Here is a 341,948-nt window from a genome sequence, read left to right on the forward strand (position 1 = left end):
TAGGCCTTTTTATTGCCTGCGGCGTGCGCCTCGACCAGCGCCGCGATGCGGGCGCGCTGCTCCTCGGAAAGATCGGGGCGCGGCGTGAGCACGTCGACCGGTTGCGCTCGCCCGCGCAACGTCACGCGCCCCATCGGGACCAGGTCGTCGCGACCGGCGCCCGCCGCCGCTTCGGACGAGATCAGCACCCGCGTCTTGAGGCTCTTGTTCGCCGATTCGAGGCGCGATGCGGTGTTCATGCTGTCGCCGAGCGCGGTGTACTGGATGCGGTCCTCGCCGCCGAAATTGCCGACGATCGCGTCGCCGACGTGCAGTCCGACACGGGTCATGCCGATCGGCGGCACGTCCTCGCCTGCCAGATCCTTGCGGAACTGTTCGCCCACCGCATGCATCGCAATCGCCGCTTTCGCCGCCTGCGGGCCATCGTCGGGGCGGCTGATCGGCGCGCCCCAGAAGGCGACAATCGCATCACCGACGAACTTGTCGATCGTCCCGCCATGGTCGAGCACGACGTCGGACAGCCGGTCGAGATATTCGTTGAGCAGCCGCGCGACGGTCTCCGGGGTCACCGCGTGGCTCAGCTTGGTGAAGCCTTCGAGGTCGGTGAACACGCAATAGATGTTGCGCCGCTCGCCGTGCAGCGAAAGCTGATCGGGATCGCGCATGATCTGCGCCGCGACGTCGGCGGGCAGATATTTGCCGAGCGCCGACTGGGCAAAGGCGCGCTGGCGCGACCCGATCGTGCGCGCGGCGGTGCCGACCGCGGCATAGCCGAGCAGCCAGCCCATCGCCCAGCCGAAGGCGGGAAGGGTGGTCGTGTCGACGCCATGCCCCTGCAGCCAGAAGGGGAAGGCGACAAAGAAAGCCATTTGCCCGAGGAAGGCCAGCGCCACCCAGCGCGCGCGCAGGTCGATCAGGCTGGTGAGCCCGCCCGCGAGCACGACGAGCACGGCGAGCGCCCACAGCGACGGGCCCGGCAGCGGGCGCGGCCAGTCCTTGTCGAGCTGTTGCGCGAGCATATGGGCGTGCACCTCCAGCCCGATCATCGTTTCATGCTGGCCGGTGATCGGGTCGGTAAAGCGGCTGAGCGGCGTATTGAACTGGTCGTTGTCGATGATGTTGCCGCCGATCAGCACATAGCGGCCCCGGATCATCTCCGAAAAGGCTGCGCGCGTCTCCGCATCCATCGGCGCGGCGAAGGTGTCGATCGGGATCTTGGAAAAAACGGGCTCCTCCGCACCTTTGGTCACGCGGGCGGGGACGAGGAAGCGGATATTGCCCTGATAGTTGGCGTGCGCCGGATCGACCGGCGCGAGCGCATTGGCCATCAGCGGTGGCAGATTCTTTGGCCGGTCGGGCCAGTTGCGGATCACGCCGTCGCTGTCGGTGCGAAACAACACGCTCGTCGGCTTCGTCCGGGCGGTGGTGACCTCGGCCAGATAGGCTTCGAGATATTTCTGCTGTTCATAAAAGATGGTGTTCGGGTTGCTCGCCTGCTCGGCATAGGCGAGCCAGGTCGGCGTCTTCATCGCGCGAAGCTGCGCCTTGAGCAACGGGTCGTCGGGACGCGGCGAATCGAAGACGATATCGATGCCGATCGCCTTCGGTCCCATCTGGTCGAGATTGGCGAGCGCATTGGCGAGATACGTGCGATCGAGCGGCGAGCGGATGCCGGTGTTGAACAGCGTCTCGTCGTCATAGGTGACCATGACGATGCGCTGGTCCTGCGCGACATGCGGCGCCATCACCATCGCGCGCGCATCGTAAAGGGCGCGCTCGGCGTCGCCGACGAGCGGCATGTCCCAGCTGAAGCGGGCGAATAATGTAGCGACAATCAGGAACAGGATCGTCGCGGCCATGCGCGAGGGGCCGAGCTGCATGACCAGCCGGCGGATGCGCTTGCGTAGCGATATGGTCTTGGGCAGCGCGTCGGGCGCCGCCGCGTCGATCGTCGTGGTCGCCATCAATTCAGCGGGCCGCGCGGCCCGCAGTCCCCCCATTTTGTGCCGTCGTCGTAGCCGTGTCGTGCAGCAGGGCCTGCCCGCCATCGCCGATGATCGCGAAGCCGGCCCAATAATAGGGATGCGACGTCTGCTTGTCGTCCATCAGCTTCATCTGCGTCGCCCACAGCGCGTCGGCGACGCTTTCCCCCTGCGGCGCGGCGAACAGGCCGCCGATGAGTCGCTTGGTCGCGTCGAAATCGTCGGGCGCGGGCCAGTGGCTGGCGATCACCGAACGCCCGCCCGCGCCGATGAAGCTGCGCACGAGCCCGTCGAGCGCGTTGCCGCCGCCGCTCGCCACGCCGGCCTCGCGCGTCGCGGCGACCGTCGCCGCGCCCGCGGTGTCGCAGGCCGAGAGGATGACGAGATCGGCGTTGATCTTGAGGTCGAAGATTTCCTGGAAGGTGAGCAGCCCGTCCGAATCCTGGTCGCCGAACGAGGTGACGAGCGCGGGCCGTGCGGGGCACGACGGACGCGGCGCGGTGACGAGGCCGTGGGTTGCGAAATGGATGATGCGATAATCGCCGAGGTCGCTGCGGTTCTTGACCGCCGTGTCGGTGAAGGCGCCGCCGGTGAGCAAGGTCGCGGCGTCGCGGTCCATCGTTCGCGTCGCGGTCACGAGTTCGTCGGCCGAAATCGGACGGCTCCACTGGCTGACGTCCCAATGGCATGTGTCGTCGACACCGCCGCCGATCCCGCCGCGCGTTCCGGTCGAAGGCAGGATGCCGCCCCTGACGGGTAGGTTTTCGCCGAGCCCGAAATATTCGCGCGCCGCGCTCGACGGTGGCGCCTGTCGCGCGTTGCGGAAGGCGAGTGCCGACACCGCCGTGCTCGGGCGCGTTGTCCGGCCCAGCCACGCGATGCGACGCATGTCGAAGGCGTCGGCGTTGGGATCGGCGACGCGCTGCTCATAGTCGGCGAGCCCGGCATCGGAGGTGATGAGCAGATTGATCGGCAGGCGCAGCATCGCGCCATCGGGCTCGAAGATCAGATGCGCTGTCGAGGGCAGCCGGTCGGCGGCGGGGGCGAAGAGTTGCGTATAGAGCTTGCGCGCGGTCGCCGCGTCGAAGGGATAGGTGACTCGCTTGCCATTCTCCACGATCGAGATGGTCGAACGGATCGTGTCGACGGCATTCTCGAGGCCCTGCGCGCTGATGTCGCTCTTCCAGAGCTGCGCGCTGTCGGGACCGATCAGCATCGCATAGACCGCATCGCCGACGACAAGCATCTTCAGATAGGCCTCGTCGGGGCGCAATACCTGCTGCAGTTCGGCGAGGTCGAGCTTGCCTGGCGCGACGACGCGATATTGCGGGAAGGCCGAGAGCTTGGTGATCGTTTCCGACTGCTGGAACGAGAGATTGTCGAGCTGCGTCTTGATGTCGGCGCGCAGCGCGTTGATCTCGGGCGTCGCGGGCATTTGCCCGAGCCGCGCATCCTCAATCCGCGCGCGTTCGATATCGCGGTTGAGCGTGGTCGCCTGCCGGAACAGCCGTGCGCCGTCGCTGCTGCCGCTCGAAAGCTCGCGCGCGAGTACCGCTTGCGTGTCGGCGACGCCGGGGCGCACCTGAAGCTGGCTGGCGACGAAGAAGTCGCTGGCGGCCTTCGGATCGGTCGCGGCGCGCGCGGCGAGCAGCCGGTAATAGGGCGCCATCATGTTCGCCATGCCGGTGGTCGAACGCTGCGACCCGGCGAGCGCGGTCACGACGCCCTGATAGATGCCGAGCGCCTTGTCGTCCTGACCGTGCCGCGTGAGGAAAGCGGCATAGCGCGCCTGCGCCGAAGCGAGCGCGTTGGTTTCGGGATATTCGACCGCGAGCGCGTTGATCGATTCCTGGAATCGTGCATCGGCGGTGGCGTTGTCGCCGAGCGCTTCCTCGGCAAGCGCGAGCTCGCCGAGCATTTGCGACCGCAGCCGGATGATCGAGGTCACGCGGCCTTCGCGCACCGCGATCGCGTCGGTCAGCCCCTTGAGCTGCGCGCTCTTCGCGGCCCCGGCATTCCCGCGCAGCCGTTCGACCGTCCCGAGCAGATGGGTCGCCTGCGCGTCGATGATCTGCGCGCGTTCGATAGGGGTCAGCCGCTCGCGGTCGCTTGCCTGGCGCACCGCGCGCGCATTCGCACCGCTGTTGATTCCCGCCGCAATTTCCGGGGTCAGCGTGACCGCGCCGCCATCGACCTTCACCGCGTCGGTGAGCGGCGGGATCGGCGTCTGCAGGATGGCGGCCGCACCGTCATAGTCGCGCTGGTTGAGCGCATGGATGGCGCGGAAATTGCGACGGAGGCGAAGCTGGACCGGGTCGCTGGTCGGGATCATCTCGACCTCGCCGAACAGCCGGTCGGCCTCGGCAAACTCGCCGAGGTTCGAGCGCTGGAGCGCGCGATTCAGGGTGAATTCGGTCGGGTCGATGTCGGCCGCGGCCTGGTCGTCGAGCGCGCGCCGCGACAGGGCCTCGAAGAATTCGGCGGCCTCGGCATAGTCGCCGCTGTGGTTGCGGCGATATCCCTCGGCCAGCGCCTTGTCGACGTCGATCGTCCCGGCGAGCGTGCGGGCGAAGCCGTCATTGCCGCCGACCGAGGTGGTCGCAACCTTGATCTGGCCGGGGACGACGCGTTTCTCGCGGATCGACGCGAGCGCGATCCTGAGCGCGTCGTCATAGGCGGTGAAGCCCTCGACGGCATAAGCGGTGTCGCCGTCGGCCTCGACGCGCGTCGTCCAGCCGATGTCGCTGTCCTTCACGGTACAAGCGTCGCCGATGCAGCTGATCGTAGCCGAGCGGCCGGCATCGATCCGCGCGCGCGCCTCTTCGGGGCTCGCGCGCAGCATGCGGACATAGCCGATTGGCTGGCTGGCGTCGCGGCAGACGATCAGCCAGGCGCGGTCGAACATGCCCTTGATCACCGAATCGCGGACGGTGGCCTGCACCTCGCAGAGCGATCCGCCCTGGTCGCCGATCGAAAAACTGTCGCGAAGCGTCGGGTCGCCGGCCTGTGCCAGCGCCGTGCCCGGCGCTGCCAGCGCCAGCGCCGTCACCAGCGACAGAAATTGCGGACGTCGAGCGGTCATCGCCAAATCCCCCAAACCCAAGCCTGAAGGCGCCGTGACCGCGATATCGGCGGCAAGGCGCAGTCTTTAATGCTGCGGTACGACCCATCCCGTCGGCGCGGACCCTAAACCCATCATCTGAAAAAGGGAAGTGATCTGCGGCACTGCGCCTTGCGCGCCTTGGCACAGCGACCTATCTGGATGGTGAAACGCAATTTCCGGCGAGGACAAAGATGAGCGCATTCGACGATCGTGAACGGGCATTCGAGGCGAAGTTCGCCCGCGACCAGGACGCGCTGTTCCGCATCACCGCGCGCCGTAACCGCCTCGTCGGCGAATGGGCGGCCGAACGCATGGGCCTGACCCCCGAGGAAACCGATGCCTATGCCAAGGCGGTCGTGCAGGCGGATTTCGAGGAAGCGGGCGATGAGGACGTCATCCGCAAGCTCGCGGGCGACCTGACCGGGGCCGGCGTCGAGATCAGCGATGCGGAAATCCGCTCGGTGCTCAACGACAAGACCGCCGAGGCGCGCCGCCAGTTCATGGACAGCCAGAACTGAGGCGGTCGTCATGGGTATGCGCGAGGATGATCTGAAGGCGATGATCGAGGCGGCGTTTCCCGATGCCATGGTCTCGATAACCGATCTGGCGGGCGACAACGACCATTATGCGGCGCATGTGGTCAGCGAATCGTTTCGCGGGCTGACTCGCGTTGCCCAGCACAAGGCGGTCTATGCCGCGCTCGGCGGGCGCATGGGCGGCGAACTTCATGCCTTGCAATTGACGACCGGCGTTCCTTCATAGGGGTAAGACGCAATTTTTTCGGCGCGACGCGCCACCGGAGATATTCAAATGAGCGATCCTGCCATCCACGACCGTATTTCGAAGCTGGTCGCCGATCATCCCGTGCTGCTGTTCATGAAGGGGACGCCGCTGTTCCCGCAGTGCGGCTTTTCCTCGCGCGCGATTGCGATGCTCGACCGCCTCGGTATCGAATATGACACTGTCGACGTGCTGCAGGACATGGAAATCCGTCAGGGAATCAAGGAATTCTCCGACTGGCCGACGATCCCCCAGCTCTATGTGAAGGGCGAATTCGTCGGCGGCTCCGACATCATGATGGAAATGTGGGAAGCCGGCGAGCTTCACCAGCTGATGGACGGTGTTCCGACGCGGGCGGAATAGGTCCGGTTGATATGCGATGTTTTCAGGGGCGGCCTTGGGCCGCCCTTTTCTTGTGCGCCATGTCTGTTTTGGGGTGGAGAGCGGATGTATCAGCGTCGCCCCCGCGCATGCGGGGGCCGCTAGCCGCCTATTCCTGCGCGGCCGCGTAAACCGACAGCGGCCTCCGCCTGCGCGGGGGCGACGGCTTATTTCGGTTGGTTGCAGTCATAATGTGCACCCCGGCGAAAGCCGGGGCCCAGGGAGTTAGAGAGCTAGCGTCGCGTTGTGCCGCTCTGGACCCCGGCTTTCGCCGGGGTGCACAATGGCGGCCTTCTGTCGAAGCCGGCCGCCTCCTACATGTCCTGGACCGCATCGAGCGACGCTGTGATCGCGGCCCAGACCGCCGCCAGCTCGTCCGGCGCGATACAATAGGGCGGCATCACATACACGCTGTTGCCGAGCGGGCGGAGGAGGACGCCGTGGTCGCGATAGAAGGCGATCAGGCGCGGCGCGAGGGCCGACAGATAGCCTCCGTCGGATACGACGATGTCAAGCGCGGCGATGGTGCCGAGGCGTCGCGGGCTCGCGACGCGCGGGTCGTGGCTGAGCAGCGAGAGATGGGCCGCCTGCGCTTCGGCCAGCTTGTCGATACGCTGTTGCACGGGCTCGTCGCGCCAGATCGCGAGGTTCGCGTTCGCCGCCGCGCAGGCGATCGGGTTCGCGGTGTAGCTCGACGAATGATAGAAGGTTTTCGCGCGGTCGGTCGAATAATGGGCTTCGAAGATCGGCTCGATGCAGAGCGTCACCGCGAGCGGCAGGCTGCCGCCGGTCAGTCCTTTGGACAGGCAGACGATATCGGGGATCACGCCCGCAGAATCGCAGGCGAAGCGCGTCCCGGTGCGGCCCCAGCCGGTCATGACCTCGTCGGCGATGAACAGGACACCGTGGCGCGCGCAGATGGCACGCATTTCGGCGAGCACCCATGCGGGGTAGATGAGCATGCCGCCGGCGCCGAGGATGAGCGGTTCGACGATGAAGGCGGCTGGTTCGGTTGCGCACGCGGCTTCGAGCGCGTCGAGCGTGGCTTGCTCCATCCCTTCGTGCGGGAAGGGGATGGTGCCCACATCGAACAGCAGCGGCTGCCAGGCACGGTTGTAAACGCCGCGCTCGCCGACCGACATCGTGCCGATCGTGTCGCCATGATAGCTATGCTCGAGGACGAGGATGCGGCTGCGCGGCTCGCCGATATTGTACCAATAGCCAAGCGCCATCTTGAGCGCGACCTCGACGCTGGTCGAGCCCGAGTCCGAGAAGAAGACGCGCGTGAGCGGGTCGGGGGTGATGCGGATCAGCTCGGCGGCGAGTGTTTCGGCGGGCTCGTGCGTCCAGCCGGCGAAGATGAGCTGGTCGAGCCTTTCGGACTGGTCGCGGATCGCCGCCATGATGCGCGGGTGCGCATGGCCGTGGGTGGTGACCCACCAAGACGAGATGGCGTCGATCCAGTGATTGCCCTCGGCGTCGTAGAGGCGCGCACCCTCGCCGCGCGCGATGAGCGGGATCGGACCGCCGAGGCCGTGCTGGGTGAAGGGGTGCCAGATGGGGGAGGTCATGCGAAATCGGCGCGGTCGAAATGGGCGGTAAAGGCTTGGGCCAAGGTCTCGGGCGTGAGGGGATCGAGGAACGGCAGGCGGCCGAGGCGCCGGATGCCGCCGATATCGGCGATGATCGCTTCGCTGTCGTCCATCGCGTCGCCGAGGAAGACGAGACCGTGGATCGGGACGCCGCGGCTTTTCAGCGCCTCGATCGTCAGCAGACTGTGGTTGATCGTGCCGAGGCTGGTGCGCGCGCAGACGATCACCGGGATCTGCCAGCGCGCGAAGAGGTCGGCGTAGAGCAGCCGGCGCGTGACGGGGACGAGCGCGCCGCCCGCGCCTTCGACGATCACCGGGCCTTCGGGCGGCGTAAGTGCCTCGGCGTCGATGGTGACGCCGTCGATCTCGGCCGCGAGATGCGGCGAGGCGGGGGTGACGAGGCGATAGGCTTCGGGGAGGACAGCGACGTCCGCGAGGCGCGCGACGGCCTCGCTGTCGGTCTCGTCCTCGAGGCCCGACTGGATCGGCTTCCAATAGGGCGTGCGCATCGCGCCCGCGAGCGCGGCCGAAAAGACGGTCTTGCCGATGCCGGTGTCGGTGCCGGTGATGACGAAGCGGGTCATGCCGCGGCCATAGCGGCCGACAGGCTCTCCGTCATCGCATCGATTTCGCGCTCGCCGACGTTCAGTGTGATGGCGATGCGCAGCCGCGCGGTGCCGTGCGGGACGGTCGGCGGGCGGATGCCGCGGATGTCGAAGCCATCGGCCTGGAGCGCGGCGGCGATGCGCATCGTGCGGGCGTTGTCGCCGATCACGACGGGAATGATCTGGCTTCCGCTTGCGGGAAGCCCGAGCGCGGCGAGCCGCGTTTCGGCGCGGCGGATGAGGCCATGCAAGCGGCCCTGTCGCTCGGGCTCGTTCGCGACGATCTCGAGCGCCTGGCGCACCAGCCATGCCATCAGCGGCGAGGGAGCGGTCGAGAAGATGAAGGGGCGGCCGCGGTTGACGATGAAGTCGCGGACGATCGCCGGCGCGCAGACCAGCGCGCCTTCGCAGCCCAGCGCCTTGCCGCAGGTGTGCAGCGTGATGAGGTTGTCGCGGCCCGTAAGATCGTGCGCGAGGCCCTGTCCGGCGGGGCCATAGACGCCGGTCGCATGGGCTTCGTCGATGACCAGAACGCCGTCGTGGCGATCGGCGACCGCAGCGAGATCGGCGAGCGGCGCGCGGTCGCCATCCATCGAATAGAGACTCTCGGCCGCGATCCACGGCGTACCGCCGCCGCCGCCCGCGCGCCAGCGCTTGATGATGTCGTCGAACGCCTGCGCATCATTGTGCCGTGCCTCGACATGCCCGGCGCGGCCGAGCTTCATCCCGTCGTGCGCGCTCGCGTGGATGAGTTCGTCGTGGACGATCAGGTCGCCGCGCTGCGGCAGCGTCGAAAAGATCGCGGCATTGGCCGCGAAGCCGGTCGGGAAATAGAGCGCGGCCTCGCTGCCATAGTGGCGCGCGGCGTGCGCCTCGAGCGCCTCATGCTCGTCATGATTGCCGCGGAGCAGGCGCGACCCGCCCGAGCCGGCGGGAAGGCCGCGTTGCAGGCCCTGCGCGACCGCCTCATTGAGGGCGTAGGAACCGGCGAGGCCGAGATAGTCGTTCGAGGCGAAATCGAGCCCGGTGCGCGGCGCTAGCATGCGGCGGCGGTCGTCGGCGGCGAGCGCTTCGAGGTCGGCGCGGTGGGCGGTGAAGATATTCGCCATTTTGCCTCTTATGTCCGAGACCGTGGTCGTCAGCGGTGGCAGCCCGCAGGGCTGACGGAGGGGCTCGTAGCGTAACCTTTGCTGGCCCCTCCACCACGTCCTTCGGACGCGGTCCCCCTCCCCATGGCTGCGCCACGGGGAGGATCCTGATCAGTTCTTCGTCTTGTCGACGAGCTGGTTCTTCGCGATCCACGGCATCATCGCACGCAGCTCGCCACCGACCTGTTCGATCGGGTGCGCGGCGGCGGCCTTGCGGCTCGCCTTCAGCTCCGGCTGGCCGGCCTGGTTGTCGAGCACGAAGTCCTTCACGAAGCGGCCCGACTGGATGTCGGCGAGGACGCGCTTCATTTCCTTCTTCGTTTCCTCGGTGATGATGCGCGGACCCGTTTTGATGTCGCCATATTCGGCGGTGTTCGAGATCGAATAGCGCATGTTGGCGATGCCGCCTTCATAGAGGAGGTCGACGATCAGCTTGGTTTCGTGGAGGCATTCGAAATAGGCCATTTCGGGGGCGTAGCCCGCCTCGACCAGCGTTTCGAATCCGGCCTGGATGAGGTGGGTGATGCCGCCGCAGAGCACCGCCTGTTCGCCGAACAGGTCGGTTTCGCACTCTTCCTTGAAGGTCGTCTCGATGATGCCGCTGCGGCCGCCACCCACTGCGGACGCATAAGAGAGGGCGAGCGCCTTGGCGTGGCCGTTGCCGCTGTTGCCGTTCGCTTCCTGCGCGACGGCGATCAGGCAGGGGACGCCGCCGCCCTTCTGATATTCGCTGCGCACGGTGTGGCCGGGGCCCTTGGGCGCGACCATGAAGACGTCGATGTCGGGGCGTGCCTCGATCAGGCCGAAGTGGATGTTGAGGCCGTGCGCGAAGGCGAGCGCGGCGCCGGGCTTCATGTTCGGGCCGATGTCGTCGGCGTAGATCTTCGCCTGATGCTCGTCGGGGGCGGCGATCATGATCACGTCGGCCCACTCGGCGGCTTCCTTGTTCGACAGCACCTTGAAGCCGGCGGCTTCGGCCTTCTTGGCGGTCGCCGAGCCGGGGCGGAGCGCGATCGCGACTTCACGCACGCCGCTGTCGCGCATGTTCTGCGCGTGGGCGTGGCCCTGGCTGCCGTAGCCGACGACGGCGACCTTCTTGCCCTTGATCAGATCCTGGTCGGCGTCGCGATCGTAATAAACCTGCATGTCATTCTTCCCCATAGTGTGCCCCCGCGAAGGCGGGGACCCATTTGACGTTGACTGGACCCCCGCCTTCGCGGGGAATACGAAAGTGAAACTAGAGCGCCTCCGACCCGCGGCCGATGGCGACGACGCCGGTGCGGCCGACCTCGACCAGCCCGCATTCGCGCATCAGTGCGATGAAGCGGTCGACCTTGTCGCTCGTCCCGGTGATTTCGAAGATGAAGCTCGACAGCGTGGTGTCGACGACCTTGGCGCGGAAGACGTCGGCCATGCGCAACGCCTCGATGCGCTTGTCGCCGGTGCCCGCGACCTTCACGAGCGCGATCTCGCGTTCGACATGCGCGCCCTGGTCGGTGAGGTCGGTGACCGAATGGACGGGGACGAGCCGGTCGAGCTGGGCGATGATCTGGTCGATCACCGCGGGCGGACCCGAGGTGACGATGGTGATCCGCGACAGCGCATGGTCTGCGCTGATGTCCGCGACAGTCAGGCTTTCGATATTATAGCCGCGCGCCGAGAACAGCCCGGTGATCTTGGCGAGAATGCCCGCTTCGTTGTCGACGGTGACCGCGAGCACATGGCGCTCGCCCGCTTCTGTTTTGATTTTCATGGGCTTAGACCAGTGCCTTGGCTTCGTCGTCCATCGTTCCGACGATGTCGTTCGGCTGGAGGATCATGTCGGTGTGCGCGGCGCCCGAGGGGATCATCGGGAAGCAGTTCGCGAGCTGCGCGACGCGGCAGTCGACGATCACCGGTCCCGGTGTGTCGATCATCGTGCGGATGCCGTCCTCGAGCTGACCGAGCGTGTCGATGCGGATGCCCGTCCAGCCATAAGCGTCGGCCAGCTTCACAAAGTCGGGAAGGCTGTCCGAATAGCTGTTCGAATAGCGGCTTTCATAGGTCAGTTCCTGCCATTGGCGGACCATCCCCATCCACTCGTTGTTGAGAATGAAGATCTTCACCGGCAGGCGGTACTGGCTGACCGTGCCCATTTCCTGGATGTTCATCTGCAGGCTGGCTTCGCCCGCGATGCAGATGACGAGGCGGTTCGGGTGCGCGATCTGCGCGCCGACGGCGGCGGGGAAGCCATAGCCCATCGTGCCGAGCCCGCCGCTGGTGAGCCAGCGGTTGGGCGCCGCGAACCCGAAATGCTGCGCCGCCCACATCTGGTGCTGGCCGACTTCGGTCGTGATGATCGGGTCGCGGCCGCGCGTCGCGTCGAACAGCGCCTTCACCGCGCGCTGAGGCATGATCTCGGCGCCGGCGTCCTTCTTTTCGGGAAAGTCGAGGCAGCGCGTCGCGCGCCAGCCGTCGATGCGGCGCCACCATTCGCCATAGTCGCGCGCCGACAGGCCCCTGTCGGTCCAGCCGGCGACCAGCGCGTCGAGCGCGCGGCCGGCGTCGCCGACGATCGCGAGATCGACGGGGACGATCTTGTTGATCGAGCTGCGGTCGATGTCGATGTGGATCTTCTTCGCTTCGGGCGCGAAGGCGTCGAGGCGGCCCGTGACGCGGTCGTCGAAGCGCGCGCCGACCGCGATGATCAGGTCGGCGCGGTTCATCGCCATGTTCGATTCATAGGTGCCGTGCATGCCGAGCATGCCGAGCCACTTCGGATCGTCGGCGGGAAAGGCGCCGAGGCCCATGAGGGTCGAAGTGATCGGCGCGCCGGTCAGCGACACGAGTTGGCGCAGCGCCGCGCTGGCGTCGGGGCCGGCATTGATCACGCCGCCGCCGGTGTAGAAGACCGGGCGCTCGGCCGCGGCGATCAGGTCGATCGCGGCCGCGATCGCATCGGCGTCCGGCTCGATCTGCGGGCGATAGCTGTTGTGCTGGATGATCTCGGGCACCGTATAGGTGCCGGTCGCGACCTGCACATTCTTCGGAATGTCGATCACCACCGGCCCGGGCCGGCCGTGGGTGGCGATATGAAAGGCCTCGTGCATGATCGGCCCCAGACGGTCGGGGTCCATCACGAGATAATTGTGCTTGGTGCAGTGGCGCGTGATTCCGACCGTGTCGCATTCCTGAAAGGCATCGGTGCCGATCAGCGTCGTCGGGACCTGGCCCGTGAGCACGATCATCGGAATCGAATCCATCAGCGCGTCGGTGATGCCGGTGACGGCATTGGTCGCGCCGGGGCCCGAGGTGACGAGCACGACGCCGGGCTTGCCGGTCGAACGTGCATAGCCCTCCGCCGCGTGGGTCGCCGCCTGTTCGTGGCGGACGAGGATGTGCTTGATCGTCGGGTGCTTGTAGAGCGCGTCATAGATCGGAAGGACCGCGCCGCCCGGATAGCCGAACACCGTATCGACCCCAAGGTCGACCAGCGCCTGAACCACCATGTCGGCACCACTCATTTCCGTCACGACGAAACTCCTTTCTCAATGCCCGCAAACCCGGGAATCCGCACGTTGTGCGTTGCAGCAGGTCGGCGGGCAATAGGTGTATGATTCTATCCTGTCAACAGCTTATCACGTAATTTAATTGCGAAAATATTGATTGAATAATTGTTTAATAACTCTCTGTGGCGCATCCAATCGGCGGGCAATTGGTGGCGGAACCACGTATATTGGCGCTTGGCGTACTGGCGGGTCGCCGCCTGCGTCCGCTCGAGCGCCTCGGCGCGGCTGATCTCTCCGCGAAGATAAGCGGCGATCTGGGGGACGCCGATCGCGCGCATCACCGGCAGGGCGGGATCGAGATTGCGGCGCAGCAGCGCCTCGACCTCTTCGATGGCTCCGCCGTCGAACATCTGCACCAGCCGCGTGTCGCAGCGGTCACGCAGCCAGTCGCGCGGAGGGAGCAGGATCAACGGGGCGAGCGCGATGTTCCCGGCGATGCCGCCCTCGCGCGTCTCCTGCCATTGGCCGAGCGTGCGGCCGGTCGAGCGGACGACCTCGAGCGCGCGGGCAACGCGGGTGGTGTCGGCCGGATTGAGGCGCGCCGCGGCCTCGGGATCGGCTTTGGCCAGCGCGGCATGGGCCTCAGCAACGGGCAGCGCGCGCACGGCATCGCGGATATCGGGGTCGATCTTGGGCACCGGCGCAATTCCGTAAAGCAGGGTACGCAGGTAAAGTCCCGTGCCGCCGACGAGAACCGGAACCTTCCCGGCCGCATGGGCGTGGGAAATGACGCCGCGCGCCTCGTCGGACCAGCGCGCGGCATTATGCGCTTCGGCGCCGTCGACATGGCCGAAGAGGCGGTGGGGCACACCCGCCATTTCCTCGTCCGACGGACGCGCCGAAAGGATGGCGAGGTCGGCATAGACCTGGCTCGCGTCGGCATTGACGACCAGCGCGTCGGCGCCCGTCCCGGACAGGGATTTTGCGAGCGCTACCGCCAAAGCGCTCTTGCCGCTCGCGGTCGGTCCGGCGATAAGCGCGACGGGCGGCAGGCCCGCGCGAACGAAAGAGACAGAAGGAGAAGCCATGTTCGTAGCCACGCTGATAGCAGCCGGAAAGCTGACCGACGAGGTGGTTCGCGAGGCGATCGACCGGCTCGACATGACGGGACACGACGTGGGGGCGCCGCACTGGCTCGACGAGCATGACGCGGCGGACATCTATTTCCAGGGCAGCCTGGTCAGTGCGCGGAGCGAATTGGCCAAGATGGACCATGGTGCGCTCGACGTGGTCGTGCAGCCGATGGGCGACCGCACCAAGAAGCTGATCATCGCCGACATGGATTCGACGATGATCACGGTCGAATGCATCGACGAACTCGCCGACTATGCGGGATTGAAGGATCAGGTTGCGGCGATCACGAAGCGCGCGATGACGGGCGAACTCGATTTCCGCGCCGCGCTGGAGGAGCGCGTCGTGCTGCTTGGCGGCATATCCGAGGGTGTGTTGGCCGAATGCCGGTACGAGCGGGTCAAGCTGACCCGCGGGGCGCGCACGCTTGTCCAGACGATGAAGGCGCATGGCGCGCATTCGGTGCTGGTCACCGGCGGCTTTACCGCCTTTGCCGGGCCGGTCGGCGAGGCGATCGGCTTCGACAAGGTGGTCGCGAACGAACTGGTGATCAAGGACGGGATGTTGACCGGGAAGGTCGCCGAGCCGATCGTCGACAAGGATGCGAAGCTCGCGACGCTGACGGCCGAAGCGGCGAAGCTCGGCCTGCCGCTGGCCGCGACGCTGGCGGTCGGAGACGGCGCGAACGACATTCCGATGATCACCAGCGCGGGTCTCGGCATCGGATACCACCCGCACCCCGCGGCCGAGGAAGCCGCCGATGCGGCGATCCGCCACCATGACCTGACCGCGCTGCTGTGGGCGCAGGGCTATCCGCGCCGGAGCTGGGTGCTGGGTTAAGAGGCGGCGAGGCCGGTCAGGCCTTTTCGCCGAACAATTCGCGTTCGGATTCCTCCAGCGCCTCGAAATAGCGGCGGCGCGCGTGGCGTTCGCCGACGACGCCGATGACATGGTCGCGGTCATCGAGCACGGCGAGTTCGTCGGCCGCGGCTTCGTCGAAAAGCGTCAGGATCGACCGTATGTCCATCGCCGGCCGCAGCGCGACGCCGGGATGCGTCGCCAGCGCCGCGACCGACGAGGCGGGGTCAAGATCGGGGTGGAAGGCCGCGGCGGTCGGGACGATCCCCCGATAGGTGCCGTCGGCGTCGAGCAGGATCGCCTTTGCGGTCTTGCCGAGCGGCACGGCCGCGCGGAACGCGCCAACCGACATCGACCGATCCACCGAGACCCAGTCGGTCCGCATGATCCGCCCGGCGGTCATCGTCGTCAGGCGGCCGATATCGCGCGGGCTGCGGATCTTCGAACCGCGCAGGTGCAGGCGCCAAGTCGAGAAGGAATAGCCGAAGATCTCGCGCGTGAGCGCACTCGACACCAGCGTCGCGGCCAGCACCACGCCCATCAGCGCGAAGTCGTGCGTCGTTTCGAGCATCAGCACCGCCAGCGTCATCGGCCCGCCGACGATCGACACGCTGAGCGCCGCCATCCCGACGAGCGCCGCGTCGTTGGGGTCGACCGTCAGGCCGAGCGGGATGAGATTGACCAGTCCCGCGAAAAGCTGGCCCATCAGCGAACCGAGGAACAGCGAGGCGAAGAACAGCCCGCCGCGAAAGCCGAAGCTGAGCGAGATGACCGATGCCGCGATCTTGAGCAGCAGGACCGCCGCAAGAAAGGTAAGCGCCGGACGCAGCGCAAGGTCGAGATGCAGCGCCCCGTGCCCCGCCGACAGGGTCTGCGGCGACAGGAGCGCAAGCGGGATGAGAACAAAGCCGCCGACCACGGGTTTCCACCCGGCGATCCTTTGCCACGCGCCCACGCGAAGCTCGGTGAAGGCAACGACCCGCATGATCACCATGCCGACGATGGCGCACAGCGCGCCGAGCAGCACATAGAGGAGATAGTCGGGCAGGGCGAAGTCGCGGGTGGTGGCCGTCGCGATCAGGTAGGGCTGTGCGCCGAGCAGCCGGGTGACCGATACCGCCGACAGCGACGCCGCCATGACCGGAGCGATCGCAGCAGGGGTGTAGTTGCCGATGACAATTTCGAACGCATAAAAGGCGCCCGTCAGCGGTGCGCCGAAGGCGGCGCCGATCGCGCCGCCCGCGCCGGCACCGACCAGCGTGCGCAGGTCGTTGCGGCGGAGCTGGAACCACCAGCCGAGCTGCGAAGCGACCCCGCCGCCCATCTGTGCATAGGCCGCCTCCAGCCCGACCGATGCCCCGGCGCCGTTCGAGATGACGGTCTGCGACGCGATGACCAGATTGTCGGTGAATGGGATGCGCCCGCCGTGGAGGGCGTTGGCCTCGACCACGTCGACCGGCACGCGCGCGCGCCGGCCGAGGCCGCGCGCAAGCAGGACGAGCAGCAGGCCGCCGGCGGGCAGGGCGAGCAGCTTCCATGGATGGTGGATGCTGCCGAGCGCGCTGAGCCGGTTGATGGTGACGCCGTAAAGCAGTTGCTGCAGCCCATGGGCGATCGCTTGCAGCATATTGGTAAGCGCGCCGGCTGCAAGCCCGGCGACCGCGGCGAGGAGGATGAACGCGGCCTCGCTTTCGCGCAGGCGGCGGCGCTGGCGTGCGACGGCGAGGATCAGCGAGAATTTGCGCAAACGGGCCACGCGGGCTCCAAGCGCCTGCCGGCGATGGAGGTCAAGCCCTTTCGACGGCAAACTCGCCGGTTGCGTCGGCTTCGCCGGCGAGCAACCGACCGAATTGTGCCATCGCATCGCTTTCGGGCTTGAGCCAGTAGCGACCGAAGTCGATTCCAGTCGCGAAGGGCCGAACGAACGCCTCGGTATCGAGTTCGCGCATGAACATTGCGGCGGGGACAAGCGCGACGGCGATGTCCTTGCGGTCGAGCGCGAGCGGACGAACGCGCGCCCGAATGAAGCCTATTTGGAAACGACTATGCACGCCTGGCCGCCCTTGCGGACGGTGGCGCAAAGATTTTCCGCATCGCCCTTGCTGGCGAAGCCGCCGGCCTGCAGGCGAGTGACCGTTCCCGCCTTCACATAACTCGGCTGGCGCGCGGCGAGGGCCGGATATTTCTTCTCGAGCGAGGTCCAGAGGCTGCGGGCGTTGGCTTCGACGCCGAAGGCACCGAACTGGGCGCGCCACGGGCTCGAGCCATTGTGGACGGTCACCGACTTTGCCGCCTGCGGAGCGGGCTTGGCCGCAGTGGGGGCCGGCTTCGGCGCCGTCGATGCGATCTTGACCGGTTCGCCCTTTGCGACCGCAGCCGCGGTCGTGGCTTCGTTCGCTGCATTGGCGGCTGCGACGGCGGCCGGGGTCGACAGGGCCGGGGCGGGCTTCGACACGGCCGGAACCGGCTTCGCGGTCGGCGCGACAACCGGCGGCGGGGTGTAGCTGGTGCCGGGCGTCGACGCGGGCAGACTCGCGGTCTTGACCGGCGAAGGTGCGGGCGGTGCCGGTGTCGGGGCGGCCGCACTCACGGCGGCGAGGCGCGTGCGCGCTTCGTCCTTTTCGATCTGCGGCAGCATCGCGAGCCCCGCCTGTCGCTGTTCGAGCGGGATCAGGCTGTCGAGCTGGGCAAGGCGCGCGGATGCGATCGTCAGGCCCGCATCGCTCGCGCGCTTGGTGAGCGCATAGGCGCGCGGCCAGTCCTTCGTCGCATAGTCGCCGTTGAACATCGCGGTGCCGAGGACATATTGCGCGCGCGGCTCCCCGCGATCGGCCGACGCCTTGATATAGGGCATCGCCTCCTCGCGCTTGTTCGCGGTGAAGAGGATCAGGCCGAGATTGTCCTCGGCCTGCAGGTGCCCTTGCTTCGCGGCGCGGCGGTACCAGCTTTCGGCCTGGCCAAGGTCGGCGGGAACGCCGCGGCCGAGCTTGTACGCCTGGCCGAGGTTGAACTGCGCATCGGCATCGCCGGCGACGGCGAGCGGGCGCCATTCGGCCACCGCCTTCTGATAGTCGCCCGCCTGCCAGGCATCGACGCCGTCCTTGACGTCCGCGAAGGCGGGTACGGCCAGTGCCGCTGCTGCTGCAGCGAGCGGCAGGGCGATGGCGGCGGTGAGTGCTCGCATCCTTAATCTCCAATGACTTGCGCAGCCGGCGGCCGGTTCGCAGTCCCCGGAAAGCCCTGTAGGGGTAAAGTGGCTAACACCCCGTTAGCAACGCCTAAGGGCGGCACCAACCTGCCCCGCTTCGGCACAGAATCAGCATAGCAGCTTGTTTACCATGGAAGCGAGGCAATCGTTTACCGTCTTTTTATCATCGTTAACTCAATTTTAGCGCCCTGCATGGCATCCAAACGCCTGATTTTGGTTTTCCAGGGGGATAGCTGTGCGCGTCTTGGCATTGGCTTCACAAAAGGGAGGGTCGGGTAAAACCACCCTGTCGGGGCATCTCGCGGTGCAGGCGCAGCTTGCCGGCGCGGGCCCAGTCGTTCTGATCGACATCGACCCGCAGGGCTCGCTCGCCGATTGGTGGAACGAACGCGAAACCGACCTTCCGGCCTTTGCTCAGACCACGGTCGCGCGGCTGGCCTCCGACCTTGAGATCCTGCGCCAGCAGGGCTTCAAACTCGCCGTCATCGACACGCCGCCGGCGATCACCATGGCGATCCAGAGCGTGATTTCGGTTGCCGAACTGATCGTCGTCCCGACGCGTCCCAGCCCGCACGACCTGCGCGCCGTCGGCGCCACGGTCGACCTTTGCGAACGCGCGGGCAAGCCGCTAGTGTTCGTCGTCAACGCGGCGACACCAAAGGCCAAGATCACCAGCGAAGCGGCCGTCGCATTGTCGCAGCATGGCACCGTTGCGCCGGTCACCCTGCACCACCGCACCGACTACGCCGCATCGATGATCGACGGGCGCACGGTGATGGAGGTCGATCCGAACGGACGATCGGCCGAAGAGATCCGGCAGCTCTGGACCTACATCAACGACCGGCTGGAAAAGAATTTCCGCCGCACCGTCTTCTCGACCCCGATGCCCGCGCAGCCGGGTTACGGAACCGTTCGCCCGATGGGTGGTGGCTTCGGCCGCCGCATCGCTGGCCAGTGACGGGGAGCTCGGGAACCATGGGCGAACCCAAACCTCTCGCTTCGCTGAGCGCCGGACTTCTTGCCCGCAAGGGTGGAGCGCGCCCCGCCATGCGCCGCCAGCCGCTGGGCAGCGGACCGATGCCGATCGGCCAAGGCTATGACGACCTTGGCTGGAATGACATGGGCTATGACGTCGATCCCGACCAGAATGCTGCCGAATCGGCGCGCATGGTCGACCTGAAGCCGCTCCTTGCCGGGTCGGTGCTCGAACATAATGCAGCCGCCGAACATGCGGTCGATGCGGCGCCGGGCCATGCCCTGACGCCGGACGTGGGCCCCGACCTCGCCGACGCGCTGGCCGACTCGTACCAGCCCGAGGCGGTCGAAGTGCCGCAGATCGTCCTTCAGCAGGAATCGCTGATCGATCGCGTCGCCGCCGTTGCTCGCAAGGTCGAGGCGCGCCCGGAGCCCAAGGCGAGGAAGGAACGCGCGCCGCGCGCCCAGCGCGCCCGAGAAAAAGCAGCCTTCACGCTGCGCCTCGATGCCGAGCGTCACCTTCGCCTGCGCCTTGCGAGCGCGGTGACGAACCGCTCTTCGCAGGTGATCCTGACCGATTTGCTCGACGAATATCTGTCGTCGCTGCCCGAGATCGACGCGATGGCCAGCCGCCTGCCGGCGGCGCGCCCGACGCGCCGGAAGATGCCGTAGAAATAGCAAAGGGGGACCTTCCATGAACCGCAAATTGTTGGTGAACCTGGCCGTTTCGGGCTTTGTTCTCGGCGTCGTCACCGGATGCAGCGGCATGGGCAAGACGGCCGAAGCGGGGCCGCAGTCACCCGGCACGTCGGCTTCGGCTGCCAAATCGGCCGAAAAGGCGCGCGAAGCGCTCGAAGCCGGGAAGGCGAGCAAGGCGGTGACGATGGCGGAAGCTGCCGTCGCCGGCGCCCCGCGTGACGCGAGCTATCGCGCGCTGCTCGGCCAGGCTTATCTCAACGACGGGCGTTTCTCGTCGGCGACCAGCGCGCTTTCCGACGCGATGGAACTGGGCGCGAAGGACAGCAACACGGTTATCGCGTTGGCGCTGGCGCATATCGCGCAGGGCAAGAATGGCGAAGCCGCCGATCTGCTCAAGCGCAATTTCGATGCGATTCCGGCGTCGGACCTCGGGCTTGCGCTGGCGCTGGCGGGCGATCCCAATTCGGCGATCTATGTGCTGACCGAAGCGGCGCGCGCCAAGGATGCCGACGCCCGCACGCGCCAGAATCTTGCGCTGGCTTTCGCCCTGTCGGGGCGTTGGGCACAGGCGCGCGTTCTTGCCGCGCAGGATCTGTCGCTCGACAAGGTCGAGGGCCGCATGGCCGAATGGTCCAAGCTCGCCGAGCAGCCCGATGCGCGGATGCGGGTCGCGAGCCTGATCGGCACCACGGTTCGCGCCGATGCCGGTATGCCCGTGCGCCTGGCACTGAGCAACTTCGCCGACACGCAGATGGCCGCTGCCGACGCGCCGGTCGAGCTCGCGAGCGCCGATCCGGCGCCCATCGCCACCTATGCGCCGCCGCCGCCCGCCGCCGAGCCGTCGGCGCCCGCCGCGGTCCTCGCATCGGCCGAGCCGGCGATCCGTACGGTCGAGCTGCCGATGCCGAAGCGCGACGAAAATGGCGTCGTGCCGGTTACCGAACTGCCGCAGCCGAAGGCCACACCCAAAGTTGCCGAGATCATCATGGCCGACGCCAAGCCATATCGCGCCGCGCCGCGCGTTGCTGGTGAGCAGGGGCGTATCCGTCCCGCACAGAAGCAGGCGCTCGAGCTAGCGACGAAAATCCTGCCGCGGGCGATGGCGTTCGATGCAAAGAAGCCTTCGGGTTGGGCCGTACAGCTTGGTGCCTATGACACGCTCGGCATTGCGAAGGAAAAATGGACGACGCTGAAAAGGCGGACGGCCGTGCTCGCCAGCTATCAGGCCTCGAGCCATTCGGCCGTGGTGGGTGGGCGCACCTTCTATCGCCTGACAGTCAACGGCATGGCGACACGCGCCGATGCATCGAAGCTCTGCGGCGAACTCAAGGCAAAGGGGCAGACCTGCTTCGTGCGCCAGATGGGCGGGACCGAATCGATCCAGTGGGCGTCGGCACCTGCCGCAAAGCCGGTGCGTCTGGCGTCGCGCTGATCAATATTGGGGCGCCTTCCGCGATGCGGGGGGCCTAGGGGGAGGGGCGCGGCTGCGGGGCTGCGCCCCCTTTCTTTTTGGGCTATGCCGCCCGACCGCTGGCGAGGCGCTCAATCCAACAAAAAGGCCGCTGCCGGTATGGTTCCGGCGGCGGCCTTTTTTTTGAAAATCGCTTGTGGCGTCAGGCGAACGACAGGTGGTTCGCCGGGCGTGCCGCAGTACGGCGACGCATCGCGCCGCCGACCAGCACGAAGCCGAACAGCATCATCGCCCAAGTCGCCGGTTCGGGAACCGCCGAGATCGAGACGCTGTCGAGAGCGGCCCCGTAGGCGCTCTGATTCTGCGATGCGAAGGACAGCAGGGTCGACGCGCTATTCGCCGTGAAATTGAAGGTGTACTTCTGCCATCCCATCGCCGCGCGCGAGACACCGAACGTATCGAACATGAATGTGCCATTAGCATCGGCCGCCGACACCTGCACGGTCTTGATTTCCGGGCCGTTGTCCGGGTTGCCGGCCAGCCAGAAGGTCACCTCGTAGGCTTGCCCCATCACGGTGTCGATGGCCTGCTGGATTGTGCCCGCGTTGAGGCCGTTGAGGTCGACGCTGCGCGATCCACCCTGCGGCTGCCAATAGGTGCCGATATAGTCGACGCTGCCGCTAAGCACCGTCCAGGCGCCGATCGTGCCCCCGGCATTCACAGTCGTGAAGGAACCCGGATTAGGACCCGTCTCGAAATCGCCGTTGACAACGGTCGCCGCATTGGCGGTCGCGGGAAGCAGGAGAGCGGCCGCAACGGCGGCTTTAAGGCTACGCATGGTCAGTGCCCCTTGTTCGTTACGGTCGTTCTAATCGCGCGGCGGAATGGCCATGCGTCCGACGACTCGCACTACGGGATAACTTGGAACCGCTGATTCGTAAACTATTGTTAAGTTCTGTTTTTGTCCGGCCGTCCCCGAATTGGTCAATATGCTTCATAATGGGACGATTATCGCGACGATCGCGTCTGCCGCGATGGGGATTCGACGATTTTTCGTGGCGGACCGATCGGCGAGCCAAAATAAATTCGGGTTACAAAATATCAGTTCTTGTTTGTTTCCCGAATGGTAACCCGCCTGCACCGGCGGCGCGCCATCGACCCCGATGCCGTTTTCGCGGACGATCCCGTTTCCGAGGGCTGGTCACGACCTGCTCTTTGCCGCCGCAACTACATCGTCGGTGAGGGAAGCCTCGCGACGATGGCGACGAGCTGCGCCTGGCTGGTCACGCCGGTCTTGCGGAAGATACCCTTCAGCAGGAAGCGGACGGCGTTGAGGCTGACGGCGCGGAACGCGGCATAGTCCTGCAGGCTCTGTCCGCCCGCGAGCGCGACGGCAAGGCGGGCCTCGGCCGGGGTCAGCCCGAACCACTGGGCGACGCGGTCGATCTCGACCACCGGGGTTTCACCCGGCGCACTGCCCAGCGTGACGATGAGCGAGGCGCCGAGGTCGGTGCCCCCGATCCGTTTGGCCGATTGCCGCGAGATGCGTGCGACGAGGACGGGGCATTCGGTGCCCTTCGCGTTCGTCGTCTGAAAGGCGAGGCCGGCCGGACCGGGGCTTTTGGCGAGGTCGAGGAGCCGTTTCTGGCTCGCGGGGTGGGTCAAGGCAAAGCGGCCGTCGGTCCGGCGGATGAAGCCGGCGCGCTCATATCGGTCGGCACGGCTGTTCGCGGCGAGGATGTTGAGCTGATCGTCGAGGCTGAAGATCGCGAAGGGCGCGGCGTCGGCGGCGGCGCGCGCCGCGCCTGCAGCGAGTTCGAGCGTCGCGAGGCGGTCGCTGATCCGCATCGCGCGCTGGATATGCGGCGCGAGGACACGCAGTCCCCGCTTCAGCTTCTCGGCGTCGCGGTCGCCGGGGCCCGGCAGCATCAGTCCCAGTCGCTCGCCCCCGCGCCGGTCGAGCAGCACGCCGACGAGCCGGTCGATGCCATAGGGCGCAAGGAAGTTCCGGAAGAATTCGGATTCGTAGAATTCCTCGCGGGTCATGATGTCATAGCTGTCGACGACACTGCCGTTGGCATAGCGCATCAGCTTGCGCGACCAGGGGTGGCTTCCGGCATAGACGGCGGAATAGATTTCCTGAATCCCCGCAGCGAGGCCCGTCGCGGCGACAAAACGCGCGCGCGGCGGATTGCTGCTTTCCCAAAGGATGAAGGCGGCTTCCCAACTCAGGGGACAAAGCGCGCCGGTGATGCGCGCGAGGGTGTCGTTCCAGCTTTCGGGATGAAGCACCGAATCGTAGATGTCGCCGATCAGCGCATTCAGCACCTCCCATTCGGCCGGCGCATTATGGTCGGGAGGAAAGGTCGGAACGGGATCGGTCGGCATGCGCTTCCCCGGCTGCGAAATCCCTTGATAGAGCAAAAATTCGCCCACGCTACCCATGTGGGTAGCGAAACTGTCGCGCGAATCGGGCAGAGAGGGGCTGCGACCCACTGGTGGGATGTTCGCAGGATCGTCCCGCTTCTAGAAGCCCGCCGGATTTCCGACGGGCTTCTTTTTTGTGCCCGGCCAGTCGGTTGGGCTTCGCGGGAGGGCAAAAAAGAAAAGGCGGCCGGGGACGGCCGCCTTTGAGTGGTGAATGGACTGTCATCCATTCGGGTCGCAAATCGACATATAAGGGGATTCGAAAGCGAGTCCTGTGAAATATTGTTGCTGTCCTGATACGGGACGCGCGCGCTTCGACGCGTTAATCGGCCGTCGCTATCTGATGCGCTGTCCGCCCTTCCACAGCATCGTCGCGCGCCCCTGAACCGGCATACCGTCGAACGGCGTGTTGCCGGCCCAGGCCGCCATCTTTTTCGCATCGACCTGCCAAGGCGTGCCCTCGTCGATCAGGATGAGGTCGGCCTCCAGTCCAGGCTCGATGCGGCCGGCTTCGAGGCCGAGCAGCTTTGCGGGGTTCGCGGCGAGCAGGTCGAAGAGGCGCGCCGCGCTGATGTGGCCGTCGCGGACGAGCTGAAGGCCCATCGCCAGCAAAGTCTCGGCGCCCGCCATGCCGGGCTGCGCCTCGGCGAAGGGGAGGCGCTTGTCCTCGGGACCGCGCGGATCGTGGCCCGATGTCAGCACGTCGATCGTGCCGTCGGCGATGGCGGAGAGGCAGGCGTGGCGGTCGTCCTCGCTACGCAGGGGTGGCGAGAGGCGGGCGAAGGTACGGAAATCGCCGATCGCGGTATCGGAGAGGAAGAGATGGGCCGGCGTGATGCCGCAGGTGACCGGCAGGCCCTTTGCCTTGGCGCCGCGGATCAGGTCGAGCCCGCGCGCGGTGGTGACCTGGCGGAAGTGGATCGGGGCGCCGGTTTCCTCCACGAGGCAAAGGTCGCGCGCGATCGCCATCGCTTCGGCGATCGCGGGAGCCGAGGCGAGGCCGAGTCGGGTCGCCATTTCGCCGTCGGTGGCGACGGCGCCCGCCGTCAGCCCCTCGTCCTCGGCGTGGGCGATGACCGTAAGGCCGAGCGAGGCGGCATAGGCAAGGACGCGGCGCATCACGCCGGCATCGGCGATGCGGGCGCGGCCGGTGGCGACGGCGCGCGCGCCCGCCTGTTTCATCAGGCCGATCTCGGCGAGTTCCCTGCCTGCGAGGCCTTTGGTGGCGGCGGCGAGCGGGTGAACCCAGAGGTCGGGCTTGCCACCTTTGGCGGCCCGCTCGACGAGCCCGGCGCCGTCGAGCGGGCCGCTGTCGGGCATCAGCGCCGCGCGCGTGATGCCGCCGAAATGGAAGGCGGGCTTGTCGGTCGCGAAGACGCCGAGGTCGATGATGCCGGGCGCAAGCCACTGCCCGCGCGCATCGACGGTTTCGGCGCCGCAGGGCGTTTCCAAAGGGTTCAGCGCGGCAATGCGGCCGCGCTCGACGAGCAGGCGTACCGGGTCGCCGCCGAGCAGGCGCGCGTTCGCGATCAGCAGCGGGGTCAGTTCCATCCCGGTACCCCCCGCTTGCGGCGCGTCAATATGTCGAGGCACGCCATGCGCACCGCAACGCCCATTTCGACCTGCTCGGTGATCGTCGATCGGGTGGGGTGATCGGCGACGCTGCTGTCGATCTCGACCCCGCGGTTCATCGGGCCGGGGTGCATGACGATGGCCTGGGGCTTCGCCTTTTCGAGGCGCTTCGGCGTCAGGCCGTAGAGCGCGTGATATTCGCGGGCGCTGGGCAGATAGGCGCCGTCCATGCGTTCGTTCTGGAGGCGGAGCATCATCACGACGTCGGCATCCTTCAGCCCGTCGTCCATGTCGGTGAAGGTGGTGACGTGCATCCGCTCCATCGCGGGCGGGGTCAGCGTCGGCGGTGCGACGATGCGCACCTCGTTGCCGAGCAGCGTGAGCGCGAGGATGTTCGAGCGCGCGACGCGGCTGTGCAGCACATCGCCGCAGATCGCGATCGTCAGCCCTTCGACTTTGCCGAGGCGGCGGCGGATGGTGAGCGCATCGAGCAGCGCCTGCGTCGGATGTTCGTGGCGGCCGTCGCCGGCGTTGAGGACGGGGCAGTCGACCTTGTCGGCGATGAGCTGCACCGCGCCCGAGCTCTGGTGGCGGATCACCATCGCGTCGGCGCGCATCGCGTTCAATGTCATCGCGGTGTCGATCAGCGTCTCGCCCTTCTTCACGCTCGACTGCGCGGCGTGCATGTTGACGACGTCGGCGCCCAGGCGTTTCCCCGCGATCTCGAACGACAGCAGTGTGCGGGTCGAATTCTCGAAAAAGGCGTTGATGATCGTGAGACCCGCGAGCCGGTCGTCGTGCTTGGCGGCGCCGCTGCGGTTCATCTCGACCCACTCCTCGGCGGCGTCGAGAACGTAGGAAATCTCCCACGGGGCGAGCTGGGCGATGCCGATCAGGTGGCGATGGCGAAAGGCATCGCCACCGGGCGGATAGTCGCTGGCGGGTCGGGTGGTTGCGCTTGTCATTAAAGCCGAGCGTTTAGGGTCGAGATGCGAAAATCGCAAGTCATGATCCTCGCCATCGCTGCGCGACAGGGAGGATCATCTGGTCAGCGCATCGATCGCGCCCTGCAGGATGAAGGCGGCGGCGGCGCTGTCGACGCGCTCCGCTCTTTTTGCCCGGCTGACGTCGGCGGCGATCATCGCGCGCTCGACCGCGGCGGTCGACCAGCGCTCGTCCCAGAGGAGGATCGGGAGGCCGAGCGGCAGCAGGTTGCGCGAAAAGGCGCGGGTGCTCTGCGTGCGCGGACTGTCGGTGCCGTCCATGTTGAGCGGCAGCCCGACGACGAGGCCGACGACCGACTGCGCGGCGAAGACCGCTTTCAGCGCTTCGAGGTCGGCGGAGAATTTCTTGCGGATGATCGTCTTGTCGGGCGACGCGAAGCTCCAGCCGGCATCGCAGAGCGCGACGCCGATCGTCTTGGTACCGACATCGAGGCCCGCGAGGCGGCCGCCGGCGGGAAGCGCGGCGGCGAAGTCGGGGGCGGCGGTGGTGATCATGATCTGCGTCTATCCCCTATTTTCGTCATGCTGAACTTGTTTCAGCATCCGTGGCCCAAGGTCACGAGGTCGGGCCATGGATCCCGGATCAAGTCCGGGATGACGAGGTCTGAGGGGTAGCCATTTTGGGTGTTGGCGTCGGTGCGGCCGGCACCGCAACCGGCGCGGCGGGCGGCGGAACGGGCGAGGGCTTGCCCTCGTAGGTCGCGAGGCGGCGCAGCGCGTCGGCGCGGACGTTCGCCCAGAAAAGGGTGATGTCGAAGACGTGATAATTATTGCCCGGCAATACATAGCTCGGCGCGTAATTCTGCGCCGCTTCGGCATCGCCGATCAGCAGGAAGCCGCGGTCGTCGTCGCACTTCGCGCCGACCTTTTTCGCGATCAGCGTTCCGGCCTTGAAGCCTTCGTTGGGTTTCAGCGTGCCGATATTGGCATCGGGGCCCGCGGCGGTGTCGGGGATGCCGGTCAGCGGATTGGTGCAGAGCATGCGCGTGCCCGCGCGGGGACGGCCGTCGAACCCGATCGTACCGTCATAGGCGCCGATCACCATCGAGGTATCGGCGGGCTCGGCGAAGCTCGCCCACGAAAGGATACAGCCCTTTTCTTCCGGCGTCTCGCACGCGGGCAGGCCGAGCACCGCCATGTCGGTGTCGCGGCTGATCGGCCAACCGATCACATAAGCCGCGACGATGCGCCTCGCGAGCGGGGTGCCCGCGATCCGGTTCCTCAGCAGCGTTGTCAGGTGGAGCGCGCCCTGGCTGTGGCCAGCGAGGATGATCGGCTTGTTCTTCGGGATCGCGGCGAGGAAGGCGTCGAACGCCTGTTCGACGTCGCGATACGCTGCGTCGATCGCCTTGCCCGCGGTGACGCGGTCAGTCGCGAGGAAGGCGCCGAGCGTCGCCTGCCGGTAACGCGGCGCCCACACCTCGCCCGCGTCGCCGAACGCGCTCGCCATGCCCTGCATAAAGAGGGTCGCGCGGTAATTGGCGTCGGCGTCGTCGAGCGGGGCGTTCCAGCTCGCCTTGCTGTAATAACTGGTCGGGTGGACGAAGAAGATCGCGGCGTCGCCCTTGGCCGGTTCGGCGTTGGCGGCGGTGGCTTCGGCGGCCTTGACCGATCCGACCAGCTTGCCGTCCTCCGCCTTGGCCGCGATCGCTTCCTTCTGGCCTTCGACCGGCGGGCGCCAATCGGCGGGATCGTCCGCGAGACCCGGACGCGCAAACCACATCGCCGGATCGTCATAGGCGTTGGGCGCGGCCGCCGCTTGTTCGACGAACTGCGTGCTCGGCACAAAGGCGACGCGGCCGAACCAGCCCGGATTGAGCTGATAGGCGACGCCGAAGCCGAAGATGACGAGAATGATCGCGGCAATAAGGTAGAGGAATTTGCGGGCCATTGGGGCTCCAGTGGGGGAGAGGATTTTCAGGCTCTCTAGCCGGTCATGACAAACCCTTCAAATGGCGCGTGATGCGATCGTCGCTGCCCCGTCACCGCTCGCAACGCCAGCGGTCGCGCTGGCGTTGCGCGCCGTCTGCGACTGCCTCACGAGTTCGTTACAGGAAGGATCAGGACGGTTGAAGCGGACGGGGGAGGATGCTAGCGGCGCAGCTTCTCCCGATAAGGCAAGATGAATGGCAATCGATCAGGCAACAGTCAGGAAAATAGCGTCGCTGGCGCGCATCGCGATCAGCGATGCCGAGGCCGCCGCGATGGAGGGCGAACTCAACGGCATTTTGGGCTGGGTCGAACAACTCGGCGAGGTCGATGTGACCGGGGTCGAACCGATGACCGCGGTGATCCCGAACAAGCTGCGGCTGCGCGACGATATCGTCGACGCCGACCCGCTGACCGGCGGCAACCGCCGCGACGATATTCTCGCCAATGCGCCCGCGCCGCAGCACGGCTTTTTCGGCGTTCCCAAGGTGATCGAATAATGACCGAGCTTACCAATCTGACCGTCGCGCAGATCCGCGACGGGCACCGCGCGGGCGATTTCAGCGCCGTCGAGGTCGCCGAGGCGTTCAACGCCAATGTCGCGGGCGCGAAGGCGCTGAATGCGTTTATCGTCGAGACCCCCGAACATGCGCTCGCCGCGGCGAAGGCGGCCGATGCCGACCGTTCGGCGGGAACGCTGAAGCCGCTATCGGGCGTGCCGATCGGGATGAAGGACCTGTTCGCGACCAACGGCGTCCAGACCACCGCCGCGAGCCATATGCTCGAAGGTTTCGTGCCGCGCTATGAATCGACGGTCTCGCAGAAATTGTGGGATGCGGGCGCGGGGATGCTTGGCAAGCTGAACCTCGACCAGTTCGCCATGGGCTCGTCGAACGAGACCTCCTACTTTGGCAATGTCATCTCGCCCTGGAAGCGCAACGACGGCGGGAACGCCGCGCTGGCGCCGGGCGGATCGTCGGGCGGCAGTTCGTCGGCGATCGCGGCGCGGCTGTGCCCCGCGGCGACGGGGACCGACACCGGCGGATCGATCCGCCAGCCCGCGGCCTTCACCGGCATTTCGGGGATCAAGCCGACCTACGGCCGCTGCTCGCGCTGGGGCATCGTGGCGTTCGCGAGCTCGCTCGATCAGGCGGGGCCGATGGCGCGCGACGTGCGCGACTGCGCGATCATGCTCGAGAATATGGCGGGCTTCGATCCAAAGGATGCGACGAGCCTCGACATGGCGGTGCCCAATTGGGAAGCGGCTTTGTCGAGCGATCTCAAGGGCAAGACGGTCGGTATTCCCAAGGAATATCGCCTCGAAGGCATCGATCCCGATATCGACGCGATGTGGGATGCGGGCATCGCGATGCTGAAGGATGCGGGGGCCGAGGTCGTCGAGATCAGCCTGCCGCACACCAAATATGCGCTGCCGGCCTATTACATCATCGCGCCCGCCGAGGCGTCGTCGAACCTCGCGCGCTATGACGGCGTGCGATATGGCCTCCGCGACCTGCCGCAGGGCGCGGGGCTGCAGGACATGTACGCCGCGACGCGCGCTGACGGCTTCGGGCCCGAGGTCAAGCGCCGCATCATGATCGGCACTTATGTGCTGTCGGCGGGCTTCTATGACGCGTACTACACGCAGGCGCAGAAGGTGCGGACGCTGATCGCGCGCGATTTCGAACAGGCTTTTGCAAGCTGCGACGTGATCCTCGCCCCGACCGCGCCGTCGGCGGCGTTCGGTCTCGGCGAAAAGACGTCCGACCCGCTGGCGATGTATTTGAACGACGTGTTCGCGGTGCCCGCGAGCCTCGCCGGGCTGCCCGCAATGTCGGTCCCCGCGGCGCTGAACCGCGAGGGGCTGCCGCTGGGCTTGCAGATCATCGGCAAGGCGTTCGACGAGCAGGGCGTGCTCAACGCGGGGCTGGCTATTGAAGAGCGGGCGGGCTTTACGGCGCGCGTCGACAAGTGGTGGTAGCTGGGCCTGTGCCCCTGCGAAGGCAGGGGCCCATCTCCGGATGGTGCAAGGTTGAAGCGGCAGGTGATGGGTCCCTGCCTTCGCAGGGACACACTGAGGATTTGAACGATGTCTGATTATCGCATCAAGGGCGAAACCGGCGAGTGGGAGGTCGTGATCGGCCTTGAGGTCCATGCGCAGGTCACCTCCAACGCCAAGCTGTTTTCGGGCGCCGCGACGGCGTTCGGGGCCGAGCCGAACACGCAGGTGTCGCTGGTCGATGCCGCGATGCCGGGGATGCTGCCGGTGCCGAACCGCGAGTGCATCCGCCAGGCGGTGCGCACGGGCATGGCGATCGAGGCGCAGATCAATAAATGGTCGCGGTTCGACCGCAAGAATTATTTCTATGCCGACCTGCCGCAGGGCTATCAGATTTCACAGCTTTATCATCCGCTTGTCGGCGAAGGTTCGCTGATGATCGAGGCGGACGAGAAGGCGGGAATTCCTGAGGCGAAGCGGATCGGGATCGAGCGTATCCATGTCGAGCAGGACGCCGGCAAGCTGATGCACGACCAGCATCCGACGATGTCCTATGTCGACCTCAACCGCTCGGGCGTCGCGCTGATGGAGATCGTCTCGCGCCCCGACATGCGCTCGCCCGCCGAGGCCGGGGCCTATGTCCGCAAGCTGCGCTCGATCCTGCGTTACGTCGGGTCGTGCGACGGCAATATGGAAGAAGGCTCGATGCGCGCCGACGTCAACGTCAGCGTGCGGCGGCCCGGCGACGAGTTCGGCACGCGCACCGAGACGAAGAACGTCAACTCGGTGCGCTTCGTGATGGCGGTGATCGAGGGCGAGGCGAAGCGCCAGGTCGCGCTGATCGAAAGCGGCGGCACGGTGGTGCAGGAAACGCGCCTCTACGATCCCGACCGCAATGAGACGCGCTCGATGCGGTCGAAGGAAGATGCGCATGATTATCGCTACTTCCCCGATCCCGACCTGTTGCCGCTCGAACTCGACGATGCGTTTCTGGCGGAATGCCGCGAGTCCTTGCCCGAACTGCCCGACGCCAAGCGCGCGCGCTATCTGAGCGCGGGGATCTCGGCGTACAATGCCGACGTGCTGACCGCCGAGGTGGAGAGCGCGCTGTGGTTCGATGCGCTGCTCGAAACCGGCGCGAAGCCTGTCGCGGCCGCGAACTGGGTGACCAGCGAGCTGTTCGGCGCGCTCAATCGGCTGGGCAAGAGCTTCGGCGATTGCCCGGTCACCCCGGCGCAGGCGGGCGAGCTGCTCGCCCTTGTCGCCGACGGCACGATTTCGGGCACGATCGCCAAGCAGGTGTTCGAGAAGATGCTTGAAAGCGGCGACGGCGCCGCGGCGATCGTCGATCGCGAGGGCCTCAAGCAGACGAGCGACACCGGCGCGATCGAGGGCGAGATCGCCAAGGTGCTGTCCGCCAATGCCGACAAGGTCGAGCAGTACAAGGGCGGCAAGGAAGCGCTGTTCGGCTTCTTCGTCGGCCAGACGATGAAGGCGATGCAGGGCAAGGCGAACCCGCAGGTCGTCAACGAACTGCTGAAGAAGGCGCTGGGCTGACGAGATTGCTACGTTGCATTGCTCGGACTTGTTTATAGCGATGTTGGACTTCGCAACAGGGGGTGACGTTGGCCACTGATATCAGGCCGCGCATAGCATGCGCTTTGATGATCGTTTTTTCTGCCGTCTCTTCGGTCGATGCCGCGGAGGTGTCGGACAAGCCCGGGATTAATTCCGAGGTCGGCCGCTTTTATATCCCAAATGCCGTTCAGCAAGGCGATCGGGTCTTGGAGCCGGGTGACGAGTTGTTGAGGCAACCGATCCTGTGGGGCATTGCTGCCAGAATAGGGCAAGAGGTCAAAATCTCGACCAGCGAAGGCGATGTATCCATCCCGGCCGGGACGGTGCTTCCGGCGGTCAGCGTTTCGGATTGGCGAAACGACCCTGAAAGCGCCGTAATCGTCTATTGCACCAACGTACCCAACCTCAAGCAAAAGGGGGGCGGCCTGATGGGAACGATTGGCTACGCACTGATTCGTTCGCTGGAGGATGGCCGGAAATGTCTCGCTGACCAGAATTATGACGGTGTGGCCGAACATGGGTTTCTGTTGGACGATGGGGTTCCCGCTGACCGCTTGCCCCACGCAATAAATCCTGTGGCCTTGAATGTCGGCGAAATGGTAGAGGCGGGTTCCGGGGATTATGTATCGATTGTAGTTCGCAGAGCGTCGCGGCCGTCATTTCACATCGTCATCTACCAGAATGGCAAGCGGATGGATTTCGACAGCATAAAAACGACAAGCGGAACGGTGCCCCGGGTCCAGACCGTTAATAAGGATGCGACCTACCCACTTTCTTATGAGATATATGGCGCCCGATTTGAAATTCGGTCATTTGATCCAGCGACGGGTAAAATGACAATAGCATCGAAGCCTAGCGTTAGCGGGCCTATGCCAATCCCGAGTGAAATCCGCTATCGATATTAGGCATAGCTCGGGTTCGTATAGTGCTCTCGCCGTAAAATCCATAGCCTTTCACTTATGGCGACCGAGGCGAAGTGGGTAGCCCTTAAATCCCGTATGCGGGCACCTCGCTCGGGCCGATAGTGCCGCCGCGGCGCTCAAGCTACACTGGGGAGAAAAATGCTTTGCCGTCAAAATGGAGCCAAATTGGCGCAAAGCGAAGCGCAAGTCACATTTGACCAAAATAAGTGACCAGAATATGGCGGCATGTAAGGGGAGACTCAAATGATCCATAAGATTCTAGTGACTGCGGCTTTTGCCATGGTCGCTTCCGAGGGCGCGCTATATGCGAAAGAGGCACCCGCCGATTCACCAAACACTTTGACCCATGGTATGGTTCAGATGACAGTTCGTGTCGGTGAGACGCGGCAGTCGGATATTCTAGAAACGTTTGGCGGACCGAACGTTACTACGATTGACGGGAGCGGCCGCGAAGTTTGGGTTTACGACCGCCACGCAACTGTCACGGCGGACAAGTCGAGTGGCTTTTCCATCGGGATGCTGGTGGGCGGAGGTGGCGGTGGCGTCGGTGCTGGCGGCGGGTTGGGTTTCGGCAAGAAAAAGAGCCGCTCAGAGCAGTCGACTAGATCAATGACGCTAATCATCAAATTCGATTCCAATGGAATAGTTTCTGATTTTCGTAGTCGTAGCAGCTCTTTTTAAGGCCATCACATGTCATTAATCCGCACTGGTGCTCTCGCACTCTCTTCCGTTGCTCTTGTTTTGGTGTCGCCTGTTGCATCGGCAAAGAAGCAGCCAGAGTTAAGTCCGCTGGCAATTCAACAGATGCAAACGCGCGATTTTGAATTTGATAAATCAATTGTATTTTCTTCAGTTATGACTGTTCTTCAGGATTCCGGATATCGAATTGGATCGGCTGATAAAGAAACTGGTCTTATCACTGGCACTGCCTCGACGAATGGCAAGACAACTTGGATGCCGTTTGTTGGTTTCGGGCGCTCAAAGAAAACGCCGGTCGTATCTGCCTTTATTGAAGAAATTGGGCCCAGATTCACAAAAGTCAGATTCAATTTTGTTATGACCAAGATCTCATCAAATGGTTTCGGTTCTAATCAGGATGAAGAGCCGATTCTTGATCAGGCAGTTTATCAGCAAGCATTTGAGAAGGTTGATCAAGCTATCTTCGTACGCACCGCTGCGCTGGAGAATGCGAAACCTCTGTCGGCCGAACCTGTTGCTGCAATCGTCAGCGACGCGCCGCAAGCAGAGGTTGCTCCTAACCCCACTTCAGCCGATCCCAAGTAGCGGGTCTAATTATGCTGCTGGTGGATGCGGTAATTGTTGTCGAACAGCAGCTTCCGCCAGAACAGTTTGTCGGCTCGTTGAAGCAGGGGCTAGTTTGCCTTCCTGCCGGGAAAATACGAGCGTTTCAGATGCGTATGCCCGCGCCGGGCGCCTTAGAAAAGGAGGCGCAGCGGCAGGCGATTTGGCTTGGGGATCGGAAATTGCGGGGTGAGCTTCAGAATCTTGATGTTTCGCTCTGTACCTCGTGGAAGGGAATCGCGTCCACGAAGCCTAAAGGAAAGATGTCGTTGGAGATTGCATGGTCAGCGCCGGATTTGGGCGCTGGCGCTGTTAAATGTGTTTCCAGTGTCAAGATTTCTTTAGACGGCGACGATCCTCGCATTTCTGATCGGCCCATGATTGTCGCTATTTTGGCTTCGTTGGCGAATGCGCGGCATTGCCTCGATGAAACCTAGCCGACTACAATAGATGTTCTACGGCGTTCCGCGCCGGGGTATTGGCAAGCCATGTGCTCCTGCGAGAGCTGGCGAATGGATTTCAGTGGCCGCTCGCCTCGACGTCGCTGTTCGAGGTCGGCAAGGTCGAACCCGACAAGATGAGCGGGCACGATGCGGTGCGCTTTACCTTCACCTATGCGGTCGAGGGCGACCAGCTTCCGCGCAAGGGGATCGCCAAGGCAGCGGTGGTGAAGGGTCAGCTCTATCTGGTCAGCTTCGTCGCGCCCTCGATCCACTATTTCGACCGCGATGCCGCGAAAGTGAACAGGCTGCTCGATACGCTGAAAATCTGACGCGCAGTCGGCGCTGTCAAATCTGACCGGGCGGCACTTCGCTCGGCCCGCGTCCCGGTTCGTCCACATCGCCGCCACCGGGCCCGCCGGGGATTTCCTGCGGCTGCCCCGCCGGGTCTTCCAGCGGCGTCGGCTGTACCGGCTGTTCGGGCGGCGCCTGTGGTTCGATCGTGTCGGGCTTCGGCTTCGGAAGCGGGTCGGCGGCGGTCGTCATGATGATTCTCCTCGATTCACCAACGAACCGGCGCGGCGCATGTTCCGCCTCGCGCATTCGGGCGGAAAGGGCGGCTTTCCGGCCTTGCCCTCGGCCGCGTGTCTGCTATAGCCCCGCGCGGCCCGCACGGGCGTGCGCGGCAGCGCGCGATGTCGTGCACCCCGGCCGAAAGCTCCTGCGGGCGTGGCGGAATTGGTAGACGCGCTGGTTTTAGGTACCAGTATCGCAAGATGTGGGGGTTCGAGTCCCTTCGCCCGCACCACCTTCGCGAGCAGCAGGCCGGGAATGGGGAACTTCGTCTGTCAGGCGGGGTTCGATACGAGATTTTGAGCAAGGATAAGACCAAGGCAATGAAGACCGTCGAAACGCTGAACGAAGGCCTGAAGCGCGAATATCGCCTGACCATCACCGCGAAGGATATCGACGCGCGCGTCGATGAGGAAGTGAAGGCTGTCGCGCCGACCGTGCGGATGCCCGGCTTCCGCCCCGGCAAGGTTCCGCCGAACCTGATCCGCAAGATGCATGGCGAGGCGCTGTCGGCCGATGCGCTCAACAAGGCGATCGATCAGGGCGTCAAGGACCTGATCGCGAAGGAAAAGCTGCGCCCGGCGATCCAGCCCGGCGTGACGCTCGCCGACGACTATGAGCGCGGCAAGGATGCCGAACTGACCGTTGCGCTCGAGGTGCTGCCCGAGATTGCGGCCCCGTCGGTCGACGGGTTGAAGCTCGAGCGTCTGACCGTTCCCGCCGACGACGCGGCGGTGATGGCGAAGATCGAGGAATTCGCAGCCCAGATGAAGCGCTTCGAGGAAGCTCCGAAGACGAAGAAGGCCGCGACCGGCGACCAGGTCATCATCGACTTCGCGGGCAGCGTCGACGGCGTCGCCTTCGACGGCGGCACGGGCGAGGACATGGCGGTCGAAATCGGCTCGGGCCAGCTCATCCCCGGCTTCGAGGATCAGCTCGTCGGCGCGAAGGTTGGCGACGAAAAGACGATCAAGGTGACCTTCCCCGAAGATTATCCGGTCGAAAATCTGAAGGGCCAGCCCGCCGAATTCGCGATCACCGTCAAGGAAGTGAAGGTTCCGGCCGCGTCGAAGATCGACGACGAGTTCGCGAAGTCGCTCGGCCTCGAAAGCCTCGACAAGCTGAAAGAGCTGATGAAGGACCAGGTCGAGCAGGAGCTCAATGGCCTGACGCGCACCTACATGAAGCGCAAGCTGCTCGACCAGCTCGCCGCCGCGCACGACTTCGACGTGCCGCCGACGATGGTCGAGGCCGAATTCGCCCAGATCTGGCAGCAGCTCGAGCATGAGGCGAGCCACGAAGCCGATCCCGAGGCGGCGAAGGCCGAACTCGAAAAGGATCGCGACGAATATCATGCGATCGCGGTGCGCCGCGTCCGTCTGGGCCTGCTGCTCTCCGAGATCGGCCAGGCGCACGGCGTGCAGGTGTCGAACCAGGAAATGCAGCGCCTGATCATGCAGGCGGCGCAGCAGTATCGCCCCGAGGACCGCCAGCGTTTCGTCGAATATGTCCAGCAGGACGCGCTTGCCGCCGCGCAGCTTCGCGCCCCGCTGTATGAGGACAAGGTCGTCGACTTCCTGTTCGAGAAGGCCGAGATCAGCGACCGCGAAACCACCCGCGAGGAGCTGGAAGCCGCGATCGAAGCCGATGATGACGGTCACGTTCATGGCCCGGGCTGCGGCCACGACCATCACGACCACGATCACAAGCCCGCCAAGAAGGCGGCCGCGAAGAAGCCGGCCGCCAAGAAGGAAGCGGTGAAGGAAGAGGCCAAGGCCGAAGAAGCGCCCGCCAAAAAGGCTCCGGCGAAGAAAGCCGCGGCTCCGAAGGCCGAGACCGAGGAAAAGCCCGCTGCGAAGAAGGCCCCGGCCAAGAAGCCGGCCGCGAAGAAGGCGGCTCCGGCCGAATAAGCTTCGTACTTGATGAATGAAAAAGGCCGGGTGGAGCGATCCATCCGGCCTTTTTATTAGCTCTCTGGTAGAGCGCCGGACGACTGGCTGTTTTGGGGTGGCGAGCGGACGTTTGGCCACCCACCTTCGTCATCCCGGACTTGATCCGGGATCCACGGCAGCGGCGAAGTCATGGACCCCGGATCAAGTCCGGGGTGACGAAGAAGGAGTTATCCTCCCTGTCGCGAAGCGATGGGAGGGGGACCGCCGCCGCAGGCGGTGGTGGAGGGGCCACAACGGCGGCGCAAAAGCCCCTCCGTCAGCGCTTCGCGCTGCCACCTCCCCATGCCTGCGGCACAGGGAGGATAAATATTCACCTCCGGCCGAAAGCTGTCACCCGTCGTTAGGCCATTGTCCAAGGTCAAAGCCCACGCGTCCAGTATTGCAGCCGGTGCGGCTGCTCTTCCGCGCTCCCGACTGTCTTCCAGTCGAAGGTAGCCGTCACGCCTGCCAGCGGGGCGTAGCCGCGGCGGCGCCAGAAGGCGTCGAGGGGACGGTGGTCGGCGGGGCGCATGGGATGGTCTTCGGCGCGGATGACGCTGCAGAAGGCGGCATGCGATGCGCCGTGCGCGCGGGCCTGCGCCTCGCGATGGTCGAAGAAGGCGTGGCCGATACCCCGGCCGCGATATTCGCCGAGCAGGACGGATTCGCCGAAGTAAAAGATATGGCCGATATCGAATCCTGCCGCCGCGAGCGGGTCGCGCCACGCCGGATCCTGCGCGGCAAGCGGCGCGGCAGTGGCGGCGCCGACGACCTCCGTGCCGTCGCGCGCGACCACGACGACCGCGCCTTCGGCTGCGGCAAAATGAGCGAGGTAATCGGCCTCATAGGCCGCGTCGCCATCGTAGAGATAGGGGAAGTCACGGAATACCGCGATGCGCAGCCGGGCGAGGGCAGGGATGACCTCGGCCAATTCCGCGCCCGTCACCGCCGCAACCGCGAGCGTCACGCGCCGACCTGCCTCAGCCAGTCCTGCAAGTTGTAATAGGTCGTCACGCGGTCGATCAGGCCGTCGGCGTTGACCGACAGAAAGGCGCCGCCGGGAAGGCGGTAGGTCTGGCCATTTGCCTCGGGCAGACCCTCGTCGGTAGCGAGATAGGTGCCGTTTACGATGAATTCGGCGGCGGCACGGTCACCCTCGGCAAAGATCACCATGTCGGTGAGCTGCTCGCGGTAGCAGCGCGTCATATGCGCGTTGAACTCGGCGAACAGCGCCTTGCCGTGGCGCGGTTCGCCCTGGTTGACGTCATGACGCATATCATCGGCGACGAGCGCGAGCATCGCGTCGGTGTCGCCCGCGTTGAAGGCGGCGTAGTAGGCGGTGACGATGTCGCGGGTGGTCATTCCATGGCGTCCTTGACGAGATGATCAGATCACATCCATATTGTAGCAGTGCCAGCTGAAGATCGCTGCGGCCCCGCGGTGCGGGCGCCAGGGTTCGGCGAGTTCGCGCACGGCCTTTTCGCCCGGTCGCTCGCCTAGCTGGAGGATGCGGCCGACGGCCTCCTGCACCGCAAGGTCGCCCGCGGGCCAGATGTCAGGGCGCCCTTCGGCGAAAAGCAGATAGATCTCAGCCGACCAGCGGCCGATCCCCTTGACCTTGGTCAGCAATGCGATCGCCTCCTCGTCATCGGCGGGCAGGGCGTCGAATTTCAGTTCGCCGTCGATCACGAGCTGTGCGAGGCTTTTCGCATAGCCCTGTTTCTGCGCCGACAGGCCGCAGGCACGCAGCGCGTCGAATTCGGCGGCCGCCATCACCTCGGCCGGGCATCCTTCGCCGAACCCGGCCTCGAGCTTGTTCCAGATCGAATTCGCCGCCGCGACACTCACCTGCTGGCCGACGATAGTGCGCAGGAGAGTCGTGTATCCCGGTTCGCGAATGCGCGGTTCGGGATAGCCCGCATGGCCGAGCGCACGCGCGAAATTGGCGTCGCGTTCCGCCAGCGCGTCGATTCCCGCGTTCAGTTGCCGCTGGCTGAGGCCCATCGCATATTCTCCATTTGTTCTTGCCGCCGCTGATAGCAACGCTTGATTTGCCGCGCAACGCACGACATAGCGCCTGCGACAAGAAACCGATGGGGACTAGCATGGCCAAGCTGATTGTCGTGACGCGTGACGGGACCGAGCATGAGATCGAGGGCGACACCAGCCTGACCGTGATGGAGAATATCCGCGACGCAGGCTTCGACGAGCTGCTGGCGCTGTGCGGCGGTTGTTGTTCGTGCGCGACGTGCCATGTGCACATCGAGGGCGGCGACAAGAGCGCGATCCCCGCGATGAGCGAGGACGAGAACGACCTGCTCGATTCGACGACCGATCGCGACGACAATTCGCGCCTGTCGTGCCAGATTCCGTTCAGCGACGCGCTCGACGGTCTTCGCGTGCGGATCGCCGCCGAGGACTGAGCCTTACTGGCCTGATGTCGCGACCGCGTAGAGCGCGATTGCCGCGGCGTTCGAGATATTGAGGCTCTCCATCCGCGGCGAGATGGGGAGCTTCGCCAGCACGTCGCAATGCTCCATCACATTGTGGCGCATGCCGTCGCCTTCGGACCCCAGCACCAGCGCAACCTTGCTGCCGTCGAGCGTCGAGCCCAGCGTCGTTTCGGTGTCGCCTGTCAGCCCGATGCGCCAATATTGCGCCTCGGCGATCTCCTCCAGCGCGCGCGACAGGTTGACGACGCGCACCCACGGTACGGTTTCGAGTGCGCCCGACGCCGAGCGCGCGATGACGCCGCTTTCGGGCGGGCTGTGACGATCCTGCGTGATGATCGCCGCGGCATCGAAAGCGGCGGCCGAGCGCAGCACCGCACCGATATTGTGCGGGTCGGTGACCTGGTCGAGGACGACGAGCGGCCGCGTGCTTTCCGCGTCGACCTCGTCCTGGAGCAGGTCGCCGAGGTAGATTTCCTCGAGCGGATCGACCTCGATCACGAGGCCCTGGTGCGGGGCATCGCGCGCGACGAGTCGCGCCAGATCGGCGACGTCGGCGTAGCTGATCGGAATCACCGGCGGCAGGTCGAGCTGGCCCAACGCTTCGCGCGTGCCCCAGATGCGCTTTACGGTGCGCTCGGGGTTGGCGAGCGCGGCGAGAACGGCGTGGCGTCCCCAGAAACGGATGGCCTGGCCGCGCTGGCCCGAGCCCTGCGGGCGGCGGTGACGGGAAAATTGTCTCATGGCCGCGCCTTTCCCATGACTGCCATTGACAGGCAAGTCTCGTTTCGCCATTGGGCCTCTTCCCAAAGCGGGCCCCAATGGACAGGTGGCCGAGTGGTTAAAGGCAGCAGACTGTAAATCTGCCCGGGTTTCCGTACGCTGGTTCGAATCCAGCCCTGTCCACCACCCTCTGGTCCGAGGGCATCTCCTAAAATCGCTGAAAGCCCCAGAAAACCTGGCGTATAATCGTATTGGTCGGCTCCCAATATCCCATTTCCTTCCACCGCAGCTCAGCAAGAAGTGTGAGGGGATGTGGGGTAAATTTCTCGGGCCTTCAAAGTTAGCCTCCCGAGTGTGGGGTAAATATGAGGGTTAACCTATGAAGAAGCTGACGGCTTTGGCGATCAAGACGGCTATGGCCCATCCTGGCATATATCAGGACGGCGACGGACTGTTCCTGAAGGTGGACAAGCGGGGTGGGGCTTGTTGGCTTTTACGCCCGCAACGCGACGGCAAGCGGCAGGACCAGCGTCAGTGTTCGCCGGTCTTCCGCAGGAGAACATGCTGAGTTCGCTGGCATAAGGATCTAGAACAACCTTCGATGTATCTGGAACGTTGTTCTAGGAGCTGCGATGAGTCGGTATTCAGACATCTTGAAGGCAGCGCGATCCGAGTGGCGGTCGAGGCTGGCTTCTAGGCAACCGCTCTACCTTCCCTTTGAGACACGTGGGATATTCTGCCGCCGCCCCTTAAGGGTTCCGTCACCCGGGTGGGTCCAGTAGCCGGAAGGAAAGGCATTTGGGCGGCAAGCGCGCATTGGTGATCGGGAGCGGCGGTGGTATCGGCGCCGCGCTTATCGATCGGCTGGTCGCATCGGGTCGATTTAACCGCATCTATGCAGGGAGCAGACGCCCCCATCCGTGCCATCATCCCAATGTGACAAGGCTGACGATCGATATATTGGACGACGCCACGCTTGCCGAGGCCGGTCGTCAAATCGCCCGGGATGGCGTCCTCGACCTTGTGATCGTGGCGACGGGGCTCCTGCACCGCGGAACGGACATCCGCCCTGAAAAGAGCCTTCGGCAGCTCGACGCCTCGGTGATGGCCGAGGTCTTTGCGGTCAACAGCATAGGGCCCGCGCTCGTCGCAAAGCATATTCTTCCTCTGCTGGCCCGGAGGCAACGGGCGGTCGCCATATTTCTCTCTGCGCGCGTTGGTTCGATTGCGGACAACAGGCTTGGCGGATGGCATAGCTACCGGGCCTCCAAGGCGGCACTCAATGCCTTGGTTCGCTGCTTCGCAATAGAACTCGCCCGCAACAGTCCGGATGCGATCGTCGCGGCACTGCACCCGGGAACCGTGGACACGCCGCTCTCGCAACCATTTCAGGCGCGAATAGCTGGATCATCGCTCTTTAGTGCGGATCACAGTGCGGCAAACATTCTGGCCGTCATTGACCAGCTAGCGCCGACGGACAGCGGCGGGTTCTTTGGCTGGGATGGAAGGCCTATCCCGTATTAACCGTTTCGAGACCCTCCCAAGTCTCTGGCTGTCCGCTTTACCGAAGATCGTGCGAGAAGCAGTCCGACCGGAAGCGGCCATTCGCTGTCTCAGCTAACAAGCTCGTTGGCCGGCGCTGTGATGTCGATCGTAAGGCCCGTCGGCAGAAAATGGCGGTCGACCTTGCTGCGTCCGCCGAGCCCCCGATCGATGAGGCGCGTGCCAAATCCCTTACGCTCCGTCGGCGTCGATGGCGGTCCGCCTGTTTCGTGCCAATGAAAGTGCAGCGTGTCGGCGTCAATGCGCCAGCCGAGCCTCACTGAGCCCTCCGGAACCGAAAGCGCGCCATATTTAATCGCGTTGGTGGCAAGTTCGTGGAGCATCAGCGAGAGCGCCACGGCTGTTCGCGACCCGATGCGCATGTCGGGGCCATCGATCGCGACGCGGCTGCCCGCATCATGCGGTTCGACGGAGGCGCGGATGACCTCGGCGAGCGAAGCACCCGTCCAGTCGCGGCGGAGCAGCACGTCATGCGCATGGCCGAGTGCGGCAAGGCGTTCGTTGAAGGCAGCCAACGCTGGCCCTTCGCTATGGTCGCGCAACGTCTGCGATGCGATTGCCTGCACCATCGCGAGCGTATTCTTGAGGCGATGGCCGAGCTCCTGATTGACCAGAGCAAGATCATTCTGTGCACGGACCATCGCCGTCGTCTCGACCACCGTGTCGAGCATGCCGGCAACGCTGCCATCGGCGCGGCGCAGCGGGCTGTAGCAGAAGGTGAACCAGGCCTCTTCCGGCGCTCCCGAGCGCTCGATCGTCAGCGGCAGATTCTCTATATATGTGTTCTCGCCCGCAAACGCGCGCTCGGTATACCCCCGGATATGGTCCCACGCTTCAGACCAGATATCGGGCCATGCACGACCAAGCGCATCGGGCTTCTGGCCAAGAATAGGAACAAAGGCATCATTATAGATTGTCGTTAAATCGTATCCCCAGACGACCGCCTTGGGAAAGCTTGAATCGAGGATTTGGCGTACGATGATCGTCAGTTCGTTCGGCCAGGCATGGCGAGGTCCGAGAGGCGTCGCCGACCAGTCGAAGGCTTCTATGCGCTCGGCCATCGATGGCGGGACAATCGTTAGAATGGGGAGTGCGTCGAGCGCCGCAACCGGCATTGCCCCAGGAGCCATCAGATCGTGTGAATAGTCTTTGTGCATGGCGCGATCCCGTCGAAGCAAGCGGGAGCGCGCAGTCTCTCAGTCAGACGGATGCTCATTCACTGGTTCTCGTCCAATGCCGTATCTGTAGCAAGATTTTGAGATTCTCCCAACGGCAAATGGAACGCGACCGAGCTCGACGCCGCGAGCTTTGCGGCGTCTTCGATACCCGATTGAGGCCTTCGCCAGCCAAATGCTTATCGGAGCGCTGCCGCCGAAAGCGCTCTGCAATTGACCGAACCCGGCTTGGGGCGCGGCGCATCGGCGTCGGGGTCCTTGCGCAGGCCCAGCGCGGTTCCGATCGAGCGCCCGACCGCGCCGAGCAATCCGCCCGACTTGCCGCGTTTGCCCGCGGGTGCGAAGCTGATCTCGGGCTTCGACAGGGTACCCTCGACCTTCAGCGGATCGACCAGCTTGAGGCCGGGCTTCTGGCTGGCCGCGCCGGTCATCGACAGCGCGACCGTCTCGCCGTCGAGATTGATCAGGCCGCGGCCCGTCGCGCGCGATATTGCGGTGTCGATGATGAGCGGGGCGGGGGTCAGCTTGCCGCCCTTCGCGCTGAAGGCGAGGATCGCGCAGCGTATCGGCGTCATCTCGTCGTCGTCGCCGAGCTTCTGGCCGATCGCGCCGCCAAGATCCTGTCCGATGACATAGGCGGCGGTGCTATTCATGGCCCCCGCGTTCGCGACAAAGGCGATCGTGCCGCTGCCGCCTGCGAAAGCCTCGCGGATGGTGTCGCCGCGACCGGTGATGCGGACGAGCCCGCGAACGGGACCGCGGATCATCTCGGGCTGACCGATGAAAGCGTCGAATGAGGCACCCTCGATGCGAAGTTCGGTCGTGAGGATCGGCACGGGATGTCGAGAATCGACCTTGACCCAACCGGTCATTTTTCCGCGTTCGAGTCCGGCGACGGCATTGTCGAGGCGAAGCACGCGCCGGTCGAGGCTGAGCGTCCCAGTAAGGCTCCGGAACACCGAGCCGCCCTTGATCAGCAGGCGGGCGATCGAGACGCGGATGGTTCCGTCCGTCGGTCCCATCTTCGAAAGATTGATGCGCGTGTCGGGGATAATGCGCGGGCCGATGCGTGCTTCTCTTGCGTGCGCCGCCGCGAGGCCCGCATCGTCGGCGAGATCGTCGAAGTCGAGTTCCGGCGCATCGATCGTCCCGTCGATCCTGGTGCGGCCGCTGCGCTTGACCACCGTCGCTTTGGCGCGGATCGTTGAGCGACCGATGCGGCCCTGCAGCCGGTCGATGAACCAGTCTTCGCCCTTGCGGCGGACATCGCCATCGAGCGCGATCGCCTGCGTCCCGAACAGCCCGGCCTCGATGATATGATCGAGCTCCTTGAGGCTGGTTCCGCGTGCGGACATCTTCATTGTCATCGCCGAAACGTCGAGCGGCGCGGCCATGCTTCCGGTAGCCTGGACATCGAGGATGGGGGAAGACAGGCGGGCGGTGAAGGGCCAGCCGGTGGCAGTGATCGATGGACCGCCGCCGTCGGCCCGTAGCGTCGCGGCGGCGCCGTTGAAGCTGCCGCTTGCCGCGATCCTCACGCCCTTGCGATCGTCGGCCTCGATTGTTCCGGCGATATCGAGCCGTCGCTTTTTGTCCTTCAGCGTGAAGCGGCTGTTCCGGATGCGGATTTCGGCAATGCGGAGCGGTTCGCTCGCTTCGCCCCCCCGGTCGGCGGGGCCGCCCCAATTGCTGTTGCCCTTTGCATCGCGGACGAGCGCCAGATCGAGCCCGTCGATGTCGAGCGTGCGCGGTGTGGCATCACCCGTCAGGAGGGAGAAAATGGACACGCGGGCGCTGGCGCGCTCGACCTTCACCATGTCGCCCGGACCCGCCCACTTCGGCTGGCCGATGCGAAGATCGCGCACGGTGACGAGGGGCGTGAAGGAAAGCAGACCGTCGCGTTCAAGCGCGCCGAGTTCCACCGCCGCACCGAACTGGTTCGACAGACTGCGTTCGGCTGCGCCGCGGAGCAGCCCGACCGGGAATGCGCCGAGGAGCAGGACTGCGGCCAGGAGCAGACCGCTTATGGCAGCAAGCGCGATCTTCACCTTGCGCGGCAGAGCGTTGGTTAGAGCCTTGGTTCGTTCGGCAAGGGCGCTCCAATGGGCTTTCATGCTGCGATCTCCGCCGAGCCGGTAATCGGCGACGACACCGGCTTCGCGGGACCTTCGGGTGGGACGAAGGTCCAGATGACATCGTCGACTTCAACGGCGGGCCGTCGGTCGATCGAGAAGATGACGAGATCGCCCGACGCCTTGGCGACGGCGAGGCTGTCGCCGCCATTCGCCTTCATGCGCACCACGAAATCCTCATAGGTGAACTTCTCGGTGATCCGCGTCCGCCCGAAGGTCCAGCCTGCCTGAAGGCGGTCGAGTAGCTCCTCGATCGAGGTGCCGGCGAGCGTGAAGATGCGGCCTCGGCGCAAGCCCTTGAGGCGCGACTGGCCGCCGGTGCGGCTGACGCGATCGGCCCCGATCTCGGGCGCCAGCTCGCTGCACACAAGCGCGTTGTAGCTGTCGCTACCGGTGGCGGCGATCAGCTGGCGATATTGACCGAGCTCGATCTCGTCCTCATGTGCCTCGTCGAGGATATTGCCATGATGGACGGGAATCTCGACGCGCCTCGCGCGCCGGAGCGCGAGCTTGTCCTCGTCGGCGATCAGCACTTCGCGGTCCTGGCTCTTCATGAACTCGGCGAAGGCGATCGTCCAGCTGTTGGCGCCGACGAGAAGAACGCCGTTGCCCTTACCGCGGTCGAGGTCGAGCAAGCGGGCGACGGCGGCGGCGGTGAAGCCGTGTGCGAAGATGGTGACGATCACGACGCCGAACCCCAGAGGCACGAGCGCCTCGGCGCCGGGCACGCCATAGTCGGTGAGGCGCAGCGCGAACAAACCGGTCACGGCCACCGCGACGATGCCCCGCGGCGCGATCCATGCGACAAACAGCCTTTCCTGGATCGGAATGCGCGTGAAGAGCAGCGCGGTCATGATCGTGAGCGGGCGCACCACGAACAGGAGAAGGAACAGGAATAGGATGAAACGCAGCTCGAAGTTTTGCACCACCTGCCAGTCGAGCGTCGCCGACAGGATGATGAAGACGCCCGACACGAGAAGGATGGTCAGATCCTCCTTGAACCGGCGAAGCATGTGGCTCGAATAGGTTTCGCGGTTTGCCATCACCACTCCCATCACGGTGACGGTGATGAGCCCAGTCTCGTGCATCACGAGGTCGGAAAGCACGAACACTGCGATAACCGAGGTCAGGAGGATCGGCGCTTTCAGATATTCGGGAATCCAGCCGCGCAGATAGGCGGTGGTGAGCGCGAAGCCGGCGGCGATGCCGATTAGGATCGCCAGCGCACTTGCGGCAACGACATCGGCGACGACCGTGGTCGCGCTCGCGCCGCCGCCGTGCGTGATATAGGCGTAGACGCCGACCGCGATCAGCGCCCCGATCGGGTCGTTCACGATCGCTTCCCATTTGAGCATATGCTTGACGCGCGGCGGAATGTTGAGCGAGCGTAGCAGCGGCGAGATCACCGTGGGGCCGGTGACGACCATGACGCCGCCAAACAGCGCGGCGAGCTCGAGCGGCAGGCCGGCGCCGTAATAGGCCGCGGCGGTCCCCAGCGCCCAGCCGAGCGGCACGCCGATGAAGACGAGCATCAGGACGGCCGTACCCGCTTGTCTCAGCTCGCGGAACCTGAGGCTGAGACCGCCCTCGAACAGGATCACCGCTACCGCGAGCTTGATGATCGGTTCGCGCAGCGCGCCAAAATCGCGCTCGGGATCGATGAGCCCAAGAACGGGGCCGGCGATGATCCCCGCGATTAGCATCAGCGCGATCGCAGGGCGACCCGTCCGCCATGCAATCCACTGCGCACCGAGGCCGATGATGCCGATGAGGGCGATTTTGACGAGCAGCGAGTCAATGGCAAACATATGGGGGGGTATGCGGCAGGCGAACCGTTGGTTCCCGGCGTGGGTCAGATATGTCGATCGATGGCATCACGGTCGTGGGCGGAGATCGATTATCGGCAGGATGATCCCGAAACAGACGAACGGCGGCGCGGCGGCGGAACCAAACGTCGGGATTCAACGTTATCCGTCCATCAGAACAAGTAAGGGGGCAGCGCAGTCGCTGCCCCGGCGCGCGCATCGGGTCATCCGGAATCGCGCCCTGAAAGAAGGAGAAGATCATGTTTCGCTGGGCTATCATTTTTGCCGTAATCGCGCTCGTCGCGGCGCTTCTGGGTTTCGGCGGCATCGCCGGCCTTTCGGCGGAGTTCGCCAAGATCCTGTTGATCATCGCCGCAGTGCTTTTCGTCGTTGCTCTCGTGTTTGGGCGCGGTCGGCGGACGCTTCCCTGATCCTCCCCGAGCGCATGGCACGCGCTCATAACTTTGGCCGGCGGCTCATCCTTACGGGCCGCCGGCAATTTTCGGCACGGATGCTCTGAGGGACATAAATGCGAGCCTCGGCGGCTATCCGGTCCCGACTGACGGCCGCTATCTGATCGGGCGCGGGCTGGCTCTGATCAATGAGTCCTGACCCTGGAAAACCTGGGGCGATATGCCCTCTTCGTCTCCCGCGTCCGAGCAAGTCCGCTTGCAGCCGGACCATAGTGTGTGGGAGGAGTGGGGGAGGATAGACTTTCCCCCGCACAGTGCTTCCCCCCAATTCCGACGAGATAATGTGGGGGTAAATCCCGTGGGGGGACTCACAGCGGTCGCGGTCAAGGTCGCATTGGGGAATCCCGGCTCGCACCAAAATGACGAGCGGCTGTTCTTGAAAATGGACTAGCTCGGCCAGCTTGTGGCCGGCGAGAGCCGCGCCGTGAAGGCGCAAGGCCGTGGCGGCGGCGCCGAAAAGGCGGGATAGTCTAATCCGGCCCGGCATTCAGTCTGCGCGCGGCCGCATCGAGGCATTCAGGCTCCTTTGGCCGGCTGGCGCAAACAGGCGCGAGCCGGCCCGGGAGCCGGCGCGATCGACGAGCGCGATCGCGCCTCTTGTATCAGCCCGGCAGAAGGACGCCGTCGATCACGTGGATCACGCCGTTCGACTGGATTACATCAGCAGGGCCGATCTTTGCCTTGCCGCCCTTGGCATCGCCGACATACCAGGCGCCGTCCTGCTGCCAGATGGTGAGCTTTCCACCTTGGACGGTGGTGAGGACGGCCTTTCCGCCATTGGCCTGAGCCTGCGCCGCAAGGTCCGCGGCGGTAAGACGGCCGGGAACGACATGATAGGTGAGCACGCCGGTCAGGGTTGCCTTGTTCTCGGGCTTCAGCAGGGTATCGACCGTGCCTGCCGGCAATTTGCCAAAAGCGGCGTTGGTCGGCGCGAATACCGTGAAGGGTCCCGGCGACGCGAGCGTGTCGACAAGGCCGGCCGCCTTCACGGCGGCGACGAGCGTCGTGTGGTCCTTCGATGCGGAGGCATTCTCCACGATATTCTTCGTTTCGTACATGGCCGCGCCGCCGACTGCGGGGTTCTTGGCGGCGGCGGTACCGGCGGCGATGGTCATGCTCGCGGCCGCGATCGAAAGCGCAATGCGGGAAATGGACATATGTCGTTCCTTTGCAAACCGTCCCTGGGGGGAAGGGGACACCGCCTGTCTACGTTCCTGTGCCTCTGGCGGCGACATGTCCTTTCGGGCGGGGGATGCATCAAAGGGCAGATTGCGCCAGCATAGGGTGGGCGGAATAATCCGACGATGGCCGAACCTATTCTCTCCGTCTCCCGGATGCAGGAAACGCTTGGTTACGCCGGCCTGCTTCCCCCCGCCGCATGCCTGCTGTTGCCGCTGGCGTGCGGCCTGGACTATTACTGGACCGCGCTCGCTCTTCTTTATTTCTATCTCGCCTCGATCCTCTCCTTTCTCGGCGGCCTCTGGTGGGGTTTGGCATCGTCCCGGCCGTCGGCGCCGCGCTGGACCCCCGTAGCAGCGGTGCTGCCCTCGCTTGCCGTTTGGGCGAGTTTCTTGCCCTGGCTTGTCGGCTGGTCGTGGCCGAAGCCCTCGCTCGCGGTGCTGTCGCTTGCCCTCATCCTGTCGCCGCTGGTCGATCGGGCCATCGTCGGCGGGCATGCCGGTGCGACCGATTGGAACAGGTTGCGATGGCGCCTTTCGATCGGCCTCGGTGTTTCGGGGCTCGCCTTCGCTTTCATCTAGCGTGTTCCGGCCTCGCCATCGTCCCCGGGAACCGCAATTCTCTGGCGGGAGCGGCTCGCATTGGCGGCGCGCGTTCCGGATGCGGGTGGGCCGGGGCCTATCAGCGCGGCAACGGCGCGGCGCATCTCCGGATCATCCCTGAAGCGGCCGAGCATTATGCGTGTGGTCACCGCGAGGTCGGTCGCAGGCATGCCGGTGACCAGATCGACATGTCTGGTTTCGATGATCACCGCGACACCCGCTGGCGACAGCCGGTCCCAGATCGCTTCCGCGAAGTCCGCGGTGAGCTGCTCCTGCGTCTGAAGGCGCCGGGCAAGAATGGCCAGCGCATGCCGGATCGCGGAGGCTTCTGCGGTCATCGCATCGGGCAGATAGGCGACCGTCGCCACACCGGTCACCAGAGCAAGATCGGTTTCCCGGACTGTGTCGAAGGGAGTATTTCGCAAGACTATCATTTCCGGCGCCCCGGACTCTTCGCTTGCTCTTGGCCTGACATCGAACATCACGCCTTCCCTGTGTCCCGATAGGGCCGAGCGCAAGGATTGAGCGACCGTGCCCGGCGTCTCGCGCAAGCCCTCCCTGTCGGGGTCCTCCCCGATCCAGCGCAGCATGGTCCGAATGGCTTCGATGACATCGGGGGGAACCGTGCCGGAGCGCTCGCCGCCCGGCGCATCGCTTGGGAATTTGGCTGGCATGGGCTCGCGTGCCGTCGGCGCTTCCTCAGGATCGGGGCAGAATAGCCCCGCCGCCGACGTCTCTCGCGCGAAAGCCCGGGCAACAATATGCCTCTTCGGGCAGCCCGCGATGCCGTCGGCGAACGCGGCCGACGGTGCGATCCGTCCGCGGTTCCGACTTACCGCAATGCCTGCAGGAAATTGCGAGCGCTGGCGCGCACATTTTTCCGCTCGGCGTCGCTGAACCGCATCCAGCTGTCTGCGGCCATCCGCATGCGCGGGTTGGCGCGGAGCATCGTCGCGTGGCGGGCGATGAAGTCCCAGTAGAGGAAGTTGAACGGACAGGCGTTGGTGCCGGTCCGGCTCTTCACGTCATATCGGCAGCCGTGGCAGTAATCCGACATCCTGTTGATATAGGCGCCGCTTGCGGCATAGGGCTTGGAGGCGAGCAGGCCGCCGTCGGCAAACTGGCTCATCCCGATGGTGTTCGGCAATTCGACCCACTCATAGGCGTCAGCGTAAACGGCGAGGTACCAGCGATGCACTTCGGCGGGGGCCACGCCGACCAGCAGCGCAAAATTGCCGGTCACCATTAGCCGCTGGATATGGTGGGCGTAGGCCTCCTCGCGGGTTTGCGCGACGCAGGACGCAAGGCAGGCCATATCGGTGTCGCCGGTCCAATAGAGCGCGGGGAGCGGCCTCGACGCGCCGAGCGCATTTTCGTCGGCATAGCCCGGCATCCGCCACCAGTAGATGCCGCGAACATATTCGCGCCAGCCAAGAATCTGCCGAATGAAGCCCTCGGCGGCATTTATCGGCACTTTTCCGGCGCGATACGCGCTGTCGACAACCCAGCACAGATGGCGCGCGTCGAGCAGACCGGCGTTCAGATATTGGGCGATCGCCGCGTGGTAGAGATACTTCTCGCCCGCCAGCATCGCATCCTGATAATCGCCGAAGCGCGAGAGACGCGTGCTCACGAAATCCTCGAACGCGGCCCCGGCGTCGCCGCGGGCGACCGCGAACCAGAAGGGCTCGAGATTACCGAAATTGTCGGGGAAGTTTTCCGTCACCATGGCAAGGACCTCGCGCGTCACGCGGTCCGGCGTAAATTGCAGCGGCTGGGTCATCATGAGATCGCGCGTTGCGGCGTTGCGGTTGTCGCTATCGAAATTCCACTTGCCGCCCAGCGGCTTGTCGCCGTCCATGAGAATGCCGGTGCGCCGCCGCATCATCCGGTAGAAATGTTCCATCCGAAGCTGCGAGCGCCCTTCGGCCCACTCGGCGAATTCGGCGGAACTGATGAAAAAGCGATCGTCAGGGACGATTGTCACGTCGGCGACCGACCGCAGGATTTCGGCGACGCGATACTCGCCGGCTTCGGTCACCCGAAGCGGCAATTTGCCATGACGGCGTCTGAACCGCTCGATCTCGGATGCAAGCGAGCCGCTATTTCCGGCATCGTCGAGCCGCACATACTCTACGTCCCACCCGTCCGTGCGCAGCTCGGCAGCGAAGTGACGCATGGCGGAGAAGACGAAGGCGAGCTTTTTGCGATGATGCGCGACATAGCCGGCCTCGGCTGCGACCTCGACCATCAGGACACGCGTCCTCGCCGGATCGAGCCCGCGCAGCGACGAGATGGCCGGGGTAAGCTGGTCGCCGAGGATGAGGACGAGCTGGTTTTTCAATCCCGCTTCGCTCGCGCTGCGGCCATCCGGAGACGATGCGCATCGACCTGCCGGCCGCCGCATATCCGGGCGATAACTTTCCCGATGCTCATCCGAAGGGTCTTGAGCGCTTTCGAGCGGCACCGACAGCTGGACTTTCGGGCAAACCGCGCCGCCACGGGCTTCGGCGTGATCTTCGTCAGGCGCGCAGCGACTCCCACGCGGCCAGTGCACGGCTCCGAGCCTCCTGGTGGCCGACGAGCGGCGCCGGATAGCCGGCAATGCCGGTCCCGCCGCCATGCATTGCGGCAATCTCGCTGTCACCGAGCCGAGAGAGTTCGGGCACGAACGCGCGGACATAATCTCCCATCGCAAACTTCTCGCACTGCAGGAGCGGCGACATGATCCGCGAAAAGACGGGCGCATCGACGCCCGTGCCGGCGACATATTGCCAGTTCATCGCATTTGAGCCGAAATCGGCGTCGAGCAATGTGTCCCAGAACCAACGCTCGCCGCGCCGCCAGTCGATGAGGAGATGCTTGACCAGGAAGGACGCGGTTATCATCCGGACGCGGTTGTGCATCCATCCGGTGCTCCAGAGTTCGCGCATCCCGGCGTCGACGACAGGATATCCGGTCCGGCCCCGGCGCCATGCCCGAAAGTCCCGATCCGCCGCCGCGCCCGTTCGCCACGGGAAGCGGTCGAAGGGAGCGCGGCCGTTCCGTTCGCCATAATCGGGCATTTGATCGACGAGATTGAGACCATGTTCGCGCCAGCCGATTTCGGAACGAAAAGCTTCGGCGCCGGGATCGTCGCGGTCCCCGAGCGCATGCCAAAGCGTTCGCGGACTGATTTCGCCGAAGTGGAGATGGGGGGAGAGCCGCGATGTCGCGGGCCGAGCGGGATAGTCGCGATCGGTTTTGTAATCGCCAGCGGCCGGGAGCCAGTCGCGAAGTGCGCGAAGAGCCCCCTTCTCGCCGGGCACCCACGCGCCGAAGCCCGAGGTCCAATCGGGCCCGGTCGGCGTGAGGCGCCACGTTGAAAGCCCTTCCGACTCCGGCCACAGCTCGGGGCCTGCAATGCGGTCCGGAGCCGGCAGCGGCAGCGCGGGCGGCATTCGCTCGAGCAGCCGGCGATACCATGGGGTGAAGACGCGGTAACGCTCGCCGTTCATGTTCGTGATGGCCGACGGCGGGGCGAGATAATTGCCGTCGTGCAGCACGAGGTCTGCGCGGGCAGACAGTGCCGCGTCGATCCGTTTCCACCATGGCTCGTAACAGCGCGTGGCCAAGACATGGCGCGCGCCGGTTTCGATCATGATCTTCTCCAGCTCGGCCGCCGCTGCGCCGCGCCGCAGAACCAGCCTGCTGCCCCGCTTGCGGAGGCTGGCGTCGAGGGCCGTGAGGCTGTGGTGAAGCCACCACCTTTGCGCTCCGCCGATCGACCAATCCCCGGGCGCCTCATCGTCCAATATATAGACCGGCACGACAGCGCCCTCGGCTATCGCCGCCGTCAGCGCCGGATGGTCGGTGAGCCGGAGGTCCTGCCGGAACCACAAGATCGATGTTCGGGTCATCCCGTTCCCCGGTCCGCGCGCCCATCATGGGCCAGGGTTTCGGGCGGTGCGGCGCAGCGCCGCACCGCCCGGCGATGACAATCCATCGCCCCCCACCGCGGCAAGGTAAAGGTCGCAAGGGCCCTGCCGCCGGTGGAACCGCCAATGCCCGTGGCCGGCGCGCCGGCCTCGCTCCTCAATAGGCCGGTCGCGGTCATCTTCCCGGCCCCTGTTGTTTCCGAGCGACAGGGCCGCGGCCGTGCGCGGCCGGCCGTGCGCCGATATCGTCGAGGATGAGACCGGCCGTTGCTTTCGCGCTCGCCACGACGCCGGGAATGCCGGCGCCGGGATGGGTGCCGGCACCGGTGAAGTAGAGGTTGGAGATACGGTCGTCGCGGTTGTGGCCGCGAAACCATGCACTCTGCGTCAACGACGGAGTAAGGCTGAAGGCGCTGCCGTGATGGGCGGCAAGATCGCGTTCGAAATCGGGCGGGGCATAGGCGAGGCTCGTCACGATACGGTCGCCGAAATCCGGAATCAGCCGCCGCTCGATCTCGGCGATCATGCGCGCCGCCAGCCTCGGCCCTTCGACGTCCCAGTCGAGCGGAGCATGGCCGAGATGCGGAACCGGCGCGAGAATGTAGAAGCTGCTGTGCCCATCGGGCGCGACGGTGGGATCGGACGCGCTGGGATGATGGAGATAGAGCGAAAAGTCGTCCGCAAGCCTGCCGTGACGGTAGATGTCGTCGAGAAGTCCGCGGTATCGAGGTCCGAACAGGATCATGTGATGCGGAATGCCGGGGAAGCGCCCCCGCACGCCCAGATGGAGAACGAAAAGGCTCGGGGACCAGCTTTTGCGAGTCAGCCGCGCGCCTTCTCGCGGCCCGCGGGGATGATCGAGCAGATCCCGGTAGCTGTGCAATAAGTCCGCGTTTGATGCGACGACGCTGGCCTCCGCGCGGAAGCCGCTCTTCGTCACGACAGCCGTCGCGCGGTCGCCCCGCGTTTCGATCCGCACCACGGGATCGCCCAGACGGATCGTTCCGCCGAGGCGCTCGAACAGCGCCGACATGCCGGCAACCAGGCGGTTCGTGCCGCCGCGGGCATACCAGACGCCGCCATCCTGCTCGAGCTTGTGGATCAGCGCATAGATGCTGCTCGTCGTCATCGGATTGCCGCCGACCAGCAGGGTGTGGAACGACAAGGCCTCGCGGAGCTTCTCATTTTTCACGAAGCCGGCGACGGTTGCGTAGACCGAGCGCCAGGCACGGCGCCGCGCCAGCGCCGGCGCCGCTTTCAGCATCGAGCGGAAATCGAGGAACGGCACCGCCCCGAGCTTCACATATCCTTCCTCATGGACTGCGGCCGCGTAGCCGAGAAATCGTTCATAGCCTTCCAGATCGCGCGGTTCGAGGGCGGCGATCTGCCGGTTCAGTGCGCCGCGATCATTGCTGTAGTCGAAATGCGATCCGTCGGGCCAGCTGAGCCGATAGAAGGGTGCAACGGGAAGCAGATCGACATCGCGATCGATCGTGTCGCCGCTTAGCGCCCAGAGCTCGGCGAGGCAGGAGGGGTCTGTGATGACGGTCGGGCCGGCGTCGAACCGGAAGCCTTCCTTCTCGAACATATAGGCGCGGCCGCCTGCAAGCTCGCGCGCCTCGACCAGCAGTGTTTCCATGCCCGCCGACTGCAGTCTGATCGCCAAAGCGATACCGCCGAAGCCCGCGCCGATGACGACGGCAGCCGTCATCGGTTTGCTCCCGCAGCGATCGCCGCGCCCAGCACATGGCCGGACAACCATGCATATTCGGCAAAGCCATGATAAAGCCAGTCACCGCAGGCGCCGAGCCCGATCGCATCGTTCCAGAGCGTCGTGAGGTCCCGGCCCGAGGGCTGGGCAAACAGCCAGCGGTGCGCGGCCGCATGGAAAGGGCGCGGCAGGGGGCGGCCGGCTACATCCGCGAGAGCAGCAAGTAGTGCCTCCGACACATCCGCGCTGTCGCGGCCCAGATTCGCCTCCGACCACGTCCAGTCGGCCTGCACGACCCACCGCTCACCGGGCGTGCGTCCCGGCTTGGCGCTGTCGCGAGCGGCGGTCACGATGGGGCCTGCGCCGCGCACGAAGTCGGGAAGATCGGCAATCCGCTCGCGAAAGGCGAACATCGCGCTCCACGATGGATAGGATCGCACCGACATGGCGGCGCGCGCCATCTCGAAGTCGTGAAGCGACAGGAGCGGCGCCGCTTGCTCGGAAGGGATCGCGACCACCGCCGCGTCGAAATCGCCGAGGCGCACCGCTTCGCTGTGCAGTGTCCAGCCTTCGCCCGATCGGGTCAGGGCGGTAACCGGGGTCGAGAGGCTGACATCGATGCCCGAGGCGAGCGCCTTTATCGGGGCAGTCATCGTCGGCGTCCCGACCCAGCTGTCGGCGCCGGCGGCAGGCCAGCGCGCCGCAAGCCCCGCTGCCTCCCACTGGCCTACGAGGCGCCTGAAACCGTCCGACCGTGCCGTGAAATGTGTTGCGCCGTGGTCGAAACCGACGGCCCGGCCCCTGAGCTTGGAGCGCCGCGTTGCAAGCCGCCCCCCGACGCCGCGAGCCTTGTCGAAAACGGAGACGGCAATGCCTGCGTCCCGCAGCCGGTGGGCACAGGCGAGGCCGGAGATTCCCGCGCCCACGATCGCTACATGCATGGAGGGCACCGGACCATAGCGTCGATCGACAACGGAATGCAGGAAGCGGAAGTATCGCGAGCCGCAACGCGGCCCCGGTCATCATGGATCATCTGGGTTTTTCTCGTTCCGCCGCATTCCGGCGCCGACGAGGCTTGCATGAGAGGGGGCAAGTGTCGCAACATGTCCCTTGGGGCATGAGGCGAGGAGCAGGCAGGAAGCTATGTCATTGAAGACGATGATCGCGGCGAGCCCGATCGCTGCGGTGATCAGCGACCCGCGGTTGCCCGACAATCCGATCGTCGAATGCAATGCGGCGTTCGCGGCGCTGACGGGATATGCACGCGAGGAGATTATCGGGCGGAATTGCCGTTTTCTTTCCGGCCCCGGCACCGAGCCTGAACTGACCGAGACGTTGCGCGCCTCAATCCGCGCGCGCCGGCCCGCGCTCGTCGACATCCTGAACTATCGCAAGGACGGCTCGCCGTTCCGCAACGCCGTCCTCGTCGCGCCGATATTCGGGGTCACCGGAAAGCTCGAATATTTCCTTGGATCCCAGATGGAAGTAGGAGGCGTCGAGGATGCGGCTGCCCAGCGCACCGCAAGGGCGCGCCAATTGATCGAGGCGCTTTCGCCGCGGCAGCGCGAGGTATTGAAGCATATGGCGAGCGGGCAGCTCAACAAGCAGATCGCATTCGCACTTTCATTGTCGGAGCGCACGGTGAAGATGCACCGGTCGGCACTTTTGCGTGCGCTCGGCGTCGAGACCACTGCGGATGCCATCCGGTTGGCGGTCGAAGCGGGTTACTGACGGCCGCCGAAAGCGCACCGCTTTGCTTCAAGAGGATCGGGCAGAATTTTTTGTTCCCCGGTTGGGAGAAACAAGGCCCCCTTTTCAACGGCCTCGGCCCTCTTGACTCGACTCGCTGGCTTCCCAAAATCTGCTCCCGCGGCCTGTTGCCGCACGACGAGAAAGGAATGGCGACAAGGAAGGAGGCACGATCATGTCCGAGCCATTTTCCCGTTTTCTTCATCCCTTCGACGTGGCGCGTCACCCGAGCCTGGAGCCCGAGGTCAAGCGCGCCCTCCTCGCATCCTGGGCATCGGACCGCTCGGCGGTCCGCAACCGGCCGGCGCTCCGCAAGCCGCCGGGCGTGCGGCGCGCGGTGCCGGTCGACGATGTGCTGGCGGCGCCCCGCTCGCTCGACGGCGGCGAAGCGCGCGCGCCATGACCGACCGGGCGCTGATCGCGCAGCTGGACGGCTATGGACTGACGACCGCCGAGATCCATTATTACCGGCCCGATCATCCCTCGCTGCTCCAGCTCTTTGTCTGGCAGGACTATGATCTTCCGCCGGACTTTCCGGTGCTGTTCGATTTTCTGGCCATGTGGCGGCGGCGGATCGAAGCTGCGCTCCATTCGGTACGGATCGCGCATCATGCGCTGATCGGACCCGCCGAGTGGCGGGCGGCCGATATTCTGCGGTCGCTGGAATAGGGCGAGCGGCCGGCCAGGTCGCTGCCTGCCTAACCCCCGCCGCCGACAATCCTCCTAAAAACGATGGGGTGCCCCCTCTTAGGCGCTCACGCGCTTTCGAGCGCCTTATCCTCGGGCGCTGCGATCCGCTGCCGCTCGCCGGAACTGCTGCCGATTGCGATCTTGCGCGGCTTCATCGCTTCGGGAACGACGCGGTTGAGCTCGATCGTGAGCAGCCCGTCGGCGAAGCTTGCGCTGCCGACCTCGATATAGTCGGCCAGCTGGAAGCGCCGTTCGAATTCCCGGCGCGCGATGCCGCGGTGGAGATAGGCGCGCTTCGCATCCTCCCCGGCCGGCTTGCCCGTGACGGTGAGTTGGTTCTGCTGCGCGACGATCTCGATCTCGTCGGCCTTGAAGCCGGGAACCGCCAGCGTGATGCGATAGCGGTCGTCGGCGTCGCGGACGATGTCGAAGGCGGGATAGCCGTCGGACGTCTCGCTGCGCTGCCCCTTCTCCAGCAGGTCGAAGAGATGGTCGAAACCCACCGTCGAGCGGCGGTAGGGGGTAAAGTCGAAGTCGGTTCTCATTTCCAAATCCTCCTGAGTGAAGCAATTCGGGCATGAGATGCGCCGGGACGTAGAGCCGGCGCTCTCTATGTCCTTCGGACCCGCAAAATGCGGCGTCCGGGAAAAAATTAGGTAGGCCTTTTTCGGATTCAAGAGGCGGCGAGTGCATCTGGCGCACCGCCCCAATGTCCCGGGAAGGCCGACAGTGTGATCCGCGCGATCACGACGCTGGCGGACGCGCCGGGCATGGAGACACTGGCCGAGGGCGTAGAGGATGAAGCGCAGCCGAAATCCTCCGGCAGGAGGGTTGCCACCAGATCCAGGGCCATTTGCTGAGCAAGCCGATCGAAGCCCACGCGGTCCATGCCTCTATCGCAGCTATGGCGATCAAAGCGGACCACCAGCGGCCAAAGGCGTGACGTCAAGTCTGCGCTTCGTGCCGTGTCTCGACCCCTAAGGTCGACCGAAATGATGCGCGGTCGACCTTGGCTCCATCTTAGAAGCGGCGCTGCCCGTTGCCCCAGTTGCCAATGTCGCAGCGCCCGGAAAAGTCGGTGACCGCCTTGATGGTGATGAGGCCGGTGCGGCGATCGATCGTCAGCTTGGGCTTGTTCATGCCATTGAGGCGATAAGTCGCGGTGATCTGGTCGCGTCCAACGACCAGGTTTTCCAGATCCCACCACCCATGATCGCCGCCGGAATGGATCGGCGGCACAAGCTTGGGCCCGAGGTGAATGCGGCCCTGTGTTCCGTAGAGTTCGATCTGGATATCGCTGTTGAATGCCTCTGTGCCGCTCGCCACCTGATTGCTCCATTCCCATTTATGATTGGAATGGTTCCAGGTGTAAGTCGGCTGCGAGGTTACGGTCGGGCGATTTCCGCCGCCATAACAGACGAGGACCATCGAATTGGGGTCGCGATAGTCGGATGCGGGCGGCGGTGCGCCGTGATCGTTCCGGTTGTCGCCCTGTGACCCTTCGGAGCAGTTCCCGGCAGGCACCCCGATGATCGCGGCGTAGCGGCCCTCCATCGTGGATACCGAGATGCAGCGTCCGGTGCGCTTGTTCCACCAGAAGGTGAAACGCTGATCGCGCACGTCGTTCGACTGACGCTGCTCATATCCGCGCGAGAGAAGCTGGGTCTCGCCGCCGGCCGCCCGGGCCCCGACAAGATCCTCGACATCGGAGGCGCCTTGGGCCGTGGCGGAGGTGGCAAGTGCGATCACCGCAAATGCGGCCGGCAGAGCTAGGACGTGACGCATCATTGGCTCTCCTGTTGCTATGCGAGGCTAGCAGCGCCGCGACACCCTGCAAGCTTAATTTTTCGCTCGCCGGCGGCTTTGACGGCCAAGATGGGGTGGGGATCTGTCATGGCTTCCCCGGTCATCGCGGCCTGAATCCCAAAGTTCAGGAAAGTTCAGCCCATTGAGCACTCTTTTTGGACCGGGAGCATGTCGAACGCATCTCGCACGCCTCGTCCCGACCGCTTTTATCTACCAGATGAAAGAGCCGGAAGAAGGCTGACACAGCGGGATAATGTAGGAAAGGCCTATTTGCAGGCGATGGCGGATTTGGGGTGGTGAGCTGTCGCTAAGCTGTTCGTCATCCCGGGCTTGACCCGGGACCCGCCTTTCCTCTTCGTGCCTCGGATGAAAAGACAAGGCAGGCCCCGGATCAAGTCCGGGGTGACGATGATTGATAGGGCCGCAATCGGTTTCCTTCGCTCGTTGACTTTTTCACGGCCCCGTGGGCGACTATCGTCGAGCTATCAGACGGAAGACGGTTCGCCGCGCACAGATTTGCCCCAGCGTTGGCGCACCCGATCAGGTCCGGGCCGCCTCCTTCGACAGTCGCCAATCAATTCCTTCGTCACTGGCAAAGGCGGCGAGGGGTTTTAAGCGGCATAAGACCGCGCTAGAATTTGAAGCCCGCTTCGACGCCAATCAGCCTGCGTGCGCCTGGCGAGATGAAAGACCCGCCAAATTCGATCGCGGGGATGGCCTCGTTGATATATTTGCGATCGAGCATATTGTCGGCGAACAGCATAAGCGACCATCTGTCGCTCTGAAGTCCCGCGCGAAGGTTGAGCACGCCGAATGCGTCACGGCGAGCATTGATGTAACTGCCGTTGCCGGCGGACGGCGGCAGCGCGAACAACGAAGCCGGAAGCAGCGCGCTGAAGACCGTGGGGCTGCTCTGATCTTGTACGGTATGGAACCATGTCGGCCCGGTGATGCGGTAGTCGGCGCGCAGAACGAGATCGAAGTTGCGGGCCAGCGGCGCGTCGATCTGGGTGCCGAGGTTGATCGTATAGTCCGCCGTATAGGGAGATTTGTTTCCTACCGTGTAGGTTCGCGAACTGTTCCGCTTGATCTCGCTGTCGGTCAGATTGACCGATCCGAACACTTTCCAACCGTCGACAATTCGGGCGCTGGCGTTCAATTCGACGCCTTTGATATCCACCCGGTCGATGTTCGAGACGACGCGCAGGAGGCCAAAGGAGCCCACGAAAAACTCGAAGAACTGCATGTCCGTGATCCGGGTGTAATATCCGGCAAGATCGAAGGTGACGCGATTGTCGAAGAGCGCCCCCTTGACGCCGGCTTCGAACGAGCTCGAGCGTTCCTTGCGATAATTGTCGTCGATTGCGACATTGGCATCGATCGTCCCGAAATCGACGCCGTTGTTGAAGAACTGGTCGACTGTCGCTGACGAACCTTGGTTGTTGAACCCGCCCGATTTAAATCCCACGCCCCAATTGGCATATATGTTGGAGTTTGCCGTCGGCGAGTAGCTCAGACTGACCTTTGGCTGGAGCTGCCGAAAGGTTTTCGATTGATCGGGGATGCTCCCGGTCGCCGGAAGCCCCGGATTGATCTTCGCCCCGGTAATCGGATCGAGCACATTCGGCACGCGGCTCGATACGTTTCGGTCTTCGATATCGTAGCGGAGCGCGAGGCTCAGCTTGAGGCGGTCGGTGACGTCATAGTCTGCCGATCCGAAGACGGCGTAGACGTTGGTCTTGAACTTGTCAGAATAAAGCTGCGAGGTAGGATTGCTGCTGCCGGGTGCATTGTAGAGCTGCTGTATCAGTCCCAGACCCAGATCGGCCCCCAAACTCACCCCGACCGAGCGGTCGATGTGGAGAACATAGCCCCCAAGCTGCCAGCTCAGGGCACCGTCCCCGTTCGAGGCCAAACGGATTTCTCCGCTGATGTCCTTCTGGTTGCGAACCTGAAATTGCGTGCCATCGCATGTGGTGGGGCTGTAGGGGCCGAAGGTCGACCCCGAGAAGTCGAAAATGAAGGGGACGGGGATCTGCCCTATCGCGCCGGGCGGATTGACGGGGTAACCGGTATTGGCAGCTGTCGACGCGAAACAGGCATTTTGAGCCGCAAGATTGGTCGGGTTTGCGGGGGCGCCAAATGCCGGGGCAATATAGCGCGCAAAATCCGCCGAGGTGCCGTCTGCCGACAAGGACTGCCGGACATCGGAATAGAGCGCCCATGCCGTCAACCGCGTCGAGCCAAAATCATGGTCGAGCTTGATCGAGGCATCGAACGATTTCTGGTCGTTGGTGGGGCGGATATTGCTATAATAATTGAACGGGTGATCATCGACGTCTTCGTTGAAGGCGCCGCCCAATGCCGGCAGGTGAAAGGCCGCGTTGAAGTTGATCGAGGCTCCCGACAGCTTCGAATAGCGGGTCTTGACATCGATCTCGGTCGCCTCGCTCAGGTCCGCGACAAAGCGTCCGTCGATCGACCATATTTCCTGGTCGTCGACCACCTTGCGATCGAGAAAGCTGTTGCGATAAAAGCCGTCTGTCGTGCGATAATAGCCTGACACGAGAACGCCGGCATTGCCGCCGATCGGCGCCGATACATAAGCGGAGCCCTCGAAGGTATTTTCGTTGGCGTAACTCGCCTTGACCGCGCCTTCGAACTGGTCGCCAGGTTTTGCGGTCGTTATCACAATCGCCCCGGCGGCGGCGTTGCGGCCATAGATGGCGCCTTGCGGCCCTTTCAGAATTTCGATCTGGCGCAGCGTGCCCTGGTTCTGGTTGAGCTGAGCGCTGTTGGTTTTCAATATCCCGTCGACCACGAGAGCCACCGAGCTTTCGGCATCGCGCGCGCCATTGATCCCCCGGATGTTGATTTGCGTATCCCCCGCCTCCGCGGTCCCGGTCACAATCGTCACGCCCGGCGTCAACTGGGCAAAGCCCTGCGCATTATCGACACCCGTGGTTTCGAGCGTGTCGGACGTCAACACCGTCACCGACGCAGGGACATCGACGAGCCGCTCATTCTGTCGCCGCGCCGTGACAATGATATCGCCTTCATCTGTTATCCCGGCGCTCTCCTGCGCGGCGGCCGGACCAGATTGGGCTGCGATGGCAGCGATCGAAGACAGCAAGACGGCTTTCGTGATGCGCATCGTTGACTCCTCGGTGTCAAATTCGGCGCCGCCCCTGCAAAGACACGTTGGACGTTGCCCCCGCTACGTCATATTGTATACAAACATCGAGCGTCAAGTGCTCAAAGGAGGCAAGAATGTCGCGCGCATCCGATCGGGCCTATTCGCAGATCCGGAACATGGTGTTGTCGGGTGACCTGGCGCCTGGCGAGCAGCTGCGCGAGGAGCAACTGGCCGAAATTTGCGGGGTTTCGCGCACGCCTATTCGCGACGCGCTCAGGCGCCTCGAAAGCGAGTCTTTCGTGCGCCGGAACGACTCCCAGCGCAGTTTCGTGGCGGACTGGTCGCTGGACGACATGGAGGAGGCGTTCGAGCTTCGCGCAATGCTCGAATCGCACGCGGCAGCCCGCGCCGCTGTCCGCGTCAGCCCCGAGCAAATCGAGCAGCTCAGGCGATGCAACCAGGCGATCTACAGGGCGATCGCGGGTGACGCGCCGGACATTCCGGCGTTTCTGGAGCAGAACCGCATATTTCACGCGATCATCATGGAAGCGTCGGCGTCTCAACGGCTCGCGCTCATGCTGTCGCGGATCATCGAACAGCCCGTCGTCCTGCGGACAGCGCTCCAATATGATCGGGAAGATCTGCAAAGCTCCGGTCGAGAGCATGACGAACTGCTTGCCGCATTCGGCCGACGCGATCCCGATTGGGCGGCCGCGGTCATGAAGAGCCACATCCGGCGCGCCTTCCATGCCTATGCCGATGCGCACAAGCGCGGGAGCGGGCGTCAGGTCGAGGGAGGTTGATTTTGTATACATATATGCGAATGAGGAAGCGATGATTCTGCCATCCGCCATCGAATTCGTCGAAGTGGGCCCCCGCGACGGGCTCCAGAACGAGGCCGTCATCCTTGCCACGAACGACAAGCTTTCGCTGATCGAACGCCTGATCGACGCCGGGGCACGGCGGATCGAGGTGGCAAGTTTCGTCAATCCTCGCCGGGTGCCTCAAATGGCCGATGCCGAAGATGTCTGCGCCGGACTGCCGCCGCGCGGCGACGTCACCTATGTCGGGCTCGTGCTGAATCTTCGCGGCGCGGAGCGAGCGCTTGCGACCGGCAGGATCGATCAGCTTGGCGCCGTGGCGGTCGCGACGGACAGCTTCGCCATGGCCAATCAGGGGCAGACATGCGCGGGCTCGGTCGCCGCGGCCTGCGATATCGTGGCGCTCGCGAACCGTGGGGGCGCGTCGGGGCAAGTGACGATCGCGGCTGCGTTCGGCTGCCCCTATGAAGGCGAAGTCGACCCGTCGCATGTCGTCGAAATGGCGCGGACCCTGGCGCAATCGGGCCCGGCAGAAATAGCGCTCGCCGACACGATCGGCGTCGCCGATCCGTGGCGCGTGACCGAGCTCGTCCGCCGCGTGAGCGACGCGGTCGCGCCGCTTCCGGTCAGGGTTCATTTTCACAATACGCGCGGCACCGGACTGGCGAATGTCTGGGCGGCGGTCGGGGCGGGCGCGACGATCGTGGATGCGTCGGTCGGCGGCCTCGGCGGCTGTCCCTTCGCGCTGGGGGCCGCGGGGAACGTGTGCAGCGAGGACGTCGTCTACATGCTTGAGCGCGCGGGGATTGCGACCGGCATGCGTATCGATGCGCTGATCGCGACCAGCCAGTGGCTTGGTAGCCTGATCGACAAGCAATTGCCGGGCATGGCGGCGCGCGCGCCGGCTTTTCCGCCGGGCGCCTGAGGAGGTTACGCAATGGGCTATCGTTTGGGCGTCGATGTCGGAGGAACATTTACCGACCTTCTCCTGTTTGACGACGCATCGGGCGCCTTCTGGCGTCACAAGACCCCATCGACGCCGCAGGACAGCTCCGAAGGCATCGTCACGGGGCTCGATGCCATCTGCGCCCAGGCCGGCATCGCCGCCAGCGACATAAGCTACCTCCTCCACGGCACGACGGTCGCAACCAACGCCGTGCTCGAGGGGAAGGGTGCCCGAGTGGGACTGGTGACCACCGAGGGACATCGGCATATCATGCAGATTGCCCGAAGCTATGTGCCGGGCGGCCTCGCCGCGTGGATCGTCTGGCCCAAGCCAGTGCCGCTGGCGGCGCTCGAAGATACGGTCACGGTAAAAGGCCGGATCAGCGCGGCAGGCGAGGAGGTCCGCCCGCTGGACGAAACGGACGTTCGGCAGGCGCTCGGGGCGTTGAAGGAACGGGGTGTCGAGGCGATTACCATCAGCCTGATCAACGCCTACGCCAACGGGGACCATGAAAGCCGGATCGGGACCCTGGCCCGGGAAATCATGCCCGGCGTGCCGGTATCATTGAGCCATGAGATCCTTCCTGAAATGCAGGAATATGAACGGACGTTGACGACCGTTGCCAACGCGGCCGTGCGGCCCGTCGTCGGCAAATATATAGCGAGCCTTCGCAACCGGCTCGCCGAGCGGGGGATGGCAGGGAAGTTGTCGCTGCTCCGGTCCGACGGCGGACTCATGTCTTCGGCAAAGGCCGAGGAGCATCCCGTGAATATTCTGATGTCGGGGCCAGCCGGCGGTGTGACGGGTGCGCTATGGGTCGCGAAGCATTCCGGGTTCTCCAACATCCTGACGCTGGACGTCGGCGGCACGTCCACCGACGTGGCGCTCATCGAAAATCTCGAGCCCCGCCGCGCGCGTACGACCGATGTCGGCCATTTGTCGGTTCGGGCATCCTCGCTAGACGTCAAGACGGTCGGAGCTGGCGGGGGCTCGATCGCCTATGTTCCGGAACTTACGCGCGCGCTTCGCGTCGGACCGCAATCGGCCGGCGCGGTGCCCGGCCCTGTCGCTTATGGCAAGGGCGGCAGTGCGCCGACGGTGACCGACGCCAACGTCGTCCTCGGTTATCTGCCCGAGAACCTGCTCGGCGGCTCGTTTCAACTCGATCGCGAGAGCGCCGCAAAGGCCGTGCAGACGATCGCGGACGCGCTTGGGATCGATCTGATGAGCGCGGCTCGCGGGATCATCGACATCGTCAACGAAAATATGTTCGGGGCGCTGCGCATGATCTCGGTCCAGCAGGGCTATGACCCGCGGCATTTTGCATTGATGGGGTTCGGCGGCGCCGGCCCTCTCCATGTCAATGCGGTGGCGCGGCTGATGGGAAGCTGGCCTGCGATATCGCCGGTATCGCCCGGGGTGCTCTGTGCGCTGGGCGACGCGACCACCCGAATGCGCACCGAGACCGCGCGGTCCTTTTCGCGCTTGGCACAGGACACCGACGCCCGCGATCTGGTCTCGATGCTCAGCGATATAGCGACACAAATTCGCGCCGAGCTGGAAAGTGACGGCCTCAATGCCGATGAGGTTGATACCGAGTTTGAAATTGACGTTCGCTACGCGGGACAGGCGTTCGAAGTGCCATTGACCACGACCCTCGACACGCTCGAACGCGACGGCATCGAAGGGCTATTGTCCCGGTTCGACGCCGAGCATCTGCGCCTTTTCACGTTCAATATGGAAACGCCGCATGAGATTGTGAATCTGCGCGCCGTGGCGTTGGGACCGGTTTTGAACCTGCCGGCGGCTGAATTGCCGCACGGCGATGGCAATCCCGCTGCTGCGAAAATCCGCGACCACCGGCTCTGGATGGACGGCGAGGAGCGATCGGCCATCATTTACGACCGGTCAAAGCTCAAGCAGGGCGACATCATCCCGGGCCCTGCGATCGTGATCGAGATGGATTCGACGACGCTGATCGAAAATGGCTGCGTCGCCCGCGTCGACGCGTTCGGAAACATCCTGATCTATCTGGCCTGAGGAGCAAGACCATGCCCGCGACGATCGTCCAGACAAACTCGCAACCGTTCGCCCCCGCCGAAATCGATCCGGTGACACTCGACATTATCGAAAACGCACTTCGCAACGCTCGTGTCGAAATGGATGCAACGCTGGTGCGGACCGCGATGTCGCCGGGAATTCGCGAGCAGGGCGATGCCTTTCCGCTCATCGCCGATCACAATGGCAAGATGATAGTGGGTCAGTTCGGCAGCTTCATCGGCGGTTTTCTGAAGCAGTTCGACGGCACGCTCGAAGATGGCGACATGATTTTTCTGTCGGACCCCTATAGCTGCGAAGGGGCTGTCAGCCATTCCAATGACTGGCTTATTCTGCTCCCGGTTTTCAGATCAGGCCGCCTCATCGCCTATACCGCCATGTTCGGCCACCAGTCCGACATCGGCGGCAAGGTGGTAGGCTCGATGCCGATAAACGCTCGCTCGATCTTCGAGGAAGGAGTGCGGATTCCCCCGGTGAAAATCTGGCGAAAGGGTGAATATAACGAGGATCTGATCAAGCTGGTCATGCATCAGACGCGAAAGCCCGACTGGTGCCAGGCCGACTTGAACGCGCTGATCGCCGCGTGCCGGGTTGCGGCGCGGCGGGTCGTCGAAATGGCAGACCGGTTTGGCGATGACGTCTATGTGTCGGCAACGCAGGAACTGCTCGCTCGCAATCACCGGGCCATGAAGCAGTTGATCGCAATGGCGGTCGCCGAGGAACCGGTAAGTTTCGAGGATTATATATGCGATGATGGAATGGGCTATGGCCCGTACAAGATCAAATGCACGATGTGGCGCGACGGCGACAAGGTTATCCTCGACTTTCAGGGTACCGATCCGCAGAGCAGCGCTTCGATCAATTTCTACCTCAATGAAAACATGTTCAAGATGTTCTTCGGGATCTACATGATCATGGTCTTCGACCCGCAGATCCTGTTCAACGATGGCTTCTATGACCTTATTGACGTCCGTATTCCCGCCGGATCTCTGCTGAAGCCCCATTTTCCCGCCGCCCTGTCGGGCCGCACGCATGCACTGGGCCGTATCTTCGACATTTTGGGTGGGCTGCTGGGGCAAAAAACACCCGAATTCTTGAACGCGGCGGGCTTTTCGTCGAGTCCCCATCTCTTTTATTCGGGCAACGATCACCGCCCGGGTAAAGGGGGGGAGTGGTTTCAGCTGTTCCAGATCGGATTTGGAGGCATTCCGGGCCGCCCGATGGGTGACGGCCCCGACGGACATTCCCTGTGGCCAGGCTTTACCAATGTTCCGAACGAATTTCTGGAGCGTTACTTTCCGCTCATGATCGAGCGCTACGAGACTGATCCCGACAGCGGAGGGGCGGGGCTTCATCGCGGCGGCAACGGTATTCATATGACCTACCGCTTTCTCAGTCCCGGCACGATTTCGATCCACGACGATCGCTGGTTCGTTCCGCCTTGGGGCGTGAACGGCGGGGCGCCGGGCAAGCGTGCGCGGAAAATATTGGAGCGAGCCGACGGGTCGCATTGCGTGATCGGCAACAAGGTCGAAGACATCAGCGTTGCAGTCGACGACCAGCTCCATTTCATCACTTGGGGCGGTGGCGGCTGGGGCGATCCGCTGGCGCGCGATCCATCGCTGGTCGGCCTGGAAGTCTTGCAGGGGCTTGTAACCGTCGCTGGGGCCCGCGCTTATGGGGTGGTCGCCAGCGAGGACGGCGAGATCGACGCCGCCGCAACCGAGGCGCTGCGCCATCACATGCGCAGCACCCGCGCACCTTTGTCGCTTTTCGATTATGGCCCGGGGGTCGAAGCCTTGCGCAGCGCCTGCGAAGCCGAGACGGGGCTCCCGGCACCGATACAGCCGGCATGGCCGGAGCTGGAAGCCGCGCAGTGAATATGGACCGGGCAGGCGCGCTGCACGGCCTTCGCGTCGTGGAAATGGGTCAGCTGCTGGCCGGTCCCTTTTGCGGCCAACTTCTTGGCGACATGGGCGCTGACGTCATCAAGATCGAGCCGCCGGGAGCCGGGGACCCGATGCGCCTGTGGGGCCAGGGCGAAGACAAGGTTCACTGGGAAGTCATTGCGCGCAACAAGCAGTCGGTATCTTGCAATCTGCGCGTTGCCGCGGGCCAAGCGCTCGCGCGGAGACTGATCGCCACGGCCGACGTGCTCATCGAGAATTTCAAGCCGGGAACGCTCGAAAAATGGGGGCTCTCGCCAGAAGACCTGCATCGGGACAATCCGCGTCTGATCATTGCGCGCATGTCGGGTTATGGTCAGACGGGTCCCTATTCGGATCGCGCCGGATTTGGCGGCATCGGTGAAGCCATGGGGGGCTGGCGCTATATTGTCGGCGAGCCCGACCGCGCGCCCTCGCGCATGGGAATTTCGATCGGCGATACATTGTGCGCCACATATGGTTGCATGGGCGTTCTTGCCGCGCTTCATTATCGCGAAAAGACCGGCTTTGGCCAGATCGTCGACGCAGCGCTTTATGAATCGGTGCTGCAAGTGATGGAAGGGCTCGTGGCCGAATATGATCATGCCGGCATCATACGTGAGCGTTCGGGCTCCATCCTGCCGGGGATCGCACCGTCCAATGTGTATCGGTGCCTTGACGGCGAATTCATGATCGGTGCCAATAATGACGCCATTTTCAGGCGCCTCGCCCAAGCCATGGAGCAGCCCGCTCTCGCCGACGACGAGCGCTATGCGACCCATATCGCAAGGGGGCATCACCAAGCGGAACTCGACGCTCTCATCAACCGGTGGACGGAAACGCTGCCCGTGGCGGAGGTCGATCGGCTGATGATCGAACATTCGGTACCGGCAGGCCGGGTCTATCGCGCGCCGGAGATGCTCGCCGACCCCCATTTTGCTGCACGCGAAGCGATCGTCGAAGTTGAAACCGAACGCTTTGGCCCGCTCAAGATGCAGAATGCCTTTCCGCGCCTTTCGCGGAGCCCGAGCGCGGTCCGGTCGCCGGCGCCATCGCTCGTTGGTCAGCATAATGACGCGATTTACGGGGATTTGCTCGGTATATCGACGGAGGAGCGAGATGCGCTCGCCGCTGCCGGGGTCATATGATGGCCGGACGCGACGATCTCGGAGAGAATTATCGCGGCACTTTTGACGGACACCTGCCCTTTGGCACTCGTCCCGCCTTGCTCATCGTCGACTTCGTCATGGCCTATCTGGACCCCGCTTCGCCGTTATTTGCAGGCGCTGAAAATGCTCTTGCATCCACGGTGCGACTTTTGGCGGCCGCCCGGGCAGCCGGCATGCCGATCGTCTTCACCAACGTCATATTCGAGCCCGGCGGCTCCGACGGCGGATTGTTCTACAAGAAGGTTCCCGCTCTCAGTTGTCTGGACAGAGGTTCGCCTCTCGGCGAATTTCCGCGCGAGCTTTCGCCGGGGCCCGGCGAACATGTCATAACCAAACAATATCCGTCGGCGTTTTTTGGCACAGGGTTGAGCGCCCTTCTCGAAGGGGATGGTATCGACACCTTGATGATAGCGGGGGTTTCGACATCGGGGTGCGTGCGGGCCTCTGCACTCGACGCACTCCAGCACGGCTTCGCCCCGTTCGTCGTCGAAGACGCGTGCGCCGATCGCCACGTCGATCCCCACCAGGCCAGCTTGTTCGATCTTCAAGCCAAATATGCGGAAGTCATCGACGAGAAACAGGCGATATGGCAAATCGAACGCCTCTGCCGGTCCTGAATCTTGGAGCATCAGGATCCTGGCCTCGCGGCCGTCGGCCGTACGGTGTGGTGCGATGTTTTCGATCGTCGAAGCCACCCATGATCGGGCGGCCGGATATGCGCCAGCCGCTTGCATAAACCACCGCCGCAAACTGGCTTGCAGGACAAGAAACTGGCGAAGCCATGATTGCTTACCGCGAAAAGGATCGAGCCAGACTCTCTGTGGATCAGGCGATCCGACGGGAGCGGAGGAGGAGGACCAATCGAAGGACCCGGCGCTGCGCCGCCGACGAGCTGCCGCACTCTCGTCCATAAACCGCCCCCCTTTTGAATTGGGGGTGATCGGAGGCCGGAGAGATAGCATTGAAGGCGCGCTTGTCTGTTCTTGAAGCGATCATTTCAAAAGCGGGCCGTCCCAATCGGCCACCCACAACCGTAGCGACGACGCTTGCAGGGCGCACTTGAAAACGCGCATCGTCAGCCCCATCTTTCGTGAATCGCCGACTTCGTTTCTGCATGTTGGCGCCTGAGAGACGATCGCGCTCCCGCAAAAGGGAGGCGAATGTGGATCTCAATCAACTCCTCTATCATCACCAGATGGCGCTGTTGGCGGTAAGTCAGGCGCAACGCGACGGGCATTTGCTGCCGAATTTCGACCTGCCACGCTATTATGCGAAGCGGATCGATCAATATCGCGAGCGCAGAGGGCTGACGGACGGCTTCGCGGCATTGACAGACGGGGCATCCGGCGGTCCCAGGGCCGATTCGCCGATCGCGGAGGCCGCGGCGGATTATCCCATGTTCGTCGGCGACACGCTGATCGCCGAACTGCTCGTCAACGAGGTGCTCGCCATGACCGCGGAGGAACGCGCTTCCTTCGCGCTAGAAGATGTCATCGGCCGCCTTGCGGATATCCAGGAGGATGTCTGGATCGTCGGCCGCGATATCTACCGGGCGCTCGGCCTCGATGAGGAAAAGCTCGCCGCGCTTGCGGCAAAGCTACCCGCCCCACCCGATCTGCACCGGACAGGCGCGGGAGCGTTCGAGCCCTTCCGGTCGCGATCCGAAGAGGGCATCGAACATCTTTACGTCGAACAGTTCCGGGTCGGAGCATTTCGATACTCGAACATCGACGATGCCCGCGCCGCCCTCGCTCGCCAAAGCGCTGGTGCCGGTTCGGAAAGGGAGCAAGCCAATGACGCCTGATCCGAAACAAACCCGCGCCGCGCCAGCGAATATGCGTACGAACCCGTTCCGGCGACATCGCACAGCGTCGCCGCTCGCTCCGCGCGACGCGCAGCGCCAGGGCGCCATCAGTGCGCTGGCCTTCCAGCTTCTTGGCGGCCGGGACCCGGCACTCGCCTTCCTGAACACCGAAAGCACTCAGTTGGGCGGCCGGCCGATCACTCTAGCGACCCAGAGCGATGCGGGTTATGCGAGCGTCGAGCGGGAAATCCGTTCGCGATCCGTGTCGGGAAGCGAACCCCATGCCGGATAACCGGCAGCTCGCGGACCATATCGTCCGAAGCTGGTTCGAATGGGAACTCGATGGCCTCGCGCGCAAGGTCATTCTCGTCGTCGAAACGGATATCCCGATGCAGCCCGACGAAAGCGGTTACGACGCGATCATTCTCGACGAACTGCGGGCCGCGGCGATCGCAAGGTCGCGTGCGTCCCCCGGCGCCATCGATCGCATCCGCATCGTGCCGATCCGCTACTAGCGCGTCCCGACGAGAAGGTTCGATTCCTTCGCCTATGGCCGATTATGAAATCATCGCAGTTCGCGAGGGGCGGGTAACGGCCGGACGCATCCTATCGCGGCCGTGAAAATTGGAGACAGCCTGTTCCTTGCCGACCCGATCGTCGACGGGATCAGCGCGGGAAGGGGATAGCAGGCAGCTTCTGATCAGGGTGGCGCAATCGCGGCCTCAAGGAAGTGCCATCGTCTTGCTGCGCTCGACCTGCGGGTGAGGGCGGCAGTCTCCCGCCGCCCTCCGATCGTCAGAAGTCCATCGCCGGCATCGGCGCCGCCTTCTCCTCCTTCGGCAGTTCGGCGACGAGCGCCTCGGTCGTGATCAGCAGCGACGCGACCGACGCCGCATCCTGCAGCGCGGTGCGAACGACCTTGGCGGGGTCGATCACGCCCGCCTTGACGAGATCCTGATACTCGCCGGTGGCGGCGTTGAAGCCCCAGCTATACTCCTCGCTTTCGAGCAGCTTGCCGACGATCCAGGCGCCGTCCTCGCCGGCATTGTCGGCGATCTGGCGCGCCGGCGCGCGCAGCGCGCGGCGGACGATGTCGATGCCCGACTGCTGGTCGTCGTTCGCGGCCTTCAGGCTGTCGAGCGCCTTCAGCGAGCGGAGCAGCGCGATGCCGCCGCCGGGAAGGATGCCTTCCTCGACCGCCGCGCGCGTCGCGTGGAGCGCGTCGTCGACGCGGTCCTTCTTCTCCTTGACCTCGACCTCGGTCGCGCCGCCGACGCGGATCACCGCGACGCCGCCCGCGAGCTTGGCAAGGCGCTCCTGCAGCTTTTCGCGGTCGTAATCGCTGGTCGTCGTCTCGATCTGCTGGCGGATCTGCGCGACGCGGGCGTCGATGTCGGACTTCGCGCCGACGCCGTCGACGATCGTCGTATTATCCTTGTCGATGACGACCTTCTTGGCGCGCCCGAGCATGTTGATCGTGACGTTCTCGAGCTTGATGCCGAGCTCCTCGCTGACGACATTGCCGCCGGTGAGCACCGCGATATCCTCGAGCATCGCCTTGCGGCGGTCGCCGAAGCCGGGCGCCTTGACCGCCGCGACCTTGAGGCCGCCGCGCAGGCGGTTGACGACCAGCGTCGCGAGCGCTTCGCCCTCGACATCCTCGGCGATGATCAGCAGCGGTCGGCCCGACTGCACGACGCTTTCGAGGAGCGGCAGCATCGCCTGCAGGTTCGACAGCTTCTTCTCGTGGATCAGGATGTACGGATCGTCGAGCTCGACCTTGAGCTTCTCGGCGTTGGTGATGAAATAGGGGCTCAAGTAACCGCGATCGAACTGCATGCCCTCGACGGTCTCGAGTTCGGTCGCCAGGCTCTTTGCTTCCTCGACGGTGATCACCCCTTCGTTGCCGACCTTTTCCATCGCCTCGGCGAGGATGCGGCCGACCTCTTCGTCGCCGTTGGCGGAGATCGTCGCGACCTGCGCGATCTCACTGTTTGCCTCGACCGACTTGGCGTGCGCCTTGAGGTCATCGACCACGGTGGTCACGGCAAGGTCGATGCCGCGCTTGACGTCCATCGGGTTCATCCCCGCGGCGACCGCCTTCGCGCCTTCGCGGACGATCGCCTGCGCGAGCACGGTCGCGGTGGTCGTGCCGTCGCCGGCCTTGTCATTCTGCTTGCTGGCCACCTCGCGCAGCATCTGCGCGCCCATATTCTCGAACTTGTCGGCCAGCTCGATTTCCTTGGCGACGGTGACGCCGTCCTTGGTGATCCGCGGCGCGCCGAAGCTTTTCTCGATCACGACGTTGCGGCCCTTGGGGCCCAGCGTCACCTTCACTGCATTCGCAAGCGTATCCACGCCGCGCAGCATGCGATCACGCGCGTCCGACGCAAATTTCACTTCCTTGGCAGCCATTTCTACCTCCTTCTTGATGTCCTTTCAGTTGTGGATGGATGCGGCGTCAGGCCGCCTTCTTGAGCGCCGCGGCCTGCTCGATCACGCCGAGGATGTCGCTCTCCTTCATGATGAGCAGCACTTCGCCGTCGATGCGCACCTCGGTGCCCGACCATTTGCCGAACAGGATGCGGTCGCCGGCCTGGACGTCGAGCGCGGTCACGGTGCCGTCCTCGGCGCGCGCGCCCGGACCGACAGCGACGACTTCGCCCTCCTGCGGCTTTTCCTTGGCGGTGTCGGGGATGATGATGCCGCCCGAGGTCTTTTCCTCGGCTTCGATGCGGCGGACGACCACACGGTCGTGCAAGGGACGGAAATGCATGCATAACCTCCATGTTGCATAACGATATGATACAGACCGCGCGCCTGTCCGGGACGCGCGGCGCCGAAGAGCTAGGAAGCGGATTTTTTCGCTTCAAGAGGATCAGGCAGAATTTTTTGCGCCGCGGTTGGGAGAAACAAGGCCCCCTTTTCAACGGCCTCAGCCCTCTTGACTCGACTCGCTGGCTTCCCAAAATCTGTATCCGCGGCCTGTTGCCGCACGACGAGAAAGGAATGGCGACAAGGAAGGAGGCACGATCATGTCCGAGCCATTTTCCCGTTTTCTTCATCCCTTCGACGTGGCGCGTCACCCGAGCCTGGAGCCCGAGGTCAAGCGCGCCCTCCTCGCATCCTGGGCATCGGACCGCTCGGCAGTCCGCAACCGGCCGGCGCTCCGCAAGCCGCCGGGTGTGCGGCGCGCGGTGCCGGTCGACGATGTGCTGGCGGCGCTCCGCTCGCTCGACGGCGGCGAAGCGCGCGCGCCATGACCGACCGGGCGCTGATCGCGCAGCTGGACGGCTATGGACTGACGACCGCCGAGATCCATTATTACCGGCCCGATCACCCCTCGCTGCTCCAGTTAGCGCGGCAGTTCGAGCGCCTTATCCTCGGGCGCTGCGATCCGCTGCCGCTCGCGGGAACTGCTGCCGATTGCGATCTTGCGCGGCTTCATCGCTTCGGGGACGACGCGGTTGAACTCGATCGCGATGCCGCGGTGGAGATAGGCGCTAGCTGGCGGCGGCGTGGATCAGCCTGCGGCGATTGGGGTCCAGCCCATGATCGAGAGCGGTCACGCCCGCCGGCACTCTCCGGGGACGATCTTCGCGATCGCCGGCAAGCCGAACCGGATCGCGGTCCGGTCCGGCGGCGTTAGCCTCCCAGCCAAGCTGCGACATCGACCGCAACCTTGTTCGCCGCGCGCGCCAGCGCTTCGCCCGCGGGCTTGGCCTCGATCTTGGCGGCCAGGGGTTCGCGGACCTCGAAGCGGCGCTGCGTGACGGTCTTGCCGCCTGCCGAGACGAGCATCGCCTGATAGACGACGACCGCCTCGTTCGAGCGCGCGTCGATGCCGAATTCCATGAGCTGTCCTGCGAGTTGTTCGCCGGGTGCGGTCAGATATTGACCCTCGTCGAGGACGACGCGGGCGGTGCGCGCGGCGACGGTTTCGGACACCAGCCGCTGGAACAGCCGCTGCGGCGCCTCGACCCATTGCGCGTCCTTCACATAGGTCACGCTGCTGTCGTCCTGCTGCACGGGAATGCGCGTCGTGCGCAGCTTCTGCGGCGCGGTGGGGATCAGGATCGTCAGGGTCGCAGCCTCGGCGGCCGTGCGCGCCTCGCCCGAGGTCGGCGCGGCGTCGGCGTCGAGCGTCAGGAGGAAGGGCGGCGTCTTGCCGCCGAGCCCGATGCAGCCGGTGAGGCAAACGGCAACCACGGAAGCGAGCAGGGCGGTGCGGGTGGTTTGCATCATGGACATCCTCATCATTCCTTGTAGTCGGGCAGCTTGCTGCCGCTGAGGACCGCGCCCGCGCCCTGCTGGTCCAGCTTGTCGGTCAGGCTGGACAGCGAGGCCGAGGTGCGACGGAGGTCGCGGATCAGCGCATTGGCTTCGGGGATCGTCGTGTCGCTGAAGGTCTTGAGCCCCGGCCGCGCGTCGGCGATCGCGGATTCGAGCGTCTTCATCGATGCGTTGGCGGACTTCAAAGTATCGCGCAGGTTTGCCATCGCGGGGTCGACGTTGCGGTCGATCGTCCCCTGCGCCGAGGCGGCGAGATTGCCGACCTGCTCGGCCGCATTGCCCGCCTGCTGGATCGCAATGCGCGCGTCGGCGAGCGCCCTTTCGAGCGCCGGGCCGTTGCGCGCGAGCGTCGCGGTGGTCGCCTCCACATTGTCCAGGATGTTGGCGAAGCTTTCCTGATTCTTGTCGTCGGCGAGTTCGGCGAGGCGCTCGGTCAGCGTCGAGAGGCGTTGCAGCAATTGCGGCGCCGTGTTGAGCAGTTCGCCGAGACCGCCGACGCGCGTCGGGATGACGGGCTTGCCGGCGGGCCCCTTGTCGGTGATCGGTGGTGCGCCCTTTACCGCGCCGTCGAGCGAGATCTGCGAGACGCCGGTGAAGCCGACGCCTTCCAGTGCGGCGGTGGTGCCCTGCAGGATCGGCACGCCCTCGTTCACCTCGATGCGGACGCGGACGAATTGCGGATCGTCGGGCCACAGCGCGATCTGGCGCACCTGTCCCGCAGGAACGCCGGAGAATTGCACCTGCGCGCCCTTGTTGAGGCCGTCGACCGACTGTTTGAAGAAGATGTCATATTCGCGCTTGGTGCCGCCGCTGTCGTTGGCGAGCCAGACGACGAAGCCGGCGAGGGCGAGCGTGAAGAGCAGGACGAAGGCCCCGACCAGCACATTGTTCGACCGCGTTTCCATCAGCTCTTCCTATCCTGGGTCTGGTTGCAGCTCGAGGCGGCGCGGCCGCGCGGGCCGTTGAAATATTCCTGTATCCACGGATGCTCGGTGGCAAGCAGTTCGGGAATCGTGCCGACCGCGATGACACGCTTTTCGGCGAGCACCGCGACGCGGTCGCACGTCGCATAGAGCGTGTCGAGGTCGTGGGTGATGAGGAAGACGGTGAGGCCCATCGTGTCGGCAAGGCCGCGGATGAGCTCGTCGAACTTCGCGGCGCCGATCGGATCGAGACCCGCCGTGGGCTCGTCGAGGAAGAGCAGGGCCGGATCGAGCGCGAGCGCGCGGGCGAGACCGGCGCGCTTCACCATCCCGCCCGACAGCTCGGCGGGATATTTGGGCCCCGCGTCGGGGGGCAGTCCGACCATCGCGACCTTGTAGGCGGCGATCTCGTCGAGCAGTTTCTGGTCGAGGCGCGGATAATATTCGCGCAGCGGCACCTGGATATTCTCCGCGACGCTGAGCGTCGAGAAGAGCGCGCCGCCCTGGAACATCACGCCCCAGCGGCGGCGCAGGTCGCGCGATTCCTCTTGATCGGTGATGGTATCGAGCGTCTTGCCATAGACTTCGATTTCGCCTGCTGCCGGCGTCTGGAGCCCGACGATCGAGCGCATCAGTACCGATTTGCCGGTGCCCGACCCGCCGACGACGCCCAGTATCTCGCCCGAGCGGACGTCGAGGTCGAGATCGTCGTGGACCACCGCGTCGCCGAACTGGTTTCTGAGGCCGCGAATGCGGATCGCAAATTCGAATTTTTCGGGACGCACCGCGTCAGCGGCCGCCAGCTCCTCTTTAATTTCCTGCTGCTCGATTTCGTCGGCCATCAATTCCACCCCAGCGTGGAGAAGAAGACGGCGAAAAAGGCATCGAGAACGATGACGAGGAAGATGGCGGCGACGACCGCCGATGTGGTGCGGCGGCCGACCTCCTCGGCATTCTGGCGCACCTGCATACCTTCGTAACAGCCTGTGACGCCGATCAGGATCCCGAACACCGGCGCCTTGATCAGCATGATGTAGAAATCGTGCATTGGGATGATCTCGCGCAGCCGTTGCACGTAAGTCAGCGGCGGGATTTCGAGCCCGAGCCAGCAAAAGACCCCGCCGCCGATGATCGCGCAGATGCTGGCGTAGAAGCCGAGCAGCGGCATGGTGATCGTCGATGCCGCGACGCGCGGCAGCACGATTGCCTCCATCGGTGAGACGCCGATCGTGCGCATCGCGTCTACCTCTTCCGTCAGCTTCATCGTCCCGATCTGGGCGGCGAAGGCCGACCCCGAGCGGCCGGCGACCATGATCGCGGTCATCAATAGGCCAAGTTCGCGGAGCGAGGCGCGGCCGACGAGATTGATCGTGAACACCTCCAGCCCGAACTGTTCGAGTTGCACCGCGCCCTGCTGCGCGATGACGATGCCGATCAGGAAGCTCATCAGCCCGATGATCGGCAGCGCATCGACGCCTACGGCCTGAAAGCGCGTGACGACGGCGTTCCAGCGCAGGCGGCGGCGGGCGCGGATCTGGATGCCGAGCGCCACAATCATCGCGCCGAAGAAGCCGACGATGCCGAGCAGTTCGTTCCAGATGGCAAGGGTAGCGGTGCCGACCTGTTCGAGCATCCGCTCGATCGGCGAACGGCGGTCGCGGTGAACGGCATATTCGCTCTTGTCTTCGCGCAGCGCCTCGAGCAGCCGTTCGGCCTCGGGGCTGGCGCCAATGACCTTCGCGCCATGTTCGTTAACGGTGCGGGTGACGATCCACGCGCCGACGGTGTCGATTCGTTCGATCGCGGAGAGGTCGATTGTCGCGATCGGGCCGAGTTCGTCGAGGCGCGCGGGGACATCGCCAAGGCGCGCCAGCGTCAGCCGACCCGTGAAGCGGACCGCAGCGCCATCGGCGCCGTCGTCATAGTCGAAGTCCGCCCTGGCCACCATCTCGCGGGGGACATTGTATTATTTGCCCCGAGACGGCAAGCGAATCCGAAGCCGCTTGGCGCCTCGCGGCGCGCGCCTTATGGACGGGGCATGGATGCGCCCGTGCCAATCGTCCCGACCGAATACCGGCATCGCGTTGCGATGTACGACATGGACCGAACGATAACGCGTTCAGGGACTTACAGCGGATTTCTGATGCATGTTGTCCGCCGGCGCCAGCAATGGCGCATGCTGTTGCTGCCGCTTGTCGCGCTGGCGGGCGCGGCCTATTCGCTACGGTTGATCGACCGGTCGCGGCTGAAGGCGATCAACCTGCGGCTGCTCGTCGGGAAGCAGTTCAGCCGTGACGAGATCACCCCGCTTGCCGAAAGCTATGCCGATCAGGTGATCGGGCGCGGGTTGCACGCGGCGGCGCTCGACCAGATCGCCGCCGACCGCGAGGCGGGATACCGGCTGCTGCTCGCGACGGCGTCGTTCCATCTTTATGTCGACGCGATCGCGCGGCGGCTGGGGATCGACGACGTGCTCGCGACGCGGCTCGACGAGCCCGATGGCGCCGATCATATCCACGCGCGGCTTGCGGGCGACAATTGCTATGGCGATGCGAAATTTGCGCGCATTTCGGATTGGCTCGCCGACAATGACATCACGCGCGATCAGGCACATATCCGCGCCTATTCGGATCATGTCTCCGATCACCCGATGCTGCATTTCGCCGACGAGGCGGTCGCGACGACGCCGTCGCGCAAGCTCAAGCAGCTCGCGCCGAAAATGGGGTGGCAGGTGGTCGACTGGCGCGCGCGGCGCGGTCGTTAGACCGCGTCCAGCGCCTGCGCGAAATCGGCAATCAGGTCGTCGGCGTCCTCGATGCCGATCGACACCCGCACCAGATTGTCGGTGATGCCGAGTGCCTTCTTGCGCTCGTCGGGAACCGACAGATGCGTCATCGCGGCGGGGTGGCTCGCCAGCGTCTCGGTGCCGCCCAGGCTGACCGCGAGTTTCGCGATCTTGAGCGCGTCGAGGAAGCGGAAGCTCTCGGCCTCACCGCCCTTGATGAAGAGCGAGAAGGTCGAGCCCGCGCCCGAACAATGGCGGTCGAAGATATCCTTCTGGCGCGCCTCGCTGATGAAGCCGAGATAGCCGAGGCCCTCGACCTTCGGATGATCGCGAAGGAAGGTGCAGACCTTCAGCGCATTTTCGCCCGCGCGGCTCATGCGCAGTTCGAGCGTTTCGAGGCTGCGCAGCAACATCCACGCGGTGTTGGGGTCGCAGATCGTGCCGATCGTATTGCGCATCGGACGGATGATGTTGAGCAGCTTCTGGTCGCCCGAGACGCCGCCCGCAACGAGGTCCGAATGGCCGCCGGCATATTTGGTGAGGCTGTAAACGACGAGTTCGGCGCCCTGCTTCAGCGGCTGCTGCCAGAGCGGGCCGAGGAAGGTGTTGTCGATCGCGATCGCGGGCTTCTGCTCGCCGGGGAAAGCGGCGTCGCGCGCGGCGCGGACGGCCTCGACATCGACGAGCGCATTGGTCGGGTTCGCCGGGCTTTCGAGATAGACGAGCGCGACCTTGCCGCCCTTTTCGGTGGCGAGCGCCTTCGCGCGGTCGAGGATTGCGTCGATCTCTTCGCGGGTCGCGCCGGCCGGGAAATCGAGGAAGCTGACGCCGAAGCGCGACAGGATGCGCGCGATCAGCGTTTCGGTCGCAGCATAGAGCGGACCCGAATGGACGATCACGTCGTTCTGGTTCACGAGCGCGAGGAGCAGGGTCGCAATCGCCGACATGCCGCTGGAGAAGACGAGGCTGTCGTCGGCGCCGTCCCAGACCGCGAGGCGGTCTTCGAGGATTTCCTGGTTCGGGCCGTTGAAGCGCGAATAGACGAGGCCGTCGGCGGGGCCTTCGCGCTTGCCGGTGATATGTTCGAAGAAGCGCTTGCCGGCGGCGGCGCTTTCAAAGGCGAAGGTCGAGGTCAGAAAGATCGGCGGCTTCAGCGAGCCTTCGGAGAGCACGGGATCATAGCCGAGTCCCATCATCAGCGTGGCGGGGCTCAGCTCCTTGTCGCCGATTTTCTTGCTGTTCGTCTTGGGTGTGCCGCGCATGGCCATGGGATGCTCCTTTGAGATTGCCCCGCCTATAGCAGCGCCGGTTTCATTTGAAACTATATTGCGCCGGTCGTTCTTCCCTTTTCCGTATTCCCGGCCTTCGCCGCGATGACGGATAAAAGCGGCTGCGCCCTGTTATCCGTCAATCCTCAACGATCAGGCTGCGCTCTTTCGTTTCGGGAAGCAACAAGGTCGCAATGCCGGCCATGCCGATCACTGCGGCGACATAGAAATAGAACAGCCATTCGACGCCGGCGCCCTTGAGCGCGAGCGCGACCATTTCGACGGTGCCACCGAAGATCGCATTGCCGACCGCGTAGGGCAGCGCGACACCGAGCCCGCGGATATGCGCCGGGAACAGCTCGGCCTTCACCAGCGCATTGTTCGCGGTGTAGCCCGCCTGGAAGGTCAGCGGGATCAGGATCAGCAAGGTCGCGACCACCGGCGAGCTGACCGTTTCCAGCGTCAGGAAGGTCGGCGCCGCGACCAGTGCGCCGCCGATCCCGAAGAGGAGCAGCATCGGCTTGCGCCCGAAACGATCGGCGAGCGCGCCAAAGACCGGCTGCATCAGCGTGAACCAGATGAGCGCGACGGCGACGATGTAGGTCGCGGTCGCCTTGTCGAAGCCGACGGTGTTGAACAGATATTTCTGCATATAGCTGGTGTAGGTATAGGCGGCGAGGCCGCCGCCCGCCGACAACATGCCGACGAGGATGCTCTCGCGGCGATGCTCTTTCCAGAGCAGCTTCGCGGTCGAGACCGGGCGGTCGACCGCCTGATTCTCGAACGAGGGCGTTTCGGCGAGATTGCGGCGGAGGAGATAGACCGCGAGCGCGAGCACCGCGCCGATCACGAAGGGGATGCGCCAGCCCCAGGCGGTGAGTTCGGCTTCCGTCAGAAAGGCCTGCAAGATCACCGCGACGAAGATCGCGCAGAGCTGGCCGCCGATCAGCGTCATATACTGAAAGCTCGCCCAGAAGCCGCGATGATCCTTCGGCGCCATTTCGGAGAGATAGGTCGCGCTGGCGCCATATTCGCCGCCGAGCGACAACCCCTGCAGCATTCGCGCGACGAGCAACGTCGTCGGGCCGAGCAGTCCGGCGGCGGCATAGGTCGGCGCGACGGCGATCAGCATCGAGCCGCTGAACATCAGCGCGACCGACAATGACAGCCCCGCCTTGCGCCCGCGCGTGTCGGCGAAGCGCCCCATCACCCACGCGCCGATCGGGCGCATGACGAAGCCGACCGCAAAGATCGCGGCGGTGCTGAGGAGCTGCGCGGTCGGGTCGGCCTTCGGGAAGAAGACGGGGGCGAAATAGATGGCGAAGGCGGCGTAGGCGAACCAGTCGTACCATTCGACGAGATTCCCTGCCGATCCGCCGATGATCGATACGAGCCGTTTGCGCGGGATCGCCAGGGCCTTCATCCGTCTTGTCTCCCGCCATCCTTCGTTCGTTATGCCGGACTTGATCCGGCATCCATCTGTCTTCGATGAAGCTGGACCCCGGATCAAGTCCGGGGGTGACAAAGATTTAGCTCAGTCCAATCAGCGAGATCTGGCGGCCGTAGCTATTCTCGCCTCGATGGCACGCGCGGCGATAGCTGAAATAATCAACCTCTTCGGCGTAGGTATCCTGCCCGCCGATGGCAATTCGGCTGACCCCCGCCGCAGCGAGGCGCGCCGCGACATAGGCGGCGATGTCGAACATCGCGTGGCCGGGTTTGCCGCCCGCGAAGAAGTGCTCGTTCTCGGGATCGTCGGTGAGAAAGCGCTGCACGAAGCCGTCGTCGACCTCGTAGGAGACGCGCCCGATGCAGGGGCCGATAGCGGCCGCGATGTTCGCGCGGCTCGCGCCGAGGCCTTCCATCGCGGCGAGCGTCGCGTCGGTCACCCCGGCGATAGCTCCCTTCCACCCCGCGTGCGCCGCACCGATGACCCCGGCTTCAGCGTCGGCGAAGAGGACCGGGACGCAATCGGCGGTCAATATACCGAGCAGGATGCCGCGGGTTCGCGTCGCGAGCGCGTCGGCCTCGGGCCGCGCGGCAAGGTCGGTGCCGTCGTCGACGATCACGCAGCGGTTGCCATGGACCTGATAGAGGCCGGCGAGCGCCGCGCCGGGCAGCACCGCTTCGGTGGCGCGATGGCGGTTCTCGGCGATCAGCGCCGGGTCGTCGCCCGATCCGAGGCCGCAGTTGAGCGAAGCGAGGTCGCCGGTCGAGACGCCGCCCTGACGGCCGAAGAAGCCGTGCGGCACAGTCGCAAGCGTCGGCGCGACGACGAATGGCGCGCTCACAGGTCGAGCCTGAAGAAGCGATCTTCGTCGATATGATTGCCGACGCGGAATTCGTTGCGGCCGACGTCGTAGAAGCCGTAGCGGCGGTAAAAGGCCTGCGCGCGGTGGTTCTCGGTGAACACGGAGAGGTAGAGGATCGATGCACGTTCGCGCGCCCAGGCGATGCCCCATTCCATCAACGCCGCCGCGACGCCGGTGCCCTTCGCGGCTTCGGCAACGTAAAGCTGGTGGAGTTCGACCGCGTCGTCGGTGGGTTGCTCGGGCGGCAGGTCGAATTCGACCGGGCCCATCTTGATGTAGCCGAGGATCGCGCCCGCATCGTCGCGCACCAGCGCGATGTCGTGCCCGGCATCCCCGATCTGCGCGCGGACGCGCTCCGGAGGGTTCCAGTTGGCAAGGAAGGCCGACAGGTCGGCAGGGTCGTAGATATGCCCGAAGGTATCGGTAAAGGAGCCGTTCGCGAACATCGCGATCGCTTCGGCATCCTCGGGCTTCGCCAAGACGATGGCGGTCATGCGGGGTCTCCTGGAAATCCTGCGGGCGCGGGCCAGCCGGGCGCGGTAATCGCGATCAGCTTGAACAGTTCGCCCATTTCGCCGGGCTCGACAAGGCGGTCGCGCTGGCTTTCGAGTTCGGCGGCGCGGTCGGGGGCGGCGGCGGTGAGCGACTTCAGCCGCGCGTCGATGCCGAGACGCCTCAGCCAGTCGCCCTGTGTCGCAAGGCGGCTGATGGTAACGCCCGCCGGACGTGCCGCGTCGGCAAGGGTGGTGAAATCGACATGCGCGGTGAGGTCGGCCTCGCCGGGATCGACGAAGGGATCGACATATTTGTGGGCCTTCACCGCCTGCAGCGTGTCGCCCGCTGCGGGCCCCGCATAGCCATAGTCGATCGCGAGCATCGCGCCGCCCTGCCGCGCGATGCGGAAGGCGCAGCGCTGCATGATCGCGGCCGAGACCGGCGTCGTTTCGACGATCGTCCCCTCGGGCCGGTCACGCAGGACGGCGGGAATCGCGTCGTCGGCCGGGATTTCGCCGGCTCTCGGCGCGAGCCTGCCATCGCGCCGCTCGACCATTCGTTCGCGCCAGCCGTCGGCGGTCTTCACATATTGGTGGACCGGCAGCGCATCGAAAAATTCGTTGGCGACGATGACCAGCGGCGCGTCGTCGGGAAGTGCGTCGACCTCGTCACGATGTTCGGCCTGCGGAAGGCGCGCCGATTGCGCCGCGCGCAGCGTAGGGCTGGTTTCGACGAGATCGACGCCCACCGGCACGCAGCCGAAACGCGACGCCGCCCGGAGCGCGTCGGCGGCGAGCGTGCCACGCCCGGGCCCGAGCTCGACATAGCGGAACGGCGGGCAGCCCGCGCGGCTCCACAGGTCGGCGATCCAGATACCGACCAGCTCGCCGAACATCTGGCTGATCTCGGGCGCGGTGGTGAAATCGCCCGCCGCACCGAGCGGGTCGCGCGTCGCATAATAATGCGCGTTCGCCGCCGCCATATAGTCGGCCATCGTCATCGGCCGGGCGACGGCGATGTCCTTGAGCAATTGTTCGGGAGCGGGCGGGCCGTCAGGCAACGGCATCGGGTCCGGCGACCGGCTCGACCCGCTGGCGCCGGCGCTTCGCGGTCGCGATGAGCCAGAGGCCGATCACGATCATCGGCACGGTCAGCCACTGGCCCATCGACAGGCCGGTCGCATCGACCACCCACTGGCGCTGGACGTCGGGCTCGCGGAAAAATTCGACCGTGAAGCGACTGAGACCGTAGATCAGCGATGCCATGCCGACGAGGAAACCCGGTTTGTAGCGCGCATCGGTGCGCCAGAAGAAATAGGCGAGGACGGCCATCATCACCAATCCTTCGAGCCCGGCTTCGTAAAGCTGGCTCGGGTGGCGCGGGAGGTCGCCGCCGCGCGGAAAGATGATCGCCCATGGCACGGTCGTTACGCGGCCCCACAGCTCGCCATTCACGAAATTGGCGAGGCGGCCGAGGAAGAGACCGAAGGGAATGACGCACGCGATATAGTCGCAGAAGCGCAGGAAACTGAGCTTTTCCTTGCGCGTCACATACCAGATCGCAACGAGCACGCCGATCACACCGCCGTGCAGCGACATGCCGCCGTCCCACAATTTGAAGATGTCGACCGGCTCCTTGAGATAGGATTCGAGATTGTAGAACAGGACATAGCCGAGCCGGCCGCCGAGGATGATCCCGAGCATGGCATAGAAGATCATGTCATCGGCATGGCGCCGCGCCATCGGGGCGCCGGGCTGCGCGATCAGCTTCAGCAGATACCAATAGCCGAGGAAAATGCCCGCCAGATAGGCGAGCGCATACCAGCGGATTGGCCAGCCGAACACGCTGAAAGCGACCTCGCTATGCTCGCCCATCAGGTCATGAAAGTTAAGATATTGCGTCGCTTCGGCTAAGGTTGCAAAAAGAAACATATAGTCGCGCTGTCCTTCCCCAGGAGAGGCCTTCCCCATAGGGGGTAAGGCGAGCGAGACCAAGAGGAGAGATGCCCCATGCCTTCCGCGCTCGATCTGCGCCTGGAATCCGCGTATAATCTGATCACGGGGCCGGGCGGTCCGATCCAGGTCGGTTCCGTCGAACGCTTCGGCCGCCAGCTGCCATTCATCACCAACGCGCCGACGAACCTTGCCGATTATGTCGCCTATTTCAGCGCGATGCACGGCGATGCGACCTTTCTGGTCGAGGGCGACGAGCGGCTGAGCTTCAAACAGGTCTATGCCGCGGCGCGCAAGGTCGCGGCGGGCCTCATCGATGGCCACGGCGTCCAGCGCGGTGACCGCGTCGGCCTTGCCATGCGCAACGCCAATGCGTGGTGTGTCGCCTATATCGGCATCCTGCTCGCGGGCGGCTGCGCGACCCTGCTCAACGGCTGGTGGCAGGGCGGCGAGCTGGCGGCGGGAATCGACGATGCCGAGGCGAAGCTCGTCATTGCCGATGTCCAGCGGGCGGCGCGGCTGGCCGAGCCGGGCGTCAGGCATGGCGCCAAGGTTGTCGCGCTCGATATCACGAAGCCGATCGACGAAGCGATCGCGCCGCTGGCGGCGGGCGGCAGCGCCGATACCGCACTGCCGGTGCTGACCGGGCAGGATCTGGCGACGATCCTCTTTACCTCGGGCTCGACCGGCCAGTCGAAGGGCGCCTATTCGCGCCACGAGGCGGTGGTGCAGGCGATCTTCAACTATGTCACGCAGACCGCGAGCATCGTCCACCTGCTGACCGAGGACGGGCAGATGTCGGACATTCAGCCCGCCACCCTCATCTGCACGCCGCTGTTCCACGTTACCGCGGAAATCCCGGTCTTCCTCCAGAGCTTCGCCCTGGGTCGCAAGCTCGTGCTGATGCCGAAGTGGAACGCCGACGAGGCGATGCGGCTGATCCAGGACGAGAAATGCAATTATTTCGTCGGCGTGCCGCTGATGAGCTATGAAATTCTCGTCAGTCCGAACCGCAAGAATTACGACCTGTCGACGTGCAAGAGCTACGCCGGCGGCGGTGCGCCGCGACCGCCCGAGCATGTCCGCCGGCTCGCGTCGGAGATGGGCGATGCCAAGCCGCTGCTAGGCTATGGCCTCACCGAGACCAATGCCGTCGGCTGCGGCATCATCAACGAGAATTATGTCGAGAAGCCGCTGTCGACCGGCCCGGCGTCGAAGCCGCTCGTCGATCTGGCGATCCTCGACGAGCTGGGGAACGAACTGCCGCAGGGTAGCGTCGGCGAGGTTTGCATGCGATCGGTCTGCAACTTCGAGGGCTATTGGAACAATGAGGCAGCGACCAAGGCGGCCTTCTTCGACAATGGCTATTTCCGTTCGGGCGACCTCGGTTACCTCGACGAGGACGGCTATCTGTTCATCGTCGACCGCAAGAAGGACATCATCATCCGCGGCGGCGAGAATATCAGTTGCCAGGAGGTCGAGGCCGCGATCTATGAACATGCCGAGGTCAACGAGTGCGCGGTTTTCGGCTTGCCCGACGAGCGGCTCGGCGAATGCGTCGGCGCGGTCGTCTGGATGAAGCCCGGCAGCGCGTTGACCGCCGACGAGCTGACCGCGTTCCTCAACGCGCGCCTCGCGCCGTACAAGGTGCCGTGCCGGATCTGGATGTCGAACGAGGCGCTGCCCAAGCTTGGCAGCGAAAAGATCGACAAAGTGTCTTTGCGCAATCGCTATCGCGAGGAGTATAAGTCGGAGGTGACCGCGTAACCGAACCGGGCGAAGGAGCGAAAGAGGGATATGGCTGAAGCTGACTCCCCCGACGTTCTGCCGGCGCCGGTTCCGGAAACGCCCGCGCCGGTGCGCGTCTATCGCCACCGGCTGCCGACGCGCATCTGGCATTGGGTGAATGCGGTTACGCTGCTCGTCATGCTGATGAGCGGGCTGATGATCTTCAACGCGCATCCGCGGCTTTACTGGGGGCAATATGGCGCGAACCCCGATCGGGCGTGGTTCGCGATCGGGGCGACTTCCGACACCGGCTATGTCCGCTTCGGCGAGACGCGGATCGAGACGACCGGCGTGCTCGGGCGCTGGACCAATGCCGGGGGCGAGGAAAAGACCTGGGCCTTTCCGGGCTGGGCGACGATCCCGACCAGCTACGATCTCGCGGCCGGGCGGCGCTGGCACCTGTTCTTCGCGTGGGTGCTGTCGGTCGGCCTGACGCTCTATATGGTCTGGAGCCTTTTCGGCGGGCACATCCGAAGGGATTTGCACGTCCGCCGCGCCGAATGGTCGCCGCGGCATATCTGGCACGACATCAAGGATCATGCGCGGCTGCGCTTTCCGCGGGGCGAGGCGGCAGCGCGGTACAATATCCTGCAAAAGCTTAGTTATATCGGCGTGATCTTCGGCCTGCTGCCGCTGATGATCTTCACCGGGCTCACCATGTCGCCGGGAATGGATGCCGCCTGGCCCTGGCTGCTCGACCTGTTCGGCGGGCGCCAGTCGGCGCGTTCGATCCATTTCATTGCGGCGTGGCTGCTTGTCCTATTCTTCCTCGTCCACATCATGATGGTGATCCTCGCCGGGCCGATCAACGAGGTGCGCTCGATGATCAGCGGCTGGTTCACGCTGCCGCCCGAGAGGGAGGGCGAGGCATGAGCGGCGTCCTGCTGCCACGCCGCCGGCTGATCGCGCGGGCGGGCGGGCTCGTCGCGGCGGCGGGCGCACTGCCGCTGCTGTCGGGTTGCGACGCGATCAGCGAGGCGCCGGCGGTTCGCAAGATCTTGTCGATGGGCGAGGAGATGAACCGGGCGAGCCAGCGCGCGCTGATGGACCGCGATGCGCTGGCGCGCGAATTCACCCGCGCCGACCTGTCGCCGGTCTTTCGCTCGAACGGAACGAAGCTGCCGGATGGCGCCGCCTATGCCGCGCACGCCGCGGCGGGCTTCACCGATTGGCGCATTACCGTGTCGGGCCTCGTCGCGCGGCCGCTGTCGCTGTCGATGGCCGACATCCGCGCGATGCCGCAGCGCACGCAGATCACCCGCCACGACTGCGTCGAGGGGTGGAGCGCGATCGGCGAGTGGACCGGGCCGCAGCTCCGCCGCATCCTTGAGGCGGCGGGGGTGAAGGACCGCGCGCGCTACATCGTGTTCCGCTGTGCCGACAGGATCGACGACGCGCTCTATTATGAAAGCTGCGACATGGTCGATGCGCTCCACCCGCAGACGATCCTGGCCTGGGCAATGAACGGCGCGGTGCTGCCGATCGCCAACGGCGCGCCGCTGCGCCTCAGGATCGAACGGCAGCTGGGGTATAAGCATGCGAAATATCTGACCGGGATCGAAGCGGTCGCGAGTCTCGACCAAATCGGGGCAGGAAAGGGCGGTTTCTGGGAAGATCGCATTGATTATGAATGGTATGCCGGTATCTAGTTGGTAACAGGGCGGCAAATGCAATGATGATGAGGTCGCACTTTTGTCCATACTCAGGCCCTTTCTTTCGCGTGTTATCCATCGTGGCAGGCTGACCGTCATCGACCCCGACGGCGGGGCCGAGACCTTTGGCGCGCCAGCGCCGGGCTTTCCCGAAGTCAGCGTCCGCTTCGCGACGCGCCGCGCGATGCGGCGCGTGATCCTCGACCCGCGGCTCGGCGCGGGCGAGGCCTTCATGGACGGCGAAATGGAAATTACCGAGGGCGACATCATGGGCCTGATCGGCCTGCTGCGCATGAATACGCCATGGGATCGCGGCGCGAAGCTCAAGGACAAGACCCGGCTCGGCCAATGGGGCGACTGGGTGAAGACGCGGCTCGGCTCGATCAACCGGCAGCGCCAGTCGCGCGCGAATGTCGAGCACCATTACGACATCGGCAACGACCTCTATCGCCTCTTTCTCGACCGCGACATGCAATATAGCTGCGCCTATTGGCCGCGCGAGGGCATGACGCTTGACGAGGCGCAGGAGGCCAAGAAGGCGCATATCGCGGCGAAACTCGCGCTGCGGCCGGGCCAGCGGATCCTCGACATCGGCTGCGGCTGGGGCGGGATGGCGATCACGCTCGCGAAATTGGAAGCGGTCGAGGTGCTGGGGATCACACTATCGACCGAACAGCTCGAGCTCGCGCGGCAGCGCGCCGAAGAGGCGGGGGTTGCCGACCGCGTTCGCTTCGAGTTGATCGATTATCGCGACCTTGCGGCGCGCGAGACCGGCGGGTTCGACCGCATCGTTTCGGTCGGCATGTTCGAGCATGTCGGCGCGGCAAATTTCGACACTTTCTTCCGTGCCTGCGCGAACCTGCTCACCGCCGACGGGGTGATGCTGCTTCACACGATCGGGCGCTTTGGAAAGCCGGGCGCGACCGACGCCTTCACGCGCAAATATATCTTCCCCGGCGGCTATATCCCCGCGCTCAGCGAGACGCTCGCGGCGAGCGAGAAAAGCCGGCTGATCGCGACCGACGTCGAAACGCTGCGGCTGCATTATGCGCTGACCCTGCGTCAATGGTACGCCAAGACGCTGGCGCACGAGGCCGAGATCGTGGCGATGATGGGCGCGCGATTCTTCCGCATGTGGTGCTTCTACCTCGCCGGCGCGACCGCGGCGTTCGAAAGTGGCGGGATGGGCAATTACCAGATCCAGTTCGCGCGCAGCCGCCACGCGCTGCCGCTGACGCGCGATTATATCGGCGAGGCCGAGAGACGCCATCTTCCGCGTCGCGACGTGAAAGATGGACGGACATCCGCTTAGGGGTGGAAAGCGGACGGTGCCGATCCTCCCCGGCACGGGGAGGGGGACCATGCGAAGCATGGTGGAGGGGTACGTGCAGTCTGGCGCGGCCTATGATCTCCTGTGCCCCTCCACCACCCTACGGCCTCGCGGGAAGCAACGCGCCCCGCGCGTTCCTTTGACCCGCTCGCTCCCCCTCCCCCGGCGGGGGAGGATCGTCTAGGTCCGCTACCGATCGAAACCGGCCATTCAGCTACGTCGGGTAGCGTGCGTTCATCACATCCCAGCTCAGCGCAACCAGCTGTTCAAGTATGTTCAGATCGACGTCCGTCAGCTTGTTGATATAGAGGCAAGACTTGCCATTCTTGTATTTGCCGAGCTTTTCCAGCAGTGCGTCCGCCTCGGGCTGACGCTCTTCATAATGCCCCATCAGATAGAGCGTCATCGCGGCCTTGCGCGGCGAAAATCCGGCGCGGCACATCGTGCCCGAACGGCCGCTGTCATAAATATAGTCATAGCTGCCATAGCCGATGATCGATGGCCCCCACATCTTCGGCTCGACGCCCGTGACGCGGCGGTGGATCGCATCGACGATGGCGGCTTCCTCGCGCCGCTTTTCGCTCGGGACGGCAGCGATAAAATCGGCAACGCTGACTCCGGTCGCCTTGGTCTTGATCTCGGTCTTGCCCATCGCGTGCCTCCCTGGCGCCAGACTAGCGTTCTGGACGCGGGAATCCAGTCAACGATGCCTGGCGGCGATCGTGCGTGCGAGGGCGCCGACGCGCCGGCGGAAGCTGGCGGGGGCGAGCACTTCGACCTCGGCGCCGAGCGCGAGCATGTCGCGCGCGCCATGGTCGCTGTCCTCCACCATCATCGCCATGGCACGCCAGCCTTTGGCGTCCGGAGCGTCGGCGCGGGCAACCGCTTCGGCGCCACGTGGTGATTGCGCGGCCAGTCGCTTGCATCCGTCAAGCGACGCGCGAATGGTCGCCTTTGTGGCGAACAGCTCGGACTCGAATCGCACCTGCTCGGCCTGCCACCAATTCGCGAGGTGGAAATCGGCGGGACGGTCGAACGGTGCTTCACCGATGGCAAGCTCCTCGATATTGGCGATCCGGAAGATGCGGACTTTCCCGGCGCCGCGCGCGGCGAGGTACCAGATGCCCGCTTTCAGAACGAGACCGAGCGGATCGACCGCCCAGTCGCGCACCCCCTGCCAGCTTTCGTAGCGCATCGCCAACGATTGCTGGTCGAGGACGGCGCGCGCGAGGCGGGGCAGATGCGGCAGCGCCTCGCTGCCGCGATACCAGTCGACGGCGTCGAGATGGAAGCGTGCCGCCATCCGGTCGGCCAGCGCGCCGCCGCCGCCGGGCAGGGCGGCGAGCAATTTGTTGCGCGCGGCGTTCGTCGCCGCGCCAAGCCCCAGTTCTGCGGCGGGACCGGGCAGGCCGATCATCGCCATCGCTTCGGCCTCGCCCGCCGACAGGCCGGTCAGCCGCGTGCGATAGCCGCCGAGCAACTGAAAGCCGCCGCCGGGCCCGCGGTCGCCATAGACGGGCACGCCCGCGGCACTCAGCGCATCGATGTCGCGATAGATGGTGCGTTCGGACACCTCGAACTCGGCGGCGAGATCGGCGGCGGTCAGCCGCTGGCGCAGCTGCAACAGGATCAGGATCGAGAGGAGGCGGCTCGCGCGCATTTTTCTTCTTTAGCAGAAAATAACTGACAGAAAATGTCAGGATAGGGGGCGTAGGCAGGCTTGGTCACCGAGGGAGCGACTCATGGCCCAGATCGACCGCCGCACCATCATTGCCCTTAGCGCAGGAGCCTTCATGTCCAGCCTGATCCCCGTCGCGGCATGCGCCGCGATCAACCCCGCCCCCGTCGGAAAGCCCGGCGACTTCGATTTCCTCACCGGCGAATGGCGCATCCACAACAGATTCCGCGAAGGCGAGAAGTGGATCGAATTTCCCGGCGAGGCGACCGTGGTCGGCATCCTCGGAGGAATTGCGAGCATCGAGGAGCTGCGCATTCCGGCGCGGGGTTTTTCGGGCATGGGGCTTCGCCTGCTCGACGTCGAAAAGAAGATATGGTCCGACCATTGGGTCAACGCCAAATCGGGTGTCGTCGGCGTCCCCGGCCAGCTTGGCGTGTTCGAAAATGGCGTCGGCACCTTCCTGTCCGAAGGCGAGGGCGACAAGGGGCCCGAACTCTATCGTGGCGTATGGGACCGCATCACGCCCAAAAGCTGCCGCTGGTTCCAGGGCGTGTCGCGCGACGGCGGAAAGACGTGGGACGACGGATGGTTCATGGACTGGACGCGCGTCGGCTGAGCGGCCAAGCCGGTTGCACCTTTGGCGGCGCCCTGCTAGCCGCGCCCGCGTCTTTCCCTCGCCAAAGGTGCCATCATGTCCGAGTCCTTCAAGCGCGTCGTCCTCGCCTATTCGGGCGGTCTCGATACCAGCGTCATCCTGAAGTGGCTGCAGGTCACCTATGGCTGCGAGGTCGTGACCTTCACCGCCGACCTCGGGCAGGGCGAGGAGCTCGAGCCGGCGCGTGCCAAGGCCGAGCTGATGGGGATCAAGCCCGAGCATATCTATATCGACGACCTGCGCGAAGAATTCGTCCGCGATTTCGTCTTCCCGATGATGCGCGCCAACGCGCGTTACGAGGGCGATTATCTGCTCGGCACCTCGATCGCGCGTCCGCTGATTTCGAAGCGGCTCGTCGAAATCGCCAAGGAAGTGGGTGCCGATGCGGTCGCGCATGGCGCGACGGGGAAGGGCAACGACCAGGTGCGCTTCGAGCTATCTGCCTATGCGCTCAATCCCGATATCAAGGTGATTGCGCCCTGGCGCGAATGGGATCTGACCAGCCGCACGGCGCTGATCGACTTTGCTGAAAAGAACCAGATTCCGGTGCCGAAGGACAAGCGCGGCGAAAGCCCGTTCTCGACCGATGCGAACCTCCTCCACACCTCTTCGGAGGGCAAGGTGCTCGAGAACCCGTGGGACGAGACGCCCGACTATGTCTATTCGCGCACCGTCAATCCCGAGGATGCGCCCGACACGCCCGAATATATCACGGTCGATTTCGAACGCGGCGACGGCGTTGCGCTGAACGGGCAGGCGATGTCGCCCGCGACGCTGCTCGCGGCGCTTAATGACCTCGGCCGCAAGCACGGGATCGGCCGCCTCGACCTCGTCGAGAACCGCTTCGTCGGCATGAAGTCGCGCGGCATGTACGAGACGCCGGGCGGCGAAATCTATGCCCGTGCGCATCGCGGCATCGAAAGCATCACCCTCGACCGCGGCGCGGCGCATCTGAAAGACGAGCTGATGCCGAAATATGCCGAACTCATCTATAACGGCTTCTGGTTCGCGCCCGAGCGCGAGATGCTGCAGGCGGCGATCGACCTCAGCCAGGAGAAGGTGTCGGGCACTGTTCGCCTGAAGCTCTACAAGGGCAATGCCAGTGTCGTCGGCCGCAAGTCGCCGAACAGCCTCTACAGCGAGCGGCATGTGACCTTCGAGGACGATGCCGGCGCCTATGACCAGAAGGATGCGGCCGGCTTCATCAAATTGAACGCGCTGCGCCTGAAGTTGCTGGCAAAACGCGACCGCTGATCCCTCGGCGAGCCGTGCGGCATATCGGATGCGGCCATGCGCATGCGGCGGTTCGATGTCTCTTCGTGGCAGAGCATCGGCGTGAGGCTCGCAAGTGGGAAATTTGAGGATGATCCACTCGATCCGGCGGACGAGCCGCCAAAATATTAACGTGTTAGCGCGATCGCGATTCCTGCGCTAAGGGCGCCGGATGACCGCGCTCCGCTTCTTTTCCGACAATGCCGCCACCGTCCATCCGGCGGTGATGGAGGCTCTCGCCGCCGCCAATCATGTCGACACGGCGTATGACGGCGATGCGCTCAGCCAGTCGCTCGATGCCGCCTTTTCCGACCTGTTCGAAACCGATTGCGAGGTCGTGTGGATCGCGACCGGCACGGCCGCAAACAGCATCATCCTCGCGCATTTCGTGCGGCCTTGGCAGGGCATACTCTGTTACGAGGAAGCGCATATCGAGGTCGACGAGTGCGGCGCGCCGACCTTCTATTCGGGCGGTGCGCAGTTGATGACGCTGCCCGGCGCGGGAGCGAAGATCGATGCCGAGGCGCTGAGGAAACGGATCGCGGGTATCCGCAAAGACGTCCATCAGGTACAGCCCGCCGCGATCAGCATCACCAACGCGACCGAATATGGACTCGCCTGGCGTGCGAGCGAAATCGGCGCGATCAGCGAGGTCGCCAAGGCGAGCGGGATGAAGCTGCACATGGATGGTGCGCGCTTCGCCAATGCGGTTGCGTTCCTCGGCTGCTCGCCCGCCGACGTCACCTGGCGCGCCGGGGTCGATGCGCTGTCGTTCGGCTTCACCAAAAATGGCGCGATGATGGCCGAGGCGCTGGTCTTTTTCGGCGGCAGCGGCGGCGCAGGGGTGCGCGAGCTCAAGAAGCGCGGCGGACATCTGCTGAGCAAGGGACGTTTCGTCGCGGCGCAGATCCGCGCGATGCTGAAGGACGATCTCTGGCTTGCCAACGCGCGCGCCGCGAACGCCGGCGCGGCCGCGCTCGCGGCGGCGTGCGGTCCGCGGCTGATGCATCCGGTCGAGGCGAACGAGCTGTTCGTGCGGATCAGCGCCGAAGAGGCGGCGGACCTGCGCGCGCAGGGATTCGATTTCTATGACTGGGGCGACGGCGCGATCCGCCTCGTCGTGAGCTGGGATCAGGATGCCGCCGCGGTCGCGCCGCTGGCGGCCGCCATCGCCGGGCTATGAGCGAGCAGCCGACGACGCTGCTTTCGCCACGCGTCTTTCTGCCCTTCGCGCTGGTCACGCTGATCTGGGGATCGACGTGGATCGTGATCAAGGGTCAGCTGGGTGTCGTGCCGCCGAGCTGGTCGGTGACCTATCGCTTCGTGGTCGCCGGAGCGGCGATGTTCGTCTTTGCCGCGGCGCGGCGCGAACGACTGTGGCTGGAACCGCGCGCGATGGCCTTTGCCGCGGTCCTCGGGCTGGCGCAGTTCGCGTTCAACTTCAACTTCGTCTATCGCGCCGAGCAGCATATCACTTCGGGCCTTGTCGCAGTGCTCTTTGCGCTGCTGATCGTGCCGAACACGTTGCTGGGGCGGTTGTTTCTGAAGACGCCGCTCGAACGCCGCTTCCTTGCCGGGGCGGGGATCGCGATCGTCGGCGTCGCGCTGATGATCCTGCACGAATATCGCGCCGCTGCGTTGGGGGCGGACGAGGTGATCATGGGGACGCTGCTGACGCTGGCCGGTGTGATGAGCGCGTCGACCGCCAATGTGATGCAGGGGACCGGAATCGCGCGCGCGCAGTCGATGGTCGTGATGATCGCCTGGGCGATGCTGTTCGGGGCGCTCGCCGACGGAAGCTATGCATGGATCACGACCGGGCCGCCGGTCGTCGAGAAGACGGGGGTCTATCTGGGCGGAATACTCTATCTGGGCATCATCGCCAGCGCGGTCACCTTTCCGCTCTATTTCAATGTCATCCGCGCGGTTGGGCCGGGGCAGGCCGCTTGGTCGAGCGTGCTGATCCCGATCATCGCGATGGGCTTTTCGACGGTGTTCGAGGGCTATCGCTGGGCACCGCTGTCGATCGCGGGCGGCTTCGTGGCGTTGATCGGACTGGTGATCGCGGTCGCGAAACGGCCCGAGCGGCCGTCGGTCAGCGGCAATATGGTGTCGGTGCCCGTCGATCCGGACTAGAGGCGTCAGCCTGCGCTGATCCGTTCGATATCGGCGCCGACCGCCTGCAGCTTCTCCTCCAGCCGTTCGTAGCCGCGGTCGAGGTGATAGACGCGGTTGACCTCGGTCTGCCCCTCTGCCGCAAGCCCCGCGATGATCAGGCTCATCGAGGCGCGAAGGTCGGTCGCCATCACCGGCGCGCCGACCAGATGGTCAACGCCGCGGACGATCGCGGTACGGCCCTTGACCTGAATGTCGCAGCCCATGCGCGCCAGTTCGGGAACGTGCATGTAGCGGTTCTCGAAGATGGTCTCGGTGAACAGCGACGCGCCGGTGCCGAGCGTCGCCATCGCCATGAACTGCGCCTGCATATCGGTCGCGAAGCCTGGGTAGGGCGCGGTCGACAGCGTGACCGGCTGCGCGCGGCCGTCCATCGCGACGCGGATCCCGCCCTTGGTGGGCTCGACGGTGGCGCCGGCTTCGCGCAGCGCGGTGAGCGTGGCTTCCATCTCGTCGGCCTTGGCGCCGACCAGCTCGACGTCGCCCTGCGTGATGACGGCGGCGCAGGCATAGCTGCCCGCCTCGATGCGGTCGGCCATCACGCGGTAGGTCGCGCCGTGGAGGCGGTCGACGCCCTCGATCGTCAGTGTCTCGGTGCCGATCCCGTCGATATGCGCGCCCATCGCGACGAGACAGTTGCAGAGGTCGACGATCTCGGGCTCGCGCGCCGCATTTTCGAGAATGCAGGTGCCGCCGGCGAGAACCGCCGCCATGACGGCGTTTTCGGTCGCGCCGACCGATACGACGGGGAAGGTGAACTTGCCGCCCTTGAGCCGCCCGCCGGGCGCGATGGCCTTCACGTAGCCCGAGGCAAGCTCGATCTCGGCGCCGAAGGCTTCGAGCGCTTTGAGGTGCAGGTCGATCGGGCGGTTTCCGATCGCGCAGCCGCCGGGAAGCGACACCGTTGCTTCGCCTGCGCGCGCGAGGAGCGGGCCGAGGACGAGGATCGACGCACGCATCTTGCGGACGATGTCATAGGGCGCGACGGTCGAGGTCAGCGTCGTCGCACGCGCGGTCATCACGCGGCCGAAGTCCTCGGGCCGCGAGCCCTCGATCGTCGTCGAGCAGCCGAGCTGGTTGAGCAGGTGGCCGAAGCCGTCGACGTCGGCGAGGCGCGGCAGGTTGCGCAAGGTCAGCGGCTCGTCGGTGAGCAGCGCGCAAGGCAGCAGGGTCAGCGCGGCATTCTTGGCGCCGGAGATGGGAATACGGCCCTTGAGTCGCTGGCCGCCGCGAATGACGATTTGATCCATCCGTCGTCATTAGCCGATGCGACGGCGCGCGCAAGCCGACTAGCTATGCTGGCGGTGCATAGCCTGCGTCGCCGTCGAATTGCGCCTTCGCGTCCTTCTCGCCCTTGCTCATGAAGATGAAGCCCGCGACCGAGAGGATCATCAGCAGGATGGCGAGCAGCGGCACCTGTCCGTCGATCACGAAGACGCGCAGCGCGATCCACGCGATGTTGACGATGCCGACGATGAGGAAAATTTTCTTGTTGTTCGTGGCGAAGCCGTAGGTCGCGCGGCCGTCGCGAGTGCGGACGCCGTGGACGCCCTTCAGGTCGAAGGCGTTGTAGATATAGAAGCGGCCGGCCGTGCCGGGCACGAGCTCGCTCGCAACATTGTCCTTCACCACCGCATTCTTGATCGTGCGCGTCGGGCCGGCGTCGGGCTGGAACGTGAGGCTGCGAAAAACCGAGACGCCTCCCTTTGTGCGCTTGAGGTCGGCGGCTTCGATGCGCCCGTCGATGATCGATGTCGTCATATGTCGGCTCCCTTGCTTGCGGTGGCGCGACCCGGAACGAGGCTAGATGATGCACGCGGGCAAGGGAAGCCATGCTGCGTGCAGGAATGGCGTCTTTGTTCGTGGCGCCGGAGCAGGAAATGTGAAACTATACACGGCGATAGTCGAAGCAATTGAGGACGGTCGAAGCACGATATCAGCAGGGGAGAAACAGCTATGCGGAACCGCGTCATTTCGGTCATCACGGCCGCGTCGTTCGTTACGGGCCAGCTTGCCGTCCCTGCTTTTGCGCAGACCACCTATCCCTTTCCGCCTCCGCCGGGCTCGGGCTATAATCAGGGATGGGCGGGCACGATCCGCTGCGAATCCTATGGTAACCGCCAGCAACGCTGCAATGTCCGCACCGACAATCGCGTCGAACTGACCCGCGTGATCGGCGGGCGTTGCTCGAAGGGGCGCGACTGGGGATTCGATGCCGACGGTGTCTGGGTGTCGGGCGGGTGCCGCGCCGAATTTCGCTATGGCTATGCCGGCGGCGCCTATCCGGGGAATGATTTCGCGGGGACGCTCCGCTGCGAATCGCGCAGCAACCGTTATGAACAATGCGCGGTGCAGACCAATGGCCGCGTCGAACTCGTGCGCAAGCTCGGCGGCAAATGCAACGCCGGGCGGCAATGGGGTTATGGCCCCGACTATGTCTGGGTCACCAACGGCTGCCGCGCCGAATTCGGCTATGGCTATGCCAATCTGGCGCCGCTGCCGGGTCCGAAGCCCGACAAGGACAAGGGCCCGAGCACCGGGCTGATCATCGGCGGGATCGTCGTCGCCGGCGGGCTGCTCGCGCTGCTGGCGAGCCAGAAGAAGAAAAAGGCCGACGGCACGCCGGAAGAAAGTGCGCCACCGCCCGCATCGGCCGGCCCGGCCGCGCTGAGCGCCAATCTGAACAGCCTGCCGAGCGCGTCGCGGCCGTCGGTACAGAATTGCATGAACGATGCCGCGCGGCAGATCGGCGCGACGGGCGGGACGAAGCTGTCCTATGACAAGCTCGTTTCGCTCGAGCAGGGCAATGGCGGCTGGCGCATCCGCGCGGCGATGACCGCGACCTATCCCGACGGCGCCAAGCCGATCGAGATGTATTGCCGCGCGACGCCGAGTGATATCATCCAGCTCGATTTCAATTGAGGGTCATCGGCTTCGGCCTTGGGGCCGCCGCCCCCGCGTGAGGCAGGGGCGGCGAGCGATGGTCAGGCGAGTGCCTCTTCAACCTGACCGAGGCGATCCTTGCCGAAGAACATCTCGTCCCCGACGAAGAAGGTCGGGATGCCGAATACACCGCGTGCGACCGCGGCTTCGGTATTGGCGACAAGCCTTGCCTTGATTCCGGGCTCCTGCGTGCGCGCGAGAAGCGCGGGGCCATCGAAGCCGTTCGCCGAGAGGAAGGTCGCGATCACTTCCGGATCGTCCATCTTGAGGCCGTCCTCCCACATCGCGCAATTCACCGCGTCGACATAATCGTCGAGATTGCCCTCGTCCTCGGCAACGATCGCGCCGCGCATGATCGTCAGCGTGTTGACGGGGAAATGCGGGTTGAGGCGAAACTTCGTCAAGCCGTGCCGCGCAATGAAGCGCCGCATTTCGAGGTTTTCATAGGCCAGTTTCGCGGGCGCTTCGGCATATTGGATCATCGGCGCCTTGTTGCCCGTCGCCTTGAAGATGCCGCCGAGCAGGCACGGCGTGATGATCAGGTCGGCGCCGGTGCGATCGAGCAGTTCGGGCAGCACTTTCAGCGTCAGATAGGCGTTGGGGCTGCCGAAATCGAAGATGAGTTCAAGGCTTTTGGTCACCATTTCTCTCCCCAGGGACGGAGGTCGAGCTCGTGCGTCCATGCGCTTCTCGGCTGTTTGTGGAGCATCACATAATTGGCCGCGATGGCGCCCGGATTCAGGATCAGCTCCTGCGCCTTCGCATTGTCGAAATCGGGATGGCGGCCCTTGATGAACTCGGTGTCGATCGCGCCGTCGATGATCGTGTGCGCGACATGGATGCCCTTGGGACCCAGTTCGCGCGCCATCGATTGCGCGAGCATGCGGAGAGCGCCCTTGGCGCCCGAGAAGGCGGAGAAGCCCGATCCGCCGCGCAGGCTGGCGGTTGCGCCAGTGAAGATGATCGTGCCGCGGCCGCGCGGGCTCATGCGTTTCGCCGCCTCGCGGCCCATCAGGAAACCGCCGAGGCACGCCATTTCCCAGACTTTGGTGTAAACGCGCACCGTCGTTTCGGCGATCGGGAAGTTCACATTGGCACCGATGTTGAACACCGCGACTTCCACCGGCCCGACTTCGGCTTCGACCTGGTCGAAGAGGGCGATCATCGCCTCTTCGTTGCGGGCGTCGGCGGGGAAAGCGCGTGCCCGATACCCCTCGCCGCGGATCGACTGAGCGAGCGCTTCGAGCGCGTCGGCGTTGCGCTCGCGGCGGTTGACGCAGGCGGTGAGCCCCTCGGCGGCGAAGGCGCGCGCGATCGCGCCGCCCGTTGCATCGCCGGCGCCTATGATAACGGCTGCGGGATCGGGCATGGGCGACTCTCCTCTTGCGCCCGATAGTAACTATGATAATCATAGTTACAAGCGATTATTTCGCCGTTGAGGTGAGCGATGCCCAAACGCACGGATCTGTCGGATACCTTCTGCCCCGTTGGACGGTCGGCGGAGCTGCTTGGCGACCGCGCGGTGCTGCTGATCCTGCGCGACCTGTTCTTCGGCCGCCGCCGGTTCGAGGCGATCGCGGCGAACACCGGGCTCGGGCCGCAACTCGTCTCGGCGCGGCTCAAGCTGATGGAAAAGCAGGGAGTGGTCGAGCGGCACGCCTATCAGGAGCGCCCGCCGCGCCACGAATATCGCCTGACCGTAAAGGGCAAGGATCTGTTCGACGTCCTCTACGCGATGCGCAACTGGGCTGAGCGTTGGGCCTATCAAGACGGCGAAATCGGCGGGCCGGCGATGCGCTACGTTCACCGCGCGTGTGGAACCGATGTCGGCACATCGACCGTCTGTCCGGGGTGCGGCGAGCCGCTGCGCTATGGCGATCTGAAAGGGGAGCCGTCGGAAGCGCTCAGGGCCGAGCAGGCGGCAAGGGCCGGCTAGCCATCTGGTCATTGCGAGCGAAGCGAAGCAATCCAGAGCGGTTTACGCACCGCTAGATTGCCGCGTCGCCTGCGCCTCCTCGCAATGACGAAGAATTTTTATGCCTTTTCCAGCGTGCACTGCAGCGGGTGCTGGTTCTGCCGCGCGGCGTCCATCACCTGGTTGACCTTGGTCTCGGCGACTTCATAGCTGAACACGCCGCACACGCCGACGCCCTGCTGGTGGACGTGAAGCATCACCTGCGTCGCGCGTTCGATGTCCATGTTGAAGAAGCGCTGCAGCACCATCACGACGAATTCCATCGGCGTATAGTCGTCGTTGAGCAGCAGCACCTTGTACATCGAGGGCTTCTTGGGCTTCGCGCGCGTGCGCGTCGCGATGCCGACACCCGGCGCACCGGACGTGTCGTCATCCTTGCCCGCCATTGCGCGGACGACATGAGGGATCGAAGCCGGAAGCATCATCATCGGGAATATCGCAAGCCGATGCGGAATCGCAAGAGGGCGGGGTGGTTAATTCCGTCTCGTGCGGGGAGCGGCTGGAAGAAAAGCGGAGCAGAGAAACAAGAACCGCCCGCCCCCCGAAGGAAGCGAGCGGTCTTGATGGTGTCGGCGCGGACGGGGAGAGGAGGGGGAAGGCCCGCGCCAACGGGAAGGTGAAGGCCTTAGGCTGCCTTCATCTTCGAAGTGATGACCGAAACGCGGTTCGAGATCGGCGCGAAGCTGTCGTTCGTCAGCTTGACGACGAGTTCGCTGGTCTTCGAGGTCTGCGCCACAGCGGCGTCGAACGCCTTCTTGCTGTTTTCGGCATAGAGCTTCAGGAATTCGGCCGGCGACTTGACCGCGGTGTAGCCCTTGAGCGCAGCGGTCGTGTCTTCGAAGCTCTTGCGAGCGAAGGCGACGCCTTCCTGGCCGAGCGTTTCGATGCCCTTGGCAGCGATCTTGCCCGATTCGACGAGCGCTTCGACGTTCGCCTTGTTGAATTCGACGGCTTCTTCAGCGAGCTTGCTGGTCTTCGCCATGGCTTCCTTCGCCTTTTCGTTGAAATCGGCGGTCAGCGCTTCGGTGCGGGTCTTGGCTTCTTCGGCGAACTTCTTGACGGTGTCGTTCATGGTCTTGAATCCTTTGGTGACGGCGGCGGCCGGCTTCGGCGCTGCCTTGACGGGCTTCGGGGCAATGGTCTTCGCGACCGCCTTCTTGGCGGCGATCTTCTTCGGTGCCGGCTTTGCGGCTTTCTTTTGGACCGGCTTGGCCTTCGCCGCGACAGTCTTGGTCTTCACGGGCGCCGGAGCGGCCTTTGCTTCCACCGCGGGCGCGGCAGCAGCAACCGGTGCGGCGGGAGCAGCCACCGGCTTGGCGGCGGTTTCCAGCGTCGCGGCTTCGAAAGCCTTTTCGGCACTATCCATCTTGGTAGCCATCGTGACAACTCCTTTATGTTGCAGTGCACAATATAGGAGTGGATCGGGGATTTCAAGACATTTTTTGTGCAGTGCACAAAAATAGACTCGCCTCGATCTCGTTGGCCTTATGATTTCCCGATATTACCGCTGCTTGACATAGCGGCCGGGCGCATCCTCTATCGCCTTTTTAGCACCTTTTCCCGGAATGCGCGCGCCTTTTGCAGCCGTTTTTGCGCTATCCTGTTCCGAAATCCAGCCGATCCAGTGCGGCCACCAGCTGCCCTTGGTCTCGGTCGCGCTCGCGATAAAATCGTCGAGCGTCGCGGCATCGTTGTCGCCGGTCCAATACTGGTATTTGCCAGCGGCGGGCGGATTGACGACGCCCGCAATATGGCCCGAGCCGGCAAGCAGGAAGGTCTTCGGTCCCGACAGATGGTCCATCAACCGCCAGACGCTGGCGAGCGGCGCGATATGATCCTCGCGCCCCGCCTGGATATAGGCCGGAGTCTCGATCTTCTTGAGATCGATCGGTGTGCCCATCGCCGACAGGCTGTTCGGGATCACCATGCGATTGTCGCGATAGAGGTCGATCAGATACTGCCGGTGCCACTTCGCGGGCAGGTTGGTGACGTCGCCGTTCCAGTAGAGCAGGTCGAACGGCGGATAGTCGTTGCCGAGCAGATAATTGCCGACGACATAGTTCCAGATCAGGTCGCGTCCGCGCAGCGAATTGAAGGTCGCGGCCATATAGCGCCCGTCGAGGAACCCGCCCGCCGAAAGCTGCTGGAGCAGCGCCAGATAGCTGTCGTCGACGAACATCTTGAGGTCGCCCGCGAGTTCGAAATCGACCTGCGCAGTGAAGAAGGTCACCGACTTGACCTTGTCGCCCTCGCCGCGCGCGGCGAGCATCGCCAGCGTCGCGGCAAGCGTCGTGCCCGCGACGCAATAGCCGATGCTGTGGACGTGCGGAACGTCCAGCAACTCGCGCACGGTATCGATCGCGTCGACTTGCGACGCAATATAGTCGTCCCAGACGATTTCGCTCATCGAGGCATCGGCCGATTTCCACGACACCATGAACACCGTCAGCCCCTGTTCGACCGCCCAGGCGACAAAGCTCTTCGCCGGATTGAGGTCGAGGATGTAGAAGCGGTTGATCCACGGCGGGAAGATGACAAGCGGGACGGTAAAGACGTCCTTGGTCGTCGGTTCATATTGGATGAGCTGGTAAAGATCGGTCTCATGGATCACCTTCCCCGGCGTCGTCGCGATGTTCACGCCGACCTCGAACGCGTCGGGATCGACATGGGAGAGCTGCCCGCGCGACAGGTCGGTGAGCATGTGCTTCAAACCCTTGAGCAGGCTTTCGCCGCGCGTCTCGACCGCGCGCTTGATCACTTCGGGATTGGTGATCGCGAGGTTGGAGGGCGACAGCGCCTCGGCCATGTTCCGTGCCGCGAACTCCATCTTCGCCCGCGCATGGTCATCGAGCCCCGCCATCGTGCGCGTTGTCGTCAACAATTGTTCGGTCAGCAGGCCATAGGTCTGGCGGATCAGCGCGAAGACCGGGTTCGCGGTCCAGTCGGGGTCGGCGAAGCGCTTGTCCTTGGGCGCATCGGCGGCGGGCGCGAAGGGCGGCTGGAGCGTCGCGAGCGAGGTCCAGAAGCGCGCGCCCTGTTCCCACATCTTGGTCGACTGCTCGGCCCAGGCCTGCGTCGTCGGGTTCTGCAGCCAGCTGGCGGGGTCGAACAGGCCGGCGGCGGCGCTGTTGCCCTGGTTCGCCTGACCGAGCGCATATTCGAGCATCATCTGCTGCGCGCGGCCCATCACGCTCGTCCAATGCTGTATGTCTTCGGGCGAGGGCAGGAAGGGATTCGGCGTGTCGCTGGTGTCGTCCTTGCCCGTATCGCTCATGCTCGTTCCTGCTGGTCAGTGCCGATATAATGCCTATAACAAGCCGCGATGCGGCTGGCGAGACTGCCGCAAGCGTCAACTTGAACGAATAGGTCAGCGCACACGAAAAGGAGTTGTTCTAGTTTCCCATGTCCGAAGATGAATTCTATCGCATCAAGCGCCTGCCGCCCTATGTCATCGCCGAAGTGAATGCGATGCGAGCGGCCGCGCGGGCCGCGGGCGAAGACATCATCGACCTGGGGATGGGCAACCCCGACCTGCCGCCGCCGGCGCATGTCATCGAGAAATTGTGCGAAGTGGCGATGAAGCCCGATGCGCACGGCTATTCGCAGTCGAAGGGCATTCCGGGACTCCGCCGCGCGCAGGCCAATTATTATGCGCGCCGCTTCAACGTCGAACTCGATCCCGAAAGCGAGGTCGTCGTGACGATGGGATCGAAGGAAGGGCTTGCGAGCCTGGCGACCGCGATCACCGGCCCCGGCGATGTCGTGCTCGCGCCGAACCCCAGCTATCCGATCCACACCTTCGGCTTCATCATCGCCGGCGCGACGATCCGCAGTGTGCCGACGACCCCCGACGAGAATTACTGGCGTGCGCTCGACCGCGCGATGGCCTTCACCGTGCCGCGCCCGTCGATCCTCGTCGTCAACTACCCGTCGAACCCGACCGCTGAGACCGTGGATCTCGCTTTTTACGAGCGACTCGTCGCCTGGGCGAAGGAGAACAAGGTCTGGGTTCTCAGCGACCTTGCCTATTCGGAACTCTATTACGACGGCAACCCCACGCCCTCGATTCTGCAGGTGCCGGGCGCCAAGGATGTCGCGATCGAATTCACGTCGATGTCGAAGACTTATTCGATGGCGGGGTGGCGCATGGGTTTCGCAGTCGGCAACAAGCGCCTGATCGCGGCGATGACGCGCGTGAAGTCGTACCTCGATTATGGCGCCTTCACGCCGATCCAGGCCGCGGCGTGCGCGGCGCTCAACGGGCCGCAGGACATCGTCGCGAAGAACCGCGAACTCTATCAGAAGCGCCGCGACGTTATGGTCGAAAGCTTTGGCCGCGCGGGCTGGGACATTCCGAGCCCGAAGGCGTCGATGTTCGCCTGGGCACCGCTGCCGCCCGCGCTCAAGGAGATGGGCAGCCTCGAATTTTCGAAGCAGCTTCTCACCCACGCCAAGGTCGCGGTTGCGCCCGGCGTCGGCTATGGGGAAGACGGCGAGGGTTTCGTCCGCATTGCGATGGTGGAGAATGAGCAACGCATCCGTCAGGCGGCGCGCAACCTCAGGAAATTCCTGGCTATGCACGGTGTGAACACGCCATCGGTCGCGGCGGGCGGCTAATGGCGTCCGGGCTCGGCGCGATTGCCGAGACGATCCAGCTGTCGGTCACGCCGGTGTTCCTGCTGGTCGCGACCGGCAGTCTGCTCAACGTCTTCACCGGCCGGCTCGCGCGCGTCGTCGACCGGTCGCGCCGGCTGATGGAGCTTTGGGCCGAGACCCAAGGCGCCGAGCATGAGCGTGTCGTCGCCGAGCTTCGCGTCGTCGACCGCCGCATCGACGTGATCAACAATTCGATTGCGGCGGCGGTAGCGTGCGGGATCGTCGTTTGCCTGCTCGTCGCCTTGCTCTTTACGCAAGCGGTGGCGGGCTTCGACTTGGGCCTCGCGGCAGCGTGGGTCTTTGCGGTGGCGATGCTGTTGCTGCTGCTGTCGCTCGCGTTGTTCCTGATCGAGGTTCGGCTCGCCATCCGGACGATCCACGTCCCGATGGAACTGCTCGAGCTCGAGGAAATGGGCTGGAAGAAACGGCAGAGCCGCCGCTGATCATTGCGGCCTGTACGTCGGCGTCACGCGTTTCCGGCTGACCTGCTCATAGGCAAAGCCCGCCGCCAGCACGTCGGCGTCGCTCCACTTCTGCCCGATGATCGACAGCCCGATCGGCAGGCCCTCGACCGCTCCCATCGGCACCGTCAGATGCGGATAGCCCGCGACGGCGGGCATCTGGCTGACGCTGGGGCCGGTATAATGATCGCCGTTGACGAGATCGGTGGTCCATGCCGGGCCGTTGGTCACGCCGACGAGGAAGTCGGCCTTATTCTGTGCGAGCAATCGGTCGATGCCCTCCGGCCCCGCCAGCCGCGCCGCCTTGGCCTTCGCCTCCAGATAGTCCTTGCCGTCGAGCCCACCCTTGGTCTCGGCGAGTTCGAACAGCGACTGGTCGAACCAGCGCAGCTCTTCGGGATGCGCCTTGTTGAACGCGACCAGATCCGCGAGCGTCTTCGGCCCGTCCTTCGCCGGCAGCGACGCGAGATAGGTCGCAATATCGGCCTTGAGCTCGGTCATCAGCACTTCGAGCTCGGCGGCGCCGAGCCCGTCCTGGCCCGTCTTGCTGTCCTTGATTTCGACGATCGTCGCGCCCGCGCCCTGCATCGCCTGAAGCGCCGCGTCGAACAGCGCCGCAATGTCGGCGCGGCTTCCGATCCGATCGCGCAGCACGCCGATGCGCTTGCCCTTCAGCGCGCCGGGCGACAGCTTCGCGACATAGTCGGTCTTGCGCGCGTCGGCCTCGGCGGTCGCGGGATCGGCGGGGTCGCTCCCTGCGATGACGCCCAGCAGCGCTGCCGCGTCGCGCACCGTCAGCGCCATCGGTCCGGCGGTGTCCTGGCTGTGGCTTATCGGAACGATGAAGGTGCGACTGACGAGACCGACCGTCGGCTTGAAGCCGACGATGCCGTTGATCGCGGCGGGGCAGGTGATCGATCCGTCGGTCTCGGTGCCGATCGCGAGTGGCGCGAGGCTCGCCGCGACCGCGGCGCCACTGCCCGATGACGAGCCGCAGGCGTTGCGGTTGAGCGCGTGCGGGTTCTTCGTCAGCCCGCCGACCGCGCTCCACCCGCTCGTCGAATCGCCCGAGCGAATGTTCGCCCATTCGCTGAGGTTCGTCTTGCCGAGGATGACCGCGCCCGCCTTGCGCAGACGCGCGACGATCGGCGCATCGCGGTTCGTGACATTATCCTTGAGCGCCTGGCTGCCCGCAGTCGTCGGCAGCGGACCCTTCGCCTCGACATTGTCCTTGATCAGCACCGGAATGCCATGGAGCGGCCCGCGGACCTTGCCGGATTTTCGTTCCTCCCACAGGCGCTTCGCCTCGCTCGCTGCGTCGGGAAAGGTGGCGATGACCGCGTCGAGCTTTGGACCATGGTCGTCGATCTTCGTGATCCGGTCGAGATAGAGGGTGGTGAGCAGTTCGTCGGACATCGAACCCAGCGTCATCTCCGCCTGCAAGGTCGCAGCATCCTTCTCGGCGACGGGTGGCAGCGGCGGCGGCATCGCAGCGGCGGGCGCGAGAGCGAGAAGCGATACGGCGGCGGCGAGGCAAATTTTCTTCATAGCCGCAGGCTGGCAGCCGTAGCGGCAATTGCAAGCGCCTTGTTTCGCCCCGCCTTGGCGGCGTTGACAGGCTGCGCTCCGGTCTGCACCTTGGCCGTCCGGGAGAGAAAAATGACGGATAAACCTGCGCTTGCCGCCGGCATCGCCCCGCCGCCCTCCGACAGCGCCGCCGCGCACGCGCGGACGATGCTGTGGATTCTGCTGATCGTCTATATCTTCAACTTTCTCGACCGTCAGATCGTCAACATCCTCGCCGAGCCGATAAAAGCCGACCTGGGCCTTACCGATACGGAACTCGGCCTGCTCGCGGGGCCGGCCTTTGCGGTCTTCTATGCGCTGCTCGGCATCCCGATTGCGCGCTATGCCGACAAGGACGGCACGAACCGCGTCCGCCTGATCGCCCTCGCGCTCGCAATCTGGTCGGCGATGACCGCGGTGTGCGGGCTCGCGCAGAATTTCGTGCAATTGCTCTTTGCGCGCATCGGCGTCGGTGTCGGCGAAGCCGGCTGCACGCCCGCCGCGCATTCGCTGATTTCGGACAGCGTGGCGCCCGAAAGGCGCTCGTCGGCAATCGCCTTCTACGGCCTCGGTGTGCCGATCGGATCGCTGCTCGGGCTGATTATCGGCGGGATCGTCAACGATCTCTACGGCTGGCGCATCGCGCTGATGCTCGTTGGCGCACCGGGTCTGGCGCTTGCGCTCGTCGTGCTGTTCGTGATGCGCGAGCCGCGGCACAGCCGCACCGCCGAAGCCGCGGCGACTGCTGCGGCGGTAACCCGTCTCTCGACCGGCGAGGCGATGCGCGAAATCTTCGCCTCGCGCGCGTTCATCTACATATTGATCGCCTCGTCGGTCGTCGCCTTCCTCGGTTATGGAAAGGCGCTGTGGACCATCAGCTTCTTCATTCGCAGCCACGGGCTGTCGACCACCGAGGCTGGGCTGTCGATGGCGGTCGTCCTCGGCCTCGCCGGGGTGTTCGGTACGTGGCTTGGCGGCAAGATGGCCGACCGGTTTGGCGCGCGCGACAAGCGGCACATCCTGACCTTTCCCGCCTATGGCATGGCGGTCGCGGCGCCGATCCTGTTTCTCGGCTATTATATGGAGGACTGGCGCGTCGCGGTCGCCCTGCTGATCATCCCGACGATTCTCAACTCCGCCTATTACGGCCCGGCTTATGCTTGTGTTCAGGGGCTCGTCCGCCCGCAGGCGCGGGCGGTTGCGGCGTCGATCATGCTATTCGGACAGAATCTCATCGGGCTGGGCTTCGGGCCGTTCCTGTTCGGCGTGCTGTCGGATCAACTCGCGCCGACCTATGGGCAGGAAAGCGTGCGCTACGTCCTCTACGGCGCGGCGTGGCTCGGGCTGATCCCGGCTTTCTTCTTCTGGCGCGCCAGCCTGCGGCTCAATGCGGAACTGAAGACGGGCTAGTAGGGCGGGGCCTTCGCGGCGCGTTGCACTTTCGCCGCGTCGATCCACCAGTCGAGGTCGTCGGCGAAGCGGGGGAAGCTCTTTTCCAGCCGCGCGCCATCGTCGCCCGTGGGCTTGCCGTCGGCATCGAAGGCGCCGCCGATCCGCCCGACCGGCAGGATCGAGGAGATTACGGCCATGCCCATCTCGCCCAATATGTCGCGCCACCCCATCATCGCGCGCACCCCCGACCAGGGACCGGCCGAGTAGCAGGCAATCGCCGCGGGCCGCCAGAACCATTCCTCGAGGAAATGGTCGGTCAGGTTCTTGAGCCCCGGCTGCGGCCCCCAATTATATTCGCCGGTGACGAACAGGAAGCCGTCGGCGGCGCGGATCCTTGTCGCCAATTCTTCCATGGCTGCGGGGGCCTCGCCCTTGGGATATTCCTTGTACATGCGGTCGAGCATCGGAAGATTCACTTCCCTGGCGTCGATCAGCTCCGCTAGGTCGCCGCGGTCGTTGATGGCCTGTACCAGCCAGCGTGCGAGCTTGATGCCCTGCCGGTCGCGGCGATAGCTGCCGTAGAAGACGAGGATATGGCGCGACATACGGGCTCCTTAGGGGTGAATGGTGATCGGGGTGCCGTCGGCCACGATGTCCCACAATTGTTTAATTTCCGCGTTCGACAGCGCGATGCACCCGTCGGTCCAGTCGCGCGCGATCGCCGGGCCGCGCCACGCATTGGGCTGGCCGTGGATGAAGATGTCGCCGCCCGGCGAGCGCCCGCGTGCCTCCGCATAAGCGCGGTCGGCGGCATTAGGATAGGAAATGCGAAGCGAGAGATGATAGGCGCTCGCCGGGTTGCGGCCATCGATCGTGTAGGCGCCTTCAGGCGTCTTCTCGTCGCCTTCGAAGCGCTTGTGCCCGACCGGCGAGCCGCCGAGCCGTATGCGCGTATAGCGCAGCACCTCGCGGTTGCCTGCATAGCCGATCAGCACGCGCTCGCTCTTGTCGACGAGCAGGCGATCGATCCTTGTCTCGGCGGGTGGCGGCTGCGATTGCGCCGACCCGCAAGCCGACAGAAGAAGGAGCAGGGCAGGGGCGAAGCGCATCGCGCCACCATAAGGCCTTACCGCGCATGGACAAGGCCGCGCCCGGCGCTAAGCTGCCTCCAGGAAGAGGGGGGACACTATGCAGATCTATCGCACGCCCGACGCGCGCTTCGAGGGGCTGCCCGACTGGCCGTACAAGCCGAACTATGTGGAGATCGCGGGCGGGCTGCGCGTCCATTATGTCGACGAGGGCGCCGCCGATGCGCAGCCGGTGCTGATGCTGCACGGCGAGCCGACCTGGTCCTATCTCTATCGCCATATGATCGGGCCGACGGTGGAGGCGGGGTTCCGCGTCGTCGCGCCCGACCTGATCGGCTTCGGCCGCTCGGACAAGCCGCTCGATCGTTCGGCTTACAGCTATGCCGCGCAGGTCGCGTGGATGCGGCAGTGGATCGAGGCGCTCGATCTTCGGGGCATGATCCTCGCTTGTCAGGACTGGGGCTCGCTGATCGGGCTCAGGCTCCTCGCCGAAATGCCCGATCGGTTCGTGGGGGTCGCGCTGTCGAACGGCGGCCTTCCCGAGGGGCAACCGGCGCCGCGTGCTTTTGCTATCTGGCGCGCTTTTTCCCGCTTCAGTCCGCTGTTCCCGATCGGGCGGATCGTCAACGCCGGCGCCCAGAAGCAACTGACGGCAAAGGAAATTGCCGCCTATGACGCGCCCTTCCCGACACGGGCGTCGAAAGTCGCGGCGCGCGTCTTTCCCTCCTTCGTGCCGCTCGGCGACAATGTCGCGGTCCTTGACCAGAAGCGCGCCTGGGCCGCGCTGGAAGCATTCGACAAGCCATTCCTGTGCTGCTTCACCGATGGCGATCCGATCACGCGCGGCGGCGATGCGCCGTTTATCGACCGCGTCCCGGGCGCGCGGGGCATGCCGCACCGGACGCTACACGGCGGCCATTTCGTGCAGGAAAATGATCCGGCAGGCTTCGTCGCCGCGATCCGCGACGTCGCGGCGGCGATCAATCGCTGAACGGATCGCGGATCAGGATCGTGTCCTCGCGCTCGGGGCTGGTCGAGACGAGCGCGATCGGGGTTTCGATCAATTCCTGCACGCGCTGGATATATTTGATCGCCTGCGCGGGCAGGTCGGCATAGCTGCGCGCGCCGGCGGTCGATTCGTGCCAGCCGTCCATTTCCTCGTAGATCGGTTCGACCTCGGCCTGATCGGCCGAGTGCGAGGGGAAATAGTCGAGGATCTTGCCGCGCAGGCGATAGCCGGTGCAGATGCGGATCGTGTCGAAGCCGTCGAGCACGTCGAGCTTGGTGAGCGCGATGCCGGTGACGCCCGACACGGCGCAGCTCTGCCGCACGAGCACCGCGTCGAACCAGCCGCAGCGGCGCTTGCGCCCGGTGACGGTGCCGAATTCATGCCCGCGCTCCCCGAGCCGCTGACCGATCTCGTCCTCGAGCTCGGTCGGGAAGGGGCCGCTGCCGACACGCGTTGTATAGGCCTTGGCAATGCCGAGAACGAAGCCGACCGCCGAGGGGCCGAGGCCCGAACCCGATGCGGCGGTGCCGCTGACGGTGTTCGAGCTCGTGACGAAGGGATAGGTGCCGTGATCGACGTCGAGCAGCACGCCCTGCGCGCCTTCGAACAGGATGCGCGCGCCGGCCTTGCGGACCTTCTTCAGCCGCTTCCAGACGGGCTGCGCATATTCGAGCACGAAATCGGCGATTTCGGACAGGTCGGCGACGAGCTTGTCGCGGTCGATCGGCGGCTGGTCGAAACCGGCGCGGAGTGCGTCGTGATGCGCGGTCAGGCGGTCGAGCTGCGGTTCAAGCTTGTCGAGGTGGGCCAAGTCGCAGACGCGGATAGCGCGGCGACCGACCTTGTCTTCATAGGCCGGGCCAATGCCGCGGCCGGTGGTGCCGATCTTGCCCGCACCCGCGGCGGTTTCGCGCAGCGCGTCGAGGTCGCGGTGGAACGGCAGGATCAGCGCGCAATTGTCGGCGATCGCGAAATTGTCGGCGTTGATCTCGACGCCCTGGCCGCGCAGCTTCGCCATTTCGTCGCGGAGCGCCCACGGATCGAGGACGACGCCGTTGCCGATGATCGACAGCGTGCCGGTGACGATGCCCGAGGGAAGCAGCGACAGCTTGTACACCTGTTCGCCGACGACGAGCGTATGGCCGGCGTTGTGACCGCCTTGAAAGCGGACGACCGCGTCGGCGCGGCTGGCGAGCCAGTCGACGATCTTGCCCTTGCCCTCGTCGCCCCATTGCGACCCGATGACGGTGACATTTGCCATGATGCTGTCCTGCTGAACCGGGCCAAAAACGACCAGCGCGGGCCCGGCGCGGCCTTAGCGGATTTGGCCGGAGAGGCAACCCAAAGCGGGATGATTTTGCGACAATATCGGGCCAGATCGGTGCTGCCGGGATAGTGGAGACGGGCGATGACGAAACGAAATTGGTTTGGATATGCCTTGCTTACGGCCTTTGCGGTCGCGAGTTTGACCGTGCCAGTGCCTTTTGCAGATGCGCGCGAGAAGATGCGCGACCGGCTGCGCGAGCGGATCGCCGAGCGGATGGGCGCCGACGAAGGTCCGAAGGTGCCGGGCGGCGAGACGATTTCCTATGGCAGCAACGCGCTGCAAAATCTCGATATCTGGCGTGCGAAAGATGCGAAGGGGCCGGCGCCGCTGGTCGTCTTCGTCCACGGTGGCGGCTGGAAGCGCGGCAGCAAGGACAATGCGACGGGACAATATAAGCCGGTGCATTATCCGCAGCTGGGCTATGCCTTCGCGTCGATCAACTATCGGCTCGTTCCCGACGCGACGGTCGAGCAGCAGGCGGCCGATGTCGCGGGCGCGGTGAAGGCGCTGATCGACCGCGCCGGCGCGCTGGGTATCGACCGGCGGCGGATCGTCATCATGGGACATAGTGCGGGCGCGCATCTGGTGGCCTTGGTGGGAACCGACGAAAAATATCTGCGCGGCGCGGGGCTGAGTTTTTCCGATATTGCCGGCGTCATACCGATCGACGGCGCGGCCTATGACGTGCCCGCGCAGATGAAGGACGGGCCGCCAATCATGCAGGCGACGTACAAGCAGGCGTTCGGGACCGATCCGGCGCGGCAGAAGGCGCTGTCACCGACATTGCAGGCGCCGCGGCCGAATGCGCCGCAATTCCTGCTGCTCTATGTGCAACGCCCCGACGGGGTGCGGCAGGCCGAAGCGCTGGGCAAGGCGCTGGCGGCGGGCGGCAGCAAGGTCGAGCGTGGGAGCTTCCCGGGCGAGGGGTTGCAGGGCCATGCCGAGATCAACCGGCGGCTGGGCGATCCCGGCTACGCGCCGACCGCGACGGTCGATGCGTGGTTGAAGCGGGTGTTCAGCCGGTAGCGTCTGTTTTGGCGCGCGGCGCGAACGCCCGACGCCCTCTAGCAGTTACCCTTCACGCCATCGGCACAATCGCCAACGGACCCCACGTCTTTTCCGGCGCCTTCAACGGTGTTGCAAGCAGACAGAATCAATAAGCTGCTGATCGCGAAAATTTTCAGAAGATTTTTCATTGTCTCTCTCCGACGACGAGGGCGACCCACCCTCGATTTTGGTTTCGGTGTTTTGACAACAGCCGGTCGCGACGATCGTTCCCTTTCATCGGAGTCAGGCTGGCCGAAGCGTTCAAAATGGTCGCCAGGCCGGGGGCAATCCCGGGCTTGACCCGGCACCCGTCTTTTCCTTCAAGAGAGGCAGGCCCGGATCACGTCCGGGGCGCGGCAAGTTGGAAAGCGATGTCTGTATGACGAATCCCGATGCACCCTATCATGCGCATATCTATTGCGACCCTGCCGAGCGGTGCGCCGCGGTGGCGCTTCGAGATGCGTTCGGCGCCGACCCGGAGATCCTGTTCGTCGGCGCGCTGACCGACGGGGCGGCGGGGCCGCATCCGATTGCGCAATATGAGGTGCATTTCCTGGCAGGTCATCGGCCTGCGGTGGTCGCGGCGATCGAGGCGACGGGGCTGCGCGCGCTTGTCCATCCGCTGACCGACGACGATCTTGCCGATCATACGACGCTGGCGCAGTGGATCGGCGAACCGGTCGAACTCGATGTGAGTGTGCTCGATCCGCCCGGGGTCAACCAGGGCATACCGCGGTTTGGGGTATCGGATTTCTAGGAACATGTTCCCCGGCGAAAGCCGGGGCCCAGATCGGACGCTGCTATGGGCCCCGGCTTTCGCCGGGGAACAGCTCACGCCTCGACAGGGCCGTCGGGACCAAGCCGCCAGCCGCAACCGAGCGCGCGGGCGTCGTCGGCCTCGGACAACGCCGCGACCGTCTGCCATCCGTCGGCGCGCAGGCTGGCCGCGAGCGCGGCGTCGTGGCCGAGCGGCAGGAAGATGCGGCGTTCGGCCTCATCCTCGGCGCCGAGGCCGTCGTCGATCAGCGGGTCGGGGTAGAGCGAGAAGCCGACCGCCGGCTCCTCCTGTTCCTCGCCCAGCGGGATCGCATAGCCGCCGCCACGGCCGATCGCATCGCCCTGGCCGGGGACGAAGATCTGGAAGCCGAACCAGCTTTGATAGGCGAAACCGTGGCGTTCGGTCGGGTCGAGAGTCAGGTTCGCGCGGTTGCGGATCGGCGCGGCGATCTCTTCGAGCGCGTCGATGCGGCTCGTGAGCACGCCCGACGTATCGAACGCTCGCAGGTCGGCGATCGCGCGGTCGAACGGGCCGGTCGCGCGGAGTAGCGGCAGATAGGCCTCGGCACCGATGCGCACGAGCGCGCCGGCGTCCTTGGCGTCGAGTACGTCGCGCAGGCTTTCGATTTCGGCAGCGACCGGCAGCGGCCCGCCCGCGAGCAGGCCGACCGCATCGGGCAGCGTGAAATCGATCGTCACTTGACCGATGCCCGCCGCCTCCAGCGCGTCGATCGCGACGCTGACGATCTCGCGCGCCGCCGCGACGCCGTCGCTACCGATCAGCTCGGCACCGACCTGCAGCATCTCGCGCGCGGGGCGGAGCTGGCTGGCGCGTAGCTTGACGATCTGGCCGGCGTAGCAAAGCCGCAACGGACGCGGCGCCTTGGCGAGCAGCGAGGTCGCGATGCGACCGACCTGCCGTGTGATGTCGGGGCGCAGCGCAAGGGTGCGCTGCGACACAGGGTCGGTGAAGCGGAGAAGGTCGCGCGAGCTGCGATCGTCGTCGCCGCCCAGCGTCTCGCGGAACTCGGCGAGCGGCGGCGATACACGGCCATAGCCGTGCGCGCGCATCGCGTCGACCAGCGCGCGGGTGACGCGCGACGCGGCCTCGGCCTGCGCGGGCAGGCGGTCGCGGAGGCCTTCGGGCAGCAGGGCAGGGGCCTTGGTCATCGATTGCGGCCTTAGAAGGGTGGAGAGGGGAGTTCAACAAATCTCCCCTCTCGCAAGCGGGAGGGGGACTTACGTTCAGAACTTCAGGCCCTTCACCGTCTTCACGCCCGGAAGCTGGCAGATCTGCCACAGCAGGGGCTCAGGCAGCGGCGAGTCGAGGCTCAAAAGCAGCACCGCTTCGCCGCCCGCCGCGCGGCGGCCGAGGTGGAAGGTGCCGATGTTGAGCCCCGCGTCGCCCAGCGTCGTGCCGATGCGGCCGATGAAGCCCGGGGCGTCCTCGTTGACGATGTAGAGCATGTGACCGTCGAGATCAGCCTCGACCTTGATGCCGAACATCTCGACCAGGCGCGGGTCGCCGTTGCTGAACAGCGTGCCCGCGACCGAGCGGTCGCCCGCTTCGGTGGCGACGGTGACGCGGACCAGCGTGTGATAGTCGCCGTCGCGGTCGTGGCGCACTTCGCGCACGTCGAGGCCGCGTTCGCGCGCAAGGTGCGGGGCGTTCACCATGTTCACCGCGTCCGAATAGCGGCGCATCAGGCCGGTCAGCACTGCGGCGGTGATCGGCTTGAGATTGAGTTCGGCGGCGGCGCCCTCGACCTCGATCGAGATGGTCGTCAGATTGTCGTGCGCAAGCTGGCCGACGAGGCTGCCGAGCTTTTCGGCGAGGCTCATATAGGGGCGGAGCTTCGGCGCTTCCTCGGCCGACAGGCTCGGGACGTTGAGCGCGTTGGTGATCCCGCCGGTGAGGAGGTAATCGCTGATCTGCTCGGCAACCTGAATGGCGACATTGACCTGCGCCTCGTCGGTCGAGGCGCCGAGGTGCGGGGTGCAGATGAAGTTCGGGGTGCCGAACAGCGGGTGATCGGCCGGAGGCGGCTCGGTCGCGAACACGTCGAGCGCCGCGCCCGCGACATGGCCGCTGTCGAGCGCGTCCTTGAGCGCCGCCTCGTCGATCAGGCCGCCGCGTGCGCAGTTGATGATGCGGACACCCCTCTTTGCCTTGGCAATATTCTCGGCCGACAGGATGTTACGCGTCTGGTCGGTCAGCGGCGTGTGCAACGTGATGAAATCGGCCTTGGCGAGCAGCGTGTCGAGATCGGCCTTTTCAACGCCGAGCTCGATCGCGCGCTCGGGGGTCAGGAAGGGGTCGAAGGCGACGACCTTCATGCGGAGGCCCAGCGCACGCTCGGCAACGATGCTGCCGATGTTGCCGCAGCCGATCAGGCCGAGCGTCTTCGAGGTCAGCTCGACGCCCATGAAGTCGTTCTTTGGCCATTTGCCCGCCTGCGTCAGCGCGTTCGCTTCGGGGATCTGGCGAGAGAGCGCAAACATCATCGCGATCGCATGTTCGGCCGTAGTGATGCTGTTGCCGAAGGGCGTATTCATCACGATGACGCCCTGCTTCGACGCCGAGGGGATATCGACATTGTCGACGCCGATCCCGGCGCGGCCGACGACCTTGAGGTTTGTCGCCGCGGCGAGAACGTCGGCGGTGACCTTGGTGGCCGAGCGGATCGCGAGGCCGTCATAGTCGCCGATCATCGCGATCAACTCATCCCTGGTCTTGCCGGTGATGACGTCGACGTCGATGCCGCGTTCCTTGAAGATCGCGGCGGCCTTGGGGTCCATCTTGTCGGAAATCAGAACTTTGGGAGCGGTCATGTCATTTTCTCCGTCATCCCAGCGAAAGCTGGGATCGTTGGGAATGGGGATGATCGATGGCGGTCCCAGCTTTCGCTGGGACGACGTTATGCGTTGAGCGAGGCGTAGGCCCAGTCGAGCCACGGCCCGAGCGCTTCGATATCGGCGGCGTCGACGGTCGCGCCGCACCAGATGCGAAGGCCCGGAGGCGCGTCGCGGTAGCCCGCGATGTCATAGGCCGCGCCTTCGGCTTCGAGCAGTCCGGCGAACGCCTTGATGAAGGCTTCGTCGGCGCCGGCGACCGACAGGCAGACCGAGGTCTTCGATCGGCTGGCAGGATCGGCGGCGAGGTGGCTCAGCCAGTCGCGCTCCGCGACGATCTTGTCGAGCGTCGCGGCATTGGCATCGCTACGCGCCTTGAGGCCGTCGAGACCGCCGAGCGATTTCGCCCATTCGAGCGCGAAGATCGCGTCCTCGACCGCGAGCATCGACGGGGTGTTGATGGTCTCGCCCTTGAACACGCCCTCGGCGAGCGCGCCCTTGGAAACGAGGCGGAACACCTTGGGCAGCGGCCAGGCGGGGGTGTAGGATTCGAGGCGTTCGACGGCGCGGGGGCCGAGGATCAGCACGCCATGGCCGCCTTCGCCGCCAAGCACTTTCTGCCAGCTGAAGGTCGCGACGTCGATCTTGTCCCACGGCAGGTCGTAGGCGAACACGGCGCTGGTCGCATCGGCGAAGCTCAGCCCTTCTCGGTCGGCGGCGATCCAGTCGCCATCAGGCACGCGGACGCCGCTGGTAGTGCCGTTCCAGGTGAAGAGGACGTCGTTCGACCAGTCGACTTGGCCCAGGTCGGGAAGCTCGCCGTAGTCGGCGCGGATAACGGTCGGATCGAGCTTGAGCTGCTTGGCGGCATCGGTGACCCAGCCCTCGCCGAAGCTCTCCCACGCGAGCGTCGTGACGGGCCGCTGCCCAAGCATCGTCCACATCGCCATCTCAAAGGCGCCGGTGTCCGATCCGGGGACGATGCCGATGCGGTGGGTATCGGGGAGCTGCAGCATCTCGCGCATCAGGTCGATGCAATAGGCGAGACGCGTCTTGCCGATCTTGGCGCGATGCGAGCGGCCGAGCGATTCGGTGGCGAGTTTGTCGGGGGACCAGACCGGCGGCTTGGCGCACGGACCGGAGGAAAAGAAAGGACGCGCAGGCCTTGCCTGCGGTTTACGCACGTCAGTCATGTCATACTCTCCTCACAGAGAGCTCGCGCGGCGTTGGGACCGCGTGGCCCGGCGCCGCGTTTAGGGATGGACGCGCAACTGTCAAACAAAATGCGCGAGCCGGGCGAAATTTTCGATGAGCCGAGGGCCGGGGTTAGCGATTTGTTAACCATATTCGTTACAGATTGGCGCCATGGCATTCCCTGCTTTCCTTCGGCCTCGGGTGCTTGTCGCGGCGACTGCTGCCCTGGCGCTTTCGGCCTGTTTCGGCGCGCCGGACGTGATGAAACAGGGGGGCGGGAAGCGCGCGGGCGCCAATGCGCCGCAGCGGCCGCAAGTTACCGGAACGCCGTCCTTCACCAGCCCAGACGCGAAGCAATGCGCCTTCGACCTCAAGCAGGCGGGGGTGCGCTTCACGCCGCTGCCGAACGCGGACCATGGCGGCGGATGCAGCTCGATCGATTCGGTGAAGCTGCTCGACATCGGCACGCCGGTCACCAACCTGGGCCCGATGACCTGTCCGCTAGCCAAGAATTTTGCGGCGTGGGCGCGCTATGCGGTGAAGCCGGCGGGGCGCCAGTTCTTCGGGCAGGATGTCGTGAAGATCGAGACCTATGGCACCTACAGCTGTCGCAACATCTATGGCGGCCGGTCGGGACGGATCTCGCAGCACGCCTATTCGAACGCGATCGACGTCGCAGGTTTCGTGCTCGCCGACGGGCGCCGCATCATGCTCGACGGGGGCTGGAACGGCGATCAGGCATCGCGCGATTTCCTGCGCGCGCTGCACAAGTCGGCGTGCCGCCGTTTCGGGACCGTGCTGAGCCCCGATTACAACGCAGCGCACTACAATCATTTCCACATGGACATGAGCGGCAACGGATACTGCCGATAAGGCGCCTGACTTGGCAAAGTCACGCGAAACGGCTAGCCGTCCGCCAATGACAAAAGACAAGCAACCCCATCGTTCGCGCTTCCACAAGGCCAAGGATGACGCCCAGTTCGCCAAGCAGGCGACGACCACCCCGCAGACCGCCGACCCGGCTTACAAGCTGGCCTTCCAGGACACCGACTTCCTGCTGCGCGAGGATCTGCGTCCCGTCCGCTTCCAGCTCGAGCTCCTGAAGCCCGAACTGCTCCTCGACGAGGCCGGGATCGAGTCGACGCTGGTCATCTATGGCTCCGCGCGCATCCCCGAGCCTGCCGAAGCCGACGCGCTCGAAGCCGCGGCGACCGACGACATCCAGCGCAACATCGCGCGGCGCCTGAAGGCCAAGGCCAAATATTACGACGAAGCGCGCAGCCTCGCGCGGATCGCGAGCCAAGTGCCGTGCGACGAGGAAGGCTGCCGCCATTTCGTCGTCTGCTCGGGTGGCGGTCCGTCGATCATGGAGGCCGCGAACCGCGGCGCCGCCGACGAGGGTCGCGAGTCGATCGGGCTCAACATCGTGTTGCCGCACGAGCAGGCGCCGAACCGCTATGTCACGCCGTCGCTGAGCTTCCAGTTCCACTATTTCGCGCTCAGGAAGATGCACTTCCTGCTCCGCGCGCGCGCGGTCGCCGTGTTCCCCGGCGGTTTCGGCACCTTCGACGAGATGTTCGAGCTGCTGACCTTGATCCAGACGGGCAAGATCAAGCCGATCCCTATCGTCCTGTTCGGCAAGGGATTCTGGCAGCGCGTCGTCAATTTCGACGCGCTGGTCGAAGAAGGCGTGGTGAGCGCACGCGACCTTAACCTATTCAAATTCGTCGAGACGGCGGACGAAGCCTGGGCGATCATCCAGGACTTCTACGCGAATATCGAACATCACTGATCTAACGACCCTCCCTGCCGCGCAGGGAGGATCGTATTATTTCGACTGCGCTTCCAGATACAGGATCAGCGCCTTGCGATCGGATGCGTCGATGACGCCCGCGAACGCCATGCGCGTGCCCGGGGCGTATTTCATTGGGCTTTCAAGGAACCGGTCGAGGTGCGCGGCGTCCCAGGTGCCGCCTTTCGCCTTCAGGGCCGACGAATAGGAGAAGCCCTCATGCGCCGCAACCGCGCGGCCGACGACGCCGTGGAGGTTGGGGCCGATACCGTTGGCGCCACCCTTGTCGATCGTGTGGCACGCGACGCATCGCTTGAAGACCTGCTCGCCCATCGCGGCGGTCGGCTCGACCGCGGGTGCGGCGGTTTCGGCAGAAGCCGTTTCGGGGCTTGACGTGTCGGCGGGCGGTTCGCTCTTGCCGCAGCCGGCAAGCAGCAACGCGCCCGCCAGCAGGACGGGCGCGAGGCGCATTATTTCTTGGCTTCGGCCGGAGCAGCGGGCGCGCCTTCGGCACCCTTGGCGGCGTCGGCGGGAGCCGCGGCCTTGTCGGCGCCTGCAGCCGGGGCAGCGGCCGCGTCGGTAGCGGGAGCGGCTTCGGCCGCGGGCAGCGGCAGGTTCGAACCCTGGGCGTTGAGATAGACGATCAGGTTCGCGCGGTCTTCCGGGTTCGACAGGCCCGCGAACGACATCTTGGTGCCGTTGGCGAACTTGCGCGGGCTGGTCAGCCAATGGTCCATCTTTTCGAAGTCCCAGGTGCCGCCGACATTCTTGAGCGCGTCTGAAAAGGCGAAGCCCGCCTTGCCCTGGCCGATCGGTTCACCCATCGTCGCATAGAGGTTGGGGCCGATGCCGTTGGCACCGCCCTGATTGATCGTGTGGCACGCCGCGCACTTGGCGAACACCGCCTCGCCCTTTGTGACATCGGCCGCAGCGAGCAGGTTGGGGAGCGGAACAGCCGACGCGCCGCCGCCTTCGCCGCCCTCGGCATCCTCGATCGGATAGCCGGGCTTGTGGGGATCGTGGCTGGCAAACAACATGCCCGAGCCGATCGTCAGGCCCAGTGCGCAAATACCGGCGAACAATACCCAGCCGGCAATAGTGTTGTTGCGATTATCCATGCTTGCAGCCCCGTTCGCTGGCGCCCGCCCTTGAGCGCGTGATATGATTTGGTCGCTCCCTTACTGGGGCATGGTGCGCGGCGCAAGGGGATGAAATCGCACGCAGCGCCGGTTGCGCGCGCTGCCATGCCTCGCTATGCGCCGCGGCGCAGTTGGGAAGGGCGGTCATGGGTAGCTACACGGCATCGGCGCAGCATCTGGTGGACGAAATGAAGGCGGCGGCGCTCGCCGATCCGGCGCGCGGGCTGGCGTTTCAGGGAGCGCCCGGTGCGAACAGCGACCTTGCCGCGCGCGAATATGACGCGAATTCTCTACCGCTGCCCTGCTATTCGTTCGAGGATGCGATCGAGGCGGTGCTGGGCGGTATCGTCGACCGCGCGATCATCCCGATCGAGAACAGCCTGCATGGTCGCGTCGCCGACATCCACTTCCTGCTCCCCGAATCCGGCCTTTATATCGTCGGCGAGCATTTCCTGCCGATCCGCTACGGTCTGATGAGCCGCGACCTCGGTCCCGTGACCCGCGCAATGAGCCACGAGCAGGCGCTAGGACAGTGCCGCAAATGGCTGCGCGCCAACAATATCTCCCCGATCGCGCACAGCGATACTGCGGGCGCCGCCGCATGGGTCGCCGACAGCGACGAAGTTGGGCTCGCCGCTCTGGCGCCGCCGCACGCCGCCGAACTGTACGGGCTGACGTTGCACGGGACCGGAATGGAGGATGCGGATCACAATATGACGCGCTTCGTCGTTCTGGCGCGGGAGCCGCTGGCCGAACCACCGGCGGGCGTGCCGCTGATGACCACCTTCGTATTCGAGGTGAAAAATATTCCCGCTGCGCTTTACAAGGCGCTTGGCGGCTTCGCGACGAACGGGGTCAACATGACCAAGCTCGAAAGCTATCAGGTCGGCGGCAGCTTCGCCGCGACGAAATTCTATGCCGACATCGTCGGCGCGCCGGGCGACGAGCGCATCGACCGCGCGCTCGAGGAGCTCGACTTCCAGACGAAATCGCTGCGCCTGCTCGGCACTTATCCCCAAGCGCGCCTGCGGCCCTAGGGTCAGGACCCATTAATTCCGCGATCGAGGCGTCGAAATGGCGAACATATCGGGTCCGGGCGGGTGCGGCGGGTAGCATCGCTACCCGCAAGGCCGCGCGGGCCCGAGATCGAAGCCATTTCGGCGTCCCTGCGGGATTTGACCGATTTTGCCTGTGGCTTCGTCGAAAAGTCTGGAAATATCGACATATTCCTGCGCCTTTTCTCCTCGCCCCAAGCAAAATCGCTTCAAACCTCGATCGCGGAATTAATGGGTCCTGACCCTAGGGCTTTCTAGACTCCGCGTTTGCGGAGCATGTGGGCGGTCGCGAGGCTCTGGACCACGAACAGCGTCACCAGGATGCTTGCGATGACGAGCGCGAACAGGTCGAAGGCAGAAAAATTGCTACCGAGCACGCGGTGCCCGCCGACGAGCGGCATCGCAATCGTCATCGCCATCAGCATCAGCCGCAGCTCGGTCGGCCCGCCGGCCATATAGGACAGCCGGAATTCACCGACGACCTTTGCGGCAAGGAAGGTGTGAATCGAGAGCAGGAAATAGCCGATCACCGCCATCAGCGCGACGTCGAACCGCATATAGGGGCTTGCGCCGATCGCACCGATCATCAGCAGCGTGCCGAGTGCATCGACACTGTGATCGAGGAAATAACCGTAAGACGGTCGTTCGATTCGCCGCCAACGCGCGAGGCTGCCGTCGAGCGAGTCCCCGAACCAGTTCACGACATAGCCGACCAGCGAGAGCGCCAGCCATCCGGTCTCGATCCAGCTCAGCATATAGCCCGCCGCCACGAGGACCGCACCCGCGAAACCGAGCGCGGTGAGCTGGTCGGGCGTGACCCAATAGGGCAAGCGCGGACAGATCCAGTTGAGCAGGCGGCGCTCGCCGCGCGCGAGGATATTCTGCTGGATACGGGTCGGCACAGAGGCGGCCGGGGTCGTCGTCATGAAAACCTTTCGTCGTCGCTGTCGCAAAAGTGCCAGCGGGATGTCATCGCGCTGTCATAGATGGCGCGACGCAACAGGGAAAGGGGGTGACGATCGCTTTCCCGGAATTGCGCGCTTTTTGCCGTCAATTCGGGGCGGCTTGGCGCTCGGGCGGGTTGGAAACGCGAGGCGGCTAGTCCTGCCAGGGGCCGATTTCGCCAATGTCGCCGATGGTACGATAGCGCACGCCGCCATCGACCCAAGCGACTTCCCACATCGGCGCGGGCCGCGCCCATTCACCGATCACGAACAGCGGCAGCCGGTTCGCGACGACGAAGGCAAGGTCATCGGCGGTCGGGCCGGGGACGACGGTCTCCGATCGCTGGTGCAGGCGGATCACCGCCAACGTTCCCTCGGGCGGCGGTCGCAGCGGCTGCTTGACCGGAAAGCCGAAGCTGCCCGCGACCGAAGGATAGCCTTTCGCGTCGCGGGCGATCAGCAGGACCTTGTCGGCGGTGGGATAGGGACCGCCGACCGGGCGTCCCGCGACCTTGCGCCCCGCGACCGCGGCATATTCGCGGATATCCGCGTCGGCGATCGCGGGCGGTGCGGTTTCGGTTGCCGCCGCAGCCGAGGCCGCGATCGTCGGACCGCCTTCAAGCGCGGCGATCAGCAGGAGGATGGGGGCCGCGATCAATGCGCTTCGCCCCAGCTCTTGCCGATGCCGACCTCGACCTCGAGTGGGACCGACAGAGTCAGCACCGGCTCGGCGGCGCCCGACATGACGCGGCGGATGACCTCGCCCGCCGCTTCGGCCTTGTCTTCGGGCGCCTCGAAGACGAGTTCGTCGTGGACCTGCAGCAGCATCTTGACGTCGGCGAGGCCGACGTCCGCCAGCGCCTTCGGCATCCGTGCCATCGCGCGCTTGATCAGGTCGGCGCTGGTGCCCTGAATGGGCGCGTTGATCGCGGCGCGCTCGCTGCCGGCGCGTTCGTTCTGGTTCGGCGCCTTGATGCGCGGGAACCAGGTCTTCCGCCCGAACAGTGTCTCGGTGTAGCCGCGTGCCCGCGCCGTTTCGAGCGTGTCGGTGATATAGTCCGAGATGCCGGGGAAGCGCTCGAAATAGCGGCTGATCAGCGCCTGCGCCTCGTCGGGCGTGATTTCGAGGCGGTTCGCGAGACCCCAGCGCGAAATGCCGTAGAGGATCGAGAAATTGACCGTCTTCGCTTTGCCGCGCGTGTCGCGATTGACCTCTCCGAACAGTTCGATCGCGGTCGCCGAATGAATATCCTGCCCCTGGGCGAAGGCCTGTTTGAGTTCGGGAACATCGGCCATGTGCGCAGCCAGGCGGAGTTCGATTTGGCTATAGTCGGCCGCGATCAGCAGCTTGCCCGGAGCAGCGATGAAGGCGTCCCGAATCTGGCGGCCGATTTCGGTGCGGATCGGGATATTCTGCAGATTCGGATCGGTCGACGACAGTCGCCCGGTCTGCGCTCCGACGAGGCTGTAACTGGTGTGCACGCGTCCGGTCTTCGCGTTGATCTGCTGTTGCAGCGCGTCGGTATAGGTGGATTTGAGCTTCGCGAGCTGGCGCCATTCGAGGATCAGCCTCGCGATCGGCACCCCGTCGCGTTCGAGCCGTTCGAGTTCGCTCTGGTCGGTCGACCAATCGCCCGATTTGCCCTTGCGCCCGCCCTTGAGCCCGAGCTTGTCGAACAGGATTTCGCCGAGTTGCTTCGGGCTTCCGATGGTGAATGGCTGACCCGCGAGTGCGTGAATCTCGCCCTCCATACGCAGCATCTCGCTTGCGAATTCAGCCGACAGCTTCGCCAGATAGTCGCGGTTCACGGTGATGCCGACGCGCTCCATCCCCTCGACGATCGCGGCGAGCGGGCGGTCGACCATTTCATAGACGCGCGTCCCGCCTTCGAGCGGCAGGCGGAGTTTCAGCAGCTTCCAAAGCCGCCACGCGACCTCGGCATCCTCGGCGGCATATTGGGTCGCCCGGTCGAGCGGCACCTCGGCAAAGCTGATCTGCGACTTGCCGGTGCCGCACACTTCCTTGAACGACAGGCAGACATGGTCGAGGTGCAGCTTCGACAATTCGTCGAGGCCATGACCGTGCTTGCCCGCGTCGAGTGCGAAGCTCATCACCATCGTATCGTCATAGGGCGCAACGGTCAGCCCATGCTGCGCCAGCACGCCGATGTCATATTTGAGGTTGTGCCCGACCTTGAGCACTGCATCGTCGGCGAACAGCGCGCCGAGCCGGGCGAGCGCCTCCTTCATGGGAATTTGCTCGGGCTTTTCGGCAAACATGTCGGTGCCTCCGTGGCCGAGCGGGATGTAGCAGGCCTTGCCGGCGCTGGTCGACAGGCTGACCCCAACGAGGTCGCCGGTGACGCTGTCGAGGCTCGCCGTCTCGGTGTCGACCGAAACGACATGCGCGGCGCGCGCCTCCGCGATCCAGCGGTCGAGCGCATCGAGCGTCGCCACCGTTTCATAGAGCGCGCGGTCGATCGCCGGCCACGCGGGCAGGGTGGGCGTCGACGGAACGGCGAGAGCCGCGGGCGCAACCGTTGCGTTCGCGCGCGGCAGCGTCGGCGGCCCGCTTGGCGCCGCGCCATTGTCGAGTTTGGCCGAGAGCGAGCGGAACCCATGCTCGTCGAGGAAGGCTTTCAGCGGCGCGGGGGGGATTGCGCCGAGCTTCAGCGAATCGAGCGGATCGGGCAGCGGCACGTCGCGCTTGAGGTCGACGAGGATGCGCGACAGTTCAGCCATGCCGCGGTGCTCGATCAGGTTGTCGCGAAGCTTGCTCGGCTTCATCGTCCCGGCGCTGTCGAGTGCGGCGGTGAGGTTGCCATATTCCTGGATCAGCTTGGTCGCCGTCTTCGGTCCCACGCCACGCACGCCGGGGACGTTATCGACGCTGTCGCCCATCAGCGCGAGCACGTCGCCGACAAGGTCGGGGGTGACGCCGAACTTCTCGTTCACGGCTTCGAGGCCGAGGCGGACATTCTTCATCGTGTCGAGCATGTCGACGTGCGGGCCGCCGGCGGGTTCGCGGATCAGCTGCATCAGATCCTTGTCCGAGGACACGATGGTGACGTCCCAGCCCTCGCGCACCGCGGCTTCGGCATAGCTGGCGATCAGGTCGTCGGCCTCGAACCCCTCCATCTCGATGCACGGTAGCGAGAAGGCGCGCGTCGCGTCGCGGATCAGCGGGAATTGCGGGCGCAGATCCTCGGGCGGCTCGGGGCGGTTCGCCTTATACTGGTCGTAAATCTCGTTGCGGAACGATTGGCTGCTATGGTCGAGGATGACCGCAAGGTGCGTCGGCCCGTCGGCGTCGTGCAGGTCCTTCGCGAGCTTCCACAGCATCGTGGTATAACCGTAGACCGCGCCGACCGGGACGCCGTTCGGGTTCGTCAGCGGCGGCAGGCGGTGATAGGCGCGGAAGATGTAGCTGGAGCCATCGACCAGATAGAGATGATTCTTCTCGGACATCGCGGCGGTGTAGCAGCGGCGGCGCGGGCGGCCTAGCGCGATGGTCCTGCTTTCTTCTCCGTCACGCGGCGCGCGAAGGCGACGGTGCGCTCGAAGGCCTGCCGGCCCGCCGGGCTGTCGAGATCGAACTGATATTCGTGGCCGAGAGCGGGCGAATAATCCGCAGGAAAGAATAGCGGATCGGTTATCGCTCCCGCGGCTTTCAGCCGGTTGGCGAGCCTTTTCGACTGGCCGAGGAGCGGGTCGGCATTGCCGGCGGTGATGAAGGCGGGCGGGAAATCCTTTGTCACATGATCGGGGACAGCCATCAGGCGGAACGCCGGGTCGCTCATCGCGTCACGCTTGCCGCCGTAGGCCCAGACGACCGCGCGCAGAAAGGGGCCCAGTTTGCCGTCGAGATTGAGCATCGTCACGTCGTGCGCGCCGCAAAACAGGATCGCGCCCTTGATCCGATCGGGCCCGACCGAAGGGGAAATGCCTACGGCCTTGGCATAAGCGGGGTTGGTGGCCAGCGCCGCCACCTGCGCCGCAATCTGGGCCCCGGCGCTGTCGCCGCCGATCAGGACGCGGTCGGGATCGATGCCGTAACGCGCCGCATTGGCGACGATATAGCCTAGCGCCTTGTTCGTCTGGCGTATCGGGGTCGGGTAATGCGCCTCGGGCGCGATCGTATAGTCGACCGTCACGGTGACGAAGCCCCGGGCTGCCAGAATCTTCAGATATTCGGCCACGATATGGCGATTACCCGAAACGAAACCGCCGCCGTGAATCCAGATGATCGCGGGTTGGGACGCCGCTGCATCTCTCTGGCGAAAGACATCGAGCAGCGCGTCGGGATCGGACGGGTCATAGCGGACGGCGCCCGTCGTCTCGATATTGGCTGGGACTTTCGGGAGCAGCTTTGCGCTCGCTGCATCCGATCCTGAATCGAACAGGGCGCGGATCGCCCAGATCGCAGGCTGCGGCGTCACGTAAGAAACGGTCAACCACAATAATGCAGCGACCGCGACCAACAGCGCGACGATGCGAACCAGCCACCGGAGCATAGCCATCCTCCCGCGCTGTCATAGCGCCGATCGGCGGAATTGTCAGCGATACTCGATCGTCAGCTTGGCCGCCGCCGCGACCGCCGCCGCACGCGCCTCGTCGGTTGAGCCGACTTCGACCTTCGCGAGTGCGACGCCCATGCGGCGGTAGGGGCGGGTGACGGGCTTGCTGAAGATGCGGGCATCGACCGCGGTCTCGGCATTGGGCGCGGTCAATGCGTCGGCGAGTCCGGTGATCGCGAAATCCACCGCGTCGCGGTCGGCGAGCAGCACCGCGCTGGCGCTGGCGTCGGGAACGTCGATCGCGGGGATGGGCAGGCCGAGGATCGCGCGGGCGTGGAGATCGAATTCCGACAGCGCCTGCGAGATCAGCGTGACCATGCCGGTGTCGTGCGGGCGGGGTGACAGCTCAGAGAAGATGACCTCGTCGCCCTTCACGAAAAATTCGACCCCGAAGATACCGTGCCCGCCGAGTGCGCCAACGACCTTGGTTGCCATATCTTGCGCACTCGCGAGCGCAGCATCCGACATCGCCGCGGGCTGCCAGCTTTCGCGATAGTCGCCGCGTTCCTGCCGGTGGCCGATGGGCGGGCAAAACGACACGCCATCCTTGTGGCGGACGGTCAGCAGCGTGATTTCATAGTCGAAGTCGATGAAGGCTTCGGCGATCACGCGCAGCCGGTCGCCGCGCATTCCGGCGGCGGCATAATCCCACGCGGCATCGATCCCCTCGGCGTCCTTGACCGTGCTCTGCCCCTTGCCCGACGAGGACATGACGGGCTTTACGACGAGCGGAAATCCGATGCGTGCGGCGGCGGCGGCGAGTTCCTCGCGGCTCGTTGCATATTCGAAGGTCGAGGTTTTGAGGCCGAGTTCGCTCGCAGCCAGGTCGCGGATGGCATCGCGGTTCATCGTCAGCTGCGCCGCGCGCGCCGAGGGGACGACGTGGAAGCCCTCCGCCTCGACCTCGGCGAGAATTTCGGTACGGATCGCCTCGACCTCGGGCACGATGTGGTCGGGCTGGTGCCTTTCGATTGCGGTGCGCAGCGCGTCGCCGTCTAGCATCGAGAAGACCTCGCGCTCGTCGGCCACCTGCATCGCGGGGGCGCCGTCATAGCTGTCGCACGCGACGACATGGCAGCCGAGCCGCTTTGCCGAGATCACGAACTCGCGCCCGAGTTCGCCCGAACCGAGCAGCAGGATTTTGGCGGTGGGGGTCATGGGCGCGCTCCGTCGGTGGCTGGAATGCGGCGGCTCTAGTCTCGCGCGCCGGGATTCGCCAGTGCGGGTTTCAGATGTCGAGGGTGCGGATTTCGGGGATCAGCACCCACCAGAGCAGAGCGCCGAGCGCGGCAAGCGCAGCCGCGGTCGCGAAGGCATAGGTATAGCCACCGAGATAATCGACGATCAGTCCGGTGATAATCGGTCCGACGATCCCCGACACATTGCCAAGCGCGTTCTGGACGCCGACCCAGCTTCCCGCTGCGCGCGGACCGGCAAAAATCTGCGCGACCGCAAACAGGTTGGTCGCGATCAGCCCGGTTCCGAAACCCGCGAGCGCGAGCCATATCCCGAGCATCAGCGAGCTTTCGGCGACCGCGATCCCCGCGATCGCCGCAGCGGTCGCGAGCTGGCCCGCGATCATCAGCGAGCGGCGAAGCTCGCCCTCGTTCGCGCCCCCGGCCACCATCCGATCGGAGAACCAGCCGCCTGCGAGCGCGACGACACCCTGCGTCGTGAAGCTCAATGTCGTCAGCGCGGTCATCTCGGCGATCGAATAGCCGCGCGTGTTGACGAGGTAGAGCGGTAGCCAGGCGAGGACGAAATAAAAGCCGTAGTTAGACAGGAAATGCACGAACCCCATGCGCCAAAGCGTTGGAATACGGAGCAGGCCGGTGATCGACACGCGCTCGCCGGGCGGAGCGTCGATGCTTTGGGCGCGAAGCGGGGCGGAAGCGATTTGCCAGGGCACGAGCCACAAGAGGGTACCGAGCCCGAACACCCAGAACACCGCGCGCCATCCCCATCCGCCGAGGATGACGCCGCCGAGCAGGACGCCGACGGCCGGGCCGAAGGCGAGCGCCGCCGACACCGACGCATTGGCGATTCCGCGCCGCTCGACCGGAACTTCGGCAGCGAAAATCTTGCTGCTGCCCGGAAAGGCGATGCTCTCGCCGAGCCCGAGGAACAGCCGCAGCAGGACGAGCGAGGCGAGCCCGCCGACGAAACCGGTGAGCGCGGTGCTGATCGACCAGATTGCGACGCCGAACGCGAAGACCCGATAGACGCAGTAGCGGTCGCATAGCCAGCCCACGAACAGGCAGGCGGGCGCATAGACCCAGAAAAAGGCGGACACCGCGACCCCGAAGCCGGTCGCGGTCAGTTGCAACTCGTCCTTCATCAGCGGCGCCGCGACGCCGATCGCGCCGCGATCGACGTAGTTGAGCAGGACCGACAGCGCGATCAGCGCGACGACCCACGTCAGTCGTGCGCGGCTGATGCGCGTTCCGATCGGCAGTGTCGCCATTCGCAAGCCCTCCCCAAAGCCATGAGAGAGATATCACAGGCGACGGGGAGGCGCTTGACGAATTATGCGGGCCAGTGCGGCGTGTCGTGGTCGGGATGCTGGTGATTGCTCGCCTTGATCGCGTCGGCGACGCTGCTCATCGTCTCTTCGGTGGTGCCTTCTGCGCTGATCGGCAGGTCGGCGAAGAGGGCAAGCTGGCCTTCGACGCCGAACTGCATCCGCGGCGCGAACTTCGCGGGTTCGTCGAACGAGCCCGTCGTCAGGTTGATGTGCTTGCTGTCGAAATAATCATAGGTAAGCGGCGTGCCGCAGTCGCGGCAGAAGCCGCGCGCCGCCTTGTCCGAACTGTTGAAGGTCGCAGGGCTCCTGCGCGTCCAGGTCAGCGCATCGCGCGGCACCCCGATCAGCGCCGCGAAGAAATTGCCGGCGGCCTTCTGGCACATGCGGCAGTGGCAGATGTGCGACGTGTCGAGCACCGCGGTGACATGATAGCGCACCGCCCCGCACTGGCAGCCGCCCGAGGCTTCGGTTTCGATGCGTTCAGGGCTGTCCATGTCTTCTCACTCCCGTTCAAAAGTCCGATGATCCTTTAGGGTCCTGACCCTAAGCGCTGAAACAGCGGCAGGGGATAATTTTTCGTCCGAAGCGACCCTCAGCCCTTCTGCGGCATGATTTGCTCGATCGGCGGCCTCTGCCCAATCGCAATCGGCCGGTCCGGCGCCAGGATTGTGAGATCGGCGCTCCAATAGCTGCAGCGCATCGAACCCATAGCCAAGGGCGATTTTCCTGCGCGGCGGCGGGGCGCGATACTGCCGGCGACAATCTTTCGCAGGAGTTCGCCCATGAACCGCTTCAAGTTCCTGATCCCGCTATTCATCTCCGCTTCCTTCGTAGCGGCCGTCCCGATCGCTCATGCACAGGGGACGCCCGTCCGCGCCGAAACAGCCGCCGATGTCCTCTCGCTTCGTAGCGCCAACAGCTTCGACGAAACGGTCTCGAAGCTTACCGCCGATGTCGCTGTAAAGGGCATTCGCCATTTCGCGACGATCGACCAGGCCGACCTCGCGCGCGGCGCGAACCTGCCGCTGAAGCGCTCGACGCTCGTCCTGTTCGGCAACCCGCCGCTGGGGGTGCAATTCCTGCAATCGAACCCGCTCGCAGGGCTGGACTGGCCGGTGCGGATGCTCGTGACCGAGGACGCTGTGGGCGCCGTCACCGTGTCGTGGACCGACTTCGGCGCGATCGCCAGGCGCTACCGCATCAATGACCGCGCCGCGCAGTTCAAGATGGCTGGCGAGGTCGCCGCCTCGATTGCGAGCGCCGCCACGCAATGATTCCGTCCGCCGGCATCCTTGCCGTTGCGCTCGTCTCCGCCGCGCTGATGGGGCTTGCCATCCAGCGCGGTGCGACCTGTATGGTGGCCGCGCTCGATGAGGCGATCAGCGAGCGGCGCTTCGGTCGCGCCGCCGCGCTTGCCGAAGCCGCGATCTGGGTTGGCGGGCTCGCTGCGATCGCGGCGGCGGCGGGATGGCTGCATATGACGCCCGCCGCCTATGCTGTCACTGGCTGGACCGTCGCGGGCGGCGTGCTGCTGGGTGTCGGCGCGTGGGTCAATCGCTCGTGCGTGTTTGGCGCCGTCGCCCGGATCGGGGCGGGGCAATGGGCGTGGTTGGCGACACCGGTCGGTTTCTTCCTCGGCTGCCTGATTCCGGTGGAGGCACCGATGGGCCATACAGGGTCATCGTTCGGCGCCGGGCCCGACGGCGTAATCATCATGGTGCTGTTCGCGCTCTTGGCTATCTGGCGCGTCATCCAGGCGATGTCGGCCCGGCATATCGGACGCCATCTGTGGCACCCGCACCGAGCGACGCTGCTGATCGCGGTGACCTTCGTGACGACGCTGCTCAGCGCGGGCTATTGGGCCTATACCGACGCGCTTGCGGCACTTGCGCGGTCGATGGATGCGATGCTGTCGCTGCGCGTGCTGATGGTCGCCGCGCTGTTCGGCGGAGCGGTGGCGGGCGGCGCGATCGCGGGCAAGCTGCGCCGCGAGCGACCGCGCGTTCCGGACGTGCTGCGCTGCCTCGTCGGCGGCGCGCTGATGGGGATCGGCGCCTCGCTCGTGCCGGGAAGCAACGACGGGCTGATCCTGCTCGGCCTGCCGGCATTGCTGCCGCATGCGTGGGTCGCCGTCGCGACGATGGCGCTCGCCATCGCGCTCGCGATCCGGCTTTCGGCTGTAACCGGCGAGGCTCGCACCGCGAAGCCTTGAAAACTGGCGGCCGCGCTTGGTTGCTGATAGTCTTGATGCCGCGTTGCTTTGGGGACGACGCTTATGGAAATGCAACAGATCCGCTATTTCGTCGCGCTCGCGCAGACGCTCAACTTCACGCGCGCGGCGGAACATTGCAATGTCAGCCAGCCCGCGCTGACTCGCGCGATCCAACAGCTCGAGCATGAACTCGGCGGGCCGCTGTTCCACCGCGAGCGCAACAACACGCACCTGTCCGAACTCGGGCGGATGATGATGCCCTATCTCGAAAGCGTCGCGGAAAGCGCGCGCGCGGCCAAGGCGGCGGCAGCGTCGGCGAAGAAGGCCGAGCATGTCACGCTGACCCTGGGGGCGATGTGCACAATCGGTCCCGATCTGGTCGCCGACCTGATCGTCCGTTTCCGGGCCGCGCATCCCGATATCGAGGTGCGGGTGATCGACGGCGAGGCGTCGATGATGATCGATGCGCTGGAGAAGGGCGATATCCACCTGAGTCTGGTCGGCGTGCCCGACGATTTGCCCGAGCAGTTCCATCAGCTGCCGATCTTTGAGGAACGCTTCGTCATCCTGTTGCCGCCAGGGCATCGCCTTGCCGAACGCAACGCGATCCGGGTCGCCGATCTCGACGGCGAACCCTATGTCGGGCGATCGACTTGCGAAGTGTTCAAGACGGTCGCGCGCGATTTTGCGAAGCGGCACGTTTTTCCGAAAAAGGTGTTCAGTTCGCCGCGCGACGAATGGGTGCAGAAGATGATCAAGGCGGGTCTCGGCTTTGGCTTTTTCCCCGAGTCCAGCGTCACCGATCCCAACTTGGTGGTCCGGCCGCTGATCGAGCCCGAATATAGCCGCACGGTCTATCTCGCGACGGTGCGCGGCCGCCCGCATTCGCCCGCGGTCGGCGCGTTCGTCCGCGAGGCGCGGCGGCACGGCTGGCCCGCGCTCGCGGTCTGAGATCAGCAGCAGTCGGAAGAAGCGCCGGCGGATTCGACAAGCAGATCGTGGCAGTCGGCGATGGCGTCGATCGCCATCGCGACACCGGCATGGGCGGCGGTCTGGATCAGCACCTCGATCACCTCCTCCTTGCTCCAGCCGACATGGAGCGCGGCCTCGACATGCTGGCGAAGCTGCAGTGTCGATCGGCCGAGCGCGGCGAAGGCGGCGATCGCCGCCATTTCGCGCACCCGGAGGTCGAGCCCGGGGCGGGCAAAAATGTCGCCATAGGTGAAGCCGACGGCGGTTCGCACGAAGTCGGGCGCGACCTCGGCGGCGCGGTTGCGACGCTCGTCCTGCGTCGATCCGGTTAGCGAGAGGATGTCGATCCCGGCGCGATAGGAGTCGGTCAAATCAGTTTTCCTTGGCAAGGACATGGGGCGCGAAAACGGGGACGGCGCGGCTCCGGCGACAATGCGCCGGGGCCGCGCCGGGAGCGGTCCGGGACGGAGGCTTGGACACACTCGCTTGGCCCTGGGTCAGTCGCGCGCCTTGACGTCGGCCGACAGGAGCACGGCAGGAGTCTTTCCGTTGTTGCGCCACCAGTGGGAAATACCGTCGGACTCGCTCGAGATGTCGCCGGCGGCGTGGTCGATGCCGACCGAGCAGCTGCTGCGATATTCGGTGACCGCGCCTGACACGACGATGATCAGCGCGGGGCGTCCGGCGTGGCTGTGAAGCGGGACGATGCCGCCCGGCTGGACGACGAGGCGGCGCATCCTGAGGTCGCGGTTCGCAACGCCGATTTCCTTGGCGAGGTCGACCGAACCGATCACCGTGTCGGTGACGTTGGAGGGTGCGGTCGGCGCGCCGTCGAGCGCGTTGGCGGCTGTCTTGCCCGCGGGGCAGGTGCCCGCGAAGGCCGGGGTGGCGGCCACGAAGCTGGCCGTTGCCGCGAGAACCGCGAGGGTCATGCGATTGAACGTCATTGCGATATTCCTTTTGCCTGAAAGAAAGCTGAAGCCCCGGAAAGCGGCGACGCCGACGCAGGGGAGCGGGGGTCGGTAACGGCTGCGCCGCTTCCCGGGGCTTCATCAAACTAGCCGGGGCCCCGCCGCGCGGACATTCGATTGTCCGCATCGTTTCGATGCACGAACGGCATTTCAGCGGCCGGGTCGGCGTCGGCATAGTTTCTCCCGACCCAATGGAGGAGAAGCATGATGACCGTTCAGCCGCTGGCCGAACTCAAGCCCGCCCGGCCCCTCGCCGGGCGCGTTGCCATCGTTACCGGATCGACGAGCGGGATCGGCCTCGGTATCGCCCGCGCGCTAGCCGCCGCGGGCGCCGACATCGTGATCAACGGACTCGGCGACGCCGGGCAGATCGAAACGGTGCGCCGCGAGCTTGCTGACGCGCACGGCGTCCGGGTGGATTATGACGGCGCCAACCTGCTGCAGCCCGATGGCGCGGTGGCGCTGGTCGACAACAGCCTGTCGCGCTTCGGTCGCGTCGACATCCTCGTCAACAACGCGGGCATCCAGCACGTCAGCCCGATCGAGGATTTTCCAGCGGATAAATGGGACGCGATCCTCGCGCTCAACCTGTCGGCCGCGTTTCACGCGATCCGCACCGCCTTCGGCCCGATGAAGAAAGCGGGCTGGGGACGGATCATCAATGTCGCTTCCGCGCACGGCCTCGTCGCCTCGCCCTTCAAGAGCGCCTATGTCGCCGCAAAACATGGCATCGTCGGGCTGACGAAAACCGTCGCCATCGAAGGCGCGCGGCACGGCGTGACCTGCAACGCGATCTGCCCCGGCTATGTCTGGACGCCGCTGGTCGAGAACCAGATCGGCGATACCGCGAACGCGCGTGGGATCAGCCGCGAAGAGGTGATCGAAAACGTCCTTCTCGCCGCGCAACCGAGCAAGAAATTCGCGAGCGTCGACGAGCTCGGCGCGCTGGCGGCGTTTCTCTGTTCGGAGGGTGGACAGTCGATCACCGGCACCGCCTTGCCGGTCGATGGCGGATGGACGGCGCAATGACGCCCCCGGCCCAAATGCGCGCGCCGTTGCCGCCGCACCTTGCAGCTTTCTTCGTGTCCAGGCCGGTGCAACCGGCGCCGCGCGGCGAGGGGACCGTCCCCCCGCGCGGCGTTCTGGCCCAGTTCTTGCGGCGCAGCATCGGGCGATGAAAACCGACGGCTCCCCCCTCCATGTCGTGATCGTCGGTGCCGGCTTCGGCGGTCTTGCCGCCGCGCGCGCGCTCGCGCGCGGCAATGTGCGCGTGACGCTGGTGGACCAGCGCAATCATCACCTGTTCCAGCCCTTGCTCTATCAGGTCGCGACGGCCGGACTGTCCCCGGCCGATATCGCGGCGCCGATCCGCTCGATCCTGCGCCATCACAAGAATGTCCGCGTGCTGCTCGACACCGTCGTCGACATCGACGCGGCGGATCGCCGGGTACTGCTCGCCAGCCGCCGCACGCTGCGCTTCGACCGGCTGATCGTCGCGACCGGCGCGCGGCACAGCTATTTCGGGCGCGAGGAGTGGGAGGCGCACGCCCCCGGTATCAAGTCGATCGACGACGCAACGACTGTGCGCCGCAAGGTGCTGCTCGCGCTCGAGCGCGCCGAGACCGAGCCCGATCCCTTGCGGCGGCAGGCGTTGCTGACCTTCGTCATCGTCGGCGGCGGGCCCACCGGCGTCGAGATGGCGGGCGCGGTCGCCGAGCTGGCGCGGCGATCGGTGTCGCAGGATTTCCGCAGCATCACGCCGCATTGCTCGAAGGTGCTGCTGGTCGAGGCCGGCCCGCGCCTGCTTGCCTCCTTTCCACCCGCGCTGTCGGACAAGGCGCGAAAGGCGATCGAGGATCTCGGCGTCACCGTGATGACCGATCAACGCGTCAGCGCGATCACCGATGCCTATATCGAAGTCGGCGGGACTCGCGTGCCGACGCATACCGTCGTCTGGGCGGCAGGGGTTCGCGCCTCGCCTGCGGCGACGTGGTTGAATGTCGAAGCCGATCGCGTCGGCCGCGTCATCGTCGATCCCGACCTGTCGGTACCGGGGCATGACGGCGTCTATGCGATCGGCGATACTGCCGCTTTCACCGATGCCGCGGGGCGCTGCCTGCCCGGCATCGCGCCGGTCGCGAAGCAGCAGGGACGCCATGTCGGCGAGCAGATCCTGCGCGGCCGCACAAAGCCCTTCCGTTACCGCGATTATGGCAATCTCGCGACGATCGGTCGCCACCGTGCGGTCATCGATTTCGGCTGGCTGCGGCTGTCGGGCGTGTTCGCGTGGTTCGTCTGGACCACGGCGCACATCTTCTTCCTCGCGGGCTTTCGCAACCGGCTGCTCGTCGGTGCGAACTGGCTCTGGAACTACCTCACTTTCGAACGCGGCGCGCGGCTGATCACCGGCGGCGACGCCTCGCTGCATGGAGACCAAGCATGAATCTTTCCAAGGAACTCGAAGCGCACGGTCAACAGGTGCTCGTGCTGCAGGGCGGCGGCGCGCTCGGCGCCTATCAGGTCGGTGTCTATCAGGCGCTCCACGAAGCGGGGGTCGAACCCGACTGGGTGATCGGGACATCGATCGGCGCGATCAACGCCGCGATCATCGCCGGCAATGCGTTCGACGACCGGCTCGACAGCCTCACCGAATTCTGGCGGCGCGTCGAGCATGGGCATGTCTTCGACGAAGCGTTGCCCGCGCAGGTCGCGAGCTTTTTTCGCAACTTCACGACCGTGGTCGGCGGCCTGCCGACCTTCTTCACCCCGAATCCCGGCGCCTTCGGCAGCGTCTATGCGACGCTCGGCGCCGAGCAGGCGGGCTATTATTCGACGCAGCCGCTGCGCACGACGCTGTCCGACCTGATCGACTTCGACCGTATCAACGGCGGCGACATGCGGCTGACGGTCGGCGCATCGGCGGTGACGACAAGCGAGATGCACTATTTCGACTCGCGCGACCGGCCGCTGTGCCTCGACCATGTCATGGCGTCTGGCGCGCTGCCGCCGGCTTTCCCCGCGGTGCGGATCGACGGCGAGCTTTACTGGGACGGCGGTATCCTCTCGAACACGCCGGTCGAGGTCGTATTCGACGACAATCCGCGCCGCGATTCGATGGTCTATGCGGTCCATATCTGGAATTCGCACGGACCCGAGCCCGAGACGATCTGGGACGTGATGAACCGCCAGAAGGATGTCCAATATGCGAGCCGCGCAGGCACGCATATCCGCCGCCAGCGACAGCTCCACCGCCTCCGCCACGTTATCACCGAACTGACCGCGCTACTCCCCGACGGAAGCCGCGAGAAGCCGGGCGTCGCCGAACTGGCGGCCTATGGCTGCCCGACGCGGATGCATGTGATCCGGCTGCTGGCGCCCGCGCTCGCGAACGAGGATCACAGCAAGGATATCGACTTCAGCCCGTCGGGCATTCGCCAGCGCCGCGAGGCGGGATATGCGGACACGATGCGGACGCTGGAGGCGGCGCCGTGGCGCGGCGATTTCGACCCGCTCGAAGGCTTCATCCTGCACGAGGCGATCGGCGGCCACATGGTCGAGCCGACCTGCGGTTGACGGCTTTCGCATCAAAACGATGCGTTCTGGGTAGCGGACGCGGCACCTGTTTTGGTCGAAAGAACGGATACGCCCTTCGGGCGCCAACAACGGAAAGGTTTTCATCATGAACAAGTCGACCATTGCGCTTGCCGCCGCCACCCTCTCGGTTCTCGCCACCGCCGCCGTCCAGGCGGGCCCGGTCGCGCCGCAGCCTGGCAAGGACAAATGCTACGGCATCGCGCTCAAGGGCAAGAATGACTGCGCTGCAGGCCCGGGTACGAGCTGCGCCGGGACCTCGACCACCGATTATCAGGGCAATGCCTGGAAATATGTCGCGAAGGGCAGCTGCGCAAAAATCAGGACGCCGAAGGGCGTCGGCTCGCTGACCCCAAAAAAGCGCTGACGCGCCAATATTTTCGAGGCGTCCCGGCCCTGCGCCGCGACACCCATCCTGTGGAGAGGATGCCATCATGTCTGATCTTGCTGCCGTCCGGCGGACGGTCGCCGACACGCGCTCGCGGTCGTGCGTTTCGCACGCCGCCTATCATGCGATTCCGCCGTCCGCTGCCGCCGAAGCGCTCGCCGCAAATTATCCGGTGGTCGGCGCGATCCTGGGACATCTGTCCTTTGCCGACCTCGCGGCCGAGTTCGTCGCGGAAGTGCCGCCGACCGACCCGAACCTTGCCGCCTATGGCTGTCGCTTTCCAGAATGGATCGTGGGCCGCAAGCTGGGCCGCGTGTTGCCCTATCTGTCGTCGGTCGCGGCGATCGACCGATTGCGTCAAGCCGCGGCGCGTGCGCCCGCCGACACGCCGGTATCGCGGGACGTCATCGCGGCCATGACGGCCAAGCAATGGTCGGCGAGCCGCGTCAAACTGCACTCCGCGACGCGTTTCGGATGGTTCGCGGTACCCGCTCCGTCGATCTGGCTCGGCCATTTCGCACCGTCGCGTGCCGAGGTTGCGACCGAATGGAAAGCGGAAGGGGTGCTGATCACCCGTCCAGCCGACCGCGTCGAGGCCCGCCGGATCGGCCCTGCCGCACACCGTATCCTGTCGGGCCTGCGCATCGGTGAAACGATCGGCGTGTCCACGGCGGCTGCGCACGCGCTCTATCCCGGCGCCGACATCACCGGGACGATCCATGATATGCTGGACAGCGGAGCGATCGCGGCGCTTCGCCCGCGCTAGCGCCTGAGGCGGGCCAATCCGCGCACGCCATCCCGTGACCATCGTCGATAAGGAAAAATCAATGCTGCTTTCCCTGCTCGCAGCCGCCGGCGCCGCGATACAGCCGGCCGCCGGCGCGACCGAGGAGCCTTATGCGCGCACGTCGCAGAATGTCATCGTCCCCGTGCAACGCGAACGCCAACGCGATCTGGAAGAATGGGGCTATGCGGACGCGGTCGTCGACGGAGACCGTGTTTGGCTGTCGGGTGTGGTGGCGGGGCTTCGCCCGGACGAGACGATCGCCGATCAGGAGGCCGCTTTCGAGCGGGCTTTCCAGAGGATCGGCGACGTGCTCGAACGTTCGGGGGCGGGCTTTGACGGTGTGGTCGAGATGACCAGCTTTCACACGGACATGCCCGCGCAAATCGAAGCCTTCAAGAAGGTGAAGCATCGCTATATCCGCGGACCATTCCCCGCATGGACCGCGATCGGCGTGACCCGCTTGGTCCCCGATCGCGGGTTGGTCGAAATCAAGATCGTCGCGCGCCGCAGGCCGGGAATCTGGAAGATACGCACCGGCCCAAACTGACTTGGAACTTGCGGTCCTTGCGCGGATCTACCGCACGATTACGTCCCCCGACATCGGCGCCAGCTTGCTCAGGAACCGGTTCTGCGCGGTGAAGGCGATGTCTTCCTCGCGCATCGCGGCCTGCAGATTTTCCACCAGCGCGTTCATGTCGCGCATCCGGATGCCCAGATCCTTGTGCGATGCCGCCATGTCGCGGCCGCTGTAATCGCACCCGGCGTTCAGGATATAACAGAATTGTTCGAACAAGGTGCGTTTCAGCCGGACCATGTCGTGCGACACAAAGATTGCGGCGATGCGCGGATCGGCTTCCGACAATTCGACCGTGCGGCTGGCGATGCGGCGGATGCCGTCCTGTCCGCCAAAGGCCTCGGCCATCGCGGTGCCGGCAAAGGGCGTTGCGCCCGCATTGCGATTGTCCCGAACATAAGGGTCGACCGGCAATTCGCCGGTGACCGGGTCGCGCTGCTTTTCCTCGACACCGAATTCCTTGTCCCAATCGGTGGGCGGTTCGGCGGCGGGTTGCAGGAGCAGGGTGGCAGCGATCAGAAACATGGCGGACCCCTTAAAACGCGAGCTGGGCGGACAGGAATCCGCCGCGCTGCTTGTCGAAGGTGGCGATCGAGCCGAGATCGACATAAGCCGCGGTAACGGTAAGATTCCTTGTCAGCGCATAGGCCGCGAACAGATCCCACCAATCATTCTCGCGTGCGATCGCCAGATTGTCGGGCTTGGTGCGATATTCGCCGCCGATCACTGCGCGGCGCGACAGCTGATAGGCGACTGACCCTTCGAACTGCACCGAATGCTTGTCGTTGCCCGCGGTTCCGAAGCCGAGCAGCCCGCAGCTTCCCGACTCTTGGGGAACGGCGGTCATCGTGAATGGTGCGTTGAGACCCGACCGTATCAACTTGGCCAAGCGCCCCTAATTCTTCTTCCCCAATTCGCGTGCGAGCAAAAGAAATGCGGAGAGGCCGGCTGAAGGGTGACGCCTCCCGGGGTAATATAGGCAAAGCCCGGGGAAGGGCGGCGTCCAGTCTGCGAGCAGGCGGACGAGTGTCCCTTTCTTGATATCTTGGAGGACGTCCTGTTCGAAAAAGAAGCCGATGCCCAGGCCGGCCCGGACCGCGGCAAGGGATAGCGGAAGGTCATCGAAGGTCATGGGCCCGCTCACCTCGACCTGCGCCGTGTCGCCGCCTTTTGCGAAATGCCAGCGGTAGAGCGAGCCATCGGGGAGGCGAACGCGGATGCAGGCGTGGCCGGCAAGATCGGTCGGTATCGACGGATGCGGTCGCTCGGCCAGATAGGCAGGTGAGGCGACGACGGCAAAGCGCTGGGCCTCGCCGAGGGACAGCGCGATCATGTCGGACGGCACAAGGGAGGCGACGCGAACGCCCAGATCGAAACCTTCGGCGACGATATCGCGCAGCTGCCCTTCGGTCACCAGATCGACATGCATGTCGGGGTAGCGGCGGGCATATGCGAGGATAAGATCGGTGAAGACGGGCGAGCGCGCGGCGAAGGGTGGCGCGTTGATGCGCAGTATGCCCGTCGGCGTCCCGCGGCGCTCGCGCACGATCTCGATGGCGTCGCGGACATCCTGAAGGGAGGGGCCGAGGCGATCGACGAAGATCCGTCCAGCGTCGGTCAGTGCCACGCTCCGCGTCGTCCGGTTGAACAGCCGCACCCCAAGCTCGGCTTCGATCCGCGCAATCATATGGCTGAGCGCGGTCGTCGACATGTCCAGATCGATGGCCGCCTGCCGGAAGGATGCCCGCCGCGCCACAGCGATCACGGCATCAAAATCTCGAAGCGCCAATCGGTTCATTATCCCGAATCCCTCATCATATCATCCAACATTGACCTACTTATTCGCACAATGTTCGAGCACTAATTAGGGGGCAAGCCAAACCGAAGGAGACACGAGATGCAGACCAGTGCCCACGACAATCAGCGCGGCGGCGCCGAAGCGCTTCTCGCCGCGTTGCCGAAACCCATCGCCGATTATATAGAGGCCAACGCACGGCTCGACGTTGACGCCATGCTGAAGCCTTTTGCCGCCGATGCGGTGCTCTTCGACATCGGGCGTCCGCACGCGGGCCAAGCAGCACTCCGGACCTTGTTCGAACAGGAAGTCGTGGCCGTGAAAGCAATCTTCACGCCGGACAGCCTCCGCCATGAAGACGGCAAGGTTGTCGTCGAAGGGCCCGCCCATGGCCACTTCAAAGGCAGCCCGATCCGCTTCACCTACGCCTTTGCGCTCGAAAACGAGACTATCAAGACGCTGGAGATCACGCTGTGAGCATCCAGGCTGATCCGAACGAATTTGGGGGGAAGCGCGTGCTCGTCAGCGGCGGAACCAAGGGTCTCGGTCGCGCCACCGTCGATCGCTTTCTCGCCGGCGGCGCCCGGGTCATCACCGCGGCCCGCGACAACCCCGAGCCCATCGGCGGTGTCAAGTTCGTCCGGGCCGACCTGACAACGGGGGTGATCTCGGTAAGAAGACTGGCTTCCAGACCGGAAGCAACTCCCGTGCGAAAATCGACCGTCGCATAGCTCGCGTGCTGTCGGCCATGGGAGCCGCTTGCAGCCATTTCTCGCCGAACTTGCCAAAGCTCTTTGCTTTCTTGATGCGCCTCTTTTCTCGCTGCTATGCAGACCGTAGTCCACACACAAAGAAAATCGTGCAGCGGGGATTGACCAGCACATACGTGCCATCACGGTCCGAGACCTTATATGGTTTTTCTTTTTTTTTCAAATGCTTGAGTTCTGAATCAGTTAGCATGAGACGTGCCCCGACTGAAAAATACCGTCAGCCTCAAAACGCAGCTCTCCCGCCCGAAAAACCACTGCTTTGCCGAATGTTAGAGAAAAAATGCCGCCGTGGGCTGATGTGTCCCTGACGGTATCCACGATTTCTGGAAGACACAAGGGTATCCAAGGCCGGCCCGCCAGAAACGAAGGCTGCCCACCGATTGTCGTCGATTGACATCGACAACAAAATAAATTTTCCAAATAGTTGGAATTCGAAGTTGGACATGGTTTCGGGGCTTTTCGTGCCCCGAATCATTCCCACTCGATCGTGCCCGGCGGTTTGGACGTATAGTCATAGACCACGCGGTTGATGCCTTCGACCTCGTTGATGATGCGGGTCGCGCAGCGCGACAGGAAGCTCGCGTCAAAGGGATAGATGTCCGCCGTCATGCCGTCGGTCGAGGTGACGGCGCGGAGCGCGCAGACGCTGTCGTAGGTGCGATAGTCACCCATCACGCCGACGGTGCGGACCGGGAGCAGCACCGCGAACGCCTGCCAGATCGCGTCGTATAGGCCCGCGTTGCGGATTTCCTCGAGATAGACCGCGTCGGCCTTGCGCAGGATGTCGCAGCGTTCCTTGGTCACTTCCCCGGGGATGCGGATCGCGAGGCCGGGGCCGGGGAAGGGGTGGCGGCCGACGAAGATGTCGGGCAGCCCCAGTTCCTTGCCGAGCAGGCGGACTTCATCCTTGAACAGTTCGCGCAGCGGTTCGACCAGCTTCATGTTCATGCGTTCGGGCAGACCGCCGACATTGTGGTGGCTCTTGATCGTGACGCTCGGCCCGCCAGTGAAGCTGACGCTCTCGATCACGTCGGGATAGAGCGTGCCCTGCGCGAGGAAGTCGGCGCCGCCGATCTTCTTCGCCTCTTCCTCGAACACGTTGATGAATTCGCCGCCGATGAACTTGCGCTTCGCCTCGGGGTCGGTGACGCCGGCGAGGCCGCTCATGAAGCGTTCCTCGGCGTCGACGACCACCAGCGGGATGTTGTAATGATCGCGGAACAGGCGCTCGACCTGCTCGCGCTCGTTCATGCGGAGCAGGCCGTGGTCGACGAAGACGCAGGTGAGCTGCTCGCCGATCGCCTCGTGGATCAGCACCGCCGCGACCGCGCTGTCGACGCCGCCCGACAGGCCGCAGAGGACGCGCTGGTCGCCGACCTGTTCGCGGATCTCGGCGATCTTGGTGGCGCGGAACTCGGCCATCGTCCAGTCGCCCGCGCAGCCGCAGACGTGGCGGACGAAATTGGCGATCAGCTTGGCGCCGTCGGGCGTATGGACGACCTCGGGATGGAATTGGGTGCCGTAATATCGGCGCTCATCATTGGCGATCACCGCGAAGGGGGCACCGTCGCTGACGGCGACGATGCGGAAGCCGGGCGCGAACTCGGTGACGCGGTCGCCGTGGCTCATCCACACCTGGTGGCGTTCGCCGACGCTCCACAGCCCGTCGAACAGCACGCAGGGTTCGGTGACGGTCAGGAAGGCGCGGCCGAACTCGCCGTCGCGCTCGCCGTCGACGCCGCCGGGTTCGACGCGGCCGCCGAGCTGCTGGCTCATCACCTGCTGGCCGTAGCAGATGCCAAGGACGGGAAGGCCGCTGTCGAAGACCGACTGCGGCGTGCGCGGGCTGCCGTCGGCGGGAACCGATGCGGGCGAGCCCGAGAGGATCACGCCCTTTGGCTGCATCCGCGCGAGCGCGGCTTCGGCGGCGCTGTACGGGACGATCTCGCTATAGACACCGGCTTCGCGAACGCGGCGGGCGATAAGTTGGGTGACCTGGCTGCCAAAATCGATGATCAGGATCGATTCAGGGGCGATGGGAGAGTCGGGAGTCGGCATGGCTGGCCGATAAAGAGGCGCGCCCCTGCTGTCCAGCGGTCGATATCGGTCGTTCGTGGAACGGCGATGGCCCCGACACATTGTTGCGACAATTGCGACATAGCTGAACCGCGAACAAAGAGCCGTGTCAGGCCGCGTTAAGCCCCGGCGTGGCAAGAAAAAACCAAGATAGACAAAGAACAAGGCCTCTCCCCAATGAGAAAATATCGCCTCTCCCTTTCCACGCGCGCGATCCTGCTGGCCGCAGGCGCGTCGCTGGCGATGCCCGCGATGGCGGAGGAAGAAGGAGCCGCTGCCGCCGTCGCGGTTGCCGATCAGCCCGCCGCCGATCCCGCGCCGTCGGCGGCCGACGACGATTATGACGATATCGACGGCGACGAGATCGTCGTCACCGCGCCGCGGCTTGCCGGCCAGCTCGAGACCGATATCGCGGCCGAGGCCGAACTCGATGAGGCCGCGATTGCGAGCTATGGCGTGTCCAACGTCGCCGACCTGATCACCGCGCTGGCGCCGCAGACGCGCTCGGGCCGCGGGCGCGGAAGCGGCCGACCAGTGATCCTGGTCAATGGGCGCCGTATCGGCGGCTTCGGCGAGGTGCGGAACCTGCCGCCCGAGGCGATCGCGAAGGTCGAGATTTTCCCCGAGGAAGTCGCGCTCCAATACGGCTATTCCGCCGACGAGCGCGTCGTGAACCTCGTGCTCAAGCCCAATTTCCGCCAGCTGGCGATCGAGGTCGAGGGCGGCATCCCGACGCAGGGGGGCCGCTTCCAGAGCGAGATCGAACCCAGCTTCGTCGCGATCGGCAAGAATGGCCGCGTCAATCTGAACGGCGGTTGGGAGCACAGCACGATGCTCCTCGAACGCGAGCGCGATCTGGGCGATACCGGACGCAGCCTGCTCCCCGAAACGGATACTTATTCGATCGACGGCACGATCCAGCGCAGCCTGAACAAGGTGACCGACGCGTCGCTCAACATTCGCTTCGACCAGACCGACAGCCTGTCGTTCCTGGGGCCGCGGAACGGCAATGTCGACGATCCGCTGACCCGTGACAGCCGTAGCACGAACCTGACCTCGACCGCGAGCGTCAATGGCATGCTCGGCGACTGGCGCTGGTCGCTGTCGGGCAATTATGCCGATGCCGACCAGCGCACCTTCACCGACCGCGACAGCGGCGCGCGCGACCGATTCGACAGCAGCCAACAGACCTTCGGGGGCAGCGGCAATCTGTCGGGCACGGTGACCGAGGGCTGGGCGGGGCCGATCCGCCTGTCGATGACCGGCAGCTATTCGGGCATCCGCTACGACAGCCGTTCGGACAGTTCGGGCACGATCACAACGAGCGACCTTGGCCGCGACCTGCCGAGCGTGTTCGGGTCGCTGACGATTCCGTTGCTCGATCCCGATTATGATGTGGGAAAGATCGGCACGGTGTCGCTGACCCTCAGCGGGCAGGCAGCGAATCCCAGCGATTTCCAGTCGCTGACGAGCTGGGGTGCGAACCTCAATTGGGGGATCACGAAGAATCTGTCGCTGATCGCGAGCTTCAACAGCGATGAGGCTGCGCCGGGTATCCAGCAACTCGGCGCCGCGCCGCTGGTGACACCGGCGGTCACCTATTACGACTTCGCGACCGGCCAGACGGTCGAGATCACGACGACGACGGGCGGCAATCCGTTTCTGCGCGCCGAACAGCGCCGCGACCTCAAGCTGGGGCTGAACTGGTCGCCGCCGATGGTCGACGGGCTGAATGTCTCGGTCAATTACAACCGCAACAAAAGCTATGACACGGCGAACAGCTTCCCGTTGCTGACCCCCGAAATCGAGGCGGCTTTCCCCGACCGCGTGACGCGCGATGCGAACGGCGTCCTCGTCGCGCTCGACCAGCGGCCGGTTAATTTCGACCGTACCGAAAACTCCCAGATCCGCTGGGGATTCAACTATGGCAAGAGCTTCGGCCAGTCCGCACAGGGTGGACCCGGTGCAGGGCGGCCGACTGGCGGGCCTCCCCCCGCCGGCGGCGCACCCGGCGCCGAGCGCCCGCGTGGCCCCGGCGGTCCGGGCGGCGGTGGAGGCGGCGGTTTCCGCGGTCGCGGTGGTCCCGGCCTGTTCGGCCAGCCGCAGGGCGGGCGCTGGCAGGTGTCGCTCTATCATACGATCAAGCTGACCGACACGGTGCTGATCCGTCCGGGTGTGCCCGAACTCGACCTTTTGAACGGCTCGGCAACGGGCAATGGCGGCGGCAGCAACCGCAATCTCGTCGAGCTGGACGGCGGGGTCTTCTACAAGGGGCTCGGCGCGCGCGTCAGCGCGAAATATGACAGCGGCAGCACGGTCACCGGCGGCAGCGCGGGCGACCTGAGGTTCGGCGACCTGGCGACTTTCAACCTGCGTTTCTTTGTCGATTTCAGCCAGAAACCCGAAATATCGAAGAATCTTCCTTTCCTGAAGGGCTCGCGCCTGCGGTTGTCGGTCGACAATCTGTTCGACGCCCAGCGCCGCATCACCGACGCGAACGGGCTGGTGCCCATCAACTACCAGCCGGGATATACCGACCCGCTGGGCCGCTATGTCGAGCTTGAGTGGCGCAAGTCTTTCTAGGGTTCCGACCTTAGGCGAGGCTGGGCGTCGCCATCAGCGGTTCGATTTCCGAGGTCTCGCCTGACGGGACGAAGGTCAGCGCTTGCAGGAACTGCACGGTGCAGGCTTCCCAACTGTAGCGCGCGCCGAGCGCGGCCGCGTCGGCGCGACTGCACGCAAGCGCCGTGGCGATCGCGCGATCGAGGTTTTCGTCGAGCGCCCCCGCACTGTCGCGGATAATGTCGCCGGGACCGGGAACCGGATAGGCGGCGACCGGCGTGCCGCACGACAGCGCTTCGATGACGACGAGCCCGAAGGTGTCGGTGCGGCTCGGGAAGACGAAGACGTCGGCCCCGGCATAGGCGGCCGCGAGCGTTTCGCCACCGAGCTTGCCAAGGAAGCGGGCTTCGGGATAGCGCGCCTGCAATTCGGCAAGCGCGGGACCGTCACCGACGATGACCTTCGTTCCGGGCTGCGCGGTTTCGAGGAAAGCCTCGATATTCTTTTCGACCGCGACGCGGCCGACGTAGAGCTGGATCGGCCGCTGCAAGCCGTCGAACGCGCTGAGGGGTGCGCGCTCGGGTCGGAACAGCGCATGGTCGACGCCGCGTTCCCACATCATCGTTTGCGTCAGGCCCTGCTCGGCAAGCTCGTGCGCGAGGCTGCGCGTCGCGACCATGATATGCTGCGCCGGGCGGTGGAACCAGCGGATGAAGCGCCAGACGAAGTCGGGCGACACCGGCAGCCGCGCCGCGACATATTCGGGGAAGCGCGTGTGATAGGCGGTCGTGAAGGGAAAATGATTCTGCAGGCACCAGCGCCGCGCCGCGAGGCCCAGCGGTCCTTCGGTCGAGATGTGGATCGCCTGCGGGGCGAAGGCACGGATGCGCCGGCCGACCGCGCGCCGTCCTGCGAAGGCCAAGCGGATTTCGCCATAGGTCGGGCAGGGGATCGAGCGGAACAGGTCCGGCGAGATCACGCCCACCTCATGCCCCTTGGCGCCAAGTTCGCCGATCGTCGCCTGCAATGTCCGGACGACGCCGTTGACTTGCGGCGCCCAAGCGTCGGTGACGATCAGGATTCTCACGCGGCGCGCCTCAGGCCGCCTTGGCCGGTGCGGGCAGCGACAGTTGCGCGGGGGTGTTGCGCGCCGCGACTTCCTGCGCCCAGTGCAGGATTTCCATGCGTCCGTCGTGGTGCTCGACCAGCGCGGTGCATCCCTCGACCCAGTCGCCGTCGTTATAGTAGTTGACGCCTTCGATCTCGCGCATCTCGGCGCTGTGGATGTGGCCGCAGACGACCCCGTCGACCCCGCGGGCGCGGGCCGCGTGCGCCACGACTTCCTCATAATGGCCGATGAACTGGACCGCGTTCTTGACCTTGTGCTTTGCGACCATCGACAGCGACCAATAGGGCAGGCCGAGCTTGTGGCGCACCCAGTTCACCACGACGTTGCACTTCATCAGCCCCGTGTAGGCGGCGTCGCCAACGAAGGCGAGCCAGCGATGCGCAAGCATCACCGCGTCGAATTCGTCGCCATGGACGATCAGCAGCTTCTTGCCGTCGGCGGTCTCGTGGACAGCCTCGCGGCGGATCTCGACGCCGCCGAAGTCGAAGCCGTCAAAGGGTCGGACCATCTCGTCGTGGTTTCCAGGGACATAGACGACGCGCGTGCCGCGCTTTGCGCGCTTCAGCACGCGCCAGACGACGTCATTATGCTCGGGCGGCCAGAAGTGGCGCTTCTTGAGCCGCCAGCCGTCGATGATATCACCAACCAGGTACAGCGTCTCGCAATCGACATGGTCGAAAAAGTCGATCAGCAGCGGCGCGTTGCAGCCGCGCGTGCCGAGGTGGATATCGCTGACCCACACGGTGCGATAGCTTCGCCGTTCGCCGATCACGCGTTCCGGAATATGGGGATCGGTGGTGAAGGGGTCGGCAAAACGGGCGGGGATCGGCAGGGTCGAGATCGAGGCCATGTCGTACTCCGTAAGCAGCCTTGGCTGCCCACGGCCTAGACAGGAGTTTTGTTACAGCGTGCGCGGCGAACCCGCGACAAAATGATGAAAGTTCGACTTCAGTTCGATGACGTTGCCGATTTGACACATATGACGGCAAGTTTCTGTGCCAATCAGGTTCGCCGGATCACCAAATTCCTGATTTCGCTCATGTCTTCCATCGCAAAACGCACGCCCTCGCGGCCGAGCCCCGAATCCTTCACGCCGCCATAGGGCATGTTGTCGACGCGGTAGGAGGAGACGTCATTGACGACGATGCCGCCGACGTCGAGATGGTCCCACGCCTCGAGTATCTTATGGATATCGCGCGTGAAAATGCCCGCCTGCAGGCCGAACTTGCTGTCGTTGACCTCGGCGAGTGCCTCCTCCCACTGCGCGAATTTCGACAGGACGACGACCGGGCCGAAAGCCTCTTCGCGAACGACGTCGGTGTCCTCGGGGACATTCTCCAGCAGCGTTGCCTCGAGCATGTTGCCCTCGCATCCGCCGCCCGCGAGCAAGGTCGCGCCCGCCGCCACCGCGGCGTCGATCCAGCCTTTCAGGCGCAGTGCTTCCTTCGCCGAGATCATCGGTCCGATGAAGGTATCGCGCAGCTTCGGATCGCCCGATTTCAGCGTCTTGACCTTCGCGGTCAGCATGTCGCGGAAGCGGTCGTAGATGTCCTCGTGAATGATCGTGCGCTGGACATGGATGCAGCTTTGCCCAGACTGATAATAGCCGCCGAAGATGATCCGCGCGAGCGCATGGTCGAGGTCGGCGTCCTTGTCGACGATCACCGCGGCATTCCCGCCGAGCTCAAGCACGACCTTCTTCTTGCCCGCCTTGGCTTTGAGATCCCAACCGACGCCTGGCGAACCGGTGAAGCTGAGCAGTTTCAGTCGTTCGTCGGTCGTGAACAGGTCGGCACCGTCGCGGCTTGCGGGCAGGATGCTGAACGCACCCTCGGGCAATATGTCGCATTCGGCGAGGACCTCGCCCATGATGATCGCGCCGAGCGGGGTCATCGACGCGGGCTTCATCACGAAGGGGCAGCCGATCGCGATCGCCGGCGCGATCTTGTGCGCCGCGAGATTGAGCGGGAAGTTAAACGGCGAAATGAAGCTGCACGGGCCGATCGGCACGCGCTTCCACATTCCCATATAGCCCTTGGCGCGCGGCGAAATGTCGAGCGGTTGGATCTCGCCATAATTGCGTACCGCTTCCTCGGCGGCGATACGGAAGGTATCGATCAGGCGCCCGACCTCGCCCTCGGCATCGGCGATCGGCTTGCCCGCCTCGACGCACAGCGCATAGGCGAGTTCGTCGAACCGCTCCTGAAAGCGCGCGACGCAATGGGCGAGCACATCGCGCCTTTCGAAGCTCGCGAGCCGCGCCATCGGCTCGGCGGCGCGGACGGCACCCGCGATCGCTTCGTCGATCACGTCCGGGGTCGCGAGCGCGGTACGGAACGCGACCTCGCCGGTGAACTTGTCGATCACCGCAAGGTCGGTGTTCGGCTGCACCGCCTTATTGTTGAGGTAGAGCGGATAGACGTTTTTCAACTTCACAATCATTCTCCAACGCTCGCCAATGCTGTCATCCCCGCGAAAGCGGGGACCCAGAGCGGCATCAACCGTTCAGTCGATCGTACAGATCGAGCCATTGCGGATTGCCCCGTTCGATCAATTCCAGTTTCCACGCTCGCCGCCACTTTTTTATAGATTTTTCGCGAGCTATCGCGTCGTTCACATCGGCAAAGGCTTCGGCATGGACAAGCCGATCGACCTCATATTTCGCTGCAAATTTCGAACCGGCGCCATTTCTATGCTGCCATACTCGTTGTGGCAGATCGCCCGTCACACCTGTGTAGAGTGTGCCGTTCCGCCCACTTGCGAGGATATAGACGTGATAGGTCTGTTCCATGTCGCTCCTGGGTCCCCGCTTTCGCGGGGATGACAAGATACAGCGGGCGGTGGGCGGCTCCTAAAGTTCCTTCGACAGCTTCTTGATGTCGATGTTGAGGATCTGGTCGTTCTCCGAATAGTCGACCGGGCAGTCGATCAGGTGCACGCCCGGCGTGTCGCGCGTGTGGGCGAGCAGTTCTTTCAGGTGCGCCGCGCTTTCGACGCGGTGGCCGTGCGCGCCATAGCTTTCGGCATATTTGACAAAATCGGGGTTCCCATAGGTCAGACCCCAATCCTTGAAACCCATGTTCGCCTGTTTCCAGCGGATCATGCCGTAACTGCTGTCGTTCAGGATCAGCACGGTCAGGTTGAGGCCGAGGCGCACCGCGGTCTCCATCTCCTGGCTGTTCATCATGAAGCCGCCGTCGCCGCAGATCGCCATGACCTTGCGGTCGGGATAGACCATCGCCGACATCATCGCCGAGGGCAGGCCGGCGCCCATCGTCGCGAGCGCGTTGTCCAGCAGCACGGTGTTGGGCTTGCACGCGGTATAGCCGCGCGCGAACCATATCTTGTACACGCCATTGTCGAGGCAGATGATCCCGTCGTCGGGCATCGCGTCGCGGATCGACTGCACCAGATGCGGCGGAAAGATCGGGAAGCGCGTATCGGCGGCGAGCGGCGCGGTATGCTCGACCTCGGCCTTGCGGAAGGCGAGCATATGGTCGAACTTCCACCCGCCGTTGGGGACGATGTCTTCCTTCATCTGCCAGACGGCATTGGCGATGTCGCCGATGACCTCGATATCGGGGAAATAGACCGGGTCGACCTCGGCGGTCTTGCTCGACACATGGATCACGGTCGGGCCGCCCTGCTTCATGAAGAAGGGCGGTTTTTCGATCACGTCGTGGCCAAGGTTGACGATACAGTCCGACGCCTCGACCGCTCGGTGGACGAAGTCGCCCGCCGACAGCGCCGCGCAGCCGAGGAATTTCGGGTGGCGCTCGTCGATCACGCCCTTGCCGAGCTGGGTCGTGAGGAACGGAATGCCGGTCTTCTCGATGAACTGCAGCAGCATGCGGCTGGTCATCGTGCGGTTTGCGCCGGCACCGATGACCAGCACCGGCGATTTCGCCTCTTCGAGCGCCTTCACCGCTTCGCGGATCGACTTCACATCGGCGTTCGGGCGGCGCGAGTGGCTGCGCTTCAGCGGCGTCGAGTCGGTGTGCTCGTCGGCGATGTCTTCGGGCAGTTCGATATGCACCGCGCCGGGCTTTTCCTCTTCGGCGAGGCGAAAGGCTTCGCGCACGCGGCTCGGGATATTGTCCGACGACGCCATCTGATGCGTATATTTGGTGATCGGCCCCATCATCGCGACGACGTCGAGGATCTGGAAGCGGCCCTGCTTCGATTTCTTGATCGGCTTCTGGCCCGTGATCATCATCATCGGCATCCCGCCCAATTGCGCATAGGCGGCGGCGGTGACGAAGTTGGTTGCGCCGGGACCGAGCGTCGCGAGACAGACGCCGGTCTTGCCGGTGTGGCGGCCATAGGTTGCGGCCATGAAGCCCGCGCCCTGTTCGTGGCGGGTCAGGATCAGCTTGATCTTCTTGGAGCGCGAGAGGCTGTCGAGAAAGTCGAGATTTTCTTCGCCCGGAACGCCGAAGATATATTCGACGCCTTCTTCCTCCAGGCACTCGATGAACAGATCGGATGCTTTTTTCACGGTCAGTCGCCCCCTCAGCCGGCACCCCCTATGGTGCGGTCCTCAGTCCGTGCCGGCGACCCTTCAGCACAATGATGATGCAGCGGTTCCCGTCGTAAGCCCCGCGAGTCCCTGCTGCTTCGGGCAAGGTTTGTAACGAGGGTATAAGGGCTTGTCACCCACCCGTGGCCACTCGTTTCGGGCAGTCGCCCGGTCAATCGATATCGAACAGGCCCGCGAGCTGCTCGACCATCGTGCCGCCGAGTTGCTCGGCGTCCATGATCGTGACGGCGCGGCTGTAGTAGCGCGTGACATCGTGCCCGATGCCGATCGCGCAAAGTTCGACCGGCGACTTTTTCTCGATCCACTCGATCACCTGGCGGAGGTGCTGGTCAAGATACGCGCCGTGGTTCACCGACAAGGTGCTGTCGTCAACCGGTGCGCCGTCGGAAATCACCATCAGGATGCGGCGTTCTTCGGGACGGTTGATGATCCGGTGGTGCGCCCACATCAGTGCCTCGCCGTCGATATTCTCCTTGAGCAGCCCTTCGCGCATCATCAGGCCGAGCGACTTGCGCGCGCGGCGATAGGGTTCGTCGGCGGGCTTGTAGATGATGTGGCGAAGGTCGTTGAGGCGGCCGGGATGCGGCGGGCGTCCGGCGGCGAGCCAGTCCTCGCGGCTCTGCCCGCCCTTCCAGGTGCGCGTTGTGAAGCCGAGAATTTCGGTCTTCACGCCGCAGCGCTCGAGCGTGCGGGCAAGGATGTCGGCGCTGATCGCCGCGATGCTGATCGGACGTCCGCGCATCGATCCCGAATTGTCGATGAGCAAAGTGACAACGGTATCGCGGAAATCGGTGTCGCGCTCGATCTTGTACGACAGCGAACTGCCCGGCGAGACGACGACGCGCGCGAGACGGGCGGCGTCGAGCTGGCCTTCCTCCTGGTCGAAGTCCCAGGCGCGGTTCTGCTGCGCCATCAAACGGCGCTGGAGGCGGTTCGCGAGCTTGGTCACCGCGCCCTGCAGATGCGTCATCTGCTGGTCGAGATAGGCGCGCAGCCGCGCCAGTTCGTCGGCGTCGCAAAGTTCTGTCGCGGCGACGATCTCGTCATGCTTTTCGGTGAAGCGGACGTAGTTGAAATCGGGAACGTCGGTCGGCAGGCGGTTGGGACGCACGGGCAGCATCCCTTCGTCGCCTTCGCCGCCCATCTCGGGCTCGCCGTCGGCTTCCATTTCCTGCGCGTCGGGGTCGCTGTCGCCATCGTCGGCCTGATCGCCCGCCATCTCGGCGCGCGCGTCGACCTGGCTCTCGCCGCTGCCGCCGTCTTCGCTTTCCTGTTCCTCCTGACTTTCCTCGGCCTCGGATTCATCCTCTTCGCCGGTGTCCTCGCTTCCTTCCTCCATCGGCTCGTCGCCATAGATGAGGTCGAGGTGACGGAGCGCGACCTTGGCGGTCTCGGCAAAGGCGGCCTGATCGTCGATCAGCATCGCCAGCGCGTCGATGTCGCCGCCCGCTTCCTTGGTGATCCATTCGCGCACCAGCGACAGCCCCGTCTCCGTGCCCTGCGGCGCCTGCTCGCCGGTCAGCGCCTCGCGCAGCAGCAGTTCGAGCGCGCTCGACACCGGCACATCATCCTTCGCCTGTGCGCGGCTGATCGGATCGCTGCGCATCCGCATGGTCAGTGAGGCAGACAGATTCTGACGCATCCCCGCCATGTTGCGCGCGCCGAGCGCCTCGATCCGCGCGCGCTCCATCGCGTCGAAAGCCGCGGCGGCGAGCGGTTCGGCGGGGCGGGCGGCGTTGTGGATCTTGTCGCTGTGATGCTTCATTCGCAGCGCATAGCTGTCGGCGAAACCGCGCGCTTCGGCCACCTGATCGCGGGGCAGGGTGCGCGACGGGGTCGGCACCTTGATCGCCTTGCCGATCTGCACCGGTGCGTCGGCGGTGAAACCGACCTCGACCTCGGGGTCGCGGGTGACCGCGCGCGCGACGCTCGACAGCGCGGCTTTCAGATCGTCGAGGGGAGATTGGGTTGCCATGTCGAGTCGAATCTAGCCAGCTTTTGCAATGGAAGGAAGAGAGGGAGGCGCACCGCCCGGCTCAATCCTCTTCGTCGCCGGGCGTGCGGCTGCACGCCGCATTGTCGTCCGGCTTGGGATCGGCGGGGTCGGGAACAAGGCGAAAGACATGCGAGAGGTGCGTCGCGACACGCTGCGGCCGTGCCGGCTTGTCGGCAATAACGTCGATGAAATCGCGGCACACGACCGCGCTGCGCAGGAAATTGCTGTGCCCCGAGGCTCCGCGCGATACATCGGTCGTGTCGATCACGGTCAGGCCCGGAACCCCTGCGGGGTAGCAGCGCTCGGGCAGACCCTTCGCCTTGAGGTCCGCCGCCTGGAACGGATCGAAGCAATAGGGGGAACCGAGCCGCGGATAGCCGTGAAGCGCCCGCGACAGCGCCAGCGCCTTGTCCTTCAGCGAGGTATAGACGGTGATCCGCCGCCCGAGCGCGACGCGGTCGGGTGCCAGCACCTCTTCGACGATGTCGCGCTCGAAAGTTTCACGGTCGACGTCAGGCGAGGCGAGGATGATGTTCGAGATATTCCCCGTGCGCTCGGCGCGGCGCGACAGCCGGTCGGCCGCCCCGATCGCCGGGATTACCAGCCGCGCGCCGAGCGAATGCGAGACGATCACGATCTCCTTCACCCACGGCTTGTCGGCAAGGCTGCGCAGGAAATCGCGGAAATTCCGCACGTCGTGGTACATGTTGGTTTCGTCGACCGCATATTTCAGCACCTCGCCCTGCGAGGGCCAGCTATATTCGACGATCGGGCCGTCGAAGCCGGTCATCCGCGCGATCTGCGCCGCGTCCTTCGACGTGGTCTCGAACGTCTCGCGATAGCCGTGAACATAGAGCAGGACGCGCCCCTGCCGCCGGTCGGTCTCCGCCTGCAACGCGCGCCACCAGTCGCCTTCGTCCTGGAACGCCATCGGCGTGCGCAACTTCGTCTTGCCGCCCACGTCGCTTTGGAGCGGCGACGCGAAACGACCGTAGCGCGCCCGGTCGCCCCGGTAACTCAGCAGGCGGACATCGTCGGTCCGGCAATCGGGAAGACGCGTCGTGACGAAGAAGAGCGGAAGCGCCTCGCCATCGATGGTCGCGCCCGCCTGGGCGGTGCAGCGCGGATCGGCGATATAGTCGGCGTGACGAACCTTGCCGTAGCCGACCGGCGAGATGCAGCCCGGTAGCGCCAGCACGGCGGCCGCCACCATCAGGTGGCGCGGACGCATCACTTGCCGACGATCCCCTCGGGCAGATCCTCGCCGAACACGCGCTGGTAATATTCGGCAACGATCATCCGCTCGGCCTCGTCGCACTTGTTGAGGAACGAGAGGCGGAAGGCGAAGCCGAGATTGTTGAAGATCGCCGCATTCTGCGCCCAGCTGATCACGGTGCGCGGCGACATGACGGTCGAGATATCGCCGTTGATGAAGCCCTGGCGGGTCAGGTCCGCGACCTTCACCATATTGGCGACGGTCGCATCGTCGGTGCCGGGAACCTTGGCGAGGATGATCGCGCTTTCGGTCGCGGCGGGCAGATAGTTCAACGTGACGACGATGTTCCAGCGGTCCATCTGGCCCTGGTTGATCTGCTGCGTCCCGTGATAGAGCCCGCTCGTGTCGCCGAGGCCGACGGTGTTGGCGGTCGCGAACAGGCGGAAATGCGGGTTCGGGCGGATCACGCGGTTCTGGTCGAGCAGGGTAAGCTTGCCCTCCGCCTCGAGCACGCGCTGGATCACGAACATCACGTCGGGACGACCCGCGTCATATTCGTCGAAAACGAGCGCGGTCGGCGTCTGCAGCGCCCAGGGGAGCAGGCCTTCGCGGAACTCGGTGACCTGCTGGCCGTCCTTGAGCACGATCGCGTCGCGGCCGACAAGGTCGATGCGGCTGATATGCGCATCGAGGTTGACGCGGATGCACGGCCATTTGAGCCGCGCCGCGACCTGTTCGATGTGGGTCGACTTGCCGGTGCCGTGATAGCCCTGGACCATGACGCGGCGGTTGAACTTGAAGCCCGCCAGGATCGCGAGTGTCGTATCGCCATCGAAGACATAGGCGGGGTCGAGATCGGGAACGCGCTCGTCGGCTTCGCTGAACGCCGGGATCTTCATGTCGATATCGACGCCGAACACCTCGCGTGCATCGACCTCGGTATCGGGCGCGGCGAGGAGCGTCGAACCGTGATGGTCGGGCAGGCTGTTCGGGATGTCGGTCATGTTCTTTGTCCAGCGATACGATAGTCAGGGAGAGTCGCCGCGGGGCGGGACTTCGCCGCCGCGGTATCGTCATGGGTTGCGCCTTGCAACGCCTTATTGGGACGTCGTCACAGCAGTCCGAGCGCCTTCATCACCGCCGACTGGTCGTAATAGGGGCGCTCGCAGACGATCTTGTCGCTGCTCGGCGCGAATTCGAAGCTGGCCGCCATGCGGATACGAAAGGCCTTGCCTGTGGGCTCGATCGTCCGGAGGCCAAGTTTCAAAGGGCCGAGGTGCGTGCCGGTCAGCCAGAACTCGACGAGGACCGTGTCAGTGTCGGCGTCGGCAGCAATCGAAATTACTTCATTCGCCTGATCGGGAAAGGGCTCGCGCGAGGTGGTGAAATAGGAACGCACCGCCGCCTCGCCATCGAAGATCGTGCCAGGGCCGAGCAATTCGTAGCGGGGATGCTCGAACGTGGCGATAACGCCATCCCAGTCGTGCGTGATTTCCAGCGCCATGTGCCGACGCACGACCTCGATCCGCGCTTCGTCGAGATCCGTCATCGATCCTCTCCCTATGCGAAAGCCTTCGTCTTCCTGAGGAGTTGATATGCCTCAACGACTTCGCCGAGTCTCGCCTCGAAACTCCGATCGCCGCCATTCCGGTCGGGATGATATTTGCGGACGAGCTCGCTGTAGCGGCGGCGGAGCGCGCTGCGGTCGGCATCCGGATTGAGGCCGAGCAACTGCATCGCGCGATGTTCCTCGCGGTTGAAGCGCGGGTCGGCCGCCTCGCGCCGCGCCTCGTCCATCCTCTGACGAAACCGCGCGCCGACGGCGTCCATCGGATCCTTGAAATCGGCCCAGCGCGGCGGCAGGTCGGCGCTGCCCGCGGGGCGGAAGGCGCGGCTTTCGGTTTCCCAGCCCGCGGTCGGCGACTGGGCCGCCATGATCTGATCGGCCGTCATGCCCTCGAAGAAATTATAGCCCGCGTTGAACTCGCGAACATGGTCGAGGCAGAGGTAGCGGTAAGGCGGGGGGCCGTCGGGCGAGCGGTGCGAGGAAACCGGCGCGCGAAATTCGCCGGCTTCGCGGCAGCCGGGAACGGCGCAGGGGGCGTCGCGCGGAATGCGGCCGTGGAATCGGGGGGAGCGGGCGGAAGACGGCACAAGGGGCTTTCGGAAACGGGGGTGGGAACCTGTCCTTCGGGAGGTCTTATAATTTGGCGATGGACGGCTTATGGTCAACCCCATGAGCAGCAAAGGCCCCGCACAGCAAGAGATGGAAAGCCTGCTCGCCGCAGCCTTTCCCGACGCCATATTCACCCTCAGCAACGATAGCGCGAATCATCATGGCCACGCCGGCGACGACGGGTCGGGCGAGTCGCATTTCAGTCTCAGGATCGAATGGGCGGGCTTCGCCGGCCAAAGCCGCGTCGCGCGGCAGCGTGCGGTCAACAAGGCGCTTGGTGACCTGCCCGGCCAGCGCGTCCACGCGCTCGCGATCAGGGCGACGGCTCCGGGAGAATAGGACGGTCGGTCATGGATGAGCATCGCATCTACGGCTACAGCTTTGCCAGCGTCTATCCGCACTATGTCGCCAAGGCAGAGCGCAAGGGACGCACCAAGGCCGAGGTTGATGAGATCATTCGCTGGCTCACCGGTTATAGTCAGAAGGAACTGGAGGTGCAGATCGCGACGAAGGCGGACCTCAGGGCGTTTTACGGCGACGCGCCAGCGCTGAATGTCGCCCGCGACCAGATCAAGGGCCTCGTTTGTGGCATCCGCGTCGAAGAGATCGCCGAGCCCCTGATGCGCGAAATCCGCTATCTCGACAAACTGATCGACGAACTTGCGAAGGGAAAGGCAATGGAAAAAATCTTGCGGGCGCCCGCGCCGTGACAATCGACAAGGTCAATCTCGCCGAAGCCTTCGGCAGTTTCCACGATCATTGGAACCCGCGCGTCGCGGGCGATATCAATGACTTCCAGGTCAAGCTGGTCAAGCTGGAGGGCAAGTTCGACTGGCATCACCACACGCAAGAGGACGAGCTTTTCCTCGTTGTCGCCGGCCGCATGAAGATGGCGTTGCGCGACCGCGACGTCATCGTCGAGCCCGGCGAGTTCATCATCGTCCCGCACGGCGTCGAACATTGCCCCGAGGCGCTGGACGGCGAGTGCTCGGTGCTGCTGCTCGAACCCAATTCGACCTTGAACACAGGCAATGTCGAGACAGGAAAGACCCGCAAGACCCTCGAAAGGCTCGGCTGATGTTCACGATCATCACTCCCTCGACCCACGACATCGGCGCGTTCGACGTGCGGCGGACCTTGCCGAACAAGGAACGGACGATGGTCGGCCCGTTCATCTTCGTCGACCAGTTCGGCCCGGCGCATTTCGACATCGGGCAGGGGATGGATGTGCGCCCGCACCCGCACATCAACCTGTCGACGCTGACCTATCTGTTCGAGGGCGCGATCGACCATCGCGACAGTCTCGGCACCTATGCGACGATCCGTCCCGGCGCGTGCAACCTGATGACCGCCGGGCGCGGCATCGTCCATTCGGAGCGCACGCCGCCGGCAGAGCGCGCCAGCGGTTCGCCGATCTCGGGCATGCAGACCTGGCTCGCGCTGCCCGACGGCAAGGAAGAGGTCGATCCGGCGTTCGAGCATGTCGCCGCCGAGGATCTGCCGATCGTCGAGGACGGGCAGGTGTCGGCGCGCGTGATCATGGGCAGCCTGTGGGGCGTCACTGCACCGACGACGCAGCATAGCGCGACGATCTATGCCGACATCCTGATGAACGCCGGGGCGTCGTTGCCGATCGAGGCCGAGGCCGACGAACGCGCGGTGCTCGTCGCGATGGGCGACGCCCGTCTCGATGACGAGGCGCTCGACCGCTACAGCCTCTATATCCTGAAGCCGGGGCAGGCGATGACATTGCGCGCCGACAGCGATGCGCGCGTGATGCTGCTCGGCGGCGAGGCTTTCACGACCCCGCGCCATCTGTGGTGGAATTTCGTCAGTTCGTCGCGCGACCGCATCAGCGAGGCCAAGCGCGACTGGAAGGAGCGCAAATTCCCGCTCGTCCCCGGCGACACCGAGGAGTTCATTCCGCTGCCGGGGATGCCGAAGGTGCCTGACTATCCCTGAGAGGTGATTTTCGGCCGGACCACGACATTTACGGCATCGTCATTCCGAACTTGTTTCAGGATCATTGGCCCGACGTTTCCTTCGGCACCGCGTCAAATTCGAGCTTAGTCCATCGATGCAGAAACAGCGAAGCCATCGCGGAGCCAGCATGACGAGAATTGAGGGGCGGCTCCCCACACCAAAGCGGGACGCTCCCGCCTGAACTACAGCAGGAACTCCCCCGCCAGCGTGGTCACGCAGCGCCCCGAAAGCTCGACCCGATCGCCCGCCAGGCGGCACCCCACATGCCCGCCGCGCGCGCTCGCCTGATAGGCCGCGAAATGATCGCGGCCGAGGCGCGTCGTCCAATAGGGCGCGAGTACGCTGTGCGCCGATCCGGTCACCGGATCTTCGGGTATCCCCGCGCCGGGAGCGAAGGCGCGGCTGACGACGTCGGCGCCCGACGGGTCTCCGGTGCCGGGTGCGGTCGCGATATAGAGGATGTCGCCCTCGCTCAGCGCCGCGAGATCGGGCGTCAGCGCGCGGACTTCCTGGGCGCTGTGATAGACGATCAGCGCATAGCCGCTATCGTGCCACAGCGTCTCGACGACATCGCCGCCCATAGCGCGCGCGACGTCGGGTAGCGGCCTGGCCGTCGCGCGATAGGCCGGGAGCGTCATCAGATAGGCGTCGTCATCGCCGCTTCGTGTGACCTGCAATATGCCTGCCTTGCGCGTGCGGAAGCGCATTTCATTCCGCCATTGCGCCGCCGATAGCAGGACATGCCCGCTGGCAAGCGTCGCATGGCCGCACAGCGCGACCTCGAGCGTCGGGGTGAACCAGCGCAACTCGTAATCGGCCGCGCCGCTGTCATCGGGGACGAGGAACGCGGTTTCCGCAAGATTATTCTCGGCCGCCATCGCCTGCAGCAGATCGTCGCCGAGCCATTCATCGAGCGGCATCACCGCGGCGGGATTGCCGGTAAAGGGCCGGTCGGCAAAGGCGTCGACGCGGGTGATCGGGAAGGAACGCAGCGCGGTCATGGGTAGAGAAGCCCTTTCGTCCATCCTTCGCCGCTGCGGACATAGAGGTTACGCTCGTGAAGGCGATGTTCGCGGTCCTGCCAGAATTCGATCCGTTCGGGCGTGACCCGCCATCCCGACCAGCGCGGCGGGCGCGGCACGTCCTGCCCCTCGAACCGCGCCTGCATTTCTGCGAAGCGCGCCTCGAAGGTCTCGCGGCTATCGAGCGGGCGCGACTGGTCGCTCGCCCAGGCGCCGAGCTGGCTGTCGCGGCTACGCGTGGCGAAATAGGCGTCGGCGGTGGCATCGTCGACCGGCGTGACCACCCCCTCGATGCGAATCTGCCGCCGCAACGATTTCCAGTGAAAGAGCAGCGCCACATGCGCGTTCGCGGCGAGTTCACCGCCCTTGCGGCTGTCGAGGTTGGTGTAAAAGACGAAGCCGTCGGGGCCGCGGCCTTTCAGCAGCACCATCCGCACCGAAGGCCGCCCGTCGGGCGTGCTCGTCGCCAGTGCCATGGCATTGCCGTCGTTGGGCTCGCTCGCGCGGGCTTCCGTGAACCAGGTGTCGAACAGCGCAAAGGGATCGTCGGTCATGCGCGCGTCATAATGCGGGGCGGAGCGATGGTCGAGCGAAAGCGGCGGCCTTGACCGTTTCGCGCAATGTTCCCACATCGCCCGCTAATGGGCCTTCACGGCCGGTCACTTATCGGGCTATTGACGACAGATGGCAGACCCTTATTCAACCCTTGGCATATCGAAGAGCGCGACCGAGGCGGAGGTCAAGTCCGCGTACCGCAAACTCGCCAAGGAACTGCACCCCGACCGGAACAAGGACAATCCGAAGGCGGCGGAAAAATTTTCCGACGTGACCAAGGCCTATGATCTGTTGTCCGACAAGACGAAGCGCGCGCAGTTCGACCGCGGCGAAATCGACTCCGAGGGCAACCCGGCGATGCCCTTCGGCTTCGGCGGCGGCGGGTTTCGTGGCGATCCGCGCGGCCAGCCACAGGGCGGTTTCGGCGGGTTCGGCGGCGACGGCGCCGATTTCGGAGATATTTTCGAGGGACTGTTCGGCGGCCGCGGTGGCGGCGGGCCGTTCGGCTTCGGCGGCCACAGCGCACCGCCCGCGAAGGGCGCGAACGTCGGCTATCGGCTGTCGGTCCCTTTCATCGACGCCGCGACCCTGGCCATGCAGCGGATCACGCTGTCGGACGGCAAGACGATCGACCTCAAGCTGCCTGCCGGGGTCGAGACGGGCACGCAGATGCGGCTTGCGGGCAAGGGACAGCCGGGACCCGGCGGCAATGGCGACGGCATCGTCACCATCGCGGTCAAGGATCACCCCTTCTTCGAACGCGACGGCGACAATATCCGTCTCGACCTGCCGGTCACGCTGAACGAGGCGGTCAGGGGCGCGAAGATCAAGGTGCCGACCGTTGACGGGCCGGTGATGCTGTCGATTCCCGCCGGTTCGACCTCGGGCAAGGTCATGCGCCTCAAGGGCAAGGGTTTCAGCCGGAAGGGCGGCGGTCGCGGCGACCAGCTCGTGCGGCTGATGGTCGACCTGCCCGCGAACGATGCCGACCTTGCGAAGGCGTTGGAGGGGTGGACCGACGGCCGCGCGGTGCGAGCGGATCTTGGCGTGTGATGCGTGGCTGATCGCAGACAGGAAAATGCCGCTGCCGCGCTCGAGCGCGAAGTGGCCGAGGAAGTCGGCCAGGAATTTCTTGCCGAGGGGCATTCACCCCACTCGCCCGAAGCCCGCGCCGAGCGCGCGAAGCGCACGCACCTGCGCGCGCGGGCGCAAGGGGTCATCGAGCGCGGGCGCGAGACGCTGGGGCCGGGAACGCGCGTATTTCACGTGCTTCGCCGGGTTGTCGTCGGCACGTACACCGACGGCTTCATCCACGCGGGCAATCTCGCCTATCTCGCGCTGATCGCTCTCTTCCCCTTCTTCATCCTGCTCGCTGCGGTGCTGAGCGTTCTGGGCGGTAGTTTCGGCGGCGAGCGCGCAATCGAGGCGGTGTTCTCGGTGATGCCGCCGACGGTGGCGCGGGCGCTGGAAGGCCCGATCCGCGAGGTGATGACCGCGCGCACCGGGCTGTTCCTCTGGCTCGGCGCGCTAGTCGCCTTGTGGACCGTGGGCAGCTTCATCGAAACGATGCGCGACATATTGCGCCGCGCCTATGGCACGCATTTCTCGCGCGGCTTCTTTCACTACCGCCTGATCTCGATCGGCATCATCTCGGGCGCGGTCGTGCTGATGCTGATCTCGTTCAGTATGCAGGTGCTGATCGTGGGCATCGAGCAGTTCGTCGAGCGTGTCCTGCCGCCCGCCTATCAGTCGGCGGGCGTGGTCGCCATTTCGCGCGGGGTGTCGGGCTTTGGCCTGTTCGTTGCGATCTACCTGCTCTTTTATTCGCTGACCCCGTCCAAGTACCGCACCCGGCAATTCCCCAAATGGCCGGGCGCGCTGTTCACGACGCTCTGGTGGATCGCGGTCACGCTGGCATTGCCTCCGCTGCTTGCCGGCCTGTTTCGCTATGACGCGACCTACGGCAGCCTTGCGGGCGTGATGATCGCGCTGTTCTTTTTCTACCTCGTCGGATTGGGTATGGTGATCGGCGCCGAACTGAATGCCGCGCTCGTCGAGGTTGAGGATTTGGGCCACGACGCTATTGGGCGCGCGGACGATGTGATTATCCAAGACAAAAAGGCCGGAGAAGAAAAATGACGGGTCTGATGAAGGGCAAGCGCGGGCTGATCATGGGTCTCGCGAACGACAAGTCGCTCGCCTGGGGCATTGCCAAGGCGCTGCACGCGCATGGCGCCGAGCTGGCGATTTCCTATCAGGGCGAGGTGATGGAAAAGCGGGTGAAGCCGCTCGCCGAGCAACTCGGCTGCGATTTCCTGCTCGATTGCGACGTCGCCGATATGGACAATCTCGACGCGGCTTTCGCGACGCTGGCAGCCCGCTGGCCGACGATCGACTTCGTCGTCCATGCCATCGGCTACACCAACAAGGAAGCGCTGCGCGGCCATTATGCCGACGTGACGCTCGACGACTTCCTGATGACGATGAACATCAGCGTCTACAGCTTCACCGCGGTCGCCAAGCGCGCGGCGGCGATGATGACGCCCTTCGATCCCGAAACGGGCACCGGCGGCGGCTCGCTGCTGACGCTCAGCTATTATGGCGCCGAGAAGGTGATCCCGCATTACAACGTCATGGGCGTCGCCAAGTCGGCGCTCGAGACCAGCGTCAAATATCTCGCCAACGATTATGGTCCGCAGGGCGTGCGCGTGAACGCGATTTCGGCCGGCCCGATCAAGACGCTCGCCGCCTCGGGCATCGGCGATTTCCGCCTGATCCTGAAATGGAACGAATATAACGCGCCGCTGCGCCGGAACGTCACGATCGACGACGTCGGCGGCTCGGCGCTTTACCTGCTGAGCGACCTGTCGAGCGGCGTGACGGGCGAAACGCACCATGTCGATGCGGGTTATCATACGGTGGGCATGAAGCAGGAAGACGCGCCGGACATTGCGCTTGCCTGACGGCATCGCCATCCGTGCCGCGACGGCGGCGGATGGCGACGCGATCGGCGCGGTGATCCGCGCGGCCTTTGCCGGCACCGGATTCGGGCATCAGGGCGAGGCGCGGCTGGTGCGGATGCTCGAGGCCGATGGTGACGTGTTGACGTCACTCGTCGCCGAGCGCGACGGCGCAATCGTCGGGCATGTTCTGCTCAGCCGGATGGATGTCGCGGCCGACGGCGCGGCGCTGTCGGCGGCCGGACTTGCGCCAGTGTCGGTCGCCCCGGATCACCAGAGGCAGGGGATCGGCGATGCGCTGATCCGCGCCGCGCTCGATGATCTGCGCAAACAGGGTGTGCAGATCAGCTTCGTCCTTGGTCACGAATCTTATTACCCGCGTTTCGGCTATTCGCCCGACCTCGCAGCGCGTTTCGCATCGCCCTTTGCGGGGCCGCATTTCATGGCGATGATGCTGGACTCGGACGCGGCTTGGCCGCTAGGCGGGCGAGCGGACTACGCTCCCGCATTCGGCCGGATGGGATAGGGCAATGAGTTTCAACAGCTTCGGACGCGTCCTTCGCTTCACGACGTGGGGGGAAAGCCATGGTCCCGCGCTTGGCGCCGTCGTCGACGGCTGTCCGCCGCGTCTCTCGCTGTCCGAAGGCGATATCCAGCCCTATCTTGACAAGCGCCGCCCCGGCCAGTCGCGCCACACGACGCAGCGGCAGGAACCCGATCAGGTGCGCATCCTGTCAGGCACCTTCGAGGGCAAGACGACGGGTACGCCGATCAGCCTGATGATCGAGAATGTCGACCAGCGGTCGAAAGACTATGGCGAGATCGCGCAGGCCTATCGTCCCGGCCACGCTGATTACAGCTATGACGCGAAATACGGCATTCGCGACTATCGCGGCGGCGGCCGGTCGAGCGCGCGCGAGACCGCGGCGCGCGTCGCGGCGGGCGGGGTCGCGCGGCTGATCATTCCCGAGGTGCAGATCCACGCCTGGGTCGCCGAGATCGGCGGCGATGCGATCGATCCCGCCAACTTCGACCTCGAAGAAATTGATCGCAATCCCTTTTTCTGTCCCGACCCGGCTGCGGCGCAGCGCTGGGAGGGGCTGATGGACGCCGCCCGGAAGGCAGGCAGTTCGCTGGGCGCGGTGATCGAATGCGCCGCGAGCGGGGTTCCCGCGGGATGGGGTGCGCCCATCTATGCCAAGCTCGACAGCGACCTCGCCGCCGCGATGATGGGGATCAACGCGGTGAAGGGCGTCGAGATCGGCGCGGGCTTCCACGCGGCGCGCCTGCGCGGCGAGGAAAATGCCGACCCGATGCGCCCGGCGAGCGACGGCAGCAACCGCCCCGATTTCCTGTCGAACAATGCCGGAGGCATCGCGGGCGGCATCTCGACCGGCCAGCCGGTGGTCGTGCGCGTCGCCTTCAAGCCGACCAGCTCGATCCTCACCCCCGTGCCGACGATCAACAAGGCGGGCGAGGCGGCCGACATCGTCACCAAGGGGCGGCACGATCCCTGCGTCGGCATCCGCGGGGCGCCGGTGGTCGAGGCGATGATGGCGCTCGTTCTCGCCGACCACAAGCTGCTGCACAGGGCGCAGAACGGCTGACATGATCGAGGCGCTGAGGGCCTTTATCGAAGCGCATCAGGCGGTCATTTCGCTGCTCGTATTGGCCGGCATTTTTGTCGGCTTCCTGATGGAGCGCCTGCCTGCGACGGTCATCGCGATCCTTGGCGCCTGCACTTATCTCGCGCTCGGCATCCTCGATGCCGATGGACTTTATTCGGTCTTTTCCAATTCGGCGCCGATCGTCATCGGCGCGATGTTCGTGCTGTCGGGCGCGCTGATCCGCACCGGGGTGATCCAGCGCGTCGCCGACGCGATCATGAAGCGCGCCGAAAAACACCCGCGCCTCGCCATCGTCGAAGTGCTCGTCGGGGCGCTTGTCGCCTCGGCCTTCCTCAACAACACCCCGGTCGTCGTCGTCCTGATCCCGATCGTGCTGAAACTTGCCGAGGTAACGGGGGTGAGCGCAAAAAAGCTGCTGATGCCGCTGTCGATCGTTGCGGTGCTGGGCGGCACGCTGACCTTGATCGGCACCTCGACCAACCTCGTGGTCGACGGCATCGTGCGGCAGGCGGGGATGGAGCGTTTCGGCATTTTCGAGATCACCCCCATCGGCCTCGTCACCGCGGCGTCGGGCATGATCGGCCTTGCACTGATGTGGTGGCTGTTGCCCTCGGACAAGCCGATAAGCGGGCCCGCGGGGACGCATGATGCGCACCAATATCTGACCGAACTCGTCTTGAGCGAGGACGACGATCTCGTCGCCATGACGGTCGAAGCGTTCCGGGACCTGCCGCGCTCGGGCCGTATCGTCGGCGTGCGCCGGGGCACCGCGGTCGTGCGCGGCGCCGACCTCGACAGCTGGATTCTGGCCGCGGGTGACCGGCTGATCGTCCGCGTCGACGGCGCGACGCTCATGACCTGGCGCGAGCAGGGCCGCTTCGGCCTCGGGATCGGCGGGGGGGAGCCTGCCGAAGGCGACCTCGTCGTCGAAACGATGATCGCATCGAACCATCCGGCGATCGGTCAGCGGCTGATCGATATTCCGTTCCTGCAAAAGATTCGCGCGCGGATCATCGGACTCGACCGTCCGGCGCACGAACCCGGCCCCGACCTCGCCAGCGTCCGAATCCGCCCCGCCGACCGCCTGCTCGTCGCGGCCGGGCCGCGCGAGGTCGAGGCGCTGCGCGACAATCCTCACCTGATCGGGGCGGACCTCGCGAAGGTGCGCGCCTTTCGCCGGGGCAAGGCGTGGATCGCGATCCTGTGCATGGCATCGGTCGTCGCGCTCGCGGCGCTGGATATCATGTCGATCGGGGTGGCCGCGATCATTGCCATCGGCGTCATCCTGGTGACGCGCTGCATCGACAGCGAGGAGGCGTGGGGGACGATCGACGGCGATGTGCTGATCCTGATCTTCGCGATGCTCGCCGTCGGGCTGGCGCTCGAGCAGAGCGGGGCCGTGGCGATGATGGTCGGCTGGGCGCAGCCGATGCTTGCCGGCCAGCCGGCGTGGGTGCTGGTATTCGGCATCTACTTCTTCGCCCTGATCCTGTCGGAACTGCTCAGCAACAATGCGGTCGCAGCCTTGATGACGCCCGTGACATTGGCAATGGCGTCAGAGCTTGGCGTCGATCCCCGTCCGTTGGTTATCGCGCTGATGATCGGTGCGTCGGCCTGTTTCGCGACCCCGATCGGCTATCAGACGAACACGATCGTTTATGCCGCAGGCGATTATCGCTTCGTCGATTTCGTGAAGATCGGTGTGCCGTTGAATATCATCACCGGCGTGTCCAGCTGCTTCGCGATCGTGTTTTTCCTGACCTGAGATTGCCCCCCGCCGACCAGCCTGTTACCCCCGCACGATGAAATGCCCGCACCAGCGGGACAGGGGAGTTCTGGATGGCACGTCGCCTCACTTTGTACATCTTGCTCGGCATGGTCCTCGGGATCGTCGTCGGCTTTCTCGTGCGGAGCTTCGTGCCCGCGGACAGCGTGGAATTCGAATATTGGCTGAAGGGGTTCGGTACCCTCGCCACCATCTTCCTCAACCTCATCAAGATGCTCGTCGCGCCGCTGATCCTCGGCACGCTCATCGCCGGCATCGCGCATATGGGCGACAGTTCGGCGCTCGGCCGCATCGGCACCCGTGCGATCGCATGGTTCGTCCTTGCCAGCCTGATCTCGATCAGCCTCGGGCTGATCATGGTCAATTTGCTCGAGCCCGGCGCCGGTCTGCATCTCGCGGTCGGCGCGCATTCGTCGGCGGAGGTCGGCGAGGTCAAGAAGCTCGATATGTTCGAGTTCATCGAGCATATCTTCCCGAAGAATGTCATCCAGGCGATGGCGGAGAACAATGTCCTCCAGATCCTCGTCTTCGCGCTGTTCGCGGGCGTCGGCCTGTCGGCGCTGGGCGAAAAGGGCAAGCCGCTCGTCCGCGGCGCCGAGGCGCTCGCCGAACTGATGCTCCAGATCACCGGCTATGTCATGCGTCTTGCGCCGTTCGCGGTGTTCGGGGCGCTGGCCAAGGTGGTCGCGCAATATGGCCTCGGCATCCTCGCCACTTACGCCGAGCTGCTGACCGAATTCTACATCTCGCTTGTCCTGCTGTGGGTGATCCTGCTCGGCGTCGGCGCGCTGTTCCTCGGCAGGCGGATCGTCCAGCTTGTCCGCTACGTCCGCGAGCCGCTGCTGATCGCTTTTTCGACCGCGTCGTCGGAAGCGGCGATGCCGAAACTGTTCGAACAGCTCGACCGCTTCGGCGTGCCGCGCCGCATCTCGGGCTTCGTGCTGCCGCTCGGCTACAGCTTCAACCTCGACGGGTCGATGATGTACGCCAGCTTCGCGACGATCTTCATCGCGCAGGCTTATGACATCGACATACCGATCGCGACGCAGATCCTGATCCTCCTCACCCTGATGGTGTCGTCGAAGGGGATCGCGGCGGTGCCGCGCGCCAGCCTCGTCGTCATCACCGCGACGCTCGCGATGTTCGACCTGCCGGTCGAGGGTGTCGCGCTCGTTTTCGCGATCGACCATTTCCTCGACATGGGGCGGACCGCGACCAACGTCGTCGGCAATGCCGTCGCAACCAGCGTCATCACCAAATGGGAAGGGATGCTGGAAGAACCGGACCCCGCCTTCGAGGAGCGGCCGCACGCCCCCGCGCACACAGCCCATCATGGCGCGCGCGGGCTCGAACTTCAGGAGGATATGGTCGCCGACAAGCGGACGCCGCCCGCCGATGCCTGACGCGCCGCGTCAGTCCTTGTCAGGGGTGATCGACCGCTCGAACCGCTGCGACCGTTCGGGCGCCGGGGCCTGCCGCTGCGCGGGCGGCGTGTAGCGCGGCGCCGCGGACGGCGGCGCGGCCTGTGGTCGCACCGCAGCCGGCCGGTCGATCGAGGGAGCAGGGCGCGGCCGGACCGCCTCGGGACCGCGCGGCGTGCCGCCACCCTGCCGCGGCGACCATGTCCGCACCGGGCGTTGCGCACCGGCTGGCCGATCCGCCGTCGCCTCGCCTTGCGCCACCGGCGGCGCCGGACGCGGGCGGACATAGCTGCCGCCTTCGCCGCGCGGCGGGCGCGGGCGGACGGCCGAGGGGCCGCCACCGGGGCGAACGGGATTGGTCGTGGTCGGCGGATTGCCGCCTTGGCCGCCGTTGCCCCAGCCGGGACGCGGGCCGTGCTGGCCATCGCTGCCGGGATGGCCGTTCCAGCCGCCAGGACGTCCGGGACGACCGTCGTCGTCACCGCGGCCCGGACGGTTCCAGTTGCCGTCGCCATGGCCGCCATGATGCTTCCACCACGCGCGCCGCCCGCCCCAGTAATTCAGATACTGGCCGCGCAGCGGATAGCGGTTGCGATAGCTGTCGAAGAGCCAGAGGCCGTAGCCCGGATAATAATAATTGTCGTACCAGCCGCCGCCGAAGCCGATCTGCGCGAAGCCGCCGCCATAGTCCGACGCGTCATAGCAGTCATAGCCATAGCTGTCGTCATAGGCATAACCGTCATAATCGTAATAGTCGGCGCCATAGCGCGAGGCACAGTCACCGCCCGAGGCATAGCTGCTGCCGTACACATCGCCATAATAGCAGCCACCGAGCGCGGTCGTGGCAAGCGCGCCAAGCGTCATAGCGAGGGAGCGTCGGAATGCCTTGACCATGACCTTATCCTTTGAGGGTCAAACGGATGCGACCCGTCATCTTGCCGCGAGATTGCGCGAGTCGAGTTGAATTTGCGGTGAATGGAGTCCGGGCGCTGCGACGCGCGCTACTTGCATCGATGTCAGTAGTTCGATAGCCTGCCGCCAATCGCAACGACGGACGAGGTTTTCCATGAACGCCCCAGCGAAGTTCAACTGGTCCGAAGGCCGCTTCGGTCCCGACACCGCGCACTGGCTGCCGCGCAATCCCGACGCCGCGCTCGACCATATTCCGGGCGAGGACGGGATGCCGGTGATCGGCAACACGCTCGAACAGCTTCGCGATTATCCCTCGTTCACGCGGCGCATGGTCGGCAAATATGGCCGCGTCTATCGCAACAACAGCTTCGGCGGGCGCAGCGTTGCGCTGCATGGACCCGAGGCGAACGAACTGGTGATGTTCGACCGCGAGAAGATATTCTCGTCCGAACAGGGGTGGGGACCGGTACTCAACCTGCTCTTCCCGCGCGGACTGATGCTGATGGATTTCGAGAAACATCGCGCTGACCGCAAGATCCTGTCGGTCGCCTTCAAGCCCGAGCCGATGCGACACTATGCGGATTCGCTGAACGAAGGAATCCGCGACCGCGTCGCCGCGTGGAGCGGCAAGACCTTCAAATTCTACCCTGCGATCAAGGAGCTGACGCTCGACCTTGCCGCGACCAGCTTCCTCGGCATTCCGTGGGGGCCGGAGGCGGACAAGGTCAACAAGGCCTTCGTCGACATGGTGCAGGCGTCGATCGGGGTCGTGCGCCGTCCGCTGCCCTTCACCGCGATGGGCCGCGGCGTGAAGGGACGCGCCTATCTCGTCGACTATTTTGGCAAGATGGTGCCGGAGCGCCGTGACGGCGCGGGCGAGGATATCTTCAGCCAGATCTGCCGCGCGAGGGACGATGACGGCGAATATCTCACGACCGGTGCGATCGTCGATCATATGAATTTCCTGATGATGGCGGCGCACGACACGATCACCAGCTCGATCACCACGATGGTGTACCAGCTCGCGAAACATCCCGAGTGGCAGGACCGGCTGCGCGAAGAGATGCTGAGCGTCGCGCCGGCGGGCGAGGGGGTTGGGCATAACGGCCTCGGCGAGCTGGAATTGACCGAATGGGCGTTCAAGGAGTCGCTCCGTCTCGTGCCCCCGGTGCCAAGCTTCCCGCGCCGCGCGCTAAAGGATTTCGAATTCGGCGGCTATCGTATCCCGGCGGGTACGTCGGTCGGGGTCAGTCCGGCCTTCACGCATATGATGGAGGAGCATTGGCCCGAACCCGAAAAGTTCGACCCGATGCGCTTCGCACCCGAGGCAACGCGCGAGCGGCACAAATATGCATGGGTGCCCTTCGGCGGCGGCGCGCATATGTGTCTGGGGCTGCACTTTGCGTACATGCAGGCGAAAATCTTCCTTCACCATGTCGTGACAACGCATCGCATCGTGGTGCGTGACGGTTACGCTCCCGAGTGGCAGATGCTTCCCATCCCGCGTCCGAAGGACGGGCTGACGGTGACGTTCGAACCGCTCTGAACTTGCCCGTTGGCGCGCCGCGCGCCATCTGGGACGAATGAAAAGCCTGCGCGCCTACCTGATCTGGTTCGCCATCGCCGTCGTGCTGGCGATCGGCGCAATCCGCGTCATGCAGTGGGTGCGCGCGCATCCCGAGCATTTCCCGGGCGCCCGTTTCGAATTCGAGCATCCGCAGGGCTGGGCGACGCACCGCAAGCTGATGAACTTTGCGGGTGACGATGCCGCCTGCTTCGCTGCCTTCGACCGGGCGAAGGCAGGCTATGAGAGACGGCCTGTCGTCGGGAGGGGGCGGTGCCGCGCGACCCAGCGGATGGTCCTGACCGGCAACGCTCTTGTGCCCACCATGCGCCCGGCCAATGCCGCGCCTGGCTGCGCCGTGACCGCGGCGATGGCGCTCTGGACGCGCGACATCGTGCAACCCGCGGCGCGGAAATATTTCGGGCAGAATGTCGCCGAACTCGAAAATCTCGGCAGCTACAATTGCCGCAAGATCGCGGGCCGCGAGGCTCAGAGCGAGCATTCGACCGCCAATGCGATCGACATTTCGGCTTTCGTTCTTGCCGACGGGACGCGCATTTCGCTGATCAACGACTGGGCGCCAGGCGACAAGCGCAGCGAATTCCTGCACGAGGTCCGCGACGGGTCGTGCGACCTGTTCTCTACGGTGCTGTCACCGGACCATAATGCGGCGCACGCCGATCATTTCCACCTCGATATGGCGGTGCGGACGGCGGGTTGGTCGATCTGCCGCTAGTTAGACGGTGAAGCTCTCACCGCAGCCGCACGCGCCCTTGGCGTTCGGATTTTCGAACACGAAGCCGGCGGCGAAATCATCCTCGACCCAGTCCATCGTGCTGCCGATCAGGTAGAGCACCGATGCGCCATCGATGTAGAAGATACCACCGGGAGTCTCGATCTTCTCGTCGAACTTCTGCTCTTCGGTGACATAGTCGACCGAGTAAGCGAGCCCCGAGCAGCCGCGACGCGGGGTGGACAGGCGGACGCCGATCGCTCCATCGGGGGCGGACGCCATCAGCTTCGCGATGCGCTCTTCGGCGCCGACGGTAAGCGTCACCGCAGCGGGGCGTGCACGGGTTTTCGTTTCGGTCATCACAGCATTCCCAGTTCGAGCCGCGCTTCGTCGCTCATATTCTGCGGCGACCACGGCGGATCCCAGACCAGATTGACCTCGGCATCGCCGACCCCCGGCACCGCGCCGACGCGCAGTTCGACCTCGGCGGGCATCGATTCGGCGACCGGGCAATGCGGCGTCGTCAGCGTCATCGTGACCATGACATGCCCCTCGTCGATCTCGACATTGTAGATCAGCCCGAGGTCGTAGATGTTCACCGGAATTTCCGGGTCGTAGATGTCCTTCAGCGCGTTGATCACGGCCTCGTACAAATCGCCGCCAACCGCGCCTGGCTCGACCGCCGCGGGCTTGGCCGCCAGGAAGCCTTCCAGATAGTCGCGCTTGCGTTCCAGCTTTTCCGGAGCCGTCTCGACATCCTCGACGCGCGCCTTCGGCGGCGCCTCGACGCTCGCGACTTCTTCCACCTTGATCATGCGATCCTCGCTCATCCGAAAATCCTCTCGACGCGGGACAGGCCCTCGATCAGCGCCGCCACATCGTCTTCATTGCTGTACACGCCGAAACTCGCGCGCGCGGTCGCGGGTACCCCCAGATGCTCCATCAGCGGCTGCGCGCAATGGTGCCCGGCGCGGATCGCGACCCCGCTCTCGTCCAAGATAGTGCCGATGTCGTGCGGATGAACCCCCGCCATCGAAAAGCTCACGATTCCAGCGCTGTCTTCGGGGCCAAAAAGCGTGATGCTGTTCTTGCGCGCGAGCTGTTCGCGCAGGCTCGTCACCAAGGCGATCTCGTGGGCGTGGATCGCGTCGATCCCGATCGCTTCGACATAGTCGACGGCCGCCGCGAGCCCGATCGCCTCGATGATCGCCGGCGTGCCCGCCTCGAAGCGTGTAGGGGCGGGGGCGTAGGTCGTGCGTTCAAAGGTAACGCGGTCGATCATCGACCCGCCGCCCTGCCAGGGTGGCAGGCTGTCGAGCTTGTCGCTCCACAGCACGCCGATCCCGGTGGGGCCGTAGAGCTTGTGGCCCGAGAAGGCGTAATAGTCGCAGCCGAGCGCGACGACATCGACAGGCAGCCGCGGCACGGCCTGGCAGCCGTCGATCAGCAGCTCGGCGCCGACGCGGTGCGCGAGTTCCGCCGCGCGTGCAACGTCGAGCGGACTGCCGAGCACGTTCGACACGTGCGCAAAGGCGACCATATTGTGGTCTGGGGTCAGCAGCTTCTCTGCCGCATCGAGGTCGATACAACCGTCGGCGGTGAGCGGGCAGACATCGACCTGCCAGCCGGCAAGCTGCCAGGGCACGATATTGCTGTGATGCTCGAGCACAGAGAGCAGCACCCGACCCTTTCGCGGGTGCGAGTAGGCGACAAGGTTGATCGCCTCGGTCGCGCCGCGCACGAAGGTCACGTCGTTCTCGCGCGCGCCGATGAAGGCCGCGATCCGCCGACGCGCGGCTTCGTAGGCGAGGGTCATATCTGCCGACCGCGCATAGACGCCGCGATGCACCGTCGCATAGTCGCGGCCCATCGCGTTGACAGTGGCGTCGATCACCGACTGCGGCTTTTGCGCGGTCGCTGCGGTGTCGAGATAGTGCCAGCCGGGCGGCAGACCGGGAAAGTCGGCGCGGACGTCGGGGAAGGTGCGGAGGGCGGTCGTGGTGGTCATACCAGTTCCCCCAGCTTCGCGAGCGCAAGCGCCTGCAACCGCTCCTCATCTTCCGCGCCGTCGAACACGCCCGCGACAAAGGCCTGCAGCAGGATCTTCTTTGCCTCGGCGGGTGGCAGGCCGCGCGACTGGAGATAATAGAGGCCCATCGCATCGAGTTCGCCGATCGCGCAGCCATGCGCGCATTTCACATCGTCGGCGAAGATTTCGAGTTCGGGCTTGGCGTTGGCGGTCGCGCTGCGGTCGAGCAGCATCGCCTTCACATCCTGTTCGCTGTCGGTTTGCTGCGCATCGCGCGCGACGGCGACCTTGCCGAGGTAGGTGCCGGTGGCGGTGCCGCCCAAGACCGACCGCACGACTTGTCGCGACGTCGCGCCGGGTTCGGCGTGTGTGACGGTGGTGACGATCTCGAGATTCTGCTCGCCGCCGCCGATCTGCGCCGCCCCGAACCTGAAGTCGGCGCCTTCGTGCAGCGTCACCGCGAGCTCGATACGGCCATAGGCGCCGCCGATGTTGAGAACATGCAAATGAGCGACCGCACCCTTGCCGAGCACCAGTTCAATCTGGCGGATGTCGCCGGCGTCCTGCACGATTGCGCGTGCAAATTTACCGCCCGCGGGCACGATGATGCTCTCGGGCGCAGGTAGCGGCCACGCCGCGGTCACCGCGTCGATATCGCTATAGCGCCAGGCTTCGTCGCGCCGGGTGGGAAGTGTGGCGATCGTCAAACCACGACCTCCCACACGTCGTCACCCCGGACTTGATCCGGGGCCCACGCGGTCATGGATGCCGGATCAAGTCCGGCATGACGATGGAAGGGAAGGCGCAGGGGAATGATCACGCCGCGATCTCCGCATAGCCTTCGCGTTCGAGCTCGAGCGCCAGTTCGGGGCCGCCCGATTTGACGATGCGCCCTGCGGCTAGAACATGCACGAAATCGGGCTGCACATAGTCGAGCAGGCGCTGATAATGCGTGATCAGCAGCACCGCCTTGTCGGGGCGGCGCATGATCGCGTTGATCCCGTCGCCGACGACGCGCAGCGCGTCGATGTCGAGGCCACTGTCAGTCTCGTCGAGGATCGCGAGCTTGGGGTCGAGGATGCCCATCTGGACCATCTCGTTGCGCTTCTTCTCGCCGCCCGAAAAGCCGACGTTCACCGGACGCTTGAGCATGTCCATGTCCATCCTGAGCAGCCCCGCCTTCTCGCGCGCCAGCTTCAGGAAATCGCCGCCCGACAGCGGCTCTTGCCCACGCGCCTTGCGCTGGGCGTTCAGGCTTTCGCGCAGGAACTGGACGTTCGACACGCCGGGGATTTCGACCGGATACTGGAAGCCCAGGAACAGCCCGGCGGCGGCACGCTCGTGCGGGTCCATATCGAGCAGATCCTGTCCGTCGAAGGTCGCCGAACCCTCGGTGACTTCATACCCCGGCCGCCCGCCGAGAACATAGGACAAAGTCGACTTGCCCGCGCCGTTGGGACCCATGATTGCGTGAATTTCGCCCGCATTAATGCTGAGCGACAGACCCTTCAGGATCGGCTTGTCGGCGACGGTGGCGTGGAGGTTTTCGATTTTGAGCATCATATGTCCGTTCAATTTCCGCCGCGTTGCACGCGGTCGGTACGCATCTTCTGCAATAAGGTCATGAAGTTCGGCTTTGCCGCCGCGTCGAGCTGCGACTTCAGGCCACTGGCCTGCTCGACCGGATATTCCTTGTCGATCGCACTGAAGAGCTGGGTTTTCAGTTCCTTGCAGCCCTCCGTCGCGGCCGCAAAAATCGCATCGTCGGCTGCATCGGTCTTGGTCATGCGGACCGCGTAGGTCGTCATGCAGCGGTCGTTGGCTTGAGCCAGCATCATCGCACTGGCCTGCGCGGGCTGCGCATATGCCGCACCCGCAATCAACGTCGCGCTCAAAGAAAGGCTAGCGGCGAGCCCGGCGGCGCCTATTCGGCGGCGAAGATTTCCACCAGTTCGGAATTGCCAACCTCTTCCAGACTGATCACGCTGGTGTTCTGCAATTGCTGCAGGCGCCGGATCAGCAGGTTTATGGCATGGTGCGGAATGGTGATCACGTCGTCGCGATCTCCGCGCTCCGATGATCCCTTCTGCTGCCGGATGGCTACGCCCTGTTGCGTAGGATAGGCGGCGATCGCCTGGACCGGATGTACGACCAGATCGGCCTCTGCCCAGTTGAATTCCAAACCGCGTGCCATAGCGCTGCCTCCAGACCGAATCGGACCGAAGAAAATAATAGGACAGCGGCGCGTTTCGCCATGTCCCCGGATGCGGACTGGAGGAAATTATAGTTAACAAGCGCCCATCTTCGGCGTCGTGGTCGGACCAGGCGCGGAAGATTGTCTCAGTTTGGGGCATCATCCGACGCTTCCCTCGAGGCTGATGCCCAGCAGCTTTTGCGCCTCGACCGCGAATTCCATCGGCAATTGCTGCAGCACTTCCTTGGCGAAGCCGTTGACGATCAGCGCCACCGCTTCTTCCTGCCCCAGCCCGCGCTGCATTGCATAGAAAAGCTGGTCGTCGCTGATCTTGCTCGTCGTTGCTTCATGCTCGACGGTCGCGCTCGGGTTGCGGACTTCGATGTAGGGCACGGTATGCGCGCCGCAGGTGCTGCCCAAAAGCAGACTGTCGCATTGGGTGAAGTTGCGCACCCCCTCGGCATTTGGCGCCACCCGCACGATGCCGCGATAGGTGTTGTTCGACTTCCCCGCACTGATCCCCTTGCTGACGATGGTCGAGCGGGTGCGCTTGCCATTGTGGATCATCTTGGTGCCGGTATCGGCCTGCTGGTAATTGTTGGTGACTGCGACCGAATAGAATTCGCCGACGCTGTCGTCGCCGTTCAATACGCAGCTCGGGTATTTCCACGTGATCGCCGATCCGGTTTCGACCTGCGTCCACGACACCTTGCTGCGCTTGCCCTGACAGAGCGCGCGTTTGGTCACGAAATTATAGATGCCGCCCAGCCCCTCGGCGTTGCCGGGATACCAGTTCTGGACCGTGCTGTACTTGATTTCGGCATCGTCGAGCGCGACCAGTTCGACGACCGCGGCATGAAGCTGGTTCTCGTCGCGCATCGGCGCGGTGCAGCCTTCGAGATAGGAGACATAGGCGCCCTTGTCGGCGACGATCAGCGTCCGCTCGAATTGCCCCGTATTTTCGGCGTTGATACGGAAATAGGTCGAAAGCTCCATCGGGCAGCGCACGCCCTCGGGCACATAGACGAACGTCCCGTCCGAAAAGACCGCGCAGTTCAATGTCGCGAAATAATTGTCGTGCATCGGCACGACACGCCCGAGCCACTTCTTCACCAGTTCGGGATATTCGCGGATCGCTTCCGAAATCGACAGGAAGATCACGCCCGCGCGCTTCAATTCCTCGCGGAAGGTCGTCGCGACGCTGACGCTGTCGAACACCGCGTCGACCGCGACCTTGCGCGCACCCTCGACCCCCGCAAGCACCTTCTGCTCCTCGATCGGGATGCCGAGCTTCTTATACACCTCGAGGATCTCGGGATCGACCTCGTCGAGGCTCGAGAGCTTCGGTTTCGGCTTCGGCGCCGCGTAATAGTACGCGTCTTGGTAGTCGATCGGCGGCACGTTGAGCTTCGCCCAGTCGGGCGTCTCCATCGTCAGCCAGTGACGGAACGCCTTCAACCGCCAGTCGAGCATCCATTCGGGCTCGTTCTTCTTGGCGCTGATGAAACGAACCGTATCCTCGGTGAGCCCTTTGGGCGCAAAGTCGGTCTCGATGGCCGACGACCAGCCATGCTCGTAATCGGCGACTTTTGCGGCGGCGTCGTGCGCGGCCTGATCCTTCAGGGGGAGTTCGGTGTTCTCGGTCATATCTCTAACTCGTCGCCCCCGCGAAGGCGGGGGCCGTTGTCGTTTGTGCGCTGCATCCAGCAGCCGTGCCGGGAGGCACGTGACTCCCGGCACCCTTCGCGGGGGCGACGCTCAGGGACGCCAGGCTGATCTCTTGCAACGCCCCGCGTACCGCGCCGTTCACGACGCCCCAATGCGGCTGGACCTTGCAGCTCCCTTCGAGCGAGCAGTCGTGCCGACCCTCGGCGACGCAGGAGGTGAGGGCGATCGGTCCTTCGACCGCTTCGATGATGTCGGCGACGCTGATCGCCGCTGCGGGCCGCGCGAGCCGCACCCCGCCGCCGCTGCCGCGCGAGGCTACGAGCAGGCCGGCGCGCGCGAGCTGGCTCACCAGTTTCTGCGCCGTCGGGCCGGGAATGCCCGTCTGCTCGGCGAGCAGGCCGGCGTGAATTGCCACCGACCCGCATTGGCGTGCGGCGGCGCTCATCAGCACGACGGCATAATCGGCAAGGTTCGACAGGCGCACGTTTCTTCCCGCTGGAATTGCGAACGATTCTTAACTGGAGCAAATTACTCCACTTATATAGGCGAGCGGTTCGCGCGGCGCAAGAAAGGCTGGTTTGCGGGCCCCAAAGAAAAGAGGCACCCGCCCGGCCGAAGCCAAACGGGTGCCAAGATGAAGGTCTCGGTCCTCGTCAGAGGAAGAGCTCTTCTGGGTCGCAGGGACGGATTATGCCCCACGCATGATTCGCGATTGTACGAAAACGCCAAATCGGCATTCGGCGCTATTTTATTTCGTTTCGTCGCTTGGGGGCTTCGCGGTCAGGTATCCGAAACGAGCGGGCTGACCTTGCCAGCGAGCTGCTTGCGCCCTCGTGTCGTCGCCTCGGTATAGCGTGTCGGATTGGCGAGTTGGCCGGGCGTCGCGCCTGCGAAGCGCTTTATCTCGCGGATCAGGTGCGACTGGTCGTAAAAGGCGTCGCCAAGCTGCGCATCGTCGAGCGTCTGGCCACGCGCGAGCGCGGAGGCGGCGCGGACCGCGCGATATTTGCGGGCCAGCATCCGCGGCGAGAGGCCGTAATAATGTTTGGTCATCCGTTCGACCGATCGGATCGACATGCCCGTCGCCTCGACCAGTTTGGGTACCTGCGGGCTGGGCGATTCGGTCAGCCACTGGTCGACCGTGCGCGTGAACCAGGCGGGGGCGGGCTCGTTCTTCTTCAATATCTCGCGCGCAAGATTGTTTGCGATGACGAGCCGTTCGTCGTTGTTCGCGGCTCCCATCAGCGCGCCGACTGCGCCGTCGATCCAGTCGCCGAACAGATCGGCGGCATCCATCGCACGATCGGTCATCTTGTCGGCATGGTCGCCCATCAGTGTCGCCCAGCCGACGGGAAGCAGGCCGAAGCCATAGATGCGCAGCGGCCCGGTCCCGCGCGCGCGGACGCTCCCGCTTGTCGGGCCGACAATCGTTGCGCGCGCGGCGGGAAAGCAATGGCCGTCCGGAAAGACATATTCGCCCGCGGTGCTGCTCATGATGCGGAATTGCGGACGGTCGGCGCGCTCATATTCGTCGAACACCGGCATATCGATGCGCACGAAGTAAAAGCTGGAGACCATCTCCGCGAGATCGGGATCGGGCGGAAAATATTGGAGCTCGAACGGCGTTTCGCCGTCTGCGCCCGATGGCGTAGAAGTGATTTCCGACATGACGAGACCGACCCTGGGCAGCTTTATTGCCGCCTTTTTGGCGCGACTATAATTTTCTATTTGCCGCCAAGCGTCAACCCGCAATTGTCTGTTAACGTTCCTTCGTTTTCGCGATCCACGCATCGACGCGCCGCTCGAGGGTGTCGAGCGGAACCGGACCCGATTCGAGCACCACATCGTGAAAGGCGCGAAAGTCGAACTTTGAACCCAGCGCGGCTTGCGCGCGCGTCCGCAGTTCCATGATCTTGAGCTTGCCGATCAGATAGGCGGTCGCCTGTCCCGGATAGACGATATAGCGCTCGATCGCCTTCTCGATATCGCCCTGCGGGTTCGGCGTATTGTCCTTCAGATATTTGATCGCCTGTTCGCGGCTCCAGCGTTTGTCGTGGATGCCGGTGTCGACGACGAGGCGGCACGCCCGCCACAGTTCCATGCCGAGCCGCCCGAAATCGCTGTAGGGATCGGAATAGAAGCCCATGTCCTTCGCCAGCTCCTCCGAATAAAGGCCCCAACCTTCGGTATAGGCGGTAAAACCGCCGAAACGCCGGAAAGGCGGCAGGCCGGTCAATTCGGTCTGCACTGCGCGCTGCAGATGATGCCCCGGAACCCCCTCATGATAGGCGAGCGCCTCGAGCTCGGTCTTCGACATGTCCTTGAGATCGTAGAGATTTACATAATAGGTGCCGGGACGTGAGCCGTCGGGCGAGGGCGACTGGTAAAAGGCCTTGCCCGCCGATTTCTCGCGGAACGCCTCGACGGCTTTCACTTGCAGCGGTGCCTTGGGCAGCGTGTTGAAGAAGGCGGGAAGCCGAGCCTCCATCGCCTTCACCTTCGCCGCGACGTCGGCCAGATAGGCCTCTCGCGTCGTATAATAATATTGCGGGCTGGTGCGCAGATGCTCGAAAAATTGCGGCAGCGTCCCCTTGAAGCCGACCTTCTTCTTGATCGCTTCCATCTCGCCATGGATCCGCGCGACTTCGGCGAGGCCGAGGTCGTGGATCTGCGCCGCGGTCATGTCGGTCGTCGTGTAGTTCGCGAGCAGCGCTTCGTAATAGGCCTTGCCATCGGGCATCCGCCATACGCCGTCCTGCGTCGGCGCTACCGTCTGCTGACGCGTCATTTCGACTTTCAGCCGCGCGTAGGCGGGACCGGCGCTTTCGTTCCACGCCGCCTTTGCCGCAGCGATCAGCCGTGCCTTCTCGGCGGCGTCGATCTCGAGCTTGCCGACCTTGGCACCGATGTCCTCGATCACTGCATTGTCGGGCGTCAGCAGATTGTCGATGTCGGAGATGACATAGGCATAGACCCATTTGGGCGGCGCATAGCCCTTCGCGGCGCGCGCCGCCGACTGCGCCGAAAGCTCGTCGAGCAAAGGCCCGAGCCCGCGGATGCGCGACACATAGGCCTCGGCCTCCGAGACATTGGCGACGCGGTGGATGTTGATCAGGAAAGCGGGAAGCTGGCTTTGCGAGCCGTTCATCTGGTCGAAGATATAACCATGGTCGCGATAGGCGAACAGGCGGTCGGCGCGCTCGGCCTGCGCGTTGAACAGTTCGAAGGAGAGCGCGTCGTCGGGCGAGAGCGTCTTGGGATCGAAGCTGCCCCGCATCGCCGCCGCGCTCGCCTGTTGCAGCTTCTGGTTCGCCACCGCGGCCTCGTCGCTGACGTCGTTCCAGCGGCCATAGTCCTGGTCGCGAATGCCGCGATAGGCCTTGCCTTGCGGGCTCAGCGAGAGCTGCGCGGCGTCATATTTATCGAAGAATTGCGCAAGCGTCGCACCTGCGGGCGCCACCGGCGGGGCTTCGGTCGATGCCGTCGCGGGCGCCTCGCCGACCGCCGCCGGCGTACAGGCGGTCGCGGCGATCAGAATCAGCATGCCCGGTAATGCGGTGGACAGGCGGGCGGCTAGGCGGAACTGCGACACTTTGATCTCCCCGTTTTTTGAATGGGCTCGGGCTTGCCATAGCGCCCCGGCACGCGCAATGGCGGGCCATGTCGCTCTTTGCTTCCGCCGCCGATGCCGCCTATGCGCTCGTCCGTCCGCTCGTTCACGCGACCGACGGAGAAGCCGCGCATAATCTGACGCTGAACGCGCTCCAGCCGCTGCCGCGCGCGCGCCATGCGCTGACCAGCCCGGTGCTCGCGACCGAACTCGCGGGGCTGCATTTCCCGAACCCCGTCGGCCTCGCGCCGGGTTTCGACAAGGATGCGCGCGTCGCGCACGCGATGCCGCATTTCGGCTTCGGTTTCGTCGAGGTGGGGACGCTGACGCCGCTGCCTCAGGAGGGCAATCCGCGCCCGCGTCTGTTCCGGCTGGTCGAGGACAAGGCGGTGATCAACCGCATGGGCTTCAACAATGGCGGGCAGGAGAAGGCGGCCGAACGCATTGCCTGTCTGCGCCGTTACGGCCTGCCGGTACCGCTTGGGATCAATATCGGCGCGAACAAGGACAGCGCCGACCGCATCGCCGATTATGCGAAGGGCGCCGCGGGGATGGCGCCGCTCGCCGATTATCTGACGGTCAATATCTCCTCGCCGAACACGCCAGGGCTCCGCGCGCTGCAGGACAAGGGGGCGCTTGAGGCACTGCTCGACGGCGTCGCTGCCGCGCAACCCGTGGGCGCGGCCAAGCCGGTTTTCCTAAAGGTCGCGCCCGACCTCGAGTCTGCCGACATCGATGACATCGTCGCGGTTGCCCTCGAAAAGGGGCTCGCGGCGGTGGTCGTCTCGAACACCACGATCGCGCGACCACCGCTCGCCTCGCGCCACGCGGGGGAAGCGGGCGGCCTGTCGGGCGCCCCGCTTGCCGAACTCGCGCTCCAGCGTGTGAAGGATTTCCGCAGCGCGAGCGGCGGCAAGCTGCCGTTGGTCGCCGCCGGCGGCATTGCCTCGCCCGAACAGGCATGGGACCGCATCCGTGCCGGCGCCAGCCTGATCCAGATCTATTCGGCGATGGTTTATGAAGGGCCGGGGCTTGCGGCGCGCATCGCAAGAGGTCTTGAATGGCTTGCGGCGCGCGATGGCTTCGCGCGCGTTGCCGACGCAGTCGGGGCAGGGGAATAATCCTCCCTGTCGCGAAGCGATGGGGAGGGGGGCCGCGCGCGTAGCGCGCGGTGGAGGGGCAGCGTCAAAGCCCCTCCGTCAGCCCGTTGGGCTGCCACCTCCCCATGGCTTCGCCACAGGGAGGATCGTGTTAGGGTTGCGCTGAACTGAGCCGCGCGCCAATGTCGCGCGCATGATCAAACGACTCCTCGCTGCTGCCAGCTTTTTCCTCCTCGCCATCCCGTCGCTCGCCGCCGCACAAGGCGTCACTTCGTCTGCCGACCCCCGCGCGACCGAGGCGGGGCGCGAAATATTGCATCAGGGCGGTAGCGCCGCCGACGCGGCTGTGGCGATGGTCGCGGTGCTCACCCTTGTCGAGCCGCAGTCGAGCGGCATCGGCGGCGGGGGCTTCATGGTCTATCACAACGCGGGCGACGGCAGCATCTCGACGATCGACGGCCGCGAAACCGCGCCTGCGGCTGCGAAGCCCGACCGCTTTCTCGGCCCTGACGGCAAGCCGCGCGGCTATATGGACGTCATCCCCGGCGGCCTGTCGGTCGGCGTTCCCGGCAACGTCCGCCTGATGGAAATGGCGCACAAGAAATGGGGCAAGCTCGAGTGGAAGGCGCTTTTCCAGCCCGCGATCAAACTTGCCGAGGAAGGCTATCAGGTCACGCCCGCTCTCAACAGCTGGCTCGTGCAGTTCGAGCCGATGTGGAAGGAGTTCCCGGCCGCGCGCGCGATCTATTATGTCGACGGCAAGCCCGCGCCGGTCGGCACGACGATCAGAAACCCGGCCTATGCCGCGATCCTGCGCGACATCGCCGCGCGCGGGCCCGAGGCCTTTTACACGGGCGCCAATGCCAAGGCGATCAGCGATGCGGTCGCGAAGGCGCCGCGCAACCCCAGCCAACTCACGGCCAAGGATCTTGCCGCCTATAAGGCGAAGGAACGCCCTGCGGTTTGCACCACCTATCGCATCTACAAGGTTTGCGGCATGGGACCGCCCTCGTCGGGCGCAACGACGGTGTTCGGCATTCTCGGGATGCTCGAAGCCTATGACATGAAGGCGATGGGCAAGGACAATCCGATGAGCTGGCACCTGCTCGCCGAGGCGATGCAGCTCGCCTATGCCGACCGCGCCGCCTATCTCGGCGACAGCGATTTCGTCGATGTCCCGGTGAAGGGGCTGCTCGACAAGGCCTATCTTGCCGAGCGCCGCCAGCTCATTTCGCCTTTCGGCGCGGCCGGTCGCTACGAACCCGGCGCGCCGCCGGGCGCTAAACCGCGCGCCGAGGCACCGCCGGTCAAGGAGCAGGGAACGACGCATTTCGTGGCGGTCGACGCGGCAGGGAACGTCGTCTCGATGACCTCGACCGTCGAAAGCATTTTCGGCAGCCAGCTGATGGCGAACGGCTATTTCCTGAACAACGAACTCACCGACTTCGACCTCGCGCCTGTAAAAAACGGCATCGCGACACAGAACCGCGTCCAGGCGGGCAAGCGCCCCTTGTCCTCGATGTCGCCGACGATCGTTTACGGCCCCGACGGAAAGGTCGTACTTGCAGTCGGCTCGGCGGGGGGCAAGCGGATCATCATGCATGTCACCAAGACGCTGATCGGCGTGCTCGACTGGGGCCTCGACGCCAAGTCGGCGATGGAGCTGCCCAATCTCTATTTCGGCCAGCGCGGTGTCGTGATCGAAGATAATGCGGCGGGACAGGCGATTGCCGCGAAGATGAAACCCTTTGGCTACAGCTTCACCGCCACCGACCTCGGTTCGAAGCTCAACGCGGTCGAGCGCACCGACGCGGGTTGGCAGGGCGCGGCCGATCCGCGCGGACCCGGAACATCGGCAGTGGATGGCGCGCCGCCGCAGGGCTAAGACCCTGCCAACAACGACAAGAACACCAATGACACTCCCGGGAGAAACGAAGGCATGAAGCTCGTAAACCCTCATCTCGACCATTTCCCGAGTCTGGTCGCGATGTTCTTCGACCGTGCGGGGCGCGGCGGCGAAGATCCGTTTCTGTGGCGCAAGGCCGACCGGACGTGGCATCCGCTGAGCTGGCGGCAGGTCGCGAACCAGGTCTCGGCACTCGCGCACAACCTTCGCGAGCTGGGCCTGAAAGACGGCGACCGCGTCGTTCTGGTCAGCGAGAACCGGCCCGAATTCTGCATCGCCGACCTTGCGATCATGGCGGCGGGCTGCATCACGGTTCCCACCTACACCACGAATACCGAGCGCGATCACCAGCATATCCTCGACAACAGCGGCGCGAGTGCGGTTATCGTCTCGACCGCAAAACTCGCGCGCGTGCTGATGCCCGCGGTGCTGCGTTCGAACGTCAAGACCGTGATCACGATGGAGAACATGCGCGTCGGCCAGCAGGGCGATGTGCAGGTGCTCGATTGGGAGCCGCTTGTTGCGGGCGGCGAGGCGTATCGCGCCGACTTCGAGGCGCGTGGGCAGGCGATGACGCGCGACGATACCGCCTGCCTTATCTACACCAGTGGCACCGGTGGCGCGCCGCGTGGCGTGATGCAGCATCATGGCGCGATCCTCCACAATGCGGCGGGGGCCGCGGAAGTGCTCGTCAACGACTTCGGGATCGGCGACGAGGAGGTGTTCCTGTCCTTCCTGCCGCTCAGCCACGCCTATGAGCATTCGGGCGGACAGTTCCTGCCGATCATGGTCGGCGCGCAAATCTACTACAGCGAAGGACTGGAGAAGCTCGTCTCGAACATCGAAGAGACGAAGCCGACGATCATGGTCGTCGTGCCGCGCCTGTTCGAGGTGATCCGCGCGCGGATGATCAAGTCGGTCGAGAAGCAGGGCAAGCTCGCGAACTGGATGCTGGGGCAAGCGCTGCGCGTCGGCGAAAAGGATTATGAGCGCCGCATGGGGGTGTTCGACCGCCCGGTCGACATCCTGCTCAACAAGCTGTTCCGCCCGAAGATCCAGCAGCGCTTCGGCGGCCGGATGAAGGCGCTCGTCTCGGGCGGCGCGCCGCTAAACCCCGAGATCGGCGTCTTCTTCCATTCGATCGGGCTGACCTTGCTGCAAGGCTATGGCCAGACCGAGGCTGGGCCGGTGATCAGCTGTAACCGCCCGTCGGTGGGGCTCAAGATGGACACCGTCGGCCCGCCGCTGATGAACACCGAAGTGAAGATTGCCGACGACGGCGAAATCCTCGTGCGCGGCGAGCTGGTGATGAAGGGCTATTGGCGTAACAAGCCCGAGACCGAGCGCGTTTTGGTCCCCGATCCCGCCGAGCCCGACAAGGGGCCGTGGCTGCACACCGGCGACATCGGTCATATCGACGAAAAGGGCCGCATCGTCATCACCGACCGCAAGAAGGATCTGATCGTCAACGACAAGGGCGACAATGTATCGCCCCAGCGCGTCGAGGGAATGCTGACGCTCCAGCCCGAAATCCTGCAGGCGATGGTCTATGGCGACAAGCGTCCGCATCTGGTCGGTATCCTCGTGCCCGACCCCGAATGGGCGACCGAATGGGCCGAAGCGCAGGGCTTGCCGAAAGACCTCAAGCTGCTCCGCGAGCATGAGAAGTTCCGCGCCGCCGTTCGCGCCGCGGTCGACCGCGTCAACGAACAGCTGTCGGTGATCGAAAAGGTGCGCAAGTTCGACTTCGCCGACGAACCCTTCACGATCGAGAATGAACAGATGACGCCCTCGATGAAAATCCGCCGCCACATCCTGCGGCAGGTCTACGAGGACAAGATCGCCGCCCTGTACGGGGGGTGACCATCGATCAAGGTGCAGGCGGGGGTGCGACCCGAAGAGCTCGGCGCATACCGGCGCCCCGCCTGCGACCGAGCCTCGTGGCTCAGCCCCCGTCCCCCGCCGGTTTGCGATAGGGGACGAAATCACCGAACACGCACGTCGGACCGCGGATGCCGCTCGACCGGTCGACGAGGTGGAAAAAGTCGCCCGAGCAGGTCGACGATCCGAACTGCTCGACGACCATGATGTCGCTGTCGCGGGCAAGCCCCGGGCAGGCGCTTTTCAGATCGTTGCGATAGACCAGCTTGCCGCCGGAGCGATAGAGCAGGATCGAATCGGAGACGCGGATCGTTTCCGATGTACGATAATTCGGCAGGCATCGGACCGGTTCGCCGGGGGCCTTGCCCGCGAGTTGCCTGTCGAGCCGTTCGGCCTGCTTCGGCGTCAGCGCGGCCGCCCCGGGAGCGGCGGTTCCCGAGGGCGCACAGCTCGCGATCAACGGGCTGGCGAGCATGATCAGGGCTGCGGCGCCAATCGCCTTCATGATTCTGCTCCTTGCAGCATTAGCGATGCTGACATGTTGGAAATGAACGGAGACTTAAGCCGTGGCGTCACGCCGCATCCTTCAGTGCGCGGATGCGCCCCAGCTCGGCCGCCGTGGGTGCGCGCAGGAAGGGGTTCGTTGCGCGCTCGGCGCCGATGGTCGTCGGGACCGTGGGCTCGCCCGCCGCGCGCGCGGCTTCAACCGCCGCCAGCCGGTCGACGAGCGCGCCGTTGTCCGGGTCGACGGTCACCGCGAAACGCGCGTTCGACAGCGTATATTCGTGGGCGCAATAGACGCGCGTCGCATCGTCGAGCGCAGCGAATTGCTGCATGTTCGCGAACATCTGCTCGGCGGTGCCCTCGAACAGGCGGCCACATCCCATCGCGAACATCGTGTCGCCGACGAAGATCGCCTCGTCCTGCGCGAAATGATAGGCGATGTGCCCGGCGGTATGCGCCGGAACGTCCCACACTTCGGCAAGGTGCCCGCCCAGCATCACGCGGTCGCCGCCCTTGACCTGCACGTCGAGTGTCGGGATGCGCGCAAATTCCGCCGCAGGCCCGGTAATCGTACAGCCGCCCCATGCCTTGGCTGCTTCCTTGATCGCCGCGTTGCCGCCGGTGTGGTCGGGGTGCCAGTGGGTGTTCCAGATGTCGGTGATCGTCCAGCCGCGCGCGCTCGCCGCTTCCAGCACCGGATCGGCGACCGCCGGATCGACGACCATCGTCGCTTTGCTGTCGCGGTCGTGGACCAGCCAGACATAATTGTCGCTGAGGACCGGGATGCGGACGATTTCCAGCGCGCTCACGCGTCTCTCCTCTGTTTCGGCGGCCTCATGCTTCCAAGACGGAGCAGACCATGCCCCGCCTTGGCCACGCTTACCAGCTTCCCGTATTCGGCATCGACGCCCAGGGTTCCTGCGGCGGCAGATGGCCATCCTGCAGCAGCTCGATCGAAATGCCGTCGGGCGAGCGCACGAATGCCATATGCCCATCGCGCGGCGGACGGTTGATCGTCACGCCCGCGTCCATCAGCCGCTGGCAGGTGTCGTAGATATTCTCGACGCGGTACGCGAGATGCCCGAAATTGCGCCCGCCGCCATAGGCTTCGGGCGCGCTGCCGTCTTCGGGCGGCCAATTATAGGTAAGCTCGACCTCGGCGACCCCCGCCTGGCCGGGCGGCGCCAGAAAAATCAGGGTGAAGCGCCCGGCTTCATTGTCGAAGCGGCGCACTTCCTCGAGCCCGATCAGTTTGAAGAAATCGACGGTGGCGTCTGGATCCGTCACGCGGATCATCGTGTGAAGATATTTGGTCATGCGCCTATATTAGGCACGAAGCGGCCGACCTTCAAACGCTTCGAACAAGTTTACGAATTCATCGGGCACCGGCGCGGTCGCCCCCTGCGCTTCCTCGACATGGACGCTGACCTCCAGCCCCGTCGCACGCAGGTCGTCCTTGCCCGCACCGTGCAGTTCGAACAGGAAGGTCACCGAGCTTCGCCCGACGCGCGAGCAGCGCACGCAGATGTCGATTTCCTCGTCGAGCAGGATCGGTACCTTGTAATCGACCTCGGCGCGCGCGACGTGAAATTCGGGGCTGTCGTTCGCGGGCCAACGGTCATACACCCCCGCCGCGCGCCAATATTCGGTGATCCCGATATCGAAATATTCGAGGTAACGGCTGTTGAACACCACCGCCTGCGCGTCGATCTCGGCATAGCGGACACGCTTCCTGACGCTGAATTTGAAATCGCTGCGGGCCATATCTGTCCTCTAGTTCGGGGTCGCCAGACGTTCGACGGTGTCGATCAGAAGTGCGATGTCGGTATCGCGCGATAGCCGGTGGTCGCCGCCCTTGACGAGCGTCACCTGCACATCCTCGCTCGCCAGCGCGGCCGACAGGCGCAAGCTGATGTCAGGCGGCACGTCGCCATCCTCCTGCCCGTGGAGCAATCGCACCGGGCAGGTGAGGGGGATTTCGGCGCCGAGCAGCCGGTTCGCCTCGCCCGACTGCAAAAAGCCGCGCGTCGTCACATAGGGCTGGTCGCTGTAAGGCGTTTCCTCGACCAGCGCCCCCTCGGCGAGGATGATGGCCTTTTCGGCGTCGCTGAATCCCCAGTCGGTGAAATCGGGCGCCGCCGCGATCCCGACGAGCCCCGCGACGCGCGCAGGCCCGTCGCGCTGCACGAGCGCGAGCGCGGTCAGCAGCATCAGCCAGCCGCCCATCGACGATCCGACGATCAGCACGGGCCCTTCGGTCTTCGCGTCGATCAGGTCGAGCACATCGCCGCGCCAGTCGAGCAGGGTCTGCTCGGCAAACTGCCCGTCCGACTGCCCGCATCCGGCATAGTCGAGCAACAGGCATGCCTGACCCTCGGTCGCCGCCCAGTCGAACAGCGCGGTCGCCTTGCCGCCCGCCATGTCGGACATATAGCCCGGCAGGAAGACGATCGTCGGTCCGCGGCTTGCGACATGGCGATAGGCGAGCCGCGGGCGGCCCGAACGGTCGAGATAATCGGGGGCGGTAGGGTCAGTCATTGTCTAATCCCGCTCGATGCGAACAGAGATTCAGCTGAGGCATAAGGGAGCGGGAGCAACCGGATCAGATGACCCAGTCGATCGTGCTCATCTGCATCACGGCCTGCCCCTTGGCGCGCCGCTGTTCGACCATGATCTTGTTGAGCCGCTGGATCGTGTCGCTGCCGGTGGTGATGCACCAGCCGGGCACCACCGCGTGGACCAGCGCGCAAAGGCCGCCATAGATCATCGTCACCCCGAATTTCGACGCGACGCCGAAATGCTCGAGATAATTCTCGTCGACGCTCTTCGGGTGATCGACGAACAGGCGCTTGAACATGGCGGGACGGCTCCTTTCCGGCTGCCGCCGCCCTAGCGGGGCGGCGGCGGGGGAGCAAGGTTGCCGTTCAGTCGCGCTGGAAAATCTCCTCGATCCGCATGCTGAACAGGTCGGCGATGCGAAAGGCGAGGGGGAGCGAGGGATCGTATTTGCCGGTCTCGATCGCGTTGACCGACTGGCGCGACACCTCCAGCCGCTCGGCGAGATCCTGCTGGCTCCAGTCGCGCTCGGCGCGCAGCACCTTCAGGCGGTTCTTCATGTGCGGTCCGCGCGCCGGTCGGCCGATGTCATGATCATCTGGCCCAGCCCCAGACCGATCGCCCAGACCGGCACCACCCACCAGGCGGGCACATGCGGGGCAATGCCGAATGTTTCCAGAAAGCCCCACAGCGTACCGGCCAGAAGGACGAGTGCAAGGCCGATCAGCGCGGCGCTGGTCTGGCGATAGCGCAGATATTCATCCTCTTCCTCGACCACATAGCGCGCCAACGTCCACACGAAGAAGATCATCGGCACCGAAGGCAGGACGGCGATCCCCCACAGCAGGGCGCCTTGCGGATGGAGATAGTTGCGAACGGTCATAGCTATGCCCAGACACAGGGCATAGCCGAGGGACCAGATCAACATGCGTCGATTATATCGCCGTGTCGCCGGCGACAACGCGCCTGCTGCGGCTTGCCGATTGTTCGCCGCCTTCGTCAGTGGAATGAGAAACAGCGTCGCCGCTGCAACAAAAGGCAGCGAACGCCAACCGCCCAGAAAACCGCGATGCTCGCAATAGGCGATGGCGGCCATCGCCGCCGCGAAGGCGAACGCCCACAAGGCGGGGTGGCGCCCCGCAAGGCCGGTTTCGATTTTCGCAGCCTTCTGGGGCATGTCAAACTTCCTTATCTGATAGACAAGTCAGCTTTACATTACTGCGCCTACAAAGTCAAGTGACGTTGACATAATGACAAGGATGCTCCGTCCACTTGCCTTTGCGTCTCGATCGGCGGCACGCCATCGGGTCGGGGCGCGCGCCTGTTGCCGCCCTTAGAGCGCCCGGCGACCGTTGCGAACAGCGCCCTTGCCGCCCATATCGCATGCTGGCAAAGGGGCGCTCTTTACCCCGCCAGAAAGGCCGATCTTTCCATGTCCCAGATGATCCGCGTCACCCTTCCCGATGGCTCTGCCCGAGAAGTCGCGCGCGGGACTACCCCGGCGCAGATTGCGGCGGATATCGGACCCGGCCTCGCGAAGGCCGCGCTCGCCGCGAAGGTCGACGGCGAGCTGCGCGACATCATGCGCCCGCTGGAGGAAGACACGAACCTCGCGCTGGTGACGAGCCGCGACGAGGCCGACGCGCTCGAACTGGTGCGCCACGACTATGCACATGTGCTGGCGGAGGCGGTACAGAATCTGTTCCCCGGCACGCAGATCACTTTCGGTCCATCGACGAACGACGGCTTCTATTACGACTTCGCGCCGACCGCCGAACATGGCGCGTTCCGCGACGACGAGCTGCCGCTGATCGAGGAGGAGATGCGCCGGATCATCGCCGCCGACCTTCCGCTGACGCGCGAGGTTTGGCAGCGCGACAAGCTGATCGCCAAGTGGCAGGCGGAGGGCGAAACCTTCAAGGCCGAATGGGCGCACGAACTGCCCGAAGGCGAGGAACTCACCGTCTATCGCTCCGGCGACGGCTGGATGGACATGTGCCGCGGCCCGCACCTCGCATCGACGGGCAAGCTCGACCCCGCGGCGTTCAAGCTGACGCGCGTCTCGGGCGCCTATTGGCGCGGCGACCAGAAGAATGCGCAATTGAGCCGCATCTATGGCACCGGCTGGCTCAACAAGAAGCAGCTCGCCGAGCATCTCGTCCGGCTGGAGGAGGCCGCGAAGCGCGACCATCGCAAGATCGGGCGCGAGATGGACCTCTTTCACCTGCAGGAAGAAGCGCACGGCAGCGTTTTCTGGCACCCGAAGGGCTATCGCATCTACCGCGAGCTCGAGGCCTATATGCGGCGCGCGATCGACGGCGCCGGCTATCAGGAGGTCAAGACGCCGCAGGTGATGGACGCGCGCCAGTGGGAGCAGTCGGGTCACTGGGGCAAATATCGCGAGAATATGTTCGTCATCCCCGACGAGGTTCCGAATATCGAGGACGACGGCCCGCTGGTGTCGGACGACGCCGAGTGGATGGCGCTGAAGCCGATGAACTGTCCTGCGCACGTCCTGATCTTCCGCCAGGGGATTAAGTCGTACCGCGACCTGCCACTGCGCATGGCCGAAATGGGCTGCTGCCACCGCAACGAGCCGCACGGCGCGCTCCACGGCATCATGCGCGTCCGCCAATTCACGCAGGACGATGGCCATATCTTCTGCCGCGAGGACCAGATCGTCGAAGAAGTGCGGTCGTTCTGCGAACTGCTCGACCGCGTCTACAAGCAGCTCGGGTTCGAAAAATATGCGGTCAAGCTCGCGCTGCGCCCCGACATGCGCTTCGGCACCGACGAAATGTGGGACAAGGCCGAGCAGGAACTGCGCGAGGCCGTCGAACGCGCCGGCGTGGCGAACGACGATTATGGCTGGGAAGAATTGCCGGGCGAGGGCGCCTTCTATGCGCCCAAGCTCGAATTCCACCTGACCGATGCGATCGGGCGGACGTGGCAGTGCGGGACGATCCAGTCCGACCGCGTGATGCCCGAACGCCTCGACGCCTCGTACATCGGCGAGGATGGCGAGCGCCACCGCCCGGTGATGCTGCACCGCGCGATCCTCGGCACTTACGAACGTTTCATCGGCATCCTGATCGAGCATTTCGCCGGCCGTTTCCCGACCTGGCTCGCGCCGGTGCAGGCGGTGGTCGCGACGATCGTTTCCGACGCCGACGACTATGCGAAGGATGCGGTGGCGCAACTCGAAGCCGCGGGCGTGCGCGTCGAGGCCGATCTGCGCAACGAGAAGATCAACTACAAGGTTCGCGAGCACAGCCTGCAAAAGGTTCCCTATCTGCTCGTCGTCGGCAAGCGCGAGGCCGAAGAAGGCACCGTCGCGATCCGCACGCTCGGCCAGGACGGCCAGCGCATCATGCCGCTCGCCGAGGCGGTCGCGATGCTGAAGGGTGAGGCCACCCCGCCGGACCTCAAGGATTGAGGGCGAAACCGCGGCGGCGATGGCGGCGCTGGGCCGCGCTTCTGGTATTGCTCGGCGTCGCGATCCTCGCGCGCGGCTACTGGAACTCGACCCGTGACCCCGTCGTCCGCTCGGCGGCGGTCGCGGTCGCCGACTGGCCCGAGGGGCAGGCACCGCTGCGGGTGCTGCTCCTTTCGGACACGCATGTCGCCGGGCCCGACATGCCGCCCGCACGGCTCGCGCGGATCGTCGACGGGCTCAATCGGCTGAAGCCCGACCTGGTGCTGATCGCGGGCGATCTCGTCAGCGAAAAGCGCACCGCGACTCACATCTACACGCCCGCCGAAATCGTCGCCCCGCTCGGCCGCTTGAAGGCGCCCCTCGGCGTCGTCGTTGCGCCGGGCAATCACGATCACTGGTTCCGGCCCGATGCGCTGCGCGGCGCGCTCGAGAAGCAGGGGCTTCGCGTCCTCCAGAATGAGGCGGTGAAGCGCGGCCCGCTGATCGTCGGCGGCGTCGATGACGATTATACGGGCCACGACGATATCCCGGAGACGCTCGCCGCGATGGACGCGCTCGGGCCGGGCGTGCCGGTCATCGTGTCGCACAGTCCCGATATCGTTCCCGATATCCATCGCCCCGTTGCGGCGGTGTTCGCGGGGCATACGCATTGCGGGCAGATCCGCCTGCCCGTCATCGGCGCGCTGACCTATGTCTCGCGCTATGGCAATCGTTTCGCGTGCGGCGACATGACCGACAAGGGTCAGCGACTGTTCGTCGGCGCAGGGCTCGGGACGAGCATCTTGCCGCTCCGCTTCAACACCCCGCCCGACGTCTGGCTGGTGACGATCGGGCCGAAGGGCGCGACGCGGTGAACGGAATTCTCCACCTCGTCGGCCTCGCGCCGCTTACCTTCGCGGGTGCGGCGGCGATGACTTTCGGCGCGGCGTTCGTGCGCGGGCTCACCGGTTTCGGCATGGCGATCATCCTCGTCCCCCTGCTCGGCATGCTGATGCCGCCGGGGCAGGCGGTGGTGCTCGGGATCATCCTGCAACTGCTGATCGGCCCCGTCGGCTTTCGCCGCATCGCCAGCGACGCCGACCGCCGCACCGCGTTGCCGATCGCGCTGCTCGCGATGCTGGCGACCCCGCTCGGGATGCTCGCGCTCAAGGCGGTCACGCCCGACGTCGCGCGGCTGCTGATCGCGATCATCGCGATTGGCGCCTTCCTGCTGATCCTCATGCCGCAGCATCCCGACGGGCATCAGCCGGGCCGGGGCGCAATCGGCGCCACCGGCGTCGCGTCGGGCATCCTGACCGGTTTCGCCGCGATGCCGGGACCGCCGGTCGTGCCTTTCTATCTCCGCCAGCGTATCGCGCCCGCGACGGCGCGCGCGTCGATGATGCTCGTCTTCTTCGCGACCGCGATCGCGGGAACCGCCGCATCGCTGTGGCTGGGTCTCGCGACGGGCAAGCTCTTCACCCTGTCGCTGCTGCTGTTCCTGCCGATGGTCCTTGGCGACTATGTCGGTTCGCAACTGTTTGGCCGCGTGCCGGTGCCGGTCTGGCGGACGATTGTCGCGGTCGTCCTCGGCGCCGCCGGCATCTCGGCGCTCGTCCGTCTGCTGAACTAGAGACTCCGCAGCGCCTGCGCGGGCTTCGCCGAAAGCAGGGGCCAGCTTCCCGCAATCCCGATCACGAACGACAGCCCGGCGCCGCCGACCAGCGTCAGCCCGACGATCAGCGGATCGGGCGCGAAGCGGAAGTCGAAGAGCTGCGTCACGACATACCACGCACCCGCGAGGCCGAGGCCGAGCGCCAGCAACGCCAATATGCCCGCCAGCACGGCATATTCCATAGCCTGCGCGCCCAATATCTGCCCGCGCGTCGCACCGAGCAGCTTCAGGATCACGCTGTCGTACACGCGCCGCTCGCGGCTTGCCGCAATCGCGCCGATCAGCACCGCGATGCCCGCGAGGATCGCGATGCTCGCCGCCGCGGCGATCGCCTGGCTCATCTGCGTGAGCAGGGTCGTCACCTGCGACACGACATCGCGCACCTGAATCAGCGACGCCGATGGAAAGGCCCGCGGAATGCTGTGCGCCAGCTCGACCTCGGCCTTCGGCGGGACGGCTACGGTCGCGACCATATTATGCGGTGCCGCGTCGAACGTGCCCGGCGAGAAGACGAGCACATAGTTGAGCCCGAAATTGTCCCACTCGACGGTGCGGAACGATGCGACCTTCGCCTGCACCTCGACCCCCAGCACGTTGACCGACAGCGTGTCGCCGAGTTTGAGCCCGAGCGACGCCGCGACCTCCTGCTCGACGCTGACCAGCGGCGGCCCTTTGTAGTCGGCCGTCCACCATGTGCCGCCGACAAGCTCGCTGCCGTTCGGCAGGACGGGGCTGTACGTCAGCCCGCGGTCGCCGCGCAGCACCCATGCGCCCTCGGGCAGCTCGGCGAGTTCGTCGACGCGCTGGCCCTTATACTCGGTGACGCTGCCGCGCAGCGCCGGGATCATGTTGACCTGCGCATCGGGCGCCGCTTCGACAATCATCGACCGGAATTTCGGCGCCTCCCCCCGCGGAATATCGAGCACGAAGAAGCTCGGCGCGCGTTGCGGCACGGTGCGCGCGATTTCGGCGGTGATGCTGGTCTGGATCGCCGCGAGCGTTACGAACAGCGTCAGGCCCAGCCCCAACGCCACAACCAGCGCACCGGTCGCGGCGCCGGGCCGGTGCAGGTTCGCGACCGCAAGCCGCAGCAACGGCCGCTTCGGCCGCGGCACCCGGCTCGCCGTGCGCCGCACCAGCCAGCCAAGCCCGACGAGGATCAGCAGCAAACCGATCGCCGCGCCGATGAAGGACAGCGCGAACAAGGGCTCGCGTGCGGTCCCGACCGCCAAGGTGATGATCGCCGCCAGCGCCGCGCCGACCGAAACGACCGTTCGCCGGTCGATTCGCGCGCCGCCGTCGACCGTCGCGCGATAGAGCCCCGCCGCGGGCACATGCCGCGTCGCCGCAAGCGGCGGCAGGGCAAAGGCGATCGCGATCAGCAGGCCATAGGCGGCGCTCACGATCAGCGGCAGCGGATAGAGCGCAAAGCCTGGCCGCACCGGCAGCACATCGCCCGCGACCGCGCCGATCAGGCTCGGCATCAACGCGCCGACGACCAGTCCCGCGGTGATCGAAGCCGCGGCGACGGCGAGAATTTGCAGGCCGTAAATGCGCAGCACCACCGCGCTGTCCGCGCCCAGCACCTTCAGCGTCGCCAATCCGGGGCGCTTGCCCGCGAGATAGCTTGCAACACCATTGCCGACGCCGATCCCGGCGATCACCAGCGCCGCAAGCCCGACAAGCGACAAAAACTGCCCCATCCGTTCGATGAAGCGCCGCGTTCCGGGCGCGCCGTTGCTGCTGTCGGTGATGTCCCAGCCCGCATCGGGGAAGCGCGCGCTCAGCGCCTTGCCGGCCGCCGCGGGATTGGCGCTTGCGGGCAGGCGCACCCGATACTTACTCTCGTAGAGGCTCCCCGGCTGGATCAGCTGCGTCGCGGGCAGGTCGCCGAGCCCGATGATCGCCACCGGTCCCAGCGTGAAGCCTTCGCCCAGCCGGTCGGGCTCCTCGGCGATGATGCCGTCGATTTTGAAGCTCTTTTCGCCGAACTTCACCGCGCCGCCGACCTTCAGGCCGAGCCGCGAGGCGAGGTCTTTCCCGATCCAGATCGACCCTGCGGGCGGCGCGCCCTTGCGCGCACCGCTCTCCAGCCGCATCGTGCCATAAAGCGGATAGGCGCCGTCGACGCCCTTCAACTCGGACAGCAGGGCATCGCCGCCGGGCGCGTTCGCCATCGCGCGCAGTCGCACGGTAGCCGAGGGCGCACCGATGCTGCGGAAACCAGCCATTTCCTTGGCGCTCGCCTCGCGTTGGGGCAGGCTGAATTCGATGTCGCCGCCAAGGATCGTCTGCCCGCGCCGTTCGAGTTCGGAGGTGATCCCGCTCGTCAGACTGCCGATCGCGGCGAGCGTCGCAACGCCGAGGAACAGGCACACCGCGAGCAAACGAAGCCCGCGGATGCGCGTCGCCAGATCACGTCGCGCGATCCGCCAGAGGGTCGCGAGCGGTAGCACGCTCAGGCGGTCCGCTCTTCGATACGCCCGTCGTGCATCACGACCACGCGGTCGCAATGTTCGGCAAGGTCGGGGTCGTGGGTGATGATCAACAGCGTAGCGCCCAACGCCGCGCGGCGCGCGAAGATCAGTTCGATGATCGACTGGCCGGTCGCGGTGTCGAGGTTACCCGTCGGTTCGTCGGCAAAGATGATCGCCGGGCTGCTCGCCATTGCACGCGCAATGGCGACGCGCTGTTGCTCGCCGCCCGAAAGCTGCGCCGGATAATGGGTCAGGCGATGGCCGAGCCCGACCGCTTCGAGCTCGGCCTGCGCCTTGCCGAACGGATCGTCGATTCCCGCCAGTTCCAGCGGCACCGCGACATTTTCGAGCGCGGACATCGTCGGGAGCAGGTGGAACGCTTGCAGCACGATGCCGATCCGCCCGCGCCGCGCCCTCGCGAGATCGTCCTCGTCCATCGCACCGAAGTCGAGCCCGGCGACGCGGATCGTTCCGCCGCTCGCGCGTTCGAGCCCCGCCAGCACCGCCATCAGCGAGCTTTTGCCCGATCCCGAGGGCCCTAGCAGCGCAACCGAGTTGCCCGCTTCGACCTCCAGGTCGACCCCGCGCAAAATTTCGACCGGGGCCTTGTCGCTCCCCAAAGTCAGCGTCACATTATGGGCGGCGATCGCCAAGTGAGGCGATGGTCGTTCGGTGTCGGACAAGAAGGAACCCTTTGGAATGAAAACCGCCGGATGGCGCTCCGCCTTGATATATGGTTGCGTTATCGCGCTTTGCCAACCGCTTGCCGCGTGCGGCTCGGCGGATGCGCCGGCGGCATCGACGAACGGCAAGGGCGATACGACGGCGGTCGCGGCGATCCCGGCGAACGCGCCGCTTGTGATCGCGTTCGGCGACAGCCTCTACGCCGGTTACCAGCTGGGCCCGAAGGAGGGCCTCGCGCCGCAGCTCCAGGCGGCGCTCGCCGAGGATGGCGTGGTCGCACGCGTCCAGAATGCTGGGGTCTCGGGCGACACCACAGCGGCGGGACGCCAGCGGCTGACCTATGTGCTCGACAATGCAAAGACGAAGCCTGCGCTCGTTCTGCTCGGGCTCGGCGGCAATGACATGCTGCGGGGGATCGACGCGGCGCAAACGCGGGCTAACCTCGACGCGATGCTTGCCGAACTTAAAAAGCAGAATATCCCGGTGGTGCTGACCGGCATGGTTGCCGCGCCAAACCTCGGGCCGGAATATGCAAAGAAATTCAATCCGATCTATCCGGAACTTGCGGCGAAATATGATGCGAGCCTCTATCCCTTCATCCTCGACAATGTCGTGGGCAAGCCCGATCTGATGCTTGGCGACCATATTCATCCCAACGCGAAGGGGGTGAAGATCGTGGTCGAGGGGCTTGCGCCGCTGGTCGAGGACGCGCTGCCCGACGAAAAATAGCAAATCCTCCCTGCGGCGAAGCCGTGGGGAGGGGGACCGCCGAAGGCGGTGGAGGGGCCGCAATATCGAGCCACGTGCCCCTCCGTCAGCGCTTCGCGCTGCCACCTCCCCATCGCTGCGCGACAGGGAGGATCAGCCTAGTAGCTTCTCCGCCCGCGCGCGCCAGCTCGTCGCGAGCGCATCCATCGCGGCCAGCGCCCGCAACGCCTCCGGCTCGCGCTTGCCCGCACCGCCGACCAACAGGTGAAAGACCCGCTCGACGCTCCACTCGGGCAGCGGCCGCTCGACCAGCGCCAGCGCGTCGCCCGCTGCAACGCGACCTTCCTCGATCACGCGATAATACCAGCCGCTGCGCCGCGTCGTGACGACCGTCGCCGGAACCGTCGCGATCCCGAAACGGTGCCCCAGTTTCCAGCACGGCTGGCGTCCCTGGCTGATCTCGACGAGCGCGCTGCCCAGCCGGTAGCGGTCGCCGATGCAGGCTTCGCTCTCGATCAGCCCCTCGGTCGAGATATTCTCGCCGAACGCGCCGGGCGCGCCGAGCAGCGCATGATCGCCCAGTTCCCCCGCCCACCAGTCATAATGATCGCGCGGATAATGGTGGATCGCCTTGTCGACGCCGCCATGCACCGTCAGATCGGCCTGTTCGTCGCCGTCGATACCGAGCAGGCCGACGCGTAGCGCGCCATCCACCGGCGTCTTGGCTATTGCGCTTGCCTCGTCGCCGCGAAACGCCCGCGCCTTACCCGTCAGGACCGCGTCGATCGCATAGCTCATGCCGCGGCTCCCCGCGGCCCGAACAGGATGATCGCCGCTCCGCCCAGGCAGATCGATGCCCCGATCACATCCCACCGGTCGGGCCGGGCGCCCTCGACCGCCCACAGCCACAGCAGCGCCGCGACGATATAGACCCCGCCGTAGGCGGCGTAAGTGCGCCCGGCATGGTCGGCGTCGACCAGCGTGAGCAGGTAGGCGAACAGCGCCAGCGACGCCATTCCGGGCGCCAGCCACCAGATGGACTTGTCCAGCCGCAGCCACGCCCAGAAGGCGAAACATCCGGCAATCTCGGCCAGCGCGGCGGCGATATAGGCGAAGGCGGTCATCGGCTCACCGTGGCGCGGGGGGCGCGGAAAGGGAAGGGGGTTTGCAAGGGGCAGGCGAAGGACGGTTTCGGGGTGGGAAGCTGATGTATCAACTGCGTCGCCCCCGCGCAGGCGGGGGCCGCCATCGGCCTTTTCCTGCGCCGCAGCGTAAACCGACAGCGGCCCCCGCCTGCGCGGGGGCGACGGCTTATTTCGGTCGCTTTCAAACCTTCGTAATCCCGGAAGTGATCCGAGCCACTCGTCTCGTTCGAGGGCGACGATGAAAGACATCTCCCCCCCTCCCGCCGGCGGGAGGGGCAGCGAGGCTTGCGAGCTTGCTGGCTAGCCGCAGCGGGGTGGGCAGGACGCACCGTCGCTGGCCCACCTCCCACCCCTCCCGCCTGCAGGAGGGGAGAAGAACGGCAACGTCCGATCGCTATCCGCACCAGCAAAAGAAAAGGGGCGACCCGCAGGCCGCCCCTTCCTTGCGATATCGCTGTTCCGAAGGATCAGAACGCGAGGCCGAGGCCCACCGCAACGCTGTCGAAGTCGCCGAAGTTGCCGATGAACTGGTGGCGATATTCGGCCTTGGCGTACAGGTTCTGGCCCAGCTTGTGCTGGTAGCCCGCGCCGACATACGGGTCGTCGATGTCGCTGAAGGTGTAACCGCCGGTGACATAAGCCTTGCCAGCGGTGCCGACCTTCGCGCCGAGACGGCCGCCGGCCGAGAACTGCACGTCGAAGCCGTCCTTCAGGACCTTGTCGCCCGCGACTTCGGCACCGAGGAAAGCCTTGTCGCCAAGGTCGATGTCGTAGCCGGCGGCGGCACCGATGGTGGCGTCGTCGAGGCCGTTGCCGCTGATGTACCCGCCGCGTACTTCGACGCGGGCTTCGCCGCCGTCGGCAGCGAGAGCGGGGGTGGCAACGACGGCCGAGAGGAGAGCGGCAGCAACTGCGAACTTCTTCATTTTCTTTTCCTTTACGCTAATCAGGACCACGCCCTTTGGGTCGCGGCCCGGGCCCTAGATGGCCCTCGCGCCTGTCGCTGCAATGAACGTATCGTTCAGATTATGACAATTTTCTTACCTGTGTTGATTTTGCAACACACGTTCGTATGATTGCCCAAGCCTTGACTCGCCGTGCCAAGTGGCAGTTAATCCGTACCGGAGCGGGTCAGTCCCGCAGGGGAAGGCGATGGCGGAAAGGGATCTGCTTTACATCCTTGTCGATGATCGTCGCGGCCTCGATGAAGAGGGGCGCGATCGTCTTGCGCGCTCGCTGATCGCCGAACTCAACGAGCATGAGCCCGGCGCTGCGAGTCTCGGCACGGCCGAAGCGCCGCCGGGGTCGAAGGCCGGCGAGTGGGCGATGACCGCCGAGGTTGCGATCAGCCTCGGCGCGCTCGCGTCGTCCTGGGCGGTCCCGGCGATCGAACGCTGGCTCGACCGGCAGGACGCCGAAACCACGCTGACGCTGAAGGGCAAGAATGCCGAGGGCAAATATTTCGAGGTCAGCGTCGCCGGCGAAGCGCCGGCGGACGTGCTCGAAAAGCTCAACAACTTCATGCCGCGAGCGAAATAGGCGCGCCCCGTGAAGCGCGCGCTGATCCTTGCGACCGGCACCTATGCCGACAGCCGGATCACCCCGCTGAAATCGCCCGTTCCCGACGCCGAACGGCTGCGCCTGCTGCTGATCCGCGACGATGTCGGACCTTATGAGGTCACGATGTTGTCCGATGCCGGGCTGATGGCGCAGCGCGTCGCGATCGAGCGCTATTTCCAGTCGGCGGGCCCCGACGACACGCTGCTGCTCTTCGTCTCGGGGCATGGCGACAAGGACGCCGACGGCGACCTCTATTTCCTCGCACAGGATACCGATCGCGACCTGCTTTCCTCGACCGCGATCGGCGCGCATTTCGTGTCGAAGCAGGCGGCGCGCAGCCGCGCGAAGCAGAAGGTGCTGCTGATCGACACCTGCTACAGCGGCGCCTTTGCCAAGGGGCATGTCTTCAAATCGGGATCGGCGGCGATCACCGCCGAGGATTTCGGCGAGAATGGCGGACGCGGCACCGCGATCATCACTGCGGCGTCGAGCACCCAGCTCGCGAGCGAGGCCGCGGCCGAGGGGCGGATGCAGTCGCGCTTCACGCGCCATCTGATCGAGGGGATCGAGACGGGGGCGGCCGACGTCAACGGCACCGGCAACATCACGCTCGACGAACTGTTCGACTATGTCCGCGCCGCGCTCCGCCGCGAAGGGCCGGGGCAGGAGCCCAAGCGCCTCAACGCGATCGACGGCGACATGGTCATCGCGCGCAACCCGGTCCCGCGGGCAGTCCCGCTTGCGCCCGCGATGCTCAAGCGCGTCGCCAGCCGCAACTGGGAGACGCGCGCCGCGGCCTGCATCCCGCTCGCCGAGATCGTGCGAAACGGTGACCGGCAGCGCGGTCCGGCGCTCGCGGCGCTCCAGTCGCTTGGCGAGGACCCCGATGATCGCGTCAAACGCCGCGCGCAGGTCGAACTGACGGCGCTCGCCGAGCAGGACAGGAAAAAAATGTCCCTCTTCGGCGACCTGCCGAAGCCCGATCCGACCCCCAAGCCCGACCCCATCCCGGATCCGAAGCCCGATCCCGGCCCGACCTTCGACACCGCGACAAAGATTTTCATCGGCGTGTTCGCGGCGATGGTGATCGCGCTGCTCGTCATGATCCTGCGCCCCGACAAGGACGGCGAGGGGACCGATGGCACCGACATCACCGGCACGAGTACCAGCAGCACCAGTTCGTCTTCCGGCGGCACGGACACCGCGACGCCGCCTCCGGTCTTCGGCACGGGCGGAGAGGAATTCGCCAACTATATTGCCGCCAGCACGACCTATCCCATGCTGGTCGCCGCCTGTAACAAGGATTTCACATACGCGGCGGCCGCGTCCTGCTTCGAACTCGGCAAGGCTTTCGAGAATGGCGAGGGCGAGACGCAGGACTTCGCGATCGCGACGAGCCTTTACGAAAAGGCTTGCTATCGCGGCCATGCCGAGGCCTGCGCCTACGCCAGTTTCCGCATCAGGCCGGACAAGCCCGACCGCTCCTACCTGCTTGCCGACGCGGCGTGCAAACAGGACAATGCGCGCGGCTGCGGCTATCTCGGCTATAATTACGAAAATAGCGTCGGCGCGACGACCAATCTCTATTCGGCGCGCGACTATTACAATCTCGGCTGCGCCAAGGGCTATTCGACCGCTTGCGGCGAACGCGACCGCCTCAACACCGCGATGGGCGTGACGACGCCTTAGCCGAGCGCCGCCTGCTTTTCCTCGGCGATGCGGTCGAGCTCGGCGCGGGTCGGCTTGGTCGCGGCGCTCTTCAGCTGTCCGCACGCCGCCATGATGTCGCGCCCGCGCGGGGTGCGGATCGGTGCCGAGATGCCCGCCTCGAAGATGAGGTTGCTGAATTTGCGCACCCGCTCGGGGGTCGAACATTCGTAGGGCGCGCCGGGCCAGGGGTTGAAGGGGATCAGGTTCACCTTCGCCGGCAGCTTGTACTGCTTGATCAGCCGGACGAGCTCGCGCGCATCCTCGTCGCTGTCATTCTTGTCCTTCAGCATCACATATTCGAAGGTGATGCGCCGCGCATTGTTCGCGCCCGGATAGTCGGCGCAGGCCTGCAGCAATTCCTCGATGCCATATTTGCGGTTGAGCGGCACGATCTCGTCACGGATTTCCTTGTTCACCGCGTGCAGCGAGACCGCCAGATTGACCCCGATCTCTTCGCCCGCGCGCGCCATCATCGGCACGACGCCGCTCGTCGACAAGGTGATGCGCCGCTTCGACAGCGCGAGGCCGTCGCCGTCCATCACGATCTTCAGCGCGCCCTTGACCTCGTCGAAATTATAGAGCGGTTCGCCCATGCCCATCATCACGATGTTGGTGAGCATCCGCCCGTCGGACGTGTAATGGCCGGCGTCGTCATCCTCGTCGTCGGTATCGGGCGCCGACGCCATCGTCCCCTTCGGCCATTCGCCGAGCGCGTCGCGCGCGAGCAGCACCTGCCCCACGATCTCGCCCGCGGCGAGGTTACGGACGAGGCGCATCGTCCCCGTGTGGCAGAAGCGGCAGTTGAGCGTACAGCCGACCTGGCTCGACACACAGAGCGTTCCCCGATCGGCATCGGGGATGAAGACCATTTCATATTCCTGCCCGTCGGCGGCGGCGAGCAGCCATTTGCGCGTCCCGTCGTTCGACACCTGCGCCTCGCGCACGGTGGGCCGGCCGATGATATAACGGTCGGTCAGCCAGGGGCGCATCGATTTCGCGATGTCGGTCATCGCCTCGAAATCGGTGACGCCGCGGTGATAGATCCAGTGCCAGATCTGCTTGGCGCGCAGCTTCGCGGCCTTCGCGTCCAATCCGGCCTCGACCAATTCGGCGCGGATCGCGTCGCGGGTCAGCCCGACAAGGTCGATACGGTTGCCGCCGCGCAAGGGAACGGTGCCCGTCGTGACGGGGTCGATATGGCCGGGAATCTGCATGATGCGCGGCCATATAGTGGGGAAGGCCCAAAAGCGCAATTGTGCGCGATTCATCCCCTCCCGCAAGCGGGAGGGGCAGCGAGGCTTGCGAGCTTGCTCGCTAGTCGCAGCGGGGTGGGCCGTCAGACGTTGCTGCCCACCCCCGACCCCTCCCGCAAGCGGGAGGGGAGTCACATTACAGCGACTTCAGCATCGCCAGCACCTGCGGCACACTGCCATTGGCCTCGGCATTGCGCAGCGGCAAAACATTCTGCACCAGAATTTCTTCCGGCGTCGGCTCCTGCGCAAACAGCGCCATCACCTCGTCGGCAAAGGCGTCCAGCGGCATATAGCCTTCGCGCGTCGACTGGCCGGGGGTCAGGTCGGTGCGCACTGCGGGCGGCGCCAGCTCGATCAGTTCAACCTTGCCCTCGAGCTGAACGCGCAGCGCCTGGGTATAGCTGTGCAGCGCCGCCTTGGTCGCCGAATAGGTCGGCGCCTTGGGGAAGGGGACGAAGGCGAGACCCGAGGTGACGTTGACGATCGCACTGTCCGCCTGCGCCGCCAGATGGCCGACGAGCGCATCGATCAACCGGATCGGGCCGAGCAGGTTGGTGACGACGGTATCCTCGGCGGCCGAAAGGTCGCGCGCCGCGGTCGCATCCTCATAGCCCATGATGCCGGCATTGTTGACGAGGACGTTGAGTGCCGGGAATTTCGCCACGATGTCGGCCGCGAAGGCCAGAATCGCACTGGGGTCGGTGACGTCGAGCTGCGCCGCGTGCATGTTCGCGCGTCCCGCGACGGCGCTTTCGAGCTTCGCTGCGTTGCGCCCGGTTATGATTATGGTGTTGCCCGCATCGTGCCAGCGCTGCGCGAGCGCGAGCCCGATGCCCGAGCCGCCGCCGCTGACGAGAATGGTGTTTCCGCTGGTTTTCATGGTTTCTCTCCTGAGGGGGTGGTGAGAAGGCCTAGATATCTCTACACTCTCCAAAAGGAAGAAGGCACCCGAAAGTACCATAGTTACCGAAAAGAGAGATTTGGATTTTCTGCCATGCCCACCCAGGAAAAAATCGTCCACGATCCGAACGCGCCGGTCGATCCGCGCGTCGAAATGCTCGTCAACGAACTGATCGGCCGAGTCGCCGACAAATGGACCCTGCTCGTTCTCGAGGAGCTGGAGGACAATGGGGTGCTGCGCTTCACCGAACTGGCGCGAATGGTTCCCGGGATCAGCCAGAAGATGCTGACGCAGACGCTCCGCGCAATGGAACGCGACGGTCTGGTCGAACGGACCGTTCATCCGGTAATCCCGCCGAAGGTCGAATATCGCCTGACCGATCTCGGACACAGTCTTGGCGAGGCCTTTTGCGGCGTCTGGCACTGGGCGGGTGATAATCTCGACCGCGTCGAGGCGGCGCGCAAGGCGTTCGACGGCCGCGGCTGACGAACGAAAATCGGGGCCGCGATCCGGATGGGATCGCCGCCCCGAAAGGTGTCGGCGGAGTGCCTGCCGATAGGGTCTGAATTCAGTTGCGGATCGAAGCGACGCGCAGCGGTTCGCCCTGCGAAGCGCCGGCGATCGCGAGGTCGGCCTTGGCCGAGGCGACCTGCATCGTGTCGCGGCGGCACTGGCGGATGTCGTTCTTGCCGACCACGTCGGCGTCCGACGCCGTGCCGCACACCGCGACCACGGCGCGCCACACACGGTGCTGCAGCGTCTTCGCGCCGGCAGCGGTGTTGAGGTCGAGGTCGCTGTGCTGGACGACCACGGTCTGGGTTACGGGTTCGGCGAAAGCGGGCTGGACCAGCGAGGTTGCGGCCAACGCGGCGAGGATCAGAGTCTTTGTCATCTTCTATCTCCATCGGCCGGCTGAAGGAGGGGAGGAAGCCGGTGGAGAACCAGATAATCCATCGCCGCGCGCAATTGGAGCAACGATGTTGCGCGACCATTCTGCATAATTGCAGAATGAGGAGCGGGCGATTATGTCGCAAAAGGCATCATGTACGATTGGAATGACCTTAAGGCCTTTCTGGCCGTGGCGGAGACCGGCAGCACCTTGTCCGCCGCGCAGGCGCTGCGCGTCAGCCAGACCACCGTCGCGCGTCGCATCGCGGCGCTGGAGGAAGCGACCGGCCTCAACCTCTTCGAACGGCGGCAGGCGGGCTATGCGCTGACACCGGTGGGCGAGGCGATGCTCGCCCGCGCCGCCGATGTGCGCGACGCCGCCGAACGCTTCGGCGAGGCCGCGGGCGCCAGTTCGCGCGATGCGGGCGGTACGGTCAGCCTGACGGTGATGGAAATCTTTGCGGTCACGATCTTACCGCCGATCCTGCGCGACCTCCGCGCGGCGCACCCCGAAATCCATCTGCATCTCGACACCTCGGACGAGCCGCGCGACCTGGCATCGGGCGCCGCCGACATCGCGATCCGCAGCAGCAAACAGCCGACAGGCGCCGGCCTTGTCGGGCGCCGCATCGCCGACAATCCGTGGACCGTCTATTCCAGCCGCGACTATGCCGACCTCCACGGCATCCCGCACAGCCGCGAACAACTTGCGGCGCATCCCTTCATCGGCGGCGGCGGCTATGTCTGGGAGCCCTATCAGGCCTGGCTCAAGCAATACCGGCTCGAGGAGTCGGTCGTGATGCAATATGACAGCGCATCGGGCTTGCTCGCAGGGGTGCGCTCGGGGATGGGGCTGACCATCCTGCCCGCCTTCCTCGCCGACCGCGAACCCGACCTTATCCGCTGCATCCCGCCCAAGCGCGAGGACACCACCGGCCTGTGGCTGCTGACGCACGAGCGCTTGCGCCACGTGCCGCGCGTGCGGCTGGTGCTGGACTTCCTCGCGGCGGAGCTGACGAAGCTGGGGCGAACCTAGGCTTCCAGCGCCCGTTCCACCGCCGCCTCGACATGGAGCGCGAGCGTATCGAACAGCGGCACGGCGCTGTCCTCCGGTCCGACCAGCAGCATGATTTCGGTGCAGCCGAGGATGATCGCCTCGGCGCCGCGGTCGACGAGCGCGGCGATGACTTGCCGATACTCGCCGCGCGATTCCTCGCGGATCACGCCCTGCACAAGTTCGTCGTAGATGATCCGGTGGACCGCCGCGCGGCCGGCTTCGTCGGGGATGATCACGTCGAGCCCGGCCTTCGCCATCCGCCCCCTGTAGAAATCCTGTTCCATCGTGAAGGCGGTGCCGAGCAGGCCGACGTGGCTGAGCCCCGCTGTCTTGATTGCGGTCGTGACCGGGTCGGCGATGTGGATCAGCGGCAGGGCCGATGCGGCCTCGATCGCGCCCGCGCAGCGGTGCATCGTGTTCGAACAGATCAGCAGCAGATCGGCGCCGCTGCGCTGCAGAGCAGCGGCGGCTTCGACCATCGCGCGGTCGAGCGCCGGCCAGTCGCCTTCCGCTTGCAGGGCGGCAATCGGTGCGAAGTCGAGCGAGTGCAGGACGATGTTCGCGGCGTGCAGCCCGCCGAGGCGGTCGCGGACCGCCCGATTGAGCAGGCGATAATATTCGGCCGAGCTTTCCCAGCTCAGACCGCCGATCAGGCCGATGGTTTTCATGGCGCAAATCCTGCAGAGAAATCGCTGTCCTACATTATCGGACGGGCATAGCGTTTCGACCGATGCGACGCCATGCAACATTCCCGATCCCGTTCGCGTGCGAAACCGCGCGCCGCATGCGATTCCGAGTAAGGTTGCGCAGTTTTCCGGGGTTTTCCGGAAAGCCGATCCCGGGCGAAGGCCGGGCCCCATACTCCCGCATCTTGCCCTTGCGTCTCGGCGCCCGGATTTTGCCGGGGATCGCTATGGCGGCATTCGAAAGAGGTGAATCGCGAGTGAAGTTGCGCAGAAATCCGCCATTTTCCGAAATGCCGTCACCGGATGCTGGCGCACCCCAGCGCCGCGGCATCGATCGCCGTCGCGGCGCCGCGCAGCCGATAGGTGTCGGCGATCGCGCGGCCGGTGGCGGTGCTGCTCGCGACGCTCATGCTCGGCGCCGATCGCATCGCCGCGATGATCGCCGCGTCCATGCGTGCGTCGCTCGCCCAGCCGTGTGGGCCGTTGCCGGTCAGGATGAAGCGGCGGCTTCCGACGCTCAGGCGCAGTTCGCGTCCCGGCGCGCGCTCTTTCGACAGGCGAACATAGAATTGCCCCCTGATGCGCGACTTCGGCCAATATCCGACGCTGGCATAGGGTTTGATCTCGGGGCGTCCGATCGTCGCCGATGGCGCCGCGATCGCGTAGCAGCGCGGGATTGCGGACTCGCGAAACGCGCCCCAGCCCTCGAAAATTCCCAAAGCGGTACGCGGCGCGGCAAGGGCCATCGCCGGAACCGCCGACGCGATCAGGAAAAGGAAGGCTGTCCGCCGCATTGCGCCCCGTTTGCCCGAATGGAAATGCTTTGCAAGCATGGCTTGCGCGGCGCGACGCGTTCGTTAAGGAAGGTGGACATTTTCGGGGGACGGGATTCGGGGCGAATGGCCCGCTCCGCCGGACTCTCTCAGGGACTTTCCCCTTATCGTTACAGGGATGGCGAATTGGAATGAAAGCGACGATCGAACGCGCAGTGCTTCTGAAAAGCCTCGGCCACGTCCAGTCCGTGGTCGAACGGCGGAACACGATTCCGATCCTCTCCAACGTGCTGATCGAGGCCGACAGCACCGGCCAATTGAAACTGATGGCGACCGATCTCGACCTGCAGGTTGTCGAAACCATCGCGGCGAAGGTCGAAACGCCGGGCACGACCACCGTGTCGGCGCACACGCTCTTCGAAATCGCGCGCAAGCTGCCCGAGGGCGCCGAGGTCAGCCTCGCCGCAGCCGAAGGCAAGATGCAGGTCAAGGCCGGCCGCTCGAACTTCAACCTGCCGACCTTGCCGCGCGACGACTTCCCGGTGATCGCCGAGGGTGATCTGCCGACCAGCTTCGAATTGCCCGTCGCCGAGCTCATCCAGATCATCGACAAGACGCGCTTCGCGATCTCGACCGAGGAAACGCGCTATTACCTCAACGGCATCTTCTTCCACGTCGCCGAGGATGCGACGGGACCGGTGCTGAAGGCCGCGGCGACCGACGGCCACCGCCTCGCGCGCTACACGGTGACGCGCCCTGACGGCGCTGCGGCGATGCCCGACGTCATCGTGCCGCGAAAATGCGTCGGCGAAATTCGCAAACTGCTCGACGAGGCCGAGGGCAATGTCGAGATCAGCCTGTCGGCGTCGAAGATCCGTTTCCAGCTCGGCAATGCCGTCCTCACCTCGAAGCTGATCGACGGGACGTTCCCCGACTACAGCCGCGTCATCCCGACCGCGAACGACAAGCTTTTGAAGGTCGATCCGAAGAGCCTGTTCCAGGGCGTCGACCGCGTCTCGACGATCGCCAGCGAAAAGACCCGCGCGGTCAAGGTCGGGCTCGACAAGGATCGCATCACGCTCAGCGTGACCAGCCCCGAGAACGGCACCGCGGCCGAAGAACTCGCTGCCGGTTATGACAGCGATCCGATGGAGATCGGCTTCAACGCCCGCTACCTCAGCGACATCCTGGGGCAGGTCGACGGCGACAGCGTCGAACTCCACCTCGCCGACGCCAATGCGCCGACGCTGATCCGCGAAAGCGAGAAGAGCCCGGCCCTCTACGTGCTGATGCCGATGCGGGTCTGACGCCCGCCGCTAAACCGATACGAGAAGAGGCCCCGCGATCGCGGGGCCTTTTTTATCCAGCCTTCGATACCCGCCAGATCGTATTGCCGGTATCGTCGGCGACGAGGGCGCTGCCGTCCTTCGCGACCTTGACGTCGGCCGGTCGGCCGCGCGTCGTCTTGCCATCCTTGGCAAGGAACTGGTCGAGGAAGGTTACGGGCAGGGCGTCCACCGGCTTGCCATTGGCACCGAACTTGACGAACACGACGTCGTATCCGGCGACGGGCTCGCGGTTCCACGACCCGTGCAGCGCGATCAGCGCGCCATTCGCCCAGCGCTCACCAAGGTCGAGCTTGTCGGTGAAGGTGAAGCCGAGCGGCGCGACATGCGCGCCGAGCCCATATTCGGGACGCTTCACATATTGGCGGCGATCCTCGGCCTCCGGCGGCACCCGCGGATCGATGAACCCGCCCCAATAATACCAGGGCCAGCCATAGAAATCGCCCTCGGTCACGTCGGTCAGATAGTCCGGGACAAGGTCGCTGCCCAGCATGTCGCGCTCGTTGACCACCGTCCACAGCCGCTCGCTGCCGGGGTAGAAGGCCAGGCCGACCGGGTTGCGGATGCCCGCCGCGAAGGTCCGCATGTATTTATTCTCGGGCCGCACCTCGAGCACGCTCGCCCGTCGCACCTCGTTGCCCATGCCCTTCTCGCCGATGTTCGAATCGGCGCCGACGCCGACGTAAAGCCAACCGTTGGGCGCGGCGACGAGGCTCTTGGTCCAGTGGCGGTTTGTGCCCTTTGCGGGCAGGTCGACAAGCTTCGCCGGCTTGCCGCTCATTTTCGTCTCGCCCTCGACATAAGGGAAAGCGAGGATCGCGTCGGTGTTGGCGACGTAGAGTGTCTTGCCGACCAGCGCCATGCCATAGGGCGAATTGAGGCCGGTGATGTAGGCGGCCTTGACCTCGGCCTTGCCGTCGCCGTCGGCGTCGCGGAGCAGGGTGATGCGGTTCGCCGACGCGCCGCCCGCGCCCGCCTTGCTCATCATCGACTTCATGATCTTGCCCTCGATCCCGCCGTCCTTGCGCGGCGGGCTCTCGGCTTCGGCGACGAGGACGTCACCGTTCGGGAGCACGAGCATCGAGCGCGGATGGTCGAGTCCCTCCGCAAAGCGCTCGACCTTCAGGCCTTGCGCCGCGCGCGGCGCCTGACCCGCGGGCCAGCTCGTCGCCTCGGGCACGTTCATCGTCGGGATGGTCTGCGCATTCTGCGACGCCATCACGGGTACGCGGCCGCTGAGCTCGGCGGTCGAGAAGCGGGCCACGTCGGGGCGTGAAAGCACGTATAATATGATCCCGCCGACGACGATCAGGACGGCGAGGGCAATGGCGGCATATTTCAGGATTTTGCGCATGGGATCAGTCTTACACGGCGACGGGACGACGGCAAAGGGGCGATTGGCACCACCCGATGGTTAACCCGAGCGTCGCCTGGATTAACCTTACCCCGACGTTCATTACGGTTGAGAACGGCGCGGTGACACGGTCGGTCTAGAGCCGAGACCGGAACACAGGGCCGGGAACGACATGCATCTGCCATCACCCTATCTCGCCGATCGCGGCGCCGTCGAGGATGCGAACGCGATGATCCGCGAGCATGGAGAGGAAGCCGGTTTCGCTGCCGCCGCGCGCGCCGAGCAATATCGCGTGCTTGGCAATCACGTCCATTTTGCGCGCTGGCGCCAGATCGAACGGCTGATCACCTATCTGTCGATCGACATCGCGCTCGACACGGTTCACTGAGCCCTAGAGCCGCAAGCCCGCCGTTTCCGGCAGCCCTGCCATGATATTGAGGTTCTGGACACAGGCGCCGCTCGCGCCCTTGCCCAGATTGTCGAGCCGCGCGACGAGGCGGATCTGCGTGCCGTCGGGGCTGGCGTAGAGCATCAGTTCCATCCGGTCGGTCGCTTCGTCGCTTTTCCTCAACAGTAGTTCGCTTTCGTCGCGCGCGCGGCGGACGCTGACAAGCGGCGACCCTTCGAAATGAGCAGCGAGCGCTTCGAAGGCGGCGTCGGCGGTCGCAGCGCCGAAGTTCAGCGGAACCTCGACCAGCATACCGCGATAGACTGGCACCACCGCGGGCGCGAACAGCGGCGGATGTACCAGCCCGGCGCCTTTCGTCATTTCGGGTACATGCTTGTGGGCAAGGTTCAGGCCATAGCTGCGAAAGCCGATGTCCTCGTCCGCCTCGAACCTTGCGATCAGCTCCTTGCCGCCGCCCGAATAACCCGACACCGCGTTGACGCTGAGCTGAGCGTCGCGGGCAACAATCCCCGCGGCAACCAGCGGCGCAACGAGCGCGAGAAAACCTGTCGGATAGCATCCTGGGTTGCTGACACGCTTCGAACCCGCGATCGCGTCACGCTGCGCGGCGCTGAGTTCGGGAAAACCATAGGCCCAGCCGGGCGCAACGCGGTGCGCGGTCGATGCGTCGATGATCCGCACATCGGGATTGGTGACCATCGCCACCGCTTCGATCGCGGCAGCGTCCGGCAGGCAGAGGACGACGAAGTCGGCGCCGTTAAGCGCCTCGGCACGGCGCGCGGCATCCTTGCGCTCGGCGTCGGGCAGCGCGATGAGCGCGAATTCGCTCCGACCGGCGAGCCGCTCGGCGATTTCCAGGCCCGTCGTTCCCGCCGCGCCGTCGATGAAGACCGTCTGGGTCATGGCTTTATCGCAGTCTTTTGTGGCCGATGACCGGCACGTCATTACCTTTCGCAGCCGACCGCTTCGCAACCTCTGCAAGCGATTCGACGCGCACTTCCATCCACTGGCGGCTCGCGTGGATGATGTTCTGACTATCGGCCATGATCCCGACGTGGCCGGGAAAGAAGACGAGATCGCCGCGCGCGAGATCGGCTTGGTCGACATCCTTGTCGACGCCGAGCGCGGCAAGCTGCAGATCGCTGTCGCGCGGCAATTGCACACCGGCCGACGCCCAGGCGAGTTGCACCAGCCCCGAACAATCGATGCCCTTCGCGGTGCGGCCGCCCCACAGATAGGGCGTGCCGACCATCGATTCCGCAACCGCGGCGGGATCGTCATGCTCGCTGCCGACCTCGACCAGCGCGGCGATCGGCAAATAACCATGGGCGGTATTCAGCCACTCGCCCTCGGTCTCGCCCATCACGAGCGCCCCGCGCGGCAGGACGGCAGGGCCGCCGGTGGCGGCGTCGGGCGCCGAGTGCAGCATAGCCTCGATCATGTCGACGCGGTGGGTCGGTGCGATCGGCGCACCGAGCGCTTCGGCCGCCAAATAGCCGACATAATGATCGGCGAGGCTATAGCCCCAAGCCCAGCCGCCCGTGAGATCGAGCAGCGCGAAACCCTCGCCGAACAGCAACTCGCTCGTTTGGTCGGCGTCGAGCGACGGCGACCCGCGCATCACCGCGGCCGGCAGCACGCCGCTCACCATCATTGGCGCGGCGTAATGCGGCGCAAAATGAATGCCCGCGACCGCGATGTCGGCCAGGTCGGGACGGATTGCGACGATGCGCGGATCGAACGCGTGCGATGTGCCCGTTAGGCCGAAATGATCGCGGCCTTTTCCGGCCAGGCCGGGGCGTCCCATGCGCACGCGGTTTGCCGCTGAATGTTCGCCGCTGTTCGCTGTCACGTCTTGTCCTGTAACTCGTCTTTATCCGCGCTTTGCGGAAAGTCGCGGCGCATTAGACCAGCGGCCCCGGCTTTATCAAGGACGATCGCCCTTCTTGCGGCGGTCATAGCGGGCTTGAAGCATCGCCCATGCGGAGCGCAGGCCGAGTGCGGCGCCGCCCTTCGGTCGGCCGGGTTTCGCCGAGGGGCGCCAGGCGAAGGTGTCGAAATGCGCCCAGGGTGTGCCGTCGGGGACGAAGCGCTTCAGGAATAGGGCGGCGGTGATCGATCCCGCGAAGGGCGAGCTTCCGGCATTGCCGATATCGGCGATATCGGTTTCGAGAAGGTCGGCATAACCATCCCACAACGGCATCCGCCACAGCGGATCGTCGCGGTCGGTCCCGCCCTTGAGCAGGTCTTCGGCGAGGCTGTCGTCGTTGGCGTAAAGCGCCGGAAGGTCGGGGCCCAGCGCTGTCCGTGCGGCACCTGTGAGAGTAGCGAAATCGACGATCAGTTCAGGCTGGTCTTCGCCCGCCCTGGCAAGCGCGTCGCCCAGCACCAGTCGCCCTTCGGCGTCGGTATTGCCGATCTCGACCGTCAGCCCCTTGCGGCTCTTGAGCACGTCGCCGGGTCGGAAGGCATCGGCCGAAATCGCATTCTCGGCCGCCGCTACGAGGCAGTGCAGGCGGACCGGCAGCCCGCTTGCCATTACCAGTTCGGCAAGCGCGAGCACATGCGCGGCGCCGCCCATATCCTTCTTCATCAGCCGCATCCCCGCTGCGGGCTTGATGTCGAGCCCGCCGCTGTCGAAGCTGATCCCCTTGCCGACGAGCGCGACGCGCGGATGATCGTCCTTGCCCCATTCGATCTCGATCAGTCGCGGTGCATGATGCTTCGCCGCCGCGCGCCCGACCGCGTAGATCATCGGATAGCCCTGTTCGAGCGCTTCGCCCTTGGTCACGGTCAGCTTGGCGCCGTGCGCCTTGGCGATGCGTTCGGCCGCCTTTTCGATCGCAGCGGGCCCCATGTCGGCGGCGGGTGTGTTGACGAGGTCGCGGACGAGCGCGGTCGCGCGCATCTCTGCAACCGCCGGCGCGATCGCAGCGACATCGGTGGTCAGCAGCACGCGCGGGCCTTTCGTCGGCGGGTTCGATTTATACGCGTCGAACCGATATTGTGCGCTCAGCCATCCGAACAGCGCCTTGCCCGGCTGATGGCCCTCAACCCGATAGCGTCCCTCGGGCAGGATCTGGGCGAGCTTGGCAAGACACCACGCCGATAACTCGTTGACTTTCGCGACCGTCGTGACGACTGCCCAACGCTCGGGATCGTCGCCGGGCAGGATCGCGTGGACGAAGGCGTCCGGCTTGAAACCGACCGCGGCCAGATGCGCGCGCTCGCGGGCATTGCGCCCCTTCAGCCATTCATCATAGCCCTTCTTGTCGACGAGATGGATCGGGCGGGCATCCTGTCCCTTGTCGGGCTGGATCAGGTCGGAATAGTCGGTCATGCCGAGGTGCTAGGCCGCCGGGGATATTTTGTCGATTCCCTGCGTTGTGCGATCATGCCCTACCGAATGACCGCCATAATCCTCCCGATCCTGCTGCTCGCTGCAGGCTGCTCGAAAGACGAGCCGACGAAGGTCGACAAGGCGGTCGCCGCATCGGTCCCGGGCGCCCCGCCGGGCGGAAGCGAGGATGCGCTGGCCAAAGGCGCGCCCGCTTCGGACATAACGGAAAAGAATGATCTGATCGAATTCGCTTATGCCTATCCCGCCGAGGCGGCACAAATTCCCGAACTCGCCAAATTTCTCGACGCCGATCGACAGGTCAAACGCACCGCACTGGTCGCGGCAGCCGAGCGCGACAGGGCGGCGTCGGCGAAGGGGCATTTCCCTTATCATGCGCACAGTCACCTGCAGAAATGGCTGCGGGTCGCCAATACACCCCGCTTTCTCAGCCTTTCGGCAGAAATCGAGACATATGCGGGCGGCGCTCATGGCATGACGAGCTTCGACACTTTGCTGTGGGATCGCAACAAACGTGCCCGGTTGAAACCCGTCGATCTGTTCATCAGCCCCGAAGCCTTCGATGCCGCGATCCGCGAGGATTTCTGCGATCGGATCAAGCAGGCAAAAGTCGCGAAGGGCATTCAGACGCCCGACGAGCCCGACAGCCCATTTGCCAAATGCCCGCCCGTGTCGGCGCAGACGGTCTGGGTCGGCTCTTCGGACGGCCGCTATCTGGACCGGATGACGATCGCTATCGCTCCCTACGAGATCGGGCCCTTTGCCGAGGGGAGCTACAAGATCAACATGCCGGTGACTTCGGCGCTGGTGCGCGTCGTCAAGCCTGAGTTCGCGCGCGACTTCCTGCCCGTCAACTGAAGGAGATCGATCGTGCCTGCCAGATCCAAAGCGCAACAGAGAGCGGCAGGTGCCGCGCTCAGTGCCAAGCGCGGCGAAACGCCGAAGTCGAAACTCAAGGGAGCATCCAAGGACATGCTCGAAAGCATTACCGAGAAACAGCTTGAGGATTTCGCGAAAGGCTCGGCCAAAGGCAAACCCGAACGCCTCGGATGATTATTCGGCCGCTTCGAGTTCCGCAGCTGCTGTGGCGGCCGTCGCCACCGCGCCCGCCTTGGTGAAGGTCAGCACGCCATCGGCGATCTCGCCTGTGCGCATGTCGACGCGGTCTTTCACATAATGCTGGTTGAGCCGCCACGGCAGCGCGTCGGCATTTTTCGGCATGATGTGGAGTGAACGCTGGATATAGCCCGACGAAAAGTCGAAGATATTCTCTTCGGTCAGGCTGTTCGGATCCTCTAGCACCGGTGTTGCGATATCGGCGCCGGTCGCCTTCATGTGGTTCAGTACGCGGCAGACATATTCCGACACTATGTCGGCGCGTAGCGTCCAACTGGCGTTGAGATAGCCGAACACGACCGAGAAATTCGGGACGTTCGAGAACATGCACGCCTTGTAATAGAAATGCTCGTTCCACTGGATCGTTTCGCCATCGACGCGCACCGGAATTTTGCCCGCGACCGCGAGCTTCAAGCCCGTCGCGGTCACGATGATGTCGGCGTCGAGATGCTTGCCTGATTTGAGCTGGATGCCGGTCGCATCGAAGCGTTCGATATGGTCGGTCACCACCGATGCCTTGTCGGCCTTCATCGCCTCGAAGAAATCGGCGTCAGGGACGAGGCAGAGGCGCTGCTCCCAGGGATTGTAGGGCGGGGTGAAGGCTTCGGGGTCATATTTGTCGCCCAGGTTTTTCTGGAGCTGTTTGGTCAGGAACTCGCGAACCTTCTCGGGCTTGTTGCGCGCCTTGTTGAAGACGATGTCCTGCATCTTCACATTCTTGAAGCGCGTGATCTTGTAGGCGAGTTCGCTCGGCAGAACCTTGCGCAGGAAGTTCGCGAAGGCGTCTTTGGCCGGGCGGATCGCATACCAGGTCGGCGTGCGCTGGAGCATAGTGACATGGGCGGCGCCCTTGCCGTCGCCCTTTTCGGTCATCGATGGGACGATCGTCACCGCGGTCGCGCCCGATCCGATCACGACGACCTTCTTGCCCGCGTAGTCGAGATCCTTGGGCCAGAATTGCGGATGGACGATCTGCCCCTGAAAATCCTCGCGACCCGCAAATTGCGCATCGAACGGTTCGTCATAGTCATAATAGCCCGAGCCGAGGTAGAGCCAGCGCGCCGTCGTCGTCGAGGTCGCGCCCTTTTCATCCTCCATCGTCACCGTCCAGCGCGCGGTGGCGCTGTCCCAGTCGGCGCCGACGACCTTGGCGTTGAAGCGGATCTTGTCGCGGATACCGCGCTCGTCGACGATGCGATTCAGATATTCGAGGATCGATGGGCCGTCGGCGATCGACTTCTCATGCTTCCACGGTTCGAACACGAAGCCCAGCGTGTGCATGTCGCTGTCGGACCGGATGCCGGGATAGCGGAACAGATCCCAGGTGCCGCCCAGATTGGCACGCCGCTCGGCCAAGCCGAAGCTGCGGTCGGGGCAGTGCATCTGCAGATGCACTGCCATGCCGATGCCCGAAATGCCCGCGCCAACGATCAGGACGTCCTGGTCCACCGGGCTCGCCGTGCCTGCCATCATTTCGTCTCCCGTTTGTCTTTGGCGCGCAGCTTACGCACCGCGTTGCATTTTGCAATCGAATTGACGTTTACGGAAAGGTCCGATCGGGCTAAGGGCTGCCACTTCTGTCATTCAATTGTCATATTATCGTCACCAAATTGCAATTTCACATTGCGGCGCGGGGCGGCCAGCGGAACCTGCAGACCCGAATAAATGCGCCAGATTGCCGTTCTTCCCTACCGGTTCGGTGGCCTCGACAAGGATGGGCCGACCGAAATCCTGCTCGTCACCTCCCGCGGGACGGGACGCTGGGTGATTCCCAAGGGGAACCCGCTCACCGGTCTCGACCGGCACGCCTCGGCGGCGATCGAGGCCGAGGAGGAAGCGGGCGTACTGGGCGCCGTATGCCCGACGTCGATCGGCAGCTACGAATATCGCAAGCGCCGCGCGAACGGCGCCGCGATCATGTACAACGTCGAGGTATTCCCGCTGGCCGTGACGCGCGAACTCGACGAATGGAAGGAAATGGACGAGCGCGAGCGGCGCTGGTTCACGCTCGATCAGGCCGCTGCGTCGGTCGACGAGCCCGATCTTCAGGCGATGATCCGGTCGTTCGGCGACCGTGGTTTTCGCGCCGCGGCGGAGCGTTCGGGCGTCGTCTATAATGTTGCCCAAAAGACAGGGGTCAATCACATGTTCGGCTGGTTCCAGCGCCTGCTTCCGAAGCAGGGCAATTTCTTCGAGCTGTTCGAGGCACACGCGGCGACGCTGACCGCGGGCGCAGAAGCGCTCGCGCGGATGCTGCAGGGCGGCGAGGGCATGGCCGACCATGTCCAGGAGATCATCGAGCGCGAGCATGACGCCGACGCGATCACGCGCGAGGTGCTGCAGACCGTCCGCCGCACTTTCCTGACCCCGTTCGATCGCAGCGCGATCACCGACCTGATCGCCTCGATGGACGATGCGATCGACGAGATGCAGAAGACCGCCGGCGCGGTCGACCTGTACGACGTCACCGAGTTCGAGCCCGAAATGCGCGATATCGGCGGGATCATTGTCGATGCCGCCCGGTTGACCGCCGAGGCGCTGCCGCTGCTGCGCAATATTTCGGCGAACGGGACGCGCCTTCATGAACTCACCGAACGACTCGTGCGCATGGAGGGTCATGCCGACGATATCCATGCCGCGGGCCTCAAGCGCCTGTTCAAGGAACATGGCGAGGCGAACCCGACGCAGTTTCTGATCGCGCGCGAGCTGTTCCGCCATCTCGAACGCGTCACCGACAGCTTCGAGGATGTCGCGAACGAAATCGACGGCCTCGTCATCGACCACGCGTAAGCGGGGGTCCGCCCGATGCACGAACTCGCTTTTCCGCTTCTCGTCGGCCTGATCATCCTCGCGCTGGCGTTCGATTTTCTGAACGGTCTGCACGACGCCGCGAACAGTATCGCGACCGTCGTCGCGACGCGCCTTCTGCGGCCGGTGCAGGCCGTGGTCTTTGCCGCCTTCTTCAACTTTGCCGCCTATTTCCTGTCGCTCGCCTTTCCCGAACTCCACAAGGTCGCCGAAACGATCGGGAAGGGGATCATCGATAAGGATCTGGTGACCCCCGCGGTCGTGTTCGGCGCCCTGGTCGGGGCGATGTTCTGGAACGTCGTGACATGGCTGAAGGGCATCCCCTCCTCGTCGAGCCACGCGCTCGTCGGCGGGATCGTCGGCGCGGGCGTTGCCCATGCCGGGTTCGAGGGGATCGAGTGGACCGGACTCAACAAGACGGTGCTCGCGATCTTCGTGTCGCCGATGCTCGGTATGCTGCTTGCCATGCTGGTGATGCTGCTCAGCAGCTGGGCCTTGCGCCGCGCGAGCGCGAAATTTGCCGAAAGCACGTTCCGCACGCTGCATCTCTTCTCGTCGGCAGCCTATTCCTTGAGCCACGGGCTCAACGATGCGCAGAAGACGATGGGGATCATCACGGTCCTGCTCTATTCGACCGGTTATCTGACCGGCGAGTTCCATGTCCCGCACTGGGTGGCGATCAGTTGCTATATCGCGATCGGCCTCGGAACGCTGTCGGGAGGCTGGAAGATCATCGAGACGATGGGCGGCCGCATCACCAAGCTGTCGCACCATCAGGGCGTCGCCGCTTCGACCGGCGGCTCGATCGTCGTGTTCACCGCCAGCCTGCTCGGCATCCCGGTGTCGACGACGCACACAATCACCGGCAGCATCATCGGCGCCGGCGTCGCGCGCCGCGCGAGCGCGGTGCGCTGGGGTGTCGCGAGCAATGTTGTCGCGGCGTGGTTCATCACCATCCCGGCGAGCGCCATCGTGGCGGCCGCCTTCTACGCGCTGACGCGCCTCTTCTGATCATTTCGCGGGGCGATACGCAATATCGGCCGCGCCGGTCATCCGCACCGGCAGATAGAGGCCGTTGCCGTACGCCTTGATTTCGCCCGTTTCAAAGCCGTCGACCCGCGTGCGGATGACAAAGGCGCCCTCACGCCGCTGGTTCACCGCGCGTTTGATCTTGCCTTGGAGCTCGTCGAGGTCGCGCGAGAAATTCTGCGTCAATGCATCGGCAATCTGCGGGGCAAAGCCTGGGCTCTGACCGAGCGTGATCAGCAGGTCGCCGCCGACCCCGTCGGTGTCGCCGTTGATCGACAGATTGGTGAAATGCACCTCGGCCGATCCCGGCTCGTTGACGGGAACCGCGGTCATCCAGATGCGGCCGCGCGTCGGCGCTCCCGATCGCATCTCCAACTTTGCCTCGACGTCGACGCCGACCGCAATCCGGCCGCCGGGTGCGCCGTAAATGGTGGACTTGCCAAACGTCACCATCATCGAGCCGAGCTTCGGAAGGACAAAGGGCCGCGCCGACCGTTTGGCGAGCGCGCGATCGACGACGGGCTGGAGTATGGCATAGTCAGCGATCACCGGCACGCGGACATCGAGATGCGGCTTGGGCATTTCGCGCACAAGGCGCGGTAACAGGGTGGGCTTCGGATCGGCCGGGCGACCCGACACGAAGGTTTCGGTGATCGCCTCGAGCCCGAGGTCGAGGTTCATGCGATCACCCTCGATCCGGTAGCCGCCGTACAGGATGCGCTGCGGCGTCACGCGCATCCACACCGGCGGATTCTCGCGGTTGAGTTCGAGCGCGGTGAAGCTCTGCCGCCACACGTCGGCGGCCTGTTTGCGAATGTCGATCTTGGCGATCTCGCGGTTCACCTCGCGCTCGACGTCGCGCACGACGGGTTTCAGCTTGGCGTCGGCCTGATCGGTGAAGGTGATACGCCGCCCAAGGAAATCGATCCCCGGTGCCTTGGTCCAGCCATAGCTGATGCGCGCCTTGCCCTGCGTGCGCCAGTCGGGCGTGAGTTCGATGCGGACGCGCGCATGCGCCATGGCGGCGCCGGTCGCGGTCTCGCCCTTCAGCACCCCGCCCACGTCGCGCGCGGCGATCGTCGCGTGGAGCGGCACGTCGACGACGATCTCGTCGCCCTCGCCGCGCAGTCGCAGCGGGCCGCGCGTCACCTGGCCGACGATCGTGCAGGCGATCGGAGGGGTGACCTTGACCTTCTTGCCGAAGACCTTGACCCGCTGCGGCTGGACGCACGCCCGCTCGCGCTGGTTGATCGTCCACAGCGTTGTCGGCACCGCACGTTCGAGCGCCTGTTTGAGCGAAGCGGTGCTGGCGTTGATCGGCACCGCGATCAGCGATTTCTGCGTGGGCGAGGGCGCCTTGTCGGTCGCGCGCGGCGGCGCTTCGACCTCGGTCTGGCGGTCGCAGCCGGCGAGGGCGATCGCCAGCGGCAAAGTTGCGAAGACAAGTCTGGCGTGACGCATGCGATGCCCCCGATTCGATGTTTCTGCCTATAACAATCTAGCCGTTAAGCGTTCTTCGTACGCCACGCGGGATGATGGGCACCGTGAATTATCTTCGTGTTCTGCAATCCCGTTTTACACCCTTGCACCTTTGCGCGGCTTTGCTAGCCCTCTGCCAACAGGGCAAAAAGGGACAAAGGAATGCGGCAGGCAGGATTGGTGGTGGGCATGTTGGCTTTGGCCACGAGTGCCGCAGCGCAGGAGGCCGGACCGGCGAAGCCCCGTTTCGATTTCACCGGCGTAAGCGATGAGGAGTTATGGGCCGCCTACGAGGCGGCGGTCGCGCGGCAGGATGAAGACTATTGCGGTTTCCTGGTCCCGTTGTTGTCGCAGATCGAAACGCGTGGTGGTGCGGACAGGCGGGTTTCCATTGCGCGATCGGGCGCCGAACTTGAATGCGCGATCGAGCAGCAGCGCTGGGATGTCGCCTACCGGCAGGTAAAATATCTCGAACGCGCACATGGCAAATTGCCCGCGCTTTATGCCGCCTCGATCGCGCGATTGGCGGGAGCTCTGCCCGACGCATCGACTCGCTTGCTCGAACATATCGATGCGATCGAGCCGGACACGGCGTTTAAGCAGGAGTCTCGCGAGCTATGGGCGCTCAGCCGCGCATTCGCCCTTGCGGGACGGTTCGCAGAGCGATTGCAGCTGCTGCGCGATCTGGCCCAAGAAGCGCGGCTGGGAAAGATGGCCGAGGACGACCGGCGAGCGATATTGTCGGCGCTTTTCGCTGCCGAGGTGGAAGGCGGCAGCGTCGAGGCGGCCGCCGGACTGGTCGCTAATGTCCGCGATCCCTATACGATGCGCTCGGCATTGGGCGACCTGCGCTACGCTCCGCTCTGGCCGCAACTGGAAGCGCAGGCCGGCGACAATTTGAACCTGATCCTGAACGCAGCGGTGGATGAGGCGCTCGCTAGGTATAGGTCGGCGCCGGACGATCTTCAGCTGTTTCAGGAGTTGGCGCACGCCTATCTGCACGCGGGCCGGTTCGCCGAGGTGATCGACCTGGTCGAGGCGAAGCGTCCGCCGCCGGAAAAAATGGCTGAGATCGACGAGAATATGGCTTGGGCACTCAATGTTGAGGCTTATTCGCTCGACGCGCTGGGCCGGGCCGACGATGCGGAGGCCATATTTGACCAGATCGCAGAGATCCCCTTCGATGCGAAGGAGAAGGGCTGGTTGGTCAACTTCGCAATCAATCGCGGTTCCCGACTGGTTGCTCTTGGCCGGTTCGAAAAAGGGCTGGCGGCGGCCGAACTCGCGGGGAGAATCGCCGAAACGAGCGGCAGCGGCTACGCTCGGATGCTCGTGCGGCGCGACCGGATATGCGCGCTCACCGCACTGGGTCGGGCGGCCGAAGCGGCACCCATACTACAGGAGGTCGATGCCAATATCGATGATACGCCGCACGTGGCAGCCGAGGCGCTGCTATGCGCGAAGGACGAAGGCAAGGTCGCCGCACTGGTGATCGCAGAGCTGAAGGATCCGGCAAAAGCCGGGGAGATGATCGAAGCGCTGCAAGGGCCCGAGTTTGATCTGTTCTACACCTCGTCGGTGTTGCCGCGTCTTTCGAAACGCATCCGTCCGCGCAAGGATGTCGATGCCGCCTTCCGGAAGGTCGCGCGCGATATTCCGGCACGCTTCGCCCCCCTGTTCGCAAAGCGGCGGGCCGAATTGGTAGCCGGCGGTCCGGGAGCGCAAGCGCCTAGGCGCTGACAACCCCGAACAGATCATGCTCGTCGGCGTCCTCGATGACGACGTCGACGATGTCGCCGGGCTTGAGTGTCGCCGCAACGTCGCGGAGATAGACATGGCCGTCGATCTCGGGCGCGTCGGCCTGTGAGCGGCCCGTCGCGCCGATGCTGCCGTCCCAGTCGGGATCATTCGGGTCCGCTTCGCCGACTTCGTCGATGATCACCGTCAGCGTGCGGCCGATCTTGGCTTCGAGCTTGGCGGCGCTGATCGCGGCGGTCTTCGCCATGATGCGCTGGTAGCGCTCTTCCTTGACCTCTTCGGGGACGGGATTGTCGAGCGCATTGGCCTGCGCGCCCGCGACGGGTTCGAAGCGGAACGCTCCGACGCGGTCGAGCTGGGCCTCGTCGAGCCAGTCGAGGAGATACTGGAAATCTTCCTCAGTCTCGCCGGGGAAGCCGACGACGAAGCTCGAGCGGATCGCGATATCGGGGGCGATCGCGCGCCAGCTTTTCAGCCGTTCGAGCACCTTCGCTTCGTTCGCCGGACGCTTCATCCGCTTGAGGACGCTCGGCGCCGCATGCTGGAAGGGGATGTCGAGATAGGGGGTCAGCAGCCCTTCGGCCATCAGCGGGATCACCGCATCGACGTGCGGGTAGGGATAGACATAATGGAGGCGCACCCACGGGGCGCGGCCTTCGCCGGTTTTGAGCTGACCGAGCTCGCGGGCGAGGTCGGTCATGTGCGCGCGGACTTCGCGGCCGTGCCACGGACGCGGGTCGTGGCGGATGTCGACACCGTAAGCCGAGGTGTCCTGGCTGATCACCAGCAGTTCCTTGGTGCCCGCCGCGACGAGCTTTTCGGCTTCGCGCAGCACCGCGTCGATGCGGCGGCTGACGAGTTTGCCGCGCAGATCGGGGATGATGCAGAAGGAGCAGCTGTGGTTGCAGCCTTCGCTGATCTTCAGATAGCTGTAGTGGCGCGGCGTGAGCTTCAGTCCGCCTTCGGGAACGAGGTCGACGAACGGTCCTTGGGTGGGCGGCGCAGCGTCGTGGACGGCGTCGACGACCTGTTCATACTGATGCGCGCCGGTGACCGCGAGCACGTTCGGGAAGCGCGCGCGGATGACCTCGGCCTCATTGCCCATACAGCCGGTGACGATGACGCGGCCGTTCTCGGCCATCGCTTCGCCGATCGCCTCGAGGCTTTCTTCCTTGGCGGAATCGAGGAAGCCGCATGTGTTGACGAGCACGACGTCGGCGCCCGCATAGTCGGGCGACAGGCCGTATCCGTCGGCGCGCAGCTTGGTGAGAATCCGTTCGCTGTCGACGAGCGCCTTCGGGCAGCCGAGCGACACCATGCCGACCTTCGGCTGGGTGGGGAGGGTTTTGACTGTCATGATTGGCGGGGCGCATAGGGGATTTTTTGCGCTTTGTCACCATAGCTGTGCTTGGCGTGGCTCACGCTTGTCTTCGTCATCCCGGACTTGATCCGGGATCCGTCGCAGCGCTGGGGCATGGACCCCGGATCAAGTCCGGGGTGACGAAGGAAAAATGCTGTCTGTCAGCTCTTCCCAGCTAGCGTATCGGCGATGATCCGCCAGACGCGCGGGGCGATACCAAGGCCCAGATGCGTCGCGTCGACCTTTATATTCCGTGCCTGGTCGTTGTAGATGTCGACCGCAATGTCCGGCCCGACGATGCCGTCGCGGTCGGAGTAGATGACGGTGAGCGGCTGGGTCAGGCCCTTGAGGTTGCGGGCATGGATGTCGCGCTCGATCGCGTCGAAGTCGCGGCCCGCAAAGCGCTGGGCGAGCGCGGTATATTTGGGACCGCCGATGATGGGCGTGCCCAGAGTGATGATCTCGCGGACGAGGTGCGGGTAGGCGCGGGCGGTCTCGCGCGCGATGACGCCGCCGAGGCTCCAGCCGATCAGGGTCAGCGGAGCGCCGTCGGCCTTCACCCATTCGGCCGCCTGCCCGGCAAAGCGTTCGACGTCGGCGGCGACGCGGCCGTTGTTCCGGCCCATGCCCCAGTCGCGGACGTTGTAGCCGAGGTGACGGAGATAGGCCTCGAGCGGGCGCATCGACAATTCGCTGGCGCCATAGCCGGGGAGCAATACGACCGAGCGGCCGTCGCCGCGGGGCGCGCCGATCAGGTGGTAGCCGCCAAGGCCGAAGCGGATCATGTCGAACGGCAGCGCAAGCTCGCCGAGCGTCGCGAGCTTGCTCGGCGGCTTCAGCCCCTCGGGAAATGGAACGTCACGGGGCATCGCCTTCTCCCTCTTCTCCGCCTATAGCTTGGCCGATTGCAGGCAGTTAGGGAAGGGGACGCGGGTGCTCGGTGCATTGGCAGCGATTTCAGCGGCGATGGCGGTGGCAGCGGGCGCGTTCGGTGCGCACGGCGCGGCAGGACCGCAGGAGGCCGAATGGCTGCGCACCGGCGGCATCTATCAGCTCATCCATGCGGTGGCGGCGCTCGCGATCATGGGCGTTGCGCGCGGACCAGCGATCATGTTGCTGGTTGGCGGCGCGATTTTTGCGGTCACGCTTTACGCGATGGCGCTGGGCGCGCCGAAATGGTTCGGAGCAGTTACGCCGATCGGCGGGACGTTGCTCATTGGTGGCTGGCTGTGGGCGGCTTGGCTTTTCTGGCGAGGCTGAAGTCGCAGGCAGCCGATGTCAACGGTAAGGGGCCATATCTCTTATCGTCTCCCCGGACTCGATCCGGGGTCCATGACCTCGGCGCCGCGATGGATCCCGGATCAAGTCCGGGATGACGAATTTCAGGATAGCGAACGTCAGCTCGCACCCAAAAGCGTCATTTGCGAGCGCCCATCAATCCGCTTCGCACGTCTCGCACCTGACCACCTCGACGATCGTGTCGCCGGGTTCGAGCGTCTGCACCTCGGGCTCCCAGAAGCCGTAGGGCTTGCCGGCGCGGTAGATCCGGAGGCCGCGGCCGCCGCTGGCGAGCTGGTCGAGACCGTGGCCGACTTCCTCGCTGCCCACGGGCCGCTCGCGCAGTTGCACCTTGCCCCCCGTCGCGGCGAGGTCGGCCATATAGTCCGCGACATGCTCGCCCTGCGCCGAGCCCGCGAGGAGCAGGCCCGTGAAGCTGACGGGGTTGATGACGGTGCTTGCGCCGGCCTGCCGCGCGAGCAGCTCATTATCCTTCGCGCGGATGACGACGCTGATCGGGACGTGCGGCGCGAGGTGGCGGACCGTAAGGACGATCAGGATCGAACTGTCGTCACGCCCGGCCGATACGAGGACTGTTCGCGCCTTGGCGATCTGGACGTCGACCAATGTGTCGTCGTTCGATGCGTCGCCCTGCAACACGTTGCAACCGGCGGCTTCGGCGGCCGCGATGCGGGGGCCCGACTGGTCGATCACGACGATGCACGCGGGGTCGGTGCCGCGCGCGATGAGTTCGCGGACCGCTTCGGCGCCGCTGGTGCCGTAACCGAGCACGACGCAATGATCGGTGAGCTTTGCCTTGATGCGGGCCATGCGCCATTTTTCCCATGTGCGTTTGATGACGAAATTATAGGCGGTGCCGACAAATATGAAGAGCACCGCGATACGGATGGGGGTCACGATCACCGCCTCGATCAGCCGCGATCGGTCAGAGACGGGGGCAATGTCGCCGAAACCAGTCGTCGTGACCGAAATCATCGTGAAATAGACGACGTCGAGAAAACTGATGTGGCCGTCGTGGCTGTCCTTCAGCCCCGCGCGGTCGATCCAGTGGACGAGGACGACGATTGCGATGAGGAAGAAGGCGAGGCCAAGCCGCGCGAGCAGGTCAGCCCAGACCGGCCATTTCGCGTCACGGCGCAGCAGGTGAAAGCCGCTCTGGATCTGGAGCTTGGGTTTCGGCCGCTTGCTCATTGCGGACCTTGTGCCAAAGCCGTGGCGCGAAGGCTAGTCGCTATAGGCGCTGCGCAGCGCCGCCAGCGAAGCGTCGTGCGTGAGGTCGAGCTGGAGCGGGGTGACCGAGATATATCGATCGTCGATCGCCTCAAGGTCGCTGTCGTGACCGGGGCTGTGCTCGATCCCGTGCAGCCCGAACCAATAATAGGGATAGCCGCGCGGATCGGTGCCCTCGACGATCGAGCCGCGGCCATAATCGTGGAATCCCTGCCGGGTGACGCGAATGCCACGCACATCGGCCGCCGGGATGGCCGGGAAGTTGACATTGATCAGCGTGCGCGGCGGCATGTCGTGATCGAGCAACGGGCGCAGCACCTTCGCGCCCCACGCTTCGGCCGCTTCGAAGGGGACGCTGTCACCCATCCCTTCCTTGGCGTAAACTTGGCTCAGCGCGATCGCGCGAATGCCGGCGAGCGCGCCCTCGATCGCGGCCGAAACCGTGCCCGAGTAAGTGATGTCGTCGCCCAGGTTGGCGCCGCGGTTGACGCCCGAAAGGATCAGATCGGGCTTTTCGGGCATCAGCTTGCCGATCGCCATCATCACCGAATCGGTCGGGGTGCCGCTGCACGACCAGCGCCGCTCGCCGTGCTGGCGGATGCGGACGGGGCGCGACAGGGTGAGCGAGTGGCCCGCGCCCGACTGTTCCTCGGCGGGGGCGCAGACCCAGATGTCGTCGCTTAGCTGGCGCGCGATGGCTTCGAGCACTGCCATGCCGGGGGCGTGATAGCCGTCGTCGTTGGTGAGGAGGATGCGCACTTTCGAGTCTCTCTTTCTTCGTCATCCCGGACTTGATCCAGGATCCATTTTGGCGCCGGCGTCGTGGACCCCGGATCAAGTCCGGGGTGACGAGTTCAGGACGCGGGCGTCAGCTTGGTGAGGCCGCCCATATACGGCAGCAGCGCTGCCGGGATATCGACGCCGCCATCCGCCTGCTGATAATTCTCGAGGATCGCCACCAGTGTCCGCCCCACGGCAAGCCCCGAGCCGTTCAGCGTGTGGACGAACTCGTTTGCCTTCGCATCTTCGCGGCGGAAGCGCGTATTCATGCGGCGCGCCTGAAAATCGCCGCAGTTCGAACAGCTCGAAATCTCGCGATAAGCGTTCTGGCCGGGCAACCAGACTTCGAGATCGTATGTCTTGCGCGCGGCAAAGCCCATGTCGCCTGCGCAAAGCAGCATCTTGCGATAGGGAAGATCTAGCGCTTCCAATATTTTCTCGGCCGCTCTTGTCTTGCGTTCGAGCTCGGCGTCGCTGTCCTCCGGACGGACGATCGAGACAAGCTCGACCTTCCAGAACTGGTGCTGGCGGATATAGCCGCGCGTGTCGCGGCCCGCCGACCCCGCCTCGGAGCGGAAGCAGGGGGTAAGCGCGGTCATGCGGATCGGCAGCTCGGCCTCGGACAGGATTTCCTCGCGCACCGCGTTGGTCAGGCTCATCTCGGAGGTCGAGATGAGCCACCGCCCGTCGGTGGTCTGGAACAGGTCCTCGCGGAACTTCGGGAGCTGCGTGGTGCCGAACGCCGCCTCGTCGCGGACCATCAGCGGGGTCGCGCATTCGACATAGCCGGGCTCGCCGGTCTGCATATCGAGCATGAACTGGCCGAGCGCGCGTTCGAGCCGCGCCATCTGACCTTTCAGGAAAGCGAAGCGCGCGCCCGACATCTTCGCCGCGGTCTCGAAGTCGAGGCCGAGCGCGGGAGCGAAATCGGCATGTTCCTGCGGCGCGAAGTCGAAGGTTCGCGGCGTGCCCCAGCGCGAAATCTCGACATTCGCGTCCTCGTCCTCGCCATCGGGGACGTCGTCGGCGGGAAGGTTCGGAAGCGCAGCGAGCAGGTCCTGCAAGGCGGCGAGCTGTTCGCGCTCGACCTCTTCCTTCGCAGGGAGGGTCGTCTTGAGATCGGTGACCTCGGCCTTCAGCGCTTCGGCCTTGTCCTTGTCGCCCTGCGCCATCGCCTGACCGATCAGTTTCGACGCTTCGTTGCGGCGCGCGAGCGAAGCCTGGATTTCGGTCTGAAGCGCGCGCAGCGATGCGTCGGCGGCAAGGATTTGCGCGGACAGGGGTTCGAGGCCGCGGCGCGCGAGGCCGGCGTCGAAGGCTGCGGGATTTTCCCGGATCAGGCGGATATCGTGCATGCGCCGCGCTATGGCGGCGCGGGGCGAGCGGTGCAAGCCTTGATCCTCCCGGTTCCGCAGGCACGGGGAGGCGGACCGTCGCCGCAGGCGATGGTGGAGAGGCTCCAACGTTGCTTCGTGGCCCCTCCGTCAGCGCTTCGCGCTGCCACCTCCCCATCACTGCGCGAGCGGGAGCGCTATGGTTCGATCAGCCTGGCGAGCTGGCCGATCGCCGTGCCCCAGCCTTCGTAGAAGCCCATCTCGTCATGCTTCGCGCTATCCTCGGGGCTCTTGTGGAGCACCCGCGCCGCATAGAGTGTGCCGCCGTCCTTCGGTTCGAAGGTCAGGATCGCGGTGATGGCGAGCCAAGGTTCGACGGGCTGCCAGCCTGCGGTCAGGACGGTCGTGAAGACCAGCCTCTGCTCGGGGACCGCTTCGAGGAAGCAGCCGTCGACATGCGGCTGGAAATCGGTGGCGCCTTGCTCGCGCATGCGGGTCACGAAACCGCCGCCGGGACGGAGCTCGAGCGTGTCGACGCGGCATTCGATCGGTGCAGGAATCCACCATTTCTCAAGATTTTCGGGCACGCTCCAGGCGTTCCAGACCGCCGACGGCGGCGCCTTGATCAGGCGGGAGATGGTAAGCTCGGTTCCGTTTGTCACCTGCGTTGCTCCTGAGGATGTTGCGATTCCACGAATGCCGCCAGCCGGTCGGTGCGCGCCTGCCAGACGGCCCGCTGTTCGGAGAGCCAGCCTTCCGCCTCGGCGAGCCGGGCTTCGTTCAGGTGGCAGGTGCGCACGCGGCCCTGCTTCGCCGAGCGAATGAGCCCGGAGCCCTCCAGCACCGCCAGATGCTTCAAAAAGGCAGGGAGGCCCATGTCGAAGGGCTCGGCGAGCCGCTTCACGGGCGCCGCGCCGCTCAGCAGGCGGCCGATCACAGCACGGCGCGTCGGGTCGGCGAGCGCGTGAAAGACCGAGTCGAGAGCGGATGATTGGTTCACCATATGGCGAACTTTATAGATAGTTTGCCGATTGGCAAACTGAAAATGCGCGCCATATGAAAAGAGGGCCGTCCTTGCGGGCGGCCCCCAGTTAGGTGGTCGGGTTAGCCCCCTCGACCGCCAGTGGATTCGTTTACGCCGCGTCCGACTTGTCGTCGTTGCGGTTCGCGGCGCGGCGGCGCGCGACGAGCGCGGCGGCTGCGGCGCCGAAGAGCAGGATCATTGGCGGGGCCGGCACGGGGGTCGGATCGCCCGACGAGCTGCTGGTGCTGCCGCCCGAACTCGACGACGAGGAAGACGAGCTCGAAGAGGAACTGCTGCTCGACGACGAGGACCCGGTGCTGGTGCTGGTGCCGCCGAAGCTGCTGCTGGTGCTCGTAGCGCCCGACGAGGTCGCACCGCCCGATGAGCTGCTGCTGGACGAGGATGACGAGGAGGAACTGCTCGACGACGAACTGCTTCCCGAACCGCCCGAACTGCTGCTGCTCGAACCACCCGAGCTGCTGCTCGAACCGCCTGAACTGCTGCCACCCCTCGACGAGCTGCCCCAGCCCGAGGAACCATGCGACGAACCGCCCTTCGACGAGCTGCCGCCGCCCGAGGACGACGAGCTCGACGACGAAGACGAGGAGGAAGAAGACGAACTCGACGACGAGCTGCTGCTCGACGAGGTGCTGCTGATGCCGCCGGTCGAGGTCGACACATTGCCCGACGACGTGCTGACATTGCCCGATGAGGTCGAGACGTTGCCCGAGGAAGTGCTGACCCCGCCGGTCGAGGTGGAAACGCCGCCTGTTGAAGTGCTGACGCCGCCCGTCGACGTCGAGGTCGAAACCCCGCCGGTCGACGTTGAGACATTGCCCGAGGAGCTCGACGTCGAGGTGGAAACCCCGCCGGTCGATGTCGACACGCCGCCCGAGGTCGAGCTGGTGCTCGAGGTGATGCCGCCGGTCGTCGTCGAGGTGACAACCACGCTGCCGCCCCCGCCGCTGCTGCTGCCCCCAAAGAAGCCGCCAAAGAAGCCGCCGCCGAAACCGCCGCCGAAGCCGCCGCCGATCACTGTCACACCGCCGCCGCTGCTGCCACCTTCCCATCCGCGCTGCGGGAAGGGCGCATAGGGAATCGGGGGCAGGGGGATCGTCTGGGTGACGACCTGTTGCTGCGGCGTTGCGGTGCGGATCACACGCTTCGTCGTGACGACGCGGCGGATGCGCTTCACCGGCTTTTTCGCGGCATGGCGCTTGCGAACGACCTTCTTGGCGCCGCCGCAGGGGGTGCAGGGCTTCGCCGACTGGGCGCGTGCCGCCGGTACGTCGGCGATCTGCATCGCGCCGCTGCCAATGATCGCACCGCCGCAGGTGCAAGCACATAGTTTGGCGAGGGCCATTCGAACCGACATAGACTTCTCTCTTTCCCGTTGCGGGTGTCCGACGCTTCGCCGCCGTGCCCTCCACTGGACGCAAAAGGCCAAAGCTTTGTGAACGCGGCAATTGCGTTAACCGCGTTTGCCTGTCCGACAGCGGGATTTGCCCCCCGGAATCAACCCCGAATAGCATAACTGTCCCAAATCAGCACGTAAATGACTTCAAATCGGCCCTATTGGACAAATTCGAACCCATGGCGAAGTTAAGTCTCGCCCGTCGGGCCGTGGCCGGTTCAGCTTTGCTTCACCGCCAAATGCTTAGCGGCTGCTTCGGCGCTTGTGTCGCAACCGGCGGCTAGTTATAGGCGCGGCGCATTCCCCGTTCCGTCCGTTCCGGGCGGACGGCGACACGAAAGGACGCGAAAAGCCCTTTATGCCAACCCAGATCGCCGATGTTGGCGCCGACGCGCTTCGCGAAGCCAAATCGAACCTCGATTCGGATTATGTTCCCAGCGAAGACGAAGAGTTTATGAATGAGCGGCAGCAGGAGTATTTCCGTGGCCTGCTGCTCGCATGGAAAAAGTCGATCCTCTCCGAATCCGAATCGACCCTGGCGCAGTTGCAGGACGGGCCGCTTCGCGAACCCGACCTTGCTGACCGCGCGTCGAGCGAGACCGACTGGGCGATCGAGCTGCGCACCCGCGACCGCCAGCGCAAGCTGATCGCGAAGATCGATTCGGCGATCCGGCGCATCGACGAAGGCGAATATGGCTATTGCGCGGTGACCGGCGAGCCGATCTCGCTCGCGCGGCTTCAGGCGCGCCCCATCGCGACGATGACGCTCGAGGCGCAGGAGCGTCACGAGCGCAACGAACGCATCTCGCGCGAAGACTGATCCTCGCCGGGACAAAGTCGGCGGCATTTACGTTTCCGCAATCGCTGCGACCTAGATTCGCCGCCTGACACTCAGCGCGGGGAAAAGGTCGCAATGGAATCGCGTGAACCACTATCGGTGGATGAAGAGGTGGCGGCGCTGTCGCGCAGTGCCGACCGGGACAGCCTGTTCCTGCAGGCGCATGTCCTGATTCCCGGACAGGCCGCGCCGCTTGTCGTTCGCGTTCGCAATCTGTCCGCTGGGGGGATGCTTGCCGAAGCTATGTTTCGCGGGCTTGCCCAAGGGGCGGCGATCGAGGTGGAACTACGCAACATTGGCCCGGTTCCAGGGCGAATCGTCTGGGTCGGCGAGGGCAAGTTCGGGATCGCGTTCGACCGCCAGGTCGATCCGCAGGCGGTTCGGCGTCAGGTTGTCCAGAAATCGGAAGTTCCGCCGCATCTGTCGGCGCTGAACAAGGGCCCCTTCTACCGCCGACGCTGATGCGCTCCGCGAGGGGAAGCACCAGCGGGCGGTAGCGGTCGTGCGACGGTCAGGCGGTCGCGGCCATTTCTTCCTTGAGCCTCAGCTTCTGCTTCTTCAACTGCGCCAATAGTCCCGTATCAGGGCAAGGACGGCGCTCTTCATTCGCAATTTTCGCGTCGAGGTCCGCGTGGCGGGACTTCAGGGCGGAAAGATGCGAGATGCTCATTGGCCATTCTCCTTCGACTCGGTTGGGGGCGCCGAGTAAATCACGAATCGCACCCTTTGTCGTGCCGATTCGGCCAGCCGGTAGGCGGCCCGGACAGCCCGTTGCGGACCGCTCGCTATCGTGGCAGGAGGCAGGTGTGAACGCCGAAGAAATTACCCAGCGCCTGGAACTGCTTCGCCTCGAGCATCGCGATCTCGACGCGGCGATCATCGCCCTTGGCGAGGCGACGGTGCCAGACCAGCTCCAGCTCGCGCGGATGAAGAAACGCAAGCTGCGCCTGCGCGACGAGATCTCGTGGTGCGAGGATCAGATCATTCCCGACATCATCGCCTGACGGGAACGGTTCCGCTTCAAGGCCCCTGATTCAAAACGGGACGTTGGCGGTTCGATTTTTCATGGTTACCATCGTTGCCGCCACAGCGGTGAACGTGTCATCTCCGCGGCCATGGCGACGGACCCAACAAACGGTATCGCGATCGGGCTGCCGGTTCACCGCGCGCAGGTCGAGAATCTCTATGTCGAGGCGATGCTGCTCGCCGACGAGGCGCACGCGGCCTTTGCGGCCGAACGCGACCTCGGTGCCGTCGGTGGCGACGCCCTTCTGCAGGTCAGCCTTGCGTGCGAATCACTCAAGACGACGACGCGGCTGATGCACATCGTCGCCTGGCTGCTCCATCGCCGCGCGATGATCGCGGGCGATCCCGGTGCGGGGGCGGGTGACAGCGCGGCGCGGATTGGCGAGCCGGTTGCGGCCGACTGGGAGGTCTGTGCGCGTTTCGCAATGCCGCTGCGCCGGATCGTCGCCGCGAGCGAACGGCTGTTCGAGCGGATCGCCGCGCTGGAGGCCGGTTGGGAAACACCGATCGCGGTCACCCCGGTGCAGGCGATGCTCGCGCAGCTCGAAGCGCGGCTTTAGGCGGCCGCCCACTCGACCCACGCGCCATGGGCGTGCGCGCGGCCAAGCATCTTCGCCGCTTCGCCGCCGGGCCAGTAGCGGACGACGAGTTCGTGTTGATGCACGGTACGATTGGCTTCGAGCGCGATCCACGCCAGCGGCCGATCGGCGGTCGCCTCGGCGCCGGCCTCTTCCATCGCGGTCGTCACGCGCATCTGCTGGTCCTCGGGGACATATTGCCAGACGATCGAGTGCATCAGCACGCGCGTCGTCCCCTTCGCCTGCGGCTTGCGAAGCTCCGCCTCGACGAAATCGGCGGCGTTGGCGTGGACGAGGTTCGGTTTCTTCGCGCGCGCTGCCGCGATCGCGGCCTCGATGCGCTGGAAACGGATCGCATGCTCGGGCCAGATATAGGCCTTGAGGCGCAGCGCCTGTGCCGGATCTGTGAGGTCGACCGGCCCGACGTCGCACCCTTTGAGTCCGGCAAAGTCGATCTTGTGCTGCGGCGGGTGGCTGCCGCGCCATTCGGGGGTGAAGGCCATCACTCCGGGTTCGGGGCCGACCTGCACCCCGCCAAGGTCGTAGTGATAGCGGTCGATCATCAGGTTGATGCCCGCGCTCGACCCGATTTCGAGGCAATCGAAATGCGGCGGCAACCCCTGGTCGGTCAGCCACAGCATCGCGGCGATGAAATTCGACGAGCGCCCGGCTTCGTTGGTCTGCGGCGGCCCGTCGAGCCACGGGAGCAGCGCCGCCTCGTGGCTCGCGACGACGCCGGCAACGATCGCGGCATCGTTGATGTCGTCGGCATCGGCGTAGATCGGGGCGAGGGCCGGCGACTTGCCCGACAGGTGCAGCGCATGCAGCCCGCCGGCGGCGCGCAGCGGGAGGGCATCGGCGAGCGGGGGGCCTTGCCAGCCCGCGATCCGCCGCGCGAATTCGGTCGCGGGCTTGTCGAGCAAAGTCGCGAGCGCGGCGACGATCCGCGCGGTGACTCGCGCGTCGTTGGCCCGGCAATAGGCGACTTGATTCGCAAAGGCGGTGCGCACTGCCGCGGGCCCCGTCTCGGCCATGTTGACCAGTTGGTAGCGCTCGCTCATTGCCCTTTCTCCTCTCGCCGCCTAAAGGCACGGCGCTTATGCCCGAACCGATCATCTTTGCCATCCCCAAGGGACGCATCCTCGACGAGGCGCTGCCCTTGCTCGCGCGTGTCGGGATCGAGCCGGCAGCGGACTTTTTCGACAAGAGCAGCCGCGCGCTCGTGTTCGGCACGAACCAGCCGCATATCTCGCTGATCCGCGTGCGCGCGTTCGACGTCGCGACCTTCGTCGCGCACGGCGCCGCGCAACTCGGCATCGTCGGGTCGGACGTCGTCGACGAGTTCGACTATTCGGAGCTTTATGCGCCGGTCGACCTCGGTATCGGGCATTGCCGCCTGTCGCTTGCGGGACCCGCAGACAGCGCGCCTCCCGGCATCGGCGAAAGCCACATCCGCGTCGCGACCAAATATCCCGCGACGACGCGCCGCTGGTTCGAGGGGCAGGGCATCCAGGCCGAGTGCATCAAGCTCAATGGCGCGATGGAGATCGCGCCGAAGCTGGGCCTCGCGTCGCACATCGTCGATCTTGTTTCGACGGGACGGACGCTGGTCGAAAACGCCCTCGCCGAGCAGCAGATCATCAGCGAGGTTTCGGCGCGGCTGATCGTCAACCGTGCGGCGTTCAAACTGCGTTCGGCCGAAGTGCCCGCGCTGGTCGAGAAATTCCGCGAGGCCGTGGGCAATGCGGCGGCTTGACGCCTCCGACCCCGGCTTCGCCGCGGAGTTCGACGCGCTGGTCAATGACCGGCGCGAGAGCGACTCCGATGTTTCGACCGACGTCGCGGCTATCATTGCGCGGGTGAAGGCCGAGGGCGACGTCGCGCTCGCCGACTATACCGCCAGGTTCGATCGCTTCGATCTTGAAACCCGCGGCTGGAGCATTTCGAAGGAGGAATGTGCGGCCGCCTATGACGCGCTTGCTCCCGAGCTGCGCGATGCCCTCGACCTCGCGGCGGCGCGTATCCGCGCCTATCATGCCGCGCAGCTTCCCGAGGATCGCGACTACCGCGATGCGACCGGGGCGCGTTTGGGCGCGCGTTGGAGTGCGGTCGATGCGGCGGGCGTTTATGTCCCCGGCGGGCGTGCGGCTTATCCCTCGTCGGTGCTGATGAACATCTTGCCCGCGAAGGTCGCCGGGGTCGAACGCATCGTGATGATGACGCCGACGCCGGGTGGCGAGACCAATCCGGTCGTGATGGCCGCGGCGCATATCGGCGGGGTCGATGAGATATGGCGCGTCGGCGGGGCGCAGGCGGTTGCGGCGCTTGCCTATGGCACCAGCAGGATCGCGCCCGTGGACGTCGTGACCGGTCCCGGCAACGCCTGGGTCGCCGAGGCGAAACGGCAGGTCTATGGCGTGGTCGGTATCGATATGGTCGCCGGGCCGAGCGAGATCGTCGTCGTGGCCGACAACAAGAACGAACCGCATGTCATTGCCGCCGACCTGCTGAGCCAGGCCGAGCATGATCCGACGAGCCAGTCGATCCTGTTCACCGACGATGGCAATTTCGCCGATGCCGTCGCGGCGGCGGTCGCGCACGTCATTCCGACGCTGAACACAGCATCGACGATGCAGGCGAGCTGGGCCGACAATGGCGCGGTGATCGTAGTGCCGACGCTGGCCGACGCGATCCCGCTCTGCGACCGGCTGGCGCCCGAACATCTCGAACTCGCGGTCGATCCGGCCGAGGCTGATGCGCTCTTCGCCAAGGTGCGCCATGCGGGCTCGGTCTTCCTCGGCCGCCAGACCCCCGAGGCCATCGGCGACTATGTTGCCGGCCCGAACCACGTCCTCCCCACCGGACGCCGCGCGCGCTTTTCGAGCGGGCTGTCGGTCACCGACTTCATGAAGCGCACCAGCTTCCTCGCGCTCGACGAAGCAAGCCTCGCCGCGATCGGCCCGGCTGCCGTCGCGCTCGCGGGTGCCGAGGGGCTTCCCGCGCACGCGCTCAGCGTCCAGAACAGACTGAAGTAGAATGACCATGAACAAACGCGCCCAATCCCGCTCCGCCGCCCGCCTTGCCGCCGTGCAGGCGCTCTATCAGCACGAGATGGAAGGCACGCCGGTCGCGCAGCTCATTCACGAATTCCATCAGCACCGTATCGGTGCAACGATCGAGGACGCCGAATATGCCGACGCCGACGTCGCCTTCTTCGACGATATCGTGAAGGGCGCGCTCGCGCGGGCCCAGGAAATCGATGCGGCGATCATGGCGCGGCTGGCGAGCGGCTGGACGATGGACCGGCTCGACCGCACGATGAAGGCGATCCTGCGCGCCGGGGCGTATGAGCTGATTGCGCGCAGCGATGTGCCGGTCGGGGCGGTCGTCAGCGAATATGTCGATGTTGCAAAGGCCTTTTTCGACGGGCGCGAGGCGGGATTTGCCAACGGCCTGCTCGATGCGATCGGCAAGGATGTGCGGGCCAAGTAGCTGAAATCCTCCCCATCGCTTCGCGACAGGGAGGATCGTTCGGTATCTTTTATACGGCTACGGTATTCGCTAGGCTTTTCGTAATGAGCGAAGCCGATTTCATTGCTCGCCTGCGTACCATCGCAACCGACCCCGCCGCGCGCGGGCTCGATGACGATGCCGCGCTGCTTGGCGACCTCGTTCTCACGCACGACATGATCGTCGAGGGCGTTCATTTCCTGCCCGACGACGGTCCGCAGGATGTCGCATGGAAGCTGGTCGCGGTGAATCTCTCCGACCTTGCCGCGAAAGGCGCCGCACCGGTGGGCGTGTTGCTCGGCTACAGCCTGACCGGCGATGAGAACTGGGACGCCGAATTTGTGGCGGGCCTCGAGAGCGTACTCCGCCGTTATGGCGTCGCGCTGCTCGGCGGCGATACGGTTCGCGTGCCCGTCGGCGCTCCGCGCAGCTTCAGCCTGACCGCGATCGGCCGCGCGTCGCCCGACGGCGTTCCGGCGCGCAGCGGCGTGCGTCCGGGTGATCAGATCTGGGTCAGCGGTTCGATCGGCAATGCCGGCGTCGGCCTAGCGATGCGGCTGGGCGAGGTCGACCCGAACGAAACGTGCCTTGCGGCCTACCGCCGCCCGCAGCCGCAGCTCACGCTCGGTCAGGCGCTGGTGCGGCACGTCCACGCGATGATGGACGTATCCGACGGCCTGCTGATTGATGCCGACCGCATGGCGCGCGCCAGCGGGTGCGACATCACGCTGATGCTGGAGGCGGTGCCGTTGTCGGCGGCGTTGCTTGCGGTACGTCCCGATGTGCTCGACACGCGGCTCGCGGCGGCGACCGCGGGCGATGACTACCAGCTGCTGTTCGCGGCCGATCCGGGCGAAGCGGTGGCGATCCGCGAGATCGGTGCAGGGTTGGGAATCGCGCTGACGCCGGTGGGCCATGCAGGGGTCGGCGAGGGGCTTACCCTGATTCACAAGGCGCAGCGGATCGTACTGCCCGAGCGTCTCGGTTTCACACATTAGGCCCGAAACATACGGAAAATTGCCGAAAAACCGGGCTTGCCCTCGGCTTTCTTTCTTCCCATAACTCGCCCGTCCAAATTTGGGGCGGTCGCATCAGGGGAGAGAGCGAGCCGGCATCAATAAGTCGGACGTTCGACTGCTATCCTGCGTTCGCCCTTCTCAATGGGGAAGGAATAGACACGCATGAATCCGGTTTTGATCGCGATAGGGTGTGGCCTGTTGGCCGTGCTCTATGGGTTCATTACCTCGCGGCAGGTGCTCGGCGCCTCGGCGGGTAATGAGAAAATGCAGGAAATCGCCGCCGCCATTCAGGAAGGCGCGAAGGCCTATCTAGGCCGCCAATATCGCACCATCGCCATCGTCGGCGTCGTTGTCGCCGTTCTGGTCGGGTTTTTCCTCGGTCCGATTTCGGCGACGGGTTTCGTCATCGGCGCCGTCCTGTCGGGCGTCGCGGGCTTCGTCGGCATGAATATTTCGGTCAAGTCGAACGTCCGTACCGCCGCCGCGGCGCAGACCGGGCTGCAGGCGGGCCTGACCATGGCGTTCCGCGCCGGCGCGATCACCGGCCTGCTGGTGGCGGGCCTTGCGCTGCTCGCGATCTCGGTCTTCTTCTGGTACCTGATCGGCCCCGGCGGGTACACCGTCGGCGGCGATGACCGCACCGTCGTCGACGCGCTCGTCGCGCTGGCGTTCGGCGCTTCGCTCATCTCGATCTTCGCGCGTCTTGGCGGCGGTATCTTCACCAAGGCCGCCGACGTCGGCGCCGACCTCGTCGGCAAGGTCGAGGCCGGAATTCCCGAAGACGATCCGCGCAACCCCGCGGTGATCGCCGATAACGTCGGCGACAATGTCGGCGACTGCGCCGGCATGGCGGCGGACCTGTTCGAAACCTATGTCGTCACCGTCGGCGCCACCATGGTGCTGATCGCGCTGCTGCTGAAGAGCGCGGGCGACATGCTGCTGCCGCTGATGAGCCTGCCGCTGCTGATGGGCGGCGTCTGTATCATCACCTCGATCATCGGTACCTATTTCGTCCGCCTCGGCGGCGGCAAGAATGTCATGGGCGCGATGTACAAGGGCTTCCTCGTCACCGCGGTTCTGTCGGTCCCCGCGATCTGGTTCTCGACCAGCTATGTGCTGAAGGGCGACATGAATACCGATGTGACGGGCCAGACCTTCAACGGCATGGATCTCTTCCTGTGTTCGCTGCTCGGGCTCGTCATCACCGGCCTGATCATCTGGATCACCGAATATTACACCGGTACCAATTATCGCCCGGTGCGGTCGATCGCCAAGGCGTCGGAAACCGGCCACGGCACCAACGTCATTCAGGGTCTGGCTATCAGCCTCGAATCGACCGCCGCGCCGACGCTCGTCATCTGCGCCGGCATCATCGCCGCGTTCCAGATCGCCGGCATCGTCGGCATCGCGTTCGCCGCGACCGCAATGCTCGCGCTGGCCGGCATGGTCGTCGCGCTCGACGCCTACGGCCCGGTCACCGACAACGCCGGCGGCATCGCCGAAATGGCGGGCCTCGACGATTCGGTCCGTGAAAAGACCGACCTCCTCGACGCTGTGGGCAACACGACGAAGGCCGTGACCAAGGGCTATGCCATCGGTTCGGCGGGTCTGGCGGCGCTGGTGCTGTTCGGGACCTACACCGCCGACATCACCGAATATTCGGCGAAGCTCGGGCTGACCGAGCCGCTGACCTTCTCGCTGTCGTCGCCGTATGTCATCGTCGGTCTGCTGCTCGGCGCGTTGCTGCCGTACCTGTTCGGTGCGTTCGGCATGACCGCCGTCGGCCGCGCGGCGGGCGAGGTCGTCAAGGATGTTCGCGAGCAGTTCAAGAACAATCCCGGCATCATGACCTATGAGAGCAAGCCCGACTATGCGCGCACGGTCGACCTCGTTACCAAGGCGGCGATCAAGGAAATGATCGTCCCGTCGCTGCTGCCGGTGCTCGCGCCGATCGTTGTGTTCCTCGTGATCCGCGGCGTGGCCGGTCCGGCCGCGGCGCTCGAGGCGCTCGGTGCGCTTCTGCTCGGCGTGATCGTCGGCGGGCTGTTCGTCGCCATCTCGATGACGTCGGGCGGCGGCGCATGGGACAATGCCAAGAAATATATCGAAGACGGCAACCACGGCGGCAAGGGCAGCGAGGCTCACAAGGCCGCTGTCACGGGTGACACCGTCGGCGATCCGTACAAGGATACCGCGGGCCCGGCGGTCAACCCGATGATCAAGATCACCAATATCGTGGCGATCCTGCTCCTCGCGGCGCTGGCGCACGGCGCGGTCTGATCCGCGCCGCCTACGGGCAAAAGAAAGGCCCCGCCGGAGCGATCCGGCGGGGCTTTTTCATGCGAGTTCAGCGACGGCCAACCCGCGCTTGTCAATGGTCGGGCGCGCGCCTATCCCTCCGTGGCCCTTGCCCCGGCGCTCTCACAAGCGCGCACCGTCACCGAAGATATTTTCTGCTGCACCCTGGTCCAGTCACGCCCTACGTCGAACAGCTCAACATCGGGGTGGGGCGCCGCGCGCTCGCCATAAGTCTCGCCGTCCTGATTTCGGCGCTGCTGTTGCTCATGCTGCTTACCTTCGGTTCGGTAGGGAAGCCCGACTCCCAAACCGAACGCGTCAGCATGGTGAGCCTTGAGGCGAGCGAGATTGCCGACGAAGCGCCCGAACCGAGCGCCGCGAAGACCGAGCGGAGCGAGAAGCAGCCCGAGCCGAAGCCGCAGGCCGACGAAACCCCGCCAACCAAGCCCAGCGAACCGCAGCCGCTGCCGGCCGTTCAGCCGGTGCCCGCGCCGCCGAGTCCCGCGCCTGTTGTGCAACAGCCGTCGCCGGCGATTGCCCGCCCCGTCCTTCGTCCAGGCACATATGGGCCGCCCAATACCGGCGGCTCATCCTCGTCGTTCCGCGATTCGGAACGCGTCGGAACGGCGCCCAATGGCGAGCCGCTCTATGCGGCGACCTGGTATCGCCAGCCGAGCGACGACGAGCTGCGCGGCTATCTGTCCACCGCCAGCGGGCCTGGCTGGGGCCTGATCGCTTGCCGCACCGCGCCCGATTACCGCGTCGAAGATTGCGTCGGGCTGGACGAATATCCGACCGGGTCGCAGATCAATCGCGCCGTGCTCGCCGCAGCGTGGCAGTTCAAGGTGCGGCCCCCGCGGCTCGGCGGCAAGCTGCTGGTCGGCAGCTGGGTCCGGATCAGGATCGATTATGTCATGAGGCGACAATAGGATCGGTGGTGGCGGGAGCGCTTGCGGCCCGAACCGGCCGGAACGGCGGGTTCAGGACGCCGACGTAGCCTTCATTTGCTGCGCATAGCCGGCCTGCACCATCGCACTCATCCGGTCGAACAGGGCATCGGGATTGCTACGGCGGAGTTCCGCTACCGCCGTCTCGGCGCCCCCGGCGACGACCAGTTCGCGCGTCCCCGCCTCGACCGCATCGAGGATCTTCTCCGCGGCGAAATCGGGCGAGAGACCGTTCTCTATCGCCGCGTCGCTTTCGCCGCGCACGCTGCCGTCGGCGTTCAGCGCGTTGCGGCTGACATTTGTCGCGACCGATCCCGGTGCGACGACGAGCACCTTCAGCCCGAGATGCTCATTCTCGGCGCGGACGCTGTCGTGATAGCCGATCAGGCCGTGCTTGGCGGCGCAATAGGCGCTGCGGAGCGGCACGCCCGCGATGCCCGCGACGCTGGAAATCGCTACGATCTGTCCGCCGCCCGCCGCGATCATGCGCGGCAATAGCTGCTGGGTGAGGGCGATCGGCGCCAGCAGGTCGACGTCGACGATCTTCTGATAAACCGCGAAATCGGTATCGACCGCCAGGCTGCGCTGCGAGATGCCGGCATTGTTGACGAGCCCGTCGATCCGTCCGCACCAGTCCCACGCCTCGTCGACCAAGGTCGGCAGCGCGGCATAGTCGGTCGCCTCGAACGGCAGGATCATCGTTCCCGGGCCGATCTCCCTTGCGACCGCTTCGAGCGCGGCGATATTGCGGCCCGAGAGAATCAGCCGCGCGCCGCGCGCCGCGAGCCCCTTCGCCAGCGCCGCACCGATCCCCGACGACGCCCCGGTAACCCACCACACTTGATCCTGCATATCGACATCCTATCTCATCGTTTCGTTGCAACCTGAAACGGGCCCGGGAGCCCGTCAAGGTGCCAACCCGCGGAATTCCGCGACAGGGGTGGCAATTTTGTTGCGAATCTGTTATAATAAATATCAACGCATCGACAGTTTGCCTCTGCCCGCCGGGTGCAAGGGGAGCTGTGGGCGTCCTGATGGAGCCATATCCCTTGTCACTCTGACTGGCTAGCGCCGCCCAACAACGCCGATCCGCCGCTTCATAAGGCAGGATAGGACCGGCTTTCTGCGCTTCCCAGTCCATCGGCAAGGCCAAGAAAGGAACTTGCATGTCCGCAAACACGCTCGTCTTCGAAGTCGGGGATTATGTTGTTTATCCAAAGCATGGCGTGGGGCGCGTCATCGAACTGCAGAAGTCCGAAATCGCCGGTATGCAGCTGGAACTTTATGTTCTCCGCTTCGAAAAGGAGAAGATGACGCTGCGCGTTCCCACCAACAAGGCCGAAGGCGTTGGTATGCGCAAGCTGTCGTCGGACAAGACGCTGAAGGAAGCGCTTCAGGTGCTGACGACCAAGCCGAAGGTGAAGCGCACCATGTGGTCGCGCCGCGCGCAGGAATATGAAGCCAAGATCAATTCGGGCGACCTCGTGTCGATCGCCGAAGTGACCCGCGACCTGTTCCGCGCCGACGACCAGCCGGAGCAGAGCTATTCGGAACGCCAGATCTTCGAAGCGGCGTCGAGCCGCCTCGCGCGCGAACTCGCCGCGATGGAAGAAAGCGACGAAAAGACGGCGCAGGCGAAGATCCTCCAGATCCTCAACGAACATGCGCCGAAATATTATCTGGAAAAGGCGGTCTGATCCGACCGAACCGGATGAAGCGAAAAGGGCGGTCCTGCGGGGCCGCCCTTTTTGATTCTGCTCTTCTTCGTCATGCCGGACCCTTCGACAGGCTCAGGACAGGCTTGATCCGGCATCCATGACCACGGCAGCTGGATTGGACCCCGGATCAAGTCCGGGGTGACGACGGAGGGTTATGCCGGGTAGGTCGCGCTTACGAAGTAAAGCCCGTCGGGCGGTGCATTCAGGCCCAGCGCCGACCGGTCCGCAGCTTCGAGCGCCGCTTTCAGATCGCGCGCCGACCATTTGCCTTCGCCGACCATGCTCAAGCAGCCGACCATCGAGCGCACCTGATGGTGCAGGAAGCTTCGCGCCGCGGTCTCGATGATGATCTCGTCGCCGTGGCGGCTGACGCTGATCCGGTCGAGCGTCTTGACCGGGCTTTCCGCCTGGCAATGCACCGAACGGAAGGTTGTGAAGTCATGGCGGCCGACCAGCGCCTGCGCCGCGCCGTGCATCGCTCCGGCATCGAGCGGCTTGGCGAACTGCCACGATAGCCCCTTGTCCCACGTCAGGGGCGCGCGGCGATTGACGATGCGATACTCATAGGCGCGGCCGATGCACGAAAAGCGCGCGTGCCAGTCGTCGGCAACCTCGGCGCACGCGAGCACCGCGACCGGGGCAGGGCGAAGTTGCGCGTTCAGCGCCTCCATCAACCGGAAGGGCTGGATAGCCTTTTCGATGTCGACGTGCGCGCGCATCGCGATCGCGTGGACGCCGGCGTCGGTGCGCCCCGCGCCATGCACCGCGGCCTCTTCGCCGGTAATGCGCGTGACGGCCTCTTCGAGCGCTTGCTGGACGCTGGGGCCGTGGCTCTGCCGCTGCCAGCCCATGAACGGGCGGCCGTCATACTCGATGGTGAGGGCAAATCTTGTCATGAGCGGCCGCTGCGCCCATTCGCGTCAGCCCGGACGTGATCCGGGGTCCGCGGCAGGGCTGAAGTCATGAACCCCGGATCAACTCCTGGGTGACGAGGGGGGTTGGGCCGGATCATGCCAACCGCGTCCCCATCGGGACCGGCCGTCCGCGCAGCAGCTCGGCGGCGTCCATCGCGGGCTTGCCGGCGCGCTGGACACGCGCCGCGCGGATTGCGCCGGGGTTGCAGGCGATGGTCAGGGCGTCGTCGAGCGTGACGCCCGGCGCCGCGCCCGCGACGGTCTCGCCCGGATGCACCACCTCGGCCGCCAATATCTTGTAGCGCTCGCCGTCGAGTTCGAAGAACGCCCCCGGCATCGGGTTGAATGCGCGTATCTGCCTCTCGACCTGCACCGCGCTGGTCAGAAAATCGAGCCGGGCCTCGCTCTTGTCGATCTTCGCGGCATAGGTGACGCCCTCGTCGGGCTGCGGCGCGGGCGCGAAGGCGTGGAGGTCGCTCAGGACCTTGACCATCATCAACGCACCCATTTCGGCGAGTTCGTCGGTGAGCAGGCCCGCGGTCTTGCGCGCGACCGGCGTCGTCTCGACCAGCCGCATCGCGCCGGTATCGAGCCCGATATCCATCTGCATGATCGTCACGCCGGTTTCGGCATCGCCCGCGAGAATGGCGCGCTGCACCGGTGCCGCGCCGCGCCAGCGCGGCAGGACCGAGCCATGGACGTTGAGGCAGCCCTCGCGCGGCGCGTCGAGGATCGCCTGCGGCAGGATCAGGCCGTAAGCCGCAACGACCGCGATATCGAGGTCGAGCGCGGTGAATTCGGCCTGCGCTTCCTCGCTGCGCAGGCTCTTGGGCGTGCGGACGGGCAGGTCATGGGCGTCGGCCCAATCATGCACTGCGCTCTGCTGCAACTTCTTGCCGCGCTGCGCCGGGCGCGGCGGCTGGGTATAGACGGCCGCGATCTCGTGCCCTGCCGCGTGGAGCGCGGCGAGCGTCGGCACCGCAAAGGGCGGCGTTCCCATGAAGGCGATGCGCATTGTCATTTCTCGCGCGCCGCTTAAGACCATCCGTCATGGCATCGCAAGAGATTGAAGCGCTCGTCCAGCAACTCGCCCGCCTGCCGGGCCTCGGCCCGCGCTCGGCGCGGCGTGCGGTGCTGCACCTGATGAAGAAGCGCGAGAGCAGCTTCGCGCCCTTGCTCGCGGCGCTCCAGACGGTGTCCGAGCGCCTCGTCACCTGCGGCATCTGCGGCAATATCGACACGCAGGACCCTTGCGCGATCTGCGCCGACCCGCGCCGCGATGCGCGCTCGCTGTGCGTCGTCGAGGAGGTGTCGGATCTCTGGGCGCTCGACAAGTCGCGGCTCTTTCCGGGCAAATATCATGTGCTCGGCGGGCGGTTGTCGGCGCTGGAGGGCGTGCGCCCGCAGGATCTCAGCATCGATGCGCTGGTGGCGCGGGTCGCCGCGGGCGGCATCGACGAGGTGGTGCTGGCGATGAACGCGACGCTGGAAGGGCAGACGACCGCCCATTATCTTGCCGAGCGGCTGGAGGGCTATCCGGTGCGGCTGACGCAGCTTGCACATGGCCTGCCGGTGGGGGGCGAGCTCGATTATCTCGACGAGGGAACGCTGGCGCAGGCGCTCAGGGCAAGGCGGCCGGTCGGGTAGGAGTAAACTAACAGAAACTGTAAGTTGACTGCGGTCATTTGTGTGCTAATTTGGATACGGTGGTACGAACCACGAGCAAGGGCCGCGCAAGCGGCCTTTTTTATTGCCGTCCATTGGCAATTCTAAAGCGCAAAGGAACGGAGCAGCCGTGCAAGAGCTTGCATGGGTGCTGGCCCGATCTTTGGCCTATGTCATCAGCTCAATCATTGAAACGATTGCCTCGCGAAATTGCGTGCGCCGCAAGAGCGCGCTGCATCTGCGTTTCCGCGATTGGTTTGAGCTGAAGTGGACAAAGGTCGAAGAGTTCGACCGCACCCGCTAAAACTCGGACAATCGCATTTCCGCTGACGCGATTCCGAGGAAGATGGCGCGCGCCCCTATGAATTGACAGTACATCCGCCCCCTTGACCCAACGCCCGCGCGATCATACCTCGCACGCATGGCCATCCTACCCATCATAGAGACCCCCGATCCGCGGCTGCGCGTCATTTCGAAGCCCGTCGAGACCTTCGACGCCGAGCTCAAGACGCTGGTCGCCGACATGTTCGAGACGATGTACGACGCGCCCGGCATCGGGCTTGCCGCCATTCAAGTGGGGGTGCCGAAGCGCATCCTCGTCATCGACCTGCAGGAACCCGATCCCGAGGACGAAGAGGGCAAGAAGGTGATCCGCGATCCGCGCGTCTTCATCAACCCCGTCTTCTCCGACGAGAGCGAGGAGCATAGCGTCTATCAGGAAGGCTGCCTGTCGGTCCCCGAGCAATATGCCGATGTGACGCGTCCCGCCGAGGTCACCGTCGACTGGCAGGACGAGGACGGCAAGCACCACAAGGAACGCATGACCGGCCTGATGGCGACGTGCATCCAGCACGAGCATGACCATCTGGAAGGCATATTGTTCATCGACCATCTGTCGCGGTTGAAGCGCGAGATGGTGCTGAAGAAATTGGCCAAGCTGCGCAAAGCGGCTTAGCGCCAACATTCGTCACCCCGGACCTGATCCGGGGTCCACAACCGCGATGCAGCAATGGATGCCGGATCAGGTCCGGCATGACGATATCCAGTAAGTCGGGCTTAGTCCGCCTTCTTCGCGACGCCCACCATGGCGGGGCGCAGCAGCCGGTCCTTCATCATATAGCCCGCCTGCATTTCCTGCACGATCGTGCCGGGTTCCTTGTCGCTCGGGATTTCGAGCATCGCCTGATGCTGGTTCGGGTCGAGCGGCAGGCCGATCGCGGCGATGCGCGTGATGCCGTTGCGCTCGAAGACGCTCAGCAGTTCGCGCTCGGTCGCCTCAAGGCCGGTGATCAATGGCTTGATCGCCGCATCCTCGCGCTGCTCGGCGGTCAGCGCCGCGAGCGCGCGGCCGAGATTGTCGGCGACTGACAGGATGTCGCGCGCGAATTTGGTCGACGCATAGGCGTGCGCGTCGGCGATTTCCTTGTCCTTGCGGCGCGTCACATTCTGCGTCTCGGCGCGCGCGTAGAGCAGATCCTGCTGCAGCGCGGCGATCTGTTCGGCCAGCTTCGCCGCTTCATCCTGCGGTTCGGCGGCAACGGCTTCGGGGGCCGCGGTTTCTTCGGTCGCGCCGTCGTCGACGGGCGTGTCATTTTCGATATTCGTCATAAACCTATCGTATCAGTCTTGAGAGCGATTGTGCGGTGAAATCCACCATGGGTACGATCCGGGCATAGTTCAAGCGCGTCGGGCCGATAACCCCGACGACGCCGACCACGCGCCCGTCCGAACCGCGATAAGGCGCCGCTATCACGGACGAGCCCGAAAGCGAGAATAATTTATTCTCCGACCCGATGAAAATGCGCGTCGCCGCGCCTTCGCGCGCGCTATCGAGAAGCTGGGCGATATCCTGCTTGGTTTCGAGTTCGTCGAGCAACTGCCGCACGCGGTCGAGATCGCCGACCGCGCTTTCATCGAGCAGATTGGCTTGCCCGCGCACGATCAGCACGGGCCGGTCGGCGCCGTCGGACGACCAGATCGCGAGCCCGCGGCTGACAAGATCCTGCGCCGCGCGGTCGATCGCGATTCGCTCGGCCTCGATTTCGTGGCGGACGCGCGCCATCGCTTCGGTGAGGGTCAGGCCCGACAAGGTTGCGCTGATATAATTGCCCGCCTCGACAAGCGCCGAGGGGTTGAGCCCCGCCGGAATGTCGATCACGCGGTTCTCGACCGTCCCGTCGCCCGCGACGAGCACGACGAGCGACTGGCTGGCCGACAACGGCACGAAGGCGAGTTGTTTCAGCACGCGCTCATGCTTGGGAACGAGAACGAGGCCCGCGCACGCCGACAGCCCGGACAGTGCTGCCGTCGCCTGTGCGAGCGCACTCTCGATCGGGCCGCCCTCGACGAGGCTTGCCTCGATCTGGGCGCGGTCCTCGGGCGAAGGTTCGGCGACCTGCATCATGCCGTCGACGAACAGGCGCAGCCCCTGTTCGGTCGGCAACCGGCCCGCGCTGGTGTGCGGGCTGGCGAGCAGGCCAAACTCCTCCAGATCCTGCATCACATTGCGGATCGAGGCGGGCGACAGGTTGAGCGTCGCGAGTTTCGACAGCGTCCGCGATCCGACCGGCTGGCCGGTTTCCAGATAGGCGTCGACGACCAACCGGAACACATCGCGCGCGCGCGTCGTCAATTCGGTGATCGGCGGAGTGGTCATGGAGTGGATTTAGGGATGGAGGGGGGTGGGGGCAAGCTTTGCTGGTCAGAGCATGGGAGTGGCGTTAGCCTGCCTTGCAGGGGAGAAAAGCATGACCGACCGACCGCTCGACCGCGACGATCCGCTCGACGACTTCCAGCGCCGCACCATCTCGCTGCTCGGCCACGACCGGCTGGTCTATATAATGGGAAGCGGTCCGGCGGTGATCGTGATGACCGAAATGCCCGGCATCAGCCCGCATGTCGCGCGCTTCGCGCGCTGGGTGCGCGATGCCGGCTTTACCGTCTATATGCCGCATATCTTTGGCAAGGACGGCGCCGTGCCGCGGATGCCCGGCGCTCTGTTCACGATCCTTGGCGGCTGCATCAGCCGCCAGTTCCGGGCCTTCCAGGCGAACGAAAGCTCACCCGCAACGCAGTGGCTGCGCGCGCTCGCGGCGCTGGCGCACAGGGAATGCGGCGGCAAGGGCGTCGGTGCGATCGGGATGTGCTTCACCGGCAATTTCGCGCTGTCGATGATGCTCGAGCCCGCGGTGCTCGCGCCGGTGCTGTCGCAGCCCTCGCTGCCGCTGAACGACGCGGCGGGGATGCATATCCACCCCGACGAACTCGCCGCCGTCAAAGCGCGGATGGAGGCCGAGGATCTGACGGTGCTCGCCTACCGTTTCAAAGGCGACAAATTCTGCAAGGCGGCGCGGTTCGAGGCGTTCGAAAATGCGCTCGGCGACCGGTTCATCGGCAAGGTGCTGCCCGATGAAGCCGCGAACCCCGACAGCCCGATGAAGAACCCGCACAGCGTCGTCACCATCCACCTGATCGACGAAGCCGGCCAGCCGACCGTGCAGGCGCGCGACGAAATCCTCGATTTCTTCAGGATGCGCTTGAGCGGTTGAGGGTGGGGGCCTAAGGGCCTCCGCAATCGTCAATCGAAAGGATATCCCATGCGCCCCTCCGGCCGCGCGCCCGACCAGATGCGGTCGATCGCCATCGAAACAAATTTCACCATCCATGCCGAGGGCAGCGTCCTTGTCAGCTTCGGCAATACCAAGGTGCTGGTGACCGCCAGCGTCGAGGAAAAGGTTCCGCCGTTCCTGCGCGGCAAGGGGCAGGGCTGGGTCACCGCCGAATATGGCATGCTGCCCCGCGCGACGCACACCCGCGGTAGCCGCGAGGCGGCGAAGGGCAAGCAGTCGGGCCGGACGCAGGAAATCCAGCGACTTATCGGTCGCAGCTTGCGCGCCGTCGTCGACATGGCGAAGCTCGGCGAGCGTCAGATCGTCATCGACTGCGACGTGATCCAGGCCGATGGCGGCACGCGCACCGCCTCGATTTCGGGCGCGTGGGTCGCGCTGCGCCTTGCGGTCGACAAGCTGCTCGAAAGCAAGGCGTTGGCCGAGGATCCGATCGAGGACAGCGTCGCGGCGATCTCGTGCGGCATCTACAAGGGCACGCCGGTGCTCGACCTCGACTATGACGAGGATTCGGTCGCCGAAGCCGACGGCAATTTCGTGCTGACCGGCAAGGGCCAGATCGTCGAGGTGCAGGCGAGCGCCGAGGGCGCGACCTACGACGAAGAGGGCCTGCTGCGCCTGCTCCGCCTCGCGCGCATCGGCTGCACCGATATCTTCGCGGCACAGGCGAAGGCGGCGGGCCGGTAATATTGTTCGTCACCCCGGACTTGAGCCGAGGTCCATGCAGCCGAGGCCGGAATGGATGCCGGATCGAGTCCGGCATGACGAAAGAAGGATCTTCGAATGACCCGCAAGCTCACCCCCGGCAAGCTCGTCATCGCGAGCCACAATGCAGGCAAGGTCCGCGAAATCCGCGCGCTGCTCGAACCCTATGGGATCGAGCCCGTGTCGGCGGGTGACCTCGGCCTTCCCGAGCCCGAGGAGACGGGGACGACATTTCGCGAAAATGCGCTGCTGAAGGCGCATGCGAGCGCGTCGGCCGCAGGGCTTCCCGCGCTGGCCGATGACAGCGGGCTTGAGGTCGCGGCGCTCGGCGGTCGTCCGGGCGTGTACACCGCCGACTGGGCCGAAAGGCAGTCGTTCGAGGGCGCGCCGGGCCGCGACTGGTATATGGCGATGGGCAAGGTCGAAGGCCTGCTCGCCGAGCAGGGGCCGGACGTCGACCGCAGCGCACGCTTCGTCTGCACGCTGGCGCTGGCGTGGCCCGACGGCCATGCCGAAGTGTTCGAAGGGAAAGCCGAGGGCAGTTTGACCTGGCCACCGCGCGGAACGATGGGCTTCGGCTATGATCCGGTGTTCGTTCCAGCCGGTAACACGCTGACTTTCGCGGAGATCGATCCGGCGGAGAAGCACGCAATCAGTCATCGCGCCGATGCTTTCGCCAAGCTGGTGGCCGGAGCGTTTTGATATCGTCGTTGCCCCGGACCTGATCCGGGGCCCATGGATTCCGGCTTTCGCCGGAATGACGAATGGGAGTAAGGCCCCCCATGGCCGAACCGCTCGCCCTTTATGTCCATTGGCCGTTTTGCGTCAGCAAATGCCCCTATTGCGACTTCAACAGCCATGTCCGCGAGAGTGTCGATCAGGCGGTTTGGCGCGAGGCGTTGCTGGCCGATCTGCAGCATGAGGCGGGACTGCTTCCGGGCCGCCCGGTGTCGTCGATTTTCTTCGGCGGGGGGACGCCCAGCCTGATGCCGCCCGAAACCGTCGCGGCGGTGATCGCGGCGGCGGAAGCGGCGTGGGGGCTGGCGGACGATTGTGAGATCACGCTGGAAGCCAACCCGAATTCGGTCGAGGTTGCCAATTTCGCTGCGCTCGCATCGGCCGGTGTCAATCGCGTGTCGATTGGGGTTCAAAGCTTCGATCCGCAAATACTTGAATTTCTTGGGCGCGCGCACAGCGGCGACGAGGCGCGGCGCGCAATCGCGGCGGCGCAGGAGCATTTCGCGCGGGTGAGCTTCGATCTGATCTACGCGCGGCCGGGGCAATCTCTCGCCCAATGGGAAACCGAGTTGAACTACGCGCTGGCGTTCGGAACGGGGCATCTCTCGCTCTACCAGCTCACCATCGAACCCGGCACGCGTTTCGCGACGCTTGCGGCGAAGGGCGATCTCGTCATTCCCGACGGCGATACGGCGGCCGACCTGTTCGACGCGACGCAGACGATGACGCGCGCTGCGGGGCTCCCGCGCTACGAGGTCTCGAACCATGCGCGGCCCGGTGAGGAGAGCCGGCACAATCTGACATATTGGCGCTATGGCGACTATGCCGGGGTCGGGCCGGGGGCGCACGGGCGGCGCCTCGGACAGGCGACCGAGCGGCACAAAAAGCCCGAGAATTTTATCGCAGCGGTCGAGCGTAACGGACACGGCCTGAAGGTCGAAGCCGACCTGCCGGCGCACGAACGCGCAACCGAGGCGATGCTGATGGGGCTGCGGCTGACCGAGGGGATCGACCTGGCGCGGGTCGAGGCGCGGAGCGGATTGAGGCGCGATGCGTTCGTCGATGAGGGAGCGGTGGCGCGGCTGGCGGCGCAGGGGTTGGTAGTTCAGGATGGGGACCGGTTGGCTGTGACCGACGACGGCATCCTCCTGCTCGACTCGATCCTTTCCGAGGTCGTGCGGACCGGCTAGACTCCCCCGACCCGTTCGCATCGAGCGAAGTCGAGATGCCCCTCGTGGTTGCCTTACGTGGCGGGGTGTCTCGACTTCGCTCGACACGAACGGAGAGGGAAGGGTTGGAATTGGCGCAGGGACTGATCCGCGACTGGGATGCCCATCTGGCGCACGAAAAGCGCCGGTCGGAGCATACGCGCCGTGCCTATATCGCGACGGCGGAGCGATTTTGCGCCTTCCTGTCGCATCATCGCGGCGGCGCGGTCGATGCGCGGATGCTCAAGGGTCTGACGCCGAACGATCTTCGCTCTTACCTTGCCGACCGCCGCGCCGACGGGCTGGGCAATGCGTCCGCCGCACGCGAACTCAGCGCTCTGCGCACCTTCCTGCGCTTCGTCGGCGGATCGAACGCGGCCGTTCCGCAGATGCGCGGGCCGCGCGTCAAGAAGGGCCTGCCGCGGCCCGTCGCGCCTGCGGAAGCGCTCCAACTGGCGCAGGATGTCGAGGACAATGCCCGCGAAGGCTGGGTTGGCGCGCGCGATTTTGCGCTGCTGCTTTTGCTCTATGGCGCCGGCCTTCGTATCGGCGAGGCGCTGGGACTGACCGGCGCCGCGCTGCCGCTGGGCGACACGCTGCGCGTCACGGGCAAGCGGAACAAGACCCGGATCGTCCCGATCCTGCCCGCCGTTGCGGCCGCCGTGTCGCGCTATGTCGAGGCTTGCCCGTGGCCGATCGGGAAAGAGGCACCGCTGTTCCTCGGCGCTCGCGGCGGGCCGCTCCAGCCCGGGGTGGTCCGCGCGAGCGTGCGCTCGGCGCGGCGTGCGCTGGGCCTGCCCGAACGCACGACGCCGCATGCCTTGCGCCACAGCTTCGCGACGCACCTGCTTGCGGGCGGGGCGGACCTTCGCAGTCTGCAGGAATTGCTCGGCCACGCCAGCCTTGCCTCGACGCAGGTCTATACGGCGGTCGACGCCGCGCATCTGCTCGACATTTACCGGAGCGCGCACCCGCGAGCCTAGCGCGCTTGCTTTGTCTTCCAAGTGATGACGCGGTAGATATAGATGGCGACGAGCGATCCGATCGCCACCAGCGCAACGGGGCCGACGAAGGCGTCGAGGTTCGCGAACTTCCCCCCGAACCAGTTGCCGGCGCCCGCGAGTGCGGCGATCCAGATCGTCGAACCTGCGGCGGTCCAAGCCAAGAATTTTGCCTGGTTCATCTTCACCATGCCCGCGGGCAAGGACACCATCGTCCGTGCGACGGGCATGAAGCGCGCGACGAAGACGATGCCGGGGCCGTATTTCAGGAACCAGTTGTGCAACCGCTCGACCTCGGCCCAGTCGAGCGTCAGCCAGCGGCCATGGCGGTCGATGAAGGGCTTGAGCCGTTCGTATCCGATCCACCGGCCGATGCCGTACCAGATCCAGTTTCCGGCGGTCGTTCCCGCGACGGCGACCGCGATGAGCGTCCAGAAATCGAAATGACCCTTGGAAACGGCAATGCCGCCGAGCCCCATGATCACTTCGGAGGGGATCGGCGGGAACACATTTTCCAGGAACATGAGGATGAAGATCCCCACATACCCCCAGCTCTGGATCAGGTTCAGGATAAAGTCTGTCATGCGAAGAGAACGCGCGCGGGCTTCAGCCGATCCGCCCGATGATCGCGTCCCAGATCATCCCCGCCGTGTCGCTGTTGTTGAAGCGGTCGATCGCGACGATTCCGGTGGGCGAGGTGACGTTGATTTCGGTCAGCCACTCGCCGCCGATCACATCGATGCCAACGAACAGCAATCCGCGTTGGCGAAGCTCGGGGCCGAGCACGTCGCAAATCTCCTGCTCGCGCGGAGTGAGTTCAGTGGCTTCGGCATAGCCGCCGACCGCAAGGTTCGAGCGGAATTCGCCTTCGCCGGGCTTGCGGTTGATCGCGCCCGCGACCTCGCCGTCGACGAGGACGATGCGCTTGTCGCCCTTGGCGACGCTCGGCAGGAATTGCTGGACCATGAAGGGTTCGGGCCACACCTGTCCGAACAGCTCGACGAGCGCGCCCAGATTGCTGCCGTCGGCGTCGACGCGAAATACTGCCTTGCCGCCGTTGCCGTGCAGCGGCTTGATCACCACCGCGCCATAACGGGCCTGAAAATCCTTCACCGCGTCGAGGTCGCGCGTGACCATCGTCGGCGGCATGAATTCGGGGAAATCGAGCACGAACACCTTCTCGGGCGCATTGCGCACCGAGACGGGATCGTTGACCACGAGCGTTTCGCCGCGGATGCGCTCGAGCAGCCAGGTGCCGGTGAGGTAGCCGAGGTCGAAGGGCGGATCCTGCCGCATCAGCACGACATCGACGTCGCGGCCGAGATCGAGCGTGACGAAATCGCCAAATTCATAGTGCGCGCCGGCCTCGCGCTTCGCGTCGAGGATGCGGTGCGCCTTGGTGGTCAGCCGCCCGGCCTCCCACGTCAGCCCGCGCACGTCGTAGTGATAGAGCTCGTACCCGCGTTCGAGCGCTTTCAGGATCAGGTGGAAACTGCTGTCGCCATTGATGTTGATCGCGTCCATCGGGTCCATTTGCACGGCTGCACGCAGGGTCATCTTCTTCTCCTTGGGCGCCGTCACGGCTGCCAGACGTGGACCAGATGGCGAGGCAATCGCTTCGGCGCAAGGAGCATCACGTCGATGCGGATGTCATCCGACGGACGCGCGAATCGGGGGATGAGCATTTCCGCCGCCGATGCGACGCGTCGCAAGCGCCACTGGTCGATCGCAAGGTCGAGGTCTTCGGGGCGCTCGCGCCACTTCACCTCGATGAAGGCGAGCGTTTTGCCGCGCCGCGCGACGAGGTCGACCTCGCCCGCGGCAACGCGGAGCCGCTGCCCGAGAATGCGCCAGCCGTGCAGGCGCAGCCACCATGCCGCGCGCCGTTCGGCCCTGCGGCCCCGCGCTTCGGCGGCGGCGCGGTTCAAGCCCGCTCTTTCAATGCCAGCGCGCGGGCATAAACCTCGTGCCGGTCGAGCCCATATTGCTTCGCGACGGCCTTGGCGGCCTGCGCGACCGGCCGGTCCGCCATCGCGGCGCGCAGCGCGGCATCGATGGTCGCCGCATCGGCTTCCTCGCCGCTTTCCTCGCCGCGCGGGCCCACGACGATCACGATCTCGCCCTTCGGCGGCGCGTCGGCGTAGCGCGCGGCGAGGTCGGCGAGCGTGCCGGTCGCGCATTCTTCGTAAAGCTTGCTGATCTCGCGCGCGACGGCGGCCTCGCGATTGCCGAGGCCGTCGGCCAGTGCCGTCAGCGCGGCGGCGAGGCGCGGGCCGCTTTCATAGAAGACGAGCGTCGCGCGGAGCCCCGCGAACTCGGCGATCGTGTCGGCGCGCGCCTTGGCCTTGTTCGGCAGGAAGCCGGCAAACAGGAAGCGGTCGCTCGGCAATCCCGAGAGCGTGATCGCGGCGATCGCGGCGCAGGGGCCGGGCAGGGTGGTGACGTGTCGTCCGGCTGCGCGCGCGTCGCGCACCAGCTTGTACCCTGGATCCGAAATCAACGGGGTTCCCGCGTCTGACACCAAAACGACAACTTCGCGCTCCATGCGCGCAACCAGCGCAGCGCGGGTGCGTTCGTCGCTATGGTCGTGATAGGGGGTCATCGGAACGCGCAAACCGAGGTGCGAGAGCAGCTTCGCGGTCACGCGCGTGTCCTCGGCAGCGATGACGTTGGCCGAGGCGAGCGTGGCGGCTGCCCGCGCACTGATGTCGCCGAGGTTGCCGATGGGCGTCGCGACGATATAGAGACCGGGCAAGGGAGATTTTGAGATGGTCGAATCCGGCATGACGCCGAAAATGGCAGAAACTGCCCAAGATTGCCACGGGGGCTCGCGCCAGGTTTATGCATCGTCACGGCGCAAAATGCTGCGCGGGATCGCGACGCTGACGCTCGGCGGTCTGCTCGCCGCGTGCCAGATGGTGCCGAAGGCGACAGGCCCGGCCACCGCGCCGCCGCCCGAAAAGCCCGCCGATGGCGTCGGCCCCGGGCTTCCGACTGATACCGACCGCCACCGCGTCGCGCTGCTGGTTCCCCAGACCGGGCCCAACGCCGATGTCGGTATGGCGATTGCGAACGCGACGACGATGGCGCTGCTCGATTCGAAGACCGAGCGGGTTCGCATCACGACCTATGACACCGCGCTTGGTGCCGCCGCCGCGGCGCGGCAGGCGGTTGCCGACGGCAACAAGCTGATCCTCGGCCCGCTGCTCAGCGAGGATGTCGCCGCCGTCGCGCCGATCGCACGCGAGGCGAAGGTGCCGGTGCTGAGCTTCTCGAACGACAGCAGCGTCGCGGGCAACGGCGTCTTCATCATGGGCTTCGTCCCCGGCCAGTCGGTCGAGCGCGTCGTCGCCTATGCGCGCAGCAAGGGGCAGCAGCGGTTCGGCGCGCTCGTGCCCAAGACGGTCTATGGCGACCGCTCGGCCGCGGCCTTCCGCTCGGCGGTGTCGGCCGCGGGGGGTACGCTGGTCGCGGTCGAAACCTATGACCGCAGCGCGACCGCGCTGACGGGCGCGGCGCGGCGGCTTGCCAATGCCGGCGCGATGGACGCGGTGCTCGTCGCAGACAGCGGCGGCAACGCGATCCGCGCCGTGCCGGTAGTCAAGAGCACGGGGAACAAACAGATCCTCGGCACCGAGCTGTGGAACACCGACGCGGCGCTCGGAAGTAATCCGGCAATGCGCGGGTCGTGGTTCGCCAGCGTTTCGGATGGCCTTTACGGTCAGCTCGCCGCGAAATATCGCACACGCTACGGCAAGGCGCCGTACCGGCTCGCCAGCCTCGGCTATGACTCGGTGCTGCTGACCGTCCGCATCGCGCGCGACTGGAAGCCGGGCACGACCTTTCCCGCCGCAAGGTTGCTCGCCGAGGAGGGGTTCGGGGGCATCGACGGCATTTTCCGCTTCAACAACCGCGGGATCGCAATGCGCGCGCTCGAGGTCAGCGAGGTCGGGGCCGGAGGCTTCCGCGTGATCGACCCCGCGCCGACGAAATGGTAGTGGCATAACCGCCACAGCGTGGCGAAAAGCGTCATGTTTGTGACGCGGGCGGCCTTTACGGCGCGCTCGCGTTCACTATATGGGCATGGCGCGCCGCGATCGCGTCGATTCCGCGCGCCTATCGTAAATGACCAGGAGATACAGCTATACCACCGCCCATGACCCGCCGCTCGATGGCGCCCGTGCCGCCCAAAAACGGCCCGCGATACAATGAATTCATTTCCTCTCCGAAGGTCCGCGTGATCGACGAGGAAGGGGAGAATCTGGGCGTAATGCTGACGGCCGAAGCGATCGAGCAAGCTGCCTCGGTCGGTCTGGACTTGGTTGAAGTGTCTCCCAACGCCGATCCGCCGGTGTGCAAGTTCCTCGATGTGGGCAAGTATAAGTACGAAGCCCAGAAAAAGGCCAATCTGGCGCGCAAGAGCCAGAAGACGCAGGAGATCAAAGAGATCAAGATGCGTCCGAACATCGACGATCATGATTTCGATGTGAAGATGAAGAAGGTCTTCGACTTCCTTGAGGAAGGCGACAAGGTCAAGATGACCATGCGTTTCCGCGGCCGCGAGATGAGCCACACGCAGCTCGGCCTCAACGTGCTTCAGCGCGTCGCCGAAATGACCGCCGAGATCGCGAAGGTCGAGGCGCATCCGCGCACCGAAGGCCGCCAGATGGTCATGGTGATCGCGCCGAAATAAGGCGTCGCGGCTCAGCCGATACGGAAATTCAGGGCGGTCGTTCCACCGGGACGGCCGCCCGCTTCGTATCGGCGCTCCACCATATGCACGTCACCCGCCGCGGAGATCGCGACGAGCGTCGAGGCGCGGGTGCCATAGACTTCGCCGTGCAGGAAAAGCGCGGGCTCGCCTTCTGCTGTCAGCGTGTCGAGCAGGCCTTCGGGCTCGGCTTGCGCCTCGACCACCGCCGACAGCGCGGTGCGCAGCCGGTCAGCGCGCAGACAGGGGGCATCGACCGGTTCGTTGGCGAGCGCATGGACGCCGGGCGCCAGCGCCGCGATCAGCGGCGTCGGCCGGTTGGTGAGCAGCCGCGGGGCGCCGTCGACGGCAAACAGGTTGAACGCGTTGAAGCGGTCAAGGTCGGCCTCCGCCGGTTCGGCGAAGCGGCCGTCGCCGCGCAGCATGTCGGTGACGAGCGCGCCGCGCGACTCCTTCGCGGGGTCGGGCATCGCGCCGCGCACGTTCGTCACCACCACCACGCGCCCGCTCGGCTGGTGGACCCCCAGCCATGTTCCGCCGGCCTGCAGGTCGCGTCCCGCGACGATCCCGCTGCCGTCCGGCCAATGGCCGAGCGGCGCGGCCGGTCGCGCGTGAAATTCGTCGCGATTGCCGATGAGGATCAGAGGCCAGTCGGGGTGGGCTTGATAGGCGAGGGCGACGACGCACATGCGGCGCATATCGGGGCTTGGCGCCCGCTTGCCAAGCCTCTTGACAAATCGCTTGGTTGAATGTTCAATCAAGCCATCTTGCGAAGGAGGGCATATGGCCGACGAATTCGAGAAGATGGGCGAAAGCCTGCGCGCCAAGACGGGCAAGGGGCTGGACGAATGGGTCGCAGTCGCGCGCGGTACGGGCATTCCGGGCCATATGGCGCTGGTGAACCACCTGAAATCCGAACATGGTCTCGGCCATGGCTATGCCAATATGATCGTCCATGCGGCGAATGCCTCGTCGGCCGCGTCGCAGGACGACGATGCGCTCGTCGCGGCGGCGTTCGACGGGGCGAAGGCGCATTGGCGGCCGCTTTACGACCGGCTGGTGGCGCTGGTGCAGGGTTTCGGCGGCGACGTCGAACTGGCGCCGAAGAAAGGCTATGTCAGCCTTCGCCGCAAGAAGCAGTTCGCGCTGCTGATGCCCTCGACCAAGGACCGGTTCGACATCGGGCTGGCGCTGAAGGGCGAAGAGCCGGCGGGCAAGCTCGAACTCGCAGGAAGCTGGAATGCGATGGTCTCGCATCGCGTGCGGATCGCCGCCGATGAAGAGGCGGGCGACGATGTGGCGGGCTGGCTCCGCGCCGCCTATGATCGCGCCGGGTAGATCGCATGAACGCCGCCGACACCCGCAACCGCATCCTGATGACCGCGATGGAGCTGTTCTGGGAAAAGGGCTATCTCTCGACCTCGGTCTCCGACATCCTCTCGCGCAGCCAGGTCCATTCGGGCAGCCTCTACCATTTCTTCCCGGGCAAGCAGGACGTGCTGGTCGGCGTGCTCGAACTCTATCGCGACGGGATCGACGAGATGCTGCTCGCGCCGAACTGGGAGGGCGTTGACGATCCGATCGAGCGCATCTTTGCCCTGCTCGCGGGCTATCGCACCCATCTGATCGTCACCGACTGCACCTACGGCTGTCCGATCGGCAGCCTCGCGCTCGAAATCCACGAGCCCGATCCGGTGGTCCGCGATCTGATGGCGGCGAACTTTACCAACTGGTCGGCCGCGATTGCAGGCTGCTTTGAGGCCGCCGCCGACCGCCTGCCGCCCGGCGCTGACCGCCAGGCACTCGGCGAATTTGTGCTGACGGTGATGGAGGGCGCGGTGATGCAGGCGCGCACCTATCGCGACATCGGCTATTTCGATCGCAACATCGCTGTATTACGCGACTATATCACATCGTTGATGAGCGCCGCCAAATCTGATAATGTCGCCTGATCTTTCTGGAGGGGGAGATAATCATGACCGAAGTACGCAAGACACCCGTTCATCTGTGGATTGTCGGGGTCGTATCGCTGTTGTGGAACGCGGTCGGCGCGTTCGACTATACGATGACCAAAATGCAGAACCCCGAATATCTCGCGGCCTTCACGCCCGAACAGCAGGCGTGGTTCGCCGGCTTCCCGCTGTGGGCGAACATCGGCTGGGCGCTGGGCGTCTGGGGATCGGTACTCGGGTCGCTGCTGCTTCTTGCGCGGAGCCGCCATGCGGTGTCGGCGTTCGCCGTCTCGCTCGTCGGGCTCGCGATCAGCTGCATCTACCAGTTCGGCCTGCATTATGGCGACCTGATGCGCCTGTTCGGAACGTTCCCGATGATCTTCACGGCGATCATCTGGGTGATCCTCATCGCGCTGTTCGTCTATGCACGGAAGCAAGCGGCGGCGGGCGTACTGCGGTGACCGCGTCCGCTTTGGGGTAGGAAGCGGACGTTCGCTCTGTGATCCCCGGCGAAAGCCGGGGCCCAAGGAATTCTCACACAAGCCTGGTGTTTTGCCGCTCTGGGCCCCGGCTTCCGCCGGGGATCACAATGTCCGCAACCGCTCGGAACCGGCCGGTCAACGCGCCCGAATGAAGGCACGGATATCCTGCGACAATTTATGGCGATCCTCGTCGCGGATGTACATCATGTGGCCCGCGCCATAATATTTATACTCTATCCGGTCCTGCGGGATGCCGGTGCGCGACAGCGCATATTCGGCGGCGAAAAAGGGCGTCGCGAAATCATAATAGCCCTGTCCGACGAACACGCGCAGCCCCGAATTCTCGCGCAGCGCCTGCCCGATATAGGGCGTGACGTTGAGATAGGCGTTGGTGTCGCGCCCGCCGATCCGCCAGTCCCATTGCCCGCCGATGCCGCTGATGGATTGATATTCGAGGGTAGTCTTGAAACCCAGAACATCGCGGCTCCAGCTGTTGATCGCCGCGGTGTAGCTCGCGTCGATGCCATAGAAGCTGGGGTCGTTGTCGGGCTGTTCGCCGGCATTGTCGTAATCCTTGCCGGTATAGCGGCTGTCGAGGCGGCCGACCGTCAGGCCGCGGTCGCGGAGCAATTCCTTGTAGAAGCGGCCGGGGGTGACGCGGAGGTCGGCGCTTTCGAGATAGGTTTCGGAGAGGCCGGTAAAGCGCGCGAGGTCGCGGCGGATCGCGGCGCGTTCCTCGCCTTGCAGCTTCTGCCCCTTGAGTAGCGCCGAGGCATAGGGACCGATCGCCCACTGCCGCGCTTCCTCGGTAAAGGCCTCGACCGACGAGCCGCTCGCCTTGCCGTGGAACATCGCGGTGGCGGCCATCGAGGGCAGGTTGGTGATATAGCTCAGTTCGTTGCCCGGCGTATCCGATCCCGCCGCGAAGTCGAGCACGGTCGAGATCAGGATGATGCCGTTGAGCGCGACGTCGTTGTACGTCTCGTTCATCAACTGGTTCGCGACCGCCGCCGAGCGCGTGGTGCCATAGCTTTCGCCGCCGAGATATTTGGGGCTGTTCCAGCGGCCATTGTCGTTCATCCAGCGCCGGATCACCTCGGCGACCAGCTTGGCATCCTGCGTGACGCCGTAATAATCCTTGGGATCGGCTTTTCCGATCAGGTGCGAAAAGCCCGTGCCCGGCGGGTCGATGAAGACGATGTCGGTGACGTCGAGCAGCGCGTCGGGATTGTCGACGATCGGATAGGGCGGGGCGCCGTCGTCGCGCGCATCGCCGGGGATCGCAACGCGCTTTGGCCCGAAGGCGCCCATCATCAACCAGACCGTGCCCGAGCCGGGGCCGCCGTTGAACAGGAACGTAACCGGGCGGCCGGGGTCGCGCGGTTCCTTGATATAGGCCGTGGTGACGACCGAAACCTCGGGCACGCCGTCCTTGTTCTTGATGATCGTCTCGCCGATCGTCGCCGCATAGTTGATCCGCTGCCCGCCGAAGGTGCCGGAGAGCTTTGTGGTGCGGACCTGTGGCTCGACGTCGGCGGGCTTCTCGGGCTTGGCCTTCTCGACGCTCTCTTGGGCATGAACGACAGCAGGAGCAGCGACGGCAAGCGCCAGCGCGATCAGCGACAGACCTGTTTTCATGATTTTCTCCCCGTTGAGGCGCGAACCCTAAGCGGGGCGGGGAAGGGCGGCAAGGTCGCTGGTCGGTCGCGGCGGGGCCTTGGTCGAAGGGCGCCGGACGGTGAGCGGGCGATGCGATCGTCAGGCTGCCAGCGCTGCTTTGGGAGTTCCCGGGCGTGCACCGGCAATCCATCCGTGCCAAGCGATCGCGACGCCAAGGATAGCCGACAGGAACAGCAGGAAGGGCAGATTGACGCGGGAGACGGCGGCGAACATCGGCGCCCAGCCTGGAATTCGTCCGAGCGTATCAAAGCTGATTGCCTGCGCGGCAATGAATCCCGCCGCGATCAGAAATGGCCTGCCATGCGACGACGCCCGACGAAACAGGTAAAGCGTGATCGCCAGCGCGATCAGATTTCCGCCTGCCATCGCATAGGAAAAATTCTCATCCGGCCGGAAAAACGGGATGAGCATGGCAAGCAATCGGAATCCGACCGGAGAAATCACGAACAGCAGCGTCGCGAGCATATAGCGAGCGTGCAGTTGGACCTGATAGCGGTGCCTCAGACCCAACCAGAAGAGAAGGGCGAATGCGAGATTGGCGAGCGGATCGAAAAAACCGAACTGCGCGATCTGCTTGCCTTCGATACTGGTGAAATCGCCGGCCAAGGTCGCCGCCTCGACATGGATGACCCACATTCCCCCGACCAGGAAGAATGGGAAAAGCAGAAAGATCGCGCGCCCGGTCGCGCGGTGCAGCGCGAGTCGATGGTGGTGGGCCGTCCAGCTCTGCACGATCGCAAGGACGATCCAAAGGACAGAGCTGGCGGCATGAGCATGGTGCGCCATGCTATGTGTCTGCAGCTTCGTGAAATATCCGGGCCAGAAGGCGACAAACGTCAGCGCGAGCAGCGCCAGCACATATATCCAGGCCGAACGAAAGGGCATGCTTTTCCCCTTGCGCCGACACTGACATCATCAAACGTCGACAGCAAGCCGGATTACCCGGCGCGGCGATAGGCTCCCTTGCCTTGCGTTACCGTCCCCACTTGGTCTTGCTCGACTTCCCGAACCGCCCTTTGCGCGTGCCCGGCTTGCCTTCGTTGCTCCGCCCCACGCGCGGGGCCACCTGTTCGTCGGGCGGCAAGCCGAGTTCGTCGGCCTCGAGCTTGCGGATCTCGTCGCGGAGGCGCCCGGCCTCCTCGAACTCCAGATCTGCCGCCGCATCGCGCATCTTCTTTTCGAGCTCGGCGATATAGGCGCGCAAATTGTGCCCGACCATGTGCGCGGGCTTGTCCTCGCCGATGTCGATGACGACGCCGTCCTTCGACGCGACATGCGCGATGATGTCGCCGATGCTGCGCTTGATCGTCGTCGGGGTGATGCCGTGTTCGGCGTTATACGCCTTCTGCTTTTCGCGGCGCCGGTCGGTTTCGCGCATCGCGCGTTCCATGCTGCCGGTGATGCGGTCGGCGTAGAGGATGACGCGGCCGTCGACGTTGCGCGCGGCGCGCCCGATCGTCTGCACCAGCGAGGTTTCGCTGCGCAGAAAACCTTCCTTGTCGGCATCGAGGATCGCGACGAGCCCGCATTCGGGAATGTCGAGCCCTTCGCGCAGCAGGTTGATGCCGACGAGCACGTCGAACACGCCGAGGCGGAGGTCGCGGATGATCTCGATGCGTTCGAGCGTCTCGACGTCCGAGTGCATGTAGCGGACCTTCAGGCCTGCTTCGTGCAGGAATTCGGTCAGATCCTCGGCCATGCGCTTCGTCAGTGTCGTGACGAGCGTGCGGTATCCCGCCGCGGCGGTCTTCTTCGCCTCGGCGATCAGGTCGTCGACCTGTTCCTCGACCGGTTTGATCTCGACCGGCGGGTCGATGAGGCCGGTGGGGCGGATCACCTGTTCGGCGAAGACACCCTGCGTGCGATCCATCTCCCACGTCCCGGGGGTCGCCGAGACGCTGACCGTCTGCGGACGCATCAGATCCCATTCGGCGAAGCGCAGCGGCCGGTTGTCGATGCAGCTCGGCAGGCGGAAGCCATATTCGGCGAGCGTGATCTTGCGCCGATGGTCGCCCTTCGACATCGCGCCGATCTGCGGGATCGTCTGGTGGCTTTCGTCGACGAAGAGCAGGGCGTTGTCGGGCAGATATTCGAACAGGGTCGGCGGCGGCTCGCCGGGGAGGCGGCCGGTGAGGAAGCGGCTGTAGTTCTCGATCCCCGCGCAGCTGCCCGTCGCGGCGATCATCTCGAGGTCGAAATTCGTTCGCTGTTCGAGCCGCTGCGCTTCGAGCAGGCGGCCCTCGGCTTCGAGTTCCTTGAGGCGCTCCGCCAGTTCGTGCCGGATCGCCTCGGTCGCCTGTTTGAGCGTCGGGCCGGGCGTGACATAATGGCTGTTCGCATAGACGCGGACATAGTTGAGGCTGGCGATCTTCTTGCCCGTCAGCGGGTCGAATTCGACGATCTCCTCGATCTCGTCGCCGAAGAAGCTGACGCGCCACGCCATATCCTCATAGTGCGAAGGGAAGATTTCGAGACTGTCGCCGCGGACGCGGAAATTGCCGCGCGCGAAGGCCTGGTCGTTGCGCTTGTATTGCAGCGCGACGAGCTTGCGGATGATCTCGCGATTGTCGACGACCTGGCCCTTTTTGAGGTCGAAGATCATCGCCGAGTAAGTCTCGACCGACCCGATGCCGTAAAGGCACGAAACCGAGGCGACGATGATCACATCGTCGCGCTCGAGCAGCGCGCGCGTTGCCGAATGGCGCATCCGGTCGATCGCCTCGTTTACCGAGCTTTCCTTCTCGATGTAGGTGTCCGACCGCGGCACATAGGCCTCGGGCTGGTAATAGTCGTAGTAGCTGACGAAATATTCGACCGCATTGTTCGGGAAGAAGCTCTTGAATTCGCCATAGAGCTGCGCCGCAAGGATCTTGTTCGGGGCGAGGATAAGCGCCGGGCGCTGCAACTCGTCGATGACCTTTGCCATGGTGAAGGTCTTGCCCGACCCGGTGACGCCGAGCAGCACCTGGTCACGCTCGCCCGCGAGCGCGGTGTCGACCAGTTCGCGGATCGCGGTCGGCTGGTCGCCGGCGGGCTCATAGTCGCTAACCAGTTCAAAACGCTTGCCGCCCTCGACCTTGTCGGGGCGGGCGGGGCGGTGCGGGACATAGGCCTCGCTGGTGTCGATTTCATCGAGCGATGTACGAATCTGGATTGCCATCGCTGCCAATATGGTATCGATGGGGTGGGCGCACAATCGCAATGAGTCACAGGGGATGGATATGAAAAAGCTACTCACGTTCGCCGCTCTTGGCGTTGCATTGGCGACGGCTGGCTGCAGCAAGACCGAAAATGCCGGCGGCACCGTCAAGCGCGAGGCCGGAAACTGGAAGACCGACGTCAAGCTGGTGAAGTTCGAAGTTCCGGGCATGCCGCCCGAAATGAAGGACGGCATGGCGAAGATGATGGAAGGCGCCAGCGGCATGGACCAGTGCTTCACGCAGGAGCAGGTCGACAAGGAAGATATCGCCGCCGAGCTCGCCAAGGGGCCGGGCAATGGCGGCGAGTGCAAATGGTCGAAGAAGGATGTCAGCGGCGGCAAGATCGACGTTGCGGGCACCTGCACCGCCAACGGCCAGACGGTCGATATGGCCATGGCCGGCACGATGGAAGCGAAGAAGACCGACGTGACGATCACGACCAAGGGCAAGATGCCGACCGGTCAGGGCGAGATGGAGATGGTGCTGCAGATGACGAGCACCCATACCGGCCCCTGCAAGGACGGCGCAGCCGCGACCAAGAGCTGAGCCAAACGGCAACAGGGTTACGAGCGGGGCGTCGGTGCGAGCCGGCGCCCTTTCTGTTTGAAGGGAGAGAGAAACATGATCGGCTATGTGACCATGGGCACCGACGATTTGCCGCGCGCCCGCGAATTTTATGCCGGGCTGCTCGGGACGATCGGCGCGAGCGAGTTGATGCGCATGTCGGATACCGAGGCGAACGGCTTTACCCTTTATGGCACCGGTTGGGGCCAGCCCGGCATTGCGGTGACGCGGCCCTATGACGGCCAGCCCGCCGATCGCGGCAACGGCCATATGGCGGCGATCGTCGTCGACGAGCGCGCGAAGGTCGATGCGCTTCATGCCAAGGCGCTCGAACTCGGCGGCAGCTGCGAAGGACCGCCGGGCGTTCGCGGTGACGACGGCGAGCAGGCTTTCTATGCCGCCTATTTCCGTGACCCCGACGGCAACAAGCTGTGCGCCTTTCGGATCGGGCCGGCCTGAGCAGCGAAATTTGGAAAGCTGGGGTCGATGTATCCGGCTTCGGACTCGCCGGACGGGATGCAGGTGGGGCTGCATGTCCGTCCGGCGGAGTCACTGTTATGGGGCCACGCGATATGCCGAAAAGCGCCAGGGACCAGCTCGCGCCCTTCGATCTTGGGACCCCAATTGTCCCAACCGGGCATAAGCCCAGCCCAGACCACGACGGCACAGGGCACGTCGCGACCGTTGAACGATCTCACGTCCCTCGGCGATATGGCAGTTACAAGGGGTCACGACGCGGCATGTCGCGAAACGGCAAGAAATTATTAACCACAAATGCCGCTTTTCAGCGTCATTTGGCACCTCGCAATGATTTTGATATAAGGCTGCGGCCTGCTGTTACCGTTACATGGTAGTAAAATCGGCTAGCTGTCCCGGCCGTTTGGCGTATCTAACGCGCACGCCTCGCGAGGGGGCATTCGAGGTTGCATGGACCATATAATCGCTGATGAGCTTCCCGATGGTGATGAAACCGACCGGATCATTGCCGCCGAGTTCGAACAGCTGCGCGAGTCGGCCCTGTTCACCCGTTCGCCGGTTCTGTCGCGTCTATTGCAATTCCTTGTCGAGCATCGCCTGCGCGGCGGGCGCAGCGCCCCCAAGGCCTATGCGATCGCAACCGAGGCGTTGGGGCGCAGCGCCGATTTCGATCCTGCGGTCGACAGCTATCCCCGCGTCATGGTCGGCCGGCTCCGGACGCTCCTCGACCGCTATTATGCCGAAACGCCCTGGATCCACCGTCTGCGCGTTCCGCAGGGGAGTTACGAAATCGTCGTCCAGCATCGTTCGGCGCCCCCCGCGCGATCGGCCGCGGACGCCGAGGGTGACATGGCGGCGGAACTCGCGCCGAACACCGATACGGGCGTCGCGGGTGTGGCGTCATCGCACCACAAGCGCGACGCCGGGATCTCGGCGCGATCCGGCTATGCGCGCCGGGTGGCTGCGCTGCTTTTCGTGCTGCTGGCCGCCGCCGCCGGATGGTGGACCTACGCCAATTGGGGGCGGATGGGTGGCGCGACCCCGGTTCCCACGCCGTTGCTGGAGGTCGGGGTGCCGCAGGCGGGCGAAACGCCGGTGTCGCGCGCACTCGCACGCGCGCTCGACGGGCGGCTGCGCGACGGTTTCCGGCGGTTCGAGCTGGTCGACCTGCGAAGCGCGGAAGCGAATGGAGCATCGGCCGCCGCGCCGCAACCGGACTATCGCCTCGACGTCCTGCTTGTCCGCGACCTCGATGGGCCCGCCGACGTCACGTTGGTGCTGAACCGGGTCGCCGATCAGCGGACGATCTGGTCGCAACAGTTTCATCTCGAGAAGGCGCAGATGCCCGAGTTCGCGCCAGTCGATACCGCCATCGCCCAAATTGCCGGGGACTATGGCGTGATCGTCCGTGATCAGGTCCAGCGCCATCCGAACGATTTCGCGCCGGGCTTTCCATGCCTCGCGCAATTCAACCGGGTGCGCCAGATGCGCAGCGCCACCGCCGCGAAGCAGATCGATGCGTGCCTGCGCGCCACGCTTGACCGCACACCGAACGATCCGGTCGCGTTGTCCGCCCTGTCGCTCGTCCGCTTCGGTGACTGGCAACCGCGCCGCAACACGCCCAAGGGCGCCGCCGCCTTTGCCGAGGCGAGGGCGCTGGCCCAGCGCGCCTATGAAAATGGTCCGGGATCCTCGGCGGGACTTTTCGCGATGTCGCGCGCGAATTTCTATGCGGGCAATTGCCCCGCCGGGCTCGCGCTCGGCGACGGCGCGATGCGGCTCAACCCCTATGATGCCGACATCGCCGGATTTCTCGGGTTATTCAAGCTTGCCTGCGCGCAGGCGGAAGAGGGCGCCGCGCTGTTGCAGCGGTCGCTCGATCTCGACGCCTCCTACCCTGGCGTGCCCGCGGTGACGCTGGCCTTCGTGCGGTCGCAAGCGGGGGGATCAACAGGCGGCACAGGTCATTCTCGACCGGGTGCCGACGCCCAGCAAGATGGAACCGCAATTCATGATGGTCCGCGCGATCGTCCTGGCGCGACAGGGGCATCTGCCCGAAGCGCGCGCGACTTGGCAAGCATTGCTGAAATATACGAAGCAGCCGGCGAACGCCGCGCCGGAAACGGTGTTGCGGCAGTTCCTGATCACTCCGGCGGTGATCGTTCGTGCGTCGGCGGCACTCCGCGAGTCCGGTGTCGTGCCGTCCAGTCCGGCGTCCTGAATCCCGGTCCGTCGACGTTTCCCTTGAAGGCGCGCCGGGCATTTCCTATGTCGGCGGCAACTGCAGGAGAGGCCAGGAAGGGGAGCGTCCGGCGCAGATTGCCGCCGAAAACCAGCGATCGTCGGGACGCTCCGTACCCGACCCATGCCAGCCCTCTTGCCAGCCCCCGCGCTGGGCACTAGGGCAAATTTCAACATTCACGCCATAGTCAGAAAAAAGGAACTGTGCATGAGCGATTCGGCCGAAAAGGTTAAGAAGATCGTCGTCGAACATCTGGGCGTCGAAGCCGACAAGGTCACGGAAGAAGCCAGCTTCATCGACGATCTGGGCGCCGACAGCCTCGACATCGTCGAACTGGTGATGGCGTTCGAAGAAGAATTCGGCGTCGAAATCCCTGACGACGCGGCGGAAAAGATCGCCACCGTCAAGGATGCGATCGACTATATCGAAGCGAACAAGGGCTAATCGGGCCCTGTCCGGCGCAGCCGGACGCGGCGGCGACGCCGCCCACGCGTTTCCGGCTTCCCGGTCCCGAGCGCTCGTGCGCAGTGGCCGGGAAGCTTTTTTTATGGATATGCGTCTCTGGAAGTGACGCGGGCCCCTGTGGGGACGGGGGCCGACGAAAGGAATCTTTATGCGCCGGGTTGTGGTGACGGGTTTGGGTTTGGTGACGCCGCTGGGCGGCGATGTGGAAACCACCTGGGCCAATCTGATCGCGGGCAAATCGGGCGCGGGTCCGATCACCCACTTCGACGCGTCGGACCAGAAATGCACGATCGCGTGCGAGGTGAAGGGTCCGACCCACGAATATGGCTTCGACCCCGCCAAGCGCGTCGATCACAAGGTCCAGCGCCAGGTCGACCCTTTCATCATCTTCGGCATCGATGCCGCCGGACAGGCGCTCGAGGATGCGGGTCTGACCGACCTTTCGGAGGAGCAGAAGGTGCGCGCCGGCGTATCGATCGGCTCGGGCATCGGCGGCCTGCCGGGTATCGAGAGCGAAAGCCTGCTGCTCGCCGAAAAGGGCCCGGGCCGCGTTTCGCCGCACTTCGTCCACGGCCGCCTAATCAACCTTATTTCGGGCCAGGTCAGCATCAAATACGGACTCAAGGGTCCGAACCATGCCGTCGTCACCGCCTGTTCGACCGGCGCGCACTCGATCGGCGACGCGGCGCGGATGATCCGCGACGACGATGCCGACATCATGCTCGCCGGCGGCGCCGAGGCGACGATCTGCCCGATCGGCATCGCCGGCTTCGCGCAGGCGCGCGCGCTCAACATGAGCTACAACGACCGCCCCGAGCAGGCGAGCCGCCCCTATGACAAGGACCGCGACGGCTTCGTGATGGGCGAGGGCGCCGGCGTCGTCGTGCTCGAGGAATATGAGCATGCAAAGGCGCGCGGCGCCAAGATCTATGCCGAAGTCGTGGGCTATGGCCTGTCCGGCGACGCCTATCACGTCACCGCGCCCGACCCCGAAATGGACGGCGCCTTCCGTTCGATGAGCGCGGCGCTCAAGAAAGCGGGCATGACCCCCGCCGACATCGACTATATCAACGCGCACGGCACCTCGACGATGGCCGACACGATCGAACTCGGCGCAGTAAAGCGCCTGTTCGGCGACGCGATGGCGAATGTGTCGATGAGTTCGACCAAGTCGGCGATCGGCCACCTGCTCGGCGGCGCGGGTGCGGTCGAGACGATCTTCTGCATCCTTGCGATACGCGACCAGGTCGTCCCCCCGACGCTCAACCTCGACAATCCCGACGAGGGAACCGAAGGCGCCGATCTCGTCCCGAAGGTGGCAAAGAAGCGCAAGGTCAAGGCCGCGCTGAACAACAGCTTCGGCTTCGGCGGCACCAACGCCAGCCTGATCGTCAAAGCGGTCGACTAAAACCCTTCGTCATGCTGAACTTGTTTCAGCATCCATGGTCTGTTTTGGAATTCGACGCGGCGCCAAAGGAGACGGCAGGCCATGGACCCTGAAACAAGTTCAGGGTGACGAATGAACTGAGGTCAAATATTTTGGCTCGTATCATCCTCGCGTCCTTTCTTGCCCTTCTTCTCACCGCCTGTTCGGGCGGGGCGCCGCGCGATACGGTCGTCGTCATCCCGCCGGGCGCGAGCATCGCCAAGGCGGGCGAGATTCTCGAAAAGGCGGGCGCGGTTTCCTCGGCGGACAGCTTCCGCAACCACGCGCGCTTCTTTGGCGGCGACGATCCGATCAAGCCCGGCGAATATGAAATCAAGAAGGGGATGGGCGCGGGCGATATCCTCGGCCTGCTCCAGTCGGGCAAGACGATCCAGCGCCTCGTCATGATCCCCGAGGGCATGCCCTCGATCATGGTGTGGGAGCGGTTGATGGCCGAACCGCGGCTCAAGGGCGACATTCCGGTGCCGGCAGAGGGCAGCATTTTGCCCGACAGCTATGCCTTCACGACCGGCGAGACGCGCGCCGCGGTCGTGAAGCGGATGCAGGCCGCGATGAACAAGGCGTTCGACGAGCTATGGGCAAAGCGCTCGCCGCGCAGCGCCGCGAAGGACCGCAACGAAGCGATCACGCTCGCCTCGATCGTCGAGAAGGAAACCGGCGTCGCCGCCGAGCGCCGCACCGTCGCGGGGGTCTATACCAACCGCCTTGCGGTCGGCATGCGGCTGCAGGCCGATCCGACGATCATCTATCCGATCACCCAGGGCAAACCCCTCGGCCGCCGCATCCTGCGGTCCGAGATTGTCGCCGTGAACGACTATAATACCTACAGCATGGCCGGCCTGCCGAAGGGGCCGATCGCGAACCCCGGCAAGGCATCGATCGCCGCGGTGCTCGATCCCGAGGCGAATGATTATCTCTATTTCGTCGCGAAGGGCGATGGTGGCCACGCCTTTGCCCGCACGCTGAGCGAGCACAATGCAAATGTGCAGAAATGGTATCAGCTGCGGCGCGATCGCGGGGAAATGGAATAGACCGGCGCGGTCGACGGTCGGGAAGGGGAAAAGCGGTGATGCGAAACCTTGCGGGCCATGGGCTGATCCTGCTGGCGATGACCGCCTGCATGGCGAACGGCGACAGCGCGGCCGGGCAAGCCGCTAGCGATATCCGGATCGAGGACGGACCGCAGCTTTCGACGCCGCGCGCCACGCACCAGCTCGTCGCGGCGGGCGACACCGCACCGGAGATTTTCGACGTCGCCAGCGGAACCTCGACGCGCGTCGACCATGATCTCGGCGGCCCATGGAACTATATGACGCTCGTCAGGGCTGACGCGCGCACGGCGCTGCTCGCCGGCGGATATCGCGAAGGGCGGATCGAGCCGACCGACCGAAGCTGGATCATCCGTTTCGGCGAAGGGGCCGCATCATGACCACCGCCAAACTTTTCCTTCACGGCGTTCCCGACAGTCCGGCGATCTGGCGGCCGCTGCTTGCCGCGCTCGACCTCGGCGATACGCCGGTGGCGGTCCCCGCGCTGCCGGGATTTACCGGGCCGCTTCCGGCGGGCTTTTCCGCGACCAAGGAAGCCTATGCCGACTGGGCGGTGGAAGAGGCCGAGGCGCTGGTCGCGGCCCACGGCCCGGTCGACATCGTCGGGCACGACTGGGGCGCGCTGATCGCACAGCGCGCGGCGATGCTACGGCCCGACCTGTTCCGCAGCTGGGCGGTGTCGAACGCGGTGATCGATCCCGATTATCGCGGCCATCGCATCGCGCGCATCTGGAATACGCCGATTCTCGGCGAAATCTTCATGGCGCTGAGCAAGCCCGCGGCGCTCGCAAAGGGGCTGGCCGAGCAGGGGATGCCGGCCGGGATAGCCGAAGAAGAGGCGGCGCAATGGGCGAACAAGGACAAGCGTCGCGCGATCCTGAAACTCTACCGCTCGGCCAAGGGGCTCAGCTTCGAACATGACTGGGCGCGCGACATCGGCAAGCTGCCCGCGAACGGCGCGCTCGTCTGGGGCGAGGGCGATCCTTATGTCGAATTGTCGGTCGCCCAGCGCTTCGCCAAGCGCACCGCGACTCCGCTGACGGTGATCAAGCGAGCAGGGCATTGGGCGATCGCCGAGCGACCCGTCGAGGTCGCGGCGGCGCTGCATCGCTTCTGGAGCGAACTCTAAACGTCGGTTTTCGCTAAGTCATCGGAAAGACCAATCATAGTGACCCAATTAATCGATTGGATCGCATTGCCGGCTTCGGCCAATGCGCAGGGCAACGAGACAGGGCGTCCCATGGACGACGGCAAGCCTCCCTTTACTGCTTCGTCCATCCCGTCTCGACCTTGGTGACCCGGGCCTTCCCCCCTCCCTCCCGGGCCGCCGGTGCCGCGCCCATCGTCCTTACCGCGACGATGGGCGCGACAGACCAGCGCCATTTCGACGCGCTTCGTGCGGCGCATTACCCGCCGCTGCGCAACCACATCGCGGCGCACATCACCCTTTTTCACCAGTTGCCGCCGTCCGCGCTCGAGGAACTCGAATATTTGGTGCGGACGATAGCCGCCGACACGCCCGCGCCGCTGGCCGAAGTGAGCGAAGTTTATTCGCTGGGCCGCGGCACGGCCTTCCGTGTCGTCAGCCGCGAGTTGCTGGCGGCGCGTGCCCACATTGCCGATCATTTTCACGGTCTTCTGAGCGCGCAGGACCAGGGAACGCCGCGACTCCACATCACCGTCCAGAACAAGGTGGCGTCCGACACCGCGCGGATGCTCGTCGCCGAACTTGGGCAGGATTTCCATCCGCGGCCGCTGCAGATCACCGGCCTGGCAGCCTGGCACTATCGCGGCGGGCCGTGGGAACCGGCCTTCGCATTCAAATTGCGCGGGCGACGCAGATGATGTTGACCGGCGCCAGCACCATGCCTATAGGCGCTGCTCGCCCACAGGGCGGCCTTTCGGGGCGGAGTAGCTCAGCAGGTTAGAGCAGCGGAATCATAATCCGCGTGTCGGGGGTTCGAGTCCCTCCTCCGCTACCAACCCGGATTGTCCACCAGTGACCCACTGAGGCCACTGGCAGACATTTTTCGAGGAAAATCAAATATTTTTCGCGTCCCGTTGCGTACGCCGGCGTCCCGGTGCGACCGGCTGCGGCCACCCACGGCGATTTGGATTGGGGGTATTTTGGGGGTATTTTTCGGCTGTCCCCAAAACAGGCGATACCCCCAGATGGCTTTGAAAGAACTTGAGGTCAAATACGCCACCAAGCGGCAGCGCCCCTACAAGCTGTCCGATGGAGAAGGCCTGCACCTGCTCGTCCAGCCGAACGGATCGAAGCTCTGGCGCCTGAAATACCGCTTCGACGGCAAGGAAAAACTGCTGAGCTTCGGCAAATATCCGACCGTCACGCTGGCGATCGCCCGCGAGAAGCGGACCGAAGCCAAGCGGCTGCTCGATCAGGGTGAGGACCCCGCCGAGGCCAGGAAGCGGGCGAAGAAGCAGAGGGCCGCGCTCAAGCTGTTCGAAGAGATTGCGCGGGCCTGGCACGCCAATCGTATTGAAGGGCTGGACTCGGCCCATGCCCTGCGCGTCATCAACCGGATGGAGCGCGACGTCTTTCCGGTCATCGGGAAGCGTCCGATCACGGAAATCGACCCGCCCGAGATTCTCGAGATGATCCGCGCGGTCGAAGCGCGCGGCGCCCTCGATATCGCCCGTCGCCTCAAGCAGAACGTCAGCCAGATCTATCGCTTCGCGATCGCGAGCGGCTGGGCGACCATCGATCCGACGCTCGGCCTCAACGATGCGCTCAAGCCCAAGCCGCCCGTCAGGCACATGGCGCGCGTGCCGCTCGCGGAGTTTCCGAAGCTGGTGCGAGCGATCTTCGCCTATGACGGCGAGGACACGCCGCGCCGCCGCGAGATCACCCGTGACGCGCTGCTGTTCACCTTGCTCACATGGGTCCGAACCAGCGAAACCCGCTTCGCGGCCAGGGACGAGTTCGAGGATCTCTATGGACCGAACCCGCTATGGCGTCTGTCGCCGGAGCGCATGAAGATGGAACGTGAGCATCTTGTTCCGCTGTCCCGCCAGGCCGCAATGATCGTTCAGCGCCGCTTGCAGGCGACGAACGATGCGTTCCTCTTTCCCGGAGCCAAGCCTGGAAAGTCTATTTCCGAGAACACCATGATCTATGCCTGTTATCGGATGGGGTATCTCCATCGGCAGACGGTACATGGGTTTAGGGGGCTCGGCTCGACCTGGGCGAACGAAGCCGAACGCTACAAGCCGGATTGGATCGAGATGGCGCTCGCTCACGAGGACGAGGATGAGGTGCGCGGCGCTTACAACAGTGCGCTCTATCTCACACCGCGAAGGCGGATGCTCCAAGACTGGGCCGACGTGATCGACGCGGCAACCGCAGTGTCGAATGTCGAGAAGAATCCTATCGAGTTCTCACAATTCATGCGCTGTTCCGCTCCCATCCAGCACCTGCCACCAAGCGACCAGAGACAGCCGTATTGGCAACGCCCCCTTCGGGCGGCTTCGCGATGAGCCTCAAAAGTCAGAACCGCCGATTTAGAGGCGCGGTTTTCTGCCATAGTTGTTAGAAATATCAGCTACTTAGATGCATCCGCGAATAGTAGAATGAACTCCAAGAAACCGTATCTCACTACATCTCATCATAGCTGATTCCCCTTGCAACTCGACAAGGGAAACCGCCGGGACCGCCAATTACGCCGATACATCGTCTGGAAGGGCTCGATTGGGGCGAGCAGAACGCGCGCATCCGTCCCGATGGACGCGCTCAGCGTGACTAATTCAATGAAATATATGGGGTTATTTGCGTCGCCACGAAGCGTCAGCGGTGCAGGCTCATCAGTCCTTAATCAATGAGTGGGAGGAATAGTTCGCCAACAAATTGAATTGGACGATGAGCCCCAAGGCGCGGCAAATGGCGCCAAATCAAAAAATGCCGTGGGGAGGACAGTCATGGTCACAGCCTTTAGGACAAATTTGCTTTGTGCCACCGCGCTATCGATCGCGTGTGCGCTTGCAGTGCCGGCACATGCCCAGGACGCTGCATCGCAGGGCGAAAAGCCCGAGGCGCAGGAAGGTGGCCTTGAGACAATCGTCGTCACGGCGCAGAAGCGCGAACAGAATTTGCAGGATGTTCCAGCCGCCGTTTCCGCCATAGGCGGCGAGACGCTGCGCACGCGCGGCATCACGGAGACCTCAGACTTGATGGGCGCGATCCCCAGCCTGCAAGTCACCACTCCCTATGGTCGCACCCAACCGAATTTCTCGCTGCGCGGGATTTCAGTGGCGAACGAATTTTCCGCCTCCACTGCGTCGCCGGTTGGCGTCTATGTCGATGAAGTCTATCAGAGCTTCCGGGCGAGCCATGGCCTGCAACTCTATGACATCGACCGGGTCGAGGTACTGCGCGGACCGCAAGGAACACTCTACGGTCGCAACACCACGGGTGGCGCGATCAGCTTCTTCACGCGCAAGCCGGATCTGGGAGAGGCCAATGGCTATCTGACCGCCGGCTATGCCAATTACGACACTTTCACGGTGCAGGGCGCCGCTGAAGCGACGCTGGTTCCCGACATCTTGGGCGTCCGCGTCGCCGGTACTTTTGCAAAAGGGGATGGTTGGCAGCGCAATGTACTGCCTGGGAATGAGCGCGACCTAGGGACCACCGATACGATCGGCGGTCGCATCTCGATCCGCTTCCGGCCCGATCCCGATCTCGACATCAATTTGAAGCTCTATGCCGCGAAGGACGATCCATGGGGCACCGCGCCCTATGCAGGTGGTCAACTCGCGGGCGGGCAGGATGCGCTCGGCTATTCGCGTTACGATCCGCAACCTTTCCTAGGCGGGCGGTTGCTGCGTGACAATGAGGTCGCAGTTGATCGGGTAGGTAAGAACATCAGCAAGTCGAAAGGGATAGCCCTCAACATCAAATGGGATGTCAGCGACCAATTCTCCGTCACCTCGATTACCGGCTACGACACCGGCGACTATATCAACAATCCTGATGATTGCGATGGCGGCCCAGCCGATCTCTGCTCGATCGGCCTCACGTCGACGAGCAAGAATTTCAACCAGGACCTGCGTTTCAGCTATTCGAACGACCGCCTCGATATCATTGCCGGCCTTTATTATGGCAGGGACAAGGTCAAGACGGTCAACTACCCGGACTTTTTCGGGGCGCTGAGGCCGCTGCTGCTTGGCGCCGGTCTTCCGGGCAGCTACAATAACGCCGCAATCGGAACGCCCGACGCGATCCGCTATATCCCAGCCTTTGCCGCCAATCCGGCGTTGGGGCCTGGCGATGCCGGATTCTGCGACGCGATCGAGATCAATCCCAACGGCTTCCTTGATGCACGCTCGCTGATTGCACTCCAGACCGACATCGCGATCAATAATACGGGCAATGGCGGCATGGGGGGTAGCTTTTCGGCGGGCTGCGCCGGGGCAGGCGCGCCTCCGTTCACCCCGATCCTCGGCGAACAGCGTTTTGACGTGTCGCGCCCCTCGAAGGCGATCTACGGCGACGTAACCTGGAAAGCGACCGAGCGGCTGACCGTGGCGGTGGGTGCACGCTACACCCAGGATAAGGTCAATTACCTTAACGGCAGCACTTTCCTCTATGCGCTCGACGGTACGACGCCGGTTGTCAACCTGATCCCCTACAGCAATCCATACAACCCCAATCTCGCGCCGCTTGAGCAGCGCGAAAAGGCAAACAGGCTAACCGGCCGTATCAATGTCAGCTATGAGTTCGCCGATGATATCATGGGCTATCTCCAGTACAGTCGCGGTTACCGCAGCGGCAGCTTCAACGGGCTTGCCTATCAGGGCGTCAATCAAGTCTATTATATCCAGCCTGAAAAGGTGAATGCATATGAGGCGGGGCTCAAAACCCGGCTGTTCGATCGCCGCGTCCAACTTAACCTCGCGGGCTTCTACTACGAGTATTCGAATCACCAAGTAACGCAGGTGGTCGGCGCTACAACCTTCACGCGCAGCGCCAATGGTCGCCTGTTCGGTGGCGAGGCCGAACTCGCCTGGCAGGTGGCCGATACGTTGCGTTTCGATGCTTCGCTGGGCTATCTCAACAGCAAGTACAAAGGCAATGTGATCGATCCGGCAAACCCGGCCAGCCCGACATTGAACGTCAACGGCAATCCCTTCCCGAACGCGCCGGAGGTTACGTTCCAGGCCGGATTCGACTGGGATATGATCGATGACGGCACCAACAAGCTGACCTTGCGCGGTGATGCGTCCTACATGGGCAAGTACTATTTTGATCCGTTCAAGAATTATGGGCAGACACCGTGCGATACACCCCCAGCGGGATCGAACATAACGCTCGCGGGTAAGGCGATTACATGCGCAAATCCGGGCTACTGGCTCGCCAATGCGCGATTAACCTATGCGCACGACAATATGTCGGTTAGCTTGTGGGCGAAGAATCTGTTCGACAAATATTACTACACCTACGGCCTCAACATCAACGTGTTCGGCTACGATTATCTGAACCGCGGCATGCCGCGCACTTATGGCGTCGAAGCGACAGTCAAGTTCTGATCGCTGCTGCGACGGGGGCGGCGGGCATCCTCTCCCGCCCGCTGCCCCCGATTTTTTCGACCTGACTTTCAGACCGAGGAGCATCCATGATGCGTTCCACCGGCAACGGTCCCTCATTCATCGGCACGGCGTACAGAATCGAGCGCGCTGTGATCACTGAGATCGGCGCAGCTGAAAGCACCGCCCAGGCGAGCAGCGCCGAGCGGCCAGCGCGCCTCCGGACGATTTAACGTGGATGCGTCTCGGAACAGAACTGAGCTGGAACGAATTTTCGCGACCCAACGCGAAGGGACGCGTGAGCAGGTTTCGCGCAGCTACGAAGAACGCATGGACCTGCTCGGGCGCCTTGGCCGGATATTTGAGCAGCACAGAGACGAATTGGTCGATGCCGTTGCCGCCGATTTCGGCATTCGATCCCGCTACGAGACTATCCTGCTCGACCTGATGCTTGGCATATCGGAAATTAAATTTGCGCGCCGCAATCTGAAGACGTGGCTGAGGCCGCGGCGGGTGAAGACTGACATCTTCGGCCTTCCCGGTTCATCGCGCCTGGTCCCCCAGCCCCTAGGTGTGGTGGGCGTTCTCGGCACGTGGAACTATCCGCTCGGCACCATATTCGTTGGCGCGGCCGGTGCATTGGCGGCCGGCAACCGCGTGATCGCAAAGCCGAGCGAAGTTTCCGCCAACGCCGCCGAAGCCAGCGAGCGGCTTGTGCGCCGGTATTTCGCCGAAGAGGAATTCGCGATTGTCCAGGGCGGGCCCGACATGGCACAGGCGATGACGGCCCTACCTTTCGACCATATTCTCTTCACCGGTTCACCCGCGGTTGGCCGCAAAGTCTATGAAGCGGCGGCTGCCAACCTTACACCTGTTACTCTGGAACTTGGCGGCAAATGCCCTGCCATCGTGGGCAAGGGTGCATCGCTTGCACAAGTCTGTGAAAGCTTAGTGTTCGGCAAGCTGCTCAACGCCGGCCAGACCTGCATCGCCGCTGACTATGCCTTCGTCCATGTCGATCAGATGGAAAGCTTCGTCGCCGCACTCCGCGCTCAGGTTGCCAAATGCTACCCCAACGCGGCAAGCAACCCCGATTTCACCAGTATCATCAATGACCGACAGTTCGCGCGGCTCCAAGGTTTGCTCGATGATGCCGAAGCCAAGGGCGCGACGGTGCTCAACCTCTCGGACAACGGCGATGGAACGCTTCCTGAACGGCATCGGATCGTGCCGTTGGCGGTTCTCGACGTTACCGATGACATGGCGATGATGCAGGAGGAGATTTTCGGACCGATCCTGCCGATCATGCCATATCGCTCCGAAGACGAGCTCATTCGCTACGTAAACCGGCATGAGCGCCCGCTGGCGCTCTATTATTTTGGCGACGAAAGTGAGGAACGGCGCAAGATCATTTCCGAAACGCACGCTGGCGGCGTGACTCTCAACGGCACGGTCATGCACGTCTTCCAGCGCCGGCTGCCTTTCGGTGGCATCGGACAGAGCGGCATCGGTGCCTATACCGGCGTCGCCAGTTTCGAGCGCTTCACTCATTACAAGCCGGTGTTCTCTCAGCCGAAACTCAGCCTGCTTGGTCAACTTCTGCCACCCTATTCGAGCAAGACCGAAGGACTACTCAACATCTTCGAAAAGATCCTCTGACGTGGCTGCGGCGGTTGATGCTGGCATGTTGCATGACGCCGGGTCGCCAGCATGGGTCGAATGACAAGGGAAGCAAATGGCTGACTATGTAATTATTGGAGGTGGGTCGTCGGGCGGCGTTATCGCCAGCCGGTTGTCCGAGGACCCCGATGTCACCGTTTGCCTGCTCGAGGCAGGCGGCCCAGGCACCTCGCCGCTTGTGTCCACGCCCGGCGCTTTTGCGGCGCTGATCCAAGACTATCGGATCAATACGCTCAACTGGCGGTTCAACACCGACCCTTCAAAGGCGCTCAACGACCGCCGCCTCTACAATCCGCGCGGGAAGATGCTGGGTGGATCGAGCGGTATGAACGGGATGGTCTATATCCGCGGCGACCGGTCGGATTTCGACCACTGGGCCGAACTCGGCAACGACGGCTGGGGTTACAACGATGTCCTGTCCTATTTCCGCAAGGCTGAGAATAATGAGCGCGGTGAGGATGAGTTTCACGGCTCGTCGGGACCGCTTCACGTATCCAACGGCAAGCGCGAATTCGATGTCTATGATGCTTTCATCGAGGCGGCGACTGGACTGGACCATCAAGCCAATCCGGACTTCAATGGTGCCAGCCAGGAAGGTGTCGGCATCTATCAGTTTACCGTGAAGGACGGGAAGCGCGCCAGCGTGAAGGCGTGTTACCTTGATCCGGTGATGGGCAGGCGCGGCAACCTCCGCGTCGAAGTACATGCCCGCGTCCATCGTATCAGGTTTGAGGGCAACCGCGCGGTGGCAGTCGAGTATTCCCAGGACGGGCAGTTGAAGACGATCCCGTGCGAAAAGGAAGTCATTGTCAGCGGCGGCGCCTATAATTCGCCCCAACTGTTGATGCTTTCCGGTATCGGACCGCGTGATGAGTTGGAGAAGCATGGAATCGAAGTGATTCATGATATTCCCGGTGTCGGCCAGAATCTTCACGACCATCCTGACCTGATGCTGATCTACCAGTCGAAGAAGCGGCTCGGGATCGCACTCAATGTCGTTGGCGCGCTCAAGACCGTGCGAGACCTATTCCAGTATCTCACGCAAAGGAAAAGCTGGCTGGCATCGCCGCCCACGGCTGCAGGCGGTTTCTTGCGATCCGCGCCGGGGCAGAACCGGGCGGACTGCCAGGTCCATGTCGTGCCGCTCGCCTATCGCGACCATGCGCGCGACTACAAGCTGATGACGAAATGGGGCTATACGATCATTCTCAATATTGGGCGCCCAAAGAGCCGCGGCTGGGTTGCCTTACATGACTCAAACCCCGAATCCGATCCCAAGATGGACCTCAATCTCTTGAGTCATCCCGACGACCTCAAGACGTTGCGCAATGCCTTCCGTGTCGTGCAGGAGATCCTGCATTCGGATCGCATGAAGGCGATGATGAAACGGCCTCTCTATCCTGACCGCTACCTTGAAACTGATGAAGAGATCGACGCCTATATCCGGGCAGAAGCCAATCATGCTTATCATCCGGTGGGAACATGCAAGATGGGCACCGACGAGATGGCGGTGGTCGACAACCGCCTGCGCGTTCACGGCCTCGCAAATATCCGCGTGGCCGATGCCTCGATCATGCCATCAGTCGTCAACGGCAACACCAATGCAACCTGCATCATGATCGGCGAGAAAGCCGCCGACATGATCCGGCACGATAATATGAGCAGCAAGAATAGCATCGCAGAATATTGAATTGGACGATTGGATCAATGCTGCAGACACAGATGCTTACGAAAAGAAGTCCGGAGAGGCCTATCGCATGTCAGTTTATTATGTGTCGACTGCGCCATTGTGGGCGAGCGCCTTAGAGGAGCGCGGCTGATGGACGTCCGTACGCAAATACGTCGCGCCGCACGTTATTTCGCCCAGCAAGAGGCTCTCGTTCACGGCCACAGGCGGTTGACTTTCTCGGAAGCCTGGTTGCGCGGCGTGAAGCTCGCAAATGCTCTTGCGGAGTGCGGCCTTCAACCGGGTGACCGGATTGCTACGCTGGAGAAGAACTCCATCGAGGCCGCCGACATCATACTGGCGGCTGCCATTGGAAACTATACGCGTGTTCCTCTCTATGCGCGCAACCGATGTGAAGCGCACGCCCATATGATCGCGAGTACCGGATCTCGGTTGGCGCTGGTCGATGAGGCATTGGCTTCGGAGTTGGCGGGGCTGGATGCCCAAGCTCCGACGCTTGAGCGGATCATTATCCGCGATCACAACTATGAGAATTGGTTGGCGACAGCCTCGGACCGGGATCCTGATCCCGTCGTCGCGCCGGAGGACTATTGTGTCATCCGCCACACCGGCGGCACGACGGGCAAACCCAAGGGCGTTGCCTATCGGCACCGTTCATGGATGACGATCTCCGCCGCATTTTTCAGCATCGGCCCCCAAGTGGCCCCAGGGGATGCCATTCTGCATGTCGGCCCGTTGTCCCATGCATCGGGCTTCCTGTTCGTGCCGGCCTGGTATTGCGGCGCCCGCAACGTGATGATGGACGGCTTCGATCCAGCGTCCTTTCTTGACACTCTCGAGCAGGAACGGATCAGCCATGCCTTTGTAGCCCCCACCATGCTCAATGCCATAGTGCATCACGACGGGGCATATGGCCGCCACTTTCCGAATTTGAAGTTTCTGCTGAGTGCTTCAGCGCCGATCTCCGAGCCGACGCTTCGCAAGTCGTGCCAGATATTCGGGAATCATGTTCTTCATTCGGGCTATGGACAGACCGAAATCCTGCCCATCGCGTCTATGGGGCCCAACGAGTGGTTCGGCGAATTTGAAGGTTCTGCCCCAATTCGGGCGGTCGGACGTCCCATGAGTGGCGCCGATATCGAAATCCGTAACGAGGACGGAAAGGTGCTGGGACCAAACGAGCCCGGCGAGATCGTCGCACGGTTCGAAAATGGCCAGATGGAGGAATTCTGGAACGATCCGGAGGAAACCGCCCGGCGCATGGAAGATGGCTGGGTCAAAACCGGCGATGTCGGCATGATCGACACAAACGGATTTTTGTATCTGCTCGATCGCAACAACGACATGATCGTGTCAGGCGGCTTCAATATCTATCCCACCGAAATCGAAAACGTAATTGCCGACCATCCCGGTGTACTCGAGGTCGCGGTCTTTGGCGTGCCCCATGAAAAATGGGGTGAAACGCCGCTTGCAATGGTGCGTGTCAAGCCCGGAGCACAAATCACGGAGACCGAGATAATAGATTTGGTGCGCCAGCGTCTGGGCTCCGCAAAAAAGCCAAGCAAGGTCGTTTTTACCGCCGAGCCACTGCCGTTGAGCAATGTCGGAAAGGTGCTTCGTTCAAAGCTTCGAGAGCCCTATTGGGCGGGCCAGGACCGGCGCATTTCGGGGGCATGACCGACGCAGCCATCCTAGCCACATCCTCTATTCCGGTGACCGCCTGCCGGCGCGCGGGAGACTGCAATGGACTATGAATACATCCTGGTTGAGCAACGCGGCCCAGCGCTTTGGGTGACCCTCAACCGGCCGGCAGCGTTGAACAGTCTGTCGTTGGCTTTGGCCGAGGAACTCGCCGCAGCGATCGAGGCAGCGGAAGCAGATGCGACGGTGCGCGCTTGCATTCTTACCGGCGCCGGACGGGCGTTTTGCGCTGGCGCGGATCTGCTCGCAATTGGCGATGGAACAGGCGGACAAACTCTCGCCGAACGCTTAAATCTGTTTCTGCCGCCGCTCGGTCAGGCTTTTAACAGGATCGAGACGTCGCGCCTTCCGATAATTGCGGCGGTCAACGGCCTTACGCTCGCCGGCGGCTTGGAACTGGTGTTGTGCTGTGATCTCGTCATTGCCGCGCACCCGGCCAGATTTGGCGACGCCCATGCAAATTACGGCCTGTTGCCCGGCGGTGGAGGGTCGGTTCGACTCCCTAGGAAGATCGGCGAAGCGCGTGCGAAACATCTGATGATGACCGGCGGGACCATCTCGGCTGCCGAGATGAAGGAAGCCGGACTCGTGACCCAACTGGTTGCTCCCGAGGATCTCATTGCGGCAGCGCAAGCGCTGGTAGAATCTCTTGCAGAAAAGAGCCGGCCAGGGCTCGCCTACATGAAGCAGCTAGTCCGCGCTGCGCAGGATAGCTCGCTCGAAGTCGGGCTGCGTCAGGAACTCGAAACCATGGCTGCTTACGCCTTGTCCAACGACATTGTCGAAGGACTGGCGGCATTCCGGGAGAAGCGGAAGCCCGATTTTTCCGACCGGTGAGACCTGATCGGATGCGGAACACATTGGAAGAATGGATCAACGAATGACCGACATATTCGTCATGGGGGTTGGGATGACCCCGTTCGGAAAACAGTTCGACAAGAGCCTGAAAATGCTCTGCGCCGAAGCTTCGTCGCAGGCCTTTTCCGACGCAGGATGCACCGCCGGCGATGTCGAAGCCATCTTCTTCGGCAATTGCGTCCAGGGGCATATGGAGGGCCAGGACATGATCCGCGGCGAAATCGTGGCGCGAGCGATGGGCATCTCAAGCGTTCCCGTGGTGAATGTCGAAAACGCATGTGCGACGGCTTCCACGGCCTTGCACATGGCCGCCGCCTATGTTCGATCGGGGGCAGCGGATGTCGTACTCGCGCTCGGCGCGGAGAAGATGTACTCGCCCGACAAGGCGCTCATGTTCAGTGCATTCGATGGCGCTTGGGACGTGCATGAAACCGAGTCGGGCCGCGCGCAGCTGCTGGCCATGGGCAATGGCGTCGATGTTCCGGAAGGAACGACATCGAGTCAGCCTTACAGCGTTTTCATGGATGTATACGCCGCGATGGCACGCGCGCACATGAAGACCTACGGCTCGACGCAAGCGCAAATCGCGGCCGTCTCGGCGAAAAATCACATGCATTCGACGCGCAATCTGCTTGCCCAGTATCGCCTCCCATATACCGTCGAAAGTGTACTCGCTGCGCCTCCGATCGTTTACCCGTTCACACTGCCGATGTGCTCCCCGATCAGCGACGGCGCCGCCGCTGCGATCATCTGCAGCGAAGCCGGTCGGCGCAAACTGTCGGCAGCCCCGGACAGGGCGCTAAGAATCCTGGCGTCTGTGCTGCAAACCGGCGCCGCGCGCGATCCCTTTGATTATGACCACCATGTCAGCCGCCTTGCGGCGAACCGGGCCTATGCGATGGCCGGCGTGGGGCCAGAAGATATTGGCGTCGCGGAGGTGCATGACGCCACGGCGGTTGGCGAGATCATTGAAATCGAGGCGCTCGGCCTGACGCCGCCTGGCGAGGGCGGACTCGCGGCAGAGCGCGGTGAGACGGCGCTGGGTGGGCGTATTCCGGTAAACACGTCGGGCGGGCTTGAATGCAAGGGACATCCGATCGGCGCCACCGGGCTCGGCCAAATCTACGAGCTTGCGCTGCAATTGCGCGGCGAGGCGGAAGATCGACAGGTTCCGAATGCCCGGTTCGCGATCGCGCAGAACGGCGGAGGTGTCATCGGGGTGGAAGAGGCGGTGGTCGCCGTCACGATCCTGGGCCGGTAGTTGTCAGAGCGCGCCTAGGGAAACACGGGGTCACGATATGAACTTTGAGCTGTCCGATGAACAACGCATGGCGGTGGAAACCGTCCGCCGCTTTCTCGACAACAAGCTTGAGCCGGAAATCCGCCGGCATGGGGAGCGATTCATCCCCAAACCGCTCATGAAGGAATGGACTCAAGCACTGACCGGCTATGGCCATATTACCGCACCGCATCAGGAGCAATGGGGCGGGCTTGATATGGGATGGCTCACTCATCTGCTCATTTTCGAGGAGATCGCCTATTCCTCGCTCGATGTGGCCATACCCGGCTTCATCAACGCGGTTGGCGCAGAACTCATCCGCCGCTTCGCCCCGGAGACGATCAAGCAACGCTATCTTGCCGACCTCGTCGCGGCCGAGAAGTTCGTTTCGCTCGGCATCTCGGAGCCCGATGTCGGCTCGGACGTCGCCGCCATCAAGACACGCGCCGTACGAGACGGCGATTTCTGGGTCATCAATGGCGAAAAGACCTGGATCACCAACGGAGCCTACTCGGACATCTTCATCTGTACGTGCAAGACTGGCGAAAATGAAGTCACTCACATCCTGGTCGATCGTGACGAGAGTGAGTATGAGGTGCGCGATATCCAGAAGATGGCGCTCAACGGCCAATCGACTGCACAGATATTCCTGTCCGATTGCCGCGTACCGGTGGCAAACACGATCGGCCGGGTCGGCGATGGATTGCGCAATACGTTGCAAGTGTTCGAGATTGCCCGCTGCCATATGGCGATGTGGAGTATCGGCATCGCACGGCGAGCAATGGATGAGGCGATCGCGTACGCTCGCGATCGCGCGCAGCATGGCAAGAAGATCGCCGGCCATCAGCTGATCGCCGACAAGATCGCCATCATGGCGACCAAGATCGACGCAGCCCGTCTGTTGACGCACCGGGCAATATCCCTCGTCCAGGCGGGCACGCGCGCAGAGACGGAATGCTCGATGGCCAAGTGGTACGCCACCGAAATGGCGATCGAAGCGACGCGCGATGCGCTTCAGATCCATGGCGGCAACGGCGTCACCCGCGAATTCATCGTTGAGCGGCTGGTGCGTGAGGCGATCATTTGCCCCATCCCCGATGGCACGACGGAGATTCAAAAGCTTGTTGTTTCGCGCGCCCTGACCGGCATTCAAGCCTTTCGGTAAGGCTCAGACGAAAACGACAGCGTCGACGGAAATGGAGCCGCGTGCCTGACTCGCACAGGATCAAATGCGCAGATGCGTCGCTCAGGTAAAAGAGGCAGACAAGCGATGGACGAAGAGCTTCGTTTCGATGGCAGGGTAGTGGTTGTGACCGGAGCCGGAGGCGGACTTGGGCGCCAGTACGCGCTGATGTTTGGCGGGCGCGGAGCCAAGGTGGTGGTGAATGATCTGGGTGGCGACGAGAAAGGGAGCGGCAGCTGCTCCACAGCCGCTGACAATGTGGTCGACGAAATTCGAGCCACGGGCGGTCAGGCGGTGGCAAATTATGCGTCGGTCGAGGAGGGCGCGCTGATCATCCAAGCCGCGGTTGACAACTTCGGAACCGTTGACGTCGTCATCAACAATGCCGGCATCCTGCGCGATGTGAGCTTCCACAAAATGACCGACGAAGACTGGACACTGCTTCAGCGGGTCCATCTGAATGGGACGCGGGCAGTGACGCAGGCAGCATGGCCGATACTGCGCGACAAGGGCTATGGCCGCATCGTCATGACCACGTCTGCAGCCGCAATCTACGGCAACTTCGGTCAGGCCAACTATGCCGCAGCCAAGCTCGGAATATTGGGGCTTGCGAACGCGCTGGCGGAGGAGGGGCGGTCCAGAAACATCCAGGTTAATACGATCGCCCCAATCGCCGCATCGCGTATGACCGCGACTGCCTTTCCACAAGAGTTTCTCGCCAATCTCAGAGCGGAAGCGATCAGTCCATTGGTCGGTTGGCTTGCGCACGAGAATTGCAGCGAAACCAAAGGGCTTTTTGAAGTTGGAGCCGGCTATATCGCCAAGCTTAGGTGGGAGCGCGCGCTTGGGCACGCCTTCGGAGCGGACAGGGCGTTCACGCTCGATGATGTCGCCCGGCACTGGGGTAGAATTGTCGACTTCACGGATGCCGAGCACCCGCTCGGGCTGAATGACAGCCTTGAGGCGGTAGAACGGGCGCTGAGAGCGTAATCAACCCGATGAATTACCATGATATTTTTGAGCGGCCGTCGGGCTGCCGATGGCGTCGTGCTGCCGCCAGATATCGATGAGCAGCAGGAATAGTTCTGCAGCGAATTGAATTGGACGACGGCCCTCAAATGCCGCCAAACGGCATGAACTACACAATATCTCCTGGGAAGAGAGGATCAGCCATGAGAGGATGTCTATTGGCTTCTGCCGCGTTGTTGTGCTCGGGAACAGCATTTGCCCAGGAAGCAACGCCCCAGGCGAACGACCAAACCGGGAGCGCCACGGAAGCGCTGGCTGAGGACATTGTCGTTACCGCCACCAAAAAGGGCTATGGCGAAAGCGTGCAGAAAGTACCGATGGCGGTCACGGCTTTTGGTGAAGCGCAGCTGGATGCCAAGTTCGTCCAGAATCTTCAAAGTCTGAGCTACGACGTTCCCAACGTCCAGCTCGAGGATGTGGGTACGGCACCGGGCTATGCCAATTTCACTATCCGGGGCCTCGGCATCAACAGCACGATCCCATCGATCGACCCCACCGTAGGCGTTTTCACTGACGGTATTTACCTCGGCATCAACGCTGGTGTCGTGCTGGACAACTTCGACCTTGAGGGGATCGAAGTTCTGCGTGGACCGCAAGGCTTGCTTTTCGGTCGCAACGTTACCGGCGGTGCCGTGGTTGTGCGGACCACGCGGCCCAGCTTCGATTTTGGAGCCAAAGCCAAGCTATCCATTGAAACGGGACTGAAAAAGACCGTAAGCGGCACGGTTACCGGACCTATCGTCGATGACGTTTTGGCTGCCAAATTGGCCGTCTACTACAGCGACGACAATGGCTGGTTTCGCAACCGCTTCGACAATCGCAGCTTCGGTAAATCACATGACCTTATCATTCGCCCGGCACTTTCGCTCAAGGGTGGCGACCGCTTCCGAATGGATCTCCGCTATGAGCATGGCGATGTCGAAAGCGATGGAGCCCCTGTCCAGAGTCACGCGCTGTTTCCCCGCGACAGCTTCAGGTTTTCGATCAATTTCCCAGGTTTCTATGATGCCAAATGGGACCAGGCGATCGTGGAAACCAACATCGATGTCGGTCTGGGCGAAGGCGTCTTCACCAACATCGCTGGCTATCGGAAATTCCGATCCTCCGCGGGCGCTGATATCGATGGAACACCACAGTCCTTCTTTCATGCCTTTTTCGAAATCGACCAGGATCAACTCAGCGACGAACTTCGTTATGCCGGAAGGTTCGGTGACGTCGAATTGACAACCGGTCTATACTATTTTTCCCAGGATCTTCGTTACGCCGAGCTGCGGAATCTTTTGGGCGGTGCTCGGATCGTTTCCGGTGGGGGTACGCAAGACCAGACAACATGGGGCATTTTTGCTTCGACCGACTGGCATTTCACCGATACGCTGACCTTGAATCTCGGCGCGCGGTATAGTTGGGAACGCAAAGCCGTTCGGGTCTCGGCCTTACGCGCAAATGGTTGCAATCTAGACACGCTGATCTGTGCAACCAATTTCGCCGACGCGGCAAAATGGCGAGGGTTTACGCCGAAAATCGGCCTTCAGTGGAAGCCGGATGACGACACGCAGATTTATGGCCTTTACACGCGCGGGTTCCGCAGCGGCGGATATAATTTGCGCAACACCGATCCCGCTGTGCCGCCGGGGCCATTCAATCAAGAGACCCAGGACAGTTTCGAACTCGGCGCCAAGAAGCAATTCGGGCGCCACCGGATCAACCTGGCGGCCTTCTACAATCGCATGAAGGACCTGCAGCGCGAGATCAACCTGCCCGGACCGCTTGGCGTCAGCCAGGTCATACGGAACACCGCCGACGCCACAATCAAAGGCGTCGAGGCCGAGGGGCAGTTTTTTCTTTTGTCCAACCTCGTGATTTCGGGTCAGCTCGGCTACGTGAATGGCCAGTATCGCAACGTCCAGTTCGACCTCAGCGGTGATGGCGTCATCAACGATGTGGATCGTGCGCTCAAATTGCCAAGGCTGTCGCCATGGACCTATGGCGTGGGGCTGACTTATGATCAGCAGCTTGGCGAATTGGGGACAGCAACGGCGCGTGTCAGCTTCACGCATCGCGACAAGGCGGCATTCACCGACAACAACGTCGGCTTCCTTCAGGGCGCCGATATGCTCGATGCGAGCCTCACATTGGCGACCGACAACAAGCACTGGCGCTTCTCCATCTATGGCCGAAACCTCCTGAATGAGGTGACGATTGGCGGCGATACACCTTTGCCGGCGGCCTTCGGGGGCACGGGTGCAAGCCTTTCACCGCTAAACAGGGGGCGCGTCATCGGCGGAGAAGTGGCGATTAGCTTCTAGGCCATTTTCGAGGCGAGTGGAATCACCCGCCAACTCGGAAAATGCCCAAGATCAATTTGCTAGAGCATTTCCTGCCGGAAAGCCGGTTCCCACTTCTGCGCGAAATGCTCTAGCTGATCGCGACGGATGCAGCGGATTTCCGATCGCACCCCGCCCCCTTGCCGTTAATCCGATGATGCGGTGCGCCATGCCTGACGAACAAGGCTGACGAGCGCACGGCCAGCCGGTTTTACCTGCCAGCGGCTACGCACAGCATAACAAAGCGTCAATGGATCGAATAAACCGATTCCCTCCAAGGCCACGAAATTGGCGCGAAACCATGAGTTCTCGGTGAACTGTTTTGCAACCATCCCGATAGCATCGGATGTGGCAACGATCCGTCGAACCAATTGAAAATAGTCTGTCATGTGGATCCAGTCAGCGGGACGCTTACCGCTTTTTTCGTACATCTGCTGAATGATCGATGTGTAGGGTTCGGAAGATGAGGGCACTACGAATTCGAACTGGACCAGCGGCTCCTTGCTGGTCGGGTTTATCCCCAGAATGGGATGATTGTTCCGCACAAAAGGCAGTATTTCGATCGAGGCGACCCGCTCGCACTTGAATTCCGGCCAGCGTGCAAAGGCCGCTTCAAGTCCAAAGGCGACATCGATATCGCCGCGCGACAGGAGTCGCACGCCCCTTTCGCTGTTGCCCGAAACGACTTCGACGCGCACTGCCGGATGGCGCCGCAGCAAAGAAACCAGAGGTTGGGTGAGCAACCAGTCGATTGACCCTGGGAACAGTCCGATTCGAAGCGGGCCCGCATAGGCGTCGGCGCGGCGGGCTGTATCTCCGAGTAGTTCAGCTGCGTCGGCAAGCAAGCGCGCTGCGCGATCAATAAATTCGCGTCCCTCCTCTGTCGGCATCGCGCCCCGTGAGGTCCGATGGAAAAGGGAATAGCCAAGATGCCGTTCGAGTTCAGCGACACTCTTGGTCACCGCCGACTGCGTGACACCAACCGCATCCGCTGCCCTGGAGAAGGAACGAAGCTGACCAACCGCGACGGCATGCTTGAGGCGAGAATCGAGCATGGACATGCCCCACAGGAATAATTGCTCCAGAGAATGAATTAGGCGAATCAAGGTCATTTTGCCAATCTTACTTTCGACACTGCCGCCCAGCACGACTGCAACCCGTCTCGAAATCTGGAGCGGCGAAACGGCCTGGATCAAAGCGCCAAGGTCTCAGACGCAGGTATGCCTGAATGACGAAAACTGGTCCGCTTGCAGGCCTCAAAATACTCGAAATTGCGGGCATCGGCCCGGCGCCGTTTTGCGGAATGCTGTTGGCCGACCTTGGCGCCGATGTCGTCGTCATTGAACGCGTAAGCCCTAACTCCGAAAATATCGATCTTGGCAGCGGCGCCATTGTGAACCGCGGGAAACGTGTAATTGCCTTGGATCTGAAGTCCCCCGAAGGCGTCGCGCATGTCCTGGATCTCGTCCAAAGGGGCGATGTACTGATCGAAGGCATGCGGCCTGGGGTGATGGAGAGGCTCGGCCTTGGTCCCGAGGTTTGCCTAGCGCGTAACCCCCGCCTTGTATTCGGTCGCATGACGGGTTGGGGGCAGCAGGGACCTCTCGCCCAAGCGGCCGGCCATGACATCAACTATATCGCGCTGTCAGGAGCCCTTTGGTATGCTGGGCATCCCGGTGAACCGCCAATGGCGCCGCCAAGCCTGGTAGGCGATATTGGGGGTGGAGCGCTCTATTTGGCCATCGGCGTCCTCGCAGCGGCAATGCACGCGCGGGATACCGGGAATGGGCAAGTGGTTGACGCCGCGATCGTCGATGGGAGCGCTCACATGATGAACTTGCTCCTGAGCCTGAAGGCCGCCGGCCAGGTTGCCAGCATACGCGGCTGCAGCATCCTTGACGGCCCTCACTGGTACTCGACCTATCGGTGCGCCGACGGGAATTTCATCTCAGTCGGATCACTCGAGCCCAAGTTCTATGCGCTGCTTTGCAAAAAGCTGGGGTTGGCCGGCGATAGCAGTTTTGACGACGGCTATGATCGTGATGCCTGGCCCGAGCTCAAGCAGCGTTTTAGCGAGATATTCGCCATGCGGACACGGGAAGAATGGCGCACACTGCTGGAAGGCAGCGATGCCTGCTTTGCCCCCGTGCTTGATCCGGACGAAGCGGCGCGCCATCCTCATATGGCAGCGCGAGGCGTCTATCGGGAGATCGACAATATCCTCCAGGCAATGCCGGCGCCACGTTTTTCGGGCTCGTCACTACCGATCCCCGGACCGATCCCGCTGCATCATGAAGATCCGAGTACAATTCGGCGGGGCTGGAGCAAACCGGACCGCTGCGGGATTACCGCCAGAACCGACTGTTGCGAGTAGTCGGTTGGCATGGTGGGCGGCCAGCGGCCCGACACGAACGGTGATTTCATAACTATGAACCAATGCGACGCTCCGCTTCGCTGCGCTGCATTCAAATCAAAGGAGACAACGACACACAGGCACGTCAAACTATCCGATGATTCCTGTACGCCACGCCGGAACGGCGATTGCGGACGTGTCCACGGGACGTTGTTCGCATCGTGATTCGCTCGGCGCTTGAAATCAATGCTCGCCCCGGATGTGACGACGCCGATGGGATTTCCACTGCGGCGTCCACGGCCAATGTCCTGGCGTGAGGGCTTCGGTCATCGACCGATTCGACCGTCCGAATGCGGTCTTTTGGCGCGCCTGAGAATCCGCATCAGAGTTGAGTGCGCGTTGTTCGGGAATCTCATTTAAATATTTGTAAAAACGTAATAATATAGATAATAACTCCAACCTGTATCCAGTGTGGAGTAATGGTCGCAGGGCGTGAACTTACGCCCTTATGGATGCGTCGAAGTCCTTCAGTTTGAATCTCAGGAAATTGCGGCTTGCGATGCGCATCACGCAAGAAGCGCTCGCCCATGATGCGGGCACGAGCAGCTCTTATCTGAGTGCGATCGAAAATGGCCGGTCGAGCCCGACGCTGAAAGCAATGGAGCGGCTCGCGAAGGCACTCGGCGTTAATGCCGTCTATCTCTTGTCCGGCCGGATATCGATCTCGATCGTTTCGGACGACGAACTGGAAATCGGCGCGATACTGGCGCGCCCGGCGGTGACGCTCCGGCGCCATCCGCACAAGCCGACGGGGCGGCCGAGCAAGACCAAGTAAATCATCGGGGGCTGCACGCGCGTGGGCTGGAACCACGCGCCCGATAGACGCGCCCGCAACGCGCGCGTCGAAAGGAGTGCCCCTCGGTGCCGTTTCGCGACCTCGATGCCTATATTAAGCAGGCCAGGCGCGCGAACAGTGATCGCGAGCTGTTCAGTTGCAGCGAGGCCGCCGCACGCCAGCTCGGCCTCCCATGGCTCGCGATCGTCCAGAGCATGGCCTTCTTTCAGCCCGGTGGGCGATATTTCCGCATGGACAATTTCCAGAGCTGGGGCGACGTTTTCGTCGCCGAAGGCTATTACCGCGACGATCCCGCCTTGCTCGCGGCGCGCTCGACAAGCCGGGCGTTCTGCTGGCACGAAATGGAGCGACTGCTGGGCGGCTTCACGCGGCGACAGGCGCGCATCGTGCGCGAAGCCGCGCGTCATGGCCTGCGCAACGGCCTCACCGTTCCGATTGGCGTCGCCGGCGAGCCGCCCGGATGCTGTACGTTCGCAACGCGCGACGGGCAATTGCCGCCATCGCATATCTGCCGGATCGCGACGCTGATGGCGAGCGAGGCGTTTACCGAGGCGCGGCGCTTGCACGGCTTTCCGGCGCGCCCGCTGAAATTACCCCATCTCAGCCCAAAGCGGCTCGAATGCTTTCGCTTGGCGGCGATGGGCAAGAGCGACGTCGAGATCGGGATCATGATGAACATCGCCCCGACGACAGTGCGCACCTACATGCGTGACCTGCGCGAACATTTCGGAATCTATTCCCGCGCGCAGCTCCCGGCGATCGCGCTCGCCTGCGGAATCGTCTGCATCGAGGAGATCGTCCCGCGGTTCTGAGCGGGATCGCCGCATCCTCAATATTGACGACTGTTTGAGCCCTTCATCTCTGCTCCCTTCGCGACTGTTCAATTTGAACGGGAGCTACTGCCATGATCCATATTGTCAAAGGGTGCTCGCTTACCGATGCGCGCGCCGCCTCGATGTTCGAGGACCGCAAGACCCTGTTCGTCGATCTGCTGGGCTGGGATGTTCCGGTCGTCGGCGGCCGCTATGAAATCGACAGCTATGACGGCGACAAGGCGGTCTATCTGATCGCCACCGACGATGGCTGCATTCACCAGGGGTCGATGCGGCTGCTATCGACAGAGGGCGCACATCTTCTCGCCGATCGTTTCGCGTCGCTCTGCGAGTGCGATGCGCCCCGGGGGGAGCAGGTTCGCGAGATTACGCGACTTTGCCTGCCGCAACGATTGGGCGCCCCCGGACGCCTGCGTGTCCGCAACCGGCTCATCTCGGCGATGGTCGATCATGCGCTCGGCAGCGGAATCACCATGCTAACCGGCGTCGTGACCGCTGCTTTTCGCGAGGAGGTTTTGGCGATGGGCTGGCGCGCAGCGCCGCTCGGCCCCGCGCGCCGCATCGATGGCGCGTTCCTTGGAGCGTTCCGCATCGAGATCTGCGCCGGTACGCCTGCGCTGCTGGCGTCGAACGGCATCTATGTACCGGGTGCGATCACTCCCGATGCGGCGGCAAGAGCCGCGTGAAGGGAATGGCGATGCACGACCCCGCCCGCCTCGCCGCGATGCTGCTCGCCGACGGTTATGTCATTGTCGATAACGCCGTGCCGACCGAGCTAATCACCGCGCTCGAAGCCGAACTCGCACCGCGCTTCGTCGCCACGCCCTTTTGCGAAGGCGGATTCTACGGAGCCCGCACCAAGCGCTTTGGCGCGTTGTTGCGGCGTTCACGGCATATCGCCGGCCTTGTGCTGCACCCGATCATCCGCGGTATCGCCGAAACGGTGCTCGGGGAATGGTGCGATCGTATCGTTCTCAACCTCACCCAGGCGATCGAAATCCATCCCGGCGCGCTCGCGCAGGTGCCGCACCGCGACCAGGATCTCTGGGGCGGCGTCAAGACCGGGATGCACTATCAGATCAACGTCATCTGGCCGATCGATCCGTTCACGCTGGAGAGTGGCGCGACGCTGGTCTGGCCGGGCAGCCATCACGATGCGGCATCGCAACCGGGCGATGCACGTCCGGTCGCCGCCGAAATGCCACCCGGCTCCGCGCTGCTGTTCCTCGGATCGATCCTGCATGGTGCCGGCGCTAACCAGTCCGATCATGTGCGCCGCGCGGTCATCACCTCCTATTGCCTCGGATGGCTGCGGACGTTCGAGAATCAGTATCTCGTCTATCCGCCCGCCATCGCTCGAGCGTTCGATCCCGATCTGGCCGCGCTCATCGGCTATGCCCAGCATCGCCCCAATCTCGGCAATGTCGAAGGCCAGTGCCCGTCCGTGCTGCTTCACCGGGACGATATCGACGGCCTCCCTGCGATCGACGCGCTGCTCCCCGGCCAGGCCGACATGCTGGATGCCTATGTCGCCGAACAGGAAGCCGCGCGTGCGGGCCTGATCGGCGGGTAACGCGGGTTCGTCGGACCGGGCGCTGCACTCATGACACACGATCCAAACCCCGAAGCAGGCGGCGGCGCGCGAACACGGATCGAGGCGGATTCATCCGCTGTGGACGGTGGAGCCACGGCGTCGTCGGCCGCGGAGCGCGCTCGGCGGGCACGCGAGCATTGCCCGTTTCTGACAACCAAGCAGGCCGCGTTCCATCTCGGTCTCGCGGGGGACACGCTCAAGAAGATGCGCCGGGAGCGGCGCGGCCCGCCGTGCCGAAAGCATGGCACCGTCTGGCGCTACCATATCGACGATATCGAGGCCTGGTCGCGCGCGAACATGCGGGAGGGAGGCAATGGCTAGGCTGCTACCCTCCCGTCTGCCGGCTAAACCCACCGCGCTGATCGGTCTCGGCGCGGCCGCGCTGGCGACCACGATCGCGCTGCCGCCAACGCCGTGGCTGGTCTGGAACGCATCGGCCAGCGCGCCGATCGGTCTCTATGCCGTCAGCGGACGGCAGGACATCGCATCGGGCGACATGGTGCTGGTCCGGGTGCCCGACCGCTGGCGCCGGCTCGCCGCCGAGCGGCGCTACATTCCGATCAATATCCCGCTGGTCAAGCGCGTCGCGGCCGCGCCCGGCGATCGCGTCTGTGCGCGCGGGCGGGAGATCTATGTCAACGGCCACCCGGTGGCCGAACGCCGCGAAGCCGATGGCCGCGACCGTCCGATGCCGTGGTGGAATGGCTGCGTGATGTTGCGTTCGGGCGCATTGTTCCTGCTGATGGACAGCCCGGATTCGTTCGATGGGCGTTATTTCGGACCGACATCGCGCGGCGACGTCATCGGCGAGGTGCGACTGCTGTGGCTGGGCTGAGGGTCGCCATCACCGCCCTGGCGCTGCTGGCGGCGGCACCGGCTGACGCGCAGTCGGTCGTTCACTGGCGGCCCTATATCGAGGCAGCCTCGGCGCGTTTCGGCGTGCCGGTAGAATGGATCGAGCGCGTCATGCGCGCCGAGAGCGGCGGGCGCACGGTGCTGGACGGGCGCCCGATTACCAGCCACGCCGGCGCGATGGGACTGATGCAGCTCATGCCCGGCACCTGGTCCGAAATGCGCGCGCGGCTCGGGCTCGGACGTGATCCCCATAGCCCGCGCGACAACATATTGGCGGGGACGCTCTATCTTCGTCTGATGTATGACCGCTTCGGTTATCCCGGACTGTTCGCAGCCTATAACGCGGGACCGGCACGCTATGCCGAGCACGTGCGGACCGGCCGCGCGCTGCCCGGTGAGACCCGCGCCTATCTCGCGAGCGTCGCCGGAGTGCCCGTCAATTCCCGGTCGGCTGTCACGGCCGCCAGTGCAACGCCGCGTACCGTCAATGCCATCTTCTTCGCGATCGGCGACCGGCCCCCTGCCGGCCGGAGCGAAGCCGGTGCGGCCACGCTGTTCGTCGCGCTGCGATCGACGTCGCCCGAGAAGAACGCGCCAGACCGCCCATAGTGCGAGCCGATCGGGGCTTCATGCCGAATCGTGTTTCTGCTATGTTCCGAGCCTATGGAGTTGGTCGTGATGTTGCTCGGTCTGATCCTGTCCGCCACCGGCATCGTCCTCTTCGCCTGGGCGATGTTCCGGCTCGCCGTCTTCGCACTCCCGGTCGGGCTCGGTGCGGCCGCATTTCTGTGGGCGGGGGGTGGCGAACTGGGGCCGTTGCTCGGTCTGCTTCTCGGCCTCGTCGTCGGCGTCGCGGTCTTGCTGATCGGACGCATGCTCATCGCGTCGCGGTTGCCCGTTCCGCTTCGCGGAGCGATCGCGCTTCTCTTCGCCGTGCCCGCCGGGATCGCCGGCGGCAGTGTCGTCTCCAGCCTGATGCAGCTCGGCGGTGCGGGGCCGACCGCGACCGGCATCGCCGCGGCGGTCGGCGCGATCATCATCGCCGGTGCCGCCATGATGAGCCTGTTGCCCGCGATGACCGCTTGCACCGGTTCGAACGGATCCCCGCTGCACGGTTGATCTGTTGGGGCCAGTGGGCCGAGTGCTCGCTCCTCGTGTCACCGCGCGCATGGCGACCACGACGAGAGTGCTTCAAGACGGCAGGGTCTGACCTGACGCATCCGGGTTTTCAGGCGCCTCGCGCCTGCGGCGCGACCGCCGCTCTATTCCGCTAGGCTCACATCCGTTCGCCAAGCTCCACCGGGCCACGCTTCGCGCGTCCCGGCCAAAGGTGACGATCGGACTGGCGGGATGCCGGAGCCTTGCTCCGGCCTGTCGTCGCCGCGCCTGACCGGCGCGGCGGCATTTTTCGTTGGGCCTTCCCCTCGTCGCGCGGGTGGGCGGCGCTCCCTTCTGGGCCCGGCCCGGCGTCCCGCAAGCCGGCCTTCGACTGCGCTCGGGTCCGGCTCCTCCATTGCATTTCGGCCCTGCGGGTGCGGACCGCCTCCTGGCCGCGCCCGGCAGGTCGCAATTCGCCGCCCACCCCCGCTCCGGGGGAGGCCCTGGGGTTTTTGGGGCGGCATTGGAGGATAGCCATGCACCAGACCGGCAGCCAACGCGCGCGCGCAGAGGGCAGCAAACGCCAGCCCCCGGCGGAGCGCGCCAATCTTTACGACGAGGTGACGGGCCGCATTGTTTCCGAACTTGAGGCGGGCCGCTTCCCTTGGGTCCAGCCTTGGGGCCGCCCCAATGGTCAAGGCTTCTCCGCCGCCCCCGGCCTCCCGCGCAACGGGCTCACCAGCCGCAATTACAGCGGCGTCAATGTCCTGATCCTGTGGGGAGCAGTGATCGAGAACGGCTATCCGTCGCAATCGTGGCTGACCTTCCGCCAAGCCTTGGAGGCGGGCGGCAATGTCAGGAAAGGCGAGCGCGGGACAAGGGTTGTCTATGCCGACCGCTTCACCCCCGAAGCCGAGAAGGAACGCGCGCGCCAGACCGGCGGCGAAGCCCGCGCGGTGCCGTTCCTCAAACGCTTCACCGTGTTCAACGTCGCACAGTGCGAAGGCTTGCGCCCCGGCCTTGCCACCGACCCCGCACCGCTTCCCGAACGCCAAGTCGTGCCGATCGCCGAAGCGGTCATTGCGGCATCGGGCGTCGATTTCCGCATCGGTGGGGACAAGGCCTACTATGTCCCGAGCGCCGACTATGTGCAGGTGCCCCCGCAACCGGCCTTCCACGAACAGATCAATTTCTACCGGACGGCGCTGCACGAACTCTGTCATGCCAGCGGCCACCCGTCGCGCCTCAATCGCAATCTGCGCAATGCGTTCGGCAGCAAGGACTATGCGCGCGAAGAATTGATCGCCGAGATGGGATCGGCCTTCCTTTGCGCCGCGCTCGGCATCGTGCCGACCGTTCGTCACGCCGATTATCTGGCATCATGGCTCGACGTGCTGCGCGAGGACAATCGCGCGATCTTTCGCGCGGCCAGTCAGGCGAGCAAGGCCGCCGATTGGCTGCTTGCCCGCTACGCCGAGACGCAGGACGAAGGGAGGGAAGCGGCATGATTACGCTCCCCCATGCGATCCTTTCGGCGCTGCGCGCGAATGCGCGCGCCAGCCGCCTCCACGAGCAGCGCGACGAACGGTTCGACCCGTTCCCGGTGGTCAAATTCTTCAATCCGGTCGGCGCGGCGACGTGGATCGCCACCGAGCTTTACGACGATGGAGACACGCTGTTCGGCCTCGCCGACTTGGGGTTCGGATGCCCGGAAATGGGCGTGTTCTCGCTTACCGAGATTGCGGGCGTCCGCTTGCCCTTCGGCCTGTTCATCGAGCGCGACGAGCATTTCGAGCCGCTGGCCCCGCTTTCGCTATGGTCCGATACCGCGCGGCGCATGGGTGCAATCGTTCTGGCCGAAGCCGAACTTCGCCGCATCACCGATAGCCGGAACGGCAACGAGCTTCCGCCGCCTCTTGATGATCGAGGGGCCGGATGACGCGCGGCGCGTTTCGCCGCATTGAGTGCCGGTCCCGCCCATCCAGCAAGACAAACGGGACCGGCGCTCCAGAAGGAGCAGACCAATGAAACTCGACTTTATCGACCATAGCAAGCTGGTTCCGTCCAAGGTGAACATGCGGCACGGACCCAAGCCCCCGGACGTGGGCGACATTCTGCCCTCGATCCGCAAGCGCGGTGTCATCGTGCCGCTGATCGTGCGCCCGCAGGCGGGCAACGATAATGGCGTCCACGAAATCGTCGCCGGGCGGCGGCGCTGGACGGCGAACGCCATCGCGCTTGTCGAGGGCATCGACCACGGCCCGCTTCCCGTCGCCATCCTCGACGCCGGGGACGACGCCGACGCCATCGAGGCATCGCTTCTCGAGAACACCCGGCTCGATCCCGACGAGGTGACGCGATGGGAAACCTTCGCACGGCTGGTCAAGGAGGGCCGCGACATTGCGGATATCTCCGCGACGTTCGGCATTCCCGAGCTTGGCGTGAAGCGTATCCTAGCGCTCGGCAACCTGCTTCCGCGCATCCGCGATCTTTACCGCAAGGAGAAGATCAACGCGGCGACCGTCCGGCATCTGACGCTGGCGAGCAAGCAGCAGCAGAAGGCATGGCTGGCGCTCTACGACGATGACGACGCCTATTGCCCGACCGGCCAGCAATTGAAGGCATGGCTGTTCGGCGGGCAGTCGATCAAGGTCGAACATGCCCTGTTCGACGTCGATGCGAGCGGCCTTGCGATCGTCGCCGATCTGTTCGGCGAAGACCGCTATTTTGCAGATGCCGACGCGTTCTGGACCGCGCAGAACGCCGTAATCGACGCGCGCAAGGAGGACTATCTGGATGCCGGATGGTTCGACGTGGTGATCGTCCCGCCCGGCGAATATTTCTACCGCTATGAGTTCGCCAAGGCACCCAAGCGCAAGGGCGGGCGCGTGTATATAGATGTGCGCGAAAGCGGCGAGGTCGAGGTCCACGAAGGCTATGTGACGAGCAAGGAGGCCAAGCGGCTCGAACGCGGCGAGGCAATCGAAACCGGCCCCAAAGTGCCGCGCCCCGAAGTGACGAGCACGATGCAGACCTATATCAACCTGCACCGTCATGCCGCTGTCCGCGCCTCGCTGACCCGTCATCCCAAGGTCGCGCTGCGCTTGATGGTCGCCCATGTCATCGTCGGGTCGCCACTGTGGACGGTCAAGCCCGAGCCGCAGACCGCGCGCAACGACGATGTGCGCGAAAGCGTCGAAACTTGCCGCGCGGAAACCGACTTCGACGCGAAGCGCCGCGCCGTATTGGACCTTCTCGGCTTCTCGCCCGAGGAACCGACCGTCACAGGCGGCAACGGCGACGACTTCGGACTGGTCGGCGTGTTCCTGCGCTTGCTCGACGTGCCCGACCGCGCCGTAATGGACGTGATCGTCATCGTCATGGGCGAAACGCTCGCCAGCGGCAGCGCCGCCATCGAGGCGGTCGGCGGCGAGATCGGCGTCGATATGGCCCGCTACTGGCAGGCCGACGACGCCTTTTTCGAGTGTGTCCGCGACAAGGAGGTGCTGACCCGCATCGTCGCCGAGGTGGCGGGCGAACCTGTCGCCGCCGCCAATGCGAAGGAACCGGGCAAGGTCTTGAAGCGCATCGTCCGCGACCATCTGGAGGGTGCGAACGGGCGGCCCAAGGTCGAGGGTTGGGTGCCGAAATGGATGGCGTTCCCGCCCGCTACCTATACGGCGCGCGGCGGCGTCGGCACCGTCGCGGCTCATGCCAAGGTGCTCGCGGCGCGCCCCGACCGCGAGCCGGAACCGACCGGCCCCGGCGCGGTGATTGCGCTTCCGGCCCCTGCCAAGGCCGAGCCGCAGGAACAGCCCGAGCGCGAAGCCGCATGAAACTGGACGGGCGGCGGCGCACCCGCCGCCCGTTCCGTCCCCCATAAAATCGCCGCGCCGCTCGGCCGCAAGCGGCCCTCGCGGCGCGGATTTCAGACAGGAGACTTGTCATGGCCGACCGTGTTTCGGCATCCATCACCATCGGCGGGACGCTCCCCGCCAGCCAGCTTCCCGCCTTCGCCGAGGCCATCGCGAACGAAGGGCTGTCCACCGAATGGGACGGCGAACCCTTCGCGCTCGGCGATCTGCCCGAGGGCGAGCCCTTGGCGCTCATGGCGCACGAGGTCGCCTGGGGGCGGTTCGAGGGACTCGAAGCCTTCTGCATCGCGCATGGGCTTTTCTTCGCGCGCTGGTCGGGCGCCTATGCCTGCCAGTGGGGTGCGGAACGCACCGTGTTCACCGGCAGCGGCGAACCGCAAAGCTACGCTGCCGACGAGGACGACTATATCCTCATGGGGCGCTGCACCGCCGAGCGATTGGGCAGCTATGCGGCGATCATCGCGCATTTCGATGCGGCCGACTTCGCGGTGCCCCCGCTTGTCATCACGCCCGAACGGGAGGAGGCGAGCAATGGCTGACATCTGGATTCAGGGCAGCTTCGCCTTTCGCTGCACCGCCGCCGAGTGCGCGCTGATCGAGGAAGTCGCAAACGCTGGCTACGCGCTAGCGAATGACGACGCGCCCGATCCGCCGAGCGCGGCGCTGCTCGCAGCCTTTCCGCCGGACGATGCGAACGCGCGGTGGAGCGGGTTTCGCGAGGCGTTCAACGATCCCGAATTTCCCACCATCGGAGCCGATTTCATCGCTGAAACCTGCCCCGACGATCCATCCGCGCGGATCGTGTGTTTCGCCAGCATGGACGATTTCGATGCCGCTGCCATCGCGGTGGTGATCCAGCGATGTTGCCCCGAAACGCTCGCCAAGGGGCCGATCGGCTTTGAATGGGCCATGACCTGTTCCAAGCCCCGCATCGGGGAGTTCGGTGGCGGCTGGTGCGCGATTTTCGCAGACCGCATCGAGATCGACGCGACCAACGAGGCGCTGTCGCGCGCGCTCGCGGGCGACGGCAACTAGCCCAAATCGCGCCGCACTGCGCGCTCGCGTGCCGAAAACCCCTGCCGCCTGACCTACCGGGCGGTGCGGCGGATCACCGTCCGGGCGCTTCCGCATAACGTGCATTCGTCCTTCTGCCGCTCGAATCCGCGCGTGCCGCCGAGCGCGCAGGTGACGACATTGGCCTGTGCGGTAACCGACAGGTTGAGCCGGTCAGTCACGCAGGCATCGCACACCGCCGCGCCGTCCAGCCGCACGATCAGCCGTTCGATCTGCCCCGCAATCGTCGTTCCTTCGTTCATCGCCGTGAGGCTATAGCCGCGGCCTCGTGGCCGCGAAAGCAATCATGGCTTCCCGGAAAGACGCCGGACTGGGCTTCCTGTCCGCGCGCGCATCTCGTCCTTTCGTGTCTCACCAACCCGTCGCCGGCTCCTTGGGCGCATGACCTGGGACGGCCGCGCGCCTCGCGAAACCATCGCGCGGAACTGATTTCCCCGCGCCGCTTTGGCGGCGCTCCTCGCGGCCGCTTCGCTCCAAATCAGCCCCGCGCTTCCGGTCCTCCGCTTCGCTTCGGCCTGCGGTTCGCAGCGCGCTCAAGGGCCGTCCCTTCGGTCCGCCCATCGCCCGGCATCGGGTCGGGCGAATGTGCAAGGAGACGAGAAATGCCCTCAATCGGTCATGTCCAGCGCCAGAACGACGGTTCGTTCCGGGGCGCCTTGAAGACGCTTTCGGTCAATGCCGAGATCGCCATCATCCCCAACCGCAGTAAGACCGGGGACCAGCCCGACTACCGCGTGCTGTCGAACGGCGTCGAACTGGGCGGCGGCTGGATCCGCACCGGCGAGGTGAGCCAGCGCGAATATGTCCGCCTCGCCATGTCGGCCCCCGAACTTGGCGGCCGCACCCTCTACGCCAATCTCGGCCGCGCCGCCGGGCAGGACGACGACGACGCGTTCGCCGTTATCTGGAACCCCGGCGACTGAGCCGGATCGGCCCCGCGCCGGTCACCCGGCGCGGGGCTTTCCTCATGCCTTGAGGGCTTGGCGTGGGCCTTTTCCTGCACCGGAACGCGCTTGCGGGCCTGCAGAGAGGAAGAAATCCGCTCAGCAAGCACCGAGTATCCGGCGGCGAACGGACCGCCTCAACCATCGACGGTTCCCCCAATTTTCACGCCACCTGCGTTCCGCTTCGCTCCACTCCGGCGACGAGAAAATCGGCTCCCCCGTCGCCCGCTTCGCGGCCGCTGCGCGGTGGTTGACCCCGCCCGCTCCCCGCCGGGCGATGGCTCATCTTTCGCTTGTATCAGGAGGATGAGATGTCGGTTGAACAACAGATCGAGGAGCTTCGCGCGGAGCTTTCATGGTGCGATGACGCGGGAGAACGGCGGCAGATCGAAGCCGAATTAAGGGCCGCTGAGAAGAGGCTGAAGCGGTGCAATCGGGCGCTGCGTCAGGCCGAACAGGCAGGCTGGCAATAAGGCGATGCGCTGTTGAAGGGGCAGGTTCGCGGGAGTGGTGCCGCATGGCGCCGCTCCCCTTTTTTGATCGGGAAGGCGGGAAGGCAAAGCGGGCGTCTGGGGCGGCAGGTGGCAGTCGGGCTCGATGGCAAGATAGAGGCAAAATCTCGCGATTTTGTAAGTGTTTGTCTGCACATCGTTTTTTGAAGGCTTTTGCGAGACTCGCCCTTTGAGTGCGAGACAGGGTTACCAGGAGTGGCGGTTTTCTGGGCTTTTCCGATCCCAATCGCGAGACTCCTTGCGCTCTGGCGAGGACGCGCCATTCTTATCGGCGGGGAGCGTCATTCCGGCATGGAAGGACGCCGCTATGCGCGATGATGAGTTCGAACCGCAGCTGGGCCGGATGCGCGGCCGGGGCAAGGAGCAGCGCTACCTGAGCCGCGTCGTGAAAGCGGCAAAGCGGGCCGGCATGAAAACGGGCAGGCGCGGCCGTTTCGACGGCAGCCGGATCGGGCGCGGCGCGAGTGTTGCGCGGGTGCTCAGATCGCGCGACCGATTGGGCGCGTTCCGGTCGCGCCGCGTGATCGTCAAGATACGGCCTGTCGGCCTTGGCGGGAAAGGCATGGGCGGTGCGAAGGCGCACCTTCGCTATATTCAGCGCGACGGCGTGACCCGTGAGGGCGAGGCTGGTGCGCTCTACTCGCCCGACAGCGACGTCGCCGATGGCAAGGCGTTCCTCGAACGGTGTGACGGCGACCGCCGCCAGTTCCGGTTCATCGTGTCGGCCGAGGACGCCGACCAGTATCCCGACTTGAAGCCGTTCGTGCGCCGGCTGATGACGCAGATGGAGCAGGATCTTGGGACAAAGCTCGATTGGGTGGCGGTCGACCATTTCAATACCGGCCATCCGCACACGCATATCGTGGTGCGCGGCGTAAACGATCGGGGTGAGAATCTGCTGATCGCGCGCGAGTATATCTCGCACGGGAGCCGGCAGCGGGCGATCGAGATCGTCAACCTCGACCTGGGGCCGCGCACCGACCTTGAAATCGAAGAGCGGCTTCGCAGCGATACGGGTGCCGAGCGGCTGACCGCGATCGACAGACGGCTGATCCGCGACATGGATACCGCGCGGCTGGTCAGCGCGAGCGATGGCGATCCCTTCCAGCAATCGCTTCGCGTCGGTCGCCTGCAGAAACTCGGGCGCATGGGACTCGCCTCGCATGTCGGCAACGGCACCTGGCGGCTTGAGCCCGACCTTGCGAACACACTGCGCCAGATCGGCGAGCGCGGCGACATCATCCGCACCATGCAGCGCGAGCTGACCGCGCGGAAGCTCGATCGTGCTGCGGTCGATCGCGTCATCTACGACCCGGTCGCGAAGGAGGCGACGCCGATCATCGGCCGCGTCGTGATGCGCGGGCTCGCCGACGAACATGAAGACCGTCATTATCTGCTGGTCGACGGCATCGACGGGCGCACCCATTATGCCGAGATCGGCAAGGGCGAGCTGGTCGACACGATCCCCGAAAATGCCATCGTCCGGATCGCGCCACGCGAGGGCGGCATTCGCGCCGTCGATCGGACGATCGACGAGATCGCGGCGGCGAACGGCGGGCGCTATTCGATCGACGCCCATCTGAAGCACGATCCGACCGCCAGCGAACGCTTCGCCGAAACGCATGTCCGGCGGCTTGAAGCGATGCGAAAAATCTCGGGCGTCGTCGAGCGCGAGCCCGACGGAAGCTGGATCATCGCGCCGGACCATCTCGCCAGGGTCGAGAGGTTCGAAGCCATGCAGTTCCGCGACCACCCCGTTGCCATTGAAACCCTGTCGGCGATCCCGCTCGACAAATTACCGGGAACCGATGCCGCGACCTGGCTCGATCGCGAGCTGGTCGCCGAAGCGCCGGTGCCAGTGCGCGATGCTGGGTTCGGGCACGAGGTTCGTTCAGCGCAGGCGATGCGACGGCAATGGCTGATCACCGAACAGCTTGCAGACGAACAGGATGGGCAGACGGTCTATCGGCGAGGGATGCTCGCCGCGCTCCAGCGGCGAGAATTGCTGCGTGTCGCCCGCCAGCTCTCCGACAAGTTAGGCGTTCCGTTCGCCGAGGCCAGAGAGGGGGAGGCTGTTCAAGGCAGGCTCGTGCGCGCAGTCGAGATGACGAGTGGTCGCCATGCGCTCATCGAACGGTCGCGCGATTTCACGCTGGTGCCGTGGCGCTCTGTTCTCGATCGCCATGTCGGTAAATCGGTCTCGGGCATCATGCGCGACGGCGGGATCAACTGGACACTCGGGCGGCAGCGCAGCGGGCCGAGCGTCTCCTGATCCGGAGGATTCGGGCTTTCTATTTTCATGAAATTATGTTTTCATGGATTCATGAAAAATATCGCAGCGCAAACCGATGTCGGCGACGAGCATCTTCAGGTGCAGATTCCTGCCGTTACGAAACGCGATCTCGGTCAACGGTCGCTCGATTCCCGCGAGCCGATCCGGATGATCGTACTGCGGGCACTTGAAGCCTATGGCGTGAGCGTCCCCGCAGACGCGATATCGGATCGCCGGAAGGGCAGGCGATGAGCGAGGATTTCGAAGCTCTCACTGTTGCGGATTATGCGAAGCAGGCCGCGCGGACTGATCAACGCAGCGGTGGCCGCGCACTGGGCTTCTCGATGCTTGGCCTTTTCGGCGAAGTCGGCAGCTTGCTCAGTGAGGCCAAGAAAAAGCAGCGCGACGATGCCTCCTACCTGGGTTACGCTCACGCCGTCGCGGAAGAGCTTGGTGACGTCCTTTGGTATCTGGCGGCGATCGCACGGCGCAGCCGCATGGCGCTCAGCGACATCGCTGCCGCCGCGGCGACAAACGGCGGACAATGGCAGACGGGCGGCAACGAAACGCTCAGTTTCCATGCGCTGCAGCCGCAGCACATTCCGCTTGCCAAGGCACCGATGCCGCAGTTCGAGCATAGCCTGCTCGCGCTGGCAGGCGACGTTGGGCTGCTCATCAACGATTTCCAGGCGGGCGGTCTTGCGAAGGACCGCGAAGCACTCGCGGGCCGGCTGGTCGCGGTCATGCGCCGGTTGATCCAGGCGGCAAACGAATCCGGTGTTACCATCGAGGCTGCCGCCGTGAAGAATCTTCACAAGATCTTCGATCGCTGGCCGCGCGAGCGCATCTATCCGGCGCCGACCGATGCGGCGCTCGACCCAGAAGAGCAATTGCCGCGGCGGATGGCGATCGACGTCTATGAACGCACCGTTCGCGGGCAGACATTCGTGTATCAACGCTCAAGCGGTGTGTATGTCGGCGACCGGCTCACCGACAACGCGCTCGAACCCGACGACTATCGTTTCCACGATGTCTTTCACTACGCTTATGTCGCGGTGCTTGGCTGGTCGCCAGTGCTGCGTGCGCTGCTCCGTCTCAAGCGCAAGAGCGATCCGAAACTCGACGACGCCGAAGACGGTGCTCGGGCGATTCTCATCGAAGAGGGCATAACTTCCTGGATTTTCGGACAAGCGCAGCAACTCCGGTACTTTGAAAACGTGAAGCGCGGTGGCCTTCCGCTGGACATGCTGAAGCATGTCCGCCAGTTCGTCGCCGGCTACGAATCAGAACGCTGTCCGCTGTGGCTTTGGGAGGAAGCGATCCTCCAGGGCTATACGGCTTTCCGCTTCCTTCAGGAGCATCGGCGCGGCCGCGTCCTGATCGACTTCGCCAATCGCCGCCTGCGTATCAAGGAATTGCCGTCATGACCCCGAAATCCTTTGTGTCCACCCTGGCGGCGACCGAACTTCCCTCAGTGTTCAATCCCTGGCGCGATCGCTGCACGGTCCATGACCGCAGCGACGCCGCCGCCCGGCGCCGCGACAATCTCGAAATGCTGCTCACCGCGGCGCTTGATCATCGCGTCGAAACGATCTGGATCGCGCGTGATCTCGGCTATCGCGGGGGGCGGCGTACGGGCGTACCGCTGACCGACGAAATTCACCTCGGACATGCCGGCACGCTGATGGGCGGCATCGCATTTGAACGTGCGACGCAGGGACCCGCCGTGGCGGAGCGCACCGCGGCGATCGTCTGGCGTGTGCTAGAGCGGATCGGTCAGCCTGTCATGCTCTGGAACGTTTTCCCGTTCCATCCCCATGAAGCGGATGATCCGATGTCGAACCGATGCCACACGCGAAGCGAGCGCGAGGCGACCTGGCCGATATTGCAAGCCCTCGTGTCAATGATCCGGCCCCGCCAGATCGTCGCGATCGGGCGCGACGCTCACCTGGCGCTGGACGGTCTCGACATTCCGACCACCGCGGTCCGCCATCCGAGCTACGGCGGGCAGCGCGAGTTCATCGAGGGCATGTTCAGCCTGTACGGTGTCGCGGATGACAACGATGAGCCGCTAGAACTGCCGTTGGGCGCGCCTCACGCCGCAGCACGGAGATGTGCGCTCGCCTGATCGCAGCGTTCAAAGAGTTGCTTAAGATCGCCGCGGTTCCAGTTGGCGGTGTCGACCGTGGCGTTGGTCGAGACGATCGTGAGCGGACCCAGCGCGACCCCGCCTTCCTTGGCGATGAATTCGAGCAGACGGCCGAGGCCGATCAGATTGCCGAGCAGTTTTTCGATATAGTAGTGATTGCGGTAGAGCGCGGTCATGCCGAGGCGACGATCGTCGCCCTTGCCGATCAGCTTGAGACTGGCAAAGCTCAGGCACTGACCGCCGTAGGGCGAGTCATTCACGTCGCGGGCGGGGTCGAAGATCAGCAGTTCGAATTTGTTGAGCGCTCGGACGTTCGGGTTGCGCAGGCGCTCGACGATGCCCCAGATTTGATTGATTGGCTGGCCGTCGGCGCGGGGCAATTCCATCATCCGTTCGAAATAATAGCCCGACCAAGCGCCCGACCTCCGGACCTTCGGCAGCACGTTGTCGCGAAACCGGTCGAAGAATTGCGGCGCGCCGTAGCGCCTGTACAGCGCTGCCGGAAAAATCGTGTTGGCGACCGTCTCGATGGGCTTCTTGCCATGGCCCGAAAGGAAGGCATCGACTTCCGCCACGACGGGATCGGCGAGTGTTGCGCGCGCAGTCGGCTCGGCCACGGAGATGACGACATTCTGCGCCTGGTGTCCGGTGGCGAGGTCGACGAGCCGGACCGCCTCGCGCCAGCCAGCAACGCAGTCAGGCTGCGGCGGTATGGGAAGATACATCGACTTCCTCCGTCAAATTTGCCGTGGCGAAAAGGCGCGGCGCTAGAAAGCGCTCAGTAAGCCAGGCGTGGCCTTCCAAGCCCCAACCTGGTCCCCAGCTGTTGCGGATGAGAATGGCCGGGGTGCCGTCCACGGTTCCATGCCCGACCGCGACGACCGCGTGCCGTTGCGCTGGCTCGGGGAGTTCGTCGTTCGCCGGATCGACGACGCCATCACCGCGCGGCTGGAAGAAAGACCGTGACAGCATCGTCAGCATGAGCACCGGCGTGTCACGATCCAGCGCGGCAAGGATGGATGACAGGTCGGTTCCATCCCTCTGTCCGTTGCGGCCATAGAGCGGGCCAACGGTCGCCGGCGGCGTCCACAGTCGATGATCGGCTGGAACCGCTGCCAGATACGGCCAGCCTTTCTCGTCGGGTTGGCCATCGAGCCGTAGCGCGTCCAGCATTGTGGATAGCAGTGCGCCGCTCGTCGGCGGTCTGCCCGCCCGTTTCTGCGCGGCATAAAAGGCGAATTCACACGACAGCGGTGCCCAGCCGTCGCGAAGCCCGGCGTGGGTGTCGCTCGCGGCGAATGCGAGGCATGTCGGCCGCGCGCCTTGATCGCGCGCAGGCCCGAACAGCGGCCGAAGGTCACGGACGATATCGATCATGGGGCGTCAGGCGGCCTCGAGCAGGTGCCGCCGTTCGGCGCGCGACAGGCCCGTCTGTTCCGGGCCGGTGAGGTCGAAATCGAGCGTCAGGCTGGTGAGGGCCGGCGCAGGCTGCCACGGCCGCCGCTCGTCGAGCGACATGCGGCCGCGCCGCGGCGCATCGGGCGCCGCGGTGACACGGCGGACAACGGGACCACCGATGCCATCGCCGTCGATTGCCTCACGCTCGTCTCGAACGACGGCGAAGCCGCTGGCGATCAGTTGGTCGAGATCCCAGAGATACCCACCGCCGCTATGTTCTTCGAGCTGCAGCACGAAAAGATCATTGCGACTGCCATCGATCCGCGAGCCGGCATCGCGCTCGGTCAGCAGCCAGACGTCGCCGCGATAGTTGTCGGGCCGATAGTCCTTGAGGAGATCGACCTTCAGGCTGCGCGGCTGCGTCCGGAGCAGGTCGGTCATCACCGATGGCGAAATCAGATTGTAGCGAACCAGGGTGCGGCACGTCGCCTCATAGCTGGCGCCGATCCGCAGCGAGAGCTGATAGACGACATTGGGGCGCCGGAAATGATCGATCTGCCATCCTTGTCGCGCGCTGTGCGCGAGCACCAGCCATTTCGGCATCATGAAGGCGATCGCAAAGGCGTCGGCTTCGGTTTCCTCGAAGTTGTTTCCCGGTTCGGGCGACATCGGCATCCGGCGCAGGATGCTCTCATCGTCGAGGCTCGGCTCGTGTCGCATCGAAAAATGCCCGAGTTCGTGCGCGGCCGTGAAGCGCTGGATGCTCATCGGTCGTTCCGTCGTGACGAGAACGCCAGGAGCAGGTGCGCTGAGATAGGCGCCGAGCAGGCCTTTCAGAGGACGAAGCAGCAAGGGTAGACCCACGGCATGGATCGCGCCGAAGACATCGACGCTGCCGCCTTGGGTCTCGATCAGTGCGCGCGTATCGAGTTCGCGATGCAGGCGGCCCGCTGCCATCGTACCAGCGCGAACCGCGCTCGCATAATCCGACGCCATCGATCAGCTCCGTTCGCCGCCAGACCGCGAGCGGAGATATTCGGCAAACCGGCTCAGCTCGGCCCGGTCCTCAGTCGACAAGGCCGCAACGCGTCGCGCCAGATGGGCGACATCGGCGGGAAGGCTCGCGGAGGCCTCGTCTTCGCCGGTAAAATAGGCCACCGACTGGCGGTAAAGACGGGCAAGCCGCGTCAGTTCGATCGCTTCAACGCGGCGCTGGCCATTCTCGATATCGGTAAGCGCGGTCCGGGGAATCTTGAGATAGGCAGCAACTTCTTCCTGCTTGAGGCCGAGATATTTCCGTGCTTCGCGCAGACGGTCGCCCAAGCGCCGCCGCTCCTGCTCGTCGCCTTCCTGGCGGAGTGCGAGATTGGTCATGGCTTCGACCCTTTCTTCTTAACCCAGACGCGTTCGATCTTAGGGAGGAGGTCGTCAATCGCCTTCTCGATCGAATTGTAGCCGCCGGTGCGGACGATGCTGTCGCGAAGCTCGATGTCGAGGACCTGCTCCACCGCGCAAAGCGTGTCGACCACGGACAAGGAGTCGAGTGGCACGGGCGCCTGGATGATCTTCGGGTTTTCCGGAGGCAGGGCAATTCCGCGCACCTGTGCCTCAGCCCTGGCCACTTGCAGCAGTTCGTCGACCAACGCCCTAATGGCGTCGGCTTTGGGAAACGCGGTTGCCGCGGGCTGCGGAGGAGCGATTGTCGCCATGCATGCCTCGCACGATTTCACTACATTAAATGCGATATAATGTCTGATAATCCGACACGCAAGCCCGAATTTGCAGCTCGGATTTTTGCAGGGTGTAGCGGGTCATCGGCGGTGCGGTGTGGTGGTCAGTGCCACCTCGAGGGACAACGACAGGGCAGAATCATCAACTCGGGTCATAGCTCGATCAAAAGAACAGAGCTGGAATATTGAGTCAGTCGCCGACGAGTGATCTCCTTCGGTCACCCACCAGCCCCCAGCGGCTCCGTTCATTTCGGGCGGCCCATAGCCGAGTCTTGAAGCCGCGCCCCGACCGCATCCGGCGGTATGGGCGGGAGCTTCAACGTGACCCCGACCAAATTGCTCATCGGCCAGATCCTTGTCGTGTTCGCAATCGTGATCGCGGGCCTCTGGGCGGCGACCCAATGGGCGGCGGCGATGCTCGCCTACCAGCCCGAACTTGGTCCGGCCTGGTTCATGGCTGGAAGCACGCCGGTCTATCGTCCCTGGGCGCTCTTCCCCTGGTGGTATCACTACGATGCCTATGCGCCGCATGTTTTCGACAAGGCCGGCGCGCTCGCCGGCGCGAGCGGTTTCATCGGCTGCGGCGCGGCGATCGCAGGCTCGCTCTGGCGCGCGCGGCAGTCGCGTCACGTCACCACCTATGGTTCGGCGCGCTGGGCCAGGCCGAACGAGATCGAGCGGGCCGGCCTTTACGGTGATGCCGGCGTATTCCTGGGCCGCTCGCGCGGCCGCTATCTCCGGCATGACGGCCCCGAACATATCATGGCGTTCGCGCCAACCCGTTCGGGCAAGGGCGTCGGGCTGGTCATACCGACACTGCTTGGCTGGACCGGCAGCGCCGTGGTTCACGACATCAAGGGCGAGAACTGGCAGCTCACCGCCGGCTGGCGCGCGCGCTTCTCCCACGTCCTGCTGTTCAATCCGACCGATCCCGCTTCCGCCAAATACAACCCGCTGCTGGAGGTCCGGCGCGGCGAGCATGAGGTCCGCGACGTCCAGAACATCGCCGACATCCTGGTCGATCCCGAAGGCGCGCTCGAACGGCGCAACCACTGGGAGAAAACCTCCCATTCGCTCCTGGTCGGCGCGATCCTCCACGTCCTTTATGCGGAGGAAGAAAAGACGCTCGCACGGGTAGCCACATTCCTGTCGGACCCGCAGCGGCCGTTCACCGCCACGCTCCGGCGGATGATGACCACCAATCACCTCGGCACGAAGGATGCGCCGCAGATCCATCCCGTCGTCGCCTCGGCGGCGCGCGAGGTGCTCAACAAGAGCGAGAACGAGCGCAGCGGCGTCCTCTCCACCGCAATGTCGTTTCTCGGGCTCTATCGCGACCCGACCGTCGCCGCGGTGACATCGCGCTGCGACTGGCGGATCGCCGATCTCGTCGAGGCCGGCCATCCGGTCTCGCTCTACCTTGTCATCCCGCCATCGGACATCAGCCGCACCAAGCCGCTGGTGCGGTTGGTGCTCAACCAGATCGGCCGCCGCCTCACCGAAAAGCTCGATGCCGATCCCGCCAGGGCGGGCAAGCACAAGCTCCTGATGATGCTCGACGAGTTCCCGGCATTGGGGCGGCTCGACTTCTTCGAGACCAGTCTTGCCTTTCTCGCGGGCTATGGAGTGCGCGCCTTCCTGATCGCGCAGTCCTTGAACCAGATCGAGAAGGCTTATGGCGAGCACAACTCGATCCTCGACAACTGCCATGTCCGCGTCGCGTTTGCGACCAACGACGAGCGCACGGCGCGGCGGATTTCGGACGCGCTCGGCATCGCCACCGAACAGCGCGCGATGCGCAACTATGCCGGCCACCGGCTCGCGCCCTGGCTGGCGCACGTCATGGTCAGCCGGCAGGAGACCGCCCGGCCACTCCTGACCACCGGCGAGGTGATGCAGCTCCCGCCCAAGGATGAGCTTGTCCTTGTCTCCGGCATGGCCCCGATCCGCGCGAGGAAGCTGCGCTATTACGAGGACCGCAATTTCCGCGAGCGGATCGCACCGCCGCCGCAGCCCGCGCCCGGAGACTATCCCGACCGGCCGCAGGCACGCCCCAACGACTGGAGCGGACTGGTCCGCGCGCCCGATACCCGGCTCGGCAAGCCCGATGACGATGCGAAGGCGGATGAGGACGGCGGCTTGCAACAGCAGCGCCACCCCGGCCTCGGCGAAGAACCCGCCAAAAAACCCGAGCCGCCAAAGCAGCTCGACCTGCTCGGCCTGGACAGCGACGACACCGACACGATCGCCGACAAGCACGCGATGGACCGCGCCGGCGCCACCGGCACGCTGATCCGCGCTCACGCGATCAATCAGGGTCGCAGCGCCGACATGCTGCCGGACTTCTGACAATGGCCGCGATCAAACCCAACCGCGTCCGCTACCAGCTCTTCCTGCCCGAAGATCTGAGCCACCGCTTCGAGGCGCTGGCGAGCCAGCCCGGCGCGTCCAAATCGGCGATCCTCACCGACGCGCTCACCGCCTGGCTCAACCGGCAGGCGGCGAGCGAGCTGGAGAACAAGTTCAGCCAGCGGCTCGATCGCATGTCGCTCGCGCTGGGGCGTGTCGAGCGTGACGGGCATGTGCTGCTCGAGAGCCTGGCGCTGTTCATCCGCTATGAACTGATGGTGCAGGCCCCTTTGGCCGAAGCCGACGAAGCGGCGCGTGCGATCGGCCGAGACCGCTTCGAGGCGTTCATTGCCCGCGTCGGCGAAGCGCTCGCCAGCGGCCAGCGCACGCTTGCTGCCTCCGCGAAAGACAATGGAGGTGGGCGATGAGCGACACGCTTTTCGGCTCCGATAATTCCGCAGGGCGTCGGCGCGCGATGCTGCGCACCGCGATGGGGCCGACCATCGCCGCAGCGCTGGCCGATCCGGTGGTCATCGAGATCATGGTGAACCCGGACGGCGTGTTGCGCCTTGATCGACTCGGCGAAGGCCGGATCGATACCGGCACCAAATATGAGCCCGCGCAGGTCGAGCGGATCATCCGCCTGGTTGCCAGCCACGCACGGACAGAGGTTCATGGCAATGCGCCGATCGTGTCAGCCGAGCTGCCACCGCACGGCGAAGGCGCGGGCGAGCGGTTCGAGGGTATCCTGCCGCCGGTCAGCCTCGCGCCGTGCTTCTCGATCCGCAAGCCCGCGGCGCGCATCTACACTTTGCTCGACTATGTGCGGGACGGCATCATGCCCGCCGACACGGCGCGACTGCTGTCGATGGCCGTGGTCGAGCGCAAGAACATCCTGGTCGCGGGTGGCACCAGTTCGGGCAAGACGACGCTTGCCAACGCGCTGCTCGCCGAGATGGCGCACCTCGACGAACGCGTCATCATCATTGAAGACACGCGTGAGTTGCAATGCGCCGCGCCCGACGTGGTGGGGCTGCGCACGCGTACGATTGGCACTGCCGGAGCCGGCGGCGTCACGATGGCTGATCTTGTCCGCTCGACATTGCGGCTCCGCCCCGATCGCATCGTCGTTGGCGAGGTGCGCGGGCGCGAAGCGCTCGACATGCTCAAAGCCTGGAACACCGGGCATCCGGGCGGCATCGCAACCGTCCACGCCAATTCGGCAGTGTCGGCGCTCTACCGGCTCGAGCAGCTCGTGCAGGAAAGCGTCGTCACCGTTCCGCGCCGGCTGATCGCCGACGCCATCGACATGATCGTGTTCATCGCCGGGCGCGGCCTCGCGCGCCGCGTCGACACGATCGCGCGCGTCGCCGGCCTCGATCCCGACGGCGGCTACGCCGTCCTCGACCTTACTCCCGACCACGCCCTCGAACCCCAAGGAGAATGACCATGCGCTTGTCCCGTATTCCTGCCCGTATTCCCGATCGTCGGAGCATCTTCCTCACCGGCGCCGCCATCGGCCTCGGGCTTGCGCTCGCCGCCACCGCGCAGGCCGCCGGCTCGGGCATGCCGTGGGAGGAACCGCTTCAGCAGGTCCTCGAATCGGTCCAGGGTCCTGTCGCCAAGATCGTCGCGGTGATCATCATCATCGTCACCGGTTTGACGCTCGCGTTCGGCGAGACGGCAGGCGGGTTCCGGCGCCTCATCCAGATCATCTTCGGCCTGTCGATCGCGTTTGCGGCGTCGAGCTTCTTCCTCAGCTTCTTCAGCTTCGGCGGCGGGGCGCTCATCTCGTGAACGCGCCAAATTCCTATGGCGCCAGCCATATCGAGGGGTTCGAGGCGCCGATGCACCGCGCGCTTGCCGAGCCGATCCTGCTTGGCGGGGCGCCGCGAGCGATCGCGATCGTCAATGGTACGATCGCGGCCGCGCTCGGACTCGGTCTCCAGCAGTGGATCGCCGGGCTGGCCATGTGGGCGTTCGGGCACACTCTCGCGGTGTTCGCCGCCAAGCGCGATCCCGACTTCGCCCCGGTCCTTGTCCGCCACCTTCGCCAGAAGGGGCATCTGTCATGCTGAATCTGCGCGAATACCGTCAGAAGGCCGACCGGCTCGCCGATCATCTTCCATGGGCGGCGCTTGTCGCGCCCGGCGTGGTGCTCAACAAGGACGGCAGCTTTTTGCGCGTCCTCAGGTTCCGCGGCCCCGATCTAGAATCCGCCACCGAAGCCGAGCTTGTCGCCGCCTGCGCGCGGGCGAACAATGTCCTGAAGCGCTTCGGCTCGGGCTGGGCACTCCATTTCGAGGCCGAGCGGCGCGAAGCGCTGGGTTATCCCGACAGCAGCTTTCCCGATGCGGCGTCGTGGCTGGTCGATGAGGAACGGCGCGCGGCGTTCGAAAGCGCGGGCGCGCATTTCGAGAGCCGCTATTATCTGACGCTCACCCTCCTGCCTCCGCCCGATCAGGCGGACACGGCGGGCCGAGCGCTGATCGAGCGCAGCGACGACGCGAAGGGCCGCGACTGGCGACAAGCGCTTGCCGGCTTCATCGCCGAGACGGATCGTGCGCTTGACCTGTTCAGAGGCTTCATGCCCGAGGTGCGCGCGCTCGGCGACAGCGAAATGCTGACCTTTCTCCACGGTGCGATCTCCGCGCGCCGCCATGTCGTCGCCGTGCCCGAAACGCCCATCTATCTGGACGGGCTGCTCGCCGACACGCCGCTGACCGGCGGGCTCGAACCGATGCTCGGCGACGAGCATCTGCGGACGCTCACCATCCTCGGATTTCCGAACGCGAGCCGTCCCGGCATCCTCGACGGACTCAACCATGAGGATTTTGGCTATCGCTGGGTGACGCGCTTCATTGCGCTCGACAAGACCGACGCAACCAAAGCGCTCACTCGCCTGCGGCGGCAGTGGTTCAACAAGCGCAAGTCGATCACCGCGCTGCTGCGCGAAGTCATCTACAACCAGCCGGTCCAGCTTCTCGACAGCGATGCCGACAACAAGGTGGTCGATGCCGACCTCGCCTTGCAGGCGCTCGGCGGCGATCATGTCGCGTTCGGCTATCTGACGACGACGATCACCGTTGCCGATATCGACCGCGCCCGCGTCGAGGAAAAGGTCCGCGCGGTCGAGCGCATCGTCAACGGGCTCGGCTTCACCTGCATCCGCGAGGGCATGAATGTGGTCGAGGCGTGGCTGTCGAGCCTGCCGGGCCATGTCTATGCGAACGTCCGGCAACCGATCGTCCACACCCTGAATCTCGCGCATCTCATGCCGCTGTCCTCGGTATGGGCAGGACCGGCGCGTAATCCGCACCTCGACGGTCCGCCGCTGCTTTATGCGGAAACCAGCGGCTCGACGCCGTTCCGTCTCAGCACGCATGTCGGCGACGTCGGTCATATGCTGATCGTCGGACCCACCGGGGCCGGAAAGTCGGTGCTGCTCGCAATGCTCGCGCTTCAGTTCCGGCGATATCCAGACTCCCAGGTCTATGTCTTCGACAAGGGATTTTCGGCGCGCGCGGCCGTGCTGGCGATGGGCGGCGCGCATCACGCGCTCGGGCTTGGCGGTGAGAGCGGTCATGCCGATGACGTGGGCGGGCGAACGATCGCCTTCCAGCCGCTGCGCCACATCGATCGCTCCAACGCACGCGCCTGGGCGACCGAATGGATCGGCGCGCTGCTCGCCCATGAGAAAGTACTGGTCACACCCGAGATCAAGGAGGCCGTCTGGTCGGCGCTCACCAATCTCGCGACCGCCCCGATCGAGGAACGCACGCTCACCGGCCTGTCGCTGCTGCTGCAATCGGCACCGCTGCGATCGGCGCTCGCGCCCTATACGCTCGAAGGATCGTTCGGCCGCCTGCTCGACGCCGCCGAAGACGATCTAGCGATCGCCGACGTGCAGTGCTTCGAGACTGAAGCGCTGATGGGGCAGGCGGGCGTCGTTGCGCCCGTGCTGACCTACCTGTTCCATCGTCTCGAGGAGCGCTTCACCGGGCGGCCGACGCTTCTCGTACTGGATGAAGCCTGGGTGTTCCTCGACCACCCGCTGTTCGCCGCGCGCATCCGTGAGTGGCTGAAGGTGCTGCGCAAGAAGAACGTCAGCGTCGTGTTCGCGACACAGAGCCTAGCCGATATCGCCGACAGCACGATCGCGCCGGCCATCATCGAAAGCTGTCCGCAGCGCATCTTGCTGCCCAATGATCGGGCGATCGAGCCGCAGGGCCAGACGGTCTACGTCCGCTTCGGTCTCAACGCGCGCCAGATCGAACTGGTCAGCCGCGCGACGCCCAAGCGGCAATATTATCTGCAATCAGCGCGCGGCAACCGGCTGTTCGAGCTTGGGCTAGGCCCGATCGCGCTGGCGTTGTGCGGCGCGTCCGATCCCGACAGCCAGAAGCGCATAGACGCGGTGCTGGCCGAAAAGGGCCAGGCCGACTTCGCCGCGACCTTTCTCTCCCAAGCCGGCCTCGATTGGGCGGCCGACCTGCTTGGGCGTCACCCTGCCGCCCGCCCCCCAGAAGACAAGGAGTAATTTCCCGTGCCCCGTATCCCTATCCGCAAATATGCGTGCCTCTCCGCTCTCGCGCTCGGCGCCGTCGGCTCGCTCGGTATCGGCATCGCGTTGACCTCGACGCCCGTCGCGGCCCAGCTCAGTGTGTTCGATCCATCGAACTATTCGCAAAACCTGCTCACCGCCGCGCGCACGCTTGCCCAGATCAACAACCAGATCCAGAGTCTCCAGAACGAAGCGCAGATGCTGATCAACCAGGGCAAGAACCTGTCCCGGATCGATTTCCCGCAACTTCAGGAGCTTCGCCAGCGCCTCCAGCAGATCGACCAGCTCATGGGCCAGGCGCAGGGCGTCGACTTCCGCATCGATCAGCTCGACGAGCGCTTCCGCCAGCTCTACCCGCAGGAGTTCGATCAGGTGTTCCGCCGCGATCAGCGTGTGGCTCGCGCACGCGATCAACTCGATACCGCGATGTCCGCGTTTCGCCAGACGATGGGGGTCCAGAACCGCATCGTCGACAACGTACGGAGCGACACGCAGGCGCTCGCCGACATCGTCGCGCGCAGCCAGGGCGCGGAAGGCTCGCTTCAGGCGCAGCAGGCCACGAACCAGCTTCTCGCGCTCACCGCCAAGCAGCAGCTCCAGCTTCAGCAAATGATGGCGGCGCAGTTCCGGGCGGAATCGGTCGAGCAGGCGCAGCGGGGCCAGATCGCGCGCGAGGCACGCGAGTCGACGCGCCGCTTCCTCGGCGACGGCAAGGCTTACACGCCACGCCAATGAGCTGAGGCAGGCGAGGACCGCGCCCCCAGCTCCCCCCGGGTCCGAACCTGTCTCGTCGCGGGGGCCGTAGGGCTTGCCCCTCTCATGGCCGCCGGTCCCCGCGACACCTTTCAACTTCAAGCAGGAACCCGCCCATATGGATGACCTGAATGTCATCGATCAGTTCATGGAGGCCTTCGCCTCCTACATCGACAGCGGGTTCGGCCTGTTGGGCGGTGACGTCGGTTTCCTGACCACGATCCTGATCGGCATCGACATCACGCTCGCCGGGCTGTTCTGGGCGCTCGGCGGCGAAGACGACGTCATCGCCAAGTTCCTCAAAAAGATCCTCTATGTCGGCGTCTTCGCCCTGATCCTCAACAGCTTCTCGACACTGTCCGATATCATCTTTCGCAGCTTCGCCGGCCTCGGCCTCACCGCAGGGGGCAGCGCGATTACGGCTGACGATTTATTGCGACCCGGCAAGCTGGCCGGGACCGGCTTCGAGGCAGCATGGCCGCTCCTCGAGCAGGCGAAGGAGTTGGTTGGCCCGATCGCCTTCTTCGACAATTTCATCGAGATCGCCGTGCTGGTGATCGCCTGGGTCGTCGTCATCGCCGCCTTTTTCATCCTCGCGATCCAGCTTTTCATCACAATCCTCGAATTCAAGCTTACTTCGCTCGCCGGCTTCGTGCTCGTGCCCTTTGCGCTGTGGAACCGCACGTCGTTCCTCGCCGAACGGGTGCTCGGGAACGTCGTCAGTTCGGGCATCAAGGTCATGGTGCTCGCGGTCATCGTCGGCATCGGCTCTAACTATTTCGCCGACTTCACCAGTGCGATCACCGGCGACGAGGTGTCGATCGAACAGGCCGTGTCGCTGATGCTCGCGAGCCTCGCGATCTTTGGCCTCTCCATCTTCGGCCCGGGAATCGCATCCGGCCTCGTCGCCGGCGCGCCGCAGCTCGGCGCCGGATCGGTGATCGCCACTACCGTGCTTGCCGGCGGAGGTCTTGCGATGGCAGGCGCTGGCGCCGTCGGCGCGGCACGCGGTCTCGCGGGGGCCGGTCTCGGCGCGATCCGCGCCGGTACATCGATGGGGTCTGCCGCATCCACTGCCTACAAGCTCGGGCAGGAAACCTCGGGCTCGACCAGCGTCGGCGCGGGCCTCGGCGGCGTTGCGACCGCCATGCGCGGCGCGGCTGCCAACCGGATGAGCGGCGGTCTCGGCGTTAGCGCTGCCGCCGATCGTGGGCAGCGCGCCGCATGGGAAGCAGGAAGCACCCGTGCCGGCGGCGCCGCCCCCGCAGCCGCGCCGATAGGCGCAGCTGAAGGAACACCCGCCTGGGCGCAGAAGCTTCATGCCAGCCAGAATGCTCGCCACCGCCGCCAGATGGCGATCCACGCAATCCAGGGCGGCGACCGCGGCGGCGCTGGCGCCACTCCAGACATCAAGGAAAGGGACTGAGCGATGAAATTTCGACGCGCATTGCAGCGCTATGGGCGAACGCCCGAACCCGAGACACCCTACCAACGAGCGGGCCAGCTTTGGGATGAGCGTATCGGCTCGGCTCGCGCACAGGCGAAGAACTGGCGGCTGATGGCCTTCGGCGGCCTGTTCCTGACCACTGGTCTGTCGGGCGCGCTGGTCTGGCAATCGATGCAAAGCCGCGTCGTGCCCTATGTGGTCGAGGTCGATGCACTCGGGCAAGCACAGGCCGTCGCGCCTGCCGCCAAGGACTATCGGCCGACCGATCCGCAGATCGCATGGTTCCTCGGCCGGTTCATCACCGGCGTTCGAGCGCGCTCGCTCGATCCGGTATTGATGCGTGAAAACTGGCTATCAGCCTATGATTTCGCGACCGAACGTGCGTCACTGTTCCTCGGCGAATATGCCCGCACCTCCAATCCGTTCGCCGATGTCGGGCGCAAGACGGTTTCGGTGCAGGTGACGAGCGTCGTCCGCGCGTCGGATACGAGCTTCCAGGTCAAATGGACCGAGCAGCAATATGAGCGGGGAAGCCTCGCCAGCACGTCACGCTGGACGGCGATGCTCACGGTGAAGATCAAGCCGCCGCGCTTGGCCGATGTGCTCCGAAAAAACCCGCTCGGTCTCTATGTTGACGCGATCGACTGGAGCCGCGAACTGGAAACGCCTCAGGACCGGCCGCCTTCGCCGCAACCATCGGCCGTGCCCGATCCCGCACAATCACTCCCGGTCGCGCCGCCCACCGACATTCCGCTGGGCTCGCCGCTCGATCCGACCCTTGCTCAACCCGCAGCCGCACCATCCCCCGAAAGGACCGACCAATGATCCGTGCCCTCATCCTGGCGGCGAGCGCGATGGCGCTTGCCATGGGCGTCGCTGCGCAGAGCCGCGAACCCGCGTCACCCACCGCGCGCGTCACTGCCGCCAACCGGGCGGCACTGCGCGAGCCGTCGAGCGCGGGATATATATATGCCGTCCAGGTCTATCCCTGGGCGGAAGGCGTGCTCTACCGGCTCTATGCCGCGCCCGAGCGCATCACCGACATTGCCTTGCAGCCGGGCGAAACGATTGTGTCCGTCGCCGCCGGCGACACCGTGCGCTGGACTGTCGGCGATACCACCAGCGGCATCGGCGAAAGCAAGCGCGTGCACATCCTCGTCAAGCCGTTTTCGGCGGGCCTACGCACAAACCTTGTCATTGCTACCGATCGCCGGACCTACCATCTCCAGCTCGAAAGCACGCCCGCGACCGCGATGGCGGCGATCTCCTGGACCTATCCACATGACGAGCTGATCGCGCTCCGGCGTCAGCGCGATGCAGCCGTGGCGGCGACGCCGATCGCGTCGGGCCTCTCGGTCGAAAGCCTCAACTTCAACTATGCGATCTCGGGCGACAAGCCGGCCTGGCGGCCGCTGCGCGCGTTCGACGATGGGCGGCAGACCTACATCGAGTTCTCGCCTGCGATCGCCGTGGGTGAGGCGCCCCCGCTGTTCGTGATTGGCGAGGATGGCGAGGCCCAGCTCGTCAACTATCGCGTCGCCGGCCGCTATTATGTGGTCGACCGCCTGTTCGGTGTCGCCGAGCTGCGCCTTGGCGGCAAGAAACAGCAGATTGTCCGTATCACCGCCGCCCAGCCGAAGAGCCGGCAGCGCAAGGCCGGGAGGGGCGCGTGACCGATCCAACCGCTTCTTCCGCGCCGATCGCGGCGCCCAAAGCCGACCCCGAAACGCTCGTTCTGCGCGCGGCGCCGGGCCGCGTCACCCGTTTTCGCCGCGGTGCGATCGTCGCCATCGCTGCCGCCGGCTCGACCGCGATCATCGGCGTCGCCTGGCTGGCGCTCAAGCCCGCGACCCTGAGCCTGATCGCACGAAGCGATGAAAAGCTGGTTGGCGCGAAGGCGCCGCCTGATGCGCTCGCGGGCGCGCCGACGAGCTATGGCGACGTGCCGAAGCTCGGGCTACCGCTTCCCGGTGATCTCGGGCGGCCGATCCTCGAGCGCCAGCGGCAGCTTGGCGGGATGGTTCCCCCTGACCCCGCTGCCGATGCGGTGAGCCGGGCCGCGCAGGAAGCCGAAGCCGAGCGCCAGCGCATCGCCGCTGAGCAGAAGGCCGCACGCGAGTCTGGCGTCATGCTGCAATTGGCGGGCGGCGGTCGCGCCGCCGCCCCTGCACCGGTGACTACCGATGCAAGTGTTCCGCCAGCATCGGCCGAGACTGCCAAGCCGCTCCTCGACCCTGACCGAGATCCTAACGCCCAGGGGCGCAAGAACGAATTGGTCGGCCACGCCAATCGCGACGACGACATCAATCCGCACGCGCTGGCGCAGTCCGTATCGCCTTGGACCTTGCAGGCCGGCAGCATCATTGCCGCGAGCCTCATAACCGGGCTCAACTCGGATCTTCCCGGGCTCGTCACCGCGCAGATCACGGAGAACGTCTATGACAGTGTGACCGGGCGCGGTCTGCTCATTCCGCAAGGATCGCGGCTGATCGGCAGCTACGACAGCGTTGTAGCGTTTGGGCAGAGCCGTGCGCTGGTCGTCTGGCAGCGGATTATCCTGCCCGACGGCTCGTCGATTCGTATCGACAATGTGCCGGCGACCGATACGCAGGGCTATGCGGGTCTGTCCGACCGGATCGACCGGCATACTTGGCAACTTCTGAAGGGCGTCGCCCTGTCGACACTGCTGGGCGTCGGCACTGAATTGAGCTTCGGCAGCACCGAAAGCGACCTTGTCCGGGCGATCCGCGAGTCAGCGCAGCAGAGCGGCGCGCGCGCCGGCGATCAGCTCGTCACGCGCAATCTCAATATCCAGCCGACCTTGCGCGTGCGTCCCGGCTGGCCGCTACGGGTGGTCGTGCACAAAGACATCATATTGCCCGGACCCTGGGGAGGCCGTCATGGCTGATTTGAAGCTGCCAAGGCTGCCCGATCGGACGCCGGCTAAGATCACGATCAACGTCATGCCGGATCTCATCGAAGCGCTGAACGACTACGCCGAGGCCTATGAGGCGGCCTACGGCCGACGCGAGTCCGTACCGGACCTCATTCCATTCATGCTTAGCGGCTTCCTGGCGAGCGACCGCTCGTTCAGCCGGGCACGTAAGAAATAGTCCGATGTCGGCCCGGCAGCCTGCAACGAATGGCGACGACGCGCCCCCGATTGGGCCGATAAGCGTTCGCATTCCCGACGCAGTACGGATGACGGGGCTCAGCAAATCCAAGATCTACCAGCTCATCGCTTCCGGCGACATCGAGGCAGCCAAGGTCGGCCGTGCAACCGTGGTGTTTGTCGATAGTCTGCGGTCCTTTCTGCGATCACACTGTAAACAGCCGCGTTCTCGGGCGTAGCAGGGATCGCGCATGTCGGCCTGTCGATATTTCGGCACGGCCTGTCGCGAAGGGGTAAAATTGGGGGTGGATTGAGCGGAATTATCGGCACGACGATCAAGAACGTTGTTATAAATCAGTATCTTATGTTTTTCGTGTGAATCCCTCCTCCGCTACCAGTCGCTAACCCCTTCAAAACCTGGCTTTTCCGGCAGTTTTCTGCCAGTATTCGAGGCTGTTCCCATGTCGGCATTTCCGCTTCCAGAAGTGAGTTATTCGGACAACTCACGACAGATTTGGACCGGTTTGGACACATCTTTCGCGAGAATTTTCGCGAGTGTTTCATCGCCTCGATCACCTCGATGTTGCCATGAGCGAGAGTGTAATTCTAACGCCCACGCATATTGACCGGCTGAAGGGCGGTTCCCCGGCCGACCGGGAGGTCCCCGGCCTTTCCATCGTCGTTTTCGGCCCCGCCAAGAAGCAATGGCGCTTCAGGCGCCTCGTTGAGGGTCCCAGCAAAACCGTCGAACTGATTCTTTGTGTCTACCCTGGCTTCTCGATCGATGAGGCGCGCGTACGGGCAGCAGGTTATGCTTGATCTAGTCGAAAAGCTGCCCGTCTCCAATCGACCAGAATCGGAATCGCAGCGGATCATCGCCGAGTTTACTGAAGGCGGGCAGCGCCATCGAAGCGGACGCAGGTGCCGTTCAGCATCGGACTGCCTATGACCGTCTCGACGAATTCCGCAAATTCTTCCAGACGGCCGAGCCGGCTGGGATGCGGTACGCCTGCGGCGAGCGCGTCCCTGTAATGTTGCGGCAGGGCTTCGACCATCGGGCTGAGGAACGTGCCCGGAGCGATAGCGACAATCCTGATCTTGTGCGGAGCCAGATCGCGCGCGATGGGCAGCGACATTCCGACTATAGCGTTCTTCGACGCACTGTAGGCGGCCTGCCCGGCGATGCCGTCGAAGGCGGCGATCGACGATGTGTTGACGATCACCCCGCGCTCTTCTCCGATCGGGTCGGCAGCGCATAGTCTGGCGGCGAACTGCGAGAGTGTGTTGAACGTCCCGACCAGATTGATGTCGATGATCCGTCGGAAGGCATCTAGGGGATGGGGCTTTCCGCCTTCATCAACGGTTTTGACGAGGTCCGAGATTCCAGCGCAATTGACGAGAATGCGCGCGATGCCGTGCCGAGCCTCTGCGGCGTCCAGAGCAGCCTTTACGCTCGCTTCGCAGGTGACATCGCATTCCGCAAACAGGGCGCCTGTTTCCGTCGCGTTCCGTTCGCCCGCGACAGGGTCGCGGTCGAGGATCGCTACTTTTGCGCCGCGCGCGGCGAGCAGTTTCGCCGTCGCCGCGCCGAGGCCGGATCCACCGCCCGTAACAATGGCGGCGACGCCGTCGATTTCCATCTAGCTTCCTTCCGGTTCCGGTGCGTCGATCATCGATCCGGCGCCGGCATACCAGCCGCCATCGATGATCAGTTCTGCCCCCGTTACATAGCGCGCGTCATCGGAAGCGAAATAGAGGACTCCGTGTGCGATATCGATGGGATCGCCGGTCCACCCCATAGGGATTCGGGCGTTGACCGCCGCCAGTTGCTCCGGCGCAATGTTGCCGGCGATCGGCGTGTCGATCCGTCCGGGAAGGATTGTGTTGACCCGGATGCCTTGCCGGGCGAATTCGAGCGCCGCCGCCCGGCTCATCATGCGAACCGCGCTTTTCGAGGCGTGATACGACAGGGCGTCGGGACTGGGGGTAATCGCATAGATCGACGCGATGTTGACGATCGCGGCGCCCGCGACCTTGAGCAATTCGGGCACTGCCGCCTGCATGCCCAGAAGCGTTCCCGTCTGGTTGACGGCAATCACCTCGGACCAGATTTCTGGCGTCGTCGTGCGCACGCCGCCCATGCGAAAAATGCCGGCATTGTTGACGAGCGTGGTCAACCCGCCAAACCGTTCGACGGTGAATCGCACCGCCTGCCGCCAGCTTTCGGCGCTGGTGACGTCGAGCGGCGTCAGGGCGGCATCGCCGCCCGCGGCAACGATCCGGTCTATGACATTTTGTCCGGCCTCGATCTGGATATCGCCAACGACGACGCGGGCGCCCTCGCGGGCGAAAAGTTCGGCCTCGGCCGCGCCGAGGCCACTCGCGCCTCCGGAAATCAGGGCTACCTTGCCGTCGAGCCGGCCCATCTATTCGATGACCGCGAGGATAGCGCCGACCTGATAGGTTTCCCCGATCGCTGCGCGAATTCGTAAGGTTCCCGTGGCCGGGCTTTCGACCTCCTGCGTCGATTTCTCGCTCTCGAGTGCATAGAGCGGCTCGCCTTCGACCGCTTGACCGCCGTCGGCGACGAGCCATTCGACGAGCTCTCCTTCGTTCATTGAAAAGCCGATTTTGGGCAACAGGACTTCGACTGCCATGGAGAGATTATCCTTTTGATTTTAGCCTAGTAGCGCGGCCGCCGCAGCTTCGATGGCTGCGGCATCGGGCGCGAAAGCGGCTTCAAGCGGACGAGAGAAGGGGACGGGACAGAATGCCGCGCCCAACCGCTGTACGGGCGCCTTGAGCGCGTGAAACAGATTTTCGTGAATGACCGAGCTGATCTCGGCGCCCGCGCCGAATGGCGTCACCGCTTCATGCACGACGATGGCCCGTCCGGTCTTTTTCACCGACGCCAGCACCGTTTCGCGGTCCCACGGTGCGATGCTGCGCAGATCGATCAGTTCGGCTGATGTGCCACGGCTCGCAAGGGCCTCGACCGCCGCAGTCGCTTCCTGGACCATTTTTGCATAGGCAATGACCGTCACATCGCTGCCTTCGCGCACGATACGGGCTTTGCCGATGGGGACACGGTGCCCGCTTTCAGGCGCTTCGCCCTTGGTGAAATAGGTCGGCAGATTCTCGATGAAGATCACCGGATCGGGATCGTCGATGGCGCTGCGGAGCAGGCCATAGGCATCGCTCGGGTTCGACGGCGCGACGACCTTGATTCCCGCGGTGTGCGCGAACCAGGCCTCCAGATAGTCGCTATGCTGGCCGCCGTTGGCAAAGCCGCTGCCCGTCATCGTGCGGATCACGATCGGGACATTGGTCTGCCCGCCCGACATGAAGCGCAGCTTTGCGGCGTGGTTGACGATCATGTCCATCGCGACCGTCGTGAAATTCATCAACATGATTTCGGCCACGGGTTTGAACCCGCCCAGCGATACGCCGATTGCGGCACCGACGATCGCCTGCTCGGCAATCGGGGTGGACCGCACGCGATGATCGCCGAACCGCGTCGACAATCCCTTGGTAACTCCGAGGACGCCGCCATCCTCGGGGTCTGCGACATCCTCACCCAGGATCAGCACAGCTTCGTCGGCTTCCATGGCGTCGACGAGCGCCCGGTTAATGCTCTCGAGGATGGTGATGCTGCCCATCACGCCGCCTCCGCCGCGAACACATCGCGCGACAGTTCGCCGACGTCGGGAAAATCGCTTGCCAGCGCATAATCGATCGCTTGGTCGATCTCGGCGTCGATGGCCGCTTCCATGGCGGCAAGATCGGCTTCGGCGGCGTGTCCCTGTTCGATCAGCCACTCGCGGAAGCGGGGGACGGGATCGGCCGCTATTGCCGCCGCTTTGCGCTCGGGGTCCATATAGGCATCGGTGTCGCCGAAAATATGGCCGTGAAAACGATAGGTCATCGCCTCGACAAGCGTCGGACCTGCGCCGCTCCGCGCACGCTCGACTGCATCGCGCGCTGCAGCATAGGTTTCGAGCACATCGTTTCCGTCGACGCGGATGCCCGGCATCGAATAGGATGCCGCCCGGTCCGCGACACGCGGTGCCGACGTTGCTTTCTCATAGGCGGTGTGCTCGCCCCACTCATTATTCTGGCAAACGAAGACAACGGGCAGCTTCCAAACGGATGCCAGGTTGAGCGCTTCGTGAAACGCACCGATATTCGAGGCCCCGTCGCCGAAATAGGCCACTGTCACTCGGCCGTCGCCCTTTAGCTGCGACGACCACGCAAGACCGTTGGCGATCGGCATCGAACTTCCCACGATCCCGGTCGTCACCATTACCCCCGATTTCGGATGGGTAATGTGCATCGGGCCCCCCTTGCCCTTGCAGGTTCCGGTGACGCGACCCGCAAGCTCGGCCCAAAGGTCTTTCAGCGGCACGCCCTTGGCCAGCATATCGTGGGTGCCGCGATAGATAGTGCAAATATAGTCGTTGTCATTCAGATTGGCCGACACCGCGCTCGGGATCACTTCCTGCCCGCGCGGTGAATAATAGGGCATGACGAGCCGGCCGGTCATGATCACCTTGCGCGACCGTTCGTCATTGGCCTTGATGAGCGCCATGCGCCGGTAGATCGCAACGAGCGTCGCTGCGTCGGGGGCGGTTCGGTTGGTCATGCGGGTGCAGATCCTTCAGCCGCGAAGCCGGTCGTAGGGCTGGTAGCCAAAATCGGCCGTGTCACGCTGGCCGATCACGAAAACATCGGGATCGATGGCGCTGCTGGCGAGGCCGGCATGCGTATAGACCCAGTCCATCACGACGACGCGATCGAGTAGCCGCCATTCGCCATCGCGGCATTCGAGGACATCGGCATATCGGCCGCCGGCCACGTCGTCGGCGATGCCCTCACCATCGGGCCGGATGTGATGCGCGATAAAGACGGTTTCTGCGGCGGCGCGATTACCGGCCACTTCGATATTCGACTGGCCGATCATGTGCGTGGTCGAGGTCCAATGATCGCGCATGTAGGGAATGATAAACTCGGCGAAGTCGCGCGCAGGGCCGTTGTAGATGCCATGATTGTCATGCGCGTCGTCCCAATAGACACTGGCGAGCGCTTCGGCGTCGAGCCTGTCGATACCGCGGCAATATCGTTCCAAAACCAGCCGGATTCGCTGGTGGTTCAAAATCTCGTTCAGATCGTCCTGCATGTTTCAGACCTCTTCTCTTGCTCTCGACGTTAGAATGCGTGTTCGCAGCGCATCTTGACGGGCCGCGACAATTTTTGCGCTCGGAACGACACCCCCGGCCTGTATCCCGATGGCTTCGAAATCGTTGTCGAAGCGACTGATACGGACCGCCTGCAATCGGGATTTTGTCGTCAAAGATAAAGACGCGCGGTGCGTGGCAAATTCATTATTCGGTGATCACGGATCAAAAGAGCGACCATCAGAAGAGCTCGGTTGGGGAGGAAAATGATGAGGTTCAAACTCGGAAGCGTGGCTCTCGTGTTGCTGTCGTCGTCGGCCCCCGCCTGGGCGCAGGGCACCACGCCGCCAGCCGACGCGACGGCCGCGAATGACGGCAACGAGATCATCGTGCTGGCTCAGCGACGCGCCGAACGGCTTCAGGATGTGCCGATCTCGGTGGTGGTGCAAAGCGGCGAACAGCTCGAGACGGCTGGCGTGGACAATCTGCGCGATCTCGGCGCCGTGACGCCCGGCCTGACCTTCCAGGCGCAAGGCAACTTCGTGCAGCCGGCGCTGCGCGGGATCACGACGCTCGTCACCGGACCCGGTTCGGACAACCCGATCGCACTCTATATCGATGGTGTTTATGAGGGGACCCAGGCTGGCGCCTCGATCGACTTGCCCGATGTTGAGAGGATCGAAGTGTCCAAGGGCCCGCAAGGCACATTGTTCGGGCGGAATTCAACCGGCGGCGCGATCCAGATATTTACCAAGACCCCCAGCTTCACGCCGACGGGCAGCATTTCGGCAACCGCCGGGCTTTATGACGGCTCGGGATCCAGCCGCTCGTCCTATGATCTGGGGGTGAAGGGATATGTGAGCGGTCCGATCGTTGCCGACAAGATCGCCGCCAGCCTGTCCTTCGCCTATCGCAATGTCGACGGCTATTCGACGAACATTGTCTATGACGGTCTGCCGACGGCAATCCAGAATGCCTATGGCTCCGATCGCATGGACTGGCTGAAATCGGTCACGCTACGCGGCAAGTTGCTGTTTACGCCTACCGAGAATGTTTCGGTTCTGCTCAGCGGCTATTATATGCACCGCAAGAGCGATCATGGTAGCGCCGGGTTGCCGGCGGGCGGTCTGACCGCGGGAGCTTTCTATCCCGACGCCGTATTCGGTACGCGACCCTTCGAATATGCATATGACGCGCCCGATCCGCTGACCGAGATCAAGAATTATGGCGGTGCGCTGAAGATCGATATCGACACTGGCGCCGGCACATTGACCTCGACGACCAGCTACACGCTCAGCCGGCATCGCGAACGCGTCGATGTCGACGCTTCCTATTCACCGCAGTGCCTCGCCGCGGCGCCGATGACATTTGCGTGCATCGCGTTCGCCGATACGCAGCCCAACGACAATTTCCTTCAGGACATATTGTTCACGTCCGAACAGATGGGGCGCATGAAATTCGTCGTGGGCGGCAACTTCTTCAGCAGCAATGGCGATCTGTCGGGGGTTATCAGCGATTTCAGCGGGGGCGCCCAGCCGGGTGCGCCGGCTGTCATCTACAATCCGCTGCTGATCGCGACGACCCGCGTCAAGACCCGCGCCTACGGCATTTTCGCGCAGGCCGACATTGATCTGACGGACCAGCTCACACTGACCACGGGCTTGCGCTACAGCTATGAGAAGAAGAAGGGCTATATCACCTTCTTCGGTTCGCCTTTCACCAACTTTGCGAACCCTAGCTGGGACAGCTTCACGCCGCGGGTTGGCCTTCGCTATGCGCTCGACGGCCGCAGCAATATCTACGCGACCTTCAGCAAGGGCTTCAAAAGCGGTATCCTGCCGATCCTGACCATCGGCGATCCGGTGAACCCCGAAAAGATCACAGCCTATGAAGTTGGCTACAAGACGGCGCAGCCCAGCTATTCGCTGAATCTCGCGGCGTTCTTCTACGATTATAAGGATCTGCAGATTCAGTCGTTTACCGGGACGACAATCATTCCGACCAACGCGGCCTCGGCCCGCATTTTCGGCGTCGAATTCGACGGGACCGTCGATCTCGGCTCTTCGCTCAGCGCGCGGGGAGGGGTGACATGGATGCCCAAGGCGGATTTCCGCAGTTTCCCGAACGCCGCAGGCTATCAGCCGGTCATCACGGCGGGCGGACTTCCCCCGGTGGTCGCCGATGTCAGCGGCCAGCGGCTGGTCCGTGCGCCGAAAGTCAGCGCGGTCGCGAGCGTGACCTACACCGGCCGCGTCGGGGGTGGCGACCTGACGATTACACCCAGCGTCCACTACTCGAGCAAATATCTGCCCTATGACGCGTTCGACCTGCTGGTTCAGGGCGCCTATGCGCGCGTGGCGACCGAGATTGCATACAAGCCGGATAACAGCGGCTTGCGTCTCGCATTGTGGGTGCACAACCTCACGAATGCCAAGTCGTTCAGCTCGACAACCATTTCGGCCGGTGCTGCACGTGCCACCTATGAAGAGCCGCGCGAGTTCGGCATCACCGTCGGATATGATTTCTGACCACGATGCCGGCAGCGATCAAGAGGGAGCAAGGTGTGACGCCGGAGATCAGTTTCAACGACCCGGATATCCAGCGTTGCCCCTTTGCGGCCTATGAAGAAATCCGCAAGGCGGGGCCCGTCTATTACGACAAATCAAACGGCTTCTACATCGTCACCGGCTATGACGATATCCGCAAGGCCGCGATGGATACAAAGACCTTTTCCAGCGTTACGGGCCAATTGCTCGTCAAGACGGCGCCCTATCAGGAGCGGATCGACGCCATCTATCGCGAGAACGGCTATTTGCCGGTGACCGCACTGGTTGTGGCCGATCCACCAATCCACAGCTTTCACCGCTCGCTCGTCGACAAGGTGTTCACCGTGTCGAGCGTCAAGCGGATGGAAGCCTATCTTGCGGGGGTGGTCGACGAAATGATCGACCAGATCATCGGTTCGGGTGCTGCCGATTTCTACTATGATCTCGCAGTCAAAATTCCCAATCATGTCCTGTCGGACCAGATCGGTCTGCCGCGCGAGCGGTTCGCCGATTTCAAGCGCTGGGCCGACGCGATCGTCCAGGAGGCTGACCCCAACAACGGCGAAGAACGTCAGGTCGAAATCACGCACACCATTTGCGAATTGCAGCAGTTCCTGGTCGAGCGCATCGAGGAATATCGCGACGTTCCGCGCCCTTGCATCCTCAACGATCTGGTCCACGCAGAGGTCAACGGCAAACGTCTGGCGATCGAAGAGATCATCCAGATCGTCGAGCAGATGCTGCCGGCTGGAAGTGACACGACAGTGGGAGCCCTTGCCAGCGCGATGCACCGGATCGCGACCACGCCGGGCCTTGAGGACGAGCTTCGCTCCGACCCGTCGCTCATCGCCAACTTCGTCGAAGAGGTGCTGCGAACTGCGGCGCCGGTTCAGGGGCTTTGGCGCCGGGCAACCTGCGATACAGAGATCGGCGGGGTGCCGATCGCCAAGGATTCGATCATCGTGCTGCGCTTTGGCGCGGGCAATTACGATCCTGCGGTGTTTCCCGACCCCGATCGCTTCGATATCCGGCGGACGAACGCGCGCCGGCATTTCGCTTTCGGCGTCGGGCCCCATTTTTGTGTCGGCAATCTGCTCGCACGAGGCGAGCTCAGGATCACGATCGACCGTCTGCTCCAGCGCATGAAGAACCTACGCCTGGCGCGCGGCGAGGCCGGCGTATCCTGGCAGGCTCATTTCTTCGCCTTTGGTCCCAGCCGGCTTGAAATCGCTTTCGATCTTGTCTGACGGGCTTTCATCCCATGACTTACGACCTTGTGAAATATGGCCAGACCGGTGCCGTGGCTGTCATCGAACAGAACCGGCCCGACAAGCGCAACGCCCAGAACCAGTTGATGCTGACCGAGATCGAAGCCGCGCTCGATCGCGCAGCCACCGATGCTTCGGTGCGCGTCATCGTCATCGGCGGCATCGGCGGTCATTTTTCGGCAGGCCATGATCTGCGCGAAGGCGAGGAAAAGCGCGCCAACCTGTCTGGCGAAGAGCGCTGGGCCTATGAGGAAAAGCATTTCTACGGGCTGTGCCTGAAAATCTGGGACTGCCCCAAGCCCACCATCGCGCGCGTGCAGGGTGCCTGTGTCTCGGGCGCATTCATGATGGCGAACATGTGCGACCTGATAGTCGCATCGGACGACGCCTATTTCGCCGATCCGGTGGTTCACAGCCTGGGTGCGGCGTCGGTCGAGATACTAGTACATCCCTGGGTGATGGGACTTCGCCGTGCCAAGGAGATGCTGTTCACGGGCGAGCGCATGACCGCCGCCGAAGCGAATGCTATCGGGCTCGTCAACCGGATCGCACCGGTCGCAGAGCTGGATAATGCGGCGATGGCGCTGGCGTTGCGCATCGCCGAGGCGCCGCCGTTCGGCGTTCGCCTGACGAAGCGATCGCTCAACCACGGGCACGATCTTGCCGGATTCCGCTCCGCGCTGGAGGCCCATTTTACCGCACACGAGCTTTCGCATTTCAGCCGCGAATATCTTGCGACCGTGACGCGCGGGCTCGGCGCTGCGGTCGATCAGGGCAAGCGGCTGCTCGCCGGATAACGCGTCAGAGTTCGACGTCGGTCGACATATCCTTGCGAAACTTGCGCGGACTGGCGCCGAACCAGCGGTGGCAACTGCGCGTCAGCACCGATGGCTCGCTATAGCCGAGCATCGCGGCAACGCGCGTCAGCGGGATCGTCGGCTGACCGAGGTAGCGAATGGCCGCCTCGCGCCGCACCTCGTCCTTGATATCCTCGAAGCTTACGCCTTCCTCGCTCAATCGGCGCTGCATCGTGCGCGGGTGCATTCCGATGGCGGCGGCTACATCGACGTGCAGACTACCGCCATGCGACAGGAGCCGTGCAGCAACCGAACGCACGCGCCCGGACAGCGGTCGCGCCGAATCCGGAAACTGCGTGTCGATGAAGGACGTCGCCATGTCGTACAGCTGCTGACTGCGATTGGCGATCGGCGCTGCAAGGTCGGCGCGGTTGAGGAAAATCGCGTTGAACGGGGCGTTCATCTCGACGCGCGCGCCGAAGTACTGGCTGTAGCGCGTGGGCGCCGAAATATAATCATGGCCGAACCATACTTCGCGCGCACGCACGCTTCCGCCCGACAGCGCGAGGATCGCGTGGTGCATCAGCGCCATCCCCTGTTCGATCGCCTGCTCCTGGTGGGGCAGCCGGTCGAGGCAAATCTCCCAGCGTATATAGGGTCGGCCGCTGCCGCGTTCATTCTCGAGCGTCAGCTCGCTGGCCAGGCTGTAAGTACGTAAATGGTCGGCACAATAGCGATAGGCGTCGCCAAGCGTGGGCGCGTTCGACATCGCGACTTCCAGCGGGCCGAGGACCGCCGTGCCGCCTTGATGCGATGCAAATGTCATCCCGAAGTCGGGTCGCTGAAGTTCGATGGCCGTCCGGTGCAACAGCCGGATCGCGCGGCGATAGGATATCATCGCGCCCGTCTGGCCGAAAATCTCCGGCGAGATATTTTCCTTTGCCAGCAGGGGTTCGGGATCGCCGCCCAGCCGGCTTACGACCTCCGGATACAGGCGCAGGATGTCCGCACGAACCAGTGCCGTCTTGGCGCTGGCATCCTCGTGATCTCTGTCGAGAAGCTTTGCAGTGCTAGCCATTTCGCTCTCCCTGACGCCCTTTTTCGACGCCATTTCTTGTCCGGCACGTCATTTGCGAAGAATCGCCGCGCTCCGTTACGGCGCGAATCATCTGCTCTTTGTCGTCAAAAATCAAGATATTGCCCGACAGGCGATATAGGATGATGTTGCCGTGATGCGCGCCCCGAAACCGGCGGTTTTCTGCGGCAAGGGTCGCCGGATGTCAGGTCAATGTCGCCCGCCGCCAAGATGCGCCAGAGCCGCTCGATTATGTTCGCCGCAACGCCCATTCGCGGGCGAAGGGAGCATGGTTTTGGCGACGCAGCGATTTGATATGCCGGCTCTTTTCGGTCCGAGCCCGGTACCTGACCGGAGCCTTATATCCTTCGCGGAGGTCGTCTCGATCGGTTTCGAGACCAGCGTCGCGGCGGCCGAACGGCTGCTGCCGCGCTTCTTCCGAACCGCCGCGCAGCCGGTCGTCACCGTCACCCGCATCGATTACAGCGACGTGGATTATCTGGGCGGCCGCGGATATCGCGAGATCGTCGTTTCGGTGAGCGCGCTCCATGGCGATGACGAGCGCCAGTCGGGCTTTGCCCCGGTGATGTGGGTGACCGAGCCCGGCGCGCTTATCAGCGGCCGCGAGTTCATGGGCTTTGCGAAATTGCCCGCGGCGATGGATATGATCGAACGGAGCGACGACGGCCGTCGCTTCCGGGCTTCCGAATATGACGCGGTCCTGATCGAGGGCAAAGTCTCGGGCTTGCGTCCGTTGTCCGACGACGCCTTGGCACGGGTGAACCAGAGCGCGGGGGAGGTGCGAACTTTCGGCTGGAAACTGATCCCGGGCGACGGGGCCGAACCCGACGCCGATCACCCGATGGTGAATGTCATGCGGTGGCACTACGACCGGGCATGGTCTGGCGACGGCGACATTCGCTTTCATCGCCCTGGTTTCCGCGATGCGCCGCTATCGGCGCGCGTCGTCGACGTGCTAGCCGATATACCCGTTATCGCCCGCCGCCGGGCATTTGTTGCCGAGGGACGCGCCGAAATCGATCGTTCGGCGACGCGGCGCCTTCATGGCTGACCGCCACTACCGCGAGGACGCCGGTGGCTGGCGAACGCGCTGGAATCCCGACCGCGCCGATCGCGCTGTCCGCGATGGCGACTGGACCAATCGAACGATCGCCGATCTCGCTGCCGAGCGGGTAGCTGCCAACCCAGGGCGAATCCTGTTGATCGACGGCGAGCACCGGCTCTCCTGCAGCGATCTCTACGATCGTGCGCAAAGGCTTGCCGGCTACTTTGACGCTATCGGGCTGAAACCGGGCGAGGTCGTTTCGTTTCAGCTGCCCAACTGGTGGGAATGTTCGGTCATCAACCTTGCGGCTGCAATGACGGGCGTGGTCGTGAACCCGATCGTCCCGATCAACCGCGACGCCGAAGTGACCTTCATGCTGCGGGAATCGCGTAGCCGGTTGATGTTCGTGCCTGGCACTTTCCGCGGCTTCGACCACGCCGCGATGATGGCGCGGATCGCTCCCGATCTTGGCGACGGGCCCGCAGTGATCGTCGTTCGCGGCGTGGCGGAAGGATGCCGGAGCTTCGACGAGATACTCGCCGGGGCGCCGTTGACGACAGCCCGGCCGGTCGATCCCGACGCCGTGAAACTGCTGATGTACACTTCGGGTACGACGGGCCGGCCAAAGGGTGTTCTTCATTCGCACAACAGCATCGGCGCTGATTCGGTCAAGATGGCCGCGGCGATGGATCTGGGCATTGGCGACAGCACGTTCTCGCCATCGCCGGTCACGCATGTCAGCGGCTTTCTGTGGGCGCTCAACGCGCCGTGGATCATCGATGTCCCTGCGGTGATCGTCGATATCTGGGAAGCCGAACGTGCGCTCGATCTTGTGAAAGCGCACCGCTGTACCTTCATGCTGGGCGCCACGCCCTTCCTGCAGGACTTCCTCGCCGTCGCCCGCGCGCGCGACGAAGCGGTGCCGTCGCTCCGCTATTTCCTGTGCGGCGGTGCATCTGTCCCGCCCGAACTGATCTACGGCGCGGCGCGGCAGTTTCCGAATTGTATCCCGTTCCGGACTTTCGGCGCGACCGAAGCGCCCACGATGACCGCCGGCCCCGCATCGCGCGACGATATGCGGCTGGCGGCCGAAACCGACGGACGCCTTCTCCGTTGCGAGGTCAAGATCGTCGACGTCGCGACCGGCCTGCCACTAGAAGCGGGCGAGGACGGGGAGATACTGGTGCGCGAGCCCAGCATGGCGCTCGGCTATGCGCGGCCCGAAGACAATGAGGATGCCTATGACGAGGAAGGCTATTTCCGGATGGGCGACCTCGGCCGCCTCGTCGACGGTGATCACATCGTCTGTACCGGCCGCAAGAAGGATCTGATCATCCGCGCGGGCGAAAATATAAGCGCGCGCGAAATCGAGGATGTGCTGTTTTCCTCTCCGCTGATCGAGGAAGTCGCGGTCGTTTCGATGCCGAGCAAGCGGACCGGTGAAGCCATTTGCGCGTTCATCGTTCCGGCGGCCGGAGCGTCGGTCGACCTGGCCGATGTGACCGCGATGGTGAGCGCGGCGGGGTTGGCGCGCCAGAAAACGCCCGAGCATCTGGTGCTTGTCGAAGATCTCCCGAAAACGCCCTCGGGCAAAGTCCGCAAGGACCGGCTCCGGCAGATCGCAGCATGCGAAGTGCTCGAGAAGGAAAAGGCGATATGAAGCTGGAATTTTCGACCGAAGATGAGGCGTTTCGCGCCGAAGTCCGATCCTTTCTTGCCGCCGAGCTGCCGCCCGGGCTGGCGCGGCGTGAAGCGGCAGGCTTTCACAACAAACGCGCCACAGTCCATCCGTGGCAGCAGAAGCTTTACGCAAAGGGTTGGGCAGCGCCGAACTGGCCGGCGGAATTCGGTGGGGCAGGCTGGTCGCCGATCCAGCGCTATATCTTCGAACTGGAATGCGGCCTCGCCAATGCTCCCGAATACAGCCTGATCGCAATGTCGATGGCGGGGCCGGTGCTGTGCCGGTTTGGTAGCCCAGAGCTCCAGCAAGAGTTTCTGGAACCGATGCTGAAGGGCGACTGCTGGTTCTGTCAGGGATTTTCGGAGCCGCAGGCTGGATCGGATCTTGCCAGCCTTCGCACGCGTGCGGTGCGCGACGGCGACGAATATGTGATTACCGGGCAGAAGATATGGACGACCGACGCCCACATGGCGGACTATATGATCTGCCTGGCGCGAACCGATGCGGAGGTGAAGCCGCAGGCCGGGTTGTCGATGATCATCATGCCGATGGATGCGCCGGGCGTGACGGTGCGCCCGATCGATACGATCGACGGCGATGCGCATGTCAACGAGGTCTTCATCGAGGATGCTCGCGTTCCCGCCCATTATCTGATCGGCGAGCCAAACAGCGGGTGGACACAGGCCAAATATCTGCTCGGACATGAGCGGACGCACAATGCCTATCTGGGCATGTTGCGGCGGTATCTGGCACGAATTCCGGCATTGATCGACGACGAGCTGTGCCGCGGCTTGCCCTCCGCCGAAGCGGGCGAATACCGGCGCCGCCACGCGCGGCTCGCGATCGATGTGGATGCACTCGAATGGTCGGTGCTGCGCGTTCTGGCCGGGGAAGAAGGCCCGGGGCTTGGTGCCGCGGCGTCGGCGATCTCGATCCGCGGGGCAGCGTATCTGCTGCGCGCCGCCGACCTCGAAATGGCGATCCTCGGACCGCAGGTCGTACCGCGGTTCGGCCCCGACGACGGAGCCCCGCTCGTCGCCGGAGCGCCGCCGGCGGCCGCGGGGCGCACCACCCAATATCTCTATTGGTGGGCCGCGACGATCTTCGGCGGGTCCGACGAGATTCAGCGCAACATCATCTGGAGCACGCTGTTCCGATGATCTGCCGTCTGCAGGATACAGAAAGGTTGAGCGAGTGGATTTTGCCCTGAGCCAGGAACAGAAGATGCTGCGCGACGGTGCGCGGCGCTATCTCGCGGACGATTTCGCGACGCGGCGGCGCGGTGACGGTGCGGCTGGCAGTGCGGGTTGGCGAGGCTATGCCGATCTCGGCTGGCTCGCGTTGCTCGCGCCCGAAGATGCCGGGGGACTGGGCGGCGATATCGAGGATGTATTGATTCTCGCCGAAGAAATGGGCCGGGCCTTGTCGCTCCAGCCCTACATCGCCTCGGCCGTCCTCGCGACCGGGCTGGTCGATCTGGTCGCCGCGGGGCAGCAGCGCCTCGATCTTCTGGGTGCGATGGCAAGCGGCGACCGACGCTTTGCGCCGGCGCTGTATGAACCCGGCCGTCGCTACAGGCTGGAGCCCGAAGTCCGCGCTGTGACGTCAGGCGCCGGGTACCGGTTGTCCGGCGCGAAAAGCTTGATCGCGGGCGGGGCGGGTGCGGACGGGCTGCTTGTGACGGCGTTGCTGGGCGACGGCGTTGTGGGCCTGTTTTTGGCGGCAATGGAGAATGCGGCCATCTTCCCGACACGCTATGCGACGATCGACGATGCCGACACCATCGACGTCCGTTTCGAGCAGGTCGAGCTTGGTCCTGACGCTTTGCTGGGTATCACGACAATCGATGCAATCGATGACGTGCTCGACGAAGCGCGCCTCGCGCTTTGTGCCGATACGCTGGGAGCGCTCGAACGGGCCGTGGAAATCACCGCTGACTATCTCAAGACGCGCACCCAGTTTGGCCAGCCGCTCGCGAACTTCCAGGCGCTGCAGCATAGCGTCGTCGAAATGTATATCGACGCCGATTCAATCCGTTCCAGCCTCTACAACGCCATTGCAGTCTTCGATCGCGGCGGCCGCGAGGATCGGCGGCGTGCGGTGTCGAGTTGCTGGGTCAAGACCTTCGATGCAGCCAAAGGAATTGCGGGCATGGCGGTTCATCTGCATGGAGGCATCGGGATGACGACCGAATATCCGGTCGGTCATTATCTGCGGCGGGTGATGGTGTCCGAGCGCAGCTTCGGTGATGTCGAGCATCACCTTGCGCGCTATATGGAATTGGCCGGCTAGTCGCCCTTGAAGACCGGTGCACGCTTCTCGATAAAGGCGAGCACGGCTTCATGGTGGTCGTTCGATGCCATCGTGTAGGATTCAAGCCCGGCATGCGCTTCGGCGGTGGCGATCGCTTGGCGGCAAAGCTCCATGTTGATCGACCGTTTCGTTGCGCGGATCGCCATCGTGGCGCCGCTTGCCAGCCGGTCGGCATAGGCATCGACTTCGGCGTCCAGTGAATCGGCCGCGACGGCCTTGTAAATCAAGCCGATCGCTTCGGCTTCGGTCGCCGTCAGCGGGTCGCCGGTCAGCAGATGATGACGTGCCCGCGCATAGCCGATCAGTTGCGGCCAGATCAGCGCGCCGCCATCCCCCGCCGACAGCCCGATCCCGACATGGGGATCGGCAATACGGGCATCGTTCGAAGCGATCACGACATCGCAGAGCAGCGCCAGCGTTGCGCCCAGTCCCATCGCATGGCCATTCACCCTCGCGATAACGGGCTTCTCGAGACTCAACAGCGAATGAACGATCGCGGGCGCACGCGAAAGCAGGGCGGTGCGCAACGCCTTGTCCTCGGTCGCCTTGAGCAGCCCGGGCAAATCCGCGCCCGCGGAGAAGGCACGCCCCGCTCCGGTCAGGATGACGACGTCGCACTCCTCGTCGCGCGCCACGTCGAGAAATACGTAAGAGAGCTCATCGTGCAGCGCCCGGCCCACCGCATTGAGCGGCGGACTGTCCATCGTCACGGTCAGGATGCGGCCACGGCGGTCGAACCGGATATGCTCGTAATTTTCGTACATCGTCGTCCTCACCTTTGTCGGGTGACCGGCGGCTTGTCATAGGGATCGCGGAGGAACTGCCGCAGTACTCTGTGAAAGTTAGACACGGACCGTTCCTGCACGGGATTTGTGCGTTCACCCTTGAAGCCGCGCGATTTGAAGCCCTTCTGGACCTCGGGAATATTTTCAAAATCCTGCCGGAAGATCAGTCCCCAGTCGCCGTCGCGCCAGTTCTCATAATATTCGCGTTCGAGTGGCGGCTCCTGACCGGGACCATAACGGACGAGCGACCAAATATCGAAAATGCAGCTTTCGGGATCGCGGCCGTTGGGCCGGACGCGATACCAGAGGACGCCGTCAACGAAGCCGTGAAGGAAGATAGTGTTGGGAAAGACGTGCCAGTCGAGTCCCGACCGCTCGATATATTCGGGCGTTAGCCCTTCGGGCCATCCCGACCCGTCGGCGGCCGCCGCCTCCATCTGGAATTCGGCCCATTTGGTAAGGGTCTCGGCGGCGCCCGTCCCGGCCGGGACCTCGTCGCGGACACGCATTGCCGCCGCATAGTTGCGCGGCGTCAACATGGTGCGCAGATCTTCCTTATACTGCTCGGCGAAGGTAACGATATGCTCCTTCATCGGCGGCTCTGGTCGCGCGGGAAGGCGGGGGGATCTGCGGAACGGAAGCGCGCCTTCGGATTCGAACCATGTCTGCGAATGGCGGCCGAATTCGCCGCTGTTCGAATAGTCGTCGGTGAATTCAAGCAATTGCGGATGCGCTTGCTGCACATGATAGAATTCGTTGAAAAAGCCGAGGACGGTCTTCCAATTCGACGGCATCACGACCGTTTTATACCATTGGAATCGCAGCTTTTCGAATTCAAACTTCTCGCAATAGTCGGGCATGGGCGACAGGAAATCGAGCAGCGGCTCGGCGTTCGTGTCCATGTTGATAAAGACGAAGCCGCCCCATGACTGACACTGGACTTCGGACAGCCTGATATCCTCATCCTTAAGGCAGTCACCCCAGTCGCCCTTGTCGATCACCTTGATGTTCCGGCCATCAAGGCCGAAGCGCCAGCCGTGAAAGGGACAGACGAACTGCCTGTTGTTGCCGCAGCCCTCGGTCAGCCGCCGGGCACGATGCGGGCAGACGTTATGATAGGCTTTTATTTCGGTTTCGCTGGCGCGTATGACGACGATTGAGTCGTCGACGATGTCGTAGGTAACATAGTCGCCAACATTGGGTATCTCTTCGGCGCGACACGCCAGCTGCCAGACGAACGGCCAGAGCTTGTCCGCTTCCAGGTCGGCGAAGTCTTGTGCGTAATACACCTCTTTCGGAACAAAATCGTCACGCACTTCGTCGGGCGAATAATTGTCGTTCGGCATCGGCGTTGAGGCTCCGGCATGCTGCGCGATCGCGCGACTATTTCTATGATGCGCGAGACTAAAATGCGCCGTTCGGAACCGTCTTGATATGCAGCGACAAAATCCCACCATCGCGCGACACGCAGCAAGGTGACAATGAAAAGCCTGCCGCTAGTGTCGCGTATGCCGCCCCCGAATGTCTGCTCACGTTGAAATATGCTCAGAAGCTGTCAGTCGCC

General features: G+C 64.6%; 352 protein-coding genes, 3 tRNA genes and 1 pseudogene (1 of these 356 running past the window's edge). 189 read left to right on the plus strand and 167 right to left on the minus strand.

The genetic code is table 11. The features are described 5' to 3' along the window. Both QOL79_RS04820 and QOL79_RS04825 read right to left on the minus strand, forming a co-directional pair. Positions 1 to 1,964: the 5' portion of an adenylate/guanylate cyclase domain-containing protein gene (locus tag QOL79_RS04820; RefSeq protein WP_283418816.1), read on the minus strand. It extends 112 nt beyond the left edge of the window; the window shows 1,964 of its 2,076 coding nt (coding positions 1-1,964); it begins with the start codon at positions 1,962 to 1,964; its stop codon lies off the left edge, out of view. A 4-nt stretch (positions 1,965 to 1,968) separates the two neighbouring features. Continuing rightward, positions 1,969 to 5,064 (minus strand): CHAT domain-containing protein, encoded by a 3,096-nt coding sequence (locus QOL79_RS04825; protein WP_283418817.1) that lies wholly within the window; start codon positions 5,062 to 5,064, stop codon positions 1,969 to 1,971. 212 nt (positions 5,065 to 5,276) lie between these two features. Here QOL79_RS04825 and QOL79_RS04830 point away from each other — a divergent pair, with 212 nt between their 5' ends. From QOL79_RS04830 to grxD, 3 genes are read left to right on the plus strand one after another with little or no spacing between them, the layout of a single operon-like run. Further along, on the plus strand, positions 5,277 to 5,603 hold the full coding sequence (locus QOL79_RS04830; RefSeq protein ID WP_058457535.1) for a DUF1476 domain-containing protein: 327 nt from the start codon (positions 5,277 to 5,279) through the stop codon (positions 5,601 to 5,603). Between the two features lie 10 nt (positions 5,604 to 5,613). Continuing rightward, complete coding sequence (locus QOL79_RS04835; protein WP_215355336.1) at positions 5,614 to 5,847, plus strand: BolA/IbaG family iron-sulfur metabolism protein; 234 nt, start codon at positions 5,614 to 5,616, stop codon at positions 5,845 to 5,847. Positions 5,848 to 5,895: 48 nt separating this feature from the next. After that, positions 5,896 to 6,228 (plus strand): Grx4 family monothiol glutaredoxin, encoded by a 333-nt coding sequence (gene grxD / locus QOL79_RS04840; RefSeq protein WP_058457533.1) that lies wholly within the window; start codon positions 5,896 to 5,898, stop codon positions 6,226 to 6,228. A 332-nt stretch (positions 6,229 to 6,560) separates the two neighbouring features. Here grxD and QOL79_RS04845 read toward each other — a convergent pair whose 3' ends face one another. From QOL79_RS04845 to miaA, 7 genes are all read right to left on the minus strand, one after another. After that, positions 6,561 to 7,817: an adenosylmethionine--8-amino-7-oxononanoate transaminase gene (locus tag QOL79_RS04845; RefSeq protein ID WP_283418818.1), complete on the minus strand. Its 1,257-nt coding sequence runs from the start codon at positions 7,815 to 7,817 to the stop codon at positions 6,561 to 6,563. Then, complete coding sequence (bioD, locus tag QOL79_RS04850) at positions 7,814 to 8,422, minus strand: dethiobiotin synthase (protein WP_283418819.1); 609 nt, start codon at positions 8,420 to 8,422, stop codon at positions 7,814 to 7,816. Before bioD ends, QOL79_RS04845 begins: the two co-directional genes overlap by 4 nt. Further along, positions 8,419 to 9,552, minus strand: coding sequence for an 8-amino-7-oxononanoate synthase (locus QOL79_RS04855; RefSeq protein WP_283418820.1), 1,134 nt, complete (start codon positions 9,550 to 9,552; stop codon positions 8,419 to 8,421). The genes bioD and QOL79_RS04855 overlap by 4 nt, the downstream gene beginning before the upstream one ends. A 150-nt stretch (positions 9,553 to 9,702) precedes the next feature. Continuing rightward, the gene (gene ilvC, locus QOL79_RS04860; protein ID WP_283418821.1) at positions 9,703 to 10,737 is read right to left on the minus strand and encodes a ketol-acid reductoisomerase; all 1,035 of its coding nucleotides are present in this window, start codon (positions 10,735 to 10,737) and stop codon (positions 9,703 to 9,705) included. 91 nt (positions 10,738 to 10,828) lie between these two features. Continuing rightward, complete coding sequence (gene ilvN / locus QOL79_RS04865; RefSeq protein ID WP_058457528.1) at positions 10,829 to 11,344, minus strand: acetolactate synthase small subunit; 516 nt, start codon at positions 11,342 to 11,344, stop codon at positions 10,829 to 10,831. A gap of 4 nt (positions 11,345 to 11,348) precedes the next feature. Continuing rightward, on the minus strand, positions 11,349 to 13,103 hold the full coding sequence (gene ilvB, locus QOL79_RS04870; protein WP_283418822.1) for a biosynthetic-type acetolactate synthase large subunit: 1,755 nt from the start codon (positions 13,101 to 13,103) through the stop codon (positions 11,349 to 11,351). An 86-nt stretch (positions 13,104 to 13,189) separates the two neighbouring features. Then, positions 13,190 to 14,167, minus strand: coding sequence for a tRNA (adenosine(37)-N6)-dimethylallyltransferase MiaA (gene miaA / locus QOL79_RS04875; protein ID WP_283418823.1), 978 nt, complete (start codon positions 14,165 to 14,167; stop codon positions 13,190 to 13,192). On the opposite strand from miaA, the gene serB reads away from it, so the two are divergent. After that, the gene (serB, locus tag QOL79_RS04880) at positions 14,166 to 15,050 is read left to right on the plus strand and encodes a phosphoserine phosphatase SerB (RefSeq protein WP_283418824.1); all 885 of its coding nucleotides are present in this window, start codon (positions 14,166 to 14,168) and stop codon (positions 15,048 to 15,050) included. The two genes, miaA and serB, sit on opposite strands and share 2 nt — an antisense overlap. Before the next feature lie 16 nt (positions 15,051 to 15,066). On the opposite strand, the gene QOL79_RS04885 is transcribed toward serB, so the two are convergent. From QOL79_RS04885 to QOL79_RS04895, 3 genes are read right to left on the minus strand one after another with little or no spacing between them, the layout of a single operon-like run. After that, positions 15,067 to 16,824, minus strand: a complete 1,758-nt coding sequence (locus QOL79_RS04885; RefSeq protein WP_283418825.1) for a chloride channel protein — start codon at positions 16,822 to 16,824, stop codon at positions 15,067 to 15,069. 31 nt (positions 16,825 to 16,855) lie between these two features. Beyond that, the gene (locus QOL79_RS04890; RefSeq protein WP_283418826.1) at positions 16,856 to 17,119 is read right to left on the minus strand and encodes a type 2 periplasmic-binding domain-containing protein; all 264 of its coding nucleotides are present in this window, start codon (positions 17,117 to 17,119) and stop codon (positions 16,856 to 16,858) included. Then, positions 17,098 to 18,252, minus strand: a complete 1,155-nt coding sequence (locus QOL79_RS04895) for an SPOR domain-containing protein (protein ID WP_283418827.1) — start codon at positions 18,250 to 18,252, stop codon at positions 17,098 to 17,100. The genes QOL79_RS04890 and QOL79_RS04895 overlap by 22 nt, the downstream gene beginning before the upstream one ends. A 259-nt stretch (positions 18,253 to 18,511) precedes the next feature. Here QOL79_RS04895 and QOL79_RS04900 point away from each other — a divergent pair, with 259 nt between their 5' ends. Genes QOL79_RS04900 through QOL79_RS04910 form a run of 3 tightly spaced genes read left to right on the plus strand, consistent with a single transcriptional unit; the run spans position 18,512 to position 21,382 of the window. Continuing rightward, positions 18,512 to 19,234, plus strand: coding sequence for an AAA family ATPase (locus QOL79_RS04900; RefSeq protein ID WP_058457522.1), 723 nt, complete (start codon positions 18,512 to 18,514; stop codon positions 19,232 to 19,234). Positions 19,235 to 19,251: 17 nt separating this feature from the next. Beyond that, positions 19,252 to 19,923, plus strand: coding sequence for a hypothetical protein (locus QOL79_RS04905; protein WP_283418828.1), 672 nt, complete (start codon positions 19,252 to 19,254; stop codon positions 19,921 to 19,923). A 22-nt stretch (positions 19,924 to 19,945) separates the two neighbouring features. Further along, positions 19,946 to 21,382, plus strand: a complete 1,437-nt coding sequence (locus QOL79_RS04910) for an SPOR domain-containing protein (RefSeq protein ID WP_283418829.1) — start codon at positions 19,946 to 19,948, stop codon at positions 21,380 to 21,382. Between the two features lie 181 nt (positions 21,383 to 21,563). Here the strand turns inward: QOL79_RS04910 and QOL79_RS04915 are convergent, their stop codons facing one another. The 6 genes from QOL79_RS04915 to QOL79_RS04940 all read right to left on the minus strand — a co-directional run bounded on the left by QOL79_RS04915 (position 21,564) and on the right by QOL79_RS04940 (position 28,255). Then, positions 21,564 to 22,199 (minus strand): choice-of-anchor C family PEP-CTERM protein, encoded by a 636-nt coding sequence (locus QOL79_RS04915; RefSeq protein WP_082657927.1) that lies wholly within the window; start codon positions 22,197 to 22,199, stop codon positions 21,564 to 21,566. Between the two features lie 389 nt (positions 22,200 to 22,588). Continuing rightward, positions 22,589 to 23,749 (minus strand): helix-turn-helix transcriptional regulator, encoded by a 1,161-nt coding sequence (locus tag QOL79_RS04920; protein ID WP_283418830.1) that lies wholly within the window; start codon positions 23,747 to 23,749, stop codon positions 22,589 to 22,591. 375 nt (positions 23,750 to 24,124) lie between these two features. Further along, entirely contained in the window at positions 24,125 to 25,339 is a 1,215-nt protein-coding gene (locus tag QOL79_RS04925; protein ID WP_283418831.1) for a dihydroorotase, read from the minus strand. After that, a complete protein-coding gene (locus QOL79_RS04930) occupies positions 25,330 to 26,325 on the minus strand; it encodes an aspartate carbamoyltransferase catalytic subunit (protein WP_283418832.1) in 996 nt (331 codons plus the stop codon). Before QOL79_RS04930 ends, QOL79_RS04925 begins: the two co-directional genes overlap by 10 nt. Positions 26,326 to 26,400: 75 nt before the next feature. Next, on the minus strand, positions 26,401 to 26,859 hold the full coding sequence (gene ruvX, locus QOL79_RS04935; RefSeq protein ID WP_283418833.1) for a Holliday junction resolvase RuvX: 459 nt from the start codon (positions 26,857 to 26,859) through the stop codon (positions 26,401 to 26,403). A gap of 88 nt (positions 26,860 to 26,947) precedes the next feature. Further along, on the minus strand, positions 26,948 to 28,255 hold the full coding sequence (locus QOL79_RS04940) for a DUF3089 domain-containing protein (RefSeq protein ID WP_283418834.1): 1,308 nt from the start codon (positions 28,253 to 28,255) through the stop codon (positions 26,948 to 26,950). Positions 28,256 to 28,490: 235 nt separating this feature from the next. Here QOL79_RS04940 and gatC point away from each other — a divergent pair, with 235 nt between their 5' ends. The 8 genes from gatC (at position 28,491) to QOL79_RS04980 (ending at position 34,867) form a co-directional block, all read left to right on the plus strand. Beyond that, positions 28,491 to 28,793: an Asp-tRNA(Asn)/Glu-tRNA(Gln) amidotransferase subunit GatC gene (gene gatC / locus QOL79_RS04945; RefSeq protein ID WP_058802024.1), complete on the plus strand. Its 303-nt coding sequence runs from the start codon at positions 28,491 to 28,493 to the stop codon at positions 28,791 to 28,793. Then, complete coding sequence (gatA, locus tag QOL79_RS04950; protein ID WP_283418835.1) at positions 28,793 to 30,274, plus strand: Asp-tRNA(Asn)/Glu-tRNA(Gln) amidotransferase subunit GatA; 1,482 nt, start codon at positions 28,793 to 28,795, stop codon at positions 30,272 to 30,274. The genes gatC and gatA overlap by 1 nt, the downstream gene beginning before the upstream one ends. Positions 30,275 to 30,382: 108 nt before the next feature. Then, on the plus strand, positions 30,383 to 31,849 hold the full coding sequence (gatB, locus tag QOL79_RS04955; protein WP_283418836.1) for an Asp-tRNA(Asn)/Glu-tRNA(Gln) amidotransferase subunit GatB: 1,467 nt from the start codon (positions 30,383 to 30,385) through the stop codon (positions 31,847 to 31,849). Positions 31,850 to 31,953: 104 nt separating this feature from the next. Next, positions 31,954 to 32,775 carry a hypothetical protein gene (locus QOL79_RS04960; RefSeq protein WP_156416640.1) on the plus strand — a complete coding sequence of 274 codons (822 nt, stop codon included), beginning with the start codon at positions 31,954 to 31,956 and terminating at the stop codon, positions 32,773 to 32,775. A gap of 261 nt (positions 32,776 to 33,036) precedes the next feature. Then, positions 33,037 to 33,474, plus strand: coding sequence for a hypothetical protein (locus tag QOL79_RS04965; RefSeq protein ID WP_282950460.1), 438 nt, complete (start codon positions 33,037 to 33,039; stop codon positions 33,472 to 33,474). Positions 33,475 to 33,483: 9 nt separating this feature from the next. Further along, on the plus strand, positions 33,484 to 34,077 hold the full coding sequence (locus QOL79_RS04970) for a hypothetical protein (RefSeq protein ID WP_282950459.1): 594 nt from the start codon (positions 33,484 to 33,486) through the stop codon (positions 34,075 to 34,077). A gap of 11 nt (positions 34,078 to 34,088) precedes the next feature. Then, on the plus strand, positions 34,089 to 34,532 hold the full coding sequence (locus tag QOL79_RS04975) for a hypothetical protein (protein ID WP_283418837.1): 444 nt from the start codon (positions 34,089 to 34,091) through the stop codon (positions 34,530 to 34,532). A gap of 53 nt (positions 34,533 to 34,585) precedes the next feature. Next, positions 34,586 to 34,867 (plus strand): hypothetical protein, encoded by a 282-nt coding sequence (locus tag QOL79_RS04980; protein ID WP_283418838.1) that lies wholly within the window; start codon positions 34,586 to 34,588, stop codon positions 34,865 to 34,867. Between the two features lie 16 nt (positions 34,868 to 34,883). On the opposite strand, the gene QOL79_RS04985 is transcribed toward QOL79_RS04980, so the two are convergent. Beyond that, positions 34,884 to 35,081 (minus strand): hypothetical protein, encoded by a 198-nt coding sequence (locus QOL79_RS04985; protein ID WP_283418839.1) that lies wholly within the window; start codon positions 35,079 to 35,081, stop codon positions 34,884 to 34,886. Between the two features lie 177 nt (positions 35,082 to 35,258). Between QOL79_RS04985 and QOL79_RS04990 the strand changes: the two genes are divergently transcribed. Both QOL79_RS04990 and tig read left to right on the plus strand, forming a co-directional pair. Continuing rightward, positions 35,259 to 35,343 (plus strand) — tRNA-Leu (locus tag QOL79_RS04990). A gap of 88 nt (positions 35,344 to 35,431) precedes the next feature. Next, positions 35,432 to 37,018: a trigger factor gene (tig, locus tag QOL79_RS04995; protein ID WP_204991490.1), complete on the plus strand. Its 1,587-nt coding sequence runs from the start codon at positions 35,432 to 35,434 to the stop codon at positions 37,016 to 37,018. Between the two features lie 400 nt (positions 37,019 to 37,418). Here tig and QOL79_RS05000 read toward each other — a convergent pair whose 3' ends face one another. From QOL79_RS05000 to QOL79_RS05010, 3 genes are read right to left on the minus strand one after another with little or no spacing between them, the layout of a single operon-like run. Beyond that, on the minus strand, positions 37,419 to 38,006 hold the full coding sequence (locus tag QOL79_RS05000) for a GNAT family N-acetyltransferase (RefSeq protein ID WP_283418840.1): 588 nt from the start codon (positions 38,004 to 38,006) through the stop codon (positions 37,419 to 37,421). Further along, a complete protein-coding gene (locus QOL79_RS05005) occupies positions 38,003 to 38,401 on the minus strand; it encodes a ketosteroid isomerase-related protein (RefSeq protein ID WP_283418841.1) in 399 nt (132 codons plus the stop codon). Before QOL79_RS05005 ends, QOL79_RS05000 begins: the two co-directional genes overlap by 4 nt. Before the next feature lie 24 nt (positions 38,402 to 38,425). Further along, positions 38,426 to 39,043, minus strand: coding sequence for a DNA-3-methyladenine glycosylase family protein (locus tag QOL79_RS05010; RefSeq protein WP_058455507.1), 618 nt, complete (start codon positions 39,041 to 39,043; stop codon positions 38,426 to 38,428). Between the two features lie 101 nt (positions 39,044 to 39,144). Between QOL79_RS05010 and QOL79_RS05015 the strand changes: the two genes are divergently transcribed. After that, the gene (locus QOL79_RS05015; protein WP_058455506.1) at positions 39,145 to 39,462 is read left to right on the plus strand and encodes a 2Fe-2S iron-sulfur cluster-binding protein; all 318 of its coding nucleotides are present in this window, start codon (positions 39,145 to 39,147) and stop codon (positions 39,460 to 39,462) included. A 3-nt stretch (positions 39,463 to 39,465) separates the two neighbouring features. Here QOL79_RS05015 and rlmB read toward each other — a convergent pair whose 3' ends face one another. Continuing rightward, positions 39,466 to 40,233: a 23S rRNA (guanosine(2251)-2'-O)-methyltransferase RlmB gene (gene rlmB / locus QOL79_RS05020; protein WP_283418842.1), complete on the minus strand. Its 768-nt coding sequence runs from the start codon at positions 40,231 to 40,233 to the stop codon at positions 39,466 to 39,468. Positions 40,234 to 40,312: 79 nt separating this feature from the next. Between rlmB and QOL79_RS05025 the strand changes: the two genes are divergently transcribed. The 3 genes from QOL79_RS05025 to QOL79_RS05035 all read left to right on the plus strand — a co-directional run bounded on the left by QOL79_RS05025 (position 40,313) and on the right by QOL79_RS05035 (position 41,736). Further along, a tRNA-Tyr gene (locus QOL79_RS05025) sits at positions 40,313 to 40,398 on the plus strand. 193 nt (positions 40,399 to 40,591) lie between these two features. Beyond that, a complete protein-coding gene (locus QOL79_RS05030) occupies positions 40,592 to 40,780 on the plus strand; it encodes an Arm DNA-binding domain-containing protein (protein WP_283418843.1) in 189 nt (62 codons plus the stop codon). A gap of 230 nt (positions 40,781 to 41,010) precedes the next feature. Further along, positions 41,011 to 41,736 carry an SDR family NAD(P)-dependent oxidoreductase gene (locus QOL79_RS05035; protein WP_283418844.1) on the plus strand — a complete coding sequence of 242 codons (726 nt, stop codon included), beginning with the start codon at positions 41,011 to 41,013 and terminating at the stop codon, positions 41,734 to 41,736. An 89-nt stretch (positions 41,737 to 41,825) separates the two neighbouring features. On the opposite strand, the gene QOL79_RS05040 is transcribed toward QOL79_RS05035, so the two are convergent. The 3 genes from QOL79_RS05040 to QOL79_RS05050 all read right to left on the minus strand — a co-directional run bounded on the left by QOL79_RS05040 (position 41,826) and on the right by QOL79_RS05050 (position 46,890). Continuing rightward, positions 41,826 to 42,836: a sensor histidine kinase gene (locus QOL79_RS05040; protein ID WP_282949889.1), complete on the minus strand. Its 1,011-nt coding sequence runs from the start codon at positions 42,834 to 42,836 to the stop codon at positions 41,826 to 41,828. Between the two features lie 293 nt (positions 42,837 to 43,129). Beyond that, positions 43,130 to 45,064: an AsmA family protein gene (locus tag QOL79_RS05045; RefSeq protein ID WP_283418845.1), complete on the minus strand. Its 1,935-nt coding sequence runs from the start codon at positions 45,062 to 45,064 to the stop codon at positions 43,130 to 43,132. Next, entirely contained in the window at positions 45,061 to 46,890 is a 1,830-nt protein-coding gene (locus tag QOL79_RS05050) for a cation:proton antiporter (protein WP_283418846.1), read from the minus strand. Before QOL79_RS05050 ends, QOL79_RS05045 begins: the two co-directional genes overlap by 4 nt. A gap of 257 nt (positions 46,891 to 47,147) precedes the next feature. Between QOL79_RS05050 and QOL79_RS05055 the strand changes: the two genes are divergently transcribed. Beyond that, positions 47,148 to 47,318, plus strand: coding sequence for a DUF1328 domain-containing protein (locus QOL79_RS05055; RefSeq protein WP_082657742.1), 171 nt, complete (start codon positions 47,148 to 47,150; stop codon positions 47,316 to 47,318). Positions 47,319 to 47,962: 644 nt separating this feature from the next. Here the strand turns inward: QOL79_RS05055 and QOL79_RS05060 are convergent. Further along, positions 47,963 to 48,517, minus strand: a complete 555-nt coding sequence (locus QOL79_RS05060; RefSeq protein WP_283418847.1) for a fasciclin domain-containing protein — start codon at positions 48,515 to 48,517, stop codon at positions 47,963 to 47,965. A 147-nt stretch (positions 48,518 to 48,664) separates the two neighbouring features. On the opposite strand from QOL79_RS05060, the gene QOL79_RS05065 reads away from it, so the two are divergent. After that, on the plus strand, positions 48,665 to 49,120 hold the full coding sequence (locus QOL79_RS05065; protein WP_282949885.1) for a DUF3429 domain-containing protein: 456 nt from the start codon (positions 48,665 to 48,667) through the stop codon (positions 49,118 to 49,120). Here the strand turns inward: QOL79_RS05065 and QOL79_RS05070 are convergent. The 5 genes from QOL79_RS05070 to QOL79_RS05090 form a co-directional block, all read right to left on the minus strand. Next, a complete protein-coding gene (locus QOL79_RS05070) occupies positions 49,117 to 49,815 on the minus strand; it encodes a GTP cyclohydrolase I (RefSeq protein ID WP_058455497.1) in 699 nt (232 codons plus the stop codon). The genes QOL79_RS05065 and QOL79_RS05070 overlap by 4 nt on opposite strands. A gap of 158 nt (positions 49,816 to 49,973) precedes the next feature. Next, positions 49,974 to 51,485: a cryptochrome/photolyase family protein gene (locus QOL79_RS05075; protein WP_502957469.1), complete on the minus strand. Its 1,512-nt coding sequence runs from the start codon at positions 51,483 to 51,485 to the stop codon at positions 49,974 to 49,976. Between the two features lie 178 nt (positions 51,486 to 51,663). Next, the gene (locus QOL79_RS05080) at positions 51,664 to 53,040 is read right to left on the minus strand and encodes a cryptochrome/photolyase family protein (protein ID WP_283418849.1); all 1,377 of its coding nucleotides are present in this window, start codon (positions 53,038 to 53,040) and stop codon (positions 51,664 to 51,666) included. Between the two features lie 193 nt (positions 53,041 to 53,233). Continuing rightward, on the minus strand, positions 53,234 to 54,769 hold the full coding sequence (locus tag QOL79_RS05085; RefSeq protein ID WP_283418850.1) for a phytoene desaturase: 1,536 nt from the start codon (positions 54,767 to 54,769) through the stop codon (positions 53,234 to 53,236). Next, positions 54,766 to 55,710, minus strand: a complete 945-nt coding sequence (locus QOL79_RS05090) for an NAD(P)/FAD-dependent oxidoreductase (RefSeq protein WP_283418851.1) — start codon at positions 55,708 to 55,710, stop codon at positions 54,766 to 54,768. Before QOL79_RS05090 ends, QOL79_RS05085 begins: the two co-directional genes overlap by 4 nt. Positions 55,711 to 55,912: 202 nt before the next feature. On the opposite strand from QOL79_RS05090, the gene QOL79_RS05095 reads away from it, so the two are divergent. From QOL79_RS05095 to QOL79_RS05105, 3 genes are all read left to right on the plus strand, one after another. Beyond that, positions 55,913 to 56,500: a LuxR C-terminal-related transcriptional regulator gene (locus QOL79_RS05095; protein WP_058455492.1), complete on the plus strand. Its 588-nt coding sequence runs from the start codon at positions 55,913 to 55,915 to the stop codon at positions 56,498 to 56,500. 193 nt (positions 56,501 to 56,693) lie between these two features. After that, complete coding sequence (locus tag QOL79_RS05100; RefSeq protein ID WP_283418852.1) at positions 56,694 to 56,921, plus strand: hypothetical protein; 228 nt, start codon at positions 56,694 to 56,696, stop codon at positions 56,919 to 56,921. Beyond that, positions 56,918 to 57,187, plus strand: a complete 270-nt coding sequence (locus tag QOL79_RS05105; protein ID WP_283418853.1) for an usg protein — start codon at positions 56,918 to 56,920, stop codon at positions 57,185 to 57,187. The genes QOL79_RS05100 and QOL79_RS05105 overlap by 4 nt, the downstream gene beginning before the upstream one ends. Positions 57,188 to 57,273: 86 nt before the next feature. On the opposite strand, the gene QOL79_RS05110 is transcribed toward QOL79_RS05105, so the two are convergent. From QOL79_RS05110 to QOL79_RS05125, 4 genes are all read right to left on the minus strand, one after another. Next, on the minus strand, positions 57,274 to 57,753 hold the full coding sequence (locus QOL79_RS05110) for an Hsp20 family protein (RefSeq protein WP_204993637.1): 480 nt from the start codon (positions 57,751 to 57,753) through the stop codon (positions 57,274 to 57,276). 128 nt (positions 57,754 to 57,881) lie between these two features. Further along, the gene (locus QOL79_RS05115) at positions 57,882 to 58,097 is read right to left on the minus strand and encodes a hypothetical protein (protein ID WP_283418854.1); all 216 of its coding nucleotides are present in this window, start codon (positions 58,095 to 58,097) and stop codon (positions 57,882 to 57,884) included. Positions 58,098 to 58,228: 131 nt separating this feature from the next. Beyond that, on the minus strand, positions 58,229 to 58,996 hold the full coding sequence (locus tag QOL79_RS05120; protein WP_058455488.1) for a hypothetical protein: 768 nt from the start codon (positions 58,994 to 58,996) through the stop codon (positions 58,229 to 58,231). 649 nt (positions 58,997 to 59,645) lie between these two features. After that, positions 59,646 to 62,168: a TonB-dependent receptor gene (locus tag QOL79_RS05125; protein WP_283418855.1), complete on the minus strand. Its 2,523-nt coding sequence runs from the start codon at positions 62,166 to 62,168 to the stop codon at positions 59,646 to 59,648. Between the two features lie 116 nt (positions 62,169 to 62,284). Between QOL79_RS05125 and QOL79_RS05130 the strand changes: the two genes are divergently transcribed. The 9 genes from QOL79_RS05130 (at position 62,285) to QOL79_RS05170 (ending at position 71,388) form a co-directional block, all read left to right on the plus strand. Beyond that, positions 62,285 to 62,953 (plus strand): GntR family transcriptional regulator, encoded by a 669-nt coding sequence (locus QOL79_RS05130; protein ID WP_283418856.1) that lies wholly within the window; start codon positions 62,285 to 62,287, stop codon positions 62,951 to 62,953. Positions 62,954 to 62,984: 31 nt separating this feature from the next. Next, the gene (locus QOL79_RS05135) at positions 62,985 to 63,896 is read left to right on the plus strand and encodes a hydroxymethylglutaryl-CoA lyase (RefSeq protein WP_204993640.1); all 912 of its coding nucleotides are present in this window, start codon (positions 62,985 to 62,987) and stop codon (positions 63,894 to 63,896) included. Between the two features lie 12 nt (positions 63,897 to 63,908). Continuing rightward, entirely contained in the window at positions 63,909 to 65,957 is a 2,049-nt protein-coding gene (locus tag QOL79_RS05140) for a hydantoinase/oxoprolinase family protein (RefSeq protein WP_283418857.1), read from the plus strand. Between the two features lie 11 nt (positions 65,958 to 65,968). Beyond that, complete coding sequence (locus QOL79_RS05145) at positions 65,969 to 67,855, plus strand: hydantoinase B/oxoprolinase family protein (protein ID WP_283418858.1); 1,887 nt, start codon at positions 65,969 to 65,971, stop codon at positions 67,853 to 67,855. Further along, positions 67,828 to 69,048, plus strand: coding sequence for a CaiB/BaiF CoA transferase family protein (locus tag QOL79_RS05150; protein ID WP_283418859.1), 1,221 nt, complete (start codon positions 67,828 to 67,830; stop codon positions 69,046 to 69,048). The genes QOL79_RS05145 and QOL79_RS05150 overlap by 28 nt, the downstream gene beginning before the upstream one ends. Then, the gene (locus QOL79_RS05155) at positions 69,045 to 69,686 is read left to right on the plus strand and encodes an isochorismatase family protein (RefSeq protein WP_331458622.1); all 642 of its coding nucleotides are present in this window, start codon (positions 69,045 to 69,047) and stop codon (positions 69,684 to 69,686) included. Before QOL79_RS05150 ends, QOL79_RS05155 begins: the two co-directional genes overlap by 4 nt. A gap of 545 nt (positions 69,687 to 70,231) precedes the next feature. Then, on the plus strand, positions 70,232 to 70,873 hold the full coding sequence (locus QOL79_RS05160) for a hypothetical protein (RefSeq protein WP_283418860.1): 642 nt from the start codon (positions 70,232 to 70,234) through the stop codon (positions 70,871 to 70,873). Then, positions 70,863 to 71,165, plus strand: a complete 303-nt coding sequence (locus QOL79_RS05165; RefSeq protein WP_283418861.1) for an antitoxin Xre/MbcA/ParS toxin-binding domain-containing protein — start codon at positions 70,863 to 70,865, stop codon at positions 71,163 to 71,165. The genes QOL79_RS05160 and QOL79_RS05165 overlap by 11 nt, the downstream gene beginning before the upstream one ends. Beyond that, on the plus strand, positions 71,155 to 71,388 hold the full coding sequence (locus QOL79_RS05170; RefSeq protein WP_204993645.1) for a hypothetical protein: 234 nt from the start codon (positions 71,155 to 71,157) through the stop codon (positions 71,386 to 71,388). The genes QOL79_RS05165 and QOL79_RS05170 overlap by 11 nt, the downstream gene beginning before the upstream one ends. A gap of 280 nt (positions 71,389 to 71,668) precedes the next feature. On the opposite strand, the gene groL is transcribed toward QOL79_RS05170, so the two are convergent. Both groL and groES read right to left on the minus strand, forming a co-directional pair. Next, on the minus strand, positions 71,669 to 73,288 hold the full coding sequence (groL, locus tag QOL79_RS05175; protein WP_283418862.1) for a chaperonin GroEL: 1,620 nt from the start codon (positions 73,286 to 73,288) through the stop codon (positions 71,669 to 71,671). A gap of 46 nt (positions 73,289 to 73,334) precedes the next feature. Further along, positions 73,335 to 73,649: a co-chaperone GroES gene (gene groES, locus QOL79_RS05180; protein ID WP_283418863.1), complete on the minus strand. Its 315-nt coding sequence runs from the start codon at positions 73,647 to 73,649 to the stop codon at positions 73,335 to 73,337. A 259-nt stretch (positions 73,650 to 73,908) separates the two neighbouring features. On the opposite strand from groES, the gene QOL79_RS05185 reads away from it, so the two are divergent. Together QOL79_RS05185 and QOL79_RS05190 are read left to right on the plus strand one after the other, a co-directional pair. Continuing rightward, positions 73,909 to 74,136, plus strand: coding sequence for a hypothetical protein (locus tag QOL79_RS05185; RefSeq protein ID WP_058455491.1), 228 nt, complete (start codon positions 73,909 to 73,911; stop codon positions 74,134 to 74,136). After that, a pseudogene (locus QOL79_RS05190) lies at positions 74,133 to 74,231 on the plus strand (protein usg); the annotation flags it as partial. The gene QOL79_RS05185 and the pseudogene QOL79_RS05190, both read left to right, overlap by 4 nt. Positions 74,232 to 74,518: 287 nt before the next feature. On the opposite strand, the gene QOL79_RS05195 reads toward QOL79_RS05190, so the two are convergent. From QOL79_RS05195 to QOL79_RS05210, 4 genes are read right to left on the minus strand one after another with little or no spacing between them, the layout of a single operon-like run. Beyond that, positions 74,519 to 75,124 carry an ABC-type transport auxiliary lipoprotein family protein gene (locus QOL79_RS05195; RefSeq protein WP_231729066.1) on the minus strand — a complete coding sequence of 202 codons (606 nt, stop codon included), beginning with the start codon at positions 75,122 to 75,124 and terminating at the stop codon, positions 74,519 to 74,521. A gap of 5 nt (positions 75,125 to 75,129) precedes the next feature. Continuing rightward, positions 75,130 to 76,071: an MlaD family protein gene (locus tag QOL79_RS05200; protein ID WP_283418864.1), complete on the minus strand. Its 942-nt coding sequence runs from the start codon at positions 76,069 to 76,071 to the stop codon at positions 75,130 to 75,132. Next, entirely contained in the window at positions 76,071 to 76,931 is an 861-nt protein-coding gene (locus tag QOL79_RS05205; RefSeq protein ID WP_282949866.1) for an ABC transporter ATP-binding protein, read from the minus strand. The genes QOL79_RS05200 and QOL79_RS05205 overlap by 1 nt, the downstream gene beginning before the upstream one ends. Beyond that, the gene (locus QOL79_RS05210; protein WP_283418865.1) at positions 76,931 to 78,037 is read right to left on the minus strand and encodes an ABC transporter permease; all 1,107 of its coding nucleotides are present in this window, start codon (positions 78,035 to 78,037) and stop codon (positions 76,931 to 76,933) included. Before QOL79_RS05210 ends, QOL79_RS05205 begins: the two co-directional genes overlap by 1 nt. Positions 78,038 to 78,127: 90 nt before the next feature. Here QOL79_RS05210 and QOL79_RS05215 point away from each other — a divergent pair, with 90 nt between their 5' ends. Continuing rightward, a complete protein-coding gene (locus QOL79_RS05215; protein WP_082657747.1) occupies positions 78,128 to 78,853 on the plus strand; it encodes an HAD family hydrolase in 726 nt (241 codons plus the stop codon). Here QOL79_RS05215 and QOL79_RS05220 read toward each other — a convergent pair. The 6 genes from QOL79_RS05220 to lgt form a co-directional block, all read right to left on the minus strand. Continuing rightward, on the minus strand, positions 78,850 to 80,142 hold the full coding sequence (locus tag QOL79_RS05220; RefSeq protein ID WP_058455471.1) for a cystathionine gamma-synthase family protein: 1,293 nt from the start codon (positions 80,140 to 80,142) through the stop codon (positions 78,850 to 78,852). The two genes, QOL79_RS05215 and QOL79_RS05220, sit on opposite strands and share 4 nt — an antisense overlap. A gap of 139 nt (positions 80,143 to 80,281) precedes the next feature. Continuing rightward, positions 80,282 to 81,565, minus strand: coding sequence for an MFS transporter (locus tag QOL79_RS05225; protein WP_058455470.1), 1,284 nt, complete (start codon positions 81,563 to 81,565; stop codon positions 80,282 to 80,284). Between the two features lie 106 nt (positions 81,566 to 81,671). Beyond that, positions 81,672 to 82,433, minus strand: coding sequence for a peptidoglycan editing factor PgeF (gene pgeF, locus QOL79_RS05230; protein WP_283418866.1), 762 nt, complete (start codon positions 82,431 to 82,433; stop codon positions 81,672 to 81,674). Further along, positions 82,430 to 82,948, minus strand: coding sequence for a GNAT family N-acetyltransferase (locus tag QOL79_RS05235; RefSeq protein ID WP_283418867.1), 519 nt, complete (start codon positions 82,946 to 82,948; stop codon positions 82,430 to 82,432). Before QOL79_RS05235 ends, pgeF begins: the two co-directional genes overlap by 4 nt. Then, the gene (locus QOL79_RS05240; protein WP_283418868.1) at positions 82,945 to 84,015 is read right to left on the minus strand and encodes a class I SAM-dependent methyltransferase; all 1,071 of its coding nucleotides are present in this window, start codon (positions 84,013 to 84,015) and stop codon (positions 82,945 to 82,947) included. Before QOL79_RS05240 ends, QOL79_RS05235 begins: the two co-directional genes overlap by 4 nt. Further along, positions 84,002 to 84,823 (minus strand): prolipoprotein diacylglyceryl transferase, encoded by an 822-nt coding sequence (gene lgt / locus QOL79_RS05245; protein ID WP_283418869.1) that lies wholly within the window; start codon positions 84,821 to 84,823, stop codon positions 84,002 to 84,004. The genes QOL79_RS05240 and lgt overlap by 14 nt, the downstream gene beginning before the upstream one ends. 135 nt (positions 84,824 to 84,958) lie before the next feature. Here lgt and QOL79_RS05250 point away from each other — a divergent pair, with 135 nt between their 5' ends. Genes QOL79_RS05250 through QOL79_RS05265 form a run of 4 tightly spaced genes read left to right on the plus strand, consistent with a single transcriptional unit; the run spans position 84,959 to position 89,653 of the window. After that, the gene (locus QOL79_RS05250) at positions 84,959 to 86,668 is read left to right on the plus strand and encodes a class I adenylate-forming enzyme family protein (RefSeq protein WP_283418870.1); all 1,710 of its coding nucleotides are present in this window, start codon (positions 84,959 to 84,961) and stop codon (positions 86,666 to 86,668) included. A 30-nt stretch (positions 86,669 to 86,698) separates the two neighbouring features. Continuing rightward, on the plus strand, positions 86,699 to 87,562 hold the full coding sequence (locus QOL79_RS05255) for a cytochrome b/b6 domain-containing protein (RefSeq protein WP_283418871.1): 864 nt from the start codon (positions 86,699 to 86,701) through the stop codon (positions 87,560 to 87,562). Further along, positions 87,559 to 88,338: a molybdopterin-dependent oxidoreductase gene (locus tag QOL79_RS05260; protein WP_204993657.1), complete on the plus strand. Its 780-nt coding sequence runs from the start codon at positions 87,559 to 87,561 to the stop codon at positions 88,336 to 88,338. The genes QOL79_RS05255 and QOL79_RS05260 overlap by 4 nt, the downstream gene beginning before the upstream one ends. 43 nt (positions 88,339 to 88,381) lie before the next feature. Then, positions 88,382 to 89,653, plus strand: a complete 1,272-nt coding sequence (locus QOL79_RS05265; RefSeq protein WP_283418872.1) for an SAM-dependent methyltransferase — start codon at positions 88,382 to 88,384, stop codon at positions 89,651 to 89,653. A gap of 232 nt (positions 89,654 to 89,885) precedes the next feature. Here QOL79_RS05265 and QOL79_RS05270 read toward each other — a convergent pair whose 3' ends face one another. Together QOL79_RS05270 and QOL79_RS05275 are read right to left on the minus strand one after the other, a co-directional pair. Further along, entirely contained in the window at positions 89,886 to 90,323 is a 438-nt protein-coding gene (locus QOL79_RS05270) for a DUF1801 domain-containing protein (protein ID WP_283418873.1), read from the minus strand. A 48-nt stretch (positions 90,324 to 90,371) separates the two neighbouring features. Next, positions 90,372 to 91,331, minus strand: a complete 960-nt coding sequence (locus QOL79_RS05275) for a helix-turn-helix transcriptional regulator (protein ID WP_283418874.1) — start codon at positions 91,329 to 91,331, stop codon at positions 90,372 to 90,374. 133 nt (positions 91,332 to 91,464) lie between these two features. Between QOL79_RS05275 and QOL79_RS05280 the strand changes: the two genes are divergently transcribed. The 4 genes from QOL79_RS05280 (at position 91,465) to QOL79_RS05295 (ending at position 95,412) form a co-directional block, all read left to right on the plus strand. Then, positions 91,465 to 91,965, plus strand: a complete 501-nt coding sequence (locus tag QOL79_RS05280; protein WP_283418875.1) for a hypothetical protein — start codon at positions 91,465 to 91,467, stop codon at positions 91,963 to 91,965. A gap of 75 nt (positions 91,966 to 92,040) precedes the next feature. Then, the gene (locus QOL79_RS05285) at positions 92,041 to 93,258 is read left to right on the plus strand and encodes an argininosuccinate synthase (RefSeq protein WP_283418876.1); all 1,218 of its coding nucleotides are present in this window, start codon (positions 92,041 to 92,043) and stop codon (positions 93,256 to 93,258) included. A gap of 190 nt (positions 93,259 to 93,448) precedes the next feature. Further along, a complete protein-coding gene (locus QOL79_RS05290; RefSeq protein ID WP_282949851.1) occupies positions 93,449 to 94,459 on the plus strand; it encodes a threonine aldolase family protein in 1,011 nt (336 codons plus the stop codon). Further along, a complete protein-coding gene (locus tag QOL79_RS05295) occupies positions 94,456 to 95,412 on the plus strand; it encodes a DMT family transporter (RefSeq protein ID WP_283418877.1) in 957 nt (318 codons plus the stop codon). Before QOL79_RS05290 ends, QOL79_RS05295 begins: the two co-directional genes overlap by 4 nt. A 5-nt stretch (positions 95,413 to 95,417) precedes the next feature. Here QOL79_RS05295 and murA read toward each other — a convergent pair whose 3' ends face one another. Continuing rightward, the gene (gene murA / locus QOL79_RS05300) at positions 95,418 to 96,701 is read right to left on the minus strand and encodes a UDP-N-acetylglucosamine 1-carboxyvinyltransferase (RefSeq protein ID WP_283418878.1); all 1,284 of its coding nucleotides are present in this window, start codon (positions 96,699 to 96,701) and stop codon (positions 95,418 to 95,420) included. Positions 96,702 to 96,744: 43 nt separating this feature from the next. After that, on the minus strand, positions 96,745 to 97,212 hold the full coding sequence (locus QOL79_RS05305; protein ID WP_283418879.1) for a hypothetical protein: 468 nt from the start codon (positions 97,210 to 97,212) through the stop codon (positions 96,745 to 96,747). 195 nt (positions 97,213 to 97,407) lie between these two features. On the opposite strand from QOL79_RS05305, the gene QOL79_RS05310 reads away from it, so the two are divergent. Beyond that, positions 97,408 to 98,373 carry a DUF3011 domain-containing protein gene (locus QOL79_RS05310; RefSeq protein ID WP_283418880.1) on the plus strand — a complete coding sequence of 322 codons (966 nt, stop codon included), beginning with the start codon at positions 97,408 to 97,410 and terminating at the stop codon, positions 98,371 to 98,373. Positions 98,374 to 98,435: 62 nt separating this feature from the next. Here QOL79_RS05310 and QOL79_RS05315 read toward each other — a convergent pair whose 3' ends face one another. Both QOL79_RS05315 and QOL79_RS05320 read right to left on the minus strand, forming a co-directional pair. Then, on the minus strand, positions 98,436 to 99,038 hold the full coding sequence (locus tag QOL79_RS05315; RefSeq protein WP_283418881.1) for a 2-hydroxychromene-2-carboxylate isomerase: 603 nt from the start codon (positions 99,036 to 99,038) through the stop codon (positions 98,436 to 98,438). Further along, complete coding sequence (locus QOL79_RS05320; protein WP_283418882.1) at positions 99,032 to 99,763, minus strand: SDR family oxidoreductase; 732 nt, start codon at positions 99,761 to 99,763, stop codon at positions 99,032 to 99,034. Before QOL79_RS05320 ends, QOL79_RS05315 begins: the two co-directional genes overlap by 7 nt. 78 nt (positions 99,764 to 99,841) lie before the next feature. Between QOL79_RS05320 and QOL79_RS05325 the strand changes: the two genes are divergently transcribed. Further along, entirely contained in the window at positions 99,842 to 100,330 is a 489-nt protein-coding gene (locus QOL79_RS05325; RefSeq protein ID WP_283418883.1) for a winged helix-turn-helix transcriptional regulator, read from the plus strand. A gap of 98 nt (positions 100,331 to 100,428) precedes the next feature. Here the strand turns inward: QOL79_RS05325 and clpS are convergent, their stop codons facing one another. The 3 genes from clpS to QOL79_RS05340 all read right to left on the minus strand — a co-directional run bounded on the left by clpS (position 100,429) and on the right by QOL79_RS05340 (position 103,643). Continuing rightward, entirely contained in the window at positions 100,429 to 100,794 is a 366-nt protein-coding gene (gene clpS / locus QOL79_RS05330; protein WP_058455529.1) for an ATP-dependent Clp protease adapter ClpS, read from the minus strand. Positions 100,795 to 100,994: 200 nt separating this feature from the next. Continuing rightward, a complete protein-coding gene (locus QOL79_RS05335; RefSeq protein WP_058455446.1) occupies positions 100,995 to 101,747 on the minus strand; it encodes a phasin family protein in 753 nt (250 codons plus the stop codon). A 123-nt stretch (positions 101,748 to 101,870) separates the two neighbouring features. After that, positions 101,871 to 103,643 (minus strand): PHA/PHB synthase family protein, encoded by a 1,773-nt coding sequence (locus QOL79_RS05340; protein ID WP_282949843.1) that lies wholly within the window; start codon positions 103,641 to 103,643, stop codon positions 101,871 to 101,873. A gap of 128 nt (positions 103,644 to 103,771) precedes the next feature. Between QOL79_RS05340 and QOL79_RS05345 the strand changes: the two genes are divergently transcribed. Together QOL79_RS05345 and QOL79_RS05350 are read left to right on the plus strand one after the other, a co-directional pair. Beyond that, positions 103,772 to 104,986 (plus strand): LL-diaminopimelate aminotransferase, encoded by a 1,215-nt coding sequence (locus QOL79_RS05345; protein WP_204993671.1) that lies wholly within the window; start codon positions 103,772 to 103,774, stop codon positions 104,984 to 104,986. Next, the gene (locus QOL79_RS05350; protein WP_204993672.1) at positions 104,986 to 105,468 is read left to right on the plus strand and encodes a DUF2721 domain-containing protein; all 483 of its coding nucleotides are present in this window, start codon (positions 104,986 to 104,988) and stop codon (positions 105,466 to 105,468) included. Before QOL79_RS05345 ends, QOL79_RS05350 begins: the two co-directional genes overlap by 1 nt. Here QOL79_RS05350 and QOL79_RS05355 read toward each other — a convergent pair whose 3' ends face one another. After that, on the minus strand, positions 105,469 to 107,034 hold the full coding sequence (locus QOL79_RS05355) for an amidase (RefSeq protein ID WP_283418884.1): 1,566 nt from the start codon (positions 107,032 to 107,034) through the stop codon (positions 105,469 to 105,471). Between the two features lie 111 nt (positions 107,035 to 107,145). Between QOL79_RS05355 and QOL79_RS05360 the strand changes: the two genes are divergently transcribed. Continuing rightward, positions 107,146 to 108,462 (plus strand): spinster family MFS transporter, encoded by a 1,317-nt coding sequence (locus tag QOL79_RS05360; RefSeq protein WP_283418885.1) that lies wholly within the window; start codon positions 107,146 to 107,148, stop codon positions 108,460 to 108,462. On the opposite strand, the gene QOL79_RS05365 is transcribed toward QOL79_RS05360, so the two are convergent. Both QOL79_RS05365 and QOL79_RS05370 read right to left on the minus strand, forming a co-directional pair. Continuing rightward, positions 108,459 to 109,049: an NADPH-dependent FMN reductase gene (locus QOL79_RS05365; protein ID WP_283418886.1), complete on the minus strand. Its 591-nt coding sequence runs from the start codon at positions 109,047 to 109,049 to the stop codon at positions 108,459 to 108,461. The genes QOL79_RS05360 and QOL79_RS05365 overlap by 4 nt on opposite strands. A gap of 9 nt (positions 109,050 to 109,058) precedes the next feature. Beyond that, positions 109,059 to 109,553: a L,D-transpeptidase family protein gene (locus tag QOL79_RS05370; RefSeq protein ID WP_283418887.1), complete on the minus strand. Its 495-nt coding sequence runs from the start codon at positions 109,551 to 109,553 to the stop codon at positions 109,059 to 109,061. A gap of 79 nt (positions 109,554 to 109,632) precedes the next feature. On the opposite strand from QOL79_RS05370, the gene QOL79_RS05375 reads away from it, so the two are divergent. Beyond that, complete coding sequence (locus tag QOL79_RS05375) at positions 109,633 to 110,523, plus strand: haloalkane dehalogenase (RefSeq protein WP_283418888.1); 891 nt, start codon at positions 109,633 to 109,635, stop codon at positions 110,521 to 110,523. Here the strand turns inward: QOL79_RS05375 and QOL79_RS05380 are convergent. Next, positions 110,513 to 111,802, minus strand: coding sequence for an adenylosuccinate synthase (locus tag QOL79_RS05380; protein WP_283418889.1), 1,290 nt, complete (start codon positions 111,800 to 111,802; stop codon positions 110,513 to 110,515). The genes QOL79_RS05375 and QOL79_RS05380 overlap by 11 nt on opposite strands. Before the next feature lie 147 nt (positions 111,803 to 111,949). Here QOL79_RS05380 and QOL79_RS05385 point away from each other — a divergent pair, with 147 nt between their 5' ends. Together QOL79_RS05385 and QOL79_RS05395 are read left to right on the plus strand one after the other, a co-directional pair. After that, positions 111,950 to 112,894, plus strand: coding sequence for an alpha/beta hydrolase (locus QOL79_RS05385; RefSeq protein ID WP_283418890.1), 945 nt, complete (start codon positions 111,950 to 111,952; stop codon positions 112,892 to 112,894). Positions 112,895 to 113,294: 400 nt separating this feature from the next. Continuing rightward, positions 113,295 to 113,672: a DOPA 4,5-dioxygenase family protein gene (locus tag QOL79_RS05395; RefSeq protein WP_283418892.1), complete on the plus strand. Its 378-nt coding sequence runs from the start codon at positions 113,295 to 113,297 to the stop codon at positions 113,670 to 113,672. Positions 113,673 to 113,746: 74 nt separating this feature from the next. On the opposite strand, the gene QOL79_RS05400 is transcribed toward QOL79_RS05395, so the two are convergent. The 3 genes from QOL79_RS05400 to QOL79_RS05410 all read right to left on the minus strand — a co-directional run bounded on the left by QOL79_RS05400 (position 113,747) and on the right by QOL79_RS05410 (position 117,738). Then, the gene (locus QOL79_RS05400) at positions 113,747 to 114,862 is read right to left on the minus strand and encodes an ATP phosphoribosyltransferase regulatory subunit (RefSeq protein WP_283418893.1); all 1,116 of its coding nucleotides are present in this window, start codon (positions 114,860 to 114,862) and stop codon (positions 113,747 to 113,749) included. A gap of 75 nt (positions 114,863 to 114,937) precedes the next feature. Further along, entirely contained in the window at positions 114,938 to 116,524 is a 1,587-nt protein-coding gene (serA, locus tag QOL79_RS05405; RefSeq protein ID WP_283418894.1) for a phosphoglycerate dehydrogenase, read from the minus strand. An 86-nt stretch (positions 116,525 to 116,610) separates the two neighbouring features. After that, positions 116,611 to 117,738, minus strand: coding sequence for a phosphoserine transaminase (locus QOL79_RS05410; protein WP_283418895.1), 1,128 nt, complete (start codon positions 117,736 to 117,738; stop codon positions 116,611 to 116,613). A 172-nt stretch (positions 117,739 to 117,910) separates the two neighbouring features. Here QOL79_RS05410 and QOL79_RS05415 point away from each other — a divergent pair, with 172 nt between their 5' ends. Both QOL79_RS05415 and QOL79_RS05420 read left to right on the plus strand, forming a co-directional pair. Beyond that, on the plus strand, positions 117,911 to 118,612 hold the full coding sequence (locus QOL79_RS05415) for an extensin family protein (RefSeq protein WP_283418896.1): 702 nt from the start codon (positions 117,911 to 117,913) through the stop codon (positions 118,610 to 118,612). A gap of 46 nt (positions 118,613 to 118,658) precedes the next feature. Then, positions 118,659 to 119,531: an LOG family protein gene (locus QOL79_RS05420; RefSeq protein WP_204993684.1), complete on the plus strand. Its 873-nt coding sequence runs from the start codon at positions 118,659 to 118,661 to the stop codon at positions 119,529 to 119,531. 36 nt (positions 119,532 to 119,567) lie between these two features. Here QOL79_RS05420 and QOL79_RS05425 read toward each other — a convergent pair whose 3' ends face one another. Continuing rightward, a complete protein-coding gene (locus tag QOL79_RS05425) occupies positions 119,568 to 120,002 on the minus strand; it encodes a c-type cytochrome (RefSeq protein ID WP_282949831.1) in 435 nt (144 codons plus the stop codon). Next, positions 120,002 to 120,649, minus strand: a complete 648-nt coding sequence (locus tag QOL79_RS05430) for a c-type cytochrome (RefSeq protein WP_283418897.1) — start codon at positions 120,647 to 120,649, stop codon at positions 120,002 to 120,004. The genes QOL79_RS05425 and QOL79_RS05430 overlap by 1 nt, the downstream gene beginning before the upstream one ends. Positions 120,650 to 120,816: 167 nt before the next feature. Here QOL79_RS05430 and QOL79_RS05435 point away from each other — a divergent pair, with 167 nt between their 5' ends. Continuing rightward, on the plus strand, positions 120,817 to 121,707 hold the full coding sequence (locus tag QOL79_RS05435) for a prephenate dehydratase (protein WP_283418898.1): 891 nt from the start codon (positions 120,817 to 120,819) through the stop codon (positions 121,705 to 121,707). A 272-nt stretch (positions 121,708 to 121,979) separates the two neighbouring features. Here QOL79_RS05435 and QOL79_RS05440 read toward each other — a convergent pair whose 3' ends face one another. From QOL79_RS05440 to QOL79_RS05475, 8 genes are all read right to left on the minus strand, one after another. Beyond that, positions 121,980 to 122,651, minus strand: coding sequence for a CDP-alcohol phosphatidyltransferase family protein (locus tag QOL79_RS05440; protein ID WP_283418899.1), 672 nt, complete (start codon positions 122,649 to 122,651; stop codon positions 121,980 to 121,982). 172 nt (positions 122,652 to 122,823) lie between these two features. After that, on the minus strand, positions 122,824 to 123,327 hold the full coding sequence (locus QOL79_RS05445; RefSeq protein ID WP_283418900.1) for a hypothetical protein: 504 nt from the start codon (positions 123,325 to 123,327) through the stop codon (positions 122,824 to 122,826). Beyond that, positions 123,324 to 126,137: a DNA polymerase I gene (gene polA / locus QOL79_RS05450; RefSeq protein WP_283418901.1), complete on the minus strand. Its 2,814-nt coding sequence runs from the start codon at positions 126,135 to 126,137 to the stop codon at positions 123,324 to 123,326. The genes QOL79_RS05445 and polA overlap by 4 nt, the downstream gene beginning before the upstream one ends. A gap of 32 nt (positions 126,138 to 126,169) precedes the next feature. Then, entirely contained in the window at positions 126,170 to 127,189 is a 1,020-nt protein-coding gene (locus QOL79_RS05455; RefSeq protein ID WP_283418902.1) for an alpha/beta hydrolase, read from the minus strand. A 36-nt stretch (positions 127,190 to 127,225) separates the two neighbouring features. Then, complete coding sequence (gene purT, locus QOL79_RS05460) at positions 127,226 to 128,404, minus strand: formate-dependent phosphoribosylglycinamide formyltransferase (protein WP_283418903.1); 1,179 nt, start codon at positions 128,402 to 128,404, stop codon at positions 127,226 to 127,228. Positions 128,405 to 128,474: 70 nt separating this feature from the next. Next, positions 128,475 to 129,710, minus strand: coding sequence for an MFS transporter (locus QOL79_RS05465; RefSeq protein ID WP_283418904.1), 1,236 nt, complete (start codon positions 129,708 to 129,710; stop codon positions 128,475 to 128,477). A 62-nt stretch (positions 129,711 to 129,772) separates the two neighbouring features. After that, positions 129,773 to 130,264, minus strand: coding sequence for a GFA family protein (locus QOL79_RS05470; protein WP_283418905.1), 492 nt, complete (start codon positions 130,262 to 130,264; stop codon positions 129,773 to 129,775). 98 nt (positions 130,265 to 130,362) lie between these two features. Then, complete coding sequence (locus QOL79_RS05475; RefSeq protein ID WP_283418906.1) at positions 130,363 to 130,554, minus strand: hypothetical protein; 192 nt, start codon at positions 130,552 to 130,554, stop codon at positions 130,363 to 130,365. On the opposite strand from QOL79_RS05475, the gene QOL79_RS05480 reads away from it, so the two are divergent. The 3 genes from QOL79_RS05480 to QOL79_RS05490 all read left to right on the plus strand — a co-directional run bounded on the left by QOL79_RS05480 (position 130,553) and on the right by QOL79_RS05490 (position 132,933). Further along, entirely contained in the window at positions 130,553 to 131,044 is a 492-nt protein-coding gene (locus QOL79_RS05480) for a DUF302 domain-containing protein (protein WP_283418907.1), read from the plus strand. The genes QOL79_RS05475 and QOL79_RS05480 overlap by 2 nt on opposite strands. After that, positions 131,041 to 131,982 (plus strand): YeeE/YedE thiosulfate transporter family protein, encoded by a 942-nt coding sequence (locus QOL79_RS05485; protein ID WP_283418908.1) that lies wholly within the window; start codon positions 131,041 to 131,043, stop codon positions 131,980 to 131,982. The genes QOL79_RS05480 and QOL79_RS05485 overlap by 4 nt, the downstream gene beginning before the upstream one ends. 63 nt (positions 131,983 to 132,045) lie before the next feature. Next, positions 132,046 to 132,933, plus strand: a complete 888-nt coding sequence (locus QOL79_RS05490) for a LysR family transcriptional regulator (RefSeq protein WP_283418909.1) — start codon at positions 132,046 to 132,048, stop codon at positions 132,931 to 132,933. Between the two features lie 2 nt (positions 132,934 to 132,935). On the opposite strand, the gene QOL79_RS05495 is transcribed toward QOL79_RS05490, so the two are convergent. Next, complete coding sequence (locus QOL79_RS05495; protein WP_283418910.1) at positions 132,936 to 133,325, minus strand: carboxymuconolactone decarboxylase family protein; 390 nt, start codon at positions 133,323 to 133,325, stop codon at positions 132,936 to 132,938. 126 nt (positions 133,326 to 133,451) lie between these two features. After that, a complete protein-coding gene (locus QOL79_RS05500; RefSeq protein ID WP_058455414.1) occupies positions 133,452 to 133,901 on the minus strand; it encodes a cupin domain-containing protein in 450 nt (149 codons plus the stop codon). A gap of 228 nt (positions 133,902 to 134,129) precedes the next feature. Here QOL79_RS05500 and QOL79_RS05505 point away from each other — a divergent pair, with 228 nt between their 5' ends. The 6 genes from QOL79_RS05505 to QOL79_RS05530 all read left to right on the plus strand — a co-directional run bounded on the left by QOL79_RS05505 (position 134,130) and on the right by QOL79_RS05530 (position 139,238). Then, on the plus strand, positions 134,130 to 134,954 hold the full coding sequence (locus tag QOL79_RS05505) for a 3-hydroxybutyrate dehydrogenase (RefSeq protein ID WP_283418911.1): 825 nt from the start codon (positions 134,130 to 134,132) through the stop codon (positions 134,952 to 134,954). A gap of 145 nt (positions 134,955 to 135,099) precedes the next feature. Continuing rightward, entirely contained in the window at positions 135,100 to 136,368 is a 1,269-nt protein-coding gene (locus QOL79_RS05510; RefSeq protein ID WP_283418912.1) for an NAD(P)/FAD-dependent oxidoreductase, read from the plus strand. Then, positions 136,365 to 137,498 (plus strand): patatin-like phospholipase family protein, encoded by a 1,134-nt coding sequence (locus QOL79_RS05515; protein WP_283418913.1) that lies wholly within the window; start codon positions 136,365 to 136,367, stop codon positions 137,496 to 137,498. Before QOL79_RS05510 ends, QOL79_RS05515 begins: the two co-directional genes overlap by 4 nt. A gap of 106 nt (positions 137,499 to 137,604) precedes the next feature. After that, entirely contained in the window at positions 137,605 to 137,883 is a 279-nt protein-coding gene (locus QOL79_RS05520; RefSeq protein WP_058455411.1) for a BufA1 family periplasmic bufferin-type metallophore, read from the plus strand. A 67-nt stretch (positions 137,884 to 137,950) separates the two neighbouring features. Next, positions 137,951 to 138,670, plus strand: coding sequence for an HvfC/BufC family peptide modification chaperone (locus QOL79_RS05525; RefSeq protein ID WP_283418914.1), 720 nt, complete (start codon positions 137,951 to 137,953; stop codon positions 138,668 to 138,670). Positions 138,671 to 138,731: 61 nt separating this feature from the next. Then, positions 138,732 to 139,238, plus strand: a complete 507-nt coding sequence (locus tag QOL79_RS05530; RefSeq protein ID WP_283418915.1) for a RidA family protein — start codon at positions 138,732 to 138,734, stop codon at positions 139,236 to 139,238. A 27-nt stretch (positions 139,239 to 139,265) separates the two neighbouring features. On the opposite strand, the gene QOL79_RS05535 is transcribed toward QOL79_RS05530, so the two are convergent. Genes QOL79_RS05535 through QOL79_RS05545 form a run of 3 tightly spaced genes read right to left on the minus strand, consistent with a single transcriptional unit; the run spans position 139,266 to position 141,063 of the window. Next, the gene (locus QOL79_RS05535; protein ID WP_283418916.1) at positions 139,266 to 139,790 is read right to left on the minus strand and encodes a group I truncated hemoglobin; all 525 of its coding nucleotides are present in this window, start codon (positions 139,788 to 139,790) and stop codon (positions 139,266 to 139,268) included. 10 nt (positions 139,791 to 139,800) lie between these two features. Beyond that, positions 139,801 to 140,154: a DUF3034 family protein gene (locus tag QOL79_RS05540; RefSeq protein WP_283418917.1), complete on the minus strand. Its 354-nt coding sequence runs from the start codon at positions 140,152 to 140,154 to the stop codon at positions 139,801 to 139,803. A 6-nt stretch (positions 140,155 to 140,160) separates the two neighbouring features. Then, positions 140,161 to 141,063 (minus strand): LysR family transcriptional regulator, encoded by a 903-nt coding sequence (locus QOL79_RS05545; RefSeq protein WP_283418918.1) that lies wholly within the window; start codon positions 141,061 to 141,063, stop codon positions 140,161 to 140,163. A gap of 99 nt (positions 141,064 to 141,162) precedes the next feature. Here QOL79_RS05545 and QOL79_RS05550 point away from each other — a divergent pair, with 99 nt between their 5' ends. Together QOL79_RS05550 and QOL79_RS19575 are read left to right on the plus strand one after the other, a co-directional pair. Then, positions 141,163 to 141,537, plus strand: a complete 375-nt coding sequence (locus QOL79_RS05550) for a nuclear transport factor 2 family protein (protein WP_283418919.1) — start codon at positions 141,163 to 141,165, stop codon at positions 141,535 to 141,537. After that, a complete protein-coding gene (locus QOL79_RS19575; RefSeq protein WP_283418920.1) occupies positions 141,534 to 141,791 on the plus strand; it encodes an SDR family oxidoreductase in 258 nt (85 codons plus the stop codon). Before QOL79_RS05550 ends, QOL79_RS19575 begins: the two co-directional genes overlap by 4 nt. Before the next feature lie 510 nt (positions 141,792 to 142,301). Here the strand turns inward: QOL79_RS19575 and guaA are convergent. Then, positions 142,302 to 143,888 (minus strand): glutamine-hydrolyzing GMP synthase, encoded by a 1,587-nt coding sequence (gene guaA / locus QOL79_RS05560; protein ID WP_283418921.1) that lies wholly within the window; start codon positions 143,886 to 143,888, stop codon positions 142,302 to 142,304. A 195-nt stretch (positions 143,889 to 144,083) separates the two neighbouring features. On the opposite strand from guaA, the gene QOL79_RS05565 reads away from it, so the two are divergent. Beyond that, on the plus strand, positions 144,084 to 146,489 hold the full coding sequence (locus QOL79_RS05565) for a TonB-dependent receptor (RefSeq protein WP_283418922.1): 2,406 nt from the start codon (positions 144,084 to 144,086) through the stop codon (positions 146,487 to 146,489). Positions 146,490 to 146,499: 10 nt separating this feature from the next. On the opposite strand, the gene QOL79_RS05570 is transcribed toward QOL79_RS05565, so the two are convergent. From QOL79_RS05570 to QOL79_RS05615, 10 genes are all read right to left on the minus strand, one after another. Beyond that, positions 146,500 to 147,555, minus strand: coding sequence for a glycosyltransferase family 4 protein (locus QOL79_RS05570; RefSeq protein WP_283418923.1), 1,056 nt, complete (start codon positions 147,553 to 147,555; stop codon positions 146,500 to 146,502). Between the two features lie 10 nt (positions 147,556 to 147,565). Beyond that, the gene (locus QOL79_RS05575; protein WP_058455401.1) at positions 147,566 to 148,447 is read right to left on the minus strand and encodes a UDP-2,3-diacylglucosamine diphosphatase; all 882 of its coding nucleotides are present in this window, start codon (positions 148,445 to 148,447) and stop codon (positions 147,566 to 147,568) included. Between the two features lie 152 nt (positions 148,448 to 148,599). Next, a complete protein-coding gene (locus QOL79_RS05580) occupies positions 148,600 to 150,039 on the minus strand; it encodes an aldehyde dehydrogenase family protein (RefSeq protein ID WP_283418924.1) in 1,440 nt (479 codons plus the stop codon). 55 nt (positions 150,040 to 150,094) lie between these two features. After that, a complete protein-coding gene (locus tag QOL79_RS05585; RefSeq protein ID WP_283418925.1) occupies positions 150,095 to 150,388 on the minus strand; it encodes a GIY-YIG nuclease family protein in 294 nt (97 codons plus the stop codon). A gap of 60 nt (positions 150,389 to 150,448) precedes the next feature. Beyond that, positions 150,449 to 152,095 (minus strand): acetolactate synthase large subunit, encoded by a 1,647-nt coding sequence (locus QOL79_RS05590; RefSeq protein ID WP_283418926.1) that lies wholly within the window; start codon positions 152,093 to 152,095, stop codon positions 150,449 to 150,451. A gap of 193 nt (positions 152,096 to 152,288) precedes the next feature. Beyond that, a complete protein-coding gene (gene cobT / locus QOL79_RS05595; RefSeq protein ID WP_058455398.1) occupies positions 152,289 to 154,112 on the minus strand; it encodes a cobaltochelatase subunit CobT in 1,824 nt (607 codons plus the stop codon). Positions 154,113 to 154,173: 61 nt separating this feature from the next. Next, entirely contained in the window at positions 154,174 to 155,364 is a 1,191-nt protein-coding gene (locus QOL79_RS05600; RefSeq protein WP_082657736.1) for an alpha/beta hydrolase, read from the minus strand. Then, the gene (cobS, locus tag QOL79_RS05605) at positions 155,364 to 156,353 is read right to left on the minus strand and encodes a cobaltochelatase subunit CobS (protein ID WP_058455396.1); all 990 of its coding nucleotides are present in this window, start codon (positions 156,351 to 156,353) and stop codon (positions 155,364 to 155,366) included. The genes QOL79_RS05600 and cobS overlap by 1 nt, the downstream gene beginning before the upstream one ends. Positions 156,354 to 156,460: 107 nt before the next feature. Next, complete coding sequence (locus QOL79_RS05610; RefSeq protein ID WP_058455395.1) at positions 156,461 to 156,898, minus strand: ester cyclase; 438 nt, start codon at positions 156,896 to 156,898, stop codon at positions 156,461 to 156,463. 11 nt (positions 156,899 to 156,909) lie between these two features. Further along, the gene (locus QOL79_RS05615; protein WP_058455394.1) at positions 156,910 to 157,503 is read right to left on the minus strand and encodes a J domain-containing protein; all 594 of its coding nucleotides are present in this window, start codon (positions 157,501 to 157,503) and stop codon (positions 156,910 to 156,912) included. A gap of 112 nt (positions 157,504 to 157,615) precedes the next feature. Here QOL79_RS05615 and QOL79_RS05620 point away from each other — a divergent pair, with 112 nt between their 5' ends. The 4 genes from QOL79_RS05620 to QOL79_RS05635 are packed head-to-tail and all read left to right on the plus strand — an operon-like array spanning position 157,616 to position 159,487. Then, on the plus strand, positions 157,616 to 157,864 hold the full coding sequence (locus tag QOL79_RS05620; RefSeq protein ID WP_058455525.1) for a BolA family protein: 249 nt from the start codon (positions 157,616 to 157,618) through the stop codon (positions 157,862 to 157,864). An 11-nt stretch (positions 157,865 to 157,875) separates the two neighbouring features. Then, a complete protein-coding gene (locus tag QOL79_RS05625) occupies positions 157,876 to 158,235 on the plus strand; it encodes a DUF2200 domain-containing protein (RefSeq protein ID WP_058455393.1) in 360 nt (119 codons plus the stop codon). After that, the gene (locus QOL79_RS05630) at positions 158,232 to 158,603 is read left to right on the plus strand and encodes a cupin domain-containing protein (protein ID WP_197410149.1); all 372 of its coding nucleotides are present in this window, start codon (positions 158,232 to 158,234) and stop codon (positions 158,601 to 158,603) included. The genes QOL79_RS05625 and QOL79_RS05630 overlap by 4 nt, the downstream gene beginning before the upstream one ends. Beyond that, positions 158,603 to 159,487 (plus strand): pirin family protein, encoded by an 885-nt coding sequence (locus QOL79_RS05635; RefSeq protein WP_058455392.1) that lies wholly within the window; start codon positions 158,603 to 158,605, stop codon positions 159,485 to 159,487. The genes QOL79_RS05630 and QOL79_RS05635 overlap by 1 nt, the downstream gene beginning before the upstream one ends. A 203-nt stretch (positions 159,488 to 159,690) precedes the next feature. Here the strand turns inward: QOL79_RS05635 and QOL79_RS05640 are convergent, their stop codons facing one another. Then, positions 159,691 to 160,509 carry a PhzF family phenazine biosynthesis protein gene (locus tag QOL79_RS05640; protein WP_283418927.1) on the minus strand — a complete coding sequence of 273 codons (819 nt, stop codon included), beginning with the start codon at positions 160,507 to 160,509 and terminating at the stop codon, positions 159,691 to 159,693. Next, positions 160,506 to 161,084, minus strand: a complete 579-nt coding sequence (gene pdxH, locus QOL79_RS05645) for a pyridoxamine 5'-phosphate oxidase (protein ID WP_283418928.1) — start codon at positions 161,082 to 161,084, stop codon at positions 160,506 to 160,508. Before pdxH ends, QOL79_RS05640 begins: the two co-directional genes overlap by 4 nt. Positions 161,085 to 161,214: 130 nt before the next feature. Here pdxH and QOL79_RS05650 point away from each other — a divergent pair, with 130 nt between their 5' ends. The 7 genes from QOL79_RS05650 (at position 161,215) to QOL79_RS05680 (ending at position 168,862) form a co-directional block, all read left to right on the plus strand. Further along, a complete protein-coding gene (locus tag QOL79_RS05650; protein ID WP_283418929.1) occupies positions 161,215 to 162,138 on the plus strand; it encodes a DnaJ C-terminal domain-containing protein in 924 nt (307 codons plus the stop codon). 3 nt (positions 162,139 to 162,141) lie between these two features. Then, entirely contained in the window at positions 162,142 to 163,224 is a 1,083-nt protein-coding gene (locus QOL79_RS05655; RefSeq protein ID WP_058455389.1) for a YihY/virulence factor BrkB family protein, read from the plus strand. Continuing rightward, the gene (gene fabI, locus QOL79_RS05660; protein ID WP_058455388.1) at positions 163,221 to 164,048 is read left to right on the plus strand and encodes an enoyl-ACP reductase FabI; all 828 of its coding nucleotides are present in this window, start codon (positions 163,221 to 163,223) and stop codon (positions 164,046 to 164,048) included. Before QOL79_RS05655 ends, fabI begins: the two co-directional genes overlap by 4 nt. Beyond that, positions 164,041 to 164,571, plus strand: coding sequence for a GNAT family N-acetyltransferase (locus QOL79_RS05665; RefSeq protein ID WP_058800336.1), 531 nt, complete (start codon positions 164,041 to 164,043; stop codon positions 164,569 to 164,571). The genes fabI and QOL79_RS05665 overlap by 8 nt, the downstream gene beginning before the upstream one ends. Before the next feature lie 4 nt (positions 164,572 to 164,575). Then, positions 164,576 to 165,652 carry a chorismate synthase gene (aroC, locus tag QOL79_RS05670; RefSeq protein WP_058455386.1) on the plus strand — a complete coding sequence of 359 codons (1,077 nt, stop codon included), beginning with the start codon at positions 164,576 to 164,578 and terminating at the stop codon, positions 165,650 to 165,652. Position 165,653: 1 nt separating this feature from the next. Next, positions 165,654 to 167,438 (plus strand): SLC13 family permease, encoded by a 1,785-nt coding sequence (locus QOL79_RS05675; protein ID WP_283418930.1) that lies wholly within the window; start codon positions 165,654 to 165,656, stop codon positions 167,436 to 167,438. Positions 167,439 to 167,512: 74 nt separating this feature from the next. After that, entirely contained in the window at positions 167,513 to 168,862 is a 1,350-nt protein-coding gene (locus QOL79_RS05680; protein ID WP_283418931.1) for a dicarboxylate/amino acid:cation symporter, read from the plus strand. 9 nt (positions 168,863 to 168,871) lie between these two features. Here the strand turns inward: QOL79_RS05680 and QOL79_RS05685 are convergent, their stop codons facing one another. After that, complete coding sequence (locus QOL79_RS05685; RefSeq protein ID WP_283418932.1) at positions 168,872 to 169,774, minus strand: hypothetical protein; 903 nt, start codon at positions 169,772 to 169,774, stop codon at positions 168,872 to 168,874. A 172-nt stretch (positions 169,775 to 169,946) separates the two neighbouring features. On the opposite strand from QOL79_RS05685, the gene QOL79_RS05690 reads away from it, so the two are divergent. Next, a complete protein-coding gene (locus QOL79_RS05690) occupies positions 169,947 to 171,338 on the plus strand; it encodes a cytochrome P450 (RefSeq protein ID WP_283418933.1) in 1,392 nt (463 codons plus the stop codon). Positions 171,339 to 171,375: 37 nt separating this feature from the next. Beyond that, on the plus strand, positions 171,376 to 172,092 hold the full coding sequence (locus QOL79_RS05695; protein WP_283418934.1) for an extensin-like domain-containing protein: 717 nt from the start codon (positions 171,376 to 171,378) through the stop codon (positions 172,090 to 172,092). On the opposite strand, the gene QOL79_RS05700 is transcribed toward QOL79_RS05695, so the two are convergent. The 11 genes from QOL79_RS05700 to QOL79_RS05750 all read right to left on the minus strand — a co-directional run bounded on the left by QOL79_RS05700 (position 172,093) and on the right by QOL79_RS05750 (position 181,524). Beyond that, on the minus strand, positions 172,093 to 172,449 hold the full coding sequence (locus QOL79_RS05700; protein WP_058455380.1) for a HesB/IscA family protein: 357 nt from the start codon (positions 172,447 to 172,449) through the stop codon (positions 172,093 to 172,095). It abuts the gene before it with no gap. After that, a complete protein-coding gene (locus tag QOL79_RS05705) occupies positions 172,449 to 172,919 on the minus strand; it encodes an SUF system Fe-S cluster assembly protein (protein WP_058455379.1) in 471 nt (156 codons plus the stop codon). Before QOL79_RS05705 ends, QOL79_RS05700 begins: the two co-directional genes overlap by 1 nt. Further along, complete coding sequence (locus QOL79_RS05710; RefSeq protein ID WP_282949788.1) at positions 172,916 to 174,097, minus strand: aminotransferase class V-fold PLP-dependent enzyme; 1,182 nt, start codon at positions 174,095 to 174,097, stop codon at positions 172,916 to 172,918. Before QOL79_RS05710 ends, QOL79_RS05705 begins: the two co-directional genes overlap by 4 nt. Next, a complete protein-coding gene (locus tag QOL79_RS05715; RefSeq protein WP_282949787.1) occupies positions 174,094 to 174,825 on the minus strand; it encodes a SufD family Fe-S cluster assembly protein in 732 nt (243 codons plus the stop codon). The genes QOL79_RS05710 and QOL79_RS05715 overlap by 4 nt, the downstream gene beginning before the upstream one ends. A 109-nt stretch (positions 174,826 to 174,934) precedes the next feature. Then, positions 174,935 to 175,678 carry a Fe-S cluster assembly ATPase SufC gene (gene sufC, locus QOL79_RS05720; protein ID WP_058455521.1) on the minus strand — a complete coding sequence of 248 codons (744 nt, stop codon included), beginning with the start codon at positions 175,676 to 175,678 and terminating at the stop codon, positions 174,935 to 174,937. 11 nt (positions 175,679 to 175,689) lie between these two features. Further along, a complete protein-coding gene (locus QOL79_RS05725; protein WP_058455377.1) occupies positions 175,690 to 176,013 on the minus strand; it encodes a hypothetical protein in 324 nt (107 codons plus the stop codon). A 29-nt stretch (positions 176,014 to 176,042) separates the two neighbouring features. Further along, on the minus strand, positions 176,043 to 176,312 hold the full coding sequence (locus QOL79_RS05730) for a hypothetical protein (RefSeq protein ID WP_058455376.1): 270 nt from the start codon (positions 176,310 to 176,312) through the stop codon (positions 176,043 to 176,045). 159 nt (positions 176,313 to 176,471) lie between these two features. Further along, positions 176,472 to 177,959, minus strand: a complete 1,488-nt coding sequence (gene sufB, locus QOL79_RS05735) for a Fe-S cluster assembly protein SufB (RefSeq protein WP_283418935.1) — start codon at positions 177,957 to 177,959, stop codon at positions 176,472 to 176,474. Between the two features lie 4 nt (positions 177,960 to 177,963). Then, positions 177,964 to 178,464: an SUF system Fe-S cluster assembly regulator gene (locus QOL79_RS05740; protein WP_283418936.1), complete on the minus strand. Its 501-nt coding sequence runs from the start codon at positions 178,462 to 178,464 to the stop codon at positions 177,964 to 177,966. A 296-nt stretch (positions 178,465 to 178,760) separates the two neighbouring features. Then, positions 178,761 to 179,648: an AraC family transcriptional regulator gene (locus QOL79_RS05745; protein ID WP_058455373.1), complete on the minus strand. Its 888-nt coding sequence runs from the start codon at positions 179,646 to 179,648 to the stop codon at positions 178,761 to 178,763. A 91-nt stretch (positions 179,649 to 179,739) separates the two neighbouring features. Then, positions 179,740 to 181,524: a DUF885 domain-containing protein gene (locus tag QOL79_RS05750; RefSeq protein WP_283418937.1), complete on the minus strand. Its 1,785-nt coding sequence runs from the start codon at positions 181,522 to 181,524 to the stop codon at positions 179,740 to 179,742. A gap of 116 nt (positions 181,525 to 181,640) precedes the next feature. Between QOL79_RS05750 and QOL79_RS05755 the strand changes: the two genes are divergently transcribed. From QOL79_RS05755 to QOL79_RS05765, 3 genes are all read left to right on the plus strand, one after another. Beyond that, the gene (locus tag QOL79_RS05755; RefSeq protein ID WP_283418938.1) at positions 181,641 to 182,711 is read left to right on the plus strand and encodes a quinone-dependent dihydroorotate dehydrogenase; all 1,071 of its coding nucleotides are present in this window, start codon (positions 181,641 to 181,643) and stop codon (positions 182,709 to 182,711) included. Between the two features lie 172 nt (positions 182,712 to 182,883). Beyond that, entirely contained in the window at positions 182,884 to 184,575 is a 1,692-nt protein-coding gene (ggt, locus tag QOL79_RS05760) for a gamma-glutamyltransferase (RefSeq protein ID WP_283418939.1), read from the plus strand. A gap of 54 nt (positions 184,576 to 184,629) precedes the next feature. Next, positions 184,630 to 186,459, plus strand: coding sequence for an AMP-dependent synthetase/ligase (locus QOL79_RS05765; protein WP_197410148.1), 1,830 nt, complete (start codon positions 184,630 to 184,632; stop codon positions 186,457 to 186,459). A gap of 82 nt (positions 186,460 to 186,541) precedes the next feature. Here the strand turns inward: QOL79_RS05765 and QOL79_RS05770 are convergent, their stop codons facing one another. The 8 genes from QOL79_RS05770 to QOL79_RS05805 all read right to left on the minus strand — a co-directional run bounded on the left by QOL79_RS05770 (position 186,542) and on the right by QOL79_RS05805 (position 190,633). Beyond that, on the minus strand, positions 186,542 to 186,982 hold the full coding sequence (locus tag QOL79_RS05770; RefSeq protein ID WP_058455369.1) for a hypothetical protein: 441 nt from the start codon (positions 186,980 to 186,982) through the stop codon (positions 186,542 to 186,544). 67 nt (positions 186,983 to 187,049) lie between these two features. Next, the gene (gloB, locus tag QOL79_RS05775; protein ID WP_283418940.1) at positions 187,050 to 187,790 is read right to left on the minus strand and encodes a hydroxyacylglutathione hydrolase; all 741 of its coding nucleotides are present in this window, start codon (positions 187,788 to 187,790) and stop codon (positions 187,050 to 187,052) included. A 70-nt stretch (positions 187,791 to 187,860) separates the two neighbouring features. Further along, positions 187,861 to 188,298 carry a VOC family protein gene (locus tag QOL79_RS05780; RefSeq protein ID WP_204993754.1) on the minus strand — a complete coding sequence of 146 codons (438 nt, stop codon included), beginning with the start codon at positions 188,296 to 188,298 and terminating at the stop codon, positions 187,861 to 187,863. A gap of 9 nt (positions 188,299 to 188,307) precedes the next feature. Further along, positions 188,308 to 188,745: an acyl-CoA thioesterase gene (locus QOL79_RS05785; RefSeq protein WP_204993755.1), complete on the minus strand. Its 438-nt coding sequence runs from the start codon at positions 188,743 to 188,745 to the stop codon at positions 188,308 to 188,310. 9 nt (positions 188,746 to 188,754) lie between these two features. After that, entirely contained in the window at positions 188,755 to 189,519 is a 765-nt protein-coding gene (locus QOL79_RS05790; RefSeq protein ID WP_283418941.1) for an alpha/beta fold hydrolase, read from the minus strand. A gap of 64 nt (positions 189,520 to 189,583) precedes the next feature. Next, positions 189,584 to 189,838, minus strand: coding sequence for a DUF6356 family protein (locus QOL79_RS05795; RefSeq protein ID WP_058455364.1), 255 nt, complete (start codon positions 189,836 to 189,838; stop codon positions 189,584 to 189,586). A 67-nt stretch (positions 189,839 to 189,905) separates the two neighbouring features. Then, on the minus strand, positions 189,906 to 190,097 hold the full coding sequence (locus QOL79_RS05800) for a helix-turn-helix transcriptional regulator (RefSeq protein ID WP_204993757.1): 192 nt from the start codon (positions 190,095 to 190,097) through the stop codon (positions 189,906 to 189,908). Further along, positions 190,094 to 190,633 (minus strand): hypothetical protein, encoded by a 540-nt coding sequence (locus tag QOL79_RS05805; RefSeq protein WP_283418942.1) that lies wholly within the window; start codon positions 190,631 to 190,633, stop codon positions 190,094 to 190,096. Before QOL79_RS05805 ends, QOL79_RS05800 begins: the two co-directional genes overlap by 4 nt. Positions 190,634 to 190,969: 336 nt before the next feature. Between QOL79_RS05805 and thrS the strand changes: the two genes are divergently transcribed. The 3 genes from thrS to QOL79_RS05820 are packed head-to-tail and all read left to right on the plus strand — an operon-like array spanning position 190,970 to position 194,585. After that, positions 190,970 to 192,973, plus strand: a complete 2,004-nt coding sequence (thrS, locus tag QOL79_RS05810; protein WP_283418943.1) for a threonine--tRNA ligase — start codon at positions 190,970 to 190,972, stop codon at positions 192,971 to 192,973. Continuing rightward, a complete protein-coding gene (locus QOL79_RS05815; protein WP_283418944.1) occupies positions 192,970 to 193,827 on the plus strand; it encodes a metallophosphoesterase in 858 nt (285 codons plus the stop codon). Before thrS ends, QOL79_RS05815 begins: the two co-directional genes overlap by 4 nt. Further along, on the plus strand, positions 193,824 to 194,585 hold the full coding sequence (locus QOL79_RS05820; protein WP_283418945.1) for a sulfite exporter TauE/SafE family protein: 762 nt from the start codon (positions 193,824 to 193,826) through the stop codon (positions 194,583 to 194,585). The genes QOL79_RS05815 and QOL79_RS05820 overlap by 4 nt, the downstream gene beginning before the upstream one ends. On the opposite strand, the gene QOL79_RS05825 is transcribed toward QOL79_RS05820, so the two are convergent. Continuing rightward, positions 194,582 to 197,083 (minus strand): ABC transporter permease, encoded by a 2,502-nt coding sequence (locus QOL79_RS05825; protein ID WP_283418946.1) that lies wholly within the window; start codon positions 197,081 to 197,083, stop codon positions 194,582 to 194,584. The genes QOL79_RS05820 and QOL79_RS05825 overlap by 4 nt on opposite strands. 2 nt (positions 197,084 to 197,085) lie before the next feature. Next, a complete protein-coding gene (locus QOL79_RS05830) occupies positions 197,086 to 197,757 on the minus strand; it encodes an ABC transporter ATP-binding protein (protein WP_502957470.1) in 672 nt (223 codons plus the stop codon). A 46-nt stretch (positions 197,758 to 197,803) separates the two neighbouring features. On the opposite strand from QOL79_RS05830, the gene QOL79_RS05835 reads away from it, so the two are divergent. Then, positions 197,804 to 198,517 (plus strand): arylesterase, encoded by a 714-nt coding sequence (locus QOL79_RS05835; protein ID WP_283418948.1) that lies wholly within the window; start codon positions 197,804 to 197,806, stop codon positions 198,515 to 198,517. 132 nt (positions 198,518 to 198,649) lie between these two features. Here QOL79_RS05835 and QOL79_RS05840 read toward each other — a convergent pair whose 3' ends face one another. From QOL79_RS05840 to QOL79_RS05850, 3 genes are all read right to left on the minus strand, one after another. Further along, complete coding sequence (locus QOL79_RS05840; protein WP_283418949.1) at positions 198,650 to 199,294, minus strand: MOSC domain-containing protein; 645 nt, start codon at positions 199,292 to 199,294, stop codon at positions 198,650 to 198,652. Further along, positions 199,291 to 199,620 (minus strand): YnfA family protein, encoded by a 330-nt coding sequence (locus QOL79_RS05845; protein WP_283418950.1) that lies wholly within the window; start codon positions 199,618 to 199,620, stop codon positions 199,291 to 199,293. Before QOL79_RS05845 ends, QOL79_RS05840 begins: the two co-directional genes overlap by 4 nt. 488 nt (positions 199,621 to 200,108) lie before the next feature. After that, the gene (locus tag QOL79_RS05850; RefSeq protein WP_282949766.1) at positions 200,109 to 200,567 is read right to left on the minus strand and encodes an outer membrane beta-barrel protein; all 459 of its coding nucleotides are present in this window, start codon (positions 200,565 to 200,567) and stop codon (positions 200,109 to 200,111) included. Between the two features lie 226 nt (positions 200,568 to 200,793). On the opposite strand from QOL79_RS05850, the gene QOL79_RS05855 reads away from it, so the two are divergent. Together QOL79_RS05855 and QOL79_RS05860 are read left to right on the plus strand one after the other, a co-directional pair. Beyond that, positions 200,794 to 201,180, plus strand: a complete 387-nt coding sequence (locus QOL79_RS05855) for a hypothetical protein (protein ID WP_058455356.1) — start codon at positions 200,794 to 200,796, stop codon at positions 201,178 to 201,180. A 9-nt stretch (positions 201,181 to 201,189) separates the two neighbouring features. After that, positions 201,190 to 202,890: a caspase, EACC1-associated type gene (locus QOL79_RS05860; RefSeq protein ID WP_283418951.1), complete on the plus strand. Its 1,701-nt coding sequence runs from the start codon at positions 201,190 to 201,192 to the stop codon at positions 202,888 to 202,890. Here QOL79_RS05860 and rlmN read toward each other — a convergent pair. Together rlmN and QOL79_RS05870 are read right to left on the minus strand one after the other, a co-directional pair. Continuing rightward, positions 202,887 to 204,125 carry a dual-specificity RNA methyltransferase RlmN gene (gene rlmN, locus QOL79_RS05865; protein WP_283418952.1) on the minus strand — a complete coding sequence of 413 codons (1,239 nt, stop codon included), beginning with the start codon at positions 204,123 to 204,125 and terminating at the stop codon, positions 202,887 to 202,889. The genes QOL79_RS05860 and rlmN overlap by 4 nt on opposite strands. Before the next feature lie 175 nt (positions 204,126 to 204,300). Continuing rightward, complete coding sequence (locus tag QOL79_RS05870; RefSeq protein WP_283418953.1) at positions 204,301 to 205,044, minus strand: SDR family oxidoreductase; 744 nt, start codon at positions 205,042 to 205,044, stop codon at positions 204,301 to 204,303. 114 nt (positions 205,045 to 205,158) lie between these two features. Here QOL79_RS05870 and QOL79_RS05875 point away from each other — a divergent pair, with 114 nt between their 5' ends. Further along, on the plus strand, positions 205,159 to 205,551 hold the full coding sequence (locus QOL79_RS05875) for a winged helix-turn-helix transcriptional regulator (RefSeq protein ID WP_283418954.1): 393 nt from the start codon (positions 205,159 to 205,161) through the stop codon (positions 205,549 to 205,551). An 82-nt stretch (positions 205,552 to 205,633) separates the two neighbouring features. Here QOL79_RS05875 and QOL79_RS05880 read toward each other — a convergent pair whose 3' ends face one another. After that, entirely contained in the window at positions 205,634 to 205,957 is a 324-nt protein-coding gene (locus tag QOL79_RS05880) for a UrcA family protein (RefSeq protein WP_058455351.1), read from the minus strand. A 150-nt stretch (positions 205,958 to 206,107) separates the two neighbouring features. Here QOL79_RS05880 and QOL79_RS05885 point away from each other — a divergent pair, with 150 nt between their 5' ends. After that, on the plus strand, positions 206,108 to 206,989 hold the full coding sequence (locus QOL79_RS05885) for a LysR family transcriptional regulator (protein ID WP_283418955.1): 882 nt from the start codon (positions 206,108 to 206,110) through the stop codon (positions 206,987 to 206,989). Here QOL79_RS05885 and QOL79_RS05890 read toward each other — a convergent pair. After that, positions 206,986 to 207,678 carry an aspartate/glutamate racemase family protein gene (locus tag QOL79_RS05890; protein ID WP_283418956.1) on the minus strand — a complete coding sequence of 231 codons (693 nt, stop codon included), beginning with the start codon at positions 207,676 to 207,678 and terminating at the stop codon, positions 206,986 to 206,988. The two genes, QOL79_RS05885 and QOL79_RS05890, sit on opposite strands and share 4 nt — an antisense overlap. A 314-nt stretch (positions 207,679 to 207,992) precedes the next feature. After that, complete coding sequence (locus tag QOL79_RS05895; protein WP_058455516.1) at positions 207,993 to 208,490, minus strand: hypothetical protein; 498 nt, start codon at positions 208,488 to 208,490, stop codon at positions 207,993 to 207,995. Positions 208,491 to 208,660: 170 nt separating this feature from the next. Here QOL79_RS05895 and dnaN point away from each other — a divergent pair, with 170 nt between their 5' ends. Beyond that, a complete protein-coding gene (gene dnaN, locus QOL79_RS05900) occupies positions 208,661 to 209,776 on the plus strand; it encodes a DNA polymerase III subunit beta (protein WP_058455348.1) in 1,116 nt (371 codons plus the stop codon). A 52-nt stretch (positions 209,777 to 209,828) separates the two neighbouring features. Here the strand turns inward: dnaN and QOL79_RS05905 are convergent, their stop codons facing one another. Beyond that, on the minus strand, positions 209,829 to 211,169 hold the full coding sequence (locus tag QOL79_RS05905) for a PQQ-dependent sugar dehydrogenase (protein WP_204993774.1): 1,341 nt from the start codon (positions 211,167 to 211,169) through the stop codon (positions 209,829 to 209,831). 172 nt (positions 211,170 to 211,341) lie between these two features. Between QOL79_RS05905 and QOL79_RS05910 the strand changes: the two genes are divergently transcribed. Further along, positions 211,342 to 211,557 carry a hypothetical protein gene (locus tag QOL79_RS05910; protein WP_156416493.1) on the plus strand — a complete coding sequence of 72 codons (216 nt, stop codon included), beginning with the start codon at positions 211,342 to 211,344 and terminating at the stop codon, positions 211,555 to 211,557. 3 nt (positions 211,558 to 211,560) lie between these two features. On the opposite strand, the gene argC is transcribed toward QOL79_RS05910, so the two are convergent. From argC to QOL79_RS05925, 3 genes are all read right to left on the minus strand, one after another. Then, positions 211,561 to 212,481 carry an N-acetyl-gamma-glutamyl-phosphate reductase gene (argC, locus tag QOL79_RS05915; protein WP_283418957.1) on the minus strand — a complete coding sequence of 307 codons (921 nt, stop codon included), beginning with the start codon at positions 212,479 to 212,481 and terminating at the stop codon, positions 211,561 to 211,563. 4 nt (positions 212,482 to 212,485) lie between these two features. Next, entirely contained in the window at positions 212,486 to 213,385 is a 900-nt protein-coding gene (locus QOL79_RS05920) for a C40 family peptidase (protein WP_283418958.1), read from the minus strand. 120 nt (positions 213,386 to 213,505) lie between these two features. Then, positions 213,506 to 214,918 (minus strand): leucyl aminopeptidase family protein, encoded by a 1,413-nt coding sequence (locus tag QOL79_RS05925; RefSeq protein WP_283418959.1) that lies wholly within the window; start codon positions 214,916 to 214,918, stop codon positions 213,506 to 213,508. 66 nt (positions 214,919 to 214,984) lie between these two features. On the opposite strand from QOL79_RS05925, the gene QOL79_RS05930 reads away from it, so the two are divergent. Together QOL79_RS05930 and QOL79_RS05935 are read left to right on the plus strand one after the other, a co-directional pair. Then, entirely contained in the window at positions 214,985 to 215,794 is an 810-nt protein-coding gene (locus QOL79_RS05930; RefSeq protein ID WP_283418960.1) for a DUF4163 domain-containing protein, read from the plus strand. A 12-nt stretch (positions 215,795 to 215,806) separates the two neighbouring features. Beyond that, on the plus strand, positions 215,807 to 215,989 hold the full coding sequence (locus tag QOL79_RS05935) for a DUF3008 family protein (RefSeq protein WP_283418961.1): 183 nt from the start codon (positions 215,807 to 215,809) through the stop codon (positions 215,987 to 215,989). Here QOL79_RS05935 and QOL79_RS05940 read toward each other — a convergent pair whose 3' ends face one another. Beyond that, positions 215,990 to 217,525: a flavin-containing monooxygenase gene (locus QOL79_RS05940; protein ID WP_283418962.1), complete on the minus strand. Its 1,536-nt coding sequence runs from the start codon at positions 217,523 to 217,525 to the stop codon at positions 215,990 to 215,992. Positions 217,526 to 217,717: 192 nt separating this feature from the next. On the opposite strand from QOL79_RS05940, the gene QOL79_RS05945 reads away from it, so the two are divergent. Beyond that, positions 217,718 to 218,842: a DUF47 family protein gene (locus QOL79_RS05945; protein WP_283418963.1), complete on the plus strand. Its 1,125-nt coding sequence runs from the start codon at positions 217,718 to 217,720 to the stop codon at positions 218,840 to 218,842. Positions 218,843 to 218,857: 15 nt separating this feature from the next. Next, the gene (locus QOL79_RS05950; protein WP_283418964.1) at positions 218,858 to 219,871 is read left to right on the plus strand and encodes an inorganic phosphate transporter; all 1,014 of its coding nucleotides are present in this window, start codon (positions 218,858 to 218,860) and stop codon (positions 219,869 to 219,871) included. On the opposite strand, the gene QOL79_RS05955 is transcribed toward QOL79_RS05950, so the two are convergent. After that, entirely contained in the window at positions 219,872 to 221,350 is a 1,479-nt protein-coding gene (locus tag QOL79_RS05955; protein WP_283418965.1) for a DUF4403 family protein, read from the minus strand. Between the two features lie 180 nt (positions 221,351 to 221,530). Here QOL79_RS05955 and QOL79_RS05960 point away from each other — a divergent pair, with 180 nt between their 5' ends. Beyond that, positions 221,531 to 223,108: a tetratricopeptide repeat protein gene (locus QOL79_RS05960; protein ID WP_283418966.1), complete on the plus strand. Its 1,578-nt coding sequence runs from the start codon at positions 221,531 to 221,533 to the stop codon at positions 223,106 to 223,108. Here QOL79_RS05960 and rimO read toward each other — a convergent pair. Together rimO and QOL79_RS05970 are read right to left on the minus strand one after the other, a co-directional pair. Further along, a complete protein-coding gene (gene rimO, locus QOL79_RS05965) occupies positions 223,098 to 224,483 on the minus strand; it encodes a 30S ribosomal protein S12 methylthiotransferase RimO (RefSeq protein WP_283418967.1) in 1,386 nt (461 codons plus the stop codon). The two genes, QOL79_RS05960 and rimO, sit on opposite strands and share 11 nt — an antisense overlap. A 164-nt stretch (positions 224,484 to 224,647) precedes the next feature. Then, on the minus strand, positions 224,648 to 225,355 hold the full coding sequence (locus tag QOL79_RS05970) for an esterase/lipase family protein (protein ID WP_283418968.1): 708 nt from the start codon (positions 225,353 to 225,355) through the stop codon (positions 224,648 to 224,650). Between the two features lie 64 nt (positions 225,356 to 225,419). Between QOL79_RS05970 and QOL79_RS05975 the strand changes: the two genes are divergently transcribed. Beyond that, the gene (locus tag QOL79_RS05975) at positions 225,420 to 225,746 is read left to right on the plus strand and encodes a DUF423 domain-containing protein (protein WP_282949748.1); all 327 of its coding nucleotides are present in this window, start codon (positions 225,420 to 225,422) and stop codon (positions 225,744 to 225,746) included. Between the two features lie 174 nt (positions 225,747 to 225,920). Here the strand turns inward: QOL79_RS05975 and QOL79_RS05980 are convergent, their stop codons facing one another. The 6 genes from QOL79_RS05980 to QOL79_RS06005 form a co-directional block, all read right to left on the minus strand. Beyond that, positions 225,921 to 226,976 (minus strand): potassium channel family protein, encoded by a 1,056-nt coding sequence (locus QOL79_RS05980; RefSeq protein ID WP_283418969.1) that lies wholly within the window; start codon positions 226,974 to 226,976, stop codon positions 225,921 to 225,923. A 33-nt stretch (positions 226,977 to 227,009) separates the two neighbouring features. Beyond that, positions 227,010 to 227,774, minus strand: coding sequence for a 5'/3'-nucleotidase SurE (gene surE, locus QOL79_RS05985; protein WP_283418970.1), 765 nt, complete (start codon positions 227,772 to 227,774; stop codon positions 227,010 to 227,012). Positions 227,775 to 227,869: 95 nt separating this feature from the next. Further along, positions 227,870 to 229,150 (minus strand): serine--tRNA ligase, encoded by a 1,281-nt coding sequence (gene serS, locus QOL79_RS05990; protein WP_283418971.1) that lies wholly within the window; start codon positions 229,148 to 229,150, stop codon positions 227,870 to 227,872. A gap of 176 nt (positions 229,151 to 229,326) precedes the next feature. After that, the gene (locus QOL79_RS05995) at positions 229,327 to 229,791 is read right to left on the minus strand and encodes an SRPBCC domain-containing protein (protein ID WP_283418972.1); all 465 of its coding nucleotides are present in this window, start codon (positions 229,789 to 229,791) and stop codon (positions 229,327 to 229,329) included. Next, the gene (locus QOL79_RS06000) at positions 229,788 to 230,132 is read right to left on the minus strand and encodes an ArsR/SmtB family transcription factor (RefSeq protein WP_283418973.1); all 345 of its coding nucleotides are present in this window, start codon (positions 230,130 to 230,132) and stop codon (positions 229,788 to 229,790) included. Before QOL79_RS06000 ends, QOL79_RS05995 begins: the two co-directional genes overlap by 4 nt. 130 nt (positions 230,133 to 230,262) lie before the next feature. Further along, the gene (locus QOL79_RS06005; protein ID WP_283418974.1) at positions 230,263 to 230,367 is read right to left on the minus strand and encodes a PEP-CTERM sorting domain-containing protein; all 105 of its coding nucleotides are present in this window, start codon (positions 230,365 to 230,367) and stop codon (positions 230,263 to 230,265) included. A 28-nt stretch (positions 230,368 to 230,395) separates the two neighbouring features. On the opposite strand from QOL79_RS06005, the gene QOL79_RS06010 reads away from it, so the two are divergent. The 4 genes from QOL79_RS06010 to QOL79_RS06025 all read left to right on the plus strand — a co-directional run bounded on the left by QOL79_RS06010 (position 230,396) and on the right by QOL79_RS06025 (position 232,867). Next, on the plus strand, positions 230,396 to 231,247 hold the full coding sequence (locus tag QOL79_RS06010; RefSeq protein ID WP_283418975.1) for a hypothetical protein: 852 nt from the start codon (positions 230,396 to 230,398) through the stop codon (positions 231,245 to 231,247). Between the two features lie 27 nt (positions 231,248 to 231,274). Next, positions 231,275 to 231,610, plus strand: coding sequence for a hypothetical protein (locus tag QOL79_RS06015; protein WP_283418976.1), 336 nt, complete (start codon positions 231,275 to 231,277; stop codon positions 231,608 to 231,610). Between the two features lie 315 nt (positions 231,611 to 231,925). Further along, on the plus strand, positions 231,926 to 232,387 hold the full coding sequence (dksA, locus tag QOL79_RS06020; protein ID WP_058454946.1) for an RNA polymerase-binding protein DksA: 462 nt from the start codon (positions 231,926 to 231,928) through the stop codon (positions 232,385 to 232,387). 93 nt (positions 232,388 to 232,480) lie between these two features. Further along, positions 232,481 to 232,867 carry a PilZ domain-containing protein gene (locus QOL79_RS06025; RefSeq protein ID WP_282949742.1) on the plus strand — a complete coding sequence of 129 codons (387 nt, stop codon included), beginning with the start codon at positions 232,481 to 232,483 and terminating at the stop codon, positions 232,865 to 232,867. Positions 232,868 to 232,916: 49 nt separating this feature from the next. Here the strand turns inward: QOL79_RS06025 and QOL79_RS06030 are convergent, their stop codons facing one another. Next, positions 232,917 to 233,075: a YdcH family protein gene (locus QOL79_RS06030; RefSeq protein WP_082657693.1), complete on the minus strand. Its 159-nt coding sequence runs from the start codon at positions 233,073 to 233,075 to the stop codon at positions 232,917 to 232,919. A gap of 136 nt (positions 233,076 to 233,211) precedes the next feature. Between QOL79_RS06030 and QOL79_RS06035 the strand changes: the two genes are divergently transcribed. Next, a complete protein-coding gene (locus tag QOL79_RS06035; RefSeq protein WP_058454944.1) occupies positions 233,212 to 233,409 on the plus strand; it encodes a YdcH family protein in 198 nt (65 codons plus the stop codon). A gap of 111 nt (positions 233,410 to 233,520) precedes the next feature. Next, positions 233,521 to 233,991 carry a DUF1465 family protein gene (locus QOL79_RS06040; RefSeq protein WP_283418977.1) on the plus strand — a complete coding sequence of 157 codons (471 nt, stop codon included), beginning with the start codon at positions 233,521 to 233,523 and terminating at the stop codon, positions 233,989 to 233,991. On the opposite strand, the gene QOL79_RS06045 is transcribed toward QOL79_RS06040, so the two are convergent. After that, positions 233,988 to 235,070, minus strand: coding sequence for a DUF2332 domain-containing protein (locus QOL79_RS06045; protein ID WP_283418978.1), 1,083 nt, complete (start codon positions 235,068 to 235,070; stop codon positions 233,988 to 233,990). The genes QOL79_RS06040 and QOL79_RS06045 overlap by 4 nt on opposite strands. A gap of 38 nt (positions 235,071 to 235,108) precedes the next feature. Here QOL79_RS06045 and hisG point away from each other — a divergent pair, with 38 nt between their 5' ends. The 6 genes from hisG to QOL79_RS06075 all read left to right on the plus strand — a co-directional run bounded on the left by hisG (position 235,109) and on the right by QOL79_RS06075 (position 241,765). Then, positions 235,109 to 235,765, plus strand: a complete 657-nt coding sequence (gene hisG / locus QOL79_RS06050; RefSeq protein ID WP_058454941.1) for an ATP phosphoribosyltransferase — start codon at positions 235,109 to 235,111, stop codon at positions 235,763 to 235,765. Beyond that, positions 235,752 to 237,044 (plus strand): histidinol dehydrogenase, encoded by a 1,293-nt coding sequence (gene hisD, locus QOL79_RS06055; RefSeq protein WP_058454940.1) that lies wholly within the window; start codon positions 235,752 to 235,754, stop codon positions 237,042 to 237,044. The genes hisG and hisD overlap by 14 nt, the downstream gene beginning before the upstream one ends. 7 nt (positions 237,045 to 237,051) lie before the next feature. After that, entirely contained in the window at positions 237,052 to 237,501 is a 450-nt protein-coding gene (gene nusB, locus QOL79_RS06060; RefSeq protein ID WP_283418979.1) for a transcription antitermination factor NusB, read from the plus strand. 83 nt (positions 237,502 to 237,584) lie between these two features. After that, positions 237,585 to 238,517 (plus strand): thiamine-phosphate kinase, encoded by a 933-nt coding sequence (gene thiL, locus QOL79_RS06065; RefSeq protein ID WP_283418980.1) that lies wholly within the window; start codon positions 237,585 to 237,587, stop codon positions 238,515 to 238,517. A 183-nt stretch (positions 238,518 to 238,700) separates the two neighbouring features. Then, positions 238,701 to 240,818: a sodium-translocating pyrophosphatase gene (locus QOL79_RS06070; protein ID WP_058454938.1), complete on the plus strand. Its 2,118-nt coding sequence runs from the start codon at positions 238,701 to 238,703 to the stop codon at positions 240,816 to 240,818. Between the two features lie 224 nt (positions 240,819 to 241,042). Beyond that, positions 241,043 to 241,765, plus strand: a complete 723-nt coding sequence (locus QOL79_RS06075; protein ID WP_283418981.1) for a hypothetical protein — start codon at positions 241,043 to 241,045, stop codon at positions 241,763 to 241,765. Positions 241,766 to 241,816: 51 nt separating this feature from the next. Here the strand turns inward: QOL79_RS06075 and QOL79_RS06080 are convergent, their stop codons facing one another. Then, positions 241,817 to 242,635: an SDR family NAD(P)-dependent oxidoreductase gene (locus QOL79_RS06080; protein ID WP_283418982.1), complete on the minus strand. Its 819-nt coding sequence runs from the start codon at positions 242,633 to 242,635 to the stop codon at positions 241,817 to 241,819. Between the two features lie 314 nt (positions 242,636 to 242,949). Here QOL79_RS06080 and QOL79_RS06085 point away from each other — a divergent pair, with 314 nt between their 5' ends. Then, a complete protein-coding gene (locus tag QOL79_RS06085) occupies positions 242,950 to 243,480 on the plus strand; it encodes a CarD family transcriptional regulator (RefSeq protein ID WP_058454935.1) in 531 nt (176 codons plus the stop codon). Positions 243,481 to 243,653: 173 nt separating this feature from the next. On the opposite strand, the gene truA is transcribed toward QOL79_RS06085, so the two are convergent. Together truA and fmt are read right to left on the minus strand one after the other, a co-directional pair. Further along, positions 243,654 to 244,397 carry a tRNA pseudouridine(38-40) synthase TruA gene (gene truA / locus QOL79_RS06090; protein ID WP_283418983.1) on the minus strand — a complete coding sequence of 248 codons (744 nt, stop codon included), beginning with the start codon at positions 244,395 to 244,397 and terminating at the stop codon, positions 243,654 to 243,656. Positions 244,398 to 244,509: 112 nt separating this feature from the next. Continuing rightward, positions 244,510 to 245,430: a methionyl-tRNA formyltransferase gene (gene fmt / locus QOL79_RS06095; RefSeq protein ID WP_283419041.1), complete on the minus strand. Its 921-nt coding sequence runs from the start codon at positions 245,428 to 245,430 to the stop codon at positions 244,510 to 244,512. Positions 245,431 to 245,465: 35 nt separating this feature from the next. Here fmt and recR point away from each other — a divergent pair, with 35 nt between their 5' ends. From recR to def, 3 genes are all read left to right on the plus strand, one after another. Then, the gene (gene recR, locus QOL79_RS06100) at positions 245,466 to 246,062 is read left to right on the plus strand and encodes a recombination mediator RecR (protein WP_204993799.1); all 597 of its coding nucleotides are present in this window, start codon (positions 245,466 to 245,468) and stop codon (positions 246,060 to 246,062) included. Positions 246,063 to 246,210: 148 nt separating this feature from the next. Then, the gene (locus QOL79_RS06105) at positions 246,211 to 246,384 is read left to right on the plus strand and encodes a hypothetical protein (RefSeq protein WP_283418984.1); all 174 of its coding nucleotides are present in this window, start codon (positions 246,211 to 246,213) and stop codon (positions 246,382 to 246,384) included. Between the two features lie 117 nt (positions 246,385 to 246,501). Continuing rightward, on the plus strand, positions 246,502 to 247,035 hold the full coding sequence (def, locus tag QOL79_RS06110; RefSeq protein ID WP_283418985.1) for a peptide deformylase: 534 nt from the start codon (positions 246,502 to 246,504) through the stop codon (positions 247,033 to 247,035). Positions 247,036 to 247,136: 101 nt separating this feature from the next. Here def and grpE read toward each other — a convergent pair whose 3' ends face one another. Together grpE and hrcA are read right to left on the minus strand one after the other, a co-directional pair. Next, positions 247,137 to 247,688, minus strand: a complete 552-nt coding sequence (gene grpE, locus QOL79_RS06115) for a nucleotide exchange factor GrpE (RefSeq protein WP_204993801.1) — start codon at positions 247,686 to 247,688, stop codon at positions 247,137 to 247,139. Between the two features lie 4 nt (positions 247,689 to 247,692). Beyond that, positions 247,693 to 248,736, minus strand: a complete 1,044-nt coding sequence (gene hrcA, locus QOL79_RS06120; protein ID WP_058454929.1) for a heat-inducible transcriptional repressor HrcA — start codon at positions 248,734 to 248,736, stop codon at positions 247,693 to 247,695. A 91-nt stretch (positions 248,737 to 248,827) separates the two neighbouring features. Between hrcA and QOL79_RS06125 the strand changes: the two genes are divergently transcribed. The 5 genes from QOL79_RS06125 (at position 248,828) to QOL79_RS06145 (ending at position 253,340) form a co-directional block, all read left to right on the plus strand. After that, a complete protein-coding gene (locus QOL79_RS06125) occupies positions 248,828 to 249,628 on the plus strand; it encodes a dienelactone hydrolase family protein (RefSeq protein ID WP_283418986.1) in 801 nt (266 codons plus the stop codon). 48 nt (positions 249,629 to 249,676) lie between these two features. After that, positions 249,677 to 250,393: a ribonuclease PH gene (rph, locus tag QOL79_RS06130; protein ID WP_282949731.1), complete on the plus strand. Its 717-nt coding sequence runs from the start codon at positions 249,677 to 249,679 to the stop codon at positions 250,391 to 250,393. 96 nt (positions 250,394 to 250,489) lie between these two features. Further along, entirely contained in the window at positions 250,490 to 251,113 is a 624-nt protein-coding gene (rdgB, locus tag QOL79_RS06135; protein ID WP_283418987.1) for an RdgB/HAM1 family non-canonical purine NTP pyrophosphatase, read from the plus strand. 80 nt (positions 251,114 to 251,193) lie between these two features. Continuing rightward, positions 251,194 to 252,339: a radical SAM family heme chaperone HemW gene (gene hemW, locus QOL79_RS06140; protein WP_283418988.1), complete on the plus strand. Its 1,146-nt coding sequence runs from the start codon at positions 251,194 to 251,196 to the stop codon at positions 252,337 to 252,339. A gap of 110 nt (positions 252,340 to 252,449) precedes the next feature. Then, the gene (locus QOL79_RS06145) at positions 252,450 to 253,340 is read left to right on the plus strand and encodes a tyrosine recombinase XerC (protein ID WP_283419042.1); all 891 of its coding nucleotides are present in this window, start codon (positions 252,450 to 252,452) and stop codon (positions 253,338 to 253,340) included. Here QOL79_RS06145 and QOL79_RS06150 read toward each other — a convergent pair. The 4 genes from QOL79_RS06150 to rsmI are packed head-to-tail and all read right to left on the minus strand — an operon-like array spanning position 253,337 to position 256,143. Then, positions 253,337 to 253,942, minus strand: coding sequence for a DedA family protein (locus tag QOL79_RS06150; RefSeq protein ID WP_283418989.1), 606 nt, complete (start codon positions 253,940 to 253,942; stop codon positions 253,337 to 253,339). The two genes, QOL79_RS06145 and QOL79_RS06150, sit on opposite strands and share 4 nt — an antisense overlap. 22 nt (positions 253,943 to 253,964) lie before the next feature. Beyond that, positions 253,965 to 254,915 (minus strand): glutathione synthase, encoded by a 951-nt coding sequence (gshB, locus tag QOL79_RS06155; protein WP_283418990.1) that lies wholly within the window; start codon positions 254,913 to 254,915, stop codon positions 253,965 to 253,967. A gap of 20 nt (positions 254,916 to 254,935) precedes the next feature. After that, on the minus strand, positions 254,936 to 255,286 hold the full coding sequence (locus QOL79_RS06160; RefSeq protein WP_283418991.1) for a YraN family protein: 351 nt from the start codon (positions 255,284 to 255,286) through the stop codon (positions 254,936 to 254,938). Further along, entirely contained in the window at positions 255,283 to 256,143 is an 861-nt protein-coding gene (gene rsmI, locus QOL79_RS06165; RefSeq protein ID WP_283418992.1) for a 16S rRNA (cytidine(1402)-2'-O)-methyltransferase, read from the minus strand. The genes QOL79_RS06160 and rsmI overlap by 4 nt, the downstream gene beginning before the upstream one ends. Before the next feature lie 76 nt (positions 256,144 to 256,219). Here rsmI and QOL79_RS06170 point away from each other — a divergent pair, with 76 nt between their 5' ends. Together QOL79_RS06170 and infC are read left to right on the plus strand one after the other, a co-directional pair. Next, complete coding sequence (locus tag QOL79_RS06170; RefSeq protein WP_283418993.1) at positions 256,220 to 257,356, plus strand: penicillin-binding protein activator; 1,137 nt, start codon at positions 256,220 to 256,222, stop codon at positions 257,354 to 257,356. Between the two features lie 158 nt (positions 257,357 to 257,514). Next, the gene (infC, locus tag QOL79_RS06175; protein ID WP_058454920.1) at positions 257,515 to 258,051 is read left to right on the plus strand and encodes a translation initiation factor IF-3; all 537 of its coding nucleotides are present in this window, start codon (positions 257,515 to 257,517) and stop codon (positions 258,049 to 258,051) included. An 11-nt stretch (positions 258,052 to 258,062) separates the two neighbouring features. Here the strand turns inward: infC and QOL79_RS06180 are convergent, their stop codons facing one another. Then, a complete protein-coding gene (locus QOL79_RS06180; RefSeq protein WP_283418994.1) occupies positions 258,063 to 258,758 on the minus strand; it encodes an NRDE family protein in 696 nt (231 codons plus the stop codon). 94 nt (positions 258,759 to 258,852) lie between these two features. Between QOL79_RS06180 and QOL79_RS06185 the strand changes: the two genes are divergently transcribed. Genes QOL79_RS06185 through QOL79_RS06195 form a run of 3 tightly spaced genes read left to right on the plus strand, consistent with a single transcriptional unit; the run spans position 258,853 to position 260,482 of the window. Further along, positions 258,853 to 259,407, plus strand: coding sequence for a DUF4287 domain-containing protein (locus QOL79_RS06185; protein ID WP_283418995.1), 555 nt, complete (start codon positions 258,853 to 258,855; stop codon positions 259,405 to 259,407). 5 nt (positions 259,408 to 259,412) lie between these two features. Further along, entirely contained in the window at positions 259,413 to 260,021 is a 609-nt protein-coding gene (locus QOL79_RS06190) for a TetR/AcrR family transcriptional regulator (RefSeq protein ID WP_283418996.1), read from the plus strand. Between the two features lie 23 nt (positions 260,022 to 260,044). Continuing rightward, positions 260,045 to 260,482, plus strand: a complete 438-nt coding sequence (locus QOL79_RS06195) for a hypothetical protein (protein ID WP_283418997.1) — start codon at positions 260,045 to 260,047, stop codon at positions 260,480 to 260,482. A gap of 156 nt (positions 260,483 to 260,638) precedes the next feature. Here QOL79_RS06195 and QOL79_RS06200 read toward each other — a convergent pair whose 3' ends face one another. The 3 genes from QOL79_RS06200 to uvrB form a co-directional block, all read right to left on the minus strand. Beyond that, entirely contained in the window at positions 260,639 to 262,141 is a 1,503-nt protein-coding gene (locus tag QOL79_RS06200; RefSeq protein ID WP_283418998.1) for a S10 family peptidase, read from the minus strand. 120 nt (positions 262,142 to 262,261) lie between these two features. Then, entirely contained in the window at positions 262,262 to 263,068 is an 807-nt protein-coding gene (locus tag QOL79_RS06205) for a hypothetical protein (RefSeq protein WP_283418999.1), read from the minus strand. Positions 263,069 to 263,156: 88 nt separating this feature from the next. Next, positions 263,157 to 265,343 carry an excinuclease ABC subunit UvrB gene (gene uvrB / locus QOL79_RS06210; protein WP_283419000.1) on the minus strand — a complete coding sequence of 729 codons (2,187 nt, stop codon included), beginning with the start codon at positions 265,341 to 265,343 and terminating at the stop codon, positions 263,157 to 263,159. Between the two features lie 61 nt (positions 265,344 to 265,404). Here uvrB and QOL79_RS06215 point away from each other — a divergent pair, with 61 nt between their 5' ends. The 21 genes from QOL79_RS06215 (at position 265,405) to QOL79_RS06315 (ending at position 289,893) form a co-directional block, all read left to right on the plus strand. Beyond that, a complete protein-coding gene (locus QOL79_RS06215; protein ID WP_058454914.1) occupies positions 265,405 to 265,929 on the plus strand; it encodes a DUF3617 domain-containing protein in 525 nt (174 codons plus the stop codon). Positions 265,930 to 266,004: 75 nt separating this feature from the next. Then, a complete protein-coding gene (locus QOL79_RS06220; protein WP_282949717.1) occupies positions 266,005 to 266,406 on the plus strand; it encodes a VOC family protein in 402 nt (133 codons plus the stop codon). Between the two features lie 468 nt (positions 266,407 to 266,874). Continuing rightward, the gene (locus QOL79_RS06225; RefSeq protein WP_283419001.1) at positions 266,875 to 268,827 is read left to right on the plus strand and encodes a tetratricopeptide repeat protein; all 1,953 of its coding nucleotides are present in this window, start codon (positions 266,875 to 266,877) and stop codon (positions 268,825 to 268,827) included. Positions 268,828 to 268,873: 46 nt separating this feature from the next. Continuing rightward, complete coding sequence (locus QOL79_RS06230) at positions 268,874 to 269,110, plus strand: acyl carrier protein (protein ID WP_003039428.1); 237 nt, start codon at positions 268,874 to 268,876, stop codon at positions 269,108 to 269,110. 169 nt (positions 269,111 to 269,279) lie between these two features. Beyond that, positions 269,280 to 270,539, plus strand: a complete 1,260-nt coding sequence (gene fabF / locus QOL79_RS06235) for a beta-ketoacyl-ACP synthase II (protein ID WP_283419002.1) — start codon at positions 269,280 to 269,282, stop codon at positions 270,537 to 270,539. A gap of 128 nt (positions 270,540 to 270,667) precedes the next feature. Continuing rightward, positions 270,668 to 271,609 (plus strand): endolytic transglycosylase MltG, encoded by a 942-nt coding sequence (mltG, locus tag QOL79_RS06240; protein ID WP_502957475.1) that lies wholly within the window; start codon positions 270,668 to 270,670, stop codon positions 271,607 to 271,609. Positions 271,610 to 271,644: 35 nt separating this feature from the next. Next, positions 271,645 to 272,007: a hypothetical protein gene (locus QOL79_RS06245; protein ID WP_283419004.1), complete on the plus strand. Its 363-nt coding sequence runs from the start codon at positions 271,645 to 271,647 to the stop codon at positions 272,005 to 272,007. Beyond that, positions 272,004 to 272,756, plus strand: coding sequence for an alpha/beta fold hydrolase (locus QOL79_RS06250; RefSeq protein ID WP_283419005.1), 753 nt, complete (start codon positions 272,004 to 272,006; stop codon positions 272,754 to 272,756). The genes QOL79_RS06245 and QOL79_RS06250 overlap by 4 nt, the downstream gene beginning before the upstream one ends. Before the next feature lie 230 nt (positions 272,757 to 272,986). Then, the gene (locus tag QOL79_RS06255; RefSeq protein ID WP_283419006.1) at positions 272,987 to 273,472 is read left to right on the plus strand and encodes a 2'-5' RNA ligase family protein; all 486 of its coding nucleotides are present in this window, start codon (positions 272,987 to 272,989) and stop codon (positions 273,470 to 273,472) included. Between the two features lie 60 nt (positions 273,473 to 273,532). Continuing rightward, positions 273,533 to 273,609: transfer RNA gene (locus QOL79_RS06260), tRNA-Met, on the plus strand. Positions 273,610 to 273,799: 190 nt separating this feature from the next. Next, on the plus strand, positions 273,800 to 275,125 hold the full coding sequence (locus QOL79_RS06265; protein ID WP_081095415.1) for a tyrosine-type recombinase/integrase: 1,326 nt from the start codon (positions 273,800 to 273,802) through the stop codon (positions 275,123 to 275,125). A gap of 372 nt (positions 275,126 to 275,497) precedes the next feature. Beyond that, positions 275,498 to 278,173 (plus strand): TonB-dependent receptor, encoded by a 2,676-nt coding sequence (locus tag QOL79_RS06270; protein WP_208597935.1) that lies wholly within the window; start codon positions 275,498 to 275,500, stop codon positions 278,171 to 278,173. An 86-nt stretch (positions 278,174 to 278,259) separates the two neighbouring features. Beyond that, complete coding sequence (locus tag QOL79_RS06275; protein ID WP_168196078.1) at positions 278,260 to 278,403, plus strand: hypothetical protein; 144 nt, start codon at positions 278,260 to 278,262, stop codon at positions 278,401 to 278,403. Position 278,404: 1 nt separating this feature from the next. Beyond that, on the plus strand, positions 278,405 to 279,829 hold the full coding sequence (locus QOL79_RS06280; RefSeq protein ID WP_157228455.1) for an aldehyde dehydrogenase family protein: 1,425 nt from the start codon (positions 278,405 to 278,407) through the stop codon (positions 279,827 to 279,829). Positions 279,830 to 279,905: 76 nt separating this feature from the next. Further along, positions 279,906 to 281,540, plus strand: coding sequence for a GMC family oxidoreductase (locus QOL79_RS06285; RefSeq protein WP_282950428.1), 1,635 nt, complete (start codon positions 279,906 to 279,908; stop codon positions 281,538 to 281,540). Between the two features lie 129 nt (positions 281,541 to 281,669). After that, on the plus strand, positions 281,670 to 283,214 hold the full coding sequence (locus QOL79_RS06290) for a class I adenylate-forming enzyme family protein (protein WP_026108915.1): 1,545 nt from the start codon (positions 281,670 to 281,672) through the stop codon (positions 283,212 to 283,214). Between the two features lie 66 nt (positions 283,215 to 283,280). Then, positions 283,281 to 284,075, plus strand: coding sequence for an enoyl-CoA hydratase/isomerase family protein (locus QOL79_RS06295; RefSeq protein WP_011415062.1), 795 nt, complete (start codon positions 283,281 to 283,283; stop codon positions 284,073 to 284,075). A 43-nt stretch (positions 284,076 to 284,118) separates the two neighbouring features. Further along, positions 284,119 to 285,357 carry a thiolase family protein gene (locus tag QOL79_RS06300; RefSeq protein ID WP_011415063.1) on the plus strand — a complete coding sequence of 413 codons (1,239 nt, stop codon included), beginning with the start codon at positions 284,119 to 284,121 and terminating at the stop codon, positions 285,355 to 285,357. Positions 285,358 to 285,394: 37 nt separating this feature from the next. Then, on the plus strand, positions 285,395 to 286,540 hold the full coding sequence (locus tag QOL79_RS06305; protein WP_017499968.1) for an acyl-CoA dehydrogenase family protein: 1,146 nt from the start codon (positions 285,395 to 285,397) through the stop codon (positions 286,538 to 286,540). A 105-nt stretch (positions 286,541 to 286,645) separates the two neighbouring features. Further along, a complete protein-coding gene (locus tag QOL79_RS06310; protein ID WP_011415065.1) occupies positions 286,646 to 287,548 on the plus strand; it encodes an SDR family oxidoreductase in 903 nt (300 codons plus the stop codon). Between the two features lie 197 nt (positions 287,549 to 287,745). After that, entirely contained in the window at positions 287,746 to 289,893 is a 2,148-nt protein-coding gene (locus QOL79_RS06315) for a TonB-dependent receptor (protein ID WP_208598043.1), read from the plus strand. A gap of 164 nt (positions 289,894 to 290,057) precedes the next feature. Here QOL79_RS06315 and QOL79_RS06320 read toward each other — a convergent pair whose 3' ends face one another. Beyond that, positions 290,058 to 291,107 carry a LysR family transcriptional regulator gene (locus QOL79_RS06320; protein WP_026108914.1) on the minus strand — a complete coding sequence of 350 codons (1,050 nt, stop codon included), beginning with the start codon at positions 291,105 to 291,107 and terminating at the stop codon, positions 290,058 to 290,060. 32 nt (positions 291,108 to 291,139) lie between these two features. Between QOL79_RS06320 and QOL79_RS06325 the strand changes: the two genes are divergently transcribed. From QOL79_RS06325 to QOL79_RS06390, 14 genes are all read left to right on the plus strand, one after another. Further along, the gene (locus tag QOL79_RS06325) at positions 291,140 to 292,285 is read left to right on the plus strand and encodes a CaiB/BaiF CoA transferase family protein (RefSeq protein WP_026108913.1); all 1,146 of its coding nucleotides are present in this window, start codon (positions 291,140 to 291,142) and stop codon (positions 292,283 to 292,285) included. A gap of 487 nt (positions 292,286 to 292,772) precedes the next feature. Beyond that, a complete protein-coding gene (locus tag QOL79_RS06330; protein ID WP_017499963.1) occupies positions 292,773 to 293,099 on the plus strand; it encodes a helix-turn-helix domain-containing protein in 327 nt (108 codons plus the stop codon). Between the two features lie 86 nt (positions 293,100 to 293,185). Further along, positions 293,186 to 293,932, plus strand: a complete 747-nt coding sequence (locus QOL79_RS06335) for a LuxR family transcriptional regulator (RefSeq protein ID WP_017499962.1) — start codon at positions 293,186 to 293,188, stop codon at positions 293,930 to 293,932. Positions 293,933 to 294,024: 92 nt separating this feature from the next. Then, complete coding sequence (locus QOL79_RS06340; protein ID WP_017499961.1) at positions 294,025 to 294,639, plus strand: acyl-homoserine-lactone synthase; 615 nt, start codon at positions 294,025 to 294,027, stop codon at positions 294,637 to 294,639. Positions 294,640 to 294,644: 5 nt separating this feature from the next. Then, complete coding sequence (locus QOL79_RS06345; RefSeq protein WP_017499960.1) at positions 294,645 to 295,526, plus strand: phytanoyl-CoA dioxygenase family protein; 882 nt, start codon at positions 294,645 to 294,647, stop codon at positions 295,524 to 295,526. 30 nt (positions 295,527 to 295,556) lie between these two features. Then, positions 295,557 to 295,868, plus strand: coding sequence for a helix-turn-helix domain-containing protein (locus QOL79_RS06350; RefSeq protein WP_081095412.1), 312 nt, complete (start codon positions 295,557 to 295,559; stop codon positions 295,866 to 295,868). Beyond that, entirely contained in the window at positions 295,861 to 296,382 is a 522-nt protein-coding gene (locus QOL79_RS06355) for a S26 family signal peptidase (RefSeq protein ID WP_017499958.1), read from the plus strand. The genes QOL79_RS06350 and QOL79_RS06355 overlap by 8 nt, the downstream gene beginning before the upstream one ends. Next, a complete protein-coding gene (locus QOL79_RS06360) occupies positions 296,370 to 297,011 on the plus strand; it encodes a lytic transglycosylase domain-containing protein (protein WP_017499957.1) in 642 nt (213 codons plus the stop codon). The genes QOL79_RS06355 and QOL79_RS06360 overlap by 13 nt, the downstream gene beginning before the upstream one ends. A gap of 66 nt (positions 297,012 to 297,077) precedes the next feature. Continuing rightward, positions 297,078 to 297,521, plus strand: coding sequence for a hypothetical protein (locus QOL79_RS06365; RefSeq protein ID WP_136175471.1), 444 nt, complete (start codon positions 297,078 to 297,080; stop codon positions 297,519 to 297,521). 515 nt (positions 297,522 to 298,036) lie between these two features. After that, entirely contained in the window at positions 298,037 to 299,008 is a 972-nt protein-coding gene (locus tag QOL79_RS06370) for an ArdC family protein (RefSeq protein ID WP_017499955.1), read from the plus strand. Beyond that, positions 299,005 to 299,439 (plus strand): DUF2958 domain-containing protein, encoded by a 435-nt coding sequence (locus tag QOL79_RS06375; RefSeq protein WP_017499954.1) that lies wholly within the window; start codon positions 299,005 to 299,007, stop codon positions 299,437 to 299,439. The genes QOL79_RS06370 and QOL79_RS06375 overlap by 4 nt, the downstream gene beginning before the upstream one ends. Positions 299,440 to 299,524: 85 nt before the next feature. Next, positions 299,525 to 301,336: a ParB/RepB/Spo0J family partition protein gene (locus tag QOL79_RS06380; RefSeq protein ID WP_017499953.1), complete on the plus strand. Its 1,812-nt coding sequence runs from the start codon at positions 299,525 to 299,527 to the stop codon at positions 301,334 to 301,336. A 110-nt stretch (positions 301,337 to 301,446) separates the two neighbouring features. After that, positions 301,447 to 301,914: a hypothetical protein gene (locus tag QOL79_RS06385; RefSeq protein WP_017499952.1), complete on the plus strand. Its 468-nt coding sequence runs from the start codon at positions 301,447 to 301,449 to the stop codon at positions 301,912 to 301,914. Further along, positions 301,907 to 302,410 carry a hypothetical protein gene (locus QOL79_RS06390; RefSeq protein WP_017499951.1) on the plus strand — a complete coding sequence of 168 codons (504 nt, stop codon included), beginning with the start codon at positions 301,907 to 301,909 and terminating at the stop codon, positions 302,408 to 302,410. Before QOL79_RS06385 ends, QOL79_RS06390 begins: the two co-directional genes overlap by 8 nt. A 53-nt stretch (positions 302,411 to 302,463) precedes the next feature. Here QOL79_RS06390 and QOL79_RS06395 read toward each other — a convergent pair whose 3' ends face one another. After that, entirely contained in the window at positions 302,464 to 302,691 is a 228-nt protein-coding gene (locus QOL79_RS06395) for a hypothetical protein (protein ID WP_017499950.1), read from the minus strand. A 360-nt stretch (positions 302,692 to 303,051) separates the two neighbouring features. On the opposite strand from QOL79_RS06395, the gene QOL79_RS06400 reads away from it, so the two are divergent. The 6 genes from QOL79_RS06400 (at position 303,052) to QOL79_RS06425 (ending at position 308,305) form a co-directional block, all read left to right on the plus strand. Beyond that, on the plus strand, positions 303,052 to 303,372 hold the full coding sequence (locus QOL79_RS06400) for a DUF736 domain-containing protein (protein WP_017499949.1): 321 nt from the start codon (positions 303,052 to 303,054) through the stop codon (positions 303,370 to 303,372). A gap of 332 nt (positions 303,373 to 303,704) precedes the next feature. Then, positions 303,705 to 303,866 carry a hypothetical protein gene (locus QOL79_RS06405; RefSeq protein ID WP_168196079.1) on the plus strand — a complete coding sequence of 54 codons (162 nt, stop codon included), beginning with the start codon at positions 303,705 to 303,707 and terminating at the stop codon, positions 303,864 to 303,866. A gap of 346 nt (positions 303,867 to 304,212) precedes the next feature. Further along, positions 304,213 to 306,177 carry a relaxase/mobilization nuclease RlxS gene (gene rlxS / locus QOL79_RS06410; RefSeq protein WP_017499947.1) on the plus strand — a complete coding sequence of 655 codons (1,965 nt, stop codon included), beginning with the start codon at positions 304,213 to 304,215 and terminating at the stop codon, positions 306,175 to 306,177. Between the two features lie 27 nt (positions 306,178 to 306,204). After that, positions 306,205 to 306,429: a hypothetical protein gene (locus QOL79_RS06415; protein WP_231726911.1), complete on the plus strand. Its 225-nt coding sequence runs from the start codon at positions 306,205 to 306,207 to the stop codon at positions 306,427 to 306,429. Next, on the plus strand, positions 306,426 to 307,604 hold the full coding sequence (locus QOL79_RS06420) for a nucleoside triphosphate pyrophosphohydrolase family protein (RefSeq protein WP_017499945.1): 1,179 nt from the start codon (positions 306,426 to 306,428) through the stop codon (positions 307,602 to 307,604). Before QOL79_RS06415 ends, QOL79_RS06420 begins: the two co-directional genes overlap by 4 nt. Next, positions 307,601 to 308,305, plus strand: coding sequence for a uracil-DNA glycosylase (locus QOL79_RS06425; RefSeq protein ID WP_017499944.1), 705 nt, complete (start codon positions 307,601 to 307,603; stop codon positions 308,303 to 308,305). Before QOL79_RS06420 ends, QOL79_RS06425 begins: the two co-directional genes overlap by 4 nt. On the opposite strand, the gene QOL79_RS06430 is transcribed toward QOL79_RS06425, so the two are convergent. The 5 genes from QOL79_RS06430 to QOL79_RS06450 are packed head-to-tail and all read right to left on the minus strand — an operon-like array spanning position 308,272 to position 311,433. Then, positions 308,272 to 309,051 carry a thymidylate synthase family protein gene (locus tag QOL79_RS06430; protein ID WP_017499943.1) on the minus strand — a complete coding sequence of 260 codons (780 nt, stop codon included), beginning with the start codon at positions 309,049 to 309,051 and terminating at the stop codon, positions 308,272 to 308,274. The two genes, QOL79_RS06425 and QOL79_RS06430, sit on opposite strands and share 34 nt — an antisense overlap. Continuing rightward, positions 309,023 to 309,703, minus strand: coding sequence for a C1 family peptidase (locus tag QOL79_RS06435; RefSeq protein ID WP_017499942.1), 681 nt, complete (start codon positions 309,701 to 309,703; stop codon positions 309,023 to 309,025). The genes QOL79_RS06430 and QOL79_RS06435 overlap by 29 nt, the downstream gene beginning before the upstream one ends. A gap of 6 nt (positions 309,704 to 309,709) precedes the next feature. Then, on the minus strand, positions 309,710 to 310,720 hold the full coding sequence (locus QOL79_RS06440) for an ImmA/IrrE family metallo-endopeptidase (RefSeq protein ID WP_017499941.1): 1,011 nt from the start codon (positions 310,718 to 310,720) through the stop codon (positions 309,710 to 309,712). Positions 310,721 to 310,723: 3 nt separating this feature from the next. Next, entirely contained in the window at positions 310,724 to 311,098 is a 375-nt protein-coding gene (locus QOL79_RS06445) for a helix-turn-helix domain-containing protein (RefSeq protein WP_017499940.1), read from the minus strand. Continuing rightward, a complete protein-coding gene (locus QOL79_RS06450; protein WP_017499939.1) occupies positions 311,095 to 311,433 on the minus strand; it encodes a hypothetical protein in 339 nt (112 codons plus the stop codon). The genes QOL79_RS06445 and QOL79_RS06450 overlap by 4 nt, the downstream gene beginning before the upstream one ends. 342 nt (positions 311,434 to 311,775) lie before the next feature. Here QOL79_RS06450 and QOL79_RS06455 point away from each other — a divergent pair, with 342 nt between their 5' ends. The 14 genes from QOL79_RS06455 to QOL79_RS06520 all read left to right on the plus strand — a co-directional run bounded on the left by QOL79_RS06455 (position 311,776) and on the right by QOL79_RS06520 (position 324,498). Beyond that, positions 311,776 to 313,803 carry a conjugal transfer protein TraG gene (locus QOL79_RS06455; protein ID WP_038292469.1) on the plus strand — a complete coding sequence of 676 codons (2,028 nt, stop codon included), beginning with the start codon at positions 311,776 to 311,778 and terminating at the stop codon, positions 313,801 to 313,803. 2 nt (positions 313,804 to 313,805) lie between these two features. Then, positions 313,806 to 314,231, plus strand: a complete 426-nt coding sequence (locus QOL79_RS06460; RefSeq protein WP_017499937.1) for a YlcI/YnfO family protein — start codon at positions 313,806 to 313,808, stop codon at positions 314,229 to 314,231. Next, complete coding sequence (trbB, locus tag QOL79_RS06465) at positions 314,228 to 315,250, plus strand: P-type conjugative transfer ATPase TrbB (protein WP_017499936.1); 1,023 nt, start codon at positions 314,228 to 314,230, stop codon at positions 315,248 to 315,250. The genes QOL79_RS06460 and trbB overlap by 4 nt, the downstream gene beginning before the upstream one ends. Next, complete coding sequence (locus QOL79_RS06470) at positions 315,247 to 315,600, plus strand: TrbC/VirB2 family type IV secretion system protein (RefSeq protein ID WP_017499935.1); 354 nt, start codon at positions 315,247 to 315,249, stop codon at positions 315,598 to 315,600. The genes trbB and QOL79_RS06470 overlap by 4 nt, the downstream gene beginning before the upstream one ends. A gap of 50 nt (positions 315,601 to 315,650) precedes the next feature. Continuing rightward, the gene (locus QOL79_RS06475; protein WP_051035683.1) at positions 315,651 to 315,881 is read left to right on the plus strand and encodes a VirB3 family type IV secretion system protein; all 231 of its coding nucleotides are present in this window, start codon (positions 315,651 to 315,653) and stop codon (positions 315,879 to 315,881) included. Next, positions 315,875 to 318,343 (plus strand): conjugal transfer protein TrbE, encoded by a 2,469-nt coding sequence (gene trbE, locus QOL79_RS06480; RefSeq protein ID WP_017499933.1) that lies wholly within the window; start codon positions 315,875 to 315,877, stop codon positions 318,341 to 318,343. Before QOL79_RS06475 ends, trbE begins: the two co-directional genes overlap by 7 nt. A 6-nt stretch (positions 318,344 to 318,349) precedes the next feature. Next, positions 318,350 to 319,102 (plus strand): P-type conjugative transfer protein TrbJ, encoded by a 753-nt coding sequence (gene trbJ / locus QOL79_RS06485; protein ID WP_017499932.1) that lies wholly within the window; start codon positions 318,350 to 318,352, stop codon positions 319,100 to 319,102. A gap of 136 nt (positions 319,103 to 319,238) precedes the next feature. Then, positions 319,239 to 320,546, plus strand: a complete 1,308-nt coding sequence (gene trbL, locus QOL79_RS06490) for a P-type conjugative transfer protein TrbL (protein ID WP_017499931.1) — start codon at positions 319,239 to 319,241, stop codon at positions 320,544 to 320,546. A gap of 3 nt (positions 320,547 to 320,549) precedes the next feature. After that, a complete protein-coding gene (gene trbF, locus QOL79_RS06495) occupies positions 320,550 to 321,392 on the plus strand; it encodes a conjugal transfer protein TrbF (protein WP_026108910.1) in 843 nt (280 codons plus the stop codon). Then, positions 321,389 to 322,240 (plus strand): P-type conjugative transfer protein TrbG, encoded by an 852-nt coding sequence (gene trbG / locus QOL79_RS06500; RefSeq protein WP_006635655.1) that lies wholly within the window; start codon positions 321,389 to 321,391, stop codon positions 322,238 to 322,240. Before trbF ends, trbG begins: the two co-directional genes overlap by 4 nt. Next, the gene (locus tag QOL79_RS06505; RefSeq protein WP_017499929.1) at positions 322,237 to 323,475 is read left to right on the plus strand and encodes a TraB/TrbI/VirB10 family type IV secretion system protein; all 1,239 of its coding nucleotides are present in this window, start codon (positions 322,237 to 322,239) and stop codon (positions 323,473 to 323,475) included. The genes trbG and QOL79_RS06505 overlap by 4 nt, the downstream gene beginning before the upstream one ends. Further along, on the plus strand, positions 323,468 to 323,680 hold the full coding sequence (locus tag QOL79_RS06510) for a DUF2274 domain-containing protein (RefSeq protein ID WP_017499928.1): 213 nt from the start codon (positions 323,468 to 323,470) through the stop codon (positions 323,678 to 323,680). Before QOL79_RS06505 ends, QOL79_RS06510 begins: the two co-directional genes overlap by 8 nt. A 4-nt stretch (positions 323,681 to 323,684) precedes the next feature. Beyond that, positions 323,685 to 323,918 carry a helix-turn-helix domain-containing protein gene (locus tag QOL79_RS06515; RefSeq protein WP_051035681.1) on the plus strand — a complete coding sequence of 78 codons (234 nt, stop codon included), beginning with the start codon at positions 323,685 to 323,687 and terminating at the stop codon, positions 323,916 to 323,918. 316 nt (positions 323,919 to 324,234) lie between these two features. Continuing rightward, positions 324,235 to 324,498 (plus strand): Arm DNA-binding domain-containing protein, encoded by a 264-nt coding sequence (locus QOL79_RS06520; protein ID WP_283419007.1) that lies wholly within the window; start codon positions 324,235 to 324,237, stop codon positions 324,496 to 324,498. A gap of 65 nt (positions 324,499 to 324,563) precedes the next feature. Here the strand turns inward: QOL79_RS06520 and QOL79_RS06525 are convergent, their stop codons facing one another. From QOL79_RS06525 to QOL79_RS06550, 6 genes are read right to left on the minus strand one after another with little or no spacing between them, the layout of a single operon-like run. Further along, positions 324,564 to 325,319, minus strand: a complete 756-nt coding sequence (locus tag QOL79_RS06525) for an SDR family NAD(P)-dependent oxidoreductase (protein WP_283419008.1) — start codon at positions 325,317 to 325,319, stop codon at positions 324,564 to 324,566. Next, positions 325,320 to 326,105 (minus strand): SDR family NAD(P)-dependent oxidoreductase, encoded by a 786-nt coding sequence (locus tag QOL79_RS06530; protein WP_283419009.1) that lies wholly within the window; start codon positions 326,103 to 326,105, stop codon positions 325,320 to 325,322. It abuts the gene before it with no gap. Further along, on the minus strand, positions 326,106 to 326,336 hold the full coding sequence (locus QOL79_RS06535) for a biotin/lipoyl-containing protein (RefSeq protein WP_058454872.1): 231 nt from the start codon (positions 326,334 to 326,336) through the stop codon (positions 326,106 to 326,108). Between the two features lie 21 nt (positions 326,337 to 326,357). Next, positions 326,358 to 327,338: an alpha-ketoacid dehydrogenase subunit beta gene (locus QOL79_RS06540; protein WP_283419010.1), complete on the minus strand. Its 981-nt coding sequence runs from the start codon at positions 327,336 to 327,338 to the stop codon at positions 326,358 to 326,360. Then, positions 327,338 to 328,321: a thiamine pyrophosphate-dependent dehydrogenase E1 component subunit alpha gene (locus QOL79_RS06545; RefSeq protein WP_058454870.1), complete on the minus strand. Its 984-nt coding sequence runs from the start codon at positions 328,319 to 328,321 to the stop codon at positions 327,338 to 327,340. Before QOL79_RS06545 ends, QOL79_RS06540 begins: the two co-directional genes overlap by 1 nt. Positions 328,322 to 328,336: 15 nt before the next feature. Then, a complete protein-coding gene (locus QOL79_RS06550) occupies positions 328,337 to 328,855 on the minus strand; it encodes a nuclear transport factor 2 family protein (RefSeq protein WP_058454869.1) in 519 nt (172 codons plus the stop codon). Positions 328,856 to 329,143: 288 nt separating this feature from the next. On the opposite strand from QOL79_RS06550, the gene QOL79_RS06555 reads away from it, so the two are divergent. Genes QOL79_RS06555 through QOL79_RS06565 form a run of 3 tightly spaced genes read left to right on the plus strand, consistent with a single transcriptional unit; the run spans position 329,144 to position 333,464 of the window. Further along, the gene (locus QOL79_RS06555; protein ID WP_283419011.1) at positions 329,144 to 331,381 is read left to right on the plus strand and encodes a TonB-dependent receptor; all 2,238 of its coding nucleotides are present in this window, start codon (positions 329,144 to 329,146) and stop codon (positions 331,379 to 331,381) included. Positions 331,382 to 331,416: 35 nt separating this feature from the next. Next, on the plus strand, positions 331,417 to 332,646 hold the full coding sequence (locus QOL79_RS06560) for a cytochrome P450 (protein WP_058454867.1): 1,230 nt from the start codon (positions 331,417 to 331,419) through the stop codon (positions 332,644 to 332,646). 14 nt (positions 332,647 to 332,660) lie between these two features. After that, entirely contained in the window at positions 332,661 to 333,464 is an 804-nt protein-coding gene (locus QOL79_RS06565; RefSeq protein ID WP_283419012.1) for an enoyl-CoA hydratase, read from the plus strand. Between the two features lie 4 nt (positions 333,465 to 333,468). On the opposite strand, the gene QOL79_RS06570 is transcribed toward QOL79_RS06565, so the two are convergent. After that, on the minus strand, positions 333,469 to 334,542 hold the full coding sequence (locus QOL79_RS06570) for an AraC family transcriptional regulator (protein ID WP_058454865.1): 1,074 nt from the start codon (positions 334,540 to 334,542) through the stop codon (positions 333,469 to 333,471). Positions 334,543 to 334,855: 313 nt separating this feature from the next. On the opposite strand from QOL79_RS06570, the gene QOL79_RS06575 reads away from it, so the two are divergent. The 4 genes from QOL79_RS06575 to QOL79_RS06590 are packed head-to-tail and all read left to right on the plus strand — an operon-like array spanning position 334,856 to position 339,578. Then, on the plus strand, positions 334,856 to 335,611 hold the full coding sequence (locus QOL79_RS06575; protein WP_283419013.1) for an acetoacetate decarboxylase family protein: 756 nt from the start codon (positions 334,856 to 334,858) through the stop codon (positions 335,609 to 335,611). Beyond that, positions 335,604 to 337,265 carry an AMP-binding protein gene (locus tag QOL79_RS06580; RefSeq protein WP_283419014.1) on the plus strand — a complete coding sequence of 554 codons (1,662 nt, stop codon included), beginning with the start codon at positions 335,604 to 335,606 and terminating at the stop codon, positions 337,263 to 337,265. Before QOL79_RS06575 ends, QOL79_RS06580 begins: the two co-directional genes overlap by 8 nt. Further along, entirely contained in the window at positions 337,262 to 338,446 is a 1,185-nt protein-coding gene (locus QOL79_RS06585; protein ID WP_283419015.1) for an acyl-CoA dehydrogenase family protein, read from the plus strand. The genes QOL79_RS06580 and QOL79_RS06585 overlap by 4 nt, the downstream gene beginning before the upstream one ends. 34 nt (positions 338,447 to 338,480) lie before the next feature. Further along, positions 338,481 to 339,578, plus strand: a complete 1,098-nt coding sequence (locus tag QOL79_RS06590) for an acyl-CoA dehydrogenase family protein (protein WP_058454861.1) — start codon at positions 338,481 to 338,483, stop codon at positions 339,576 to 339,578. Here the strand turns inward: QOL79_RS06590 and QOL79_RS06595 are convergent. Then, positions 339,575 to 340,363 carry an enoyl-CoA hydratase/isomerase family protein gene (locus tag QOL79_RS06595; protein WP_282950160.1) on the minus strand — a complete coding sequence of 263 codons (789 nt, stop codon included), beginning with the start codon at positions 340,361 to 340,363 and terminating at the stop codon, positions 339,575 to 339,577. The genes QOL79_RS06590 and QOL79_RS06595 overlap by 4 nt on opposite strands. 8 nt (positions 340,364 to 340,371) lie before the next feature. Further along, positions 340,372 to 341,730, minus strand: a complete 1,359-nt coding sequence (locus QOL79_RS06600; protein WP_283419016.1) for an aromatic ring-hydroxylating oxygenase subunit alpha — start codon at positions 341,728 to 341,730, stop codon at positions 340,372 to 340,374. Positions 341,731 to 341,948: the final 218 nt, after the last annotated feature.

Source organism: Sphingopyxis sp. Geo48 (assembly GCF_949769155.1).
GTDB lineage: Bacteria > Pseudomonadota > Alphaproteobacteria > Sphingomonadales > Sphingomonadaceae > Sphingopyxis.

Excerpts from the sequence above, each read along its gene's own strand:
- QOL79_RS05380 (WP_283418889.1), bottom strand. The coding sequence starts at position 111,802 with ATGGCAAATGTCACCGTCATCGGGTCGCAATGGGGCGACGAGGGCAAG.
- QOL79_RS05135 (WP_204993640.1), top strand. The coding sequence starts at position 62,985 with ATGATTCTGCCATCCGCCATCGAATTCGTCGAAGTGGGCCCCCGCGAC.
- QOL79_RS06385 (WP_017499952.1), top strand. The coding sequence starts at position 301,447 with ATGGCCGACCGTGTTTCGGCATCCATCACCATCGGCGGGACGCTCCCC.
- QOL79_RS06580 (WP_283419014.1), top strand. The coding sequence starts at position 335,604 with ATGGCTGACCGCCACTACCGCGAGGACGCCGGTGGCTGGCGAACGCGC.
- QOL79_RS06170 (WP_283418993.1), top strand. The coding sequence starts at position 256,220 with ATGCTGCGCGGGATCGCGACGCTGACGCTCGGCGGTCTGCTCGCCGCG.
- QOL79_RS06345 (WP_017499960.1), top strand. The coding sequence starts at position 294,645 with ATGGCGATGCACGACCCCGCCCGCCTCGCCGCGATGCTGCTCGCCGAC.
- QOL79_RS05375 (WP_283418888.1), top strand. The coding sequence starts at position 109,633 with ATGCAGATCTATCGCACGCCCGACGCGCGCTTCGAGGGGCTGCCCGAC.
- bioD (WP_283418819.1), bottom strand. The coding sequence starts at position 8,422 with ATGACCCGCTTCGTCATCACCGGCACCGACACCGGCATCGGCAAGACC.
- QOL79_RS05600 (WP_082657736.1), bottom strand. The coding sequence starts at position 155,364 with ATGCGTCCGCGCCACCTGATGGTGGCGGCCGCCGTGCTGGCGCTACCG.
- sufB (WP_283418935.1), bottom strand. The coding sequence starts at position 177,959 with ATGACCGAGAACACCGAACTCCCCCTGAAGGATCAGGCCGCGCACGAC.
- dnaN (WP_058455348.1), top strand. The coding sequence starts at position 208,661 with ATGAAAGCGACGATCGAACGCGCAGTGCTTCTGAAAAGCCTCGGCCAC.
- QOL79_RS05255 (WP_283418871.1), top strand. The coding sequence starts at position 86,699 with ATGGCTGAAGCTGACTCCCCCGACGTTCTGCCGGCGCCGGTTCCGGAA.
- trbB (WP_017499936.1), top strand. The coding sequence starts at position 314,228 with ATGAGCGACACGCTTTTCGGCTCCGATAATTCCGCAGGGCGTCGGCGC.
- QOL79_RS05855 (WP_058455356.1), top strand. The coding sequence starts at position 200,794 with ATGGCGGAAAGGGATCTGCTTTACATCCTTGTCGATGATCGTCGCGGC.
- QOL79_RS06185 (WP_283418995.1), top strand. The coding sequence starts at position 258,853 with ATGGCCGACGAATTCGAGAAGATGGGCGAAAGCCTGCGCGCCAAGACG.
- QOL79_RS05745 (WP_058455373.1), bottom strand. The coding sequence starts at position 179,648 with ATGTCGGAAATCACTTCTACGCCATCGGGCGCAGACGGCGAAACGCCG.
- QOL79_RS05385 (WP_283418890.1), top strand. The coding sequence starts at position 111,950 with ATGACGAAACGAAATTGGTTTGGATATGCCTTGCTTACGGCCTTTGCG.
- aroC (WP_058455386.1), top strand. The coding sequence starts at position 164,576 with ATGAGTTTCAACAGCTTCGGACGCGTCCTTCGCTTCACGACGTGGGGG.
- QOL79_RS05870 (WP_283418953.1), bottom strand. The coding sequence starts at position 205,044 with ATGAAAACCAGCGGAAACACCATTCTCGTCAGCGGCGGCGGCTCGGGC.
- QOL79_RS05355 (WP_283418884.1), bottom strand. The coding sequence starts at position 107,034 with ATGAAGAAAATTTGCCTCGCCGCCGCCGTATCGCTTCTCGCTCTCGCG.
- QOL79_RS05465 (WP_283418904.1), bottom strand. The coding sequence starts at position 129,710 with ATGGCGACACTGCCGATCGGAACGCGCATCAGCCGCGCACGACTGACG.
- QOL79_RS04895 (WP_283418827.1), bottom strand. The coding sequence starts at position 18,252 with ATGCGAGCACTCACCGCCGCCATCGCCCTGCCGCTCGCTGCAGCAGCA.
- QOL79_RS05785 (WP_204993755.1), bottom strand. The coding sequence starts at position 188,745 with ATGGCCCGCAGCGATTTCAAATTCAGCGTCAGGAAGCGTGTCCGCTAT.
- QOL79_RS05485 (WP_283418908.1), top strand. The coding sequence starts at position 131,041 with ATGATTCCGTCCGCCGGCATCCTTGCCGTTGCGCTCGTCTCCGCCGCG.
- polA (WP_283418901.1), bottom strand. The coding sequence starts at position 126,137 with ATGTCCGAGAAGAATCATCTCTATCTGGTCGATGGCTCCAGCTACATC.
- QOL79_RS05155 (WP_331458622.1), top strand. The coding sequence starts at position 69,045 with ATGATGGCCGGACGCGACGATCTCGGAGAGAATTATCGCGGCACTTTT.
- QOL79_RS06205 (WP_283418999.1), bottom strand. The coding sequence starts at position 263,068 with ATGCCCTTTCGTTCGGCCTGGATATATGTGCTGGCGCTGCTCGCGCTG.
- QOL79_RS05705 (WP_058455379.1), bottom strand. The coding sequence starts at position 172,919 with ATGAGCGAGGATCGCATGATCAAGGTGGAAGAAGTCGCGAGCGTCGAG.
- QOL79_RS05145 (WP_283418858.1), top strand. The coding sequence starts at position 65,969 with ATGCCCGCGACGATCGTCCAGACAAACTCGCAACCGTTCGCCCCCGCC.
- QOL79_RS04965 (WP_282950460.1), top strand. The coding sequence starts at position 33,037 with ATGATCCATAAGATTCTAGTGACTGCGGCTTTTGCCATGGTCGCTTCC.
- QOL79_RS05080 (WP_283418849.1), bottom strand. The coding sequence starts at position 53,040 with ATGACCCGAACATCGATCTTGTGGTTCCGGCAGGACCTCCGGCTCACC.
- ilvN (WP_058457528.1), bottom strand. The coding sequence starts at position 11,344 with ATGAAAATCAAAACAGAAGCGGGCGAGCGCCATGTGCTCGCGGTCACC.
- QOL79_RS06510 (WP_017499928.1), top strand. The coding sequence starts at position 323,468 with ATGGCTGATTTGAAGCTGCCAAGGCTGCCCGATCGGACGCCGGCTAAG.
- QOL79_RS06390 (WP_017499951.1), top strand. The coding sequence starts at position 301,907 with ATGGCTGACATCTGGATTCAGGGCAGCTTCGCCTTTCGCTGCACCGCC.
- serS (WP_283418971.1), bottom strand. The coding sequence starts at position 229,150 with ATGCACGATATCCGCCTGATCCGGGAAAATCCCGCAGCCTTCGACGCC.
- QOL79_RS05045 (WP_283418845.1), bottom strand. The coding sequence starts at position 45,064 with ATGAAAGCCCATTGGAGCGCCCTTGCCGAACGAACCAAGGCTCTAACC.
- QOL79_RS05980 (WP_283418969.1), bottom strand. The coding sequence starts at position 226,976 with ATGAGCAAGCGGCCGAAACCCAAGCTCCAGATCCAGAGCGGCTTTCAC.
- QOL79_RS06330 (WP_017499963.1), top strand. The coding sequence starts at position 292,773 with ATGGATGCGTCGAAGTCCTTCAGTTTGAATCTCAGGAAATTGCGGCTT.
- QOL79_RS05320 (WP_283418882.1), bottom strand. The coding sequence starts at position 99,763 with ATGCCCGATCCCGCAGCCGTTATCATAGGCGCCGGCGATGCAACGGGC.
- uvrB (WP_283419000.1), bottom strand. The coding sequence starts at position 265,343 with ATGGCAATCCAGATTCGTACATCGCTCGATGAAATCGACACCAGCGAG.
- QOL79_RS05140 (WP_283418857.1), top strand. The coding sequence starts at position 63,909 with ATGGGCTATCGTTTGGGCGTCGATGTCGGAGGAACATTTACCGACCTT.
- QOL79_RS06415 (WP_231726911.1), top strand. The coding sequence starts at position 306,205 with ATGAAATTATGTTTTCATGGATTCATGAAAAATATCGCAGCGCAAACC.
- QOL79_RS05290 (WP_282949851.1), top strand. The coding sequence starts at position 93,449 with ATGACCGCGCTCCGCTTCTTTTCCGACAATGCCGCCACCGTCCATCCG.
- rlxS (WP_017499947.1), top strand. The coding sequence starts at position 304,213 with ATGCGCGATGATGAGTTCGAACCGCAGCTGGGCCGGATGCGCGGCCGG.
- QOL79_RS05315 (WP_283418881.1), bottom strand. The coding sequence starts at position 99,038 with ATGGTGACCAAAAGCCTTGAACTCATCTTCGATTTCGGCAGCCCCAAC.
- QOL79_RS04915 (WP_082657927.1), bottom strand. The coding sequence starts at position 22,199 with ATGCGTAGCCTTAAAGCCGCCGTTGCGGCCGCTCTCCTGCTTCCCGCG.
- tig (WP_204991490.1), top strand. The coding sequence starts at position 35,432 with ATGAAGACCGTCGAAACGCTGAACGAAGGCCTGAAGCGCGAATATCGC.
- QOL79_RS05920 (WP_283418958.1), bottom strand. The coding sequence starts at position 213,385 with ATGGGACGCCCCGGCCTGGCCGGAAAAGGCCGCGATCATTTCGGCCTA.
- QOL79_RS05310 (WP_283418880.1), top strand. The coding sequence starts at position 97,408 with ATGCGGAACCGCGTCATTTCGGTCATCACGGCCGCGTCGTTCGTTACG.
- QOL79_RS06225 (WP_283419001.1), top strand. The coding sequence starts at position 266,875 with ATGGACCATATAATCGCTGATGAGCTTCCCGATGGTGATGAAACCGAC.
- QOL79_RS05690 (WP_283418933.1), top strand. The coding sequence starts at position 169,947 with ATGAACGCCCCAGCGAAGTTCAACTGGTCCGAAGGCCGCTTCGGTCCC.
- QOL79_RS05505 (WP_283418911.1), top strand. The coding sequence starts at position 134,130 with ATGATGACCGTTCAGCCGCTGGCCGAACTCAAGCCCGCCCGGCCCCTC.
- QOL79_RS05575 (WP_058455401.1), bottom strand. The coding sequence starts at position 148,447 with ATGGCCTCGATCTCGACCCTGCCGATCCCCGCCCGTTTTGCCGACCCC.
- QOL79_RS05850 (WP_282949766.1), bottom strand. The coding sequence starts at position 200,567 with ATGAAGAAGTTCGCAGTTGCTGCCGCTCTCCTCTCGGCCGTCGTTGCC.
- truA (WP_283418983.1), bottom strand. The coding sequence starts at position 244,397 with ATGACAAGATTTGCCCTCACCATCGAGTATGACGGCCGCCCGTTCATG.
- QOL79_RS06475 (WP_051035683.1), top strand. The coding sequence starts at position 315,651 with ATGCACCGCGCGCTTGCCGAGCCGATCCTGCTTGGCGGGGCGCCGCGA.
- sufC (WP_058455521.1), bottom strand. The coding sequence starts at position 175,678 with ATGCTCAAAATCGAAAACCTCCACGCCACCGTCGCCGACAAGCCGATC.
- QOL79_RS05835 (WP_283418948.1), top strand. The coding sequence starts at position 197,804 with ATGAAAACCGCCGGATGGCGCTCCGCCTTGATATATGGTTGCGTTATC.
- QOL79_RS05730 (WP_058455376.1), bottom strand. The coding sequence starts at position 176,312 with ATGGCACGCGGTTTGGAATTCAACTGGGCAGAGGCCGATCTGGTCGTA.
- QOL79_RS05490 (WP_283418909.1), top strand. The coding sequence starts at position 132,046 with ATGGAAATGCAACAGATCCGCTATTTCGTCGCGCTCGCGCAGACGCTC.
- QOL79_RS05565 (WP_283418922.1), top strand. The coding sequence starts at position 144,084 with ATGAGAAAATATCGCCTCTCCCTTTCCACGCGCGCGATCCTGCTGGCC.
- QOL79_RS06250 (WP_283419005.1), top strand. The coding sequence starts at position 272,004 with ATGACCACCGCCAAACTTTTCCTTCACGGCGTTCCCGACAGTCCGGCG.
- QOL79_RS05885 (WP_283418955.1), top strand. The coding sequence starts at position 206,108 with ATGTACGATTGGAATGACCTTAAGGCCTTTCTGGCCGTGGCGGAGACC.
- QOL79_RS05100 (WP_283418852.1), top strand. The coding sequence starts at position 56,694 with ATGTCCGAGCCATTTTCCCGTTTTCTTCATCCCTTCGACGTGGCGCGT.
- gshB (WP_283418990.1), bottom strand. The coding sequence starts at position 254,915 with ATGACCCTGCGTGCAGCCGTGCAAATGGACCCGATGGACGCGATCAAC.
- fmt (WP_283419041.1), bottom strand. The coding sequence starts at position 245,430 with ATGCGCATCGCCTTCATGGGAACGCCGCCCTTTGCGGTGCCGACGCTC.
- QOL79_RS05945 (WP_283418963.1), top strand. The coding sequence starts at position 217,718 with ATGCGCCAGATTGCCGTTCTTCCCTACCGGTTCGGTGGCCTCGACAAG.
- QOL79_RS05695 (WP_283418934.1), top strand. The coding sequence starts at position 171,376 with ATGAAAAGCCTGCGCGCCTACCTGATCTGGTTCGCCATCGCCGTCGTG.
- QOL79_RS05780 (WP_204993754.1), bottom strand. The coding sequence starts at position 188,298 with ATGACCAAATATCTTCACACGATGATCCGCGTGACGGATCCAGACGCC.
- QOL79_RS05050 (WP_283418846.1), bottom strand. The coding sequence starts at position 46,890 with ATGTTTGCCATTGACTCGCTGCTCGTCAAAATCGCCCTCATCGGCATC.
- QOL79_RS05215 (WP_082657747.1), top strand. The coding sequence starts at position 78,128 with ATGGATGCGCCCGTGCCAATCGTCCCGACCGAATACCGGCATCGCGTT.
- QOL79_RS04855 (WP_283418820.1), bottom strand. The coding sequence starts at position 9,552 with ATGGCGAATATCTTCACCGCCCACCGCGCCGACCTCGAAGCGCTCGCC.
- purT (WP_283418903.1), bottom strand. The coding sequence starts at position 128,404 with ATGACCCCCACCGCCAAAATCCTGCTGCTCGGTTCGGGCGAACTCGGG.
- QOL79_RS05875 (WP_283418954.1), top strand. The coding sequence starts at position 205,159 with ATGCCCACCCAGGAAAAAATCGTCCACGATCCGAACGCGCCGGTCGAT.
- QOL79_RS05940 (WP_283418962.1), bottom strand. The coding sequence starts at position 217,525 with ATGATGGCAGGCACGGCGAGCCCGGTGGACCAGGACGTCCTGATCGTT.
- QOL79_RS06570 (WP_058454865.1), bottom strand. The coding sequence starts at position 334,542 with ATGGCTAGCACTGCAAAGCTTCTCGACAGAGATCACGAGGATGCCAGC.
- QOL79_RS05650 (WP_283418929.1), top strand. The coding sequence starts at position 161,215 with ATGGCAGACCCTTATTCAACCCTTGGCATATCGAAGAGCGCGACCGAG.
- QOL79_RS04825 (WP_283418817.1), bottom strand. The coding sequence starts at position 5,064 with ATGACCGCTCGACGTCCGCAATTTCTGTCGCTGGTGACGGCGCTGGCG.
- QOL79_RS05360 (WP_283418885.1), top strand. The coding sequence starts at position 107,146 with ATGACGGATAAACCTGCGCTTGCCGCCGGCATCGCCCCGCCGCCCTCC.
- QOL79_RS06530 (WP_283419009.1), bottom strand. The coding sequence starts at position 326,105 with ATGGGCCGGCTCGACGGCAAGGTAGCCCTGATTTCCGGAGGCGCGAGT.
- QOL79_RS05685 (WP_283418932.1), bottom strand. The coding sequence starts at position 169,774 with ATGGTCAAGGCATTCCGACGCTCCCTCGCTATGACGCTTGGCGCGCTT.
- QOL79_RS05195 (WP_231729066.1), bottom strand. The coding sequence starts at position 75,124 with ATGTCCATGATGCAAACCACCCGCACCGCCCTGCTCGCTTCCGTGGTT.
- QOL79_RS05500 (WP_058455414.1), bottom strand. The coding sequence starts at position 133,901 with ATGACGTTCAATCGCATGACCCTCGCGGTTCTCGCGGCAACGGCCAGC.
- QOL79_RS06430 (WP_017499943.1), bottom strand. The coding sequence starts at position 309,051 with ATGTATCTTCCCATACCGCCGCAGCCTGACTGCGTTGCTGGCTGGCGC.
- QOL79_RS05845 (WP_283418950.1), bottom strand. The coding sequence starts at position 199,620 with ATGACCGCCTTCGCCTATATCGCCGCCGCGCTGGCCGAGATTGCCGGA.
- QOL79_RS05060 (WP_283418847.1), bottom strand. The coding sequence starts at position 48,517 with ATGTCCATTTCCCGCATTGCGCTTTCGATCGCGGCCGCGAGCATGACC.
- QOL79_RS05015 (WP_058455506.1), top strand. The coding sequence starts at position 39,145 with ATGGCCAAGCTGATTGTCGTGACGCGTGACGGGACCGAGCATGAGATC.
- QOL79_RS05125 (WP_283418855.1), bottom strand. The coding sequence starts at position 62,168 with ATGCGCATCACGAAAGCCGTCTTGCTGTCTTCGATCGCTGCCATCGCA.
- QOL79_RS05795 (WP_058455364.1), bottom strand. The coding sequence starts at position 189,838 with ATGTTCAAGCGCCTGTTCGTCGATCACCCGAAGAGCGTCGACGAGAAT.
- QOL79_RS05400 (WP_283418893.1), bottom strand. The coding sequence starts at position 114,862 with ATGACCAAGGCCCCTGCCCTGCTGCCCGAAGGCCTCCGCGACCGCCTG.
- QOL79_RS06535 (WP_058454872.1), bottom strand. The coding sequence starts at position 326,336 with ATGGCAGTCGAAGTCCTGTTGCCCAAAATCGGCTTTTCAATGAACGAA.
- QOL79_RS06070 (WP_058454938.1), top strand. The coding sequence starts at position 238,701 with ATGAATCCGGTTTTGATCGCGATAGGGTGTGGCCTGTTGGCCGTGCTC.
- QOL79_RS05700 (WP_058455380.1), bottom strand. The coding sequence starts at position 172,449 with ATGACCGAAACGAAAACCCGTGCACGCCCCGCTGCGGTGACGCTTACC.
- QOL79_RS05105 (WP_283418853.1), top strand. The coding sequence starts at position 56,918 with ATGACCGACCGGGCGCTGATCGCGCAGCTGGACGGCTATGGACTGACG.
- trbL (WP_017499931.1), top strand. The coding sequence starts at position 319,239 with ATGGATGACCTGAATGTCATCGATCAGTTCATGGAGGCCTTCGCCTCC.
- QOL79_RS05535 (WP_283418916.1), bottom strand. The coding sequence starts at position 139,790 with ATGTTTCTGATCGCTGCCACCCTGCTCCTGCAACCCGCCGCCGAACCG.
- QOL79_RS05220 (WP_058455471.1), bottom strand. The coding sequence starts at position 80,142 with ATGGCCATGCGCGGCACACCCAAGACGAACAGCAAGAAAATCGGCGAC.
- QOL79_RS05395 (WP_283418892.1), top strand. The coding sequence starts at position 113,295 with ATGACGAATCCCGATGCACCCTATCATGCGCATATCTATTGCGACCCT.
- QOL79_RS04910 (WP_283418829.1), top strand. The coding sequence starts at position 19,946 with ATGAACCGCAAATTGTTGGTGAACCTGGCCGTTTCGGGCTTTGTTCTC.
- rlmB (WP_283418842.1), bottom strand. The coding sequence starts at position 40,233 with ATGAGACAATTTTCCCGTCACCGCCGCCCGCAGGGCTCGGGCCAGCGC.
- QOL79_RS06585 (WP_283419015.1), top strand. The coding sequence starts at position 337,262 with ATGAAGCTGGAATTTTCGACCGAAGATGAGGCGTTTCGCGCCGAAGTC.
- QOL79_RS06575 (WP_283419013.1), top strand. The coding sequence starts at position 334,856 with ATGCCGGCTCTTTTCGGTCCGAGCCCGGTACCTGACCGGAGCCTTATA.
- def (WP_283418985.1), top strand. The coding sequence starts at position 246,502 with ATGGCCATCCTACCCATCATAGAGACCCCCGATCCGCGGCTGCGCGTC.
- thiL (WP_283418980.1), top strand. The coding sequence starts at position 237,585 with ATGAGCGAAGCCGATTTCATTGCTCGCCTGCGTACCATCGCAACCGAC.
- QOL79_RS05750 (WP_283418937.1), bottom strand. The coding sequence starts at position 181,524 with ATGCTGATTCTGATCGCCGCGACCGCCTGTACGCCGGCGGCGGTCGGC.
- QOL79_RS06440 (WP_017499941.1), bottom strand. The coding sequence starts at position 310,720 with ATGGCGTCGGATTATGCGAGCGCGGTTCGCGCTGGTACGATGGCAGCG.
- QOL79_RS05840 (WP_283418949.1), bottom strand. The coding sequence starts at position 199,294 with ATGAGCTATGCGATCGACGCGGTCCTGACGGGTAAGGCGCGGGCGTTT.
- QOL79_RS06305 (WP_017499968.1), top strand. The coding sequence starts at position 285,395 with ATGAACTTTGAGCTGTCCGATGAACAACGCATGGCGGTGGAAACCGTC.
- QOL79_RS04940 (WP_283418834.1), bottom strand. The coding sequence starts at position 28,255 with ATGGCCCGCAAATTCCTCTACCTTATTGCCGCGATCATTCTCGTCATC.
- QOL79_RS05030 (WP_283418843.1), top strand. The coding sequence starts at position 40,592 with ATGAAGAAGCTGACGGCTTTGGCGATCAAGACGGCTATGGCCCATCCT.
- QOL79_RS05040 (WP_282949889.1), bottom strand. The coding sequence starts at position 42,836 with ATGGCCGAGCGCATAGAAGCCTTCGACTGGTCGGCGACGCCTCTCGGA.
- QOL79_RS05070 (WP_058455497.1), bottom strand. The coding sequence starts at position 49,815 with ATGCCAGCCAAATTCCCAAGCGATGCGCCGGGCGGCGAGCGCTCCGGC.
- dksA (WP_058454946.1), top strand. The coding sequence starts at position 231,926 with ATGCCAACCCAGATCGCCGATGTTGGCGCCGACGCGCTTCGCGAAGCC.
- QOL79_RS06340 (WP_017499961.1), top strand. The coding sequence starts at position 294,025 with ATGATCCATATTGTCAAAGGGTGCTCGCTTACCGATGCGCGCGCCGCC.
- QOL79_RS05890 (WP_283418956.1), bottom strand. The coding sequence starts at position 207,678 with ATGAAAACCATCGGCCTGATCGGCGGTCTGAGCTGGGAAAGCTCGGCC.
- pdxH (WP_283418928.1), bottom strand. The coding sequence starts at position 161,084 with ATGACCGACGATCCCTTTGCGCTGTTCGACACCTGGTTCACGGAAGCC.
- QOL79_RS05640 (WP_283418927.1), bottom strand. The coding sequence starts at position 160,509 with ATGACCGCGCTGCGTTCCTTCCCGATCACCCGCGTCGACGCCTTTGCC.
- QOL79_RS05765 (WP_197410148.1), top strand. The coding sequence starts at position 184,630 with ATGAAGCTCGTAAACCCTCATCTCGACCATTTCCCGAGTCTGGTCGCG.
- QOL79_RS06325 (WP_026108913.1), top strand. The coding sequence starts at position 291,140 with ATGACGAAAACTGGTCCGCTTGCAGGCCTCAAAATACTCGAAATTGCG.
- QOL79_RS06040 (WP_283418977.1), top strand. The coding sequence starts at position 233,521 with ATGGCGACGGACCCAACAAACGGTATCGCGATCGGGCTGCCGGTTCAC.
- QOL79_RS06030 (WP_082657693.1), bottom strand. The coding sequence starts at position 233,075 with ATGAGCATCTCGCATCTTTCCGCCCTGAAGTCCCGCCACGCGGACCTC.
- QOL79_RS06125 (WP_283418986.1), top strand. The coding sequence starts at position 248,828 with ATGACCGACCGACCGCTCGACCGCGACGATCCGCTCGACGACTTCCAG.
- QOL79_RS06470 (WP_017499935.1), top strand. The coding sequence starts at position 315,247 with ATGACCATGCGCTTGTCCCGTATTCCTGCCCGTATTCCCGATCGTCGG.
- QOL79_RS06460 (WP_017499937.1), top strand. The coding sequence starts at position 313,806 with ATGGCCGCGATCAAACCCAACCGCGTCCGCTACCAGCTCTTCCTGCCC.
- QOL79_RS05005 (WP_283418841.1), bottom strand. The coding sequence starts at position 38,401 with ATGACCACCCGCGACATCGTCACCGCCTACTACGCCGCCTTCAACGCG.
- trbF (WP_026108910.1), top strand. The coding sequence starts at position 320,550 with ATGAAATTTCGACGCGCATTGCAGCGCTATGGGCGAACGCCCGAACCC.
- QOL79_RS05620 (WP_058455525.1), top strand. The coding sequence starts at position 157,616 with ATGGAAAGCCTGCTCGCCGCAGCCTTTCCCGACGCCATATTCACCCTC.
- hisG (WP_058454941.1), top strand. The coding sequence starts at position 235,109 with ATGCCCGAACCGATCATCTTTGCCATCCCCAAGGGACGCATCCTCGAC.
- QOL79_RS05925 (WP_283418959.1), bottom strand. The coding sequence starts at position 214,918 with ATGACCGACTATTCCGACCTGATCCAGCCCGACAAGGGACAGGATGCC.
- QOL79_RS06230 (WP_003039428.1), top strand. The coding sequence starts at position 268,874 with ATGAGCGATTCGGCCGAAAAGGTTAAGAAGATCGTCGTCGAACATCTG.
- QOL79_RS06595 (WP_282950160.1), bottom strand. The coding sequence starts at position 340,363 with ATGTACGAAAATTACGAGCATATCCGGTTCGACCGCCGTGGCCGCATC.
- QOL79_RS06290 (WP_026108915.1), top strand. The coding sequence starts at position 281,670 with ATGGACGTCCGTACGCAAATACGTCGCGCCGCACGTTATTTCGCCCAG.
- ruvX (WP_283418833.1), bottom strand. The coding sequence starts at position 26,859 with ATGATCACCACCGCCGCCCCCGACTTCGCCGCCGCGCTTCCCGCCGGC.
- QOL79_RS06295 (WP_011415062.1), top strand. The coding sequence starts at position 283,281 with ATGGACTATGAATACATCCTGGTTGAGCAACGCGGCCCAGCGCTTTGG.
- QOL79_RS05340 (WP_282949843.1), bottom strand. The coding sequence starts at position 103,643 with ATGAGCGATACGGGCAAGGACGACACCAGCGACACGCCGAATCCCTTC.
- QOL79_RS05200 (WP_283418864.1), bottom strand. The coding sequence starts at position 76,071 with ATGGAAACGCGGTCGAACAATGTGCTGGTCGGGGCCTTCGTCCTGCTC.
- QOL79_RS05210 (WP_283418865.1), bottom strand. The coding sequence starts at position 78,037 with ATGGTGGCCAGGGCGGACTTCGACTATGACGACGGCGCCGATGGCGCT.
- QOL79_RS06180 (WP_283418994.1), bottom strand. The coding sequence starts at position 258,758 with ATGTGCGTCGTCGCCCTCGCCTATCAAGCCCACCCCGACTGGCCTCTG.
- QOL79_RS05455 (WP_283418902.1), bottom strand. The coding sequence starts at position 127,189 with ATGGCTATGCTCCGGTGGCTGGTTCGCATCGTCGCGCTGTTGGTCGCG.
- QOL79_RS05930 (WP_283418960.1), top strand. The coding sequence starts at position 214,985 with ATGACCGCCATAATCCTCCCGATCCTGCTGCTCGCTGCAGGCTGCTCG.
- QOL79_RS05805 (WP_283418942.1), bottom strand. The coding sequence starts at position 190,633 with ATGGCCGCCATCGCCTATTGCGAGCATCGCGGTTTTCTGGGCGGTTGG.
- QOL79_RS06350 (WP_081095412.1), top strand. The coding sequence starts at position 295,557 with ATGACACACGATCCAAACCCCGAAGCAGGCGGCGGCGCGCGAACACGG.
- QOL79_RS05335 (WP_058455446.1), bottom strand. The coding sequence starts at position 101,747 with ATGGCTACCAAGATGGATAGTGCCGAAAAGGCTTTCGAAGCCGCGACG.
- QOL79_RS06220 (WP_282949717.1), top strand. The coding sequence starts at position 266,005 with ATGATCGGCTATGTGACCATGGGCACCGACGATTTGCCGCGCGCCCGC.
- guaA (WP_283418921.1), bottom strand. The coding sequence starts at position 143,888 with ATGCCGACTCCCGACTCTCCCATCGCCCCTGAATCGATCCTGATCATC.
- QOL79_RS05055 (WP_082657742.1), top strand. The coding sequence starts at position 47,148 with ATGTTTCGCTGGGCTATCATTTTTGCCGTAATCGCGCTCGTCGCGGCG.
- QOL79_RS05270 (WP_283418873.1), bottom strand. The coding sequence starts at position 90,323 with ATGGGCAAGACCGAGATCAAGACCAAGGCGACCGGAGTCAGCGTTGCC.
- rph (WP_282949731.1), top strand. The coding sequence starts at position 249,677 with ATGCGCCCCTCCGGCCGCGCGCCCGACCAGATGCGGTCGATCGCCATC.
- QOL79_RS06085 (WP_058454935.1), top strand. The coding sequence starts at position 242,950 with ATGTCCGCAAACACGCTCGTCTTCGAAGTCGGGGATTATGTTGTTTAT.
- murA (WP_283418878.1), bottom strand. The coding sequence starts at position 96,701 with ATGGATCAAATCGTCATTCGCGGCGGCCAGCGACTCAAGGGCCGTATT.
- QOL79_RS05090 (WP_283418851.1), bottom strand. The coding sequence starts at position 55,710 with ATGCATGTAGCGATCGTGGGCGCGGGAATCTCCGGCCTCGCCTGTGCC.
- cobT (WP_058455398.1), bottom strand. The coding sequence starts at position 154,112 with ATGGCAACCCAATCTCCCCTCGACGATCTGAAAGCCGCGCTGTCGAGC.
- QOL79_RS05420 (WP_204993684.1), top strand. The coding sequence starts at position 118,659 with ATGACAAAAGACAAGCAACCCCATCGTTCGCGCTTCCACAAGGCCAAG.
- QOL79_RS05440 (WP_283418899.1), bottom strand. The coding sequence starts at position 122,651 with ATGACGACGACCCCGGCCGCCTCTGTGCCGACCCGTATCCAGCAGAAT.
- QOL79_RS05110 (WP_204993637.1), bottom strand. The coding sequence starts at position 57,753 with ATGAGAACCGACTTCGACTTTACCCCCTACCGCCGCTCGACGGTGGGT.
- QOL79_RS04920 (WP_283418830.1), bottom strand. The coding sequence starts at position 23,749 with ATGCCGACCGATCCCGTTCCGACCTTTCCTCCCGACCATAATGCGCCG.
- QOL79_RS05470 (WP_283418905.1), bottom strand. The coding sequence starts at position 130,264 with ATGGACAGCCCTGAACGCATCGAAACCGAAGCCTCGGGCGGCTGCCAG.
- trbG (WP_006635655.1), top strand. The coding sequence starts at position 321,389 with ATGATCCGTGCCCTCATCCTGGCGGCGAGCGCGATGGCGCTTGCCATG.
- gatC (WP_058802024.1), top strand. The coding sequence starts at position 28,491 with ATGGCAATCGATCAGGCAACAGTCAGGAAAATAGCGTCGCTGGCGCGC.
- rdgB (WP_283418987.1), top strand. The coding sequence starts at position 250,490 with ATGACCCGCAAGCTCACCCCCGGCAAGCTCGTCATCGCGAGCCACAAT.
- QOL79_RS05275 (WP_283418874.1), bottom strand. The coding sequence starts at position 91,331 with ATGCGCGCGAGCCGCCTCCTCTCGATCCTGATCCTGTTGCAGCTGCGC.
- QOL79_RS06370 (WP_017499955.1), top strand. The coding sequence starts at position 298,037 with ATGCACCAGACCGGCAGCCAACGCGCGCGCGCAGAGGGCAGCAAACGC.
- QOL79_RS06080 (WP_283418982.1), bottom strand. The coding sequence starts at position 242,635 with ATGCAGGATCAAGTGTGGTGGGTTACCGGGGCGTCGTCGGGGATCGGT.
- rsmI (WP_283418992.1), bottom strand. The coding sequence starts at position 256,143 with ATGCCGGATTCGACCATCTCAAAATCTCCCTTGCCCGGTCTCTATATC.
- QOL79_RS06380 (WP_017499953.1), top strand. The coding sequence starts at position 299,525 with ATGAAACTCGACTTTATCGACCATAGCAAGCTGGTTCCGTCCAAGGTG.
- infC (WP_058454920.1), top strand. The coding sequence starts at position 257,515 with ATGACCCGCCGCTCGATGGCGCCCGTGCCGCCCAAAAACGGCCCGCGA.
- QOL79_RS06425 (WP_017499944.1), top strand. The coding sequence starts at position 307,601 with ATGACCCCGAAATCCTTTGTGTCCACCCTGGCGGCGACCGAACTTCCC.
- fabF (WP_283419002.1), top strand. The coding sequence starts at position 269,280 with ATGCGCCGGGTTGTGGTGACGGGTTTGGGTTTGGTGACGCCGCTGGGC.
- QOL79_RS06450 (WP_017499939.1), bottom strand. The coding sequence starts at position 311,433 with ATGGCGACAATCGCTCCTCCGCAGCCCGCGGCAACCGCGTTTCCCAAA.
- QOL79_RS05625 (WP_058455393.1), top strand. The coding sequence starts at position 157,876 with ATGGATGAGCATCGCATCTACGGCTACAGCTTTGCCAGCGTCTATCCG.
- QOL79_RS06200 (WP_283418998.1), bottom strand. The coding sequence starts at position 262,141 with ATGAAAACAGGTCTGTCGCTGATCGCGCTGGCGCTTGCCGTCGCTGCT.
- QOL79_RS05365 (WP_283418886.1), bottom strand. The coding sequence starts at position 109,049 with ATGTCGCGCCATATCCTCGTCTTCTACGGCAGCTATCGCCGCGACCGG.
- QOL79_RS05525 (WP_283418914.1), top strand. The coding sequence starts at position 137,951 with ATGTCTGATCTTGCTGCCGTCCGGCGGACGGTCGCCGACACGCGCTCG.
- QOL79_RS05280 (WP_283418875.1), top strand. The coding sequence starts at position 91,465 with ATGTCCAGCCTGATCCCCGTCGCGGCATGCGCCGCGATCAACCCCGCC.
- QOL79_RS04925 (WP_283418831.1), bottom strand. The coding sequence starts at position 25,339 with ATGGAACTGACCCCGCTGCTGATCGCGAACGCGCGCCTGCTCGGCGGC.
- QOL79_RS06195 (WP_283418997.1), top strand. The coding sequence starts at position 260,045 with ATGACCGAAGTACGCAAGACACCCGTTCATCTGTGGATTGTCGGGGTC.
- lgt (WP_283418869.1), bottom strand. The coding sequence starts at position 84,823 with ATGGGCGAGCATAGCGAGGTCGCTTTCAGCGTGTTCGGCTGGCCAATC.
- QOL79_RS06400 (WP_017499949.1), top strand. The coding sequence starts at position 303,052 with ATGCCCTCAATCGGTCATGTCCAGCGCCAGAACGACGGTTCGTTCCGG.
- QOL79_RS05430 (WP_283418897.1), bottom strand. The coding sequence starts at position 120,649 with ATGGATAATCGCAACAACACTATTGCCGGCTGGGTATTGTTCGCCGGT.
- thrS (WP_283418943.1), top strand. The coding sequence starts at position 190,970 with ATGTCCCAGATGATCCGCGTCACCCTTCCCGATGGCTCTGCCCGAGAA.
- gatA (WP_283418835.1), top strand. The coding sequence starts at position 28,793 with ATGACCGAGCTTACCAATCTGACCGTCGCGCAGATCCGCGACGGGCAC.
- QOL79_RS05370 (WP_283418887.1), bottom strand. The coding sequence starts at position 109,553 with ATGCGCTTCGCCCCTGCCCTGCTCCTTCTTCTGTCGGCTTGCGGGTCG.
- QOL79_RS05610 (WP_058455395.1), bottom strand. The coding sequence starts at position 156,898 with ATGACGGATCTCGACGAAGCGCGGATCGAGGTCGTGCGTCGGCACATG.
- QOL79_RS05130 (WP_283418856.1), top strand. The coding sequence starts at position 62,285 with ATGTCGCGCGCATCCGATCGGGCCTATTCGCAGATCCGGAACATGGTG.
- QOL79_RS05120 (WP_058455488.1), bottom strand. The coding sequence starts at position 58,996 with ATGATGCGTCACGTCCTAGCTCTGCCGGCCGCATTTGCGGTGATCGCA.
- QOL79_RS06420 (WP_017499945.1), top strand. The coding sequence starts at position 306,426 with ATGAGCGAGGATTTCGAAGCTCTCACTGTTGCGGATTATGCGAAGCAG.
- QOL79_RS05185 (WP_058455491.1), top strand. The coding sequence starts at position 73,909 with ATGTCCGAGCCATTTTCCCGTTTTCTTCATCCCTTCGACGTGGCGCGT.
- QOL79_RS05580 (WP_283418924.1), bottom strand. The coding sequence starts at position 150,039 with ATGATTGTGAAGTTGAAAAACGTCTATCCGCTCTACCTCAACAATAAG.
- QOL79_RS06445 (WP_017499940.1), bottom strand. The coding sequence starts at position 311,098 with ATGACCAATCTCGCACTCCGCCAGGAAGGCGACGAGCAGGAGCGGCGG.
- QOL79_RS05165 (WP_283418861.1), top strand. The coding sequence starts at position 70,863 with ATGACGCCTGATCCGAAACAAACCCGCGCCGCGCCAGCGAATATGCGT.
- QOL79_RS06265 (WP_081095415.1), top strand. The coding sequence starts at position 273,800 with ATGGCTTTGAAAGAACTTGAGGTCAAATACGCCACCAAGCGGCAGCGC.
- recR (WP_204993799.1), top strand. The coding sequence starts at position 245,466 with ATGGCATCGCAAGAGATTGAAGCGCTCGTCCAGCAACTCGCCCGCCTG.
- QOL79_RS06550 (WP_058454869.1), bottom strand. The coding sequence starts at position 328,855 with ATGCAGGACGATCTGAACGAGATTTTGAACCACCAGCGAATCCGGCTG.
- ilvC (WP_283418821.1), bottom strand. The coding sequence starts at position 10,737 with ATGCAGGTTTATTACGATCGCGACGCCGACCAGGATCTGATCAAGGGC.
- QOL79_RS06375 (WP_017499954.1), top strand. The coding sequence starts at position 299,005 with ATGATTACGCTCCCCCATGCGATCCTTTCGGCGCTGCGCGCGAATGCG.
- QOL79_RS05710 (WP_282949788.1), bottom strand. The coding sequence starts at position 174,097 with ATGACCACCACGACCGCCCTCCGCACCTTCCCCGACGTCCGCGCCGAC.
- QOL79_RS05235 (WP_283418867.1), bottom strand. The coding sequence starts at position 82,948 with ATGACCGCCATCGTCTTGGCGAAGCCCGAGGATGCCGAAGCGATCGCG.
- QOL79_RS05480 (WP_283418907.1), top strand. The coding sequence starts at position 130,553 with ATGAACCGCTTCAAGTTCCTGATCCCGCTATTCATCTCCGCTTCCTTC.
- QOL79_RS05085 (WP_283418850.1), bottom strand. The coding sequence starts at position 54,769 with ATGACGGCTGCCGTCGTCATCGGCGCGGGCTTCGGCGGTATCGCTTTG.
- QOL79_RS04845 (WP_283418818.1), bottom strand. The coding sequence starts at position 7,817 with ATGACCTCCCCCATCTGGCACCCCTTCACCCAGCACGGCCTCGGCGGT.
- QOL79_RS05960 (WP_283418966.1), top strand. The coding sequence starts at position 221,531 with ATGCGGCAGGCAGGATTGGTGGTGGGCATGTTGGCTTTGGCCACGAGT.
- QOL79_RS06355 (WP_017499958.1), top strand. The coding sequence starts at position 295,861 with ATGGCTAGGCTGCTACCCTCCCGTCTGCCGGCTAAACCCACCGCGCTG.
- QOL79_RS04985 (WP_283418839.1), bottom strand. The coding sequence starts at position 35,081 with ATGACGACCGCCGCCGACCCGCTTCCGAAGCCGAAGCCCGACACGATC.
- QOL79_RS06300 (WP_011415063.1), top strand. The coding sequence starts at position 284,119 with ATGACCGACATATTCGTCATGGGGGTTGGGATGACCCCGTTCGGAAAA.
- QOL79_RS04830 (WP_058457535.1), top strand. The coding sequence starts at position 5,277 with ATGAGCGCATTCGACGATCGTGAACGGGCATTCGAGGCGAAGTTCGCC.
- QOL79_RS05410 (WP_283418895.1), bottom strand. The coding sequence starts at position 117,738 with ATGACTGACGTGCGTAAACCGCAGGCAAGGCCTGCGCGTCCTTTCTTT.
- QOL79_RS05345 (WP_204993671.1), top strand. The coding sequence starts at position 103,772 with ATGTCCGAAGATGAATTCTATCGCATCAAGCGCCTGCCGCCCTATGTC.
- groES (WP_283418863.1), bottom strand. The coding sequence starts at position 73,649 with ATGCATTTCCGTCCCTTGCACGACCGTGTGGTCGTCCGCCGCATCGAA.
- QOL79_RS04835 (WP_215355336.1), top strand. The coding sequence starts at position 5,614 with ATGGGTATGCGCGAGGATGATCTGAAGGCGATGATCGAGGCGGCGTTT.
- rimO (WP_283418967.1), bottom strand. The coding sequence starts at position 224,483 with ATGACAGTCAAAACCCTCCCCACCCAGCCGAAGGTCGGCATGGTGTCG.
- QOL79_RS06025 (WP_282949742.1), top strand. The coding sequence starts at position 232,481 with ATGGAATCGCGTGAACCACTATCGGTGGATGAAGAGGTGGCGGCGCTG.
- QOL79_RS06000 (WP_283418973.1), bottom strand. The coding sequence starts at position 230,132 with ATGGTGAACCAATCATCCGCTCTCGACTCGGTCTTTCACGCGCTCGCC.
- QOL79_RS05350 (WP_204993672.1), top strand. The coding sequence starts at position 104,986 with ATGGCGTCCGGGCTCGGCGCGATTGCCGAGACGATCCAGCTGTCGGTC.
- QOL79_RS05755 (WP_283418938.1), top strand. The coding sequence starts at position 181,641 with ATGTCGCTCTTTGCTTCCGCCGCCGATGCCGCCTATGCGCTCGTCCGT.
- QOL79_RS05415 (WP_283418896.1), top strand. The coding sequence starts at position 117,911 with ATGGCATTCCCTGCTTTCCTTCGGCCTCGGGTGCTTGTCGCGGCGACT.
- QOL79_RS06545 (WP_058454870.1), bottom strand. The coding sequence starts at position 328,321 with ATGACCAACCGAACCGCCCCCGACGCAGCGACGCTCGTTGCGATCTAC.
- QOL79_RS04970 (WP_282950459.1), top strand. The coding sequence starts at position 33,484 with ATGTCATTAATCCGCACTGGTGCTCTCGCACTCTCTTCCGTTGCTCTT.
- hemW (WP_283418988.1), top strand. The coding sequence starts at position 251,194 with ATGGCCGAACCGCTCGCCCTTTATGTCCATTGGCCGTTTTGCGTCAGC.
- QOL79_RS05585 (WP_283418925.1), bottom strand. The coding sequence starts at position 150,388 with ATGGAACAGACCTATCACGTCTATATCCTCGCAAGTGGGCGGAACGGC.
- QOL79_RS05425 (WP_282949831.1), bottom strand. The coding sequence starts at position 120,002 with ATGCGCCTCGCGCCCGTCCTGCTGGCGGGCGCGTTGCTGCTTGCCGGC.
- QOL79_RS06405 (WP_168196079.1), top strand. The coding sequence starts at position 303,705 with ATGTCGGTTGAACAACAGATCGAGGAGCTTCGCGCGGAGCTTTCATGG.
- QOL79_RS05905 (WP_204993774.1), bottom strand. The coding sequence starts at position 211,169 with ATGCGCAAAATCCTGAAATATGCCGCCATTGCCCTCGCCGTCCTGATC.
- QOL79_RS06215 (WP_058454914.1), top strand. The coding sequence starts at position 265,405 with ATGAAAAAGCTACTCACGTTCGCCGCTCTTGGCGTTGCATTGGCGACG.
- QOL79_RS06600 (WP_283419016.1), bottom strand. The coding sequence starts at position 341,730 with ATGCCGAACGACAATTATTCGCCCGACGAAGTGCGTGACGATTTTGTT.
- QOL79_RS05285 (WP_283418876.1), top strand. The coding sequence starts at position 92,041 with ATGTCCGAGTCCTTCAAGCGCGTCGTCCTCGCCTATTCGGGCGGTCTC.
- grxD (WP_058457533.1), top strand. The coding sequence starts at position 5,896 with ATGAGCGATCCTGCCATCCACGACCGTATTTCGAAGCTGGTCGCCGAT.
- serB (WP_283418824.1), top strand. The coding sequence starts at position 14,166 with ATGTTCGTAGCCACGCTGATAGCAGCCGGAAAGCTGACCGACGAGGTG.
- grpE (WP_204993801.1), bottom strand. The coding sequence starts at position 247,688 with ATGACGAATATCGAAAATGACACGCCCGTCGACGACGGCGCGACCGAA.
- QOL79_RS05295 (WP_283418877.1), top strand. The coding sequence starts at position 94,456 with ATGAGCGAGCAGCCGACGACGCTGCTTTCGCCACGCGTCTTTCTGCCC.
- QOL79_RS04930 (WP_283418832.1), bottom strand. The coding sequence starts at position 26,325 with ATGACAAGCGCAACCACCCGACCCGCCAGCGACTATCCGCCCGGTGGC.
- QOL79_RS06395 (WP_017499950.1), bottom strand. The coding sequence starts at position 302,691 with ATGAACGAAGGAACGACGATTGCGGGGCAGATCGAACGGCTGATCGTG.
- QOL79_RS04905 (WP_283418828.1), top strand. The coding sequence starts at position 19,252 with ATGGGCGAACCCAAACCTCTCGCTTCGCTGAGCGCCGGACTTCTTGCC.
- QOL79_RS05095 (WP_058455492.1), top strand. The coding sequence starts at position 55,913 with ATGTCATTGAAGACGATGATCGCGGCGAGCCCGATCGCTGCGGTGATC.
- hrcA (WP_058454929.1), bottom strand. The coding sequence starts at position 248,736 with ATGACCACTCCGCCGATCACCGAATTGACGACGCGCGCGCGCGATGTG.
- QOL79_RS06435 (WP_017499942.1), bottom strand. The coding sequence starts at position 309,703 with ATGATCGATATCGTCCGTGACCTTCGGCCGCTGTTCGGGCCTGCGCGC.
- QOL79_RS05510 (WP_283418912.1), top strand. The coding sequence starts at position 135,100 with ATGAAAACCGACGGCTCCCCCCTCCATGTCGTGATCGTCGGTGCCGGC.
- QOL79_RS05680 (WP_283418931.1), top strand. The coding sequence starts at position 167,513 with ATGGCACGTCGCCTCACTTTGTACATCTTGCTCGGCATGGTCCTCGGG.
- QOL79_RS06045 (WP_283418978.1), bottom strand. The coding sequence starts at position 235,070 with ATGAGCGAGCGCTACCAACTGGTCAACATGGCCGAGACGGGGCCCGCG.
- QOL79_RS05205 (WP_282949866.1), bottom strand. The coding sequence starts at position 76,931 with ATGGCCGACGAAATCGAGCAGCAGGAAATTAAAGAGGAGCTGGCGGCC.
- QOL79_RS06515 (WP_051035681.1), top strand. The coding sequence starts at position 323,685 with ATGTCGGCCCGGCAGCCTGCAACGAATGGCGACGACGCGCCCCCGATT.
- QOL79_RS05545 (WP_283418918.1), bottom strand. The coding sequence starts at position 141,063 with ATGAACCGATTGGCGCTTCGAGATTTTGATGCCGTGATCGCTGTGGCG.
- QOL79_RS05530 (WP_283418915.1), top strand. The coding sequence starts at position 138,732 with ATGCTGCTTTCCCTGCTCGCAGCCGCCGGCGCCGCGATACAGCCGGCC.
- argC (WP_283418957.1), bottom strand. The coding sequence starts at position 212,481 with ATGACCCAGACGGTCTTCATCGACGGCGCGGCGGGAACGACGGGCCTG.
- QOL79_RS05770 (WP_058455369.1), bottom strand. The coding sequence starts at position 186,982 with ATGAAGGCGATTGGCGCCGCAGCCCTGATCATGCTCGCCAGCCCGTTG.
- QOL79_RS05170 (WP_204993645.1), top strand. The coding sequence starts at position 71,155 with ATGCCGGATAACCGGCAGCTCGCGGACCATATCGTCCGAAGCTGGTTC.
- trbE (WP_017499933.1), top strand. The coding sequence starts at position 315,875 with ATGCTGAATCTGCGCGAATACCGTCAGAAGGCCGACCGGCTCGCCGAT.
- QOL79_RS05895 (WP_058455516.1), bottom strand. The coding sequence starts at position 208,490 with ATGCGGCGGACAGCCTTCCTTTTCCTGATCGCGTCGGCGGTTCCGGCG.
- QOL79_RS05675 (WP_283418930.1), top strand. The coding sequence starts at position 165,654 with ATGATCGAGGCGCTGAGGGCCTTTATCGAAGCGCATCAGGCGGTCATT.
- QOL79_RS06565 (WP_283419012.1), top strand. The coding sequence starts at position 332,661 with ATGACTTACGACCTTGTGAAATATGGCCAGACCGGTGCCGTGGCTGTC.
- QOL79_RS05225 (WP_058455470.1), bottom strand. The coding sequence starts at position 81,565 with ATGAAGGCCCTGGCGATCCCGCGCAAACGGCTCGTATCGATCATCGGC.
- QOL79_RS05790 (WP_283418941.1), bottom strand. The coding sequence starts at position 189,519 with ATGACTGACCCTACCGCCCCCGATTATCTCGACCGTTCGGGCCGCCCG.
- QOL79_RS06525 (WP_283419008.1), bottom strand. The coding sequence starts at position 325,319 with ATGGAAATCGACGGCGTCGCCGCCATTGTTACGGGCGGTGGATCCGGC.
- QOL79_RS05325 (WP_283418883.1), top strand. The coding sequence starts at position 99,842 with ATGCCCAAACGCACGGATCTGTCGGATACCTTCTGCCCCGTTGGACGG.
- serA (WP_283418894.1), bottom strand. The coding sequence starts at position 116,524 with ATGACCGCTCCCAAAGTTCTGATTTCCGACAAGATGGACCCCAAGGCC.
- QOL79_RS05240 (WP_283418868.1), bottom strand. The coding sequence starts at position 84,015 with ATGCCGTTGCCTGACGGCCCGCCCGCTCCCGAACAATTGCTCAAGGAC.
- QOL79_RS05010 (WP_058455507.1), bottom strand. The coding sequence starts at position 39,043 with ATGGGCCTCAGCCAGCGGCAACTGAACGCGGGAATCGACGCGCTGGCG.
- QOL79_RS05260 (WP_204993657.1), top strand. The coding sequence starts at position 87,559 with ATGAGCGGCGTCCTGCTGCCACGCCGCCGGCTGATCGCGCGGGCGGGC.
- gatB (WP_283418836.1), top strand. The coding sequence starts at position 30,383 with ATGTCTGATTATCGCATCAAGGGCGAAACCGGCGAGTGGGAGGTCGTG.
- QOL79_RS05910 (WP_156416493.1), top strand. The coding sequence starts at position 211,342 with ATGCATCTGCCATCACCCTATCTCGCCGATCGCGGCGCCGTCGAGGAT.
- QOL79_RS05250 (WP_283418870.1), top strand. The coding sequence starts at position 84,959 with ATGCCTTCCGCGCTCGATCTGCGCCTGGAATCCGCGTATAATCTGATC.
- nusB (WP_283418979.1), top strand. The coding sequence starts at position 237,052 with ATGAACAAACGCGCCCAATCCCGCTCCGCCGCCCGCCTTGCCGCCGTG.
- rlmN (WP_283418952.1), bottom strand. The coding sequence starts at position 204,125 with ATGCAGATTCCCGGCCATATCGACCCCGTCACGACGGGCACCGTTCCC.
- QOL79_RS05435 (WP_283418898.1), top strand. The coding sequence starts at position 120,817 with ATGGGTAGCTACACGGCATCGGCGCAGCATCTGGTGGACGAAATGAAG.
- clpS (WP_058455529.1), bottom strand. The coding sequence starts at position 100,794 with ATGATGCTTCCGGCTTCGATCCCTCATGTCGTCCGCGCAATGGCGGGC.
- QOL79_RS06275 (WP_168196078.1), top strand. The coding sequence starts at position 278,260 with ATGATGCGTTCCACCGGCAACGGTCCCTCATTCATCGGCACGGCGTAC.
- QOL79_RS05880 (WP_058455351.1), bottom strand. The coding sequence starts at position 205,957 with ATGACAAAGACTCTGATCCTCGCCGCGTTGGCCGCAACCTCGCTGGTC.
- QOL79_RS06150 (WP_283418989.1), bottom strand. The coding sequence starts at position 253,942 with ATGACAGACTTTATCCTGAACCTGATCCAGAGCTGGGGGTATGTGGGG.
- QOL79_RS05550 (WP_283418919.1), top strand. The coding sequence starts at position 141,163 with ATGCAGACCAGTGCCCACGACAATCAGCGCGGCGGCGCCGAAGCGCTT.
- groL (WP_283418862.1), bottom strand. The coding sequence starts at position 73,288 with ATGGCTGCCAAGGAAGTGAAATTTGCGTCGGACGCGCGTGATCGCATG.
- ggt (WP_283418939.1), top strand. The coding sequence starts at position 182,884 with ATGATCAAACGACTCCTCGCTGCTGCCAGCTTTTTCCTCCTCGCCATC.
- QOL79_RS05150 (WP_283418859.1), top strand. The coding sequence starts at position 67,828 with ATGGCCGGAGCTGGAAGCCGCGCAGTGAATATGGACCGGGCAGGCGCG.
- QOL79_RS06310 (WP_011415065.1), top strand. The coding sequence starts at position 286,646 with ATGGACGAAGAGCTTCGTTTCGATGGCAGGGTAGTGGTTGTGACCGGA.
- QOL79_RS06190 (WP_283418996.1), top strand. The coding sequence starts at position 259,413 with ATGAACGCCGCCGACACCCGCAACCGCATCCTGATGACCGCGATGGAG.
- QOL79_RS05475 (WP_283418906.1), bottom strand. The coding sequence starts at position 130,554 with ATGGGCGAACTCCTGCGAAAGATTGTCGCCGGCAGTATCGCGCCCCGC.
- QOL79_RS04975 (WP_283418837.1), top strand. The coding sequence starts at position 34,089 with ATGCTGCTGGTGGATGCGGTAATTGTTGTCGAACAGCAGCTTCCGCCA.
- QOL79_RS05955 (WP_283418965.1), bottom strand. The coding sequence starts at position 221,350 with ATGCGTCACGCCAGACTTGTCTTCGCAACTTTGCCGCTGGCGATCGCC.
- QOL79_RS05520 (WP_058455411.1), top strand. The coding sequence starts at position 137,605 with ATGAACAAGTCGACCATTGCGCTTGCCGCCGCCACCCTCTCGGTTCTC.
- QOL79_RS05635 (WP_058455392.1), top strand. The coding sequence starts at position 158,603 with ATGTTCACGATCATCACTCCCTCGACCCACGACATCGGCGCGTTCGAC.
- QOL79_RS05065 (WP_282949885.1), top strand. The coding sequence starts at position 48,665 with ATGGCCGAACCTATTCTCTCCGTCTCCCGGATGCAGGAAACGCTTGGT.
- cobS (WP_058455396.1), bottom strand. The coding sequence starts at position 156,353 with ATGACCGACATCCCGAACAGCCTGCCCGACCATCACGGTTCGACGCTC.
- QOL79_RS05305 (WP_283418879.1), bottom strand. The coding sequence starts at position 97,212 with ATGACGACATCGATCATCGACGGGCGCATCGAAGCCGCCGACCTCAAG.
- QOL79_RS05115 (WP_283418854.1), bottom strand. The coding sequence starts at position 58,097 with ATGGACCGCGTGGGCTTCGATCGGCTTGCTCAGCAAATGGCCCTGGAT.
- fabI (WP_058455388.1), top strand. The coding sequence starts at position 163,221 with ATGACGGGTCTGATGAAGGGCAAGCGCGGGCTGATCATGGGTCTCGCG.
- QOL79_RS05950 (WP_283418964.1), top strand. The coding sequence starts at position 218,858 with ATGCACGAACTCGCTTTTCCGCTTCTCGTCGGCCTGATCATCCTCGCG.
- hisD (WP_058454940.1), top strand. The coding sequence starts at position 235,752 with ATGCGGCGGCTTGACGCCTCCGACCCCGGCTTCGCCGCGGAGTTCGAC.
- QOL79_RS06540 (WP_283419010.1), bottom strand. The coding sequence starts at position 327,338 with ATGGGCAGCATCACCATCCTCGAGAGCATTAACCGGGCGCTCGTCGAC.
- QOL79_RS05970 (WP_283418968.1), bottom strand. The coding sequence starts at position 225,355 with ATGCCCCGTGACGTTCCATTTCCCGAGGGGCTGAAGCCGCCGAGCAAG.
- miaA (WP_283418823.1), bottom strand. The coding sequence starts at position 14,167 with ATGGCTTCTCCTTCTGTCTCTTTCGTTCGCGCGGGCCTGCCGCCCGTC.
- QOL79_RS05800 (WP_204993757.1), bottom strand. The coding sequence starts at position 190,097 with ATGAAGAACCGCCTGAAGGTGCTGCGCGCCGAGCGCGACTGGAGCCAG.
- QOL79_RS06285 (WP_282950428.1), top strand. The coding sequence starts at position 279,906 with ATGGCTGACTATGTAATTATTGGAGGTGGGTCGTCGGGCGGCGTTATC.
- QOL79_RS05515 (WP_283418913.1), top strand. The coding sequence starts at position 136,365 with ATGAATCTTTCCAAGGAACTCGAAGCGCACGGTCAACAGGTGCTCGTG.
- QOL79_RS06255 (WP_283419006.1), top strand. The coding sequence starts at position 272,987 with ATGGGCGCGACAGACCAGCGCCATTTCGACGCGCTTCGTGCGGCGCAT.